This is a genomic window from Cupriavidus basilensis, from assembly GCF_000832305.1.
GTDB classification, from domain to species: domain Bacteria; phylum Pseudomonadota; class Gammaproteobacteria; order Burkholderiales; family Burkholderiaceae; genus Cupriavidus; species Cupriavidus basilensis_F.
On record NZ_CP010537.1, the window covers coordinates 1664320 to 2119925 of the forward strand.

Below are 455606 nucleotides of genomic sequence, written 5' to 3' on the forward strand. Positions count from 1 at the left end.
CGGTGGAGACGTGGGATGGCTGCTGCGAACTATGCGGCTCCACCGACAGTTATCTCGATGAAATCATCACCGACGACGCGGGCGGGCGCATGTTCGTCTGCTCCGATACCGAGTACTGCGCCACCCGCCAGGAGCAGGGTGAGACCGGGCCCAACGGCGCGGCAGCCAGCGCACGCAAGGAGGCCGCATGAGCCGCACCGATCCGCACCAGCCGCTGTTGTCCGTGCGCGGCCTGACCCGCACCTGGGACGGCGTGCATGGCTGCCACGATGTCAGTTTCGATCTGTTCCCCGGCGAAGTGCTGTGCGTGGTGGGCGAATCCGGCTCGGGCAAGAGCACCTTGCTGCAGGCGGTGTCCTGGCAGGCGGCGCCGGAATCCGGCAGCGTTTGCTACGACACCCGCGAGCAGGGGCTGGTTGACCTTGCCACGCTATCCGACGCCCGTCTGCGCCTGCTGGCGCGTACCGACTGGGGGTTCGTGCGCCAGAACGCGCGCGATGGCCTGCGCATGCGGGTGAGCGCCGGCGCCAATATCGCCGAGCGCCTGATGGCCGTGGGCGGGCGCCACTATGGCGCGCTGCGCGAAGTGGCCGGTACGTGGATGGAAAAGATGGAGCTCGACCTGGGCCGCCTTGACGATGCGCCGACCAGCTTCTCCGGCGGCATGCAGCAGCGCTTGCAGATCGCCCGCAACCTGGTGACGCATCCGCGCCTGGTGTTCATGGACGAGCCCACCGCCTCGCTCGACGTCTCCGTGCAGGCCCGCCTGCTCGACCTGCTGCGCCGCCTGGTGGCGGACCTTGGGCTGGCTGCCATCATCGTCACCCACGACCTTGCCGTGGCGCGCCTGCTGGCGCACCGCACGCTGGTGATGCAGGGCGGGCGCGTGGTGGAAAGCGGCCTGACCGACCAGATCCTCGACGATCCGCACCATCCGTACACCCAGTTGCTGGTGTCTTCCATTCTGCAGGGCTGATCATGACGCAAGACGGCTACAACCATCAAGGCATGGCTGCCGACGCCCAGCGCATCCAGGTGCGCGGCCTCGGCAAGACCTTCATCCTGCACAACCAGGGCGGCACGCGCCTGCCCGTGCTGCAGGCCATCGATTTCGATGCCGCCGCTGGCGAATGCCTGGTGCTGGCTGGCAGTTCCGGCGCGGGCAAGAGCACGCTGCTGCGCTGTCTGTACGGCAACTACCTGGCCACCGAAGGCAGCATCCGCATCCGTGACAACGACGCGTGGGTGGAGCTGACCCGCGCGCCGGAGCAACGCATCCTGCAATTGCGGCGCGAGGTGATCGGCTATGTCAGCCAGTTCCTTCATGTGATCCCGCGCGTGAGCACGCTCGACGTGGTGGCCGAGCCGCTGCAGCAGCGCGGCGCCAGCGCCGACGAAGCGCGCGAGCGTGCCGCGGTGCTGCTGGCGCGGCTGCAGGTGCCGGGCCGGCTGTGGAGCTTGCCGCCCGCGACGTTCTCGGGCGGTGAGCAGCAGCGCGTGAACATCGCGCGCGGGCTGATCGGCGGCCATCCGGTGCTGTTGCTCGACGAGCCGACCGCCTCGCTCGACGCGGGCAACCGCGCGGTGGTGGTGGCGTTGATCCGCGAAGCGCTGGCCGAGGGCCGGTGCCTGGTCGGCATCTTCCATGATGAAGCCGTGCGCGAGGCGGTGGCCACCAGGCTGCTGCCATTGCACCCGCCGGCTGTCCTGGAGGCCGCGCCGGCCGGCAAGCTTGCGGCTGTCGCGGGCTGAGCCATTCATCCCGATCGCAGCTATTCGCTCCCAAGCGTTTCCACTTGTTCCCAATCGTTCCCGGAACCGACCATGCTTCCTGCTTACCTGACTCATGCACGGATCGTCTTGCCCGATGGCGTGCTAGCTGACAGCGCCTTGCTGATCGATAACGGCCACATCGCGGCCATCGAGCCCGATGCCGCCGCCGTGCCGCGCACTGCCCAGGTGATCGACCTGCGTGGCCAGACGCTGCTGCCCGGCCTGGTCGACCTGCATTGCGACGCCATCGAGAAAGAAGCCGAGCCGCGCTCGCAGGTGATGTTCCCGCTGGATTTTGCCGTGGCGCAGATCGATCGCCGCAACGCCGCCGCGGGCATCACCACGCCTTACCATGCGATATCGTTCGCCGGCAGCTCGTTCGGCGTGCGCAACTTCGACACCGCCGGCGAGCTCGTGCGCGCCGTGGCCGCCTTTCGCGGCCACAGCCTGGTGGATAACCGCATCCATTGCCGTTATGAAGTCACCGACGCCAGCGCGTTGCCGGTGCTGGAGCAACTGGTGGATTCCGGCCTGGTGGATCTGGTCTCGGTGATGGACCATTCGCCCGGGCAGGGCCAGTTCAAGACACTGGAGGCTTACCTGGCCTACATGATGGGCAACCACGCCATGAGCCTCGAAGAGGCCCACGCTGCCGCTGCCAGGAAACTGGTGGAGCAGGACGGCGCACTGGACCGGGTTGAACGCCTGCTGGCACTGGCCGCGCGCACAGGGGTGCCGGCCGCGAGCCATGATGACGACTCGGCGCAGCGTATTGCCACCATGCATGCGCTGGGCGTGCGCATGAGCGAGTTCCCGATCAACCTGGAGACGGCGCAGGCCGCCAAGGCAAAGGGGCTGCCGACCATACTTGGCGCGCCCAACGTGCTGCGTGGCCAAAGCCAGAGCGGCTCCATGCGCGCCATCGACGCCATCAACGCCGGTGTGGCGGACTGCCTGTGCTCGGACTACCAGCCATCCACGCTGATTGCCGCCGCCTTTGCCGCGGAACGCCTCGCTGGCCTGAGCTTGCCACAGGCTGCCGCGCTGGTCAGCGCCAACCCGGCCGCGGCTTGCGGCTTGTCCGATCGCGGGCGCATCGGGGCCGGGCTGCGTGCCGACCTGGTGGCGGTCGCCATGGTGGCCGGCCAGCCGCTGGTGACGCATACGTGGTCATCGGGCCGGCTGGTATTTGCCGCGCGCTATCCGGCGGGCGCCCTGGCGCCTGACGGCACGGGCGTGGTCCAGATGCCGGCGTCCGACGCACCAGGCGAACCAAGGCGTGCGGCGGCATGACCATGGCGGCCGATATTGGCAACGGGTGGGCCGAATCGCCGCAGGCGGGCAGCGTGGCCGCGGTAAGCCTGAGCGCCACGCACACCTTCAGCAAGACGGTGACGCCGGTCATCCGCCTGCTGGCCGGGCTGGGCGTGGAGGGTGACGCGCATCTGGGGGAAACCGTCAAGCACCGTTCCCGCGTGGCGGTGGACCCGAGCCAGCCGAACCTGCGGCAGGTTCACCTGCTATCGGTGGAACTGCAGGCGATGCTGCTAGCCGCTGGCCATGCGGTGGCGCCGGGCGCGCTGGGCGAGAACATCACCACGCAGGGCATCGACCTGCTGGCGCTGCCAACCGGCGCGCGGTTGCACCTGGGCGAGACCGCGCTGGTCGAGATCACGGGGCTGCGCAATCCCTGCGCGCAGATCGAGCACTTCCAGCCGGGCCTGCTCGCGCGGGTCCTGGGTCGGGACGATGAAGGCAAGCTGGTGCGCAAGGCCGGCGTCATGGGTATCGTCGTGGCCGGCGGACTGGTGCGCGCGCACGACGCGATCCGCGTGACGCTGCCGCCCGAGCCTCACCGGAAGCTGGATCGGGTCTGAGCAGGGTGCGAGGATGAGGGTACGGGTGAGGGTGAGGGTGGAGTGGCCCCACAGTGTCTAGCGGTGCGACGCGCGGACCGTCCCGTGGAGGGAGCCGTGCCAGTCGCCCGGTATGTCGGGGAAGATCTCGCACTCGCCGCGCACGATCAGTTCCACCGTCGCGCAGACGCCCTTGACGCCGCGCGGGCCGACGCAGACCAGGCTGTGCGGGTGTTCCGAATGATTGGGAATGGCGTACACGCGCATCCCTTCCTGATAAAGGGGATGCGCGGGCAGCCTGGCGTTGAGTAGTTCGACAAAACGCAAGGGGCTTACAACCGGCTTTTCCATCTTGCTCTCCCATGGGGCATGGGCGCGACCTCCGGCGGGCTCCGGATGGGCCGAAGGTGCTTGGTGAACGGACTGGACGGGAGGCGGGGGGGCCTTCCGTCCATGTCACCTGCACGAACCAGGAATGTGGCCAGGACGCCGCGACAGGCGCGGAATACGGCGCAAAAGCCGCTTACCGCGGCGATCGATTCAAGGGGCCACGCCGTAAGGTTAGGCGATTTATTGGCGGGATCAAGCTTGCCGTCGGCGTAAAAGAGCTAGTGGGGCGAAGGCGGCACTCAGCGGCCGCCACCGCCGCTCGGGAAGGCCGGCTGGCGGGCTGAGGTATATTCCACGGGTGGCAGATACGCGCCTCCTACCGATTTCCTTTTCCGCATGAACGTTACGCCACCCCTTGCCACCGCTGGTGCTGATCCCAAGGCCGCTTCCTTTGCCGCATTGCGCGCGCACTACGATGGCGTCGTCCTGCCGCTCTGGACCGGGCCGGGCTGGAACGCCACGATGCAGCTGCCCTACGAGGCGCTGTCCGGCACCGACCAGCAGCCTCTGCCGGTGGCGCGTTACCGCGCCATGGCCTGCGCGCGCCAGCTCTATGTATTTTCGCAGTGCGATGGCACCGATGGGGCCGCCCATGCCGCGCGCCTGTTCGCATCGCTCGGGGGCCGCTTTGCCGATGGCGGGCAGGGTGGCTTCATCTACAGCATCGATGCGCAGGGCCAGCCTCTGGATACCACCAAGGACCTGTACACCCACGCCTTCGTCGTCTTTGCCTGCGCGGCGTATTTCAAGCGTTCGGGCAGCGCGCAGGCGCGTGCCTTGCTGGATGGCGCCACACGGCTGATCGAGGCGCGATTCGCCACCGCGGACGGCCTGTACCATGCCGCGCTAGCGCAAGATTTTCGCCCGCTAGGCGGGCCGCCCCAGCAAAACCCGATCATGCACCTGACCGAGGCCTACCTGGCGGCGTTCGAGGTCACCGGGGAGCGTTTTTATGCGGACCGGCTGGCGGGCATTGCCGCCGCCGTGCTGGCCACCTTTGTCGATCCGGCGACGGGTTGCATTGCCGAGTTGCCGATGTGCACCGATCGCGCCGGCAACCGGGTCGAGCCCGGCCATCAGTTCGAGTGGTTTTCGCTGCTTGCCAGCGCGCCCGCGTTGTTCGAGGACTCCGGGCTTGCGCAAGCGCTGGCGCGCGCCTTCGGCTTTGCCATGCAGCATGGCGTCGACACCAGCACAATGGGCGTAGCCGCGGCGCTGCATCTGGATGGCTCGCCCAGAGACCCGATCCAGCGCATCTGGGCGCAGACCGAATTCGCGCGGGCGCTGGCGGTGCGCGGCGACAGCGTGGCGCTGGCGCACCTCCAGGCCTGGCTGAAAGCCTACCCGGCGCGATTCCTGCACGCGGGCGGCTGGCATGAGTGCCTCTCGCCGGCCGGCAAGGTGGAGCGCGCGGAGATGCCTTCGACCACGCCGTATCACCTTGCCACGGCTTACCAGGCGCTGCCGCGGGATTGACGCCCTGGCCGGTCAGCCGGCCGCGCGGCTGAGCAGGCGGTCGAACTCGCTGCGCACGATACGGTAAGACTCGCCGGAAAAGTCTTCCAGCCCGGCTCGGTTGATCACGGTGATATGGCCGCGGCTGTGGCGGATCATGTTCAGCTCCGCCAGCTTGCCCACCGCCTCGGTCACGCCCTCGCGGCGCACGCCGAGCATGTCGGCAATGGTCTGCTGGGTCACGTCGAGCTCATTGCAGGGCGAGCGGTCCAGCGCCAGCAGCAGCCAGCGGCACAACTGCGTGGTCAGCGAGTGGTGGCGGATGCAGACGGCCGTCTGCGACACCTGCGTGAGCAGCGCCTGCATATACAGCAGGGCCATGCGCTGCAGTGCGGGCAGCTCGGGGTAGATCGCGCGCAGCTCGCTCGCGGCGACGCGAAACCCGGCGCCGGTCCTGCGCACTTCGATCCGGTTGGGCATGGTTTCGGCGCCGGTCAGCGCGGGCAGGCCCACCAGCCCCTCGCGGCCCACGCAGGCCAGCTCCACGGTGGCCCCGCTTTCCTGCAGCGACATCATCGAGATCACCGCCGTGCTCGGGAAATAGAGATGCCGGATGCGTTGGCCGGAGTCGCTCAGCAGTTGCCCTGTGCGCAGGCTGACGCTGTCCAGGCGCGGCAGAAGCAAGCGGCGCTCGCGTGGTGGCAAGGCGCCCAGCAAGTGATTGCCGGACAAATCCAGTTCGGTGTCGGTCATCCCGTTGTCTCCCCAAGTCGAAAGGGTCGCGGCTGCTGCGCCAGCCGACTGGCTTTTTCTGTTCGGTATGCCACGCAGCCGGGGCTTGACCCGTTAACGTATTAAGCTTCATGCGTGCGCCTGCCGACAGTGGCCGTAGGTTGGAGATCGCCACGGTATTGGGGGGATGTGCTTTTGGCTGGATTCAACCCTGGGTTCAACCCTGGGTTCCTACTTTTGACGTAGGAGGGTTTAGGTGGCCCGGGCGCCGCACGGGGAGGCGGCGGGCGGACCGGCGCAAAGAACCTGAAAAAAAACCTGTAAGTTCCTGCGGGTGGCGGCGACGAATGGGCACATTCACCCAGTTGGAGATTGCCATGTACCCGAACCTCACCAAGTCGCCCGCCAAGTCGCTCACCAAGTCACTGTTCGCCGCCGCCATTGCCGGCGCCGTGCTTGCCCTGGGCGGCGCCCATGCTGCCAGCCCGGCTGCCCATGGCGCCACCAGCGTGCGCGACATCTACAGCGACGGGGCGCGCACCGCGCCCGTGGATGCCTTCACCGATGGCGCACGGAGCGGGCGGTTCGATGCGTTCACCGACGGTGCCCGCGCCCGCATGGCGGATCCCTTTACCGATGGCGCGCGCATTGCCGGCCTGGACCGCACTGGTCCTTCCGCCGATCCGGCGCGCAGCATCGACCCCTTCGTCGACGGCGCGCGCAAGCTCGATACGTTCACCGATGGCGCCCGCATCGCCGGCCTGGATCGCGCTGGCGTATCCGCCGATCCGGCGCGCAGCATCGACCCGTTCGTCGACGGCGCGCGCAAGCTCGATACGTTCACCGATGGCGCCCGAATTGCCGGCCTGGATCGCGCCGGCGTATCCGCCGATCCGGCGCGCAATATCGACCCGTTCGTCGATGGGGCGCAGAAAGTGGCTGGCATGGATACCCGCGGCGTCTCGGCGTCGCCGGCCCGCAGCTTCAACGTGTACCAGGATGGCGCGGATGCGTGAGCCGCGCGCGGCCCAATGCGCCGGGGCCGGCTACTCGTCCAGCCAGGACCCGCGCAAATCGCTCTTTTGCAGCAGTTGCAGCAACGTTTCGGCGGGCCGGCTCAGGCGGCCCGCGCGCAGCGAGATGAATTCCACCTCCGGCAGCGCCGGCAGGCTGTCGCCGTTGACCAGCGGCGACAGCCCGCGCCCGGACAGGTATTGCGCGCGCACCGTAATGCCCAGCCCGCCGCGCGCGGCGGCGATGCAGCCCGAGTGACTGCTGCTGGTGCAGACGATCTGCCAGCGCATCCCCGCCTTGGCCAGCGTATCGAGCACGATGGCGCGCGTGACACTGGGCTCGGGCACCAGGATCAGCGGCAGCGGCTGGCGCAGGTCCGCCACCGTGCCGGGCCGGGCTAGCCACTCCAGCTTGCCCCTGAACAACGGAGACCCGCGCCGGTCGCCTTCGCGGCGCTTGCCGATCATCAGGTCCAGCGCGCCGGCATCCATCAGCTCGTAGAGCTTGCCGGTCATGCCGATGGTGATTTCCAGTTCCACGTCCGGATGCGAGTTGCGAAACGCCGCCAGCACATTGGGCAGGGGGCCCAGCGCGAGGTCATCGGAAGTACCCAGGCGCACGCGGCCTTGCAGGCGCGGCGCGTTGAACTGGGACTCCGCGCGCGCAATGGCATCCAGGATCAGCCGCGCGTGCGCCAGCAGCGCCTCGCCGTCGGCGGTCATCGTCAAGGTGTGGGTATCGCGCACAAAGAGCCGGCGCCCGACGTGCTGCTCCAGGCGCCGGACGTGGTCGCTGACGCTGGATTGGGAGAGGCCAAGCTGGCGCCCCGCGTCAGTAAAACTGTGCGCGGCGGCTACGGTGGCGAAGGTCTTGATCCAGACAGGATTGAGCATGCCGCATTGTCATCGGATTTTCCGATGACAGTCAATATACCTAGCGGGGTTCCCGATTGGCATGGCCGGTATTAACATCGGCTGCATTCCTGGCACTGGTTTTGCCCCGGCCGCTTCTTCCGCGGTCCATTCCAGATGCCGCGCCGGTCATTGTCCCTGATTGCCGGCACTTGCCTCGAGACGTACCAGATGACCAGCCAAACCTCGCAAAAGGCCATGTTGTGGATCGTCGCAGCGGGCTTCTTCATGCAAACGCTCGACACCACCATCGTCAACACCGCGTTGCCCGCGATGGCGCGCAGCCTCAACGAAACCCCCCTCGACATGAAGCCCGTGGTGGTGGCCTACACGCTGACCATGGCCATGTTCACGCCGGCCTCGGGCTGGCTGGCCGACCGCTTCGGCACCCGTCGCGTGTACTTCGCCGCGATCCTGATCTTTGTGCTGGGCTCGCTGTTCTGCGCAGGTGCGCAGAACCTGGACCAGCTCGTGATCGCCCGCGTGATCCAGGGCGTGGGCGGCTCCATGCTGCTGCCAATCGGCCGGCTGGCGGTGCTGCGCAGCGTCCGCGGCGAGCAATACATCGCGGCGCTGGCCTTTGTCTCGGTGGCGGGGCAGGTCGGGCCGATCTTTGGCCCGGTGCTGGGCGGCTGGATCGTGCAGTCGGTGGCCTGGCACTGGATCTTCCTGATCAATGTGCCCGTGGGCGCCATCGGGCTGCTGGCGGTATTGCGCTACCTGCCCGACCACACCGTTGGCCGCGCGCCACCGTTCGACTTTGTTGGCTGCGGCTTGTTGTCGCTTTGCATGGTGGCGTTCTCGCTGGCGCTGGACACCCCGCACGAGGCTAGCCACGCGGCATGGAGCGGCAGCCTGTTCGCGCTGAGCCTGCTGTCCGCGCTGCTTTACATCCCGCATGCGCGGCGCCGTCAAAACCCGCTGTTCCGGCTGGCGCTATTGCGCGAGCCCAATTTCAGCGTGGGCCTGGCCGGTAACCTCGTGTGCCGCATCGGCTCGGGCGCGGTGCCGTTCCTGATGCCGTTGCTGCTGCAGTTGCAGATGGGGTATTCCCCGCTGCATTCGGGGCTGATGCTGCTGCCGGCCGCACTGGCCGGCGTGGTCGCCAAGCGCTGGATCGTGCCGCTGGTCAAGCGTTTTGGCTATGACAACTTCCTGCTGGTCAACACGGTATTGGTAGGTGGCTCGATCGCTTCGTTCGCGGCGATTGCGCCCGGCTGGCCCGTGGGCCTTGCCATTGCGCAGCTCGCCCTGTTCGGGGCCACCAATTCCATGCAGTTCGCTGCCATGAACAGCGTGACGCTCAAGGGTTTGAGCGTGGAAGACGCGGGCAGCGGCAACAGCCTGTTCTCGATGGTGCAGATGCTGGCAATCGGCCTCGGGGTCACCATCGGCGGCGGGCTGGTCAGCATGTTTACCGCCCAGATGGGCGTGGCCGGCACAGCTTACCGGCTGGCGTTCTTTACCGTGGGCATGATCACGCTGCTATCGGCGCTGGTGTTCCGCCGGCTCGATGTCGAGACACTCGACAAGAGCCGCAGCCCGGCCAGTGTAGCCAGCCGCTGACGCGCCATGGCGCGACGCGATGCGTCGCGCACCGGCTTGCCCGCTCATCATTCAGTCACGCCGTTCTCATGCAGCAACCGCTCGCATTCGTCGAGCAGGTCGTGTGCAAAGGCCGACTGGTAATTGGGGTCCAGTGCTTCCATCATTTCGTGAGCGGTGTACAGCCCGGCCTCGCGCGAGAGCGTGCCGGCGAGCTGGCGCGCGAACTGATCGCTCAGTTGCGACAGCAAGCGCCGCTCGGCCAGCGCCAGTTGCAGCCTGGAACGCGACAGCCACAGGCTCGCGAGGGTGGCGCCCTGGGCATCGGTCATCCATTGGCGGTGTTCGTAGAATGCCGACAAGCGCTCGGCGGCGAGTGCAAACAGCAAGGCCTTGCGGGTATTGAAGTCGAGCTTGAGCGCGGGGGCTGGCGCGGGAGCCGAAGCGCCGGGGGGAGAGGTTTTCATGATGACTTGCAAATCGTGCGGTGGGGCGCGAGCCTACCACGCTATCCGCTATCCGATGTGGGGGCGACGTCCGTGCGGGTCAGGATTTCCCGGCCGCCGCGAAGCGCGCATTCAGCCAGGCGCCGATCGCCTTGATCTCTTCCAAGCAGACCGAGTGAGACATGCGGTAGGTGTGCCATTCCACCTTGCAGCCCAGTTTTTCCACGGTGTCGCGCGCCAGCAGGCCGAGCTGCACGGCCACCACATCGTCCTCGGTGCCATGTCCGGCAAAGATCGGCGTGGCGCGGTTGGCCTCGCTGAACTCGGCGGCAAGCATTGCCGGCGCGGGGATATAGGTGGAAAGGGCGATGATGCCGCCCAGCGCTTCGGGATGCGTCAGGGCTGTGGTATAGGCCACGGCCCCGCCTTGCGAGAACCCCGCCAGCACCACGCGGTGGCTGGGCACGCCGCGCTGGTTCTCCCGCGCGATCAGGGCGCGGATGGCATCGCGGGAGACCCGGATGCCGGCCTCGTCCGCATGGCGGCGGGCGTCATCGAGCGACTGGATGTCGTACCACGCCGGCATGACGTAGCCGCCGTTGCAGGTAACCGGGATGGCCGGCGCATTGGGAAACACGAAACGCACGCCGGGCGCGTACGCCAGGCCCAGCTCCGGCACCACGGGCACGAAATCGCTGCCGTCGGCACCTAGCCCGTGCATCCAGATGACCGACCACGTGGGTGACGGCGTGGTTTCGATTTCAATGGCTGGCAGCAGTGCGCTCATTTCGATGTTCCTTGTTCCCATATCCTGATCGGGCCCCCTTGCCGGCACGGCGAGCGTGCTGGGTGCCACTGCCCGGTGCGGGGCAATGCGTCTGTGCGGATGGCACTGGGGTGGCCGCGTGAGGCGGCAAGTATCGCACAGCGCCGGCGCGGTGCCGGCGGCTGGGCAATCGGGAACGCTTCAGCAAGCGCCGCGTGTCATGCGAGCGGATGGCCGCAGCGGCTTCAAGCCGCGCGGCCATGGCCTGACGGCAAACCGTCAGGCTGCTGAAGGTACGGTAGGCACCGTGATGAGGCCGGGCGCGGAGCGGGGCGCTTGCGCATGCTCCGCGGCGACGGGGGCGCGCCGCTTGTCCACGACGCTCTCGACGCCAGAGGCGGCCACCTCTTCCAGGAAGGCGACGAGGTCGCGGTAGTAGTCGACCTGCATCTGTGCCTCCAGCAGGCGACGCTCGGCTTGGAATAAGGTAAGCCGCATTTGCTGCAATTCCCTTGCTGCGATTTTCTCCGGGGTGGGCGGACTAAACATGTCTGCAAGCGAACGCATGGCAACCTCCCGCTATCGACGGCTTCGAATTGAAGCTTCTGCCATGCAACCAATATAGTAAATAAACGCGCATTTCAGGCCCTGTCGCGCGCCGTCCACACGGTCGATTGCCGGCGCGCGGCGGCAGGAGTAGATTGATCGTCCGGTGTTTGCAAGGCAGCTGGCAGTGCTTACATGGCAAGCGTTCCCGGCTCCGGCTGTTTCATTTTTTCCAGGTAGCCGTGGATCTGCGCGACCACCGCCGCGCCTTCGCCCACGGCCGCTGCCACCCGCTTGGTGGACCCCGAGCGCACGTCTCCGATTGCAAAGATGCCTGGCACACTGGTCTCCAGCGTGGATGCCGGCATGGTGCCTTCATGCGCCGTGTCTGTGCCCGTCAGCACGAATCCCTTTGCGTCCACGCGCACATTGCAGCTGGCGAGCCATCCCGTATTGGGATCGGCGCCGGTAAACAGGAACAGATGCCGGACCGGCACCTCGGTCACACGATCGCTGCCGCGCGAGCGATAGGCGATGGTGGCCAGGCGTTCTTCCCCGCCCAGGGCTACGATCTCCGTGCCGGTATGCAGTTCGATATTGGGCTGGGCCGCGATGCGCTCGATCAGGTAGCGCGACATGCTGGCCTCCAGCCCCGATGCCCGGATGAGAATGTGCACGCGCTTGGCGTGCGCGGCCAGGAATACAGCGGCCTGCCCTGCGGAATTGCCGCCGCCCACCAGCACGACCTCTTCGCCGCTGCACAGGCGGGCTTCCACCGGGGAAGCCCAGTAGTAGACGCCGCGTCCTTCATAGCGATCGAGTGCGGCGATGGCGGGGTGGCGATAAGCCGCGCCGCTGGCAATGACCACGGTCCTGGCTGCAATCTTGCGGCCATCGCTCAATTCGATGCGCTGCGGATGCGTGCCGCAATGCAGGGCCGTCACCTGCAAGGGAATGGCAAGGTGCGCGCCGAACTTCTGGGCTTGCACAAAGGCCCGGCCGGCCAATGCTTGCCCGGAAATACCCGTGGGGAAGCCCAGATAGTTCTCGATGCGCGAGCTGGCGCCGGCCTGGCCGCCAGGCGCAAGGCTGTCGAACACCGCAACGCACAGGCCCTCGGACGCGGCATACACCGCGGTGGCGAGACCCGCCGGACCGGCACCCACCACGATCACATCGTAGATATAGTCCGGGTCGAATTCGGGCAGCAGGCCCAGGCAGGTGGCAAGCTGGCCCGCGTCCGGGCATCGCAGCACCGCGCCGCCTGGGCAGATCACCAGGGGAAAGTCGCCGGGCGCGGCGGCGGTGAAATCGAGCAGGGAGCACGCATCGGGATCGGTATCCGCGTCGACCACGGTATGGGGATAGCCGTTGCGCCGCAGGAACGCCTGCAGGTGCAGCAGGTGCGCGTCGCTGCTGCGGCCCAGCAGCGTCGGACCATTGCCGCGCTCGATCAGGCCAACGCGGCGCAGGATCAGCGCACGCATGATGCGCTCGCCCAGTTCGGCTTGCGCGACCATCAGTGCGCGCAGCCGATCGGGTGGAATCGAGATGGCCTCGACGTCCTCCAGCGCCAGGCCGTCGACCAGCGCGGGCTTGCCCGATAGCTGCCCCACTTCGGCAAGGAAGCTGCCCGGTCCGTGCTCGCCGACCACCGACGCACGGTCTCGCGCGTCGCGCTGCAAGACGCGCACGCGGCCCCGCAGTATCACCACCATGCCGTGGGCGGGGTCGCCGGTGCGAAACAGGTATTCATTGGCGCGCCACTGCCGCAGTGTGCCGAAATGCTGGAGTCCCACGATCTCGGCGGCGGTAAGCAGGGGCCACATCTGGTGGCGCCGCGACTCCATTGGGGAGAACGCTGCGGTGGCTGCCTCCTGCTCGATGGCCAGCCCCGCGGCAACGATGGCTTGCGGGTCAGGGGGTTCCAGGCTTCCGATAGCGTTGTCTGCGTTGTCTGCGCTCATGGCTGTAAGGCCTCCCGGTGGCACCGCGCTGGCGCCGGTGCGGATGAGTCGAGTGCTGCCGATGCGTGGGCGGGGATGCTCGGGCATGGCCCGGAGAGTTTGCTCGCGATGCCGCGATGCGGCAATCCCTCGTTGTCCGCGCACCCCCAAAAGCGTAGTACACGCGCGGCGTCAAGGGCTTGTAGCTCTGAATAGTGACTCATAAATACCTTTTCAGTTGGTACCGCTTATGTCATTGGTGGATATCGTAAGTACAACCTAGTAAAAACCCTTGACTATCTACTTACAGGTAGATAAGATGTGTCCCATGGATGCCGCAACAAGGTAACGCTAAACAGACATGGCCCAGCCAGCCGGTTTCCAATGCAGCAAACAAGTAACAAAGACGAAAGTCATTTTTTTTGCTGCGCTTCTCTACCTAGTGATAGGTAAGAAGGCAAAAAAACGACGAACCAGCTAAAACCCGGTCCCCGCGGCCAAAGCAGACCCCCGGACCCATGCTTCGATTGGAGAACATCATGAACACCAAGCTTTTTGCCAAGTCCCTGCTCACCGCCGCCACCCTCGCCGCAGCGTTCGCTGCTGGCCATGCCCAGGCCGCCGCAACCGTTACCGCCGACAAGTACGGCTATGAATACCGCACCCGCGACGTCTACAGCGATGGCGCCCGCAGCGGCAAGTTCGATGCTTTCACCGAAGGCGCGCGCGCGGGCAAGGCCGATCCGTTCACCGATGGTGCCCGCGTTGGCAAGACCGATCCGTACACGGAAGGCTTCCGTACCGTCGCAGGCCTGGATCGCAGCGGCGTGTCGTCCGAACCCAGCCGCAAGTTCGACCCGTACACCGACGGCGCCCGCAACGACAAGCGCAACCCGTACTTCGACGGTGCCCGTAGCGGCGCACGGGACGTGTACACCGACGGCGCAAGGGCCTGAGTCAAAACCGGTACCTCTCAGGTCTCGATGACCGAGGTGCCGGACTGCATGCATCACCCCGTGGCGTCACCGTAACGACGCGCGGATACCTGGAGCGCATCATGAACCGTTGGCAGAGTTTCCGGATGTTGGCAGGCTGGGCGCTGGTTTGCGTTGCCAGCGGTTCCATGGCCACCGTAGTGGCACAGGCACTGCCAGCCTGAGGGTCCCCGGGATCCACAGCATCCGTGGTAAAGAAGGCATAGCGCAGCGTCCTCACGCTGCCTGCGAATCGGCGCGCCCACTGTGGCGCGCCGAAGCTTTTTCCGGGCCGCTTGAGGCAGGGCAGGTCAATGCATTCTGTCTAGCTTGCCAGGCGCTTGCTCCATCCGCGCGCAATGCCCGTTGTGAGGGCGGTGCCGGCCAGGATCACGGCGCAGCCCGGCAGCATCGACGGGGTGATGCGCTCTCCCAGGAACAGCGCACCCCACAACACACCGAAGGCCGGGATCAGGAATAGCGCGGTCATTGCCCGCGCGGGTCCCGCCTTGGCGATCAAGCGAAAGAAGAGCACATAGGCCAGCGCGGTGCAGGCGGCGGTCAACGCGCCCAGCGCCAGCCACGCGTGCGCACTTGGCTGCGTGGCCGGCCACAGCCAGGCTGCAGGCGCGCACAGCAGCAGAGCCGATGCGAGCTGGCTGCCCGCTGCCACCGTCAGCGGCGGCACGTCCGCCAGGTACTTGCGGGTGAAGTTGGCGGAGAAGCCATAGAGCAGGGCAGCGGCCAGGCAGGCCAGCGCAGCCAGGCCGGCGGCCTTGCCCGCGGCGCCTTGCTGCAGCCCAGCCTTATCCCACACTAGCCACAACACGCCGGCGAAGCCCAGGGCCAGCCCGGCTATGCGCGGCGCTTCCAGGTTTTCACGCAGCCACAGCCAGCCGATCAGCGCGGTAAACAGTGGCGTGGCCGCGGTGAACATGGCGGAAAGCCCGGCGGGAATGGTCAGCGCGGCAAAGCTGAACAGCACGAAGGGCAGCGCGGAATTCGTGATCCCTACCACGGCGATTGCCCACCAGCGGCGGCGCAGGCAGGCCAGCCCGCCCCGCCAGGCCAGCAGCGGGAGCAGCAGCAGGGCCGCACCGCCGGCGCGCGCGCCCGCCAGCGGCACGGCGCCGAACTCACCCGCACCCAGACGGATAAACAGGTAGGAGGCGCCCCACAGGGCGGCCAGCGACAGCAACATCGAAAGCTCGGAGCGTTTCATTTCCAGGCACCTCATGGGGGATGACAGGGCCAGGATAAGACGGCAAACTGGTACCAGAAAAGAACCAGAAATTAGGAAATTTATGGATCCAGAGTTCGCCTTCCCGATCCGCTTGCCGGCACCCGGCTCGCGCCATTTGCTGCGTAGCCTGCACGGCCAGCTTAAGGAGGCAATCCTGGACGGGCGCCTGCGCCCCGGCTTGCGCCTGCCTGCTACGCGCGCGCTGGCCCAGGCCTGCGGCGTGTCGCGCAACACCGTGGTGGCCGCCTACGACCTGCTATTGAGCGAGGGCTATGTGGTGGCGCGCGATCGTGGCGGCACCTATGTGGCGGGGCTGTTGGCACCCGCGCGCGAGCCAGCCCCGCAGCCTGGCTCGCCCGGGGATGAGCGCCGGCTGGCCGCGTTCTGGCGCGCGCCGCCCTTGCCGCCTCGGGAAGCTTCGCCGCTGGTGCCGCGCTTTGATTTTCGCGTAGGCGTGCCCGGCCTGTCGGCATTCCGGGCAGACCTGTGGGGGCGCCTGACGGCGCGCGCAATGCGCACGATGGCCCATGCGCCGGTGGCCTATGCCGACCCGCAGGGGCAGCCCGCGTTGCGCGAGGCCATTGCCAGTCACGTCTCGTTCGCGCGCGCGGTCGCCTGCCAGGCTGGCGACGTGGTGGTCACGGCGGGCGCGCAGCAGGCCTTCGACCTGCTGGCCCGCGTGCTGGTGACGCCCGGGCGCACCGTGGTAGCGGTGGAGGACCCGGGCTACCCGCCGGCCCGCGCGGCCTTTGCCGCCGCCGGCGCCCGGATCGTGCCGGTGCCGGTGGACGCGCAAGGGCTGGTGGTGGACCGGCTGCCTGCCGATGCGCGGGTGATCTACGTCACGCCATCGCACCAGTTTCCCCTTGGCCATGCCATGTCAGCGGCGCGGCGCGCGGCCTTGCTTGCGTTCGCGCAGGCGCACGGCGCGGTCATCGTCGAGGACGACTACGATGGCGAGTTTCGCCACGGCGAGCGCCCGCTCGACGCCTTGCAGACCCTCGATCGCGCCGAATCCGTGTGCTACGTCGGGACATTCTCCAAGAGCCTGTTTCCTACGCTGCGGCTGGGCTTCGTGGTGGCCCCACGGTGGGCCCGCCAGGCGCTCACGCTGGCCAAGCAGTGCAGCGACTGGCATTGCGCTGCCACCGCGCAGGACACGCTCGCCGCGTTCATCGCCGAAGGGCACCTGGCGCGCCACGTTCGCAAGATGCGCCGGCTCTATGGCGTGCGCCGCCAACTGCTGCTGGATACGCTGCGCGCGGATTTCAGCGGCCGGCTCGATCCGGTGCCCTGCGCCGCCGGGCTGCATCTGGCCGCGCTATGCGTTGGCCATGCCGATCCAGAACCGCTGGCGCAGCGCGCGAGGGAGCAGGGCGTTGGGGTCTGGACCACGCAGGAGTACTACCTTGGCCCGCAGGATCGCCCGGGCTTGCTGTTCGGCTTCGGCGCGATCGACGAAGCGGGCATCGCGGCGGGGCTAAAGGCGCTGCGCAAGCTTTGGTGAGGGCCGGCGCGGTCGAGGCTGGATGCTCGGCACGCGAACCTATCACAGCGTGAGCATGGCCAGCCCGATGGCGCGAACTTCGCGCTAACTCCGCGGTGACCGCGGCGCCTTCTTCGGCGGCGCGCCAAGGGCGCCGGACGCGGCGGCCTGCACGATGCGGCGGAAGGTGGGGCATTCCATGTGGCTAGGCGCCGGACAGGCGGCGGCGTGGCGCAGGCCGTCGCGCATGGCGCTGAGCTTCCTGATCGTCCTGTCCAGTTCATCCGCCTTGGCCGCGAGCATTTGCCGGTCGATGCGCGGCTGCCCCTGCGGCGCGAACATGAGGGCAATTTCGTTGAGCGCGAAGCCGGCGGCGCGCCCCAGCGCGATCAGCGCCAGCCGTTCCAGCACGCCGGCATCGAACAGGCGGCGCAGCCCGCGCCTGCCGGTAGAGGCAATCAACCCCTTTTCCTCATAGAACCGCAGCGTCGATGCGGGAACGCCGGACTGCTGCGCCACTTCGGCTATGTCTAGGCTTTTCACCCTCTTGACCTCAAGTCAACTTGAACTGGCACAGTCTAGCTTCCGCTCCCTGGGGCAGCAAAGGAAAACGATCATGGATGTCACACAACGAGCCGAAAGCGAGCAGGCGGCGCTCTGGAGGGGCCGCTCCGGGCGCGCCTGGGTCGAGGCGCAGGCGCCGCTCGACCAGATGTTCAAGCCCTTCGAAGACCTGCTCGTCAAAGCGGCCTGCACCGGAGCCGGGCGCCGGGTACTGGATGTGGGCTGCGGTACCGGCGGCACCACGCTGGCCGTAGCGCGCCGGCTCGGCGCGAAGGGCCATTGCACCGGCGCCGACATTTCGGATCCGATGATCGCCGCCGCGCGGGCGCGCGCCGAACGCGAAGACATCACCGCACGCTTCATCCGCGCCGACGTGCAGAACCATGCCTTCGAGCCTGCAAGCTTCGATTTGATCATCTCGCGCTTTGGCGTCATGTTTTTCGACAACCCGGTCCTGGCCTTCAAGAACCTGCGCCGCGCCGCGCGGGACGGCGCAGATCTCTGCTTTGTCGCGTGGCGCAGTGCCGCGGAAAATCCGTTCATGACGACGGCCGAGCGCGCCGCTGCGCCGCTGCTGCCGAGCCTGCCCGCCCGCCGGCCAGGTGCGCCGGGACAGTTCTCCTTCGCGCACGGGCATCGGGTCTCTTCCGTGCTGGAGGAGAGCGGCTGGGCCGAGATCGACATCCGGCCGCTCGACGTGGAATGCACCTTCCCCGAGAGCGAACTGGTCGGCTACCTGTCCCGGCTCGGCCCCGTTGGCCTGATCTTGCAGGAGGCGGACGAGCGCACGCGCGCGCAAGTCATGGAAACGGTCCGCGCCGCCTTCGATCCCTATGTGCACGGCCCTGAGGTTCGCTACACCGCGGCTTGCTGGATGGTCCGCGCCCGGGCGCCTGCGTCAGCCGCGCCGAAGGAGGCAGCCAATGCCTGAGGCAGTCGACTATCTGATGTTTGCGCTGCTGATCGGTGCGGGCGCAACGGCGGTGATGGACATCTGGGCGGCCGCCCGCGAGCGGCTGCTCGGCATTCGGCCATTGGACTATGCGCTGGTGGGCCGCTGGCTCGCCCATCTGGTGCGCGGGCGTGTTTGTCACGACCCCATTGCGGCTTCCCCGTCCGTGCAGGGCGAGCGCCTCCTTGGCTGGATCGCCCACTACCTGATCGGCATTGCATTCGCGGCTACGCTGTTAGCTTTCTGGGGCCTTGGCTGGGCGCGTCATCCAACGCTTGGCCCGGCGCTGGTTGTGGGAATCGGCAGCGTGGCGGCACCGTTTTTCGTGATGCAGCCAGCCATGGGGGCGGGCATTGCCGCCAGCCGTACTCCGCGCCCGGGCGTCGCGCGCTTCCATAGCGTCGTCACGCACGGGATATTCGGCCTGGGCCTTTATGGGGCCGGTTGGCTGGCAAGTTGGCTGGACACGCTGGCATGGCGGAGTGTCTGGTAGCGCTTGCGTGCCCATCTGGTCCCCGATCCGATGGGCGCTGCCAAAAAGCGATTCAGCGGTTTATTCGCTTAATCCATCGAAACTATCCATTTACCTTATATTGCCGCGCTCCCTACACTTTGCGCCAACGCCCCCCTTAGCAGGGCGTACGACAAGAGAGGAGCAAGTATGGAGACCACCTTGGCGCGCCGCACGGCGGCGCTGGCGCTAGCTTTGCCGTTGCTCGCCTGCGGCGGCAACGATGACAGCGCGAACACGGGCACCGCCGCCACGTCTAATCCGGCGGCCACCCCGGGCATGACGCTGACCATCACCGCGCGGGAAGACATGCCCGGCACCTACGGCAACGCAGGCGCCTACGAAAAACTCACCGGCACGCTCAAGGGTGAGGTCGATCCCGCCGATGCGCATAACGCCATCATCCAGGACCTGGCGCTGGCTCCGGTGAATGGCCGCGGACTTGTGGAGTACACCACGGAATTCGTCATGCTCAAGCCCAAGGACATGAGCAAGGCGGGTGGCGTGCTGCGTTACGACGCGCCCAATCGCGGCAATATCCTGACCATGCCGAACCCCACCGCGGTGCCCGGGGATTCGCTTTACTTCGAGCGCGGCTACGTGCTGCTGTACTCGGCCTGGCAGGGCGATGTGCCGAAGAGCTCGGCGGCAAGGCTCACGCTGGCGGTGCCGGTGGCAAAGAACAAGGACGGCAGCAGCATTACCGGCCCGTATGCGGCGGAGCTGATCCCGAGCGTTGCCAGCCCGTCGATGAGCCTGCCGGGCGGCGTGTTCAACAGCACGATGATTCCCTATGCGCCGGCCAGCCTCGACAACACCTTGCCGGGCTACACGCTGACGCGGCGCATAAACGAGACCGACCCGCGCGTGGCGATTCCCGCCACGGACTGGAAGTTCGCCACCTGCGATAACGCAGGCAACCCCTTCCCAGGCAAGGCCGACGCTGCGAACATTTGCCTCAAGGGCGGTTTCGTTCCGGGCTACCTCTACGAGATCACCTACGTGGCGAAAGACCCGAAGGTGATGGGTGTGGGCCTGGCGGCGCTGCGCGACACCATTACGTTTTTCCGGCACCAGGCCGCGGATTCGGCGGGCACGCCCAATCCGGTGGCGGGCGCGGTGCGCTTTGCCATCGGGCAGGGCACCTCGCAATCTGGCAACGCGATGAAGACCTTCCTGCATCTTGGTTTTAACCAGGCACTGGATGGCAGCAAGGTGTTCGACGGCATCTACGCGCACGTGGCCGCGCGCCAGACCAATATCAACACGCGCTTCGCCGTGCCGGGCGGCGGCGGTGGCCTGCGCACCGACCATCGCGCTTTCGGGCAGACCGCGCCGCGCGGGCTGGCCGCCGACTACCAGGACACGCTGGCGGGCCGCACTGGCGGCGTCATGCAGCGCTGCACCGCTACGCAGACTTGCCCGAAGTTCTTCCTCGGCCTGTCGGGCACGGAGTTCTGGCAGTTGCAGGGCTCGCCGGTGCTGACCGATCCCTACGGCTTTGCCGACCTGAAGCAGCCTGACAATGCGCGCATCTACTACTACGCCAGCACGCAGCACGGCGGCAAGTCGCCGCTGATCAGCTACGCGCCAGCGTCGACGGTGTACCCGGCAGGGTCCATGGTCGATTTTGCCGATACCTTCCGCGCGCTGTTCGTCGCGCTGGAAGACTGGGTGGCTCGTGATGTCGCGCCGCCGGCCAGCCAGGTTCCGGCCATCGCCGATGGCACGCTGGTGCGGCCCGATCAGCTGACCTTCCCCGTGACCAAGGGCATTACCTGGGCCGGCGCGGGCAGCAATACAGCGATTCCCGCGCTGCAGTACCTGGCGCGCTATAACGGCTTCCCGCTGCTCGATTACGGCCCGACCTATCGCCCGCAGGATGAGTCCGGCATCCCGACCTTGCTGCCGCCGTCGTACATGGGGCGGGACTACGCCATCATGGTGCCGCAGGTGGATGCGCAGACCGGGCTGACCAAGGCCGGCATCCATGCCGTCGACGTGGACGCGCCAGTGGGCACCAGCCTGGAGTTCAACTACGTGGCCACGCCGGGCATTGTGGATCTGGTCAACCTGAGCGGCAGCTACATTCCCTTCCACAAGACCGAGGCCGCGCGCATTGCGGCTGGCGATACGCGGCCCTCGCTGGAGTCGCTCTACACCGACCAGGCCGGCTACGTGGCCAAGGTGCAGAGCGTGGCCGCCGGGCTGGTGGCCAGGCGCTTTTTGCTGCAGGCGGATGCCGACCGGCGCGTGGCGAGCGCGCAGGCGAATCCTGTGTTGCCCTGAGGGAAGGGGCATTTGAAGGGGCCGTGATGCGGCGGGCGGGGCGCTCCGCCGCGCCTAGCCCGGAAGCCTCGCTGCGGTTCCTGCGCCTTGCCATCCGGGCTCCGCGGCGAAGCGCTCCGCAAGGAAGTCCAGCATGGTGCGCAGGATTGCCGGCATTTGCCGGCGCGATGCGTAGATGCCGTGGATGCCAAGCGCCTGCGGTTGCCATCCGGGCAGCAGGGCCACCAGTTGCCCGCTGCGCAGCAGCGGTGCGGCGGAGTAGAGCGGCTGCATGGCAATGCCGGCGCCCGCCACGGCGGCGGCCAGCAGCACGCTCGATTCATTGGCGCTGAGGTTGCCCTGCACCGGCACCGCCAGCGTTTGCCCCGCGCGTTCCAGTTGCCACAGGCTCTTGCCGAAGTACGAGTAGGTAAGGCAGTTGTGCATGGCGAGGTCCTGCGCCTGGCGTGGCATGCCGTGGGCGGCGATGTAGGCAGGCGCGGCGCAGATCACCGAGGCGCAGCTTGCCAGCGGGCGCGCGATCAGGTTGGGGTCGAGGTCGTTGGTGATGCGGATCGCCAGGTCGATGCGGGCCTCCACCAGGTTGACCGCCTGGCTGCCGATATGCAGGTCGACGGCGGTTTCCGGATAGCGCTTCAGGTAGGCCGTCACGGCCGCGGCCAGCACGGACTCGGCCAGCGATTGCGCGCAACTGATGCGCAGCATGCCGCGCGGCATGCCCGCGCGCTCATGCTCGGGCCGCGCCATCTGGGCGGCGATCTCCAGCATCTGGCGGCAGCGCGCCAGCGCTTGCTCCCCGGCGGGCGTCAGGCTCAGGCTGCGCGTGGAGCGGTGCAGCAGGCGTTGCTCGGCCCAGGTTTCCATCTGCGCGAGATAACGGGTGACCATGGCGCGCGACATGTCCAGTGCCTCGGCGGCGGCCGTCATGCTGCCGCGTTCGGCAATGGCGACGAAGACTTCGGCGGCGGTGATGCGGTCCATGGAATGAGTTGGCCGGTGACGCTGCTGTAGCTTGTCGGCCTAGTTGATCGATTAATGCAACAAAGATGTTCATTCTATGGGGTTTTTGTACCGGTCTGTGCAAATTAAGCTGGCGGCTTCCTGGATCCCCAACCACGTGAGACTCCCGATGCCCTCCAGCCTGACCCTGAACCGATTCCTGCGCGGCCTTGCCGCAGCCTTGTGCCTGGGCATCGTCGCCAGCACGCCCGCGATGGCCGCAGCCGCGCTCAAGCTGGAGGTCTACAACCCCGGCACCAGGAGCATTTTCCCGGTCTCGTCCGAACTCGTCACCGGCGCGCACGACGCGGTGCTGATCGACGCGCAGTTCCAGCGCAACGACGCCGAGGCGCTGGTTGCGCGCATCCGCGCCAGCGGCAAGAACCTCACCACCATCTACATCAGCCACAGCGATCCGGATTTCTACTTCGGGCTGGACGTGCTCAAGGCCGCGTTCCCGGCGGCCAGGATCGTCGCCACGCCGCAAACGGTGGCGGCCATCCAGGCATCCATGGCGGGCAAGCAGGCTTACTGGACTCCGATCCTGAAGGACAATGCGCCCAAGGCGCTGGTGCTGCCCGAGCCGCTGGCCGGCAATGCCATCGAGCTCGAGGGCAGCAAGCTGGAAGTGCTGGGGCTGGACGGCCCGGCGCCGGAGCGCACGGTGGTGTGGATTCCGTCGCTCAAGACCGTGGCCGGCGGCGTGGTGGTCTTTGGCAAGAGCCACGTCTGGGTGGCCGATACGCAAACACCGGCCTCGCGCCAGCACTGGATCGCCATGCTCGATCGCATCGCGGCGAAGAAGCCAGCGCGGGTCGTGCCCGGGCACTATCTGGACGATGCGCCGCAGACGCTGGCGTCGGTGCGCTTCACGCGGGATTACCTGCGCACGTTCGAGCAAGAGGCGGCGCGCGCGCCGGATGCCAAGGCGCTGAGCGCGGCGATGCAAAAGCACTATCCGCAGCTGGGCGGCCTGGACTCGCTTGATCTGAGCGCCAAGGTCATCAAGGGCGAAATGCAGTGGCCTGCAAAATAACGGCTGCGCGCCAGGCCGCGTTTCGCGTTTCGCGATGCGCATGACGCCAGCATCAAATCTCAGGAAGCATTGATCATGTCCGGTCTCACCCTGCATTACATCTACGACCCGCTGTGCGGCTGGTGCTACGGCGCCGCGCCGCTGGTGCGTGCTGCGCGCGCCGTGCCTGGCCTCGCGCTCGCGCTGCACGGCGGCGGCATGCTCACGGGCGCCAACCGCCGCCGCATCACGGCGCAATGGCGCGACTACGTGATGCCGCACGACCGCCGCATCGCCGCGCTCACCGGCCAGCCGTTCGGCGAGCGCTATTTCGAAGGCTTGCTGCGCGACGAGAGCGCGGTGATGGACTCCGCTGCGCCCACCACCACGATCCTGGCCGCGCAGGCGCTGGGCGGCGTGCAGGCTGCTGCCGATCTGCTGGCGCGCCTGCAGCATGCGCACTACGTGGACGGCCTGCGCATTGCCGATGCGCAGGTGCTGGCCGATCTTGCCGGGCAGGCCGGACTGGACCCGCAGCGCTTTGCCGGCCTTTGCCTGGACATTGGCGGTGACAAGACGCAGGCGCATATGGCCGCCAGCCGCGCGCTGCTGAACCGTCTGGGCGGGCATGGCTTCCCCACGTTTGCGCTGCAAAAAGGCACCGATCAATTTGCGGTGCTGGACGTAGGCCCGTTCCTTGGCGACGCGGGTGCGTGGCAGGAGAGCCTGGCGCGGGCGGTTGCGCAGCAGGGCGCAAGCATGGAGGCGGACGGCCAGGATGGCGCCGGCGGCCCGGTTTGCGGCGCGCAGGGTTGCGCTTTGCCGGCGCAAGGGTAAATTTCGCGCCCGCATTGCCGTTATACCAATCGACGTCCCGGCACACAGGCTGCGCCGGTTCCGTCGATTGTCGTTTGCGCGCGGCTTGTCCTTTCGTCTGGATGAGCGCTGCGCGAGACGGCATCGACCCTACACCCGCACCCTGCATGCCGCACATCCAAGGCCCTCCCGGCGAGACCGAACTTTTTCGCACGCTTGTACTCGGCGTGACCGATTACGCTATCTACGCGCTGGATCCCGCTGGAACCGTGAGCAGTTGGAACCCCGGTGCGCAGCGAGCCAAGGGATACACCCGGGATGAAATCGTGGGCGCGCATTTCTCGTGCTTCTACACGCCGGAGGATCGCGCTGCGGGGTTGCCCGAGCAGGCGTTGCGGCAAGCGCGCGAGGCAGGCCGCTTCGCGGCGGAAGGCTGCTGGCGCTTGCGCAAGGATGGTTCCCGCTTCTGGGCCCATGTGCTGATCACGCCGATCTTCGATCGCAAGGGCAAGCAGCTTGGCTATGCCAAGGTCACGCGCGACATGACGCAGCAAAAGGCCGACGCCGAGCGCATTGCGGAGGTGACACGCACGCTGGACCTGGCGCTGGAGAACATGTCGCAGGGGCTGTGCCTGTTCGATCCGCATGGCACGATCATCCTGATCAATCGCCGCATGGACGAGATATTTCGCGGCGCGGGCGCGGCGCTGGTGCCAGGCGCGGATTTTCTCACCCTGTGCCGCGCGATGGCGGGTGCGCGCGAGCGCGAAATCGCAGCACCGGGCGTGCTTGCCATCCGCCTTGGCGGCAATGCGCAGGCCGAGGCCGGCCAGCCCGAAGACCGGGCCGAGCAATACGCGCAGGCGCTTTGCGAGCGGCACCGCGAGATCCTGCGCCGCCACCAGCAATGGCGCAGCGTGGAGGCGTTGCCCGACGGGCGCGCCATAGCGCTGTCGCACAGCGTCATGGCTGACGGCTCGTGGGTGACCACCTGCGAGGACGTGACCGAGCAGCGCCGCATCGAAGCCAAGATCCAGTACATGGCGCGCCACGACGGGCTCACCGGCCTGCCCAACCGCAGCTATTTCAACGACTACCTGGACGAAGAACTGCAGCGCGCGCAGAAGCAGGGCACCCGGGTGGCAACGCTCGGCATCGACCTGGATTGCTTCAAGGAAATCAACGACCTGCACGGGCATGCGGCCGGCGACACCGTGCTGCGGGCGGTGTCCCAGCGCATCGCCAGCCAGCTGGAGCCGGGCGAGTTCATCGCCCGCATCGGCGGCGATGAGTTCATTGCCGTGAAGCGTTTCGAGCGGCAGGCCGAGCTGAGCGACTTCAGCGCGCGCCTGGTGACATGCGTGAGCGAGCCGGTGCGGCTCGATGGCTTCGACCTGACCACGGGCGCGAGCATCGGGATTGCGATCTATCCCGGCGACGGCACCCATCGCGACCAGCTGGTCAGCAACACCGACCTGGCGATGTACCGCGCCAAGGGCAGCTTGTCCGAATCGATCTGCTTCTACGAAAGCCGGATGGACGAGGCCGAGCGCGAACGGCGCGCGCTGGCCGGCGAGCTGTGGACCGCCATTGCCGCCAACCAGTTCGTGCTGGACTACCAGGTGCAGACCGCCATTGCCAGCGGCGAGGCCATCGGCTGCGAGGTGCTGTTGCGCTGGCATCATCCCGAACGCGGGCTGATCGCGCCCGACAGCTTCATCCCCCTGGCCGAAGAGTGCGGCGCCATCCTGCCGATCGGCGAATGGGTGCTGCGCACCGCATGCCAGCAAGCCGCGCAGTGGACGTTCCCGCGCAAGATCTCGGTCAACCTGTCGCCGGTGCAGATCACCCACGGCAACCTGGTCACGCTGGTGGCGCAAGTGCTGGAGGAGACCGGGCTGGCGGCTGGACGGCTGGAACTCGAAATTACCGAGTCGACCATCATCGGCGACAAGGAACGGGCGCTCGACATATTGCGCCGCATCAAGGCGCTGGGCGTGACCATTGCCATCGACGATTTCGGCACGGGCTACTCGTCGCTCGACACCTTGCGCTCTTTTCCGTTCGACAAGATCAAACTGGACCGCACCTTCATCGCGGAAATTTCCGACAGCCAGCAGGCCAAGGCCATCATCCGCGCCATTCTGGCGCTGGGCCAGAGCCTGGCGATCCCGGTGCTGGCCGAAGGCGTGGAGACCGACGAGCAGCTCAGCCTGCTGCAGGCCGAGGGCTGCGACGAGGCGCAGGGATTCCTGCTCGGGCGCCCGCAGCCGCTCGAGCATTTCCGCCGCGCCCACGCCGTGGTCGGGCCGCGGCTGGTAACGGCGCAGACACCGGAACGCTAGGCGGCGCATCCGGCGCATGCGATGCATCCTGCGCGCGTGTCGTGATCTGTGCGCTTCACCGCGGTCCCGTCCGCACGCGGCGCCTTTGCGCGGCGGTGGAACTCGCCCGCGCGCCAGCCACTCTCATTGCTTGTTGGCAGCCAACCGCGCTGCCGCACGGGTAAAAACCGGGAGTGGCCGTGGCACCACGCATCACCATCGAAGGCGGCCACCCGGCCGGCCAGCCTCATGTGCGCGAGGTGGGCGACCCCACCGGTGGCCAGACGCTCGCCCCGCACCGCTTGGCAGGCTGTGCGCACGCCGATCCGCTCACGCCCGCCGATCGCTACCAGGAGTTGTTCGTGGCGGTGCAGATGGGGCGCATTTTTCCCGACAGCAAGACCTTCACCGACGCCATGCCCCGGCAGGACCCGGCCACCATCCTGGCCGCCTACCGCGCTCGCGCCGGCGCTGCCGGCTTCGACCTTGCCGCCTTTGTGCACGCGCATTTCGCGCTGCCCGAAGTGCCGCGGAGCTGCTACGAGTCCGACCCCAACCAGCCGCTGGCCGACCATATCGACGGGCTGTGGGCGGTGCTGACCCGGCATCCCGCGCAGCACCCGCCGCAATGCTCGCTATTACCGCTGCCGCACCCCTACGTGGTGCCGGGCGGGCGTTTCTCCGAGCTTTACTACTGGGATTCGTACTTCACCATGCTGGGCCTGGCCGCCAGCGGGCAGGGCGGCTTGTTGCGCGGCATGGCGGAGAACTTCTCCTACCTGCTTGATACCTATGGCGTGATCCCCAACGGTACCCGCAGCTACTACCTGAGCCGCTCGCAGCCGCCGGTGTTCGCGCTGATGGTGGAGCTGTTCGAGGACCAGGGCGTGCAACCCGAGCTGGGTTTCCTGCCACAGTTGCGCAAGGAGTACGCTTTCTGGATGCGGGGCGCCGACTGCCTTGCGCCGGGGCAGGCATGCCGGCGGGTGGTCAGGCTGGCCGACGGCAGCCTGCTGAACCGCTACTGGGACGAGCGCGATACCCCGCGCGAGGAAGCCTTTATCGAAGACACCGGCACGGCCGCATTGGCGGCGCGGCCGGCCGCCGAGGTATTCCGCGACCTGCGCGCCGCAGCCGAATCGGGCTGGGACTTCAGCTCGCGCTGGCAGGAACCCGGCGGCGGGCTGGAGACGGTTCGCACCACGGCGATCCTGCCGGTGGATCTCAATTGCCTGTTGTTCAAGCTGGAGCACAAGCTCGCCGAACTGGCCCAGGCCGCCGGCGATGCCGACGCACCGGTCTTCGCCCAGCGCGCGCAGGCCCGCCGGGAGGCCATCGACCGGCTCATGTGGCGCGAGGCCGAGGGCGCCTACTTCGATTTCGACTGGCAACGCCACCACGCCCGCGCCAACCTGACGGCGGCGACCGTGGTGCCGCTCTACGTCGGCGCGGCCACCCCCGCGCAGGCGGCGCGAGTGGCGCAAACCGTGGCCGCGAGGCTGCTGCAGCCCGGCGGCATTGCCACCACGGAGCGCGTCAGCGGCCAGCAGTGGGACCTGCCCAACGGCTGGGCGCCGCTGCAATGGCTGGCGATTGGCGGGTTTGCGTGCTGCGGGCAAGCGGCGCTTGCGCACGAGATCGCCCATCGCTGGCTGGTGACCGTGGCAAGCCTTTACCAGCGTGAGTACAAGCTGGTGGAGAAATACGCCCTGCAGCCCGGAGAAGATGGCGCGGTAGGCGGCGGGGGCGGCGAGTATCCGCTGCAGGACGGCTTTGGCTGGACCAACGGTGTGGTGCGCAGGCTGCTGCAGGACCACCCTGCGCATGTGGCGTGCCGCTGCCGCGCGGGCGTGAAGTCCGTGCATCCATGAAAGCGTGAAGGCATGAGGGCATGGTTTCAGCGATGGCTGGCACTGGTTGTTGCCAGCCACCGCGCCACCGCGGCAGCCAGCCAGGCTGGATCGTCGTGCGGCAAATCGTGCCCCGCCCAGGGATGGCGGCGGTGCTGCGCGCCCCAAGCTTCGGCCAGGCGCGCGGAGCACACCGGGTCGACCAGATGATCCGCCGCCGACGACAGTACCAGCGTCGGGCAGGCCGGCGGCGCACCCGGCGCGTGATAGCGTGCCGCGGCCCACAGCTGGCGCAGGGCGTTGGCCCGGCGTACCGGTGCGCTGCCGCGAATCGCGCACCATTGCGCTACATCCGTCGCGAAGGCCGCGCTCGCGTTGCAGGTCAGCCGGTAGATGATGCGCTCGCAGTAAGGGGCGTTGTGCCAGCGCAGCGCCATGCCAAAGAGCGCCGGCCAGTTGCGCGGTGGCAGCCGCTCGGCCACGCTGCAAAAGGGCCGCATGCTGGTGTTGATCAGCACCAGCGCGCCGATCTCCTCGGGGTGCTGCCGCGCCCACTGCGCCGCCACCATGGCGCCCAGCGACATCGCCAGCAGCCGGTATGGCTGCGCCAGCCCCTGCCTGGCGGCACGCTCGCGCAGGAACGCCACCATGGCAGCCACGTTGGCTGGCGCGCGCCCGGCCGCCTCAACGCCATTGCCAGGCAGGTCCAGCATGGTGACGGGTCCGATACCAGCGTGGGTCTGCAGCACGCCCGGCAAGACGCCCCAGTGGCGGGTTTCGCGCGTCAGGCCGCGCAGCAATATCCAGTCGCTCATTCGGGCGGCCCCCAGGGCCACTGCGCGTTGGCGCGGTCGAGCAATTCCTGGCGGCGTTGCCCGCGTGGCAGCCAGCGCTCGGGCGCATAGGCCACGCGGGCGAGGAAATCCAGCAGGTTGGCATGCCGGCGCAGCACGCGCGCGGTGCGGTGCGCCTTGACCGGGTTGAAGAATCCCTGGCGCGAGAACAACTGGCGGGGATTCTTCTTGATCCACAGCCAGGAACCCAGCTCCAGCGTCATCGGCAGAAAGATATTGCCTGGCGGCGTGTGGTCGTAGGCCCAGTCCCACAGGTCGCCGTGCAGCAGGTATTGGCAGCTCTGCGGCTCGAAGGCATAGCCATGGTGGGGATGTGCCTGCTCGAGCATGGTCTTGAGGGCAAACATCTCAGGCAGGTGCGGCATCGGCGCGGCGGTGCGCGCGTAGGGAAACCAGATGCTGTCGCTCCAGCCGTAGCCCGAGTGGCAATCCAGCGCGAAGCTCAAGGGCCGGCCCTGCAACTGCTGCGCCACGACTTGCAGCATGGCAGTGCTTTCCGCCTCCATGGGCGCACCGAGCTTGCCGCGGTACCACGGCAGCCACGCCCCCACGCGCTGGCCGCCAGCCAGCGGCGGCACCCGGCCAACCGCGTCCTGCGGCGCGTTGCGCATCAGGTCCACGCCATTGGGGTTGGCGCGCGCGCCCGCCCACATGCCGCCCGGGTTGACGATCGGCATGAACAGCAGCCGCACGGATTGCAGCTGGCGCTCCAGCAGTTCGTCCCACTCCAGGCGCCACAGCAGCATGCGCATGTAGTCGAGCAGCAGATGCGTGCCGATGCGCTCCAGGCCATGGATGCCGGCAAAAAAACCGATGGCGGGCGCATGCGGATCGTTCGACCCGATGCTGGCGGTGTACAAGGGAAAGCACTGGCCGCCTGCCTGCACCTCCCCGACGCGGCAGGCATCCAGGCGGCTGGCGCCGGCTTCCAGGATGCCCTCCAGTTGCTGCATTTCAGCAAAACTGCCTGCGTTGGGTGGCTGCGCCATGGGCGAGGGCGGCTCCTTGGGGGCGATGCGACGGTCGATTGTCAGGGCTTCAACGTCAATATAGGCGCTGGCGGCCGGTCGGGTTACAAAAGCGTGCCCGCCATCATCCCCCGGTTTTGTGAAAGCCCCGTGACTGGCGCCGGGTGTCACCGGTGTCAGGCCGTGGCCAGCGCCGGCTCGGCCGAAGCAAACAGCATCAGCAGGGGCCAGCCGCGCGTGTTGGCCAGCGCGCGCAGCGCGGCATCCGGGTTGGTGGCCACCGGGTGGCTCACGGCTTCGAGCAGCGGAATGTCGTTGCGCGAGTCGCTGTAGAACACGGTGCGCTCGAAGTGCGCCCACGCCATGCCGAGCGATTCCAGCCACTGCGCCACGCGTGCGATCTTGCCCACCCCGAAGCTCGGCACGCCGTCTACCGCACCCGTGAAATTGCCCGACGCGTCGCGTGCGGCCTCCACCGCCAGCAGGTGCGCCACGCCCAGCGCCTCGGCGATCGGCTCGGTGACGAAGCGGCAGGTGGCGGTGACGATGCAGCACAGATCGCCGGCGTCCTGGTGCGTGGCCAGCAGCGCGCGCGCCTCGGGGCGGATGGCCGGCGCGATCACGTCGCGCATGAAGCCGCTGCGCAGGCCCTCCAGCTGTGCGTGTGGATGACGCGCCAGCAGGCCCAGGGCGAAGGCGGCGTGGCGGTGGATGTCCAGGCGTCCGGCGCTGTACTCGGCCAGCCACAGCGCGTTGTTGGCCTCGACTTCGGCGGCATCCGCCGCGCCGGCCTCCACCAGGTAGCGTGCCCATTCATATTCGCTATCCAGCGGTAGCAAGGTGTGGTCGAGGTCAAACAAGGCAAGGCAGGACATGCGCCGTCTCCGGTCGGAAAAGCGGCAAGGATGCCCATCGGCAATGACCCACGGATGAAGCGCGGCGCAAGAATCCCGATACGGCTATCAGGGATTTTTGCCGCCTTTGGCGAAATTGCCGAGGCCGCCGGGGTTGCCGGGGTTGCCCATGGCGCCTACGCTGCCTTGCACGGCGCGAGGCAATCCAGGAAGGCCCCGATCAGCCGCGTATGCGTGCGGCCCTGCAGGCAATAGAGGTATTCGTGCAGCACGGGCGGATGGCTGGCAAACGGCACAACGCACAGCGCCGGGTCGCGCGGCACTTCCCCCAGCGGCACCACGCTTGCGCCAAGGCCCCGGCGAATGGCTTCGTAGATGGCTTCGCGGCTGCCGATGACGGTGCTGGCCGGCAGCGGCAAGCCGGCGCCGTCCAGCGCGGTCTCGGTGGCCTTGCGCGTCATCGACCCGTGCTCGCGGATCAGCAGGTGGCAGGTTGCCAGCTGCGCCAGGCTGACGCTGGGCGCGCGCGCCAGCGGATGGGCGGGGTTGACCACCAGCACCATTGGGTCGGTGGCCAGCGTGATGCGGGCCAGCCGATCGTCCTCGACGGCGTGCGAGGAAACAGCGACGTCGATGCGGTACTCGATCAGCGCATCCAGCATCTGCTGCGAGTTGCCGATATCGATGCTGATCTCGATGGCGGGATAGCGCTCGCGAAACGCGGCTACGCTCTTCAGGATGTAATAGGGCCCGGTAGCGCCAATGCGCAGATGGCCGAGATGCAGGTTGCCGGCATTGCGCAGCAGGAAATCCGCGCTGCCTTCGTGCTGCATCAACTGTTCCACCACCGGCATCAGGGCCACGCCGACGTCGCTCAGGTCGACCCGGCCAGCGCGCCGGTAGAACAGCTCCACGCCGTAGTTCTCTTCCAGCTGGCGGATGCGGCCCGTGACCGTGGGCTGGCTTACGCGCAGTTGCTTGGCGGCAGTGGTGATGCTGCCTTGCCGTGCCACTTCATAGAACGTCGTCAGCAGGTCGCCGAGCATGGGGGGTTTCCGTGGGAATAAGGCAAGCGCGCCAGTCTAGCGGCGTTTTATGACAGTTCATGTGACAGCGCACCATCGCGCCGCCGTTGGCGCGGCAGTGCGATGGTGCAAAGGATGGAAAGCGCGGGCGGCGGCAGGAGCAGGTGCTCCTGCCGCCGCCCGGCTTCGCTCAGGGCACGGCCCGTGCGGGCTTGCCCAGCGCCGGGTCGGACACCCCGTCGGCGCCGGTTTCCAGGCGGCCGGCAAAGCGGCGCCGGAAGCTGCCCTGGGTGGTGGTCACGACGAAGTCATACCAGTTGCCCTGCAGGCCCACCGGCCAGTGCTGGTCGAGCTGCTTGCCGGCCGGAATGTCGAAGGTCCAGGGGCCGTCTTCGCGGTAGGCGGCGGGCGTGACGGTGAAGGTGCAGGCCTTGGCGCCGGTGTTGATCATGGTCAGGTAGACGGCGGCATTGGCGATGTCGTAGCACACCCGGATTTCCGGCGCGGTGCCGCCCGCGGCGACCACGGTGCTCACGTCGCCCTGGAAGGCGCGATGAAAGCCGTTCGGGCCCAGCACCCACAGGTCGTATTTGCCGTTGTCAGCGGTGAAGACGTCCCAGCTGTCATTGACCTGTTTGCCCGGCTCGACCGCATAGCGGCGCGGCACGCGGTCCAGGTGCAGGCGGTCGTACACGTGGAAGACGGCGGCGGCGGTGCCGGTGTTGCTCAGCAGCAGCCACATGGCCTTGGCGCCCGGATCCTCGCGGCCGCTCACATGCAGCTCGTAGGGCAGCGCGCGCGAGGGCCGCGTGCCCACCGGCTGGGTGGCCGGGTTGGCGGTCTGGAAGGCGACGGTCGGCAGCGCAACCGGTGCCATGCCTTCCTGATCCGTGCGCACCTTGTCGGCAACGGTCTTGGTGCGGTTGGGGATCACAGGCAGCGCCGCGCTGTTCGGGCTGACGAAGTTGAACGCTGACAGCATGTCGCCGCAGATCGCGCGGCGGTATGGGCTGATGTTGGTCTCAGCCACACCGAAGCGTGCCTCCAGGAAACGCAGCACCGAGGTGTGGTCGAACACCTGCGAGTTGACCCAGCCACCGCGGCTCCACGGCGAGACCACGTACATCGGCACGCGCGGGCCAGGGCCGTAGGGATGCATGTCGGTGTGGTACTCACCGTCGGTGGCGACGGTGGACTTGCCGGCGAGCACGCCGTTGGCGTCGTAGGCAGGCGCGCAGGGTGGCGGCACATGGTCGAAGAAGCCGTCGTTCTCGTCGAAGTTGATCAGGAGCACGGTCTTGCTCCAGACGGCCGGGTTGGCCGTCAGCGCATTGAGCACTTCCTGCGTGTACCAGGCGCCTTGCACCGGGCTGGACGGCCCCGGGTGCTCGGAGTAGGTCGCCGGCGCCACGATCCACGATACCTGCGGCAGGCTGCCCGCGGCGATGTCGTCCTTCAGCGCTTGCAGGAAGCCGCCGTCCGGCATGGTGTTGCCGATGCCCTTGATAAGCGGGTTGATGACGTCGTCGGCGATGGTATAGGCCGGGTAGGGGCTGCCGTTGGACGTATTGCCCCGCGCCTCGTTGGCCTTGCGGTACTGCACGAAGCCAGCCAGCGGGTTGTCGGTGAAGTTGTCCGGCATGTTCTGGTACAGCTTCCAGCTTACGCCCGCCGCCTGCAGGCGTTCTGGATACGTGGTCCAGCGGTAGCCGCCGGTGGAAGCGCCCATGGAGTCGCCACTGTTGTCGATCACCGGGCCGCCATTGGCACCGGTGGGGTCGTTGGTGCCGGTCCAGTGGAACAGGCGGTTGGTGTTGGTGCCACCATGGAAGCCGCAGTGGTAGGCGTCGCACAGCGTGAAGGCGTTGGCGAGTGCGAACTGGAAGTCCAGCTCGGTCTGGGTGTAGTAGCCCATCGACTGGGTGTTCTTGTAGGTGGGCCACTTGTTCATGCGGCCCAGGTCCCAGGCATTCTGGGCGTCGGGGTAGCTGTGCGGCGTGCCGCTGACGCGTTGCGCATTGCCGGCCGTGCTGTCGAGGTGGTAAGGCTGCACGATGCGGTTGGTGTAGGCCTGCTGCCAGACGTTGAGGCCGCCGGCCAGCGGGATCGGGAAACGATCGCCGAAGCCGCGCACGCCCTGCAGGGTGCCGAAGTAATTGTCGAAGGAGCGGTTTTCCTGCATCAGGATCACCACGTGCTCCACGTCGCGGATGGTGCCGGTGGCGTTGTTGGCGGGAATCGCCAGCGCGCGCCGGATCGACGGCGGGAAGGCGGCCAGCGCCGCGGTGGCGGCGGCGCTGCCGCCGGCCATCTTGAGGAAATTGCGTCTGCTGTGAAGGCTCATCTTGGTTTTTTTGCTGGACTGTTCGGTTCGTGCGGTGCGCAGGGCTGGCGCCCTGCGGTGCGCTGCAGTTAGGGACGGGTCGTCGCTATTCGCGGCTGCTCGTTAAGGCGCGCAGCGCAGCTGCGGCGTGGCTGCGGGCGGCTGCCCGGGCTGCCCGGGCTGCGCCGGATCGGCGGGCTTGTCATTGGAGTCGCCGCCGCAAGCCGTCAGCGTGGCGCACAGCACCAGTGCCGCCAGCCAGCCCGGCTGCGCGAAGAAAGAGATTGAAGGCTTCATGATCACGTTTGCTCTCGGGGAATAGGTATCAGGGGTTGAGCGTGGACAGCGGCTGGCGCGAGCCGGTGATGGTCTGCAGCTCGGCCAGGCTGAGCTGGCGCGTCCACATGGCCAGGTCGTTGAACTCCATCACGCCCTTGAGTGCGCCGCCGTTGTTCGGCACATAGGCATGCGTGGCATCGTCATTGAGGCCCCAGGCCTTGGTGGCCAGGCCGTTGAGCTTGGTCACGTCGGTGTTGGCGATGGCCCTGTTTTCAGCCTTTTGCAGCCCGAGCACCGGGTCGATGACGTAGGCGCTGAAGGTCTTGGCCGTGGCGTTGATCGACAAGGCCAGATAGGTCCACTGGTTGGCGCTGAACGTCATGCCCGTGATGTCGTCGCGCTTGCCGCCGCTGCCGATGTTGAAGCTCACCGAGCAGCTGCCCCACAGGCCGATCGCGATGCCCGCGTTGCTGCCCGAGGTCCAGTTCTTGTTGGCCAGGATCGGCTCGCCGGTGCCGTTGCCCTGGGTGCAGTCGGACTTGAACCAGAAGCCGATGGTGAATTGCGGGGCGAGCGCGATATCGGCGCCGCTCTGCGTGAGCTGATAGGCGTCGATTCTCGAATCGACCTTCAGCGCCTTGCCGCCGAAGCTGTCGCTGCTCAGCGAGCCGCCATCGGTGCCGGGAACCCAGGGGCCGATGGCGGTAGTGCCCTTGCTGTCGGTTGCCGGCAGCGTCTCGAAACTGTAGTAAGCAGCCAGGTTGTTGCGCAGCGTGTCGGCCAGCACGACCGGCTTGACGTAGTTGATCTGCGCCAGCAGCGCGGTGGGCATACCGTTGCGCACCAGCGTGTAGTTGAAACGGTACACGCCGCTGGCCGGCGCGGTGATGGCTTTGTCCTCATAGGTGGACGTGCCGGCCGGCAGCGTGGCGATCTGCACCCCGTCGCGCAGCAGCGTCATGTCGCCGGTGGCGGTGGTGGGGTTCTGCCATGACAGCACCAGCGAGGTGTTGGTGCTGCCCACCACGGACTGCAAGCCCCGCACGCCCGCAGTGCCGGCCAACGCCGAGCCGTCGATCTGGTACGAGGCGGCGGGCAGGGCCACGCCGACGTGCGCGAGCATGGTGGGCAGCAGGTCCGCCTCGGTTGGCAGTGCCGCCAGCGCGTCCGCATTGGCGGGCGCAGCCGGCAGGTTGCTGGCCACCGCCGTGTTGAAGGGCTTGTTGAGCGCGATGAAGGTGGTGCGGTTTTGCACCGTCGGCAGGGTGGTGGTGGAACCCGTCGCGTCCAGGCCGTGACTGGTGGTCACGGCGACCAGCCAGTCTTCGTTGGCATTGGCCGCGCGGCGAGCCTGCACGGCGGCCAGCAGCTTGCCCAGCGCCTGGTCAAAGCTGGACAGCGCGGTGGCGTAGCCGCCGTTCTGGAAGCCCTGGGCGGCCGCGGCCAGGTCGGGCGCGCTGAACTGGGTGAAGACTACGTCGTAGCCAGACTGCACCAGCTTCACACCCTCTTGCGCCACGCAGTTGTCGTCGGCGGCGCAGTCGCGCATGGAGTCGAGATTGCCTGCGGCCACGTCGGCCTTGAGCAACGCCGGCAACACGGGCGCGCTGGTAGCGGCGCCGCGGCGCAGTGCGCTCGAGCCGGCGTTGGCACGCAAGTACTGGAACAGGCTCGGCGTGCGCAGGCCGGTGGCCACGGCAACGTCGTCGCCCACGCCGTGGCGGTTCGCCCAGTTGCCGGCGAGGACCGTGGCCCAGCTCGGGCCGGCAAGCGGAACCTGCTCGGTGGTGGTGCCGAGCCGGCCGCCGGTCGATGCTGGCGTGACCGACAGCGTGGCCAGGTTGGGCAATGTGCGCTGGGCGATGCCGTTTTGCAGCTGGCTATAGGTGGCGCCGTCCACGCCGACCAGCAGCACTTTCTTGCTGGCAACGCCACTGCCGCCCGTGTTGTTCTGATCGGGGGCCACCACTGCCGGCGAGTCGCTGCCGCCGCCGCCGCATGCCGCTACCGTGCCCGCCAGGGCCAGGCCACATGCCATGCGTGCCCGCTGTTTCCATGCCATATCCGGTTCCTCTTTTCTGTTATCCAACGCGGCGCGCCGCTCCGGCGGCGCGTCCGATCACGCTCCCCGTGACGCGTTGGCAGAGTAAGAAAAGGGGTTGTCATGCGGGTGACAGGGAGGCAAAGAATGCTGATGCGCTCATTTGCATTCTTGATGGGACAGGCACGCAGAGGCACAGGCCCTGCCTGGATGGCGGGCTGGGGGACGAAAAAAAACGAGGAAAGCGCGGCGTCAGGAATGACCGCGGAGCACGACGATGGGAGAGAAAGCGAGGGGTACGGCGGGGGAGTATTGCGAGGATCAAAGGTGCCGCGTTGCCCTCGTTGCCCTTGTCATGGCGACAAGGGCAACGCAGCGGCGGCGAGCGCCGCGAATGTCAGGCCTTGGCTGCTTGCGGGGCCGCGCCGCTAGCCTGCGTGCCGGGGCGGCGGACCATCAACGCCAGCAGCGCGGCCACCATGCACGCCGCGCCCGCGGCGTACAGCGCTGGTGTGTAGGTCAGCAGCAAGGTACGGGTAAGGCCCGCGCCAAACGCAGCCGTGGCGGCGCCGACCTGGTGGGCGGCAAAGATCCAGCCGAACACCATCGGCGCGCGCTCCTTGCCGAACACCGAGCCTGCCAGCCTGACCGTGGGCGGCACCGTGGCGATCCAGTCCAGGCCGTAGAACATGGCAAAGATGGACAAGCCGTATAGCGTGAACGTGGAGTGGGGCAGCCAGAACAGCGACAGGCCGCGCAGGCCGTAGTACCAGAACAGGAGCTTGCGGCAGTCATAGCGATCCGACAGCCATCCCGAGACAATGGTGCCGACAAAGTCGAACGCGCCCATCATCGCCAGCGCGCCGGCGGCCGGCACGGCGGCCATGCCGAAGTCCGCGCACAGCGAGATGAAGTGCGTCTGGATCAGGCCGTTGGTGCTCAGCCCGCAGATGAAGAAGGTGCCGGCCAGGATCCAGAAGGTCTGGCTGCGGGCGGCGTCGCGCAGCACCACGAAGGGCCCGCGCAAGGTCAGCGGCGCGGGCGCGCTGGGCGGCGCCGGCGCGGCTTGGGCGTGCATGGGCACTTCACCGAACGCAGCCAGGCCCACGTCGGCCGGACGATTGCGCATGAAGCAGAACACCAGCACGGCCAGCACCGCGCAGGCGCCCAGCACCGGCAGCACCGCGATGCGCCAGCCCATATGCTCGATCAGCCAGGCGGCCACGGGCAGGAACGCCAGCTGGCCGGTGGCCGAACTGGCGGTCAGGATGCCGATCACCAGCCCGCGGCGCGCGCTGAACCAGCGGCTGGCGATCACGGCCGCGAGCACCAGCGCGGTCAGGCCAGAGCCAACCCCGAGCATCAGGCCCCAGGCAATGAACAACTGCCACAGCTCGGTGGCCACAGTGGCCAGCGCCATGCCGCCGGCAATCAGCGCCAGCGCGGCCCACACCACGTTGCGCACGCCGAAACGCTCCATCAGGATCGCCGAGAACGGGGCCATCAGGCCGAACAGCGCAAAGCGAAACGCGAGGATGGATGAGATCTGATCCGTGTCCCAGCCCATTTCGCGCGTCAGCGGCTTGAGAAAGGCGCCGGGCAGGCCGAGCGCGGCCGAGGTGGTCAGCATCACGCAGAAGGTGATGGCGGCGATCAGCCACGCGTAGTGGATGCCGCGCCGGTCGAGCCGGCTGGAAAGTGCTTGAGCGAACATGGGTCGGGTTCCGGGGGCGGGGCGTTGGTTTGTCGTGGGGTGTTGGCCGTTGCTGCTACTGGGAATTCGGACCCAGCAGCATGTCGCGCGCCGCGCCCAGGATGTCTTCGGAAATGGCATCGCCCTCGGTGGCACGTGCCAGCGTCATGGCGCCCACCAGCATGGCCAGCTGTCCCAGCGCCAGCTTGCGGCGCTCGGCCGGGTCGGCGTGCTCGACCGTCTTCATCCAGTCCTCGACCATGACCTTGAGGCCGTCGATATAGACCTGGCGCACTGGCTTGTCCGCCGGCTCGCGGGCAATGTCGCCAGCGAGTGCCACCGCCGCGCAGCCATCGCCGCGGCTTGTGCAATGCGTCGTGGTGAGGTAGGCCTCCACCAGGTTGGCGCGCATCGCTTGCTTGTCGCCTTTGGCGCGCTCGATGCGGCGCGACCAGCGCCGCGCGGATTCCTCGAAGGCGCGCTTGCTCGCCAGCGCGGCCAGCGCGTCCTTGGACGAGAAGTGCCCATAGAAGCCACCGTGCGTGAGGCCGGCCCCGGCCATCAGCTCGGCCACGCTCACGCCGTTCAGGCCGCGCTCGCGGAATAGCCTGGAGGAGGCCTGCTCGATGGCTTCCCTGTGCTTGTCGGCCTGCTCTCGTGATGCGCGCGCCATATCTGGCTCTCCTGTTGAAACTTTGCTTGATTTGCTTGACCGGATTTTATATGACACCCATAATTTATTCAATAAATGTTGGTCATCATTTAAACAGGCGTCGCCGCGCAGCATCGCAGATGCGGGCAGCGTCGCTTTTCTTTTCCTCTGTATCAGGAGAATCCGTCATGCAGAACCTGTTCGATCTCAGTGGCCGCGTTGCCGTCATCACCGGCTCCACCAAGGGCATGGGCCTGGAAATGGCCCGCGCGCTGGGCGCGTGCGGCGCCGCGCTCGTGGTGTCCGGCCGTGACCAGGCCACTTCCGAGGCGGTGGCGGCCGCACTGGACGGCGAGGGCTTCAAGGCCAAGGGCATCGCTTGCGATATCGGCAACGTGGAGAGCGTCCAGGCGTTTGCCAGGCAAGCGCTGGACGCCTACGGCCGCGTGGATGCGCTGGTGCTGAACGCGGCCGGCAGCGGCGCGGCGGGCGCGCTGCTGAGCCAGGGCCCGGACGTGCTCGAGCAGGCCATGGCGGGCAATGTGCGAGGCAACCTGGTGCTGGTCAATGCGTTGGCGCCGCAGATGATCGAGCGTGGTGACGGTGCCGTCATCTTCATGTCGAGCATCGCGGCCAAGCGCGGCTCGGCCATGCTCGGCATGTACAGCATCACCAAGGCCGCAACGGACGGTGCGGTGCGCAGCCTGGCGCTGGAGCTCGGGCCGAAGGGGATCAACGTGAACGCGATCAACCCCGGGCCGGTGCGCACCGAGTTCTCGCGCGAGGCGCTATGGGGCAACCCGGAACAGGAGGCGCGCCTGGCCGCCGCGATCCCGATGCGGCGGATCGGCGAGGCGAAGGATGTAGCGGGGCTGGCGGTGCTGCTGGCATCGCCAGCGGGGCGCTTTATCCACGGCCAGAGCATCGGCGTGGATGGTGGACTTTCAGCGTGAGCCGCTGAGGGTCAAAGATCAAGGATCTAAGGTCAACGGATCGCGCCCCGCAGGTGCCGGGGCGCCGGGCCACGGACGCCCCTCAGCTATGCATGCCTGCCAGCCGCATCAGCAGGCGCAGCAGCAAAGCCGCCACGCCCAGCGCGGCCACGCTGGCCACCCAGATCAGCACCATCCAGCCGACCCGCTTGAGCCACGGCCTGGGCGCATCGTCCGGCGATCGCCGGCGGTGCTGCGTCGCTGGCATCAGTGATACCCCTCGCCGTGTTTCACCTTGCCTCGGAACACGTAATAGGCCCACACCGTGTACATCAGGATGAAAGGAATGATGAACAGCGCGCCCACCAGCGCAAAGCCCTGGCTTTGCGGTGGCGAGGAGGCGGCCCAGATCGAGATATCCGGCGGCACGATATTCGGCCATACGCTGATCGCCAGCCCGCTATAGCCCAGGAAGACCAGCGCCAGCGTGTACATGAACGGCGCCAGGTGCGCATGCTGCTGCAACGAGCGGATCAGCCGGTACATGGCAAACGCCACCAGCAGCGGCACCGGCGAGAACCAGAACAGGTTGGGCAGGCTGAACCAGCGCTCGGCAATGCGCGGCTGCGACAGCGGCGTCCAGATACTGATGACGGCGATGACGGCCAGCAACACCCAGGCCAGCTTGCCGGTGAGTTCCAGCATGCGCTCGTGCAGCTTGCCTTCGGTTTTCATGATCAGCCAGGTGCTGCCCAGCACGGTGTACGCCACCACCACGCCAACGCCGCAGAACAGCGGGAAGGGCTGCAGCCAGTCCAGCGGGCCGCCCGAGAAGGTGCGCCCGGTTACCTTGATGCCGTCGATATACGCGCCCAGCGAAACGCCCTGGAAAAACGCCGCCACCAGCGAGCCGCAGATAAACGCCTTGTCCCAGACGTGGCGCTCGCGGTCATTGGCCTTGAAGCGGAACTCGAACGCCACGCCGCGAAAGATCAGCCCCAGCAGCATGAAGATCAGCGGCAGGTAGAGCGCGCTGAGCACCACGGAGTAGGCCAGCGGAAACGCGGCCAGCAGGCCCGCGCCGCCCAGCACCAGCCAGGTCTCGTTGCCGTCCCACACAGGTGCCACCGTGTTCATCATGACGTCGCGGTCATGGCGGTCCGGCACGAAGGGATACAGCATGCCGATGCCCAGGTCGAAACCGTCCATCACCACATACATCATCACGCCAAAGAAGATGATGACGGCCCAGATCAAAGAGAGGTCGATGCCCATGATGATCAGCTCCTGCTATCGGCCAGGCGGTTGGTAGAAGTGGCCGCGCCAGGGACATCGCCTGGATCGTCCACCGCGGAGAGCGGTCGCGCCGGCGTGCCTTCCACGGCGTGTCCGCCGCCGGGTTCCGGATCGCCCTCATGCTCGACCGGGCCCTTGCGCACGAGCCGCATCATGTAGGCGATGCCCACGCCGAAGACGAAGAAATAAGCCACCACGAACAGCGCGAGCGACAACGCCAGTTCCGGCACGCCGTGCGGCGAGACCGCGTCGGCGGTGCGCATCACGCCGTAGACGATCCACGGCTGGCGCCCGATCTCGGTGGTGAACCAGCCGGCCAGGAGCGCGATCAACCCGGCCGGGCCCATCCATAGCGCCATGCGCAGGAACGCGCGCGTCTGGAACAGCTTGCCGCCCCGGCGCAGCAGCAGGCTCCAGAGGCCGAGCAGGATCATCAGCATGCCCAGCCCCACCATCACGCGGAAGCTCCAGAAGATGATGGTGGAGTTAGGCCGGTCTTGCGGCGCGAATTCTTTCAGGCCCTGGATCTGGCCGTCCAGGCTATGGGTGAGGATAAGGCTGCCCAGGCGCGGGATTTCCACCGCGAAGCGGGTTTCCTCGCGTGCCATGTCGGGCCAGCCGAACACGATCAGCGGCAGCGGCTCGTTGCCGTGGTTTTCCCAGTGGCCTTCGAGCGCGGCGATCTTGGCCGGCTGGTGCTTGAGCGTGTTGATGCCGTGCATGTCGCCAATGACGGCCTGGATTGGCGCCACGATCAGCAGCATCCACATGGCCATCGACAGCATCTTGCGGATGGCCGGGTTATCGCGCCGGCGCAGCAGGTGCCAGGCGGCGGAGGCGCCCACGAACAGCGCGGTGGCGAGGAAGGCCGCCACGCTCATATGCAAGAGGCGGTACGGGAACGACGGGTTGAAGATCACCGCCAGCCAGTCCACCGGCACCACGCGGCCATCGACGATCTCGTAGCCCTGCGGGGTCTGCATCCAGCTATTGGAGGCCAGGATCCACGTCGCCGAGATCAGGGTGCCGAGCGCCACCATCAGCGTGGCGAAGAAATGCAGGCCGGGGCCGACCCGGCTCCAGCCGAACAGCATCACGCCCAGGAAGCCGGCCTCCAGGAAGAACGCGGTCAGCACCTCGTAGGCCAGCAAGGGGCCGGTCACGCTGCCGGCGAAGTCCGAGAAGAAACTCCAGTTGGTGCCGAACTGGTACGCCATCACCAGCCCAGACACCACGCCCATGCCGAAGTTGACGGCAAAGATCTTGGACCAGAAGTGATAGAGGTCGCGGTAGACCGTGTCTTGCGTGCGCAGCCAGCAGCCTTCCAGCACGGCGAGGTAGCTCGCCATGCCGATGGTGATGGCCGGGAAGATGATATGGAAGGAAATCGTGAAGCCGAACTGGATCCGTGCCAGGTCGAGCGCGCTCAAGCCAAACATGTCGTGATCTCCGTGGGACATTGGGAACGGGCTTGGCCGGCCAGTTCGGGTGCGGTCCATTCACGTTGCGTTTCAGGCGCAAGCGTATATAGAGTAGACCACAGGCCGAGCGCATAGAGGTGCTCTTTTTCGTGGGCTGACTGGCGTGGCGAGAGGCCGGGGGATGTTGCTGGCAAAAGGAAACCCGCCGAGGCGGCCGGGTTTGATGCAGGGGTGTCCATGGATGGGGCAGCAGTGAGGCTGGGAGATTGGCGGCATGCCATGGACAACATGCTACCGGTAGCTTGCGGCGGATAACAGAAGCAACGGCTTAGAAAAAGACCGTATCAGATTTGGGGGGGTGTCCTGTTCGGAAGACGGCTCAGCGGCCGAGCCGTCGCCTTGCAGCCAGATGGCCCTTACGGAACTCGCTGACGAGGTCCCCATCCGATGATCGAGCATGGCGACTCGCGTTTCCGTGATCCTGTCGACTTCCGATGAACGGCTTTACTGGGCGTACTCAACGACCAGCAATGCCGTGGCCATGGTTTTTCCAGGGTTCGAAATGGCATGCTGAACATCCGCCGGATAGCGCGCGGACTCGCCGTGCCGGACTTTCTTCTCACTGGGGCCGGATTGAACGGTGACGCAGCCGCTCATGACGGACAGATGTTCTTTCGAGCCACTCTCATGCGGCTCGGATGCGAGTACGCCGCCAGGATGGATCGACAGCTCATACCATTCCACCCGGCTTGCAAGGTCCACCGGGCCGAGAATTTTCAACTCGCATTTGCCATCCGGGCTTCTGATCACCGGGATCGAGTGAGCGGGAATGACCGTCACGGTTGGCGTCGGCTTGTCGGCCTGCTCGCCGGAAAGGAACTCGGCCAGGCCGATGCCCAAAGCGTTCGCCAAGCGCCACAAGACCGCCACCGTGGGATTGGCAAGATTCCGCTCAACCTGCGAAAGCATCGATTTGGATACGCCAGCACGCCTGGAAAGCTCGTCGAGAGAGAGCTTGCGTGCCTGGCGAAGCAATTGCAGCCTGGCGCCAATGACGGGGGGGCCTTCTGCGAACGCCTCCGACGGGGGGACTTGTGTCATGAAATGAAGTCCTGTAAAGTGAACAAAACGTTCGATATACAGAACATGTTCAGTTTATCGATCATCATCAGTTTACAGGAGCACCGCTGTGCCGACAACAGACGCATTCTACGCAGCCATCCGCCAGGAGCTCGAGTCCATTGAACAAGCCGGTCTGTTCAAGACCGAGCGTGTCATCGCTTCTCCGCAGGGCAGCCTTATCAGGACTACCGATGGGAAGGAAGTCATCAACCTGTGCGCTAACAACTACCTGGGCCTCTCGTCCCATCCGGAGGTCGTGGAGGCTGCGCATCGCGCGCTCGGCGAGCGTGGTTTTGGCTTGAGCTCCGTTCGGTTTATTTGCGGTACGCAAGACCTGCACAAGTCGCTCGAGGCGCGTCTCGCGAGCTTTCTCGGCACCGAAGACACGATCCTCTACGGCTCGGCCTTCGATGCAAACGGGGGCCTGTTCGAGACGCTCCTTGGTTCGGACGACGCTGTCATCAGCGACGAACTGAACCACGCATCCATCATCGATGGCATCCGGCTGTGTAAAGCCAAGCGTTTCCGCTACAAGAACAATGACCTTGAGGATCTTCGCGAGCAGTTGAAGGCGGCCGATGCCGCAGGCGCGCGTTTCAAGCTCGTCTTTACCGATGGCGTATTCTCGATGGATGGCACGATTGCCCGGCTTGACGAGATCCGCGAGATCTGCGACGAGTTCGGGGCGCTCCTCGGGATCGACGAGTGCCATGCCACCGGCTTCCTTGGGCAGCGTGGCCGCGGCTCTCACGAACACCGTGGGATCTTCGGAAAGGTCGACATCATCACCGGAACGCTTGGCAAAGCGCTAGGCGGCGCCTCGGGCGGCTTTACGAGCGGGCGAAAGGAAGTCGTGGCATTGCTGCGCCAGCGCTCCCGGCCTTACCTTTTCTCGAACACGGTGGCGCCGTGCATCGTGGGCGCGACACTCAAGGTGCTCGACCTGCTCGAAGCCGATACCACGTTGCGGGACAAGCTCGAGCGCAATGCGCGCTACTTCCGCGGCAAGCTCGGCACGCTGGGTTTCGACGTGAAGCCCGGCGACCACCCCATCATTCCCGTCATGGTGTACGACGCGGAAAAGGCGCAGCGACTGTCCCGGCGTCTGCTGGAGCTGGGCGTCTATGTCATCGGTTTCTTCTATCCCGTGGTCCCCAGGGGGCAGGCACGCATCCGCGTGCAGATCAGCGCTTTGCACGACAGCGCCGAGCTGGACCAGGCGTTGGAGGCGTTCGAGATCGCTGGCAAGGAACTGGGGATCATTCAATGACAAAGCCAGCCAGGGTACTGATCATTGGCGCCAACGGCCAATTGGGAACGGAGTTGGCGTCGGCGCTGGCCGATCGCTATGGCAAGCAGAATGTCGTCACGAGCGACATGGTGCCGCACGGCCGCCATCTGCACCTCACGCATGAAATGCTCGACGTAACCGATCGGGCGCACCTTCGCGATGTCATCGAGCGGCATGGGATCACCCAGATCTATCACTTGGCGGCCGCTTTGTCGGCAACCGGTGAGAAGTCGCCCACATGGGCGTGGCAACTCAACATGAACGGCCTGCTGAACGTGCTGGAGGCTGCGCGTCATCAGAAGCTCGACAAGGTATTCTGGCCCAGTTCGATCGCGGCATTCGGCCCGACAACGCCGCCGGACGGCACGCCCCAAAGCACCATCATGGAGCCAAAGACCGTCTACGGCATCTCCAAGCTGGCGGGCGAAGGATGGTGCCGTTGGTACTTTGAGAACCATGGCGTGGATGTCCGGAGTCTGCGGTATCCGGGATTGATTTCCTACAAGACGCCTCCAGGCGGCGGAACCACGGACTACGCAATCGATATCTTCCATTCGGCGCTCAGGGCGCAACCCTATGCCTGCTTCCTGGAGAAAGATGAAGCCTTGCCAATGATGTACATGCCGGACGCCGTTCGCGCGACCATGGAGCTGATGGAGGCGCCTCGCGCCAGCATCTCCGAGCGGGGAAGTTACAACCTTGCGGGCTTGAGCTTCACGCCTGGCGAAATCGCGAACGAGATCCGGCGGCATTGCCCGGGGTTCGATGTCAGGTACGAGCCTGATTTCCGTCAGGAAATTGCCGCTGGATGGCCTGACTCCATCGACGACTCGGTAGCCAGGCGGGATTGGAACTGGAGACCTGAATTCGGCCTCAAGGAGATGGTGGCCGACATGCTGAAAAACCTGGCAACGCTGAACCAGGGTAGCGCCTTGGAATGCGTGAGCTGAGACCGGGTTGGCGCAGCAGGCAAAGCCAGGAACCCGGCCGCCGGCCCGCCTCGCAGCATAACAGCAGGCCGCGCGAAGGTCGTTGCACGGTAGCGCGGGAAACATATAGACAGGGTCGAGCCCCTGTGATAGAAGATCGCCTCGATTTCGGACGCTGGGATGCGTTGTCGGGGAATGAGGGCGATCTGGACGATGCGCGATACCGCGCGAGCGATAGACGAGGCGCGAAGCGCCGGCCGCATCGATCCAAATAACGATTACCAGAGGAGACAACTCATGACCACAACTGCAAATCCAGCAATCCGACTTTCCGGCCGCCAGGGCCGGGTTCGACATCGGAGGGTTCATGCTGGCGCACTATCGGCGCGAAGCCGGGCAACCCGTATCCGAAAGGGCATTGCGCCCCCGAACCAATTCACGGGTGAGAGCCGTGCGGGTGCTGACAAGCGTTCGCGGGTCTGAGTGGAGATCAATATGACTGACGTAAGGAAACTGCTCAACGAAGAGCGGGTCCACGAGGAGAAGGATCTCCATCGCGGGCTCAAGGACCGGCACATCCAGATGATCGCAATTGGCGGCGCCATCGGTGTCGGATTGTTTCTGGGTGCGGGGCGCGCGATCGCCATCGCCGGCCCGGGGCTGATGCTGAGTTATGCCATCGGCGGCGTGGCGATCTTCTTCATCATGCGGGCGCTGGGCGAGTTGCTGCTGTACCGCCCGGTGAGCGGATCCTTTGCAACCTACGCCGAGGAGTTTGTCGGCCCCTTTGCCGGCTTCGCCACCGGCTGGTCGTACTGGTTCATGTGGGTGGTCACCGGGATGGCCGAGATCACAGCGGTCGCAGTCTACGTGCACTACTGGTTCCCGGACGTGCCGCAGTGGATACCGGCGCTGGCCACCCTGGCGGTGCTGTACCTGGTGAATTGCGTCGCAGTCGCGGTATTCGGCGAGCTGGAATTCTGGTTCGCGCTGATCAAGGTGGTGACCATCGTCGCCATGATCGTGATCGGGTTGGCGATCATCTTCTTCGGCGTGACACCGCTCGGCCCGACCGCCAGCTTCTCGAACCTGTGGACGCATGGCGGCTTCATGCCGTTCGGGACGCTCGGCGTGGTGCTGACCTTGCAGATCGTCATGTTCGCCTATCAGGGCGTGGAACTGATCGGTGTCACCGCGGGGGAAGCGCAGAATCCCGAGAAAGTGTTGCCGCATGCGACCAACGGCGTCGTCTGGCGCATCCTGATCTTCTACGTTGGCGCGCTGATCATCATGATGGCGCTGGTGCCCTGGAATGAACTGAAGCCCGGCGTCAGCCCGTTCGTCTACGTGTTCGAGAGGATCGGCGTCCCGGGGGCGGCCGCGATCGTCAATCTGGTCGTCATCACGGCGGCAGCCTCATCGTGCAACAGCGGCATCTTCAGCACCGGGCGCATGCTGTACACGCTGGCGCAGTTTGGCCAGGCGCCGCGCGCCTTCGGCAGGGTCAGCAGCAAGCATGTGCCCTCCATCGCCATCACGTTCTCTGCCGCGCTGATGGGCATCGGCGTGCTGCTCAACTACATCGTGCCGGAGCAGGTCTTCGTCTGGGTCACTAGCATTTCGCTGGTCGGTTCGCTGTGGACCTGGTCGATCATCATGATTGCCCACCTCGGCTATCGCAAGGCAATCGCCGCCGGCCGGGTCAAGGCGGTGGCGTTTCGCATGCCTGGCGCGCCTTATGCCAACTGGCTGGTGGTCGCTTTCATGATCGCGGTTGCGGTGCTGCTGTCGCTCGATCCGGGTACCCGGGTGGCGCTCTACGTGGCACCCGTGTGGTTCGCGCTGCTCGGCATCGGCTATCGCTTCACCAAATCGCGTGCGCTGCTTGAGGGGCATGTCCAGAAGTCTGCTTGATCACAGTCCCGCGCGCCGCCGGTGTTCCCACGCGGCGGGGCGCGCCGCTGCCGCGGCATCACGGAACCCCGGAATGGCGCGGGTCGATCGGCTTGGGCAGCGGCACGGCTTTATCCGTGGATCAACTTCGGATCCTGGGCAAACACGGTCTGTTTCTGCTCGCCAAGCCGCTCGATGCCCAGGGTGATGACGTCGTCCGGCTTCAGGAACTGGGGCCGCGGCGTCTTGCCCATGCCCACGCCGGGTGGTGTGCCGGTGGTGATCAGGTCACCCGGCTACAGTGTCATGAAACGGCTTAGGTAACTGACCAGCTGGGCCACCGTGAAGATCATGGTGCGGGTGTTGCCGGCCTGCTGGCGCTCACCGTTCACGTCGAGCCACATCGAGAGGTCTTGCGGGTCACCGACCTCGTCGGCGCTCACGAGCCACGGGCCGATGGGACCGAAGGTGTCGCATCCCTTGCCCTTGCCCTTGCCCTTGCCCTTGCCCTTGCCCTTGCCCTTGCCCCAGGTGCCGCCGCGCTCGAGCTGGTACTCGCGCCCCGACACATCGTCGATGGTGCAGTAGCCCGCTACGTGCCTCAGGGCATCGGCCTCGCTGACATAGCGGGCGCGGGTGCCGATCACCACCCCGAGTTCCACCTCCCAGTCGCTCTTGACCGAGCCCTGCGGCAACACGATCGGGTGATTGCATAGCCTCCGCGCGCTCCATCTTGGTACCGTTCATTCAACTTGTCGAGTTGCCGGTACCCTCCGCTGCTCCTGGCGAGTCGCTCGTTGGTATAGCGTACGCGGTAGAACGTGATGTACGGGCGCTCACCGCGCCGGGATTGCCGTGGACGAGCGCATGTGGCGCCTTGTTTCGTTCATAGGGCTGTACGTGGACCTGCGGCACCCATGCCCGATACCCCCATGGGCGGCCATCGGGGGTGTGAGCTCAGTGCTCGACGGACCAAACGCTTTAGTCTGGGGCGATGGGCGACATCCACATATTGACGATTGGAATGCCAACGGTAACATTTGGTATACTTACATGGTGGTACGATCTCTCGAACGCATGAGCCGTGCCGGGCGCCTTGTCTGGTTCGTGCAGTATGAGATCCCTGCAGTTTTCGCTGACCAATATTCTCTATGACGCTACAACCAAAACAGAGCATGGCCGCCGAGATCAAGGCTGCCATTGAGGCCGAGATCGAGAGTGGTACGCTACCGCCGGGGGCGCTGCTGGACGAGCGCACGCTGGCTGAGCGCTTTGGCGTATCCCGTACGCCGGTGCGCGAGGCCTTGCAGCAGCTTGCGGCGCAGAATCTCGTGCGCATCGCGCCCCGTGTCGGCGTCTTCGTGTCGCGGCTGTCCATCACGCAGCTACGTGAAACGCTGGAACTGCTCGGCGAGCTCGAGGCCGTCGCTGCCAAGCTCGCGGCGCGGCGGATGGATGACGAGCAGCGCGCGTCTCTCGAGGCGAGCATGGCGCAGTGCGTCGAGGCGTCCAACGAAAACAATGGGAAGCAATTTGCCGAGGCCAATGCTACATTCCATGACCTGATCTATGCCGGTAGCCACAACGAATACCTTGCCCAGCAGATTCACAGTATCAGGCGCCTGATGCAGCGTTATCGGCCAAAGATCTTCTTGACGCCGGCGCAACGGCAGAAAGCCTTGCAAGACCATCGGAAACTGGCTGACGCGATTCTCCATGGCGATGAGGTGGCTGCGCATGACGCCATGCTCCAGCATGCGCCGGTGGGGACCACCGGATTTTCCGAGTTTCTCTCGACACTGCCTGCGAGTTACCTCGAAGGCGAGTCGGGGCTGGGTAGTTCACCTCCCGCTGCAGCAACCGGTGCCAAGCGGTCAAGGGGCGGCGTTACGGGGGAGGAGGGCGACGCCAAGCCGCGAGCCAGGCGCGGCCTGAGCCGCGCCTCTGCCGGTTGATTCGCTGATTCCGGGCAGCGGCGCCGCCCGGGCGCCGCTGCCGCACTCAGAACTTATGCCGCATGCCGACGGCAACCCCGATCTGATTGTGCTCATTGGCGGCGATCTGATAGGCAGCAATGGCACCGTTGAGGTTCTCGAAGTTCAGCGCGGCGTTTTTCGTGTATGCGGTGCTCAGGTAAACGTCCGTGCGCTTGGACAGCGAATAGTCCGCGACGAGCGTGAGTTGCCACGGATTGCTCGGATTGGTGCTGCCGGTCGCAGTGCGCAAGGCACGCAGGTTGTCGTAGTAGACCACCCCTGTCAATGCCAGCGCCTGAGTTGCCTGGTAGTTCAAGCCCAGCCAAAAGATGTCGTCGCGCGCGACCGTCCCGGCAGCCGGCGCGTCGTTCTTCCCATAGCGGTAGGCGGCCTGGGCGAGCAAACTCGGTGTGATCTGGTAACGCACGCCGAGCGCCGCCTTCTGGGCCCGCGTGTAGTTGCCGCCGGTCGCAGGACCATTCACATTGTCGTACGCGATGGCGATGCCGCCTGATCCGAACGAATAATCAACGCCCGCGCCATAGCCGGCCGAGCCTTGCGTCGAACCGGGTTGCTCGCCGAAGCTCCAGTGCGCTTCTGTCGTCAGGGGGCCGAAACTGCCGTGGTACTTCACCATATTGTTTTCCCGCAGCGACGCGCCGGCAATCTGCGTCACGGGTTCATACAGCGTGGCATATGCGGTGGGCGAGTAGTTCGCCATGATCAGGAAGAGCGACGTGTATTGTCGCCCGAGCGTTAGCTGATGGTTGCCGGATGCAAGCCCCACCCATGCCTGGCGCCCGAACAACAACCCGCCCTGCCCGGATGTGCCGGTGTCGATGTTGAAGCCACTTTCCAGGGCAAAGATCGCCTTGTTCCCTCCGCCGAGATCTTCGGTGCCGCGCATGCCCCAGCGGCTCGGCGACAATCCACCGGAATTCAGCGCGACCTTGGATTGTCCGTTAGGACCGCTCCCCAGGTTGTGGTTGCTGTACTCGATATTGGCATCGACCACCCCATACAGGGTGACCGATGACTGGGCAAACGCCGCGATGCTTGCGATGGCGCATCCAACGCCGACGATACATTTCTTCATGAACAATCTCCTCCGTGTTGATCCACGTTGCGCTTAGGTCGGTTTCCGTATTGGCCTTCCGGATTCCATAATCGCATAGTGGTATGTATATATATGTTAGTGGTATACGTTAATGTTGCTTGGTGAATACACGATGCCGGGCTCATAAGCGCAATGCCAGGCAGAGGCGGTAGGCGCAGCAGTTGGGCCATCGGCACCAAGCCCACGGCCTGCCCGCTTGTTTTCAGGTGCGCACTTGTAGATCGGCAAAGCGCCCGTTATCTCGAGCCAGGCGTTCAAGCAGGGGGGCGGGCTGCCACCAGAAGCCATGCTGTTCGTGGAAGAGCTTGATGTCCGCATAGACCTTGGCAAGCCCGATGCGGTCGGCGTAGTACATCGGCCCGCCGTGGCGAGCCGGGAATCCATAGCCGGTGACGTAGACGATGTCGATATCGCTTGGGCGCAGCGCGATGCCTTGCTCGAGGAGTCTCGCGCCCTCGTTGATCATGCCGTAGAGGCAGCGTTTGATGATCTCCTCCTCGGAAATTGATTGGCGCGCGATCCCGAGCCGGGCCGACTCGCGAACGATGAAGTCTTCGACCGCCGGATCCCGCAGCGGCGTGCGGTTGCCTGTCTCATACCGGTACCAGCCGGCTCCACTCTTTTGCCCTAGCCGTCCCATCTCTGTCAGCTTCATGATCAGGTCGTTCCAGCGCCGATCGTCAGGCCGTGTCGCCATCTGCGCCTTGCGGGTCTGGTAGCCAACATCGTTGCCAGCCATGTCGTGAACGGCGAAGATGCCCATGGCATAGCCAAAGCGCGTCAACGCCTGGTCCACCTGGTGGGGTAATGCGCCTTCTTCGAGCAGGAAGTGGGCTTCGCGCGTGTAATTGCGGAACAGCGCATTGCCGATAAAACCGGGATAGATCCGCGCGAGAACGGAGATCTTGCCCATGCGCCGGCCGAGATCCATCAGCGTGGCGACGACGTCCGGCGCGGTTTGCCGCGCGCGCACGACTTCCAGCAGGCGCATGACGTGCGCCGGGCTGAAGAAATGGGCACCTACCACATCCTGAGGCCTTTGCGTGACTGCTGCGATAGCGTCGACGTCCAGCCCGGAGGTGTTGGTGGCGAGGATTGCCCCCGGCCTGGCGATGGTATCGAGCTGGTGGAATATCTGCTGTTTGAGCGCCAGATCCTCGAAGACGGCCTCGATCACGAGGTCTGCGTGCCTTGCATGTGCCATATCGACCGAGCCGCGGATCAGGGCAATGCGCCGTTCCATTTCAGCCTGTTCCAGCCGTCCGCGCGACACGCTGCCGGCATAGTTGTCGCGCACCCGGCGCAGGCCGCCATCCAGGGCTTCCTGGCCGCTGTCGATCAGGGTCACCGGTATGCCGATATTGGCGAGCGCCATGGCGATGCCGCCGCCCATGGTTCCTGCGCCGATCACGGCCACATTGCCGATCGGGCGCAGCGGCAGGCTGGCCGGGATGTCGGGAATCTTTGCCGCCTCGGCCTCGGCGAAGCGGATATGGGCCGCCGCGGCATCACGCTGCGCCTGTGCGTCGGGCTGTGTGCGGGCGTCGTTGTCGGCAGACGTAGTCGTCATGGTCATTCTCAGTCCAGTTGGGTTCCGGGGGCGACGAGCGGCTTGGCTCGCCCTTCGACGAATTCGCGCAGGCGCTCGGCGGTTTCCGGGGCGCGCGCCATGTTGGAGTTCAGGTACTCCATGAACAGGCCGTCGTCGTGTGACAGGTCGTTGATGCGCGGCAACAGGTTGGTGATCCGCCAGTTGGTGTCAGGCGTGTTTCGCGCGATCTTTGCCGCCAGCTCACGCGCCTTATCGAGTGCATCGCCGGTCGGCACGACGTAGCGCACGATATGCTCGCGCTCCCCTTCGGTTGCCGTAAGCAGCCGGCCGGTCAGCATCATGTCGGCCATGACGGTGTAGCCGACCACCCGCTGCACGCGGACCGTGCCGCCTCCGCCGACGAAGATGCCGCGCTGGCCTTCGGGCAGACCGAAGAACGCCGATTCGTCCGCCACGCGGATGTGCGCCGCGGTGGCCAGTTCGAGGCCGCCGCCCACCACGGCGCCATGCAGCGCAGCAACGAACGGGATGGGGCCGCGGGCGATGATGTCGAACACCTCGTGCCATGAATGGCGCCGGCGTTTGCGCGGGCGCGGGGCCTCGCCGGCCGCACGCGCCAGCGCTTCCTTCAGGTCCAGGCCTGCGCAGAAGTTGCTGCCATGCCCGAACAGCACGCCGACGTCGGCTTCCTCGCCAGCGCGTATCACGGCATCGCGCAGGGCGCACACCACGTCTTCATTGATGGCGTTGCGCTTGTCGGGGCGGTTCAGGCCGATCAGTGCGACCGGGCCATCGAGTTCGTACGTAACGAGTTCGTCGCTCATATTTGCAATTCCATTGCGTAGGGAAATCGGGGTTTTCGTGGGTTCTGCAGGACTAGAGATCCAGCACAAGCTTGCTGCCCTTTGCGCCTGAACAGCAGATCATCATGCGTTGATTCGACGCCTTTTCCGCTTCGCTGAGCACCAGGTCGCGGTGGTCCGGCAACCCTGCGAGCACGCGTACCTCGCAGGTGCCGCAAATGCCTTCCTGGCACGAGTAGGGCGGCTCGATGCCGGCATTGAGCAGACAGTCGAGAATGGTCTGTCCGCTGGCTACCTCGATGCTGCGGCCACTGCGCACCAGTTCGACGGTGAAGCCGCCTGCGGTGGCGGCACTCTCGCGTGCAGCGAAGTATTCCCTGTGCACTCGCTCGGGCGGCAGGCCAGCGGTGGCTTGCTCGAAGGCGTCCAGCATGGGCAGCGGGCCGCAGCAGTAGACATGGGCGCCGGCCGGCAGCGCGTTGGTGATGGCGGGGATGTCGAGCATGCTGGCACCGGGCTCGCGGTCGAAGCTGAGTTGGAGCGTGGCCCCGGCATCGTCCCGCAGTGCCTGCAGGGTCTCGACGAAGGCGGCATTCTTGCGTGTGCGTGCCGCGTAGAAGAGCTGCCACGGCCGGCCCAGCGCCTGCAGGCGGCGGATCATGCCGAGGACCGGCGTGATGCCGATGCCGCCGGCAATGAAGACGCTCGACGCGGCCGCTTCATCGAGCGGGAAGTTATTGCGCGGTGCACTGACGGTCAGGGTGTCGCCCGGGCGTAGCACTTCGTGCAGATAGCGCGAGCCGCCGCGGCTCTGCGGGTCCTTGTTGACGCCGATCAGGTAGCGGTGCCGTTCTTGCGGCGAGTTGAACAGGGAATAGTTGCGGATCAAGCCGTTGGGCAGATGCACGTCGATGTGCGCCCCGGCTTCGAACGGAGGTAGCTCCTTGTGCGGGGCTACCGGCCAGAGTTCGTAGCTAAGGATGCCTTCCGCTTCCCAGGTAATGGATTTGACCCTGACTTGCAGTGTCTCGGTAATGCTCATGGGTGTCTCCCGGGGTGGGCCTGTGTGGGTTCGTGGCGGATGGCCCTGGCTAGATCTCGACCACGTCAATGTCCTTGAGCTTCACGCCCGTGGCTGCCTCGTAGGCGCGCTTGACCTCGTCTGGCTGGCCGGCGTGAAAAATGAAGTGGAACAACAGCTTGTTCCACTTCGGATGGCTGGCGTACTGCTCCAGCGCCAGGCCCTCCAGGAAGAAGGCGCGCGAGTCGCAGGGCAGCATCACGCGATGGTTGGCCTGCGGATCGCGGATCAGCCCCTTGGGATCCCGGCCCTGCGCCACGGCGTCGATATCGTCGAGCAGGCGGCGGCGGATCATGGCGATGCCGCGGTCGCTGGCCCCGAGGTTCTCCTGGCTGCGGTCGGTGACACGGCCCTGGCCGACCCAGGCGATGATGTCCTGGTTGATGACATGGCTTGAGATCCATCGGCCGGTGCGCGCGTCGCGGATCGGACTGGTCCACGAAGGGATCACGGCTTGCTCGTAGGGCTCGGCCTCGCGCGGCACGCGGATGAAGGACCAGGTCACACTCAGCGTGTTCTCGTCGTCGACGGGAACACGCCATTCGATGTGGTCGCCAAGAAAGAACCCGTTGGGCCACAGGCAGACGCGGCCGATGGTCCAAAGCGGGTGGTGCTCGTCCGTGTCTTCGCTGATGCGTTTGTAGAGAAAGCCGTGCTCGAATTCCTCGAAATCGAGCCGCTGGTGCCGTGGCGCGTAGCCTGCGGAATCGCCGCGCAGCCGCCGTCCCCAGTTGGCGTGCATCCACTCGAAGTGCACGGGATCGATGGAGTTTTCCTGTGCTTGCAGCCAGTTGCAGGGCACCTCGGCAAAAACCACCTGTACGAAGCCGTTGCGCCAGCTGAACGGCTCCCAGTCCGGTAGCAGGGGCGCTGGCTGTGGGCCCATATATGCCCATAGCATGCCAGCCTTGGCCTGGACCTGGTAGGCCTTGAGGCGCACGCGCGCTTTCAGCCTGCAATGCGGGTCGACCATCTGCTCGAAGGGCTGATCTACGCAGCGGCCCTGCTGGTCGTATTGCCAGCCGTGGTAGTTACAGCGCAGTCCGCATTGCTCGACGTAGCCGTAGGCCAGGTCGGCGCGGCGGTGCGCGCAATGCCGGTCAACCAGACCGTAGGTGCCGCTCAGGTCCTTGTAGAGCACCAGGTCCTCACCCATCAGGCGCACCGGTTTGATGGGGTTGCGATCCAGCTCGTCGATGCCGGCGATCGGGTGCCAGTGTCGCCTCAACACTTCGCCCATTGGCGTGTCTGGCCCCACTTGGGTCAGCTGACGATTCTTTTCCTCGCTAAGCATTGGCGTATTCCTGCAAATAAACCAGCTATTCCGGCTTGAAGCCGGAGGCCTTGATGATGGGTTCCCAGGTCGCGAGCTCCGCGCGCTGCCGGCGGGCCATGTCCTGTGCGTCGAGAAAGTCCGGCACTACCGCCAGGCGCTTCATCAGGAACTCGGTGGTTTGCGGCATGGACAGAATCTTGCGCAACGCCTGCTGCATCCGTTCCAGCTCGGTGCCCGGGGTTCCGGCGGGCGCCCACATGGCGGTCCAGCCGTCGCCGGAAGTCACGTTGATGCCTTGCTCGACCATGGTCGGGATATCCGGAGCCAGAGGCGAGCGCTTCGCGCTGAAAATTCCGATCATCCGCACCTTGCCGGCGCGGTGGTACTTGAGCATGTCGTCGAGCAACGTCACGGCCGCGGGCACGTGGCCGCCGACCAGGTCGTTGATCAGCGGCGGCGTGCCCTTGTAGGGCGCCACCGACAGCGCGATGCCGGCCGCCCTGGCGAACTGCATCCCGAGGAAGTGGTTCATGCCACCCAGTCCCGGCGTGCCAAAGACGGCGTTCTCGGGATGCTTCCTGACCCACTGTACGAATTCGCGCGCATTGCTGATGCCTGTATCCGTCCGTACCGCCATCCCCAATGGATAGGAGACCAGGCCGGCCACTGGCGCAAAGTCGCGCCAGAGGTTCCACTTGAGTTGCGGCCCGAAGACCAGTGTCTGGAAGGTCGGCGTTGCATTGGGGGCAATCATGTAGGTGAGGCCATCCGGCTTCGCCGCCATCAGCGCGTCCGCGGCGAGACGGCCGCCGACGCCGACATGGCTTTCGATGATGACCGGCTGCTCCAGGACCTGCGGCAGCCAGTCGGCGAAGTAACGGGCGATCGCGTCGGTGCCGCCACCCGGAGGAAGCCCCAGCAGGATGCGGATCACGGGCTTTCCCTGCATGCCGGCGTACGTCGCGGCAGGCGCGGCGAGGCCCGCGCACGCCGCCAGCAGCAGCCGGCGTCGGCGGTAGCTTGTCATGCTTGTCTCCGTATTTTTCTTGTAACGGGGCGGATGGCTCAGGGCGTTAGCGTCAGCGTGCGCCAGTCGCTGCCTGCCGGCAGCACGCCACCGACGGAGGTCGCCTTGGCGTAGTCGAGATCGGGGTTGTCAGCCAGCGTCGGCGTCTTGCCCGCCGTGAACTCGCGCACGGACTTGAGCAGAGCCTGCCGCACGCGCAGCACCGCACCATCGGCCGAGCAGAGCTGTTCGGTGGTGCGATCCACGATGGGCCCCTGGCCGATAAACATGGCAAAGTCTTCGGTGCCCAGGTGCTGCGGGAAACCGGTGGCATGGCCGCGTTTCATCAGGTCACGGTTCTGGCCCCAATTGTTCTCCGGCCCGCCCGGCGGGAGCGGCGGGAAGCCCCACACGTCGGGGGTGGCCGACATCACCGTCATACCCAATGGCCGGTGTGGGTTGAAATGCACGAACCACGCGCGGTGCGTGACGTCGTCCACCGGCGTCGAGAAGAACACCGTGCCAGGACCCTTGGCATCGGGGGCGCAGATGATGCCGTACCACGGCATGACGAAGTTGTTGACGCGGGCATACACCTTGTCGTCAGGCAGGGCACGAACGGCTGCGTAACGGTAGCCGTAAGGCATGTCCTCGAACTCCAGCCGCGGCGCTAGCGCCTGGGTCATGTGCAGGCGTTCGTTACCCGCGCCGGCGGTAATCTGCGTGGTGGATTCGTGCAGTACGCCGACGTGCGAAGAATCCATCGAGGCTTCCACGCCCTGCACCCAGTTGGTGGGCACTTCCTGGCTGGTGACCGAGCGCTGGTCTTCCGGCAGGCGGGTGAACGGCAGGTCGGGAAATCTGGGCGGGTGCTCGCCTTTGCCCAGCCAGACCCAGACAATGCCGCCGCGTTCTTCCACGCGATAGCGGTTGACGCGCACATGCTTGCAGAACTGCGACTGATCGCCCATGTGGTTCGGCGCTTCGATGACATCGCCGCTGGTATTGAGCTTCCAGCCGTGAAAGATGCAACGCAGGCCGTTGTCTTCGTTGCGGCCCATCAGCAGGGAAGCCTTGCGATGCGGGCACTGCTCGTCGAGCATGCCAACGTGGCCATCGGTGGCGCGAAACGCCACGTAGTTGGTGCCCAGCAGCCGCACGCGCACCGGTGCGCCGTCCGCCACCAGCTTGGCCGAGGGTACAGCCGGGATCCAGTAGTGCTGGCGAATCATCTCGCCCATCGGCGCGCCGTTTTCCACGCGGGTGAGCAGTTCGTTGTCTTCGTGGGTCATGGCCATGATCAGCACGCCTCGTCTTTGCGGAAAGCGCGCGAATAGACGCGGGTGCAATTGCACTCGAAGATGTTCCTGCGCTGTTGCTCGCTGAGCCAGTCAATGCTCTCGATCACCGGCTTCATGTCGTCGTAGTCGCGCCCGGAAACCGGGTCGCGCGCGCTGCCGGTGCCCGGTTTCTCGGTGCCAAACAGCACATTGTCGGTGCCGGCCACCTTGAGCAGCAGCTCAATGGCTTCCTTGGAATAGTTGCAGGTGTCGAAATACAAGCGCTTGAGCTGTTCGTCGAAGCTCACCGTTTCGCCCTTGCGGACCGACCATGAGCGAAAACGTCCCATCTGGTAGGGAATCGCGCCGCCGCCATGTGCCACGACGATCTTCAGGCCCGGGTATGTGTCGAAGACCTTGGAGCCCAGCAGCGAGACGATGGCAATGCTCTCTTCGTTGATGAACTTCAGGGTATAGGACTCGCGCGCGCTGCAGCTGCCGGCCGAGTGGATCAGGCCCGGTACGTCGAGCTGGGTCATGGCATCGTAGAGCGGATACCAGAACGGATCGCCCAGGCCGGGGGGCGTGGGGCCTTCGCCTTCGGTCGGATCGGGGTTGATCAGGCAGCCGACAAAACCGAGTTCCTTGACGCAGCGCTCCAGCTCGGGTACCGCGCGCAGCGCGGGCGATTCATTCATGTATTGAGGCAATCCCGCGACACCGCGGAAACGGTCCGGGAACAGCGCCACGAAGCGTGCGATCAGGTCGTTGCAATGGCGCGACCACAACTCGGTCACGCGGCCGGGCTTGACCGAGTGCATCTGCAGGTAGGGACGCGGCGAGATGAACTGCACGTCGGTGCCGACCTTGTCCATGCTCTGAACCAGTTCTTCGGCCACCTTGCGCACGGAAGCATCCGGAACCTTCGGCGTGGTTGACGGGTTGGCACGGCCTCCTACCAGCTCCGCCATGTAGCGGAAGCTTTCTGGAGGCATGACGATATGCGCGTGGGAATCGATGATCATGAGGTTCAGCCTTTGGTTTCGCTGGCCACAACGGCCATGCATTCAAGTTGTAGCAACATGCCGTGCTGGAGGTCGTGTACGACGATGTGCCGCGCGGGACGGTCGAGGGGGTCCGGGAAGTGGTGCAGCCATTCACCGTTGACGGCCTCGCGCACGCTGTTGTCCTTCACGTAGACGGTGAGTTTGACCAGGTCAGCGAAGGTCGCGCCCCCGGCTTCAAGCAGCCGCTGCATATTCGAAAAAGCCAGTTCCGCCTGCGCGGCGGCATCTGCCGGCAGTCTGCCGGTGGCGGGGTCCTTCCCGGCTATCGCCGAGGAGCAGATGATGTTGCCCACGCGAGCGCCGACCGGAATTGGCGCGTTGTGCGCCAGGCCGGGGACATCTAGCGAGCGGAGCGTACGTGTCATGGAGTACCTCTGTCAGGGAGTGTCGCTGCTGGTTTCGCCTGCGAAGAAGTTCATCGGCACAGTGGCCAGGAACTCGGAAAAGCCGGTGGTGCCGGCGGGCACATGCAACAGCATCGCGGCACCAGCCTGCGGTTCGTCACCGGCCTGGATGGCGCGCGCGATCTCCTGGTGGTCGCTCAAAGACTTGGCGATCTGGCTGCTGTTCAGGAAATCCTGGGTGCGGTAGCGCTGCAAGCGCCTGCGTGCCTGGCGGATATGCTCGGCCAGATACGTATTGCGGCAGCCTGTGTAAATCACCTCGTGGAACAGGGCATTGGCGGCCGCATAGGCTTGCTGGCTGCCTGTCTGCGCGGCTTGCCGGCAGTGGTGAATGCCCGCATCGAGCGCGGCGTGCAGGCTTTCGTCGCCACGCCGGGCGGCGAGCCTGGCGCACAGCGACTCAAGTTCTCCCACGTATTCGAGCATTGCCCGCACTTTGCTGATTGAAAGCCGCGCCACGATTGCGCACTGGCGCGGCGCGATGTTGACCAGTTCGCGTGCCGCAAGCTGCTGCAAAGCTTCGCGGACAGGCGTGCGCGACACGTTGAAGCGGACCGCCAGCGCTCGCTCATCCAGCGCACAGCCAGGCGCCAGGATGCCCTGTTCGATTTCTTCCCCCAGGGTGGCGAGAATGTCCTTGGCGAGGCCCGCGCGCGGCTCTGGATCGGCTGCCGCGGACAGGGTCATTCCCTCACTGGAGAGGGGGCGAGTGCGAACGGGGGGTGAAGTCATCAAACGGTTTGCATTGGGGGCCAAGGCCGGCCATCGCGCCGGGGTTGCTGAAAATATACAACAACAGAATTCTGGTATGCAAACAGAATATTTTTCGGAACGCGGAGAAACAAGCGATTGCTGTGGGGTTGCCGGTCGGAAACAGCACTGAAACGAGATGCTGACGGCACTTGCGAAGCCGTCTACAGTCATCCTGTCTCTTCCAGAAATGCCTTATAAATAAAGGAATTAGCGATGTTGCGGGATCTGTGCCAAGATCGATTGAGTTCAAGTGGCGGCTGCTGAGCCGCACGCCGCGACGAGCCAGATTCACTCAGGGAAATCACTGAGGCCTTGGTTTCAATACTTGCTTCTGGTGTATTGAAAACACCATTGTGGTATGCCACAATGATAAAACGCCGCGGTTGAGACCTTTCTGGTCACGGCGGGAATCCCATCTCAAAAGGCCCTGTTCCCATGCGCAGTCCAGCATCAGTCAGCGATCGTTCCGGTCTCGTCGCAATGACGGTAGACCGTATCCTCAAGCCGCAATCGATCGCCATCGTCGGCGCGTCCGCGGACCCGCGTTCCTTCGGCGGTTTCGTGTTAGCCAACCTGGAGCGCTTCGGCTATGCGGGCGCCATTCACCTGGTTAGCCGCGGCAGCAGCGAGATCAACGGCCGGGATTGCGTGAAGACGGTGGGGGAGTTGCCTGAGGGGATCGATCTGGCGGTGCTGGCGATTCCGGAGTCGGGTGTGCTCGAGGCCGTGCGTGGACTGGCTGCCCGGCACACGCATGCCGCAGTGTTGTTTGCCTCCGGCTATGCCGAAGCGGGTGAGGAAGGCCGGGCCAGGCAGGACGAGCTTGCCGCTGTGGCGCGTGATGCCGGGATGCTGCTGCTGGGACCCAACTGCATGGGTTTCACCAACTTCGAGGCAGGCGTACCCGTCACCTTCGAACCGGTACAGCCGTATCCGTGCGACGGCCGTCCGGGCATCGGCGTGGTTGCGCAAAGTGGTGCCATGGCGGCCAACCTGCGCGATGCTGTGATTGGCCGTGGCCTGCCGCTGACGGCGACGGTGTCGACCGGCAATGAGGCCTCGGTCGGCATCGAGGACGTGCTGGCGCATTACATTGCAGATCCACAGACGCGAGTGATTGCGGTCTACGCGGAGCAGGTGCGTCGGCCGCAGCTTTTTCTGCAACTGGCGCGCCAGGCACGCGCCGTCGGCAAGCCTATCGTGATGCTGATGCCCGGCAAGAGCGCAAGGGCGCGCGAGGCGGCCCAGTCGCACACCGGCGCGCTTGCCGGCGATCATGCCACCGCCTCGGTGGCGCTGGCGCGGGAGGCGGTGGTACTGGTGGATTCCCTGGATGAGCTCTTTGACGCAGCGGCAATCTTGCTGCGTTTCCCGGTTCCGCCTGGCGGCGGGCCGGCTTTTATGACCGGGTCCGGCGCAATGAAGAATATTGCGCTGGACTTCTGCGACGGGCTTGGCTTGGAACTGCCCGCCCTGACAGAAGCAACGACGCAGCGCCTCACCGGGATGCTGCCGGGCTATGCGGTAGCCGAGAACCCGCTGGACTACACCACGATCGGCGTACGGCAGCCTGGGCTGATCGGCGAGATCCTGCTCGCCATGCTGGCCGACGAGCACATCGGCAGCCTTGTGTTGAGCATCCCGGCCGGCCCGGAGGTGGCGCAGCGTGATAAAGCCGAGCATATCCTGCCGGCCATTGCACAGGCGGCCAAGCCGGCGGTGCTGGTAATCACCGGCGACAATGGCCCGATCGAGCCGTTCTTCGTGGACGCGATCCGTGCCAGCGGTGTGCCTTTCTTCCGCTCGCCCGACCGGGCATTGCGCGCCCTGGCGCGCGTGGCGGCTTACGGCGAGGCCTTGCAGCGTGCCGTGCGAGCCAGCCAGGGCGCAGCGCACGCGCTGCCGCTGCCGGCTCCCTTGCCGCCGTCGGGTGTGTTCGCCGAATACCAGGGCAAGGCCTGGCTGGCGGCCGCGGGCATCGCGGTGCCCGAGGGGGCGCTCGCTGGCAGCGCCGACGAGGCGGTGCGCATCGCCGCCCGGATCGGCTACCCGGTGGTCATCAAGGCGCAAGCCAGCGCGCTGCCGCACAAAAGCGATGTCGGCGGCGTGATCGTCGGCCTGGCTGACGAGGCGGCATTGCGGGCAGGCTGGCAGGAACTGCACGCGAACGTGTCATCGCACAGGCCCGATCTGCAGCTCGATGGCGTGCTGGTGGAGGCGATGGGCGCGCGCGGACTGGAACTCGTGGTGGGCGCCAAGCGCGACGCCGACTGGGGGCCTGTGGTGCTGGTCGGACTGGGCGGCGTGTGGATCGAAGCCTTGAAGGATGTGCGCCTCATTCCCGCCGACATGGCCGAAGCCGACATCGTGGAGGAACTCGGGCGCCTGAAAGCCGCGTCCTTGCTAAAGGGTATCCGTGGCGCGGCTGCGGTGGACGTGCCGGCAGTGGCGCGCGTGGTGGCGCTGGTCGGCGAGCAGATGCGGGCCAATCCCCAGATTACCGAGATCGACATTAATCCGCTGGTTGCCTATCCCGACCGCGTGCTGGCGCTCGATGCGCTGGTGGTCTGCAACCCAGCCGCCTGAGGAATCCCATGCAACTAGAATTTTCCGCCGCCGACGACGCCTTTCGGCAGGAAGTGCGCGCCTTCGTCAAGGCCCGGCTCCCGTCCGACATCAAGCGCAAGGTGGAACTCGGGCTGCGGCTCGAGCATGCCGACTATGTGACCTGGTTCCGCATTCTCGAGGCGCGCGGCTGGATCACGCCTGGCTGGCCTGTCGAGCACGGCGGCCCTGGCTGGAGTCACCTGCAGCGCTATATCTTCGATGAGGAGACGCTGCTCGGCGGCGCGCCGCGCATCATCGCCAGCGGCATCCAGATGCTGGGACCGGTGCTGATTGCATTCGGCACGCCGGAACAGAAAGCCAGATACCTGCCGGACATTCGCCATAGCAATACCTGGTGGGCCCAGGGCTTCTCGGAGCCGGGTGCGGGCTCGGACCTCGCGGCGGTGCGTACCACGGCGGTGCTGGAGCCCGACGGCAGGCATTTTGTCGTCAACGGCCACAAGGTCTGGACCTCATACGCGCACTGGTGCTCGATGATGTTCGCGCTGGTGCGCACCGACCCGGATGCAGCCAAGCCGCAAGAGGGCATCTCATTCATCCTGATCGACATGGCTTCGCCCGGCGTGGAAGTGAGGCCGATCCGCATGCTGGAAGGCGGCACCGACCTCAACGAGTGCTATCTCGACAATGTGCGGGTGCCGGTCGAGAACCTGGTGGGAGAAATCAACAAAGGCTGGTCCTACGGCAAATACCTGCTTGGCCACGAGCGCACCGGCATCGCCGGCATCGGGTCGTGCAAGCAGCAGCTCGCGCGCGCTCGCACACTCGCCGATGAGCAGGGGCTGGGCGACGACGCGGTGCTGCAGTGCCGTCTCGCGCAGTTCGAGATCGAGCTGATGGCGCTGGAATATACCGCGCTGCGCCTGCTCGGGGACAACCAGCGCAGCCGGGTGCCAAGCGTGGAGGCATCGATGTTGAAGGTGCGCGGCACCGAACTGCGCCAGGCGATCTATGAGCTGCTGGTTGAAGTGGCGGGGCCGCATGCGGTGCCCTTTGACGAAGCGGCGATGCTGGGTGCGGCCGGCTACGAGCAGAGCACGGCGGCCGATGCGGCCAGTCCGCCCACGCTGGCGGCGCTGGCGGCGAATTATCTCGATTCGCGCAAGCTGTCCATCTATGGCGGCGTCAACGAAGTGCAGCGCAACCTTATCAGCAAGGCCTTTCTCGCGGCCTGAACCAGAACCGGACCATGGACTTCTCCTATACCGATGAACATATCGCCTTGCAAGACGCGGTGCGCCGTTTTTGCGATGGCGAATACCCCGCGCACCAGCGCGGCAATCCGGAAGCGCCGGCGCTCTGCGCCCAGCGCTGGGCCAGCATGGCCGAACTCGGCCTGCTGGGCCTGCCTTTCGACAGCGAAGTCGGCGGCAGTGGCCAGGGCACGGTTGAACTGATGCTGGTGGCGCAGGAACTGGGGCGATGCCTCGGCGGCGGTGCCTGGCTGTCGAGCGTGGTGCTTGCCGGGCAGTTGCTGGACCAGGTGGGGACGGCGCGGCAGCGCGGCCGATGGCTGCCGGAGGTGGCATCGGGCAAGTGCCGGCTGGCGCTCGCCGCCAGCGAGTCCGACTCGCGCTATAGCCTGTCCCGGGTACGCACCCGAGCCCAGGCAAGCGCCGATGGCTGGCGCATCGAGGGGCGCAAGACGCTGGTGCTCGAAGGCGGCGACGCCAATGCATTCATTGTGGTTGCGCGTACTGCAGGCGACGTGGCCGATGACGATGGGCTGACGTTATTCCTGGTCGACGCGAAGACGCCCGGCGTAGCGGTGCATGGCTTTGCCACGCTGGATGGGCGCCAGGCCGCCCATGTCGTGCTGGATGGCGTGCAGGTCGGCAGCGATGCCATGCTTGGCGAGGCTGGCCGCGCGTTGCCGCTGATCGAAGCCGCCACCGACCGCGCCAGCGCCGTGTTGTGCGCCGAAGCGGCCGGCGCGCTGGAAGCGCTGATCGATCTCACTGCCGAGCACCTGAAGACGCGCAAGCAGTTCGGCACGACGCTGGCCAGGTTCCAGGTGCTCCAGCACCGCGTGGCCGACATGCTGATCGCGCTCGAACAGAGCAAATCGATGGCCTGTGCCGCCGCCATGGCAGTGGATGCCGGCGAGCCCGTGCAGCGGCGCCGGCTGGTGTCGGCCGCCAAGGTGGTGGTCGGCCAGGCCGGGCGCCAGGTGAGCCAATGGGCGATCCAGTTGCACGGTGCGATGGGCATGACCGACGAATGCCGCGTTGGCCACTACGCCAAGCGGCTGCTGGTCATCAACCAGCTCTTCGGCGACGCGTCGCATCATCTGCAAAGGTTTGCGCAACGGCCATAGAGCCGAGCGCTTCATAAGACAGCGACAGATAGGAGACAAGACATGGCATTCATCCGATCCATCAAGACTACGTTCTGCGTGGCGGCCCTGGGACTGGCGTTTGGTGCCCAGGCCCAGAGCAAGCTTCCCATTCGCCTGTTGGTGGGCTTCGCTCCCGGCGGCTCGACCGACACCGTGGCACGGGTGCTCGCCGACAAACTGCACAGTGTGCTGGGCCAGACGGTGATCGTCGAGAACAGGCCAGGCGCCGGTGGCCGGATGGCCACGGAGGCGCTGAAAAACAGTGCGCCGGACGGGCTCACGTATATGGTCGCGCCCAACGCGACCAGTATCTTCCCGAGCCTGCTCTATCCACCGTCGGTGCTCCGGTACGACCTGCTCAAAGACCTGGCGCCGGTGGCAGTGGTGGTGTCCTATCCGTTAGCGCTGGCTGTCAGCACCCGAACCGGCGCCACCAATGTCAAGGAGTACGTGGATTGGGTCAAGAGCCATCCGAAGGAGGGCGTGTTCGGCACCGCGGGGCTCGGTGGCCAGACCCACTTCACCGGATTGCAGTTCGGCAAGGCGGCCGGGGTGCAACTCAACGTCGTGCCGTATCGCGGCAACGGGCCCTTGGCCACGGACCTGCTTGGTGGCCAACTGCCGGCTGCGGTGATGACCGCGGGCGATATCGCACAGCACCAGAGCAGCGGCCAGGTCAGGGTGATCGGCGTGTTCGGCGACAAGCGCTCACCCGTGATGCCGGATGTGCCGACTGTCATGGAGCAGGGCGTCAAAGTTGCGTCAGGCGACGCCTGGGCCGGCGTGTGGGCACCAGGCAAAACGCCCAAGGCCGAGATCGAGCGCATGCAGGACGCCCTTAAACAGGTGCTGGCCATGCCAGAGGTCCGCGGCATCCTGCACAAAACCTCCTTGAACGCGGATTTCCGCCCGGCCGCCGAGCTCGACCGGCTCCAGCGCAAGGAACTGGCCTACTGGGGGCCCGTGATCAAGGCCAGCGGCTTCACCCCCGAGCAGTGAACGCATCCCGCGGCTGCCATCTCACCGAAACTAGAAGAACGCCATGAGTCTGAACGGAAGCGCTTATATCGTGGGGGCCTACGAGCATCCCACCCGCAAGGCGGATGACCTGTCGGTTGTACGGCTGCATGCGGACGTCGCCAAGGGTGCGCTGGAAGACGCCGGCCTGAGCAAGGGCGACATCGATGGCTATTTCTGCGCTGGCGACGCGCCTGGCCTTGGCACCACGACCATGGTCGAGTACCTGGGGCTCAAGGTGCGGCACGTTGATTCGACGGAGTGTGGCGGCTCGGCGCCCATCCTGCATGTTGCGCACGCGGCGCAAGCCATCGCCGCTGGCCGCTGCAATGTGGCGCTGATTACGCTGGCCGGCCGGCCGCGCGCCGCCGGTGCCGCGTTGTCGTTGAAAGCGCCCGATCCCGACGCGCCGGAGCTTGCCTTCGAGCTGCCCTTCGGCCCGGCCACGCAGAACCTCTATGGCATGGTCGCCAAGCGCCATATGTACGAGTTCGGTACCACCAGCGAGCAATTGGCGTGGATCAAGGTGGCGGCGTCCCACCACGCCCAGCACAACCCGCACGCCATGTTGCGCAACGTGGTGACGGTGGAAGACGTCGTGAACTCGCCGATGGTCTCGGACCCGCTGCACCGGCTCGATTGCTGTGTGATGAGCGATGGCGGCGGTGCCTTGATCGTGGCGCGGCCCGAGATCGCAAAGCAGCTCAAGCGCCCGCTGGTCAAGGTGCGCGGCACTGGCGAGGCGCCCAAGCATGGGATGGGCGGCAAGATCGACCTGACATGGTCGGCCGCAGCCTGGTCGGGCCCCGCTGCCTTTGCCGAAGCCGGCGTCACACCCGCCGATATCAAGTACGCCTCTCTTTACGACAGTTTCACCATCACGGTGCTGATGCAGCTTGAAGATCTGGGCTTTTGCAAGAAGGGCGAGGGCGGCAAGTTTGTCGCGGATGGCGGACTGATTTCCGGCGTGGGGCGGCTTCCCTTCAATACGGACGGCGGCGGACTGTGTAACAACCACCCGGCCAACCGGGGCGGCGTCACCAAGGTAATCGAAGCGGTGCGGCAATTGCGCGGCGAGGCGCATCCCGCCGTGCAGGTGAAGCACTGCGACCTGGCGCTTGCCAGTGGCATTGGCGGTGCGCTTGCCTCGCGCCATACCGCTGCGACGCTCATTCTGGAAAGGGTATGAAGACGATGAACACATCCCAGGCCACGCCGGCTCCCAAGTCCGCTGCCGCGCCCGTCGCACCATCCGGCCCGCGCAAGATTCCGGCGCCGCGCGCGCTGCCCGAGAGCCTGCCGTTCTGGCACGCGGCCGACGAAGGCCGTTTGCTGGTCAAGACTTGCGCTGACTGTGGCGAGACGCATTTCTACCCGCGGGACATCTGCCCCCACTGCCTGAGCGACCGGACCGAATGGTCCGGCGCGGCCGGCACCGGCACGGTGTATTCGTTCAGCACCATGGGCCGCGGCGAAGCAGCCTATACGCTGGCCTTCGTGACCCTGGATGAAGGCGTCACGCTGATGAGCAACCTGGTCGATTGCGATCCCGCGCTTGTCACCATCGGCCAGCGCGTCAAGGTGGTGTTCAAGCCAAGCGAAGGCGGACACGCCGTTCCCATGTTCACCCCTGCCTGAGAGGAGCGTCCATGACAGAGAAATCCACGCAGGACAAGTCCGAGCGCAAAGGTGCGTTGTCCCGCTTCACCGTTATCGACGCCTCGCGTGTGCGTGCCGGCCCGACCGCCGTGCGGCTGTTCGCGGACATGGGCGCGCGCGTGATCAAGCTCGAGATCCCGCCCGGCGCGCCAGGTGGCGACGACATGATCGGCGGGCGCGATCACAACCGTGCCGACTACGAAAACTTGCACCGCAACAAGGAAAGCCTGACCCTCAACATGAAGTCGCCAGAGGGGCTCAAGATCCTGCACGAACTGGTCCGGCGCGCGGATGTGTTCATCGAAAACTTCCGTCCCGACGTCAAGGACCGCCTGGGAATCGGCCCCGAGGCGTTGCGCGTGATCAACCCGCGCCTGGTCTATGCCAGCATCTCCGGCTTTGGGCAGGATGGTCCCTATGCAGGCTGGCCGGGCTTCGATTCGATTGCCCAGGGCATGGGTGGCCTGATGAGCGTGACCGGCAAGCCAGGGGAGGGACCGATGCGGGTTGGCATACCGATTGCCGATCTGTGCGCGGGGCACTTCTGTGCAATGGGGATCCTCGCGGCACTGCTGGAGCGCGAAGCATCCGGAGAGGGCCAGTGGGTGCAGACCTCGTTGCTGGAAGCGCAGATTGCGATGCTCGACTTCCAGGCCGCGCAATGGCTGATCGACAAGAAGGTCCCGGTGCAAAGCGGCAACGAACATCCCCTGACCGTGCCGACCGGCGTGTTCGCCACCAAGGACGGCTACCTCAATATCGCAGCGATCGGGCAGACGATGTGGACGCGGTTGTGCGAGGCACTGGAGGTGCCGCACCTGATCGAGGAACCCGGCATGGGTTCCGATCCGGAGCGCGTGCAGAACCGCGACAAAGTCAACGCGGCGATCCAACCCGCGCTGAGCGCGCGCACCACGGCGGAGTGGACCGAACGGCTGCTCAAGGCCGGGGTGCCGTGCGGCCCCATCCACCGTGTCGACCAGGTGTTCGCCGACCCGCAAGTGCAGCACCTTGGCGTGGCCTGGCCGATGCATCACGCCGAACTGGGTGAGGTGGCGCTGGTGGGCCAGCCAATGCGATTGTCTCGCTATCCCCGCGAGCAGCCGCCGCGGGCCGCCCCGGAGCAGGGTGCCGACACCAGCGACATCCTGAGCGAGTTGGGTTACAGCGCAGCCCAAGTCGCCGAGCTGCGCGCCGCATACGTCGTTTGACAAGGACATACCCATGGCAAGACTCGTCGCCGCTTTCGGCTCTTCCCACAGCATCATGCTGGTTTGCCAGCGTGAAGACTGGCAACACGGCTTTCGCCAGGTCGACCCGAAGAATCCGCACTATTTCGACCGGGCCGGCAACCCGACCACCTACGAGGCGCTGCTGGCCGTAGCTCCGCCAGATGCCGAGGCAATGGTGACCGCCGAGCGCATGGGCGAGCGCTACGACCAGGCCGAAGCGGCCATGGACGAGCTGCGCGAGCGCATCCGTGCCGCCCGGCTCGATGTGCTGCTGGTGGTGGGAGATGACCAGACCGAGCTGTTCCGCACCACCAACAACCCCGCCTTCGCCATTTACTACGGCGAGACCATCCGCAATGCAAAGCGCGACGTGAGTCCGTCCGACGGCTGGTACAAGAAGGCCCGCATGGCCCGCCAGGAGCCCGATGCCGACCGCGACTACCCGGTCAACGCCGCCATGGGCCGCTGGCTGATCCGCGAGCTGTGCGACCGCGATTTCGACATCGCCGCCATGGACGGGCTGGAGCGCGGCCAGTTCGAAGGCCATGCGTTCTCGTTTATCCACAGGCGCTACCTGCAGGGCTTGGACCTGCCTGTGGTGCCAGTCATCGTCAACACCTTCGATCCGCCCAACCAGCCCACGCCGCGCCGCTGCATCCAGCTGGGCGCTGCGCTGCGCCAGCTGATTGCGGCCTATCCCGAAGATCTGCGCGTGGGTGTTCTGGCCTCCGGGGGGCTGAGCCACTTCGTGGTGGACGCCGAGCTGGATACCGCCATCATCGAGGCCATCCGCAGGAAGGACACCACGTTCCTGGCGTCGCTGGATCCGCGTCAGCTGCAGGCGGGCAGCTCGGAAATCCGCAACTGGCTGATCGCCGTGGAGGCGGTGCGCGACCTCGATCTCGAATGGGTTTCCTATGTGCCGGGTTATCGCACACCTGCACTGACCGGCACCGGGCTGTGCTTTGCGGCCTGGCGGACCCTGGACTGCAGTGCCAAACCTGACCATACCAACGACCATGAGTGAATCCGAATCCTACGTACAACGCCTGCGCCGGCTCGACTGCTGCGCGGTGTCAGACGCGCTCGACAAGCTACAACTGCCGGGCACCGTGACCGGCCTGCAGCAGCGCTCCGGCGCCGGACGCATTGCCGGACGGGCCATCACCGTCAAGCTGGGCACTGGCGCGCCGCCGCCCGGGCCGGCCCGCCATCTCGGCTGCACGGCCATCGAGCAGGCAGGCCCAGAGAACATCATCGTCGTCGAGCAGCGCACCGGCGTGGAGGCCGGCAGCTGGGGCGGGCTGCTGTCGCTGGGGGCCAAAGTGCGCGGCGTTGCCGGCATCGTGGCGGATGGCCCCGTGCGCGATATCGACGAAGCCATCGATTTCGAATTTCCCGTCTTTAGCCGCGCGCTGACCGCCTTTACCGCGCGCAGCCGCGTGGTGGAGCAGGGCACCAATGTCGCGGTGCAGGTCGGCAACGCGACGGTGCAAGGCGGCGACTACGTGGTGGCGGACCGCAGTGCCGTGATCTTCATTGCCGCGCGCGACATTGTGCGCGTGCTGGAGACGGCCGAAGCCATCGTGCGCAAGGAGGCTGTGATGGCGAAAGCCATCCTGGCCGGCACGCCCATCGGGGAAGTCATGGGTGGCAACTACGAACACATGCTGAAAGGTTAGAAGACATGAGCGACCAACAGGACATCAATGTCGCACGCGCCGGCAAGCTGGACACGGCCACGCTGAGCGACGCGCTGGACAAGCACGGCATCGCCGGCCAGTGCTACCGCATCAAGGCACGCGGCGATGGTTTCGCCACGGCGGGCCGTGCCTACACGCTGCTGTACGGCCCGGCATCCAATCCGCCCGGCACCGTGGGCGATTACATCGACGACGTGCCGCCGGGCAGCGTCCTGGTGCTTGATAACGGTGGGCGCGACAACGCCACGGTCTGGGGCGACATCCTCACGGAAATCGCACACCGCCGCGGCATTGCCGGCACCGTCATCGACGGCGTGTGCCGAGATGTCGCCCTGTGCCGCCAGCTAGGCTACCCAGTGTTCAGCAAGGACCACTGGATGCGCACGGGCAAGGACCGGGTCCAGGTGGAGGCCACCAACGTAGTGGTCAATATTGGCGATGCGCGCGTGCAGCCGGGCGACATCCTGCGTGGCGATGCCGATGGCGTGGTGGTCATCCCGCGTGAACACGAGGCGGCGGTGCTAGACACCGCCGAGCAGATCGAGCACGCGGAAATCGCTATCCGCGAAGCCGTGCGTGGCGGCATGCGCCTGGACGAGGCGCGTCACCAGTTTCGTTACCACCAGTTGCAGACCAAGGGAGCCTGATCATGGCGGAACACGACGCAGCCAGCACCACGATTCGTGAATTCGTGCGGGTCAGCCCCAAAGTTGTCGAAGCCGCGCGGGCGCTGCCCACTGCGACGCTGCACGAGGCCGGTGGCAAGATCGGGGTGATCCCGCCGGCCATCAAACCCGTGGCGCCGGGTTTCCGTATCTGCGGCCCGGCACTGACCGTCCATTCGCCCGGCGGCGACAACCTATGGCTGCACCGCGCCCTCGATATCGCCCAACCCGGCGACGTGCTGGTGGTGCACGTGAGCGGCGCCTACGAGCACGGCTACTGGGGCGAGATCATGACCACCGCAGCCAAGGTGAAGCAGCTTGGTGGGCTGGTCATCGACGGATGTGTGCGTGATGGCGTGTTGCTGGAGGAAATCGGCTTCCCGGTGTTCGCACGCGGCCTGTGTATCCGCGGCACGGGCAAGGACTATGGCGCGATCGGCTGGCTTAATGCGCCGGTGCTGATCGGCGGCGCCCGCGTGGAAGCCGGCGACCTGGTCGTGGGGGACCGGGACGGTGTAGTTGTGGTGTCGCGCGCCCGCGCCGGGGAGGTCGTAGACAAGGCCCAGGACCGCGAGGCCACTGAAGCCGCCATTCTCAAGCGGGTGGGGGCGGGCGAGGCCACCATGCGGATTTACGGCTTTCACTGAGCGGAGCCGGATTCCATGACCGAGACCCCGCAAGGACAGCCGCCCGAACTGGTAGTCGACGGGCATGTCGCCGTGATTACGCTGCGCCGGCCCGACGTCGCCAACCGCCTCGAACCCGAAGACCTCGACTTGCTGCGCGAGTACCTGGAGGCGGTGAACGCTGACACCCGGGCCCGGGTGCTGCGTATCGAAGGGCAGGGCCGGCACTTCTGCAGCGGCTTCAATGTCGGCCGCCTCGGCGGGGCCGATGTCGGTGCCCGCTTCGAAGCACTTGCCAACGCGCTGGAGCAGGTGCGGCCAGTCACCATTGCCGTGCTGCACGGCGGCGTGTACGGCGGCGCCACTGACCTGGCGCTGGCGTGCGACTTCCGGTTCGGCGCCGCCGGCGCCGAGATGTCCGTCCCGGCCGCGCGGCTGGGCCTGCTGTTCTACCGCGGCGGCCTGGAGCGCTATGTCACGCGGCTGGGCCTGGCCACGGCCAAGCGCATCCTGCTGATGGCCGACAAGTTCGATGCGGCGGCGATGCTGGCTTGCGGGTACCTGGACCGGCTGGAGGACAGCCAGCAGGCGCTGCATGCGCTTGCGGCCCAGGCGAGCGAAAACCTGGTCGGTATGGCACCGCTGGCGCTGCTTGGCATGAAGAAACACCTGAACCGCATCGCGCGTGGCGAACTCGATACCGCTGAGCTGGCACAAGATATCGCTGTGGCCGATGCTTCCGACGACCTGCGCGAAGGCGCACTGGCATGGCGGGATAAGCGTGTTGCGCGCTTCGCCGGCCGTTGATTTGGAACGCACACGATGAGCGACAGCAACTATTTCACGCGCATGCAGCGCGGGCTAGCATCCGCGCCGGCTGTCGCCGGACTGCTTGGAGGCGTAGTCCGCGTCGCCGACCTGGTGGCGGGCACGCTGGAATCCGACTACATTGCCACCCGCGCATTCCTCAATCCGGCCGGTCAGGTGCAGGGCGGCATGCTGGGCGCCATGCTGGACGACGTGACCGCGATGCTGGTCACCGCGACGCTGGCCGACGGCGAGTTCTGCACCACGCTGAACCTGAATCTCTCCTTCCTGAGGCCGGCACAGGCCGGCCCGCTGCTAGGGCGGGCGCGCCTGGAGCGGCGCGGTCGCAACGTCTGCAACGTGGTAGGGGAACTGCGGCAGGACGGCCAGGTGGTAGCAATCGCGACGGCTATCTGCATGTTGGTCCGGCCAGCGTGAGCGCGCATTGCACGAGCGATGCGTTCCGACATCGCCGGCTTAGCTTCGTCAGGCTGTCTCCCGGCGATGTCATCGTCACCGGCACGCCCGGCGGCGTCAGCCGCCGGAGTTGATGAACACGATATCCGTAACGTCTGGCGCCAGATCCCCGTTTACTCGGGGCCGAATTCAACAGCCTGCTAGACGGCCTGCTAGACGGCCGATACGGAAGCGGCACCGCCCGACGAGCCATCCAGCACCGGCGGCGCGGTGACGATCGACTTCAGCCCGGGCTGCGCCGCGCGCAACTGGTCCAGCCGCGGCAGCGGACGGCGCAGTGCCGCCGACCCTGCAAAGGCTTGCTCCATGGCATGCGCCACGCCCAGCGTATGGTGATCGGCGCGGAAGCGGCCCACCACCTGCAGCCCGAACGGCATGCCGGCATGGTCCAGGCCGCAGGGCAGGCTGATGGCGGGGTGGGTGGTGAGCGTGACCACATAGGTAGGGGCCAGCCAGCGGTAGTAGTTCTCCTGCTTTTCGCCGTTGATGGTCTCGGCGTAGAGGTTGGTCCACGGGAACGGCGACACCGGCGTGGTTGGCGACAGGATCACGTCGTAGTCTTCAAAGGCGGCCTGGAAGCGGCCCAGGATGCGCGTCTGCTCGGCTTGCGCCCAGGCGCTGTCGCTCAGCGACATCGCCGCGCCCATCTCATAGTTGGCGCGCGTGTTTGGGCCCAGGCTCTGCGGATCGCGCTGATAGGCCTCGCGCGTGCCGGCGACAAAGCTCTCGGCGCGCAGCACGTCGAAGCAGCGGTGCGCGTCGCCCAGGTCGAACTGGATCTCGTCGCAACTGCGGAACAGGTGCCGCATGGCGGCGATCTTGTCGCGAAAGACCTGCCGGATCTGGTTGTCGACCGCGCACACGCCGAAATCCTCGGTCCAGCCCACCCGCAGCGAGCCCAGGTCGACATTGGCGGGCAGCAGGAACGACATCGGGTCGAGCGCATAGGTGAGCGGGTCGCTGGCCGAAACGCCGGCCGAGGCCGCCAGCTGCAGGCAGGCATCGGCCACGGTGCGGCCCATCGGGCCGACTACGGAGATGGGCGTCCAGCCCAGCAGCTTGCGCGAGCTCGGCACCACGCCAGGCGACGGGCGGAAGCCCACCACGCCGCATTTGGCCGCGGGGATGCGCAGTGAGCCGCCGGTGTCTGAACCGGTGCAGACCGGCAGCATGTCGGTCGCCAGCGCGGCAGCGGAGCCGCCCGAGGATCCCCCCGCATTCAGGTTGGGGTTGAAGGGGTTGCCGGTGGCGCCCCACACCGCGTTGCGCGAATTGGCGCCCGCGCCCATCTCCGGGATGTTGGTCTTGCCGGTGACGATGGCGCCGGCCGCGCGCAGCCGGGCCACCAGCACGTTGTCGGCGCTGGGCACGTTGTCGCGGTACAGCGGCGAGCCATAGGTGGTGAGCAGTCCGGCCGTGGCCTCCAGGTCCTTCACGCCCAGCGGCAGGCCGTGCAGCAGGCCCAGCGGCGCGCCGTCGAGCACGGCGCGCTCGGCCGCGCGGGCTTCTTCGCGGGCGCGCTCGTAGCAGGTGGCGGTGATGGCGTTGATAAAGGGGTTGACCGCCTCAATGCGGGCGATGCACGCCTCAAGCAGTTCAACCGGCGAGATTTCCTTGCTGCCGATCAGGCGGCGCAGCGCCACGGCGGATTGAGCAAGCAGGCTATCGGTCTGGGTCATGGTGAATTCTCTGGCAGGTTGGGGGAAAGCGCCGCGCCGGCATGGCAGGTGCGGCGGCGTTGCATCCGGATCGCGCTAGCGGCTCAGCCCGCGCGCCGACACCGGCCACAACGAGTCCACGGCTTGCCCGCGCACGCCAACGATCTCGTCGTACAGGTTGAGGGTGGGGTCGCAATGGCCTGGCACCAGCAGCACCTGGCTGCCGAGGCCCGGCAGGCCCGCCGCGCTGGTGCCGGGCACGGGCTCGACGATGCCGTGCTCGTCGTTGGCTGCCACATAGGCCAGCGCGTGGTCCTGGCCATTGGCGCCCCACACCAGCGGCAGGCCAGAATCCACCGCCATCGATTTCAGGCCCGCGTCCAGCACGACGCGCGGCGAGGGCCGCGTTGCCGCCGCCACGCTCATCACGGTGGTGGCGATAAACAGGCTGTGCTCGAAACGCAGCGCGCCGCCGTAGTCGTTGCGGCCGTAGTCGGCGTCCATGAAGACATAGGAGCCGGGCTGGATTTCGGTATAGACGCCGCTCTTCAGGTCGAACTCCACGCTGCCGGTGCCGCCGCCCGTCACCGTGGCGCAAGCCACGCCGGCCTCGGCCAGTTCGGCGACGATGGTGGCGGTACGCGCCGCGGCATCGGCTGCAGCCTGCCGGCGCGCAGCGTAATCGCGCACATGCTGGATGCCGCCGTGATACGCCTGCAAGCCGCGGAACGCTAGTTGCGGGTGCGCGCCGATGGCTTGAACGAGGCGCAGCGCGGCAGGCGCATCGGCCACGCCGCAGCGTCCCTGGCCCACGTCGATCTCGACGAACACCCCGATGTGGCTGCCGGCCTGCGCGGCGGCTTGCGCCAGCGCGGCGACCTGGCGCGCGTCATCCACGCAAACGCTCATCCGCGCATGCCGCGCCAGGCGGGCCAGCAGCGCGGCCTTGGCCGCCCCGGCAATCTCGTTGCTGATATGGATGTCCCTGACGCCCGCCTGCACGAACGGCAGCGCCTCGCTGACCTTCTGGCAGCAGATGCCGGCCGCGCCGCGCGCGATCTGCGCCAGCGCTATCTCCGGGCATTTGTGCGCCTTGGCATGCGGGCGCAGTTGCACGCCCGCGCGGTCGGCGGCCTGCTGCATCTGCGCCAGGTTGCGCTCAAAGGCATCGAGGTCGAGCATCAGCGCCGGCGTGTCGATGGTGGCCGCGGGCTGGCCGACGATGGCGCAGGCGCCAAGCTGCAGGGTGGCGGAAGTGGAGTCGGGGAGCGTCATATGGCGGGCTGTCTTGGGCTGTCTCGGATCGTTCTGGATGGCATGGCGCCGCTTCGGGGGCGGCGGTGCTTGCGATGATGTGGGCTGGAGGCGGGCGCTGTCAAACCGAGCCCGCCACGGGCCATTTGCGTGCGCTCAGTCCGCCGTGATGTTGGCACGTTGCGCAATGGCGCGCATGCGCGGCAGTTCCTTGGTGATCAGCGCGGTCACCTCCGCGCCCGTGCCGTATGACGGCTCGAAGCCATTGTCCAGCAGCTTCTTGCGCGTGTCCGGGTCGGCCATGGTCGCGGCCAGCGCCTTTTCCAGCTTCGCCTTCACCTCGGGCGCCAGGCCGCGCGGCGCCACCACCGCCAGCCAGGTATCCATATCGGTACCCGGGTATCCGCTTTCCGCCACGGTGGGCACGTCGGGCAGCAGGGATGAGCGCTTGGCAGTGGTGACCGCAATGGCCTTGACCTTGCCGGCGCGGATCTGCGGCACGGCGGCCGAGACGGTATCCACCGAGAATGGGATCTGGCCGCCGATCAGGTCGGTCATGGCCGGCGAGCTGCCGCGGTAGGGCACGTGCAGCATCTTGATGCCAAGATCGTTCAGCAGCATTTCGCCGGCGAACTGCGCGGTGGTACCCGTGCCGAACGAGCCGTAGGAGAATTTTCCGGGGGATGCCTTCACCGCCGCGGCGAGCTGCTTGAGGTTGTTGACCGGCACATCGCGGTTGGCCAGCAGGATCAGGCCGGTGCGCCCGGTCAGCCCGATCGGCTCGAAGCTCTTGAGCGGGTCATAAGGCAGCTTGGGATGGATGGCCGGATTGACCGTGAATGTGGTGCCCGAGCTGACCAGCAGCGTGTAGCCATCCGGCGCGGCCTTGGCCACCAGGCCGGCGCCCACGATGGTGCCGGCGCCCGGCCGGTTGTCGATCACCACGGTCTGGCCCAGGTGGTCGCCGAGCTTCTTGGCCAGCAGCCGGCCGATCACATCGGTCGCGCCGCCGGGCGGGAAGGGGATCACCATCTGGATCGGGTGCGTGGGGTAGGCCTGGGCCAGCGCGCTGCCGGCGGGCACCGCCAGGCAACAGGCGGCCAGGCATGCAAGCTTGAAGGTATGGACGGGTTTCATGCTGACTCTCCTGCGTGCGACGTTTGGGGGATGGATGATGGCGGTGAGCGGCTCAGGCCGCTAGCGCGGCCGCCTTGTCCAGAAAGCCTTGGTACTCCGCTGGCGGCACGAACAGCCCGCCGGTGGTCCACACCAGATGCGTGGCTTGCGGCATCATGGCTTCGAGCTGGTGCCGGGCCAGGTAGTCGCGCCCCGCCGGGCTCTCGCACAGCATGCGCGGCCCGCTGAAGCCGGCCGCGGCCGAGGGCTCGATGCGCAGACCTTGCGTGCGCCATGCCAGGGCCAGGTGCTCGAACAGGGTATCGTCCGCCACCGTGAACACGCCGGACAGCAGCGGGCGCATGACGCCAGCGGCCAGCTCCGAAGCGCGCGGCACGGCTAGCCCGTCGGCCTGCGTGCTGTTGCTCAGGCCAAAGTCATAGACGGACGGATTGCCTGCGCCAGCCATCATCTGCACCAGGAAGCAGGGCGACTGGACCGGCTCGGCAAACACGCAGTGCACGTGCGGCCCAAACAATTGCCGCATGCCGAAGGTGATGCCGGCCGGCGCGCCGCCCACGCCGCAAGGCAGGTAGACGAAGAGCGGGTGCTCGGCATCGACGCGGATCGCGTGCGCTGCCAGTTGCTGGCGCAGGTGCAGCGCCGCGGCGCTGTAGCCGAGCAGCAGCGACAGAGAGCGCTCGTCGTCCACGAAGTAGGTGAACTCGTCCTGCTGCGCCTGGCGGCGGCCGGCGGCGACGGCGTCCTCGTAGTCGCCGGCATGCTCCACGACTTCCACGCCACGGTTGCGCAGCCGCGCCTTCTTCCATGCCTTTGCATCCGACGACATATGCACGGCCGCGCGAAAACCCAACGCCGAGGCCATCACGCCAATGCTCAGGCCAAGGTTGCCGGTGGAACCCACCGCCACCTGGTAGCGCCCGAACAAGGCGCGCGCCGCGGGCTCCCTCAGTGCCAGGTAATGCTCGGGCTCGTTGCGGCCAGGGCCAACCAGGCCATGGCGCAGCGCCAGGTTCTCGGCAAACTCCAGCACCTCGTGGATGCCGCCGCGCGCCTTGATGGAACCTGCGACCGGCAGGCTGTGGTCTGCCTTGACCCACAGCCTGCCCTGGCTGTGTGGCAGCCCGAGGGCCGTCTGCATCGATGGCACGGCCACCAGGGGCGACTCGATGACGCCATGGGTTCCGGCCAGCTCGGGAAACAGCGCCGATAGCAGCGGGGCAAAGCGGGCAAAGCGCGCCTGTGCGGCCTCGACATCAGCTAGACTAATGCTGTGTTCGCCTGCGGCCTGGACGGGCGGCGGCGTCACGGCGCGCGCCGGATTGCACCAGAGCAACGGCGTGGCGGCGGCCAGGCTGGCGCGCAGCGCTGCGGCAGCGTGCGGGCCGGCTGCGGTTGATGGGTTCATGGCTAAAGGCTGGTTCATCGGAAAGGGATAGGCTGCTGCGGGTTCCTGGGTGACTTCATTGTTGGCCTGCGCGGATTCGCTGGCAATCCATTTATATTTAGCGAGGCATTAGTTTTATTAATGGCTGGCTGTGGGCCGACATGCGTATCGACGGACACTTATGAGCACCTTGTTATGAGCACCTTGTTATGAGCACCTTGTCATGAGCACCTTGTTATCGTCCTCCTTGCTGAGCTGGCTGCGCTGCTTCGAGGCGTCGGCGCGCCATTGCAACTTCACCCACGCGGCCACGGAACTGTGCGTGACGCAGGGCGCGGTGAGCCAGCAGGTGAAGCAGCTGGAGCAGTGGCTGGACCGGCCCTTGTTCCTGCGCACGCCGCGCGCGCTGGTGCTGACGCCCGAAGGCGAGCGGCTGCGCTTTGTGCTGCGCGAGTCCTTCCAGGCCATCGAAGGCACGCTTACCCAGCTGCGCAAGCCGCGCGAGGCCGGCCCCATTGCGCTGAGCTGCGCACCGTCGTTTGCCATGCGCTGGCTGACGCCGCGGCTGGGCGATTTTTTCCGTGATCACCCCGAGGTGGGCCTGCGCGTCTACGGCGAGTTCCACGCGCTGGACCGCACCCGGATGGTGCGCGATGGCATTGACGCTGCCGTGCGCTTCGACCTGGGTGGCTACGAGGACCTCAAGGCCCGGCTGTTTCTCGACGAATGGCTGCTGCCGGTGGCAAGCCCGGCCTTCCTGGCCGCGCATCCCGAGCTGCGCAGGCCGCAGGATCTGAGGGGTGCCTGGCTGCTGCACGACGTGAGCCCGTGGGACGGTGCGCAAGCATTCGAGGAATGGCGCCACTGGCTGCAGGTGGCGGGGGTGGAGGCGCAGGTGGGCGAACTTGACGCGGGCCAGCGCTTTAACCTGTCGCAGCTGGCCGTGGGTGCGGCGCTGGCCGGGCAGGGCATCGCAATGGGGCGCTCGGCGCTGGTGCTGGAAGATATCGAGGCCGGCAGGCTGGTCGACCTGTTCGGCATCCATGCGCGCTCGCAGGCGTCTTACTTCTTCGTCTGCGCGCACGGGCAGACGCCGCCTGTCGCCATGGTGGAGGATTGGCTGGCTGCCGAGGGCGCGCGCTTCGAGGCGGCGCGGGCCAAGGTGCTCGACGTGCAGGCACGCGGCGCGAAGGCCACCGCAAGGTGACAAAGCGCTCAATGCCCGGCATAGTTTGCGGCTTTCGTGCCGCATAGGGCGGCTTTCCGGCGTTCGAGTTACCGATGGAATTTCCTGTCCTGATCCTGGCGCTGGGCGCCGTCGTGGCCGGCTTCGTGCAAGGCTTGTCCGGGTTTGCCTTCGGCATGGTGGCCATGTCCTTCTGGGTCTGGACCGTGGAGCCGCGCCTGGCCGCGACGATGGCGGTGTTCGGTTCGCTGACCGGGCAGGTGGTGGCGGCGGTGACGGTGCGGCGCAGCTTTTCACCTCGGCAGTTGCTGCCCTTCGTGGCCGGCGGCATCCTGGGCATTCCCATCGGCGTGGCGATCCTGCCAGCGCTCAATCCCAGCGTGTTCAGGGCTTGCCTGGGTGGGCTGCTGGTCATCTGGTGTCCGCTGATGCTGATGTCCAGGCAACTACCCCGCATCCGGGCCGGCGGGCGGGTGGCTGATGGCGTGATCGGCGCGGCCGGGGGCATCATGGGCGGCATCGGCGGCTTTACCGGCGTCATCCCCACGCTGTGGTGCACCCTGCGCGGGCTGGCCAAGGACGAGCAGCGCGCCATCATCCAGAGCTTCAACCTGGCCACGCTGGCGGTGACCATGGCGACCTATGTCGGCACCGGCATCGTCACGCGCGACATGCTGCCCATGTTCCTGGTGGTGGGGCCGGCCATGCTGGTGCCCAGCATCCTGGGCGCGCGGCTGTACATCGGCATCAGCGAGATCGCATTTCGCAGGATCGTGCTGAGCCTGTTGACCGCATCCGGCGTGGCGCTGCTGTCTGCCTCGCTGCCGAAGCTGCTGGGGACGTTGCACTGATTGGCCATTGAGACCTGGGCCCGCGTGCGCAGCGGATCAGGTGTGAAAGGTCTCGGTCTCGGTTTCGGTTTCCGCCTGCCGTTGCGCATCGAGGCTGCCGCGCTCGAACTCCGCGATCACCTGCGCTCCGAACAGCAGCAAGGTGGCGGCAATCTCCAGGCTCCGCAACATCCGTATTCTCTCAATGTGGTGCATCGAGCGCCACACGGCAAGCCGTGGTTGTCCTACACAGACTTGCGGCATTCTCCGACAGAAACGCCGGCAGGCAAGACTATGCTTGGATGAAACATGGCGCGCGCCACGCGCACATGCCTGTTGCCTCGCCGGCATTCACGCGACACGCACGCGACCATCACGACAGGAACCGCAACCCCATGGCTGATCTGAAAGCCGGCCCCGCTGCACAAAGCCAGTCGTCTGCCTGCGCGGATGCCGTTGCCGGCGCCGACGAAGGCCGGCAGGCTGCCGCTGCCAGCCAGCCGCCGGCGTCTGACGCCGCAACTGCGGGCGCATCGGCGACCCAGCCTGCCGTGGCCGCAACCCTTCCTGTCGTCCCGTCCAGGCGCGGCGACCTGGCTCTGACCATCCTCGCGGTGCTCGCGTCGCTCTACACGCTGCACCTTGCCAGCGCTTTCGTGATCCCCGTGGTGCTGGCGGTGGTCGTCGCCTACATGCTCGATCCGCTGGTCACCGTGCTGTGCGCACGGCGCATCCCGCGCGTGCTCGGTGCCTCGCTGGTGCTGCTGGCGCTGCTGGCTGGCGTGGTCTGCTGCGCATACTTGTTGCAGGATCAGGTTGCCGGCCTGATCGACCGCTTGCCGGAAGTGGCCACCAAGCTGTCGCGCTCCGTGGGCGCCTTGCTCAGCGGCGACGACTCGATGGTGCAAAAGATCCGGCGGGCGGCCACGGTGCTGGGTGGCACCGGGCAAGGGCCGCCCGTGCGTGGCTCCCGGATCGTGGTGGAGCGCGCCGGGGATTCGCTCAACAATATCCTGCTGGCCGGTTCGGTCGGCGCCTTTGCCGTCGCCGGGCAGGCCGCGGTGGTGTTGTTCCTCGCCTTTTTCATGCTGGTGTCCGGAGACATGTTCAAGCGCAAGTTCATCAAGATGGCGGGTACCACGCTGTCGCAGAAGAAGATCAGCGTGCACATGCTCGACGAGATCAACCGGCAGATCCAGCGTTATATGGTGATGCTGCTGGTCACCAACGCCATGGTGGGCGCGCTGACCTGGTTCCTGCTGAAATGGCTGCAAGTGGATAACGCCGGCACGTGGTCGCTGGCCGCCGCGGCGTTGCACCTGGTGCCTTACTTCGGTGCGGTGCTCATTGCGGTTTGCATCGGGCTTGCCGCCTTCATGCAGTCAGGTGACTTCGCGCTGGCGGCAATGGCGGCAGGCGGCTCGCTGCTGGTCGCCACGCTGATCGGCGCGCTGGTGACCACCTGGATGACGGGGCGCATGGCCAAGATGAACGCCGTCGCGGTGTTCGTCGTGCTGCTGCTCTTCACCTGGCTATGGGGCACCTGGGGCGTGCTGCTGGCGATTCCCATCGCCGTGATCGCCAAGGTGGTGGCGGATCATGTGCAGGGTCTGGAAGTGCTGGCGGAGTTTCTGGGCGAGTGAGGCTGGCTTAATCCGCAGCCACATAGCGCGCCACCAGGGCCGCCACATCGGGCGGGACCGCATCCGCCGCACACGCCCGCAGATGCAGCATCTGTCCCGTCGACAGCGTCATTGCCGCATCCCGCTCGCCAAAACGCAGGGTGCCTTCGGCAAACACGCGCACCTGGCAATCTTCCTGGCTCATCGACACAAACTGCAACGGCAGCACTTTTTGTGGACCATTGCCCGCGGCTATCCATAACCACTGGTATTTGCGCGAGCGCGGCGCGTCGGCAGGCAAGCCGATGCGCTTGATTTCCAGCACTGCGCCCGCGGCCGCGGTGAAGGCAAAGAGAATCTGGTAGGGGGAAGAGGCTGCAGGGGGGTGCGTCATGGCTGGCTGGATATCAGCAGGAAACGGGAGCGTGATTCTACCCGCGGCCGAGCGCGCCAGCGTCGCGCAACCCGCGCATATCGATAGGCGAACACCTTCATTCCCTGCCCATGGGCGCGGCGCTAACATCGCTGCCAAGCGAGCCGGCATCACAAGTGCCGGTCGCGCCTTGATAACAGCGGCCAGCTTGCGCGCCGCCGCGCATCGGCGTGGCGCGCGAAGAGCCGCAACCCTGAGTGTGGAGCCTGCATGCAACGCCGTAGCCTGTTCGAATCCATCGCCCTGGCTGCCGCCATGATCGTGTTGCCCGCCGCGCACGCCGCCGACCAGGTGGTGCGCCTTGGCACCATGAGCGGCCCCGACGCGCAGATCTGGGAGGTCGTGCGGACCGTGGCCAAGCGCAGCGGCCTGGACGTGAAGATCATCGAGTTCAACGACTATGCGCAGCCGAATGCGGCGCTGGATGCCGGGGACCTGGACGCCAACAGCTTCCAGCACCAGCCCTTTCTCGACAGCCAGATCGAGGCGCGGCACTACAAGATCGCCAACGTCGGCCTGACGTACGTGGCGCCAATGGGCTTTTACTCCAAGAAGCTCAAGTCGTTGAAGGCACTGCCGGACGGTGCCAAGGTGGGCATCCAGAACGATCCCTCCAATGGCAACCGCGCGCTGCTGCTGTTGCAGAAAGAAGGCCTGGTCACGCTGCGCGATGGCGCTGGCAAGAACGGCAAGAATGCTACGCCGCTCGATATCAAGGCCAATCCCCGCAAGCTGAAGATCGTGGAACTGGACTCGGCCATTCTGCCGCGCTCGCTCGATGACCTGGCCGTGGCTTCCATCAACACCGACTACGCGGTCAAGGCCGGCCTCAGCCCGGCCCAGGATGCGATTGCCACCGAAGACCTGCGCGGCCCCTATGCCAACCTGATCGCGGTGCGCACGCAAGACAAGGACAAGCCGTGGGTCAAGCCGCTGGTGGCGGCCTACCAGTCGCAGGAGGTGCGCGAGTTCCTGGCCACGCAGTTCAAGGGCGCGATCCTGCCGGCGTTCTGACGGCGCGCTTTCGAGGGATAGCGCCGGCTATGCGGCCAGCGCTTCCTCGACAAACAGCAGGCGGTCATTGCCCCAGAACAATTCGTCGCCGACGAAAAAGCTTGGGGCGCCGAACACGCCGCGCGCTACCGCGGCCTCGGTGGCCTGCTTCAGCGCATCCTTCACCGCCGGGTCATCGATCATCGCCAGCACCTGGCGCGCGTCGAACCCGGCGGCGGTGAGCGCGGCGCCAATCTCGGCGGGGTCGTTCAGGTTACGTTGCTGCTCCCACATGGCGGCGAAGATCGTCTCCGCATAGCGGTGGAACGCGGCCTCGTCCTGCAACTGGAAGCCGACCGCGGCGCGCATCAACGCCAGCGTGTTGACCGGGAAATGCGGATTCTGCTGCAGGTTGGCACCGTACCGGCGCGACCAGCGCGCGGTGTCGGTCTTTGACCAGCGGCCCTTGGCGGGGATCTCCGCGGGGCTGTGGTTGCCGGTGGCCTTGAACACGCCGCCCAGCAGGATGGGCCGCCATACGATCTGTGCGCCGGTGCGCTGCGCCACGCGCGGCAATTCCTTGTAGGCCAGGTAGGAATACGGGCTGCCGAAGTCGAAATAGAATTCCACTTGCTTGCTCATGTCGTCGTCTCCGCTGGTTGTGGTGTTTTGTTGTTGATGGCTTTGATGGTTTTGGCCCGCAGGGCTTACCACGGTTCGATCCACGGACGGATATCCAGCTCGTGCGTCCACGCGTCGCGCGGCTGCTGGTGCAGCATCCAGTAAGTGTCGGCGATGTGCTCCGGATTGACGATGCCGTCGTCCTGCTTGGTGGCGTAGCGGTCGGGGAAGTTCGAGCGGATGAAATCGGTGTCGATGGCGGCGTCCACCACCAGGTGCGCCACGTGGATGTTCTTCGGCCCAAGCTCTCGCGCCATGCTCTGGGCTAGCGCGCGCAGGGCATGCTTGGCGCCCGCGAAGGCGCTCATGCCATCGCGCCCGCGCAGGCTGGCGGTAGCACCGGTGAAGAAAATCGAGCCGTGCCCGCGCGGCAGCATCACGCGGGCGGCCTCGCGCCCCATCAGGAAGCCGCCGAAGCAGGCCATCTCCCAGACCTTGAAGTACACGCGGGAGGTGGTTTTCAGCACGGAAAACCGCACATTGGCGCCGATATTGAAGATCGCCACCTCCAGCGGCGCGATCTCGCGCTCGATGCGCTCGATCAGCGCCACCGTCTCGTCCTCCTTGCGGGCATCGCAGGCAAAGCCGTAGGCCTCGCCGCCCTCGGCGCGGATCTGCTCGACCAGCGGCGTGAGCTTGTCGGCACTGCGGCGCGTCACGCAGGCGATATAACCCTCGCGGGCAAAACGGCGCGCAATGGCGCCGCCAGTGGCGTCGCCGGCACCCACCACAAGGATCGCTTTCTTGTTGGACATGGCTTGTCTCTAGTCTTGGAATGATCCGCCGGCGATGGCCGGGCGGGTTTTCTGCGTTCGTGCCCACGCTGACCGCTTCCATCGGAAGTGGATCCGACACAAGATAAACGATCGTTTGGGAAACGAACGTTATGGTATGAATGCGGGGCGCGTCAATCGGCATCTGCCCCAGGACAATCTCAGGCACTGCAATGCGTTATTCCGCAACTCACAAAGCTGCCAACCGCGAGCGGGTGCTGGAGGCCAGCGGCGCGCTGGTCAAGCGCGAGGGCTTTGCATCGACCGGCGTTGACCAGCTGATGGGCGCCGCCGGCCTGACCGGCGGGGCCTTCTACAGCCATTTCGATTCCAAGCAGGCATTGCTGCGCGAAGGGGTTGAGCGCGAACTGCAACGCAGCCGGGAGCTGTTGCTGCCCGACGGGGAGGCAGCCTGGGGCGTCATGTCGCAGTGCGTCGGGGCGCTGATGCTGGCGCGCACGGTGGCCAACCAGGATGTGGCCAGGGAGATATTGAAGGGGGCGCGGACGATGTTGGAGCGTGCTGGCGGTGCTGCGGGTGACTTGCGGGTGTAGCGCAACGCGCTTTGTTTTAACATGCGGGCTGCACATACAGACAGGACCCCCACCGATGAGGAACGTCATCCTGATTCCCGTTGTTTCGGCCTTGCTTGCCTTTGGCAGCACAGCCTGCGCCCAGGTCGATGACAAGTCCAAGCCCCAGGCGCTGATTCAGACCGTGACGCAGCAGTTGCTGCGTGAGGTGCGCGCCCGCGCGGTCGCCCCGGGCGATATCCAGCGCATCACGACGATCGTGAACAAGGACATCCTTCCGTACACCGATCTGAACCGCACCACGCAGCTCGCCATGGGCCGTTACTGGCGCACCGCAACGCCGGCGCAGCAGCAACAAGTGGTGGAGCAGTTCAAGCTGCTGCTGATCCACACTTATGCCGGCGCTATCGCGCAACTCCGCCCGGACCAGCAGATCGAGTATCCGCCGTCGCGCATCGAGCCGGCCGAGACGGACGTGGTGGTGCGCACGGTCGCCACCAATATGAAAAGCGGCCAGCCTGTGCAGATCGACTACCGTCTGCACAAGACGCCGGAAGGCTGGCGCGTGTATGACCTGAACGTGCTGGGGGCCTGGCTGGTGCAGACCTACCGGCAGCAATTCAACGACAAGATTCAGCAAAGCGGGGTGGATGGGCTGATCCAGTCACTGACCGAGCGTAATGAGCGGCTTGTGTCTGGCAGGCAGTAGGGGCGTCCAAGGGGCCATGCGGGCTGTATGCCCTGGATCCGGACCGACTGTCCGGCTGCTTGCGGCAACCGAGCGCCCAGTCAGGGTAAATCGCCGCATGACCCCGGCGATTCGCCGGCCCGGCACCACCGGCCAGAATCCGGGCACACGGCAGCCCTTGCACCGTTGAGCCAGACTTGCTCTTCATGCAGTTGCGACGAGGTTGAAGGGGCGGTGTCGAAGGCAACCTGAAGTGCGTGCGCAACATGGGTATCTTCGATGGGAAGCTCCCAGGTCAGGAATAGCTGGATGCAATCCTGGCCGGGCGGGAAGTCGGCCACATGAAACCCGCTGCTGTGGCGTTGAATCACGCCATGAGGCTGGCAAGTATCGAATATCACAACCGTACCCCGGGACAGGGGGATTCGAAGACCCAACGAGGGGAAATGCAAGTCCTGCCCCCTGTCTTCGCTCAGGAATAGATTGCAAAAGGCCGCACCGCCATACTGCGCGCCGTCATGGTGGTACCTCGCGCCGCGGCAGGCCATGAGGGCTACGTCGCTGCCGGCAAGCACCCCGGGCAGTCCAAGCGCGCACGCCCAATCGGACACCGCCTGCACGCATCGCGCGTAGTCCGGCCAGCGCGCCCGCGCCCGCGCCAAAGGCATTGCCTCGACATCCCCGGGTTCCAGGACCAGGCGGGACGATATCTCCCTTGCCCAATCCGCAAGCAGACGCGCCGGGGGCATGGGAACGTCGACCCTGCCGCATGGCACGATGTCGCTGACGCATCGACTGCGAATGCCGTCGCCGCTCCAGAAGTAGGAAGTGAGAAGGTCTTGTGCTTGATGCTGTTGAGGGCGGTGATTCATCTGTACACGTGTCATGCGGCTGTCTCGATACTGTAGCGGATCGTAGCGCCAAGGCTCGCCCATGGTCCGTCGGGGTCGTGCGCTTTTCGCTAAGACAGGCGTGCGTGAGTTCCTCGGAAATGCAAAAAACCGACGGCTGCTGCTAAGATCGCCGCTGGCAGTATATTGCGATCAACCATGGGCCGTCTCCGGTAGCTCGCAGATTTCGAGCCGCCCGTTCGCCGGTGGGGAATCCAGACAACGATAGAAGAATCCTGATCATGGCTCAGCGTCGTATTGTGCTTAAAATGCCGGCATCTGCCGCCGCAGCGTTTGAGGCCTTCCATAATCATGAGGAACGGTTGATGTGGGACACATTGCTGTCGGTTGCTTATGTGGAGGGCGGCGGGACGCATCCCCACGTAGGTGCCATCACCACGAATATTGGTCGAGGCTGGAAGAAATTCCTTGGCATGCGGACGCAATTCGTCAGCTACGATCCTCCCAGAATTGCCGCGGCCACCATCACTGCCCCCACCGGCCCGTTCGTATTTTGGGGTGCTTCGATGCGACACCGTGACCTTGGTCATGGTGCCTCTGAGCTGATCTACACTTTCAACGTCAAGCTACGCCCCCGGCTGTTGGGGCGCATTCTGGATCCATTCGCGGCCAAAGTCTTCGAATTGGAAACGCGTCGGCGTTTTGCTGCGATGGCCGCCCACTTGCGGCAACGGAAGCCGGGAGACGACTGACTACGTTGGGGCGTCGCTTCCCGCCCTTCGATAATCTGTACTTTGCCAAAGCGTATTTCCAGCACAAACGCAACGCAGGCGACGGTACGCTGACCGTGGCGGGCAACCGCCAAAGTCAGCCAATTCCCGCTAGCCTTCGGGCGTCGATCATCATGTTCGCGCCCAGCACAAGCAGAACCGCGCCCATGGCCCAGCGCTGGGCCAGCAAGAGTCCCGGCCGGCGCGACAGGAGCTTTGCCATGCTGCCGGCGCAGATCGCCACGGCGCCGTTGACGGTGGCGAACGCGATAATCAACGAGGAACCGAGCACGAGTGATTGCTCTAGGACGTTGCCGTTCCGATAGTTGATGAATTGGGGCAAGACCGACAGGAAGGTCATCGCCAGCTTGGGATTCAACAGGCTGGTGGTCGCGCCCATCGCGAACAACCGCCGGCGGCGTTCGTGCGGCAGGTCGCGGACTTCGAGCGGGGAGCGGCCGCCAGGCTTCACGGCCTGCCACGCCAGATAGGACAGATAGGCAGCGCCCGCCGCGCCCAGGATGCTGCTGGCGTAGGGCACGCTCAGGAAAAATGCCGTGATGCCAAACGCCGCGCCAAACATATAGAAAAGGTATCCGAGCATGACGCCAGCCAGGGACACGAGCCCGGCCTTGCGTCCTTGCGCAATGGAGCGTGACATCACGTAGACCATGTTCGGGCCAGGCGTCACGGCTAGCATGCCCCCGACCGCTAAAAATCCGTAGATCGATTCCGTACCGTGCATTTTCGGGGTTCCCCAGTGGACATCGACTGCAGTATCCACTTGGTGAATGGCTAAGTAAAACGGGTTAAACTGAAGTTTTTGTTCAGATTTTCTGATTAATATGAAAAAGCTCGATCTGGACGTCATTGAGATGGTGGTGGCGGTGGCCGACACCGGCTCGTTTGCCCGGGGGGCGCAGGCGGTGCACCGGTCCGCGTCGGCGGTGAGCATGCAGATCAAGGCGCTTGAGGAGTCGCTTGGCAAGCCGTTGTTTGTGCGGACCACGCGGCACGTGACGATTACCGCCGAGGGAAAGACGCTGCTGGACCATGGCCGCCGCATGCTCGCGATGCGCGAGGAGGCGTGGGCGTCGATCGTGCGCCCGGAAATGAAGGGGCGCGTCACCATCGGCGTGCCTGACGACTACGCCTCTTCGTTGCTGCCGTCGGTCCTCAGGCAGTTCGCGGTGGCGCACCCGCGAGTGGAAATCCGGGTGATCGGCATGCCTAGCAGTGCGCTCGTGCCATTGCTCAAGGACAACACGCTCGACCTGGCCTGCCTGACTAAAGCCAAGGGCATCGCCGGCGAATTCATCCGGTTCGAGCCGATGGTCTGGGTCGGGTCGGCCGTGAGGAAAGTGTGGAACGAGCGCCCGCTGCCCATCGCCGTTTTCGCCCATGGCAGCACGGCGCGCGCCAATGCCATCAGCGCGCTGCAGCGGGAGAACATCAAATACCGCATGTCCTACGAAAGCCCGAGCCTGCTGGGCCTTGTCAGCATGGTCGAAGCGGGGCTTGCGGTGGCCCCCCTGGCGAGATGCAGCGTACCCGGGCATCTTGTTCAGCTATCCCAGGGCGACGGCTTGCCGCCACTGGCTGAACTCGAAATCGTCCTCGCCCGCAGTTCGCGCTCAGCGCGGCCGCCCTGTGATTATCTGGCTGAACAGATTCTGGTTGAGTTGAGAACCTGAGGAGAACCCGAGGGAGCCGCATGGTGAGGCGTCCACCGATGAACGCAGAGGTGGTGTGGCGTTCGCCGATGGAGTAGCGCTGCAGCGGGCTGGCATAGAGGTGGCTGCCGGGTGGCGTGTACAGGGTGATGGCTCAATCGTCCGCCACCTTGCGCGAGCGCCAGCGGCCGTCACTTTGCTTGCAGAACCAGCCAGTCCAGTTGTCTTCCTGGTCCGCCCGTCTGAGCTGCATCTTCAATTGCCGGCAGGACTGGCCCTTGTCGGTCTTGCTGCGCAGTGGCGTCAATTGACCTTCGATCGGTTTGCGCTTGCCTTGCGCGGGGGAGGTCCAGGGCGCCATGGTGCCGTCGGTGCCGTCATTCAGCACCTTGCCCACGCTCTGGGCGAGCGAAGCCGATTCCTTCTGGCTCATGTTGCCGATGACGGTGCCGTGGATGAAGGTGTCGAGGTAGGCGAACGCGGGTGCCGCCGGGGCGAGCAGGGCGGCGCAGAGTAGCGTGGTGCGGAGCAACGGGTGCCGGGTCATGGCGGGGTCCTTGGCGGAATGTCGAAAACGGCTGAGGCAAGGCATGGCAGCAGGCAACAATGTGCTTGAAACAATGCATGTCGACGCCTGCGCCGGAAGGTCTGGCCTGCCACCTTGCTGCCAACTTAGTCCACGCCGGTGTCAAAAGGCAATGCAGACCGTTTGCGCCGAGGCTTAAGGAAAATGAGCCCGGCTGATGGAGGCTGGACGGACTGCCCGACCTTAGCGAAGCAGTGGCGCGAACTGAAGTGAAAGTTCTCGGCGTGTGAATTAAGTCTTGTGGCGAACGCGACATCCGGAATCGGTGTGTCAGGCGGCACTTTGAGCAAATTTCACTTTCTACCGAGTCCGATATGACATCTTTCAACAGGCATGCCGCGTGGCGCCATCGCGCGCTATGTTCAACGCGGAAATGCCGCTGCGGGCCGCCTGGCCAAGCTCGTCTATCGCGAGGTCATCTCGATTGTGGTGACGTCTCCGCCGAAGCCGTAAGGCGCGTTGGCATCGAAAGTGATCCCGCGGCGCTGCGTGGCCGCGGGATTTTTCTTGTGGCGCGAGGCTAGCGGTGAAAGCCGCCATGTGCCGGAGCTGCGCCGCCCTCAGCGCGGCGCCGGTTGTCTACTGCCCCCGGTCCCGCCACTCAATATCGCCTTGACATCCTTACGTACGATATATATCTTAAGATATGTTTTTCGATATGTAGGAGTCGTGCCAATGCGTCACCATCCTCTTCTGGGTAGGCTTACCCATCACATGCTTGCCCATCTGTCTTCTCATTTTTCCTTTCATGCCTCGCATTCCTCGCACCACGGCGAGCGCCATGGCCGCCATGCGATTGGCCGCCACCACCACGGCGGCGGCCCCGGCGGCTTCTTTGGCGGCGGTGGCGATGGTTTCGACGGCGACGGCGATAGCTGGCGGCGCGGCCGCAAGTTCAGCTCGGACGATCTTCAACTCATGCTGCTGTCCTTGCTGGAAGAAAAGCCCAGCCATGGCTACGAGCTGATCAAGGCGCTGGAGGCCCGCACCAACGGCTTCTACAAGCCCAGCCCGGGCATGGTCTATCCGGCCCTGACCTTCCTCGAAGAACTCGGCTACGCCACGGTGGACACCGAGGGCAACAAAAAACGCTATCAGCTGGCGGGGCCGGGCCTGGCCCATCTCGACGCCAACCGCGAGCGGCTGGCCCTGATGCTCAACAAGCTCAAGCACGTGGCGCGCAAGATGGAGTGGGTGCGGCGCGCGCTGTCGGGTGAAGCCGCCGAGCCGGGTGCGGCGGGCGTAGCCGCCGACGAGCGTGAAGCCGCGGGTGGCTGGCTGCCCGAGTTCGTCGAGGCGCGCGTGGCGCTCAAGCGGGCGCTGCTGCTGCGCACCGATGCCACGCCGGACGAGCAGCGTCGCATCGCCGCCATCCTGGCGCGGGCAACCGCCGAGATCAACGCCGGCCCGGGCGGCCAGGGTGCCTAGTGCTGACCCGCATCCCGACACTCCACATGCCGTATTCCTCATTCCCGTCAACCAGGAAATCCATGACTACTCGCGACCTGATCGTGCAACGCGTTCGCCATGAACTCAAGATGCGCTTGCTGCAAGTGGTGCGTACCCAGGCGGTGTCGCCGCAACTGCTGCGCGTGACGCTGGCTGGCGAAGACCTGAAGGGCTTTGTCTCCGCATCTTTCGACGACCACATCAAGGTGTTCTTCCCCGCGCCGGGGCAAAGCAAGCCCGTGCTGCCGGAGCCTGGTCCCAATGGCCCCGTGTTTGCCGAAGGCCAGCCGAAGCCCGCCGCGCGCGACTACACGCCGCGCCGCTACGATGCCGCCGCCGGTGAGCTCGATATCGAGTTCGTGCTGCATGGCGATGGCCCCGCCTCCACCTGGGCCGCGCAGGCCGCACCCGGCCAGTATCTGGGCGTGGGCGGCCCGCGTGGGTCGTTCGTGATTCCCGAGGGCTTCGACTGGCACCTGCTGGTGGGCGACGAAACCGCGCTGCCTGCCATCGGACGGCGCCTCGAGGAGTTGCCGTCCGGCGTGCGCGCGCTGGTGGTGCTGGCGGTGGACAACGCCGCCGCCGAAATCCCGCTGCCCAGCCGCGCCGACGTGGAGATCCACTGGCAGCACCGTGACAGCGCACCGGCAGAGAGCGCCGCCGGGCTGCTGGAACAAGCCTTGCGCGAGGTTACGTTGCCGCGCGGCGAAGGCTATGTCTGGGCGGCTGGCGAGGCCGCGTCGATTCGCGCCGTGCGTCAGTACCTGGTGGGCGAGCGCGGCATCGAGAAGGGCCGCATCCGCGCGGCCAGCTACTGGAAGGCCGGTGCCTCCGCCGTGCACGAGAACATCGACGACTGAGCGGCGCATGCCGGGGGGCAGTGCATGCCTTGAAGGCCGGATCAACTGGTTTTACAATGCAACCGCCTCGCCATTGGCGCCGCATTCCGCGGCGCACCGCATCTGGCGAGTGAAACGGAGTTGCACTATGGTCCGGCGAACCAGCCTGGAAGGCGCTGCATGTCCCGTGGCCCGCTCGCTCGATGTGATCGGCGACTGGTGGTCGCTGCTGATCGTGCGCGATGCCTTCGATGGCTTGCGGCGCTTTGGCGAGTTCCAGCGCAGCCTTGGCCTGGCGAAGAACATCCTTGCCGGCCGGCTGCGCACGCTGCTGGCGCACGGCATCCTGGAGCAGGTGCCGGCCTCCGACGGCAGCGCCTACCAGGAGTACGTGCTGACGCCGAAAGGGCGCGCGCTGTTCCCGGTGGTGGTGGGCTTGCGGCAGTGGGGCGAAGCGTTCTTCTATGTCCCCGGCGAGCCGCATTCGGTGCTGGTGGACAGCAAGGCTGGCAAGCCCGTGCGCCCGCTCGAGGTGCGCGCCGAGGATGGCCGGTTGCTCGGGCCCGACGATGCGGTGGTGCGCAAGGCCGGCGTGCCCGGTGCGTAGCGGTGCCGCGCCCGGCTTGCAAAAGCCGTAGACGCGGCCGGTATTCGCCGCTAAGATCTTTCCGGTCAGCCGCACCAACGGCTGGCAGCGTCGCTCGGACGGTTCCGGGCGCTTACGTTCAAGGAAAATCCATGTCAGCCTCCGCAGGCAAGCGCCGCTTCGCGCGTATCGATCGTCTTCCCCCGTACGTCTTCAATATCACCGCCGAGCTGAAAATGGCGGCGCGCCGCCGTGGCGAAGACATCATCGACATGAGCATGGGCAACCCGGACGGCGCCACGCCGGCGCATATCGTTGCCAAGCTGACCGAAGCCGCGCAGCGCCCCGATACCCACGGTTACTCCGCCTCCAAGGGCATCCCCCGACTGCGCCGCGCTATCTCGCACTGGTATCGCGAGCGTTACGACGTCGAGATCGATCCGGACACCGAGGCCATTGTCACCATCGGCTCCAAGGAAGGGCTGGCCCACCTGATGCTGGCCACGCTCGATCGCGGCGACACCGTGCTGGTGCCCGACCCGAGCTATCCCATCCATATCTATGGCGCGGTGATTGCCGGGGCCGATATCCGCTCCGTGCCGCTGGTGCCGGGCGTGGACTTCTTCGCCGAGATGGAGCGCGCCATTCGCGGCAGCTATCCCAAGCCGAAGATGATCGTGCTGGGCTTTCCGTCGAATCCCACCGCGCAATGCGTTGAGCTGGATTTCTTCGAGCGCGTGATCGCGCTGGCGCGCAAGCACGATATCTTCGTGGTGCACGACCTGGCCTACGCCGACATCGTGTTCGATGGCTGGAAGGCGCCTTCGATCATGCAGGTGGAAGGGGCGAAAGACATCGCCGTGGAGTTCTTCACGCTGTCCAAGAGCTACAACATGGCGGGCTGGCGCATCGGCTTCATGGTGGGCAACCCGGATCTGGTGGCCGCGCTCACGCGCATGAAGAGCTATCACGATTACGGCACGTTTACCCCGCTGCAGGTGGCCGCCATTGCCGCGCTGGAAGGCGACCAGCAATGCGTGAAGGAGATTGCCGCGCACTACCAGACGCGCCGCGACGTGCTGGCGCGCGGGCTGATCGAATCCGGCTGGCCGGTGGAGATTCCCAAGGCGTCGATGTATATCTGGGCGCGCATCCCCGAGCCGTATCGCGCGCTGGGCTCGCTGGAGTTCTCCAAGCAACTGCTGGCCAAGGCCAAAGTCTGCGTCTCGCCCGGCATCGGCTTTGGCGACTATGGCGACGAGTACGTGCGCTTCGCGCTGATCGAGAACGAGGCGCGCATCCGCCAGGCGGTGCGCGGCATCAAGGCGATGTTCCGCGCGGACGGGCTGGTGAAGGTGCCGGTGGACGAGCACCAGCCGAGCGGCCACGCGCCGAAGCCCAAGGACTGAGTGCGTGGTTTTATTCGCATGCACGTGACCACACGCCGGCACCATGCCGGCGTGCGACCATCAGGCTTGCCCTGATCGGCCAAGCATGGCCAGCGGGTGGGGCTCACGCGGCCAAGGGCTGTCGAAGAACGACTGCACCACGGCCTCGCTGACCTCGCTCGCATCCTTCACGCGCCAGCGCGGCGCATTGTCCTTGTCGACGATCAGCGCGCGCACCCCCTCGATGAAATCGCCCTGCGAGAACGCGTGCGACACCACGCCGAGCTCCATGCGGAAGCAATCGGCAAGATCCAGGTCGCGGCCGCGCAGCAGCAATTCCCGCGTGACCGCCATCATCAGCGGCGACCGCCCGCGCAGGATATCGAGCGTGCGCGCGGCCCAGTCGGCGTAGGCCGGGTCGGATTCCGCGGCCAGGCTGTCGAGCAGGCCAGCCACGCTGGCGTCTGCCCGAAAATGCCGCAGCACGGCAGGCAGCACCGACTGCAGCGGCGCCGCCTGCTCGCCGGCGTCAGGCGTTGCCTGCAGCGCGGCGCGCAGGTCCGCCAGCACGTCGCCTGTCCGGTTGATGGCTGCCAGCGTCTGCTCGAAGTGCTCCAGGCTTGCGGCAGGCACGGCGATGTCGGCCAGCTTGCACAGCAGCGTATCGGCAGCGCCAAGCGTCACGCCCGTCAGCCCGACATAGAGCGCCAGGGCCAGCGGGAGCTTCGACAAGAAATGGCTCGCACCCACATCGGGCACCAGGCCGATGCCGGTCTCCGGCATGGCCACGCGCGAGCGCTCGGTGAGCACGCGCAGGTGCGCGGCCTGCGCCAGGCCCATGCCGCCGCCCATGACAATGCCGTCCATCAGCGCCACGACCGGCTTGGGGTAGCAGTGCAGGCGATAGTCGAGCTGGTACTCGTCCACGAAAAACTGGCGATGCAGCGCCGTACCCGCGTGGAAGCTGTCGTACAGCGCGCGGATGTCGCCGCCGGCGCAGAACGCCTTGGGGCCCGCGCCGCGCAGCACCACCGCGGCGATGTCGTCGCGCGCGGCCCAGGCGGCAAGCTGCGCATCGAGCAGGCCGATCATCGGGTAGGACAAGGCGTTCAGCTGGCGCGGCCGGTTGAGCGTGATCAGGCCGATGCCGTTGATCTCGTCGAAGCGCACCTCGTCGTCCGCGCTTGGCGCGGCTGCGGGGCGTTCCTGGGCGGCATCGTTCGGGTTCAGGCGCATGGCGTGGCTCCTAGGCATTGCGCCATTGCGGCGCACGTTTTTGCAGGAAGGCGTTGACGCCTTCGCGCTGGTCCTCGCCGTCGAACAGATCGACAAAGCGCTCGCGCTCCAGCGCCAGCGCCGGGCCGCGCGGCACGCCCTGGCGCGCCAGGTGCACCAGCTGCTTGCTGTAGGCCGCCGCGCGCGGGCTCACATTGCTGGCGCGCTCGGCCAGGCGCAGCGCCGCGTCCAGCGCCTGGCCCGTGGGCACCATCTCTTCCACCAACCCGATGCGCAGCGCGGTGGCGGCATCGATGCGCTCGTTGGCCAGGATCATGCGCTTGGCCCAGCCCTCGCCCACCAGCCAGGGCAGGGTTTGCGTGCCGCAGCCACACGGCAGCAGGCCGACGCCGGCCTCCGGCAGCGCCATCTGGGCCTGTTCCTCGGCAATGCGCACGTCGCAGGCCAGCGCGCATTCCAGCCCGCCGCCCATGGCATAGCCGTTGATCGCCGCGATCACCAGGGGGCGTGCGTTTTGCAGCGCCTCGAAGGCGGCACCGAAGCGTTGCGCCATCAGCCGCGCATGAGCGCGATCGCCGTCGGCAAAACCATTGAGGTCGGCGCCGGCGCTGAAGAAGCGGCTGCCGTCGCCAGTGATCACGATGGCGCGCACGCGCGTGTCCGCATTCAGCGTGGCTACCAGTTGCTGCAACTGTGCCAGCCCCTCGGCGTTAAACGCATTGGCGGGCGGGCGCTTGAGGGTGAGGCGGGCGATATGCCCGTCGATGACGTGCTCGATCATGCTTTCGGCTCCTCTTTTGCCTGGTATTGACGGATCACGCCCGAGAAGTCGAGATGTCCGTCGCCGGCCTGGCTCACCGCCTGGTAGATCTGCTGGGCCAGTGCCCCGAGGAACAGCGGTTGCCGCACGCTGCGTGCAGCATCCGTGGCCAGGCCCAGGTCCTTGAGCATCAGGTCCGCGCCAAAGCCGCCGCTATAGCCGCGCGAGGCCGGCGCGGTCTCGATCACGCCCGGGTAGGGGTTGCAGGTGTCGGCGGCCCAGCAACGGCCGGTGGAGGTGTTGACGATCCCGGCCAGCACGCCGGCGTCGATGCCCAGCTTGACCCCGAGCGCCATGGCTTCGGACACGCCGATCATGGAGATGCCGAGGATCAGGTTGTTGCAGATCTTGGCGACCTGTCCGGTGCCGGTGTCGCCGCAATGGACGATGTTGCGGCCCATGCAGGACAGCACGGGTTTCAGTTGTTCGAACAGGGTCGGTTCGGCGCCGACCATGAACGTCAGCGTACCGGCCTGCGCGCCGCCGGTGCCGCCGGAGACAGGGGCGTCGGCAATCGGGTTGCCTTGCCGTTTGGCCTCGGCGGCCAGTGCGCGGATGGTGGCCGGGTCGATGGTGCTGGAGTCCACTAGCGGTACGCCGGGCCGTACGCCGGCAAGGACGCCTTCCGGGCCGAGGTAGGTGGCGCGGACGTGAGTGGCGGCCGGCAGCATGGTGATGACGAAGTCGGCTTCGGCGGCGGCCTTGCGGGCGGAGGGGGCTACGGCTGCGCCGTCGGCTTGCAGGGCTGACAGGGCGGTGGGGTTGAGGTCGAAAACGGTCAGGGCGTGGCCTGCCTTGAGCAGGTTGCGGGCCATGGGGGCACCCATGTTGCCTAGGCCGATGAAGGCTATGTGCATGTTGGCTCCTTGCTCTTGGTGTTTGGTGTTTTGTGTTTTGTGGTTGTGGTAACTGCAACTGCTTAATGTCAAAGGCAACTGCAGTTTCACCACCCCTGCGGGGCGGCGACCTACTTTCTTGTCTTGCCAAGAAAGTAGGCAAAGAAGGCGCGCCGGATGGGGCGACTACCTCCTCGGGATTTCACGAAAAGAGCGGCCGGGACCCAAACTCGCATCGCCTTAAGGCGATACTCAGACATGGGTCCCTCTTTTCCGCTCTTTTCGTGAAATCCCGAGGCGCCCCATACGGCCTTGGCACACCTTGACGGCTCGCTTCGCATCGCGTTGGGGTGTTTCCCGCCCCTTCGGGCGGGAAACACGGCTACCACAGTTGGTTGATCTTGCTGTTGGTTGGCCCCCTTTCCCACTTGTGGGAGAGGGCGGGCGCTGGCGAAGCCGATGCGTGCCGGTCAGCGCAGGCTGATCGTGGTATTCACCCCGTCATTTACCGTTGCGTCGTCGAACCACCTTGCCGTGACGGTCTTCGTCTGCGTATAGAACTGCACCACTTGCTTGCCATAGGGGCCGAGGTCGCCGAGCTTGGAGCCGCGTGAGCCGGTGAAGCTGAAGTAGGGCACGGGTACCGGGATGGGGATGTTGATGCCGACCTGGCCGACGTCGATCTCGCTCTGGAACTTGCGGGCGGCGGCGCCGCTTTGCGTGAATATGCCGGTGCCGTTGCCGAAGGGGTTGCGGTTGACCAGGGCGATGGCTTCGTCCAGCGTTTCGACGCCGATCACTACCAGCACCGGGCCGAAGATTTCCTGGGTGTAGATGGACATCTCGGTGGTGACGTCGGCAAACACGGTCGGGCCGATGAAGTTGCCTTCGGGGTAGCCGGCTACCTGCACGTTGCGGCCATCGAGCGCCAGCGTGGCGCCTTCGCGTTCGCCGGCTTCGATCAGGCCGAGCACGCGCTGCCTGGCGGCGACGGAGACTACCGGGCATACGTCGGTGCCGGGCTCGTTGCCGGCGCCGACCTTGAGCGTGGCGGCCTTTTTCACCAGTTCGGGCAGCCATTCGCGCGCCGCGCCTACCAGCACGGCTACCGAAGTCGCCATGCAGCGCTGGCCGGCGGCGCCGAAGGCTGCGCCGGCCAGCGCGTTGAGCGTGTGCTCGCGGTGCGCGTCCGGCAGCACCACGGCGTGGTTCTTGGCGCCCATCATCGATTGCACGCGCTTGCCGTGCGCGCCGGCGAGGTTGTAGACGTGGGTGCCCACGGCGGTGGAGCCGACGAAGGAAACCGCCTTGATGTCCGGGTGCGTGCACAGCGCGTCCACCACCTCGCGCGCGCCATGGACCACGTTGAGCACGCCGGCGGGCACGCCGGCCTCGATGGCCAGCTTGACCAGTTCCATGGTGGACAGCGGGTCTTGCTCCGATGGCTTGAGCACGAAGGTGTTGCCGCACACGATCGCCATGGGGAACATCCACAACGGGATCATGGCCGGGAAGTTGAACGGCGTGATGCCGGCGCATACGCCAATCGGCTGCTGCAGGGTGTAGGTATCGACGGTGGCGGCCACGTTCTCGGCAAAGCCGCCTTGCTGCAGCGTGCCGATCGAGCAGGCGTGTTCCACGACCTCAAGCCCGCGGAAGATGTCGCCCTCGGCGTCGGCCAGGGTCTTGCCTTGCTCGGCGGTGAGGATAGCGGCAATGCGCTTGCTGTGCTCGCGGATCAGCGCCTGGTACTTGAGCATGATGCGCAGGCGCGCGCCCAGCGGCGTGTGGCGCCACGTGGCAAAGGCGCGGTGCGCGGCGCCCACGGCGGCATTGACCTCGGCCGCGGTGGCCAGCGGCACCTGCGCCAGCACCTGCTGGGTGGCCGGATTGACCACGGGGCGGAATTCGGTGGCAGCGGACTCCACCCACTCGCCGTTGATCAACAGCTTGACGGTGGGCGCGGCGGCGTTGGGGTTCTGGGCACTCATGGGGTGGTCTCCGTCGGTTCTAGGTGTGGGTGGTGCAAGGCAGGAAAGCGGTCGGGCAAGCGGTCGGGCAAGCAGCTCAAAGGGTGCGGGCGATCAGCATGCGCTGGATCTCGCTGGTGCCTTCGTAGATCTGCGTAATGCGGGCGTCGCGGTAATGGCGCTCGACCGGGTAGTCTTCCAGGTAGCCGTAGCCGCCATGGATCTGCAGCGCCTTGGAGCACACGCGCTCGGCCAGTTCGGAGGCATAGAGCTTGGCCTGCGAGGCTTCCGACAGGCAGGGCTGGCCGGCCGTGCGCATATGCGCGGCGCGGTGCACCAGCAGGCGTGCCGCGTTGAGTTCGGTCGCCATGTCGGCCAGCATGTTGGCAATGGGCGCATGCTCGCGCAGCGGGCGGCCAAACTGCACGCGCTCGGCGGCGTAGCGGCAGGCGGCCTCAAAGGCCGAGCGGGCGATGCCGAGTGCCTGCGCGGCAATGCCGATGCGCCCGCCCTCCAGGTTCGACAGGGCAATGCGCAATCCCTCGCCGGGTTCGCCGAGCAGCGCGTCGTGCGGCACTTGGCAGTCGTCCAGCGTGATGGCGCAGGTGTCGGAGGCGCGGATGCCCATCTTGCGCTCGGGCGTGTGCACCGAGAAGCCGGGCGTATCGGTGGGCACCACGAAGGCCGACAGGCCGCGCTTGCCTTGTGCCGGCTCGGTGGCGGCAAACACGATGGCCACGCCTGCGCGCTGGCCGTTGGTGACGAACTGCTTGCTGCCGGACAGCACCCAGCCATTGTCCGTGGCGCGCGCCCGGGTGCGCAGGTTGTGCGCTTCCGAGCCGGCTTGTGGCTCGGTCAGGCAGAACGCGCCGATAATCTCGCCGCTGGCCAGGCGCGGCAGGTAGCGCTCTTTTTGCGCTTGCGTGCCGTAGTGCAGGATCGGGCCGCAGCCCACCGAGTTGTGCACGCTCATCAGGGTGGCGCAGGCGGCGCAGCCCGCGGCGATTTCCTCGATGGCCAGCGCGTAGGCGATGTAGTCGGTATACGTGCCGCCCCATTCCTCCGGCACGATCATGCCGAGCAGCCCGAGCGCACCCATCTCCGCCACCACCTCCGCCGGCAGCTGGCCGGCACGGTCCCACTCGGCGGCGCAGGGCGCCAGGCGCTCGCTGGCGAAAGTGCGCGCGGTGTCGCGGATCATGGTTTGCTGTTCGCTGAATTCGTGGTGCATGGCGGCTCGGGTTGGGCCGGGATCGGCGTGGGGGCACGCGATCCAGGTGAGGCTGGCGGTCTGGTGGCCCGCGCTGGGCGGGAGTGTTGGCAGCAAGTGTAGGAAGACAGGCGGGGCGCTCCTATGCCAGAATCCGCCAACCTTGCTGAACTCGTTTGCCACTGCCGGCAAGCCTGGGCCAGCAAGCCATCCGTTCCCGATCCGAGCCGTTCCATGGAAAAACATAGCGTCGCCATCTGCTTCGTGCATCACGCCATCGCGGGCTTGCGCGCGCGCGGCATCGCGCCGGAGCCGGTGCTGCAGGCGGCGGGCATCGCGCCCGCGCTGCTGGCGGTGCCGCAGGCGCGCGTGTCGGCGGCAAGCTATAGCGCGTTGTGGATGGAAGTGGCCGCCGCGCTGGACGATGAATTCTTTGGGCAGGACTCGCGCCGCATGAAGTGCGGCAGCTTTGCCATGCTGTGCCACGCCATCGTGGGCAGCAAGACGCTGGGGCAGGGGCTGGAGCGGGTGGTGCGTTATTTCGGCTTGCTGCTGGACGATATCCGCGTGCGGCTGGAGCGCGAAGGCGTGGACGGTGAGCCGGGCGCCGGCAAGCGCGCACGGGCCGCGCTGGTGCTGACGGCCACTTCAAGCCAGCCGCCGGGCGTGTTCGCACAGGAGACCATGCTGATCATGCTGCACGGGCTGATGAGCTGGCTGCTGCGCCGGCGGGTGCCCGTGCTGCTGGCGGCGTTCAGCTATCCGGAGCCGGCCTATGCCGCCGAGTACCGCCTGATGTACTCGCGCCATCTGGCGTTCGGCCAGCCGGCCACGGCGCTGGTGTTCGACGCGGCCTGGCTGGACCAGCCGGTGCACCAGGACGAGCGCAGCCTCAAGGCCTTCCTGCGCGACGCACCGCACAACGTGGTGGTGAAATACACCGACCGCACCAGCGTCATGGCGCGCGTGCGGCGCCAGTTGCGCGCGCAGCCGCCGGAGCAGTGGCCCACCTTCGACCGCCTGGCGCACGACGTGCATATGTCGTCATCGTCGCTGCGGCGCCGGCTGATGGAGGAGGGCGGGACCTACCAGCAACTGAAGGATGAGATGCGGCGCGACCTGGCCATCGAAGCGCTGAGCCATTCCAGCCGTCCGCTGGCGCAAATCGCGGCCGAGCTTGGCTTCGCCGAGCCGGGTGCGTTCCATCGCGCGTTCCGGCGTTGGACCGGGCTGCGGCCCGGGGCGTACCGGGGCACGCCGTCGCAGGCTTAGGGCCACCTACCCGGCTCAGTCAATGCTCGCCAGTGGCCAGTTCGCAGGGCGCGCTGGCCGCTGCCGGGGCAGGCACATGCGCCAGCATGCGGTTGCGTCCCGACAGCTTGGCCATGTAGAGCGCCGTATCGGCGCGTGCGGTGACCTGCGCCACGCTCTCGCCGGGGTGCCACCCGGCATAGCCGCCGCTGACCGTGTAGCGCACGGCGCCATATGGGCCACTGACTCGGCTACCTTCGGCCAGTAGGCGGATGCGCTCGGCGGCAGCGCGGGCCTCTTCCAGTGAACTGGCTGGCAGCAACACGACGAATTCCTCGCCGCCCATGCGGCCGATGCTGTCAGGCGCGCGCAGGCTGGCGGCGGCCAGGCGCGCGAACTCCGCCAGCACGGCATCACCGGCGGCATGGCCGAAGGTGTCGTTGACCGCCTTGAAGTGGTCGATGTCGATGATGAGCAGCACCGGCGCTGGGCCGCCGCGCCCGGCGCGCGCCAGCTCGCGCGCGGCCTCGTTCTCGAACGCCTTGCGCGACATCACGCCGGTCAGGAAATCGGTGTTGGCCACGGCTTCGAGCTGGCGCACCATCGCGTCGTGGATCATCAGCACGGCGCCCATGGTGAGGCCCGGCATGGCCAGCGCGCCGAGCACCAGGAAGGCGGCATTCAATCCGGGCGTGCTCGTCGTGGCAGGGTGGTCCATGACCGAGAGCGCGGACAGCACGCCCCGCAATGCATGGGCCGCGGACAGGAAGAAGGCGAACCCGGCGGTGGTCAGGTAATGGCTGGCCGGGCGAGCGCGCGGGCGGTAGCGCACCAGCACGTACCCTGCGCAGCCGCAGAACGTGGCGTGGAATGCCGAGACGATGACCACGCGGGTGTTGAAATCATTGAATACATAGCGCCACGTCACGACGCCGGCCACCACGGCGAAGGTGCCGGCGATCATCGCGCGCCAGGGTGGCTGCCGTCCGCAGAAGCGGGCGATGCCCGCATGAAACAGTGCCAGCCCCCAAGCCAGCGCGCCGTTGGCCACCACGATCGATAGCGCATCCGGGATCCTGCCGCGCAGTGTGATCAGCAGCAGCGCGACCATGGCCGCCAGGTTGGCTTGCCACCACAACGTCACGCCCGGCTGGCCGCAGCGCCGCAGCGACCAGACGATCGCCAGCATCATGACGCTAAGGAGCGTCGTAACGGCTAGCAAAGCGAACGGGTCCGACATCTGCAAATTTCCTCCAGTGCGGTGGGTGGGCGCGATGAGGCGCGATGGAGCGTGATGAGGCTTGATCAGGCGGGTTGTCTCGCCGGGCCTGGCGGCGAAGCTCGGGAGAATACCTCAGTGGCGCTACTCCCATTCACCTACGCACGTGGGGTGTCGGACATCCGCCTGCCGCAGGCCCGCGCGAGAGGACGCGCCGGGGCCGGACGGCTAGAATGCCGGGCATAGCGCTTTGATCGGCGGGGCGCATCAATGCCTGCCTGATCCCTTCATCAATGCCCTAGCCTGGAACACAATGCAACCGATCAGATTCGACCTCGGCGACCTGCAGGCGATGGTGGCCGTGGTGGAGCAAGGCGGCTTCCGCGCCGCCGCCGAGGCCCTCAGCCTGTCGCAGCCGGCCCTGTCGCGTCGTATCGACAAGCTGGAGCAGGCGCTCAATGTCAGGCTGTTCGAGCGCACCACGCGCCGCGTCACCCTGACCGTGGTAGGCCGGGAGTTTGTCGGCAAGGCGCGCGCGCTGCTGGCGGAAGTGGAGTCTTCCCTGATGGGTATCGGCGATGCGGCCGCGACGCGCTCAGGCGAGGTGACGGTTGCCTGCGTGCCGTCGGCGGCGCATTACTTCCTGCCGGCGGTGATCGCGCGTTTTCATGCGCAATTCCCCAACGTCCGCGTCAAGATGGTGGACGAAGGCGCCAACGTCGTCTTGCACAGCGTGGCCAGCGGCGAGGCGGACTTTGGCCTGAACTTCATCGGCACGCAGGAGGCCGACCTGTTGTTCGAGCCCTTGCTGCGCGATCCTTTCGTGCTGGCTTGCCGCCACGACCATCCGCTGGCCCGGCGCCGCTCGGTGAAATGGGCTGAACTTGGCGCCCACACGCTGATAGCGTTAGCCAAGTCGAGCGGCAACCGGCTGATGCTGGATCTTGCCCTGGCCGAGCTGCCGCTGCGGCCGGCCGCCTTCTACGAGGTGCGCCATGTCAGCAGCGTGCTGGCGCTGGTGGAGGCCGGGCTGGGGGTGGCGGCCGTGCCGCGCCTGGCGCTGCCCGGTGGCGAGCGCGCCACGCTGGTCGCGGTTCCCCTGCGCGATCCCGCCGTGTCCCGCACGCTGGGCATCCTGCGCCGCCGTGGGCGCACGTTGCCGGCGCATGCGCAAGCCCTGTACGACATGGTCGGGCAGGCGGCGGCACAGCGCGGCCGGAGCGCGGCCACATCGGCGCACGGCCGGGGCGGCAGCGCCGGTATTGGTATTGATGCGTAAAACCGATCAAATCCAAGAAACATTGCATTATCGCCGTGCGCGGTGCTTGCATAGAATAGTCGGCCTGCGCCGCGGAGACTGAAGCGGGCAGGCCGAATCCCATTTCAATGCCCACAGAGAGCGCATATGACCATGCCGAGCATCGCCGTACCGTCCCCCGCGCCGTCCCCAGCAAAGGCAGCCCGCAACGTTGTTTCCCCTTCGCATCTCCCTCGGCAACACAAGCAGCCATGGCTGGCACTCATGCTGGCCGGCGTGGCCGGCATGGCGCTGGCCGCCGGCAATGCGCTGGCCGACGAGGTCAAGGTCATGAATTCGGGCGGCTTTACCGCGGCCTACAAGGCGCTCGGCCCGGGCTTCGAGAAGGCCACGGGCAATACGCTGTCCACCGCATGGGGCCCCTCGATGGGCAAGTCGCCCGAGGCCATTCCCAACCGGCTCGCACGCGGCGAGCATGCCGACGTGGTGATCATGGTGGCCTATGCGCTGGATGACCTGATCAAGCAAGGCAAGGTGCTGCCGGACAGCCGGGTCGACCTGGCCGATTCGCGCATCGGCTTGTCGGTGCGGGAGGGCGCGCCCAAGCCGGATATCAGCACCGTCGACGCATTCCGCAAGACCCTGCTGGATGCCAGGTCCATCGCCTACTCGGACAGCGCCAGCGGCGTGTATGTCGAGACCGAGATGTTCAAGAAGCTGGGCATCGAGGCGCAGGTCAAGGGCCGGGCCCACAAGATCGAGAAGACGCCGGTCGGCAGCGTGGTGGCGCAGGGCGATTACCAGATCGGCCTGCAGCAGGTCAGCGAGCTGCTGCCGGTCAAGGGCGCCAGCTTTGTTGGCAAGATTCCCGAGCCTTTGCAGAAAATCACCACGTTCGCCGCCGGCGTGCCGGTGGGCGCGGAGCATCCCGAGGCCGGGCGCGCGTTGATTCGCTATCTGGCTTCGCCTGCGGCGCGGGGGGAGATCGAGCGCAGCGGGATGGATCCGCGGGTACAGTGAGTGTGAGAGGCTGAGCGGCGCCGGCGCGGGTTCACGCTGGCGCTCGCTCCGGCAATCCGGAGCGGCGGCAAAGCGGCTCCGGCAGGTCTGCTCCAGCGCGAGGAGACCTTATCCTGAAACGGCTTCCTGGCGCGCGCGCATCCGGATTCAAAACAATCCGTCCGGATGGTATGATCCGCGCCCATGACACAAGCACACCGCCGAAAGAAGCAGCCCGACGTGCTGCGCCCGCAGCTATTGCACTCCGCGGCCCAGCTCGCCCTCGAATCCGGTCTGCGCGCCGTCACGCTGGATGCGGTGGCGGCGCGTGCCGGTGTCAGCAAAGGTGGCTTGCAGCATCATTTCCGCAACAAGCAGGCGCTGCTGGACGCGCTCTTCGACGATGCGGTTGAGACCTTCAACACCGATGTGGCCGCTGCGATCGCCAGCGACACGCAGGCCGAGGGCCGCGCGGCGCGGGCCTATATGCGGGCGACGTTGCAGGAAGAGAGGAACGAGGACGCCGCCAGCTATCTGCATCTGCTGCTGGCGCTGATGCTGACCGATGCCGATACGCGCGATCGCTGGGCCCCACGCATCGCCGAAATCGCACGCCCCGATCCGCTGCCAGCGGCGGAGGCGGCGAGGCTGATGATTTGCCGCCTGGCCGCTGACGGGCTGTGGCTCGCCGACCTGCTGGGCAGCCAGTCGATGGAACCCGGGTTGAGGGCGGAAGTCTTGCGCCAGCTGGATCAGATGACCCGACGCCAGCCGCAATGAACGCACGATCGAACGCGCAATTGAATACCGAGTTGAATACCCAGTCGAATAGCCAGTTGAATACCCGGCTAAACGCGCAGCCTTGCACCAGGCAGGACGCCGGCGCGCCCACGCAAGCCACACCCGGCACTCCTGGCGCCGACGCGAATCTGCACCGGGCCATCGACGCGGCCCGCGACGCCTTGCTGAGCCACCAGCATCGCGACGGCCATTGGTGCTTTGAGCTAGAGTCGGATGCCACGATTACCGCCGAGTACATCCTGATGATGCACTTCGTGGACGAAATCGATGCCGGTTTGCAGGCGGCGATGGCGGTCTACCTGCGAAGCCTCCAGCGGCAAGACCGTCATGGTGGCTGGGACCTGTACCACGGTGGCGCGCTCGACGTGTCATGCAGCGTCAAGGCCTACTTTGCGCTCAAGGCGGCCGGCGACGACCCGGATGCCCCGCACATGGCCCAGGCCCGCCGCGCCATCCTGGCGCAGGGCGGGGCCGCCAAGGCCAATGTCTTCACCCGCATCCTCCTGGCCACGTTCGGGCAGGTGCCCTGGCGCGCCACGCCCTTCGTGCCGGTCGAGCTCATCCTGTTCCCGCGCTGGGCGCCGGTGCATCTGGACAAGATGGCCTACTGGGCGCGCTCCACGCTGGTGCCGCTGACGGTACTGTGTTCGTTGCGGGCCAAGGCCGCCAATCCGCACCGTGTCGGGGTCAGCGAGCTGTTCGTCACACCGCCCGAGCGCGAGCGGCACTATTTCTCCAGCAAGGGCCTGATGCGCAAGGCCTTTCTGGTGGCCGACAAGGTTGCGCGCACGATCGAGCCGTGGATTCCCGCCGCGGTACGCCGGCGGGCCATCGCCCGGGCGCAAGCCTGGTGCGTGGAGCGCATGAACGGCGAGGATGGCCTGGGCGGCATCTTTCCGCCGATGGTGTACTGGTACGAGATGATGACGCTGCTTGGCGTGCCAAAGACCGATCCGGCACGCGTTACCTGCCTGGCCGCGATCCGCAAGCTCGTGGTGCGCCGCGCCGACGGCTCGGCCTATTGCCAGCCCTGCCTGTCACCGGTGTGGGATACCGCCTGGAGCATCATGGCCTTGCAGCACGCCGGCACCGACGCGCGCACGCAGCAGGCGGTGCAGCGCGCCTATGACTGGCTGGAAGCGCGGCAGGTGCGAGACCTGCGCGGCGATTGGTCCAAGCACGTGCCGGCGTCGGTACAGCCCGGCGGCTGGGCGTTCCAGTACGCCAATGCCTATTACCCGGACATCGACGACAGCGCCGTGGTAGCCGCCATGCTGGCCGTGCACGCGAGGCGCATCGGCCAGCCCGAGCGCTACCAGGACGCGGTCGCGAGCGCCGTGAAATGGATGGTGGGCCTGCAGTCGCGCAACGGCGGCTTTGGCGCCTTCGATGCCAATTGCGATCGCGAGTACCTGAACCGCATCCCCTTCGCCGACCACGGCGCCCTGCTGGATCCGCCCACCGAGGACGTTTCCGGGCGCGTGCTGCTATGCATTGGCCTGAGCGGAAACCGCCAGGCGCACGCCGCCGCCGTCGAACGCTGCGTCGCCTATCTGCGCCGCACGCAGCGCGCCGACGGCGCCTGGTGGGGACGCTGGGGCAGCAACTATATCTATGGCACCTGGAGTGTGCTGGCGGGCCTGGCGCTGGTGGGCGAGGACGTGCGCCAGCCCTATATCCGCAAGGCAGTGGACTGGCTGCTACACTGCCAGCACGCCGACGGCGGATGGGGCGAGACCAACGATAGCTACTTCGATGGCTCGCTGGCCGGCACCAATGGGGGCGAGAGCACGCCCAACAGCACCGCCTGGGCGCTGCTGGCCCTCTTCGCCGTGGGCGAGGTGGATACGCCCGCAGTGCGCAGGGGCATTGCTTACCTGCTGGACTGCCAGGCTGGCAGCGGCCTTTGGCAGCATCCGTCGCACAACGCGCCGGGCTTCCCCCGCATCTACTACCTGAAGTACCACGGCTACACCGCCTACTTCCCGCTATGGGCGCTGACGCGCTACCGTCAGCTGGCGGGGCGCACGGTGGCGAAGTAGGCGCCGAGGCGCCCCGAGGTGCCCCATAGGGCCCCCGGTCAGTCACGCATCGCCGGTATGGCGTTGCCCGTCAGCAATACCGCCGCTTGCTCGCCATACGCCACCACGTAGCCGCCGTTGGACGCTTGCCATGCCTGGGCGCCTTGGCGGTCGGCGAACCAGAGTTGCTGGTAGTCGCCGAACTGTCCAAGGTCGAGGCGGTAGCGGTCCAGTACCCTGGCGGGCCGGGCGTCGATGTCGCGTTTGCACGCGGACCAGCTGGTGTAGCCCAGTTCGGCCGCCAGCAGTTGCAGGCAGTGCTTGAGCTGCAGGGTATGGCGCAGCCGGTAGAGTTCCGCGACGCTTTGCGTGCGTACCTGCGCACAGTGGATGCGCCGGATTACCGGTAGCGCCTGCACGGCTTGTTCGGCGTGGAGCTGGCGCAGCAGCCTGCGTGCATGGCGGCGCAGGAAGTCGCTATTGGGAAGGCGAGCTGGAGTGTTGAGCGTTGTGAGCCACATGTCATGTCCTTTGCAATGCCGTTTCCCGCGGCGGCAAAAAAGGTCAACGGTGTGGTTCTTGCAACGAACTGGCGGTGCCGGGCTGGATCGCTCGGCGCCGTGCGGTACGGGCAGGCAGGTGCGCTGGCTTTTGCGGGAGCGGGCGCCCTGCCGGCGCCCGGACCAGATTATATGCCAACGGCGGGTGCGCTTGGCAAGCGTTGCCGGATTCGGGGTGCGGCTGCCCGTTGGCCGGATGCCGGCCTGCTCGGCTGCTAGGCCGCCTGCGCCTCGATCCCGGCCGTTAGTCCGAGTTCCTCCACCAGCCGCGCCGCCAGCGCTGCCGCCTGGTTGCGCACGTCGATGATGGTGCCGGACTCCCACAGCGCCCCGCGCAGCGGCGCGCCCAGTGCGCTGAGGCCTGGCACGAGGCGGCCGCCGCGATCGAATACGCGGCCATGCGCGTCGCCGTCGAGGCCGGAGCCTGCTGCCGCTGGCCGGACCAGGCCGCGCGCCAGCAGGCTGCGCACCAGCGGCCGGGTGTTGCCGGCGTGCCAGCCGTATTGCGCGCCGGTGCAGTTGATGGCGGCGTCCACCGTGGCCGGGGCTTGCAGTTCGCGGGAGAGGTGCAGAGCCACCCGGAGGTGTTTCTCTGCCTTGCCTGCAGGGCCGCGTTGCCAGCCGTTGGCGTCATGCGCTTCGGTCTTGCCGGGCACGGCTTCGAGCGCGGTGACGCGGGCGGCATGCACATGCAGGCGGCCCTGCGCGCGCACTGCCTCGAAGACCGCGTGCGTGGGCGGCGCCGCGCGGTGCAGCAGGTTGTCCCAGAAGGGGCGCACATGGCGCAGGAAGCGTTGGCGCTCCGGCACGCTGGCGGCTGCCCACAGCGGGGCGATGTAGGCGCGCAGCGCGCTCGGCACGCTTTGCCAGTCCAGGCCCTGGGCGGCCAGCTTGTCGCGCTGCCGGCGCACCCAGCGGACCACGCTGCGGGCGGTGGGCGCGGCCAGCGCTTCGGCCCCGGCGGCGGCGAGGAAGTCGTCGCAGGGGCCGGCGTTGTGGCGCAGCCAGGGCACCAGCGCGCGCCGCGAGAACGCGTGGTAGGTGCCGGTGAAGCCGAGCCGTTCCAGCGTGGCAACCACGTCGAGCATGGTCAGGCTGGTGCCGATCAAGGCGATTTCGCGCGCGCTTGCGAGCCGGGCCAGTGCATCGGGTTGCCAGGGATCCGGGACGTAGCGGCCATCGGTCTCCAGTGTGTCGTCTTGTGTCAGCACTGGCCGTGCCTGCTGCACGCCGGTGGCCAGCACGATGTGATCGGCGTCCCATGCGCGGCCGTCGGCGCTGCGCACGCGGTGCGGCACGCCGATGGCTACGTCGGTGATTTCCGTGCGCACGTGCTCCAGCGTGGCGCGTCCGGCGGCCCCGGCCAGGGCGCGCGCCAGGGTGTCTCGCAGGTAGTCGCCATAGACGCTGCGCGGGACGAAGGCATTGTCGGCCTCGGCTGCGCTGGCATGCACGTGGCGTACCAGCCATTGCGAGAAATCCTCCAGCGCTTCGGGATAAAGACTGAAGTTCAGCGCGGGCCCGTTCAGGTAGTGGGCCGGGTCCTGCGTGCTGTAGGCCAGGCCGCGCCCCGGCTCGGCGCGCGGCTCGAACAGGTGGATGGCAAGCGGGGCGCTGCTGTCGCGCAGCAGGCGGATGGCGCTCAGGGTGCCGGCCATGCCGCCGCCGACGATGGCGATGCGGCGCGGCTGGGAGTCGGGTCGGGTCATGATGGCCTCAGGCTTGGGTGCCGGGCGGCGTGGCTGCCGCGGCATGGGTTGCGATGCCGGCCGCCGCGCGCAGGGCCTGCGCGCCGGCGCCGGCCAGGATCGCGTCGTTCTGCGGCGTGTGGATGCGGCTGCAGAGCACGTTGCGGTAGTGGCGCTCAAGCGGGTTGCCGCGCGACAGGGCGGGGTTGCCGGCGTGCCTGAGCGCGAGCTCGACGGCGGCGATGGCGTTGTCGGTCACGTTGAGCTTGAGCAGGTTGCTGTCGCTGGCGCTGGCCGGCGCGCCGGCATCGGCATCTGCGCTGAAGCGCTCCAGCAGCACGCGGTTGGCCAGCAGCCAGGCGTCGATGCGGCCCACCGCTTCCTGCAAGCGCGGCAAGGTGGCCAGCGGCGCGCCCAGGCTGCCGGGCTCGCGCAGGTTGAGCCATGCCACGAACCAGTCGCGGGCGCTGCGCGCCACGGTGTCATAAAGCGTGCCGAGCAGGGTCGACGTCCACACAGCCCAGGCCGGGTCGTGGCGCTCGCCCCAGGCGGCGGGCAGGCGCAGGTCGACCGCGTAGGCGGCGGGCAGCGGCGTGTTGTCGAAGACCACGTCGTGGCTGCCGGTGGCGCGCATGCCGAGATGGTCCCAGGTGGGCACCACGGTGATGCCGGGCGCGTCGCGCGGCACCAGGAACACGCCGGTGCGCGGGACCGGCTCATCGGTGCGCCCCCACACGGCCAGCCAGCGCAGGGCCGGGATGCCGGTGGCGTAGATCTTGTGGCCGGACAAGCGCCAGCCATCGCCGTGCCGGCGTGCCACCGTGGCTGGCAGGCCGCCGCGCGCGGGAGACCCCAGCTCGGGCTCCACGCGCAGCGAGTTGATCAGCGCGCCTTGCTCCACCGCGCTGCGCTGCACCTGCTCGCGCAGGGGCGCCGGCCATTGCGTGTCTTGCGCCAGGTTGCGGTGGCCAAGGATCTGCATCACCAGCACCAGCGCGGTAGACGGATCTCCGGCGGCAACGTGATGGACGATGCGGCGGGCGTCGGCTAGTCCCGCCCCGGCACCGCCAAGCGCGCGCGGCACGGTCAGGGCGAGCAGGCCAAGCTGGTGGAGCTCGGCGATGTTCTCGAAGGCGAAGCTGCCATCGCGGTCATGGGCGGCGGCGCGCGCGGCAAAGCGTTCGGACAAGGCACGCAGCGCTTCGTCGCTGGCAAGCGCGCGGGCCGCGCCGGGCGGTGGCGAGGCCGGCTCGGCAAGCTCGGCCGAGGCGAAGCCGTTTTCGCGATGCCACTGGGAAATCCGTTGCCGGCTGGTGGTGCCGGTGGATTGCAAGCTCATGGTTGCTCCTGTCGTGTGCTTGTGCTGTTTTGTCTTTGGTGTGGTGTGGTGTTGCGTGGCGGGGCTTAGTGGCAAATCAGCCCGCTTTCCACCAGCATCATGTTGAAAGCTGCGTCGCCGGCGGCCGCGTCGCGCAGCCGCGCAAGGCGCCCGTCGCGCTGCCAGCGCGCCAGCCATTGCGCCAGGTAGCGGGCCGATTGCGCGTCCGGCTGGCGCAGCGCCAGCGCCGCGCCCTCGCCGTCGAGCACCAGCGGCGCCGCGGTAAAGAAACGCCACTCGGGCAAGCGCATCACCCGGGCGACCAGGGTGGCGTCTTCCGCCACCGCCGCGCACTCGCCGCGGCGGAACGCCAGCAGCGCCTGCAGCGCGGAGGGATAGCCGCGCAGCACGGCGCCGGCGCGCGCCAGCGCGGGTTGAAAGGGGCTGCCCGCGCTCACGCAGGCCGTCTTGCCGTTGAGGGCATCGAGCCGGCTGACCGGCGTGTAGCGTAGCGTCAGCAAGGTGCCGCGCGGCGTGGCCGGCGCCGGCACGGCAGCCGCGCGCGGATGTCCGGCGTTCCGCGGCGCGCCGAAGGCGAGGTCGATATCCGTGTTGGCGCTGTCGCCAATGCCTGCAACGGGCAGATGACGCAGCCGCGCCGGTACGCCCAGCGCGCGGCCGAGCTCGGCGGCCAGTGCGGCCTCGCCCGGGTCGGGCTCCGCGATCAGGGGCCGGCCTGGTGGCGTGGGGTGCGCATAGGCGTGCACGCCCACCACCAGCTCGCCGCGCGCCCGGGCCTGCAGGAGCAGTGGGCCGGGCTCGGACGGTTGTGCTTGCCAGGGTGCACCCGTGAACAGCCAGAGTGGCACGGCCATGGCACCGGCGGCCAGTGCCATGGCGCCTGCCGCGCGGCGCACGGCACGCAGCGCTGCCGGCGGGATGCGGGGCAGGGCGCGCGCTGGGTTGCGCTGTTGCACCGCATGCGGGCCCAGCCATCCGGTGCCGTTCAGATGCCAGAGCTCATCGGGCATGGCTTACCATCCCTGGCCCAGTCCCAGCAGGCCCAGGATTTCACGGCGCAGCCGGATCAGCTCGGGATCGTCGCGGTGGCGCGGGTAGTCGCGATCGATCTTGATTTCCGCCGTGATGCGGGCGGGGCGTTCGCTGAACACGATCACGCGGGTTGCCAGCAGCAGCGCTTCTTCCACGTCGTGGGTGACCAGCAGCGCGGTAAAGCGCGCGCGCTGCCATAACGACACCAGTTCGCCCTGCATGCTCAGGCGCGTGAGGGAATCGAGCTTGCCCAGCGGTTCGTCGAGGATCAGCAAGCGCGGCTCGTTGACCAGCGCGCGCGCCAGCGCGGCGCGTTGTGCCATGCCGCCGGACAGCTGGCGCGGATAGGCTCGCGCGAACTCGGTCAGGCCAACGCGCGCCAGCGCATCGTCCACGCGCTCGCGCTGGCTGCCGAGCAAGCCGCGCGCCTCCAGGCCCAGCGCGGCGTTGTCCCAGACGGTGCGCCACGGGTACAGCGTCGGGTCCTGGAACACCACCACCCGGCTCGGGTCCGGCCCGCCGATCGGCACGCCATCCACTGCGAGCGTGCCGCGCCGCGGCGGCTCCAGCCCGGCAACGAGCCGCAGCAGGGTGGACTTGCCGCAGCCGCTGGGGCCGAGCAGGGCCACGAATTCGCCTGGCTCGGCCGTCAGGCTGACGCGGCTGAGCACCGGCAACACCTGGTCGCGCAGCGTGAAATGGTGGCTCACCTGGTCGATCGTCAGGCGTACGCCGTTGCTGGCGCTGTCCCTGCCGGTGGCGGCTTGCGCAGGTTGGGCCTGGGCGGGTTTATCGAGCACGGCGCTTACCATTTGACCACTCCTTTTTGCCATGCCAGCAGGCGATCCCGCGAGCGGAACAGCAGCGTGATGAGCCCGGAGAAGATGATCGCCATGACCAGCAGCGCGCCGTACATGCTGGCGTAGGCGGCCCAGCCCTGGGCCCATTGCAGATACCAGCCCAGCCCGGACTTGACGCCCAGCATCTCGGCCACCACCAGCACGGAGAACGACGCGCCAAGGCCCATGAACAAGCCAACGAACACGCTGGGCAGTGCCGCCGGCACCGCCACCTTGAGCACCAGGAAGCGCTCCTTGGCGCCGAGCGTGCGCGCCACGTCGTAGTAGGCCGGGTCGACCGCCGCCACGCCGGACCAGGTCAGCACCGTGACCGGGAACCACGTGGCCAGCGCCACCAGGAAGGTGGCGGCGCTGGCGCTGCTGGGAAAGGCGAAGAACACGATCGGCAGCCAGGCCGTGGCCGGCAGCGGGCCCAGCAGGCGCAGCACCGGATGGACCCAGTAGCCCGCGCGGCTCGACCAGCCGATGGACACGCCAGTCAGGAAGCCCGCCAGCGCGCCCAGCAGGTAGCCGGTGGCCAGCAGGCGCAACGAATGCGCCACCGCCTCTGCAAGCCGCGCATAGTCCTCGACAAAGACTTCGACAAGCGCCTGCGGCGGTGCGAAGAAGGGGCGCGGCAGCAGCCCGAGCTTGGCGGTCACCACTTCCCAGATGAAGGTCAGCACGGCTAGCACGAGCAGCCAGGGCCCCGCGCGGCGCAACCAAGCGCCTATGCCGCCCAGCCGGTGCTGCACGAAGGCCAGCACCAGCAGCACCGCGGCAATGCCCGCGAACAGCGAGGCGGTCTCATGGGTCAGCGGCCAGTCCTCCGGCTCCGGCCAGAACTTGACGATGGCCGCCACGCTCAGCCAGGCCGCCGCAGCCAGCGCGCCACCCAGCCAGACGCGCGGCACGGCTGGCGCGGGCACGGCCAGGAAGTCATCGTGCGCATCCTGCACGCCATGCACGCCGTGTTGCCCCTCAGCCGAGAACGTTGGCATAGATGCGCTCCGCGAACTTGTTGGAATCGGTGCCTGGCCGGATGACCGACACCAGCTTGAGCTCGTCCGTGTATTGCGCCAGTTCCTTCTTCAGGTCCGCGCCGACCGGATGGTGGCCGTGGGTGTGGCTCTTGAGCATGGCCACCACATCGGCCTGCGGCACCTTGGCGAACTCGGCAAAATGCCGGGCGGCGTCCTCCGGGTGCGCTACCGTCCAGTCCTGCGCCTGCAGCACGGCGTGCGTGAGCGCGGCGGCGGCCGGCTTGTCCTCGCGCAGCAGGCTGCCGCGAATCCCCAGCACGCAGCACGAGCGGTTGGCATATTCATCCGACAGGTTGGTGGCCACCTCGACCAGGCTGCGTTCCTTGCGCAGCAGGTAGGTGCGCGGATCGCCATCGGCGGCGGCCTGGGCCTCGCCCTTTTCCAGCGCGATGCCGAGCAGGTCCGCCGGGTACTGGCGCCACTGCACGTCGCGCACCGGGTCGATGCCGCGCTTGGCCAGCAGGATGGAGAAGAAATTCTTGGCCGGGCTGGCCATGTCGCTGACCGCCACCGTCTTGCCCTTGAGGCTCGTCAGGTCGGTCACGCCGGAATTGCGCAGGGTGAGCAGCCGCATGCAGCCGCCGTGGGTGGCGGCGGTCAGCTTCACGTCAAAACCCTGTTCCAGCGGCTTAAGCCAGCGCAGCGCCATGCCCACGCCCGCATCTGCCTTCCTGGTGGCGATGGCTTCCAGCAACTGGTCGGTGGAGCCGCCAAAGTTGATCAGCTCCACCTCAAGGCCATGGTTGCGGAAGATGTCTTCCTTTACGGCCGCGGCGACCGGCGCCAGGCACACGCTGCTGGCGTTCCAGGCCAGCTTGATCGGCTTGCGCTGCCCCGCGGCGCTGGCCCGGGACGTCCAGACAAAGGGCGCGACGCTGCTGGCCACGGCCAGCGTGCCGGCCGCCTGTAGCCAGCCGCGGCGGCTCAGGGTGGCGGTGCTGCGCGGGTTGTCCGCGCACGCGGGACGGTGGTTGGCCAACGGTTGCTCTGGCTCTTGATGCATGACACTCCTCGTAGGCGGCGGTATGCCCGATGTGGTGGGATGTGGACGATATGCACCATGCTAAGAACAGGTTCACTGCAATAGAACGAATTTGTTGGCACAAGCTTGCACGCCCAGCGACTAATGCGGGCGCTGCATATGCTTGTGCGCAGACGGTGGCCGAAGGCCTGCTGGGTTAAGATCGCCGCTTTCGGCTCCGGTCAGATCGATGCAAGCGCAGGCAGTCACCGCCCCGAGGCGGGTGGATATCGTGGTGTACCCCGGCTTCAAGGCCATGGAGGCGATCGGCCCGATGACGGTGTTCGACTACGCCAATGTGCGGCTGGCCCAGCTCGGGCAGCCACCGGCCTATGCCACGCGGGTGGTGGCGCTGGAGGCCGGCCCGGTGCGCTCGGACACGCTGATGACGCTGGAGGCCACGGCGCGGCTCGATCCCGTGCTGCTGCCGGATATCGCGGTGATCGTCGGCGCGCGCGACATCGAGCGGGCCATGGGCGATGCCCAAGGCATCGTGCCGTGGGCGCGTGCCGTGGCGCCTCGCATCGGACGATTGATTGCGCTGTGCTCGGGCACCTTTTTCCTGGCGGCGGCGGGCGTGCTGGACGGGCGCCGCGCCACCACGCACTGGAGCGTGGCCACGCTGCTGCGCCAGCGCTTTCCAGCCGTGGAGGTGGATGCGGATGCTATCTTCATCCGCCAGGGCAACCTGTGGACGTCCGCCGGGGTGACCGCCGGCATCGACCTGGCGCTGGCCGTGGTGGAAGAGGATCTCGGCCGGGACCTGGCCCTATACCTGGCGCGCGAGCTGGTGGTCTACCTCAAGCGCCCGGGCGGCCAATCGCAGTACAGCCTGCACCTGGCCAGCCAGGCGACCAGCCATGCCGGCATTCGCGGCGTGCAGGACTGGATCCTGTCCGACCTGGCGCACGACTTCACGCTGGAGGAAATGGCGGGGCGGGTGGCGATGAGTGAGCGCAATTTCCGGCGCGTGTTTGCGCGGGAGGCGGGTGCCAGCCCGATGGCGTTCATCGAGTCGGCGCGCATTGAAGGGGCGCGGCGGCTGCTGGAGCAGGGTGAGCTGCCGCTCAAGGCCATTGCGGCGCGCACCGGCTTTGGGTCGGATGAAGGGCTGCGGCGCGCGTTCCTGCGTCAGCTCGGTATCACGCCGCGCGAGTACCGCGAGCGGTTTGGGGCCGTGCGGCCATAGCGCGGCTACTGGTTGCCTGTGGCGGGCGACGCCGCCGCGGAGGGCGCATTGGCGTGAAGGCCCGGATCCTGGCTCGCCGGCGTATCGGCGCCGCTGCCGTTCTGCGTGCTGTCTTGCGAGCGCTGGCGACCCCGGCCTCGGCCGCCGCCACGCCCGCTGGTCCCGACCGGCGCGGTGTGGTTCTGCCGCAACTCCTGGTTGATGCTGTCCACCGTGCGCGGCGAGGGCGTCATGCGCGCGAAGTTGCTCTGGATCGCGTTCATGGCTTCGTCGCCGCCGGCGGGCGAGCCCTGCGCAAAGGCGGCGCAGCAGAGCATCAACGTGGCCGCCACGGGAATCAGGCGGGAAGTGCGGGCGCTGCGGAGCATCGTGATGTCCTTCGGGGTTGTCGCGTTCCCGGAGGATGCTAGCAGCATGCCGCGCCGGCGGGCAACGCCGCGCCCGGCGGATTCCGTTTCAGCGGCCACCGTCTTGTTTCAACGTATTACCAAGCGGCGCCGCCTGCCCAAAGGTCCTCCACCAGCAGGTGCATCATCAGGGTCTCGGGCAGGTTCTCGGTGGAACTGCCTGGAGAGTCCGAAATCGCCGGCGGCGCAGCTTCAGAGCTGCGCTGCGTGATGCCGGAGATGGTTCTCCATCAAGGTGGAGATGAAGTAGTAGCCGTGGTCGTAGCCCTCGTGCCGGCGCAGCAGCAGCGGCTGCCCGATGGCGGCGCACGCGGCTTCGAAGACCTCCGGATGCAACTGATCGGCAAGGAATTTGTCTGCCAGGCCCTGGTCGACCAGGATGCCGCGGGGAAAGGGCGCCTTTGCCTGGCGCGCCATCAGTGCCGAGGCATCGTACTGTTCCCAGCTGGCGCGATCCGTGCCCAGGTAGCGGCTGAACGCTTTCTCGCCCCAGGGGCAACGCGTGGGCGCGGCGATCGGCGCGAACGCCGACACCGAGCGAAAGCGCCCGGGGTGACGCTGCGCTAGCACCAGCGCGCCGTGCCCGCCCATCGAGTGGCCGAAGATGCCGACGCGCTGCGCGTCGGCGGGCAGCACCGTGGTGACCAGGTCGAACAGCTCTTGCGTCACGTAGCTTTCCATGCGCCAGTGCTGGCTCCACGGCGCTTGCGTGGCGTCCAGGTAGAAGCCCGCCCCCACGCCGAAATCCCACGACTCGGCCTCGCCGGCAATGCCGGTGTCGCGCGGGCTGGTATCCGGCGCCACCAGGATCAGGCCGTGCTCGGCGGCATAGCGCTGGGCCCCGGCCTTGATCATGAAGGTTTCCTCGGTACAGGTCAGGCCGGCCAGGTAGAACAGCGCGGGCAGGCGCTGTTCGGGCTGGACCAGCGCCTGCGCGGGCAGGAACACCGAGAACCGCATCGGCAGGCCAATGGTGGCCGATGCATGGCGATAGAAACGCTGCACGCCGCCGAAGCAGCCGTGCTCGGAGAGAAGCTCTAGCATGGCCGGCCTCAGTACAGCACGACCGAGCGGATCGACTCGCCGCGCTTCATCAGGTCGAAGCCCTCGTTGATGCGCTCCAGCGGCAGGGTGTGGGTGATCAGGTCGTCGATGTTGAGCTTGCCCTCCATGTACCAGTCGACGATCCTGGGCACATCGGTGCGCCCGCGCGCGCCGCCGAAGGCCGATCCCTTCCATTCGCGCCCGGTCACCAGCTGGAACGGGCGGGTGGAGATTTCCGCGCCGGCCTCGGCCACGCCGATGATGATGGACTTGCCCCAGCCCTTGTGACAGCACTCCAGCGCCTGGCGCATGACCTTGGTGTTGCCGATGCACTCGAAGGAGTAGTCGGCGCCGCCATCGGTCAGTTGCACGATATGGTCCACCACGTTCTCGACTTGGTTCGGGTTGACGAAATGCGTCATGCCGAACTTGCGCGCCATGGCTTCGCGGCCCGGGTTCAGGTCCACGCCGATGATCTTGTCCGCGCCCACCATCCTGGCCGCCTGGATCACGTTCAGGCCGATGCCGCCGAGGCCGAACACCACCACGTTGGCACCGGCCTCCACCTTGGCGGTAAACAGCACCGCGCCCACGCCGGTGGTCACGCCGCAGCCGATGTAGCAAACCTTGTCGAATGGCGCGTCCGGGCGGATCTTGGCCAGCGCGATCTCCGGCACTACGATGTGGTTGGCAAAGGTGGAGGTGCCCATGTAATGGAAGATCGGCTTGCCATCGATGGAAAAGCGCGAGGTACCGTCGGGCATCAGGCCCTTGCCCTGGGTCGAGCGAATGGCCTGGCAAAGGTTGGTCTTGCGCGACAGGCAGAACTTGCACTGGCGGCATTCCGGCGTGTAGAGGGGGATCACGTGGTCGCCCGGCTTGAGCGAGGTCACGCCCGGGCCCACGCCGGTGACGATGCCGGCGCCTTCGTGGCCCAGGATGGCCGGGAAGATGCCCTCCGGGTCGGCGCCCGACAGGGTGTAGTAGTCGGTATGGCAAATACCCGTGGCCTTGATCTCCACCAGCACTTCGCCGGCGCGCGGGCCGTCCAGGTCGACTTCTTCCACGGTCAGCGGGGCGCCGGCTTTCCAGGCGATTGCAGCTTTGGTTTTCATGATGGTTTTCCTTGGTAGTGGCTGGCAGCCAGGGCGCCGGCCCGATGTCCGGGGACGTAAGTCGGCGCCGCGCGGTGCAAGCCCGGGCGCGGCAGCTTTCGTCAGCAGAGACTATACGTCGATCCGGCTGGCCATGGATGCCTGAAGCGGCGGATTTGGCCCTGGGCGCCCGCTGTTTGGCCAAAAACGTGGGTTGACTGGCCGGCTTGGTTGACCTGGCCGGCGGCTGCGGCTTAAATGCCGGTTCCACCCACGCGTTGCCGCCCAAGCTCAATGTCCTTGCCGTATTGCCTGTCCGCCTCGCCTACCACCAGCAAGGGCCGGACGTGAGTCACGACGTCGAGCGCACCTCCCGCACCTCCCGCGCCTCGCCAGTGCAACGCGCCCTCTGGATCCTGCGAGCCCTGTCCGACCCGCAAGTGCGCCGCCTGTCCGACGTGGCGCGCGCCACCGGGCTGGACCCGGCCACCGCGTCGCGCCTGCTGGAGTTGCTGGTGGCGGAAGGCTTTGTCACTCGCGATGCCAGCCGGCGCTTTGGCATCGGCCCGGAGATATTCCAGCTGGCCGACGTGGCCCAGCGCCGGGTCGACCTGCGCGCGCTGGCGCGGCCGAGCCTGGAGCGGCTGGTGGAGGAGTTCGAGGATACCGCCGTGCTGACCCTGGCCAGCCGGGGCGAATCGGTGGTGGCGGATATCGAGCTGGGCACGTTCCCGATTCGCGCCAACTATGTCGAGATCGGCACACGCCGCCCGCTCGGGGTGGGCGCAGGCAGCCTGGCGGTACTGGCCTGGATGCCGGAAGCCGAGCGCGCCGCGCGGACCCGGCTTGGCAAGGCGCAATGCGCACGTTACCCGCGCCTCACGGCCGAGGTGATCGGCGAGCAGATCGAGGCCGCCCGTGCGCGCGGCCATGCCTTGTTCCTGGATTGGGTGGTCGACAAGATGGGCGGCATCGCCGTGCCGCTGCTTGACTACGAGGGCCGCCCGCTGGGCGCGTTGAGCGTGGCGGCACTGAGCGAGCGGATCTTGTCTCGCGAGGCGAAGATGGCGCGCCGGCTAAAGGAAGAGGCGCGGCGCATCACGGGTGCATGGGCGCGCCGGGCGCTGGGAGACTAGTGCAAGAGTGCAGTAGCGCAATAGCGCAGTAGTTCGTCGGCGCGGTGCGTCTCTGAGCTGGCGTGCCTCAAGGCATGTCGAACTGTTCCGCCGGCTTGCCCTGGTCCAGTTCCGGCAAGCCTGCGGAATACATCACCGCCCAGTTGTCGGGCCCCAGCCCGCCATCGCGACAAGGCAGGCTGGCGATGCGTTTCTGGTCTTTTTCCACGACCAGCCCCTCCTTCTCCCAGCCCTTGCCGCTGCCGGCATAGACCACGTAGTCGTAGCCGCCGTTGGAGAACCTGAAGTAATCGGTGCCGCCGCCGGAGTAGGCCGTGACACCCCAGCGGAAGTGCTTGCGCGGATCATCCGTGAGTTTCGGGTACGCCAGTTCGACGGCGCCCTTCTTGCCAAAGCGGTACTGCACATACCCCTTGGTTTTGGACAGGTCCGGCGACGCGCACAGCGATACAAGCTTGTTGCCCTTGACGGCGCAGGAGAACGCAACTTGTTCGTCCTTCGTGCACAGCGAGTCGCGTGCCGTTGCCGTCAGCGAGCACATCGAAAGCAGCAGGGCGCCGAAGAGGCGATGCGAGTGGTACATGGATGGCTCCGGGAGGGGACTCAGGCGAGCAAGGCGGCCTGATCGAACGCGACGAATTCGCAGCCGTAGTGGTGTACCACATCATCGGCTGTATGCACCAGTTGGTGACGCATTACGCGCACGCTGACCTCGAGCCTGGCCAGCGAGCCAAAGCTGAGGATGCCTCTGGGGAGCACCGTCCCGACGGCCAGCGCGGTTGTCCCCGGCGTGCGCGAGCGCAGGCCCACGCCGCAAGCCGACAGGTCGGCAATGTCCAGGATGAGTGCGGTGCCGTCAGGCAATGCGGCCTCGAACGTGTAGTTATAGTCGAGCGTCTCTGCCCGGTAGTTGCGCCGCCGCTGCACCTGGGACAGCATCTCCGGGAGCGGCACGGCGAAGGCGGTAGCGCCGTCGAACACGCAGCGTTTCGCGGCGCCCAGGGCAAGCGTGACCGAGACATCGTCGAACACGGTCGAAAGCTCGCTCTGTGCGCTGGCCAGTACCGCCTGGTTATCGGATTCGCTCTCGCATCCTTCAAGCGTAAACTCGCGCGCTGCGGCATCCACGAACAACACCCGCGAGCGCAGGGTGCGCCCATCCGGCAAGCGCAAGTCGAGGTAGCGCTCCTGCGTAGCCAGGATATCCAGCATGTCATGGATCTCATCCGCAAGCGCGTGCTGGTATCCATCCGGTGACGGCGGGTCTATCGAAGCGGGATCAAGTCTATTCATGGGCTGGTGTGGCTGGCAGGCGAAGGCGGCCGCAAGCATGGCTGCTAAACGTTGCCTAACGGCAGGAATCTGCCAATCTTTAGTCCGGGCAAGCGCGCGCGGATGCCTAAAGAACGTGCTTGCAATGCCGTTAGAGCCGTCGGCATGCAAACGAGTAAACGAATGAACGAATGAACGAATGAACGAATGATACAAAGCAGGGAAGTGCAGCCTCGAAGCTGGATGCGCGCAGCGTTGTCCGATCCAATATCCAATGTCTTGAATGAGTGAGTTGCGATGAATCGTAGCGCGCGCGCGGCAATGCTCCCGGGCCACCCGGCACCACCACCATGGCCTCGGCAGCCATAGGCACGTCCTTGCCGTTTCCATTGGCGGCAAACGGCGATGTCGAGCGGATCAGCGATCCGGACCAGGTACTTGAGATCCTGCAGGATCTGGTTCGCAAGCGCATCAGGCTCCATCTCCATCCTGCGCAGCAGTGCCGGGTGGCTTCAAGCTTTCTGTTCATCGATCCATCCAAAGGCACCTGCGTGCTCGCGTGGTGCCGCAATGGCGTGGAACTGGAGGCAATCCTGAACGCCAGCGATATGGCGGCCTCGGCCTCGATGGGCGACATCACGTTCCAGTTCCGCATCGCTTCTGCCGCCGTCACCCGTTTCGACGGCGGACCGGCGTTTCTCGCTCCTTACCCGACCGGGATCTATCAAGTCCCGCGCCGCAGGCATTTTCGCGTCCGCCCGCAGGAGGAAAAGCAGTGCCGCTGCCAGATCCTGCTCAGCGACGGCCAGCTCGTGGAGATGGAAGTGGCTGACGTGTCGGTGTCCGGCGTGGGCTTGCGCTCCCGCAGTGTCGGCCCGCAGCGGTTGCCGGTCGGAACCTGGATCGCTGAATGCCATCTGGACCTTGGCGAGCTGGGCGGGTTGAACCTGGCATTGCAGGTGGTGCGCCATCGGAAGGCCTGGCGCGGCGACGAGGCGCACCACCATTTTGGCTGCCACTTTGGCCAGATGGATGCTCAGGCCGCCAGGTGGCTGCAGCGCGTTGTGTTTGCGCTGGAGCTGGCCGGCCGCGAGTAAGCCGGCAAGCCGGCAAGCGGGCCGCTCAGCCTCGCTGCGGCCACGGTTGAGCAACCATCATCCCTTGGCGGCATGGCGCACAAAGCGTTGCTCCGTCACGGCGGCCCCCCATTGCTCGCCCGGCGCCTCCTGCGCAAGTTGAAACCCGTGGGACTCATAGAGATGGCGCGCCGCGTCGAGGCCCTTGAAGGTCCACAGGTAGGTTTGCCTGTAGCGCGCATCCGCGAAATCCAGCGCGCGCTCCAGCAACTGGCGTCCGACGCCGGTGCCGCGCAAGGCGTTGTCGACGATAAACCAGCGCAGGTGGGCGAGCCCGCCCGGTTCGCCATCGATGGCGATGCTGGCCAGCGACCGGCCGCCTTCCACGCACAGCCACAGTTGCCTGTCCGGCGATGGCAGGCTGGTCACGAAACCAGCCAGCTCGGTGGCCACCTTGTGTTCGAAGAAGCTGCCGAATCCCACCAGTTGCGAGTAGAAGCGGGCATGCAGGCTGGCGATGTCGCCGATGCAGCCCGGCCGGTAGCCTTCCTGGATCGCGCTGCGCACGCCGGCATCGTCCCCGGTGGTCTTTTGCGCGTTGTCCGCAGCAAGCGCATCCGCATAGACCGACAGGGACCGGACCAGCACTTGCTGGTCGGCCGGAGTCAGCCGCCGCAATGCGCTGGAGACTTGTTCCGTGGCAAAGCCATCGATCTGGTGGTGCAAGTGCCTGCCGGCGTCGGTCAGGTTCAGATGGGATGCGCGCGCATCATCGGTCGAGGCCGTGCGTGCGACCAGACCCAACGATTCGAGCTTGGCGAGCTGCCGGCTTGTATTGGACTTGTCGAGCCGCAGGATACTGGCCAGATCGCGCGCCTGCAGCCCCGGCGCCAGCCCGATCTCGATGATGGCGTGCACTGCGGAGGGCGCAAGCTGGCTATCGGCCAGCGTGGTCCGCATGAAGCCGAGCTCGCGGACCAGCTTTCTGGAGAACACCCTGAGCGCGGCGATCGTGGCATCACGCGGCTCGGGCAGGGGCTCGACGATATCCATGGCGGCTCCATTGGTTGTGTATCGCAACCATAGTAGTTGCGGATCGCAAGTTCTTCAAGGAGTCCAGCCGGAGCGAGGCCTGCCTACGCCGGTCCGCGCAACAATGGGGCCAAGGCCTGCGGCACCTCTACCTCGAACCGCAGTACCGCGCTGGCCAGCGCCTTGCCATAGTTGTCCAGCGCCAGGCTGCGCGACACGCCGCCCCCTAGCGCGCCATGCGCGACGAAGTTGAGCACTTGCAAGCCATCGGCCTCAAAACGATCGACCTCGCCGGTGACCACGCCGCCATACAGGCTCTTGAAGGCTTGGGCGGTGAGCTGCGCCTTGAGATACGGGTAGAACGCGGCGTCGTAGGCGATCACCGAGGTGTTCGAGATATCGCCCTTGTCGCCGGACCGCGTATGTGCCACGCGCCTTAGCGGAACTTTCATGGGATGTGCCTCGCTGCGGATCGAAGGTAAGGGACCGGAGGAAACGGATCAAAGGAAATGGATCTCGGAACTGACCTGCGCGCGCGGCACCAGGGCCGACCACACGCCGATGATCTCGCGCGTGCGCTCTTGGTGCGGCACGCGCTTGCCGGTGGAGGCCAGGCCGCACACGGCCATGCTGTCGATCTCGCGGCCGACCTTGGCGGCCTGCGCGCGGGTGAGGGTGCGCGCGGCCACGCGCACGGCAATCTCGTTGGGCTCGCAGGCCGGCGCCGGGGAGGCCTCGCCGTGAATGGCGTTGACGCCGAGAAAGTCGATGCGCAGCGCTTGCGCGTCCAGCCCCGCCAGCGCGAACCGGTGCGCCAGGATGGTCTTGGCCAGCCGCGCTTTTTCCAGGCAGCCGGGGCCGGCGTAGAAGAACATGTCCTCGCCGATAAAGCCCTCCGTGCAGCCAAGCGAGACCTTGAGCGTGGGCGTGCGCGGTGATCCGCTGATGCCGCTCATGCGCACCTGGTCGGGCGCAACCTGCTCCAGTTGCGCCGTGGTGAAATCCACGACCACGTCCGGCGTGATGTAGCGGCGCGGGTCGTGCACCTCGTAGAACATCTGCTCCTTGACGGTTTGCAGGTCGATGCGCCCACCGGTGCCCGCCACCTTGGAAATCACGGCCGTGCCGCTCACGTCCACCTCGGCAATCGGGAAGGCCAGGTTCCACGGCTCGGGCACGTCCTTGTAGCCCGGGTCGCCAAAATAGCCACCGGTCACCTGCGCGCCGCATTCCAGCAAATGCCCGATGGCGCTGCCGCGCGCGAGCAATTCGGTCTCGTCAGGTTGCCATCCGAACGCATGCATCATCGGCGCGAGAAACAGGGAAGGATCGGCCACGCGGCCCGTCACCACGATCTGCGCACCGCATTGCAGCGCGCGCACGATCGGCTCCGCGCCCTCATACGGCTCGGCCGAGATCAGCGAGCCGCGCAGGGTGGCGATGGGCGCGCCGGTCTCCAGGATCTCCAGCGGCTGGTCGCAGATGGTGCCGGTCAGGTCGGTGGTGGTGATGGCCGCGATCTTCACGCGGGGCAGGCCGAGCTCTGCGCACAGCTGCGCGATGCGCCGCGCCGCGCCCAGTGGATTGATCCAGCCCTGGTTGCTGACGATGCGCGTGCCGTTGGCGATGCAGTGCGGCAGCACGGCGCGCATGCGCTCGTCGAGGTAGGTGTCGTAGCCTTCGAAGGCGGGGTCGCGGCGTTTTCGCACCTGCGCGGCGCAGACGGTGGCCTCGGCCATGGTTTCGAAGCAGAGGAAATCGAGCTTGCCGTGCTGCGCGCTCAGGGCCGCGGGTTCGACGCGGTCGCCCCACCAGCCGGAGCCTGAGCCAATGCGCAGGGTCTTGGTTGCCATGACGGGATCCTTGGTTTGTTGTTTTGCGTGGAATCCTGGTCTTACTGTGCCTGGATGCCTGCGCTCTTGATCACGCGCGCCCATTTCTCGGTATCGGCGCGGATCACCGCGGCGAAGGCGGCGGGAGAGTCGCCGCCAGGCACCGCGCCAAGCTGCTCGATGCGCTGCTTGACCTCGGGCGTGGCCAGCACCTTGGCCACCGTTTGCTGCAGGCGCGCCACCAGCGCGCTCGGCGTGCCGGCAGGGGCCAGCAGGCCGAACCACGAGTTCACCACGTAGCCGGGCAAGCCGGATTCCGCCACGGTGGGCACATCGGGCAGGATGGGCGAGCGCTGCGGGCTGGTTACCGCCAGTGCGCGCACCTTGCCGGCCTGGATTTGCGCCAGCGCCGAGGGCAGGTTGTCGAACATGAGGTTGACCTGGCCCGCCAGCAGGTCGGTCATGGCGGGCGCCGCGCCCTTGTACGGCACGTGCTGCATCTTCACGCCGGCCATGCTGTCGAGCAATTCGCCGGACAGGTGCGGCGAGCCGCCGGTACTGGTGGAGGCGTAGTTGAGGCTGCCCGGGCGCTGCCTGGCCAGAGCGATCAGTTCGGCCACCGATTTGACCGGCAGCGTGGCGTTGGTCAGCAGCACGTTGGGCGAGTTGGCGACGAGCGTCACCGGCGCGAAGTCCTTGGCCGAGTCATACGGCATGCGCGCGTAGAGGAACTGGTTGGTGACCTGGGTGCCTAGCGTGCCCATCAGCAGCGTGTAGCCGTCCGGGGCGGCCTTGGCCACGGCCTCGGCGCCAATGTTGCCGCCGGCGCCGGGCCGGTTGTCCACTACCACGGTTTGTCCCAGCGCCTCGCCCAGCTTCTGCGCCAGCAGGCGCGCGAGGATGTCGGTGGTGCCACCGGGGGTGAAAGGCACCACCAGCCGCAGCGGCTTGGTGGGGTAGTTGTCCGCAGCTCGCGCCGGCAGCGCAAGCTGGGCGCACAGGGCGGCGCAGGCCATGGCGGCCAGGCGCAGGGTGGCACGTCGGTGCATCGTTGTCTCCTCGCAGGCGCCGCCGTGACGGCGGTGCCCGGTGCTCATGCCGTGTGCGCAGGTGCGCCGCAACATTTCGTTGAGTGAAATCTATTTTGGATGATCTTATGCATGAGCCGGTTTGAAGGTCAAACAACGGCTAAGTATTTTCATTGAATGAAAATTCGATGCATCACCAAGGCGCTCTGCGGCTCTGATCCCGGTGGTGCCGCGCTGGTGGCGGGCGCCTCGCGCGCATATCGCGCCGTACCACCAGGGCACGCTGCCGGCGGACCGTTTGCTGACCGGCACGCTCCGGCTCGAAGACATCAATGATGGCTTCGGCCGGCTACGCACCGGGCAGGCGATCCGGCAGATGCTGACGATGGGGGACCAGGGTGGTGCCTGGCGGTAGCTGCGCTCAGTACCCTTGATATCCCTGGTATTGCGGCTGCGGTGCCTGCTGATAGTAATAGGGCGCCGGCTGCGGCGCGCATGGCACGTACGCGCGATCGTAATCCCGATAGCAGTATCCCGGCGGGGGGCCATATGCGGGCTGAGGTGGCGCGGCGACAACGACCGGCTGGCTGGCCACGGCGGTGCCGATCACGGCCAGTCCGACCAGGGCGCCGATGGCGAGCGCTACCGCACCGGCCGAACCGTCGCCGCCGTGGTAGCCGCCATCGCGGTAGCGGTCACGTGCCGAAGCGGGTCCTGCGGCGAGCAGCGCGGCGGCGACGATACCGGCGCCGATGACGCGGATGGCACGATGAGTGTTGCGCATGACTGACTCCTGGTGACGGCCAGCGAGGGCGGCTGGCCATGACGTCATCGTAGCGGTCAGGTGTCTGTGCAAGGGACTGGCGCGGTTAGCAGATGTAACGCCGATATCACCGTGATCACGCCGATCAGGGTGCAGGGCGCGGCGGCGGCGATTGCGGGGCCGCAGGCGGTGCAGCGTCGGCGCCCGGGGCGGCCTGCGGCGGCGCCTTCTTGTGATGGTGCTTGTGCTTATGCTTCTTGTGGCGCGCAGGCTGGGCCGGCATGGGCGTTGCCGTGGCCCGCTCGCCCTGTGGCTGCTGCGGCTGCGGCGGTGCAAGCTGGGCGTGGGCGATGCCGCCCAGGGCAAGGGCGGCTGCCAGCGCGGCTGCCTTGAGGCTTGGAATTCCGGGTTTCATCGATGCTCCTCAAAAAATAATCCGTCACAACAGTCACAATTATCCGCACTGTTACCGTGGATGCGGTGTAGGACAAAGCCTGATTCGCGTATCGTGCTTGCAGCTTCCTGCTTGATAACCAGGCCACTCAAGCGCCGCTGCCATCATGCGACACCGGGGTCATGCCGGTGCGGGCCGCCGCCGGCGCGTTCCCGGCCTGGCCTTCATGCCGTCGGCCAAGCCACCATCCCAGCCACGCCCATCCCAGCGCCAGCGCGGCGCCGGTGCACGCCACCACGGCCGGGTGACCGGAAAGCCCATCGATGGCGGTCTTGAACCAGGCACTGACGGCATCGCCGGCGCGATAGACGGCGGTGTCGATCACATTCTTCGCCTTGTACTTGGTCTGTGCATCCACCACGGTAAACAGCATCTCCCGCCCCGGGCGCAACAAGGCGTATTCCCCCACGCGGCGCAGGATCATCGCGCCGGCCAGCACGGCGAAGGTGGGCCACAGCGCCAGCACCAGGAAGCCAGCCGCCACCGCCAGCGGCACCGCCGTGAGCAGTGAGGCCACGCCATAGCGCCTGGCGATGCGCCCCGACAGGAACACCTGCACCAGGATGGTCAGCGCCTGCACGATGGCATCGATGGCGCTGAACACCTGGGTCTGCTGCGTGCGGCTGGGGAAGGTCTGCGCCATCAGCCTGGCCTGCTCGAAGTAGAGGAACGTGCTGGCCGTGGCCAGCAGGATCACGAACAGGCTGATGCCAAGCAGGTAACGGGACCGCGCCACCAGTGTCAGCCCGGCCCAGAGCCCGCCCCCGATGGGCCGGGCCGGGTCTTGCGCCGGCACCGGATCGTCCGCCACCAGCATGCCCGCGCCGGCGCGCTTGCGCCAGCCGAACAGGTAGCCCACGCCGGGCAGCGTGGCCGCGAGCAGCGCTGCCGACAGCACCATCAGCCCGGTCAGGCCGATGCGCGTCACCAGCCAGCCGCCCAGCAGCGGGCCGGCCAGGCCGCCCGCGCTGGCGCCAGCGGCCAGCAAGCCGAACAGCCGGCGCGCCTGGCCGGGGCGGAACACGTCCGCCATCAGGCTCCAGGCCACCGACACCACGAACAGGTTGAACACCGATAGCCAGACATAGAATGCGCGCGCCAGCCAGATGCTGTCCGGCGCGCCACGCGTGGCCACTGCAAAGCCCAGCAGGTTGGCAATAAAGAATGCATAGACCCAGGGCACGAAACGCCGGCGGGGCAGCCGCGCGCTGCACAAGCCATAGAACGGGATGGCCACCAGCATGACTACGAAGGTGGCGGTAAACAGCCATTGCAGGTTTTGCACGCCGCCGGCGATGCCCATGGTCTCTCGCACCGGGCGCAGCATGAAGTAGCTGGCGAACAGGCAGAAGAAGAACAGGAAGCCAGCCGCGACGGCGCCGCCTTCACCGGGCTGGATGCCAAGCCCGTGCCGGGTGGCCTGCCTGGCGTGCTCGGAGTGGATGGGGCTTGCCATGCCGGGTTCAAGCGGCCAGCAGCGCGGCAATGCGCTCGCGCTGGCGCGCATCGGGCATGCGGCCAAGGCCCGCGCCAAGGTTGTCCTGCATGTTTCGGGGCTTGGAGGTGGCGGGGATCGCCGCTGTCACCGCTGGGTGGCTGATGATGAATTTCAGGAAGATCTGGCCCCACGACGCACAGTCGATCTCGCTGGCCCAGGGCGGCAGCGGCCGGTCCTTGACGGCGCGGAACAGGCGCCCGTCCTGGAACGGGCGATTGACCAGCACGGCCACGCCGCGCTCCTGGCACAGCGGCAGCAGCGCGCGCTCGGCATTGCGTTCGGCCAGGGAATAGTTCAGCTGCACAAAATCCAGGCGTTCGCTGCGCACGATCTGCGCCAGCGCCTCATGCGCGTCCTCGCGGTAGTGGGTGATGCCGACATGGCGGGTCTTGCCCTGATCCTTCAGTTGGCGTGCAAAGCGCAGGTTGTCGCGCCAGTCGATCAGGTTGTGGACCTGTAGCAGATCCACGGTATCGCTATGCAGGTCGCGCAGCGACTGTGTCCATTGCGCCTGCGCCGCGCCGCCGGCCGGGCTGGATATCTTGGTGGCCAGGAAGACCTTGCCGCGCGCATTGGCGTCCCGCAGCAGGTCGCCGGTGACGCCTTGCGCGCTGCCATAGCTGGGCGCGGTGTCGATCACCGAGCCGGGCGTTTGCAGCAGCAGGGCCAGGACCTCGGCCAACGGGGCGCGTTCGGCGCGTTCCGTTCCCACGTTGAAGGTGTTGGACGTACCCATGCCGATCACAGGCAGGGTGTCGTGGCCGCCGGGCAGTGCCCGGCGCAATGGCCCTGCAGCGGGCGGCGCCGCGAGCGTGCTTGCGGGCCAGGTGCCACAGGGCAGGCTAAGTGCGGCGGCAAGGCGCGCGCCGCGGCCAAGAAAACGGCGTCTATCGGATGACATGACGATCTCCTTGCTGGCGAGCCCGGATTCCGGCGGCCGGGGCTGCGGCATTTAGTCACTGCGCACCGCGCAGCGGCCCGGCTCGCTTAAGCTGTTGCCCCGGTCCGTATCATATTCTCACGAATAGGAATCCTGCCGCCATGGTCGCTCTGCTGGTCGCCTGCACCTACCTCTTGCTTGCCGTCGTGCATGTTTACTGGGCGCTGGGCGGGCGCCTGGCAAAGGATGCCGCCGTTCCCCGCGTGCCGCGCAAGGTGGCCGCCGGCGACATTGCGCCACCGGCAATGGCGAGCGCGATGGTGCCCGCCTTTACGCCCTCGCGCACGGGCACGCTGCTGGTGGCCGTTGGTCTGGCGGCGGTGGCCTTGATGGTGGGGGCGCGCGCCGGGCTGGCCACGGCGCCTAGCACCGGACCGATCCTGCAATGGGCCATCGGCCTGGTCGCGCTGGCCATGCTGGCCAGGGCGGTGGGCGATTTTCGGCTGGTTGGCTTTTTCAAGCGCATCACCGGCTCTTCGTTTGCCTGGCTGGATACGCGGGTCTATTCCCCCCTGTGCCTGGCGCTGTCCGCAGGCCTGGCGTACGTGGCGATTCTCCCGCCGTGAGCGGCGCCGCATGCCTGGCAGCCGCATGCGCCGTATCGCAAGAACCCCTGATTGCAAAGTGAAGTGGCGCGTCTGACAATGCCCTGCACCTTGGGCCGGGCGCTGCCGCCACGGCCCATCCGGCGGGCCAGGCAAGCAACGAAAACGGCAAACGGCAAATGGGAAACGGGAGACCACGATGCGCACCCAGGGCGCGATCATCGGCGCCGGGCCGGCAGGCCTGCTGCCAGGAGATGTCATGACAAAGCTTGGTTGCCCACCACCGCGGCCGGCGGAGGGCCTGCGATGATCGCCAGCTTCCTCGGCGTGCTGTTCGACGGGCTGGCCTATGGTTGCCTGCTGTTCCTGATCAGCGTAGGGCTGTCGGTGACCATGGGCCTGATGAATTTCGTCAACCTGGCGCACGGCGCGTTCGCCATGTTCGGCGGCTACGTCGCAGTGGTGCTGATGACCCGGGCCGGCGTGCCCTTCCTGGCGACGCTGCCGCTAGCCTTCGTGGGGGCCGCGGCGGTGGGCTGGGTGCTGGAGCGCACCCTGTACCGGCGCCTGTACCGCGCCAGCCATCTCGACCAGGTGCTGTTCTCGATCGGGCTGACCTTCATGGCGATCGCGGGGGCCACCTACGTGTTCGGGCCGGGCCAGCAGCCGGTGGCGCTGCCCGCGGTCCTGCTCGGCCAGGTGCGCGCGGCGGGCCTGGACCTTGGCGCCTATCGCCTGTTCCTGATCGGCGTGGTGGTGGTCATCACCGTGGCGCTGGGCTGGCTGGTGGCGCGCACGCGCTTTGGCGCGCAGGTGCGCGCGGCGGTGGACAACCAGCAAGCGGCGCGCGGCCTGGGCATCAATGTGGAGCGGGTATTCAGCCTGACCTTCGCGCTTGGCTCCGGGCTGGCCGGGCTGGGCGGCGGGCTGGGCATCGACGTGCTGGGGCTCGATCCGTCGTTCCCGCTCAAGTACATGGTGTATTTCCTGCTGGTGGTGGCCGTGGGCGGCGCGGGCACCATCCGCGGCCCGCTGGTGGCGGCGCTGCTGCTGGGCGTGGCCGATGTGGCAGGCAAGTATTACGTGCCGGCGGTTGGCGCCTTTGTCATCTATGCGCTGATGGTGCTGCTGCTGGTGCTGTTCCCGGCCGGTCTCTATGGGAGGCGGGCATGAGCGCCGTTGACGGGGTACCGAATCGCGCGATCGCGCGGCGCACTCATTTGCCCGACGGGCGCTGGCGCGTTGGCGAGATCGTGTTCTGGCTGGTGCCGGTGGCGGTGATCTTCTTGCTGCCCGGCTACCTGATCCTTGGCAGCCAGGTGCTGATCACCGGGCTCTTCGCGCTGTCGCTGGACTTGCTGCTGGGCTACGCCGGGATCGTCTCGCTGGGGCATGCGGCCTTCTTCGGCCTGGGCGCTTACACCGCCGGGCTGCTCGCCGCGCATGGCTGGGGCGAGCCGGTCTCGGGCCTGCTCGCGGCCGGCGCGGTGGCCGGCCTGGCGGGTTGGCTGGCGAGTTTCCTGGTGGTGCGCGGCGGGGACCTGACCCGGCTCATGGTCACGCTGGGCATCGGCTTGATGCTGTTCGAGGCGGCCAACAAGGCGGCTTTCCTGACCGGCGGCGTGGATGGCCTGTCGGGCGTCACCATGGCGCCGCTGCTCGGGCTGTTCGAGTTCGACCTGTTCGGCAAGACCGCCTACCTTTACAGCCTGGTGGTGACGTTCCTGCTGTTCGTGCTGGTGCGCAGGCTGGTGGCTTCTCCCTTCGGGCTGTCGCTTCGCGGCATGCGCGAGGGCGCGCGCCGCATGCCGGCGCTGGGTGTCGACGTGCCGCGCCGCCTGGGCGCGGTGTTCGCCGTGGCGGCGGCGCTGGCCGGCATAGCCGGTGGGCTGCTGGCGCAGACGACGCAGTTCGTCGGCATGGATGTGCTGGGCTTCCCGCGCTCGGCCGAACTCCTGGTGATGCTGGTGCTGGGTGGCGCGGGCCGCTTGTACGGCGCACTGCTCGGGGCGGCCGTGTTCATGATCGCGCAGGATGTGCTGGCAGGCATCAATCCGGTGTACTGGCAGTTCTGGATTGGCCTGCTGCTGGTGGTGATCGTGCTGTTTGCGCGTGGCGGGCTGATGGGCGCGCTGGATGCCTTGTGCCGCCGCATGCGCCGCAAGCCGGGAGGAAGGCGGCCATGACCAGGTTGCTGCGTACCGAGGGGCTGTCCAGGTCCTGGGGCGGGTTTGCCGCCAACAGCGACATCTCCCTGCAGTTTGCACCGGGCGCCCGCCATGCGCTGATCGGGCCTAACGGCGCCGGCAAGACCACCTTCATCAACCTGCTCACCGGCGCCTTGCCGGCCAGCCGCGGCAGCATCTGGCTGGGCGACGAGGACATCACGCAATTGCCCCAGTACGCACGGGTGCGGCGCGGCATGACCCGGACCTACCAGATCAACACCTTGTTCCCCGGCCTGACGGTGCTCGAATCCGTGGTGCTGGCGGTGGCAGAGCGCAGCGGCGCCACCCGGATCTGGCATCGTACCGTGGCTGCGCAGCGGGCACTGGCCGACGAGGCCATGGCGGTGCTGGCCAGCCTGCGCCTGGACGCCGAGGCCGATACCGAGACGCGCAGCCTGCCATACGGCAAGCAGCGTCTGCTGGAAATCGCGCTGGCGCTGGCCACCCGGCCCGCCATCCTGCTGCTGGATGAACCCGCGGCGGGCATTCCGGCCGGGGAGAGCGCCGAGCTGTTCGGCGTGATCGCCGGTTTGCCGCGCGGCATCACCATCCTGTTTATCGAGCACGACATGGACCTGGTATTCCGCTTTGCTGAGCGCATCACGGTGCTGGTGGGTGGCCGCGTGCTCACCGAGGGCACGCCCGCGGAGATCGGCGCCGATCCCCGCGTCAGGGAGGTATACCTCGGGCAGGCTGCCCATGACTGAACTGCTGCGGGTGCAGGGGCTGAGCGCGGGCTATGGCGACGCCGTCGTGCTTGACGGCATCGACCTGGTGCTGGAAGCCGGCGAGAGCCTGGCCTTGCTGGGCCGCAACGGGGTGGGCAAGAGCACGCTGCTGATGACGTTGATGGGCCTGACCCGGCAGCGGCGCGGCAGCCTGTCCTGGCGCGGGCGCGACCTGGCGCGGCTGGCGGCGCACCAGCGCGCCGCCGCCGGCCTGGGATGGGTGCCGCAGGAGCGCTGCATGTTCCCGTCCCTGACCGTGGAGGAACACCTGACGGCGGTGGCGCGTCCGGGCCACTGGCATGTCGCTCGGGTCTACGAAGTCTTTCCCCGACTGCAGGAACGGCGCGCAAACCTGGGCAACCAGTTGTCGGGGGGAGAACAGCAGATGCTGGCGATTGGCAGGGCGCTCATGGTAAACCCGGCCCTGCTATTACTCGACGAGCCGATGGAGGGATTGGCGCCTATTATTGTTCAGGAATTGCAGCATGTGATACGCCGCTTGATCGAAGAGGGCGGCATGGCTGTGATCGTGGTGGAGCAGCACGCTCGCCTGGCGCTTGGCATGACGCGGCGTGCGATGGTGCTCGATCGCGGCAGGGTAGTGTTTGAGTCGACCAGCGCGGAGCTGCTGGCGGACAAGGCCAGTTTGGACAGGTTGCTGACGGTTGCCTGAGCCCAACCCCGGTATGGTCAACCGGCGGCAGGCGATTGGCGGCGAACGTTGGCGGCCGTTGGCGGCAACGACGCCTTCGGCCATCGGCAGTGCCCATTTTTCGCAGGCGGGTAGTCACGGGGAACTATGGAAACCCATGAGCAGAACCGGCTCGTCAACGCCTATATCCAGCGTTACAGCCGCTACGACCCGGCCATTGGCCGTCACGAGGTGCGCTCGTTCTGGGTCTGGCAGGCCTGCGACTGGCTCGGCGTCAACGACCCCGAAGGGTTATGGCGGCTGGTGCTGGAAGTCCTGGCCCGCACCGACAGTCCCCGCGTACTTGGCGCACTTGCCGCCGGCGAGCTTGAAGACCTGATCGAGTACCACGGCCCGGCCTTCATCGGCCGCATCGAGCAGGAGGCCGCGCGCGACCCGCGCTTTCGCCGCCTGCTGTGCGGCGTCTGGCGCAGTTCCACGCCCGAGGTCTGGGCGCGCGTGCTGGCCGCCAGCGACAGCAACTTCAACGAAGTGCCGCAGCGCGCGATGTGGATATGCTACGACCAGCATGGCGGGGATGCGCAGGGCGCGGCGGCGCAGCCCGATGGCGAGGCTGGCGTGTCTCGCGAGGCCCACAGACAGCCTGCCCGTATCGTGCCATCGCCGTCGTGGTTGCCGCAGCGTGAAGGCGCAATGCACGCAGACTCGCCGCCGCATCGCGCCGCCTGGCCTACTTCCCCGGATCCTTGACGTTGTCGAATTTGTCGAACTCCACGTTGTGGAGCTCGCCGCCAACCTTTTCCACGCGCCGGATATAGACGGTCTGGACCACGTCGCGGGTGTCCGGGTCGATCATGATCGGGCCGCGCGGGCTGGCGATCTTCATGCCCTTGAGCGCCGCGACGAACTTGCCGCCGTCGGTGGCACCGCCGGTCTTCTTCAACGCATCGTAGATCGCGCGCATGCCGTCGTAGGCGGCCACGGCCATGAAGTTAGGCCGGCCGGCGCCAGGGTTGGCTTCGGCAAAGGCCTTCAGGAAGGTCTTGTTCTCGGGCGAATCGTGCGCCATCGAGTAATGGAACGACGTGATCACGCCCAGCGTGGCGTCGCCCATGGCCGGCAGCACGTGGTCGTCGGTCAGGTCGCCGGTGGCGATCACGCGGATGCCGGCCTCGGCCAGGCCGCGCTCGCGAAAGCCTTTCATGAACGCCACGCCTTGCTCGCCGGCGGGCAGGAACAGAAACACCGCCTCCGGCCTGGCGTCCTTGATGCGCTGGATGAACGGCGCGAACTCCGGGTTGCGCAGCGGCACCCGGATCGATTCGACCACCTGTCCGCCGCCGCCGATGAAGTTGGTCTTGAACGCGGTCTCCGCGTCGATCCCCGGCGCGTAGTCCGCCACCAGCGTCACTACCTTGCGCACCTTGTTCTTGATGGCCCAGGTGGCCATCGGCGCCGAGATCTGCGGCAAGGTCATCGACACCCGCGCGATATACGCGGATTTGGTGGTGATCGAGGACGACGCTGCGTTGAAGATCACCATCGGCTTGCTGGCCTGCTCGGCAATCGGCGCCACTGCCAGGGCCTCGGGCGTGAGGCCGAAGCCGGCCAGCACGTCGACCTTGTCGCGCACCACCAGCTCCTGTGCCAGCCGCTTTGCCACATCCGGGGCCGGGCCCGTGGTGTCCTTGCTGATGATCTGCACCTTGCGTCCCGCCACGGTATCGCCATTGAGCTTCTGGAACGCCTTGATGCCGCCTTCCATCTGCTTGCCATAGTCGGCAAAGCTGCCCGAGAAGGGCGCGATCAGCCCGATCCTGACGGGATCGGCGGCGTGGGCGAGCGAAGGCGCCACGGCAAGCACGCTGCAAGCCGCGAGGGCACGCAGCAAGGGGGCAAAGGTCATCGATGGTCTCCTGGTCGAGTGCGCTCTGGTCCCGCAAAGGGGCTGGGCGGGTGCTGGCGCGGGGCACTGGCAGAGGAGTTTAGGGGGCAGGGCGGTTTGGTGCAATCGGGGCTTGCGCAAAGGGCTGCGGCCAGCCACGCGCAGTCGGCATAGAATGCGCGCTGGCTCAGATACCACCCATGCGGTGCAAATCGGGAATGATGAAAGTACTTGCGCTATCCGGCAGCCTGCGGGCCGTGTCCGTCAATTCCGCGCTGCTGCGCGCGGCCGCGCGGCTGGCGCCAGCGAATGTGTCGGTCGCCGTGTTCAGCGGCCTTGGGGAGTTGCCGCTGTTCAACCCGGACGGCGAGGCATGTCCGCATGCCAGCGTCATACGTTTTTTTACCGAGGTGGCGCAGGCGGATGCGCTGCTGATCGCCAGCCCTGAGTACGCGCACGGCGTGACCGGCACGATCAAGAATGCGCTGGACTGGCTGGTGGGCTACGAGCCGTTCGCCTTCAAGCCGGTCGCCGTGCTCAATGCATCGCCGCGCGCGCACCATGCCGATGCGGCACTGCGCGAGACCTTGAAGACGATGGCCGCCGTCATTATCGAGCCGGCGTCGATCACCGTGCCATTGCTGGGCGCCGGGCTGGATGAGGATGGCATGGTCTCGACGCCGGCCATTGCCGCTGCCATTCAAGAAGCGCTGGTGGCGCTGTACGATGCCGTCGTCCTTAACAAGACGACGGCAGCTGCCACATTTCCGCTTGCGTGACCGGTTAGCGGCTGGCCGCTGGCGGAGCGCCGCAGGAGGATCAGGACGGTCTGGCGGTTCAGGCAGCCACGAGGCGGAACGTGGATACGGCTTCCTTCAGGCGCTGGGCCTGCTCTTCCAGCGATCCCGCGGCGGCCGCGGCTTGCTCCACCAGTGCGGCGTTCTGCTGCGTCACCGTGTCCATCTGGGTGACGGCCTGGTTGACCTGCTCGATGCCGGCGCTCTGCTCGGCCGAGGCGGCGCTGATCTCGCCCATGATGTCGGTCACGCGTTTTACCGCGCCCACGATCTCATCCATGGTCTGGCCGGCCTTGGTGACCAGTTGCGAGCCCTTTTCCACGCGCTCGACCGAGTCGCCGATCAGCGACTTGATCTCCTTGGCGGCGGTTGCGCTGCGCTGTGCCAGGCTGCGCACCTCGCCGGCCACCACCGCAAAGCCCCGGCCTTGCTCACCCGCGCGGGCGGCTTCCACCGCGGCATTCAGGGCGAGGATGTTGGTCTGGAAGGCAATGCCCTCGATCACGGCAATGATGTCGGCCACCTTGCGCGAAGCGCCGTTGATCTCCTGCATGGTGTCGACCACCTGGCCAACCACCGCGCCGCCCTTGATCGCGATCTCGGAGGCGTTGACGGCGAGCGAGCTGGCCTGCTTGGCGTTGTCCGCGTTCTGGCGGACGATGCTGGTCAGCTCCTCCATGCTGGAGGCTGTTTCCTGCAGTGACGACGCTTGTTCTTCCGTGCGCTGGGACAGATCCGTGTTGCCTGCGGCGATCTGGCTCGTGCCGGACGCGATGGATTCGGTGCCGGTGCGCACCTGGGTCACGATGCGCAGGATGTTGCCATTCATGTCGCCCAGGGCGCGCAGCAACTGGCCGGTCTCGTCCTTGCTGTCCGAGCGGATGTGGCTGGTCAGGTCGCCCGACGCCACCTTGCGTGCGAAGCCCACGGCGCGATGCAGCGGCGCGGTGATGCCGGCGGTCAGCCATACCGAGAACGCGACGCCGATGGCCAGCACCAGCACGCCAAGCGCGATCAGGCGATTGCGCGCGCTGAGGTAGATCTCGTTGATATCCAATGCGGTCTGGTCAATGCTGGCGCGCTGGATATCGAGCAGCTTCTGGATCTCGGCAAGATAGGCGTTGCCGGCAGGCACGAACTCGCTCTCGAGCACCTGGTTGGCTTCGTCGGTCTGGCCGGCTTCCTTGAGCTTGGTGATCTTGTCGCGCGAGTCGTTGTACGGCTTGCGCACGGTCTGGATCGTCTTGAATGCCGCCTTCTCCGCGTCGGAGGACAGCATCGGCTCGAGCTTGTCGCGCAACGCCGCGATGGCATCGACCGACCCCTTTGTCTCGGCGGCGAAGAACGCGCCCAGGCTCGGGTCGGCACTGCGCGCCACAGCGGTGGTGCGGCGCACGCTCGTATGCATCAGGCGATACCAGTCGCTGACGACCCGCTCCTTGGCCAGCGGCTGCTGCATCATGTCGTGCGTGTGGCTGGCCACGTCCTGCAACCCCAGGATGCTGAACACGGTCATGAGCGTTGACAGCAGCAGCACCACGCCAAAGCCAATGCCAAGGCGTACCCCGATTCCAAGATTTTTCATTTTCTTCTGCCTGAATGGAAATAATACGGTGGCGAAATGCTGGTCCGGAGGACGCGGATTCGCTCTATTGTCAGCCGCGCCGTTCTGTCGCGAACGCATTTGCGGGCTATGGTGAATATCGGCAATTGAGGTGGGAACTTGAGTGCCGGGGCTTGTTGCCTGGCGAGGATGGCGTGCCCAGGCGGATGCATGAAGGAAATGCGGCCAGGCATGCCGTGGCTCGCACGCGAAGATCCACCCGGACCTGATCTTCATCGCATGCACTCGATATCGGGTATTGACCTGCAAATGCAAAAGGGAGCCACATGGGCTCCCTCTTGTTCCAGCTACGGCCTGTTTGCCCGCTCAGCTTACAGCGCGGCGTCCTTCAGCTTCTTCATCGGGCGAACCTTGACCTTGACGGTCGCCGGCTTGGCGGCGAACCACTGGTCTTCGCCGGTGAACGGGTTCTTGCCGAAGCGCTTCTTGGTGGCGGCGACCTGGGTTGCCACGACCTTGAACAGGCCGGGCAGGGTGAATTCGCCAGCGCCCTTCTTGTGCACCGCGCTCAGGATGGTGTTTTCCAGATGGACCAGCACGGTCTTGACCGTCTTGGCATCCAGTTCAGTCTGGGCCACCAGGTGGGCCACCAGGCTGGACTTGTTGAAGGTGTCCTTCAGGGGTTTCACCGCCGGCGCGGCCGCTGCGACCTTCTTTGCCGGAGCCGCCTTCTTTGCCGGCGCCGCCTTCTTGGCGGCAGGCTTGGCGGTGGTCTTTACGACAGCATTTGCTTTGGTAGCCATGGATTATGGAGTCTTGTTTTCGTTGAATGACGCTTGCTGCCGACGGCAGCAAGCGCATGGGGAGCATAGCATTCCCGGTGGCGCCTGCCAAACGCCTGCCATCACGCCGGGGCCGCTCCACGTCCCCTTCATGGACCCGGCCGGGCGCTACCAGCACGGCGTAGCGCCTGGAGCCTGGTCGGAAGACAGCGATTGCTAAGCCGCGCCCTGTGGCTGGCATTGCGCGGCCTTGCTGGCCGCCTGGTACAGCACGGGTTCGAGGATGCCCAGCCGCGCGCGCGCTGCCTCGAGCGGCTCATGCAGCAGCGTCTCGTAGTCCTCGGCCATCAGCCACTTCGCCTTGCGTCCATGCCGATACCCCTCGACAACGGCGCGCAGGTACGCGGTGTTGCCGGTCTTGCGCAGGCTCTGCAAGGCGGTAGCAGCGGCGATGAATGCCCAGCCGAGGCCGCCGGTCTGTGCGTAGCTGAACGCCACCAGCGCTGCTTCGCCCAGGTTCTCGTCGGCCTTGTAGCCGGTCAGCACATGCCAGATGTCATGGATATCGCGGGTGCGCCTGCCTAACCAGGCATAGGGGTCTTCCACCAGCGGCTCGCGGTCGAGGTTTGAAATCTTGGCCAGCCCTGTCGCGCTGTAGCCCGTTTCTTCCAGGAACGAGCGGTAGGCAGCCCCGAGCGTGCCGGGCGCGAAGCTGGCGATGAACGCCGGGTCGGAGAAGCGCTCCGTCAGTTCGACGCGAAGATAAGCCAGCCGCCGCCCGCTCGTGGTCCTCAGGAGCCGCGCGTAGTTCTTCGGCGTGGACGGTCCGTTAAGGGCGCGCATGATGAGAAACACTTGCGTGGTGTCGTCTCCGTTTGCCAGCAGCTTGCGGATCGCACGGAATGCGGCTGGAAAGTCACGCTTATAGAGAGCGGGGGAGGTCGCTATGTCCATTGCCTCGTTCCTCTTGTCGGGGTTGTTGCCGGGATTGCTGCCGGGATGGCGAAGTCGCCGGTGCTTCGGGTCTTCAGGGTTTCCAGGGTTTTCATCCAGGTCCCTGATTGCAATGAGCGATCTTTGCAGGGAATGGCCGACTACAATGTCGCCTTCCTGACATAAGACTACGATTGGCGCAGTGTCAAAATCATCCACCCCCGAGGACTACCTCGCCGCCCTGCGATCCAGCGCATGGTTCGCCGGTCTTGCCGCTGATTTTCAACGGTGGATCGTGGCGCACGCCAAGGTCAGGTCACTAGCTGCGGGCCAGCGCCTGTTCGCGTACGGGGACCCGGCGGATGGCCTGTACTTTGTGGTGGCTGGCGCCATCCGCATGACCAGTTCCTCCGCCGATGGCAAGGAGGCACTGCTGGCTTTTGCGGAAACGCCGCAATGGTTCGGCGAGGTTGCCTTGTTTGACGCCTTGCCGCGCGCCCACGATGCCTGGATCGAGACCGACGTGGTGCTGCTGCATATCGGCCAGCAGGATGCGGTGCGGTTTCTCGACGAAAATCCGGTGCACTGGAAAGCGGTGGGCCTGCTGATGGCCCCAAAGCTCAGGCTGGCGTTCGAAGCGATTGGCTCGTCGGTGCTGATGCCTGTGCCGGTCAGGCTGGCGCGCCGCTTGCTGGCCATCGCGGGCGGCTATGGCGAGCGCCATGGCCTGAGCAAGCGGGTGATCAACGTGCAGCAGGAGCAACTCGGCTTGATGCTGTCGGTTTCCCGGCAAACAGTGAACCAGATTCTCAGGGATTTCGAGGCGCAGGGCCTGGTGCAGCGCACGCGCGGGTCCGTCGAGATCCTGGATCTCGCGTCGCTGCGAAGATTCGCGGAGGTCGGCTAGGCCATGCCGGCCCGCCGCGACCGCACTCAGGCCACGATCAGCGTCAACCCCGCTGGCAGCGACTCGCCAAAGACTCGTCCTTCATCGGCCTCATCGAGTTCCACCGTTGCGCGCACCATGTCGATCCAGCTACGTGGCGCGTTGGCGGCCTCGAGCCGGCTGACCACGCGCATGCGGATCTCCAGCGGCAGATCCCGTGACCGGTCCCCCGTCATGCGGGCGATCTGCACGGCGGCGAACGCGCCCGGCTCGACCTTCTTCCAGTCGAGCGCAAGAATCGCCTCCAGCCATCGCGAGCCCACCTCCGGTGGCACGACGCTGTGCGCGCTGCCGTAGAACGGCCGGCGCGCGCCGATGCGGCCCACGGCCCACCAGCTTTGAGGGTTCTCCGAGGGCTTCTTTAGCCGCGCGAGCAGCCACTCGGCGACTTCGATCTTGCGCTCGACGGGCACGCGTTCCAGCGATCCCGCAAGCCGCACCATGTCGGCGTAGCCTGATTTGGCGGCGCCGGCGGGGCGCTTGTAGCGCGCCGTGCCGGGGGGCTGCAGGTAGAAGGCGATGTCGTCCAGCAAGCGCAACTGCGCGCCTTCGTCCAGGCCGCCAGCGGTGCGGCGCCACAGCGTCCACCATTCCGACCAGATCTGGCTCTCATTGACATACTGGATGCCCTGCTCGAACAACGACCAGAGCTGCCCGGCGCGCCACTCGTCCAGCGGGTAGCCGAACCCAGGCCGCATGCAATAGCCGGCGAGGTTGAGCCAGAGGCGTTCATGGTCTGCCGTGCGGCGGCGGCGGCGCGCGCGTTCCCACAACGTGCCGAACAGGGCGCGCAGCAGCGCGCTGTCCCATTGGTCGCGCGCGCCCAGCAGTTGCTCCAGTTGCGCGCGCAGCCGCTTGACTTCCTTGGGGCCAACGTCTTGCGAGCGGGCGCCAAAGGTGCGGTCGATACATTCGACGGCCTGGGCCAGGCAGGGGTGCGGCGCGTGGGTCGCCGTGTCTGCCGCTGAGGCATCACCGCGCAGCTGGAACTCGAGCAGCCAGCGCTGCGCAGGATTGGCGATCTCGCTGCAGTGCACTTCCAGCGTGCCGACTTCGGTGAGCGATGTGGTGAGTTGCACCAGCGTCTCCCGCGCGTCGCTGGCGCCGCGCGGTTGCACCACGGTGGCGATCGGCGGCAGGCGGACGAAATCGCCGCTGGCGAGGTCGGCCAGTTCGCCTGGCTGATAGGGCGTGTCGGCGACGGAGGAGACCAGGTGGAAGCGCACCGGATGCCCGAGGCGCAGGGAGAAGGTGCGATCCTTGAGATGGATCTCCTGGCCGTCTTCGGTGCCGCGCGGCAACAGGCAAATGCCGCGCTCTGCCTGCGCGGCATCACCGTTGTCCAGCACGAGGAAATAGCTGCGCGGCGAGCCCCCGCCGATGCGCGGCGCATGCCCGGCGCGGGCCAGCGCGAACGCCACCGCGCCACGGGCGACCGCCACGTCGGGGTTGTCGTTGTGCAGCACATGCAAGGGCGCTCGGCGCCAGGCGCCAAGCGTGCTCGACAGACGCCCCGTCAGCGCCTCGGCGCGGAACACGCCGCCGTTGAGCAGCAAGGTGTCGGGCATCGGTGGCGCGTCGTCTGGCGCTTCTGCTGCATCCTGTGCGTTCGCGATGCGCGACTGGGCTGCGTGCTGGCCGAGGAAGGCCGCAACGTGCCGGGTGATCGCCGGGTCGGCCGCATAGGGCAGGCCAAATTCGACGATGCCGCCCCGTGAGCGCCCCGGCCTTTCGCCGGCCGAAACGGCTGGGAAAAACCCCTCGACAATGATCTGCTCGATCTCCTGCCGGGTGACTTCGACCGAGCGCGCGCCGCCGATCAGCCGGGAGCCCGAACCGAGCAGCGTGATCGTGACCGCGTCCGGCGCTTGCGCGCTGAGCAGTTGCTCCTTGGCGGCACGGCATCGCTCGACCAACTGCGACAGGCTGCCCGCCGACAAGCGCGAGTGTGCCGTGGCGATGCGCGACTCGACCAGATGCGCGAGGGCGAGATCCATGTTGTCGCCGCCGAGCATCAGGTGATTGCCAACCCCGATCCGGGTCAATTGTGGCTGGCCGTCCTGCACCTCCACCTTGATCAGCGTCAGGTCGGTGGTGCCGCCGCCAACATCGCAGATCAGCACCAGCCGCGTTTGCGCCAGGTCGGCCGCTAGCGTTTCGCGATGATGGAACACCCAGTCGTAGAACGCCGCCTGGGGCTCCTCCAGCATGCGCAGCGCGGGCAGTCCGGCCATGCGCGCGGCTTCCAGCGTGAGGGCGCGCGCGCCCTCATCGAACGAGGCGGGCACGGTGAGCACCACATCCTGCTCCTCGAGCCGGGCATCGGGAAAACGGTGGTTCCATGCCGCGCGCACGTGCGCCAGGTAGCTGGCGCTGGCCGCCACCGGCGACACCTTGCCGACTTCGTCGGCGGCGCCCCACGGCAGGATCGGCGCGACGCGGTCGACCGACGCATGCGACAGCCAGCTTTTGGCGCTGGCGACCAGCCTGCCGGGCACTTGTGCGCCCAGCGTGCGCGCCAGGCGGCCCACCACGACCTGGCCCGATGCGGCCCCGTCCGTCCCCTCGGCCCCTTCGGCCCCACTGGCAACTTGCCACGGCAACTGCAGATCGCTGGCATTCAACTCCCCCGGCGCCGCGTGGTACCGCACGGACGGCAGGAGTGGCCGCGTGGCCACCTCGCCCAGGCTCACCAGTTGATCGATGTCGAAGACGCGGATGTCCTCCGACCCTGCCTCGCCATAGGCGACGACCGTGTTGCTCGTGCCCAGGTCAATGCCGACGCTATACCGCTTCATGCATGGCACTCAGGCATTCGCGCTGCCGCGCACGTCGAACTCGACCTTCCAGCGCTCGCCCGTGCCACGGGGCACGGCTTCCAGTTCCAGCGTGCCGGCCTCCGTGATGCGGGCATGCAGCTTCACCGGCACGACTTCACCAGGCGTGCGGCCTTCGGGCGGCAGCGTGGCCTGGATTTCGTCGAGCTCTTGCAGGTCTTCGGGCCCCCAGAAGTCGAGCAGGGTGCCTACCTGGTCCTGGCGGCGCACCGACGAGCCGAAGAAGCGGAAGTGCACGGGCTCGCCGACCACGAGCCCGAATTCCTGCTCCGGCAACGGCGCCTCGGTGCCTTCTTCCATGCCGAAGGGCGCCACGCACAGCGCCTGGATGGGCGGCTCGAAGCCCGGGATGGCGGGCATCGCCGACTCCACCGCAATGTAGTAGGCTCGCGCGGTACCGCCGCGAATGCGCACGCCCTTGCCGCGGCGCACGTAGCCGTAGTACGCGGCGCCACGCGCGACAGCCAGGTCCAGGTCGGCGCCACCCAGCAGGCGCGCGGGCGCTGCGCCTTCCGCGGCGAGCCAGCCGTTGAGCGTCTGCAGGATGCGCTCGACCAGCAGGGCGGACTTGAACACGCCGCCGTTGAACAGCACCGCCGTGGGATGCAGGAAGGTCGCACCCGGCGCCGGCGCGCCGGCCAGGCCTTCCATCTCGGCCAGCGCTGCCACCTGGCGGCCCAGGAACGCCGCCAGATGTCGCGTGATGGCCGGGTCCTGCGCGTATGGCAGGCCCAGTTGCGTCAGCCCCGCGCGTGCCCGGCTGACCGGGCGGGCAGAGCCATCCACCTGGGGGAAAAAGCCTTCCAGGATGATCTGGGTGAGCTCGGCGCGGGTCAGCTCGGTGCGGATCGAGCCGCCGATGAGCTTGGAGCCGCGGCTTGGCACGACCAGCGGCACCGCGTCCGTGGCCGGGTCGCTGAGCAGGGTTTCCTTGGCGCTGCGGCAGGCATAGGTGAGCGCGCGAAGTTGCCATGGGTCGGCCTGCGTGCCTTGGGCCGCGAGCTTGCGCGCCACCACGTGGGCCAGCGCCAGGTCCATGTTGTCGCCGCCCAGCAGGATGTGCTCGCCGACGGCGACGCGGTGCAGCTCCAGGTTGCCCTCGCGCTCGATCACGGCGATCAGCGAGAGATCGGTGGTGCCGCCACCCACGTCGACGACCAGGATGATGTCGCCCACCTTGACCTGCTTGCGCCACTGGCCGCCGCTCTTCTGAATCCAGCTATAGAGCGCGGCCTGAGGCTCCTCCAGCAGGGTCATGCGGGCATAGCCAGCGGATTCGGCGGCTTCTGCCGTCAGTTCCCGCGCGGCCGGATCGAACGACGCGGGAATGGTGACGGTGATGTCCTGCTCACCGAACGGGGCGTCGGGATGCGCGTGGTCCCACGCTTCGCGCAGGTGCGAGAGATAGCGTACGGAAGTCTCGAGCGGCGACACGCGCGGCACTTCCGCCGGCGCGTCGTTCGGCAGGATCGCCGCGCGGCGGTCTACCCCGGGGTGGCACAGCCAGCTCTTCGCGCTCGATACCAGCCGGATCGGCGTGGCCGCGCCACGGCTGCGCGCCAGCTCGCCCACGGCGAAGTCTCGCGTGGCGTTCCACGGCAAGGCCAGGTCGCCCGGAGCCAGCTCGCTCGGATGCGGCAGGTACAAGAACGACGGCAGCAGGTCGCAATCTTCAATAGCGCCTGGTGCGGTGAGCTGCGTGATGGGCAGGACGCCCTGGGTGGTCTTCTCACCGTCACTGGTGGCGAGGTCGACGTAGGAGAGGGCGCAATGCGTCGTGCCCAGGTCGATGCCGATCGAGTAGCGCGGGTCGCTCATAGCTCGACCTCGGCCGGGGCGATCACGGTGGCGTCATGGCGCTCGGCCAGCCGGGGCAGGCGGACTTGCGCCACGCGCCAGCCACGGTGGCTGATGTTGCCGTTGAACGGCGCGCTGCCGACCACGTTGCCGGTCAGCCGGATGGCGGTGGCATCGAACCCGTCGGGCACCGTGACGCGGCTGCCCTCGGCTTCCTCGCGCACCGGCCGGATGGTGAAATGTTCGCGCAGCACGGCGCGGCAGCCGTCATGCACCAGCCGGGCGGCGGCACCGATTTCCGTGTCGGAATAGCCGGCGATGTCTTCCTCGACAAAATCGATGAAGCGCGCGTCGCGCTGGAGCAGGCCCAGCAGCTGGAGAGCGGCCTCCGGGCTCGCTTCCTTCAGCGCGCTCGGGGCCGGTGCCGCGGCCACGGGGGCGGGGGCCGGTGCAGGGACCGCTGCAGGGACCGGTGCGGCGGGCGCTGGACTTGCGCCGGGCCCCGTGCCGTCACGCAGGCGCCGCACGCCCGCGGCAAGCTCGCGGTCGCCCAGGATGTTGAAAAACGTGCCCATGGCAAGAGAAATCCTGCCCAGGAAAGACATGTTCGAGTCGGTCATCAATGGCTCCAGATGTGCTCTGTTGAAGGACGAGCTGTCCCCTGGCGATGCTGTACTGGGCCGGCCCTGCCGCAGCGCAGGCGCTTGCCGGCAGGCAACGGCGTGGTGCGCGCAGTGGCGGGCTCGCCCGTCAGCATCTTGTTCTTCGGGCCCGGCCGGGCCGCTCAAGGCGGTATTTTGCCCTAAGGCGCCCATGATCCGGCCAATGCGGCCCACGAAGTGGCAGGACTCTCACCAATATCCCCCAAGCATGCCCGCCATGACTCGCCCTTACGCAGGGCGCCGGAGTAGCCTTTAATAGAGCAAAGTAGAGCAAATGCCCGTCACGATCTGCATTGGAGCTGGGATGAAAGCGCTTTCCACCAAAGAACGCACGCGCAGGCGCCCGTCCGACAAGGTACTGAACGTTCTCGCGGCGCTCGTAGGCCTGGTTACGCTTGCGGCCGGCATCGCCTGGCTCATCTACAAGTGGCGCGTAGATCTCGAAGTTCCGTACTTTGCCATTCCGCTGGTGCTGACGGTCCCCGTGATCGCTGCCGCCGCGTTCCGCAGTTTTTGGGACTAGCGCAGCGGTTTTGTGCCTGTTAGCTGGCTTTGGGCGCAGATAAGCCCGTTGGCCCGCCAGATGGGCGCAGCGAGGGGGCAATTGCTGGCGCGCCGTGCGCCCCCGCATGCGCCACGCGCCGCGAGCCTTGCCCCCACGCAAAACTTGCATTTTGCGATTGCGAAGCAAAAACCCCGTGTGGTTCAGACCCCCCTGGAGAAAATTCAGGCAAAATTCGGGCATTCCTGCCGGGCTGTGACCCAGCCGGTGGCGTTCTCCAACCTATTTCTTGATCCTGAGATAAGCAATGAGTACCCAGCAACCCACCATCATCTACACGCTGACCGACGAAGCTCCGCTGCTGGCGACCAGTGCCTTTTTGCCCATCATCCGCACCTTCACCGCCCCGGCCGGCATCAACGTGACGACCAGCGACATCTCGGTGGCGGGTCGTATCCTGGGTGAATTCCCCGAATTCCTGACCGAGGCACAACGCGTGCCCGACAACCTGGCCGAGCTGGGCCGGCTGACCCTGCAGCCGGACACCAACATCATCAAGCTGCCCAACATCAGCGCCTCCGTGCACCAGCTGGTCAGCGCGATCAAGGAACTGCAGGCCAAGGGCTACAAGGTTCCGGATTTCCCGGAAGACCCGAAGACCGATGCCGAGAAGGCCATCCGCCAACGCTATTCGAAGTGCCTGGGCAGCGCCGTGAACCCGGTCCTGCGCGAAGGCAACTCGGACCGCCGCGCGCCGGCAGCCGTCAAGAACTACGCACGCAAGAACCCGCACAGCATGGGTGAGTGGAGCATGGCTTCGCGCACCCACGTGGCGCACATGAAGCACGGCGACTTCTATCACGGCGAAAAGTCCATGACCCTGGACCGCGCCCGCGACGTCAAGATGGAGCTGGTCACCAAGAGCGGCAAGACCATCGTGCTCAAGCCGAAGGTGTCGCTGCTGGACGGCGAGATCATCGACAGCATGTTCATGAGCAAGAAGGCGCTGTGCGACTTCTATGAAGAACAGATGGAAGACGCGCGCAAGACCGGCGTGATGCTGTCGCTGCACGTGAAGGCCACCATGATGAAGGTCTCGCACCCCATCGTGTTCGGCCACGCCGTGAAGATTTTCTACAAGGAAGCCTTCGAGAAGCACGGCAAGCTGTTCGACGAACTGGGCGTGAATGTCAACAACGGCCTGGTCAACCTGTACGACAAGCTGGAAAGCCTGCCGAGCTCCAAGCGCGAAGAGATCATCCGCGACATGCACGCTTGCCACGAGCACCGTCCCGAGCTGGCGATGGTGGATTCGGCCAAGGGCATCTCCAACCTGCACGCGCCCAATGACGTGATCGTGGACGCCTCGATGCCGGCCATGATCCGCATCGGCGGCAAGATGTGGGGCGCAGACGGCCGTCCGAAGGACACCAAGGCCGTGATCCCGGAGAGCACGTTTGCCCGCATTTACCAGGAAATCATCAACTTCTGCAAGACCAACGGCAACTTCGACCCGGTCACCATGGGCACCGTGCCCAACGTCGGCCTGATGGCGCAGCAAGCAGAGGAATACGGCTCGCACGACAAGACCTTTGAAGTGCCCGAGGCCGGCGAAGCCCGCATCGTTGACATCGCCACCGGCGAAGTGCTGCTGGTGCAGAACGTGGAAGAGGGCGACATCTGGCGCATGTGCCAGGTCAAGGACGCCCCGATCCGCGACTGGGTCAAGCTGGCTGTCACGCGCGCGCGCAACTCCGGCATGCCCGCCATTTTCTGGCTGGACCCGTACCGCCCGCACGAAGCCGAGATGATCAAGAAGGTCGAGACCTACCTGAAGGATCACGACACCACCGGCCTGGACATCCAGATCATGTCGCAAGTGCGCGCCATGCGTTACACGCTGGAACGCGTCATCCGCGGCCTGGACACCATCTCGGTGACCGGCAACATCCTGCGCGATTACCTCACCGACCTGTTCCCGATCATGGAACTGGGCACCAGCGCCAAGATGCTCTCCATCGTTCCGCTGATGGCCGGCGGCGGCATGTATGAAACCGGCGCGGGCGGCTCGGCGCCGAAGCACGTCAAGCAACTGGTGGAAGAAAACCACCTGCGCTGGGATTCGCTGGGTGAATTCCTGGCGCTGGCGGTGTCGCTGGAAGAACTCGGCATCAAGACCAGCAACGAAAAGGCCAAGGTTCTGGCCAAGACGCTGGACGCCGCCACTGGCAAGCTGCTGGACAACAACAAGAACCCGTCGCCCAAGACTGGCCAGCTGGACAACCGCGGCAGCCAGTTCTACCTGGCCATGTACTGGGCCCAGGAACTGGCGGCACAGACCGACGATGCTGCCCTGGCAGCGCAGTTCGCGCCGCTGGCCAAGCAACTGACCGACAACGAGCAGGTCATCGTTGGCGAGCTGTCGGCCGTGCAAGGCAAGCAAGCCGATATCGGCGGCTACTACAAGCCCGACTTTGCCAAGCTGGACATCGTGATGCGCCCCAGCAAGACGCTGAACGCCGCGCTGGCAGCCGTCAAGGCCTAATCGATGCAAGCCTGGCCGCCCTGTCACGCAGGGCGGCCGGCGGCGGCGGCCACGCCTTGGGAAAGGCGAGCCGCCATGCAAGCCCCGGGTACCCGGTAACAGGTACCCGGGGCTTGTGCTATTCGAGCTTCACCCTGCCGTCCTTTGCGAGCCGGCGATATTGCGGTATCTCGCCCTGCACGCGCCGGCGGAAATCCTCCGCATTGCCGCGCATGACCCAGATCGACTGCCGCTGGAAGACTGCCTCCACGGAAGGGTCCAGAAGCACCCCCTGCAATTCCTTTTCCAGCCGCTCCACCACCGCTTGCGGCGTGGCGCGCGGCGCGGCAATGCCGAACCAGAACGCGTTGCCGGGCATGGCGATGCCGAGTTCGGCAAAGGTTGGCACGCCCGGATACTGCGGGGAGCGCGCCCCGGCACTGATCGCCAGCGGACGCAACTTGCCGGACTCGAGGTAAGGCTGTGCAACGGCGATGGGGTCGAGGCTCAGGTCGATCTGCCCGCCAATGACGTCGGCGAGGATCTGCGTGCTGCCACGATATGACACGGGCGTGATGTCCGCGTGCAGGTCGGCCTCGATCATGGCGCCCACAATGGATTGCGCGGTGCCCGGGCCGGTGGTGCCGTAGGTGATCGTTCCCGGTTGGGCGCTTGCACGCGCCAGCATGTCTGCGAACGACTTGATGCCGGAGTCCGCGCGGGTGGTGAGCATTACTGGCGCCTGCGCGATGATGCCGATCGGCGCCCAGGCGCCTTGCGCCGGGATGGGCAGGCCGGTGCGCAGCGCGGGGAGCATGCTGAACGTGGTGGAACTGGCGAGAAGCAGCGTGTATCCGTCGGCGGGCGCCTTGGCGACCTGCTCCGCCGCGATCATCGTGGAGGCACCCGGCCGGTTCTCGACTACCACGGGCTGGCCCAGTCGGGTACGCAACTTATCGGCGATGACACGGGCAATGATGTCGGTGGTGCCGCCCGCCGTGAAAGGGACCACCAGGTGCACGGTCCGCTGTGGGAATGCTTCCGGGGCGGTCTGTGTCTGCGGGTTGGGCGCCGAGGCGGCCACCAGCAGCGAAGTGGTGACCAGACGGCGCAACGGGTCTAAGGAAAAGAGCAGGTCCATGGGCAGGTCAACTGGCGTCGGGTAGCAGCACCTGCAGGCTGGCGTGAGCAGATAAAAGCACGTTAAGTATCAAAGAATGGCGGGTATGGCGGGACTAGATGGCTTTGCCGGGCCATCGCGTCGATTCTACGTCAGATGCTGCGTTGCAATATGCACGCCTGGCTGTGCTGTTGGTTGCACTAATTATTTTCCGTGCCATATAATGCGAACCATTCGCATTTAAGTTTGGCCGTGCCAGACACTTCACTACGCAAGGGAAGCGATGGCCGCCGCCGAATCCGCGTTACAGCAGCATGTCCATGCCCTCTACAGCGATCACCATCGCTGGCTGCAGGGATGGCTGCGGCATCAGCTTGGCAATGCGTTTGACGCCGCCGACCTGGCGCAGGATGTGTTTCTCCGCTTGCTCCATCGCGAGCCGTGCGACATCAGGGAACCGCGCACCTACCTGAGCACGATCGCGCGCGGCCTTGTCATCGAGCACTGGCGCCGCCGGGAGCTGGAACTGGCCTGGCTGGAGACGCTGGCGCAACTGCCCGCGCCGCAGGCGCCGTCGCCCGAGAGCCGGCTGCTTTTCCTGGAAACCCTGATCGCCATCGACCGCATCCTGGATGCGCTGAAGCCGCAGGTGCGCAAGGCATTCCTGTGGGCCCAGCTCGAAGGGCTGACCTGCCGGCAGATCGCGGAGCGCCTCGGCGTGTCGCTGGCTACCGCCGAGCGCTATGTCGCGGCGGCGCTGCGCCATTGCTACAGCTTGCGTTTCGGTGGTTGATGCCCGTGAGCGATTCCGCCAGGCCAGGCGACCCAACGGCTACGCCTGGGCCCGAAACCCCGATCCCGATCCCCGCGCGCATCGTCGACCAGGCCATCCACTGGATGGTCAAGCTCGACTTCGGTGAGGCCAGCGCCACCACGCGCAAGGCATTCGCCCAATGGCGCGACGCCAACCCGCTGCACGCGCTCGCCTGGCAACGCGTGCAGGCACTGCGCACTGACTTCTCCGGCATGCCGCCGGCACTGGCGTTGCTTACCCTGCAAGCTGCCGATGCCCGGCGTGGCGTGGGCGGGCTTAAGCGCAGGCAGGCGCTCAAGGTGTTGGCGCTGGCCGGCATCTCGGTGGTCACGGCGGCAAGCGTGCGCGAACTGGCGCCATGGCAGGGCCTGGTCGCCGACGCGAGCACGGCCACCGGCGAGCAGCGCACCATGCGTCTGGCCGACGGAAGCACCATCGTGCTCAACACCGATACCGCCATCAATACCGTGCTGGGCGCTGAGCGCCGCTTGGTCACGCTGCGGCGCGGGGAGATCCTGGTGACCACGGGACACGACGATGGCTTCGCGGCCGGCAGCGCAGCGGTGCGGCCGTTCTGGGTGCAGACGCCGTTCGGCAGCCTGCGTGCGTTGGGCACGCGCTTTGTGGTGCGGATCGAGGACGAACGCGCCCGCGTTACCGTGCAGGAGGGCGCCGTGGAGTTGCACCCGGCCGCAGGCGGGGCGACCCACGTAGCGCGTACGGGGACGACCTGGTGGCTCGCCAAGGCCGGCAGCATGCCGGCGACGGCGCAGCCGTTCGAGGCGGACGGCTGGGCCGATGGCGTCATCGCGGGCAAGGACATGCGGCTGGCGGACGTGCTGGCCGAACTGTCGCGTTACCGCACCGGCCACATTGCCTGCGATCCGCGCGTGGCCGATTTGCGTATCTCGGGCGCCTACCACGTGCGCGACACGGATCGGGTGCTGCGCTTCCTGATGCAGGCGCAGCCGATCGCCGTGGCCTATCGCACGCGCTTCTGGGTTTCGGTTGGCCCGGCGGGAGGGCATTGACCCCATGCCAGGCGTGTCCGAGAAAATATTTCAGGAAAATTGAGGGGATTTCGATTCTCGACCGGCCTACAGCGTAGGAACTCAAATTAAACGCTGCCGGAGAAGGGAATCATGTCTGCAACTCGTTATGCCACTGTCATCGCCGCTGGGCGCCCACCCCGACCCAAGCCGTTTGCGCTTGCCGTGCACCACGCCATGGTCTGCCTTGCCATGGGCGCAACCGTCGCGCCGCTTGCCGTGAGCGCACAATCGCAGGCGGCCCCCGCGCACGCCGCGCCGACCCTGCCGGCGGTAACCGTCACCGCCGGCGCCGAGGCGCCGGGAGAACTGCCACAACCCTACGCGGGCGGCCAGGTGGCGCGCGCAGGCCGCCTGGGGTTGCTGGGCAACAAGAGCATCATGGACACGCCGTTCGCCATCACCAACTACACCGCGCAGCGCCTGGAGGACCAACAGGCCACCACGCTGGCCGAAGTACTGAACAGCGATCCGTCCACGCGCTTCACGGGCCAGGTTGGCGGCGTGACCGATTCATTCTATATCCGTGGCTTCCCGATCAATGAGGGCAACCTGTCGGAGATCGCGTTCGATGGCGTGTACGGCGTGTCGCCGAATTACCATCTGTTTACCGAGTACCTGGAGCGGGTCGAAGTGCTGAAGGGGCCGGCCGCCTTGCTGTACGGCATGTCGCCGAACAGCGGTGTCGGCGGCGTGGTCAATGTCGTGCCCAAGCGTGCGCTGGCGACGGACCTGACGCGATTCACGCTCGACTATGCGTCTGACGCGCAGGTGGGCGGCGCGGTGGACCTGAGCCGCCGTTTTGGCGAGGACCGCGAGTGGGGCATTCGCTTCAACGGCCTGCACCGGCAGGGGCCGACGGCGCTCGACAGCCAGAAGTCGCGCGCCGAGGTGGCCGCGCTGTCGCTCGACTACCGCGGCGAGCGCCTGCGGGCCTCGCTCGACCTGATCGAGCAATACCAGTGGGTCGATGCTCCCACGCGTCCCTTCCTGATCGCAGCCGGCGTGCAGGTACCGCCGGCGCCGGACGGCAGGCGCAATGTCAGCCAGCCCTGGGGCTGGTGGAAGTCCAACGATGTGTCGACGCTGCTGCACGCGGAATATGACCTCACCGACAACCTGACGGTGTTTGCCGATGCCGGCGGTACCCGCTCGGACGTGGCGCGCTTGTCCGACCAGACGCCAGCCATCCTGAATTCGGCCGGCGCGACCTCGTCGGCCGTGCAGAACTGGAAGTTCCAGGTCAACCGCTCGAGCTTCGATACCGGCGTCAGGAGCAAGTTCGAGACCGGGCCGGTCAAGCACGCGCTGGCGCTGCAGGCCAATCTGTACATGGACCGTTTCGCCAGCGCCAACGTGTCAGGCACGCCGGTCACATCCAATATTTACGCCCCGGCCGACCGCGCGGCGCAGAACATTGCCGCCCCGCAAAACGTGCCGAAGGTGTCCGGCTCCACGCTGTCGGGCCTGTCTCTGGCCGATACCTTGAGCGTGCTGGACGACCGCCTGCAGCTCTCCCTTGGCCTGCGCTACCAACAGGTCAGGTCGAGCAACTATGCTGCCACCGGCGCGAAGACCGCTTCATACGACGAAAGCGCTGTCACGCCGCTGGCCGGCATCGTCTTCAAGCCCTGGCACAACATCTCGCTCTATGCCAACTACGTGGAGGGGCTGAGCAAGGGAGACATCGCGCCGGCGACCGCGTCGAATGCGGGGCAGGTCTTTGCGCCGTACAAGACCAAGCAGCAGGAGGTGGGCATCAAGTTCGATTCGGGCAAGGTGATGGCGACCCTGGCGGCGTTCCGCATGACCAAGCCCAGCGGCCAGTTGTATGGGACGGTCTATGCCATCGACAGCGAGCAACGCAACCAGGGGCTGGAGCTGACCGTGTCGGGGCAGGCCTACAAGGGTGTGCGCCTGCTTGGCGGGCTGACCCTGCTTGACGGCGAGCTGACCAGGACCAACAGCGCAGCCACCCTTGGCAACCGCCCCGTGGGCGTGCCTGTCGTCATGGCCAACCTTGGCGGCGAGTGGGACCTGCCGTGGGTTCCGGGCCTGACGCTGACCAGCGCGGTCAACTACACGGGCAGCGAGTACGTCAACCAGGCGAACACGCAGCAGGTGCCATCGTGGACAACCGTCGATCTCGGCGCGCGCTACAAGACGTCGATGTACGGCAAGTCCACGACGTTCCGGGCGGGTTTGTTCAATGCATTCAACCGGAAGTACTGGTCCGGGGTGGCATCCTACGGCACGATCTCGCTCGGCGCGCCGCGGACCTTCATGGCTTCCATGAGCGTGGATTTCTAAGCATTGGCCGCACGACGCCTCGCGCTTTGCAGCGCCTTCGCTTGTCTTGCGCTCGGTCTGGGCGTGGCGCCGGATGCGGTGCTCGCGCAGGCGAGCCCGGCGGTAAGCCAGGTGGTGAGCCATCTGGTAAGCCCGATCGCGAGCACGGGCCAGGCGCGGATGTTCGCCATCGCGCCTGGCCCGCTTTACGCGGTCCTCAATCGTTTTGCCAGCGTCGGCGGCATCGATCTTTCCTATGATGCCGCGCTGCTCGGCAGCGCCCAAAGTCCAGGACTGAATGGCATCCATACCGTGCCGGACGGGCTGCGGGCGCTGTTGGCGGGCAGCGGGCTGGAAGCGGTGGAAATGCCGGGAGGCGGGTTCTCATTGCGCAAGGCGCCGGCGGTCTCCGGCACCCAGGCAGCGCCGTTGCTGCCCACGGTCACGATCTTCGGCGCGGCAGCGGTTGCGAGCGACCTGCCCCCGGCGCTTGCCGGCGAGCAGATCGCGCGCGGCGCCAGGCTTGGGCTGCTGGGCAACATCGACATCATGGACGCGCCGTTCAGCATCACCAGCTACACCGCCAAGGCGATCGAGGACCAGCAGGCGCGCACGGTGGGCGATATGGTGGCCGTTGATGCGTCCGTGCGCTACGTCAGCCAGCCTGGCGGCATCCTGGACGCCTTCACGATCCGCGGCTTTCCCGTTGGCAATGGCAACTTCGGCGAGATCGCCTTCGACGGCATGTACGGCGTGGCCTCCAACTACCGGGTATCGACCGGCTACATCGAACGCATCGAGCTGATCAAGGGCCCCACCGCCATGCTGACCGGCATGGCGCCCAGCGGCAGTGTCGGCGGTGGCATCAATATCGTGCCCAAGCGGGCGACCGGTCCCGACCTGACCCAGGTCACAGCCGACTATGCCGCCTCATCGCAGCTGGGCGGCAACCTTGACGTAAGCCGGCGGTTTGGCGCGCAGCGGCAGTTCGGCATTCGCGTCAATGGCAACTATCGGGCGGGCGACACCAACCTGGACAACCAGTCGCGCCGCGCCGGTGCTGGCGCGCTGGCACTGGACTACCAGGGCGAACGCCTGCGAGCGACGCTGGATTTCATCGACCAGCAGGAGAAGATCACCGCGCCATCGCGCCTCTTGCATATCGTTTCCGGCATCAACGTGCCCGATGCGCCCAATGGGCGGCGCAATGTCTCGCAACCCTGGGAAAACTCCAGCATCCGCGACCAGTCGCTGCTGATGCGGGCGGAATACGACATCGGCGACAAGCTCACCTGGTTCATCGCCGGCGGCGGCGGCCGTACCCGGGTGGCCAGGCTCTTTGCCATCACGCCCACCATCATCAACGAGGCCGGCGATGTTGCCGTGCTGGACTCGAACTACAAGTTCAACGTAGCCCGCACCACCGTGGACACGGGCTTGCGCGCCCGCTTCAACACCGGGGCGGTGAGCCATCACCTGAGCATGCTCGTGAGCGACTACCGGGACCAGTTGGAACGCGGCTTCAACAACGCCACGACCACCTCGCTGACCAACCTCTACCAGCCCGTGTCGCTGCCGGCGCAGTACATCGCGGCGCCCGCCGGCGTGCCGAAGGTCTCCCAGACGCGGCTGGCCGGCGCGGCCCTGGCCGATACGCTATCGATGCTGGACAAGCGCGTGCAACTGACGCTGGGGCTGCGCCATCAGCAGGTCATGTCAGACAATTTCAGCACCGGCGGCGCCATCGCTTCGCACTACGGCCAGGGCGCCTGGACGCCAATGCTTGGCCTGGTGGTGAAGCCCTGGCAACACGTCACGCTGTATGCCAACCGCGCCGAAGGGTTGAGCAAGGGCGACACCGCCCCTGGCAGCGCCAGCAATGCCGGCGAGGTATTTGCGCCTTACAGGTCAAGGCAGCTTGAGTTCGGCGTGAAGGTCGAGCAGGGCGGGATAGTGGCGACCGTCAGCGCATTCCAGATATCGAAGGCAAGCGGCCAGATGTCCGGCGCGCGGTTCGCGGCGGACGGCGAGCAGCGCAATCGCGGGCTGGAGTTCGGGCTATATGGGGAAGTGGTGGCCGGAGTGCGGCTGCTGGCCAGCGCCACCGTGCTCGATGCCAGGATTGCCCGCAGCGGTAACCCCGAGTCGGCCGGCAAGGCCGCTGTTGGCGTGCCGACGCTGCAAGCCAACCTGGGCGCCGAATGGGATGCCGGTTTCGTGCCCGGCCTCACCCTGGCCGGTGGGCTGGCCTACACGGGACGGCAATATGTCGACCAGGCCAATATGCAAAGTATCCCGCACTGGACCCGCGTCGACATCGGTGCGCGCTACCGGACTACCGTGGCGCGCAGGCAGACCACCTTCCGCCTCAATGTCCGCAATGTCTTTGACAAGCATGACTGGGCGGCGGTTGATGCCTATGGCGGGCTGGCGCAGGCCGAGCCGCGCACGCTGCTGCTTTCGGCGACGATGCGTTTCTGAGGCAGTTCTACTTGGTGACGTTGGATTCCGCGGCGCGCTTGTCGGCATCGCGCAGGCGCTTGACGGCTTTGCCCAGCAGCCCGCCTTCGCTATCCGATACGGCTTCTTCCAGCGTGGCAAGCGCGGCCCTGATCTGCGTGCCGTGGGCGTTCGAGTACGCCTGGTCTTCAATCCGTGCGTCGGCTTCCTTGCGCACGCGCTTGCCCAGCTTGCGGGCAAATTCGGGATCGAGCTGGCCTTGCGCAGTGGCATTGGCGATGTGGTCGAGCAGGGCGATCAGGCCCGGCGCGGTCGTGGTGGCCGGGACAGCGTCCTCGGTCTTCCTGAGTTTTTTAGGCATGGTTCTTTTCCTCCGGTTGGGGCTCGATTCTAGCGCTAGGGGGAAACCCGGGCCTGCTTCCCAGTATGAAAGATTTGTGACGCCTTGTCGGCGCGACGGATGATGCCCGGTCTCTGGCAGCGGCAGGAAAAAACGCGGGGTGCCGATGATTTGCTGCAGTGCACACGATAGCACATTGTGGACGGCCTAAAAAAGGAGGGGCACACGCATGTGTCTCCTCCTTTTCGGCGGGCGCCTTGCGGGCCTCCGGCCTGATCCTGTTCGGACGCTCAGACTACCGTGGCAAGCGCCAGGGTCAGAAGCAGCGCGATCACCGAAATGAGCGTTTCGCACACCGACCAGGTCTTGAAGGTCTGGGCCACGGTCATGTTGAAGTACTCCTTGACCAGCCAGAAGCCGCCGTCGTTCACGTGCGACAGGATCAGCGAGCCGGCGCCGGTGGTCAGCACCAGCAGCTCGGGCCGCGTGCCGGGCACGCTGGCGGCGATCGGCGCGACAATGCCGGCAGCCGTGGTCATGGCCACGGTGGCGGAGCCGGTGGCGATCCGGATCAGCACGGCGACCAGCCAGCCCAGCAGCAGCACCGACACATGCGCGCCGGTGGCCACGTCGACGATGGCGTTGGAGATGCCCGAATCGCGCAGCACGCGGCCAAAGCCGCCGCCCGCGCCGACCACCAGCGTGATGATGGCGGTGGGCGCCACGCACTCGTTGGTGAACCTGAGGATGTTTTCCCGGGTGAAGCCGCGGCGCTTGCCGAAGGTGTAGAAGCTCACCAGCGCGGCGATCAGCAGCGCGATCACCGAGTTGCCGATCAGCTTGAGGAAGTCGTTGGCAAAGGTCTTGGGCGTGGTGATGAGGTCGGCCCAGCTGCCGATCAGCATCAGGATCACGGGCAGCAGGATGGTAAACAGCGTGATGCCGAAGCCCGGCAGCTCGTGCGAGGCCTTGACGCCTTCGTCTTCCTCGGTGAACTGCGCGGCCAGCGGATTCACATCTGGCAGCGTCACGTAGCGCGTCATCAGCTTGGCGAACAGCGGGCCAGCGATAGCTGCCGTGGGAATGCCCACGATCAGCGCGTACAGGATGGTCTTGCCGATATCCGCCTTGTAGGCGGTCACCGCCAGCAGCGCGGCGGGGTGCGGGGGGATCAGGCCGTGCACCACCGAAAGGCCGGCCACCATCGGGATGCCCACCAGCACCATGGAGGTGCCGGTACGCTTGGCCACGTTGAAGGCGATTGGCACCAGCAGCACGAAGCCCACTTCGAAGAACACGGGCAAGCCGACGATAAAGGCGATGGTCACCATGGCCCAGTGCACGTTCTTCTCGCCGAAGGCGTCGATCAGCGTGCGCGCGATGCGCTCGGCGCCGCCGGACTCCGCCATCATCTTGCCGAGCATGGTGCCCAGGCCCACCACCAGCGCGATGTGGCCGAGCGTGCCGCCTACGCCGGCCTCGAACGATTTGACGATGTCGCCCATCGGCATGCCCACGGCAAAGCCGAGCAGGACCGAGACGACTACCAGGGTAATAAAGGGATTGAGCTTGAATTTCGCGATCAGCACGACCAGTGCGATCACCGCGATCAACGCGTAAAGCAAAAGGGTGGTTCCGGTTACGGCGCCCATGTCGTCTCCTTTGTGCGAGGTCCACCGGGACTCCGGCGGGGCTCCCTCGCGTCCGCTATGAAAAGGGCCGCGCTGGCGGCGGCCGGTTCAGGTTTTCGTGGCTGGCTGGCCCGGGATCAGGCCGCCGGCTTCTTGTAGGCGATGCAATCCACTTCGACCTTGCAGTCCACCACCATGCTCGACTGCACGCAGGCACGCGCGGGCGGGTTGGCGCCGAAGTACTCCTTGAAGATCTTGTTGAACGACGCGAAGTCGCGCGCGTCGTCCAGCCACACGCCGCAGCGCACGATGTGCTCGGTGCCATAGCCGGCTTCGGCCAGGATGGCCAGCACGTTCTTGATGGCCTGGTGGGTCTGCGCAACGATGCCGCCGTCGATCACCTCGCCGGCCACCATCGGCACCTGGCCGGACACGTAGAGCCAGCCGTCGGCTTGCACGGCACGGGAAAACGGCATGTGCTGGCCGCCGGTGCCGGCGCCGCCTTCGACGCCAAATCGTTTGATATCCATGGGGACTCCTGAAGCAGATTGCAAATGGGGGATTAGATGGTTACTGTGCCGGCGCCGCGCTGGCCCCGGCAGGCTTTGTGCGCGCGAGGAAGCGGCCGGCCCGCGCGCCGGTAGGCTTGCGCTGTTGCCACGACAGCTCGCCGTTGACCCACACGCAAGCGATGCCCTCGGCGGGCTGCATGGGATCGGTGAAGCTCGCCGCGTCGCGGATGGTGGCGGCGTCGAACAGGACCAGGTCGGCCCAATAGCCTTCGCGCACCAGGCCGCGCCCGGCCAGGCCGAAGCGCTCGGCCGACAGCCCCGTCATCTTGTTGATCGCGACCGTCAGCGGGAACAGTTCGCGGTCACGGGCGTAGTGGCCGAGCACGCGCGGAAAGGCGCCCCACAGGCGCGGGTGCGGGAGCGGATCGTTGGGCAGGCCATCGGATCCCACCACCGTGGCGGGATGGCTCAGGATGCGGTCCACGTCCGCGTCTTCCATGCAGTGATAGACCGCGCCGGCGGGCTGCAGCCGGCGCGCGGCGTCTTCGAGCCCAAGGTCCCACTCGGCGGCGATATCGGCCAGCAAGCGCCCGCCCATGTCGGGGTGCGGCTCGGACCACGTCACCATGATGTCGAAATCGCTGGTGACCTGCTTGAGGTCGAGCGTGGACGAGCTGGCGGTGTAGGGATAGCAATCGCAGCCCACCGGCTGCCAGCGTTGCGCGCGCTCCAGCGCATCCAGCACTTCCCCGCTGCGCCCCCAGTTCTCCAGGCCAGCACACTTCATATGCGAGATCACCACCGGCACGCGCGCATGGCGCCCGATGCGGAAGGCCTCATCCATCGCCTCCAGGATGTCGGCGAACTCGCTGCGCAGGTGAGTGGCATAGAGCGCGCCCGCGTGCGCCAGCGGCTCGGCCAGCGCCAGCACTTCGTCCGTGGTGGCGGCAAAGGCGTTGGCATAGGCCAGGCCGGTGGACAGGCCAATGGCGCCATGGTCGAGCGCTTCTTGCAACTGTGCGCGCATCGCTGCGATCTCGGCCGGGGTGGCGGTGCGGTCCAGCCGGTCCATGTGGTTGCTGCGCAGCGCCGTATGGCCGACCAGCGCGGCCACGTTCACGGCGGGCCGGGCTGCCTGCACGGCCGCAGCATAGGCGGCGAAGTCCGGGTAGCAAAAGGCATCGCTGGTGCCCAGCAGGTTCATTGGGTCGGGGGGCTCGCCGCGCAGCGTGACAGGCGCCGCGCTGATGCCGCAGTTGCCGACGATCACCGTGGTGACGCCTTGCGATAGCTTGGGGGTCATCTCGGGCTGGCGAACCACGTTGGTGTCGTCGTGCGTGTGCACGTCGATGAAGCCCGGCGCCAGCACCAGGCCCGCGCCTTGCACCACATGCGCGGCACTGCCGGGGTCGATGGCATCGGCGCCATCCTCCAGCATGGCGATGCGCGCGATGCGCCCGGCGCGCAGCGCCACGTCGGCCGCGCGCGCCTCGGCGCCGGAGCCGTCGAGCAGGGTGACGCCGCGGATGAGGGTATCGAACAGTTCAGGCATGGTCAGTCTCCGAGCGGCTGGCGGCTATCGGTGGCGCCAGTGCCGCGGTGCGCGTCGAGCACGTACTTGAGCCGGCGCAGGTTGTCCTGGCTCTGGTCTTGCTGCAGCAGGGCGAGCTGGGTGGCCAGCACGTCCATGACCAACAGCATCGCGTAGCGCGAGGCCGAGGGCTTGAAAATGAAATCCGTTTCCAGCGTGCGCACCGGCAGCAGCACGTCCGCGCGCGCCGCCAGCGGTGAGCCCAGCGCGGTCACGGCCACCAGTTTCGCGCCGTATTCGCGGGCGATATCGCAACTGGCCAGCATCTCGGGCACGTTGCCCGTGGCGGAGAACGCAAGCACGACATCGTCCTTGTGCAAGGTGGCTGCCACCATCTTCTGCAGCAGCGCGTCCTGGTAGCTGGCCACGGGACGGCCCAGGCGGGCCAGCCGGTAACGCGCTTCGTCGGCCATGAAGGACGAGCCGCCACCCATGCCAAAAGCGTAGACCATGCGCGCCTGCAGCAACAGGCGCGCCGCACGCTCCATATGGTCGGGATCGATCAGCTTGCGATTGACCTCAAGAGAGTCCAGGATATCCGCATGAATGCTGTCGGCCAGCGTGGCAGGGGACGGCTCCGCCGCGCGGGCGACTTCCGCCTGCAGGAAGCGCTGCCCCACGGCCGTGGCTTGCGCCAGGCGCAGCTTGAGGTCGCGCACGTCGCGGCAGCCGATGGCCTTGGCGAAACGGGTCACGCTGGCTTCGCTCACCCCGGCCTGCCGCGCCAGCTCGTTGATGCTGGTGGCGGCGGCGCCCGCCAGGTCCTGCAGGATCACCTGGGCGACCTTCTGCTCGGCCAGGCGCAGCGTGGGGCCACGCTCGGCGATGCGGGTCAGGATGTCGAAGGGCGCGGACATGGTTGGCGGGTCGATGGTGGGGGAGCCGTCCCCGAGGCGCGATGTCGCCTCGGAGCCAGCTTTGAATGTTACTTTATAACAAAGGTGAAATATCGTAATTTCAAGGCTATCATTACGTCAATCGGAATTTTTCAGGATGATGACAGCATGCTTGAAATAAAGTACCAAGCCGGCACGATCGATCCGCTCAACAAGGCGCTGGGCAAGCTCGACGCCCCGCTGGCACCCGACGCAGCCGGCCAGGTGGGCTGGCAATTGCTGGCGGAAGACCTCAGCCTGCCAGCCGCCGTGCTGTATGAAGAGCGCCTTGCGCACAACCTGGAATGGATGCGCCGCTTCATGGGTGAGTACGGTGTGCAGTTGGCTCCGCATGGCAAGACCACCATGGCGCCCAAGCTGTTCGCGCGCCAGCTGGCCGCCGGCGCCTGGGGCATCACGCTGGCCACCGCGCACCAGACTGCCGCCGCGTACGCGCACGGCGTGCGGCGCGTCTTGATGGCCAACCAGCTGGTGGGCCGGCGCAATATGGAAATCGTGGCCGACCTGCTGCGCGATCCGGATTTCGAGTTCTTTACGCTGGTGGATTCGGCGGCGCTGGTGGACCAGCTGGGCAGGTACTTCAGCGCACGCGGCCAAAAGCTGCAGGTGCTGCTGGAACTGGGCGTGCCAGGCGGGCGCACCGGCGTGCGCGGTGCGCAGCAGCAAGCAGCGGTGCTGGCGGCGCTGGCGCGCTGGCCAGGCGTGCTGTCGCTGGCCGGCGTGGAAATCTACGAGGGCGTGCTCCAGGAAGAGGCCGATATCCGCGACTTCCTGCGGCGCACCGTGGCGGTGACGCGCGAGCTGTTCGCGGCCGGCCGCTTCGGCCGCAGCCCGGTGGTGATGTCCGGCGCGGGCTCGGCCTGGTACGACGTGGTGGCGGAGGAGTTCGCCCGCACCGACATCGGCGCGCCGATCGACATCGTGCTGCGCCCGGGCTGCTACCTCACGCACGACGTGGGCATCTACCGCGCCGCGCAAAAGCGCATTCTGGCCAGCAACCCGGTCGCGCAGAAGATGCGCGAGGGCCTGTTGCCGGCCTTGCAGTTGTGGGCCTATGTGCAGTCGATTCCCGAGCCGGAGCGCGCCATCATTGGCATGGGCAAGCGCGATGCCGCCTTCGATGCGGGCATGCCGATCCCGGCGCAGGTCTACCGGCCCGGCGCGAGCGTGCCGGTGGCGGTGCCCGCGCATTGGGAGGTGACAGGCATGATGGACCAGCACGCTTATCTGGCGATCCGCCCCGGCGACGATGTCCAGGTCGGAGACATGGTGGCCTTCGACATTTCCCATCCCTGTCTTACCTTCGACAAGTGGCGCCACATTCCCGTGCTCGACGGCGACCTGCGCGTGATCGATCTCGTGCAGACGTTCTTCTGAACGGCCGCTCGCAGCAGCAAGAACCGCGATAGCAGCAACGACAGCAACGACAGCAACGACAGCTATAACAGGGGACGCTTGCACCATGAGCATCGACATTCTCGCCTTCGGCGAAGCGCTGGTTGAGTTCAACCAGCAGCCCGACGATCCCTCCCGCTACCTGCAGGGCTTTGGCGGCGACACTTCCAATTTCTGTATCGCCGCGGCGCGCCAGGGCGCCCGCGCCGGCTATATCAGCGCGGTGGGCGAGGACACCTTCGGCGAGCGGCTGCTGGCGCTGTGGACGCAGGAGCGGGTGGATACCCGCCACGTGCGCATCGACGCGGGCGCGCCCACCGGTGTGTACTTCGTCACCCACGACGCGCACGGGCACCGTTTCGACTACCTGCGCAGCGGCTCGGCGGCCAGCCACTACAGCCACGAGAACCTGCCGCACCACGCCATTGCCGAAGCGCGCTACCTGCATGTGTCCGGCATCAGCCTGGCCATCAGCACCAGCGCGTGCGATGCCGGCCTGGCGGCAATGGAACATGCGCGCAAGGCCGGATGCCAGGTCACGCTCGACACCAACCTGCGCCTGCGCCTGTGGACCCTGGCGCGCGCGCGCGGCATCATGCGCGAGGCCTTTGCGCTGACCGATGTGTGCCTGCCGAGCTGGGACGACATCACCGTGCTGACGGGCCTCGATGACCGCGACGCCATCGTCGACTACCTGCTGGGCTGCGGCATCGGGCTGGTCGCGCTGAAGCTGGGTGAGGAGGGCGCGTACGTGGCCACGCCCGAGGCGCGCACGCTGGTGCCGCCGTACACGGTGCGCCCGGTGGATGCTACCGGGGCCGGCGATTGCTTCGGTGGCAGCTTTGTCGCGCGCCTTGCCGCGGGCGACGATCCGTTCGACGCCGCGCGCTACGCCAATGTGGCGGCCGCGCTGTCCACCACCGGTTACGGCGCAGTGGCGCCGATCCCGTCCATCGAAACCGTGCTGGCGCGAATGGCGCAGTCGGTTTCCGTGATCGCCTGATTCTCAAGCCCTCAAGCCCCAAGCCCAATCGTCCGACCTCACAGAAGATCCACTGCCATGCAAAGCCAATCTCCCTCGCTGATCGAACGCCTCGTTAACGTGCCGGTGATCCCGGTGCTCGAATTCTCCTCCGTGGACGAAGCCCTGCATGTGTCCGAAGCCTTGATCGGCGGCGGCCTGCCGGTGCTGGAGATCACGCTGCGCACGCCGGTGGCGCTGGACGCCATCAAGGCGGTGGCGGCAGCTTTCCCGCAAGCCTGCGTAGGCGCGGGCACGGTGTTGACGGCGGCCGACCTGAAGGCTGTGAGCGACGCCGGCGCGCAATTCGCGGTTTCCCCCGGGCTCACGCCCGCGCTGGCCGTGGCCGCGCAGGGTGCGGGCGTGGCGCTGTTGCCCGGCGTAGCCACCGCCAGCGAGGCGATGGCCGCGATGGAAGCCGGTTTCAAGTTCCTGAAGTTCTTTCCTGCGGAAGCGTCGGGCGGCGTGCCGATGCTCAAGTCGCTTTACGGGCCGTTCGCGCAACTGCGCTTCTGCCCGACGGGCGGCATCGACCTTGCCCGCGCGCCAACCTATCTCGCGCTGCCCAATGTGGTTTGCGTTGGCGGATCCTGGGTGGTGCCCAAGGATGCGGTGGCAAAGGGCGACTGGGCGCGGGTGCGCACACTGGCGCAGGAGGCTGCTGCGCTGCGCAAGTCCGCCTGAAGCCCCTGGCGTCGGACAAAGGCGGATAGCGGGCCGCCGCGCCAGGTTATAAGCTTGGCATATCCCGACTGCTGGAGGCAGCATGGCTGTGCAACTGGCGGGTCCGGCCCCCGGTGGCATGGCAGCTTCCCGGCGCCGCGGCGCAATGCTGGCCCAGCGGATTGGCCGCGTGTTGCTTTGCGCGTGTGTCCTGTTTGCCGGGGGGTGCGCGAGCCTGCCCAAGGAAGCGCCGCGCGAGCAGAGCGTAGCGCTGGCAGATCCGGCGACCACCGCCCTCGGGCGGCTGGTTGCGCAGAGCTCGCCCGATCCGGCGCTGTCCGGCTTTCATGTGATCGCTTCTGGCGAAGACGCCTACGGCGCGCTGATTTCGCTGGCCGACCATGCCACACGCACCCTGGATCTCCAGTACTACGTCATCGAGGCCGACGAATCGTCCCGCGAGATCCTGCGGCACGTGCGCGCGGCGGCCGGGCGGGGCGTGCGCGTGCGCGTGCTGGTGGACGACCTGCATAGCGACGGCAAGGATCGCGCCTTCCTGCGCTTCGCGGGCCATCCCAATATCGAAGTACGCATGTTCAACCCGTTTCCTGCGGGGCGATTCTCCAAGCTGACGCGGATGCTCTCGTCCGCCACCGATGTCCGCCGGCTCAACCGCCGCATGCACAACAAGGCCTTTATCGCCGACAACGCGCTGGCCATGACGGGGGGGCGCAATATCGGCAACGCCTATTTCCTGCGCGCTCCCGACACAAATTTCGTCGACCTTGACGTGATCGCTGCCGGCCCCGCGGTACGCCGGCTGTCTGCCGCATTCGACCGATACTGGAACAACCCGCTGGCCGTGCCGGTAGAAGTCCTGGCAACCCCGGCGGATGCGGCCTCCGGCGCTAGCGCGGCGCGGCCCGGGCAGGCTGCCGTTGACACGCAGACGGATAGCAAGCGCAGCGACGCAGTGGGCATGACGCCTGCCGGCAAGATCGATGCACGGGCGAGCTTCCTGGGCCGCCAGCTCACGGCCGGCGGCAAGCTGGCTCTCGAATGGGCTTCGGCAAGCGTGATGGTCGACGCGCCGAGCAAAGCCGCGCCGGACCAGGCGCCGGCCACCGGCGAGACCATGAGCGAGGAGTTGGGCCGCATGTTGAGCGGGGCGAGCCAGGAGGTCATCCTGATCTCCCCCTATTTCATCCCGGGCGACCGCGGCGTCGCGTGGATGGCAGATCTGGTCAGGCGGGGTGTCAAGGTGCGGGTATTGACCAACTCACTGGCCGCCACCGATGCGCCCATCGTCCATGTGGGCTACCGGCGCTATCGGCCCGACCTGCTGCGCGCGGGGGTGGAACTGCATGAGCTCAAGTCGCGCCCCGGCCGGCCGCGGCAAATCGTCGGGGATTACACGTCTTCGCAGGCTAGCCTGCATGTGAAGGCAGCCGTCGCCGACCGGACCAACCTGTTCGTGGGATCGATGAACTTCGATCCACGCTCGGCCAGCCAGAACACGGAGACGGGTCTGATCATCCATAGCGCCAAGCTGGCGCAGCAAGTCGCGCAATTGTTCGCCGGGGCGATCGATGACAACAGCTACCTGCTGCGCTTGTCCGATCAGGGCGCGGTGCAGTGGGTGGATGGCAAGGGGGATAAGGCGGTGGTGTCCGATACCGAGCCGGATACAAGCTGGCAGACGCGCTTGTGGATCGACGTACTCGCGCTGTTCACGCCTGAGCAGTTGTTGTGACGGCCGCGGAGCGCCATGCCTGGCGCTCCGGTGCCGTCAGCGCATCTTACTTGCTGCGATCGGCTGCGCCTTCAAGCTTTTGGCCACCCTTCTGTATATCCTGGCCCAGGCCGGCCATGGTGTTGCAGCCAGCCAGCAGGGTGGCAAACAGAACGCAGAAGATCCATCCTTTTTTCACGCCAGACTCCTTTCGGTCATTGAATTCGCCGTAATTTTACCGTTGTCGCGGTGCTCTATTGAAGCACGATGCGTGCCCTTTTGTAACCGATCGTGCCAGGACTGTAGCGCGGCGCGGGCATACGCTGCGCCCTAGGTCGGCAATTCACGCGCGCGTGCGCAGATTGCAGCATGTGTCTGCGCCAGCCAGTGAGCCGGGAAGGGCTGTGCCAGCAGGTATCCCTGTATGGCGCAACAGCCCCAACGTCGCACTTCGGCCAATTGGTGCCGTGTTTCGATGCCTTTGGCACAGACTGGCAGGCCAAGGCGCAGCGCCTGCTCGCAGGCGGCTTGCAGCCGGGCGGCGGTGCCTGCCTGCCCTGGCTGCTCGCTGCTGCCGATGCAGCGCGCGTCGAACGTCAGTAAATCGGGTTGCAGGCGCTCCAGCGTTGACGTGCCGCCTGGCGCGTCGGCAAAGTCGCTCAAGGCAAACCGCAGGCCCGCGCCGCGCAACGTGGCGAGCTTGGCCGCGGCAGCGTGGTCGTCGGCCAGCAATGCCTCGCCGGGAATCTCGAGGCAGATCCTTGCCGGGTCGAGCTTGCGCGCCGCCAGGGCGCGCGGCAAGGTGTCGATCAGCGCGGTGCCGTGCAACTGGGCGCTGGAAACCAGCAACGACAGTTCCACCGGATCGGCGACGCCCGGGCAATCCAGCAGGGGCAAGGCGTTTTCAATCAGCCAGCGTGCCACCTCGCCCATCATGCCAAGAGACTCCAGCGCGGGCAGGAAGTCTTGCGGCGCGACACGCCCCAACTCAGGGCTCTGCCAGCGCAGACGGGCCGTGTAGCCAGTCACGCAACCCGTGGCCAGCGATGCCCTTGCCTGCAGGTTCAGCGCGATCTGCCCGCGCGCCAAGGCAAAAGGCAGGGCGGCCAGGAGCGGCGTGGAAAGTGATGCAGGGGTGGCAATGCCGCCGGCGACGCCGTCGCCGCCGCGTTTGCGTACGCGCAGCATCGCGTCATAGGCCTCATGGAGGCTGCGCTCCGCTGGCTTGTCGGGTTCGTCCAGCGCCACGCCAATGCTGCTGGACAGGAACAGCTCGAACCCGTCGTGCACGAACGGCCGCGCCAGGCCGGCGGCCACGGCGCGCGCCAGGCGCATCGCCGCTTCCAAGGGATCGGCCGCTGGCAGTAGCTGCGGGGACAGCGGCACAACCGCGCCGATATCAGCCTGGCCCAGCCAGTTCACTTCGGCCGTCTGGGCCAGCGCGGCTACGCGCGCCGCCGCTTGCGCGCGTAGCCGCGTCGATAGCGCTGCACCAAGTGTTTCGCTAGCGTAGGTAAAGCGATCGAGATGGATCACCAGCACCGCGAAGCGCGGTTGCGTGGCCAGCGGCATCTGCCGCCGTGCCATCAAGGCAGCCACGAAGTCGCATTTTTCATGAGGGTCCACCTCCGGCGAGCGGACGGCATCGTCTGCGTCTGGATGCATTGGGGGTCCCTGTGGGCAGCATGATTTCGCCGCACGGTGGCATGAGCGCGGCCTGCCAGAGCTCTGGCCGCGGCAACCGCCGCGCCATCGGCGCGCCGGCTCGGGGATCTGGCCCTCAAGCCGGCGTCAGGGATGGCACGGCATAGTGACGATCATACGGTAGAGCAGGCGCCGCTCGAAGCGTGGCGGGCACAGGGATAGTGCGGATTCGCCGGGGCTTGACGAAGCCCAGGTTTCGGCGGCAGGCGGGTATGAGGTCAGCCGGTGGTCTCGGCATCGGCGCCGTCGTCGGGCAGCACGCGCGACGCCAGTACCTTGTCGATGCGCTTGCCGTCCATGTCCACGATCTCGAACTTCCAGTCGCCCCAGCGCACGGTGTCGGTGGTCTGCGGAAGGCGGCCCAACAACAGCAGCAACATGCCGGACAGCGTGTGGTAACGCTCCTTGTCCTCTTCCGGCACCTGGCGCAGGCCAATGCGGTCTTTCAGTTCGGGGATGGGAATGAGGCCATCGAGCAGCCAGGAACCGTCCTCGCGTTGCACGGCCCATTCCTCGCCTACGCCATCCTGCTTGAATTCGCCGGTGATGGCCTCGATCAGGTCCTGCAGCGTCACCAGGCCTAGCACCTCGCCGTATTCGTCGATGACAAAGGCGATCTGGCCGCCGGAAATGCGGAAATTCTCCAGCAGTTCCATGCCGGTCACGCTCTCCGGCACGAACACCGGAGGCTGCGCCACGGTGGCGAGGTCGGTCGGCTCGCCGCGCAGGCGGCGCGCCAGCAACTGGCGGGCGCTCACCACGCCCAGCATGTCGTGCATGCCGCCGCGCACCACCGGGAAGCGCGAGTGATCGGACTCCTCGATGCGGCGCAGGTTTTCTTCCAGCGGGACTTCCACGTCCAGGCAGACCACATCGCCGCGCGGCACCATCAGCGAGGTGAGTTGTCGGTCATCCAGGCGGAACACATTACGCACCATGGTGTGCTCGTGCTGCTCGATGACGCCGGCTTCCGAGCCCTCCACCAGGAGGGCATGGATCTCTTCTTCGGTCACCGCTGGGCCGCGGCCGCTTTTCACGCCAAGCATGCGCAGCACCAGCCGGGTTGAGCTCGATAGCAGCTTGACGAACGGGGTGGAGGCCAGCGCCAGGAAGGAAATCGGGCGCGAGACCAGGCGCGCGATGGTTTCGGGGGCCATCTGGCCAAGGCGCTTGGGTACCAGCTCACCCAGCACAATGGAGAAATAGGTCAGGCCGGCCACCACAATGGTGGTCGCCACCCAGCCGGCGGTCGAGGCCTGCATGCCAAAGCCCTGCAGCCAGACGCCTAGCGGCTGCGCCAGGGTGGATTCGCCAACGACGCCGTTCAGCACGCCAATGGAGGTGATGCCGATCTGGACGGTAGACAGAAATCGGGTGGGATCCTCGCCCAGCTTGATCGCTTCGATCGCGCCACGGTCGCCTTCTTCGATGCGCCGCTGCAGGCGGGCCTTGCGGGCTGTCATCAAGGCGATTTCGGACATTGCGAACAGGCCGTTGATCAGGATCAGCACCAGCAATATGGCAATTTCCATCAGGGTGCGCGCCCTGTGCGCGCAGGAGTTATCGAGGCCCAAAGCATAACATTGCTGTGTGTCAGGGCCGCTGCGGGCTTGCCTGGATTGCCGTGCCCATTCCCCCTTGCGGCACTTTGTGCTGACCGGGCCGTCACCTGGGCACAGCATGAAAACCGAACGGTGCCCCCGTTTGAAAACACGGCGTTCGAGACGGTACAAGTCGCTTCCCGCTCCGGCCTTTGCGCGAGGCTGTTCGCTATCTCATTGATATAAAACAAAAAATACTTTTCTCCAACAGTTGGCACAGGCGTTGCGTTACTGACACCGGACCACCGTGCGATGCGGTGAGTTTGGCAACGGCGCTGCCTGGCAGCCGCCGTGAACGCTGACAAAGCAAGGAGACAAGTATGGAAGTGCAATCACAAGTCCAGGTGATGGGCATCGACGCCGGCGGCACGATGACCGACACCTTCTTTGTGCGCGGCGACGGGCGATTCGTCGTCGGCAAGGCGCAAAGCAACCCGGAAGACGAATCCCTGGCCATCTTCAACTCCTCGGAGGACGCGCTTGCGCACTGGCAGCGCGGGGTCGATGACGTATACCCCGAACTGCTGACCTGCGTGTACTCGGGCACCGCGATGCTCAACCGCGTCGTGCAGCGCAAGGGGCTGGACGTGGGCCTGATGGTCAACAAAGGCTTCGAGCACGTCCATTCGATGGGCAGGGCCATCCAGAGCTACCTGGGCTACGCGCTGGAGGAGCGCATCCATCTCAATACGCACCGCTACGACGAACCGCTGGTGCCCCTGTCGCGTACCCGCGGCGTGACCGAACGCACCGACGTGCAGGGAGAAATCGTGATCCCGCTGCGCGAAAATGAAGTGCGTCAGGCGACACGCGAATTGGTGGCGGCCGGGTCCAAGGCTGTGGTGATCTGCTTCCTGCAATCGCACAAGAACGGCACCAGCGAGCAGCAGGCGCGAGACATCACGCGTGACGAGCTCAAAAAGCTCGGCGCCGAGATCCCGGTGTTCGCCTCGGTGGACTATTACCCGCAGCGCAAGGAAAGCCACCGGATGAACACCACGGTGCTGGAGGCATACGCGGCCGAGCCCTCGCGGCAGACGCTGAAAAAGGTCAGCGACCGCTTCAGGAAGCACGGTGCCAGGTTCGACCTGCGGGTGATGGCCACCCACGGCGGCACCATCAGTTGGAAGGCCAAGGAACTGGCGCGCACCATCGTCTCCGGACCGATCGGCGGCGTGATCGGCTCCAAGCTGCTGGGCGAGACGCTGGGCTACGACAATATCGCCTGTTCCGACATCGGCGGCACCTCGTTCGACATGGCGCTCATCACCAAGGGCAACTTCGCCATCGCCGCCGATCCCGACATGGCGCGTCTGGTACTGTCCCTGCCGCTGGTGACGATGGACTCGGTGGGCGCTGGCGCCGGCAGCTTCGTGCGGCTTGATCCCTATAGCGGCGCCATCAAGCTCGGCCCGGACAGCGCGGGCTATCGGGTCGGTACGTGCTGGCCGGAAAGCGGGCTGGACACGGTGTCGGTCTCGGATTGCCATGTGGTGTTGGGCTACCTCAATCCTGACAACTTCCTTGGCGGCGCGATCCGGCTGGATGTGGAGCGGGCGCGCCAGCATATCAAGGCGCAGATCGCCGATCCGCTGGGTTTGTCGGTAGAGGATGCCGCGGCCGGCGTGATCGAACTGCTCGACCTGCAATTGCGCGAGTACTTGCGTTCCAACGTGAGCGCCAAGGGCTATAACCCGACCGAGTTCGTCTGCTTCTCCTACGGCGGTGCCGGGCCTGTCCATACCTATGGCTACACCGAAGGGCTGGGCTTCAAGGATGTGATCGTGCCGGCTTGGGCGGCGGGCTTCTCGGCGTTTGGCTGTGCTTGCGCGGACTTCGAGTACCGCTATGACAAGAGCGTCGACCTGGCGCTGCCGCAGGACGCTGCGCAGGAGGACAAGGCCGGGGCGGCCCAGACCATCCAGCGGGCGTGGTCGGACCTGGCCGCCAAGGTGATCGAGGAGTTCAAGATCAACGGCTTCAAGGCCGAAGACGTGATCCTGCGGCCCGGCTACCGCATGCAATACATGGGCCAGCTTAACGACCTGGAAATCAGCTCCCCGATCGTCAATGCCGCCGTGGCGGGCGATTGGGACCAGATCGTCGATGCCTTCGAGGAAACCTACGGCCGCGTGTACGCCAGTTCGGCGCGTTCGCCAGAGCTGGGTTTCTCCGTCACTGGCGCCATCATGCGCGGCATGGTGATTACCCAGAAGCCGGTGCTGCCGGAAGACCCGGAAGGCGGGCCGAAGCCCCCCGCGCAAGCACGGCTGGGAACGCGTCCGCTGTATCGCCAGAAGCGGTGGCACGACGCGGTGCTGTGGAAGATGGAAGCGCTGCTGCCTGGCAACACCATCACCGGGCCGGCCATCATCGAGTCGGATGCCACCACCTTCGTCGTGCCCGAGGGCTTTGCCACCACGCTCGACAAGCATCACCTCTTCCACCTTAAAGAAGTGAAGTAAGGAGACACGCCATGAACATGATGTCCAGCAAGGAAGTCGGACTCGCCGACCTGCTCAAGACCGGCGAGACACTCAAGCAGTTCCGCGACGCCATCCTCGAACGCACCGCCGAGACAGGCCATTACAACGGGCTCACGCGCCTTGCATTTCGCGAGCGGGACCCGATCCGCTATGAAAAGCTCTTCTCCAAGCTGCGCGGCGGCCTGGTGCACGCGCGTGAAACCGCCAAGAAAATCGCCGCCAGCCCGATCGTCGAACAGGAGGGCGAACTGTGCTTCACGCTCTACAACGCCGCCGGCGATTGCGTGCTGACCTCGACCGGGATCATCATCCACGTCGGCACGATGGGAGCCGCGATCAAGTACATGATCGAGAACGACTGGGAGACCAATCCCGGCATCCACCCCGGCGACATGTTCACCAACAATGATTGCGCGATCGGCAACGTCCATCCCTGCGATATCGCCACCATCGTGCCGATTTTCGCGCATGGCAAGCTGGTGGGCTGGGTGGGCGGCGTGACCCACGTGATCGACACCGGCGCGGTGACGCCCGGATCGATGTCCACCGGGCAGGTGCAGCGCTTTGGCGACGGCTACATGATCACCTGTCGCAAGACCGGGGTGAACGACACCCCGCTGCGCGACTGGCTGCATGAAAGCCAGCGTTCGGTACGCACGCCGAAGTACTGGATTCTCGACGAGCGAACCCGCATCGCAGGCTGCCACATGATCCGCGACCTGATCGAGGAAGTGATCGAGGACGAAGGACTGCAAGCCTACGAAGAGTTCTCCTACGAGGTGATCGAGGAAGGGCGCCGCGGCCTGCAGACGCGCATCAAGGCGATGACGCTGCCGGGCAAGTACCGCAAGGTGGCGTTTGTCGACGTGCCGTACAACCACCCGGATGTGCAGACCTCGTCGGCCTTCGCCAAGCTCGATTCGATCATGCATTCGCCGGTGGAAATGGAAATCCGCAAGGATGGTTCGTGGCGCCTGGATTTCGAGGGCGCGAGCCGCTGGGGCTGGCATTCCTACAACGCGCACCACGTGGCCTTTACCAGCGGTATCTGGGTGATGATGACGCAAACGCTGGTGCCCACGCAACGCATTAACGATGGCGCCTACTTCGGCACGGAATTCCATCTGCCCAAGGGCACCTGGATGAATCCGGACGATCGCCGCACTGGCCATGCCTATGCCTGGCACTTCCTGGTCTCGGGCTGGAGCGCGATGTGGCGCGGCTTGTCGCAGGCCTATTTCAGCCGCGGCTACCTGGAAGAGGTCAATGCCGGCAACGCCAACACCTCCAACTGGCTGCAGGGCGGCGGCATCAACCAGGAGGGCGAGATCCACGCGGTCAACAGCTTCGAGGCTTCGTCGTGCGGCACCGGCGCCAGCGCCATCAAGGACGGTCTCAACCATGCCGCGGCGATCTGGAACCCGGAAGGCGATATGGGCGATATCGAGATATGGGAAATGGCCGAGCCCCTGCTTTACCTGGGGCGCAACGCCAAGGCCAATTCCGGCGGCTATGGCAAATACCGGGGCGGCTGCGGCTTCGAGACGCTGCGCATGGTGTGGAAAGCGCAGGACTGGACCATGTTCTTCATGGGCAACGGCTACATGAACAGCGACTGGGGCCTGATGGGCGGCTATCCGGCCGCCACCGGCTACCGCTTCGAAGCCCACAAGACCGGCCTGAAGGAGCGCATCGCCGCCGGCGACAGCCTGCCCCTTGGTGGCGATGCCAATCCGGACCTGCCGGACTACGAGAACCACCTCAACGCCGGCGCGGTCGTCAAGCGCGACCAGCAGTGCATGACGACCGAGGACTGCTACGACAACTACGACCTGTACCTGAACTACCTGCGTGGCGGCCCGGGCTTTGGCGACCCGCTCGACCGCGAGGTCGAGGCCATCGAGCGGGACCTGAACAACGCCTTGCTGCTGCCGGAATATGCGCAGAAGGTATATGGCGCGGTCGCAACCAAGGACGGCAATGGGATATGGAAGGTGGATGCCAAGCAGACCGCGTTGCTGCGTATCGAGATCCGCAACCAGCGCCTGGCTCGCTCGCAGCCTGTCCAGGAATGGATGAAGGGCGAGCGCGAGCGGATTCTGGTCAAGCATGCCTCGATCCAGGTGCGGCACATGTTTGCCACCAGCTTTGGCCTGTCGAGCAAGTTCGAGCAGCAGTTTCGCACGTTCTGGGGCCTGCCGGACTCGTGGACCTTGACCGAGGACGAGCTGGACGTGCCGACCTATGGCTCGAAGTACCGCATGGACCTGTCCAAGATGCCCGACGTCAACACCGTGGTGCTGGTCGAAGAGTGAGGCCCGGCCGGCACCAACCAATGCACACATTAGTCAATACGCCAGAGAGGATTCAAGATGTCCACTTACACCAGTGAACAGGTCAAGAACCTGGTCGACGGCAAGCTCGACTGGGACACCACCCTGCGCATGCTATCGATGCCCAAGGATGCCGCGCGCTTTCAGCTATACGTGCAAGCGCTGCAGAAAAAGCTCGATTGGGCCGATCGCATCGTGCTGCCGCTTAGCCCGCACATGTTTATCGTGCAGCAGTCCAAGACCAAAAAGTGGGTCACGCAATGCGATTGCGGCCATGTCTTCTGCGACTACCGGGAGAACTGGAAGCTCCATGCCAACGTCTACGTGCGCGACACGGATGAAGCCATGGCCGAGGTCTATCCGCACCTGATGGCGCCGGACACGCAATGGCAGGTGTACCGCGAATACTACTGCCCCAAGTGCGGAACCATGCACGACGTGGAAGCCCCCACGCCGTGGTATCCGGTGATCCACGACTTCGAGCCGGATATCGAAGCGTTCTATACGGACTGGGTGAAGCTGCCTCTGCCGGAACGCGCGGACTGATACCGGTCTCGACATCGAGGTAATCGTTTCTGCACTTCCGGGCCAGGGGATGGATCATGCATCCCTCTTGGCGGTGGCCTTTCGGCCGTTCGATTTTCGGACGGCCGTTTCGTTTTCGGCCGGTCGGTGACGGGCGCTCGGGCGCCCGCGCGGCCGGGCGGGCCGTACGGCGGGCACATGGCGCGTGGCCTGGAACTTGCGGGTAGGCAAGCCCCGGCTGGCATTGGCGGCACCGTCGGGAGTAGGATGCAAAGAGCGGGCGCCAGTCCCGCGAAGCACGCAAGACAAGAGATCGAGCCGGATAACCGGCCATCCGAGCCCGCATCGGGCGGGCCCCCGCAAGGAGACACGGAATGCAAGAAGCCGGTACACCGATGGACTGGTTTTCCCATCCCGACCATGACGCCAGCATCATGTCCGCCTGGGAGCACCTGATCGATGGCGGTGAGGCGAGCGCTGGCGAACTGCGCTGCGTGGTCGACGATTCCTGGCGCCGGTGCCTGGTGGGCCAGGTTGATCCTGGCGCCGGGGCCGCGCCACCGCCGCTGGACGAAGCCGGCCTGAGAGTCCGGCGGGAGAAGAATGATCGCCTGGTCAGCGCCAGCCTGCCACTGATACAGCAGACCCGCGAGTTTCTTTCGCAGACGGGCACCATCATGCTGCTGGCCGATCCTGACGGGATGATCCTCCAGCAGGAGGGCGATATGCATATCGTCGAGCCCGCCGGTGAAGTCGGCCTGATTCCGGGCTGCGACTGGACGGAGCTTAACTGCGGGACCAATGCCATCGGTACCGCGCTGGCCTTGCAACAACCCGTGCAGATCCATGGTGCCGAGCATTTTTGCGCCGGTATCAAGCGCTGGACCTGCTCAGCCACCGTCATCCGTGATCCGCTGGACGGCGGCGTGCTGGGTGTGATCGACGTGTCAGGTTTGGCGCAGACCTATAGCAGGCATAGCCTGGCGCTGACCGTATCGCTGGCGGGCCGGATCGAGAGCCGGCTGGCCAAGCTGGCCATGGAGCGCCGCCTGCGGCTGCTGGATCGCTGCATGAGCCATTTTGCGTCGGTGCGCAGCGACGGGGTGCTCGTCCTTGACGAAGGCGGGCGCCTGGTCAAGGCCAATCCGCAGGCGCCTTCAGCGCTGGCGCGGCTGGGCGTGAGCACAATTTTGAACAGCGCGTTTTCCATTCCCGGCCTGGACGCCCGTGTGGCGCGCGCCGGATCCGCGCCGCTCCCCGAATGGCTTCGGCTGACCCGCTTCGAAGCGATCCGCGATAGCGGCGACATGCTGGGATTCGTGGTTGTGATCCCTGCCGCGCCGCATCGTCCTGCATCGGGTGCTGCCGGCGCGCCTGCCGCGCGGCTGGGTGCGGCGCCGGCGTTTTCCAGCATCGTTGGCAACGGCGTGGCCTTGCGCTCGGCTGTGGAGAAGGCGCAGCACCTGGCGCCGTCCAAGGTGCCGGTGCTGCTGCTGGGCGAAACCGGCGTCGGCAAGGAATTGTTCGCGCAGGGAATTCACCAGGCCAGCGCCTGCGCGGACGGCCCGTTCGTGGCGCTCAACTGCGGGGGGCTGTCACGGGACCTGCTTGCGAGCGAGCTCTTTGGCTATGCCGAGGGGGCGTTCACCGGCGCGCGCCGATCGGGCGCGGCCGGCAAGATCGAGGCCGCTAACCGGGGGACGCTGTTTCTCGACGAGATTGGCGAAATGCCGCTCGACATACAGCCCCACCTGCTGCGTGTGCTGGAAGAGGGAGAGATCTACCGGCTGGGCGAGAACACGCCGCGCAAGGTCAGTTTTCGCCTGGTCGCCGCCACCCACCGGAACCTGCGTGACGACGTGGCCGCGGGGAAATTCCGCATGGACCTGTTCTACCGCATCGCCGTGACCAATATCGCGATACCTCCCTTGCGCGAGCGCAAGGACGACATCCCGGCCCTGGTCACGCACTGGCTGGGCCGGCTATGCGAGCGCTATGGGGTGCCGGTGGCCTCGTTCGACGATGAGGCTTACCGATGCCTGCTTGCCTACGACTGGCCGGGCAATGTCCGCGAGTTGCGCAATGCGCTCGAGGGCTCCTTGCTGATGGCCGAAGGCGGCGTGATCACCCTGGACAAGCTGCCGCTCGAAATCAGCGCGGTGGGCATGCCGGGCGGGGCGGGCCGGGCGAAGGACATCGCCGGCAGTGTGCCCGAGCCGGTTTGCTCACTGGAGATGGCCGAATCGGATTCCATCCGCAAAGCCCTGGCATACAGCGGCGGCAACCTGACCAGGACAGCTTCGCGGCTCGGCATCGCGAAGAGCACCCTGTACCAGAAGATCCGGAAATACGGGTTGGGTGCTGCGCTGAGCGAAACACGCGGGCGGGTAACCTAGGGTAGGGCGGCGGGACCGCCGTCGACGACCGTATTTCAGCAAGGGCTGGTGTCGCGTTGCGGCATTGGGGGCGGTGCCAGCATGACTTCGCAGGTAATCGCCAGACGGCCTTCGCCATGCTGTAATGCCGTCATGGATACCCTGACCCCCAGTTCCGAAACCGCTCTCGATTTCCCCGGCCTGCTGCGTTACTGGCGCGGCAGGCGCGGCTATAGCCAGCTTGCGCTGTCGCTGGCCGCCGGGGTGTCGCAGCGGCATATCAGTTTCCTTGAATCCGGCCGCGCCCGGCCCAGCCGCGAGATGGTGCTGTCGCTGGCGGACCGCCTTGGCGTGCCGCTGCGCCAGCGCAACCGCCTGCTCCTTGCTGGTGGCTTTGCGCCGGCTTACACCGAGCACGGCCTGGGCGCACCCGCGCTGCAGATGGTGCAGCAGGCCGTGGCGTTGATCCTGTCCAAGCAAGAGCCTTATCCCGCCGTGGTGCTGGACCGGTTCTGGAACATGCTCGACGCCAATCAGGCATACCGCAACATGATTGGCGTGCTGCTGGGTGGGCGCGCACCGTCCAGGCTGGAGGAGGGCGGCGGGCGCATCAACCTGATGCTGACCGTCTTCGATCCGCACGGATTGTGGCCGGTCATCGACAACGCGCGCCAGGTCGGGCGCCACCTGCTGCGGCGTGTGTGGCAGGAGTTGCAGACGCAAGCGCAGGACCAGACCGCGCGGGAGATCTTCAGCCGCATCGCGCACTGGCATCCCGATATGGTCGGGCCGGCCGGCGCTGCGCTGTTCGACGACGACGCTGCCGAGCGCACGCCGGCTCCAATGCTGCCTGTGACGCTGGCCGCCGATGGTTTTCGCGCCTCGCTGTTCTCGACGCTGACCACGCTGGGCATTCCACAGGACGTCACGCTGCAGGAAATGCGCATTGAATGTTTTTTTCCGGCCGATGAGGCTTCGCGCCATGCACTCGAGGCGCTGTCGCGGTAGCCGGCGGCCTTGACCGGGACGCGGGTTTGTTCGCGGGCCCGGATTTCACCTTGCCGGAACACCGCGATCAGCCTTCCATTTTTCATCCTTACCTGGCAGCCCGGCACGGCCGGCAGGACTGGCGCCAGCGCACGCGCTGAGCAGATTGCGCAGCATGGTGTGCGACAATGCGTGTTGTCTTTTGGTCTACACGAGGGTCCGTCCATGTCCTTGCGCGCCTTTTTCCACGCTGCCGCCGTGCTGGTTGGCAGCAGCGTCTGTCTTGCCGCGTATGCCGAGCCTGTTGCCACGGTTCGCCCCGCCGCCACGGCGGGTTCATTTGAATGCCAGGCTCCCAGCGGGGGTGTTGCCTTCCGTTCCACGCCGCGCGAAGGCTGCACCGTGCCGGCCGCGCCCGATTCTTCGGTGCCTGACCCGCAGCGCTGGCTGCCCCTGACGGGCGCCAACGGGGTGATCTCTTACTTCGACAAGACTTCGGTGCGCCGCCGTGGTCCCGAGGTGGGTGTCGCCGTCATGCGCAACGCGCCGGCCGGGGTGATCCGCACCACCAGCGGCGAGCCGATCCGTTCCTCGCTCAAGCGCATGGTGTTCAATTGCGCCACGTCCATGTATGCGGTGGTGGAGCAGACGCTCTACGCCAAGCGTTACGCGCGCGGCGAGTCGCTTTACACCATCAACGCCCCTCACACGGGAATGCCGCAGCCTGCCAGCGCAGGCACTGTTCCCGGCGAACTGCTCAGCCGCGTGTGTCCTTGATGCCTGTGCCGGCGCGGGCGGCCAGGCTGGATGCTGCGTTGCAGTGTCGATAGGCGAACTGACAGGTCAACCCATTCGTTCCGTGCCTCGTTCTGGTAGTCACGAAGCGCAGGTGCCTAGCGCCACCAAGGGCCGCAGGCAGGCTTCTCGTTACGGCTGACCAGGAGGCTGAAATGAAGAAGTGGATCGTGATGTTGACGCTGGCCATGTTTGGTGCGGGTGCTTATGCCCAGGCGTCAGCGCCAGCCGCGCCCGCGGCCGGCGACAAGCCAGCGGCGTCAAGCTCCGGCAAGACGACGAAGAAGCCGGCAAAGAAGAAGAAAAAGAACCATGCGCCTTCCGATGCCGACAAGATGATGAATAAAGGCGCCTGAGCGCAGCTAGTGAAAGGCGACGGGCAGCAGCGCGCCGGTGCGTGCGCTTGCTGCCGAGCTAGTTCGCCACGCCGCCTGTGAGCCCTGCGTCGCGCGTGAAGCGCGCGGCGCCGCGCTCCCGGGTACCGATGTCCAGCGGCGCCATGCGCCATCCGGGGGGACTGGCATCGAGGCGGAACCCGATCGAGAGGCTACGGCCTCTCTTTTTTTTGGGCGCGGCGGACCCCATCCGCATGATTCCAGTGCAGTGCACGATTTTGCAGGTGCGCTATGCGCCGTTCCAGTGCTGCGCAGGTGCTCGCCACGCACGTTGACGGCGTGCGATCCGTATTCTAGCGTTGCAGATTCGGGGGCTGCCGCTATGCAGGAAGCATGGCGCAGCGGTCTGAGGGCAGGGGGGGGCGATGTTCGCGTTCCGCCTTGTTCGTGCGTGGTGGCGCCGTAGGGGAAATCGCTGAAGAAATGGCTGTGCCCCGAACGTGCCCTGCGAGGCACCAAGCGATGATTCGACGGTATGCCCAATGTGATGCCTGGGCTTGTGCGGCGCGCGGAAAGCGGCGTCCGGATGGCTGGGGTTTCAAATTGTTGCAAACGTTGCGTGATCGAAACGTGACTTCTTAGTCTCGAGTTGTTAAGGTCTTATTGCGCATTGCAGCAAGTCGGATACGTCCCGATACATCCAGACACCAAGTCAGCACCCAGTCAAAAACGATGCGCAGCGAGATCCCCTACCGATTCCCCCGGATTCGCGCTGGCCGGCATCCTGCCGTTGCTTCCGTCATCCCGCTCGCATGGTGGCCCGCCTTTTGCTGCGGTGCTTGATCGATCCCAACCGTCCAACTACGCCTGTCACTGGCATTCATGTCCGAAAACGTTACCTTGCCGACCGTCGAATCCATCCAGCGCCGTGCATTGGCGCCTGCGAACACAGGCGCGCTTCGCCTCGGCAGGTGGTTGTGCGGCGGCATGCTGGCGCTGTGTGCCGTGGCGGCGCACGCATTCGATTTCGACACCGTGGCGGCGCGCGCGCGCCAGTTGGCCGCAAGTCCCTACAAGGCACCCGCGCAGAATCTGCCACGCGAATTGCGCGAGCTGCCGTACGAGCGCTACCGCGAGATCGAATACAAGCCTGAGCGTTATCAGTGGCGCAATGCCAAGCTGCCGTTCGAGCTCTCCTTCTTTCATGAAGGCATGGTGTTCGACCAGCCGGTGCGCATCAATGAAGTGGTGAGCGGGAGCGTCCGCGAGATCCGCTTCGATCCGTCCGCGTTCAACTACGGGCCGCACAAGATCGATGCCAGCAAGCTCAAGACGCTCGGCTTCGCAGGCTTGCGCGTGCTCTATCCGCTTAACAGCACCAAGGGCAAGGACGAAGTCGTTTCCTTCCTGGGCGCCAGCTATTTCCGCGCGTTGGGCAAGGACCAGTGGTATGGCTTGTCGGCGCGGGGCCTGGCCGTGGATACCGGGCTTAATTCCGGCGAAGAGTTCCCGCGCTTCGTGGAGTACTGGATCGAGCGGCCATCGCCGGCGGACAAGCAACTGACCATCTATGCGCTGATGGACTCGCGCCGCGTGAGCGGGGCGTACCGGATCGTGATCCGGCCAGGCACGGAGACGGTCATGGAGGTGAAGTCGCGCTTGTTCATGCGGGAGAACGTCACCAAGCTTGGCCTGGCACCGCTGACCAGCATGTATCTCTTTGGTGAGAACCAACCTTCGTCGGTGCCGGACTATCGGCCCGAGGTGCATGACTCCGACGGCCTCTCGGTGCAGCTCGGCACGGGCGAGTGGCTGTGGCGCCCGCTGAGCAATCCCAAGCGCCTGCTGGTGACCTCGTTTGCCGCGACCAATCCGCAAGGTTTTGGCCTGATGCAGCGGGATCGTAATTTCAGCAGTTACCAGGAGATTGGCGCTTGGTATGAGCGTCGGCCGAGCGCCTGGGTGGAGCCCAAGGGAAACTGGGGCTCGGGCCGGGTCGAGCTGGTGCAGATCCCGACCCCGGACGAGACCAACGACAACATCGTGGCGTACTGGGTGCCTGACACCCCGCCCAAGCCCAAGCAACCTTTTGATTTCGAATATCGCCTGCTGTGGCAGAAGGACGGCGAGAAACAGCCGCCGCTGTCGTGGGTGACACAAACGCGGCGTGGCCAGGGCCTCAGCCGCAAGCAGGACGACACCAGTTTTTCGCTGGTGGTGGACTTTGAAGGCCCGGCCTTCAGGAAACTGGCCGCCGATACCCGGATCGATCCGGTGATCTCGGCCGACAGCAACGGGGAGCTGCTGAACACTTCGACGCAACGCAACGCGGCCACCGGCGGCTGGCGCATGACCATGGTCGTGCGCCGCAAGGACGAGAACAAACCGGTCGAATTGCGCGGCTATCTTCGCAACGGCAATACAACCCTATCCGAGACGTGGAGCTACATCTTACCCCCAGGCTGAAGCGGCGCGCCGCGCCGGCGGCGGCATGCGAGCGCTATCTCGATCGCGTTCCTGTCTCGCCCGACCAGCGACGCGAGCTGCTTGACAACGTCGCTGGCAGCGACGCCGCCGACACGGAGTCGGCTATCCATCTGCTGCAGCGCACACTCGCGGCCAAAGACGGCGAGCCATCCCCGGCGGGGCCGTCCTACGGCTCGGTGGGGCGCCGCCTCAATCTTGCCTATGGCGCGCCGCAGGCGTCGGGTGAGCCGCTGGTGCAGCGTCGTGCGGACGGCACCGTGCATATCGACACCGGCCCCGAGCCCAAACGCGCGTCCATGGTGCCGCGGGCGTGGCCTCCGCACATCGTCACCGGCTTCCTGCGCAACCTGGGCAGGCGCATGCTGGGCCGCCCGCCAATGCCGGAAACCTGGGACACGCTGCATGACGGTCCCGATGCCGAGGGCAAATGGCACCCGGCAGGCAAGCATCGCCGATGGGTGCTGCTTGGCCTGGTAGCCGGGCAGACCGTGCTGGCGACTTACTTCATGACCAAGGTGCTGCCTTATCACGGCACCGATCCGCTCGAGATCGCCGTGCTGGCGCTCTTCGCCATCCTGTTCTCGTGGGTGTCGGCCGGGTTCTGGACTGCCATGATGGGTTTCCTGGTGCTGGCCAAAGGCGGCGACCGCCATCTGATCTCGCGCTCGGCCGCGGTGGATGGGCCCATTGCCGAGGAGGCGCGCACGGCGGTCATCATGCCGATCTGCAACGAGGACGTGACCCGGGTATTTGCCGGGCTGCGCGCGACCTATGAGTCGATGGAACGCACCGGCGAGCTGGCGCGCTTCGATTTCTTCGTGCTGTCCGACAGCGGCAACCCGGACCTGCGTACCGCCGAGACCGATGCGTGGATGGAAACCTGCCGCGCGGTCAACGGCTTTGGCCGAATCTTCTACCGCTGGCGCCGCCATCGCGTCAAGCGCAAGACCGGCAACGTGGCGGACTTCTGCCGCCGCTGGGGCAGCGCCTATCGCTACATGGTGGTACTGGACGCAGATAGCGTGATGAGCGGCGAATGCCTGACCACGCTGGTCAAGCTGATGGAAGGCAATCCGGGGGCTGGCATCATCCAGACCGCGCCGCTGGCCGTGGGCCGCGAGACCATGTATGCGCGCATGCAGCAGTTTTCCACGCGCGTGTACGGGCCGCTGTTTACCGCTGGCCTGCATTACTGGCAGCTCGGCGAATCGCACTACTGGGGCCACAACGCCATCATCCGCATCCAGCCGTTCATGGAGCATTGCGCGCTGGCGCCGTTGCCCGGCAAGGGTCCGCTGGCAGGGGAAATCCTCTCGCACGATTTCGTCGAGGCCGCCTTGATGCGCAGGGCCGGGTGGGGCGTGTGGATTGCCTATGACCTGGAGGGGTCCTATGAAGAACTCCCGCCGAACCTGCTCGATGAGGTCAAGCGCGATCGCCGCTGGTGTCAGGGCAACCTGATGAACTTCCGCCTGTGGATGAAGCAGGGCTTCCACGCCGTGCACCGCGCGGTGTTCCTCACCGGTGTGATGGCTTATCTGTCGGCGCCGCTGTGGTTCCTGTTCCTGGTGTTGTCCACCATCATGCTGGCCAAGCACGCGCTGGTGCCGCCGGCGTACTTCACGCAGCCCTACCAGCTGTTCCCGACCTGGCCGGAGTGGCATCCCGAGAAGGCGCTGGCGCTGTTCTCGGCGACCGCCACATTGTTGTTCCTGCCCAAGATCGCCAGCGTGGTGCTGCTGATGAAGGACTCGCGCAACTATGGCGGGCCGTTGCGCCTGGTGCTGTCGATGCTGATCGAAGTCGTGATGTCGGCCTTGCTGGCCCCGGTCCGGATGCTGTTTCACACCAAGTTCGTGGTGGCGGCCTATAGCGGCTGGGGCATTACCTGGAAGTCGCCGCCGCGTGAAGATGCGCAGACCACCTGGGGCGAGGCGTTCCGCCGCCACGGCATGCACACCTTGCTGGGCCTGGCCTGGGGCGGGCTGGTGCTGTGGCTGGACCCGAATTTTGTCTGGTGGCTGCTGCCGATCGTGGGCTCGCTGGCATGCTCGATTCCGCTTTCGGTCTGGCTGTCGCGGGTCTCGCTGGGCCGCGCGCTGCGCGGGGCCAGGTTGTTCGTGACGCCGGAGGAGGCCACGCCCCCGCGCGAGATGGTGGCCATGCAGAAGCACGTGGAGGCAGCGGGGGAGCCGCCGGCATTCATCGATGCCGTGGCCGACCCGGTGACCAATGCGCTGATGTGCGCGACCGCCTCGTCGCGCGTGGTGCAGCCACAGGCTACGCAAGCGGAGCACGCCGCGCTGGTGCAACAGGCCCTCACCGCCGGCCCGGACGCACTGTCGGCGGCCCAGAAGCATCTGTTGCTGGGCGATCCCTTCGCACTCGCCCGGTTGCATGGACTGGTATGGGGTTCCCCGCTGGCGCATGCGCGATGGAAGGAAACCCGTGTGCTGCCCCGGCGCGCGGCCAACGTGGTGCCGTTGCGTCCAAGGCTCGCCTGAGTCATGCCCGGGAGCTGGCGCGCCTGCTCCCGGCAGGAATGCCAGATGAGGCTGGAAGGACTTAGCGCAATGCCGAGGCGCAGATGGGCGCGTTGATGTAGACGTCGCCAACGCGACGCTCGCCGCGCTCGTTGCGGGTCATGTAGCGGAACATCATGCTGATGCCCAGCTTGGTCAGGATTTCAACGTCCCGGTTCGCGCAGATATTGCGCTGCAGCGGCGCGGCGTAGCTGAGCTCGAAGCTGGCGAGGTCCAGCATGGGGCCTCGGTACTTGGTCAGCTCCAGCTGGAACAGGATATGTTTGCCAGGGACCGACTGGCAGCGGCGCAAGCGCGTCTCGCCATCGATCTCGATGGGCAGGGCATCGTTGAGCTGGCGGCAAGCGCGCGACAATATGTTGTCGGGGCGGGCAGTATTGCGCAGCAATTCAGGCACGCCTGCCGCGCCGGTATTCTGGCCCGTGGCAGCGCCCTTGAGCATTTGCGCCAGGGCATCGGCCTCGTCCACCACCACGGGGGCCGGCGCGGAGGCGGCGGCCCTGGCTGGGACCGGTGCCGCATGCGCACGCTGCGCGCACGGCAAGCTAGCCGCGCCGGCGGCCAGGGCAAGAAAGACAGAAAGCAGTTTGTATCTTGTTCTCATGCAGGAAAACGTTGCCGGGAGCCGCACCATCGGGTGGGTTCCCGCGGTGCGTCGGGCTGCGTGATCGTCCGCCCCAGGCGGCCGACAGGCTGGCATTGTACCCTTGGCGTCGCTACCGTTGAAAGCCACGCACTCCTCCACTCCGCGGCGAAGCGAGGCGCGAAATCGCCGCAATGCCGCAATGCCGCGGCCCCGTCGGGCCTGTCATCACAGTTGCGCGCGCCCGGTCGGACGTGCGCCTGCATCATCGCCGCGCGGCATGCCGGGTGCGCGGCTTGTTACGCTATGCAACAATTACGTCTTTAGCCGCTCCCGTGCCGCTACGCCGTTAGCCAGTTTGACGCATTGGGCGCCGGTGGCCATCCCGGCCGCCCGGTTGTTCCTCAGGATGTTTCGATGACCCGCTCCACCCGCGCCCCGCAATCCGCGCGCTTTCCGCTTTGGCTCCTGGTATGCGCTTCGCTTACCGCACTGGCGCCGCTTTCCATTGACATGTACTTGCCGAGTTTCCCGGCGCTGGCGGGGGATCTCGGGGTCGATATCGGCCGCGTGCAGCTCACGTTGGGGACGTTCCTGGTCGGATTGGCGGTGGGGCAGGCATTCTATGGCCCGATCAGCGACCGCTTTGGCCGCAAGCCGCCGTTGTATGTCGGCCTTCTGGCCTATGCGTCGGCCGCGGCCGGGTGCGCGCTCGCGCGCGACGTCGATGCGCTGATGCTGTGGCGTTTCCTGCAGGCCCTGGGCGGCTGCGCTGGCATGGTGATGGCGCGCGCTGTCATTCGGGACCGGCTGGAGGCCCATGAGTCCGCGCGCGCTTTCTCCTCGTTGATGTTGGTGATGGGCCTGGCGCCGATCCTGGCGCCCATCATCGGGGGCGCCGTGCTGGCGGCATTCGGCTGGCGCGCCATCTTCTGGTTGCTGTGCGGCGCGAGCCTGCTGATTCTGTGGGTGGTCCACCGCTATATGGAGGAATCGCTCGACCACGCCAGCGCCATGCCCTTGCGCCTGGGGCGCGTGCTCTCGAACTACGGCGAGCTGCTGCGAGATCGGGGTTTCGTCGGCTATTCGCTGTCCGCCGGCTGCGCGCAGGCGGGAATGTTTGCATACATCGCAGGGTCGCCGTTCGTGCTGATCGAGTTGCATGGCATCGATCCCTCCCATTACGGCTTCGTGTTCGGTGCCAACGCATTGGGCCTGATCGGCATGTCGCAGCTCAATGCGCGCCTGGTGCGCAACCGCACGCTGGACCACGTCCTGCGCCGCGCGCTGCTTGCGCCGTGCCTGGCTGGCCTTGTCCTGGCTGCGGCCGTGCTCGCCGGCATGGCGCCGCTGCCGGTGCTGCTGACGGGTTTCTTTGTGTTTATCGCTAGCCTCGGCTGCATCCTGCCGAACGCCTCGGCACTGGCCATGGACCAACAGGGCCATCGTGCCGGCACCGCTTCCGCATTGATGGGAACGCTGCAATTCTCCCTGGGCACCCTGGCCGGCGCCGCCGTCAGCTTCTGGCGGGACGGCAGCGCGCTACCGCTGGCGGTGGTCATGGGCGTTTGCGGTACCGGCGCCGTGCTGATGCGGGCCTTTGGCCGTTCAGGCGCGACGGTGCGCGGCGCCGGTTGATCCGGGCGCCGACGGTGCCGCGATAGCGGGGCGGCCTGGCTTAGCGTGGCCGCGCCATCCCATCGATACACGGTTAAGCGGCTGCGCCGTTTTGCAGCACGACAAGCTGGGCTGGCATTGGGGCGGCGAAGCCGGCCTCGCCAAAGCTCTCGCGGATCACCCGGTTGCTATCGAAATACACCTGCCAGTAATGATCGGTATGGCAGTACGGACGTACCGCGAGCACCGGTCCCACCAGGGTGAACTCGAGAATCTCGACATCTGGCGGCGGTTCGGCCAGAACGTTGGGCAGCGCGGCCAGCCGCTCCTTGAGCAGGCTGGCGGCCGCCGCCACGTCGGTGCTGCCGGCCAACTGGGCTTTTAGCTCGACCCGGCGGTACGGGTTGGCGCTGAAGTTCTGGATCGTGTCCGCAAAGATCTTGTTGTTGCCGACCACGGTCAGGACGTTGTCTGGTGTGTCCAGCGTGGTGGCAAACAGGCCGATCTCCCTGACGGTGCCGGTGATCCCGCCTACCGTGACGAAATCCCCGACCTTGAAGGGCCGCAGCACCACCAGGAAGGCGCCTGCCGCGAAGTTGGACATCAGCCCCGACCACGCCATGCCGATGGCGATGCCGGCCGCCGCGATCAGCGCGGCAAAGCTGGTGGTCTGGATGCCGAAGTAACCCAGTATCCCGATGATCAGCACGATATTCAGGGTCACCGTGACGATGGAGCCGACATACCGCAGCAAGGTCGGGTCGACCTTTTGCTTGGTCAGGGACCCCTGCACCATGCGCACCACGACGTGGATCAGCCACCGGCCAACCACCCAGAAGACGAGGGCGGCGAGAACTTTGAACCCGACTTCAGTCGCATAGGTGACGACGACATCCTGATACTTCTGCAGCGTTGTAGCATCCATCGCGTTTCTCCCTTGCTGGCTCAGCAGGTACACAGGCAACGAACATCTTGCAGCGGCTGCCTGGACGCGTCAGGGGCGGGGCGCGAAGGCTGGCAAGGCATTATTGCTACGCGGCGAGCGGAAGTTCAAGCACAAAATGGCCGCGCAGGGCGCTACGCGCCACTCGCGGCCATGGGTCGTTGGAGCGTGGGGCGGGCGTGGCGCAAGGGCGTGAATCCCCTTTGCGCCGTGCCTTACCAGTTGGTTTCGCGTTCCGGCGTGGCGGAGATGCGATGCAGCGACAGGTCCGCGCCGTTGTATTCCGATTCAGCGTCAAGCCGGATGCCCACGACCTTCTTGAGCGTGCCGTAAACCACGGTGCCTCCCACTAGGGCGATCGCGATGCCAAGCAGGGTGCCGATGCATTGCGCGCCGAGCGAAACGCCGCCAATGCCACCCAGCGCCTGGTTGCCAAAGATGCCGGCGGCAATGCCGCCCCACGCGCCGCACAGCCCATGCAGCGGCCAGACGCCCAGCACATCGTCGATATGCCACTTGTTCTGGGCCAGCGTGAACAGGTAGACGAACAGCGCGCCGGCGATGGCGCCGGTGACCAGCGCGCCCAGCGGGTGCATCAGGTCGGAGCCGGCGCAGACCGCCACCAGCCCGGCCAGCGGGCCATTGTAGGCAAAGCCGGGGTCGTTGCGGCCGGCTGCCCAGGCGGCCAGCGTGCCGCCGGCCATGGCCATCAGGGAGTTGATGGCCACCAGCCCGCTGATCTTGTCGACGGTTTGCGCGCTCATGACATTGAAACCGAACCAGCCTACCGCCAGCACCCACGCGCCCAGCGCCAGGAACGGGATGTTCGAGGGCGGGTGCGCGCTGATGCGGCCGTCTTTCTGGTAGCGGCCGCGGCGCGCGCCCAGCAACAAGATGGCGGGAAGCGCGATCCAGCCGCCCATGGCGTGGACCACGACGGAGCCGGCGAAGTCGTGGAACGGCACGCCGGCGATCGAGGCGATCCAGTCCTGCACGCCAAAGCGGTTGTTCCAGGCAATGCCCTCGAAGAAGGGGTAGACCAGGCCCACCAGCACAAAGGTGGCCACCAGTTGCGGGTTGAAGCGCGAGCGCTCGGCAATTCCGCCAGAAATAATCGCTGGTATGGCGGCGGCAAACGTTGCCAGGAAAAAGAATTTCACCAGCTCATAGCCGCTCCTTTCCGCCAGTGTCTGGGCGCTGGTGAAGAACTCGACCCCATAGGCTACGGTGTAGCCAATAAAGAAATAGGCGATCGTGGAAACCGCAAAATCCACCAATATCTTGACCAGTGCGTTGACCTGGTTCTTCTTGCGCACTGTGCCCAGCTCCAGGAACGCAAAGCCCGCGTGCATGGCGAGCACCATGATCGCCCCTAGCAAGATGAACAGGGCATCGGTGCCGCTCTTCCATTTGTCCATACAATCCTCTATGCGCAAAATGGGAGCACATGTACGCAAAAAACGTACCAGTCTGGGGCATCACTGGCCGGGATCTGCACCGTGTTGGTGGGTTTTGCACCGATTTGTCGCGCTCGAAGGGGGTGGCGCAGGGATTGAGGGGCTGTAACCTGACGCCGAGCGACATGCGCCGGGGATGCGCGGCATATGGAGGCTGCGCCAAAATGAGGCAATGCCCCTATTTGGGGCGCGCGCTGGCGGGTTCTGTGCACCATGATGGGTCGTGCAGGCGCGTCCGTCCAACGCCATTGGGATGCCGCCGACCAAGCCGTCCGGGCGGTTTCGACGGCAGCAAGGCGCACACTGCGCAGGTCTGACCTTGTCAAGCGATGCCTGTCATCACGTACGGGCGTTCGAATGACCATTACCCTCGCTGGCCGCATTTGAAAGCACGGAAAAGGAGGGGTAAATTCCCCGCAAAGGCGCTTGACTCAAGGATTTGCGGCTTTTTTCGTTGCATTGGTGCCACTGGGGATTGCCCAATGCGTAAAGCGCGGATTAGACTGCGCCGATCGGTAATTTGCCGCGTGGCAGACACTCCGATCAAGACGACCAACTAGGGAAATCAGCCATGAATAAAGGTGAACTGGTATCTGCCATCGCCGCTGACGCGGAACTGAGCAATGCTGCAGCAGAGCGCGCGCTGAATGCCGCTCTGGACAACATTAAGAAGGCGGTTGCCAAGGGTGATTCGGTAACGCTGGTGGGCTTCGGCAGCTTCAGCTCCGGCAAGCGCGCTGCACGTACCGGACGCAATCCGCGTACTGGCGAGACCATCAAGATTCCGGCCGCCAAGACGGTCAAGTTCTCTGCCGGCCAAGGGTTCAAGGACGCTGTGAACAAGAAGAAATAAGCAGTCCGCGCCCCGGGCGCAAACAGGAAGGCGGCCCGTTGGGCCGCTTTTTTATTGTTGCCTGGGTGCTTTTCGACGTGCTCGGGGGCAGGGCAGGACGATCGTTCCGGGTTAAACTGCCGATCGTCGGCGCCAGCCTTTCGACCTGCGCCGCGGGTCGGCCCGGCCGCTTCCAGACTCCGGATTTTCATCATGAATGACCTGTCCCACCAGCTTTCCATGACCGTGCTGATGACGCCGGACATGGCTAATTTCTCCGGCAATGTGCACGGCGGCACCATCCTCAAGTACCTCGACATGGTGGCCTACGCCTGTGCCAGCCGCTATGCCGGGCGCTACGTGGTCACGTTGTCGGTCGACCAGGTCGTGTTTCGCCAGCCCATCCACGTGGGTGAGCTGGTGACGTTCCTGGCGGCAGTCAACTTCACCGGCCGCAGCTCGATGGAAATCGGCATCAAGGTCATCACGGAGAATATCCGCAGCAAGCTGGTTCGCCATACCAACAGTTGCTACTTCACCATGGTGGCGGTGGACGACAACGGCGCGCCCGCCGAAGTGCCGCCGCTGGTGCCCCGCGACGAAGTCGAGCGCCAGCGCTTTGCCGCGGCCCAGCTGCGCCGCCAGCTGCGCCAGGAAATGGAAAAACGGCACGATGAAATCACCGGCACGGTGTCCTGAGGTGGGGAGCATGGCCATGCAATGCGGGCGTTCCCGGCGTGTTTGCCGCGGGCCGCTGTGGCCGCTGACCGGCCTTCTGGCGGCGCTTGCGCTGCTGGCGCCGGCCGCGCATGCCGAGGAAATCGGCAGCGTGAGCACCAATTTTCGCATGACCGGCTCCGACAAAGTCGTGATCGAAGCCTATGACGATCCGCAGGTCGAAGGCGTGACCTGCTACGTGTCGCGTGCCCGCACCGGGGGCATCAAGGGCTCGCTGGGCATGGCCGAAGACCCGCCGGAGAGCTCCATCGCCTGCCGCCAGGTAGGGCCGATCACGTTCAAGGGGCCGCTGCGCCAGCAGGACAATGTGTTCTCCGAGCGCATGTCGATCCTGTTCAAGACCCTGCATGTGGTGCGCACGGTCGACCGCAAGCGCAATACCCTGGTCTACCTGACCTACTCGGACCGCATCGTGTCCGGCAGCCCGCAGAATAGCGTGACCGCGGTGCCGGTGGCGGCGGCCACGCCGATTCCGGTCAAGTAGGCATCCGTTTCCCAATCCACGATCCACGATCCATTCAACAATCCAGTCCGGAGAAGACAGCATGAGTGAGCAAGGCAAGGTTGCGCTGGTAACGGGCGCGGCCCGCGGCATCGGCAAGGCGGTGGCACAGGCGCTGCTGGTGGCAGGCTATCGGGTGGTGTTTGCCGGACGTACCGCCGAGCCGCTCGAAGCGCTGGCCGTGCAAGCCAGGGCCGAGGGCCATACGGCGCTGGCGGTGCAATGCGACGTCAGCGATCCGGATTCGGTGGAGCGGCTCTTTGCCCAGGTTCGCGAGCATTTCGGCCGGCTCGACGTGCTGTTCAATAACGCCGGCATCAATGCGCCGGCGGTGTCGATCGATGAACTCTCTGTTGCGCAATGGAAGGCGGTGCTGGACACCAACCTGACCGGCGTGTTCCTGTGCTCGCGCGCCGCCTTCGCGCTGATGAAGTCGCAGAGCCCGCGCGGCGGCCGCATCATCAACAACGGCTCGATCTCGGCGCACGCGCCGCGTCCCAACACGGTGCCGTACACGGCGACCAAGCACGCCATTACCGGGCTGACCAAGAGCCTTTCGCTGGATGGCCGGGCCTTTGACATCGCCTGCGGGCAGATCGATATCGGCAATGCTGCCACCGATATGGCTTCGCGCATGGCGCGCGGCGTGCCGCAAGCCAACGGCGAGATCGCGCCGGAGCCGCTGATGGACGTGGCGCATGTGGCCAGCTCGGTGGTGCACATGGCCAACCTGCCGCTGGATGCCAATGTGCAGTTCATGACCGTGATGGCCACCAAGATGCCCTTCGTCGGGCGGGGCTGAACCTGGCGTCTCCAGCTATTTGATCGCCAGCGCCTCGCTTTCAGCGCGGCAGTCGCCGGCCGGCCGCAGCCCGTTGGCACGGGCTTGCGCAACTTCCGCTTTGGCTGCCGCAAGATCTGCGAGGAAGGTGGGGTCTGCATGCAGCCGCGCCACGGTAGCCGCGCCCATGATGCGGCCCTGCGTCGCATCGCTTTGCCAATGCACATTGCAGACCAGCCGGCTTTGCCCATAGGCCAGCCCGCGTGCCAGGATCACATTGGACTGTTGCGGCGCGATTTCCGCCAGGATCAACGCCCACGCCCAGCCAATGGCGTTATGCCCCGAAGGGTAGGAGCCGTCCTTGGAAAGCATGGCTTCCTCGGCGGGCGTGCAACTCGGCTGCTGGTTGGCCACGAACGGCCGGGCGCGCGCATATTTGTTCTTCACGCCGTACGTCGATAGTCCCGCATCGGCCAGGGTCCGGCGCAGCAGCAGGTAGAGCCGGGGTGTTTGCTCCTGCGATATCGGCGCATCCAGCGCGCACGAGAAAACCCCCGCGGCCTGCGGGAATTTCAGGTTGGCATCGACGGCTGCCTGGCGGTAGCGTGCCGTGCCTCGCTGGGCCTGGTTGGCGCGCGCGATCTCGTCGTCCAGGGCTTGCGCCGCGGAGCCGGGCGCGGGCGGCGGTGGCACCAGGGCGAGGCTATCGGGCCGTGCGTCCGCCGGCAGGTAGCCGGCGAGAATGCCCGGCCGTATCTCCGGCACCGGCGCAGCGGCGCTGCCCTGGCCCTGGCTGGCACAGCCCGCGAGGAGCAAGGCAGTGCCCAGCACGGACAAGCCCGCGAGCCGCTTGCCGGAGGGCAGGAAAGGTCTGGTGAATGAATTTGCTTGCATCTGCATCCGCATCTGTTGGTTGTTCCCGTGATCGCCGTCGGACCGGCGTGGTACCGGCGAGCAAGCGGCGGTGCTCCCGTTCACGGCCGCCTGGGTGATCCTGACCCTGTCCAGCGCGCGGGTTCAGGCGTCGAACATCTTGCGCAGTGTCGATTTCAGGATCTTGCCGTTGGCATTGCGCGGCAGCATGTCGGGGCAGAACACGATCCGCACCGGCACCTTGAAGGCCGCCAGCCGCTCGCCCACGAACGCCTGCAATTCCGCCTCGGTGGCTTGCGCGCCGGGCTTCAGGCTGACCACGGCCGCGGGCTCTTCGCCCAGCGTGCGGTGGGGGATGCCGACCAGTGCCGCATCCATGATGGCGGGGTGATCGTACAGCGCGCTTTCCACCTCGATGCTGTAGATGTTCTCGCCGCCGCGGATCAACATATCCTTCATGCGGTCGACAATATAGACAAAGCCTTCCTCGTCCAGCCGCGCGATATCGCCGGTCTTGAGCCAGCCGTCGATGAATGTTTGCGCGGTGGCTTCCGGCTTGTTCCAGTAGCCGCGCACCACATTGGCGCCGCGCACCATGAGTTCGCCGGTCTCGCCGGTGGGCAAGCTGTGTCCGCGCCCGTCCACCACCTTCATCTCGCCGATGGGCAAGGCCGGGCCGCCGCTTTCGGGGCGCTCCACATACTCCTCCGCACTGTGGCTGGTGAAGGTGGCCGAGGTCTCGGTCATGCCCCAGCCAATGCCGGGGGCCGAATGCGGGAACACTTCCTTGATGCGGCGCACCAGTTCGGCCGAAGCGGGCGCGCCACCGTAGTTGACGTTTTCCAGCGACGACAGGTCGAAGCGCTCGCGCTCCGGGTGCTCGATGATCTGCCAGGCGATGGTGGGCACGCCGCCGGCAGCCGTGCAACGCTCGCGCTCGATCAGGCCCATGGCACGCACGGCGTCCCAGCGGCGCATCAGCACGATCTTGGTGCCGCTGGCCAGCGCGCCGTTGAGCACCGCCATGCAACCGGTAACGTGAAAGAACGGCACCGATAGCAGCATGCCTTTTTGCGGCGCGCCCGGATCTGGCGCGGGAATCGTCTCGCCGCGGCGCAGGCAATTGCGCATCGGGCTGAACGCGGCGGCCACGGCCACATTGGTGGCGTTGCGGTGGGTGCCGAGCGCGCCCTTGGGCTTGCCGGTGGTGCCTGACGTATAAAAGATGGTGGCGTCGTCGTCGGCGTCGATGGCCACAACGGGTACCGGTAGTGCGGGCAGTGATGCCCATTGGTCCGGCGTGCCGATCAGGCTCTCCAGCTGGCTGATGCGCGCGTCGCTGGCTGGCGCATTGGCGCGGCTGACGTAGATTTTTTCCAGCGCGGGGCAGCCTGGCAGGTGCTCGATGATGCGGCCCAGGCGTTCATCGTCAACGATGGCGATCTTGCTGCCGGAGTCGGCCAGGCCGTACTCCAGTTCCGCCCCGGTCCACCAGGCGTTGAGCGGCGTGACAATGGCGCCTGTCAGCAAGGCGCCGTAGAAGACGGCCGGCCATTCCGGCAGGTTGCGCATGGCCAGCGCCACGCGGTCGCCCTTGGTCACGCCATCTCGGATCAGCGCATGCGCGATGGTGAGCGCGGCGCGGGCGAACGCATCGTACGAGACACGTTCGTCCTCATAGACGACAAAGGTCTTGTCGCCCAACGCGCGGGCTTGCAGGAACAGGTCGCGCAGCGTGGGCGGCGCGTTTTTCCAGACGACGGTGGCAATGCCCCGGATCACGCGCGTTTCGGTTTCGAAAGGGGCGCCGGGCGCGGTAAGGCGGGCATGGGCCTCGGCCAGGCTGATTGCTGGCCAGGTCGTAGCGGATTGCGGGTTGTTCGACATCGGTGCCTCCCTGACTGCATGGCAGGATGGGCAACGCTCTGGCAGGCCGGCGCGCAAGCCTGCCCGCATGCAGCGCCGGCGCGGTGAAGCGGGCGCTGCATGCGGGCACGAAGTGCCCCGGCTCAGGCCTCAGGCCTCGGGCATTGGACCTGAGGCCGGGAGCGAGCCCGGAACGGGAACAGCGAGCGTGGCGCGGCTCAGATCGTGACGCCGCCGTCCACCACCATGGCCTGGCCGGTCATGAAGGTACTGGCCGAGGAGGCCAGGAACACCGCGGCGCCGGCAATCTCCACCGGCTCGCCGATGCGGCGCAGGGGCGCGCCTTGCGTCGACAGCTTGTAGCGCTCCGGATCCTCCCAGAGCGCCTTGGCGAAATCGGTGCGGATCAGGCCGGGGGCGATGCAGTTCACGCGCACGTTGCTCGGGCCGAACTCCACCGCCAGGTTACGCGCCAGCTGGAAGTCGGCCGCCTTCGACACGTTGTACACGCCGATGGTGGGCGAGCCGCGCAGGCCACCGATGGACGACACGATGATGATCGAGCCGTCCTTGCGCTCAAGCATCTGCGGGGCCACCATCTGGATCAGCCAGTGGTTGGAGATGACGTTGTTGTCCAGGACCTTGCGGAACTGTTCGTCGGTCACGCCGCTCATCGGGCCGTAATAGGGGTTGGACGCCGCGTTGCAGACCAGTACGTCGATCTTGCCGAACGTGCTGTTGGTCTGGTCGACCAGGCGCTGCAGGTCTTCCTTGGAGGAGATATTTGCGGGCACGGCAATCGCGGTGCCGGCGCCATGCCTGGCATTGATGGCATCGACGACTTCCTGGCAGGCCTCGGCCTTGCGCGAGGAAATCACCACTTTGGCTCCTTGCACCGCCATCTGCTCAGCGATGGCGCGGCCGATGCCGCGTGAAGAGCCGGTGACGACGGCAACCTTGCCGGTCAGGTCGAACAATGACATGCGTGTCTCCTGGTGTCCTGGTCCTCGCGGGGCGAGGCCAGATGATCTTTAAGATGATCTTTGAAAGGCGCTGGTGAATCTGCATCTTGGCAGCACGGCCCGGCGTGTTCTGCACAGCGGATCATGCAGGGGCTTGTCGGTGCCATAGTGCTACCGGCCGGTACATTATGGTTGGGAGGCATGGCTCAGTCCACAAGCAAATCGGCGGCCGGCCCGGCTTATCAGAGAATTTTCTGTTGGCAATGCATTCGGTGCATGACGTCGGCAAGATAGCGGCATGATGTCCGCACCCACAAACGGCGAGCAGGTCATAACAGGCTGCAACAGGCCACAAAGGACGAGGAAAGCGTTTCATGCTTTGGCAAATCAAGGATACCGAGGTCTACCTGCTGGGGGCGATCCACGTGCTGGATGCGCCGTTGCCTGCACTGGTGCCGGCCGCGGAGCGCGCCTACCGCGCTTCGGCGCGGGTGGTCTTCGAGGTGGCGCTGGACCAGGCACCGGATTTCGCGCCGGCGTATTTCCCGCAGGGCGACAGTCTTAGCCGCCATCTGCCGCCGGCTACGCTTGAACAGGTGCGGGCGCTTTGGCTGGATTTCGGCTTGCCCGGCCCCGAGCTGGAGCGGCTGCGCCCCGTGTTCGCTGCGATGCATCTGCAGTTCGCGGTGGCCGCCAGGCACGGCATCCTGGCGCAGCATGGTGTCGATCGGTTCTTGTGGGCGCGCGCCGCTGTCGATGGACGGGCAACGGATGCGCTGGAGGATGGCACCGAGGCGCTGCGGATGTTGCAATGCGTGCCGCTGGCCGAGCAGGTATCGATGCTGGCATTCTTTGCCGAGCAGCCGGAACTGGCCGCGGCGGAGCCGGCGGATATGGTGCGCTGGTGGCGGCAAGGGCAGGCCGGGCCGTTTGGCGCGCTGCTAGCGCAGCGCCGCGCGCAATGGCCGGACACGCTGGCCGTCCTCGTCGACGCACGCAACCAGCAATGGATGCCGAAAATCCAGGCGCTGGTCGCGGATCGCGTGCCAACCCTGATCGTGGCCGGTGCCCTGCACATGGTGGGCGACGCGGGGCTGCCGGCGCTGCTTGGGGCCGCCGGGCTCGAACTGCTGCCCGAACCCTGGTGAAGCGAACGCCTATCCGTTGCCGCGCGCCTTGATCAGCGTGGGCAATAGCCGGGCCAATTGCGCCTCGGTGGCAAGATCCAGCGCCAGCCCGAAGCGATCCCCCAACGCTTGGACAATGGCAGCCGGCGTCTCCAGTTGCTGGCGCTGCACGCTGCCATCGGCCGCGCGCACGGCAAAATCGCCGTTGATCAGCGTCAGCCGGGTGTCGCCTTGCGTGCGCGCCAGGGTCAGGGCGTTGCGGAACAGGCTGTCGGGATGGGTCGAGGTGTACCAGTTGCGCGGCTCGAAATCGATGGCCTGCTGCGGCGAAAGATCGAACTGGTAGAGCTTGGTCCACGCGCTTGCGGTCTTGACCTCCAGGTCGTACACATGAAAGGCCGCGCCTGTCGTCGCCACGCAGGACAGGCGATACGGGAACGACGGATCGGCTTGCTCCGCCTGCGGCATCGCCATGGCGCGATACGGCGTAGGGCCGCCAAAGCCCACGTCCACGATATAGCTCCGATGAGCGGCCTCCACGCGCAGCAGCATGTGCGATTGCATGGTGGGCACATCTTCCCGCACGTTCCAGCGCACCCGCGCAGCCAGCGGCGTGACCACGTAGCCAAGCGCACGCAGCGCGGCGGCAAGCAAGGTGTTTTGCTCGAAGCAGTAGCCGCCGCGCGCTTTGGCGACCAGCTTGTCGAACACCGCATCCAGGCCGATTTTGATCGGGCGCTGCAGCAACACGTCGACGTTTTCAAAGGGAATCCACGCCAGTTGCGCCGCGATCAGGCTGTCGAGCGTGGCGAGGTCCGGCTGGCTCGGCACCGGATGGCCGATGCGGCGGAGATAGGCTTGCAGGCGGGTGTCGTCTAGATAGGTCATGGCGATGAATGTCTGGCTTGCGCTGCCAGCGCAGGTTTGCGGGGATCGGGCAGGCGGCGCTGTCAGCTCAGCGCCAGCAAGGCCGGCAGGTCGATCAACTCGATGTCGGCATAGTGCAGCCGCAACAGCCCGCGCGCTTCGAGCTCGCGCAGGGCCTGGTTGACCGTCTGGCGCGACAGCCCCAGCATCTGCCCGAGTTGTTCCTGCGGGATATGCACGGAGCGGCGCTCCAGCCCGGGCAGGTCGCCGTAGGCCTGGGCAATGGCCACCAGCCGGCGGCCGGTGCGCGCCAGCGGCGGCAGCAACTGCGCCTCTTCCACATAATGAAAGGCCTCGCGCGTCTTGGCGGCGAGCAGCTTGCCGAACTCGCGCCACCATTCGGGATGCGCCGACAGCATCGCGTAGAGCTTGTCGCGCTGCAGGTGCAGCACGGTGGCCGCGCTGGTGGCATGGGCGTCGTGCGTGCGCGCCAGCCCGTCGAACAGGCAGATCTCGCCAAACCAGCTGCCCGGCCCCAGCAGGCCGATCAAGGCGGCCTTGCCGGACTCGCTGTGGGTGTCGACCTGCACCGTGCCGGCAGTCACGCCGTAGATGCCGTCAAAGGCGTTGCCGCGGGTAAACAGCATCTGGCCGGCCGCCAGCCTGCGCGTGGCCGCGTCCCGCAGCAGGGTGTCTTGCATGGCCGCCGGCAAGGCGCCAAACCAGCTCCCGCCGCGCAAGGCGCGCAGCGGATCCAGGGCCGGCTCCTGCTGGCCACGGGTTGCCAGGCGCATGATGGTCTCCTTGATCGATGCTCTTGCCGACTGTCAAAAACCGGACAGACGGGCTTCTTGGTGCCTATTAATATACGGCCACGACGCGTAGCCGCAGTACGCGGACACAAATACGCGGCCAGAAATACGCGACGCAAACACGCGACTATAAATACGCGCCTACGACGACGCCCCGGCAGGAGACCCTGTGAAGACACTGATCGACCACCTGGCTAACTACGCAGCCTATCACCGCGACGCGCGCAATGTGTTCAGCCATTTCATCGGCATTCCCATGATCGTGCTGGCCGTGACCACACTGCTGGGCCGCCCGGCCATGCCGCTTGATGCCGGTCCGGCGTACCTGACGCCGGCAATGGTCGTTTATGGTCTGTCCTGCCTGTTCTACCTGCGCTTGTCGGCGGGGTTCGGGCTGGCGATGACGGTGATCCTGGCTGGCTTTGTCTACGCCGGCGGCGCCATCGCTGCGCTGTCCACCGGCGCATGGCTGGCTTGGGGTATCGGCCTGTTCGTGGCGGGCTGGCTTATCCAGTTTGTCGGGCACTATTACGAAGGCCGCAAGCCTGCGTTTGTGGATGACCTGGCCGGGCTTCTGGTCGGGCCGCTCTTCCTGGTAGCCGAAGTGGCCTTCGCAATGGGCCTGGCGCGGGACACCCGCGAGGCTGTCAGCGCCCACGCGCATTGACCATCGGCGCGCCTGCCTTCTAGGCGCGGTGTTCCGCGCCGTGTTCCAGCAGCCAGTCGCGCAGTTGCAAGACCTTGTCGTCGGCAGGCAGGCCGCGCCGGTGGACGAAGTAATAGGCCTTGCGATTGTCGATCTGCGCCGGCAGCGTGGCTAGCGGCACCACCAGCCGCCCCTGCGCCAGTTCCTCGGTGATCAGAATGCGTGGAATCAGCGCCACGCCGATGCCGGCGGCGGCCGCCTGCGCCAGCATGGTGTAGAGGTCATAGCGCGGGCCGCGCAAGGCCTGCGGCGGCAGTGCCGCGCCCGCGGCGGCGAGCCAGTCGCCCCAGGCGCGCAAGCGGGTGTTCAGGTGCAGCAGCGGCAATTCCAGCAACTGATCCAGGTCCAGGCGCTTGCGGCGCCCCAGCAGTGCGGGGCTGCACACCGGCACCGACGGGCCTTCCTGCAGGATGCGCTCGCCCTGCGTGCCCGGCCACAGCCCTTCGCCGTAGTAGATGGCCGCGTCGAACGCGGTATCACTGAGCTCGAATGCCTCGGTGCGCGCCGAGAGATGCAGCGTGAGATCGGGCAGGGCGCGCGCCAGCAGCGGCAGGCGCGGGATCAGCCACTGGCTGGCAAAGGTGGGGCCGATGGCCAACTCGATGGCGCGCCCGCGCGGGCGCTGGGCCATCACATCCAGCGTCACCTGCTCGATCTGGTCGAGCCGCTCGCGCACTTCTTCGGCATAGGTCCCGCCAGCCGGCGTCAGCACGATGCGCTTGCGGATGCGGTGGAACAGCGGCACGCCAAGCCGGGCTTCCAGCCCTGCGATCTGCCTGCAAACCGCGCTCTCCGTCACCGCCAGCTCGTCGGCGGCGCGGGTAAAGCTGCCCAGGCGCGCCGCGGCCTCGAACATCTGGAGTGCCGTGAGGCTGGGTATGCCCTTGCGCATAGTGCGTTTTTGGAAGGAAGTTGGTGCGAAGTTATCAATTGTACGAACTCTCCCGCAGTCGCACAATAAGCCCCATACGGAGGCCGTCGGCCCCCGCCATCCCCCGAAAACAAACACATTTCAGCGTATTGACCATGACGAAGCCGAATCTGCAACGCCTCCTCGAGACCGTTTGTGGCGAAACCCAGGCAGCCGAGTTGCTGCAATTGATGAATGTTTCCCCGCAACTGCTGTCTTCTGCCAGTGAACAGGCCAGCCGTGCCGAAGTGGCTCAGGCGCTCAATATGGTGCTGTTCGCCGGCATTCTCGAGCGCGTGCCGACCGGCATGGCCTATACCCGCGACGTGATCCAGGCGGGCGGGCAAGTGGTGTTCGACCACGGCGCGCTGCGCACGGTGAAGTGGGATTGCGGCAGCCTGCCCTCGGGCGAGATCGCCTTCACGCGCATCCTGGGCCCGCTGGGCTACCGCCTCAACGGCACCTATCCGCTCGAGCGCATTGGCATGACCGGCCGCTCCTACACGCATGCCGACCTGCCTGACGACATCGCCCAGTACTTCCTGAGCGAGTTGCATCCCGAGCGTTTCAGTGCCGGCTTCCAGTCTGCCGTGTCGCGCGTGGTGTCGAAGTCCGTCGATCCGCTCGGCGACGAAGCCGTCGCGCAACTGGCCCTGCTGGAGCGCGATGCGAGCCTGCCGATGGCCGATGCGGCGCGCCTGGTGCCACAACTGGCAGCCTGCTTTGCCCGCCAACATGCCGAGCCGGCCCTGGCCGACTATGAATTGCTGCTGAAGGAATCGGCCGAGATGGCCTGGATTTCCACCGAGGGCAATGCCTTCAACCACGCCACCGACCGCGTGGCGGATGTGCGTGCCGTGGCGGACGCGCAGCGCAGCCTGGGCCGCCCGATCAAGGATTCGGTGGAAGTGTCGCGCTCCGGGCGGGTCCTGCAGACGGCATTCAAGGCGGATCCGGTGGAGCGCGGGTTTGTCGGCGCCGACGGCGTGGTGGTCAAGCGCAGCGTGCCGGGCTCGTTCTACGAGTTCATCACGCGCGATTTCGTGCCCGCGACGCAGGCCGCTGGCGGCACGCTGGATCTGTCGTTCGATGCCGGCAATGCGCAAGGCATCTTCAAGATGACGGCGGCCTGCTAACGCGGGCGATGCGGTAGCGGGAGAAAGAGAAGGGGCCGGCTCGACCGGCCTTTTCTTGGTTTACGGCTGGCCAGCCGGCAGGCGCAGGCGAGCCAGCAATCCACCCAGTTCGCTGTTGCCTAGCTCCAGCCCACCCTCATAAAGGGCCGCCATCTCGCTGACGATGGCCAGGCCCAGTCCGCTGCCGGCAGCGGACTCATCGAGCCGCCCGAAGCGTGCCGTGGCCAGCTCGCGGGCCTCGGCCTGCATGCCCGGCCCGTCGTCTTCGACCGTGACCTCAAGCATGCCGCCGCGCTCCGCGAGCTTGACGCGAACGCGCGAGCGCGCCCATTGGCAGGCGTTGTCGAGCAGGTTGCCGAGGATCTCGATCAGGTCCTGGCGGTCGCCGGCGAAGTGCCCGTTGCCATCCACCTGGATATCGATCTCGCGGCCGCTGTGCAGGCGTGCCAGCTCGCCTGCCGCGGGGCCGGCGTCGATGCGCGCCCCGCGCGTGCTCGCAGCCCCTGCCGCCCGTGCGCGCGTTCAGGCGCACCGGGCCGCAGGCCGGCTCGGGCGCGGACATGCCATGGGCGCGGCGGATCAGCGCGCGGATTGACGCCGATCACATCGCCCGTGTACTGCGCCGACACCGCCTCCAGGATGCGCGTGAGTGGAAGGATCTCGCTGCACGAAAGGAAGCACATGGACAGCGGCCCGTCCATGATCGTGCTCGGGGCGGTGGTGCTCGGGGCGGTGGTGCTCGGGCCGTTGCTGGCCTTCGGGCTGGACGGCTGAAGCTGGCCCCTGGAACCCCCGGCGGGTTTTCCATGTCTGGACATGCTCCCGTGGCTGGTCCTACACTCGATTCACAATAAAACGCACGACCGTTCTTATTTATGTTCTCCACGCATGGTCAACCATGCGCCACGGACATGACCGGCACAGTGCGATCCCTCAGGGTCAATCCAAAAAGGAGACATGGCATGGAATCGAAGAACGTCCCGCTGGTAGCCGAGTTGTTGCGCGATGCGCCGAAGAACTGGGGCAAATGGGGGCCGGATGACGAGGTCGGGTCGCTGAACTATCTCACCCGGGCGCAGGTGCTGCGCGGCGTGGCTTCCGTGCGCTCCGGCAAGACCTTCACCCTGCAGATCCAGATGGGAAACCCCGCCGGCGACCCGGTCTGGCCCGGGCGTTCGCAGGCGCGCCGCCTCAACGTGATGGACAAGGGCCATTATCTTTGCGGCAAGGGCCCGAAGTTCCCCGGCGAGGCCGAGTACGCCGACGACATGATGATCATGTACCTGCAGGGCTCGACCCAGTACGACGCCCTGGGCCATGTCTGGTACGGTGATCAGCTGTGGAACGGCTACGACGCCAAATCCACCATCGGCGGCCTGGAAAAAGCCAGCGTCCTGCCGATCGCGGAGCGCGGCGTGGTCGGGCGCGGCGTGCTGATCGACATGGCGCGCCACCGCGGCAAGGACGTGCTCGCCCCGGGCGAGACCTTCACCCACCTGGACTTGCTCGCCGCCGCCGAGATGCAGGGCGTGCGCATCGAGAAGCACGACATCCTGGTGATCCGCACCGGCTGGATCGGCTCCTTCTACAAGCGCGACCAGGCTGAGTTTTATCGTGAGTTCGTCGAGCCGGGCTTGACCTACAGCCCGGAACTGGTCGAGTGGTTCCATCGCATGGAGATCCCCAACCTCGTCACCGACACGATTGCCAACGAGGTGACCGTGGACCCGGTCTCGGGCGTTGCCTTGCCGCTGCACAATGCGCTGATGCGCAACCTGGGCGTCGCCCTGACCGAGATCGCCCAGCTGGACCCGCTCGCCGCGGACTGCGCGGACGATCAGCAGTGGACCTTCCTGTATACGGCAGCACCGCTCAAGGTAGTGAACGGCAGCGGCGCGCCGGTCAACCCGGTGGTCATCAAGTAAGCCAGGCAGAAAGCCTGCCCACGGCGCCGTCCGGTGGAGAAGCCTCAATGGCCTCTTGCACTGTGCGGCGCCAGCTTCGTTTCGGCCAAGCATTATGCTTGACACTACCCGCCGTGCCTATCGAGGTGCCTCATGACGCCCTATGAAGAGAAGCCCTGGCTCTCCAGCTACAACGCCGGCCAGCCGCACACCATCACCCCGCAATTTACCGACGCATTATCCATTTTTCGGGCCGCCGCGGACCGCGCGCCCGCCAGTCCGGCAATCCACTACTTCGACGCCACGCTCAGCTATGCCGAGGTGGATGCGCTCTCGGACGCGCTCGCGGTAGCGCTATCATCGCGCGGCTGCACGCGCGGCGAGCGGGTTGCGCTGTACCTGCAGAACGTGCCGCAGTTCGTCATCGGGCTGGTTGCCGCCTGGAAGCTCGGCGCCATCGCGGTGCCGGTCAACCCGATGAACCGCGCACGCGAACTGCGCCTGGTGCTGGCCGACTCCGGCGCGAAAGTACTGATCTGCCACGAATCGCTCTATGCCGATGTGGTGAGCGGGCTGTTCGACGCCGAGCGGCGCGGCCAGGGCGACGCTGCCGCGCCCCTTGCGCTGCCCGCGGTGATCACCACGTCTGAGCTGGATTTCCAGACGCGTGCCGATCCGCGCCTGTTTGCCGCGACGCGGCGCCAGCCCGCCGAGGGCGTGCCCGATCTGCTGGCGCTGGTGCAAGAGTACCTGGGCCAGCGCCCGGCGCCGGTCAAGCTTGCGGCAGACGATATCGCGATGCTGGTGTACACCTCCGGCACCACCGGCGTGCCCAAGGGCGCGATGAACACCCATGGCAATGTTGCTTTCAATGCGCAGGTGTACCGCGACTGGATCGGCTTGGCGCAGGGCGGCCCGATCCTGGGCGTGGCGCCGCTCTTTCATATCACCGGACTGGTGGGCCATGTGGCCGCGGCGTTCATCTGCGCCGCGCCGCTGGTGCTGGCCTGCCGTTTCGAGCCGGGCGTGATTCTGGAGGCCATCCGCGACCGGCGGGTCGAGTTCACCATCGGCTCGATCACGGTCTTCATCGCGCTGATGAACCATCCCGAGGCGACCCGCGCGCATTTCGCCACGCTGGGCAAGATCTACTCGGGCGGCGCACCGATCCCGCCGAGCGTGGTGGAGCAGTTCCGCGCCAAGTTTGGACACTATATTCACAACGGCTACGGCCTGACCGAGACCAACTCGCCCACCCACGTGGTGCCGCTGGGCCGGGAGGCGCCGGTGGACCCGGCCTCCGGCACGTTGGCGATCGGCGTGCCCGCCTTCAATGTCGACGCCTTCATCGGCGACGATGCGGGCGCGCCGGTGCCGGTGGGCGAGGTCGGTGAGATCATTTCGCGCGGGCCGATGATCGTGCCGGGCTACTGGAACAAGCCGGAAGAGACGGCAAAGGCCATGGCGGGCGGCTATTTCCACACGGGCGATGTTGGTTTCATGGACGCGCAAGGCTGGTTCTACCTCGTCGACCGCAAGAAGGACATGATCGTCGCCGCCGGCTACAAGGTCTGGCCGCGCGAGGTGGAAGACGTCTTGTATACGCACCCCGCGGTGCGCGAGGCGGCCGTGGTGGGCATACCCGACGCCTATCGCGGCGAGACGGTGAAGGCCGTGGTCAGCCTGAAACCGCAGGCCAGCGTCACGCCGCAAGCGCTGCTGGCCTGGTGCAAGGAGCGCATGGCAGCCTATAAATACCCGCGCGTGGTGGAGATCATCGACGAGCTGCCGAAGACGGTGACGGGCAAGATCCTGCGGCGCGAGCTGCGCGGCTGAGGGGGCCGTGCGCGCAAGAAGGCGGCTGAAATCGTCGGCGCGCGCGCGGCATCCGCCGTGGCAAAGAAGACGAAATCACGCGTTTACCCCTTGTATATAGAGTCCGCGGACGCATCCACTGCTGCGTCCGCGCGACACAACGGCAGGTCGCGCGAGACAAAACCTCAAAAAACCCCGGGGAAAACCCCGGTTTTTACACTCGCACACACGAAAACCCCTTGACGTTGCGTTGTTTCCGCTATGATTCAGTCGTTGCCGCACGCCGATAGTCGATCGACGAAGCGTCGAGCGACATCGGATGCCACATCCCGTGCGACATCATTCTGTTCAACTCATATTTATCGATATGGCGACCAAAGCGAATCCGACCGCGAAGACTGCAACCAAGACCGCTGCCAAGAAGGCACCGGCAACCAAAGCCGCTCCTGTAAAGGCTGCTGCCAAGAAGGCCGCGCCGGCCAAGAAGGCTGCTCCGGCTGCCGCGGTGACCCCGCGCCCGCTGAAGGACACCTTCAACAAGTCGAGCCTGGTCGCTCACCTGGTAGCACAGACCCAGCTGGAAGCCAAGGCCGTGAAGACGGTGCTGGCCCATCTGGAAAACACCATCGTCAGCGCGCTGCACAAGAAGGGCGCCGGCGAATTCACGCTGCCCGGCCTGATGAAGGTCACGGCTCAGCAAGTACCGGCCAAGAAGAAGCGCTTCGGCAAGGACCCGTTCTCCGGTGAAGAGCGTTGGTTCCCGGCCAAGCCGGCCAGCGTCAAGGTCAAGGTACGCCCGCTGAAGAAGCTGAAGGACGCAGCTGCCGCCTGACAGGGGCCCTGTTTCCAGCTTGAAAAGGAGCCGCTAGCCGGCTCCTTTTTTGTATCCGGCAAATGGGCAGCCGTGCCTGTCGCGCCAGCTTTTCCTGCTTCCCCCGCTGTTTTGGTAGTTTCCGTCGTTCTTCAGCCGGCCGCCAATGAAGCCGGCGCACCATTCCGGGAGATCGTCATGCCTAGCATCCAGTGCGACCTGTGGCGGCTTGCCTTGCGCCTGGTCCGGCGCAAACAGCGTTTTTCCAGCGCGCAGGCGCTGCACGAGGAAATTCGCCGCCGCCGCAAGATCGGCCGCGCGAATCCCACGGCGCGCTTGCTGGCGCGTCACGCGGTGAGCATGGAACCTGTGGCTGGCGTCGAGGTCTACACCGTGCGCCCGCGGGGCAACGACAGCGGCAGGCAAATCCTCTATCTCCATGGCGGCGGCTACGTCTTCGATATCGTCAGCCAGCACTGGGATTTCATCGGCAAGCTGGTGGACGCGCTCGGCGCCACCGTGACCGTGCCGATCTATCCGCTGGCGCCCGAGCATACCCATCGTGAAGTCTTTGCCGGCCTGCTGCCGCTCTACGACCAGTTGGTCCGCGGCAATCCTCCCGTCAGCCTGACCGTCATGGGCGACTCCGCCGGCGGCGGCATGGCGCTCGCGCTGGCGCAAGTGGCACGGGATACCGGACGCGCGCTGCCTGGCCGCCTGGTCTTGCTGTCGCCGTTCCTGGATGCCACTGGCAGCAACCCGGCCATCGATGTGCTCGAACCGCTCGATCCGATGCTGTCGAAGCTCGGCGGCATCGAGTGCGGGCGCGTCTATGCCGGCGGCGATCCTGTCACGCTTGCACAGGTCAGCCCCATCTACGGCAGCCTGCGCGGCTTGCCTCCGGTCACGCTGTTCATCGGCACCCACGACGTCCTGCTGCCGGACTGCCGCGCTTATCGCGCGCTTGCGCAGGAACAGGGCTTGCCGCTGCGCTATTACGAATACGAGGGCATGTTCCACGTGTGGATGCTGTTGCCAATGCCGGAATCCAATGCCGCCTTTGCGCAGATCGTCGCCGCGGTACAGGCTGACGAAGCCCCGCAGCGGCCGGCGGAGGCGCGCGCCGGGCAGGGCGCAACAGCCGGGTATCAGCCGATGTAACGAGGAACGGCGATAATCGCGGGGTCGCCGGCCAAGTGCCGGCCTAAAGTAGTTAGAGGCCGTTTCAAAATGAAGCGAAGCGGTTCTGGCTAGGCGCGCGGCCGCAGACAGTACAAGTGGTACGGCAAGGCCGCGCAACGACGCCAGAATCTTTTTGAAATGGCCTCTTAGGAGTCCCCATGCTTTCTCGTCGTTACGGCGCGGTCTGGCTGACCGCGCTTGCTTTGCTGGTCCTTGCGGCGTTTGCCGCTGGTCACAGGCTTTCCCCGGCATGGCTGGCCGTGCCCGTTGTGCTGCTGCTGGTTGGCTTGCATGACATCGGCCAGTCGCGCCACTCCATCCTGCGCAACTATCCGATTTGGGGCCACCTGCGCTTCTTCTTCGAGTTCATCCGCCCGGAGATCCGCCAGTATTTCATCGAGGACGACACCAACGAGATGCCGTTCTCGCGCCAGCAGCGCAGCCTGGTCTACCAGCGTGCCAAGAACGAGGTCGATAGCCGGCCCTTCGGCACCGAGATCGATGTGCGCCTGGCGGGCCACGAGTGGATCAGCCACTCGCTTGCGCCCACCCGCATCCCCAGCGCTGACTTTCGCATAACCGTTGGCGAGGGCCGTGCGCAGCCTTACTCGCTGTCGATCTTCAACGTCTCGGCCATGAGCTTTGGCGCGTTGTCCGGCAATGCGATCCGCTCGCTCAACCGTGGCGCCAAGCTCGGCGGTTTTATCCACGATACCGGCGAAGGCTCCATCTCGCCGTATCACCGTGCCGAAGGCGGCGACCTGATCTGGGAGGTGGCGTCCGGCTACTTCGGCTGCCGCCGCCCGGACGGTGGCTTCGATCCCGACAAGTTCGCCGAGCAGGCGCGCTCGCCGCAGGTCAAGATGATCGAGGTCAAGCTCTCGCAAGGCGCCAAGCCGGGCCACGGCGGCGTGCTGCCGGCGGCCAAGGTGACGCCGGAGATTGCCGCCACGCGCGGTATCGGCATGGGCGAGGACTGCATCTCGCCGGCCACGCACAGCGAATTCTCCACGCCGCTGGGCCTGCTGCAGTTCGTCGACCGGCTGCGCACGCTGTCCGGCGGCAAGCCGACCGGGTTCAAGCTTTGCATCGGGCACCCGTGGGAATTCTTCGGCATCGTCAAAGCCATGCTGGAATCCGGCATCCTGCCGGACTTCATCGTGGTGGATGGCGCCGAAGGCGGCACCGGCGCGGCGCCGCTGGAGTTCGTCGACCATATCGGCGTGCCGCTGCAGGAAGGGCTGCTGCTGGTGCACAACACGCTGGTGGGCGTGAACCTGCGCGACAAGATCCGCGTCGGCGCGAGTGGCAAGATCATCACTGCCTTTGACGTGGCGCGCACGCTGGCCACCGGCGCCGACTGGTGCAACTCGGCGCGCGGCTTCATGTTCGCGCTCGGGTGCGTGCAGGCGCAGAAGTGCCATACCGACCGCTGCCCCGTGGGCGTGGCCACGCAGGATCCGGTGCGCCAGCGCGCCATCGTGGTGCCTGACAAAGCCGATCGCGTAGCCAGCTTCCACCGCCAGACGCTGCATGCGCTGCTGGAAATCCTGCAGGCAGCGGGCCTGCGTCATCCGGGCGAGCTCAAGCCGCACCATATCGTGCGGCGCATCTCGCCCAACGAAGTGCGGCTGATGTCCGAGCTGCTCAAGTTCCTCTCGCCGGGGGACCTGATCAACGGGAATTTCCGCTACCAGTTGTACGAGAAGTACTGGCCGCTGGCGCGTTCCGACAGTTTCTCGTTGTAAAGCACTACGCTAGCGCGCGGCTTGCGGCGCCGGCAGGCGCGCCCGCCCATGCTGCCGAAAGGCACTGGGCGTCTGCCCGACATGCTTGGCAAAGAAGCGCGCGAAATACGCGGCGTCCGCAAAGCCCAGCGTCGAGGCGATCTGCTTGATGTCGAGATCGCTATAGAGCAGGTCGCGCTGCGCCTCCACGATCAGGCGCGAATGGATCAGCTGCAGCGCGCTCCTGCCGGCAAGCTGCTGGCAGATCCGGTTGAGCTGGGTGGGCGAGATGCCGAGCGTGCCGGCATAGCCCGCCAGATCCTGGTGGTTCCGGAAACGCGCCTCTACCAGTTGCTGGAACTGCTGAAAATGGCGTGCGGTCCTGCCCGCCGGCTGCGCCCCGGTTGCACCCGCGCCGCAAGCGCGCCGGGCAATGCCAACCAGCAACAAGGACAGCAGAGCCGACAAGGCAGCACCGCGCCACAGCGATACCGCGTTCATCTCCGCACGGAACAGTTCCAGCGCCCCGGCAAGCACGGTGGCGTCATCGCGCTCGCTGCCGGCCGGGTCACCGAACGGGTCATGGTAGGGCCGCTCGAACAGCGGTAGCGCATCCGGCACGCCAGCCAGCAGCGTGTGCAGGTAGTGGTCGGTCATGGTAATGACGATGCCATCCACGTCCGGCGTAAACCGAAAACCATGCACGCAACGCGGCGGCACCGTTACCACGGTACGCGCGCCCAAGGGGTACTCGCGGTCGTCAAGCAGCGCGCGGCCGCCGCCCTGGTGCACGTAGAGCACCTGGAAGAATCGTTCGTGGCGGTGGGGCTTGATTTCCCAGTCGTTGACGCCGCTGCGCTCCGGGATCGACTCGAAATGCAGCTGTTCCAGCAGGGGCTCGTTGGAGTTGACCCCATAGAGGGAGTACGTCGGGACGGTTTTCATGGGGCGGGGGCGGGCACCGGGGTGGCAATTGTCCCGCCGGGGGGGCGGATCTGTCCATCGGTGCTGCCGCTTGCCACGGCAGCGCACCGATGGCCACCGATGGCCACCGATGGCTATTGACGGCTATCGACGGCTATTGATCCGCCTTGGCGCCCGACTTGCGCACGATCTCGGCCCACTTTTTGCCCTCTGCCTCGGTGTAGCGCGCGAACTCCGCGGGGGAAGAACCCACCGGTTCGGCGCCCATGTCGGCGTACTGGCGCTGCACATCGGGCTGGCGCAGTGCTTGCGCGGCGTGGGCCGCGAGCTTTTCCACGATCGGCGCTGGCGTAGCGCGCGGCGCCCACAAGCCGTACCAGGTGCTGATATTGAAGCCGGGCAAGCCAGACTCCGCCACCGTGGGCACGTCCGGCAGGGCGCGCGCCCGCTTGAGCGTAGTGACGGCCACGGCGCGCAGCTTGCCGGCCTTGATGAACGGCATCGCCGATGGCATGGAATCGAACATCAGCTGGATCTGGCCGCCCATCAGGTCGGTCAGCGCGGGCGAGCTGCCCTTGTACGGCACGTGCTGCATCGAGACATTGGCGGCGAATTTGAAGGACTCGCCCGCCAGTTGCTGGGCCGACGCATTGCCGGCCGAGCCGAAGTTGATGCTGCCGCCCTTGGCCTTGGCATAGGCGATCAGGTCTTGCACGGTCTTGACCGGCGAATCGTTGTTGACCACCAGCACCAGTGGCACATCGGCCAGTTGCGTGACGGGCACAAAGTCGCGCAAGGCGTCGTAGCGCATCTTGGGATAGATGCTCGGGTTGATCACATGCAGCGAGGCGTTGGCCAGGATGGTGTAGCCATCGGGCGCAGCCTTGGCGACCATTTCCGCGCCGATCATGCCGCTGGCGCCCGGCTTGTTGTCGATCACCACCGTCTGGCCAAGCGTGTCGCCCATCTTGACCGCCACCACGCGCGCCAGCAGGTCGGTGGGGCCGCCCGGTGGGTAAGGCAGCACCATGCGCATCGGGCGCTGCGGGAAATCGTCGGCGGCACGGGCCGGCGACGCGCCTAAGGCAGCAAGGGCGGTGGTTGCCAACGTTGCCAGCAGGGCAAGGCGCAACGCGGACCGGCGGTGCTTGGTGGGCTGTGTACTGTGTTGTGTGTTCAGGACCCTGAATCGGCTTGGCATGCGTTAGTCTCCTTGATTTTTATTGCGACTTTGCCGATAACCTGCCTGGCTTCCAGCGCGTCCAGCGCCTCGGCCAGCCCGCTCATCGGGTACACCTTCGACACGGTCGGTCGGATCTTTCCTTCGCTGGCCCAGCCGCACAGTGTCTTCATGACGGCCTGCAATGCGTGGGCATGCTGTGCCCGCTCGTTGGCGGGCGTCCAGCCGATGTAGCGGCCTACGAAAAATCCATGCAGCGTCAGGTTCTTTACCAGCAGCAGGTTCAGCGGCGCTTGCGGGATGCGGCCGCTGGCAAAGCCGATGCTGAGAATCCGCGCGTTGGCGGCCGCCGCGCGCAGCGCCTGGTCGAACAGGTCGCCGCCTACCGGGTCCACCACCACGTCGGCACCGCGCCCACCGCTCACGCGCTTGACGGCGGCGGCCAGGTCTTCCGGCGCGAGCGCATGTTGGGCGCCGCGCCGCAGGGCCTGTGCGCGTTTCGCATCGGTGCTGGCGCAAGCGATCACCTGCGCGCCCAACTGATGGGCGATTTCAACGGCGGCCAGGCCCACGCCGGCGCCGGCGCCAAGCACCAGCACCGTGTCGCCGGGCTGCACGGCGCAGCGCCACACCAGGCCGCAGTAAGCGGTGCCGTAGGAGAGCGGGATCGGCAGGGCTTGCAGCGCGTCGAGCGTATCGGGAATGGGGTAGACCGTGTATTCGGGCAGCGTGACTTCTTCGGCAAAGCAGCCCCAGTCGGCAATGGCAGCCACGCGGTCGCCAGGGCGCAGGCGGGTGACAGCTGCGCCGCAAGCCACCACGCGGCCGACCGCCTCGGTGCCGGGCACGAACGGCAGCGCCGGCTTGGTCTGATAGCGGCCTGCCACCATCAGGCCTGTGGCGTGGCTGACGCTTGCGTACTCCACGGCCAGCGTGACGGCGTGCGGATCCGCCAATGCCGGGCGCGGGATGCTGGCAAGGCGAACGTCTTGCGCTTTGCCGAAATGCTCGCACAGCAGGGCCCGCATCATGCCGTGCCTCCAGCGGTGGCGTTGCCCGCCAGAGGGCTGGCCTGCCTGACGATGCCCGTCTCCAGCCATTGCGCGAGCTTGTCCGGGGTGACACCGTACTCACGCAGCACGGCTTCGGTGTGTTCTCCGACACGCGGCGCGGCGGTGGCCGCCCGCCGCATGCCCTTGGCGGGAATGCCGGCAAACGGCAAGGCACCCAGCCCCGCCTGCTCGACCGTCTGGAAGGTCCCCTGCGGCGCCGCTAACGGGTGGTCGAGCACTTGCTGGTAGTTGCGCACCGGCGCATGAAGGACGTCATGCGCCTGCAGGATGCCGAGCCAGTGCGCCGTGCTCTTGCCGGCAAGCACCGCCGCCACGGCGTCCTGCAGCCCGGCCGCGTGCGCCATGCGGCTGGCGTTGTCCGCAAAGCGCGCATCTTGCGCCCAGCCGGGGCGATCCAGCGCGCGGCAGAGCCTGCCGAATTGCGCGTTGTTGAGCGCCAGCAAGGTGAGGCTGCCATCGCTGGTGGCAAAGACGCCATTTGGCGCGCTCACCGGCCCGGCGGCCACAGCGCCCTGGATGGCGTACTCGAGGATATTGTTGGCCTGCAGCGCCACGCAGGCGTCGAACAAGCTTAGCTCGACATGCGCGCCGGCACCGCTGCGAAAGCGCCTGCACAAGGCGGCAGCGGCGGCCTGCGCCGCGTACAGGCCAGTGGCCGCGTCCGCCAGCAGCATGCCGATGCGCCGCGGCGAGCCGTCCGCCATGCGGTTGGTGTGCATGAGGCCGCTGTCGGCCTGCATCACGGAGTCCGAGGCCGGGTGGTCGGCATAGGGGCCGTGCGCGCCGTAGCCGCTGATGGACACATAGACCAGCGCCGGGTTGCGCGCGGACAGCGCGGCGTAGCCAACGCCAAGGCGCTCGGCAACCTGCGGCCGGAAGTTCTGCACCACGATATCCGCCCGCAGCGCGAGGTCGAACAACAACGCCTTGCCGGCGTCGGTGGCCGCATCGATGCAGACGCCGCGCTTGCCGGCGTTGTACGCGATCGACAGCGCACTGTGCTCGCCACGCACCACGCCAACATGCCGGCCCCAGTCGCCAGCAGGCGGATCGACCTTGATGACGTCGGCGCCTTGCTGCCAGAGGATGTGCGCGCAGTAGGGGCCTGCGATGCCCTGGCTGATATCCAGGATGCGCAGGCCGGAGAAGGGCAGGTCGTCGACAGCTTCGGATGAAGGCGGGGTATGCGAAGGTAGCGCGGATTGCAGGTCGGTCTGGGCCATCGGCAGGGATCTGGGAGTCGTCATGTCGCATCGGATGCCCTATGCTAGGGCGTACTCCTGGCCGAGACAATCCGCCGGCCTGTGCCACCCGTGTTGACTCATGATTGACAATAATCCCAGCTTCGACCTGAACCTGATCCGGCTGTTCGTCACGCTGGTGGAATCCAGAACGCTCACGGCCGCCGCCGCGCGCGGCGGCATGACCCGCTCCAATGTCTCGCGCCGGCTCAAGGCGCTGGAGCAACATATGGGCGCGCAACTGATGCGGCGCACCACCCGCCATGTGGAGCTGACCGAGGCCGGGCGGCTGCTGTATGCGCACGGCGTGCGCATGCTGGATGAGCTGCAAGCGGCGGGCACTTCCATCGACAGTCTCGGCCAGACCGTGCGCGGCGATGTGCGGATCCGCCTGCCCACTGGGCTCGGGCACTTGTACCTGGCGCAGGTGTTGCTGGAGTTCGCCGGGCAATATCCGGCCATCTCCCTGCGCGTGCTGATCAATGACTATATCGGCGACCTGATCTGCGCCGAGGTGGATGTGGCGTTGAAGATCACCTCCCTGCCGCCGGAGGATCATGTGGCGCGCAGGATTTGCGCGGTAGGCTGGTGCCTGTGCGCATCGCCCGTGTTCCTGGCGGAGCACGGGCCGGTCAGCCGCGCGGAGGATCTTGCCCATTGCGACCTGATCGCACCGGCGTCGCTGGGCCGGCGCTTTGATCTCAAGCTGAAGCTGGCCGGCACGCCGCTGATCCTGCGGGTCGCCCCGCGCATCCAGTCCGGCGACTATCCCTTCCTGCTCGAGTCGATGATGACAGGGCTCGGCGTTGCCTTGCTGCCGCGCTACGCCGTGTGGCAGCAGATCGGGCGTGGCGAAGTGGTGGAGGTGCTGCCCGAGTACGAGCCCGAAGGCGTGGGCGACAGCATTTACATGCTGACCGCGCCGAATCGGTTTCCCACGCTGGCCACCCGCACGCTGATGGACTTCATCCGCGCACGGCTGGAGAACCAGGCGGGGAACTGGGGCGGGCGCGGGGCGGGCGCGCAGGCTGACGCCGCGCAATAGTCTGGTGGCGTTGCCTTGGTGTCATTGGCGCGAACGGCGCAGGCCTGCGCCAGCCGCGCCTGCGGCGGTTGGCTGGGCAAGCCTGTCTGGATTACTGCGGCCCCAGCTTCTTGATCAGCGCATCCAGCATCGCCAGTTCCTGCTCGTCCAGATCCGTCAGCGGCGCGCGGACCGGGCCGGCATCGTGCCCGACCAGCTTGGCGCCGGCCTTGACGATGCTCACCGCGTAGCCTGCGCGGCGGTTGCGGATGTCGAGGTAGGGCAGGAAGAACTCGTCGATCAGGCGGTTGGTGGTGGCGTGGTCGTCGGCGGCAATCGCGCGGTAGAAGTCCATCGCCGTCTTGGGGATGAAGTTGAATACGGCTGACGAGTACACGGGCACGCCCAGCGCCTTGTAGGCGGCGGCATAGACTTCCGCGGTGGGCAGGCCGCCCAGGTAGGACAGGCGGTCGCCCAGCTTGCGGCGGATGCGGACCATGCCTTCGATCTCGCCGACGCCATCCTTGAAGCCGATCAGGTTGGGGCAGCGGTCGGCCAGGCGTTCGAGCATGTCCGCGTTGATGCGGGAATTGCCGCGGTTGTACACGATCACGCCGATGTGGACCGACTTGCAGACTTCTTCGATATGGTTGGCAATGCCGTCCTGGCAAGCTTCGGTCAGGTAGTGCGGCAGCAGCAGGATACCCTTGGCGCCCAGGCGCTGCGCTTCCTTGGCGTAGGCGATGGCCATGCGGGTCGGGCCGCCGGCGCCGGCCAGGATGGGCACCTTGCCTGCGCAGGTTTCCACCGCGGTGCGGATGACGTTGGTGTAGTCGTCCGGCGTCAGCGAGAAGAACTCACCGGTGCCACCGGCGGCGAACAGGGCGGTGGCGCCGTAGGGGGCCAGCCATTCCAGGCGCTCTACATAGGTCTCGGGGCGGAAGTTGCCTTGCGCGTCGAAGTCGGTCACGGGGAAGGAAAGCAGGCCTTCCGAGACGATCTGCTTGAGTTCTTGTGGTGTGGTCATGATGGCTGGTCCTGATACCCGCAAGGGCGGTGTTGGTTCAGTGGTTCTTGTACATGACTTTCGTCTGCACAATTTCGAGATACGTCATCGTACAACTAGAGGTTTGAATGTGCAAGTACTTTTGTTTTGGCAAAGGGCTTCGGCACTCGGCTTTGCCAGTGTCCGTCAATATGAAGAGACAGCATGAAGAGACAGGGCAGGGGGTAAAACTGTCCGGACGCGGAATGGAATGCGCGTGGCAGAATCGCGTGAAGCCCTCTTGAAAGGTGCCTGAAAGCTTGGGGGCATGGCATCTTCCGGTCGACGCACCCGGACCGGCCGCGCCGCTGCAACGGCTAACGCACCCTCCCCAGGGTCGCTGCCTTCGAGTTAGGGTAAACACTCAATGTTGCCGATGAAACCTGGTGCTTATAATCCAAGTCATACGATGACATATCACGTAGCCGGCTAAGTCTGCGAGATGGCCGCGTGCCGTACGACGTAAGACGGCCCCATCTCCAATCCGGCTCGTGCAGGAGACACCATGAATCTCAGCAATACCATCAACGTGGCCGGCGAGGCCACCCGTCGCAGCCACGTCCGTTACTGGATCCTGCTGATGATCTTTGTGGTGACGACGGTGAACTATGCCGACCGCGCCACGCTTTCCATCACCGGCCCGGCAATGCGCTCGGAGTTCGGCTTCGATGCAGTGCAGATGGGGTTTATCTTCTCGGCCTTCAGCTGGGCCTATGTGATGGCGCAGATTCCGGGCGGCTGGCTGCTGGACCGCTTTGGCGCGCGCCGTATCTATGCCTGCAGCATTTTCCTGTGGTCGTTCTTTACCCTGCTGCAGGGCTTTATCGGCGTATTCGCCACCGTTGGCGCGGCCGTGACCACGCTGTTCGTGCTGCGTTTTGCCGTGGGCCTGGCCGAGTCGCCGGCGTTCCCGGCCAACGCCAAGGTTGTGGCCAGCTGGTTTCCCACGGCCGAGCGCGGCACGGCCTCGGCCATCTTCAATTCCGCGCAGTATTTTGCCGCGGTGCTGTTTACGCCCCTGATGGCCTGGCTGACCCACGCGCTGGGCTGGCACCACGTCTATCTGTGGATGGGCGCGCTGGGCATGGTGCTGGCCGGTCTCTGGCTCAAGGTGGTGCGTAGCCCAGCGACCCATCCGGGCGTGAATCGCGCCGAGCTTGACTACATCAAGCAGGGCGGCGGCCTGATCGAGATGAGCGGCGACGCTGGCAAGAAGGACAAGGAAGCCTCCGGCACGCGCTGGTTCTATGTGCGCCAGCTGCTCTCCAATCGGATGCTGCTGGGCGTGTACCTGGGCCAGTACTGCATCAACGTGCTGACCTACTTCTTCCTGACGTGGTTTCCGGTGTATCTGGTGCAGGCCCGTGGCATGTCGATCCTGAAGGCGGGGTTTGTCGCGTCGCTGCCGGCGATCTGCGGGTTCCTGGGCGGCGTGCTGGGCGGCGTGATTTCCGATGGGTTCCTGCGCCGCGGCTATTCGTTGACGGTGGCTCGCAAGGTGCCGATCGTCGCCGGCATGCTGCTGTCGGTCAGCATGATTGCCTGCAACTACGTGGATAGCGAGTGGCTGGTGGTGGGCTTCATGGCACTGGCCTTTTTCGGCAAGGGCATCGGCGCGCTGGGCTGGGCCGTGGTGGCGGATACGGCACCGAAGGAAGTGATTGGCCTGGCCGGCAGCATCTTTAACATGTTCGGAAATATCGCGGGCATCGTCACGCCGATCGTGATCGGATATATCCTTGGCACCACCGGCTCCTTCAATGGCGCGCTGGTCTTTGTCGGCGCCAACGCGCTGGTGACGGTGATCAGCTACCTGGTGATCGTCAAGGAAATCAAGCGCGTCGAGCTCAAGCATCCCTGAAATCCCTGAATTGCGTGGTGCCTGCTGCGCGGGCGCCACTGCGGCGCAGCGGCCAAGTGTTTCGCAAGGAAAAAAGACATGTCGGTGATCGATATCAAAGTAGAGCAGCCAGGCGGTTCGCAGCCGGCTGCGCAGGTGCAGGGCACTGCGCTGTACATCCGCATCCACGCGCTGGACAACGTGGCGATCGTCGCCAACGATGGCGGCCTGCCCGAGGGCACGGTATTTCCCTGCGGGCTGACGCTGCGCGAGCGGGTGCCCCAGGGCCACAAGGTGGCGCTGGTGGACCTGGCGGCCGGCGATGCCGTGGTGCGCTACAACGTGGTGATCGGCTACGCCCTGCGCGACCTGCCCAAGGGCAGCTGGGTCAACGAGCGCGTGATCGAGATGCCGGTGGCGCCCGGGCTGGACAACCTGCCTGTCGGCACGCGCGTGGCGGAACCGCTGCCGCCGCTGGAAGGCTATAGCTTCGAGGGCTTTCGCAATCCGGACGGCTCGGTCGGCACCCGCAACATCCTCGCCATCACCACCACCGTGCAGTGCGTGTCGGGCGTGGTGGAGCATGCGGTGCGGCGCATCCGGGCCGAGCTGCTGCCGCAGTATCCCAATGTGGACGACGTGGTGGGGCTGGAGCACACCTACGGCTGCGGCGTGGCCATCGATGCGCCGGACGCGATCGTGCCGATCCGCACGCTGCGCAATATCGCGCTGAACCCGAATTTCGGCGGCACCGCCATGATGGTGAGCCTGGGTTGCGAGAAGCTGCAGCCGGAGCGCCTGCTGCCGGCCGGCAGCTTGCCTGGCGGCCTGGATGTTGGCGTGGTGTGCCTGCAGGACGACGAACACGTCGGCTTCGAGAGCATGATCGATTCCATCATGGCAATGGCGCATACGCACCTGGCCAGGCTGGACCAGCGCCGCCGCGAAACCTGCCCGGCCTCGGAGCTGGTGGTGGGCGTGCAGTGCGGCGGCAGCGATGCTTTTTCGGGTGTGACCGCCAATCCCGCCGTGGGGTTTGCCACCGACTTGCTGGTGCGCGCCGGCGCCACCGTGATGTTTTCGGAAGTCACTGAAGTGCGCGATGGCATCGACCAGCTCACCGCGCGCGCCGCCACGCCGGAAGTGGCGCAGGCCATGATCCGCGAGATGGACTGGTACGACCGCTACCTGGAAAAGGGCCGGGTCGACCGCAGCGCCAACACCACGCCCGGCAACAAGAAGGGCGGCCTGTCCAATATCGTCGAGAAGGCCATGGGCTCGATCGTCAAGTCGGGCAGCACGGCCATCACCGGCGTGCTCTCCCCCGGCGAGAAGCTCAAGCAAAAGGGCCTGATCTACGCGGCCACGCCCGCCAGCGACTTTATCTGCGGCACCCTGCAATTGGCCGCCGGCATGAACCTTCACGTGTTCACCACCGGCCGCGGCACGCCGTATGGCCTGGCCGAAGTGCCGGTGATCAAGGTGGCAACGCGTAGCGATCTGGCACGCCGCTGGCACGACCTGATGGACGTGAATGCGGGCCGCATTGCCACCGGGGAGGCCACCATCGAGGATGTGGGCTGGGAGTTGTTCCGGTTGATGCTGGATGTGGCGAGCGGGCGCAAGAAGACTTGGGCCGAGCACCATAAGCTGCACAATTCGCTGGTGCTGTTCAACCCGGCGCCGGTGACCTGACCCGTTGGCCCGGCCAGCGCGGCCCATGGCGCTGGCGGATCTGGAGGTGCCCGCGGGTGCCAATTTGGCCGGTCCATAGGAAAGCTCTCGGCCGGCAGGTGAGCCACGCCGCAGCTCCCTTCCAGAGACAGCTTGCCGCACATTTTCAAGCTCTAAAGCCTCTAAAATCGAGTATTGAGTATGTAGTGCACTGTTTTACGAGCATATTGATTCCTCCAATTCCGTGCCATACAATGTTCGTTAAATCGAGCAATATCGCTTTTGCGAGCGATTTTCCGAACATGAAAGTCTCCCAGTCCTCTGTCCTCTCTCCAGCTATGGCTCAGCAATCGGCCAAAGTTGGCCAGTTGCTGGCCCGGCTACGTCAGGCTCGCCATATCAAGCAAGCCGATGCGGCTGTGCGCGCGGGGCTTTCTCGCAACACGGCCTATCGGATTGAGAAGGGTGATCCAGGCCTCGCATTCGGCCAGGTGCTTCGCTATCTGGACGCTATCTCTCCAGGGGCAACACTTGCGAGCCTTCTGGCGGAGACCGATCCAGCACTCAAGGCGCTTCAGTCACGCGAAGCAACCCGGCGCGTCCGGGATCTGTCTGCCTCAGAGCTCCAGAACCTCGACTTTTGAGGACTCGTTCCGATGGCAAGAGACCAGCAACTGATGACCTTCGCTTGTCTGGGCGAAGCTTGGGCGCCGTGTGGCCAGCTCACCATGACAGAGGAGGGCTCGGCGCTGCTCGCCTCGCGCTTTGCCTACGGCCTCAGATATTTGGATCGTCCGGATGCAATCGAAGTTGACCCCGTGAGCCTCGGCATTCACGGGGAGCCGATAAAGGGCCGGCTGCTGCTGCCCGTGAACGCGCTGACGGGCTTCGGTGGCATCCGCGACGCGGCGCCGGATTCGTGGGGGCGCCGGGTGATTGAGGCCAAGCTCAAGGTGCCCGCGAATAGCCTGCCGGAGTCGCAGTACCTGCTGCACGCGGGTAGCGACCGCGTGGGTGCGCTGGACATTCGCTCGGACATCGATACTCCTCCTGCGAGCGCGGTGGGCAATATTTACGCGATCGAGTATCTGATGGAGGCCGCAGAGCGTATCGAAGAAGGACTGCCTGTCCCGGCCAACCTCGAGCTGATCTTCGTGCAGGGCACCGGCCTGGGTGGCGCTCGGCCGAAGGCCACCATCCGGGACGACGCTGGTCACCTGGTCCTGGCCAAGTTCCCCAGCAAAACCGACGCCTTCGACGTTCCCCTCATCGAGACTGCGTCGTTGCTGTTGGCCAAGGAAGCCGGGCTAAACGTCCCTGCTGTGGAGACCCGCATGCTCGGCGATCGCCGCCTCATGATGATCCGCCGGTTTGACCGGTACTGGCTCGACCGCGGGGTAATGCCGCAGGCAAACACGGATCTCTTGCTGGCGCCTGCGGCAACCAGAACGGAGCGCCGCATGGCATTTGTCAGCGGCCTGACCCTGATCGGTTGCGATGAGACGGAATCGCGCACAAAGGCCTACTCCGATTTGGCCGCGGCGATTCGTAAATACTGCCATACGGCCATCGTTCGCGCCGACAACGAAGAGCTGTTCAAGCGCATGGTGTTCAATATCTTAGTGACCAACGACGACGACCACCTGCGCAACCATGGGTTCATCTGGGATCCGCGGTTGCCCGGCTGGCGGCTGAGCCCGCTCTACGACGTGCTGCCACGGCCTTCGCACGCTACCGAACGCCAGTTGCACCTCGAAATCGGGCCTCAAGGGCGGAGCGCGACGATCGACAACGCGCTGGCCGGGTGCCAGCGGTTCTCGATCAGCACTGCGCGCGCTGGAGAGTTGATCGCGGGGATTTGGGCTGTCGTGCGGGAGTGGCGGGTGTTCTTTGACCAGTACGGTGTCGGTGCCTTGGACTGTGACAAGATCGCGCCTGCATTCCGGCACTTGGACGACATTTGCAGCGCCGAGACACGACGCCACCTGCCCTGACCCTCCGCCGCTGGTAAGGACCAGCCCAGAATGACCGACGCGGGCATACAGTTGGTAGAGCGCTTGCAGTTTGCCAGCAGACCGATACGGCTTTGTATGCGATAAAGCACCGCGGGTTAGGGCCGTGCATGAAATCCAGCGAATTGCTTTACGCGAAGGGCGCCTTGAGCACCTGACCCATCAGAAAAGTCCAGCGAATCGGTTTATCTTTGACCAGAGAATCGGTTTAGCTGACACCGACGAAGCAAGAACCGATGCGGCGATAAGCGGCCGGGACCCGTGTCCCGGCCGCTTTACATTCGTTCGAGGCCAACCTTAAATGAGGAAGGATTCGGCCCTTCTCCTGGCTGCCACGCCTGCTGCCGTCCCCCCCTTCAATTCGCCATGCCATCCTCTCCCCGACATGACGCCGGAGACGGATCAAGCCTTGCCTGGTGGCGCGCGGCCAGTGCCGTGGCCGGACCCCTATCCGGGATTCCGTCGCGAGGTGCATCATGGCAGATCTGTCGAGTGAGCTGGTCAATGGGTTGAAGTCGAAACTGAGAGGCCAGGTGCTGCAACCTGGCGAGCCGGGCTATGACCAGGCGCGGCAAGTCTGGAACGCCATGATCGACCGCCGGCCCGCGCTGATCGTCAAAAGCGCCGGCGCGGCCGATGTCATCGATACCGTAGCGTTCGCGCGGGCCAATGGCGTGGCGCTGTCGGTACGCGCCGGCGGCCACAATATCGGCGGCCTGGCCCTTTGCGATGGCGGCGTTACGCTGGACCTGTCGGGCATGAAATCCGTGCGGATCGATCCCACCGCGCTGCGCGCCTATGTGGAGCCCGGTGCCACGCTGGGTGATTTCGACCACGAGGCGCAGGCCTTCGGCCTTGCCACGCCGCTTGGCATCAACTCCACCACCGGTGTGGCCGGACTCACCCTGGGCGGCGGCTTTGGCTGGATCAGCCGCAAGTACGGCACCACCGTGGATAACCTGGTCAGCGCCCAGGTGGTGACAGCCGATGGCAAGCTGGTGCACGCCAGCGCCACCGAGCATCCCGACCTGTTTTGGGCCATTCGCGGCGGCGGCGGCAACTTCGGCGTGGTCACCATGTTCGAGTTCGCCCTGCGGCCAGTCGGCCCGGAAATATATGGTGGCCTGATCGTCTATCCGCTGGAGCAGGGCGTGGCCGTGTTGCAAGCCCTGCGCGAGCGCTTCGACGGCATGCCCGACGAGCTGACCGTGTGGGCCGTGATGCGGCTCGCGCCGCCACTGCCGTTCCTGCCGCCGCAGACCCATGGCAAGCCCATCGTGGCCCTGGCCATCTGCTACATCGGGCCGCCAGCCAACGGCCCGCAACTGGTCGAGCCATTGCGCCATCTCGGCACGCCCTACGGCGAGCATGTCGGGCCCATGCCGTTTACCGCCTGGCAGCAGGCGTTCGATCCTCTGCTCACGCCGGGGGCGCGCAACTACTGGAAATCGCACAATTTCGCCGGGCTGGACGATGGCCTGCTCACGTTGTTGACGGATTACGTCAACAAGCTGCCCTCGCCGCACACCGAGATCTTCATTGGCGCCATGGGCGGCCAGACCAACCGGGTCGCGGCAGACGCCATGGCTTACCCCAATCGCGATGCCAACTACGTCATGAACGTGCACGGACGTTGGACCGAGCCGGCTGACGACGCCGCCTGCATTGCCTGGTCGCGCGAGGTGTTCCAGGCCGCGGCGCCGTACGCGCTTGGCTCGGTATACGTGAACTTCCTGACGCAGGAAGAGGGCGATCGCGTCGGCGCCGCATACGGGCCGAACCATGCCCGGCTGGTCGAGGTCAAGCGGCGGTACGACCCCGACAACCTGTTCCGCCACAACCAGAACATCAAGCCCTGAGCGCTTCCCCACCCGCTATGCCGCCGGCCCCGAGCCGACGGCATGGGTCACGTCGATCTTCGTGCCGCCGGCGAGCGTCTGGTACACCACGCAATACCGCTCGGTCAGCCGCAGCAGCGATTCGAGCTGCTCGGCCCGCGCGTCGGTATCCAGTTCAAAGCGTATCCGGATCAAGCGGAAGCCCACGGCGGCGTCCTTGCTCACGCCAAGCGTGCCGCGAAAATCGAGGTCGCCTTCCACCAGCACGCGCGCGTCGCGCAGCACGATGCCCAGCGCGGTAGCCACCGCATTCAACGTGACGCCAGCGCAGGCGGCCAAGGCTTCCAGCAGCATGTCGCCAGAGCAGGCGCTCAGCCCGGTGCCGCCGGTGGCTGGATGCAGGCCGGCTTCGACCAGCGCCTTGCCGGTTTCGACGTTGCAGGTAACGCCCTCGCCCAGGCGGCTCGATGCACGCAAGGTGATCAAGGCAGCCTCGGGGTGTTCTCGGTACGTTTCCTTGAGCGGGGCCTGGAGAGTGCGGAGTTGGTCGGCGTGCACGGGCGTTCTCCCAAGCGTTGGCTTCAGGCATCGAGCCTAGGCGGCGGTTGCAAAATCTTCAAGGCGGCAACAGGTAGCCGGAATCCGGGGTGTCAGATCAACCGCGCCCCCGGCCACGCTCCCGACATCACGATATTGCGCACAGACTGCCTCACCGTCTGCATGATGTCCCACAATTCCGGCACCGGTGTGCGGTTACGCGCGGTGGCAAGCGCCACCTGCCGCGTCACCACCGGTTCCACCAGCCGGGCTGAATGCAGCCGGCCTTGCGCTACGCGATCGGCGACCGCGGCAAACGGCAGCAGGGTGGCGCCGCAGCCGTCTTCCACCAGGCGCATCGATACGGTATTGGACGCGTCGCATTCCAGCGCCAGTTGCAGGCTGGTGCCCGCGCGAGCAGCGAGCGATTCGGCCAGCACGCGCAGGCCGTGTCCCGTGCTGGGCAGGATCAGCGGCACTTCGCCAAGGCGGCGCACGGGAAAGGTTGGGCCGAGGTGGCTCCAGGATGTCGGCGTGACGAGTGTCAGGTCTTCTTCCAGCAGGATGTCGACCTTCAACGCCCCTTGCTGCTCGGGCAGGTAGAGCAGGGCTACGTCGATCTCGCCAGCCGCCAGCCAGGCGAGCACGGGGCTGGCCAGTCCTTCGACAAAGCGCACCTTGGTCGCCGGGAAACGTTGCTTGAGCGCGGTGCCGATGCTGGCGAATGCGGTGTTGGCGATGGTGGGCTGCGCCGCGATCACCAGTTGCGCAGGGCCTTGCGCCGACGACGCGCGGATGGCTTCGCGGGCTTCGGCCAGCGTGGCCGCTACTTGCCGCGCATAGACGATCAACGTCTGGCCGGCTTCGGTCAGCACTACGCCGCGCCCGCTGCGGTGGAACAGGCGGGTGTCCAGCGCGGCTTCCAGCCGGGCGATCTGCCGGCTTACGGTGGACTGGTCCGCGCCCATTTCGAGCGCGGCGCGCGAGATGCTCTGCGTGTTGGCGACGCAGACGAAGCAGGCCAGGTCCTCGGAGTTCATCGCGACGCTTAGCCGCCGAAACGATCGCGCAGCGCCTGCGTCGCGGTACGGAAGAGACCCTGGTCCACGCCCACCGCCACGAAGCTCGCGCCCATGTCCAGGTAGCGGCGCGCGTCGGCTTCTACCGGTGTCAGCGTGCCCACGGCCTTGCCGGCGCGCCTGGCGGCCGCGAAGATGCGCGCCACTTGCGCCTGCACTTCGGGATGGTTGGGGTTGCCGAGGTGGCCGTAGGCGGCCGCGAGGTCGTTCGGGCCGATAAAGATGCCGTCGACCCCATCGACCGCGCAGATCTCGTCGGCCGCGTCCACGCCTTTGCGGCTTTCGATCTGCACCAGCACGCAGATATTGTCATTGATCTGGCTGAAGTACTCCGGCACCGTGCCATAGCGGTTGCTGCGCTGGGCCGACGATACGCCACGCACGCCCGCCGGCGGGTAACGGGTGGCGCTCACCGCGCGCCCGGCCTGCTCGGCGCTCTCCACAAAGGGAATCAGGAAATTGTAGAAGCCGATGTCCAGCAGGCGCTTGATCAGCACCGGATCGTTGGCGGGCGGGCGCACTACCGGCGCGCTCACGCTGCCTTGCAGCGCCATCAACTGCGGGATGAAGGTCAGCACGTCGTTGGGCGAATGCTCGCCGTCGAGCAGCAGCCAGTCGAAGCCAGCCAGGCCGAGGATCTCGGTGGTGGTGGCGTTGCCCAGCGAGCACCAGCACCCGATCACGCGCTTGTGCGCCAGCACATCGGCACGAAAGCGGTTGGGCAGGGGCGAGGGCAAAGTGGAGTTCGGGAGGGAGGACATGACGATGGTGTTCCTGTTTTCAGTCTGGGAAGCGAGCGGGTCAGCCGGTGACCCCGCTCTGCCAGGGCGGTGTGGCCCAACATGCAGCCTTTGGCCGGCTGCGGGGCCATCGCCGATGCCAGATGGCTTGCTGGTCTGGCGGGTCTGGCGGGTCAGTGCGATCCGCTGACGATCTGTTTTGTGAAGCTGGCGCGTTCCATCTCCACCACCTCCACGCTGACCTGCACGCTGTCTTCCGCGTTGGCCGGGCGCACCGCGTCGGCAATGACCTCGCAGATCGCTTGGCTCAGTGCCTGGCGCACGGCCAGGTCGCGGCCGTCCAGGATGTGCAGGCGCGCATGGACGAAAGCACGCTCGCGCGCTTCGGTGCCCTGGCGGTAGGAGGTCAGCGTGATGCAGCGCGACTTGATGTCCGGCTCGCCGAACTGGCCGGAGGCCAGCAGCGCGGCATTGGCCTCGTCCAGCAGTTCTTCCTGCGAGCAGGTGAGGCGGGTGTTTTCGGTGATTTCAATGATGAGGTGGGGCATGGTGGCTGGGCCTGAAGGTTTCGGTGAGTTGCCGGGGCGGGGGGATCAGTCCACCGCCAGCCGCGACAGCGGGCCGGGCGACTTGCCGCGCGCTGCCTGCACGCGCGCCGCGGCGTCGTCAAGCTGGGCCAGCGTGCCGCTGTCCACCGGCATGAATTCGGCGCGGGCGCGGCGCCAGGCGCGTTCCGGCTCGCCGGGCAGCAGGATGGCATCGGTGCCGGGCTGCAGGTGCGACGAGCGCAGCCAGTCGACGAAGGCCTGCACTTCATGGCCAAAGGTGGTGCTGCTGCCCAGGCGTTCGGGGTCGAACACGATGGCCAGCATATTGTTCCAGACCGCGTGCTCGTGGGTCAGGGTTTCTGGGCGAATGGTGTGGCCACCGGTGACCGCCGCGCCCAGCAGTTCGCACATCACCGCCAGCACGTAGCCCTTGTGCTCGCCAAAGGGGCGCAGCGCGCCCTGCGCCTCGCCCGCGGGCGGGAACATCACGGCCGGGTCGTCGGTGGGGTGGCCTTCGGTGTCGAGCAGGCAGCCCGGAGGCACCGCCACGCCCTTGTTGTTGGCCACGCGCACCTTGCCCAGCGCGATCGCGCTGGTGGCGAAATCCATCACCAGCGGCTCGCCGCCGGCCACCGGCACGCCGATGGTGAACGGGTTGGTGCCGTAGCGCGCCTCATAGCCGCCATGCGGGGCCACGATCGGCTTGGATAGCACATTGACGAAGTGGATGGAGATCATGCCGGCAGCGGTAGCCTGCTCGGCCCAGTGCCCAACCCGGCCCAGGTGGTGCGAGGCGCGCAGCCCCAGCACGCATACGCCGTGTTCGCGCGCGCGCTCGATGGCCAGGCCCATGGCTTCCTCGGTCACCGCCTGGCCCATGCCGCGATTGCCATCCAGGCTGAGGATGCCGCCAGCCTCGTGCACCACGCTCACGCGCTGGTTCAGTTGAAGCTGCTCGCCCTGCCAGGACATCACATACTTCGGGATCATGCCGACCCCGTGCGAGTCGTGGCCTGACAGGTTGGCGCCGACGAGGTGGTCGGCGGTCAGGCGGGCCTCGCGGGCATCGGAGCCGGCGGCGCGCCAGAGATCGACCACCCATTGATGGAGGGCTGGCGTCGGGATGCGGTGTTCACTCATGGGCTTGGGGTTCGGAAGAAGAGGGGAGATCGGTGGGGAGATCGACGGGGAAATCGGTGGAACATGGCGGCCCCCATGATAAGCCGCCGGGCCCGGCTTGGGTACCCGGCAAGCCATGCGAGCCATGCACCGGCGTCATTCCGGCCGGATGTTCGCGCTCTTGATCAGCTGCGCCCACTTGGCCACCTCGCTTTTCTGGAACGCGCCCAATTCGGCCGGGCCGGCGCCGGACGGCTCGATCCCGAGCGAGGCCAGCCGGGCGCGCATGTCGGGCTCCTGGATGATCTTGCCGATGTCCGCGGCAAGGCGGTTGACGATGGGTGCAGGCGTGCCAGCGGGGGCAAACACGGCTTGCCAGGAAACGATCTCGTAGCCTTGCAGCTTCGGGCCACCGGCTTCTGCCACGGTCGGCACGTCCGGCAGTTCGCGGGCGCGCTTGGCGGCCGTGGTGGCCAGCGCGCGGAACTTGCCGGACTGGATCATCGGCATGGCGGCCACGCTGTTCTCGAACAAGACATCGACCTGGTTGCCCAGCAAGGCTTGCACGGCCGGGCTGCTGCCCTTGAACGGCACGTGGAGCAGCTTGACGCCCGCCATGCTGGAGAACAGCTCGCCGGCCAGGTGCTGCGAGGTGCCGTTGCCGGCCGAGCCGAAGGAGACCGCGCCGGGCTTGGCCTTGGCAGCGGCGATCACGTCCTGCACGGTCTTCCACGGGCTGTTGGCGTTGACCACCAGCAGGTTGGGCAGGGTGCCGATCAGGGCCACGGGCTGGAAGTTCTTGATCGGGTCGTAAGGCATCTTCGGATACAGGCTCACATTGATCGAGTGCGAGCTGATGGTGCCGCCAACCAGGGTGTAACCGTCCGGCGCGGCCTTGGCCACATAGTCGGAGCCGATGTTGCCGCCCGCGCCGGCGCGGTTCTCCACCACCACCGGCTGGCCGATCATCTGCGACAGGCGCTGGCCGATCAGGCGGCCGAGCACGTCCGTGGTGCCGCCCGCGGCAAAGGGCACCACGTAGTTGACCGGCTTGGCCGGCCAGGGGTCCTGTGCATGGGCCGGCAGCGCGCCAACGGCGGCCAGGGCGCAGGCGAGCAGGCCACAGGCGAGGCGAGATTGGGAAACAGCGCGGGAAATAGCGCGGGAAACGACGTGGGAAGCGCAGCGGAAAGCGGCGTGGGAAGCGGGATGGGACGGATGGGCTGGCTGGCCGGCCCGCAAGGGCCGCAGGTGCAGAAGCATGTCTTGGTCTCCATTGTATTTTTGTCTGGGCCATCGTCCTTTGCGCTGCGTGACGCGGCCGCTATGCTCTGGCAAGCGGCGCATGTGGCAGGGTGGGATCGCCTGGCAACAGGCTACACGCGTGCCGTGGTAGTAGCCTTGCGTTTTACGCATAACAGAAATGCGCCTGAAGCCAGGCGCCCAAAGCGTTCGCGACGTAACAATCGCTCCATTCCTGGAGGTTCCGGATCTCTCCCGTTCCGGCTCCGGCTTGATCGCACTGCACCATTTTCCTTCTGCCATGACCAGCCAATCCGTTGCAGCTACCTTGCCTTCCACTTCCTCCTCCGCCAAGCCGGCGGCGCGCTCCGGCGGCCGGGTCCTGGTGGACGCGCTGCGCATCCACGGCGCGCAGCGTATCTTCTGCGTGCCGGGTGAGAGCTTCCTGGATGTCCTCGACGCGCTGCACGACCAGCCCGCCATTGACCTGATCGTCTGCAAGCATGAGGGCGCCGCGGCCAATATGGCCGAGGCCGACGGCAAGCTCACGGGCCGCCCGGGCATCTGCTTTGTCACGCGCGGCCCGGGCGCCACGCACGCCAGCATTGGCGTGCATATCGCAGCGCAGGATTCCACGCCGATGCTGCTCTTCGTTGGGCAGATCGCTCGCGGCCACAAGGGACGGGAGGCCTTCCAGGAGGTCGACTACGGCGCCATGTTCGGCTCCATCGCCAAGTGGGTGGTGGAGATCGAGGATCCGGCTCGTATTCCTGAACTGGTGGCACGCGCGTTCCAGTGCGCGACTTCGGGCCGGCCGGGGCCGGTGGTGATTTCCCTGCCGGAAGACGTCCTGGACGGCCTGTGCGAGGTGGCCGATACCGGCCGCTACCGCCCGGTGGCGGCGGCACCGCGCGCGGCCGATGCCGATGCGCTCGCTGCGGCGCTGGCCGGGGCCGAGCGCCCGCTGGTGATTGCCGGCGGCGCTAACTGGAGCGCGCAGGCGGCGGCCGATTTTGCGGCCTTCGTGCAGCGGTGGAACCTGCCGGTGGCCTGTGCCTTTCGCCGCCAGGACGTATTCGACAATCGCGACCCGCACTACGTTGGGCATCTCAGCCTGGGGGTCAACCCGGCGTTGGCCGAGCGCGTGCGCACGGCCGACGTGATCCTGGCCTTCGGCACGCGGCTGGGCGATATCGCGACCGACGGCTACACCTTGCTGGAGGCCCCGCAGCCGCGCCAGCGCCTGTTCCACCTGCACGCCGACAGCGCCGAGCTGGGCCGCGTCTACCAGCCCGAGCTGGCCATCCATGCGGGCATCGAGCCCGGCGCCGCCATGCTGGCCGCGCTGACGCCGCCAGCGGCGGTGCGCTGGGGCGACTGGACCAGCGCCGCGCGCGCCGCGCATGGCGCCTTCGTGGCCCCCGCCAAGCCGCACCCGCAGCTCACCGGCGTGGACATGGGCGCGGTGGTCGCGCACCTGGACCGGATCTTGCCCGACGACGCCGTGCTGACCAACGGCGCCGGCAACTACACGGTCTGGCTGCATCGCTACTACGCCTATCGCCAGCCGCGCACCGAGCTGGCACCCACCTGCGGCGCCATGGGCTATGGTCTGCCTGCTGCGGTTGCCGCCAAGCTGCGCGACCCGCAGCGCACCGTGGTGTGCTTCGCCGGCGACGGCTGCTTCCTGATGTACCCGCAGGAACTGGCCACGGCCGCGCAGTATGGCGCCAACCTGATCGTGGTGGTGGTCAACAACGGCATGTACGGCACCATCCGCATGCACCAGGAAAAGCGCTATCCCGGGCGCGTCAGCGGCACGGACATCCCGAGCCCGGATTTTGTGGCGATGGCGCGGTCGTGCGGGGCCTGGGCGGAGCGCGTGACGCAGACGGAAGATTTCGCCGCGGCCTTTGCGCGTGCGCAGGCCGCGGGCAAGCCCGCCGTGTTGGAACTGGTCACGGACCCGCGCCAGATCACCCCGGCGATGCGGATCGCGGACTGACGAAAGAAGACAAAAAGCAAAAAAATACAAGACAGGAGACGCCCATGACCGATGCCACGCTGGCCGACTTGCGCAGCCAGTTTGCCGGCCATAAGGGCTACGCGCTGTCGCTGATGGTGGAGGCGCTGACGGCTGGGCTGTCCTGCCAGAAGCCCGCGTGCGCCCGCGCCGCTTCGTCCTCAAGCGCGGGGCCCAGCACGGCGACGCTGTGCTGCCCGCGTGCGAAAACCTCCCGGCAGGGCAGCGAGAAGGTGGGGTTCTCGGGGTGCGCGCCGGTCAGCGTCAGCAGCCGGTGTTCGGACAGCGCGTACACCACCCGCCCGATGTTGCACCAGTAGATGGCGCCGGCACACATGCAGCAGGGCTCCGCGCTGGTATAGAGCGTGGCGCTGGCGAGCGCCTGCGGCGACAGCTTGCGGGCGGCTTCGGCCGCGGCGGCCAGTTCGGCATGCTGGGTGGGGTCGCCCTCGGGCGGCATCGAGTTGTTGCCGGCGCTGGCGATGACATTGCCGTCGGCGTCCGCCACCAGCGCCGCAAAAGGATGGCGTCCGCGGGCACGGGACGCCTCCGACAGGCGGATGGCCTCGCGCAGCAGGCGCAGGTCCTGTTGGCTCAGCGCCGTGGCAGCAGCGGTGGCGTCGGCGGCAATCAATGTGGTCATGGTCTGGTCCCGGTGGGTTCGTGAGGCGCGTGGCGGCGTGGCGGCGTGGCGGCGTGGCGGCGTGACGGCGTGACGGCGTGGTGCGAATCATGACATGCAAGCCGCAGGGCCTGATCACGGCCACCGCCATCGGGGCGTCAAAAATAGGCCAAAAGGGCGCCAGAACGCGGGTGCCTAGCGATCCTGCGCGCGCAGCGCCGCTTCGATGCCGCGAATGCTCTCGAGCAGGCGCGGGCGCACTGTCTCAAGCAGTAGCGCGGCCGGCACGATGGCGGTGGGCCCGCTGCACGACAAAGTCATCGGCGGCAGCGCGGGGCCGGGCCGGAACGCGGCGGCGATCGAGTTGATGTCCGGCAGCCATTCGCCAAACGACGTGGTGCAGCCCTGACGCTCCACCTCCGCGCGGCTGCGCTGCGCAATGGCCTGCGCACTGGCGCCGTCCATCCCTTCCTGTTGCCGGAAGGCGGCCAGTGCTTGCCGTTGTTCCGCGCCGGGCAACGCTTGCAGGTAGGCACGCCCCGCGGCCGAGGTCAGCCCCGAAATGCGCGTGCCGACCGCCACCCGCAACGTCAGGTACGACTCCGACTGGCAGTTCTCGAAGATCAGCATCTGCGCCCGATCGCGCACGATCAGTGACGTCACGCCCTGGGACAGGTCGGCCAGCTCCTGCATGAACGGCCGCACCACCGCCAGCACATCCACGCCATGCTGCGCCGCCGGCGCGAGGGCCAGCGCCGAGCTGCCGAGCTGGTACTTGGCCTGCTCCGGGTCCAGCCGCAGGTAGCCCAGCTCCGTCAGCGTATGCGTGAGGCGCGACACCGTGGATTTGGGCAGGCCGCAGCGCTGCGCCAGCTCGGCATTGCCCAGCCGCGTCTCAAAGCTGCGGAAACTCGCCAGCACATCGAGACCCCGCGCCAGCGCGGTCACGAAATGCCGGTCTTCCTTGTGCAGCTGCATATGCTGCTGCATGTGCTGCTGCACTTGCGTTTCGTGCTGTGGATCTTCGGTCTGCGGTTCGGACATGGGCGGCCTCGGCTGGCTTGGGGCTGAGCTTGCGTCTCAGCCTGCGCTGGCCAGCAGCTCGCGCAGCCTGGCCTTGAGTATCTTGCCGGACGGTGCGGCCGGCAGGTGGGCCACGATCCGGACCTCCGCCGGCATCTTGTAGGGCGACAGCTGCTCACGCAGGAAGGCGCGCAGCGCGGCTTGGTCCAGCGTCATGCCCTCGCGCACTTCCACAAAGGCGATGACTTCCTCGTTGCCTTCTACCGCGCGTCCCACCACCGCAGACTGCAGCACGGCCGGGTAGGCATTGATCGATTGCTCGACCTCCTCCGGGTACACGTTGAAGCCGGAGTGGATGATGATTTCCTTGGAGCGCCCCACGATGGAGACCGCGCCGTCGGCATCGATGCGCGCCAGGTCTCCGGTGTGCAGCCAGCCGTCGGCGTCGATTACCTGCGCGGTCAGGTCGGCTCGGCGGTAGTAGCCCTTCATCACGTTGGGGCCGCGCACCAGCAGCTCGCCGCTGCCGTCGGGCAGGCGCTCGCCCAGGCGGATCTCCACCTCAGGCACCACCGGGCCCACCGAGCAATCCGTGCGCGGCGACTCCACCCGGGTCTGGCAGACCGTGGGCGAAGTCTCGGTCATGCCATAGCCGTTGTGCAGGATGATGCCGAAGCTCGCTTCAAACGCCGCCTTGAGCGTGGCGGTGAGCGGCGCGCCACCGGATTGCGCCATGCGCAGCGCGCTCGCTTGCAGCGGCGTTGCCTGGGCGCGGCTCCATTCGATCAGCTTGGCATACATGGCGGGCACGCCATGCAGCACAGTGAGCCGCTGCGCGACCAGCGCGTGCGCCAGCTTCTCGGGGCGGAATCGCGGTTCGTAGAACACCGTGGCGCCGTTGGAGAGCGGGCCCACCAGCAGCACGGACAGACCGTAGACGTGCGAGATCGGCAGCACGCCGTAGACCCGGTCGCCCGGCTGCACGCGCGCCTGCAGGCGGTTGGAGCGGCCGATGAACATCAGGTTGGCGTGCGTCAGCATCACGGCCTTGGCGGCGCCGGTGGTGCCAGTGGTGTAGATCAGCGCGGCGACCTGGTCGCGCGCTGCTGCGTCCACCGGCTCAGCCACGGCGGCTGCATTGAGCGCGCCCAGCAGCAGCTTGCCCGCATGCGGCCACTCGGCCGGTTGCGCGCCACGCGCCAGGCCGTGCTCGCGCGCTTCGGGATGGGCGTTGTCGAGGTAGAGCGCGATGCGCGCGCCCGAGTGTTCGATGATGTTGTCGATCTCGCGGGCGGACAGGCGGGCATTGACCGGCACGGCCCATGCGTCCAGCGCGCTAAGCGCCAGGATCAGCACCGCGCAGCCCACGCTGTTCTCGGTCACCAGCACCACGCGATCGCCGCCGCGCACGCCGACGCCAGCCAGTGCGCGGGCGGTTTCGGCAATGGCGCCGTCCAGCTCGCCGTAGCGCAGGGACCGCTCGGCGTCCATCAGGGCCACGCGCTCGGGGTGGCTCTGGACCCAGGGGCCGATGGTCTGGTGCAGGCGGGAAAATGAAGTGGCAGCCGGTGCGTGCGCGGCGGGCGTGGGGGTGCTACTCATCACAGTCTCCAGGTCAGGCGTCCGGCGTGGGCCGCCGGATTTTTCGATGGCGGAATACTCCCACCGATCACCTTACACGTCAACTGCACTGTGGAATCCATGTTCTGCATTGCAGAACATGGATCATCCGGCCTCAGAACCGGAAGCGCGCGACCCCAGCCGACAGGCCTGCCGCTTGCTCATCCAGGCTGGCCGCCTGCGCCGTAACGGCTTCGACCAGCTCGGCGTTCTGCCGGCTGGTCTGGTCGAGTTGGGCCACTGCCTCGCCCACCGAGCGGATGCCGCGCGCTTGTTCGTCAGCCACCCCGCACAGGCGTTCGGCCAACTGATGGCTCTGGCCGACCGCCTGCTCGATGCCGCTCATCGCGCTGACTACTTGCCCGCTAAGCCGTGCCCCACGGGCGATCTCCGAGCTGGCCTGGCCAATGGTGGTGCGAATCTCGCGGGCGGAGTTGGCGCTGCGCTGCGCCAGCCCGCGCACCTCCTGCGCCACCACGGCGAAGCCGCGCCCGGCCTCGCCCGCGCGGGCTGCTTCCACGGCGGCGTTGAGCGCCAGGATGTTGGTCTGGAAGGCGATGCTCTCGATCACTTCGACCATTTCCGCGATATTGCGCGAGTGCTGGTTCACCGTGTCCATGGCGCCGCTCATCTCGCTCACCACCGCCATGCCGGCGTCGGTGGCTTCGCGTGCCTGGCGTGCCATGGCGCTCGATTCGGTGGCCTGGGCGTGGGCTTGGCCGACCAGCGCGGTGAGGCGCTCGACGCTGTCGGCGGCGGCGGCCAGCGCGGTGGCCTGCAGCGCGGTGCGGCGCGACAGATCGTGGTTGCCGCTGGCGATGCCTTCGCTGGCCGCGGCGATCTCGGCGGCGGAGCGCTGGATCCCTTCCAGCACGCCGGCGAGCTGGTCGCGCATGCGCGCCAGCAGGCTCATCAGGCTGTGGTCATCTCCGGCGCGCACGCGCACGGCTTGCTGCAGGTCGCCCGAGGCGATGCGGCTGGCCACCTTGGCCGCGTCCGCCGGCTCGCCGCCCAGTTCCGAGTGCAGCAGGCGCGAGGCAAACCAGGCCAGTGCGGCGGCCGCCCCAAGGCTAGCCACCAGCATGCCAACCATCACGGCCTGGCCGCGCAACTGGCTGGCCGTCACGGTGGCTACCGTAGCGGCGGCCTGCCGCTCCTGCTGCTCGCGCGTGACCTCGACCAGATCGGCCAGCTTCTGCAATTGCTCGCCAAGAAAATGGCCGTCGACCGAAACGGCGCTGTCGAACTGCAGGGCATCGAGCGGCTGCTTGCGCAGCAACGTGACATAGTCACGCAGCATCGCCGCGGCGCTGTTGCGTTCGGCTTGCAGCGCGGTGGCCTGGGCGGGTGCGGCCGTGCGCACGGTGCCAAGTGCCTGGTCGAGGCGGGCGAGGGCGCCATCGATGTCGGCGGTTGCGCCGTCGCGCTCGGTGCTGCTGGTCGCCATGGTCAGGGCAAGCTGGGCGCGGCCCAGCCGGGCCAGCGCCGATTGTGCGCGCTCCGCGGCGATGGCGCCCTGCATATCGCGTTGATAGAGCGTATCTGTCATCTGCTTGACCGAGACGAGGCTGAAAATGCCCGTCAGCCCCACCACGGCGCCGAACACATAGACCAGCGCAAATGCCACGCACATGCGCGCGCTGAGGGGAAGCCGGCCCAGCCAGGCGGGCATGCGCCGGCCGGCGCGGCGTGGAAGGCGAAGGTGGATGGCTTGCAACACGGTTGAGACTCCGATGGACCACGCGGCCCATATGCTGACCCTGGGGTGCCGCCATCTCGCGCTCCGGTTTGCAGCGCCGGCTTACCACGGGTGACGGCATGACTTTGTTGTGGGCTGCATGCTCGCCGCCATCTGTGACGCATTAATGACATCCCGCCATTGCGCAGGGGTAATCGGCTTTGTCATCCGCGTGACACATGGCTGACATGCAATAGAGGGCGAGTCACATTGGCTCACCAGCTTCTTGCGCCTGGCGCCGCGCCTCCCCACGTCACGTTCACTCCGTCCATGCAGATTGCCTACCCCCTGGGCGGCGCGCCCGTGCTGCGGCTACGCTTGCCGCCGCTCCACGCCGTCTTCCAGCCTATTGTGGTGTTCGGGACCGGCCATGTGCTGGGCTACGAGGCGCTGGTCAGGGGGCCCGCCGAGTCGCCGCTGGCCATGCCGGACGCCTTGTTCCGCCTGGCCCGCGACGAGGCCGAGACCATCGAGCTGGAGCTGCGGGCGGCGCGCACCGGGCTGTCCGCGTGCCTGGCGAATGGCTTGCGCGGCAAGTTGTTCCTCAACTTCAGCGCCATGGCGCTGCGCTACCTGCTGGCCAACGGCGGGCGTGCCATGCGGGCCCTGGTGGCGAACAGCATCGCGCCGGATCGGGTCGTGATCGAGGTGACCGAGCAGACCCCCATCGAGGACGCGGAGCGCTTCGGGCAGGCCATGGCCGTGCTCCGCGAGCTGGGCATGCAGCATGCGCTGGACGATTTCGGCACCGGCCACGCCAATCTCGACCGGCTGGTACACCTCGCGCCGCACTACACCAAGCTGGACAAGTCGCTGGTGCGTGGCATCGGCACGTGCTCGCGCCGGCTTGAGGTCGTGCGCACGGTGCTGGCCCTGGTCAAGGCGCTGGACGGCGAAGTGATCGCCGAAGGCATCGAGGATGCCGATGAACTGGCGGTGCTGCGCGATCTCGGCGTGCCCTTCGGGCAGGGCTACTACCTCGGCAGGCCGGCGCCGCACCCGGTGCTCAGCCAGTGCTGAGCGGGCCAGTCCGAGGCAGCCGCCCGCCGGTCTCATCCAGGCGATATCCCTTGCCATACACCACCGTGATGACCAGCCCATTGCGGGGGTGGAGCCCCAGTGCCCTGCGCAGGCGCGATACCAGGCTCGCCAGGGCGCGGGACAACGGTGGCAGCGGACAGCCCCAGATTGCGCGTTCGATATGGGCACGGGACAAGACCCGGCCGACGCTGCCAAACAGCAACGCTGCCAGCTCGAACTCCTTGCGGGGCAGCGTGAGCCGGCGTCCCTGGAACACGACCTCGTGCGCCAGGCAGTCCAGTGAATAGAGCCCGACCGCCAGGTCCGGGCTCGGCGTTTGCCGGCGCGCGGCGGCACGGCGCTGCAGGGCGTGCAGCCGGGCCACCAGCTCGCGCGCGCGCAACGGGCGGATCATGTAGTCGTCTGCGCCCGCCTGCAAGGTATTGACGACCGAGTCTTCGTCGCGCTGGTGGGAAACCACCATCACCGGCACTTCGCTGCGCCAGGCGCCGCGCACCGCGCGCACGGCTTCCACGGCAGGCATGTCGGCAAGGTCGTGGTCGATCAGCAGGACGTCGTAGCCGGCTTGGTCAATGCCACGGAAAAGCTCCGCGCTTGCGGGGTAGGTGTGGCAAGGCACGCCGGCGCGAGCGAGGGCATCTGCAATGGCCTTGGCCTGCAGCGACAGATCCGCTAGCAGTGCGATCTTCATAGGAATTGTCCATCTGGCATTGACGCGGTTCGCAGGGCCGGTGCGCGCATCGGCTGCCCGCAAGGCGACTCAGGCAGGATAGTCCGCGGCGCGAGGGATATCACCTGGAACAATCTGCAAGGACGGGCAGAAAATTCCCAAAGCAGCGGGGCGCCAAGCCACAAGGCGACCGGCATCGCACCAGCCCACGGTCGATTGTTGCGGTGCACGTACACATTTTGTCCACGATTGCCGGATCGTGTTATCCACAGCTTGTGTGGATAACCGCGCTTGACGTGCCGCGCTTGGCCAATGGTGGCGGTTATGTATCGGGCTGCCTAAATTTTGAACAGGAAGGCGGGTGACGCCTCGCCAGCGACCGTGGAGGCGGACAAATTCAGTGCTGCAGCGTGCAAGGCAGCAAGCGCGGCAGAGAGGCTGGTCATGAAGGTAGGTGCGTATTGCAATGCGTTGGCCGGCAGGGGGGCGTGATCGTCAGATTGTCAGATCGAGACGCGGCGGCCAATCTCCACCACCTGATTGCTGGGCAGCCGGAAAAGATCGGTAACGTGCATGCCGTTCCTGACCATCAAGGCGAACAGCTTGCCTTGCCAGTGCGGCATCCGGCTATCGCCCTCGCGCAGCACGATGGTTTCCAGGCCAATGTAGTATCGCGCATGGCGATAAACAGCTGCACGGACGTCATCAGCATGGTGAGGGAAACGGCGATGCCATACGCGCAAGCCAGTTGATCCGATTCCAGATCAGCAGGCTCAAGCGGCCCAGGATAACCGGCGCCGACGGCTTGCCCCCCGAGAGCGCGAGCACGGTTTTCAGCGTGTATCGATCAGCGCAGGGGCTTGCGGCATGACTATCTCTCCAGGCAACCCATTGAAGAACATTGCGGCAAGCCCGGGATTCAGGCTGCAGGAACCGGTCGCCCGGTCAGCGGATAGTTCGGATCGTTGTAGCCATGCGTGGAGGCATGTCCGGGCCGCACCAACTGGTCGACCAGGGCCTCCTCTTCGGGGGAGATGGGCACGCCGACGGCGTCAAAGTAATCCTCGAACTGTGCCAGCGTGCGCGGCCCGGCAATCACCGAGCTGACAATCGGGTTGGCCAGCACCCAGGCGGTAGCGAACTGGCCCAGCTTGAGGCCACGCGCATCGGCATGCGCCTTCAGCGTCTGGGCAATCACCAGCGATTCCTCGCGGAATTCCGTTTCCATCATGCGGCGGTCGGCGCGGCCCGCGCGTGAGTCTTGCGGGGGCTGCTGGCCGGGCAGGTACTTGCCGGTGAGCACGCCGCGCGCGATCGGGCTGTAGGGCACCACGCCAAGGCCGAAGTGCTGGCAGGCCGGCAGGATTTCCACCTCGGGCATGCGGTTGAGCAGGTTGTAGTAAGGCTGGCAAACCACCGGGCGCGGCACACCCAGCTGGTCGCACAAGCGTGCGGCCTCGGCGATGCGCCAGCCGCGGAAATTGGACAAGGCCCAGTAGCGGATCTTGCCGGCACGGACCAGGTCGCCCATGGCGCGCACGGCTTCTTCCAGGTTTTCGCCGGGGTAGTCGCGGTGCAGGTAGAGGATGTCGAGGTAGTCGGTGCCAAGGCGGCCCAGGCTTTGCTCGACTTCGCGCAGGATCCAGACGCGCGAGTAGTGCGAATGGTTGGGCGCAGCCTGCATCGGGTTGCCGAGCTTGCTGGCCAGGATCCAGTCATGGCGGTCGGCGGCGAGCAGCTTGCCCACCATGCGCTCGGAGCCGCCCTTGCTATACACGTCCGCGGTGTCGATGAAGTTGACGCCGTGCGCGCGAGCGCTATCGACGATGCGGCCGGCCTCGGCTTCGTCGGTCTGGTCGGCGAACATCATGGTGCCGAGGCACAAGGCCGACACCTTGAGGTTGCTGGCGCCCAGGCGCCGGTATTCCATCTTGAACTCTGACATTGCGGTCTTCCTTGATATGGCTGGCGGTCAGGCGGTAACGCGGTAAGGCGTGCAAGCTTAACGCCTGTGGGGAAATTCTGCCTGCCCCCGGGCCGCGGCTATGCCAGAATGCTAGCCATTGTGGTCTGGCTCCGCCAAGGCGAAATCCAACAATCATGCTCAGCCCCTCCCTCGTCGCGGCGATCGTGCTGGCGTTCCATCTGCTTGGCGTCGTTGCGGCTTTGCACGCTGTGATGACGGTGCGCACCGCGCCCGGCGCCATCGCGTGGGCCGGCTCGCTGGTGATGATGCCGTACTTCACGCTGATCCCGTACCTGATCCTCGGCAGCAGCAGTTTTGCCGGCTACGTGAATGCCCGGCGCTTCAATAACGACCGGCTGCGCGAGGTCACGCACGAGATGGAGCCGCACGAGCGCGAGGCGCGCGACGCCAGCGTGGTGCACTCGCCCCCGCAGCCTTACCTGCGCGCCTTGCCCCGGCTGACCGGCACGCCGTGCCTGGCCAACAACGCGGTGCGGCTGCTGGTCAACGGCGAGGCGACGTTCGAGGCCATCTTTGCGGCGATCGCCGCCGCGCGGCAGGTGGTGATCGTGCAGTTCTTCATCGTCCACGACGATGCGCTTGGGCGGCGCCTGCAGAGCCTGCTGTGCGAACGCGCTGCCGCGGGCGTGAAGGTGTATTTCCTCTACGACAGCATCGGCTCGCATGCGTTGCCGGGCCAATACGTCAAGGTGCTGCTGGCCGCAGGGGTAGAGGCGCGCGCCTTTGCCACGCGGCGCGGCTTTGTCAACCGCTTTCAGCTCAATTTCCGCAACCACCGCAAGCTGGTGGTGGTGGATGGGGAGTGCGCGTTTACGGGCGGTCACAACGTCGGCAACGAGTACCTCGGGCAAAAACCGCCGCTGGCGCCCTGGCGCGACACGCATATCGAGATCCGCGGCAGCGCCGTGCTGGACTTGCAGATGGTGTTTGCCGAAGACTGGTTCTGGGCCGCGCGGGAGGTGCCCATGCTGCTGCCCCCGCCGGCAGCACCTGCCGGGGGCATGACCTGCCAGGTGGTGCCGTCCGGCCCCGCGGACGCGCAGGAAACCTGCTCGCTGTTTTTCGTCGAGGCGATCCAGGCGGCGCGCCGGCGGGTGTGGATCACCAGCCCGTACTTCGTGCCGGACGAGGCCGTGTTCGCCGTACTCCGGCTGGCGGTGCTGCGCGGGGTTGACGTGCGCATCCTGCTGCCGGCGCGCCCCGACCATCTCGTGGTGTTCGCCGCCTCCACGCTGTATGCCTACCGGGCCGTCTGTGCGGGCGTGAAGCTTTATCGCTACCAGCCGGGCTTCCTGCACCAGAAGGTCATCCTGATCGACGATGAGGCCGCGGCGGTCGGCAGCGCAAATCTCGATAACCGCTCGTTCCGGCTCAATTTCGAACTGATGGTGATGACCGCGGACCGCGATTTTGCCGCCAGCGTGACGCGCATGCTGGAGGCGGACTTCGCGCAGGCCTGCCAGATCGAGCGCAGCGAATACACCGCCGCGCCGACGCTGCGCCGCGTGGCGATGCACGTGGCCACGCTGTTTGCGCCGATCCTGTAACCATGCGTCGTGCCTACAGATCCGCTTGCGCCGCTTGCCTGGAGGTGCCGGTTGGCCAGTCGCGGCGCATGATGATGTAGGTGAAGGATGTCGACCAGCCGATCAGGATCAGGCCCACCAGCGGCTCGATGCTGGCGAGCAGGCGCGTGGCGCCGACCGGCGCGATGTCGCCCAGGCTTTGCGTGGTGAAGGTTTCAAGCGAGAAGTAAAGGTAGACGATGGGCGTGATGGGATGGGCGCTGGCAAGGCCGCCCAGGCCCAGCACATGGCCCGCCACCCAGTAGCCGACGGCAAACACCATGGCCTCGAGGCCATGGGCCAGGATGATGCAGACGATCAGCACGCCAACGTTGACGCGGCCGGTCCAGCGGCGCGGATTCATGCCGGACAGCAGGCGCAGGGCTTCGTAGTGGATGGCGACCACGGTCACGGTCAGGATACTGACGCAGGCCAAGGCCAGGAGGTCGTGGACGGTGAGGTTCATTGAGCGTTCCTTGTCGGGCCGGGATCGCCTCGGTTGGGCGCGGCACGCGATAGTGACCGCCCTTGCCGCCGGGATGTTCCCCGGGGCATGGGCGCACACGGTCACAAACTGCTTGGAATGTAACGGGGGATCACGCGCAATGCCAGCCCGAAGCGCAGTAGCGCACTGGCGCGGCTAGGAAAGCGGCGCGGCGAAGCGGCGGCGCAGCCAGCCTACCAGCGGCCCGAGCCAGGGCAGTTGCTGCCAGAGCTCCTGCGCGGCGTCCCAGTAGTCGCGATGGAGTGTCACGCGTCCATCGCCGTCAAAGCGAAAATGCGAGCTACCGTGCACCTGGTAGGGCTTGCCCTTCAGGGTGAAGTGGAAGTCCCACAGCACAAACGCCTGGCCCGGCTGCCGGAATTGCTCACCGATTACAAAGCGCGGGTTGTCCGTGGCGACGAACATGTGCGCAAAGATCCGGCGGATCGCCTCTCGTCCGCGCACATCGTTGAAGGGATCCTTGAAGCGGGCATCGTCGGCATAGAAGCGCGCGATGTCGCCCAGCGAGGCGGGCGAGAGCGTTTCGTACCATCGCAGCAGGGCGGTCAACTCGGTCAATTCAGTCAATGCGGTCAACTCCGTCAGTGCGTTCGGGCCGGTCAGGGGCATCACGGCGCGTCCATCACTCTTTGCAGCGCCGCAAGGCGCAGCCGGTAGGGTAACAGGCTGGCGAGCTTGAGCAGGCGGGTGAAGCGGCGCGGGAAATCGATCTCGAAGCGGCCGCGCGCCAGCCCCTGCAGGATGGCCTCGGCGGCGGCCTCGGGGGTGAGCAGGGCAGGCATCGGGAACGCGTTGTTGGCCGTCAGGCGTGTCTTGACGAATCCCGGGTTGACCAGGTAGACGCCCAGCCCGCGCGGACGCAGTTCGGCGTAGAGCAGTTCGGCCAGGTTGATCAGGGCGGCCTTGGTCGGCCCGTAGACGGTGGCGTTGGGCAGGCCCATGTAGCCGGCCACGCTGGCGACCAGCACCAGGCTGCCGCTGCCGCGCGCGAGCATGTCGGTGAGCGTGGCCTGCAGCCCGTAGTAGACGCTGTTCAGGTTGGTCTCGATGGTGTGGCGCACGCTCTCGGCCTCCAGCTCCCAGGGGCGCAACGCACGATAATCGGCGGCGCAAAACACCACCAGGTCCACGCCCTCCCAGGCCTCGCGCAGTGTGTCATGCGCCAGGCGCCAGGCGTGCGGATCGGTGGCGTCCATCGGCAGCAGCAGCGCCGTGGCGTGATCGCCGGCAACCGCCTTGAGGGCTTCAGCCCGGCGCGCCGACATGGCTACCCAGGCGCCGCGCGCAAGCAGGGCGCGCGCCAGCGCCGCGCCGATGCCGCTCGATGCGCCGACCAGCCAGACCCGCTTTTCGTGCCAATCCGTCCAGCGGGGGTTGAGTGCCGTCCTGGCCATGGTTGCCTCTCTGATTTGCGCCGCAGGCGCGATTCGGCCATCGCGGCTATTGCTGAGATGGCTGAGATTGCTGAGATTGCTGAGATTGCGGTGATTGCGGTGATTGCGGGCGCCGGAAGAACACCGTGACCTGGCCAACCTCGAAACCGAATTTCGAGACGCTGGCGCGATTGATCATGGTGCGCGCGTCGACCAGGTACATCCAGTCGTCGAACTGCACGTCATACGTGGTGTCTCCCACCGGCAGCCGCAGCGTGTAGCGCCAGTTCAGCGCATTGCCCGCGCTGTGCCCGATCGCTTCGCCCACCACGTCGCCGGCGCGGCCGCGCCAGGTGCCGTCGGGCTGGCGCGCCAGCGTCCAGGTGCGCTGCTCGGTGCTGCCGTCGCTGTAGCTGAAGTGCTCGTCCAGTACGAAATCGCTGCCTTGCCGGCGGCCCTCGATGGCTACCGTGAAGCGTTTGACGACCTCGCCGCTGCGTTTCTGGAACATGCCCCAGGCCTCGGTCTTGCCACCGAAGAAAGTCGGCACATCGAGCACGGGCTGCTGCTGCGCATACTGCGAAACGTCCGGGCCGGCGCAGGCAGCCAGCCATAGCGCGGCGTATAGCAGCAGCCGTTTGCCGCAGTGCGAAGGGTCAAGGCGAATCATGTCGGGTCCTCCATCGGTGGTGCCGGGACCGTGCGCAGGCACAGCATGGCGGCAAGCTTGAACAGGCAGGGCAGGCCGCCGTAGACCAGCGCCAGGGCATGGCTGCCGGGCGCCGTGCCGCCGGCGCCCGGCTGGTAGCCGCACCAGGCCAGCAACGGCAGCGCCAGGCCCGACAGCGCGAGCGCCAGCTTGCCCAGCAGGCTCCAGATGCCGTAGTAGCCGCCGGGTTGCTCGCCGGGGGGAATCAGGCAGGCCAGCAGCACCGGCGGCAGCGCCAGGTCGGCGCCAAGCGCAAGCCCCGCCAGCACGCACACGGCCAGGTAGGCGCCGGTGTCGCCTGTGCCCAGGCCGGCCGCCCAGACAAAGGCGGCCACCGCCAGCGTCATGCCAAGCCGCCAGGCCCCTGTGGGGCCGATGCGCGCGGAAAGCCGGGTCCAAAGCGGCAGGCCGCAGGCGCCCGCCGCGAAATAGGTGGCGAGGAACGCGCCGGACCACTGCGGCGCGCCCAGCCGATCCTGGACGAAGAACAGAACCAGCGTAGCCGGTATCGAGACCGATATCGCGTTAAGGAAATACGGCAGCAGCAGGCGCCGGAATGCACGGTTGGCGAGCGTGGCGCGCCAGCCGTGCACGCCAGCGCTGTGGTGGCGCCAGGCCGGCGCGTGCCGCAGCAGCAACGCCAGCGCGCCCAGCAGCAAGGCGGCGAACACCAAGGCATAGCCCGCCATGGCCAGCGCGGCGGGCCAGCCCGATGCGCCCAGAAGCCAGGCAGGCAAGACGCTGGCCAGCATCACCCCGGCCAGGCCCGCTGCCTCGCGCCAGGCCGCGGCGCGGGTCAGCGTGGCCGGCTCGCCAGACACGCGCGCGCCCCAGGCCAGATAAGCAATGTTGACCACGCTGTGCGCGCTGTAGACCAGTATCAGCGAGAGCGCCAGCCAGGCGGCCAGCGCCCCGCCGCGCACAGGCGGCAGCCACAGCATGGCAAAGGTCGCCGAGAGCACCAGGCACGCTAGCCATAACGCGGGCGCCAGCTTGCCGCGCTGTGCCAGGTGGTCGATCCAGCGGCCGAGGAACGGGTCCTGCACGGTGTCGATCAGCCGCGCGGCGAACAACACCGTGCCGGTCGCGGACATGGCCAGCCCGAGCTCGCTCGCGTAGTAGGCGGGCACCTGCACGTAGACCGGCAGGGCAGCCATGGCCAGTGGCATGCCGAGCAGGCCATAGGCAGCCATGGCGGATGCCGGGGCGGGATTGGGCGCCGTGGGCGCGGCGGGCGCGGTGGGCGCGGTGGGCGTCGCGGCTGTCGCGATGCCGAGGTGCGGCGCGGTCATCGTGCGAGCCCGAGCAGGCGCTGGCGCAGCGCCGGCGCGCGCGTGGCGGGGTCGAGCCAGATCGAGAAAAACGCCAGCGCAAAGGCGGAGTCGTCGATCTCGGTGGTCAGCCGATCGCCTGCGTAAAAGCGCACGCCCTTGCCGGGCATGAACACGCCGGTGAGCGTGTCGCCCGGGCGCACGTCGACAAACGCCTGTGCCAGGCTTGCGCGCCAGCGATCGAGCATTTGCAGGCTGGGCGGCATGTTGCCGGCGCTGCCGATGCGCGTCATCTCGTCGAGGCTGGTTTCGACCAGGCGCTCGCGCTTGATGCTGCGGTCGTAGGTGAGTTGCAGCGCAAAGGGCGCATCCGGCGCGTCTGGCGCGATCGGCAGCTGCGCGCTCCAGAGCTGGGCGGAATAGAGGCGAAAGCCGAACAGGCGGAATTCGCCTTCGCCCGACAAGCGGGCGGGCTGCACGTCTGCGCGCCAGCCCGCCGCGGCAAGCGCCGGGACACAGAGGATGGCCATGGCGAGGGCGGCGGCAGCGCGGCGCATCTCAGGCCTGCCGCTGCAGCACGAACTGCATGACGTCGGTGCGGCCTTCGTCGAATCCGGCTTCGCAGTAGCACAGGTACAGGCGCCAGGTACGGATGAAGACCGCATCGAAGCCTTGCGCGGTGACATCATCAAGCCCCTGCTCGAAGGCCGCGCGCCAGCGCCGCAGCGTCTCGGCGTAGTCCGGGCCAAACGCCAGCGTGACGCGGCTTTCCAGCCCGGCCCGCAACCCGGCCTTCAGAAAACGCCCGGGGCTGGGCAGCATGCCGCCTGGGAACACGTACTCGCGGATAAAGTCGCTGCTCGCGCGGTAGGCCTTGAAGCGCGGCTCTTCGATGGTGATCGACTGGACCAGCGCGCACGCGCCGGGCCGCAGGCGCTGGCGCAGCATCTGGAAGTAGCCGGGCCAATAGCGCTCGCCCACGGCCTCGAACATCTCGATGGAGACAATGGCGTCGTACTCGCCATCAAGGTCCCTGTAGTCGCGCAGCTCCAGCCGGGCGAGCCCTTGCAGACCGGCCTGGGTCACGCGCTGCTGCGCTACCTCAAGCTGTGCGGCGGAGATGGTGATGCCGTGCACGTGGATCCCTTGCCTTGCCGCATGCATGGCAAAGCCGCCCCAGCCGCAGCCCACTTCCAGCACGCGCATGCCGGGCTTGAGGCCAAGCGTGTCGACGATATGCTGGTACTTGGCGTCCTGCGCCGCTTCCAGCGGCCGGCTCCGCTCGCCCTGGAACAGCGCGGCTGAATAAGTCCAGGTCGGGTCCAGCCAGCGCTGGTAGAAGGCGTTGCCCAGGTCGTAGTGCGCGTGGATGTTGCGGCGGCTGCCGGTGCGGCTGTTGGGGCGCAACCGGTGGCGCAGGCCGTACCACCACCGCGCCAGCCAGCTGCCGACCACGGTCCGCGCCAGCGCGGACTCATTGCGGATGGCCAGGCGCAGCAGCGCGGTGAGATCCGGCGTATCGAGCCAGCCTGCGCGGTAGGCCTCGGCAAAGCCGATGTCCCCGGCGCGCAGGATATCGGCACAGGCACGCCAGTCGCGCAGCTCCAGGCGCGCGCCGGGTCCGGCATGCGGATCGCCAAACAGGCACTGCTCGCCCGAGGGCGCGACCAGCAACAGGTGGCCAACGCGGATGCGCTCGAGCAGGGTTAAGAAAAGACGGGCTGACGCAGGGGCACCGTCGGGCGGCAGGGTTAGCGCGCGAGAGGGCGTCATGGCTTGTTTTCCTCGGACTGCGACAGGTTGGCGGATGGGTTGGGGAAACTCGTCGGGCCGGGCGGACCGGCACCGGGGCCTGGGTCTTTGCCGCGGAACGGCACGTTCTTCAGCCACAGGCGCAGGGCCTGCCAGTGGATGCGCGCCATCACCGACACCGTGAGCCAGGGCTGCCGCGCCAGCGCACCCAGCACATTGGCGCGCGAAAACGGCAGGCAGCGCCCGCCGATCGCGGTACGGATCACGAGGCCCGTGGCATCGTAGTAGTCGATGCCGGCAAAGCTGGTGCCGCCGGTATCGCGCAGGCGGAACGCATAGCTGCCCTCGACCACGCAGAACGGCGACACATGCAGTGCCTTGTGGCAGGTCAGCACGGTGTCGGGGCCGATTGCGCAGCGGTCGGGCGCGCACAGCAAGTAACGGTGGCTGGCGCCGAAGGTGTTGTTGACCTCGGCCAGCACCGCGCGCAACTGGCCGGCGCGGTCATGGCAATGCCAGAAGCTCACCGGGTTGAAGGCATAGCCGAACACGCGCGGGAACGTCTGCAGCCAGATCTCGCCGTCGGCCGGCAGGTTGGCCTCGACCAGCAGCCTGCGCATCCACGCGGCCAGGTCGCTGCCATCGCGCGGGCCGTAGTCGCGCGTGGCAAGCGACAGCGGCGCCCAGCGGTCGATGCCGAACCACCAGTGGCGCAAGGCAGGCAAGCGGTCGAGATTGCAGCGCAGGTAGAACACCGGATACACAAAGCGGTGGCGTGCGGGACGCAGGCGTTCATGCATCACGCGGCCAAGTAGCAACCACGCAGGCGGCGCGTCGGCGGGGCTGCTGGCAAGGTGGTCTTCCATGCCGCTCATAGCCTGGCCCAGTCCGGCAGCACATCGAAATCGGCGGCCACGCGCAGCGCGGACTTGAGCCCGTCCTCATGGAAGCCGTAGCCCGTCCAGGCTCCGGCAAACCAGGTGCGGCGCCGACCCTGCAACGCGGGCAGCGCGGACTGCGCCGCCACGGCGGCCAGGTCGAAGACCGGATGCTGATAGTGGTAGCGGCCCAGTTCCGTGCCGGGCGCCGGCGCGGTGACGGGGTTGAGCGTCACCACCACCGGGGTCTTGAAGGGCAATGGCTGGAGCTGGTTGCACAGGTAGCTCACGCAGACCGGGCGGTTGTGGCCGGCATGATCGTGCGTGCCAACGGCACCGCCCAGGTAGTTCCAGGCTGACCACACCTTGCGCCGGCGCGGCAGCAGGGCCGGGTCGGTATGCAGGATCGCCAGGTTCGGCTGGTACTGCACCGCGCCAAGCGTACGGCGCTCGCCGGGATCCGCGTCCGCCAGCATGCGCAGCGTGGTGGGCGCGTGGGTGGCCAGCACCACCGCGTCGAAATGCTCGGGGCCATCGTCGGTAAGCAGGTCAACGCCGCAGTCATGCCTGCGGATGCTGCGCACGGGCGTCGATATCCGGATGGCGGCATCGCGCTGCGCCAGTTGCGCGCAGATCCGCCGTACATAATCACGCCCGCCGCCCTGCACCGTTTTCCACTGCGGCCGGTTGTTGACCTGCAGCAAGGCGTGGTTGAGGCAGAAGCGCAGGAAGGTGGCGGCAGGAAAACGCAGGATATCGGCGGTTGCGCTGGACCAGATCGCCGCCGCCATCGGCAGCAGGTAGTTGTGGCGAAAGGGCTGGCCATAGCCGCCGTCGAGCAGCAACTGGTCCACCGAGCAGCCGCTCCGGGTGGCCAGCGCCAGGTTGCGCTCGGCGGCACCGTTGAAGCGCACGATATCGCGCAGCATCGACAGGAAGCTAGGCGAGAAGAGGTTGCGGCGCTGCGCGAACACGGTGTTCAGGTTGCTGCCGGCCCATTCCAGCCGGCCCTGGTCCAGCGATACGGAGAACGACATATCGGTGGGATAGGCCGTGACCCCAAGCTCGGCGAACAGCGCGATCAGGTTGGGATAGGTGCGGTCGTTGAACACCAGGAAGCCGGTGTCCACGGGATGGCGCGCCCCCTCCAGCTCGACCTCGACCGTGTTGGTATGCCCACCCAGGTAGTTACCAGCTTCAAACAGTGTGACGTTGTGCCGACGCGACAGTAGATAGGCGCTCGCGAGGCCGGAGATGCCTGCGCCGACTACGGCGATGCGCTGGCCGCGTGGATAGGTTCCGGGCGCGCCGCTCATGCCGGATCCTTGCTGGCGAGCGCGCGCTCGCCAATCGCGCCAGCCCTTGTGGCAGCTTGGCTGGCGGCGGTTGCAGGGTGGCAGTGCTGGGGATTTCCTGAATTCGACATCGCTTTGCCTGGATGGGTGCTAAGATGGTTTCGTACCGCTCTGGAAAAAAGATTACTACATAGTAGCGAGATTTACTAATGAGTATTTTCGGCAGGCTGAGTTTCAAGGACCAGGCTTTCAAGCTGCGCGAGGACGCGATCCTCGACGCGGCGACCCGCATCCTGGCTGGCAAGGGCTTCGACCTGATGACCATGGACGACGTGGCGCTGGAGGTTGGCATCTCCAAGCCCAGCCTCTACAAGCACTTCAAATCCAAGGAGGACCTGGTCGGCGAAGCGCTGATCCGGCTGATCGACGGCGCGCTCGAGTACCTGGAGCAGCTCCCGGGCGATCTCACGGGGCTGGCGCGCTTGCGCGCCTTGCTCGAGTGGGCGCTGCGGGTACGCCTGACCGGCGGGCTGCCGTTCCTGCCATCCACCAGCCCGCATGTGCGCGAAATGCTCACGCGCAACCTGCGCTACGTCACGCGCGTGCTCAAGCTCAACCGGCAACTGGAAAAGCTCGTGGCCGAGGCCAAGGCGGCGGGCGAGCTCGACCCGTCGTTGCCCGACGAGGTGATTCTGTTCAGCTATTACGCGCGCACTTGCGATCCGGCCGTGGAGTACCTGCAGCTGTACAGCAAGCTGGGCACCGACGCGATCGTCGAGCACATGCTCAAGGTCAGCTTCGAGGGAATGCGTAGTCACGTGTAGGCGGGCGCGGGCAAGCCGCGCTCTGGTGGTCCTGATGCCTACATGTACGGTGCGCTGCAGGGAATGGATGCGCGTCGGCTGCGCCCGGCCCCGGTGAGGCGGGGCCTAGTCGAACTCGACGTAGAACTCGCCGCGCGGCCCGTCAAAGCCGACGCGTGGCACCTTGCCGTGTTCGCGGCTGGAGCGGGCCAGGGCGCGAAGCTCGGCCTGCCGGGCGGGCTCGCGCAGGCTGCGGCGGGCCTTGGTGCTGATCTCGACCGGGCCGCACTGCGGGTTGCCGCAGTCGTACCGCACCCATTGCCCGTAGCTGCCTCGACGGGCGCGGGCTACGGCCTGGGTGCCGCAAAGCGGGCAGTACTCTTGTTTTTCCTTCATCGCCGTCAATGGTCGCCGTCAATGGCCGTCAATGGCCGAAAAGGGGAGGAGAGGGCAGGGGCGGGGAAATCGGTCCAGGCAGCTATGCTGCCGCACCGGTGGCAACGCAAAATCAAATTGAAACGTGACCAGCCACGCAGCCGGGTGGTCAATGTCCCGACAGGCTTTGCATACAAGTCTGCGCAGATCCCCGCCGTGCTGCTGCCCCTCTTTCGAGGGGATTGATCGGCCGAGGGGCACTCGATGCCCGGTGGGCGGGGATCATGGTTTGCCGAAGGCGCCGGGCGGCCCGGATTGCCAGGCGCCGCGGGTGCGGCCATACTGGGCGCTCAGCAGTGTCCGTGCCAGAACGATCCCGGAACGATCTCCCCAGACATCGATGCGCCAAGACTCTCCCGACTCGCCATCCAGTCCCCCGCATGGCCCTGATCACGAGCACGAGCACGAGCACGAGCACGAGCACGAGCACGGCGGCAGCGCGCTCTCCGAGATGGACCTGCGCGTGCGCGCGCTGGAATCCCTGCTGGTGGAGAAGGGCTATGTCGATCCGGCGGCGCTGGATGTCCTGATCGAGACCTACGAGCAACACATCGGCCCACGCAACGGGGCGCGCGTGGTCGCCAAGGCCTGGGCCGAACCCGCCTACAAGGCGTGGCTGCTGGCGGACGCCACAGCTGCCATCGCCTCGCTCGGTTTTACCGGGCGCCAGGGCGAGCACATGATCGTGCTGGAGAACACGCCCACCACCCACAACATGGTGGTCTGCACGCTGTGCTCCTGCTATCCCTGGCCGGTGCTGGGACTGCCACCGGTCTGGTACAAGTCCGCGCCGTACCGCGCGCGGGCGGTGATCGACCCGCGCGGCGTGTTGCGCGATTTTGGCTTTACGCTGCCGCAGGCGGTGCAGATCCAGGTGTGGGATTCCACCGCTGAACTGCGCTACCTGGTGCTGCCCATGCGTCCGGCTGGTACCGAGGGCTGGGGCGAGCAAGCGCTGGCGGACCTAGTGACCCGTGACGCGATGATCGGCACGGGCCTGCTGCCGGATGTGACCACGCCGGCAACGGCAGGGGAGCCGCGATGAACGGTGGCCAGGATCTCGGCGGCATGCAGGGCTTCGGCCCGGTTCGCCCGGAAGCCGATGAGCCGGTATTCCACGCCGGCTGGGAGCGCCGCATGCTCGCGCTGACGCTCGCCATGGGTGCGCTCGGCAAGTGGAATATCGACACCATGCGCGCGGCCCGCGAAAGCCTGCCGCCGGCGCAGTACCTTGGCAGCAGCTACTACCAGATCTGGTTCGAAGGCCTCAAAGCCATGCTGCTCAGGACCGGCATGGCCAACGCGGAAGAAATCGCCAGCGGCGCATCCACCACGCCGCCGCTGCCCCTCGCGCGCATCCTGAGCGCGGATCAGGTTGCGCCGGCCCTGGCGCGCGGCACGCCCAGCGCCCGGCCCGCACCGGGAGCAGCCCGATTCCAGGTGGGCGACCGGGTACGCACCCGCCAGATGCATCCCGCCGGCCACACCCGGCTGCCACGCTATTGCCGTGGACGGCAAGGCGAGATCGCGGCCGTGCACGGCGCCCATGTGTTCCCGGACGCCAGCGCCGCCGGGGCGGGCGACCAGCCGCAGTGGCTCTACACCGTGCGCTTTGCCGCCACCGAGTTGTGGGGCCCCGACACCACCGCGGCCTCGGTCTGTGCGGATTGCTGGGAGTCCTATCTTGACCCGGCGGAGGTGGCCCATGGCTGATCCGGCGTCGACTTTGCCCTTGCCCGCAAGCCTGCGGGCCATGCGGGCAGCGCTGCCTGCACTGCCTTGCGACAGCACCGGACCGGTGTTCCGTGAGCCGTGGGAAGCACAGGCCTTTGCGCTGGCGCTGGCCTTGCATGAGCGCGGCGCCTTTACCTGGACGGAATGGGCGGCCGCCCTGTCCCAGGTCATCCGCGAAGCCCAGGCGGGTGGGGATCCCGACAACGGCGAGCATTACTACCGCTTCTGGCTGACCGCGCTGGAGCGGCTCGCCGCGGCCAAAGGCCTGGTCGACGCCAGCGCGCTGCTGAACCGGCGCGACGCGTGGGACGCGGCGGCCCGGCGCACGCCCCACGGCCAGCCGATCGAGCTTCGCTGAGGCGCCAAAGGGGGCCGGTTTTAACGCGACTTTCAGGCCAGGGACATGCCGCCGGAGCGCCCACGGCCACTTGCCCGCCAGCGATCCGGCCCCGCTCGTGCTACCGTATCGGACTAGACGCTATCAAGCGCCCCGATGCCGAGCCGCCAAGGCCGGCGCAACACTCCGACTGACATGAACGACACAGAGATCCAGCTGATCGGCTCGGCCCGCTTGCCGACCCGTTTTGGCGAATTTACCGCCCACGCCTTCAAGGGTGCCGTTTCGGGCATCGAACACCTTGCGTTGAGCGTTGGCGACATCACTGGCGAGGCTGTGCTGACCCGCCTGCATTCCGAATGCCTGACCGGCGACGTGTTCGGCTCGTGCCGTTGTGACTGCGGCGAGCAGCTCGACCTGGCCATGAAGAAGATCGCCGAGGAAGGCCGCGGCATCCTGTTGTACCTGCGCGGCCAGGAAGGGCGCGGGATTGGCCTGGGCCACAAGATCCGCGCCTATGCGCTGCAGGACGGCGGGCTCGATACGGTCGACGCCAACCTGGCGCTGGGCCAGGAAATCGATAGCCGCAACTACGCCTTTGCCGCCGACCTGCTGCATCAGTGGGGCGTCAAGTCGATCCGGCTGATGAGCAACAATCCCAAGAAAAAGCAGGCGCTGGAAGCCGCGGGCATCAAGGTGGTGGAGCAGATGCGCCATATCGTGCCGTCCAACGCCGAGAACGAAAAATACCTGGAGACCAAGCGCGAGCGCATGGGCCACCTGCTGGATTGACGCTGCGGGGCAAGCCAGCAGCGGATTCCGGCCTAAGCCGCGAAAAGCGCACAAAATCGAGAAAAGAACCGCGCTATCCGGCTACACTTTCGCATCGTTGCCACCATCAGCCCTCAGCCGGTTCTCAACATGCTTGCCCAGATTCAACGCAGTTGCGGTGAAAGCGCGATGCGCCTGCGCCGGGTGCTTGCCAGGGAAGTCCATCTCGACATCCGCCAGCCGGCCCAGGTCAAGCGCATCCGCCTGCTGGGGTGGCTCGCCTTTACGGGCTACCCGGCGTTCTACCTGATCTGGAAATTCTGGTTTCCCCAGCCTTACGAGAGCCTGGCCCTGCGGCTGGTGGCCATGGTCATGTGCCTGCCGCTGATCGTCTCGCGCGATCTGCGTGACAAAAAATGGCTTCCTGTGCATTTTTTGGCGACCCTGACGTACAGCCTGTCGTTTTTCTTCGTCTACATGTATTTGATGAATCACGGCAACCTGGTGTGGTCCCAGTCGCTAGTGATCGCCGTCATCATCCTGTTCAACTTCAGCGGCTGGCTGGGTGGCGCCACCTCCCTTGTGGTGGGGACGGCCCTGGCGTGGCTGGTCTACAACTACGTGACGCCGCCGCCGGCCGCGATGCTGGAGGTGAACTGGCCGATGGAGTTGCCGATCATCGGTTTCACCATCTGCACCATTGCCGTGCTGAAGATCGACCAGCGCATCCTGATCCAGGAAAAGCTGGACGGCATGGCGATTGCGCTGGGCACGGTGGCCCATGAGTTGCGCACGCCGATCCGCAGCATCGGCTCCACGGCGCTCGGCATGGGCCGGTATCTGCCGGGCCTGATCCGTTTCTATGAGGAAAACGAGACGCCGGAGAACTCACTGCACCTGCCGCGAGCCCATTTTGGCCTGCTCAAGGATGCGCTGCCGCGGATCCAGCTGGAGGTCGACCGCATGAACCACGGCATCGACGTGCTGCTGGTCAATGCGCGCGCCAAGGCCCTGCACGGGCCCAGCGAGGTTTTCCTGCTCGGCCAGGCCGTGGAGGAAGCGATTTCCCGCTACCCCTTCGAAGCCAGCCAGCGGGAACTGGTGCGCGTGGATCTGGAAGAGGATTTCCTGGTCCACGCGGACCAGAAGCTGATGGTCATGGTGCTGTTCAACCTGATCAAGAACGCGCTGCACGCGCTGGCGCGGGCAGGGCACGGCGATATCCGGCTTCGGCTGGAGCGCGGCACCCGGCGCAACCGGCTGATCTTTCGCGATACCGGCACCGGCGTGCCGGAGCGCGAGCTGCCGTCCATCTTCAAGCGTTTCCACACCTACCCGCGCAACGAGGGAACCGGCATCGGCCTGGCCTTTTGCCGAGAGACGCTCGAGGCCTGGGACGGGCGCATCCATTGCAGCTCGGTTGAACACGAGTACACGGAGTTCGTCCTCGAGTTCCCGCTTGCCAAGCCGCACCCGGAGGGCGACAGCCCGGCAAGCTGAGCCGGCATCAGGCCGTGCCGTGCAGCGCTTCGAGGCTGGCTTGCAGCGTGGTCTGCATGGCCATCGGCGGGCGCGCCACCGGCGTGCGCGGCTTGCGCTGCGTGGAACGCCAGCCGGCCAGGTTCACCTCATCGCGGATTTCCGCGCAGACCTGGATCAGGCGCTCGATTTCCACGGCGGTGAGATGGGCATGCATGGTCAGCCGCATCAGCGCGCGGTCCCGCGCGGTGGCCGGCGCGCAGAACACGGCACCAAAGATCCCGCGTGACTGCAAGGCATTGCGCAGCACCAGCGTCTGCTCCTCGGTGCCAGACTCCAGCGCGATGATCTGCTCGGATCCCGCCGAGACGTTGTAGCCCAGCCCGGACAGCGCTTCGCGCACCTGAGCCGATACTGCATGCAATTGCCTGCGGCGATCGTTCGCCCCGACGATGAAATCCGCTGCGGCGTCGAACCAGGCCAGTTCGTGGCTGAGCAGCCCTGAGCTGAAAATGGCCGGGCGCGATTCCGCGGCGAAGTACCCCTTGAACGACGACGGGCACGTCACCAGCCCCGCGCGGCCGCCAAACGCCTTGGCCAGGCTGGCCGTCTGGAAGTGGACCCGCTTCGACAGTCCGAGCTGCGCCACCAGGCCTGCGCCGCCGGGGCCATGCGTGCCGAGAGAATGTGACTCATCCACTACGATCACACTACCGGTACGCTCCGCGACTTCCACGAAATCGGTCAGCGGGCACAGGCTGCCGTTGGTGCTGTAGACAGAATCCACCACGATGATGCCGGGGCCCTCCTTGCGGATCTGGCGCTCGGCGTGCTCCGCGTCGTTGTGCATGAACGGCACGGCGCGGGCGCGCGCCGCGTGGGCGCCTTCCCATAGCGACATATGGGCCAGCATGTCCAGGTAGACCGGCGTGCGCTCGTTGGCGATGCTCTGCAGCAGGCCCACATTGGCCACCCAGCCCGACTGGCAGAGGATGCTGTCCTCGGCGCCGCTGAACTGCGCCAGCTTGCGCTCCAGCCGGGCGGTGGGGTTGTCGCCATACTGGAACACGGCCGACATCAGCAACTCGCTCTCCGGCCCGCGCATGGCGGCCGTCTGCGCGCGCACCAGCTTGTCTTCGCCGAGCAGGCAAAGATAGTCGTTGCTGGAGAAATGCACGGCGTCGGGCCCGGGTTGCCGGCCGTGCAGCAAGTGGCTGCCGCCCCAGCGCTTCTGTACGCGTTCCACCTCGTGGCCCGCCACCCGCGTGGTGACAAAATCCGGCCAGGCAGCCACCGTGGCGGCGGCCTGGTGCGACGTACGGCTAGCTTGCAGGCAACCCGAATCCATATTGCTCATTACAACCCCCTTGAAGTACTCCGACTAAAGAAAATGGCCGAAACGGCCGATGAAGGTCGAGGCAACACAGGCGCTTCCCGCGTCCTTTGTTTGCAATATAGGTTCCGGGGCGGAATGGCAGCCTGCCGTATGTCTGATGTTGCGTCGACAAGCTATTCTGACGCGTGTCCGGGAATTCGCCTCGTTCCTTGGCAGATAAATGGCGCGGCGACGCCACGCCTAGCGGCGGGCCAAGGCGTCGGCGGGCAAGCCGGCAGGCGGCAATGCGGCGGCCAGCGGCTCGCCGGCAGCGCGCGGGCTGGCCATGCCTTGGTGCAAATATTCTGTGGGGGCGTGGCCTAGCACGCGGCGGAACATGGTCGAGAAGGCCGCCGGGCTGTCGTAGCCGAAATCCAGGGCAATGCGCGTGACGGCGTCGCCGGCGGCCAGCCGCGACAAGGCCAGGACCACGCAGGCGCGCTGGCGCCATGCCGAGAACGCCATGCCGGTCTGCTCGCGGAAAAACCGGCTGAAGGTCCGGCTGCTCATATGCAGCGACAGGGCCCAGCGTTGCGGCGAATCATGCGTGTCGGGGTGCCGGACAAAGGCGTGGCAAAGCGGCGCGAGCCGCGCATCGCGCGGCAGCGGAATATGCAAGGGCAGCGCCGTCATGCCCGCGATCTCATACAGCAGCAGGGCGACCAGCGCGCCGTCCCGGCCATCGGGATCGTAGTGCGCCGGCATCTCCACCGCGCCAATCAGCAACTGCCGCATCAGGGCGGATATCCCCACCACCTGGCACGTATCGCCCGGCCCCGGCACGGCGCCGGGCTCGATATACAGGCTGCGCGTGCTGACGCCCAGCATCGTGACCTCATGCACCATCCCCGGCGGAATCCAGACCGCGCGCTGCGGCGGAACGATCCAGTTGCCATCGCGCGTCGACACATGCATCACACCCGTGGCGCCATAGAGCAGCTGCGCGCGGCGATGGGCATGGCACGGCAGCCGGTAGCCCTTGGGATAGTCGGTGCCGATCGCGACCACGGGCCTGGGCACGTGGTCGTAGTCGTCGATGCGGGCGTTGCGCATGGAAGGAAAGGGCGGCGGACAAGCGCAATGGCCGAAACACAAACATTATTGACCAATCTTCGAAAGTTGGCCATGTCAACCGTACGTATCGTGGGCGGACCTGGAACCCACTCCTCCTTTGCGATGCTCTATCTCCTTTTTGTCCTGTTCGGCTGCCTGACTGGCCTGACTACCGTCTTGTTCGGCTTCGGCGGCGGGTTTGTGGTGGTGCCTTTGCTTTACCGCGCATTGAGCGCCGCCGACGCGCATGGGCCAGGCCAGTCCGCCATGCATATCGCCGTGGCGACCTCAACGGCGGTGATGATCCTGAGCGCCTCGCTCGCCACGCGCAAGCATCGCCTGGCGGGCAACATCCTGTGGCCCTATGTGTGGCCGCTGGCGGGATTCATCGGGTTGGGTGCCATCATGGGCGCCGGCGCCGCCGCGCTGGCGAGCAGCGACGTGATTCGCCTGGCCTTTGTGGCCTACCTTGGCGTCACGCTGCTCGATTGCCTGGCACGGCGCGGATTTCTCGCGCGCGCCGGGCAGTACTCACCGCAGCGCCTCGGGCAGGCACGGACGGTGGCGGGCGGCCTGGCGATCGGCGCGGTCGCCACGTTCCTCGGCGTGGGGGGCAGCGTCATGACCGTGCCCCTGCTGCGCCGCCGCGGGCTGAGCATGGTGCAAGCTACGGCGATGGCGAACCCCTTGAGCCTGCCGGTTGCCGTGCCGGGCACCCTGGCTTACGTGGCCATGGCGTGGTACCAGCCGGTGGCGCTGGGCCGCGGTTACCTGGGGTACATCGACCTCGCCGCGTTCGGCCTGCTATCGATCGGTGCCCTGGCTGGCATCCGCCTTGCCGCCCCGCTGGCCGGGCGCATCCCCGACCGCATGCATGCGCGCGTCTATCTCGGCCTGCTGGCCCTGGTGATGGTCAGCATGATGTTCAAGTAAGCGCGAGCCTGGCGTGCAGGGGCGGGATTGGTATCCCGCCCAAGAGCCTTCTAAGATCAAGGCACACCCACCCGTGCGGGGACATCACCATGACCAATCTGAGCAAGCCTGTAACGCCAACGCCCCCCAAGCCGTCCAAAGCCAAGCCATCGCCGGGTAGCAAGGAGGATCACGTGGAGGACGAACTCGACGAAGCCCTGCGGGAAACCTTTCCGGCGAGCGACCCGATTTCGGTGGACCATGGGCGCGTCACCCGCCCGGAAAAATAGACGAAACACCGCGCCGCAGCATCCAGCCGCTCCGCTAGACCAGTTGCCGCAACTGCGCGACGACTTTCATCAGTTGCCCGTGCGCCACGATCACGCCTGATTCGTCCTGCAGCGCTTGCTGGTATCGGTCACGAAACGCCGGGTCGCTGTCTGGCCCAAACAGTTTCTCGGTGGCCGTGGCCACCGCCTTGCAGGTTTCATCGTGATGCTCGGGCGCGTCCAGTTCTTCGTCGATCTCGATGATCAGCCGCGAGAGCGGGTCCAGCCAGCGGAAATAGGTCTCCTCGGTCACAACCTGCACGAACAGCCCGGCCGGGATCGGGCCGTGCAGGCGTTCGTACTCCACGCGATTGAGCGCGATCACTTCCTTGTGCACCTTCAGGAGCGCGGCCCGCAGGGCGCGCAGGCCGCTGCGGCGGTCCTCCTGCTTGGCCAGGAATTGCTCGTGTGGCATAGCCATTCTCCTTTTCTTGTTGGCTCGGTGGGGCTGCTTGTCAGTATAGGCAGGAGGGCGCGCCCGGCGGCGGGCGCGTGGCCTGGCAACAACCCCTAGGGTTAGCGCTGGCTTGCCTTGCGGGATGCCTTGTTGGCATACATGGCCGCGTCGGCCTCGGCCAGCAGCGCGGCGGTGCCATCGTGGCGCGCCGCGTCGAACTCGACGGAGCCGACGCTGAACGCGATCTCATAGCCTCGCGCGGCCTGCTCGTTGATCGCATCCATGGCCATCTTCAAGCGCGCCAGCGTGGCCTGGCACAGCGCGGCGTCGGTGCTGGTCAGCAGCGCCACGAACTCATCGCCGCCCAGGCGGCCGATCACATCGCAGTCACGCAGCGACTGGCGCAACTGCGAGGCAAAGACCGACAGGGCGCGGTCGCCCTCGGCATGGCCGAAGCGGTCGTTGATGCCTTTGAAACCATCCAGGTCGAAGAACAGCAGCGTGGCGGGCTTGTCCAGCCGCTTGCACACATTGAGCGCGTGTTGCGCCAGCGCCGAGAAGCCGCGGCGATTGGACAACAGCGTCAGCTCGTCCATGGTGGCCAGTTGCAGCGCGGCCAACTCCTGCTCGGCCATGTGAGCCAGGTCGCGCAACAAGGCGCGGTCCTCCTCGCCAAACTCGCGGGGCTGCACATCGATCAGGCACAGCGTACCCAGCTTGCTGCCGTTGGCCACCGATAAAGGACAGCCCGCATAAAAGCGGATGCCGGGCTCGTCGACCACCAGCGGGTTGTCGTGAAAGCGTTCGTCGAGCAGCGCGTCGGGCACCATCAGGATGCCGTCGTCGAGGATCGCGTGCCCGCAGAACGAGATCTCGCGAGAAGACTCGGTGGAAGACAAGCCAATGCAGGACTTGAACCACTGGCGGTTAGCGTCCACCAGGCTGACCAGCGCGATGGGCACGCCAAACAAGCGCCGCGCCAGCCGGGTCAGGCGGTCGAAGCGCTCTTCCGCCGAGGTGTCGAGGATATTCAGGGCGCGCAGCGTATCCAGCCGAAGCTGTTCGTTGGCGGGGATCGGAGGCGGCGTCATAGGGGTTCAGCTACTGGCAGGGGATAGTGTGCGGCGTCACGCTCGCGGGCTGCGACATGCACGCGCACCGCCTGCATATCGGCATGCCCGGCGCGGATTGTAATGGCTTGCGGGATTCAAACAGGGATTCAAACGTGCATTCGAACAATGTCCCAGGCCTCAGCAGCGCAGCCGCGCCTGCTGGTCGCGCAGGTTGCGGTAGCGCCGGCGGTAGTCCTCCTGCTCCGGCAGCCGGGCCAGGCGGCGCGCACTGTAGTCGGACTCCAGCAGCCGCATCTGGTTGGCCAGCCAGTAACACTGGTTGACCTCGGTGCGGGTGGCCTCGTTTTGCTCGCGCATCAGCCGCGCCTGGTATTCGCGCTCCTCCGCCTCGCGCTTTTTCAGGAACTGCTGGTTGGCCGCGTCGGTAGCCGGCTCGGGGCTGATACGGGAGAGATTGCCGCCCAGCGCCGCGCCCTGCCAGCCGGCCGGGCAGGGCGCGTCGGTGTAGAGCGTTTTGTTGCCGCTTACGCATTTGCCCGCGTGGGCCAGGCCCATGCAGCAGGCAAGCGCAAGCAGGACAAGCCAGTGCCGCATGGCAGTCTCCCGTTGGCACCGCCGGTGGCGGCCGCCGTGATTGTCGATCTGGTATCTGGTGGGCATGTGCGCAACCCGGCCCATATTCTTGTCCGCCCCAGGGCGGCTTGTCCAGTACAACAACCAGCGGGAACATCAAGGCCGACCACCTCGCAATCCGCAGACCCATTGCGCCCATGCGCACCGTCGTGACGGTACTTACCCGACAACGGAATTCACCCTACGGTTCATAGCCACGACATCGGCATGGCTGGCATTCGGCCCCAACTTTGCGAAGTGCTCTGGCAATTGGTCCCGCTTCATGGTGGCAACGCCAGGGATTGCCGCAGCGAGCGGCTCGCGCATTGCCGGCAGAGGAATGGCCAGGACGACGACGTCGGCGCCAGTGATGGCTCCGTGTACATCCCTTGGTTCTGCTCCGATCTCGCGGGCAAACGCGCGCACACCTTCAATAGCGCTCGAATTTGCGACGCGCACGTCGTGTCCTGCCGCACTGAGCTTGCGGGTTAGCGTGCCGCCGATGTTGCCGGTTCCAATGCAACACCGGCCAGAAACATCTTCTTGCGCCCATGCTTGTCCGCCAATCCGCCCGAGGGAATGCGCGTTGCCGCGTAGGTGACGGTGCAGGCATTGAGCACCCAGGAAAGGTCCGCCGCAGTGGCTTGAGGAAACCCCGCGCGTAAGGCACTGAAGGCGGCGGACAGCATCGTGCCGTCCATCGAAACAAGGAACACCGCCACGCTGGCGACCCAGAACGCTGGCCAAGGTGGTGCGGTGTTGATCTGTGCATTGGGCGAAGCCGGAGCCATCGCGGCAGCACCCCCGGTTGCTGAGCTGTCTGGATGCGTCATGAGGCTCTTCCGATGATGTGTGCGCCGGACCTGTTTCTGGCAACGCGCTTCAGGAGAGTCCGAACGTCTTGCGCAGACTCGCATCGACCGGCCCTGCCGGCATGAAACGGCGCAGCTTGCTCAGAAGGGAGGCCTCGCCTTTGGGGGTACGGCGCATCTTCCACGCACCCAGGGCGGCATCGACGACCGTGCTCGCGACGCCGTCGGGTTCCGCTGCCTTTTGGACACTTTTCTGAATCGCTTGCGAAACGACGCTGCGCTCGTTGTCGTAGGCAGATACCTTGGAAGCCGCGTGGGGGGCATTGGTATCCAGGCTGGTCTTGGTGAATGAAGGTTCGACAAGCACCACACGGACGCCGAATTTGCGCACCTCATGGTCCAGCGTTTCTGACATCCCCTCCACGGCGTGCTTGGACGCCGAATAGAGCCCCATGTACGGCGCCGGCAGAAAGCCGAGCACCGAGCTGATGTTGATGATTCTTCCCGAACGTTGCGCACGCATGTGCGGCAATACGGCTCGCGTGGTGCGCAGGATGCCAAACACGTTGGTGTCGAACAGCGCCTGCGCTTCGGCAATCGATGTTTCTTCAGTCGCGCCGAGCAGCCCCACGCCGGCATTGTTGACAAGTACATCGACGCGCTTGGCCTTCGCGAGAATGGCCTGGATCCCCTGCTGAACCGAGGCTTCATCGCGGATATCCATCTCGACCAGTTCAACGCCCGGCATCGGCTGCGCTTTTGCGAGGTGACGCACGGTGCCGAATACCCGGCAGCCCCGCAGGGCAAACCTTGCGGCGGTTGCACGGCCAATGCCCGAAGACACGCCTGTGATGACGACAACTTTGGAATTCGACATGGCAGTTTCTTTCTGTATGAGTGGGTTGGTGCTGCGGTAAATCGGTTGTTGCGATGCGCCGCGCTGGATGTGCCGCCTCATTCACGGGGTGACTATTTGCTTGCAACGGCGGTCGATTCGTCCGGCTGCCAGCCGCCGCCCAGCGCTTTGAATGCCGCGACGGCAGCGCGCGCAGATTCCGTTTGCGCCTGGGCGCGCGCGTCTGACGCTCGCAACAGGCTTTCATCGGCTTGCAGGACTTCGATCAGGCTGACGACGCCTTTCTGGTAGGCGGCAAACGAAGCGTTTCGGGCGCGGCCGAGTGAATCCACGCCTTGCGTGAGCATGGCCGTTTGTTCCTCGCGCTTCACCAGGGCAGAGAAGGCGTCTTCCACGTCTTGCGTGGCGCGCAGCACGGCGAGCCGGTATGCGGCGAGCATCTCGGCCTCTTGCCCCTTGGCTTGATCGATTTGCGCGTTGATACGGCCGAAGTCGAACAGGCGCCAGCGCAGACCGAGCACGCCCGCAAACTGACTGGCACCGCTGCCGAACAGGCTTCCGGCGCCTACCGATGTGGCGCTGCCGAGCAGTCCGCTGAGGGAGAACTTCGGGTAGTACTCCGCAATGGCGACACCGATGCGCGCGTTGGAGGCCGCAAGGCGACGCTCGGCGACGATGAGGTCGGGGCGGCGCCTCAGCAATTCGCCAGGCGATCCGCTGATCGCAATCTGCGGAGCGGCCGGGATGTCTGCGCCTTGCGCCAGTTCGGTCCGGCGCGTACCCGGCAGCGAGCCGAGCATCACGTCCAGCGCGTTCATCGCCGCGTCGAGGCCCGCCTCAAGCTGTGGGATGGACGCGCGAACCTGAGCGAGTGCGCCTTCGGCCTGCCGGACTTGGAGCTCAGCCGCCAGCCCTTTGCCGTAGAGCAGGTTGACGGTGGAGAGTAATTCCTCTTGCGTCTGCACCTGGTGACGGGCCACCTTCAGGCGCGTCTGCAAGCCACGCACGGCGATGTAGATGTCAGCGGTCTGAGCAGCCACGGCCAGCCGCGTGGCGACTGCGCCCGCCTGGGAGGCCTGGTAGTCGGCCAGTGCTGCCTCGCGGCCACGGCGAAGACCGCCGAATACGTCCAACTCCCAGCTCGCGTTGACATCGGCCTCGAAAGCGTTGCCGTAGCGGTCAAAGTCGGGCCTCGAATTCAAGACTCTGCCCAAGGGCGTTTCGACCGACTGGTATGCGCGGGCGGCCTGGCCTGTGCCATTGCCGGAGGGCAGTAACGCAGCATTGGCGGCGCCAAGGCCTGCGCGCGCCTGGGTAACGCGGGCGAATGCCTGTGCGAGGTCCAGGTTCTGTTCCAACGCGAGTTGCACGAACCGCGTGAGTTGCGGATCGCCAAAGCCAGCCCACCATGCGGACAGATCCGCTGGGGCATTGGCTGCGCGCTGTTCAACGGCGGTCTGGCCCAGGAATCGTTCCGGAACCGGCGCATCGGGCTTCACGTAGTCGGGGCCGACGGCACAGCCCGTTGCCACACTGGCAACGAAGAGGGCCGCAAGGGCGTCTTTTGGCAACATGGCGGTCTTCCATCGGAATTTTTAGTGACTATAGTACAGAATGGTCACGCGTTGTTCAACTATCGCAACTCGCGTAAGCTGGAGCCCATGAAGACCACCCCTTACCCCGTTCCCGCCCGCGGCCCGGCGGACCATGACGTGCGGGACCAGATCGTTGCCGCCGCTACCGAGCACTTCAGCCGCTATGGCTATGAGAAGACCGCCGTTTCCGACCTGGCCAAGGCCATCGGTTTTTCCAAGGCCTATATCTACAAGTTCTTCGAGTCCAAGCAGGCCATTGGCGAGATGATCTGCGCCAACTGCCTGCGCGAGATCGAGGCCGACGTTAGCGCCGCCTTGGCGCAGGCCGATTCACCGCCGGAGAAGCTGCGGCGCATGTTCAAAGCCTCGACGGAAGCCAGCCTGCGGCTGTTTTTCCAGGACCGCAAGCTGTACGAGATTGCGGCTTCGGCGGCGACTGAACGCTGGCAAGCGGTGCTCGCCTACGAAGAGCGCATCCAGAAGCTGCTGCGCGATGTGCTGCAGGAAGGCCGGGAGACCGGAGACTTTGAGCGCAAGACGCCGCTGGACGAAGCCACGATGGCCATCTACCTGGTCATGCGGCCGTACCTCAATCCGTTGCTTTTGCAGCACAGCTTTGACTACACGGAAGGCGCTCCGGCGCTGCTCTCCAGCCTGGTGCTCCGAAGTCTTTCACCCTGACGTGCAGATTTTTTGTTGTGACCATTGACTAAAACGGTCACAAGAACCAGAATGAAAGCCTAGATCATCTCGTCGATGGGGCTGTCATGTTTTGGCGTCGCTTTGTTACCTCTACCGTTATTTGTGCGCTGCCGCTCGCGTTGAGCGCTTGTGGCGAAAAGGCCCCTGCCGATCCGCGCACCGAGGCGCCCTTGGTGCGTGCCGCGTTCGTCCAGCCAGTTGCTTCCGCATCGCGTTCCTTCACGGGGGTGGTCGCTGCCCGGGTGCAGAGCGAGCTCGGGTTCCGCGTGCCCGGCAAGGTACTGGAGCGGCTTGTGGATGCGGGGCAAACCGTCAAGCGCGGGCAGCCGCTCATGCGCATCGACCCTGTCGACCTGAATCTCGCGGCGCATGCACAGCAAGAAGCCGTGAACGCCGCACGGGCACGCGCGCAACAGACGGCGGAAGACGAAGCCCGCTACCGCGATCTGCGCGGAACGGGGGCAATTTCCGCCTCGGCCTATGACCAGGCCAAGGCGGCGGCGGACGCGGCCAAAGCCCAGTTAAGCGCGGCGCAAGCGCAGGCAGACGTCGCGCGTAACGCCAGCCGCTACGCAGAGCTCGTTGCCGATGGCGATGGCGTGGTCATGGAAACGCTGGCCGAGCCAGGCCAGGTCGTCAATGCGGGGCAGGCCGTTGTGCGCCTGGCCCACGCTGGCCGCCGCGAAGCGGTAGTCCAGTTGCCTGAAACGCTGCGGCCGGCAGTTGGGTCTGTCGCACAGGCAATGCTTTTCGGTGGGGAAAGCGCGGGCGTGCCTGCCAGGCTGCGGCAATTGTCAGATGCTGCGGATCGGCTTACCCGCACCTTCGAAGCGCGCTACGTGCTGGATGGCGAACTGGCCAATGCACCGCTGGGCGCCACGGTGACGATCCAGATTCCTGATCGGCTTGCCACTGCGCAAGGCGATCTGCAGGTACCGCTGGGCGCCGTGTTCGATGCAGGCAAGGGCCCCGGCGTGTGGGTCATCCAGGGGGATCCGGCCAAGGTGTCGTGGCGATCCGTCAGCATCGTGCGCCTCGGTGACGAAGGGGCTCGGGTTGCCGGCCAAGTCAAGCAAGGGGACCGGATCGTCGCGCTTGGTGCACAACTGCTGCGAGAGGGACAGCAAGTCCGCGTGGCGGGTCAAGGCGCCAGTACGACCGTCGCGGGGGTGCGCCTGTGAGCCAAGGTCGATTCAACCTATCGGCGCTCGCGGTGCGCGAGCGCGCCATCACCCTGTTCCTGATCGGCCTGATCTCTGTGGCTGGGCTCGTTTCCTTCTTCAAGCTGGGCCGTGCGGAAGACCCGGCGTTTACGGTCAAGGTGATGACCATCATCACCGCGTGGCCCGGCGCGACCGCACAGGAAATGCAGGACCAGGTGGCCGAGAAGATCGAGAAGCGCATGCAGGAACTGCGCTGGTATGACCGCACGGAAACGTACACTCGGCCGGGCCTGGCGTTCACCACGTTGTCCCTGCTTGACAGCACGCCGCCATCCGAAGTCCAGGAGGAGTTCTACCAGGCGCGCAAGAAAGTCAGCGACGAGGTGGCTAACCTTCCGCCCGGCGTGATCGGGCCGATGGTCAACGACGAATATGCGGATGTGACCTTTGCGCTGTTTGCACTCAAGGCGCAGGGCGAGCCGCAACGCGTGCTCGTGCGCGACGCGGAGACACTGCGCCAGCGGTTGCTGCACGTGCCCGGCGTGAAGAAAGTCAACATCATCGGCGAGCAGCCGGAGCGCATCTACGTCGAGTTTTCACATGATCGGCTGGCGACGCTGGGAGTGAGTCCGCAAGACGTGTTTGCGGCGCTCAACGGCCAGAATGCCCTGACGGCTGCCGGCTCGGTAGAAACGAAAGGGCCGCAGGTCTTCATCCGTCTGGACGGCGCGTTCGACCAACTGCAGAAGATTCGCGATACGCCGGTTGTCTCTCAGGGCCGCACGTTGAAGCTGTCGGACATTGCTACGGTCAAGCGCGGCTATGAAGATCCGGCCACGTTCATGGTGCGCAACGGTGGGCAGCCCGCCTTGCTGCTGGGCATCGTCATGCGCGAAGGCTGGAACGGGCTGGACCTTGGCAAGGCGCTGGACAAGGAGGTCGGCGCCATCAACGCTGATATGCCGCTCGGCATGAGCCTGACCAAGGTAACGGACCAGGCGGTCAACATCAGCGCTGCCGTCGATGAGTTCATGCTCAAGTTCTTCGCTGCGCTTGTGGTGGTCATGCTGGTGAGCTTCGTCAGCATGGGCTGGCGCGCGGGCCTGGTGGTGGCCGCGGCCGTGCCGTTGACCCTGGCCGTGGTGTTCGTGGTGATGGTCGCGACAGGCAAGAACTTCGATCGCATCACCCTCGGCTCTTTGATTCTGGCGCTAGGCCTGCTGGTGGACGACGCGATCATCGCCATCGAAATGATGGTGGTGAAGATGGAAGAGGGCTATAGCCGCGTGGCCGCTTCGGCCTATGCGTGGAGCCACACCGCCGCGCCCATGCTGTCGGGCACGCTGGTGACCGCCGTCGGCTTCATGCCCAACGGCTTTGCCCGTTCTTCCGCGGGTGAATACACCAGCAATATGTTCTGGATCGTGGGCATTGCGTTGATTGCGTCCTGGGTGGTCGCGGTGGTGTTCACGCCTTACCTGGGCGTGAAGATGCTGCCCGACTTCAAAAAGGTCGAAGGCGGCCACGATGCGATTTACGACACCCCGCGCTACAACCGCTTCCGTGCGCTGCTCGGGTATGTGATTGCGCGCAAATGGCTGGTCGCGGGTTCGGTCGTCGGGCTCTTCGTCTTGGCCATCCTTGGCATGGCGGTGGTCAAGAAACAGTTCTTTCCGATCTCGGATCGACCCGAAGTGCTGGTCGAAGTGCAGATGCCCTATGGCACGTCGATCAACCAGACCAGCGCCGCCACGGCGAAGCTCGAAGCGTGGCTGGCCAAACAGAAGGAAGCCAGGATCGTGACGGCTTATGTTGGCCAGGGTGCGCCGCGCTTCTATTTCGCGATGGGGCCGGAACTGCCAGATCCGTCGTTCGCCAAGATCGTAGTGCGCACCGATAGCCAGGAAGAGCGCGACGCGTTGAAGCAGCGCCTGCGCCAGGCCGTTGCCGACGGTCTTGCCCCCGAGGCGCGCGTACGGGTCACCCAGCTCGTGTTCGGTCCGTATTCGCCGTTCCCGGTGGCCTACCGCGTGACCGGCCCGGATGCGCAGACGTTGCGCCGCATCGCGGCCGATGTCCGGCAAGTCATGGACGCGAGCCCGATGATGCGCACGGTCAACACCGACTGGGGGATGCGCGTGCCCACGCTGCACTTCACCTTGGAGCAGGACCGCTTGCAGGCCGTGGGGCTGACCTCCAGCGCGGTCGCGCAACAACTGCAATTCCTGCTTAACGGCATTCCGGTGACGGCCGTGCGCGAGGACATCCGCACCGTGCAGGTGACCGCGCGCTCGGCCGGCGACATCCGGCTGGATCCGGCCAGGATTGGCGACTTCACGCTGGCTGGCGCCAACGGGCAGCGCATCCCGCTCTCGCAGGTGGGCAAGATCGATGTGCGCATGGAGGAGCCCATCATCCGCCGGCGCGATCGCATGCCGACCATTACGGTCCGGGGCGATATTGCCGATGGACTGCAACCGCCCGACGTATCGACAGCCATCAGCAAGCAGCTTGCGCCGATCATCGAGAAACTGCCCAGCGGATACCGCATTGAACAAGCGGGTTCGATCGAGGAATCGGGCAAGGCGACGAAGGCCATGCTGCCGCTGTTCCCGATCATGCTGGCGGTTACCCTGCTGATTCTCATCTTCCAGGTGCGGTCCATCGCGGCGATGGTCATGGTGTTCCTGACCAGCCCCCTCGGCCTGATTGGCGTGGTGCCGATGCTGATTCTGTTCGGGCAGCCGTTTGGCATCAACGCGCTGGTCGGCCTGATTGCGCTGTCGGGCATCTTGATGCGCAACACGCTGATCCTGATCGGGCAGATTCAGCACAACAAAGAGGAAGGGTTGGACCCGTTCAGGGCCGTCGTGGAAGCCACCGTCCAGCGTGCGCGGCCGGTGATTCTGACTGCGTTGGCCGCCATCCTGGCCTTTATTCCGCTCACCCATTCGGTGTTCTGGGGGGCACTCGCTTACACGCTCATCGGCGGGACATTTGCCGGGACGATTTTGACCCTGGTATTCCTGCCGGCCATGTACTCCATCTGGTTCAAGATCCGGCCCGGCAATGCGGCCAACGCCCAGCAGGATCGGCATGAGCAAGCACAGCCAGCCGGACAACTGGTGCCGGAGTAATGCCGACTGGCAAGGGCATGCGCTCGCCGCATTGCCCTTGATTTTAGACCACTTGCATTAAAGCGTCTTCTAGACGAGACGGGACATTGGGTGCGTGGCCTCCGCCCAATGCGGGCTGCTGTGCGAGAGGCCGTATAAATCATGGTGGGGAGACAAATAATGAAAGTAAATCCAATTATTCTGGGTGCTTTGAGCCTTTTTTCTGGCACGACCTGGGCTCAGTCGAGCGTCGTTCTGTATGGCGTTGCCGACATGAGCCTGGAATATGCAAGTCGCGTCGGGACGGTGCCATTGGCCAGCAATGGGTTCAATAGCGGAGCCGGAAAAAGCGTCTATCGCATGGATTCTGGTGGTCTGTCCGGATCGCGCTGGGGGATTCGCGGCACAGAGGATATTGGTGGCGGCCTGCAGTCCGTTTTTGTCCTGGAAAGCGGCGTGAGTATGGATAATGGTAATCAGATGCAAGGCCGACTTTTTGGACGCCAGGCGTTTGTTGGATTGCAAAGCAGCTCACTCGGGAAATTCACATTCGGCCGCCAATACACATCGCTGTTCGATTCCATTGCGAATTTTTCACCAACGATCTACGCGACGCAGTACTCCCCAACGGTACTGCTTCTTGGCGCGGCCTATCGAGAAGACAACACGGCGAAGTATAGCGGTGTCTTTGGCCCCTTCGTTGTCGGCGCCCATTGGTCGTTTGGGACAGGTCTTGCGTTACCCGCCACCGCAGCAAGTACAAGCCCGCTCACAGGAACTGGGGAGGTTCCGGGGCAGTTTCGCCGAGATTCGGCATATGGCGTTGGCGTGAATTACTTTGCCGGCGGTCTTGGCGCCGCGCTGGCTTTTGATGAATTCAACCCCAGCATGGTGAACGGGACGGGAGGTTTCAAAAAACTCGCGATTGCAGGAAGCTATGCTGCGGGGCCCGCAAAGCTCATGGCAGGATACCGTTGGGGAAAGAATAATGATGGAGCCGGTAATGAAATCCTGCGAGACGATTTCTATTGGATCGGTGCAAACTACAAGATGACCGGAAATGTGGATCTCACTTTTGAGTATGCGTACGACAAGATCCATCGCATAGTGAGCGAATCAAAATTGGGCAATCCATGGCAAGTAACGGTAATCGCGAACTATTCATTTTCAAAACGTACGAGCGCCTACGTCGCAACTTCTTTCGCAAAGAACGCGGGGCTCAATCTTGACAATGCCGCCATAAATTACGCCAACAGTCTGGGGACGGGGAATAGCTACGCTCTCGGTGCAGGCGAAACGTCCATGGTCGGGGTGGGGCTTGGAATCCGTCACACGTTTTGAGTGACGTTTTGAGATACCCTGCAAGAATTCTCGGCGTTTTAGTCAGATGGTGTTTACACCAAGGAGAGAAAATGATTACCAAATCGGTCATTTTTAGTGGGCTTACCGTCGCGGTGCTGGCGGCTTCGAGCTTCACCACCGTAGCGCTCGCTGGAAGCAAGGGCGCAAAGGCACGCCCTTGGGTGGACGTTGTGCTCCATGTCAAGCTGGACGCCAAAGGCAGTGCGGCGAAGTTGGGGCCCTTCGATCCGTTCAGCGACGGCACGCGAACTGGCGCGCCCGATCCACATGTGGACATGGCAAAGCGCAAGGTGCTCGACACGTTCGGTGCTGGCTTCGACATGCGATCGACCGGCCGCGATTCGCCAAGTAACGGCTTGACCTGAATCCGATGCTTTCGATGCTGGACGCTGCGTAAGCAGTGGCAAATTTCTGTACCCGCCTGCCCTTGTCTACCTCCGTGGTTCTCTTGACCTTGGGGCAGGCGGTCTTTTTTCTTGTCCGATTGCTTTCCGAGCCATGTCCGACACGGGCACTTCCGCGACGCCGGGGTGCGACCATCATGCTGCTACGGTTACGTGGGCTTCGTGACAGGCGATCGCTTCCTCACAAATATCAGACGACGCGCGCCATCACGATTCCGCGAGGAATTGCCTCGTTCAAGGCGTCACCCACGGACTTTCGTTTAGCGCGCTGTCAATGATTGGGACACCCCGGGCGGGGGCGGCTCGGCATCCTCGTCCGGCACGCCGATCAGGTCAGCCGCCACCGAGCGCCGCGCATCCGCCGCCCGGAAATACCGCACCAGTGTCGCTACGCTGGTGTGCCCCGTCATGGCCATGGCCTCGGCCATCGGCACCTGGCGCGACGCTGCCTCGGTCACGAAACCCGAGCGCAGCGAATGCGCCGAGAAATCTCCCTCCAGCCCGGCCGCCTCGCAACGCTGCCTGACGATCTTGCGCACGGCGGCGTCGGACAGCGCTTGGCCCACATGCCCGCCACGGCGTACGCGCCGGAAGATCGCGCCATCGCCAATCCCCGCTGCTTTCAGCCAGGCCTCCAGCGCCGTGCCCGCCGCGCCGATCACCGGCTTGGCGTTGTCCGGCAGGTCGGCCCCGGCCTGGTTGGTCTTGGACCAGCCCAGTTGATAGACAAACTCGCCCGGCGCGAGGCGCCGCAGGTTAGCCAGGGTGGCCCCCGCCACCTCGGAGCGCCGCCGGCCACCGCTGGACCAGGCGAACAGCAGCAGCGCACGGTCGCGCAGGCCGATCAGCGAATCGTCACAGGTTTCCAGCAGCCGGGATAACGGCTCACGCGTCAGCGCCGCCTTGCGCGCCGGGCGCTCGCCGCGCTTGGCGTAGGCCCGGCGCGTGCGCGCCACCAGTTCACGCACGGCCGGGTCGGCACAGGGGTTATCCAGGTTTTCCAGCCGATGCGCCTTGGCAATAACGGCCAGCCGGTGCATCAGCGTGGCTAACGCCGGCGGGCCTGTACGCGCCTTGAGGCCACGGGCGACCAGTGCCGCGTCGATGGCCGGCGGCAATTCGCTGACCGGGCCCTGGGGCGTGGTCCGCGTGGCGTGGTCTACGACGAACTGGATGATGACCGCCGGCTGCAAGGGAAGGGCGATCGGCTGGCCGTAGCGCAGCGCGAACCAACCAGCCCAATACCGTAAGGCGGAGCGATAGCTGGCCACCGTGTTGGCGGATTCGCCCTCGCGGTACAGCGCTTCGGCGGCCTGGCGGCCCAGCGGGTCGAGTTCGGACGGGCGGAGCGGCGCGGGAAAATCGGCATGAACGGGCTTCAGGCTGAGGGAATCGGGGCGATTTGGCAGGTTTTCGGCCTTGTCACCGAGGAATAGGGGTGGTTCTTGAGAAATCATAATAAATATGATGTATGCTGTATTAAATTATACACCAGTATCAGATAAGGCACGATAACTATTCATTATCGTGCCTTATCTTCGGGGCGAGATCCAACGTCGCCAAAAAACCTGCCCGGACCATGCAAAACGCCAATCTGCCCGCCACGCGCTCCCGCTCCATCACCCAGCAAGATGTCTGGCAAGCCGCCGATGCCTTGCTGCTGGCCGGCCAGCGCCCGACTATCGAACGGATCCGGCTGCATCTTGGGCGCGGCTCGCCAAACACCGTCAGCCCGCACCTGGACGCCTGGTTTGCCGGGCTGGGCGCGCGTTTGCAGGACCCGCAGGCGTTTGCGGCGCCAGCGAGCCTGCCCGAGCCGGTGAACCAGGCTGCACGCTATTTGTGGGATGCGGCGCAAGCCGAGGCCCGGGCCACCGTGTCGGCGAGCTATGCCGCCAGGGAATCGGAACTGGCGCTGGCGAGGGCAGCGGTCGAGGCGGAGCAGGCCGCGCTGGCGCAGGAACGCGCCATCCTGATGGCGAAGCTGGACGCTGCCGACAACGCCCTTGCCGAACTGGCGCGCGCCCGGGATGAAGCCAGCGAACGCGCTGCCCGTGCCGAGGCGCAACTGGTGGCGCAGCAGGCCGAGAACGACGCCGTGCGCGCCGCGCTGGGACGCGCGCAGGAAGAGAAGGACGCGTTGCTGCGCGATACCGCCAGCCAGCGCGCCGCTTGGGACAAGGAGCGCGAAACCATGGCGGATCGCTTTGGCGCCAATGAGCGGCGCATGGCGCTGGAACTGGACGGCGCGCGGGTGGCGCTGCGCGAAGGGCAGCGCCAGATGGACAACGAGCGCAAGGCGGCCCAGCAAAAGCTGGCGGACGCGGCACAAGCCGCGGGGCGGCAAGCCGAGGAACTGGCAAAGGTGGGGAATGCCGTGGCTGTGCTGGATGAGCGGGTCCGGCAGCAGGATGGCTTGCTGGCCGAGTACCGGCAGCAATTGGAAAACCGAGGGGAGCCGGACGCGGATATCGCGCGGGCAGCACGCCCGCCGATACGAAAGGCTCGCCCGATCAGGCCCGCCCGGCCACCGAGGTTCAAGGTGTAATGGGAGGCGCAGGCGCTTCAGAAAACGGACAATATTGCGCGCGAAGCTTTCGGGAACCCGGCCAGAAGCTTGTCACCGGGTAGCAAAGGCCTGATCCATCGGGCGTGCCCGCTTGACCTCGTCGCTTTGCAGGCAGATCGAGATGGTAACCGTCCATCCGAAAACTGAAGGAGAATACGTGGAATCGTCGCTCTGAATGCAACAAGCAATGAACAGTGCTTCCGCCGTAAAGGCCCTGGCCGCGCTCGCGCAACAATCTCGCCTGGCGATCTTCCGCCTGCTGGTCCAAACTGGCCCAGCCGGCGTGCATGCCGGGCGGATTGGCGAGGCGTTGGGCCTGCCCCCGGCAACCCTGTCCTTTCATCTCAAGGAATTGGCCAATGCCGGCCTGGTCGCGAGCAGGCAGGAAGGCCGGAACGTCATCTACCAGGCCCGGTACCAGCAGATGAACGAGCTGCTAGGCTTCCTGATGGAACACTGCTGTGAAGGGGATCCGAAGGGCTGCGACGTTCCCTCCTTTGCGTGCCAGCCCAAGCGCCCAGCACGAACAAAGGCCACAGCCAAGTCAGATTGAATTGCGGGCCGAAGAGCGCGGACCTTCGAGCGCGCTCCGATGGATCTGACCGGCAGGTGCCACGCAACGACGGCATTCCTCAGATGTGCCCACCCGTTGCGGGCGAGTCTTCCTGTTGGCCTGACGCCTCGATCACGTTTGGGTGACCCTGTTCCTGCACGCGTGGCAGCAATGCGGTATGCAGCAGCAGCCCGATACAGGCGCCGAGCAGCTCGGCGAGCACGAATCCCGGCACGCTTGCCGGCGCAATACCGGCGAAGCTATTGCTGAACATCCGCCCGAAGGCAGCAGCGGGATTAGCGAAGGAGGTGGAGGCGGTAAACCAGTAAGCCGCACCGATGTAGCTTGCCACCATTGCCGGGGCGCGTCCGTCAGGGGCGCGGAGGATGACCAGTATCAGGCCGGCCGTCGCCACGGCTTCCGCGATCCATTGGCCTGGCCCGCTGCGCATCTTGGCCGATAGCTGCAGGATGCTCACATCGAACATCGCGTGTGCCAGCCAGGCACCCAGCACCGCACCGGCCAACTGCGCGACGATGTAGGGGGCCAGGGCGTATCGAGGCAGTTCGCCCTTCACCGCCATCACCATGCTCACGGCCGGATTGAAATGCGCGCCGCTGATCGGGCCGAATACCTCGATGAGCACGTACAGGCCGCCTACCGTAGCTAGCGTGTTGGCCAGCAGGGCAACGGCAACATTGCCGCCGGCCAGGCGCTCGGCCATGATGCCCGAACCGATCACCACGGCAAGCAGTAGCGCGGTACCGATCACTTCCCCTGCAATCTGGCGTGGCAGACCGATCATGGCGGTTAGCTCCGCGCTATCTTGGTCAAGGCTTCCTGCAGTTGCGCATTGCTCATTGCCTCAAGCGGCAGCATGAGCAGTTGCAGCATGCGGTAGCCGATCGCCTGCCGCGTCAGCTCGAACGCAAGGTGCTTTGCGTCGTCACCGCCCTGCGCGTGCGAGGGGTCGGCATACCCCCAGTGCATCTTGACCGGGCTGCCCGGCCAGTATGGGCACGCCTCGGCCGCGGCGCTATCGCAGACGGTGATCACAATATCCATCTTGGGTGCATCGTCGCCGACGAACTCGTCCCAGCTCTTGCTGCGATAGCCCTCCACATCGACGCCGGCCTGGCTCAGCGCTTCGAGCGCAAACGGGTTGATGCGGCCGCTTGGCGCGCTGCCGGCGCTATAGGCCCGGACATCCCTATCAAGCTGTTTTGCCAGATGGTTGAGCATGCCCTCGCTCAACACGCTGCGAGCCGAATTGTGGGTGCAAAGAATCAGAACGTTGGTCGTCATGGGAACCGCCCGGTGATGGTCAGCTTTGCCCGATATCGCGCACTGCCTTTTGAAGGGCAACGGCATCGAGCTTGAGGATAGGTAGGGACAGGAACAATTCGATGCGGCGTTTCAGCGTGATGGCGGCATCGTTGATCGCCTACCGCTTCTGCGCCTCGGTCCCTTCGCATGTGGCCGGGTCCGGCACATTTCAGTGCGCCGTCATCGGTTGACCGGGCCATACCGGGCACATTTCTCCGGTGACCCTGTCGCTCATGATGAGCCTTCAGCAGCACGATGCGTTGGATTTCACGGCGATGCCGATCGGCTTGCCCTGCGGGGCGCGCGGCGCGCAACATGCCGAGTCTGCGTTCGCGGACTCCGCGGGCCGGCTTTCACCGAACACCGGCACATTCCCGAGCGTGTGGAAATGCTCCCACGCGATGCCTTGCGGATCCGTAACCCAGTGCTTCTCGCTACGTGCGTAGCAGCAGGTCGTCTGCCCTTCATCAAGCAGCGCCATATCGGCAGCTTCCGCACGGTCTTTCAGCGCCACCAGTTCCTCCGCGTTGTCGGTCTGGAATCCCAGGTGATCCACGCCAGACTCACCGCCACGGGTGGAGATGGCGAAGTTCACTCGCGGATCCTCTAGCATCCACTTCGCGTAGTCGCTCTCGACCCGCGTGGGCGCGGCCGCGAACAGCTTCGAGTAGAAGGCAATGCTCTTGCCGAGGTCCTGGACGTTGAGGTGGACGTGAAAGCGCTTCATTGGATTTCCCCTTTAACACGCACAAACGGTGGCGGCGGTATTGTCGAAACAGGCCTCCCCTTGGCAGCAGTTGGCTGTCAGGAAGCCAAGCAGGTCGTTCATGTGCTCAAACGCTGCGCGATAGATCAGATGCCGGCCTTCACGCTCTTGCGTGATCAGACTGGCATTCATCAATTCCTTCAGGTGGAAGGACAACGTCGCACCGGGCACCCCGATCTGTTCGGTCATCGCGCCGGGCGTCAACCCGGATGGCCCGGCCACCACCAGCAAGCGGAAAACCTGTAGCCGCAGGCCATGGGCCAGGGCGGCGAGAGAGCGGATTGCTTCGTTTTCTTCCATGTTTCCATAATATTGGAAATATTGACCAAAAACAAGGGCGACGAAGGCGGGCGAGGCGCGCGCCAGGCCGACGACAGGCGACGCCGGCAAGCCGACCGTGTGCGGATTCTGTGCGCGCCGGCGCGGTGGTTTGACGCCTGTCATCCAGGGTCGTTAGCATGGGAGGGTTATCGATCTTCGATAGCGAAAATCGATTGTTTGCCAACCGAAGTGGAGTTGAATGGATGCTAGCCACCGAGAATGAGGTCAAGAGGGATAGGGATGCCATTGCCAATGCCTGGGCGGTGCTTCTCGCTTTCCTCCGGCTGGGCCTGACTTCCTTTGGGGGGCCGATTGCCCACCTAGGCTACTTCCGAGAGGAATTCGTCACGCGTCGACGCTGGCTGAGCGAGCGCAGCTATGCGGATCTGGTTGCCCTCTGCCAGTTTTTGCCCGGTCCCGCCAGCAGCCAGGTTGGCATGGCGATAGGCTTGTCGCGCGCCGGCTTCATGGGCGCGGTGGCGGCCTGGGTCGGGTTCACGTTGCCGTCCGCAGTGGCCCTGGTGCTGTTCGCTCTGAGCATTTCGACGTGGGGCGATGTGATACCGGCCGGTGCGTTGCATGGCCTGAAGGTGGTGGCCGTGGCCGTGGTCGCGCAGGCCGTCTGGGGCATGGCCCGCAGTCTCTGCACGGACACTACCCGTATCACCATTGCGGCGTTCTCCGCCTGCATCGCGCAGCTTTGGCCGAATGCGTGGGGACAGGTCGGCGTGATCGCTGCGTCCGCCGTGGTGGGCCTGGCGATGTTCAAGCCAGCCCGCGATGTAACCCACGATCCGCTTCCGATCTCAATCAGCCGGCGTGTCGGGGGCTTGCTGCTGGGCGCCTTTTTCATCCTGCTGGCGGGCCTGCCCCTGGCCGTGCAGGCGTGGCCCAATCAGACTCTGGCTGTAGCGGGTGCATTCTATCGTGCGGGATCGCTGGTCTTTGGCGGGGGGCACGTGGTGCTGCCGCTCTTGCAAGCCGCGGTGGTGCCCAGCGGCTGGGTAACGAATGACACCTTCCTGGCGGGCTACGGCGCAGCGCAGGCGGTGCCGGGGCCGCTATTCACGTTTGCAGCGTTTCTCGGCGCGTCCATGACGGTTGCGCCGAGCGGATGGATCGGTGCGCTGGTGTGCCTGGTGGCTATTTTTGTCCCGTCGTTTCTATTGGTAGCCGGCACGTTGCCGTTCTGGGAGCAGCTGCGCCGCAACGTGCGCACGCAGGCGGCGCTTGCCGGCGTGAACGCGGGTGTGGTCGGGTTATTGCTGGCCGCGCTCTATCATCCCGTCTGGACCAGCGCCGTGCACGGGCCCGCAGACTTCGGACTCGCGGTGATCGCGTTCGTGGCGCTCATGTTCTGGAAGCTTCCGCCGTGGCTGGTTGTCATTTGCAGCGGAGCCGCCGGGTGGCTGCTGAGCGTGGCCCTTTAACATTCGCGCCGCCGAGCGGGCTCGCGCTAGGCGCGGTCAAACCGCCGCCGCTTGAAGCTGACGGTGTCCTTGAAGTCCTGCATGCTGCCAACGCGGCGCAGGTCCGCCCAGGTGCCCTTGTAGTACGGCACCACATTGCGGTCGGTCCACGGCGTGGTCACGTTGCCCATGACCCCGTTGAAATGACCAAACTGCATGAAGGTCTGGTTGCGTTTGATGTCTGGCTCCAGGTAGGCAAGGGCATAGGTGGAACCGTAGTCGTTATAGACTTCGACCACATCGCCGGAGGCCACGCCCAGCGCTTGCGCGTCCGCTGGATGGATCTCGAGATAGGCCATGGGCACCCGCGCACGCACGAATTCGTTGAACTGGTCGTGGTACATCGTCTGCCACACTTCGTTGACCCGGCCGTTGTTGATCCAGAAGTGATACTTGGCCTTCTGCTCGGCGACAGGCTTCGGCAGCCCGGGCCAGGTCGCCGGCTTGAACTCGGCCTTGCCATCGGGCGTATCGAACTTGCCGTCCATGTAGAGCATTTCGGTCCCGGCCAACTGGCCGTTGCGGTACGCCTTCGCAGGCAGCTGCACGCCGTTGTTGCCCATCGCACGCAGGCGCTCGTATGTGACCAGGTTGCCGGTCTTGCCGCCCTGGCTATCGATCGGGACGGCGCCGGGCTGGCCCGCCTGACGGAAGCCGTCATTGAAGGCATCCTCTTCGGTCCGCCAGTCGAAGCCGCCAAAGCGCGCGGCCATCTCGCCCTTGCCCTCGGCCTCGTACAAGCGCTTGAGCGTATTGGCAATACCGGCGGCGATCAGGCAGTCCGGGCGCGCGGTGCCCGGTGGATCCATGAACTTGTCCGACAAGCGCATCCGGCGCTCGCCGTTCATCGACGTCAGGTGCATCTCGCCCGGATGCGCGGCCGGCAGCATCAGGTGGGCGGCGTCAGCCAGGCTGGTGGGATACAGGTTGATGTTGGTCAGGAACAGCCCGCCCTTGCTCTTCACAGCATCGTAGATCGCATCCGCCATCTGCGGCACGGTGGCCCCGCGCTGGCGTGCCATCGCCTCTCGCACAACCGCGGTGCGCCGCAGGATCACGGCGCGGTGCTCCTGCGCATTGAGTGTGGTCTGGAACGGATTGGCGCCCCACGCCGTGTACATCAGCCCCTTGCCGTGGATGATCTCCTGGTCCACATAAATCTTCGTGCTGCCAGGATAGGGTGGCCTGGCATAACCCTCCTGGTGCCCGCCCATGCGCACCACGCCCGTGCCGCGCCGGCCGACGTTGTGCGTGGCCAGGACCAGGTCCACCAGCGCGGACTGGATGAGGTAGTTGTCGTTGCCCCAGATGATGCCCTTCTCGTAGGCATGCATCGTATGCGGCCGGTGGCCGGACGCCTTTGGCTTGTAGGCCCACTCGGCCGCGCGCCTGAGCTTGTCGACCGGGATGCCGGTAATGCGGCTGGTGTCTTCCAGCGACAACCGGTTCGCGCGCAGCGCCGCATCGAATCCCTTGGTATAGCCCGCGATGAATTCCTGATCGTGCCAGCCCTGGTCGACCACATGGGTCAGCAACCCATCGAACAGGGCAATGTCGGTGCCGGGCTCGATATCGAGGTGCAGCACGTTGTCCTTGCCGGCCGCCTGCTCCGCCACCGCGATCGTGGTGGTGCGGCGCGGGTCCACGAAAATCACCTTGGCCGCGGCGATGCTTTCGCCCGGGAAGCGCGCCTTGCGCTTGTCCATGGTCTGGCCCTGCAGATTCGGCAGCCAGTGCGCCAGGAAGTAGTTGGTCTGGGTCTCGTAGGAGTTGCAGCCGATTGCCATGATCACATCGGCGAGTTCGGCATCCTCATAGCTGTTGTTGAGTTCGCCGATGCCCATTTCGCGGGTGGCATGGCATTCGGAGTTGTAGGCCGGCCGATTGTGGATCCGGACCAGAGGCGTCTTGAGCGCCGTGAACATCAGCTTGCCGGTGCCCCAGGTGTTCTCGAAGCCGCCGCCCGCGCCACCGTGGTCAAAGCAATCGAACGCCAGCGCTGCGGGCCCGTCGCGATCCAGGATCCGCTTGGTTACGCTGGCGTAAAGGGCCAGCGCGTCATCCCAGCTGGTATCGACCCATTGGTCGGCCATATAGACGCGCGGGCTGCGCAAGCGGGCCCTGGCCACGCCGTCCGGGTTGTACATCACCTTGGCCAACTGACCGCCTCGCGTTGACGACAAGCCTTGGTTCACGCTGCATTGCTTGTCGGGCACGATGAAGATGTTGTGGCGCTGGCCGTCCCGGTCGGTGACGGTGTTCTGCATGTTCGGCGTCATCACCACCGCCAGCGCAGGCAGTTGCTTGCGAAAGTCCAGCCCGAGCGCGTTCTGGCCGGGCGCTCGGCCGCCCTCGATGTTCTCCGGCCATTTGTAGACGTGATAGCCGCACCCGACGATGCAGAAATGGCAGGTCAGGTTGGTCCGCTGCGCATTCACGGGTGGCAGGGCCACCCGGTCCTTGTTGGTTGCCATGGCAGTACGCCCCCTTCACAGCAGGTTGGCTTGACGCCCGTAGATCAGCCCCTCGACACCGACGGCTTTCACCGTGCCATCGCTGGCGTTGTACTGCAACTGGACCATGGGCAGGTTTTCGGTTGCCTGTCCCGACACCATCTGCCCGCTTTTCTCGGGGTCGAAGATGCTGAAATGGCAGGGGCACTTGAAGGTGCGGGCGCCAGCGTCGTAGGCAACCGGGCAGCCCATGTGCGTACAGAGCGTGCTGTAGGCCACCACGTCGCGGTCGGGGCCAACCCCGCCTGGCACTGGCATTCCCATCTTGATGGCGACGCAGGGCGACGACGCGTCCGGGTAGAGGAAACTGACCGGCGTATTGACCCGCAGCTGTCCGATCTGCGCAACCACCCTAGGGGCGAAAGGCAGCGTCGTCCGGCCCGGATCGCTGGGGGGTGGCGCAGCTTGCGCCGGGGTGGGCAAGCTTCCAGAAACACCAATGCCGGCGGCCGCGCCGCCGGTGGCCTTCAGGAACTCTCTGCGCGTGATGGACATGATCCCCCCTCCTGCGGATTGCGATCGCGATGCCCGTCGCGGGTCGCCGGCACTCCGTGGTCGTTGGCATGGGGGCATGCTTGCGGCCGCAGCCCCGGTGGGGCCACGCGGCGATGACTACCGCCGATATTTTTGGAAATATTTAATTATTTCTAGGGCAACGGCGCGACGAATGCAAGCTGCACTGCGGTACAGATACCGTCACCAGGTAGTGCGACCGTGCGACGCTCCGTGCCACAAGGCGGGTCTATCTTAATGCTAGATCCAGCTTTGACAGCGGGGTGCAACCAGTTGAATTCATTGGAAATTTTCACAATGTTTCCACACCGGAATACCTGACGCCTGACATCAGGACACGCCGATAAACCATTGATTTTCATGCGTTCCGATGGCCAGGCTGCTTTATGTCCTCCGCAGCAAGTGTTTCTGGATTTTCCCGCTTGTGGTCTTTGGCAGCGCATCGACGAAGTGATACCGGCGCGGCCGCTTGTAGGCGGCCAGCCGGTCACCATGCACCAGGAAGCCGTCGAGCAGTGCCGCGGTAGCTTGCGCTCCGGGCTTGAGCACCACATAGGCGCCGACAACCTGTCCCCAGGTAGCATCCGCCTCGCCGATGACCGCCACTTCCAGCACGGCGGCGTGTTCGATCAGCGCATCCTCGACTTCCCGCGGATACACATTCTCGGCGCCCGAATTGATCATGTAGTCGATGCGATCGCGTACCCACAGGTAGCCGTCCTCGTCCAGGCTGCCGAGGTCGCCGGTGTGGTACCAGCCATGGGCCAGGGCGCGCGCATTGGCGTCCGGGCGGTTCAGGTAGCCGGCCATCATGCACGGGCCGCGCACCAGGATCTCGCCAACTTCTCCGGGTGCGCAAGGCCGGGCCGGATCGGTCGGGGCGTCGTCCTCGCGCAGCACCGCAACCACCAGGTCGTGATTGAGCGAGGGCAGGCCGGCCGAGCCGGCGTGGCTGAGCTGCTCATGCGGATACAGCACGGACATGCAGGGCCCCATCTCGGTGGTGCCATACACCTGCACCAAGCCCGCGCCAACCACGCGATCCCACTCGCGGATCAGGTGCGGCGCCATCGATGCGCCGCCGTACTCCACCAGCCGCAGCGACGACACATCGCGCGTGTGGGCGTCCGGGTGGTTGAGCATCATGCCGACCATGGTCGGCGCGGCGAAGAAGTGCGTGACGTTCTCGGCTTCGACCAGTTGCCAGGCCTCGCCGGCATCGAAGCGCCGCTGCAGCACCTGCGTGGCGCCCAGCTGCAGGCGCGGCAGGAAGCTGGTGTGCAGCTCCGCCGTGTGGTTCAGCGGCGCAATCGACAAGCCCACGTCCTCGCGCGAGAGCGTCATGGCCTGATGCATCATCGCGTTGTGCGCGAGCTTGCTGCGATGCGTGTGCAGCACGCCCTTGGGGCGGCCGGTGGTGCCGCTGGTGTACATCAGGATGCAGGGATCGTTTTCGTCCACGGCGATGCCTGGCGCGTCTTGCGGCTGCCCCGCGGCCAGCGTGGCCAGGTGGTGCGTGGCAAAGGCCGGTGCCGGCTCGGGGTCCGCATAGATCCAGCGTGTTGTGCCCGGGGCCAGCTCGGCGGCTTTTTCCACCACGGCGCAGCCTTCCTGCTCGAACAGCAGGGCGCTGGCCTTGCCATCCTCCAGGATGAAGGCCAGTTCCTGGGCGGCCAGCCGGTAGTTGATCGGATTGAAGATCGCGCCCACGCGGGCCGCAGCCAGCATGCTGAAGACAAAGGCTGGCGTGTTGTAGAGGAAGGCCGCAACCACATCGCCATGGCCTACGCCGATCGACAGCAGCGCATGGGCGTGGCGATTCACCTGCGCATCCAGCTCGGCATAGGTCCAGGTGCGGCGGCTTGGCCCCACGCCGGCGACCAGCGCGATCTTGCGTGGCAGGTAGCGCGCGGGCCAGGAAAGGGTGTCGCCCAGCGTAAGGACGTGACTCAAGGCAATGCTCCAACAGCGGGGGTGGGGGGCGCCGGCGGGCAAGGCAAGCCGGCGAGGGCGGTCGAAAGAAAGCGGTCGAATATAAAGCCGGCGTCTCTTTTTGGGAAATAACGATTTGCACTTTGCATATATGGATCCGCCCGGGCGCGCGGCGCCGAAGCCAATTGACGCAAGACGCCATGCCTGCAAGTGGCTATCGTTCCTGCAAGGCCGGCGAGCCATGACTCGCCGATGACAATGGCAATCGAAGACTGAGGCGAAAGGGGAAGCGCGTCCATGAACAAGCAAAGTCGGCAGGGCAAGGAAAACGTGCGGATAGGCGGCGCCTCCGGTTTCTGGGGCGACAGCGCAATCGGCCCGGTCCAGCTGGTGGACAAGGGCGACATCGACTACCTGGTGTTCGACTACCTGGCTGAGCTCACCATGTCGCTGCTGGCGGCGGCGCGGCTGAAGAACCCGGAAGCCGGCTATGCGCTGGATTTTGTCAGCGGGGCCCTGCGCTCGGTGCTCAAGCCAGCCATGGAAAAGGGCATCCGCATCGTGAGCAATGCCGGTGGCGTGAATCCGCGGGCCTGCGCGGCGGCGGTGCGCAAGCTGGCCGAGGAACTCGGCGTGACGGTGCGGGTGGCGGTGGTCGATGGCGACGACCTGTTGCCGCAGCTCGACGCGCTGCGCGCGGCAGGCACGCGCGACATGCAGAGCGGCGCCGCGATGCCGGCCCGCATCCTGACGGCCAACGCTTACCTGGGCGCCGTGCCGATCCGGGCCGCGCTGGATGCCGGCGCGGATATCGTGATCACCGGGCGCTGCGTGGACAGCGCGGTGACGCTGGGCGTGCTGATGCACGAGTTCAACTGGAGCCCCACCGACTACGACCTGCTGTGCGCGGGCAGCCTGGCGGGGCACATCATCGAGTGCGGCTGCCAGGCCACCGGCGGCCTGCACACCGACTGGGAGCAGGTGCCGGACTGGGCCAATATCGGCTACCCGGTGGTGACCTGCCGGGCGGATGGCACCTTCCTGGTCGGCAAGCCGCCCGGCACCGGCGGGCTGGTCAGCCCCGCCACCGTCGGCGAGCAGATGCTGTACGAGATAGGCGATCCCGCTGCCTACCTGCTGCCTGACGTGATCTGCGATTTCACCGGCGTCACGCTGCGCCAGGCCGGGCCGGACCTGGTGGAAGTGCGGGGCGCCAAGGGTCGCCCGCCTACCGCCAGCTACAAGGTCTCGGCCACCTATGCCGACGGCTACCGCTGCTCGGCGCAACTGACCATCGTGGGCTTCGATGCCGTGCGCAAGGCGCGGCGCAGCGGCGAGGCCTTCCTGGCGCGCACGCGCGGCATGCTGGCACGGGCCGGGCAGCCGGATTTTACCGAGACCCGGCTGGACGTGCTGGGCACCGCCGCGGCCTTTGGCCCGCATGTGCCGCAACCGGCCTTGTTCGAGGCGGTGATGTGGCTGGCGGTGACGCATCCGGACAAGCGCGCACTGGAGTTGTTCGCGCGAGAGATCGCGCCGGCAGGCACTTCGTGGTCGCCCGGCACCACCGGGGTAGGCGGGCGGCCATCGGTCAGCATGGCCATCAAGCAGTTTCCCTTCCTGGTGCCAAAAACGCGGGTCCAGCCCGCCGTGTGGCTTGACGAGCAGCCGGTGCCGCTGCCCGCGACCTTGGCCTGCGCAAGCGATACGCCAACCGGCCCGGTGCCGGCGGGCAGGCCAGCCCGCGCCTCGACGCCTTCTGCGGCGGCCACTGAGCCTGCCGCAGACTGGGTCGATGTGCCGCTGATCCGGCTGGCGTACGGGCGTAGTGGCGACAAGGGCGACTTTTCCAACATCGGCATCATCGCGCGCGACGCCGCCTACCTGCCGCTGATCGACGCGCAGCTGACGGAGGCCGCCGTGGCCGCGTTCCTTGCGCACAACGTCAAGGGCAGGGTGACGCGTTACTTCCTGCCCGGCATCGGCGCCTTCAACTTCCTGTGCGAGCAGGCGCTGGGCGGCGGCGGCATGGCGTCGCTGCGCAACGATCCGCTGGGCAAGGGGATGGGCCAGGTCCTGCTGGCCATGCCGGTGCGGGTGCCGCCGGCGCTGGCGCGGTCACTGGGCGCCTGAGCCAGGCCGGATGGGGTCTGTCCCGGCGCCGACCCCGACCCCGACGGAATGCGGCATCGGGATAAACCCCCATCCGGCGGCTGTTTGGCCCCCTTCGCTGGCATCATGACGCAGGCGCGCAAGGCCGCCGGGCGGCTGCCCGCGCGCTCTTGCCGAACCAGGCGCCAGCCGTCAGTCACATCAGCCACATCGGCCACATCGGCCACGCGCGGCGCCGCGAACAGTGAGACCCAGATGCAGCCAGTTTTGCCATGCACACCGGATGCCGCGGGCCTGCCATGCGGGCGCTCGAGCGGAAGCTTCATGTGGATCGACCCCGACCGCGTGCTCTACGTCGGGCTGCTCGGCGCGCCGTCGGTGCGCTCCATCGGCGCCATCCTGCTTTATGTGGCGCTGGACGCGCCGTTTCGCCTGAGCGTGGCGGATGGCGAGTGGGAAACCGCCGAGATCGCCTTCGTGCCGCCCTACGCCGCGCACCGCATCGCCTCCGACAGCCGCAGCCTGTGCGGCTTCCTGATCGAGCCCGAGACCGTCGATATGTCCCGCTTGCCACTGCCGCTGCGCGGTCCGGGCGGCGCGCTGGCAGCGCCGCGGATGGCGCAGCATGCACGCGACCTGATCGCTCAGCTGCGCGGCATGCGGCGGCCAGAGCTGGGCGCCGGGCTGCTCGATGCGCTGTTGCTGGGCGAGCCGCTGGCGCCGCGCTCGCTCGATCCGCGCATCGATGCGGCGGTGCGCCAGATCAAGGCCGACCCGGGTGGGCGTAGCGCCGCCAGCGACCATGCGCGCGACGCCAACTTGTCGTTTTCCCGCTTCCTGCACCTGTTCAAGGAGGAGGTCGGCACGCCGTTCCGCACATTCCGCACCTGGAAGCGCGCCCGCAGCCTGCTGCACTACGTCACCCAGCAGGCCAACCTGGCCGAGGTCGCGCTGGATACCGGCTATCCGGATTCCACGCACTTCAGCCACTCCATCCGCCGCGTGTACGGGCTCAAGCCGCGTGATATCTTTGCGGGTTCGCGCAAGCTCGCGCTGCATGGCCTGCCGCCAATGACTGCCTATCGCCCCGCGTAGCTGGCCGGGCGGCGACCACTTTGCACAAGACCAACGGCGCGCCGCGCGCCAGAATCGAAGCCATAGAACCTCGCCAAGCCTGCCGCCAACGGCAGCCGACGGCAACCGGATACTCCCCATGAAAGCAACCTGTCAGGACCTGCTGGACGAATACCGCGAGCTGGCCGCCCTTTGCGCCACGCTCACCGCCGCGCAATGGCGCGAGCCGAGCGCTTTCCATGACTGGAGCGCCTGGGACGAGATCGCCCACCTGTGCTACTTCGACCAGACCGCGCTGCAGGCTGCCAACGACCCGCAAGCCTTCCTGCGCGACGCGCAAGCGCTCAACGCGCTGATGGCAGGAGGCGGGCATATCAGCGCCGTGGCGCGCGATACCTATGGCCACCTGGACGGCCCCGCCTTGCTGGCGTACTGGCAGCCACTGTACGAGCAACTGGTGCGCACGCTGGCCGCGCTCGACCCCAAGGCCCGCCTGCCCTGGTACGGTCCACCCATGAGCGCCCGCAGCTTTGCCACCGCGCGGCTGATGGAGACCTGGGCCCATGGCCAGGACGTCTGGGATACGGCAGGCCGGGCCCGCGCGCCCACAGCCCGCCTCAAGCACGTCGCGCATATCGGCGCCACCACCTACGGCTGGACCTTCGTCAACCGCGGCGAGCCGGTGCCGGGGCTCGCGCCTTATATCGCGCTGAGCGCGCCCGACGGCAGCGAGTGGACCTGGAACGAACCGCAGCAGGACAACTACGTGCGCGGCAGCGCCGAAGATTTCTGCCTGCTGGTCACGCAGCGCCGCCATCTGGACGATACCCGCCTGCAATATAGCGCCGGGCCGGCCCGGCAATGGCTGGCGCAGGCCCAGTGCTTTGCCGGGCCGCCCGCCAACGGGCCGGCTGCCGGCACGCGCGTGTTGCGCATGGCTTCGGCAGGGTGAACGGCCCCGCAGCGCCCGTTCAGGCCGCGCACGGCGATCCGCTGGTGCCGGCGCTCGCCGCCGGGATCGACGCAGCGCTGCGCCGGCTCAGCGCCGATCCCGGTGAAACCTGCCTCTCCGAGCACGCCTTCGCCAACCTGTACCTGTTCCGGCAAGCGCACGCCTACCGCTATGTCGGCGGCGATTATCCGCATATCAGCGGCGTAACCTATGACGGCGCGCGCCACGTGCTGCCGTTGTTCGCGCTGGAAACCACGCCGGTTGACGTGCTGCGCGCGCTGCTCTGCGAACACGCCTGCTTCTATCCGCTGTCCACGGCCCAGGTCGCGCGGCTCGACCCCGCCATCTTCACCTGGACGGCATCGCGCGCCGACGCCGACTACCTTTATCCCGCCGCCAACTTCACGGCCTATCGCGGCACGACGCTGGCCAAGAAGCGCAACCTGATGAAGCAGTTGCTGGCCACGCATGCCGTCACCGCGCGCGCCTACCACCCGGGGCTGGCCGACCAGGCCCTGGCCGTGCATGAAGGCTGGATGCAAGCCAAGCACAAGGCGCACGGCGAAGCCGACGACACCCCCTGCGTTGAGGCCCTCCAACACGCCGAACGACTCGGCCTGGAAGGCTTCCTGTACGAGATAGCGGGGCAGCCCGTGGGTTTCGTGCTGGCGCAGGAGATCCGCCCAACGGTTTTCGCCATGCGCTTCGCCAAAGGCCTGGCGGCCTGCAAGGGCATCTACCAGTACATGTTCCACCACTTCTGCACGGCGTATCCACGCCCGGTAGCGTGGCTGAATTTCGAACAGGACATGGGGCTGGACAACTTCCGTCAGACCAAGCTTTCCTATGCGCCGAGCGCGTTGCTGCCGAAGTTCAGGGTGCGATTGCGGGTGGGTTGACGGACTTCCGGCGCCGGTCGCACACAGGCGCAAAGCAGCACAGCCAGTTCTCGCAAGACCCTACCGGCTCCCACCCCTACCATGGCTTCACATCGGCGCACCGCCCCGAACAGTGAACCCACATGGCAAATATCGAATCCAGACTCTCCGCCGGCAGTGAAGCATTCCAGGCCAACCGCGCCGGCATGCTGGCACTGCTGGAGCGTATCCGCGCCTTCGAGCAGCGCGCCGCCAGTTTGTCCGCCGCCTCGCGCGAGCGCTTCGAGAAACGCGGGCAGTTGCTGCCGCGCGACCGGCTGGCTTTGTTGCTGGACCCGGGCGCACCGTTTATCGAGTTGTCGTCGCTGGCCGGGCTGGGGCTGGACAACCCAGACCTGGACAAGAGCGTGCCCGGCGGCGGCCTGATCGCGGGCATCGGCTTTGTGTCGGGCCTGCGCTGCATGATCAGCGCCTCGGACTCGGGCATCAACGCCGGCGCCTTGCAACCCAAGGGGCTGGACAAGCAGCTGCGAGTGCAGGAGATCGCGCTCGAGAACAAGCTGCCCTATGTGCAGCTGGTGGAGAGTGCCGGCGCCAACCTGATGACCTACAAGGTCGAGGATTTCGTGCGGGGCGGCAACCTGTTCCGCAACCTGGCGCTCCTGTCGGCCGCCGGGCTGCCGGTGGTGACGGTGACGCATGGCTCGTCCACCGCGGGTGGGGCCTACCAGACCGGCTTGTCGGACTACATCATCATGGTGCGCGGGCGCTCGCGCGCCTTCCTGGCAGGCCCGCCGCTGTTGATGGCAGCGACGGGCGAAGTGGCCACCGAGGAGGAACTCGGTGGCGCCGTGATGCATACCTCGGTCTCCGGCCTGGGCGACTACCTAGCCGAGGACGACCGCGATGCGCTGCGCATCGCCCGCGAGATCCTGGGCAAGATCGACTGGCACCGCGACCAGCCCGCCGCCGCGCCGCGCAGCTACAAGCCGCCGCGCTTCGATGCCGAGGAGCTGCTCGGCGTGATGCCGATGGACCATAAGCGGCCGGTCGACATGAAGGAGGTGATCGCGCGCATTGCCGACGATTCCGACTTCCTGGAGTTCGGCGAGAACTACGGCGGCGCCACCGTGTGCGGCCATGTCAAGATCGAGGGCTGGCCGCTGGGCATCATCACCAACAACGGCCCGATCGATCCGGCCGGCGCGACCAAGGCCACGCACTTTATCCAGGCCTGTTGCCAGTCGCGCACGCCCATCCTCTACCTGAACAACACCACCGGCTTCATGGTAGGCCGCAGCCATGAGGAAGCCGGGATCATCAAGCACGGCTCCAAGATGATCCAGGCGGTGAGCAACGCCACCGTGCCGCAGATCACGATCTATTGCGGCGCGTCGTTCGGCGCGGGCAACTACGGCATGTGCGGGCGCGGCTTCCACCCGCGTTTCTGCTTCTCCTGGCCCAACGCCAAGACCGCGGTGATGGGCGGCGAGCAGGCCGCGCGCACCATGGCCATCGTGACCGAGGCCGCCATGAAGCGCAAAGGCGGGCAGGCCGATGCCGACCAGCTGGAAGCACTGCAGAAAGGCATCGTCGAGCGCTTCGACCGCCAGATGAGCGTGTTTGTCACCAGCGCCCACGTGCTGGACGACGGCGTGATCGACCCGCGCAATACGCGCGCGGTGCTGGCCAATGTGCTGGCGATCTGCCGCGAGGGCGACGCCAGGACGCCGCAAGCCATGCAATTCGGGGTTGCCCGGCCCTGACAGCCACGGACTAGCCACGGACTCAGCCGGAACAGACATGCAAAAGAACGAACGGAGACCAGCGACATGCTACTGACACCCGAACACGAGGCGCTGCGCGCCACCATCAAGCGCTTTATCGCCGAGCAGATCAATCCGCACGTCGACGCCTGGGAAGAGGCCGAGATCTTCCCCGCGCATGAGGTCTTCCGCAAGATGGGCGATCTGGGCCTGCTGGGCCTGTCCAAGCCGGAAGCCGATGGCGGCATGGGCCTCGATTACTCCTACAGCGCGGTGCTGGCGGAGACGCTGTCCGACATCAACTGCGGCGGCGTGCCCATGGCCATCGGGGTGCAGACCGACATGGCCACTCCGGCCCTGGCCCACCACGGCAGCGCGGAGCTGCGCCGCGAATTCCTGGCGCCCGCGATCCGCGGCGAGTACGTGGCCTGCCTGGGCGTCTCGGAGGTGGGCAGCGGCTCCGACGTGGCCTCGATCAAGACCACCGCAAGGCGCGACGGCGACGACTACATCATCAACGGCGGCAAGATGTGGACCACCAATGGCACCCAGGCCGACTTCTGCTGCGTGCTGGCCAATACGTCGGACGCAGCGCCGCACCGCAACAAGACGCTGATCGTGGTGCCCATGAAGACCCGCGGCGTTTCGGTGGCCAAGAAGATCCGCAAGATCGGCATGGACTCGTCCGATACCGCGCAGCTGTACTTCGACGACGTGCGGGTGCCGCAGCGCTACCGCATCGGCGAGGAAGGCATGGGCTTTACCTACCAGATGGAACAGTTCCAGGTAGAGCGCCTGTGGGGCGCGCTCAGCTCCGCCAGCCGATGCGCCAAGGCGATCGACCTCACCATCGAGTACACCCGCGAGCGCAAGGCATTTGGCCGCTCCATCCTGGACAACCAGTGGGTGCACTACACCTTGGCCGAGCTGCAGACCGAGGTGGAAGCGCTGCACGCCCTGTGCTGGCGCGCCGTGGAGATGATGGTGCGCGGCGAGGATGCCACCCGCCTGGCCACCATGGCCAAGCTCAAGGCCGGCCGGCTGTCGCGCGAGGTGGCGGACCGCTGCCTGCAGTTCTGGGGCGGCATGGGCTACGTGCTGGAAAGCCCGATCTCGCGCATTTTCCGGGATGGGCGGCTCACCTCCATCGGCGGCGGCGCCGACGAGGTCATGATGCAGATCCTGTGCAAGTTCATGGGCACCTTCCCCCAGTCGAAGTAAGCGTTCAAAGCAAAAGACAAGAGAGCAGACCAGGCCACCATGAAGCAGCCCACGCCATTTCAAAAGATCCTGATCGCCAACCGGGGCGAAATCGCCTTGCGCGTGATGCGCAGCGCCACCGCGCTGGGCTACCGCACGGTGGCGGTCTACTCCAGCGCCGATGCCGGCGCGCGCCATGTCGAGGAGGCCGGCCAGGCGGTGTATATCGGCCAGGCGCAGCCGGCGCAGTCCTACCTGCGCATCGACGCCATCATCGAGGCAGCGCGGCGTAGCGGCGCCGACGCCGTGCATCCCGGCTACGGCTTCCTGGCGGAGAATGCCGCTTTTGCCCGCGCCTGCCGCGAGGCGGGGCTGGTATTCATCGGCCCGTCGGCCGAGTCCATCGTGGCGATGGGCAACAAGGCCGGCGCCAAGCGGCTGATGATGGCCGCGGACGTGCCGTGCATCCCGGGCTACCAGGGCGAGGACCAGGACGAGGCGCGCCTGTGCGCCGAGGCCGAGCGCATCGGCTTCCCGGTCATGATCAAGGCCACGGCAGGCGGGGGCGGGCGCGGCATGCGGCTGGTGCCGCACGCGCGGGCCTTTCCCGAGCTGCTGCGCAGCGCGCGCTCGGAAGCGCAGGGCGCCTTCGGCGACCCTGAGGTGATCCTGGAGCGGGCCGTGGTGGAACCGCGCCATATCGAGATCCAGATCCTGGCGGACCGCTATGGCAACGCCATCCACCTGGGCGAGCGCGATTGCTCGGTGCAGCGGCGCCACCAGAAGCTGATCGAAGAGGCGCCATCGCCCGCGGTGAGCGCCGAGCTGCGGGCCCGCATGGGCGCCACCGCCGTGGCCGCCGTCAAGGCGATCGGCTACGAAGGCGCGGGCACGCTGGAGTTCCTGCTCGACCGCGACGGCAACTATTACTTCATGGAGATGAACACGCGGCTGCAGGTGGAGCATCCCGTGACCGAGGCCATCACCGGCCTGGACCTGGTGGCGCTGCAACTGCGGATTGCCGCAGGCGAGCCGCTGCCGCTCAGGCAGGAAGACGTGCGCTTTTCCGGCCACGCCATCGAAGTGCGCCTGTGCGCCGAAGACGCCGATCAAGGCTTTATGCCGCAAAGCGGCGAGATTGCACTGTGGCAGGCCCCGCCCGCCTTGCGCGTGGAACATGCGCTGGGCAGTGGCGCCGCAATCCCGCCGTACTACGACTCCATGATCGCCAAGCTCATCAGCTACGGCGGAACACGCGACGAAGCGCGGCGCAAGCTGTCGCAAGGCCTGGAAGACCTGGTGGCGCTTGGCGTGACCACCAACCAGGTGTTCCTTGGCCGCTGCCTCGCCCATCCCGCCTTTGCCGCGGGAGAGGCCACCACCGCCTTCATCGGCCAGCACCAGGACGCGCTGCTGCAGCCCGATGCGGCCTTACGCCAGCGCGCCGCCGCGCTGGCGGCGCTGCTCCTGTATGAAACCTCGCCGGAGCGCCAGCCGGGCGCGCCAGCCGCGAGCCTGGCCCCCACGCTGCCCATCGGCCTGCGCTACCGGGTCAACGGGGCGGAGCATCAGGCCAGCCTGGCATATGGCGCAGGCAATCGCTTCGCGGTTGCCATGGGCGAGTCGCGCTTTGCCTTCGAGACCATCGCCCTAGGCGCGCATTCGGTACGTTTCAGCTGCGATGGCCTGGTCGAGAGCGCCACCTTCCATCGCGACGCCAGCACGCTGCTGCTGCACTACCAGGGCACGCCGCTGCGCATCGAGGACCACACCCGGGCCGCCGCCGCCAGGGCTGGCGAGGCTGCCGGGGACGGCAAGCTGCGCGCGTCGATGAACGGCCGGGTGGTCAACGTGATGGTGGCCGCCGGCGACCAGGTCGAGGCGGGCCAGCCCATGGTCACGCTGGAAGCCATGAAGATGGAGCACATCCACGTGGCCCCGGCCGCCGGCCGGGTCGGCGCCGTGCACGTGCAGGTTGGCGACCAGGCCGCTGCCATGCGCGTGATCGCGGAAATCGAGTTCGAGGCGCCGCCGGCGGAACCGGTCAAGGCTGCCGCCTGAGTCCTCCGAGTGGCCTGAGCCTGTTGCCACGTCACGCGCCAGGCCGAGTTTCAACACACCGACACAGCCTAACCAGCGGAGCACCATGAGCGAATCGGAAACCCCAGCCGTCCTCCATGAAAAACGCGGCGCCGCGTTCTGGATCACCATCAACCGGCCCGACAAGCGCAATGCCATCAACAAGGAAGTCGTGGCCGGCATCCGGGCGGGCTACCGCGCCGCGCACGCAGACCCCGCCATCCGCGCCATCGTGCTGACCGGCGCCGGCGACAAGGCCTTCTGCGCCGGTGGCGACCTGCAGCCGGGCAAGGGCTTTGCCTTCGACCTTTCGCAGCCGAATGTGGACTACGCCGACATGCTGCGCGAATCCCAGCAAGCCACGCTGCCCAGCGTCGCGCGGATCAACGGCACCTGCATGGCCGGCGGCATGGGCTTGCTGTGCATGACCGATATGGCGGTGGCCGCCGACAACGCCGTGTTTGGCCTGCCGGAGGTCAAGGTGGGGGTGTTCCCGATGCAGGTGCTGAGCCTGCTACAAACGCTGGCGCCGCCCCGGCTGGTGCGCGAGTGGTGCATCAGCGGCGAGCCGTTTTCCGCCGCCGAGGCCAAGGCCGCCGGCCTGGTCAACCACCTGGCCGCGCCGGGCGAGCTGGACGCGCGCACCGAATGGCTGGTCGCCCGCGTGGCCGACAAGTCGCCCACCGCGATCCGGCGCGGCAAGTACGCCATGCAAGCCATGGCGTCGATGAGCTTTTCCGAAGGCATCGCCTATACCGAAAGCCAGATCGCGCTGCTGGCGATGACCGAAGACGCACGCGAAGGCCTGGCCGCCTTCAACGAGAAGCGCAAGCCGGTCTGGACCGGCAGGTAAGACAACCGGCGAGGCGCACGCCGGGCGGCGCGCGCTGGCGGTGTCTGCAACGATTGAACGAGGAAGCAGCCTATGAACAGAGCATCGTCGACAGCATCGTCCACCCAAGCGGACAGCGCCGCCTTCCTGGCGCTCGGCATGGCGCAATGGCTGCGCCGCCGCGCTGCGCGCAGCCCCCGCAGCCCCGCGCTGACCTGCGCCGGGCAGACCTGGACCTATGCCGAGCTGGTGGCCGACGCCGGGAAGATGGCCGCCGTGCTGGCGGCGGGCGGCGTCGGACGCGGCCAGCGCGTGGGCTACCTTGGCCTGAACGACCCGCTGTTCCTGGTGACGCAGTTCGCCTGCGCCTGGCTGGGCGCCATCTTCGTGCCGCTTAATTTCCGGCTCACCGGGCCGGAGCTGGCCTTTATCCTCAATGATGCCGGCGTGCATACGCTGTTCGCCGATGAGGACTACGCCGGCCTGATCGATGAAGCGCGCCCGGCGCTGGAGTGCCAGCGCTACCTGCGCCGCACCGACGCGCCGGGCTGGGAAGGCCTGTTGCCGCGGATGGCGCAAGCCGGTGCCGCGCCGCCTGCCGTGCCCACCGATCCGGATGATGTGGCCGCGATCATGTACACCTCGGGCACCACCGGACAACCCAAGGGCGCCATGCTCACGCATGGCAACTTCTGGGCCAACAACCTGAACGTGATGATGCTGAGCGACCTCGCCAGCACCGATGTCGCGCTCAATTTCGCGCCCCTGTTCCATGTTGGCGGCATGTGCTGCGTGAGCTTGCCCATCCTGATGGCGGGCGGCCATCTCGTGCTGCAGCGCAGCTTCGACCCCGCAGCCGTCATGCAGGCGGTGGCCGAGCACCGCGTGACGGTCAGCTTCGCGGTGCCCGCCATGCTGTTGTTCGTCAGCCAGCACCCGGATTTCGCGCAGGCGGACCTGTCCAGCCTGCGCACCATTTCGGTCGGCGGCGCCCCCATGCCCGAGCCGCTGCTGCGCCTGTTCGCCGGGCGCGGCATCCCGGTCAACCAGGGCTACGGCCTGACGGAGACCGCCGCCGCGACGACCTTCCTCGCCCCGGAGCGCGCGCAGGACAAGCTCGGCTCCTGTGGCACGCCGGCCATGATGACCGAAGTCTGCATCCGCGACTTCGACGGCAAGCCACTGACCGAGCCGCAGGCCCGCGGCGAGATCTGCGCGCGTGGCGGCAACATCATGAAAGGCTACTGGAACCGCCCGGACGCCAGCGCCGCGGCGTTCTACGACGGCGGCTGGTTCCGCACCGGCGACGTCGGCTATGTCGACGAAGAAGGCTTCTACTACGTCTGCGACCGCTTGAAGGACATGGTGATTACCGGCGGCGAGAACGTCTACCCGGCCGAAGTCGAAAGCGTGCTGTACGAGCACCCGGCCATTGCCGAAGTCGCCGTGATCGGCGCGCCCGACGAGCGCTGGGGCGAGCATGTGGTAGCCGTGGCGGCGCTCAAGGCGGGCGCCAGCCTGACGCTGGAGGAACTGCAGGCCTTCGCGCAACCGCGCCTGGCGCGCTACAAGCTGCCGCGTGCGTTGCGGGTGGTGGCGGCGTTGCCGCGCAATCCGACGGGGAAGGTGTTGAAGGTCAGGTTGAGGGAGATGGGGCAGGGGTAAGAGGGTAGGAGGTAGGGGGTACGGGTGGAGCATGGCGAAAGAACCAGCAGAACGCAAACCTCCAAACTCGGCTGGGAAATTCTAAAAAACCGCAGGAGCCCCAATGGCAGGACCAACCATCGACTTCTGGCAAGTCCGCTTCGAATCCGGGCAAACCCCTTGGGAGCGCGAAGCCGCCAGCCCGCAACTCCTGGCCTGGCTTGCCCAAGGCGCCATCCAGCCCGGGGAGCGTGTGATCGTGCCCGGCTGTGGCGGTGGCTGGGAAGTCGCCGCGCTGGCCGCGCATGGCGCGCGGGTCAGCGGCATCGACTACGCGCCCGGGGCGCTGGCCCGCACGCTTGCCCGGCTGGCGCCGGGCGGACTGCAAGCGGCCCTGGAACAGGCGGACGTGTTGCATTGGCAGCCGGCCACGCCGGTGGATGCCATCTATGAGCAGACCTGCCTGTGCGCGCTGCACCCCGACCACTGGACCCGTTACGCCGCCCAGCTCCATGGCTGGCTGCGTCCCGGCGCACGCCTGCTGGCGCTGTTCATGCAGATGCGCCGCGACAGCGCAGGCCAGGGCATGGTGGAAGGGCCGCCGTATCACTGCGACATCAACGCCATGCGCGTGCTGTTCCCGGCCCAGCAATGGGAATGGCCCAAGCCGCCGTTTAGCGCTGTCGCGCATCCCAGCGGCGCGTTCGAGCTTGCGGTAGTGCTGGTGCGCCGCTGATCCCCTGGCGGCGCACAGCGCCAGCCGCGTTACCCATGGGTAATCCCCAATCCATATACAGCCAGTCCACACAAGAGCCGCACCGGTAGTTTTGTTACGGTGGCAGCAGTCGCAGCAATCGCAGCAGTCGCAACGCGGCGAAGCGCAAGACGGCACGCATCGCACCCGGTGCCATCGGGCGCGCTTGACTCACCCAATTCCGAGACCGGCCCCTTGCCGCGCACCGCGCGCGGCAAGGGGCGGCCGGCACAGGAGACAAGATTGGAGATCCTGCAATTGACGATCTCGGGGATCGCGCTGGGCTGCATCTACGCGCTGATCGCCCTGGGCTTTGTGCTGATCTACAAGGCGACCGAGACGGTGAACTTCGCGCAAGGCGAGTTCATGATGCTGGGCGCCTTCGCCGGCGTGGTGCTGACCATGCTCGGGTTGCCGCTGGTCCTTGCCGTGCCGTTGACAGTGGCGGGCATGGCTGGCTTCGGCATGCTGGTCGAGCGCCTGGCGATTCGCCCCATCCTGGGCCAGCCGCAGTTCACCGTGGTGATGTTGACCATCGGCATGGGCTACGTGATGCGTGGGCTGATCACCATGGTGCCGGGCATCGGCGCCGGCACGCATACCTTGCCGGTGCCTTACCAGGGCATGGTGTGGCGCACCGGCGCGCTGGTGCTGAGCGTGGAGCAAGTGGCAGTGATCGGCGTCACCGCGGCGCTTTGCGTGGTGCTTTACCTGGTGTTCCGCTACAGCCGCATCGGCGTGGCGATGCAGGCCAGCTCGCAGAACCAGCTTGCCGCTTACTACATGGGCATTCCGGTGCGCCGGCTCAACGGGCTGGTCTGGGGCTTGTCGGCGTCGGTGGCCGCGATCGCCGGCCTGCTGCTGGCGCCCATCACCTTTGTTCACGCCAGCATGGGCATGCTCGGCCTCAAGGCCTTCCCCGCAGCGGTGGTGGGCGGCTTCGGCAGCCTGCCGGGCGCGATCGTGGGCGGGCTGGTGATCGGTGTGGTGGAGTCGCTGGCGGGCTTTTACCTGCCCGAGGGCTTCAAGGACGTCGCGGCCTATGTCGTGGTGCTGATCATGCTGGTGGTCAAGCCGAACGGCCTGTTCGGCGAGAACCTGCGCAAAAAGGTGTAGAGACGCGATGCGATTCCTCTTCAAGACCGACTATCGCCAGGACCTGCGCCTGGCCAGGCACCCGGGCCATATGTTCTGGTACGGCTTGCTGATGGCTTGCCTGCTGATCGCGCCGGGCTGGGCCAGCAGCTACTGGATCGCGCAGCTTGGCTTTGTGCTGATCTACGCCATTGCGGGCCTGGGCCTGATGGTGCTGTCCGGCTACACCGGGCTGCTGTCGATCGGACATGCGGCCTTCCTTGGCGTGGGCGCCTATACGCAGGCCTGGCTGACCAGCCACGGCGTGCCCTTCGTGCCTGCCTTGCTGGCCGCGGCTGCGCTGTCGGCACTGACGGGCGTGGTGGTGGGACTGCCGGCGTTGCGCGTCAAGGGCATCTACCTGGCGATCGCCACCCTGGCCTTCGGCCTGATCGTCGAGGAGATCCTGGCGCGCTGGGAGAGCGTGACAGGCGGCAATGCCGGCCTGCCGGTGGCCGCGCCGCAGCTGTGGGGCTATGTGCTTGACGGGCCGGTGGCGTTCTACTACCTGTCGCTCGCGGTCTGCCTGCTGGCCACGCTGGCCGTGCTCAACCTGCTGCGCAGCGCCACGGGGCGGGCCTTCATCGCCATCCGGGACTCGGAGATCTCGGCGCAGAGCATGGGCATCCACCTGGCGCGCTACAAGACCTTGTCGTTTGCGTTGTCTGCCGCGCTGGTTGGCATCGCGGGGGCGCTGTATGCCCACAAGCTGCGCTATATCTCGCCCGAGCAATTCGGCATTGCCCAGTCGATCGACTTGTTGCTGCTGGTTGTGGTGGGCGGGCTGGGCTCTGTGCATGGCGCGTTTCTTGGCGCGATCTTCCTGATCGTCATGCCGCAGATGATCGTGCTGGCGAAGGATCTCCTGCCGCCTGCCATCGGGCAGGCCAGCGGCATGCAGGCGCTGGTGTACGGGCTGGTGCTGATGGCTTTCGTGCTGTTCGAGCCGATGGGGCTGTATGGGCGCTGGCGCAAGATCCGCACGTACCTGGAACTGTTTCCCTTCTATCGCCAGGGCATGTTCCGGCGCCAGAAGGCCTTCCAGCGCTCCGAGCGCCTGAAATAAGGAGGCCCGCATGACAGACACTCTTCTCAGCGTGCGCGACCTGTCGGTGCGCTTTGGCGGCGTGCTGGCGCTTGGCGGCGTGAGCTTCGATGTGCGGCGCGGCGAGGTCTTTACGCTGATCGGGCCCAACGGGGCCGGCAAGACCACGGTGTTCAACCTGATCAGCCGCATCTATCCACCCACCAGCGGCGAGATCCTGTGGCAGGGCAGCAGCTTGACACGGTTGCCGCCACACGCGATCGCCGCGCAGGGCATCGCGCGCACCTTCCAGAATATCGAGCTGTTCGAGCACGCCACGGTGCTGCAGAACCTCCTGATCGGCCACCACACGCATCGCGCCAGCGGCTTCTGGGCGGACCTGCTGTTTACCCCCGCCGCGCGCCGCTCGGAGCTGGCCGCGCGCCACAAGGCCGAGGAGATGATCGAGCTGCTGGACCTGCAGGCGCACCGCGACGCGCTGGTGGCGGGCCTGCCCTATGGCGTGCGCAAGGTGGTGGAGCTGGCACGGGCCTTGTGCAGCAGCCCGCGGCTGTTGCTGCTGGACGAGCCGTCTTCCGGGCTGAATGTGGAGGAGACCGAGGACATGGCCTGGTGGATCCGCGATATCCAGAGCGAGCTGGGCATCACCGTGCTGATGGTGGAGCACGACATGAGCCTGGTGTCGCGCGTGTCGGACCGGGTGCTGGCGATGAACCAGGGCCAGGTGCTGGCGCAGGGCACGCCTGCCGAGGTCCAGGAGCACCCCGGCGTGATCGAAGCTTACCTGGGGACCGTGGACGACGTAGCCTCACTGCGGAGGGCGGCATGAACCTGATGCAAGGCGCAGACAAGATGCGCGAAATCCAGCACGCGCCAGTGCTCGCGCTGGCCAACGTGGAAAGCGCCTACGGCCCGGTCAAGGCGATCCGGGGCGTGAGCCTTGCCGTGCAGCGCGGCAGCATCGCGACCGTGCTGGGCGCCAACGGCGCCGGCAAGACCACCATCCTCAAGACCATTTCCGGCGTGCTGGACCCGACGCGCGGCAGCATCACCTTCAAGGGCGAGAGCATCGCTGCCATGGATCCGGCCCAGATCGTGCGGCGCGGCCTGAGCCACGTGCCCGAGGGCAGGGAGGTGTTCCCGCTGCTGTCGGTGCGCGACAACCTGCTGATGGGTGCCTATACGCGGCGCGACCGCGACGGCGTGGCGCGCGACATGGAGATGGTCTACGACTACTTCCCGGTGCTGCGCGAGCGTGCCGCGCAGGATGCCGGCCTGCTCTCGGGCGGCCAGCAGCAGATGCTGGCGATCTCGCGCGCGCTGATGGCCGCGCCGGAGCTGATCCTGCTCGACGAGCCCAGCCTGGGCTTGTCGCCAAAGCTCACCAAGGACATCTTCGAAATCGTGGTGCGCATCAACCGCGAGCGCGGCACCACCATCTTGCTGGTGGAGCAGAACGCCAATATGGCGCTCAACGCGGCGGACTATGGCTATGTGCTGGAGAACGGCCGCATCGTGGCCGAGGACACCTGCGCCGTGCTGCGCGAGAAGGACGACATCAAGGAGTTCTACCTGGGCATGAAGGACAACGGCGTGCGCGGCGAGCGCCGCTGGAAAAAGCGCAAGACCTGGCGCTAGCGCGCTAACCGATCACCAAGTCGAGAGCAATCAATGGCAAAGGCAATGACAATGGCGACGGCGCACACCATGCAGCCCCTTTCCGAAGCGGCATTCGAGACCCTGCCGCAGATGTTCTGGCACGCCGTGGCCCAGCGCGCCGACGCCGTGATGATGCGGCAAAAGGACCTCGGCGTCTGGCGCAGCTATCGCTGGCGCGAAGTGGGCGAGATCGTGGCCGATGTCGCCGCCGGCCTTGCCGAGCTGGGCCTGCAGGCAGGCGAGGTGGTGTCGGTGCTGTCCAGCACCAACCGCGAATGGGTGTGGAGCGACCTTGGCGCGCTCACCGCCGGTGCGGTGGTCAGCGGCATCTATCCCACCGACTCGCCTTCGCAGGTGGCGTATCTTTGCCACGACTCGGGCAGCGTCATGCTCTTCGCCGAGAACGAGGAGCAGCTCGACAAGTACCTGGAGGTGCGCGAGCGCCTGCCACGGCTGCGCAAGGTGATCGTGTACGACATGGAAGGGCTGGCCGGCTTCGATGACCCCGGCGTGCTCAGCTTTGACGCGCTGCTGGCGCTCGGCAGGCAAGCGCGGGCGCGGCAGCCGGGGTTGGTGGCGGCGCGGCTGGCCGCCGGCAGCGCCGACGCGCTGGCGGTGCTGGTCTATACCTCCGGCACCACGGGACGGCCCAAGGGCGCGATGTTGTCGCACCGCAATGTGCTGCGCAGCTGCCTGACGCTGCGCGAGTTCCTCCCGGCCACCACCATCGGCGAGCGCATGGCCTTCCTGCCGCTGTGCCACGTCTCGGAGCGGATCTTCGGCGAGTACTACTCGATCCTGTCCGGTGCCGTCGTCAACTTTGTCGAGAACCCCGACACCATCTTCGACAACATTCGCGAGATCCAGCCCGACGCCTTCCTGGCGGTGCCGCGGGTGTGGGAGAAGCTGTATTCCAGCGTGACCATCGCGGTCCGGGAAGCGACCCGCCTGCAGCGCTGGGCCTATGACTGGGCGCTGGCCGCCGGGCAGGCCCGCGTGCGCGAGGACGGGCAGGCAACGGTGTTGCCTCTGGCCGCGCGCCTGAAGCTCTGGCTGGCCGATACGCTGGTGCTGGGCAACGTGCGCCGCATGATGGGCCTGAACCGCGTGCAGCTGGCGGTGACCGGCGCGGCGCCGATCTCGCCCGACCTGATCCGCTGGTATATGGCGCTGGGCATCGTGCTGCACGAGCTCTGGGGCATGACCGAGATCACCGGCGCGGCTACCTGCAACCCGCCCGGGCGGACGCGCCCGGGCAGCATCGGCATTGCCTTGCCGCATACCGAGGTGAAGGTCTCGCAGGAAGGCGAGCTGCTGGTGCGGGGCCCGCAGGTCTTCATGGGCTACCTGAACCTGCCCGCCAAGACCGCCGAGACCATGGCCGATGGCTGGCTGCGCACGGGCGACGTGGGCCGGGTGGACGAGCAGGGCTACTTCTATATCACCGATCGCATGAAGGACCTGATCATCACCGCCGGCGGCAAGAACGTCACGCCATCCGAGTGGGAGAACCAGCTCAAGTTCAGCCCCTATGTGACCGACGCCGTGGTGATCGGAGACCGCCGGCCCTACCTGAGCTGCCTGGTGATGATCGACCAGGACAACGTGGAGCAGTGGGCGCAGGAACACGATGTGCATTTCTCCGACTACGGCTCGCTGTGCCGCAGCAAGGAGGTGATCGCGCTGGTGGGTCAGGAGATCGACCGTGTCAACAAGCAGTTCGCACGGGTCGAGCAGATCAAGGCATTCCGGCTGATCGAGACCCGCCTTGGCGCCGAAGATGAGGAACTGACGCCCACCATGAAGCTCAAGCGCAAGCTGGTCAACGACAAATACAGCGCGCTGATCGAGTCGATGTACCTGGCCAAGGTGGCCTGAACCCAAGGTGGCCTGAAAGCAAGCGGCCCCGACAGGAGGCGCCATGAGCGACGCAGACAAAGCGGTTCCCGTCAGCCTGGTCCGGCACGGCCGTATCGGCCTGCTGTGCATCGACCATCCACCGGTGAACGCGCTCTCGGTGGCGACGGTGGCGGGGCTGGATGCCAAGGTGGCCGCCTTCGAGGCCGATTCCTCCCTCGATGGCTTGCTGATCTGGTGCGCGGGCCGGACCTTCGTGGCGGGCGGCGACATCGCCCAGTTCGATGCCCCGGATTTCACGGCTGCGCCTTACAACCGTATCCTGGCCAGGATCGAAGCCAGCGAACGGCTGGTGGTGGCCGTGCTGCACGGCACCGCGCTGGGCGGCGGGCTGGAACTGGCGCTGGCGTGCCATTACCGCGTGGCCGTGCCCGGCACGCGGGTCGGGCTGCCCGAGATCAAGCTGGGGCTGCTGCCCGGCTCGCTGGGCTCCCAGCGGCTGCCGCGCGCCTGCGGGGCGGACCTGGCGCTGGACCTGATGCTGAGCGGGCGCATGCTCGACGCCGAGGCGGCGCTGGCCGCCGGCATCGTCGATGCGCTGGTGCCGGGCGAGCCGTTGGCCGCTGGCCTTCATTTTCTGGAAGGCCTGCTGGAGGGGCTGGCGCCGCCGCGCCGGCTGTCCACGCTGTCCGCGCCTGTTGCCGGGCTCCCGCCGGACTTCTTCGCGCGGGCCTTGCAGCGCGCCACGCAGGAGCGTGCGCGCTATCCCGCGGCAGCGGCAATTGTGCAAGCGGTGGAGGCGGCAGCGACGCTGCCGTTCGCCGAGGGCGAGGCGGTGGAGGCCGCCTTGCTTGCCGCCTGCGTGGCGTCGCCGGAATCGCGGGCGCTGCGCCACCTGTTCTTTGCCGAGCGCCAGGCGGCCCGCGTGCCCGGGTTGCCCTCGGGCATCACGCCGCGCGCGCTGCATACGGCCGGGGTGGTGGGCGCCGGCACCATGGGCAGGCGCATCGCCATGAGCCTGGCGGACGCCGGCTTGCCGGTAACGCTGGTCGAGGCCAGTGGCGCGGCGCTGGCCGAGGGCCTGGCGTCCGTGCGCGCCCAGTACGAGGCCAGTGCCGCGGCCGGGTGGCTACAGCCCGATCAGGTGGCCAGGCGCATGGGCCTGATTGCCGGCACGCTGGACTACGGCGCACTGGCCGGCTGCGAACTGGTGATCGAAGCGGTGGTGGAGGACATGGCGCTCAAGCAGCAGGTGTGCGCCCGTCTCGGCCAGACCTGCAAGCCCGGGGCAATCATTGCCACCAATACCTCCACGCTGGACGTGGAGGTGCTGGCCGAGGCCTGCGGCCGGCCGCACGATTTCGCCGGGCTGCATTTCCGCAACCCGGCCAATGGCGGGCGGTTGATCGAAGTGGTGCGCGGCAGCGCCACCGCGCCGGATGTGCTGATGACGGCCATGCACCTGGCCCGGCGGCTCGGCAAGGTGGCGGTGGTGACGGGCGTGTGCTTCGGCTTTATCGGCAACCGCATGGCCGAAGCCTACCTGCGCGAGAGCGAGTTCCTGCTCATGGAGGGCGTGAGCCCGGCGCGGCTGGATGCCGTGATGCAGGCTTACGGCATGGCGATGGGGCCGTGCCGCATGCTGGACCTGGCCGGGATCGACACGGGCGCCAGGATCGTGCTGGAGTACGGCAAGGCCGGGGGGCTGCCGCCGGATCCCGCCTATCGCGCGGTGGTGCGTACGTTGTTCATGCTGGGACGGCTCGGCTGCAAGAGCGGCGCGGGCTACTACCGCTATCCGGACGGCGAGCCGGTGGCGGACCCGGAGACCGAGCGCATCTGCGCCGCGCTGGGCCGCGCGCACGGCATCGCCCGGCGCACCGACATGACCGATGCCGAGATCATCGAGCGCCTGATTTTTCCGCTGATCAACGAGGCCGCCAAGCTGCTGGAGGAGGGCGTGGCCTGCCGGCCCGCAGACATCGACATGGTGTGGACCGCCGGCTATGGCTTTCCCGATTATCTCGGGGGCCCTGTGTGGCAGGCGGACAGCATTGGCCTGCCCCGCGTCAAAGCCGGGCTGGAGCGCTACGCCCGCCTGCGCGGCAATCCTTACGACTACTGGGACATCTCCCCCTTGCTGGCGGCGCTGGCGCAAAGCGGGCAGCGCTTGTCCGACTGGTCCGCACCGCCGCCCGCAGCCGAAGCCCCAGCCGATGCCGCGGCACCGGGCGGCCAGGCACAGGGCCATGCGCCTATCTCCCATGCGCCTATCTCATTTCCGCCAGACTCGCGGTCCGTGCAAAGCAGGATCCAGTCGGGACCCAAGCCGCCGCAGAGCGTGCATTGAAGCCAAGGCAAACCACCAAGAAAGCAACGAACCGATAAGACAAGGAGACAACCATGATCTTGAAGACCACCATCGCCGCCATTGCGCTCGCGCTCAGCGCCGGCGCGAGCGCGCAGACGCGCGGCGTCACCGACAAGGAAATCGTGCTCGGCCTGATCACCGATATGTCAGGCCCGATCGTCAACTACGGCAAGGAGTCGCGCAACGGCATGACCATGGCCGTGGAAGAGATCAACGCCCGCGGCGGCGTGCAGGGCCGCAAGTTGCGGGTGGTGGTGGAAGACAATGGCTACGAGCCCAAGCGCGCCGTGCTGGCCGCGCAGAAGCTGGTCACGCAGGATGGCGTGTTTGCCATCATCGGCCACCTGGGCACCGCGCCCAATATGGCCACGCTGCCGTTCCTGGTGCAAAGCAAGGTCTTCAACTTCATGCCGCAGAGCGCCGCGCGCGACATGTATGAGCCGGCCAGCCCATACAAGATCGCGCTGGGACCGTCCAACTTCCTGATGTCCACCACCATCATGGATTACTTCTTCAAACAGAAGCCCTACCAGCGGGTGGGCGCGCTGTACCAGGACGACGACTACGGGCGGGAATCCGTGGAAGGCGTGCAGGCCTATCTCAAGAGCCGGAACATGACCCTGGTGGAGAAGGTGTCGTACAAGCGCGGCGCCACCGATTTTTCCTCGCAGATGGCGCGGCTCAAGGCGGCCAACTGCGACCTGGTGTTCAACGCCTCCACGATGCGCGAGTACATCGCCTCCGTCCAGGAAGCGCGCAAGATCGGCTTCAACCCGGTCTTCGCCGGCACCTCGGCCAACTACGCGCACCAGGTGCCATTGCTGGGCGGCAAGGCCATGGAAGGCCTGCATGCGGCAGCCTTCATCATGCTGCCCTATGCGGACGATGCAAACCCGGCGGTACGGCAATGGGTAGCCGCCTACAAGAAACGCTTCAATGAAGACCCGGGCGTGTACTCGATGTTCAGCTACTACGCCTACACCACCTTCGCCACCATTGCCGACAAGGCCGGGCGCAACCTGAGCGCGGAGTCCTTCAATGCCGCCATGGAGTCGACCAAGCTACCGCAGGACGCGCTGGGCAACCCGGGTTTCAATGTCTCCGCCAGCAACCGCCTGAGCAACGACCGCATCCGCATCATGAAGGTGGCTGGCGACAAGTGGATCCCGGCCAGCGACCTGCTTGCGCCGCCCAAGATGAACTGAGCGCGCGCGGCATCCATGAGCAACCGGAGACAACCATGAGCACGGCAACGGAACAGGCGCGCGAGCGCATCGGGCGCATCGCCCTGGGCGATGTGATCCACCGTGGCGCCCGGCGCTTCGGCGCCCGGACCGCATTGATCGAGGGCGACCACAGCCTCAGCTATACGGCGCTGAACGCCGCCACCAACCAGTTTGCCCACTACCTGCTGGCCCAGGGCATGCGCAGCGCGGAGCGTGTCGGCATGCTGTGCAACAACTCGATCGACATGATCGTGGCGCTGCTGGGCATCCAGAAAGCAGGCATGGTGTGGGTGCCGATCAACACGGCGCTGGCGCCGGATGCGATCCAGTACATCCTGGAACACGCGGAGGTGACGCGCCTGGTGGCGGACGCGTCCGTGCTGGCGCGGCCCGGCATCGGCGAGCTGGTCGCGGCGTCGCGCATTCCCGTCGTGTTGCTGGAGCCGGCGGGCGAGGTGGCCGATGAGATGACCGGGTTGGCCGGGTTGGCCGGGTTGGCCGGGTTAGCCATTACCCGGCATGCCGACGCGCTGGCCGGCCAGCTGGCCACGCTGCCGGATGTGGACATCGCCAGCGGCCAACTGGCGCAGATCATGTACACCAGCGGCACCACCGGCCCGCAAAAGGGCGTCATGCACTCCCACGCTTCGGTGCATTCGGTGCTGGCGGCCAACCTGGTCGATACCGGCTGCGGGACGGCGAGTGAAGTCTTTACCTGCCTGCTGCCGATGTTCCACTGCGCGCAGCACGGCAATACCATGAGCGCGCTGCTGGGCGGCCATGCCGTGGTGATCGGACGCGGCTTCGATCCGGCCCGGGTGCTGGCGGACCTGGCCCGGCACCGCGTCACCGTGGTGGTGGCGCTGCCAATGATGTACCGGGCCATGCTGGAGCACCCGCGGTTCGCCGCGACCGATCTCTCCAGCGTGCGGCTGTGCATCTACGGCATGGCGCCGCTGCCCAAGAACCTGCTGCTGCGCCTGCTTGATGCGTTCTGCCCCAACTTCGTCCTGTGCTCAGGCCAGACCGAGATGTATCCGGCGGCCACCATTTTCGAGGCGCAGGAGCAGCGCAAGCGCTTTGGTGCCTTCTGGGGCGTGGGCACGGTGGTCAACGAGGTGGCGGTGATGAGCGACGACGGCCGGCTGCTCGGCCCGGGCGAGCCCGGCGAGATCGTGTTTCGCGGGCCGAACGTGATGCTGGGCTATTACAAGGACCCCGAGGCTACCGCCCGCGTGCAGCGCTTTGGCTGGCATCACTCCGGCGATCTTGGCGTGCTGGACGACGATGGCCAGTTGCTTTTCCTCGACCGCATCAAGGACATGATCAAGAGTGGCGGCGAAAACGTGCCCTCGATCAAGGTCGAGGAAGTGTTGCTGCGCCATGCCGCCGTGGCCAATGCGGCGGTGGTCGGGCTGCCGCATGCGCGCTGGGGCGAGGCGGTGACGGCCTTTGTGACCCTGAAGCCCGGCGCACGGGTCGAGGAGGACGAACTGGGCGCGCACTGCAAGGCCCACCTGGGCGGCTTCGAGGTGCCCAAGGCGGTGCTGCTGCTGGCGGCATTGCCGGCCACGTCCACCGGGAAGATCCAGAAGTTCGCGTTGCGCCAGCAGTATCGCGAGCATTACGATGAGCACCACGAGCACCATGACAAGGGCTGAGCACCGGGCCCGCCTGTGGCAGGCATAGCCACCTGACATAGCCACCTGACGCAAGACGTAGCCGGTAGCCCCGGCTACGCTGCTTTTTGCGTCGCATTTTTGCATCGCATCATGGCGGCGCACCGAGAGCAAATAACCAGCAGGCCTGACGACGCCCCCATCGGGGCGCGGACGGTGCCAGCAGGAGACAAGGACATGCAGATGCAAGCACCAGGCATTGCGTGCCCGCCAGCGACGACCGTGGCGCCTGGCGCCCGGAACGGAGCCGGCCGGGTGATGTGGCTCACCCCCGACAGGCTGTTCTACGCCGGCCTGCTTGGCTCGCCTTCGGTCCGCACCATGGGTGGGCTGTTGATTTACGTGGCGTTGCGCGCCCCTATCCGCATCCGGTTTGACGACGGACCCTGGGCATCCACGGAACTGGCGGTGGTGCCGGCGTACATGCCGCACTCGGTCGCTTGCGACGACCGCATGATCTGCGACCTCGCACTGGAGGCGGAGAGCATCGACCTGGCGCGCCTGCCGCCGGTGATACGCGAGCGGGCAGGGCCGGTGGACGATCCGGCCTTTGTGCGCCATGTGCGCCAGGCGCATGCCTACCTGAGCGAGCGCGGCCGGGAGCTGGAACTGCAGGCGGACAGCTTCGACCAGATCTTCTTCGGGCACGCGCTGGCGCCGCGCAAGCTGGACCCGCGTATCGAGGCCGCGGTGCAGCGCATCCGCAATGCGCCGTCGGCCACGGCCACGGCCGAGTCATGCGCCGCATCGGCCCATCTGTCCTTCTCGCGCTTCCTGCATCTGTTCAAGGAGGATGTCGGCACGCCGTTCCGCAGCTTCCGGACCTGGAAGCGCGCCCGCAGCCTGCTGCACTATGTCACCCAGGACTCCAACCTGGCCCATGTGGCGCTCGATGCCGGCTATCCGGACTCCACCCACTTCAGCCATTCCATCCGCCAGGCCTTCGGGCTCAAGCCCAGCGATATCTTTGCCGGCTCGCGCAAGCTCGCCCTGATTGGCGAGCGTGCGGAGGTGGGCAGCGGCATGCCCGGCTAGGCGGGCCGGGCAGGGGTATCCGGCGCGTCCTCAGTGCGCAAGGCCGCCTTATGGATCTTGCCGGCCGGCGTGAGCGGCAGCGCTTCGCGCAGCACCACCTGGCGCGGCACCTTGTAATCGGCCAGGCGGGTCCCGCAGTACGCGCGGATTTCCTGCTCGGAGACCTGGCAGCCTGGCTTGGGCACGATGTAGTAGCGGCCGATCTCGCCCAGCACGGGGTCGGGCACGCCAATGCCGGCGACCATCATCACCGCCGGGTGCCGCGCGATCACGCCTTCGATCTCGGCCGGATAGACGTTGAAGCCGCCCTGGATATACATATCCTTCTTGCGTCCCTTCAGGTGGATATAGCCGCGTTCGTCCACAAAACCCAGGTCGCCCGAGTGCAGCCAGCCCTGGGCATCGAATCCATCCTCCCCGGCCGCGCCGCCGACGTAGCCCGGGCAAACGCCCGCGCCACGGAAACAGAGTTCGCCGATTTCGCCCGTGGCCAGGCTTTCGCCGGCAAACGAGACCACCCGCACCTCGGCGCTGTCGAACACGCGGCCGATCGATTGCATCAGGTCCTGCCGCTGCGCGTCCCAGGGCGTCATGACGATCGCCCCGGAGGATTCCGAGAGGCCGTACAGGTTCATCACCGTCGCCTGCGGCATGCGGGCCTGCAGTTGCTCCAGCAGGGCGGCATCCACGGTGGCGCCGCCCACGATCACGAGCCGCACGGAGGAGAAATCCACCTTGGCCGAGTCGGGATGCATCAGCAGCAACGTGGCCATGGTCGGCACGCCCGAGAAGATGGTGGGCGGGTGCTGGCGCATCCTGGCGAGCACCAGGTCCGCCTTGAAGGCTGGCACGAGGTCGCAAGTGCCGCCGCCCAACAGGAAGTTCAGCACCCCGCAGGTGATGCCGCCCACGTGGTTCAAGGGCAGGGCCAGCTGGATCTGGTCGGCCTCGGTCGTGCGCACATGGCGCGCTTGCGCCAGGGCCGCCGCCAGCATGCTGCGGTGGGACAGTCCCGCACCCTTTGGCCGCCCGGTGGTGCCCGAGGTGTAGATCACCATGGCCAGGTCCTGCGGCACGACCTGCGCCTCGGCGGCTGCCAGCACGGCCGGGTCCGGCGCGGTAGCCAGCAGCGTGGAAAGCCGCAGTGAGCTGGTGTCGGCCGATGGCGCCGTGTCGATTGGGTCGATTGGGTCGATTGGGTCGATCAGCACCACATGCGACAAGCCCGGCATGCGCGGCGCCAGCCGTGCCAGCATGCCTGGAAAATCAAAGCCCTCGCACTCCGGCACCGTGAAGACTGCCTTGACCGCGCTGTCGTTGACCATATGCTCGATCTCGTTGTCGCGGTAGCGCACGCTCAGGCCCACCACCGCCACGCCGATGCGGCTTGCGGCAAAGAACAGTTGCAGCCACTCGATCTGGTTCAGGCCGATCACGCCGATGCGCTCGCCACGGGCGATGCCCAGGCCAAGCAGCCCGCAGGCAAGCCGCGCGGAGCTGGCCTCCATCCCGGCAAAGCTGTGGGCCTGCTGCCCGCAGAGGTAGGCGGTGCGCTGGCCCCACCGCTGGCTGGCCTGGCGAAGGGCGGCACCAATGGTGGCGGGCGGCGGGTTGGCAGTCATGCGGACTCTCCTGGCGTTGGATGGCAAATTGGATGCGGCAAAGACCCGGGGCAGGTCAGAGCGGCAAGCGTAGCCAAGTAGCGTGGGGCAAGGCTTGCGGAAAGTGGCTGGGTCGCTGCGCAGGGCGGCAGCGTCGTCGCGGTGGACATGGGTTACGCATGACATGGGTAATTGAAAAATACCCATTTAGTTGGTATTTGCAATTTACCCATATTGTTCGTAAAGTGAGATTATGCATTTGATGGGTAACCCCGGATCACCAAGATGAAACAGCTGCTCACCACCCCCAGCCAGCTCGGGCAAGTGCTGCAATCCGCACGGCGCGCCGCCAAGTTGTCGCAGACGGACCTGGCCGCGCGGCTGGATGTCAGCCAGAGCCGCATCTCCCATATGGAGCTCAACCCGGGCAGCATCAGCGCCGACCAGTTGCTGGCGCTGATCAGCATCCTCGGCCTGGAACTCGTCGTGCAGGATAGGCGCGCGGCGGGCGCCGAAGCCTCGCCGGTGGAGTGGTAGCCATGGGCCGCAGATCGCATGCGCGGGCGTTATCGATATGGGCCAATGGCGAGCGGGTAGGGACGTGGCGCATCCCCACGCGGGGCGACATGGCGTTGCAGTACGACCCAGGCTGGCTGGCCTCGCCCGCCGGACGCCCACTTTCCCTGTCGCTTCCCTTTGGCGTCGATACCTCCCCGCTCAAGGGCGACCGGGTGCGCAACTACTTCGACAACCTGCTGCCCGACAGCGACGCCATCCGCAAGCGCCTGGCCACGCGTTTCAAGACGGCAACCACGGAAGCCTTCGACCTGCTGGAAGCCATCGGCCGCGATTGCGTCGGCGCCGTGCAATTGCTCGGCGAGAACGAACAGCCGGTAGGCCATGACCGCATCGACGGCACGCCGCAATCCGACTCCGACATTGAAAAGCTGCTGCGGCAAACGGTCAGCCCCGCCGGCATGGGCGTGCAGGACGAAGCCGACGACTTCCGCATCTCCCTGGCCGGCGCGCAGGAAAAGACCGCGCTGCTGTGGCACGGCAACCAGTGGATGAAGCCCCACGGCGCCACGCCCACCACGCACATCCTCAAGCTGCCGCTCGGGCTGGTGGGCAACAAGCGGGCCGACCTCAGTACCTCGGTCGAGAACGAGTGGCTCTGCCTGACTATCCTCGCCGCCTATGGTCTGCCGGTGGCGCATAGCGAAATCAAGACCTTCGCCAGCCAGAAGGTCCTGAGCGTGCAGCGCTTCGACCGGCAGATGCATTCCTCGGGAGGCTGGATCCTGCGCCTGCCGCAGGAGGATTTCTGCCAGGCGCTCGGCGTCGCCCCGCACCTGAAGTACGAAGCGGACGGCGGCCCGGGCATGCGCGACATCGCCCAGATCCTGCGGCAATCCACCCATGCCGACGAAGACCTGGAGATCTTCCTCGCCACGCAGATCCTGTTCTGGATGCTGGCGGCACCCGACGGGCATGCCAAGAATTTCAGCATCCGCCTGCTGCCGGGCGGGCGCTACCGGATGACGCCGCTCTATGACGTGATGTCAATCTGGCCGGTGGTTGGCTTTGGGGCAAACCAGTGGTCATGGCACAAGGCCAAGCTGGCCATGGCGGTGGCCGGCAAGAACCGGCACTACCTGTTCAAGGACGTGCAGCGCCGGCATTTCAACGCCATGGCGCCCAAGTGCTTCCACGGCCCGGATGCGGAAGGCATCGTCCAGCGGCTCGTTGCGCAAACGCCAGCTGTCATTGCCACGGTCAGCGCCGCCTTGCCGGAGGGCTTCCCGCAAAAGGTGGCGGACAGCATCCTGCAAGGGCTGGAGGCATCCGCCCGGCAGCTCGATCGCATGCCGCCTGGCTAAGTGGCTAAGTGGTTGGTTGGGGTCTGGCGGGGCCAACCACTTTGCGCAAGACGAAGCACACGGCGCGGCCTATGGTCGAGGGAAGCCGGCTTGCATGCCGCACACCACCCCCAACCCGAAAGTCCACCGACAGCCCCACTGACAGGACCCACGATGAGCCTCCTGACCCTGCCGCCCCTTGCGCACTATTTCACCGCCGAGCACGCGCAGTTCCGCAGCACGCTGCGCGACTTCGTCGCCCGCGAGATCACACCCTACGTGAATGACTGGGACGAAGCCGGGACCTTTCCCCGCTCGCTGTACCGCCGCGCCGGGGAAGTCGGCCTGCTCGGGCTCGGTTACCCGGAACACTTCGGTGGCACGCCCGGCGACATCTTCTATCACCTGATCCAGGCCGAAGAGTTTGCCCGCTGCGGCTCCGGCGGCGTCAACGCGTCGCTGCACTCCCACTCCATCGGCGTGCCGCCCATCGTCGCGGCCGGCAGCCAGGCGCTGCAGGAACGCGTGCTGCCCGCGGTCATCGCTGGCGACAAGATCGCCGCCCTGGCCATTACCGAGCCCGGCGGCGGCTCCGACGTGGCCAGCCTGAAGACCACCGCCGTGCGCGACGGCGACCACTACATCGTCAACGGCGAGAAGACCTTCATCACCTCCGGCATGCGCGCCGATTTCATCACCACCGCGGTGCGTACCGATCCCGCCAACAAGGGCGCAGGCGGCATTTCCCTGCTCCTGATCGAAGGCAACCCGCCCGGCCTGACCCGCACCGAACTCAAGAAAATGGGCTGGCTCGCCTCCGACACCGCCCACCTGCATTTCGACAACTGCCGGATCCCGGCCGCCAACCTGATCGGCGAAGAAAACCGTGGCTTCCAGGTCATCATGCGCAACTTCAACGCCGAGCGGCTGGGGATGAGCGCCAGCGCCTATGGCTATGCCGAAGCCTGCCTGCACGAAGCACTCGACTGGGCGCGCCAGCGCAGCACCTTCGGCCACCCGCTGGTGGAGCGCCAGGTGATCCGCCACAAGCTGGTCGACATGGCCCTGCGCATCGAAGCCGCCCGCAACCTCGTCTACGACCTGGCTTACCGCGTGCAGCACCAGGCCGGCGACCCGGCGCAACTGGTGGCACGCACCTGCATGGCCAAGATCCAGGCCACCCAGGCCATGCAGTTCTGCGCCGACCAGGCCGTGCAGATCCTGGGCGGCATGGGTTTCATGCGCGGCACCCTGAGCGAGCGGGTGTACCGCGAGGTCAAGGTCATGATGATCGGCGGCGGGTCGGAGGAAATCATGAAAGACCTGGCCGCGCGGCAGTTGGGGTTTTGAGGGAGGAGCGCGGAGTGGGGTGGGGGCCAGCCTTGCACCGTTCTACGATATCGTCAGCACCGTGGTGTACGACACCAAGAACTTTCGCGACACCGCGCCGTACTGGCCGGATTCCGAATTGTCCATGCCGATCGGGGCCGCCAGGCACTACGGCGACCTCCAGCGCACCGACCTGATTCAAGCGGGGCAGGAGCTTGGCTTGAGTCCAACGGCGGCGGCCTATGAGCTCGACGCAGTGATGGCTGCCGTAGCGCAGGCCACGAATGAGGTCCGATCGCAAGTCGAAGCTGAGGCCACGCCGGATGGCGGCGAGGCCCGGCTGCTCGATGCCATCCTGGCCATGCCGCTCAAGGAGATGTCCGATCGGCTTAGACGGCCAGTTCGAAGTCCGGCCGCATAGCTGCCTGCACAAGAGCGCATTCGTCCAGGCACGCCTCAGTCTTCCCGCGACACGGATCGGCCGCGCTGCGCCGCTTTATAATCCGACCGGAGAATCCACCGCTGGCGCTGCCGGCGGGCGTGTCCTGGAACCGGCCGAATGCCTTCGTACCCCCTTGTCCTCTGCCTCACCTTTGCGGTTGTCGGAAGTCTGACGGTTGCCGTCGCAACCTGGACACGGCGGGACGATCCCATCGTCAAGGCCTTCCTGGCGCTGGCCCTGGGGAGCGCGCTATGGAGCGGCGGCCGCCTGCTCGAGTTGAACTCCGTCGACCTGGAAACCCGCATCCTGTGGGCCAAGGTGCAATATGTCGGCATTGTCGCCGTGCCCATCGGCTGGCTCTGCGCCATCCTCCAGCTCAGCCGTCCAAGATTCGTCATCCCTTGGTCGCTGCTATCCCTGCCCATCGTCATCAATATCGTGACGCTGGCCCTGGTCTTTACCAACGAACGGCATCACCTGATCTGGACATCGATCCGGCTGGTGCCGGGGGGCGCACCGCCTGGCGCCGTCTTCGGCCATGGCCCGGGATACGCCGCTGCGGCTGCCTACACCTACCTGCTGTTGCTGATCAGCGTTTACTTCCTGCTGACGGCCCGGGTGCCAAACAGCAGCCTGACCCGCGGGGGAAGGGCGGTGCTCGCGGGCGGCCTGGCGTTGCCGCTGGTGGCCAATATCGCGTACTTGCGCGGATGGACGGGGCCGCTGGGCGGCGACCTGACCCCCGCCACCTTCACGGTGACGGCGGTGCTGGTGTGGGTATGCGCGCTGCGCAGGCACCTGGATGACGTTGGCCACTACGCCAGGCTCAGGGTCTTCGATGCCTTGCAAGAGGGTTGCGTGATCGTGAATGCCAACGACATCATCGTCGACTTCAACCCTGCCGCGCGGCGCCTGCTGGCGGGGGTAGAGCGGGGCAGCGCGTTTCCGCCTGCCTGGCGGGACGCGATTGCCGCCAGCCGCAGCGGCGCACCCGGCAGCGGCGGCTCGCACCTGATTTCGCAGGCGCGCGTCGACTACGAGCTCACCGTGGATTCGGTGCGCAACCTGCACCGGCAGCCGGTCGGGATCATTGTGTTCCTGCGCGACGTCACGCGCTTTCGCTCGCGCGAGCATGCGTTGACGGAGGAAAACTCCAGCCTGGCGGTGCGGCTCGGCGAGACCGAGGAAAAGCTCTCGCGCATCGAGGCGGACCTGTATCGCGATGCGCTCACCGGCGCGCTCAACCGGCGCTACTTCCAGCGCGAGGCCGCCGTCGCGATAGCCGACGCGTTTGAGCGCGGCATTCCCGTCGGCCTGCTGATCATCGACGTCGATTACTTCAAGCAGTACAACGATCTCCACGGCCACGTGCACGGCGACGAATGCCTGCGCCGTGTTGCCGCCGCCATCGGCGAAGCCATGCGCAACGGCCCCAGCGACTTCTGCGCCCGCGTTGGCGGCGAAGAGTTCGTCATCGTGCTGCCGGCGATCGCGCCCGCCGAGACGCGGGAAGTCGGCTTGCGCCTGCTCAATGCCGTGCGCTCGCTGGCGCTGCCGCACGGCGGCTGGCCAGAGCACCCGTGCGTCACCATCAGTGTCGGCGCGGTTTGCGAAATCCCGGCGTCGCCGTCGCTGGAGTTCCTGCTCGAAAAGGCCGACGCTGCCATGTACCAGGCCAAGCGCAACGGCCGCGACCGCTTCATGATGCACGACCCGGTGGCGTCGCCTGTGTACCCGGGCTGAACGTCTTTCATGGATTGGCCCGACCGGCCATCATCTCAGGAGTACCCCACGCATGTCATTCGGCGAATCCGCAGCCATCTACAACCAGGCTCGCCAGTCCTACAGCACGGCTGTGATGGACAAGGTCGCAGATATTCTGGCGGCGGCACAGAAGCAAGCCATCCTCGACATCGGATGCGGCACGGGCATCGCCACCCGGCAACTGACCGCGTGCGGTTTTCGCCCGGTCGGGATCGACGTTGACCCGGACATGATCGACGAGGCGCGCCGGCTGGGGCAGGCGGGCGCGTACCACGTAATGGGCGCCGATCGCCTGGATTTTGCCGATGCGGCATTCGGCGGGGCTACCGCCTTCGGCGCGTTCCACTGGTTCTCGGACGATGCATCAGTGCGCAACATCCGCCGCGTATTGATGCCAGGCGCGGCCTTTGTCGTCGTCAACAAGAACGACGCGGGCGATTTTCGCGAGGCCATCGTTGACATCGTCGACCGCCACGTGGCACTGAGCCACGCGCGGCCCAAAGCCGAGTACCAGCCTGCCGGGACGCTGGCCGCCGGCGGTTTTCACGCGGTCCGGGAAGACCGGATCCAAACGATGGAGTCGCTCTCCATCGACCAGGCGGTTGCGCACGCGCGGTCGATGCGCTTGTGGGAAGAGGTGCCGACATCGCTCCACGCCGCCATTGAGGCCGACCTGCGTGACTACGTGGAACGGCATCTTGATGCATCCGGAATGTTGCCGCGGCCGCTTGTCGTGACGATAGTTTCGGGATGCCGGTAGCGGCCGGGCGGGCGTACTGGCGAAGCTTGCCGCGCGGATCCGCAGCGCCGTGGGCGACGAGGCCGTGTAGCAGGCAGCTCACGCCTTCGGCTTGAGCATGTGTTCGTCCAAGCTCAGGCGCAGGCGCCCGGCGTCGACGCGCCGGCCACGGCAGGGCCAATCATCCGCGCTCGCTTTTGGGCGCATATTTGGACATGCATTCCGGAATGAAATGCATTGGATGATGACGGCGCTATGCCGTCTACACTGCCGCAATGGCTTCCGCGGCCTGGCAGCGGGCACCGAGTTCCTGGCGGATAGTCCGTCTGATTTGGGCTGCAGCAAAGCGCCTTTTTTCTTCCGCTGTCGTCAGCACTAACGGCGTTACTGCGACCGGCTTGCGCTCGGCGTCGACCGCGACCATTGTGAAGAAGCAGCTGTTCACGTGCCGCGTCTGCTGTGAGCAAATGTTTTCGGCCAGCACCTTGATTCCGATCTCCATGGAAGACTTGCCCGTGTAGTTGACGCTGGACAGAAATGTGACAAGTTCGCCAACGTGTATCGGCTCCAGAAACGTAACTCGATCAACGCTCAATGTGACCACATAGCGCCCGGCGTATCGACTTGCGCAAGCATAAGCGTTCTGATCGAGAAGTTTCAGAATCGCTCCTCCATGGACGTTGCCAGAAAAGTTTGCCATATCCGGTGTCATCAGCACGGTGGTCGTGAGTTGCGAGTTCGAAGTGCTCATGCAATTTCCTCGTTGTTAGCGAATGCGCGCACGGCATGAAAGGCATCAATGCGTGATTCGATGTGCTGCTTGACCCGCTGGGTGCGACCATCGTGGTATTTGTTCAGGACCGCTTGTGGCACGAGCGAGTCGACCTCAATCAATGAGGTCTCGCGCTGGTCAGGAATGACGGTGAGCACCTGTAGCCTCGCACGAAATTGGTTGGCCATGCCGATGGAGTGAGCAAGTACCTCTTCGCAGCGCTCGCTCAAGTCCGTCGCATAGAAAGTCGTCCGCATGTCGTTGTGCATACGAGGCTTCTCTCAAGGTGCATGGCCAACTATGCACACCCGCGCCAACCGTCAGTACGCCGATATCTGCGCATCACCCCATATGCGCCAGCACGATCAGCGTAAGCGTCACGACGATCGCGCCGCCGATGCGCGTGGCGATCTGCGCAAACGGCATCAGCGTCATCCGGTTGGCAGCCGTCAGGATCGCGACGTCACCGGTTCCGCCCTGCCCGCTGTGGCATGCGTTCACGATCGCCGTATCGATCGGATGCATCTTCAGCATCCGCGCAACCACGAAGCCCGTGCCCATCAGCGTCGTGACGGTCGCGACGATCGTCACGATGTTGGCGAGCGTGAACGCGGCGATCAGCTTGTCCCACGGTGTCATCGCCACGCCGATCGCGAACAGCAGCGGATAAGTCACCGCCGTCGAAAAGAACTTGTAGACGACGAAAGCACCTTCCTGCAGCGGTGGAGACACGGCACGGGTGATCTTGACCAGCACCGCGAGGAACAGCATGGCGACCGGCGCCGGCAGCCCGAACAGGTTGCGGCACATCAGCCCGAGCAGGTACAACGTAATGGCCGTGATCCCCGCCGCCGCGATATGGGTGACGTCGATATGCCCGCGAATCTCCTCCTGAACCGGGTCCATTTCGTCTTCTTCGCCGACTTGCAGGCGCCCTTCGCCGGTGAGGTGCGGAAAGCGCTTGCCAACCTTGTCGAGCACGCCGGACAGGATGATCGCGGTGAGGCTGCCAAGCATCACGGGCGGCAGCACTTGCGCGAACAGGTCGCCCTGAGGCAGATGGAGGATCTCCGAGTACCCGATCGACAGCGGAATCGCGCCTTCGCCGACACCGCCCGCCATGATCGGCACCACGATGTAGAAGAACGTATGGTGCGCGCCGAGTCCAAGCGCCGTGCCCACGGCCGTCCCGACGATGCCGGCTGCGATCGAGCCGACCGCTAGTGGAATGAAGATCTTGATGAAGCCCTGTATCAGCACCCTTCGGTCCATGCTGAGAATGCTGCCGACGATGATTGACGCGATGAACAGATACAGGAAGTTGGTGGACTTGGTGAACTCCGTCGTGAGGCTCAGGATCGGCTTGGGCAGCAGGTGATAGTAAGTCAGCGCCGACGGAATGAAGGTCGCGAAGATCGCAGCGGCACCGATGTTGCGAATGATCGGCAGGCGTTTGCCGATTTCCGCACAGGTGAAGCCAAAGAAGGCGAGCACGGCGATCGCCATCGAGATCTCGCCGGGGACCTTGCCAGTGACTGCGAAGCCCGCGATCAGCGCGAGCAGGATCACGTAAACCGGCAGCGGGATGATACCGATCCGGAATTCCATCAACTTCCACCAGCCTTCGGGCCAGAAGCGCGGCTTGATTGCGGTTTGCTGCGCCTCGGCGGGAGGTAAAGTATGTGAGGTGGTTTGCATGAAGTGTCTCCTTGCGGTTGAAGGCCGGTGCTGCGGTACAACGAAACTATCCAGCAGCCCGGCCCTTGGTCTGATCATCGGTATGGCGTTCGGAACTCGCGCCTCAGCGGGACAAAGCGATGCGCTTCGCCACGGCGTCGGCAAAATGCAGCGTGGAGGCCGTGCCCTTGAGGTCGCCGGTCTTCACCTGATCCACGTTGAGCGTCTGCTCGATGGCCTGGCGCAGCCGTAAGGCCATGTCCTGTCGGCCAACGTGCTCGAGCATCAGGCCAGCGGCGAGCATCAGCGAAATCGGATTGGCGATGCCCTTGCCCGCAATATCGGGCGCCGAGCCGTGCACGGCTTCGAAGATCGCCGCATGCTCGCCGATATTGGCGCCGGGCGCCATGCCTAGCCCGCCCACCAAACCGGCGATCTGGTCCGACAGAATGTCACCGAACAGATTGGTACAGAGCAGCATGTCGAACTGCCAGGGGTTCAGCACCAGTTGCATGGCGCAGGCATCGACAATGCGGTCGTCCATGATCACGCGATCGGCGTAGTCCTTGGCCACCTCACGCGCGGCATCAAGGAAGATGCCGGTCAGGGCCTTGAGGATATTGGCTTTGTGTACCACCGTGATCTTCTTGCGCCCGTTCCTGACGGCATACTCGAAGGCGAAGCGGGCAATTCGCCGGCACGCGTCGCGCGTGTTGGTGCCGGTGGACACGGCCACCGCATGCGGATCGTCGCCGACCGGAATGTAGTAATCATGCGCCACGTAGAAGCCGCCCACGTTCTCGCGCACTAGCACTAAGTCAATATCCTCGAAGCGTCCCGGCACCAGCGTGCGGGCCGGCCGCACATTGGCATAGAGATTGAATGCCTCGCGCAGGCGCACATTGACCGAGCGAAAGCCACCCCCCACCGGCGTGGTCAGTGGTCCCTTGAGGGCGAGGCCGGTGCGGCGGATGCTGTCCAGCGTAGCGTCCGGCAGCGGATCGCCGCCGCACTCGATACCAGCCATGCCGGCCTGCTGGATGTCCCACGCGAAGGGTGCGCCGAGCGCGTCGAGGACCTTGACGGTTGCCTCCACCACTTCTGGTCCGATTCCATCGCCAGGGATCAGGGTGGTGGGGATTTTTTCGCTTGCGCGGTATTCCATCTATTTTCCTATTGCGATGTAAGAGACTGCACCGGCTAGCCGTGTGGCATACGCGCTCCTTAGCAACGGCGCGAGCCATGGCAGTCTCCTTGAAGTTTGTCTGCCGGCCTGTGCCCTTGGGTCAGGAGCGCCTCTTGTGGTGAAGGGACGCGAAACGCGTCCGCCAGCGAGGTCCTAGCTCTTGTCCCGGCTATGCCTTGCGAATCGGACGTGGCCTTCTGCTGCCGGAATTGCTGGCTGATTCAACCAACCACGGGCCAGATTCTACGAAGGGAAGGCTGTCAACTACCTGTCAATGCGGCGGCTATGTTCTCGGGACTTTCCCTTAACGGTGGAGAAAGCTGGCTGAAGGATTTCGCTGCCTAGAATGAGTCGACCTCAATGCGGTAGCCCAGGCAAGCATGGCAGAGGTCGCCCGGGTACCAGGACCCGCAACGGCTCGGTCGCCGGGCCCGGGCACCTAAACAAAGGAGACAGGCATGAATGCAATCAGCAAGGGCGTGTTCGCGGTCATGTTCGCAACGCTGGCGGCGGCGGGCACGGTTCGCGCGGCCGATGGCAAGCTGTCGATCATGGTGGGCGGCGCGACCAAGATCATCTACCTGCCAGCCAGGCTGACCGAGCAGCTGGGCTACTTCAAGGAGGAGGGGCTCGACGTCGAGATCCTCTCGCAGCCGGCCGGGGTCGACGCCGAAAACGAACTGCTGGCCGGCGCGGTGCAGGGCGTGGTGGGCTTCTACGATCACACCATTGACCTGCAGAGCAAGGGCAAGGAAGTAGAGGCCGTGGTGGTGTTCGGCTAGGTGCCGGGCGAGGCGCAGGTGCTGGTCGACATGCGCACGGCCGAGGGCACCACCCAGGCACTGGGCGGGCTTTATCCGGCCTCCAGCCTTTATATGCAGCGCGCCTGGGTGGAAGGGCACAAGGAGCAGGTGCAGAAGCTGACGCGCGCCTTCGTCAAGACCATGCGCTTTATCGAAGCCCACAGCGCCGAGGAGATCGCGCAGAAGATGCCCAAGGACTACTACGGCAATAACCGCGAGCTCTACGTCAAGGCCCTGGGCGCCTCGCTGCCCATGTTCACGGACGACGGCAGGATGCCCGCCGGCGGCCCCGAAACGGTGCTCAAGGTGCTCGCCTCATTCGATCCGACCGTTAAAGGCAAGCATGTCGAGCTCAATCGTACCTACTCCAACGAGTTTGTCGAACGGGTCAAATGAACCGGTGGATTGACCCCGTGATGTCACAACCCGCCCGCGCCACCGGCCGGCGGCAGCAAGGATTCTCCATGATCAAGACAGCGTCACCAGACACTCCGGCTATCGAGTTCGAGCGTGTCTCCTGCCGGTACATTTCACCCGATGGCACCGCCACCGTCGCACTGCGAGACTTCTCGATGCGTGTGGGCAAAGGCGAGTTCGTCGCCATCGTTGGGCCGACCGGCTGCGGCAAATCGACCACCCTCAGCCTGATCACAGGGTTGCTCAAGCCCAGCGCGGGCGAGGTCCGCCTGAATGGCAATCGCGTCAACGGGATCGATCCGAGCATCGGCTTCGTGTTCCAGCCCGACGCGGTCTTTCCCTGGAACAAGGTATTGCACAACGTCGCCGCCGGACCGCTCTTCCGCGGCAGCAGTAAGGACACGGCCTACGCCCTGGCCGAACAATGGTTGCGCAAGGTCGGGCTGGCCAAGTTCGCCAACCACTACCCGCACCAGCTCTCGGGCGGCATGCGCAAGCGCGTGGCGCTGGCGCAGACCTTCATCAACAATCCTCAGATCCTGCTGATGGATGAGCCCTTTAGCGCGCTCGACATGCAGACCCGCACGCTGATGCAGGACGAGTTGCTGCAGCTGTGGTCACAAAACACCGGCTCGGTGGTGTTTGTCACGCATGACCTGGAAGAGGCCATCGCCTTGGCCGATCGGGTCCTCGTGCTGACGGCGCGCCCGGCCACGCTCAAGCGCGTCTACGAGATCAACCTGCCGCGTCCGCGCGTGACCTCGGAGATCCGCTATGACAAACGCTTTGTCGAACTGTCACGTGAGATCTGGGCGGACCTGCGCGAGGAAGTCCACATCGATTAGTGGACTGGCCAAGAACCTAAGACAATGGAAGTGACAATGGAAGCAATGACCGCGATTTCCGATGAGATTTTCGAGCGCGAGGCCAAGCGCAGCATAAACAAACGGTACTGGCTGATCGTCAGTTTGCGCATCGGCCTGCTGGTGGCAGGACTGGGCGGCTGGGAGCTGGCGGGACGGCTGCACTGGATCGACCCGTTCTTCTTCTCCATGCCCTCGCTGATCGCGGAGCAGATTTACGACTGGTTCGTCAACGGCACCTCGCAGGGACCGCTGCTGGCCCAGGTGGCGGTCACGCTGGAAGAGACCGGGCTGGGCTTCCTGATCGGCTCGGTCGCCGGCGTGATCTGCGGCATCGTGCTCGGGCGCAACAAGCTGCTGGCCGATGTGTTCAGCATCTACATCCAGATTGCCAACTCCATCCCGCGCGTGGTGCTGGGCTCGATCTTCGTGATCGCGCTGGGCCTGGGCATGGCCTCCAAGGTGGCGCTGGCGGTGGTGATGGTGTTCTTCGTGGTGTTCGGCAATGCCTTCCAGGGCGTGCGCGAAGCCGACCGCTACCTGATCGCCAATGCGCAGATCCTCGGCGCCTCCAAACGGCAACTGACCTTCGCCGTGGTGGTGCCGTCGGCGTTGAGCTGGATCCTGGCCAGCCTGCACGTCAGCTTCGGCTTCGCGCTGGTCGGCGCCGTGGTGGGCGAGTTCCTGGGCTCCAAGCAGGGCATCGGCCTGCTGATCGCCACGGCGCAGGGCGCCTTCAATGCCAGCGGCGTGTTCGCCGCCATGATCGTGCTGGCGGTGGTGGCGCTTGCCGCCGACTTCCTGCTGACCACGATGGAGCGGCGCCTGCTCAAATGGAGGCCGGGCAACCTCGCCTGAGCCTGCCTCGTTCCCGCGGCAGTCTGCCGCCCCTGCCGTGATCTCCTTTGTCCCACGCGCGCATCCTTGCGGCGTGGGATTTTTCATGTGTATGCGGGACAGGACGATAGGCGATGGCAAGCAACGATAGCAGCGGGCAACAATGCCGGTCAGGACGAAAAAAACCCGGCTTGTGGCCGGGACAAGGAAAGTTCGGAGCCAGGCCCGCGCCGCTAGGCACGCGCCGATGCAGTTGGATCAGAAGCGCGTGCGCATGCCCACCGCGAATTCGCTCTGGTGGGCGAAGCCGTTCGACTGCGCGGCGTGATAGCCGTGCTGCAGGAACATGTAGTCGGCCGCCAGGTAGACCTCGGTGCGCTTCGAGAAGTGGTAGAAGATCGAGCCGTACACCGTGTTCTTGCGGCCGCTGTCGGTCGCGGTCGAGGCGGCGGTGTTGCCGTAGGCGTTGATGGTGAAGCCGTTGGCATTCAGGGCGGCATGGCCGGCCTTCATCATCTGGTAGCCAATCTCGTAGTCGAAGGGACCGGCGGGATCGACCTTGAGCGACACCGTGTAGGCGTCGTCCTTGCGCTGGCCCAGCGCGCCCTGTTCGGCGGTGTAGTGGAAATAACCGGCGCTGGCGCGCACGATGCCCCACACATAGTTGCCGCCGGCGGAATAGGTACGGTTGCGCTGGCCATTCACATTGGCCTGGGTGAAGAAGCTGGAAACGTGGAAATTGCCGCCGTTGTAGCCGAGGGTGGCGGTCTCCGTGGTGTTGCGCGACGGCGCGCCCGGCACTTCGCCGAACTGGTAACCCGCGCCGGCGGTCAGGCCGTTGTCGAACAGCTTCTTCCACACCACGCCGTTGTCCATGCGCGTGCCGGTGGCGCTGCCCGCGTAGAACACCAGTTGCTTGAAGTTGTTGTTGTTGGTGTAGCCGCCTTCCTCCGTCGTGATCGCGGCCGGGCCGTAGGGGTCTCCGTAGAGGCCCGAAGCCATCGGGTCACGCCCGAGCGCGTTCTGGCGGCCGAAGGTCAGCTTGCCGAAGACATCGCTGTTGATGCCGACCCAGGCGTCGCGGTTGAACAGCACGCCGGGGGTGTCCATCGCGCCGTCGTAGCTCTGGAATTCGCTCTCCAGCTTGAAGATCACCTTGGTGCCGAAGCCGATGTCTTCCGCGCCGGTCAGGCCCCAGCGGTTGCCGCTGAACCATGCCGGCTGGTGGTAGCCGGTCAGGCGATGGCCACTTGCATCGGCGTTGCTGATGGTGCTGATGGTGGTATCGATGAGGCCGTAGAGCGTCACGTTCGATTGCGCGTTGGCGTGGCCGGCAAAGGCCGCGCCGATTGCCAGCGCGATGGCTGTGGTTTTGGTTTTCAAGCTGATCTCCTCGGGGCTTGCTAGTCTTGTCGATGATTCGGGCTGCTCGCGGGCGGGACGCGTGTCCCGGCCATGAGAGCAGCCCTTGCATCGTAGGCATGGCAAGCCTTCATCCAGCTTTCCCTTCGTTGCGCAGCGGGCTCAGGGTTTATACCGGGGATGACGGTTGCGCGTAAGCCGCCACTTTGTCTTTTGCCTCGCGGTCTCGGACCGCGCCACCTTCATGGTCTGGAGATTCAATGCGAGCAGTTCTTCAAAACCTTCAAGTGCTTTCCTCACCCTCTATCTCCAGGAACACCACGACACGTACACCCGCGTGATCGCTATCCTGGCTTTTCAGTGTGTCCCATGCCGCAATCGCTTCCCACGCCCGGCACTACGCGTTGGCCCGGCTTCCATGTCGGCCAATGACTGGACGGACATTGCAATTGCTGCTAGATGCGCGGAAGCACATAGCCTTGCCGTGGCAGCCACGCAGACAATCTCCCGGCATAAGGCGGGCAAAGGACGTCGAGTCGCAACGCAGACGATCGGCGATCAAGCTTGAGCCCAAAATGCCTGCGAGGTGCCCCGGGTCAGGGTTGACGGTTGTCGAGATCCGTTTCCGGCTGATCGGGTAAAGGTATGCGACCTATTTGGCTGAAAATGATAGAGGTAGCAATAAATACAATGTCTGCCATGTCTAGGCTGTTTTTAGATGTCAGTCGGCTGGCTAATTAGAAATGTCAGTGCGGTCGTGCCTTTTGTGCGGGGTTGGGTTCTTTCTGGGATTGACCGTCGAGCGGTGGGGCTGGCCTGAGACGACCGAGATCCGCTCAGGGTGGGGCGGTTCTGTCACCGCAGGCAACATCAACATGGCCGCGCGCTTTTCATTGACCGCGGTGCCGCGCGAGTGCCTCGAATCGGTAAGGCCGTTCACGTGCGCTTAGCAAGCGCCGATAGCAAAGGCGATGTTCGATCGGAGCAATCCCTGGATCACGGCCGCTCGTTTTCGCGCCTAGTTAGCGTGTATCGTGTATCAATGTGCATGATGGTGAAGCCTCGCCGGTCGGCTGGTTCGTAGTGCCAAATGTACGCCACCATTCCTGGCGCAGAGCAGGCAGATAACAAGCTGACGGGCCCTGATCGACGTGCGGCGCGGGCAAACGAGCTTTGCTTATTTATGACGCCAAGGATCGGCTCGCCAGCAAGACCGACCCACTGCTGCAAATCGAGCGATACACCTACGGCGGACGGGACAACTTGGTCCAACCGACCGTAGCGGCAAGATCGCCGGCTTTACCTATGACGACTTGAACCGGCGCATCTCAGCCGCGTACGGATAGACATTGTTTGGCGGTAGCCTCACGGCAGCCGGCGCCACTGTCACCTAGACCTTCGATGCCGGTAACCGGGTCACCCAGCTTGCAGATAGCGTCGGTGGCACGCTCACGCGCAGCTATGACGGCCTTGACCGGCTCACTGGAGAGACGACCCCGCAGGGGAGCGTCAGCTACGCCTATGACGCGGCCAGCCGGCGCAGTACGCTGACGCTGCCAACGGTGTGGTGGCCACCTTTGGCTACGACATCGCGAATCAGCTGACTTCCATCAGCTATGCCAACGGCGGCACGGCACCCGGGAACCTGAGCTATGGCTATGATGCGGCCGGACGGCGCACCCAGCTGGGCGGCAGCCTGGCCAATATGACTCTGCCGGCCGCCGTGAGCGGCGCCAGCTACAACGCCGCGAACAGGTTGAGCAATTGGGGGGGGGCAAGCCTCACCTATGATGCCAAAGGCAACCTGACCAGCGATGGCAGCCTGACCTACACTTGGGACTCGCGTAGTCGCCTTACGGCGCTCACTGGCGGTACCACAGCCAGCTTCAGCTATGACAGCTTGAATCGGCGTAGCAGCAAGACGGTGGGCGGCACGGCCACCGCCTTCGCTTATGACGGCCTGAACGTCGTGCAGGAACGAACAGGAGGCTCGTCGACCGCGAGCTTGCTGACTGGCCTGGGTCTTGACGAGACCTTTAGCCGCACCGATACGGTTGTCGGCACTCGAAGTTTCGTCACCGATGCGCTGGGCAGCACGCTGGCGCTCACGGACGGCACTGGTTTGGTCAAGACCAGTTATGCCTACGAGCCCTACGGGGCAGCCACCGCTAGCGGCGAGGCCGGCGGTAATGCGACCCAGTACACGGGGCGCGAGAATGATGGCACTGGCCTATACTATTATTGGGCACGTTACTACCACACCGCTTTCGGGCGTTTCGTGGCCGAGGCCCCCATCGGGCTCGCTGGTGGTGATAATCTCTATGCCTATGTCGGCGGCATTCCTCTCAGATATGCAGATCCGACTGGTAAGTGCCCGATGTGTCTGGCGTTAATACCGCCCGTATTAGAAGCAGCAGGGATAAGTTTGGCCGATATTGGCATTGGTTCCGCGATAGGCGGAGGGTTGGTTGCGCTTGATAGATGGCTCAACCCTTCAGCGCAAGCTAGTGCATTCCCCCCTGGTGTTTGGCCTGGCGATATGGGATCTGCCGAATGGGATCGAAGGAATGGTGTGGGCGCTCGCGATGGCAAGGGAAGATTCCACGGTATTAAATAAGTCTGCGGCGGTCGTGGGAAGGATAACTTTGGGGTCGATCCTGATGCCGGTGACGTTTACGATCCTGCTGGAGATGTTGTTGGGAACATTAACGGTGAGAAGCCAAAATGAGCCCTGACGAACCAAAGATAATTGTTGCTCTCTATTTGAATGGAGAGCACCTTGATCCAGATTCAGTTACTCGTGAATTTGGTGTTGTCCCTTCAAGGGCACAGAAGAAGGGCGAGCGGCGTGTGACTTCTTCTGGGCGCGAGGTTCTCGTGAAACAGGGGAGCTGGGCATGGAGTGTTGAGTTGGGATCGACATCGCTTGACGATCATCTAGCGCGACTCATTCGGTCCTTTCCGACTGGAAAGCCGTTGTCGGAGATTGCTAATGTCGAAGACGCCTATATTGATGTCTTTGTTGCGCTGTCTAGCAATTTGGACGGTGATGCGAAATGCGAGTTGGATATCAAGCCAGATGTTCTTGTATCGTTAGCTCAACTAGGACTTCCGATACGCATGACTGTGGACGTTGTGCGAGAATGAATGGACTACATTGATGTAGGTAGTGGCGCTGCATAAATCGAGTTTGAAGGAAGGGGGTCTTGTGATCTTGAACGACCCGCTTACCAGCCGTGGATAGCTTGCAGCACAATGCACGCCGCAGCCACATGTACGGTCGGGGTGTTGCCGTCCATATCGACTTCGTTCGCATGACGGGGCGCACGCTCGATGCCTACAAGCAGGTACCCAAGTTCCGCTGTGCCGATGTCGGCGCGCGGTGTACGAACAGACATTGATTGGCGGTAGCCTCACGGCAGCCGACGCCACCTACACCTACACGTTCGATGCCGGTATTCAGTACGGTACGGTTCCTTCGTTACCGAGAGTGGAGCGGCCGGCGGAGCCGCCACTGCACTCGGAAATTTCCTAACAGGTAACGATGCTTTGGAAGGCATCGGCCTTGGAGTAGCAATTGGCGCCTTCGCACCACTCGCCAGTGGTGAGGTTGCCATGATTGGTGCTGGCGGCGCGGCGGCCTTTGGTGGGACGATTGCCAACAGCTTCGGCGCTTTTGCAGGGGCTATTGGTGCGATCGCTGCTGCGATGTATCCTAATAGTAGGCACGGGTTTTGGCCGATAAATCAGAATGACATCTATTGCCCATAGCCATACGGAGGATCATATGAGTGCTGAAAGATTGAGTCACCAATGTTCAGAGAAGGTGTATAAATTTAAAGATCGTAATCTGGCTCCTATTTGGATTGGCACAATGATTGGGTTATTCACTTTTCTCGGTTTCATGATCTCACGCGACGGGCTGTTGGGCGGAGCAATTTTTCTCTTATGTACTATCTCATTGTTTGGCGTAGGCGGTTTCTTCATGCTTGCGAGCAAGTCCGATATTGTATTGAGTGATCGTGGGATATCGAGAAGTTATTTTGGGGCCACATGGCAAACAATGGAGTGGGATAATGTGAGGCTAATACGTGCATTCCCCGTTTATGTGCCATATGAGCGCGGAGCGCGACGCGGGTTTAATATTTATCCACGAGATCGAAATGGGCTATCTCCAATGCCAGCCGGGAAGATGATATTCGGGGACAAAGCGGAGAACATGTCCGATCTAATCGAAACCATCAATCACTACATAGATAAACATAAAATTTACGTCGAGATTGAGATTAATGGCGTGAGAACGAGAGCCACTCGAATATAAAGTGCCGTTTTTCACATTGGCTTCGCGGTTGCTTGTTGGATTGCGGCCGATACGCTCATGGTGACACACTCCCACCTATGACGGTCTGAACGTGGTGCGAGGAGCCCACCGAGCGTGAACCTCTGGCCTTGCGCTGGATTCCGCCTGCAACAGGAGGCGTGAGCCTATCCCCTCGCCTCTGACATCTTCGGCGATCCAGACCTACTCCGAGCCACTGCATCATGAAGTGCCCGTTGAGGCCGCCCACGATACGCCCCTCCGGCATTCGAGCTATCAGACGGATTGGTTGGATATCGTAGTTGCCAATTGCCGTTCTGTTGAGCTGCCGCAGATTCGCACCAATAGCAGGACGTGTCCGATCCGCTTGTTGTCGACGATCGCACCTTGATCGATTTCCGACAGCCGATCGTAGATTGCGTAGGGAAGGGCGGTGCCATTTACCCGTGGCTCTATCCGGCCATCCGGGTAGTGATAGACATCAATGTAGCGCCCTGCGAGCTTCCGATGCTCCGGTGTGTCGGCCAACAGATAGAGCATTTTGTCGTACTGGATCGTCAGACTCTTGGACACACAGCGCGACTCGCGCCATGTAAAGATCAAATCCAAGTTCTCGTTATCGCGCAGCGGCCTGTGGGCGTCGTGGCTGTTGCGAGGCACCTTCGCAAAGCGTGCGTTGTAGTCGGCGATGAATTCCAGCATAAAGGCGTTGGCGGCCTCCATCGTGCTGATACCACGCAGGCGCAGTTCCTTCACGAGTCGGTCCTGCAGGGTCAGGTGTGTCCGTTCCACGCGGCCCTTGGCCTGGCTGCTGTTGGCACAGATACCCTCGATGTTCAGTTCGAACAAGGCCCGAGCAAACTGGGTATGCCCGTCACCACCGGTCGCGCTCGGATTGTTGACGCGGAACACGCTGGCCTTGTCGCTGTAGAACGCCATCGGCTTGCCATGGCGTTCCAGGTAGGCCCGCGTCGCGGCGAAGTACGTGAAGGTGGCCTTCGAGTGGGTAAAACGCAGCCCCATGATCCGGCTGGTGGCGTCGTCGACATAGACCAGCAGCGTGCAAGCCGGCGCCCGTTCTTCGAACCACCGGTGGTCACAACCATCGATCTGGATCAGTTCACCGAGACAGGCGCGCCGGTTGCGCGGCTGATAGACCTTTGGTGGGCGCTGCTTGCGCGGAACCCAAAGCCCGGCGCTCACCATCATTCGGCGGATCGTTTCCTTGGACAAGGTCAGTCCATGTCGCTCGCGCAGCTTCTCGCAGGCCAGCGTCGGGCCGAAGTCGGCGTAGTGTTCCCGGATCAGCCCAAGGGCCACGGATTCCCGGTCCGCCGGCATGCGGTTGTTGCTGGGCCTGCCGCGCTTGCGGGACACCAGTCCTGCCGGGCCTTCCTGCCGTACTTGAAATATAACTTGACCGCCCTGATGCGATCCTCGTACGAAAACATGAACTAGCTCCAAGTAGTCCAAGTTTTCGTCCGCACCCCCGAAGCGGACATTCTGATTTGGCCTTCACAACACATGTCCAGGCTAGATTCAAATGTCCTCTCTCTGGCCAGACCAGAATGTCCGGTCTAATGCAGGCTGGTTTTGATTCGTTGACGTTTTTTTCCTGGCAGTTTCCGTAAGGCAGTCGAGCTGGCCTGAGGCGGTAAGGTATCTACAGGGTGGGGCGGTTGCGCCAGTTCATCGATGGCGCGACGCAAGTCTTGCGCATTCAGCTGCCGTTGTGGTTTCGTGCCCGGCGTCACCTGTTCAGGCCGTTGCCGCGGTTTTTGACCGGTCAGCGTGCGCGACGGTGTCGCCAGGATGCGACGATTGTCGCGCTGGGCCTGCACGCGCTGGGCGATCTCCAGCACATGCCCCAGCCGCTTGTTCTCCACTACTGCGCCCTGATTGATCTCGGACAGCCGGTCATAGAGGACGTAGGGCAGGGAAGTCCCGTCGGCGCACAACTCGATACGGCCGTCCGGGTATTCGGCCACTTCGATGTAGCGATGGATCAGGGGGCGCCGCTCGGGTTGGTCCGCGATGAGATACAGCTTGCGGTCGTACTGCAGCGTCAGTCGGTTGGAGACTTTGCGCCATTCGCGCCAGGTAAAGATGCGCTCAAGGTCCTCGTCGGGCCGCACGGGCCGGTGCGCGTTGAAGTCGCTTCTGGGCGTCTTGGCGAAGCGCACATTGAAGTCCGCCAGGAAGACCGGGGCAAAGGCATTGGCCTCGGCCAGCGTCGAGATGCCGCGTTGGCGCAGTTCTTTGACCAGGCGGTCCTGCAGCGTGCCGTTCATTCGCTCCACACGGCCCTTGGCCTGGCTGCTGTTGGCGCACAGGCTCTCGATATTCAGCTCGTACAGCGCGCGCCCGAACTGCGTATGGTCCCGCCCCGTGGTGACACCTTTGGCATTGACCCGGAAGATGCTGGCCTTGTCGCTGTAGAACGCCACCGGCTTGCCATGGCGCTCGATGTAAGCACGCGTCGCGGCAAAATAGGCAAAAGTCGATTCGGTCGGCACGAACAGCAACTGCATCAGGCGGCTGGTGGCATCGTCGACATAGACCAACAGCGTGCACATGGGCGCACGCTCCTCGAACCACGCGTGCTCGCTGCCATCGATCTGCACCAGTTCACCCAGGCAGGCGCGGCGCTTGCGCGGCTGGTGCAGCTTGGGCGGGCGCAGCTTCCTGGGGACCCAGAAGCCGGCGTCAATCATGATCCGGCGCACCGTCTCCTTGGCCAGCACGATGCCATGGCGCTCGCGCAGCTTCTCGCAGGCCAGCGTGGGACCGTAATCGGCGTAATGCTCCTGGATTAGCGCGCGTGCCTGCGCTTCGAGCATCCTTGGCAGTTGGCGATGCCCTGGCTGCCCGCGCTGGCGCGACAGCAAGCCCATAGGGCCATCGGCGCGCCAGCGCTGGACTAGCCGCCGGACTTGCCGCGTCGTCAATTCCAGGCGCTCTGCGGCGCGCCATTGCGCCAGCAGACCCTCGGCTGTTGCCTGAATGACCTTGAAGCGGTCAACTTCACGCAGACTCATGGTGATCAACCCTCGATCCTTCACGGCGCGCTCCCGTCCAACTCAGGCGCTACCAGTATAGGTCTATCCAGAGGACATTCTGATGTGGCTGGAAGCGGACATTCTGATTTGGCCTTCACAACACATATGCCGCATAATCGTTCTTATGTTAAATAAACGATATTGTGAAACCGCGTCTGAGACACTAGTCGAAAGACGCAAAACTATGTTTGATCGCGACGTAAATACGTGTCCGAATGCTCTTCGGCTCATACGCGCCAAAACAAACATACTTTTTCATTTGCATCCCTTACTGCCCACAGTTTTGTTATCGGCCGAATGCCTTCGACCCGTGCGATGATGTCCAACGCATACGTGCCGCAGGAGTTTACATGGCCGCTCAAGAAGATGGGCTAAGCATCTCACCGTTTCCTTCTTCCCTGAGGGATCTCCGAACTCTATGCCAACCAGGGCATCCTTGCGATCCCGTCGATCGCGCTTTACATGATGGCGCGTATCAGGAGCTGGGGACTGTACTGCAGTGGCTGTCTGGATTTGCTACCCATGCTACGGAGCGTGCCTATGAGAAGGAAGTCCATAGGTTTTACTGCTGGGCGCTCTTCATCGATCGAAAGCTGTTGGCCGAAATCACCCCGTCAGACCTAGACTTCTATGATGCATTTCTCCGGGATCCTCCAGACTCCTGGTGCGGAATGCGCAATCGGCGTCGTACTGCCGGAGATTGGCGGCCGTTCGAGGGAGCTTTGTCGGACGCGAGCTGCTCATTCGCATTTCGCGTCTTGGAAAGTTTATTTTCGTTTCTGGTCGATTTCCGGCACATCCAATATAACCTCTTCCGCGAGCGACGAATCCGTCGGAAGAAAAGTGCCATGGGATCCACAAAGCCCTCGAGATCCCTGCCCCTTTTGTCGTTTGTTCGATTACTCCGAGAGCTCGAGTTAGAGTGCGAGAAGTTTCCAGTCGGACATCCAGCGCATGACGAGGCCGAGCGGATGCTCTTCGTAATTCGGTTCATGGGAAACACTGGCATCCGCGGGGAGGAGTTGGCCTGTATCCGCCTGTCCGATTTGTTTTGCTACAAGTCACCAAGCTCCGGAGATGAAACGTGGTCGCTTTCTTTAAGGAACGCGAGCGGGCAGCAGGCAAGGAAGATTGTCCTGAATCCTTCGGCCAAGTATGCCATTTACAGATACTTGGCGGCACGTGGTATCCACATTCCTCCTCCTCCGTCAGCAACGCCCTTGGTATCCCGGCTCCACGGAGACGAGCAAGCTGTTCCTTTAGGCCGGGACTCAATCTATGGAATAGTAAAAAACGCCGTGAACCTCGTTGCCGACAGGATCGAACACAAAAATCCGGATGAAGCTGCCCGTTTTAGGAAGGCAACTCCCCATTGGTTGAGGGTCACGTATCGTCGAATGAACGTAGATTCTCGGCAAAATGTCTACGCAATCCCAAGGATGAGTGCTTAGCTTACGGCATATCGGCACCGCTGCACCCGCCCAGGGCACCACCATTCGGCATATGGATACGCGAATAGTCTCGGCATCGTTGTCACTGGCTGGGTTACCGGCTATACGAGCCTGTGGAGTGTTGTGCCGCCGCCAACTAGCGCTGAATCTGAAAATCCTCTAACTGCTATTTCTCGTTCACACATCGCGCCACGCTCGAGTGCTCAGGTTCGCCTTCAGCGCAATTCTGAGCCATAGAGACGAACAAAAGCCCGCTTGCGCGGGCTTTTGGCGGCCACCAATGAGACATTGGGGTGGCCTCGTAGGCTAGGCCTGCTTCCATTATGCCATCGCGAAGCAGGGCTTCATCTATCTCGCAGACGGGGGCAGATTCCAACTGCCGCCGATAGCCTGAAGATGGGCCGCACTGCCAAGGCAGCCAATTGCCTGGCGGTCACGGCAAAGCGTCGGTGGACGCGAGCAGAACGCTTATGATTGACTACTAGCCACGCATTGCTGCCACGATATCAGCGGATTGCCAAATGCACGTGCGTCATTCATGCGCAACGTATAGGTGATGCGACGAAAGCTGGCCTGCCCTGCCCTACGCGTTGACCCGTCGCCGTCCTATTAGCTTGCCGTTGCCGGTGACACCGTGACGTTTGTGAGCGCTTTCGCATTTGGCTGATGAACGACGAAGCCGGTTCTGCAATAGAGCGCTCCGATCGCGGGCGGCTCTATCGCGCCGCCCTCCCCGGCCAATGCAATTCCCGTTTCTAAGCCATGCTCCAGCACGTTGAGAAATTCAGCCTTGTCTTCCCTGGGAATCTCTCGTGTAGCGGGATACGGCGAGGTATAAGCAAACAACATGTCCGCTACTTGCCGCAACCATCGGGCAAAGCCCTCGCGCATTCCTGTGACGTTATCCTTTCTGCGAAACAAGCCATTGGCGATAAATTTCACGAACTCTACAACTGCGCCGTACTGCATGGACACGTTTGGCATTCCTTGAATCAGGTCGCGCGCTAGGCCGATCGCGTACCGGCGATTGAGCGCGGTTGCGAGGTGGGTGGCAACAAATTCAAGCGTCCGCGCCGCCATCTGCGGCTGCTGGAGTCCCCAAAAGACGTCATCTGCATGAAGGGCGAAAACGGTGCGATTGTGCAGCGCCGAGTTGAGGGCGAACTCTGCGTGATCACCACGTGAGATCTTGCCGTCCTGCAAGCCCTTCATCGCCACGAGATAGGGGAACACACCCTTGATACCAAACACTCCATAGACCCAGTTCCTAAGGCGTTCATCCACCGAGAACAAGGCTGCCCCCTTTTCGAGGCACAACGCGAGCGCGTCATAGGTATCTGTATCGAGAAGATCCTTTAGAAGGATGAGTTCGTGAGGCATTTGCTCCGGCCCATACACCGGGCAAACTTCGCAGTGTTCGTCCATTAGCCTCAATGCTTCGGTATATTGGCTTGCCTTCCACTTGCGAGCCTCTTCCGTGATAGGCAAGAATGCGAACTGCCCATCTATATCGGCCGCATGTCCCTCTGCGCGAGAATCCAACGCCTCGACTTCCGCTTGTTTGAATCGATCGTAGGTCCCCCGGCAAACATACACCCGTGGCAACACTGAGAGAAGATCACCCTGTCCAAAGCGGACAAGTTCAGCCAGCGTGAGCGCGTCCATCACAACGGGGAACGATTGGTCGAGCAACAATGCACTTGCGGCCTCAAGCTCTGGCGCTGTGGTGACACCACTTGCGAGCGGAGGGTTGCGCTGGTCCCAACTGAAGACCATTTGCATGCCGTCGGCGCCGAGCATTTGCGCACACAAGCCAAGCGGAAGCTTGCTCTCGGCGTATTGCTCCATTACCGATTTGCTACGTTGCGTTTGCGCCTTGAGTCGGTCATGGATGGGCGAGACATCCAGGTTCCCATCCTCTTTCTCGGTCAGGCTGAAGAGCTGCAGACCAGGCGCGGGTTCTAGCGATTTCGACAAGAGTTCGTGCGCGTACTCGCCCAGTCCTTGATGAGCATCACTGATCTCACGAATCGTGAAATTGCGAACATCGAACGTTCCCTCGATGTCAACGGTGTCGCCGCATGCCAGTCCTAGCATCGTTTTCGCCAGCGGGCTGTCCGCAGCAAGGAATCTCGCAGATTTCGGCAGATCCGTCATGCCTGCAGGATCGATCACGATTTTTACGATGCTCCTGTCCGCGCCCTCAAGCGTCACCATGGAGCCAGGCCTCACCTCCGGAAAGTGTGTTCTACCGTGTCTGGCTCGGTGACCGATCAAAACTCCCATTAGATAGGAGGAGGCGGCACTGACGTCGTCCATGTTCGAGCGGAACATGCGATAAAGCCGCGCGTACCCGACCTCTGGCTTGCCATACTGCAACTCTGCCGCCGCCAAGTGCGCGATCTGCTTCAGGGTCCCCGTAAGACGCTCGGGCGCCTCGCTGAAGGCGTTTCGGATTTGTGCGGGTGGTCTGGTATGAAGAACAACTTGGTACCAAAAGACCCATGCTTCCGCCCGCTCTGGATGGGCCTCGCGATGCAGTCTCGCAAGCAGTTCGAGCTGGCTCCAGTCATTGGCTTCTTGTGCGACGCCCATCGCTAGGCGGCGGAAGGCGTCATCTGAAAGCCATTCGGGTGGCACTTTTTCCAGGAGGTCTTTTGACTTTCGCCGGTACCCACCAAACAATAGGGCACGCAGTCGTCGCGTCTGAATTGGTAGGCTGCGGCCGCTGGGGTCCACCGACTCCAAGAGGCCGACGGCGTCGGAGAACTGATCGGCGCGAATCAAAATATCCGCGACGATCAGACGCTCGCGCGAACTCGAATGGGTGGAGACTCGCTTCTTTATGACCTCGACAAACCGGAGCGCTTCGCTGTCACGGCCGGCATTGAGCATCAGCCCCGCAAAGGCGCTGAGTGTAATCAGATCAAGGCCATCAGCGGGCGTCTCACTGACTTCCTTGACCACCTTTTCGGATTGGCCGGAGTTGCACGCGCACACCATTTCAAGCAGCTTGACAACCGGTTTCTCGTCCGGCGCATGCTCGCGCAATGCGTGAGTGATGCGAGCAAATGCCTCGGACTCGCCTCGGTTTGCGGCCGTTTCGGCCGCAAGGAGCAATCCGTCTTCGTCCAGCGCATTGAGGTGGGCTATGGAAAATTTAACAAGATCCTCGTGCCGGCGGAGGAAGAGCAAGGATCCGATGTGTAGGGCGGCCACGTTATCGGCATACTCAGGAATTTCCGTTTCGATTCGCTCGCATATGGCGAGCGCCACGCCAGGCTTGCCGGTTAGCATGTGGGCAAGCGCCACGTGCGAGGCAGCTTCGGCCCTGTGCTGGCTATTTTCGATCCGCCATAGTTCTGTTGCCGCAGGCTCGAACGCGGCGATTACCTCATCGAGACCCTCACGCAAATCTTCGGCGTAGGCGTCGAAGTCCGCGGAAATCCCGTCCTTTCCTGCGACGCTAACGATGATGCCTGCGGCCCCTTTGCGGGTGAAAAGGCCTGCATCCTTTGCGCGTAAAGCTCGCCGTGCGTAGGTTACCGCCAAGTCGCTCTGTTGCCGATAAAAGGCGTAGGCCATCATTTGCAGCGCATCTGCTTCTTCTCTGAAGCGCGCCGGCAATTCGGCTTCCGTCAAGTCCTCGTTCTCGCAGATTCGAGCATTGGTAGCCGCTAGCCAAACATGGAGCGAAAGCGGGAATAGGCCTAGCAGGCGTGCCCCTTCAGCGTTGGCAAGCTTGAGGTCTCCCTGGATGATATGCGCTCGGATTTTGTTAGCGGCGATGCGCTCGTCATCCCAAAACAGGTCATAGGCACGTAGAAACCACTCAGCAGCGACCTCCTCACGATTCTGTTGCCAGTGTGCAATGCCATTCTGAAGAGTCCAGCGCGCCTTCTGATGTCTGTCGAAGCTCGCGATCTCGGTTTCGAGAGTGGCAAGCAACTCCTGCGCAGCCTGAAATTTCAGGCCGCGCAGCAGGTCGTTCACCTTGTCAAGCTGCCTCGTCACAAGCCCATTCGGTGAATCTGTCCGACCTGTAGGCAACATCTGCAATAGTGCCGCCTTGAATGTTGCTTCCATCGTCGCAGGCATGGCAGCGATCTGCGCCCCAGTCCTTTCTCCCTGCTCACGTAGCACCGCAATGGCACCGCCCGCGCTGTTTGGGGAGTATTTCGGATGCAATGCGTCGTATCGTTGGATGTGGTTGCATATCTCGGTCCACGATTCCACTTCGACCAAGAATTGGCCATTGGCCTGCCGAAGGTCGCTGACTTCCTGTGCGTGCTTGACGAGCGCCGTGTCGCTTGCAGCTGTCGTGGCAATTATGAGGCGGACAATCTTCCAACCCGCCGCGTCGGCCGCGGCAACCTCATCATCAATTGTCTTGGTGGTCACCCCGCCATCGACATACCGCTTGCACTGGATGCCAATTCGACCGGCTCTTGATGTAACGAAAATGTCTACACCGCCCTGCTTCTGCCCTGATCTGCCGTTCCTCTTTGGAGTCGGATCGTCGAACACGACACCGTAGACATCCGTGCACATGTTTTCGAAGCTGTCAGCATTCGTTGGCTTTGAGATCTCGATCTCGAACGCGCGCATTCTGTAGGCCTTTCTAGTTCTGTGTCGACGGATGACCCTTGCAACCATTCCGCGGTCATTGCTTCCCCGCATTCTGCCAACAGGTCCCAGCGACTCCCCTTCCCTTCGCCGCTTGTTCAGACTGGAGCATCATCTTCGACGTGTTCACACGATGAAGTATTGTCCAATGACTGCCACAGGTCTTGCAGCGTAGGGTTGGCGTTGGCAATCGCCCGGTAGCACCTGATTTCCAATTGAGCAGTCCAGGTGTCGTGGCCCGCCTGGACGAGGCGTCCCGCTGCGATCTCCTCCGCAACCGCGCTTACCGGTAACCACGCAACGCCGTATCGCTCGACCACCATCTTCATCAGCAACATCGCCATGTCCGCCTCGTAGCAGCTACGCAGATGGTACGGTGCGTCGGCGCTGTTCAAGATCATATCGACAACGCGTCCCATGAATGTCGTGGCCGTGTACGCGAGGTACGGGAGCGGAGCGTCGGTCGTGCCCGGCAGCGAAAAGATCGGTTTGCCGCGGTCGTCTGGCGCAGATACAGGGATGAAATCCTCATGGCCTAACGTGATGCCGGCGAACTTGTCGCGGTCGAGCAGGATCGGCACGAGTGGATGGTGATAGCCGATCATCAAGTCGCAACTGCCTTCAGCCAATGCGACGACGGCATCGTGAACGTTCGCTGCGACGACTCGCGCATTGAAATCACCGGTTTGTTGGTGGAACTGCTTCAACCACCTTGGCAAGAACGTCAACGAGAGCGTATGGCCGGCGGCGATCTGGATGGAACGGCCTGGCATCTTTGCCTCCTGGCGCAGTTCCGAACGCAGTTCCGTAATGGCACCGACGGATTCTTTGCTTTGCTCGCAGAACCTGCGGCCAGCAGGCGTCAATTCGACCGGGTAGGTGCCTCGGTCTACCAATTCGACGCCAACCCAATCTTCCAGCGACTTTACGCGTCGAGAAAGTGCTGATTGCGTAACAAATCGGAGCTCTGAGGCCCGGGAGAAGCTGTGCGTCTGTTCGATCGCCAAAAGATCTTCGATCCACTTCAGTTGCATTTGGCACCTCTTTGCCGCTGAGGGTCACACGTACCCAAGTGGGCAGCCGAACGCCCACGTAAACCCCATGTATGGACCGAAAACGCAAGAAATAAGCGAATCCTGATCATCAAAGTACAGCATAAAGTGCGCTATGTGGCGCTCCAAGCAAAACTATTCTGGTATGGAATAGTTTCAATTTACATCCTCATAAAGTGGATTCCATTGCGCTCCTAGAATCCGGTTGGCAAACAAGGCGCACTGATGAGGAATGCGATGGCTATTCAACAAGATTTCAAGGGAACGCGGCGCGAGCATGACTTGCTTGGCTACCGCGAGGTGCCGGCAGACGCGTACTACGGCATTCATACGCTGAGGGCACTGGAGAACTTCCCGATCACTGGCGACCCAATCTCGCGTCCAAGGACCAGGATCACATTAAGATGGTCGTGGAGCAGAATCCGCAAATCCCGGATCGCACGGCAAATCTGCTGCGCCACGAAGCGGACCCGACAGTTGCACTCTACGCAACCTGCAAACGTCTGGAATCTGAGGGGGCAAACGCCATTGCGATCCCCTGCAATACCGCCCATGCGTATGTTGAGCGGATTCAGCCGCATCTCTCGATTCCGATCGTCAACATGCTGACGGAAACCATCGGACACATCGTCGGCAAGTATGGAAAGGGAACGAAAGTTGGACTTCTTGCGACGTCGGGCACGGTGGAGAGTCGGGTATATCACGATGCTGCCGCAGGGCAGCTAGAACTGATCACACCGTCGCCCGACTTCCAGGCGATGGTGATGGAGGCAATCTATGGCCCGACAGGCGTGAAGGCTGGCTACACGCAGGGGCACTGTGCAGCGTCGCTTCGGGCAGCCATCGAGCACCTCCAAAATAAGGGTGCGCAAGTCCAGATCCTCGGCTGCACCGAACTCCCGCTCGTTTTCTCGCAGACCGACAGCTTCCCGGTCGGAAGCGCGAGCGTCGCACTAGTGGACCCAACTGATGTCCTTGCAAAACGGTGCGTCCAGCTAGCGTCCTCCGCCCAGGCGTAGTCACCTACGCAGCACCCCAGAGTTAGGTCGGCATGGACATCGCGTAACCCATTGAATTCGTAGCACTTTATTGGCCCGCAAGCATGTCCATACCTATGGCTCACCAAAGGCGTCCTTTGTCGTGTCCATGTCCATGATTGGGCTAGGTGCTGATGATTTCGAGGCGATGCGAATCGCGCTCGTCACGCGATTCGGGATGCGACGCTGGGTTTGAATCAATCTCCGCTGCGCTTGCAATGGCTACACCCACACTACTTACAGCGATGCACCGCATTACCTTCTCAAGGGCGTCGGCGGAGGCTGCAACTCGTCAACTTGGACTCGCAACAGCGCATTCTCTTGCAAGAGTTCGAGCACCGCGCGATGTGCATTCTCCAGCTTTGATTGCGCACTATCTCGCTCCATCGTGAGCCGCTTGACTTTGCTTTCAAGGGTTTCTCGCTCGCGCCGTCGACGTTGGCGTTCCGCCTTTACCTCCCGAAGTTGGTCATGAATCTCCACCCACGTCTGAATTTCGCGAACCAAAACCGGATAGCGACTCTTTTTCAGAGCCGAAGGGTCAGCACCAGCCTCCCTAGCCACATTGTTCTGACTAACGACGGTGCCGCGCGGAAGCAGCCGAGGATGACCGTCTCTCAGACGTTCAAAGGCTTGACGGAATCGTTCTTCTGCGGTTTCACTCGTCGATGACATTTAGAAAGTTCCTCAGGCCGTTCGCTTCGATTTCGAGCTTCCGTACTCTTGGACTGCCCGGCTTAGCTTGTTCAATTTCACGTTCGAGGGCGGCAAGCTGACGCTTCACAGATTCCCGCTTCTCACTATCAAACAATGCCTCCCTGCAAGGCTTCCTTCCATCGCCTCCTGCACACGGTGACACAGATTCAATCCCTCCGTACTCACAGTCGCCTCTCTTTGCGCACCCTCCAAGTCGAGTTGCACGAAACGTCACTTCTCCCTTGCGAGCAGCCTTTACAAGAGCGCGGAATTCGTTGACTTTGACGAGCTCTACAATCTCTTGCTTTCGCTGCATGCCTAAAGGTGAGACATATCGGTCGCTGGTTAGAGCTTGAATCTGCTTTGCAACCACCTCATAACGGGCAGCAATAGTCAGCTGTTCATATTCGCCATTGAGGCGCATGCGGCTGTAGTTAGCGCCGTAGTATTGAGTTTGAAGCACAGTGAGATGTTTCAGAATCACCTGGATGGAAGTGTTGCTAAGTAGTCCACTCGCGAACATATTGACTGCTCCGGTCCTGCGGAGACAGTGCCAAGCTAATGGCCATTTTTCACCAATGGTGAATTTCCCCATTTTTTCCAAGTTTGGAGTAAACATTTTTGCTATTCTCATATCCTCTTCTGTAATCCTCAGCTCTTCGTCGTCAAACAAGGCTGGACATCCTTTGATAACACTTTGATAGGATTGAGGAACCGGTCGCACAGCGTACGGTTTGTTGCGCCTTGAGGTTGACCAAGGCTCAAAAGAACCGTGGAATAGGTATGGGTTAGCTTTGTCGTCGTCACTACATGAGGCAGCTGGGTTTGCTTCAGCGCATCGCACACGCATTCTGGCGACCGTCGAAATCGCCTCTATCGCCACCTCGACGTGGGGACTTGTCGGCCACCACGCGTCGCTATCGGGGTCGGTCTTGGTGGTCTCACCTCGAACAATCAAATATCGCCCCAAGACCGAGTTCTCCTCCCACAGCAAGCAATCCGACCTCAATCCGGCCGCCTCTTCAAGCCGTTGAAACGTAAAGTTCAAAACGTACGCAAGACCCACGTTTTGAACCAACGTAAAATATGTCGACAGAGACCTTACGTCAATGTCCTCGTTATCCCCCGAACCTACCCATCGCTTAAGGAGCGGAGCGATGCCATAGTTCTCTGCGGTTGTTTCGAAGCGACCATAGCTTTCTCGCTTAGTCCACTTTCCTGCTCCTTTTTTCTGCTTCGTAAAAGGAAGGTATGTATCTGATGGACTGACCATTGAGACTGCATTCTCAAGCGAACCGAAGTTGTGTTCGTAGGCCTTTACGCAAAATTCAAAGCAGGCCTCTATTTTTCGCTTATGTGCGATAAAATCATCGAGAAATAGTCTTAGTCGCTGAACTTGGTAAACCCATATTCGAGGTGGTATGTAGGCGGTTTGGACGTGCTCGTCATCTGCGGACTCACTGATATGTCGCGAAAAGTAACGAAGCGCTATCTCATCGAATATAACAAATCCAATCTCTTCTCGCGCTCTAAAAAGTCGGTCGAGAAGGACAAGGACACGCTTCTTGTGATGTTTGCTCGGGAATAATCCGATGACCTTCGGAAACAATCGAGGGAATTTGCTTAGCTGGTCCGCCGTAATGCCTTCATGCTCGCAAAGAACGACAATGCGACGCACAGAACTGAACGCGACATCAATTGAGCTCCAACTTTGGCTACCGCGGCTTCCCCACATTATCCAGGTAGTCGCCAGCCTCAGCAATTGTTCATTTTTTGAGCCCAATGGTGGTACTTTAGGATGGTGCCCTCCAGTAAATTTGAGTACGAAGCTTCTTCCTACTTGTACAGAGTAGTCCCAACTCGGCTCGCGCCATCGTGATACAGGTATCCCATTCAAGTCTACGCTGACTACCCAATCGTCCGGTGGTGGCCAGTGCGGTGGACGATAGCAAGCCCAGTCGGGCGAGATAGGGTCGCCAGATATTTTCAAAGCAAGTTGGGTGACGAGCATATTCATTCCATCCCCTCCAATTCAAGCAGCACCTGCCGCCAGTCCGGGTGATAATCACCCTCATTGATACGCTCTTGTGCTTCGTGCACCCAACTCCGCCTCGCATCGTTTGACCGTTCAAACCACCTCAACTTCTCCAGAATTCTGTCTCGAGCTAACTTAGACGGGGGTTCAGGCTCATCCGCGTGGGGCAATCTCGCCTTGCTAAGCTCAATTAGCTTTAGTTGTCCGAACGATGCTAGCGACCAAACGTACTCAAACGAATCCACATCCCGATGGTTTACGCACCATAGGCATCCAGACGCCTTATCGCAGTCCGGTCGCGGCGCCCCTCTTGGAATGCTCTCAATCTCTTTAGGTTTGCCCGTACAACCACCTGGAGCCACTGCCTGCGTACGGGCCGAATGTGGGTCGTTTTTCGACCAAAACTTTGCCGACTCAACGATGGCCGTCTGAACGCTTGGCCGTTTGTAGACGCTAAGCAAGGTCCCCTTCAAATGCTGCGCCATTTCTGCGGTTAGCTCCGGATTGGCAGTCTCACGAAGCAGCCAGTTGATTCGAGTGTTCCGCAATATGAGTGGCGAGACAAAGGCAATTCCCTGCTCCCTGCAGATTTTCCGTAGACGGTGTCCGCTGGAACTCACCCCTAGCCGGCTTCCCTTCATCCCAATAAAAGGGAAAAGAAGCTTTGAACGAGGAAAAATTTTTCTTCGCCACTCGAGATAGCGCTCAAAATGAGGTCTGTACTCCGCGAATATTTCAAATAAGACGTCACCCCCGCGCCGAGCTTTATATTCCTTCACCTGATAACCGTTAAGGTAGCTACTGTATGAGAACCGACGTAGCTTGAGGTCAACGGCTGGAGTCAAATTCATCCCCGTCTGGCCGATGAACATGTGTAGTTCAGCTTCTATCCTCAAGTTTGCAAGAGGGTATCGCTCCCCTAGCCTTGTCTCCTGCGCAATCTCGCGGAGACCTGTGTAGTGACCCATTCTTTTTATCGACTTCCCGCTCCTCAGCGCAATTTTGACAGGTAGGGGAGCCTTTAGAACGGTCTGAAGAGGCAGACCATCGCAAATATCCTGTAGCAAGTGCCCAAAAGCAAAAGTGTCGCTCAGATTCTGCTTTTCAGCGCGGATGCCAACTGCGGATTTTCGATGACCTTTCCGCTCCAGTCGCGTTAGGTCCATTGCGGAGGTATGCCGGTCGAAAATCTTATCCAGCAAATTTCCCACTGCTGAGGCATATCCATATGCCGTACCCATCGAGATGCGATAGCTATCGGAGTTGCGTATGCCCGGTGGAGGCCGTCTTCCATTGCGTGTCCTGTACAGCAACAAATCAGCCCAAGCGCAGAAGGTTCCGGTAACCGCCTCCATGGTCAAAGGATGACGCTTGCTCTCGGCAAATCTGAAAAAATATCTCAAGTTCAGAATCTGCTTGTCAGCGTATTCTCTCGAGCCTCCTCCCTCCAGTTCTAAGTTGATTTGCTCGTGTAATGCACGTACTAGCTCCAAGCGTTCAAGTTTCGGCTTTCCAAGCGCTCCACTGGCTATCATCTCCTCGACACAGTCAGTCCGCGCCTGCGCCCCACCTTCATAGAGGAGGATATGCAGGTTCCATGGTGTTTCCTGGTCTCCAAAATGGACACTGGGAAAGCTAAAATCAAATAGCACTTCATCGATTCGCATAGACTAGGCCGTTACGCTTGAACGTGGTTCCAATTCCTACGTCGGATTCCGGTAAATGCTGCGCTGAATGCAGCTGAGACCTCCTGTTTCACCCGGGTTTTCTCGCGGAACTTCACGTATCGAAGGCTTGTCTGCTCGTGCTTATGAAGCATGGCATCTCGAAGGACACCAACTGCTTCAGTCGTGCTTGCGCCGCTCTTGAGCAGGATGTCAAGAAACCATGTGCCAAACGTTGCCCGCGACTGATGAAATTTAAATTGCTCCATGAAGCGCATTTCGGCCATGACCGCACGTGCTCTCATATCAAGGACGAGTCGGTCTACGGTTGCGACGGTGTATGGCCGACCGCTCCGCGTCAGGAAAAGTAAATTCTTATGCTTCGGAAGCGCCCTTGTTTCCCTCATCAAACGCTTCGTCGACGTCGCATACCGCTTCAGGTCATCCAAAACCACTTTGGGCACCCAGAGATTGCCTGAGACCGAGCCCTTCGTTGCTATCCCTGTCCCCGGCCCAACGGCAAGCAGGAATACGCCAGGCATGAACGGGTCTTCTCGCGCAATTTCAAGCCCAGTAACGGTCAAAGTGACGTTCGTACCGACTCGTGCACCGGTGAAGAACCCGTGGCAAAGCATTAGATGCAGCTCCTCAGTTTCATGCTCTGCGGTGTACCTGAGCAGCCGATTCATGTCCTCGGAAAGAAGGGGTAAAAGACCGTCCTCGAGTTGGTCGCCCACTACTCTGCGATAGGGAATTGACAGGTCGCTACTCATCCTAAGCACGGCTCGCCTGAAACCACACGAATCAGCAATCGGAATAGCGATGTGGCGGTCATGCCACATTGGGACAGTATTGCCGACAAGATTGTGCAAGTTTGCGAATCGATAGAAGCGGATAACTGCATTCATGCAATTCGATACCGTACTACCCCGTAGCCTGCCGGCTTTGCGCTCATCGACCAGATGTTTTCTGAATATTCGGAGTACCTGTTCTGCCTGGCGTACAGGGAAGTGCCGCCAATCAAGTCCCTTGCTCTCAAGCCAGTTCGCGTATCGATACAGGTGTTTCATTTCGCGCCTGACGGTTTCTGCGTCGACCGCAGACGAGGCTGTCCTTTCCGTGCTCCAGGCGTTTGCCTCATCCCAAGGACTGTGGTCTGCCCAAAAGATTTGTGGTAGCCGCTCAACAGGCTTCTTATCAGGCGACTTCGTCCAGACCAGCCGACCACACTCGTCAAGCGTCGCCTCCTGAAATTCGTGTTGGATGCAATCAAGCCACGCCATGGTTGACTCCTTCGACGTAGGCGATGGGTCGTCCGCTACAACCGGTCGGTGCGCATGTAGATGAAGCCGGAGCGCTCCAACAGAGAGAATCCGATGGAATCAGTGCAAATCCACAAGCGTCAAAAGGAATGATGGATGAATGTTGGATTGAATCGGGGCAGTCGTGCGGGAATGTCAGCAACGAGCCGTGCGAGCGTGCGCTGCTTGAGCAGCGACAAGGATACGACGGAACCTCACTTATGAAGTATTGTTCTGAGAAGAACCGTTCGAATCTTGTCCTCTTGGGGAAATCCAACTCCATGACTTCACGCTGCATCGCATTCTCTCCGACGTACCCCTCTCATAAATAGCCAGACCGGGCTTACTTTATAACGGGCAGTCACGTCTTCGGATGCGAGAACAACCTATGGACATTGCGTCCTGTCACCAATCTAGCAAAAGCTCTGTCCTTATTCAAGGGTATGGTCGACTCAGTTCAGACCGTATCTTTATCACTCTGACGACTCCGGAGTGATGTTGGACATATCCAACGTGAAGCAACTCTTCCCGCGTCATCGACAAGGATTTCATTCACGAAGGTCAATTCAGCATTTGATGCTATAGGACTTGCAACTCGCCTCCGATGCACGAATTTCCATCAACGGTACTATCTACCTGACCAATACAATTTTATATTCGTTATCCTTATGATAATTGCTATACCATGAAATTTACATTCTTTATCCGATAGATATATATTCACGCTATACGTACCATCACCCACAATTTCAATCGATGTATAACATAAAATAATTAGGACAATTTACGTGCCAGAATTGACTTCACCGACTCGTTTGTGAGGTACTTTCTGCTCCCGAATTTTCTTTGATTTCTCTGCGCTAACCAGCTAAGCTAACTTTGAAGTTTATGCTGACTATGTCGAGGAGTATTGGGCTATGTGGCCTCCTAGGCATAAGCGTGCGTCATATTGAATTGAGGAGCTAGCGATGGGGATGATTCGGGAGAGACGGCAACAAGCGCTTGCTGCGCTACTTGAGCATACCAATCCTTGGATGACCGCGCGGTACTTCGCGCTGCTCAGTCATTGCATCCGGTTGGAGGACCTCAAAGATGCATATCTTGCTCCGTTTCCCAAAGGGGGAGATGCGGACACGCAACGACCCTCGGTGACACTGCGAACCGTGAAAACGGGCAATTGTATGACAAAGACTGACGTGCCATTCAGGGCACACGAATGCACCTCCTGCAGGATGCAAATCGTGAGCTCGAGTATTCCGCACGAATCCAAGGACGAACCACAGACGCATAGGTTGCTGCGCACTTGGCACGACCTCGAACGAACCGACGCCTTGGCCGCACTCTTTAGCGCCCTAGACGAGCAACTGAAGTATTGAGCGATGCCCGCTCTCGTTGGGGCTTTATGGCCCACCCAGTCTTTAATGGCAGTTCTAAAGTGAGTTGGGCTTCGTCGTCAGAAGCCATGTCGCACGGCTAGTGATATGCACTTCTTAGGAGAGTCTCGATGTATGAAAGCAAGGATGAGATAGTCTTCGCCCCATCTATCGATTGGTTTAAGGGGAAGGCAAAGAAGTTGAGGAAACGCATCGGTCAAGATTTGGTCACACATACGTTTTGTCTGGACCTTCTAGCCAAAATTTATGGATTCTTCAACTGGAAGGATTTCTGCGCCTTCAAACTGAGCGACGATGAATACGAGACGTTCTGGGATGCAGAGCTCGATGCCAAGACACTCGACGAACGACGGTATCTCCAGTCGTCGTCACTGATGATGGCGTTAGGGATGTCCGAGGTCGAAGCGCTTCGGGTGCTGGACGACGTCGGCGTTTCGCGAAAGCCTGAAAAGGCAAGAACCAAGTTGCAGACTGCTCCGGAAATCGCAACAAATCTGTACGTGGAGGAGCAACCCAAACTGAACCAAGGCGCGGAAATAAATAGGGAGTTGGCCCGGCAACCTCTCGTCAGCTACAAGAAGCGTCATCTGATTTCGTGTTCGCTCCCGTCTGCTTCGTCTTGACCGGCCCAATCCGAATCCCGCCGACTTGACAGCTCAGTACGCCATCCTCGAGAGCATGCTACGTCCGTACGTTCGACCGCAATCGCCAACTGGCCAGACAACACCGCTGAGCATCGGCGTGTGCGCTTGCTTGATTCAAAGAGGCTGTGCGCGGGAATTACAACACTGGAGGCTAGGCGGGATTTCGACATCATCGCCCCTTAGGCGCGAGTCGTCGAACTCCGCAACGACGGTTATTGCATCGTCACCTCCCTCCGTCAGAGTGTGGCCGCCTCCACAATGTCGGGCTGTGCATCAACATAGGCGCGAGAGTGAAGCCCATACGCGAGTCGAGCAGTTCCCAGTTGGTGCTTGCTCTCTGGCACTGATGTACGTTAAGCATCAACTGGTTGTGCAGTTGATGCCGAAGTGCCGTTCGCGATGACAGTTCGGACATAAGGCCATCACATTCTCGATGCTGTCGTCGCCGCCGTCCGCCAACCGTTGGCGATGATGCACCTCGAGGTACGGCCTTCCGTCTGCGCGCTGAAACGGTGCCGCCTGCCCACATCCCTCGCAAGCGCCCTCAGCCCTCAGCAGGACTTCCGCGATGACGTCCGGATTCCGCCTGAATGCACATCGCCTTATTTCGCCGCGACGACCGCAATCTCGACTCGCAACAAGGGGCCGGCGAGTTTCGCTTCAACAGTCGCACGTGCCGGGCCGCAATCCTTCTCAACCCACGCGTCCCAGACTTCGTTCATCGCGTCGAAGTCTGCGTCGATGTCGGAGAGCCAGATTTGGGCAGAAAGGATTCGCGACTTGTCCGTGCCGACCATCTCGAGATACTTGTCGATTTTTGCGAGCGCACCTCGGGTCTGGGTTCGAATGTCCGAATCGTCGTTATCGGAGGTTTGACCACCCACGAACACCAAGTTGCCGAACTCCACCGCTCGGCTCATCCGGGCATTGGTCACGTGCCGCTTAATTTCAGTCTGCATCTGTGTTTCCTCAATCGACGTTATGGAAGATACCGGCCAACTGGCCCAGTGTGATTGGCTTGATTGGAGGTCGAATGCGGTAATAGCCGACTTCTGCGGGAGAGACCTTTCGCTCGTCCGCGATGACCTCTGCGACCGTTAGCCCGCACATGCGTCCTTGGCAGGGGCCCATCCCACAACGATTGAACGCTTTAATCTGGTTTGGCCCCACGCATCCAAGAGCGACGGAACGTCGGATTTCTCCAGCCGTCACCTCTTCGCATCGACACACCAATACGCCGTCGTCCGTCGGCACCCGAGTCGCGTCGCTCGGTCGATAGAGCGAGTCGAGGAACGGCCGGATGGAAAGCTGCTGCGAAAGGCGCGCGCGCAACTTTGCAGCAAGCCGCGAGAACTCGGTGTCGCGAATCTTTCCGTGGCGCCGCGCAATCTCGAGGCCGCAAATCTCTCCCTGGGTCGCCGCAGCTTTGGCGCCGGCAATGCCACCGCCATCCCCGACGACGAAGAACTCGGGGACGTCGAGCTCGAAAACATCGCTCCGTTTGGGGACCCAGCAAAGCTGTACATCGTCCCAGCGATGCTCCGCTCGAATCGACCAGGAAGCCTGGGTGTTCGGAACGACGCCCTGATGCAGAAGAATCAAGCTTGCATCAACCCGATGGCTCTGATTGTTTGCGGTGAACGAGAGCGCCTCTGCGACGGATGCTCCATCGACACGAAGGTCTTTTGCACCGTGATACACCGGCACGCGAGCCTGGCGCAGCACGCGCAGCAAGCCAACGCCCTTCGCAAGGTCTCTCCAACCAAACAACGCACCTACTACGTGCTTCGCTGCTCGGCGCTTGTCGGAGAGAGTCGTTGTTTCGACGAGCGCCTTGATGGGCGCCTTTGCCCGAAGGTACTGCGAAGCCAGCAGATACAGAAGCGGCCCGCAACCTGCCAATACGACCGGCTGCCGAGGAACCGTCCCGGAGGCTTTCAACAGAATTTGAGCAGCACCTGCGGTCATTACGCCGGGCAACGACCACCCGGGAATCGGGAAGGGGCGCTCCATCGCGCCGGTCGCGACGACAATCTGCTTGCCCGTCACCGATTTCGTCTGTTCCTTCTGCAGGTATTCGACGGTTCTGTCCGCATTGACTTGCCACACCTGTGCACCACGCTCATGGCGCACATTGCTCGATTCAAATGCGAACGCGATGTCCTTCCCAGCCGCGTAGTCCGGACCGAGCAGCGTCAGTCGTTTATCGTCGGTGCGAGTAATCGAACGATAAATCTGACCGCCGACCGCCTCTTGTTCGTCCAAGAGCACGACGCTCAATCCCGCCTGCGCTGCAGCCGTAGCGGTAGTCATACCTGCCGGGCCGGCTCCGATTACGACTACATCAAATGATTCTGGCGTCACAAACGCTACTCCTGGCGCAGTTGGGCTGCTGGTGCATCGTCATCGACTCCCTGACGAACCTGGCGTGCACCTTGTTGAGAACGAACGACCATCCCTTCCTGAACGGGCTCGAGGCAGCTCTGGGTATTTGGCATTCCGTCGACTTCAACAAGACACTCGAAGCAAACGCCCATCATGCAAAACGGCGCTCGTGGGGCGGCCGTCACCGGCGTGCTGCGAAAGCGCCGAACGCCGGTCAGCAGTAGCGCGGCGGCGAGGTTGGACCCGGCCGGTACCTGATAGTCGATGCCGTCGAACGATATGCGTACCGTCGGACCCTGCGAAGTCGGTAGTTGCTCAAACAGTGAATCAGTCGACATGGGCAAAAGCTTCATAAGGTTTCAGAAAGCGGTCCGCGGAGAAGGCCTGGAAATCGGGAGGTATCGCACCGCCCGTGAGCCAGCTGCCAAGGCGCAGGGAGTGCGCAGCCGCCAATGTGACCCCGCTGTGGCAACTGACGTTGAACGCGCCAGGATGCGCTTCAGACTCTTGATAGATTGGGAAGCCGTCTGGTGTCATCACACGAAGTGCGCCCCAGGCGCGTACGAGCCGAACGTCACGTAGCAGCGGGAAAGCCCGCACGCCGCGAGCAGCAATTTCGGAGATGACGTTGGTCGTCACGCCGTTGTTGAAGCCCACGTCTTCCAACGAGTCACCCAACTGAACCGTTCCTTCATTCGTTTGCCGGACGGTCACCGTCGGATGATGAAGGAACGGCGCGACGCGCTCGCTTATCAAGACCTGGCCGCGTATGGGGACGACGGGGGCGTTAAGCCCAACCATCGGCGCGAGGTTTTTGTTTCCTAAGCCGGCCGCCAGGATGACGCGCGCCGTCGTCCATCGACCACGTTTTCCATGCACGACGAATCCACCGGCCTGCGGCTCGATGCGTTGCACGCGCTCAGAGTTGACCAAATCCCCGTTACGATTGGCAAACCCTCGGCGCAAGGCAAGCAGAAGCTTGAGAGGATTGACATGGCCGTCCATCGGCGAATAGGTCGCTCCGGCGACAGACTTTCCAACACCCGGAAGCCGCGCAGCAAGTTCAGCCGGCTGCAAGACTTCGAAGGGATAGTCGCCATCTGACTCGTCAGCAATCTGCGAAAGCTGGCTTGCGCGCTCCTCGAGCTCTTCGTCGGAGAAGCACAAATCGAAGCCTCCCTGCTGAAGTAGTTGTGTGTCCACTTCAGTCTCTGCGAGCAACGTAGCGGCAAAAGACGGCCAGAGCGCTGCGGATGCGCGTGTCCATGAGGTGTAGCTAGGCCTTCCGACGCCTTTACCTTGGACCCAAACCAAGCCGAAGTTGCCAACGGAGGCGCCGAAGGCATCATCCCCTTCATCGATTACAAGGACTTTTGCGCCTTCTCGCGCAATTCCGAAAGCAACGGCAGACCCAACCAGCCCACCACCGATGACGACTGTGTCGTAGAACTTTGATATTTCACGTGTTGTCATTACCGCATTCTCAGAGTGCAGGCCGCATTACTTCAGCCCGCCACTAACCTATCTACCATGGCGTGGAGAGTTCGCCGGGCCCCGGTGGATTTGTGCGCTTGCGCATGCATGCAAAGGGCAAGCCCACCAGCCACAATCCAACTGCAGTTATCGGGGATTGGCGGACTTGGCCTCAGAACCAATCAGTACCGGCAACTGCCGCCGAGAGTTGTTCTGTGTTGCTACGAATCTTGAGCCGACACGTTTATGCGGTCAAATGCGAATACAATCGGTGTCTATGCCAAAATGAGATAGGTGAGATGAAACTGCGCCAGATTGAAGCTTTCCGTGCGGTGATGCAGGCAGGGTCGACCACTGGGGCCGCCCAAGAGTTGCACACATCTCAATCGAACGTCAGTCGCCTCATAAGTCAGCTCGAAATCGACACTCGGCTGGTCCTGTTTGAGCGCACGGGCGGACGCCTCATCCCGAAGCCCGAGGCGAAGGCGTTGTTCAAAGAAGTAGAGCGAGCCTTCGTCGGCCTGAAAAGCCTCACCTATGCTGCAGACACCATCCGCAACCTTGGCAGCGGCCGGCTGCGCATCGCGTCAATCCCAGGAATCGGACTCAGCTTCCTGCCACGCGTGGTTCAGCGATTCAAGCAGTCTCGACCCGATGTCACGGTCTCGATTCATACGAACACCTCTAATACGGTTGAGCAGTGGGTGTCTTCACAGTTCTGCGACATCGGCATCGTCGCTTTCGTCTCCGCCGCCGCGACATGCCAGGTTGAAGCGCTCCCCGACTCTGAGGTCGTTTGTATTCTGCCGAAGAACCATCGACTCGCCGGGAAAGCCAAAATAAAGGCGACAGACCTGCAGGGAGAGGAATACATCTCACTGGTGCATGGCGACGGCTCGAGAGAAGAGACCGACCGGCTGTTTGAACGGGAGGGCGTCTCACGCAACATGTCGCTCGAAGCACAATACAGTGCCAGCTGCTGCGAAATGGTCAAGGTAGGGCTGGGCGTGACGTTAGCCCATCCGTTGGTAGCCTCGGATTTCGTGGGGCAAGGAGTCAAAATCCTGCCTTTCTCCCCATCCGTCCACTATCCCAATTTCCTCTTATATCCGCCCCATAGCTCAATGTCGCAGCTGGCTGAACAGTTCGTCGGACTGTTGCGGGACCAGTTCGAGCGAGAAATCGCCGGGTGGCAGAAGTAGCTCTTCCTATCGGCACGCGGCGCTACCGCACACTGCTACCTCTTCGCACAGCTAGTCGAATAGCGCGTGCTATTACGTCCGACATAGCAGACGCTGTATCGGTGGATTCTGGCGTCTCGGGACTGGCTGCGGGGCAGCTCGCTCTGGCAAGCACTGTCGCCAGGCACGGCTCGACGCGCGCCGCGGTGCTGTCGATTACCAATCAATCGCAACCCACCTGCATCTACGCTGCAGACACTCGCCTCATTGGTGCGTGCAATCGCCGCCAAGCTGTCTGTTCTTCCGCTCGCTCGTCTGCCGGTCGACCCTATCTCATTTTTGCATAACCTGTCGATTTATTCGCATTGGACGCGATTGACTTGACCCACGCATCATTCGCCTAAGCGTTGACAACCAACACGCCCTGTGAAGTCGGCGGGGCGCCGACGGATGTCTAGCGCCAACGGAGGCTGCGTACGAAGCGCGACAAACGTCGCTCCTAATCAGTCAATAACAGGCAACAGGCGAACGTTCGATTTACGGACGCTCCTGCCAGTCGCAAACAGGAGTTTTGCAATGAAGTTGAAGATGATTATTGCCGCGTTGTGCGTTGCCTGCGTGCCGTTGGCAGCGGCAGCAGATACCGTCAAGCAAATCCGCTTTGGTGTCGATAGTTCGTACCCTCCGTTCGAATCCAAGACGCCGAGCGGCGAATTGGAGGGATTCGACATCGACCTTGGGAATGCAATCTGTGCCAAGCTCAACGCGAAATGCGTGTGGGTCGAGAACTTGCGTATTTCGGCGAACGTGACCGCCGATTTCGGGAACGTGACCGATTCGGCGGGGTTGGGCGTTGCGCGGTGTTGATTGTAGATTTTCTTGTTAGTTCTGGTCGAGTTCGGGCTCCAGGACGCTGGGTTTTGGGGATGCCTTTCTGAGGGATTCACCGGTGAGCGTGATCCGGTGATGACGCTGCATGAGACGGTCGAGCATTGCGTCGGCGATGGTCTCGTCGCCGATCCATCCATGCCAGTGCTCAATCGGTAACTGGCTGGTGATGATGGTCGCCTTTCCCGCCGAGCGGTCATCGATCATTTCGAGCAGATCGTTTCGGACCATCGCGTCGAGGGGAGCCATTCCCCAATCGTCCAGCAGGAGCACGTCAACGCGGGCGACCTGCAGCAGCCATTTTGTGAAGCCGCCATTGCCGTGCAGAACGCGAAGCTCCTCGCCAAGTCGCGGCACGCGCAGATACAAGGCCGAATGCCCGCGCCGGCAAGCGTATTGGGCCAGGGCGCAAGCGAGCCACGATTTCCCAGCGCCGGTTGGACCGCTGATGAGCAGGCTGTAGCCGGCTTCGACCCAGTCACCGAGCGCGAGACTCGTGAGTGAGCGCGGATCGACGCCACGACCAGCGCGCGTGTCGAGATCTTCAATGGCGGCTTGCGGATACTTGAGGCGCGCCTGCTTGAGCAATCGGGTACGACGGCGATCATCACGCCAGCTGGCTTCCCGGTCGACCAGCAGTGACAGGCGTTCCTCGAAGCTCAGGCTGGCCGCACCGGGCTGCGTCAGTTGTTCTTCCAGGCCGTCAGCGAAACCGTCCAGCTTCAGGGTGCGCAGTTGCGTCAGTGTCTGTTGCATCATCATGGTGGGTCTTCTTTATTGGTAGTAGCTGGGGCCGCGTACATGCGCGTGGCTCGGGCTGATCCAGTCGGCAGGCGTTGCCACTGCAGCGCGGTCACGGTTGTTGATCAGGATGTCGCGCACGTGGCGGTAACGGTGCACGCCCAGCTCCAGTGCTAGCGCACAGGCGGCTTCGAGACGTTCGCGGCCATAGCGACGTGAGAGCGAGAGCAATCCGAGGCACGCCCGATAGCCGTGTTCCGGATGACGTTGCTCCTGCAGCAGCCGGGTAACAAGCACGCCGGTTGCCGCGCCGATCTGCTGTCCCCAATGAATCAGCCGCTGCGGCGTCCATTCCAGATGAGCGCGGTGCGCCGCCGGCATGTGCTCGACGACGGTGGTGTAGCCGCCTGCGCGCTCGTTGCGTGCGTGGCTGGCGACACGGCGACCGCGATGCAGCAGTTCGACAGCGCCCGCCGTGATGCGCGCATCGAGCTTGAGACCGACCAGCGCGTGCGGCACGCTGTAGCGGTGTTTGTTGATCTCGACGTGATAGTCGATGTGAACCGTCACTGTCTTGAAGCGCGCGAGCTCATAAGGCTGTGCCGGCAACGGCTGCAGTGCCGGCGCGTCCAGCTGGGCGAATGCGCTGGCGCGACATCCCGGCAGCTTCTGGAACGGCCTCTCATTCAGGTTCTTGAGCAGCGGGCGGATCGCCTCATTGACCGAGTGGACCGACTCAAACCGGTGATGACGCAGGCGCGCCATGATCCAGCGTTCGACGACCTGGACCGCAACCTCTACCTTCGGTTTGTCCTGCGGACGATATACGCGTGCAGGAAGGAATGACGTGCCGTAGTGACGTGCAAAGTCCAGCACGGTGTCGCCGGCGCGAGGTTCATAGCGATCGGGATCGGCAATCATCGCGCGCGGGTTATCCGGCACGATCAACTGCGGCACGCCGCCATAGAAGGTCAGCGCGCGACCAATGCCGCCCAGCCAGTCCTCCATCGTTTCGGCCGGCGTCGCACAGGCGAATGTGTAGCTCGATGCGCCCATGGCCGCCACGAAGATGTGCGCGCGGCGTCCAGTCGTCAGCGGCAACGTGGGGCCGGCGAAGTCGACAAACAGCTTCTCGCCGGCGCGGTGAATCTGACGCATCGAGCGCTTCAGGCGTTTCGTGAACGCCTTGTAGTGCTCGCAGAACTGCGTATAGCGGTAGGTCTGCCGGTCCGCGAACTCGGCCTGGTACTCCTCCCACAGCAACGTCAGCGTCATGCCCTTGCGACGCAGCTCCTGATGGATGCGTCCGTAGTCGGGCTGGGCGTAGCCTGCCGGCCCGGTGGGTTTGCCGAGAAGCCGCCGCTCGAGCTCGCCTTCATCCATATCGCAGGCGCTTGCCCAGTCCAACCCGGCGGCACCGGCTAGTCCGATGTACTTCGTGACCACGCCCTTGGATATGCCCAGTGATGCGGCGATCCGATCGTGCGAGAAGCCGCCGTCGAATTTAAGTCGTAAAACGTCCTTGATCATGCGCATGTTCATCCGGTGCGCGGGCATGCTCTCTCCGGCAAAAGCCGGCGAGCATAGCCCGCGTGGTTGATGTCATGCGCAACGCCAATCCTGCCTTCCGGTCCGCTCGGTCACGTTCCCGAAATGCCCGGTCACGTTGCCGAAATCGCCGGTCACCATCCCGAAACGGCCGGTCACGTTCGTCCGAAATACGCAAGAACTCCTTTGACGGCATGATTCCGGCTCTGCAGGCGCGCAAGTTCGATGCAATCAATTCCTCGATGTCGAAGAACGAGCAACGACTCAAGGTGATTGACTTCACGAGCAAGCTCTACGCGCCCATCGAGGCGCTGGTTGTCAAAAAGGGCTCTCCGCTGGTGGCTACAGCTGAGTCGCTCAAGGGCAAGCGAGTTGGTGTACTGCAGGGCAGCACTCAAGAGACCTACGCTCGTAAATATTGGGGCGGGAATGGTGTCGACATTGTGCCTTACCAAACGCAGGACCTCATCTGGCCTGACCTCATCGCAGGTCGTATCGACGCGGCCATGGCCTTTGCTCCTCAAGCAGATGCAGGCTTCCTGAAGACCCCTCCGGGCAAGGACTTCGTCTTTGCGCAAGGTCCCGCTATCAAAGACGACTCCATCTTTGGCCCGGGCGTTAGCATCGGCGTCAGAAAGGACGACACGGCGCTCCGCGACGCTATCAACGGCGCTATCGATAGCCTGAGAAAAGACGGCACATACGACAAGATTGCGAAGAAGTATTTCAACTTCAACATCTACGGTAGCTGAGTCGGGTAAGTCGATTCACAACGGGGCATCGCAGCTTCGGGGCTGGCGCATCATGCGCCGCCCCGCCAGATAGTTGTCTACAGCGCCGACCACGGGCGCAAAAGATACATACCAAATAGTGGCGAGCGCGGGTATCAGAGATGTCCTACGGTCGATGGCCTTCGCGCGCCACAAAAGCATCGAATGTGAGGTCGGGTCAGGCTGAATGCGCAAACCTGGTCGGTTCGACGCGAAGTAACGTCCTCACGCAATACAAAACTAAACACGGAGACGAGTGTGTTCCTGTATGGATTCGGCCCGCTATTACTCGCGGGCACAATTAGAACTATTGAGCTGTCTCTCTTGTCGCTTGCCACCGCAATCGTCCTCGGACTGTTGGGCGCAACCGCAAAACTCTCATTCAATCGTCCCCTTCGGGAACTTGGTAGGTGCTATACGACGCTTATCCGCTCGGTTCCGGACTTGGTCTTAATGCTGCTGCTGTTTTACAGCATCCAAATCGGAATCAATAATTTGACCGATGCGGTGGGACTGCCTCAATTTGATATCGACCCGTTCGTTGCCGGGGTTCTAACGCTTGGCTTCATTTACGGTGCTTACTTTACCGAGACGTTCCGGGGAGCATTCCTGTCAGTTCCGCGCGGTCAGCTCGAAGCCGGCGCGGCCTATGGGATGAACGGCACCCTTGTATTCAGGCGGATTTTATTTCCGCAAATGATGCGCTTCGCGATTCCTGGAATTGGGAACAACTGGCAAGTTCTCGTTAAAGCGACGGCGCTTGTCTCCATCATCGGACTGGCGGACATCGTGAAGGCGGCCCAAGACGCGGGCAAGAGTACGTTCAAAATGTTCTTCTTCATCTTGTGCGCAGCCTTCATCTACTTGGTTATTACGACCTTCTCGAACCTCGTCTTGGCTTGGCTGGCAAAGCATTACTCGTCCGGCGTACGGCACGCGGAGCTGTAATTCGTGATTGATATTCTCAACCAATTCTGGCGCGCCTTCCTTTATTGGGATGGACAGGGGTTTTCAGGCCTTGCGGTCACCCTCTGGTTGCTCGACGCGTCGCTGTTCATTGGCTTTATCCTGGCTGTCCCACTTGCGGTAGCCCGTATATCCAAGAACAAGTTTCTGAGCGTAGCGGTCTGGTGTTACACCTATGTATTCCGGGGCACTCCGCTTTACGTGCAACTCCTGCTCATCTACACCGGTCTTTACGGATTCGAGTTTGTCCGTTCGACCGAAGTGTTGAGTGCCGTTTTCAGAAGCGGCTACTACTGCTCAATCATCGCATTTGCGCTCAACACGTGCGCCTACACGACTGAGATATTTGCGGGAGCGATGCGAACGACCAATCATGGCGAAATCGAAGCGGCGCGCGCCTACGGAATGAGCTGGTTCACGATGTATCGACGAATTGTCATTCCATCGGCCTTGCGTCGTTCCTTGCCGCAGTATGGCAACGAAGTGATTCTGATGCTTCATGCTACGTCAGTCGCTTTCACCGCAACAGTGCCCGACATCCTCAAGGTCGCCCGCGACGCCAATGCTGCGACATACCAGTCCTTTCAGTCTTTCGGGATTGCTGCGTTGCTCTATCTCGCAGTTTCATTTGCGTTGGTCGCACTCTTCCGACAAGCCGAGCAACGCTGGCTGGCATATCTGGCGGTTCGGCCCCACTAAACAACCCCATTGTCCTGTCTGGTGGGCAAACGACGGACCAGCGATTTAGAAGGAACAGCATGTTAATGAAGACAACTCAGGCAATGAGCTGCAAGCTCGCAGTCCAAGACATCCACAAGAGCTTCGGCGATAACGAGGTATTGAAGGGCGTGTCGCTCACCGCAAAAAAGGGTGACGTGATTAGCATCATCGGCGCGTCCGGCTCCGGCAAGAGCACGTTTCTGCGTTGCATCAACTATCTCGAGCGCCCGAAATCGGGGCAAATCTTCCTCGATGGCGAAGAAATTCGAACGAAGAAAGACAAGACAGGCGATTTGGTAGTCGTTGAGCCCAAACAACTTCAGCGTATGCGGACGAAGCTGTCGATGGTGTTTCAGCACTTCAATCTGTGGGCTCACATGAACGTTCTCGAGAACATCATTGAAGCTCCGACACACGTGCTCGGCCTCAGCCGAAAAGAGGCAGAAGAGCGAGCCCGCGAATACCTTGAAAAAGTCGGCTTGCCTCCCCGTGTCGAGAAGCAATATCCGTCGCATCTGTCCGGCGGCCAGCAGCAGCGGGTTGCCATCGCACGTGCGTTGGCGATGAATCCCGACGTCATGCTGTTCGACGAACCTACGTCCGCTCTGGACCCGGAACTCGTCGGCGAAGTGCTAAAAGTGATGCAGAAGCTCGCCGAAGAAGGCCGGACCATGATTGTAGTTACGCATGAAATGGGATTCGCACGGAACGTGTCGAATCATGTCATGTTTCTACATCAGGGTCGTACAGAGGAGCAAGGCCCTCCCGAAGAAGTGCTCAACTCCCCTCGAAGTGAGCGGCTGCGGCAATTCCTTTCCGGAAGCCTGAAGTAACCCGAAGGCTAAGCTTGGTCTCAGAGCAAGACTGCTGGTTGTCGAAACAAATGGTGACTCTCTAACGAGCTCGATGTGATTGCCCTTCGTAGACCTTTGACAGCAGTTCTTCTCCCCTGCCGGCTACTTAGCTGAATGACGTCAAAAAAATTGAAGCCCTGCCGCGCATCATGGACGACATCGACACGAAATTGATTGCTTTATTACGCCAAGACGCGCGGCTCAGTATCGCAACGCTCGCGTCCAAGTTAGGCGTTGCCCGCGGTACCGTGACGGCAAGGCTACGCAAACTTGAGGATGAGCAAGTCATTGTTGGCTACACGCTCAAGCTGCGTCCCGAAGATGACGACACACGGATTCGTGCCTGGATGGGCGTACAGGTAGACGGAAATCGCACGCAAGAGGTCATCGCAAGCCTGCTCGGAGAGCCTGCCGCCGTTGCGCTTCACGACACCAATGGTCGGTGGGATTTGCTTGCAGAGCTACGGGCAAGCTCGCCGGCCGAACTCTCAAAAGTATTAGAGCGGATAAGGCTGACTAAAGGCATCCGCCATACGGAGACCAGCATCCTTTTGAAGACGTTCAGATAGTTATTAACACCCTCCGCGTAAGCAACATAAGTACACCAGTCCGATATTCGGTGGACTTCAATTTGGTGGCACCTATAGCTTCAGCAAAGACACGAACTTCGCAAACAACCTCCCATATGGCTATGGAGCACAGTATGCGGTCTGGAATCTCCTGCTGGCAGCCAAATTCCTATGCCCCTAATCCGACCACTTCTGGTTATGTTGGCGACATCATTCTGGCCGCAGGTTCGCCTTCAGAACCAAGCTGGCGCGCTCGTAGCGATTCGCCACAAGTTCTCAGCCCGAAGTCTTCATTCGTCCGCTGATGTTGCGAGCAGACCTTGACCCGAGCGCTTGCTCGGGTCTTTTTCTATGCTTTGCGAGCGGGCCGAGCAACTTCGTGCACAATTTGCAGCGCTCGAAGGCGTGCTTCGTACCAACCGGGAACATCACTTCGCGGCGGCACGAACGCAGTATGCCTGCTTCAGTCGACCAGCGACGGTTCCGGCGCGATGCTTGCCAGCTCCAGCGCGCCGAAAAGATTCTTCGGGTCGTTCAGAGCGGGAATCAAGGCCAAATCCCGTCCGAAGCCGTACGAGCGAGCTTTCTCATACAGGAAGGTCAATGCGGAGTAGTCTTCGAGCGCGAACCCAACCGAGTCGAAGATGGTTATCTGGCTCGCGCTATGGCGCGCCGGCACGTGGCCCGTCAGAACCCGCCAAAGCTCTGTCACAGGGAAATCTGCAGCCATCTGTTGGATGTCACCCTCGATACGAGACTGCGGCTCGTACTCGACGAAGACCTTACCCATTTCAAGGACGCCTCGATGCAGCTCCGTCTTGCCTGGGCAGTCACCGCCGACCGCATTGATATGGACGCCAGGCGTGACCATCTCCGGCGAGATGATTGTTGCATTCGTCTTGTCTGCCGTCACGGTGGTGATGATGTCCGCACCCAGTGCAGCTTCCGCTGCGCTATTACAGACCACGAGGTCCAATCCAAAGCCTTCAAGGTTCGAGAGGAGCTTGTTGGTTGCGGCCTTGTCGACATCGTAGAGTCGGATGCTCTGAATGTTCAACAAGTGCCGAAAGGCCATTGCCTGAAACTCACTTTGAGCCCCGTTGCCTATGAGAGCCATCGTGCGGCACCCGGGCCTCGCCAACGTGCGCGCGGCAAGTGAGGACATAGCTGCCGTGCGAATCGCGGTGGTCAGCGTAAGTTCGGAAAGCATGATGGGCGCACCGGTGGCAACATCTGCCAGAACGCCGAACGCCATCACTGTGGGTAGGCCGAGAGTGGTGTTTTTCGGATGGCCATTGACGTATTTGAACGCGAATTGGGTCGCATCGGCGATAGGCATTAATTCCACAACGCCGTCAGGTGAGTGGCTGGCTACGCGTGCACTTTTATCAAATTCCGACCAACGCAGAAAGTCCTGCTCAATGCGTTCAGCCACGCCTGCGATACATTGCGGGAGCCCGATGCGGTGGACCAAGCGCACGACATCATTGGGACTGAGGTGAATCAGGGGGAGCGTATTCGACATTGGTGTCTCGTGTGGTTTGAACATGAGACAGTTTTCCAGAGCGACGCGTCAGTCGATAGGCGTCAATCCGGCTCATTTCGGCAGTGTATTGAACAAAGTAGCGCGCCCCAGCGTGCAGGCTTGATACGCTGGAGAGCGGCAACCCCGAACTAATTGTGACAGCCAATATTGGGTGCCAGACTCATCTGGGTGGCGCTCATCGCACCGACGTCAGACACTGGATTGAGCTGGTGGAGGATGCACTCCCGTAGGGCTACGAGAGCCAGTTGAACGGGTGGTTTGAGGACTGAAAAACCTCGGTGCTCCGCGTTGCGGACCCGTGGCGAACATCCTGAAGAGCTCATTCATTTTCAGGTGGAGCGCTGCCTTGCCCTCGAAGGATGTGAGCACGCTAGCCGGCACACCGAACGGCGTCGCTAGTTCTGCCACAGCGCGGTGGCGCAATCAGCGCGACAGTAATGGGTGTTCTAGTGTTTGTGGCGCGCGGCGCCATTCGCCGCGCGCTTCTTCGTTGCGCCGCCCAAACTCCTCACAAACAGTATTTTTCGCCGGTTACGTGGCATCGCACGTTCGCCTTTCTGCAAGTCACACATATCTCAAACCGGTTGTTGACAGCCCAAAGACGACTGGCTATTATTCGCTCATGTTGTCTTAATACAAGTTAAGACAACCAAGGTGTCGAAGATAGACATTTCCTTACATCTCACGAGGCGATGTCATCTCGAAATGGCGGTCACGCTACGCAACTGGACTGTTTATCGCAATAGTCAGTCATCGAGCGTGACGCCTTCCCCGCGGAAGCTAACTGAATGAGCTCAACGCGTACTGCCCCACTTACGAGATAAGACTGGAGACGGCGAATGCTTCTCAACGATGAAGAAACCGCAATGCTCAACGGAGAGCGCGGAAAGGTCCTGCAAATGGCGATGCGCCATCAGGTTCAAGTCGGCGACTTCTTCGGAGCGCGCGATTTCGTACCCGTGACGCAGGCGCACGTGATGGCTGATACGGAAAGCTTGGGTCAGGCGGGTGTGATGTGGCTCGAAGGTCTCTCAGAGGCCTCCGACGGTCGCCACACTGTTTGCATCCCGACCATCACCGACCCGCGCGGCACGGATTTCAGCAAAGCCAACGACCTCGGTCAGCGTGACTGGATGGTTGAACTCGAGCGCCGCGCTATTCATGCTTTCGAACGCTTGGGCGTCAGCATGACCGACACCTGCATCAACTATCAGACGGTGCTGGCCGCAACCCGTGGCGAACATGTTGCATTTGGTGACACCGGCGTCGTCATTTATTCGAATTCGGTGAACGGCGCACGCTCGAACTTTGAAGGTGGGCCATCCGCATTGTCAGCCGGGTTGACCGGCCGTACGCCACGCTACGGCTACCATCTCGACGAGCAGCGTCAAGCGACGATGCGTTTCCGTGTTGATTTCACGCCGCGTACGCTCAACGAATGGGGTGCGCTCGGTGGCGTTATCGGTCGCCTGGCTGGTAACTACTGGCAAGTGCCGGTGATTGAAGGTATTGAGGGTGCGCCGACCTCCGACGACTTGAAGCACTTCGGCGCCGCGATGGCCAGTTTCGGTTCCATCGCACTCTTCCATCTCGTCGGTATTACGCCGGAAGCTCAGCGCATCGAAGACGTTGGCGGCGACAAGCTGCCGGTTCATCACCGTATTGACCGCGAACAAATCGATGCGCTCGCTGCAAGCTACGCAGTGACCAAATCTATCGATGTCGTCGTCTTCTCCGCACCGCAACTGAGTCTGTACGAACTCCGCTCGCTTGCGGAACTCTGCGACGGCCGCAAGTTCAAGGTCCCGCTCCTTGCAGTCACTAGCCCTCAGGTGTCGCCCGACTCGGAGCGCTTCGGCTATACGCGTCGCATCGAAAGCGCTGGAGGTACCGTGCTGTCTGGTATGTGCTTCTACCAGTCGTACGCACGTGAAATGTCTGAAGCGAAGGGCTGGAAAAAGCTTGCGACGAATAGCGCAAAGCTTGTGAACATTCTGGGTGGCTACGGATACACGCCGATGCTGGCATCGATGGAAGAGTGCGTCGCTGCTGCGGAAAAAGGAGAACTGGCATGAGCGAACTCGTATTGACGGCGCGTCACGCGCTCGGAAAGAAAGTCTCGGGAGAAGCACTGGTTGCGAAGGATGGATTTTCCGCTCGCTACGACTTGAATCGTCTCGAAGGTGTCTTCTCTCGTCCGGCACATAAGCTGGTCGGCCAGTCGTACGTTGGCCGGGTTCTGGTTTTAGACACAGCGAAAGGTGGGGTAGCGAGTGCCTGGATGCTCCACGAGATGCAATCGCGGAACATGGCACCCGTCGCAATCATCTTCAACACGGTCAACACGATTCTGGCGCAAGGCGCAGCCCTCGGGGGAATCTCAATGCTGGCTGGCTTTGACCAGGATGTGACCGAACTCATTCCACACGGCTCGCTGGTTGAAGTCGACCCGGAGACAAAAACGCTTCGCCTTCTGCGAGGGGGCTCAGGTGACACGGCCCCAGCCACGTTTGCTCACGGACAATCAGAAACATCTCCTGTCCATCTCAAGCCGCGGCACTGAGCGCGCTGCAACCCGTTGGACCGTAACGCCGCCTTTATGGCGGCGTTGTTCTCGGTGCTTCAATACCGAGCCACTTCTTTGCCCCACGAGTTTCGATGCCGACTGCGCATCGACCGGTCAGCCTCGGGGACCGTACTGTCGCAGCTAGCTATGAAAAATGCCTCTTGCCTGCTCCGGACCTTCTTGTGGAAGGCCGTGCGCCAACCCGACACGCACGCAATGCTTCTTTGGGCCGTTGTCGTGGGAATTGTTGGCGCCTACGCGATGGCTGCATTTCGAGAAGGTATAGATTTGCTGCAGCGAACGATTGGGGGGGAGCCCGGGAATTTTGTTGAGTTTGCGAAGGCTTTGCCGTGGCCTGTTCGGATTGCTGTGCCGACGGTGGGAGGCCTGATAGCTGGCGGGTGCTTGCTTCTCGCGCGTCGGGGTTCCTCAGGCTCGGGTGCTGACTATATGGAAGCTGTCACCGTTGGAGGCGGTGTAGTGCCCGTGTGGCAAAGCATCTGGCGGACTATTTCGTCGCTTTTTTCAATTGCCAGCGGCGGCTCAATCGGTCGAGAGGGCTCAATGGTTCAACTCGCGGCCCTGTGCTCTTCGGTTGTCGGCCGGCTGTTTCGTTTCGACCCGGCTCGCCTGCGCGTGCTCGTCGCGTGCGGTGCGGCAGCAGGCATCACATCGGCGTACAACGCACCAATTGCTGGCGCGTTCTTCGTCACTGAGTTGGTCCTCGGTTCGATGGCGATGGAATGGTTCGGTCCCATCGTAGTTTCGTCAGTCGTCGCCAACATTACCATGCGTGAATTCGCTGGTTACAGACCTCCCTATGAGATGCCGTCGTTTCCTACGGTCACCGGGATGGAGGTCCTCCCATTTGTTGTCCTCGGCCTACTTTGCGGAATTCTGGCCCCTCGATTTCTTCAACTGCTCGCGATTTCCAAGAAGGGATTTGGCAAGCTGCCACTTTTTCTTCCGATGAAGCTCGCATTAGGAGGCTTAATAGTAGGCATTGTCTCCGTTTGGGCGCCAGAGGTGTGGGGCAATGGTTACGAGGTTGTGAACTCGCTGCTGCATCAGCCGTGGACGTGGACCGCGCTGCTCGTTGTGCTGGTCTTAAAAATCATCGCAACGCTCGCAACAGCTGGGACAGGTGCAGTTGGAGGCGTTTTCACGCCAACGCTATTTGTCGGGGCAGTCATCGGATGTATCTACGGAATTGGTGTTCAGAACATATGGCCACAGGCGAGCGCCGAGCCCTACGCCTACGCAATCGTCGGCATGGGCGCTTTCCTGACAGCGGCCACCAATGCGCCTTTGATGGCAATTCTCATGATTTTCGAGATGACCCTCTCATATCAGGTAGTCCTGCCGCTAATGCTTTCCTGTGTCATCGCATACTTCGTGGCTCGCAACGCCGAGCACAGTGCAATGTACGAAGTGACGGTACGGCGCAATCGTGAGTTGAAAGACCGGTCGAAACTCGCTGCTATGAGAATGCGGGAGTTGGTCAGGCCCGCAGACACTATCGTCCCGCTCAACGCATCGGTCGAGGCGATGACTCGTATGTTTGCGGAACATCCCGTGAAGTATCTCTACGTCGTCGACGAACGTCAGCAGTTCTGTGGTGTAGTCGCATTGGACGACGTCGCTTCTGATTTGGCGGCTCCTCGGATTCCACGGCGTAGAACTGCGTCGGACTTCCTCTTACCGGAGTTTCACGTCCTTACCCCAGATATGACGTTGGGCCAAGCCTTGCAATTGTTCCTCAAGTTTCGTGGGGAACGCCTTCCGGTTATCGACCCGACCTCCAACAGTTCATCGATTCTCGGGGTCGTGTACAAGACGTCGTTGCTGGACGCGTATGGCCGAATGAGTCCTTCCTGACGACACGCAAAAGACGGGCACGCGTGCCGGCACGAGCATCAATCCACGGTCTGCGCGTCGAACAGGGCCTTAAACTGCAGTGCTGCCTCCTTCAAAACTGGCAGTTTCAAAAGCAACTCCTCCAGACTGCTTCTGGGGGCAGCCGCGTGACATACGAGCGCAATGGCATTGCGCGAAGAACCCGTAATTACAGGCACAGCTACACCGACCATGCCGATGATGAATTCCTCCCTGTCGGTGGAGATTCCCTTCTCAGCAAGACGCGTGAGTTCATCGTCCAACTTCGCTCTGTTGGTGATGGTGTGTGGCGTGCGCGGGCTAAGCGTGAGCCGGTCCAGAAGTGCAGCGCGCTCAACGGGCGGGAGCTGCGACAAGAATAATTTTCCGCCTGCGGTGCAGTGAAGCGGGTGTCTGGAGCCAAGCTCCAGATGCATCCTCAACGGCTCCGACGTTTCGACGCGCTCGAGGTACAGCACGCAATCACCATCGAAAGCTGAGAGATTACATGTTTCGCCAAGGCGCGAGACCAACCCACGAAGCACTGCCCGGCATTCGCGTCGGAACGAACTGTTGCTGAGGGTTGACGCGGCAAGTTGGACGGTACGCGGGCCGGGTATGAGTCCTCTTGTGTCCGGCATCCGTGCCAGATACCGACTAGAAATCAACAGGTCCACGAGCCGCGCTGCGCTGGCCTTCGGAATATCCAGTCGCATCGCTATCTGCGCAATTGTGACCGGTTGATTCGAGGCAGAAACCCGCTCGAGAAGGCTGAGTAGCCTGAGCATCTTGTGCTCTTGGAGCATATCGGAGGTGGTCATTCGTCTCCCTGGGGGCATCGTGCTTTCTTGTTCGAAGAAGCATTTTTAGTCTCAAATTCCGACAAATCTCGTGTTTCTGCTTGCGGTCGTCTGCTTCGCATTGTATCAAGATGATAAGACATTTAGATACAAGTCGTAAACCCGAGAATCAGTGCGTCTTGGGTAGCGACCGACGATGGAGACACCCCCAATGTGTACCTTCCGGCCCATCTTCGTGATGTGGCACCAACTCCTGCTTTCTATCCGTTCAAGGCTGCGTTCCGACGCTTCCGTCACTGTGAACGGCAGCGTTGCTTCGGCCCCAAGCCGCCGCAAAAACTATTCGCTCGCCATCCTGCATGCGGGCATGTAACGCGCGCCAGCGCAATGAGGTCAGTATGGACAACGATTTCACTCAACACTCTGTCAGCGCGGCCAAGGTGATTGGCGAATTCCATAAGTGCGGAATCGACTTCGTCACGACGGTTCCGGACATGTTGCAGATTGCTCTTCATCAGGCGCTCGAGGACCAGAACAATGGTATCCGCGTAGTGCCCACAACGACCGAAGACCAGGCGGTCGAAGTGGCCGCGGGTCTGTACGCGGGCGGGCGCAGTGTCGCGATTCTCGTGCAAAACCAGGGCTTCTATGCAGCAATCAACAGTGTTCGAGCGCTTGGCCTCGACTCGAAGATTCCGATGCTTTTTGTGGTCGGCCAGTTCGGACGCGAGTTCGCGAATCTTGGGAAGGACCCACGGGAATCCCGTCGTCTGATGGTGCGAATGCTCGAGCCCTTGCTGGAAACACTCGATATTCCGTACTGGCGACTCGAGGCGCCGGGGGACGAAAGACATATCGCGGCCGCTTGGGCCGCATCCCGGGAACGCAAGGGACCAGCTGTACTTATCGCGGGTCACTTCATGGGATTCGCGCAATCCAACGATGCCGACAAGGTAAAGCAGTCAGTTTGAAGGAGCCAATCATGAACATGTCTACTGCAGAAGCGTGCGAAGTAATTCAGAAGGTCCGTGGCGATGCCATCGTCGTTTGCACAATGGGTGCGATGAACGCTCTGGACAAGATTTCCACCGACCCGCTGAACGTCGCGTGCGTTCCCCTGATGGGCGGGGCGGCGTCCTTGGGGCTGGGACTTGCCTTGGCGCAGCCGAAACGTCCCGTGTTCGTCCTCGACGGAGACGCCAGCCTTCTCATGGAGTTGGGAGGATTGGTGACGGTAGCGCAAGCTGCGCCGGGAAAGTATGTCCACTTCCTGTTCAACAACAGCACTCAGTTTTCCGGCTTAGGGAATCTGGACACGCCAGGCGCCGAGACTGTGGACTTCGTAGGCCTTGCCCGTTCGGCAGGCTATAAGACGTCGCAACGCATCTGCGACCTGGAAGACCTCGAACGCAAGCTTCACTCGATTTTGAGTGGACCGGCACCGGCCTTCGTGGAATTGGTTGTAACAAAGGAAGCACCCACGCTTGGCACCACCAAGCCCTCCGTGGAGATGACCGACGCGCGATTCACCCGCATGGGCGATGAATTGCGCCGCATTCGTAGTCACCTCGTCTGATTTTTGATTGCGTAAGCGGTGCCGCAATGCGATGAAAGAGAAAGGGATTGGAGAGAGCCTGAGAGCGCGTCTTCGAAGATGCGATGACCAACCAATAACAAGTCCAGTCCTGCGCTCACGATGGACCGTCGAGCCTTTCCTCTGAGGAAAGACTCGACTTCGCACATCTTTATTTCTCTGTTGCGCGGGATGCGGCGCCGTTCACGTTCTTGATTGACGAGGCCACGGGCAAAGGACCTTGAACGCTCAGCGAAAACTCGTAATTTTCCGGGCGAATGTAGAACGAAGTACGTTCGCGCAAAGCACCATCGCTGCCGAAAGACTCGCGCTCCATGACGAGAAGGGCAGCCTTCGCAGAAAGTCCCAGGAGTTGGCCGACTGAGGCGCCCGCAGAGCGAGCGCGAATTCGAACCTCTGCTCTCGTCACGGTTAGCTTCAAGACGCTTTCCAACAATCCATAAATGGGGGTGCGGTTCACCTGCTCCCAAGTTAATCCGCTAGCCTCCGGCGGCAGCGTCGACACAACAAGCGCAATGGGTTCGTCATCAACCAGATACAGGCGTCGCAGCTGGAAGCAATCGGCATCGGTTGCGCCAAACGCCTGACGTAAGCTTTCTGAAGCAGATGCAGGCCCAAATTCAAGCAGCTTCGTTTTCGGCTCCACACCTTGCGCGATGAGTGCGTCGTAAAACCCTCGCATCGGCTTCAGGTCGTGCAAGAACTTTTGCCGCGACACGAAAGTGCCTTTGCCCTGCTTGCTAACGACGTACCCCTCAGCCAGCAACTGGGCAATGGCCTGGCGAACCGTCACGCGACTCACTCCGAAACGGTGAGTGAGCTCATTCTCCCCGGGTAGCTTGCTGTCAGTCGCGAAGGAACCTGAGTCGATGTCCGAGCGCAACAGGTCGGCAATCTGCATATACAGCGCCGTTGGACTTTCCCGATTTAGAAGAGACTCGCCCGCCACAGTTCCAGACTGCTTTTCAGCAACCGCTGTGTTGTCATCCTCCGTCGTTTCCGGCGCCGGGGGAAGTGGGGTCAAACGTCGACGCGATGCGCCGCGCTTTTCAGGGTTTCCTTGCATCAGGGTCCGTTCCGAGAGGGTCAAACGGCGTGCTTTTTCAGTTCAAAAATGCGGCTTCAGGCTCAGATTCCAGAGTCAACCGCGTTTTCGCTTGCACCGCCAAAAGTGCCGTTGTATCAATATGGTAAGACATCTGCATACAAGTTGCAAATGCAAGGCGCTCCCCAAAGCGCGATAGAAATCAGGAGACACGGCAGCATGCAAACATTCGACTACGTCATCGTCGGCGCTGGCTCGGCCGGTTCAGTTCTCGCAAATCGCCTGAGCGAAAGCGGAAAATATACCGTTTGCCTTCTCGAAGCCGGCCCGAAAGACCGGTATCCGTGGATTCACATTCCCATCGGATATGCGAAGACGATGCAACACCCGAAATACAACTGGCGTTTCTACACCGAGCCTGAACCGGAACTCGCGAATCGCAAAATCTATCAACCGCGTGGCCGAACACTTGGCGGAAGCAGTTCGATTAACGGCCTTATCTACATCCGCGGCCAAAAGCGTGACTACGACGAATGGCGTGACCTCGGCAACCCCGGCTGGGGTTGGGACGACGTGCTACCGTACTTTCGCAAGCTCGAGACCAACGACCTAGGCGCGTCAGCAACCCGCGGCGATAGCGGCCCGATGCATGCGACTAGCGTTCCACCGGAGCATGAACTGGTCGACGCTTTCATTGGAGCGTCTGAACGCCTGGGCGTACCCCGCACGAATGATTTCAATGATGGCCGTCAAGAGGGAGTAGGTTATTTCCAGGTCAGCACAAAGAACGGCTTCCGCTGCTCGACCGCGGTCGGGTATCTGAAGCCGGCGAAGAGCCGAGCCAACCTCCATATCGAGACTCTTGCACAAGCAACCAAGGTGTTGTTCGAGGGGAAACGGGCCACAGGCGTTCGGTACGTGCGAGACGGTCGAACTCTCGAGGTCAAAGCGACGCGCGAAGTCCTGCTCTGTGCCGGTGCCATCCAGTCCCCACAGCTATTGCAACTTTCGGGCGTTGGCCCTGCAGCTTTGCTCTCTGAGTTCGGCATCAAGCCTGTGCATGTCTCACCAGGTGTGGGCGAAAATCTCCAGGACCACCTGCAGGTTCGATTGATGTACGAAGTGACCAAACCGATTACCACCAATGATGCGGTTCGTAGCTTGACCGGTCGCGCGAAGATGGGGCTGCAATGGCTTTTGCGCCGCAGTGGCCCTCTGGCGGTCGGCATTAATCATGGCGGAATGTTTTGCCGCGCGTTGCCAGACGAGAACGCGACTCCCGATATTCAGTTTCACTTCGCAGCTTTGTCCGCGGATAGCACGGCGGGAGAAGTTCACGACTTCCCCGGTTGCACATACTCGATTTGCCAGCTTCGCCCAGAATCTCGCGGCTTCGTGCGGATTCGCTCCCTCGAGGCGTTGGAGCCACCGCGTATTCAGTGCAACTACCTCTCGACTGAAACCGACCGACGCACGACGGTCGCCGGCGTGAAGTTCGCGCGCAAGGTCGCGGCGACAGAACCGATGGCGGCGTATATGAAGCGCGAATATCGACCTGGCCCGAACGTACGCACGGACGATGAAATCCTGCAGTTCTGCCGGGAATACGGGACAACGATTTTCCATCCGTCCGGCACGGCAAAAATGGGCTCGGCCGACGACCCTATGGCGGTGGTTGACGGTGAATTGCGCGTTAGGGGTGTCGAAGGCCTGCGTGTCATTGACTGCTCAATCATGCCGACTCTCATATCTGGGAACACAAATATCCCCACGGTGATGATTGCCGAAAAAGCGGCCGACATGATTCTGAAGGGCGACCGCCGGCGAGTCGAAACTTCACACGTGATTGGGTCCGAGAAGATTGTAGGGCTCAGCAAACAGGAGGCGCAGCACAGCTGACGAGCCTTGCCAACTTGTAGACAAAGCGTCGCAACGGCGACGCTTCACCGAGCAGAACGCGTACATCGATGCGCGACAACATTTTCATGAAGTGGAGACATCATGAGCACGGACAAGAAAGCCCTGCGGCGCGTTGCAGCTGCGAGCGTCATCGGCGCCATCATAGAATGGTACGACTTTTTCCTTTACGGAGTCGTCGCAAGCCTCGTCATCAACAAGTTGTATTTCCCTCCTGGGGATGCTGCGACATCGACACTTCTCGCTTACGCAACGTTCGCCGTCGGATTCGTTGCTCGGCCGTTCGGCGGGATAGTCTTCGGTCACTTCGGTGACAAAGTCGGGCGCAAGAGCATGCTGGTCATCACTTTGATGATTATGGGGCTCTCGACCGTCGCAATCGGGCTTGTACCAACCTACAACATGATTGGTTATTGGGCCCCCGGTCTTCTTCTTCTTTTCCGGGTCATCCAAGGGATTGGACTCGGTGGTGAATGGGGTGGCGCGGTCCTCATGGCGTATGAATACGCTCCTCGTGAAAGCAAAGGGTTCTATGCGAGCCTGCCGCAGATTGGACTTTCAGTTGGTGTGCTACTGTCCGCTGCCATTATCGCCTCGCTGTCCGCGCTGTTGACCGACGCTCAGTTTATGGCGTGGGGCTGGCGACTCGCGTTTGGACTGTCTTTTATCTTCGTGATGTTTGGTCTTTGGATTCGGCTCAACGTGATGGAAACGCCCGAGTTCGCGAAGGTCAAGAGCAGCCACAGCGAGACGAAGGTACCGTTCCTGGATATGTGCAAGCGTTTCCCGGGCAACATGCTGCTTGGTCTGGGTGCGCGACACATCGATGGGGTGTTCTTCAACATCTTCAGCGTCTTCACCATCAGCTATCTGACGAGTCATATCGGTATCAGCCGGAATGAAGCGCTCATTGGGGTGATGATTGGCGGCGTTGTTCTGACCATATTTATCCCAATTTTCGGACGTATCTCGGACTTTGTGGGCCGTCCGCGTCTCTACGCTTTCGCTGCGCTCATCACTGCAGCATCGGTCTATCCAGCGTTCTGGGTGTTCACGCATGCGGCGGGTAACACAATGTTGCTGTGGGCCGCCATCGCGATTCCCTACGGTGTCTTCTACGCTGCAGTCTATGGCACTGTCGCGGTCTTCCTGTGCGAGTTGTTTGACGCCAAGGTGCGGTACACAGGCATCTCGTTCGTTTATCAGTTTTCGAGCGTCACGGCTGGCGGTCTCACTCCAATCATTGCGACGGTACTTGTGACCCTCGCGGGCGGAAGCCCTTGGCTCGTTTGTGCCTACGTCGCGGGTTCAGGTGTTATGTCGTCATTGTGCGCATTCATCATCGGCCGCCGAGCGGTACGGTCAAACCTCGAGCATCAAACGGAGGATGGAGTGAACCGCCGTCGTCAGCTTTCGTAGTCGTCGCCCGGTTATCAAGTCTGCTCCTCCGCAAATCCCCACGAGCCACGAAGGCGAGGACACGGCTTTCCGGCCGATGTCCTCGTCGTTCGCGTGAGCGACCGTATCGGCAGGCTCATTTCAAAAACGGCGTTACTCTCCAGGAGCATCTGTGTATCCCGAGCTATTTCTTTACATCAATGGTGAATTTATTGGCGTCGGTGGACAGCGTAAATCAGAAGACGTCACCAATCCGGCCACACGTGAGGTGTTGGGACGTTTGCCTCACGCAACGATTGCAGACCTAGCGCATGCCGTAGCTACATCCCAATCGGCTTTCCTGAAATGGCGGAAAAGCTCGCCACTCCAACGCTCAGAAATATTGCGTCGTGCAGCATCGCTTGCTCGGGAACGTGCTGACGATATTGCGCAAGCCATTACCTTGGACCAAGGCAAACCTCTTGCGGAAGCCCGCGCCGAAGTGGTCACATGTGCTGACCACGCAGATTGGCACGCGGAAGAATGCCGCCGCATCTATGGACGTGTCATTCCTCCGCGAGACACAGCCGTCCGGCAGATAGTCGTGCGCGAGCCTGTGGGAGTTTGCGTCGCGTTCACGCCATGGAACTTCCCATTCAATCAGGCGATAAGAAAAATCACAGCTGCTATTGGTGCAGGGTGCGCCATCGTTCTCAAAGGGCCGGAAGATTCTCCCAGTGCAATTGTGGCGCTGGCGAAACTTTTTCACGACGCTGGATTGCCGCCCGGTGTCCTGAACATCGTTTGGGGTGTTCCACACGAGGTATCGGACTTTCTCATTCAACATCCGTTGGTCCGGAAGGTCTCATTTACTGGCTCCGTCGATGTGGGCAAAAAGCTAGCAGCGCTCGCTGGGCATCATATGAAGCGGGCAACCATGGAGCTTGGTGGGCATGCCCCAGTGATTGTCTGTGACGATGCGGACGTGGATTCGGCGGTACAAGTGACAATGCGGATGAAACTGCGCAACGCGGGCCAGGTGTGTGTCGCACCTACGCGACTCTTCGTTCAGTCGGGCATCTATACAAAGTTTCGAGACCAGATGATTGAGGCGTTCGAAACCGCCAGGTTGGGTCCTGGCATCGACTCTTCAACCACGATGGGACCGCTTGCTCACGCTCGACGAGTCAAGGAAATGGAGCGGTTCGTTGCTGATGCGAAAGCGCGAGGTGGGAACGTTCTAACGGGCGGGTTCGCCCCCGAGCTTGGCGGCAGCTTTTTTGCGCCAACCTTGGTGGACAATCTCGACGACACAGCCGACCTCATGCAGAAGGAGCCATTTGGGCCTATCGCGCCGCTTGCGAAGTTCGATACATTGGATGAAGCAATCGCACGGGCCAACAGTTTGCCTTTTGGACTCGCGGCGTTTGCATTCACGGAGCGCACCCGGTCGGCACATCGACTCGCGACTGAGCTTGAAGCGGGCATGGTGAATATTAATCACGCTGGCATGGCACTGCCTGAAACTCCGTTTGGTGGAATCAAAGACAGTGGGATGGGTAGCGAAGGTGGCACTGAGACTTTCGACGGGTATCTCACCACGAAGTTTGTCACTCAAGTCTGAATGTCATGCTGAACACGGTCGCGCGAGCATTTCGACGGCCTTAAAACGCGCAGGTTCGAAGGGGGCTGCGCCTTCATCCAGGGGTAGCCTTAAGTAGGTTCGAAGGGTCTCTATGCGAGTTCTGATTACCGACGGCGACAATGAAATTGCAGAAGTCGTGCGAGAAGCACTTCGGCTGTCGGGCTACGCGGTCGACAGAGTCGCTACCGGAAATCTCGCTGACACTGCGTTGCGAGCCAAATCCTTCGACCTGCTCATACTGGACTTGGATGTCGAAGGCATAAGCGGAGCACAGGTTTTGTCAAGACTGCGCTGTCGCGAGTCAAAGCTGCCCGTGCTCGCCCTCAGCGTGGTCGATACTATCGAGCGTAGAGTCGACGCACTGGACCGCGGCGCAGACGCCTTCATGGCAAAGCCGTTCTCAATCCCGGAGTTGCTTGCACGTGTTCGTGCGTTAATCAGGCGAGGAGCAAGGTGTCCGGCCGAAGAGGTGACGGTCGGCAATCTATCGTTCGACCTCATCGGCCGTACAGCGACGGTCCGTCGACAGATTTTGGATTTGACGTCGCGAGAGATAGAGGTTCTCGAAATATTCGCCACGCGGGCCGGTCGCGTGGTAACAAAGGACCAACTCGCGTCTGAACTTTCCCGACATGGAGAGGACGTAACCACAAATGCCATCGAAGTCTATGTCCATCGATTGCGCCGAAAACTTAAGACCAGTGGCGCCGCAATTACGACAGAAAAAGGCTTGGGCTACTGTCTTCAACACGGGCGACCAACTCCTTTCAGCCCTCGCGCTACGTGAGTGAGAGACCAGAGAGACGGCGTTGTCACGGCACGATGATTCTTATGTTCAAGTTCGTCGGCATGACTTGACTTCACACACGCCTTCGAGCGTTGATACGAGTCCACCTGGAGCCGGCAGAAATATGGGTGGCGTATGTCACCGACTGACCGAGCGCGCGCTTTCGGGCGAGATGCTGTGCTTGTTTTCTCGGCGCGTTCGCTAGTCATCGGTCGCACCCTGTAGCAGTTGCCGCGTGCGCTTCATGACCCAAGCCACCTCACGTTGGGAGAAGTCCCATTCGCCAGCGTCGACCTTCAATCTCACGCCTCTCTCGGCGCGAGTCAACGCCACGTCTGACGACAGACCGGAGGTAGTAATCTTTCGCGATGCGTACGCGGCTAGCTGACTAGCAAGGTCCTCGCACGCGTCATAGCGTACCCACCGTTGTTCTTCAGTGAGACTGCTTTGATAGCGTCCGTCGACTTCGCGAACGAGAAGTTTTGGTTGAACCCCGGTTACAGAACCGGGGTCCGGTTGCCTCGGAAAATCATCAGGCACATGTCGGTCTGTCATCTCGCTCTCTCTAACTGTGGCAGCTGCCGGGTCGGTGTGACCATCCGACACGCCTCGCATGTCGTCGCCCTGCGCGCGAGTTCGCTCGGCGGAGCCCGAACCGAGTTGCCAAGGTGTGGCCGCACTACGCGGTTGAATGTGATTTACGAAGACTCACAACTGAGCGTCAAGCATTTTGAGCGTCGCAGCGGCGGCGCCCTCTAAACCGACTCCATGCGACGGTTTCGTGCTCGGTTCCCGAAGGTTGATTCGAATGAGCCTCTGCGACGAGAACCGTTCGCTGAAGCGTCGTACCGTCGGTAACGCTCTGCCGGCGCCGACTTCCACAACAACAAGCTTCGACACCGCTTCTCACCTTCCATATGGGACACATCGGTTCTCGAACTAGATTGCAACGGCTGGCTATACACGTAGGTACCACTCACCAGAGCCGTAAATCCTGTTCCGTGTATCAATGTCACGCTTGTAGCCGAGTTCTTTCACGAAGCCCAGCGACTGCAGCACTTCGCGTGCGCGCATGAGGTCCTGCCTATCTGCCCAGTCTCGCGTGTAGACACAGATGACGTGCCCATCGCGACCAATGCTGCGCAGAGCGGTGGATACCTTGGCGCACATTAACTGGTTGCTCTCGATAGCGCCGCTGATTTTGTTCCATTCTTGGTCCACGTCGGCGGGGCTCACAAAGATGCACCATTTCCCAGATGCATCGGTAGATGCGAAGTCGTTGTAGCGCGGGGACTTCTTGTAGTGCCAGTTGCAACTCATGTCCTCAGACGGCTTGTCCGATTTTCTGAACAATCGTTCTTCCACACCGATTCCTTCCTTCATCGAAGCCTCCTCGCGTCCGGCGCTACTCCATCGCGGCGGCAGTTGCCTGAACCGACTATCGTACGGCCTCCATATTTATCGCCCGCCCACCTGAACATTATCATCTTGCGATTCAGACACCACTACGCTTTATTAGATTCAGCTTATTCGTCAGCTGCCGAAGCTTTGTAGGCTTTTACCGCAGCATCCTGATGCGCCTGATAAGCTAGCACTGATGCCTTCGTTAGAAACTGGTTGTTCCGAGTTTTATGGTGAAGCTTGAGTTTGCCTTGCTTGAGCAGCTTCACGACATGTGGACGGGAAACGAATAGCAGCTTCGCGGCTTCGGCGGTGGACATGAAATCGTCGGCGTCAGGCGGCGGTGGAATCTTCGCGTTCGTCGACATTTTGGGTCACCCTTTCTCAAAGCAACCGGCCTCACGCGCCTAAGTTAATCCAGGCTAGCTCACAGGCACTGCGGCGCTACGTTCGTTTCAATCCGCTTTCCGCCGCGCGGCGCGACACTGTTCCAACTCCTTGCTGAGCTCTTCTATTCGCGCTTGCATGCCTGCCGCTCGTTTCAGTAGCTGTCCGACTTCATACCAGTAGGCATATCCTAGGTCCCCGTCCTCTAAGCCCAATTCGTGGAACTTGCGAAGCGCAGTCTCAAGGTCGATACGGCTATCAGAGTTCATCTCTTCTTCCGCTGATTCTGAGGGGCGGTTGGCGCGCTCCGCGGTAGGCAAGCGTCGAAACGAAACTCCGACTAGGCTGAGAGCGAACCCGACTGCCGGCACGACCAGAAGTGTCGGAGTCGTTGAAAGTGGAGTTCAAAAGTTCTTTCATGGCCAGCAGAGGTACGAAATATTGGTCACCTATGGAAACAGTCGGGCATATTGTTCGGCGGCGGTCTTGGCTTCTTGCACTACCGGCTTAACATCCCCCGCGGATAGTCGTTGAAGCGGTGTAGCCCCACCCAACGCCTCAATCGCGGTCGTGAAGAAGTCGAACATAGACCATGGGTCGACTTTGCCGAGACCACGTATGACCTTTCTGAAGTCGTCGCGAAAAATCGTCGTCGAGAGGAAGAACGCTGGGTAAAAGGCTTCGGGACCAAAGTAGACGCGAAATACTCGCTGCGATTCAACAAGCTTAGCCAGTTTCTTTTCCGTGAGGCCTGCCGAGATGCGGAAGTCATGCATTCGGAGCACTTTGCCTTGAAGCACGAGAGGGTAGCGCTCCGGGTTCGCATTGTGGTACCTACGGGAGCGCCTATTTTCTAGCGCCTGCTTCGACTCAGCTCTAACGCGCTCGCGAAGCCTATCTTCCTCCTCGCAAAGCGCGGGGAAATCGATGCCGTAGACCGTGGCCTGGCCAACGGCCTTGCAAAGATGATTCTTGAAGAGCCGACCAAGCGCCGCATCAGGGATTTCAAGCAGTGTTTCAGCGACCTTCGGGTCGAACAAGATGGCTGCAATCACGGCGCGATGGAAGATGTGGTCCACCCATTCCTCATCGAGCGATGTTTCGTTTTCTGTAGCACGCGTAGAGCGCGGCATGGTCATTCCTTACTTAAGCGAGAGCGTTTGAGCCCGCATGGTCTCCAGACTGCGCCGGCCTTCACGGATAAGCGCGTTCTGCAGGCCGCCGCAGATTTCGAATCTCGCACGTGCTCACCCGTTTTCGAAGCTCAATACTTTCACCAGCCGTGGTCTCTCAACACGCGTACCGAATGCGACAGGCGAACACCGTCTCGTTTCTCCGTCGGCGGTCGAATACCAGTAGTTCACGACACCCTTATCGTTTCCCTCTGCCTCCTGCCACAACCCGCTTACTCGGCAGAGCGTGACGGAAGCGTCATCCTCACTACGAGCCAACAAGTGAACCGAAAAGCTAACATCGCCAAGTTGCAGTACCAATTGAATCAGCGCTTCGGCACCGTCCACCACCCAACCATCCGGGGCCGCGCAGTCCGCACCGCGAGAGGAGGCCACGACAAAGAAGTTCGGCGTGAGGTCCGTCCATCCAACGCAGCGCCACGCAAGAAGTGGCTGCATGAGCCTCTTCTTTATGGGATGTAGCTCTTCCCAACTGCTGTCAGTGAATAGCATGACACCGGCCAACAAGAGTTTTAAAGGTTGAGTTTGGCATTAGCTGCATTTTTTGAGGGACGTATTTGTTGGAGTGACCTCAGCAAAGCTGAGAGTCGGTCCGTCGACGTTGGTCGGTAGCATCATCGATTCTACGAATTACGTAGAGATTCAACAAGCGATTTCTACGATATTCGTAGAATGAAAAAACAGCAGCCAGCGTCTCTATTTGGCCGCCGGCTTCGGACCGCCCGGCGCGACGAGGATATTCCACAAGACAAACTGGGCGTCCAAATTGGACTTGATGAACATACAGCGAGCGCGCGAATTAGCCGTTACGAAACAGGCGTGCACGAACCGCCGTTTGAAATCGCTTTGAAGTTGGCGAAGGTGCTGCGTGTGCCAGCGGCATATTTTTATTGCGAAGACGAAGACCTCGCAGAAATAGTGCTGGCGTGGAGTCGCATATCAAATTCCGAGCGTAAGCGCCTTAGGCAACTGGTTGCAACAATGCTCCCCGAAGGTCTCATCAAATAGCACCACAGAAAACGAGCTGGCTCCGGAACGCTCTCATGTGCCCCGCGACTCGGGCTCAGCGCTTCCCCGTGTGCACAACTTCGCTGCCCACACCACAAGGGTGTGGACAGCCGCCTATCGGCGGTTCCGAAGTTGCACACACTCGAACGCCTGACGCGCCGGCGATGCCGGCTTGCCCTAGTTTCATTTTTTGAAAGTGAAAACGTCGACACCTGACGGTGTTCGGGGTCAGATGCGCGTCGTTCGCTTGTAGCCGGGGCAATAACGCTCATTGCTGGGGGAGCGATTTCTCGCCGTCTCAGGGCGGATAGACAAAAGGAATGTGGGGAAGTTGACTAGGTGACCACGATGGCGGATGTCCATGGGCATCAAGTTCTGAGGTGGATGTCCATACCCCCTTATGCGCGGGTGACACAATGCTCTCCTCGAGGCGGCCTCACGCCTCGGCCCACGCACGACAGTTCATTGATGCCTTTTTTGCGCTTCACTCGTTTTCTTGCCGCCTCGGCATTTGCTTTCGGCGCCCTCCCCCTCCCCGCAACGGCCGCGCAGGCTCCACAGATTGCAGCACGCTCTTACATTTTGCTCGACAGCGGCTCGCATCGCGTCATGCTCGAGAAGAATGCTGACGAGCGTCTACAGCCCGCGTCGCTAACTAAAATGATGACAGCCTACGTCGTGCTTGACGCCCTGAAGGCGAGCACGATCAAGTGGGAACAGTTGGTGCGTGTGGAGGCCAGCGACCTTGCTCATGTGGGCGGCGACGAGGCAACCATGCGCCTCCAGGCCGGCCAGATCATCAGCATTCAGGACCTACTGACGGGTCTCATTGTTGTCTCAGCAAACGATGCGGCAATGGTCCTGGCCCGTACGGTCGCCGGGTCGGAGGACGCATTTCTAGGGAAAATGAACGATTACGCCAATCGTCTAGGGCTGAGTGCCAGTCACTTCGCCACCCCTTCCGGCATTACCACGCCAAACCACTACTCGACTGCCCGAGACATTGCCCACCTGTCGGTGCGCTTGACGGAGGATTTTCCGGTCTACCTGGCCTTCTCCGCTCAGCGGGATTTCAGCTATGGCAGCTTCACCAGACACAACAAGAATCGGCTGCTGGACGATCCAACTATCGATGGCCTGAAGACGGGCCATACTGCCAAGGCAGGCTATTGCCTGGCGGTCACGGCAAAGCGCTCGGTGGCCAAGGGCAAAGCGATGCGACGTGTTTTCGCTGTGGTTCTCGGCGCACCCTCCAACGATGGGCGCTTCGTCGCGGGCAGGCAACTGATCGATTACGGCTTTCATTGAGCCCGCTGCGGCTCTGAGCCGCTCGTCGCTGGGGATGGTCAACGGCAAGCAGCGGTATAGCCCTCTGACTGCATGTTGTGCCGGCGTATGGGGGCGCGCAATGCGAAGCACGAGAACTCCAGGTCGCCGTTGACGGGAGTTTGTGTAATTCCTGGCACGTTAAGACTCTCCCTCACTAGCGGGTTGACGATGCTCACCCCTGCGCTTGGCGAGCGTGATGCGAACCGGTGCCGGGGCAAACGCAGTCTCATGCCGGATGCGCTAACTCCCCTTTGCCCTGCGCCCGCGCGACGTCGGCTTCGCCGGCACACTTCTCCCATACTCATTCCACCACGCTGTCAGCGCCTCCATCGTGGCCCCCAAGCCGCGCGCCTTTGCCGTGATCTCGTACTCGACGCGCGGCGGCACCTCAGCAAACACCGTGCGCGATATTAGGCCATCCGCCTCCAATTCACGAAGCTGTGCCGTCAACATGTGCTGAGTGATCCCCGGTATGGCCTTGCGCAGTTCCCCAAAGCGATAGATCCGCTGGTTGAGCAGCCACATGATTTCCAGCTTCCACTTTCCCGACAGTAGCGCAAATGCCCGGCGCATTTCCTCGTGCATGTTGATCTCATCGCCGCCATTAGTCTTCTTTTCCATACTAACCACCAGTTTTTCATCCTACTTGCTGACTTTTAGCTTAGACGACATTCTGTTGCGTGTCGATGCAATCCCCCAGCTTTAGGAAACCTCATGACTCAAAGTTACGTGTACTGGATCAGCACGGCGCTGCTCTCCTTGCTCTATCTCGCTTCCGCGACGATGTATTTAGCCAAACGGGCTTGGGTTGTCCAGGCACTTACAGACCTTGGCTATCCCGGCTATCTCGTACCGTTTCTCACTGCGGTAAAGCTCCTGGGCGTGGCCGCCATTTTGGCGCGCGTCAGCGCGCCGCTAAGCGACCTGGCCTACGCCGGCATGTTTTATCACCTGCTGCTGTCTGGTTTGGCTCACCTTGGCGTCCGTGAACTGAGAGGTGCGCTGCCTGCGGTAGTCGGCGTTGTGCTGCTCGTTTCGTCGTTCGCAACACAGAACATCGCTCGCGAGACCCCGTCCCCCTACGCTCCATTTGCGGAGCGCCAAACATCCCTCAACTAACGGAGATCAACCATGGCTCGACTCAACGGAAAAGTCGCGATCATCACTGGTGCCAGCCGCGGCATCGCAAAACTGTTTGCCGCAGAAGGCGCCAAAGTGGCCGTTCTTTCGCGCACCCTGGCCAATGTGGATGCGGTCGTTGCCGACATTCGCGCTGATGGCGGAACGGCAATCGGCGCGCTTTGCGACATCGCCAATGCCGGCGAGATTAAGGCAGCGGTGGATAAAGTCGTCGCTACCTATGGCGGGATCGACATCCTCGTCAACAATGCCTTCGACTCATCCGCGCCGTTCTCTTCCATTACCGATCTGTCGACGGAACAGTTGCAGCGCAATTTCGAGATGGGACCGATTGCGTATCTGCGGACGATGCAGGCGGCGTACCCCTACCTCAAGGCGAGCGGTGAAGGACGTGTCATCAACTTCGGCTCAATGGCTGGTGTCCTGGGCTTGGTGGGATATGGTCCGTACAACATGGCCAAAGAGGCAGTGCGCGCTCTCACCCGCACCGCTGCCCGTGAGTGGGGCCCCGACAAGATCACGGTGAATAATGTACTGCCGGTGGCCGAGACATGGGGTCCGGAAACCAACGTCCCTCCGCCGACCAACCCGCTCGGCCGCTATGGTTCGCCGGAAGACGATATTGCGCCTGTCGTCCTGTTCTTGGCGAGTAAGGATGCCCAGTTTTTGACCGGATACAGCCTTACCCCCGACGGCGGCTCGATCATCGACAGCGCTCGATAGCTCGGAGCAACTGTCCGTGGTTCGAACACGTATGCAATGCTATCAAATTTGATCGGGCCACTAGCACCTGAGGCTGTGAAGCGGCAATTGAGAGAGAGATGAAAGTTACCCTTTTCGGAGCGACCGGGAAAACCGGGCCATCCCTTGTAAACGAGGGCCTGCAGCGCGGCTTCGAACTCACCGTCTTTGCACGTTCCAGCAGTAAGTTTGAGAACGCCAATGTGCAGATTGTCCGAGGCGAGTTTACCGATATTGACTTGTTGCGAGACGCAATCCGTGGATCAGATGCGGTGCTTTCGGCGCTGGGCCCTGCCAGGCAGCCACACCCGAAAGGTATGCCAATCACTACGGCGACCCGGGCAATCATCTCAGCGATGGAACGCGAGCAGGTGAAGCGGTTCATCGCGGTCTCGACCGGGACAGCCGCTGATCCTGGCGATGATTTCGACCTCAAGATCTGGCTGCCTGCCGCAATCATCAAGTTCGCGATGCCAAGTGCTTACGAAGATATGATCGGACTTGCAAGAGCGATCCGTATCTCGTCGCTTGATTGGACAATGGTTCGAGCGGCTGTATTGAAGAATCGCCACGCCGCGGAGCAACTCAACGTCGGCTTGTATGGTCACGCCAAGCATTCGCTGACGGTCGCCCGTGAAGACTTGGCCAAATTCATGTTTGATCAAATTGCGAACCACGATTTCGTTCGCCGGGCTCCCGGAATCAGCACCCGACAATGACTTCGGGGAGGAGACCGCTAAGCGCTTAACTGCCCGGCCCAGTGTTCATGAACGCTGATTTTCCGTCCTGCTTACAAAGCGGTAAAACACATCGATTTCCGGGACTGTTGGGAGTTGCACCGCCTTTCAGTCACGAACTGGACTCTCGGCGCATGAATGATGAGCGACCAAGAGTGTCGTACGGGACGGCGGCATTTGACGTCGGTGAAGGGCGCCTCCTACGGCCGTTCTCGTCAGTCCACAGCGCTGCCTCGAACTCTAATGGATGGCCTCGGCACGCAGCAGCTTCCACGTGCCAATTTGGTGGTCGAATACGGCCCCATCGGGAGCCACCGCAGATCGCACATCCCAAAATTGATACCGGTCTGCCTTCCCGCCGATGGCGATAGTTTGTCCGCGGGCAATGCTCGCGCCCTTCACCAACAAATGCCGGGTAATGATTCCGACAACATTCGCACAGTTTGGGATTTCGGCCGGGGCACTGACTTCCTTCATCCCAAAATTATGCATACCGCAACTATAGGCACCGCTGCCGGCCCCATCGACCGTCACGACAAACGCCCGAAGAATCCCATCGACGCCCTCGCTCGCGAAGTCCAGCCATTTTTGCGGCGTATGGGCAATGCCGACGTGCTCGACGAGCACACCCAGCGCCCCAGCTTGAACCACAGCGCTTGCCGCAGCCATCAGATGCATCATCCGATGCAAACTGCCCCCCGCGCCCTTGATAATGACGCACGACGCGTGCTGCCTCACTGCACGCATCTCGCTGGTGTCGTGCCAGTGCAGACCAAAACACCAAAAATCCAGCACGGTATTCCTACGACGTCCTTTCCGAAACTCGATGAGGACGCTCTCCCCCGTGTGCAAATCCGTGAGCATGCCGTCAACAAGACGATACTTTGGCGCTTGAGAACTTAGCGCGGATAGAAATTCGGCACGGGAGACCCACGCGCCCGGAAGGGAAAGAACAACGAGAGAGTTTTGCATCGGACGGCTACATGAAAGTTGTCGAAGCGGCGGCGGAGCGATGCTCGTCACATACCAACTTCGATTTGATCTAATCGACAAAGCAAGGCGTCGGTTAGCCAGGACAGGAAAGCGCACCATCCGCCGTGTGAGAGACCCTGGCCGTCAGGCGTATCGATCAGCCACCCCGACGACTGGCCCGGCGCGCAATCGAGTTGCCACCGTAGCCATCGACGGAGAGGCACCGTGAACTCCGACGGCACGTCGTCAAGGCGGATGTATTCTTCGGGTTCAGATTTGATGGTTTGCAGTCCGCCCGGCAACCAATTCGCCAATGCGCAGTGTCGTTGCGCTGGTGTCGACGTTCGTTCCTCCCTCGGAGGATCTTCGTAACCTACGGTCACCGCCGTCACGCAATCTTCGCAACTGAGCGCACCATCATTCTTTGCGCGTTGGATGTTGCGCAGAATCTCCTGCGTGCGAAGAAACTGGCGCTCGGAAATCTCCCGGGTCGCCCGGAGCCGGCGATTCGCCCGGTACAACGTTTCCAGCGGGTAGCGTTGGGCGAGTTGGACCACATCAAACAGGGTCGGACGCGCGAGGATGATAGGGATTTCCGCCGGGGTGCCGCGCAGTTTGGGGTTGGACCATAGGTGTGCACCCGCGCGAAACGCCAGGTCTCGGAATACAAATTTTTCAGCCATGGTACCCCTCCCAGCAACTCGAAACCGTCTTAGATCGACTCGCGCGATAGCACGGTGCCCTGCGGCACGTCCTCCGAACGATGCATCGTGCGCTTAACCGGTGCCACGACGCTAAGCGCCATGCCGACCAATTGCATTGGGCGAACGAGGTCCCGTTCCACATTGTCTAGCGATGCGATGGTCCGGAACGTTGTGCGCGGCCCCGGGCCCCGCGCATCGAACTCGTCCATGACGATTCGGTAGGCACCGGTCACCAGCGAATCGCCCGCGATGTTCTCGATCTCAAGCTGCCCAAGTGTTCGGCGGCAGTCTTCCTGTCCGTCTGGAATGAGTTCCACGGTCACGCGTAGCATGGTGTTCACTTCCCGCTGAGCGTGCTTGCGGCCATCCCCTGCAGTCGCTGGGTCAGGTCGCACCGTGTCGACGCGCTCGCAAGCCCCAGCGCCCCATCCGTCTCGACCAAGTGGTCGCGCAGCGCGACGGGCCAGCCCTCGCTGTCGTCGTCGATGGCCAGCCAATGTTCGGCCCGCAGCCCAGATCGCGCAACGTATCGCGCGATCTGGGCATACCGCGTGAGTTCGCTGAACCAGCTCGCGTCGATGCGGTGCGCACCCTCATGGTGTCGCGCCATGGCCGAATGCCAAGTAGCGCCGATCACGCGCGCCTGCAACGCAGCGGGCAGATAGGCTTGGGTTCGGCTGAAGCTCTTGAGCACGCGCACCCACGACGTGGAGAGAACAATCTGGACCTGGGGATAGGGGGCGAGAGCTTCCACGAGAATCGGCGCCCACATGAACAGCGAGCCTGCCGCACGCAATTGAGGCCGGCCATTGACCAGATAGGCCGCATCGGGGTGCAGAACACCGTCGTAGTCCAGAAACAAAATCATCGTGCATCGTGTCGTTGCGCTGACGCAGGGCAATGCGTAGCCGCTCGTGCCTGCCGCCCCAGATCCGCCGTTCGGCGGCAGGCCCTCTCGGTGCTATGCGCGCGGGGCGGCGATCGGTGTGCGCAGCAGTGTGACGCCGCGCGAAGCCCTTGGTTAAGGGCCGCTGCAAAGGCGGCATTGTGTCTCAACGACTACAGAATGAGAAGACCTTGACGCAAGAATATGTTCGGAAAGCCTTGTCTTTCATGGAAACGGCGAGCTTATATAGCAGGAAAATATTGTGACTCAACGACCACTGACAGATAAGGGAACGGTCCGCAATATGGACGCATGTCCCGTGTCCATCAGCCCTCCGCTCGTGAATTGCTCGCCCTGAATATTCGGCGACTGCGCGCGGCCTATGCATGGACGCAGGAAGATCTGGCCTGGCAAGCGGACATGGACCGTTCGTTTCTGGCACACGTCGAAAGGGCGGCCCGCAATTTGTCGATCGACGTCATTGAACGGCTGGCGCTCGCCCTGGAAGTCCCGGTCGCGGAACTGTTTCGCGTGCCAGACGTGACGCCCCCGCGCAAGCGCGCCCCGCGTCATTGAGCCAGGGGCGTTTGGCGCAGATTCCTCAGTCGATCTGAAAGAATTCCGGCTGCTGTCCGGCGTTGATGGCCCGCTGAAACCAGTCGGGACGCTCCCCTCGCCCATCCCAGGTTTGCCCCTCGGCATTTTGCGGTAGCGTGGCCGTGCCGCTGTGGGCGCGAAACAGCCGGCCGCCAATAAATCGGCCAGTGTCAGGCCCGATTGCGCCATCTTGATACGCACCCAGCGAATGGCGTCGGCGCGGGCAATCTCATGGGGCGCGTGCATGGGCGGTGGCTCGAAGCGGTTAGGCGGCGGCCTTGCGCCGTGCCCCGGATCGCACCTTGGCGCCGTCGCGCCAATTGCCCAGCAACTCGCGCGACAGGTCCCGTTCAGTCTCGGCACGCTCGGCCCGCCGGGTCATTTCTGCCAAGGCCTCCTGGGCGGCACCCAGTTGTTGCTGTCCGCTCTCCTGCGCGTCCTGCAGCGCCGCGCAACGTACCTGCGCCGCCTGCGCCTGGGCTTGCCAACTACCCAGCGCTTCGGCCGCGGCCACCGCTTCCTGCCGCTGCATGTCGCGCAAGCGATCCACCTCCACCCGCGCCGCATCGAGTCCCCGGTCACTCTGGCGCCGCGCCGTGCGTTCCTGGTCCAATTCCAGTTGGGCACGCCGCACGGCAGCGTCCCCGCGCGCCTCCATCGCTTCGAGTTGCTCGCGCATGCGCTCCAGCTCCGCCAGGAAATCACTGCGCGCGGCGCCCGCCTGCTCGCGCGCCGCCAGCAGTTCGCTCTGCAAGGCCTCCCGGTGCGTCGATGCGGCTGCTTCGGCGCCGCGCGCCTGCGCCACCTGCTCCTGCAACTGGCGGCATTCAGCCCGCAACGCCTCGCGCTCGCGCTCGAGCGCGGTGAGCGCGGCTTGAGCGTCGGCGAAAGCCATCTGCGCGGCATCCCGCTCGGCCGCGACGACTTGCTCCTGCGCCTCTATGTCTTGGCGCGTCGCGGCGAGTTCGGCCAAGACGGCTTCGCCGGCGGCGCGCCAGATGGTCTGGACGGCGTCGGCAGCCACCTGCTTCAGGCTGTCGGGGAGATCGGGATGGTCAATCGTGACCCGCGAACGGGCGCGCAGGTCTTGCCAGAACTGCTGCAGCGCCTGGGCCGGCGTGCCCATGCTGCCCTTGCGCACCAGTTGATAGAGCTTGTTGGTGGTGGGCGTGATGCCGTAGCGAAAGAACAGCAGCCCGCACACCTCGCGGTAGAGCGTGCGCGTGTCGGCGTGAAGGTGCCGCAACTGCTCGACCTCGGCTTCGAGGCGAAGGGGATCTACAGCGTCTGGCGTCATGGTCGAGCACCTTTTTGGACATTCAGAGTTAAATATTACTACGTAATACGTAGTGGATAACAAGATTCGTGTAAAAGTTTAGACATAAGTACGCTTATGTCTATAATATTGGCTCGAATCGCCTCCCCACGCTGCCCCTGTCGGTATGCATAAATTTGTGCCCTCTTTTTGCAGAATTTTGTTCCCGACCCCCATGGGCACGCCTGGCTGGCGCGCTGGAGCGCACGCACCGGCGGCAGGCGCGGCGTGACTCGGCTAGCTTGCGTGGCACGCCTGACGGCGAACGTCATCGCTTTGCGCAGCTGAATCCCGTCCATCGGATCGCCCCGCGCCGTCGGCGGGGTGAAGGCTGACGACGGACCGATGCGTTGGGGGAAGGTACAAAATTGCTTCAAGTGTCGGCTGGGGGAACAATTTCTTGCAGCGTTTCTCGACGCAATATTGTTACCATCGCCCTGCAATCGGCTTGCTGGCGTGCGACCAGCGGGAACAAATTTGTGCAAACCGACGCTTAGGCCGATACACCATGGAACTGCTCCCGATTAAACCTTTGGATGGCCTGGCCGCCCCGCTTCCCACCCCGCTGGAGCGCCTGCGCCTGACCCCGGCGCTGTCCGGCGCGGCCGGCAGCAACCGCGCGCCCGCCAGCGCCACGCGGATCGCCGCGGCCGACGACCTGGCCGCCGTCACCGCCTGGCTCGCGCGCTATGCCGACAGCACCGCGACGCTCACCACTTATCGCCGCGAGGTGGAGCGGCTGATCCTGTGGACCGTGCTCCAGGTGGGCAAGCCCTTGTCCTCGCTGACGCACGAAGACCTGCTCGCCTACGAGCGCTTCCTCGCCGATCCGCAACCCGCCGCGCGCTGGGTGCTGGCCGGCAGCAAGAAGCTTGCACGCGGCCACCCCGACTGGCGCCCGTTTGCCGGGCCGCTGTCGCCGTCCAGCGTGCGCCACGCGATGGTGATCCTGAACGCGCTGTTCGCCTGGCTGACCGAGGCGGGCTACCTGGCCGGCAACCCGCTTGCCCTCGCCCGCCGCCGGCGCGCCCCCACCCGAGCGCGCATCACCCGCTATCTGAGCCACGACCTGTGGGAAACGGTCAAAGACACCGTCGCGGCCATGCCGACCGAGACCGCGCGGGAACGCCGGCACGCCGCGCGCTGCCGGTGGGTGCTGACCGTGCTCTATCTGGGCGGCCTGCGCGCCTCCGAGCTGACGGCGACCCCCATGGGCGCGTTCTTCTGCCGGCGCGATGGCCAGGGCATCGAGCGCTGGTGGCTCGAGGTGACCGGCAAAGGCAACAAGACCCGGCTGGTGCCGGCGACCGACGAACTGATTGCCGAACTCGCGCGCTACCGTCGCGCCCACGACCTGCCGCCTACCCCGCAGTTCGGGGAGACGCGGCCACTGGTGCTGCCGGTGATTGGCAGAGAGGGTGGCGAGAAACCCCTGTCACGCGGCGCGCTGCACCTGATCCTGAAAGAGGTGTTTGGCATGGCCGCGGAGCGCCTGCGGGCGCGCGGGCCCGAGTGGGGGGCGCAGGCCGCGGTGCTGGCCAGCGCCTCGGCCCACTGGCTGCGCCACACCGCCGGCTCGCATATGACCGACCAGCAGGTCGACCTGCGTTATGTGCGCGACAACTTTGGGCACAGCTCGCTGTCGACGACGAGCGGCTATCTGCACAGCGAAGAGGATGCGCGGCACGAGGCCACGCAGGAGCGGCACCGCATCGGATGGATCAGGAAAGCATAAGGCGCGTCAGCACACCAAGCGAAGTGCATTTCCGCACCGATCTGGGATCGCATCAGAGATTGATGCCCAGCCTGATCGCAGGCCTCTACTACTCTTCCAGCCAGGCGTGCTGTCGCCTGGCCGCGTCCTCGCCGATCTTGGCCGTATGGGCCGCTGCCTGTTCAAGCCAAGGCGCATGCGCCCTGGGAACGACCAGCATCGCCAAACCCAGTCCGTCCAACGCACGCAGGGCGTGCTCGAGATTGACGCCCTTGCCGTTCTCGAGCTTGGACAGCATGCCGACCGAGACCCCGCAATGTCTTGCCGCCTGGTCAATGGGCATCCTTTTCCCTGCCCGCGTTGCTCGAATGCGGTCGCCCAGTTGGTGAATGGTGCGAATCGTCGCACGCGACGGTGGCTTCGGATCAGGTAGTGGTCGTGGCATGGAGGTCGTTCTTGCAAAAGGAACACCAGCGTGGAGAGCGGTTTTCTGTGTTGTTTCACTATCGTGAAATTATACTCTCACAATGGCGGCCGGATGCCGGCAAAGATCTGCGCCTGCTAATAAGCACTTCGCAGAGGGTGGCAATTGCAGACACGGCATCGAAAGACCCCAGAAGAGACCGAACACTACGGTCCTGGACGCAACCTCCGTAGTCTCTACTGGGGCCAGGCCCCAACACCTTGACTGCTCTCGGGAGAGCTAGCGTTCTCTTCGCTGCGTCGGACCCGTCGCGATGAAAGGATGCTTAGAAAGCGGTGAAGCCCGTCAACGCGGATATCTCGCGCGTTGTCCGCAAGACCGGTATCAGGACAGGTGGAGGTTGATCGGTGCGAGTTTAACTTGATAGGACTGGGTGAACGATGACCTCATGTCCACGCGTCGCGGGCGCTCAAAGTGAGCGCTCATCTCATGGAAGAGCGCGCATCATGTTTGTTGAGGAAGCACAACAGCGCTAGGCCGGTGAATGCCGCTGCTGCTTCGATTCCAAGCAACATTCGAACGAGATCATTTGGCCACCCGTCAGCGGAAATGCTGACCAGCCGCCCGAGCACCAGGCCGCTGGTGAACACGACGTTGATCCACATCGAGGGCTTTCGCCACGCCTTCGAGAGTAGACCCAGGGCCAGCAACAGACTGATACCGAGATGCATGCCACCGTAGTTGGCACGGATCTCATTGAAGGCATTCACCGAATGGGGTTGCATATCGAGGCCCGCCATTGCCGTAGCGGGGTCGTGAAACGTATGCAAGCCAATTAGCAGGAAAGCCAGTGCCGAAACGGCCAGGTATATTTGAGAGAGGCGATGCATGAGTTGGCTCTCAGGTAGCGGACGTTGACGGAGTGGGTGTCGACTCACTGCCGGTCGGCTCGTTCCTGTCCACCGTCCATGTGTGGATGGGTTCATGACCACGGCGCACCCATTCCGGCGGCCGCCACAGGTGTTGCAGTCGCTGCCACACGGGCCCCGGTGACATCACGTCACGCCACATGTCGACAAACTCGTGGAGATTCAGCACCAGGATATTGTAGGACTTAATCTGTTGGGTGATGCCGTATTGCACCGTCTCCCGTTCTTCTTCGAAAGTGCCAAACATGCGATCGAAAATGATCAACATGCCACCGTAGTTCTTGTCGATATATTGGTCGTTTCGGCCATGATGGGCACGGTGATGGGACGGTGTATTGAAGATGTACTCAATCCAGCCAGGAAGGCGGCGGATCAGTTCGGTATGAATGAAATACTGATAGGACAGATTCACGGCCAGGATGAGTGCGACTGCGGCCGGCGGCACACCGAGGAGCACGGGAGGAAGGAAAAAGATGAAACTCCCAGCGACCACATTGAGCATCGATTGTCGTGCCGCCGTAGTGAAGTTCATGTTCTCGCCGGTATGATGAACGACGTGCGCCGCCCAAAACCAGCGGATTCGATGGCTGGCGCGATGAAACCAGTAGTAGCAGAACTCGACCGACAGAATGATTGGGAGAATGGTCCAACCGTCCACCGGGATATCAAACAAACGTTTTGAATATACCCACGCATAGATGGATCCTGTCACAAGAGCCACTCCCAGGGGCTCCATGATCTGGTAAGTGGTGCCCAATGCGATGTTCGCCCACACCTCTTTCCAGTTCAGTGTCGATTCGGCTCTACGCCTTCGATTGATCAGGGTCTCGAGACTGAATGCAATGATGAAGAGAGGAACCATGCTGAGCATGAACGCCTGCTTCCAATCCACGGACTTCCCAAATATGGAATGCAGCCAGTTCATCATATCGGACGGCAATTTAGACTCCTGTTCGCTTGGCTTGCCGACAGTTTGATCAAACTGGTGACCCTCCGCATTGACAGTCCTCGACACTTTCTTGACACTTCGCGACATTGTTCATTGTCATCCCATGTCCGCGCCCACCGCTTACTACGCCAGCACCTACGTGAACCTGCTTTTCGACTACTTGCAGGACCAAGGGCTGGATGCCGTGCATGTGCTGGGGGAATCCAGCCCTAATTGCCAGGAAGTGCGACTCTACGCGCTCGATCACTGGCGGCGTTTGCTTGAGCGTGCCGCCGAGGTTTGCAATGATCCGCTCCTCGGATTGCACGTTGGCCAGCGCATTGCGCCTGCGCATCTCGGCGTGCTTGGATACGCACTTGGGGCTTGCCCTGACGTCGGGGCTGTCTTGCAACGCTGGCAACAGTACGACCGTGTGGTTGCAAACGTAACGCCGGCGGAGCTAAGAACCGAAGGTAAGTCCGTCGTGATGACGTGGCCCCGTTCGACGGAACCAACGGGGCCGCTCGTTGACGAAACGGCCTTGGCTGCGATGACCCGTTTCACGCGAGCCATGACAGATGGTGATGTGAGGCTGGAGGAGGTGTGCTTTGTTAACGCAACACCTCAAGACACCACCCCTTATCTTGCATACTTCGGCTGCCCGGTGAAGTTCGACCAACCGGAGACGAGTCTGCGCTTCCCCGTCGACCTTTTGCAGGCGCCTCTGCGTCAACCTGATGAAGCGCTACTGCGAATCATGGAGCTTCAGGTACAGGCTCTGCTGGGTGCCATGCCGAAGATGGATGACATGGAACATGCCATCAGGCAAGCGGTAGCCGGGCTCGCGCGTCAAGGCGAAGTGAGCCTTGAAACAGTGGCTTCCTCCATGCACATGACCCCCCGCACGTTGCAGCGGCGACTCGACAAACTGGGTCTGAAATTTCGCGAGCTACGTGACGACACGAGACGCCGGATTGCAGAGAATTACCTAAAAGATCCACGGCTTTCGCTCGCTGAGGTGGCCTGGATACTTGGGTACTCGGAGCACAGTGCATTTACTCGCGCATTCCGGAGATGGACATCGCAGAGCCCGCAAGCCTGGCGCCGCGAAATGGATGCGTGATCCGCTACGGGCAACAGCGCAGTCGCCCATGTGATTGCAGCGCTGAAGGTTTTAGGCTGGCCTCCTCGGCCCAAGTCCCAAGCTCTCGCACCGGGTTGCATGGCCTTCCATCGCCGCTACGGCGGAGTAAGCGACCCGCCCTGGCCCGTCGCCTCACGTGGCGGAGAAGCTGTTGAGCTTCTACCCGACTCATCTTTGAGACGACGGGAAAGCAGGTACTTCCATGCCGTCTACTTACTGCGAATCACCTCGGTGATTGGCTCGAAATAGCAACCATATTTGACATCGCCCACCGTGTCACTCATTTGCATCTCCGCTGTGTTGACGCGAGCCTGGATCCCATCTGTGACGACCTGCGGGTCAGCGGCCTCGCAGTTATAGAGTGCCAGGTACTGCCACGGATGAGGCCCCGCTTTTCGCTGCTGCTCCGTGCGACTGAAGCGCTGTGCGCTCACCACGCCCGGTACGCGCAACACGTCTGGAAGGTGCTGCTCGGTATACCAGCGATTGAACTCTTCTTCACGCCCCGGAACCGCGTTCGTGAGTACCAGATAGGTGAACTTGACCATTCTTATCTCCTTAAGGTTATTGAAGTACAGGGAATGTCCAGCGGCCGATGCCCTGTGACGCGCCCGTGATGGGTATGTGTTGACTGGCGAGTCCCTTGTTCACGTGGTCCTCTTTGCTGGAACCCGCGCTTTGGCATTCCGGCGGTTTCGGCGCTTGAGAGAAAGGGTGTGGCCCAACGCTTCCATCAAACGACGCAAGCCCGTAGACGTTCCCATTCGATGCTGGGAAATCTATGCTGCAACCTTTCGTCCCCGTGTAAGGGGACAACCGGGAAGAAGGCGACGGAGCAAGCTCGAAACGCCAGTGAACAGAGTTCTCCGAAAACTTCAACGAGCGGATGTGCGTGAATTTCGTATCAAGTCTGCGGCCTTCTCTGCCATGGCCATAATGGGAAGGTTCGTGTTCCCACTGATGATCGTTGGCATCACAGATCCATCAATTACTCTCAAGTTCTCAACCCCGCGCACTTTCAACTCCTCGTCAACAACAGCGTTGTCGTCGACTCCCATGCGACACGTGCCAACCGGGTGATAGATGGTTTCCGCATGCGAGCGTATCCATGCCTTACGGGCTGCACCGGTGGAGAAAGCATCGATGTCGAGCCTTCGTTTGATGTACTTCCGGAGCGCCGGCTGGTCGACAATCTCGCACGTGCGTTCCACGCCGCGCACCAAACTCTCCAGGTCAGACTCGTCTGAGAGGAAGCGAGGGTCGATTCGGGGAGAATCGGACGGATCTGAAGAACGCAGTCGCAGCACGCCTCTACTTTTTGGACGCAGCTGGCATACGCGGACTGCAAATCCGTGGGGAACTTTTTCGTTAGGCGGTGGATTGCGCAGCGCAATGATCAGATGGGCCTGCCACTCAGGCAGATCCGGATTTCTGTCGGAGTTGTAAAATGCTCCTGCCTCAACGCCTTGAGAGGAAGCCGGCCCGCCTCCTGAAAGAAGATAGCGAGCTCCTGCCATTCCGCCTCTTACCAGGCCGATATAGGGCGTGAGCGTATTGGGCTGCGACGCTTCTAAGCGAATCGCGCAATCAAGATGGTCCTGAAGGTTCTCACCGACGCCTTGCAGATCGACCACGGGAGCGATACCAATCGACTGCAGATGTTTGGCCGGTCCGATCCCCGAAAGCATCAGGAGTTGCGGTGAGGCAATGGCCCCTGCTGTCAGAATCACTTCGCGGTCCGCGCGAAGCTCCACCTCCTCCCATCCATCCTCAATCACTACGCCTTGCGCTCGCTTTCCGGCAAGGAGAATCCTGCGGACTTTACAGTTCGCCATCAATGTCAGATTGGATCGGTTACCTGCTCGATCCAGGTAACGATAAGCACCGGATCGCTTTCCCTCGGCAATCGTAAGCTCGTAGAATCCTGCGCCTACCTGCGACGCCCCATTGAATCCGTTGTTCTCCGGCATACCGGCCGATACTGCGCTCTCTATGAACGCAGTCGATATGGCGTTTTGCTGCGTGCCGTATGACAGGCGAATCGGACCCGCGTACCCGCGATCGTCATTCCTCGCCTTCGTTACCAGTGATGCATCCTCAATCTTTCGAAAGTACGGACGAAGGGATTCATAGTCCCAGCCCGACAGGCCCTGAGATGCCCAGTTGTCGTAATCGGATCGGTTCCCCCGGATAGCAATCATGGAATTGATCGAGGATGAACCGCCCACCACCTTGCCCCGGGGTATATAAATATTCCGATTGTCCAGTTGTGTCTGGGGCTCCGTCCAATAGCGCCAGTTGAATTTTTGGCTCTTATAGAGAACCCGGATCCCTGCCGGCATCTGAACAAAGATGGATGACGCGGGAGCGCCCGCCTCTATCAGCAGTACCTTGACGCTGGGATCTTCACTCAGCCGAGAAGCGAGAACACACCCTGCCGAGCCGGCGCCGATAACAATGTAGTCGTATGTAGCGGTTTTCATAATCAGGAGATCACTCAACGCGAGCCGATGCCTTGAGCGCCATGCGCACGCGGCGAATGTGCTCGTCCGACTGTCCGAGCTCATCAATCGGTACTCGTGACGTTTCAGGAGACGCCAAGATGGCAAAAATAGACAACACTGCGCCCCCCATCATGAAATAGGCGGGTGATGAAGGGTTTCCGGTCAGCTTCGTCAGAGAAGCGCTGATTAAAGGAGCGGTGCCGCCAAATAGCACCATGGCCACGTTGTAGCCTACCGACATGGCGCTGTAGCGTGTGCGTGTCGGAAACAACTCCGTCATCATGCAGAACGGCGCGCTGCCATACATCCCCATCAATACCCCGACGCTAGCCATCGTGGCAATTACCACCTCTGGTGTCGAGCCCACGACGATCCGGAACAAAGGAAGCGCAACGACGAGGTATGCCAATGCCGCCGTAAAGGCGACGGGTCGTCGACCCACGCGGTCGGATAGCGCTGCAGCGAATGGGATCACAATCACTGAACCCAGAAAGGCCAGGCCGGACGCCGCTAGAGCTTGCCCGCTACTCAACCGTCCAGTTGACACGAGATAAGACGGGAGATACGCCAGGATCAAGTAGTAAGGGATGCCGTGTGAGATCGCTACGCCAAGACATTTGACAATGCTTCGCCAGTCGTCACGAAGGGCTTCGCGCAATGGTGCTTGTGCCGCGCCCTCGCGTTCCAAGTGCAACCGGAATGCCGGTGTTTCCTCGATGCGCAGCCGCAGCCAGAACGCACCCAACCCAATCGGACCAGCGATCAGGAAGGGCAATCGCCAGGCCCATGCCTCAACTGCCGTCTGACCAAAAATGCTGGTGATCGCCAGAACAAGACCGGATCCGCTCAACGCACCAATTCCAGCCGACATACCGAAGAACCCGATCACAACGCCACGCCGGCGTGTCGGGGCGTACTCGGCAAGGAATGCGAGTGCTCCACCTGCTTCGCCTCCCGCGGAAAATCCCTGAATCATGCGTAGGGCTACCAGCAGCAAAGGAGCGGCGATGCCAATCGCCTCGTATCCCGGTAGGACACCGACCAACCCCGTCGAAACGCTGATCAAACCAACGACAATCGCGAGCGTATCGCGCCGTCCAAGCCGGTCTCCCAGCGATCCAAAAAACAGAGCGCCGAGTGGTCGGGTAACGAATGCGACGGAGAATGCCGCGAAAGCCGCTATCAGGCTAACGATCGGGTCGCTGCTTGGGAAGAACACCTTCGCCAGGGTGGCGGAAAGATAGCCATACAACGAGTAGTCAAACCACTCCAGCATGTTTCCCACGGCGGCACCGGAGATCGGCTTGAGAACATCCCGGACCCGCTGGGGGGTGGGGGTCGAACCTCTTCGGGGATGATGTTGCATTGATTTTGTCTCCACTTCTATAAGCAATGTTTGAAAAACCGAAGCGCGCTTACTCTTATTTGTGGTAAATATTAGGTAGCCTACCTATTACAATCAAATAGGCGTTTACCCTCCCATCAACGAAGTCAGGTGGCTGATTTTGAGCCGCAAATGACACTTTTACGCTTTATCTTGACAGACCATCGTGGCGACCTACGCTCTATGTAATCGATTGCATCGTGGAATGGGCTATGCGCCGATGCGAACGAGTGTTGAAAGACCTGCTTTTTTCTTGCGGTGGCCCCCCTAACTAAAGTCGATCACCCCGGAGGTAGCTATGTCACTGATGGCAGCGGTACGCGAGGCGTTCAATCAATGGGAGCGCTTTCGATTCATGTCGATGTTCGAGTACCTCAGTGCCGAGTTAGGGGAGAGCTGGAGCCTATTTATTTGATTTGTAGGCTGCCAAAGCGAGGTCGCTTCGGCTTTCTCGCTTGCCTTCTTGCACCGGCTTCACTGTCCCCCCGCGCCTCTTTAACAACGCGTCGTGAGGCTGCCCCCTTGGTCAGCGAGTGGTGGCGATCGCGCACTTCTAACCCCACGTCCATGCGGGTGTTTTTTCACGCCTATGCATAGGTAAGAACCGAAGCCCTGCGATCCCGACCTTACGGAAGGTCCCGGCGTCAAAGGTGGCCTCCAGCAGGTCCCAAGCGGGCCTCCGGCCGCGCCTCACTCGGTACCGACCTCTGTCGTCAGCCAGCCCGGCCGGACCGCATATCTACCCTGGGACGAGCTATAACAACCAGAAGGCAAACAGTCCTCGCGCATACCCAGTGGGTCACCGGCGGCATATCTTGACCACTGAAATCGGCGGTCGCCCGCCTTCAGGCCAACTGGGCTCCCCCAGTCTAGCCACGCCCTCCTCTCCCACCCCTGGTCCCGATCGAGATTTGTGACGCGAGGTCAATCCTCTGCACCGATTAGGGTAAACCCCTTTTGCATATAGTAGGTAGGCTACCTAATATGTACTCACAATTTCCCATCGGAGACATATTCATGACCGCCCCCCAAACCCCCACGCAGTCGACTGGCTGCCCGTTTCACGCGGCCTCACCTGCGCAGTCCACGTGTCCGATGCACGCTGGCGGGGACAGCGGCATCCCCGACTTTCCGCCCGAACGGGTCGATCCTTTGTCGCCGCCGCCGGTGTACTTCCAGATGCAGCAAGGAAGCGGCTTGGGGCAAGCTAGGCTCTGGGACGGAAAGATCGCCTGGCTGATTACGCGCTATGACGACGTCCGCTCGGTCCTGTCTGACCCTCGCTTTAGTTCTGACATTACGAATCCCGGCTATCCCACTGTCAGTGCTGCAATGAAAGTTGCCCGGGGTAGTAACCGGACCTTCATCACCATGGATGCACCCAAGCATGCAGAGCATCGGCGCATGCTGACAGGTGAATTCTCGATCCGCAAAATCGAGGCCCTTCGCCCGCGGATTCAGGCGATCGTAGACAAGCTGCTGGACGACTTCGCAACAAAGCCTCAACCCTCCGACCTGGTTAGCGCCTTTACGTTGGCTACGCCGGCATTGGCGATCTCAGAGTTGCTTGGCGTTCCGTACGAAGACCATGACTTCTTTCAGGAACTGGCGATGGTCCTGACGTCGAGTAGTGCGACGCTTGAGGAGGCCATCGCCGCAAATCATGAGTTGTGCGAGGTGTACCTGAAGGGCCTGGTGGCGAAGAGATCGGAGAACCCCGGGGAAGATATCCTCAGCCGCCTCATCGTCAATCACGTACGAAAGGGCGATATCACCGAAACGGACGTTGTTTCCCTTGCAAGGCTCTTGCTGATTGCCGGCCACGAGACCACGGCGAATACGACCGCAATGGGAGTGCTTTTCCTCCTGCAACGACCGGATATCTGGAATGAGCTTCGACAAGACACAAGCCTCGTTCCAAATGCGGTGGAAGAAATTCTGCGCTATCTGGATGTCACACATTCAGGAAAGCGTCGTGTCGCGACCGAGGACATTGTCGTGAACGGACAAATGATCCAGGCGGGCGACCCCGTTGTAGTGCTGAGTGTCTCGGCCAATCGCGACAGCTCGAAATTTGAAGATCCGAATGTGTTCGACCTTCGCCGAGATTCAAGGACGCAGGTCTCGTTCGGATACGGCCCGCATCAGTGCATCGGTCAACCCCTCGCACGGCTCGAAATGCAGATCATGTTCACCGCCTTGCTGGAGCGGTTTCCGAACCTCGAGCTTGCTGTTCCCGTGGAAAGCCTTGAGTTCAAGGGCGATTCACTCATGTATGGCGTCAAGGAACTCCCTGTTCGCTGGTAATCCCGACTTAAATGAGAAGCATCATGAAAATCACAATCTACCCCGAAAAGTGCTGCGGTTCTGGTCAATGTGTCGTCAACGCGCCGGATCTGTTCGACCAAAAGGACAATGGCATCGTCATTCTCTTGAACGCAGAGCCGTCGGCTGACCAATTCGAATCAGCACGCCTGGCGGCTGGCATCTGCCCAGCGCTCGCCATCGAGATTCACGAGGATCAGTGATGAACTCCCCCGAGCACATCGTCGTTGTCGGCGCCTCGGCCGCCGGCATCACGGCAGCACGAGCGCTGCGCGCACAGGGCTGGGGAGGGCGGCTCACGCTGATTGGAAAGGAAGGCGGCATGCCCTATGACCGCCCTCCTCTTTCAAAGCGGCTGATGGCAGGAGAATGTCCGGTAGAGGCGCTCAACCTTGTGTCCGAAGACGGCATGAAGGCGCTGAACCTGCACTACCTGGACGGGACATCGGCCACCGGCCTCGATACGGACGCCAGTTCACTGCAACTCAGCAACGGCTCCACACTTCAATATGATCGCTTGCTGATCGCCACGGGCGCGGACGCTCGAGTGATTCCCAACCTCAGCCAGGCGGCGAACTGCTACAGCCTGCGCAACTTAAACGACGCGCTGGCGATTCGGGAACATCTGACTGCCGGAAAGCGGGTACTAGTAGTCGGCGCGGGCTTCATCGGCACAGAGTTAGCGGCGATTGCAAAGACCAGCGGCTGTGAGGTGACCGTCATCGACAAGTCGAAAGTTCCTCTCGGGGCGCGAGTCGGGGATATCGTTGGGAAGCGGATCGAAAAACTCCATGAAGCCAACGGCGTGGTTTTCCACAACGACTGCGAACTCAGGGAGGTGAAATGGCGTGACCGCACCATTACCGAAGTCCGCTTGGACACTGGGGTTGTGATTGCTTGCGACGTAATTGTTGTGGCTATCGGCGCAGTTCCCAGCGTGCAGTGGTGCAGCGGATTAAACATCCGCAGCGGCGTAGTCTGCAATGAATACTGTGAAGCAGCCCCGAACGTATATGCCGCCGGCGATGCTGCAGAGTGGTTTCACAAAGGCTACGGCGAGCACATGCGTATTGAACACCGGACGAATGCAAGCGAACAGGCGATGGCCGCGGCAAAGAACATGCTCGGCTCTCGCGTTGAATACGCTCCGCTGCCGTTCTTCTGGTCGGATCAGTACCAGGTCCAAATCCACAGCTACGGACGCATCGGCCCTCAATACACCGTTGAAGTTGTCGAAGGGGATCAACTGAAAGACGACTCCTGCATCTTTCGCTACTACCAGGGAGACGTTTTGATGGGCGTTCTTAGTTGGAACGCCAGTAGAAAAGCGCGTGAGCACATCAAGCTGTTGAAGGAGGAGTGGACGAAGAGCCACGCTCCAGCTGCGGTAGCAGGTTAAGGCTGTATTTCATAATAAAAGAGGAGACAACATGACAAAACCCGCTTCGGCTATCCGCAGAGCAGTCCTACTCTGCTCCCTGGCCCTGCCCTCCATCCTGTACGCCCAGCAATCTGGCCCGTTGCCGGTCCGGCTCTTTGTTGGCTACGGACCGGGCGGTGGCACCGACGTAGTTGCACGCGCAGTTGGCGAAGAGCTGGCAAAAATCTGGAATCGGCCCGTAATCGTCGAAAATCGGCCAGGCGCAAACGGGGCGATCGCCAGCAAGGCTGTCGCGCGAGCTGAACCGGACGGTTCGATCCTTCTGGTCATGCCCCCGTCCACGTTGATCATCGACGCAAACTTGCGCCCCACTGTTGCTGTCGATCCCACCAAGGAACTCACCCTTGTGAGCGGGCTAGCCGCAACCCCACTCGTTGTGGTGACCCCGGCTTCCGCGCCATACAACAACCTCGCTGACCTCATTAAGGCAGCTCGTGCGGCCAACGGGAAGTTCACGTACGGATGGGCCAACTTGGGCATGCGTGTCGGTATGGAGGAGTTCGCGCAAAAGACCGGGGTAAAGATGACCCCAGTCGGCTACAAGAGTGCTGGGCAAAGTGTCCCCGCTATCGTTTCAGGCGAGATCGATATGCTCATGATCGATATGGCACCGATCGCGCAACTCGTTAAGGCTGGAAAAGTGAAGGCCTTTGCCGTGTCGACGCCAGAACGCTCGCCTATGCTGCCAAACGTCCCTACATTCAAGGAAGCGGGGATTGACGTCCAGCTTACGGGAACCATCGCCCTGTATGCGCCTGCCAAGATGCCCCAGAACGCAATCAAAAAAATGCAGAGCGATGTCGCTACGATTTTGAAGAACGGCGAGCTTCGCACGCGGATGCAAGGCACTGGAATGGAAGTCATTACGCAGTCCCCGGAGGATTTCGAGGGCTACCTTAAGCAGCGCAAGAAGAGCATTGATGCAGTAATTAAGGTCGGTGATTTTAAGCTCGAATAGATCGACCTCCGTCACAAGCACAGAATTTCGTAGCTAACCTCTTAGTCATTGGAGTACACGCTGTGTATCCAGAATTATCCCTTTACATCAATGGCGAATTTCTCGGCATTGAAGGCCGGCGACACCAGGACGTAGTCAATCCTGCGACGGAGGAGGTCGTTGGGCGACTGCCGCTCGCCACCCGCGAGGACCTCGACACCGCCGTCGAGGCGGCTCATCGAGCTTTCCTGACGTGGCGCGACTCATCGCCTTTGGAACGCAGTGCAATCTTGCGTAAAGTTGCGGAGCTCGCCCGTCAAAGGGCGCCGGAAATCGGCCGCAACATGACCATTGACCAGGGGAAGCCTCTGCACGAAGCCGTGGGCGAAGTAACGGTTTGTGCAGAGCATGCGGACTGGCATGCAGAAGAGGCTCGGCGGATCTACGGCCGCGTGATCCCCAGCCGCAACCCTAACGTCCGCCAGCTCGTGCTACGTCAGCCGGTCGGAGTCTGCGCAGCCTTCACCCCTTGGAATTTTCCCTTCAATCAGGCGATCCGGAAAATCTCTGCCGCGCTTGGCGCAGGCTGTACGATCATTCTGAAGGGACCAGAAGAGACACCGAGTGCCGTGCTGGCGATCGCTCAACTGTTCCATGATGCGGGCCTTCCTCCTGGTTGCTTAAACATTGTATTTGGCGTCCCGGCGGAGGTGTCAGCACACCTCATTGCATCTCCGCTGGTCCAGAAGATCTCCTTTACGGGGTCCACTGCTGTTGGCAAACAACTAGCAGCTCTAGCAGGATCCCATATGAAGCGAATCACTATGGAGCTTGGTGGTCACTCCCCTGCAATCGTCTTCGACGATGCGGATGTCGATACCGCCGCCGAGATGCTTGCAAACTACAAGCTGCGAAACGCTGGTCAGGTATGCGTCTCGCCCTCCCGCTTCTTCGTCCAGCGCGGGGCTTACGATAGGTTCCTCAGGCGTTTTACGGACGTCATTGGCGCAGTGCGGGTCGGCAACGGTATAGACAGCTCGACACAGATGGGACCGCTCGCAAACCAACGCCGTGTTGCTGCAATGGAAGGGTTGATTGCCGACTCCAAAGCGCGCGGCGGAAAGGTTGTCGTGGGAGGGACCAGGTGCAGCGACACAGGACATTTCTTCGCGCCCAGCGTCGTTATAGACATTTCAGACGACTCCATGCTCATGACTTGCGAGCCATTCGGCCCTGTCGCCCCGGTTGTAACGTTCGACGATCTGGATGAGGTGCTGGCACGGGCGAACAAACTGACTTACGGCCTGTCGTCTTACGTGTTTACCGAGTCAGCGAAGACAGCGCATGCTGTCTCTACCCGCCTTGAGGCCGGCATGGTCAACATCAACCACTTTGGAAGCGCTCTCGCCGAAACACCGTTTGGAGGCATTAAAGATAGCGGTATCGGGAGTGAGGGTGGGACCGAGACGTTCGACGGCTATCTCGTCACGAAATTTGTAACTCAAGTGTAGATCGGGGGCCGCAAAGGGCGATACGTCGCCCTTTCCCCCGAAGCTACGTTCCCAGTCAGGTTTTGGCGCCTAAGTGAGTGTTAGGCGCCTTTTTTATTAGCGTATAGGTCGCGGCAGTGCGCCCCATATTGGGCGATGCGGTTGCTCTCGGCGACTCTGACAACTCCCTGCATGGCTCCGCAGTTGCAGCGCAAGCGCGGCCGGCTAGCGATAAGCCTTCTCGAATCGTGTCGTCTTCCAGGAAGATTTCGTTGGTATTACTCGTGGTCCAGCCACGGTTCTCTTTTGAACATCTTATCGATGATGGGGAACATCGCGATCACCGTCTGCAACTCCTCGGGCGTCAATCCCTCCATGCGCTTGCCCAGTGCCGCCGTCCGCTGTGCGGCCAATTTGCCGGCCACAGCCCGGCCTTCATCAGTAATCTGAATCATGTTGTTGTACGAGCCGACGGGTGCGGAGCGCGCGATTAACTCGGCGTCGACCATCCGCCCGACAATCTGCGTCATCGTAGGCAATCTGACGCCTTCATTCCTGGCCAGATCGCTAACTCGCATCGGCCCTCTTACGAGCAATGCACTAAGAACAGCGCTCTGCGCGGGGGGCACGTGCGCCGCTCTCATTTCCCGCCGCAGCGCTACAACGATCCGCATCAAGCGGGGTCTAAGTTCGTCCGCAAGCATTTCAACCGTAGGTTCTGTCATGTCTACAAAAAGGGGGCAATCACTGAGCAGATGATATAACGATTCAGTGAAGAATGATCGCGCGAAGTACCTGGAGGCACCGAGTCGATATGGTCCGACTGGTGAGGGTAGCGACCACGCAGACAGCGGCGGCGCGTGAAGGGGTTCTGTGCCTGTGGCCGGGTAGCAACTCAAGGCCGGGCCTTGTCGCGTTCGTTCGCGATGGCCGGAGCACCAATCTTGATGGAGAGGGATGACGAGACGAGGCGCTGGCTGGCGCTCTCGTCTCAAGGCGTCGACGCTTGATCCGCCGACGCGCGGAGCTTGCTAACTCAGCTTGACCAGGTCCTTCTTGTACGTCTTCGCCTTGTTAATGTAGTCGTCAGCGTTCTTCTCGATCGCAGCTTTGACTTCCTCCGTTAGTTCACGTACCTGCTTTGCAGGTGTGCCCATGACCAAGCCTCCTGCCGGGAAGTTCTTGCGCTCGCCGATCAAGGATCCGGCCCCCACGAGGCATTGTTGTCCGAGTTCGGATCCATTCAGGATCACAGCCTGAATGCCGACCAGACTACGTGCTCCGACCTTGCAACCGTGAAGCATCGCCTGGTGTCCAATGGAGACCATCTCGCCTACCTCGACGGGAAAGCCAGGATCGGTGTGCAACACAGCCCCCTCCTGGACGTTCACGCCTCGCCTAATCGTGATCTTTTCATTGTCGCCGCGGATCACAGCGCCGGGCCAGATGGACACGTCTTCGGCGATTTCCACGTCGCCGATGATTACCGCATGCTCGGATACATACGAGCTCGGATGAATTGTCGGTTCTTTCTCTCCAATTCGATAGATCGCCACAAAATGCTCCTCTTATCTTGATGTGACTAACTTTTCGCCGACCGCGTTACTTGCAGGAGGCGAAACACTACTGCATGGGCCGCTCTCGCAGCCCGTGCCGACTTCGACGCCGTTTCTTGCCCTGCCGCTAGATAAATACTTGTTCCTCTGGTTGGACTGCCGGCTCGATTGCATCATCCAGTACCTCGATCCAGTGCTTTACTGGCGTGGGCGTTCCACTTTGCAAATGCTGGATGCAACCGATGTTCGCGGACACGATGCAGTCAGGTTGCTTCTCGCTCAGATGCTCGATCTTGCGGTCTCTGAGCTGGAGTGAAATTTCGGGCTGCAGAACGGAGTAGGTGCCGGCTGAGCCGCAACAAAGGTGACTCTCCACGCTGGCACGATGAACGGAAAAGCCCAACTGTCCCAGATGCTCCTCCACCACTCCCCGCAGCTTCTGGCCGTGTTGCAGCGTGCACGGCGGATGGAACGCCAAGGCCGGCTTGTCGCACGCTTTGACTTTGCCGCGCAGTCTTGGCAGAAGTTCAGGAAGCAATTCGCTCAGGTCGCGGGTCAACTCGCTAACCCGAGCTGCCTTCTCGGCGTACTCCGCGTCATGCTTTAGCAAGTCGGCGTAGTCCTTCACGGTCGCGCCGCAGCCGGACGCGTTCATGACAATTGCCTCGACTTCACCGCTGGAAATCGCCGGCCACCAGGCGTCGATGTTTCTGCGCATATCATCGAGGCCGCCCTTGTGATCTCCGGTGTGCAGCCGGATCGCGCCACAGCAACCGGCTCGAGGAACACTTACAACCTGAAAGTCGGCTGCATCGAGTACCCGCGCGGTCGCAGAATTGATGTTCGGCATCATCGCCGGCTGCACACAACCTTCGAGCATGAGCACTTTCCTGGCGTGGCGGCGCGTTGGGCGCTGACCCGCAGGTCTGCTCGGCGTAAGCTTGTTGGCGAGCTTGGAAGGAAGTAGCGGCCGAACCATTCGGCCAATCTTCATGGCCGGCAAGAACAATGGCGAAGTTAGCCCCTCACGCAGCAGCCAACGCACCGCGCGGTCTTTTGGCGGACGAGGAATTCGCTCATCGACTAGCTTCCGCCCAATGTGAACTAGCTTGCCGTACTCGACACCGCTGGGACAGGTGCTTTCACAGTTCCGGCACGTCAAGCAGCGGTCTAGATTCTGTTGGGTGCTTGCTGTGACCTCTTCCCCCTCAAGCAACTGCTTCATCAAGTAGATGCGTCCCCGGGGTCCGTTACGTTCATCGCCCAGAAGCAGGTAAGTCGGACACGTTGCCGTACAAAAGCCGCAATGCACGCACTTGCGCAGAATCTCTTCGGCCTCCGCCCCTTCTGGAGTGTTGGCAAACTCATGACTTAGTTTTGTCTGCATATGGAGCCCCTTACAGGCCGGGGTAGAGTCGACCAACATTGAAGATGCCATCGGGATCAAACGCTTGCTTGAGATTGCGATGAATCTCGAAGAGCGCATCGCTCGGTGGCGTGAACACGCCGCTCCTATGATGCGGATCCCTGAACAGCGTGGCGTGACCACCAAGCGATGACGCCATTTCCCGAACGTCCTCGATGGGATCGTCGGTGTATAGCCATCTCAATGCACCACCCCATTCAATAAGCTGATTCGCGGCCAAGAAGGGTTGGGAGACTGCCGGAACGGAAACACGCCAGAGAGGCGCGTCGCTCTGTGAAAAGAAGTCGTGGCGGTGGTCGCGGACGGCATCCCACCAGGACAACGCTTCGTCTGGTTCCAGCTCAGTCCCGCCCAAACGCTTTCTGGCTTCCGTGACAGCAGAGGCTGCACCACTCAGTCGGAGGAACAGCTTTCCGTCGTGCCAGGCACTCGCATTGACTGGCAATGCTTGCCGAGTCAGCCCGTTTAAGAGAGACAACGCCCCTGCTTCGTCGCGTTCAATGAACAGGGTGATCCTCGATGAATGAATGGGCAGAACCTTCAGCGAGACCTCACAGATAACACCGAGTATTCCCATTGAGCCCGCCAGGAGACGCGAAACGTCATAACCGGCAACGTTCTTCATCACTTGCCCGCCGAATGTCAGAAGCTCGCCTTTGCCGTTAATCATGGTCGCGCCGAGAACGAAGTCCCGAATGGACCCTACCCCGACGCGTGCTGGCCCGCTCAGACCTGCCGCGACCGCTCCTCCGACAGTACTTCCTTTAGCAAAGCGTGGCGGCTCAAAGGCAAGGTACTGATTGTGCTCGGCCAGCACGGCCTCAAGTTCTTCTAGCGGTGTGCCTGCACGAGCGGTGACAACCAGCTCAGACGGTTCATAGCTGCAAATTCCGCTGAGGCGCCGGACATCACACGGTTCACCCGACGGCTCTTCACCGTAGAAGCATTTCGTACCGCCGCCAACGATGTTGAGAGAGGTCTTCGTTTTTCTTGCATGCAGGACTGTCTCAATCAGATGAGACACTTCCGTGGGGATCGTCGTCATTCTAGAACCTCGGGATTTCTGGATGCGGCAGCATCCCACGCCGAACAGTCATGCGACCATATTCGGCACATCGATGCAGCGTCGGAATTACCTTCCCAGGATTCAAGAGCGATTGCGGATCGAATGCACGTTTCAGCGCAAACATTTGTTCTCGCTCTGCGCCTGAGAACTGAACGCACATTGAGTTCAGCTTCTCCACGCCCACACCGTGCTCTCCGGTCACCGTCCCGCCAAGCGTGACGCTTGTTTCCAGAATCTCTGCGCCGAATTGCTCCGCCTGGTGCAGTTCTTCGGGATTGTTGGCGTCGAAAAGGATCAGCGGATGTAGATTCCCGTCGCCGGCGTGGAACACGTTCACGCAGCGAAGCCCATAGCGCACCTCCATCTCGCTGATTGCTCGAAGGATCGCAGCGAGACTCTTGCGAGGAATCGTGGAATCCATGCACAGGTAATCCGGGCTCATGCGCCCCGTCGCGGGAAATGCATTCTTTCGCCCGCTCCAGAAACGAAGACGCTGCGCCTCGTCCTGACTTGCTTCAAGACGAGTGGCCCCGCTGGCGGTGAGGACGGCATTCATCTTCACAATCTCGTCCTCGACCTCCAACGCCGTCCCATCACTCTCGCACAATAGGATTGCGGCCGCGTCCAGGTCATAGCCAGCATGCACGAAGTCCTCTACGGCGGCGGTCATCGGCTTGTCCATCAGTTCCAGGCCGGCTGGGATGATGCCGGCCGCGATGACGTTGGCTACGGCGTCACCAGCGGCTTCGACGGTGTCGAAGCTTGCAACGATGCATCGCGCAAGTTCTGGCTTAGGAATTAACTTGACGGTGACTTCCAATGTCACTGCGAGCATCCCTTCACTGCCTACAACGACGCCGAGCAAATCGAGCCCAGGGACATCAAGGGCTTCCGATCCAAACTCTATCGCCTCGCCCTGAATGGTGTATCCCCGTACTTTCATTACGTTCTGCAACGTGAGTCCGTACTTGAGGCAATGGACGCCTCCGGAATTCTCGGCCACGTTTCCACCGATCGTGCAGGCAATCTGGCTGGACGGATCGGGGGCGTAGTACAGCCCATACGTAGCGGCTGCCTCACTGATTGCGGCGTTGCGTACACCGCATTGGACCACTGCGGTACAACTCACAGGATCTACCCTGACGATCCGGTTAAAACGAGCGAGCGAAAGGAGCACGCCCATCTCATGTGGGAGCGCACCGCCTGACAATCCCGTGCCTGCGCCCCGAGCCACGACGGGCGCACCGAGCGTCTTGCACGTTCGCAGAATGGCAACAACCTGCTCTTCTGTTTCGGGAAGCACCACGACGAGCGGCTGCGCCCGATAGGCCGTAAGGCCATCGCATTCAAATGGCTGGGTGTCCTCGCGCTGCGACAGGATAAGGTCCCTAGGCAGCACGCCTTCTAGCGCGGAAACCACTTCCGCACGCCGGGCTTCCCTCCGCTCAGCGTCAGTAGGATGTGCCAACCAGCCGTCACGCGTCGCATTCATGACTTTGCCCTCCTGGTGCGATGAAGCTGCGTCGTGCTGTGCCGGTCTATTGGATAATCAGTGCGGAGCGACGGCGCGACCGTAGCGAGCCGGCGAACCGCGCAATCAGCCTGGACGGATGCTGCAGCTCCAAGGCGGAGCGTTGCTTCCGGGCGCTGAGGCTCAAACGTTGAGCGATGAATGCGATGCATTGTGTGGGGAGGTTCTAATACACTTCTGTCAAAGGCGTCGACGAGACGCCATGACTTGACTGTAGACAATCACGCGATATAGCAGGTTGAGAGTTATTTGCGGTTGAGTTGCAGAAAACTTGATTGCCGTGTTTGGGCCGCTCAACTTAGCGAGTCGGTGAGCCACTCCATAAAGGCGGCGCACTCCCATCTCTCCAGGGCCCCAGGTTCCCAGCATAAGTAGTGCGCCATCGGTGAAGGCACGGATCGATCCGATATGCGGATGAGTCGCCCCCCCTCTAGCCATGACTGCGCCATACGGGTCCTCACTAGTGCCACGCCGAACCCGCACGCGGCTGCGTCATAGAGAAGCCCTAGATCGTTGAATTGAGCGCCCACATGCGGCTCCGTTCTCGTCAATCCACATGAGGAGAACCATGTCGTCCAAGGCTCAAGCGGGCTACGTATCAGACGCGCCTGGTCGATTTCACCCGCCATTTCGAAGCCTTCGAAGGGGCCGAACTCGTTGAGATAGGTAGGGCTGCAAGCCGGCGCCACCTCCTCCGAGAGAACGACGCGATGATCGACGTCCGCATATCCGCCGGCGCCGTACCGGATTTCCAAATCGGATGGCTCGGCTGTGACGTCCAGGAATGGGATGGAGACCTGCAAGATAAGGTCGATGTCCGGATACTTGTTGCGGAACAGTTCCAGTTTGGGCATCAGGAACTGCCTGGAGAAAGTTGGGGTCACCGCGACCCGCAGTCGCGTGGAAGAGGCTTTTCCATTTTTGACCGGCATCTGCTGTAGCGCAGCGAGGCCGCTTCGGACATTCGCCAGGTACGCTGCACCATGTGCAGAAAGCGTGAAGTCACTCCGCCCGAAGAGTTCAACACCGAGGTGAGATTCAAGCTGGCGGATTCGATGACTCACGGCGCTGGTTGTTACACACAACTCGTCGGCGGCACGTGTGGCGCTCCGAAGCCTTGCAACCGTCTCGAAGGTGACAAGACATTGAATGGGCGGGATGTGTTGCAGGGCCATATCTTCTCTCCGTTTGGTGGGCTACCCAGGGCGGATATGCCGCATGTCATCGCTTGAGGCCTAGGGAGCGGCCACACTTCTTGCTGCTCTGTCGCTCGAGCACCATGCCAACGCTGCAACGAGCAAGCGCCCCCAGATTGCTTGCTCAGGATCGACTCACTGGGTCCTCAGGCAAGGACGTACGTGACGCCCTGCAAGGGAAGACCACCAAGTAAGTCGCTCTCCAACCCACAGTGACCTCGCCGCGGGAAGGTCTCTTAGCGATCCGATCTCTTCGTCGACTCCTGCTCCAACCCATGGCCGCGACTGCGTTAACTGCTTGACATTATGCCGCACCAATCTAAACTTATGTAATCGATTGCACGCAGTGCTGTTTTCGCCTCATCACCGTACTGGCATTGGTTATTTACAGTCTCTGATGCAGGTTACCGTAACGTATGTAATCGATTACCACATCACACAGGAGGCAACAATGCAGGAACGTCGTCGTAAGTTTTACGGGTGGGGCTATGAGGGTGACACCGTCACGCCGGACGAAATCCGGGAGTTCGAGGCAGCGTGGACACGCTTGCTGGGTGTCGAGCACTTCGAAGCGACACCTTTTCCGACGCCCGAAGAAATTTCGCTGCGCAAACCTCGCGTACAGCTGCCCGCGTCGCTTCGCGAAATCTGCACAAGCGATCATTACGACCGCCTGTATCACACCTACGGCGCGGGCACCATGGATGTTGCGCGCGCAATGCGCCGGGAATTTTCCAACCCGCCGGACGTCATCGCCTACCCGCGCACTGAGCAGGACATCGTGGACCTGTTCGACTGGTGCGGGCGCCAGAACGTTGCTGCAGTTCCGTACGGCGGCGGCACCAGCGTCGTGGCCGGCGTGAATCCGCCCGAGCACGATCGTTACCGTGGCGTGGTGTCCATCGACATGAAGCACTTCAACAAAGTGCTGGAGGTAGACCAAACATCGCAGGCCGCGCGCATTCAAGCGGGCGTCCTTGGCCCGGAGCTGGAACGACAGCTCAAGCCCACCGGCCTGACCATGCGATTCTTCCTGCAAGCGTGGGAGTTCTCGTCACTGGGGGGTTGGATCGCAACGCGAGCAGCAGGCCACTTTGCGACCGCGTTCACTCAGATCGACGACCACGTCGAGAGCATGCGAGTGGTAACGCCCCAGGGTGCCATTGAATCCCGACGTTTCCCGGTATCGGGTTCGGGACCCAATCCGGATCGACTTTTCCTCGGCTCCGAAGGCGCACTGGGCATCATTACCGAGGCGTGGGTCAAGCTTCACCGCCGGCCGGTCTTCCGCAAGCAGGTGACCGTACGTTTCCGTGACTATGCGCGCGCTGTCGAGGCCACACGGGTACTGTCTCAATCTGGACTGAACCCTGCCAATGCCCGCCTTGTGGAACGCGAAGAAGCCTTGTACACGGGTTCGAGCGACGGCAGCTATGACATTCTCGTGCTGGGATTCGAGTCCGCCGACCACCCGGTCGAGGCACGCCTGAAGCGAGCACTGGAAATTTGCGCGGAGTGCGGCGGCGAATGGGACGATGATCCGGTCAGCGGAAACCAAGGTGGTGCGGACGCTGCGACATCGAGCTGGCGAAACAAGTTCCTGCGCGGCCCATACCTGCGCGAGTACGCCATTGCTCGCGGCGTCATGCGCGAGACCATGGAAACCGCGTGCACGTGGGACAAGTTCGCCGCTCTTCACGCGCACGTCAAGGCAGAAACGCATCGGGCCATTCGCGAAGTTACCGGCCGCCCGGGTTCGGTGACTTGCCGCTTTACCCACCTCTACCCTGATGGCCCTGCGCCATATTTCACGTGGTTTGCCTATGGCGATAAGGCTCGATTGCCCGAGCAGTTCCAAGCGATCAAACGCATTGGAGAGCAAGCCATGGTGGACGCAGGCGGTACGGTGACCCACCACCATGCGCTTGGTCGGGACCATCGCCCTTGGTACGACAAGGAACGGCCGGAGCTGTTCTGCACCGCGCTAAAGGCCGCCAAGCAGGCCTTTGATCCGCACCAGGTCTTGAACCCTGGCGTGCTGTTCGACCCGAGCTAATTAGTTAGAAACTCAAAAAAGAGGAGTAGGAGATATGGCAGGCCCCCTTGCAGGTATCAAGGTCCTAGACTTGAGCCGGATCCTTGCTGGACCCTGGAGCACGCAACTATTGTCCGACCTGGGCGCTGACGTGATGAAGGTTGAGCGTCCCGGCACCGGCGATGACACGCGAGCTTGGGGCCCGCCGTTCCTTACTCGTGAGGATGGCACGACGACGGAAGAGTCGGCGTACTTCCTTTGCGCCAATCGCGGGAAGCGTTCGATCACTCTGGATGTCAGCAGCAAGGTCGGTCAGGATTTGCTGCACGAGCTAGTCAAAGATTGCGACGTCTTCGTTGAGAACTACAAGTTCGGCGATATGCAACGTTACGGGTTGGACTTCAAGACCCTGAGTGAGATCAATCCTCGGCTCGTCTACTGCTCCATCACCGGCTTCGGGCAGACGGGCCCATACCGCAAGCGGGCTGGATACGATTTCGTGGTGCAAGCCATGGGCGGGCTGATGAGCATCACAGGCGAGCGCGACGGCGTCCCCGGTGGCGGCCCGCAAAAATGCGGGGTGCCCATATCGGACTTGATGACTGGCATGTATGCAAGCGTTGCAATTGTCAGCGCGCTATTTGAGCGAGTCGGCAGTGGCCGCGGGCAGTACATCGATATGAGCCTGCTGGATACGCAGGTGGCGTGGCTGGCAAACCAGGCCTCGAACTATTTGGTGGGCGGGAGCCACCCGCGTCGTTGGGGCAACGCGCACCCCAATCTCGCACCTTATCAGTCATTCCCTGCAAGCGATGGCTCTCTGATCGTAGCAGTCGGTAATGACCGGCAGTTCCGAGCCATGTGCGAAGCGCTGGGTTTAATCAATCTTCCGGATGATGACCGCTATCGACGCAATGCGGATCGTCTAAAGAACCGTGAAAGTCTTGTGGAGGTGCTCTCGGCTCGCTTTGAAGAAGAAGAGAGAGACACGTGGCTCAAACTGCTGGAATCGGTCGGCGTACCTTGTGGCCCGATCCAGAGCATTCCAGAAGCACTGGAGGATCCCCATATCCGGGCGCGTGAAATGGTTTTCTCTTTGCCCCACAGCAGCGGTGCAAGCGCGCCCCAGGTTGCGAACCCTATCAAGTTCTCTCGCAGCAGTATCGACTACCTTCGCGCGCCCCCAGCGCTGGGCGAACACACTGAAACCATCCTGAAAAATGAGCTCGGGAAGTCTGTGGAGCAAATTGAGGCAATGCGCCGCGATGGGACGATCTGACGTGTAATCCGCCCGACCACAGTGATCACCATAAAGATCACGTTCAAAGGAGACAGACATGCATCGATTGCTACGAATTGCGGGGGCATTAGCCGTTTGCGGAGTGACACTGACCATCGGTCTGGCCGCCGCCCACGCTAAGGAATGGCCGGTCCAGCCGATTCGGGTCGTTCTTCCATATCCCCCTGGCGGCGCCTCAGACGTGACCGCCAGGCTCCTAAGCGCTAAGCTTAGCCAGGCATGGGGAGAGTCTGTTGTTGTGGAGAACCGGCCTGGCGCAAACGGCATCATCGCTAATGAAGCCGTTGCGAAGGCGCAGCCTGACGGCTACACCGTGCTGATGGCCAACCTTGGGCCGAATGCCATCAACCCGGCCGTATACGGGAGACTTCCTTATGACACGCTGAAAGACTTTACGCCAGTTGTCTTGGTGACAAAGGTGCCGCTCATTATCGTCACGGCAGCAAATTCGCCGGTGAAGGACCTGCGCCAACTGGTCTCATTAGCAAAGGCCAAGCCAGGACAGATTACCTTTGGATCTGCAGGCAACGGTTCGGGCAGCCATCTGGCCGGGGAACTCCTTAGTACCATGGCTGGCGTCAAGATGAACCACGTTCCCTATAAGGGAGACGCGCCTTCGCTCACAGACGTGCTCGGTCAGCAGATCAATGTTGCCCTTCCCACCGCGCTTGCTGGAATGCCACATGTCAAGAGTGGAAAACTCAGGGCTCTTGCGGTCACGAGCAAGACTCGATTGCCGGCACTGCCCGATGTGCCGACGGTAGATGAAGCGCTCGGGATAAGCGGATACGAAGCCGTTTCTTGGGGTGGATTTATGGTGCCGACCGGGACCTCACCAGCCATCGTTGCTAAGATGAACAGCCAGTTCAACAAAGCCCTTCAGGATCCGGAGGTCCGCGACAAGCTGATGGCTCAAGGCGCGCAGATCGCAGGCGGCACCCCGGAAGCATTCGATGCGTTTCTGCGCACCGAAGTTACGAAATGGAAGCGCGTGGCTGATTCAGCAAAGGTCCGGCTCGACTAGCCCTCACCGGGAATGCCGGTCCGTCGTCGGGATACCCCCCGACGACGGAAACTGCCTGTGGACTACCAAGGTCGTTACAATGACGGCAGTCGGCCGATATCCCAGGCTGAAGATAACCGCTGATCCGATATGGTGAATGTCAAGCAAGTCGCCCTCCTCGCCGGCGTTTCCTCGGCAACAGTCTCCCGTGCACTGACATCGCCGGATCGGCTGCGACCTGACACGCTGGAGCGCGTGCAGAACGCCATCGCAAGCCTCAACTACGTCCCGTCTTCCTCGGCTCGGGACCTGCGTCAAGGGCGCACGCGATCGGTCGGCATCATTGCGCCGACACTGATGAACGAGCTTTACGCGAAAGCGGTCGATACCTTAGAGGCGCAGCTCGATCGGCTCGGATACACCGTTTTATTGACGTGCCACCGGGACGACAGTGAGACAGAACTACGCTGCGCGCGCGCGCTTTTGGAGCGCAGAGTCGACGGAATCGCCATTATCGGGTCACAGCATCACCCTGACGTCTTCTCGCTAATCCACAAGCATGCCATTCCGTATGTCCTAATGTGGGCCGTCGATCGTGAGGGTATGCATCCCACGGTGGGATATGACAATCGCTTGGCGATGCGCAGGTTGACGAGCTATTTGGTCAAACAGGGACATCGAAAGTTTGCCGTCCTCCCAGGGCCACTAGAGACTCAATTTCTCTCCTCTCAACGACTTCTGGGCATCCAAGACGTCCTCAGTGAGAACGGCATTTCGATACCCGACGACCGCATTCTCCCGACACCGTACGAAGCATCTGCCGTCCGGCAAGCGGTTCGGACCTGTCTCGAGCGTAATGACTCGCTGCCGCATCAGGAACAGCCGACTGCCCTGATATGCATCAATGACTTCGTTGCTGTGGCAGCGATCGCGGAGTGCCGCACATTGGGACTATCGGTTCCGAGCGACATCTCAGTTACAGGCTTCGGCGACTGGCAGATGGCGGAACTGATGACGCCCGCACTCACGACCGTACACTCGAATCCCGTTCTGATTGGCGAACTTACTTCTCGTAACCTGGTTGATCAGATTGAAGGCGGGTCCAAACGCATTCAGACCGAGTTCGAGCCTGACCTTGTAGTTCGCGAAAGTACGGCGCCGCCCCAATAGTTGGTGAGCCAAACTACGTTTTGTCGCTACGGACGGAACTCAGCCGTCGCTCTAGCTAGGCCCTCACCGGGCACAAAGCGGTCGAAGCATACGTTGTCCAGCTATTAAATGAAGCGTTGCAGACAACGTTCTGAGGGAATTCTTCAGTCATGCGGGGCGCCTAATGGATATCAGTCTCTGCTCCATCCTGATGTCCGCTTAGGGTGGGCCGGTAAGCGCCGGTCATGCCACTGACCTTTGATTGAGGCGTCAGGGTACCGCCGTTGCCAACTAAGTCGAACGTGTCCCAAAAAGCGGACACATTCGTCCCCTCCGGCGCGAGCCAGAAGCGTCACCGCACGAAAAGGGAGTTCGAACCTATTTCGGCCACCCCGCTTTGGCTGCCGCCGCATCCAGCGCACGAGAAAATCGCCCGATGTCTTCCGGCCGGAACTCGGCCAGAAACAGTTCTTTGACCGCCGCCTCGTAGATGCCCCACATCTTCTTGCGCAAGGCCTTACCTTGCCGTGTGACGGACACGAACGCGGCGCGGCCGTCTTCCTCTGACCGGATACGGGTCACCAGCTCTTCACGCTCCAGCCGGTCAATCAGGCGAGTCAGGTTGTACCGCTCGATGGCAAGCACATCGGCCAGCTCATGCATCCGGCGGCTTTCCTCCGGCCCGCTTTCAATCCCCCACAGCACGTCGTACCACGCGTAGACAGGCAGTCCAGCCTCGGCAAGACGCCGATCCACCTCACGTATCAAGGCCCGGTGCGACCGTACAAACGAAAACCACAAATCCGGCTTCTCAGTCGACATGGTATCTCCAATAGTTGCAGTTGCAATTATGCCGCAGAGCGCTCACAATGCCCAGACGATTGCAACTGCAATTTATTTGAAGCGCAATGGCCACGCCTATCCGACCGGGCCTGATGCGAACCGAAGCCCCGTCAATCCCATGGAGACAGAGATGAATGCCCCGGTGTTGCCGCTACACGTATTGCCGCTGGATGTGGACCCGCAGGAAACCCAGGAATGGATTGAGGCCCTGGCCGCCGTGACCGAAGTGGAAGGCCGCGAACGCGCCCACTACCTGATCGGCCGCCTGCATGAATCGGACGCGGCCCGACACGGGGATTTCCATGGCGCAATCACGACGCCCTACGTCAATACGATTGCCGAATCGGGCGAGCAGCCGTACCCAGGCGACACCTCGATCGAGCGCCGACTGGCCGCCATGGCGCGCTGGAATGCCATGGCGATGGTGTTGCGGGCGGGCAAGCACTCCAACGTCGGCGGGCATATCGCCACATATGGGTTCTCCGCTTTCTTCTGATGTCTACGGGTCGACCTTCGATTCTGTTGTTGAGGGTAAACCCCCCTTTGCGCCACATAGGTAGGCTACCTAACATTAGCCACCAATCGCCCTCGGAGATATTTCCATGACGGAGTCGCCTGCTCCCACCCCTTCCTCCAACCCATCTTCCGCGGTAGAAGGGCGCTGTCCTTTTGATGCGGCTGCGAACGAGCCGAAATCAGCGTGTCCTTTTCACGCTGAGGGCGACAGCGGCGGAATCCCAGATTTCCCCCCTAAGCGCGTAGATCCCTTGGCGCCGCCGCCGGTGTTCTTCCAGATGCAACAGAAGGGCGAATTGGCACAAGGTAAGCTTTGGGACGGAAAGATCGCTTGGCTTGTCACGCGTTATGACGATGTTCGCGCTGTCTTGTCGGACTCTCGCTTTAGCTCCGACGTCTCACATCCGGGATTTCCCTCTTCCAGCGCCGCAGTAAAGGTTGTTCGGAGTAGTAACCGGACCTTCATTACCATGGATGAACCCAAGCATTCAGAGCAACGGCGGATGCTGACCAGCGAATTCACGATCCGAAAGATCGAGAATCTGCGGCCGCGACTTCAGGCCATCGTGGACAAGCTCTTGGAAGATTTTGCGATGGGGCCGCAGCCTTCTGACCTGGTTAGCGCCTTTACATTGGCGACACCAGCATTGGCTATCTCAGAGTTGCTTGGTGTTCCATACGACGATCACGACTTCTTCCAAGAACAGGCGATGATCATGACGTCGAGCACCGCGACGAGGGAAGAGGCTAGCGCCGCGAATCAAGCGTTGTGCGAATACCTGCGTGAACTGGTGGCGAAGAGATCCGAAAGCCCCGGGGAGGACATCCTCAGTCGCCTTATCGTTAATCATGTACGGAAGGGCGATATCACTGAAACAGACGTGGTCTCGCTTGGAAGGCTTCTGCTGATTGCCGGGCACGAGACGACGGCAAATACGACGTCGATGGGGGTGCTCTTCCTACTTCAGAGGCCGGACATCTGGGAAGAGCTTCGCCAGAATCCAAGCCTCGTTCCAAACGCGGTGGAGGAGATGCTACGCTTCCTGGATGTCATACAGTCCGGGACGCGACGTGTCGCACTGGAGGACGTTGTCGTGAATGGGCAATTGATCCGAGCCGGTGATCCCGTTGTCGTGCTTAGTATTTCCGCAAATCGCGACCAGGAGCAGTTCAAAGATCCCCACGTCTTTGACCTCCGCCGTGATGCCCGGACACAGATCGCATTCGGATACGGCCCGCATCAGTGCATGGGACAAGTTCTCGCCAGAGTCGAAATGCAGATCATGTTCACCGCCCTACTGAAGCGCCTGCCGAATCTTCGGCTGGCCGTGCCCATCGAGAGCCTCGCGTTCAAGAGCGATTCGCTCATGTATGGTGTTAGGGCACTGCCCGTTAGCTGGTAAATCCACTACGGCGAATCACGATGAAAATCACAATCTATCCCGAAAAATGCTGCGGTTCCGGCCAATGCGTCGTCAATGCGCCGGATCTGTTCGACCAAAAGGATGACGGAATCGTCATTCTTTTGAATGCCGATCCGTCGGCCGATCAATACAAAATCTGCACGCTTGGCTGCTGGGATCTGTCCGGCGTTGGCAATCGAGATTCACGAGGCTCTCTGATGATTCCCCTAAGCAAATCGTAGTCATCGGGGCAACGGCCGCCGGCATCACGGCGGCACGAGCAGCCTGCGCGCGCGAGGCTGGGGCGGATGGTACTTCCATCGCAAAAGAGGGCGGCCTGCCCAACGGCCGCCCATCTCTTTCGAAGCGGTTGATGGCTGGCAAACGTTCAGTAGAGCTCCTCTAAATAGATCGCCTAGCGGGCATAAAATTTCATTCCGCAAATAACATCTGCCGAAACTTTAAATCTATTATAGAAAGATGACTCAAAGTCATAGGATTGGCTCCACCCAATTCTGTTCGAAATATCCGGTATAGATCTTTCCAGTCCTGCCAATTCGAACAGCGAACGCATAAGCCGCTGCGTGTTACATATTTCCGTGAAGCAATTGCCCTGGCTGAAGAGGGTCCGCCTGACTCTCGAGGATGTTGTCTGCAAACTATCCGCTATATCTGCAATATTCCAAGCTTCCTTTGGATTCATAAACACCGACAATGAAATTGCCTCCCAAAGCGGCCTGGAATCCCACAGATCGTGCATTGGTTGATCACGCACCACAGAATAACTAGTTACATCCAGATCGAAGCTGCAATGCGAGCTCTTAAAAATAGAGCCGCCCAAGAACAGACTCGCAGGAGAAAAAGCGGGGAGCTTCACGAACTTCCCCTCTTTAATTACGCGTGAATAGCCTTGTCGGATGATTATCTGCTCGCCACTCAACGAAGTCACTTTCATTGGAATTGGAAGAAAAATATCATGGATCCCGACTTGGCTTCGTGACTGAAGTTGCGTCTGCATCAATTACGCTACTATCCCGGTCCGATACTATGAGCAGCGCGAGGATGTACCACCGCGCTGCCGGAAACGATGAGGGTCACCCGCCATCGCAATTCATCGAGCACTTACTCTTCGCGGCGCCTTAGGCAGCCTTGTCAAGCTCGGGATGCATGGAGTCCGACATCTGCGCCAGATGATGCAGCGTATCTCCGAACACCGATTCCATTTGGGTAAGGCGTCTAAAATAGTGGCTGACGATATACTCATCCGTCATTCCAATCCCACCGTGCAATTGCACGGCCTGCTGGCCGACGAATCGCATCGACCCGCCCAACTGATATTTCGCTTGTGCCATGGCGCGACGTCTCTGGTTCGCCGGCGCGTTGACGTTGAGCGAGGCGTAGTAGCTCATAGACCTCGCGAGCTCTAGACTCATCTTCATATCTGCGACGCGGTGACGCAACGCTTGGAAGCTCGCGATAGCGACGCCGAACTGCTTGCGCGTCTTCATGTAATCCACCAGAGCCTCCAGGGTTACGTCCATCACGCCCACGGCCTCTGCACACGTCATTGCAATGCCAAGATCCACGGCATACGACAGGCAATCCTGGCCTTCGCGGGTGACTAGCGTGCCCGGCGCCTTCGACAACGTCAGCTCCGCGGCGCGCGAGCCGTCGACAGTTTGATAAGGGTGTACCAATACACCTGGGGCGGAGCGCTCCACAAGGAACGCTCCGAGAGTGTCAGCAATCATGGCGGGTACAATGTACGCAGCAGCATGATCGCCAACCGGCACGAGGCTCTTACTCCCAGTAAGCTCCCAACCTTCCGCCGTCTCGACTGCTCGCGTCTCGCACGTATCGATGCGATAACGATTCGCGCGCTCCTGCTGGGCCAGTACGACCAGACTTTCTCCAGAAGCGATCGTAGGCAGCCACGCCGCACGTACGCTTGCTTCGGCGTAGTTCGACAGCACTGCACCCGCAAGTAGAACTTGCGCCAGCGGTTCGAGTACGATGCCCCGCCCCAGTTCCTCCATAACCACCATAACGTCGACCGGCCCCATACCGACGCCGCCATACTCTTCTGGGACGTAAAGTCCAGTCAGCCCAAGCTCCGCAAGCTCCGAATACGCGTCCGGGGAAAATCCGCCGCTGCTCTCGGAACTGCGACGGTGCTCAAACGTATAGCTACGCTTTACCCACTTTCTTACTGCATCTCGCAGTTGGTCCTGGTCGTCAGTGAATTCGAAATCCATGCTCTACTCCTTTATCCGAGGACCACTTGCGAAACAATGTTACGCTGCACTTCATTGGAGCCACCGTAGATAGTGGTTTTCCGCAGATTAAAATATGTCGCGGCAAGCGGAGCGTTCCGTCGCTCTCCACCTGGGAACTCGCCATCCCACTCCGTCAACATAGCGTCTTGAATAAATGGGAGGCTATAGGGACCTGCAGCCAGCATCATCAATTCACTGTAGCGCTGTTGAATCTCACTGCCTCGGATTTTCAGTAGGCCTGCGATATCCAATGGATTCTTCCCGGATTTTTCTGCCGAGATAACGCGAAGAACCAGCATTTCGAGCGCGATAATATCTACCTCGAGCTTCGAAACCTCGTCTTTGAAACGAGGGTCGTCCATCATGCCTTCTGCAGCCGCGATTCGCTTCAGGCGTCGGAGCTCACGCTTGGCACGCCCGACTTCTGCAATGTTCGAGCGTTCGTGACTGAGAAGGTGTTTGGCATAGGTCCAGCCCTTATTTTCTTCGCCAATCAGGTTCTCAACGGGGACCTCAACATTGTCGAACCAGACCTCATTGACCTCGCACTCGCCGTCCAGCAGCTTAATGGGCCGAACCGTGACGCCAGGCGAACGCATGTCAATGAGCAGGAAACTGATCCCTGCCTGCGGCTTCCCTTCTGTATTGGTCCGGACGAGACAGAAAATCCACTCCCCGTACTGAGCCAACGTGGTCCAGATCTTTTGACCATTGACTATGTACTTGTCTCCCTTTCGCTCCGCTCGTGTCTTGAGCGAAGCCAGGTCGGAACCCGATCCCGGCTCGCTGTAACCCTGGCTCCACCAAACATCGCCCGTCACAATGCCGGGCAAGAAGCGCGCCTGTTGCTCAGCGTTACCAAATGCCATGATGACTGGTGCCACCATGACAGGCCCATAGGGCACGAGTCGCGGTGCTCCTGCCAACGCGCACTCTTCCTCGAATATGTGCCGCTGCACTGGTGTCCAGCCCGTGCCGCCGAACTCGACTGGCCACTTATACGTCAGCCAACCCTTTTTCCCCAGAATTTGGTGCCAACGCTGCATATCGGTGCGGGATAGCTGCAGTCCGTTGTGCACCTTGTGCGAGATCTCCTTCGGCAAATGGGCGTCGATCCACGCATGTACCTCTTTTCTAAATTCCTGCTCTTCTTCTGTGAAATTCAGATCCATTTCTCAGTCCCCTACTGTGTTAGTTAGTCCTAGCGGCCCACGAAAACGGGAGCGCGACGCTCCTTGGCCGCCAACGCCCCTTCCCGGGCGTCTTCACTCCTGGCCAGCATCTGAGCTTGGTACTGGGCGCTATAGCCTGCCTCAACCAGTCCTACCGGAATCGAGTGTCTCGCCGCCTGTTTGAGGAAACGCAGTACCAGCGGCGCTGCGCTCGCAATCTGACGCGCTGTCACTAGAGCTGCCTCTGTTTCGCTTCCTGGTTCACAGAGTTCGTTTACGAATCCGACTTCATAGGCCCGTTGGGCGGATACCGGGCGCCCGGTCAACATGAGCTCCATCGCGATCTTGTGGGGAATCCGACCGACCAGCGAGCTAATCAAGCCGGCTGCCATGCCTAGGCGACCTTCGGGATAAACGAAGGTCGTTGCCGAAGTCGCTACACAAAGATCGCAGAATGCAAGCATCGATACGCCCGCCGCTATCACGGGGCCATTAACCGCTGCAATAACCGGCTTTCCAATGTCAAATGCGACATTGGGAATGGCATGCCAAAAGGAATCCGGTGGATCGTTCGTGTCGAGGCCTGCCGTAAACACCGACCCCTCTGCACGTAGCAGGGCAACGCGATCCTCTGAGCCCGCGAAGTCTTGCCACGCGTCGTGCAACGCGTCGCACATTTCCGAGTTCAGCGCGTTTCTCTTATCCGGCCGATTCATCGTAATGACCCGGACGAAATTTTCTGATTCGATTTTTATCAACTCGGCCATGGCGTTCTTAACGCTTCTTGTTCAGGAAGGATTTGAAGATTTCCTGAGTGGCTTCGGTATTCAAGAGTTCGGCGAACATCTTCACTTCCAGGTCGAGCGCAGAACCCACAGCGGCACGATTCTCGTGGTTCAACATCCGCTTTGTCGCGCGTACCGAAGCCTTGGGAAGCTTTGCCAGTTCGGCAGCCGTTTCGCGCGCCCGTGCAAGGGCTTCCCCGTCCTGCGTCAGCGACGTCAGAAGCCCGGCATCGAAAGCTTCTTCTGCATCAAAGAACTTTCCAAGCATCAACCACTCACGTGCCTTCCGGACACCTACCAGCGATTCGAGCAGGTAGCTGGATGCGCCCTCGGGGCACAGACCCAGCGATACGAACGGCATGCGGAAGCGCGCATCTTGGGATGCGTAGGCAAAATCGACGTGTTGCAGCATCGTGGCGCCGATTCCAATCGCCAGTCCCTCGACTGCTGCGATTAGCGGCACATCGATCGCGGCCATCTTCCGGAGAAGCGTGACAGCAGGGGAATCTTCATTACCCCGCCGGGTCTGGAAATCATTGATATCGGCACCGACAGTGAAGTGTCCGCCCGCACCATGCACGATGACTGCGGCACATTCCTTGTCCGCGTTGGCCTCATCCAGAAGACGGGTCAGTTCCTGGTACATCGCGGCGCTGATCGCATTGCGCTTTTCTGGACGCGCAATGCAAATCTCCAGGACGTTTCCGACATTATTAGCTTGGATGCTCATGATTGCTCCTGAAGTGTCTTTTTTGACGTTTGGCAACTAATCACCCCACGTTCTTCGAGACCGGCGATGTGGTCCGCGGAAAGTTCTAGCAAGTCGGAAAGCACGTCTTCTGTGTGCTGACCGAGTTTCGCGGGCGCCCGAACGTAGTGCACCGGCGTTTTACTGAATTTGATGGGATTGGCGATGCCCCGTACCGAGCCGATACCTTTGTCAACCGGCACGTCGATCGCCATCTGACGGTGGATGACCTGTGGGTGAGCAAAGGCTTCCTTGTAGGTATTGATACGACCGTGCGGGATATCCGCTGCGGAGAACGCGGCAAGCCAATGCTCGGTTTGGCGCGCCGCAAGAACCGACGACACCTGCGCAATTAGCGCCTCTCGATTCCGAATGCGTCCGGATGCGGAATAGAACGTCGAATCCCGGGCCAGTTCTTTGGCGTCGATCGCTTGGCAAAAGCGTTGCCACTGGGAATCGTTCCCCACAGCAACTACCACCTTACCGTCTGCCGTATCAAAGACTTGATACGGTACGAGAGACGGATGCGCGTTCCCCCACCGGTGCGGTTCGGCGCCATTGATCAGGCACGACAATCCCTGATTCGACGACAAGCCAACCAGACAATCGAGCAGTGCCAAATCGATGTGCTGACCTTCTCCCGTGACATTCCTGTGGTTCAACGCGGCGAGGATCGCGACCGTCGCATACAGTCCCGTCGTCAGATCAGCAATGGCGATCCCGACCTTCTGTGGCCCACCACCAGGCTCGTCATCACGCTCGCCCGTTATGCTCATCAGCCCGCTTTCCCCCTGGAAAACGAAGTCGTAGCCGGGGCGGTCAGCGTACGGCCCGGATTGGCCGTACCCGGTGATAGAGCAATAGATCAGGCGCGGATTGATCTTTTTCAGACTGTCGTAGTCAAGCCCTCGACGAGCCAGATCACCAACCTTAAAGTTCTCTACAAAGATGTCGCACTCAAGAACGAGCTTACGGATCAGATCCGCACCGTCTGGGTTGGCGATGTCCACGCCAACCGATCGTTTGTTCCGATTTGCGGAAGCGAAGTAGGTGGAATCCTCAAGCACTTCCGCTTCACTCGTCATCGCATACGGCGGCCCCCACTGCCGCGTATCATCCCCTCGCGATGGGTGCTCAATCTTGATGACATCGGCTCCCATGTCGCCCAGCATCTGGGTACACCATGGCCCTGCGAGCACTCGCGTCATATCCAATACGCGAATGTTCCCTAGAGCTTGTTTCTGCATAAGAGACATCCCGTCATCCCTCGTTCATTTGGATAGATTTGTACTCGAGGAACTCATCCAAACCGACGTGACCCGCCTCCCGGCCAACACCGCTTTGTTTGAAGCCGCCGAAGGGCGCTACGGGGTTGAATCGGGCGCCGTTAATATCGACCTGTCCTGCACGAATCTTCTTAGCGGCGTCGAGTGCGAGGTCAGGATCGCCCCAAACGGCCGCCGCCAGGCCATACACCGTTGCGTTGGCGATGCGGATGCCGTCGTCGATTTCGTCGTAGGGAATCACGCAGAGCACGGGGCCAAACACCTCTTCCTTGGCCAGATAGTTATGTTGATCTGTGAGAAACACCTTCGGGCTGACGAAGAATCCTGCAGGCGGAACATCCTGGCCTGACGCGATGAGCGTGGCGCCCTCCGCTACCCCTTTTTCCGCTAGTTCCTGCACGCGGTCACGCTGCTTGCCAGAAATGAGCGGGCCGATCCGATGGCCTTCGACGAGGCTGGATCCGACAGAGAACTTGGCGAGTTCTTGCTTCACCAGGGCTTCGACGGCCGACACATCACGCGAGTGAACAATCAACCTGGTCAGCGCGCTGCAAGTCTGACCGTTGTTGAGGAAGCAGGAAGCGAGCGTTCCCTTGACGGCCACAGTCAGGTCCGCACCCGGCAATACCAAGGAAGGCGACTTGCCGCCCAATTCCAGCGTCACCTTCTTAATGGTCGACGCGGCCAAGCAAGACACTGCACGACCCGCTTCCGTGGATCCTGTGAAGCTAACCATGTCCACGCCGTCAGCTCGCGCCAACGCTGCGCCCACTACCGCACCCAAGCCGTTCACAACGTTCACCACGCCCGAAGGAAAGCCTGCGTCATTGATGGCATCGCAGATAAGGCGCGTTGTTCGGGGCGTCAATTCACTTGGTTTGAGCACGACTGTGTTCCCGGCCAGAAGCGCGGGCACCACCTTCAGAATGATCTGATGAAGCGGGAAATTCCATGGCGTGATACATGCCACGACGCCGAATGGCTCCCGGACGATGACAGATGGGCCCGTTCGCGATTGCCATGGAAATCCTTCCGCCAGCTTTACGAAGTTCCCAATGTTCCGAATGGGCGAGTCGACTTGAACGATGCGTGAGATCTTCAAGGGCGTGCCAACCTCAGCCGCGATAGCATCGGCCAACGACTCCTGCCGATTTGTGAGTTGGTCTTTTAGGCGATTAAGAATTGCGCATTTGTCCGACACGGATGTTGCGGACCAGCTGGCCAATGCGTTCTGCGCGGCACCCAAGGCGAGACCGACGTCCTCCTCGGTACCTGGAAGAATTTGGGCCGATACCAGGCCAGTATTCGGGTCCTCTACGTCGATGAGCTGTGTGCCAGAAGCACGGCGCCACGATCCCCCGATGTATTGCTGATCGAAGATCTCCGGCATCACGACTGCACCTCTGAAATCTCTTCGACTTTCTCGGGGCTACCGGACCATCCCCACGCCAACGAGGTTCGGGATACACCAAGTAGGACGCCATTCAGCGCGCTCGGATGGATCCAGAGGCCGTCCTGCTCGGGCTTGCCCGTGTCGGTCCTTCGGGTCCACTTTGCGTTGCGCGATTCGAGTCGCCTGATTACGTCCGCCAAATCATGCGTTTCGATGTAGCACATGTAAAGTGCGTCACCTCGCTTGCCCGAAAACCTGCCCATGGCAAAGGCGGGATCATGCGCTTCAGCCAATTCGATGCGATCGAGACGATCCGGCGCGAACATCAGCAGCGTGCCTTCATAGCCAAATCGCGCGAACGTGATGTCTACTGCCTTGTCGCGCTGCAGGCCCAGTTTTCGCGCGTAGCAATCCGCGACTTCTCGCCAGTCGGTGCTGAGAACCATGGTGAGCTCGTACAGAAACGACACAGGACCATTCGCTCGAACCCGCGCTGCCGCTTCGCTGACAACGAGTGGCATGCCATAGAGGCCGCCCGCGTTCAAATAGAGACGGCCGTCGGCTTCAGCAAATCGGATACCTTGCTCGGCAAGGAACCTCTGGCATTCAGCCAGGCTAGCTGTCGAGACCCCTCCAAAGAAGAGGCCTTCCCCGAAGCTATCAAGATGATCACTTACGACCCCTGCTCCCCGCGGGGTCCAAAGTTCGACCGTGCTTTCGCCGATTACCAGGCTACGGCCACGGGCATTCAGATGGTCGCTTGCAAGCTCATCAAGATACTGCGCCCCAAGTACTTCCCTGTAGTTCTGCTCTGCTTGATCGAGGTCGCGCACCGCAACGAGGATTCTGTCAACCGAGTTCAACATTGCTTCTTCCTTAAAGTAACTGACCTACTGCACGGTGATGTGCGCGGTACGAATGAGCTTTTGCCATTTCGCCGACTCCTGCTGGATGAATCGGCCGAACTCATCTCGTCCTGCGCCAGAGATGATTCCGCCGATGTCGCCAATCTTGCTGCGGACGTCAGGCATCTTGAGTACAGCTTGAATTTCGGCATCCAAACGGGTGACGATCGGCTTCGGCGTTGCGGCAGGTACCAAGACGCCGAACCAACCAGTGATCTGATAGTTGCTCAGACCAGCTTCAGTCATCGTTGGGACGTCCGGCAGCAACGGGGAACGGACAGCACTCGTGATGGCGAGTGCGCGAACCTTTCCGCCTTTTACGAGATTCAATGCCGAAGGCATGTTGTCAAACATGATCGGTACATGGCCTGCCATCGTGTCGTTCAGGCCGGGGCCGCTACCGCGGTATGGCACATGAACCATGCGCAGGCCCGCTGTCGAAGCGAACAGTTCACCCGCCAAGTGCAAAGATGTTCCGTTGCCAGGCGTTGCGTACGACAAGGGATTGGGCTGTTGCTTCGCGTACTGAACGAGTTCCTTCACCGATTTGACCGGCAGTTGCGGGTTGACCACCAGCAGGTTGGGAACCTCCGCCAGGAGCGTCACCGGCGCGAGATCTCGCGTGGGAGAAAAGCGAGCGTCGGGAGTAAGCGTGGGGTTGATGGCAATAGGACCAATATTGCCCATAACGATGGTGTATCCATCAGCGGGCTGTTTCGCAACATAGGCCGTGCCAACATCGCCCCCAGCGCCTGGCTTGTTCTCGATCACCACGGGCTGCCCGAGTCGTTCAGAGAGCTTGGCACCGACGATACGTGCCAGCATGTCAGTGGTGCCGCCCGGCGGATACGGCACGACCCACTTGATCGGGCGACTCGGCCAGGACTCGCTGGCGTTCGCAACAGATTGACCGGTCGCTGCCCAGCACCCCACCACAGCGGCGCTAAAGCCCAATATCCATCGTTTCATTCGTTGTCTCCTGACCTCAAGAAGCAGGTTGCATCTCAAGGGCACCTGGTTTATGATGTTCACTAGGTGAACTAGCGGTACACAGGGTGTACGAATGAAGAATAATAGATCGATCCAACGCTGTCTAGCGGTGCTGCGCGCTTTCCGAGAGAACGGGCGACCTACGTTGGCGGAGTTGTCGCGTGCCGTAGACCTGCCGCACCCGACCGTTCTGCGCTTTCTATTGACTTTGGAGGAGGAGGGATATGTCGCGCGCGAGGGCAACCAATGGCGCTTGACTACCCGAGTCTTCGAAATCGGCTTTGCTGCTTTGGAAAGTTTGGGAGTGACAGACTCGGTTCAGCAGATGCTCCAGCAACTGGCTGACACGTACGCAGGAACATCCAACCTGGGTGAAGCGAACCCCGACGGGGTGATCATTATTGGAAGGGCGATGGCACTCGCGGAACGCCGTCGCCTCGTGGTGATGAATCTCCGGGTTGGAAGCATCCTGCCTCCAAGTAGCGCGCTCACACAGGCGTTGACCCTCGGGGTCGGTGAATGGGCGATGGTCGAGTATCCAGAGAGCAATCAGATCTCAGTTGCAGTCCCGCTTGCTCGGGTTGGCAACCGCCAGCTGGCTATCGGGATTTCCACATCGCCAGCCGAGGCGACACCCGAAAGGATCGAGAATGAAATCATTCCAACACTTCAGAATGCCGCAGCGATGGTCTCAAGGCTTGTTGGGATGGGGCCAGCGTAGGGAGTTCGCTCATCGCCCCGGGTGCGGAACCGTCGACTGATCAACACGAATCTGCCCGCTTGGCCGCTGGGATCTGTCCGGCGCTTGCAATCGAGGTTCACGAGGATCTCTGATGATTTCCCGTGAGCACATCGTAGTCGTCGGGACACCCGCCGCCGGCATCACGGCATCACGGCATCACGGCGGCACGAGCGCTGCGGGCGCAAGGGCTGGCCCGGACGCCTTACTCTCATCGGAAAAGTAGGCGGCTTACCCTAGCATGGCGCTCATTGGACACGCCGACGAGGCCAGTTTCGCGACGGCTTGTGAAACGCGACGCATCATACTGACGCACGATTCTGATTTCTTGGATGATCAGCGCTTCCCATTTCACCGTAACCCAGGCGTGGTCGTTCTACTAGCTGCAACTGGCAATGGGACGCTGGAAATCGCATTAGCAGATCACTTGCGCATACTAACGCCCCGTACGGCAACGCCCATGTTGGCGCCAATATCTTCGCAACAGACGATCGAGAATGGACCGTCCGCAGGCATACTCGCGCCGAAGGAACGCACGTTGAAACCCGCATCAAGCTGCATCCAGGAGATGACGCCCTAATTTGGGAGTAGCGGAGGCGTACCTAGCTACGCAGACGATTCTGCGACATGAAAGTTGCCGGGCAGGATCAATCTTCGAAGCTGTTCTGATGCGTGGTGTCTGCGACACTGCCGCTTTGGCTGGCGGTCAACGTAAAGGCATTGAGATCTGGGGCCGCTCAGTAGCCAGTACTTTGAGCCCGCATCCGATACTCCAGATCAATGCGGCCACCTTGGTTGTCAGCGTGCTCGTACTGATGATGGCGCGACAACCCGGTGTTCTGGCGATGCACAACTGTCATAGTTGCTGCGGCGCGATCCGTCACTAGGGAATCGCCTTATGTGGACGCCTCCCGGATTGCAAGCCGATTGACATGGTGGTCGACAGGTGAAGGCAGCACGCCTATGTCCGGCCCTTTTGTGCAGGCCGCTCAGCCTGCTGGCCCATATGGAATTCGCTGGCGAGGTCCTCATCTGATCATCGAGCGTTGCTGCTCACATTCCCTATCGGGTTTTCCTCGCCCCGGTCCAACCTGTTAGCCATCATGCGATCAATGCTTGCGCTCCTTGAGAAGAAGTCAGTTCAGGCGGGCCACGCACCTGGCTATGCAGCCATGGCGGGTGCCGTGTATCTCGTATCCCTTGCTAGCACCGCCCAGATGGTCCGGGCGAGTTTGTTGGCTACGGCAGCCACCACTACATTGAAAGGACGTCGCTGAAGCAATCCGTCGAGCCAGGCGGTTCATGCGCCTTTGATGATCACCGATCTGGCGCCGTGTATGAGTAGGGTGCGCAGGTAGGTGTCACCTCGCTTGCTAATGCCAAGCTGGCGCACGTGACCACCGGTGCCCGTTTGTTTCGGTACCAAGCCTAACCAGGCAGCGAACTCACGCCCGGAGCGAAACGTTTTGGCATCGCCGATCGCAGCCACCGCAGCCGTGGCGGTTAGCAGCCCCACGCCAGGAATTTCAGCGATCTTCTGGCATTCCTGATTGTCGCAAAGCGCAACCTTGAGCCGACGTTCCAGCACAGCGATTTCCTTGTCGGTTGCCTGCACGCGTGCCCATTGCTCTCGTAGGCTGTCGATCAGTATGGCTGGCAAGCGATTCGCGATCTTGGCAAGCGCACCAGAAATTTTTTCGGCAAATTCCCGAGATCCTTCCGGAAGGACTTCACCAAACTCATAGAGTAAGCCGCGCAATGCGTTCGTCTGCATGATCCGGAACTTCATCAGTTGAGCCCGGATGCGGTGCAGCGCCAGAATGGTCTGTTGCTGCTCGCTCTTGATCGCAACAAACCGCGCCTCGGGCTGCTGGACTGCTGTCCAGATAGCTCTGGCATCGGCAGCGTCGGTTTTATTACGCAACACAAAGGGACGAACCGATCGCACAGAGATGAGCTTCACTTCGTGGCCGAGCTTCTGCAGTTCTCGTGCCCAACGGTGGGCGCTGCCGCAAGCTTCGATGGCAATGAGTGAACGCTCCCGCTGAGCAAGGAAGTCGGTGACCTGGCTCCGCTTCAACTTGATGCGCTCGATTTCACCGGTGTTGGCATTCACCGCATGAAGTTGGAAGACATGCTTGGCAATATCCATGCCGATGACGGTAAGCTTCATTTTGGATCGTCCCGATCAGGGTCGTTTGCAATCGACACCTCCACTTTGGCATAGGGATGCCATGGCAGCGAGGACCCTTACAGTTACTCTTGCAGGTAAGCGGCGCCCCGTTGCCGGGGGGAGGCGTCCATACCATCTGATTAAATCAGTGCGCGAGTCATCGAGGCATTGGGTGAGCGCGTTGTCATGAGCGTGTCCATGATTCAGGTCCTGTGATGAAGCGACAGATCAGTTTTGCGGAAGCGGAAAGTCACGGCAAGAAGCGTGTGACGCGCCGCCAGCGCTTCCTGTCGGAGATGGAGAGCGTGGTGCCGTGGGCGCGCCTGATTGCGGCGGTCGAGCCGTACTACCCCAAGGGCAAACGTGGCCGGCCGCCGATCGGCCTTGAGCGGATGCTGCGCATTTACTTCCTCCTGCAGTGGTACGGGCTGTCGGACGAGGCACTGGAAGACGCGCTGTACGACAGCATGGCGATGCGGGCGTTTGCCGGGATCGACCTGGCAGTCGAGGCGGTGCCAGACGCGACCACGCTGCTGAAGTTTCGCCGCCTGCTCGTCGAGCATGAACTGACGCGAAAGCCGACGGCTTCGGGAAGAGTTTGCCAAGTTGCAGGTCGAGGTCAATGAAGAGAAGAGTCGCACGGTGGATTTGGACTGCGGTGAGAGCTTTGGCTTTCTGGGATTCGACTTCCGTCGATTGCGCAGCATAAAGAGACAGGTGTGGCGAGCGCACTATACGCCCAAGTTGAAGAAACGCACGGCGTTGCTGCGCAAACTCAAGGAGGTGTTCAGGCGATACCAGTCGCAGCCGGTGGATCGGGTGGTGCAACTGATAAATCCGGTGCTACGTGGCTGGGTGAACTACTTCGCGGTCGGACACTCCAGTGAGTGCTTCAGCTTCATCCAGGACTGGGTGGAAAAGAAGGTCAGGCGCCATCTGGAGCGCTCCCGGAATCGTCGGGGCTTCGGCTGGAAGACGTGGAGTAGGCGGTGGCTCTATGACGAACTGAAGCTGTTCAACGGCTATCGGGTTCGTCGTCGACCATCGACGAAAGCGGCCCCGGCATGATAGGTCCCATATACCTTGACATGAAGCAAACAGGAAAGCGTAGTGCGGGAAAACCGCATGCTGCGTTTGACGTGGCGGGAGTTGGAAACGTGACTATGGTCGCCGGATTGCGGGCCATCGCGAAAGCGGTGGAATCACCACCGGCACCTGAAGGTGCGCGCGCCAGTTCTCGACCCTACCTTAGGGGGCAGTGGCGCAGAAATGCGCCGCTGCTACCCGACGTCGGCGTGGATGCGGCCTCTGGGCTGGTGCATAGCGTGGTGGGCACAGCGGCCAAGAGTCGGACGTGTCGCAGGCCCATGCCTTGCTGCATGGCCACGAGGAGCATGCGTTTGGCGACGCGGGCTACACGGGCGTGGACAAGCGCGAGGAGATGCAAGGCAAGACCGTGAAGTGGCAGGTGGCCGTCAAGCGCGGCAAGATCAAGGCGATGTGTGACGGAGCCGTCAAGGACTTGCTGATCGCCGTCGAGCGGGTCAAGGCACAGATTCGGTCGCGGGTTGAGCATCCGTTCCACGTTATCAAGAATCTGTTTGGTCATCGCAAGGTTCGCTACAAGGGCCTGTTCAAGAACACGGCGCAGTTGTTCAGCCTGTTTGGTTTGGCGAATCTGGTGTTCGCCAGGAGGCTGTTGTTGTCCTTAGAGGGGAGCAATCCGTCCTGAGCGCGCAAAAGCGCGACCAGGAAAGGTGCGAAACGCGAGAAAGACGGCTTGAATCGGCCCATCTCTCCCGGATTGCGAAAGCTGAAGTCCTTGGCTTGTGCAACATCAAGCGCAAACCTCATTGATCAGCAATTCCTTAGTGACAACGGTGCCGCTCATTATCGTCACAGCAGCAAATTCGCCAATAAAGGACCTGCGCCAACTAGTCTCGATGGCAAAGGCTAGGCCAGGGCAGATCACCTTTGGATGCGCCGGCAATGGTTCGGGCAGCCATCTGGCCGGGGAACTCCTTAGTACCATGGCTGGCGTCAAGATGAACCACGTTCCCTATAAGGGAGACGCGCCTTCGCTCACAGACGTGCTCGGTCAGCAGATCAATGTTGCCCTTCCCACCTCGCTCGCGGGAATGCCGCAAGTCAAGAGTGGAAAGCTCAGGGCGCTCGCGGTCACGAGCAAGACTCGATTACCGTCACTGCCCGATGTGCCCACGGTAGATGAAGCACTCGGGATAAACGGCTACGAAGCCGTTTCCTGGGGCGGGTTCATGGTCCCGAGCGGGACATCACAGGCCATCATTGCTAAGATGAACAGCGAGTTCAACAAAGCCCTTCAGGATCCGGAGGTCCGCGACAAGCTGATGGCTCAAGGAGCGCAGATCGCAGGCGGCACGCCTGAGGCGTTCAATGCGTTGCTTCGCGCCGAAGTTTCGAAGTGGAAGCGAGTGGCAGATTCAGCAAAGGTCCGGCTCGACTAGCCTCACCAGGGATGTCGATCCGTCTTCGGGAACCCTCCAACGACGGGAACTGCTTTCGACTACCAATCGTTACAATGGATGGCAGACGGCCGTCATTCCGGCTGAAGATAACATCTGACCCGATATGGTGAATGTCAAGCAAGTCGCCCTCCTCGCCGGCGTTTCCTCGGCAACAGTCTCCCGTGCACTGACATCGCCGGATAGGCTGCGACCTGACACGCTGGAGCGAGTGCAGAACGCTATTGCAAGCCTCAACTACGTTCCCTTCTCGGCGGCTCGCGAACTACGTCAGGGGCGCACGCGATCGGTGGGCATAATTGCGCCGACACTGATGAATGAACTTTACGCCAAAGCAGTAGATACCTTGGAGGCCCAGCTCGACCGGCTTGGATATACCGTTCTGTTGACTTGCCATCGGGACGACAGTGAGACCGAATTGCGCTGCGCCCGCGCCCTATTGGAGCGTAGAGTGGACGGGATCGCAATAATCGGTTCACAACATCATCCCGAAGTCTTCTCGCTGATACACAAGCACGCTATCCCGTATGTACTAATGTGGGCCGTGGACCGCGAAGGGATGCATCCGACGGTGGGGTATGACAACCGCTTGGCTATGCGCAGGCTAACCACCTACTTAGTCAAACAAGGACACCGGCAGTTTGCAGTGCTCCCAGGTCCTCTCGAAACTCAGTTTCTATCGTCTCAACGGCTTCTGGGGATCCGAGACGTCCTCAGCGAGAACGACATTTCCTTACCCGATAACCGCATTTTTCCGACCCCTTACGATGCATCTGCTGTGCGACAAGCGGTGCGCGTCTGCCTGCAGCGCAAGGACTTGCTGTTGCATCGGGAACAGCCGACCGCCCTGATATGCATCAATGACTTCATTGCTGTGGCGGCGATCGCGGAGTGCCGCACATTGGGACTTTCGGTTCCGAGCGACATCTCTGTCACAGGCTTCGGCGACTGGCAGATGGCGGAACTGGTAACACCCGCGCTAACGACAGTGCACTCGAATCCCGTTCTGATTGGCGAGCTTACTTCGCGCAACTTGATTGAGCAGATCGAAGGAGGAGCCAAAAACATCCAGACCGAGTTCGAGCCTGACCTAGTAATTCGCGAAAGTACTGCGCCACCTCGACAATAAATGGCGGCCTCAAATCAAAAGTGCAACACCTTGCCATCATGCATTACTGTCCTGATCGTCCCAAGGCTTCCCATAGCCGCATGATTTCGCGAGCCTTGGTCTGACGGTCGATGACGTTGAACGGTCTTCCATCGAGGCCCATCGCCTCACGAGGGAATTCCGCACATCCTGCTGGTGCAAGTTGGACGATCGAGATGCCCTTTCAAAACGGCATAAAGCTGCCTTGCGGCAGCGACGCATTCTTGTGGCGTTGTTGCTTGTGACACGACCCCGGTCCCCTTTGATGCAGTGGGTAGGATTTTATCGCGCGAGACCTATGTGCCACACGAGCAAATGGGGCACGAAGCAACTGTAGGCGCAGGCAGGACATGGTTCCAGATGGATCGCGGCGATCCAATCGGGTTACATGGCGGTTACATAGACCGCAAAATGCACAAGGGTTTACAGGAAAACCCCTGTAAACCCTTGATTTTATTGGTGCGGCTGCAGGGCTCGAACGCGCCGCCCGATTTCCCGACACAGCGCAGGCAGCGCCACTATGGATTCAAAGATCCATCGCGCAGGCAGCCCAATGAGGCCCGCCACATCAGCTCGATTCGGTCTGTGCAACTTGCGCAATTTGCTCCTTCAGCCATTGCAGACCAGACATGTGTTGTTGTTGACGGTGCCATATCAAGCTGACCTGCACCGCAGGCGTTTCGAAAGGAAGCTCCGCGAGCTGCAAGCCATAGTTGTGCACGAAATGCCTGGCCAAGTGCCAGGGCACGGTACCCAGCAAATCGGTGCTGGCGACGATGGCTGGAATGGTCAGGTAGTGCGGAACTTGCAACTGCACATGGCGCTGCACTTTGGCCGAGCCCAGGACGATCTCGAGCGGACTGCCGCGGCCGGCTCGCGGCAAGAGCGAGACGTGCTGTGCGGCCAGATACGCCGTCTTGTCGAGGCCTTCCCTGAATGCAGGGTGGCCCGGTCGGCCGATAACTGCGAGGCGCTCTTCGTGAATCGGTTGGTAGAGCAAATCGGCGTCGTCGAAGTACAGGTAATCAATCGCCAAGTCCAGATCTCCGCTGGCCAGTCGCTGCGGGATCAGGGCACCTTCGTCCGACAGTACCTGCAGCTTCACCTGCGGCGCCAGCGCCATCAGCCGGGTCATCAGGCTCGGTAACAGCCGTAGCTGCCCATAGTCATTCATCGACAGTCGGAAGGTTCGCTCCGTGTCCGGCTGAAAACTCTCTTGAACGGCAAGCCCTGCCTGCAGCAAGCGCAGGGCTTGCCGTACCGGCACGTGCAGCGTCATCGCCCCGGCAGTGGGCTCGAGTCCCTTAGCGGTACGGCGGAAAAGAGGTTGCCCCAGTTGCTCGCGCAGACGACTGAGCGCATTGCTCACCGCCGGCTGGCTCTTGTGCAGTCGCTCGGCCGCGCGTGACAGGTTGCGCTCCTGCATCAGCATGTCGAACACGAAGAGGAGATTGAGATCAATCTGCTGCAAATTCTGATTCATCAATAATTCTCATCATCAATATCCATTGGAATGAAAATGATCGCACCAATAGACTACAACACCAAGCGACCTACTGGCGCCAGACGTCAGAAAGGTCCGCGGGGGCTTGGCGGAACTGGCCACGTATCGCGAGCCCGACAGCGCAACAGTCTTTGAGAGCCGATCATGTCTTTTGATACCCAAACCTTCCGGAAGAAATACCGGGCGAACATTTCGCCTTACTACAACCCCTGGCTGCATGCTGGCTTCGTTCTTGTTTTCGGCGTGACCTTGATCCTCTTCTTGCTGAACAAGTTGGACCACGTCAGCGCGGTGGAGTGGCTAACTGTGCCGGCCACCTTAATTTTCTACAGCAGTGGCGAGTACCGCACCCATAAGGGTCTCGGGCACAACAAGAAGCGATTCGCGAAGGCGTTCTACCAGCGCCACACGGGCGACCATCATAGTTTTTTCGCAGATGACCAGATGCGCTACGAGTTCGCCAAGGACTGGCGGGTGATTCTGTTCCCGGCATGGCTGATCGTTGTCTACAGCATTGGCGCGCTGCTCGCTTGGTCGATCATCGGCCTGGTCAATGCGAACGTCGCTGCGCTGTTTGCCGCCACGCTACTGGGCGGCTATCTCAGCTACGAGATCTTTCATGCCTGCGAGCACCTCCCGCCGCAGAATCCGATCTGTCGCCTGCCGTGGATTCGCCACATGCGGCGGTTGCATGAGTTGCATCACCGCCGTGACCTGATGCAGACCAAGAACTTCGCCGTAGTGTTTCCACTGTGGGACTGGATCTATGGAACCCTTCATTGGGAGCCCGAAGAAGCAAGCGAGAGCCTGGTCCCCACCGTCAAGATGCAGCATTCCATTGATATCGCCCGGACGCCAAGCCAGGTACTGGCCTACGTGAGTACTCCGCTTCGTTGGCACGAGTGGCATCCTTACCACGTAGCGATCACCGGGCAGGGAGGGTCGCTGCCGGTTGGGAGCCACTTTGCGTACGTCGGCGGCCGTGCAGGCAAGTTGCAGTGGGAAGTCGTGGAAAGTCTTCCGGATCGGCTCTGGCGAACCCGGGCCCGTGGCAACCGGGGTCTTGAGATGTTCGTCACGTATGAGTGCATCGGCACAGCCACTGGCACGCGCTTCGTGCGGACGCTGGAGTATCGGTTTTCCAGTGTGGTGGCCCGCATGGCTGATCGGCTGGTTTTGCGTAAGCGAATTGAGCGCGACTCTGTTGCCTTGCTTCACAAGCTGCGCAGCGTCTCCGAGAGTGTTCTTCCCGCGGCAGAAACGGATTGTGCTTCCAAACAGGCGACATGAAGGGCATGGGGGCATGCAGGCTCCACCGCGCGTGTCAGGCTGCAATGGAGCAATGGCCAGACGGAGGGTCATGTCAACAGGCTCAAGCTCCTCAAGCGCCAAATGTATGGCCGCGCCAATATCGAGCTTCTGCGGCTGCGGGTTGTTACGTCCCGCGCAATCTGAGGTTTGGGGAGGGCCGTTTATCCCGCGAACGGCTGGGGCGATTTTCTGAACATCTCCGCAATCAGCGCGAGACGCAACGGACATAAGGAAGGCCAGTACTGCTCTGATATCGTGCGATGTTTTCCAGGCGCCACACGACAACCAGAACAGACTGGCCTATGCATCGCATTGTATTTGCGTTTCTCACGCTCGAACAACATCTTCTCGCTATCCGTTGGAGAGCGTGCAAAGGTTGGGGAGGACACCAAGAAAGTGCCGCTTAGGCACCGCGCCGGTTGTATGTGAACTAGGCTGATCGGTATCGCAACGGTGGGAGCAAGCCATGCGGTTGATCATCGAAGCCAGGTTGGCGGACGAGGGCAGCGATATTGGCCATGCCGGTGAGGGCGTTTTGGCAGTGATCGAGCGCCGTGACGGTAGTCTTGCGGATCTGGGCCTGACCCTCGCGGAGGGCCGCTCGCTGTTGGCCAAGGTTCAGACCGAGCTGGTTTCGAAACAAGTCGCGGGATGGCTTTCGGGCCAGACTCATTGCAGGAGTTGCGGGGCGGCTTTGAGCCACAAGGACCAGCGCTCGACGGTGGTGCGCACGGTGTATGGCAAGGTGATGGTGAACAGTCCGAGGCTGTGGTCGTGTGCTTGCCAACGGACTGTGCCGACGCCACGATCCGTGATCCATCCCTTGTCTAAAGCGCTGACTAATCGCGCCACGCCAGAGCTGGAATACCTCCAGGCGAAGTGGGCAAGCCATCTGCCATATCGGCAGGCCACGGCGATGCTGAAGGAAATACTGCCTCTGGACAAGGGCATTTCGTTCAGCGGCACTCGAAATCGGATTCGTGCTATCGGAAAGCAACTCGACGCTGACATCGAGCGTGATATTGCGAAGCTGCCCCCTTTCGACGGAGGCGTCCAGGTTCGCGAATCCAGCCATGTCGCGACCGTGAGCGTTGACTCGGCGTGGTTGCGGCATTGCGACTCGGTGAGGGGCCTTGGCCGACATGTCAACCTCATCGCTGGACGAGCGACGTTCACCGACAGGCCGCCAAAGTTCTATGCCTATGTGCACCGGGAAGTTACCTCGGCAGTAGCGCGGCTGGATCAATTTCTCACTCGAAACGGTGTGGCGACCGACGAGCGCGTTACCGTGATCAGCGACGACGCCGGTGAATTTGAGAAGACCATCCGGGGCAGTCAGCTCGCACGCGGCAGGATTCTCGATTGGTTCCACATCGCTATGAAGTTCAAAGCGGCGCAGCGTTCCGTGTTCGGCAGTAAGGTTATCGATTCACTGGAACGAGAGTCGATAGAGACCGAAATCACGCACGCCAAGTGGCTCGCGTGGCATGGCAAGGGCCGCAAAGCGTTGGAGCGCATCAAGGCATTGGACGCGCAGCTCCTGACCAGAGCGGGGTATGAATTCAGTACGCTGTGGTGGAATCTAGATAAGGTCTGCGGGTACCTGCGGAGCAACGCGTCTACGTTGGTCAACTATGGCGCCCGGCATCGAAAGGGCTTGCCCATCGTAAGCGCCAGTTTCGGCACACCTTGAGTGCGACGAGCGTATTCAGGCAGGATGCGGCGGGGCGGCTTTCGGCGGGGCGAAGCTGAACGGCAACAGGTCGCTGATGTCGGCGTCTGGCGTTCGCTGTGGCAACTCTGTGAGCACGTGGAGCAGATAGGCATATGGCTCGACGTCACAGGCCCGGCACGTCAGCATCAGGCTATAGATCATGGCGCTTGCCTTGGCGCCGGCCACGGTGTCTGCGAAGAGCCATGCCTTTCGATTATGGAAGCCCTTCCATAATCGAAATTATCGTAAGTTCGCAATTATGGAAGCTTCGCGGGAGCTATATCGAACGAACACGCGTCGATCCATGCCGCGGCCCTGCATTTGCTGGGCTACGGCATCGATGCGGATGCATGTCCCGCCGCGCGTCAGCTATCGACTGCCGATAACTAAAGCGCCTGTGCGTCGGGACGGCGACAACTTCCAGGCCCGGATTTTCTGGCGCAAGGCCGTTTGCCTGCTTGACCCTAACAGCCCCGTCATTCGCGTGGGTTTCGAATCCGGTCCCAAAGGCTTCGACGACGTATGGGTGGAATATGACCCCAGCCGTGCACCAAATGACCCAGAAGGAAAACCAATCCTGCGGGAGTACACGCAATGCAAGTGGCACGTTTCGGTAAGCGACTTCGGACATAGCGACCTCATAGATCCCGAGTGGATCAACGCCAATCGTTTTTCCTTTCTTCAGCGGGCCCGAAATGCTCAGCACGCCCACGCGAAAGACGGGATCGGGGTCCGATTCAAATTGCTAACCAACTGGCGGATCGCGCAGACCGACCCGCTCCGACCCCTTATCCATCAGCGTCACAAAGCCATTCGCCTGGAGCAGTTGTTTGGCACGAAGACCGATGCGTCGGCGACAGGCCGGATCCGGAAACTGTGGCGGGAACATCTGGGCATCGACGATGCCGAATTGCGTCTACTGGCCCGCACGCTTTCGCTCGACACCGACTCCACATCGCTGGATGACCTCCGCGAACTGTTGGACATGCACTTCGAGAACCGGGGACTGCTTCGCATACCGCTGAACGAGAGTAGCTTCCGGTATGACGACATCGTCTTCCAATGGCTCGCCCAGGGTCGCCTCGAGTTCACGCGGGACACCTTTCGGGACGCCTGCCAGCGCGAGAATCTGTTTGCGAAAAGGAACTCTCCAAGGACACTAGTGGGTGTCAAGTCGTTCGAGCACGCGTTCGACCGACTAGAGGAACGATGCAGCACCGTCCTGGACTTGATACCGTATTTCAACGATCGGGCCATTCGCGACCAGCAAGATTGGACCGGCAACCTGTACCCCGCGCTCAAGCGCTTTCTCATTGACGCGGCGCGCGAACCGCAACCGTTACTCCTGGCGCTAGACGCCCACTTGACGCTGGCGTTTGCCGCTGGGTCCGTCGTCAACATCAAGTCTGGACGGCACGTGGAAATCGAGCAGCGTACGATCGACCGGCAAAGCTGGAGCGCGACGGACACTTTCACCAATCCAGACTGGCCGACGTGGAACTTTGAAGTGGAAGACTTGACGTCAGAGTCAGGAGAGATGGCCGTGGCTGTTGCGCTCACCCACGATATTCCCGACGCGGTGCGCGGCTATATTGCCACCGCCTTGCCTGGCGTCAGCAAGCTATTAGTCGCGAAACCGTCGTGCGGATCGGGAGCGCAGTCGGTCGCAAGCGGCAGGCACGCTTTCGAACTCGCCGAAGCCTTGGTTCAGCGCATCAATATGGAGCGGAAGGACGTGAAACCTCCAATGCATATTTTTATTGCGGCGCCCAACGCCTTTACGTTCTTCCTGGGCCAGCGTCAGCCGGGTATGGGACGAACAACCTTGTATGAGTATGACTTCGAGGGCGCGTTTGGCGGCGGCTATCAAGCCTCCCTGACGCTCCCGACCTAGCACGCGCGTCAGGCATTGCCGAATGACTGGGCCGATGTGGCTTTGGTGTGGGACATATCTGGCGAAAGTGATGGCAAAAAGCTACCGAACGGTGAGCCACGTCGATGGCTGGACTGGCCTCCCGCAATACGAGATTCGCGACAACAAGGTCTACCGGGCGGTGTCCCATGTTAGCGGTTGAACTGGCCTGCCTCAGTATGAGATCCGTGGCGATAAGGTGTACCGTACCGTGTCGCATGCAGACAGCTGGAGCGCAGTTCCTCAATATGAAATCCGAGGCAACAAGTTGTATCGCACGTGCTCCCATGCACAGGGTTGGACCGGCTCTGCACAATACGAATTACGCTAGCGCAACCAGCGCGTACGCGGAGTGGCTCACGTCGCATGTACCGTCAGCTTTCTTAGAATCACTCGTATTGGAGCGTGCGGCGGCGTTCCAGCCATTGAAAGCGCCGATCAATGTCCAACGTTGGGTCAGTTGCCGAGAGTTGATCGGGCACTCGGCCTACTGGTCGGTATGCCCTGGAGAAGCTGGCCCGCACAGAATCCATAACAGTTCGAGGCAAGACATCGCTGCCGATCGGGTGACATTCGCTACCTCCGGAACTAGTTTTCGTTCCAGCCTGCCTCCAACGAAAACAAAGTGATGGCGGATACCCGCCAAGGAAGCTCGAAACGCTGCAGCGGCACTGACGCAAAGCCCGGCGAGTTCATGAGAAACGGCCGGACGTCTAAACTGTGCTTCCTTCGGCCACACAGCCTCAAATATCGGCCCGTTGAAGGTCCGACCACGCCCTCTCGGGATCATAAGGGGCGTGCTGGCTTTCCCGCTTTCAAGGTGCTTTCGCTGCTGGCGAGTTGGCGCATGACTCCGACCACCACCGTGCGATGCCCGATTTCAGATTTCTTACGCAGAAATGCGGGGAAGATTCGGCAAAGGCCGAAACGGAGCCAAAGGCATTCCCACGGGCATCCGGAATACTACGACTCCCCGCTCGACAGTCTCCGAGTATTGATGGGCCATGACGACACCTTGTACCAGTTCGATCAGACGATCCCATTTCACAAATCCGGAGGTCGCTGCTTCTCGAATCGCACGATGCATTGTCGCATACGCCAATAGAATTCCTGCTCGGGTCGATGCTCTCGAGTTCTCGTCCCTGGAGAGAAACCATCCCAAATCTCTACTTGGCGACACCTGTTCTACTGCTGAATCAAGCGCGATAACACTATTGGCAGGTTGTTCCACAAAATAGCGTAGCAGCAGGTAGGCCTGTACTCGTGCATCCCCTGTGCTGACTTGTATTCCGTCGCCCTTCCTGAAGACGACAAATTGCTTCAGCGGAACCCTCCCGGAGCTCGCAATACCCGCAGCATAAGAACGCAGAAGCCGCAAAGTGCAGCAATAGACAACGCGTATAAGCTCGTCTTCGCGCCGTCTAATAGTAAACAAAGGCACGAATGACATATTTCCCGCCAAATGTCGTTGCCAGAACAGGGCTACGCCGTTGCATGATGGCCGTTCCAATATCTCCGGAGGCTTTGCCAGCGCACATGCAATCGCAAAGGCACATTCCGCATCCGCGGCCCATATTTCGACGTTGGAGTAGGCGATCCAACTGTCACCGCGAGCGGAGACATCCTCTACCCACTCATTCAACGTAGAGAATGCTTGTCGATATATTTTTACGTGGGTTCGATGTTCGTGGAGGTAGCTTTCGACAAAAACTCCTGGACTAAGGGGCGCCCCCGATAATGCACAGTGACATACCGGACAATGAAGCGCCTCTCTGAAGTTTTCCAAAATACCTATATCGGAGAGAAGGCTACTACACTTCATGCAACGATCATGTATATCAACATTGTGAATCGGGCATCGCGCTAACTTGCTACACTGAAACCAGATCGAGTGATATCCGGACTCCAAACAAACGGGACAAAATCTAAGGCGACTAGTAAAAATGGCGCCCAACAAATTTGAAACCTCCCCAGCCACCAGCGAACGCTCCTCTGGAAACCTAGTACTATTGAAGTTAACTCGCTCTATGACATGGCGGATTCGTTTCAGCTTGCCGAAAAAAGTCTGCGTGCGCGTGGGAAAATTCGGAGCATCGAGTAACCTCATTGCGGCTTGCATGCCAACTGCATTCAGCCAACACAACCGATGAAAATACCCGAATGAAGACTCATTTGGTATCGAATCTAATCCACCACCGCACCAGTGAGCGTCTTTCATGCCTAAGCTTGAGAGCAGTCTGGTCTATCCGTGGCATCCGGTTTTTCATCCCAGGCCGATTTAGCTGCAAACTTAGCGGCACTCTGCCAATCTTCCTTTGGAAACTCGAAGTTTGGGCAATCTTTATCCATACCCTTAAACGCTAAAAACCCAAGAGCATCGAAAATACGCCTCGAAAGCAATTTTCCATTTTGACTTGGTTCTGATATTTTATCGTCTCTTATAAGATGTACCTCCTTCATTGCCTGCCAAAATAAACTGGCTTGATTAGCTAGGCGAAAGCCAGAGGCATATCCGAGTGGAAAACAAAATTCTGTCCATGTTGGTCCAAAATCCGTCGGCCATCTTTTCACGTCGATCACCTCAAGCAGATCTTGCAGCTCTTCCAATCCATATCCGCTGAGTCTCAGCCGATGCCTAAAATACCGATCCAGGCAGCCTATTTGCTGCTCACTGGATAAGGTTCTGAATAATTCACGAATTTTTGGAGACTCGCCACAACAAATCACGACGAAATCAATCCTCACCTCTTCTAATTCATTATGCAGATCTTTGATAAAACCGAAATCTATAGGACGAAGGGCCTGCGCTTCGTCAACCAGCATCACAATTAGCTTCCAATTAGTCTCCAGTGCAGAAGCCACAATGTCATTAATCAATCTCCGACTTAATTCGTATGAATTTCCATCAAGAGCAGCATGATTAACCGTATAAAGCAAATCCCTCACAAATCCACCATGAGAAAATATTTCCCTATTTAAGCCTCTATAAGAGAGTACGTGAATTTCGCTGAGATCTCTTGGTAACCGCTCACGAAGGACATTCATCATGATGGTTTTTCCCTCGCCAGCGATCTCTTCTATGAAAAAACTTTGCCTGAGAAACAATAAAGTTCTGGCGTTGTCATAAAAATTCGATATCGGGAGTGTCCATAATGGTGATTCCGCTCTGCTCTTCTTGGATATAATCGGGTGCTGCAGCATTAATGCTCGAAGATGACCCTCATCCATTTCTTTCTCCACGATCGCACGCAATCATTTCTTATTCCCCGAATCCAGCTTGAATATTCCGCGCGGATTTATATTTGGAAGCAGATCGTTATCACTCCCAACATTATTATTGTGGTTATCTTCTTCGGCCGGCTTTAGGGATGCTGATTTCGAACCAGTAAAGCTATCCCGAGCTACTTTCGCTATCGCAAGCGCAGTTTTTTTTCCGATATTTTCGCCGCTATTTTCGCTCGTTACAAACTCATAATCTACTTTTCCGGATCTAGCATAAATATCGGGGCTCCGGCCTCGGGGCCGTCCCTTTGCTTTTGCGCCTACCAGTTCTCTGACCCGCAATGCACATCGCCAGTTTTCCCATTTTTCCTCACCGTATAGCTTGCCCAAATTCTCGCCAGTTTCCGCGTCACTTGCCCATGCCTCTCTCGCATCGAGACGATTGATGTAGACAAACACTTTTCTTCCTATCATAGAAAAATCAGAAGCGATACGAGGATTTGTATATCGGCAGTATGCCGTATTAATGTACGGCCTACGCGTATGGACGCCCCATTCTCCCCTAACCTCCACCTTTCGTCGGTGCATAAGGAGTCGATCATTTGAATTGATAGATCTTGGTAGAGGCTGTGGAACCCATAGAAGCTCATGCTTATCTACGAATCTTTGCAGAACATTAATTACAGTTGCACCATTAAGTCGATCACCGGTTGAGATAGTATTATGTTCACGGACAACGGCATTCAACATATCGACCACAAAATCAAGGTCGATTCCGTCATTTAAACCGAGCTGTTCGACATCGGGGGGCCGGCGAACATCGTCGGGGCCCGACGCGTATGTGGCCTTCAGGCGATGCTCTCCGCGTTCTTTTGAAACCCCAATGATCCTTTCGACTAACGACCTTCCCCACCAGGCACGTGGGGGGCCGAACTCAATGGCACAACCAAATACATCAATAACGTTATTTACAAAATCATTTGCAATATTGCACCAACCGTTATCCACCCTAAGCAAACTGAATGCTTGCCCTGCCAACTGCGGTATCAACGAGCATATCAAGGTGGGGCCGCGTGCAACAAAATCCATATTGGTGCTACGTACCTCAATGCGAACGTCACCAGAATTCCGTGCGTCTAACACGACAGGCACACTGCTCAACATCGTCTGCAACGCACAATCGGCGCTCGGGTTAACTTCCAGAGAGATATGTGCGCCCAAAATTGCGCTTGTTTTTACCTCGACCAGCAACCCTAGATACCAACGAGATATAGGTATCAAATGCCCTGTACCGTTGGGATCAATCACCCTAACATGAGTGGGAATATCAATAACTGTGTAATCAAGCTCTACGACTGCAAACGGGAGAAGTGGCGATATGAGAGCATTAGGACCCATACCATGTCCTAGATTGTTAGTCGCCTCAGCACCCATTCTGGCTTTTACCGCACGCTCTGATCTTTCATTCTTCAAAGAATGAAGGAAGCGCAAAAGGGATCGTCTACCCTTGTCTTCCGTCAGGAAGGGCCATTCATTCTCTCCAACCCCTTTTGTCCGTAATTCAGAAAGAAACTCGCCATGTATTTCAATATAAGGCTGCGGCCCTAACTGCGGCGAACGGCTATTTTTTGACTTCTTTTGTTTATCCGGCTGCAGAAAGAATTTTTGTATTAAATCTTTCTTGACATCAGGAAACTTTTCGAATAACTGCGCCAGCGCGCCAGCGTAACCACTAGAGCGTTGATCGGCCAATGGATGCTTCGCAATAATGGGTTTCGTTCTGAAGTAAGGCTTAATGCGAAAACTCGGAAGCAACGCATAAAATCCTACAATACACCCCTCCCCTGCTGATGCCACGCATCGTCGGAGCAAGCGCCTCACTTCGTTTGGCGAGAATTTTGTCTGTTCTTGAATCTCACCGTAGGGAATATCGGCAGCATATAACTCAACGGCAAGCTTTCGATTCAGAAACGTTCGACGAGTCGCATCGTCAAGAACGGTGATATCGGGATGGGGCCAGTCGACAAGCTCACCGTGATATTGTTGAATCAACGATCTCCGCGCGCCCCCGCCCATTATTCAACCCGTTCTAGAAGGGAACGTCGGTGAAATGCGCTAGTACGAAGTTCGGTTTTAAGTTTCCCGTTTGCCAAGTAGCGCGCCACACTAGCAAGTAAGTGTGCGGGATCACAATCTTCTAGTGCGAGAACCTCCTGGAGCGTGAAGCTACTTCTGGCGCTAATTAATCCTGGGAGGGCCCTGGGATTCGGGTCTATAGCTCCTCTAACGCGTGTTCGATAGGAACATAGCAACATCCAATTATGGGGCAGCCATTGCGCCATTCGGATTTCGCCTTCGGTCTTGGTTATCCTATTCTTGTGTCGCGTGGGTTCCCCGTTCCTAGAGTGATTGAAGTGCCAACACTCCGTCTTGCCAGACTGATATAAAACATCAACTGTTTGTTTGTATTTTTTTTCAGATTTTTCTTTTGGTGGCCTGGATGGAAGATACGACAGTATTTCAGGATTTCCTTCGGCTAGCAATAAATGCGAAAATGCAACCACGCCGAAAATGCCAAAGCGACGATCATTTTTTGGGGAATCAAAAAAATAGACCGACGCGTGGCCGCGATTTGGATTTCTAACAAATTCAGCCGGGCTCAATCTGTGCTGGTCTGCGGCGTGATACATGATGAGTCACAACGGCGAGTCTTGGAGAATATATGGTAGAAAATTTTGTGAGTAGATAACGGTATCAGTAACCCTATGAAACTGGTTGCATAGTGCGCATAATTTTAATATTTTTTATTATCAGAAAATCGCAAAATTCGCATTTAAACCCAAGGACTTTCCCCAAAAAAATACTTTCGGTTGCGGGGACAATGTGTGGAGTGGAGCGGAATGAACTCCATGAACTGCAGGCGATTACTAGGAGCTCTGAGACAAGAGCGCAGAACCAAGGCTTTCGCCGTTTGCCTGCAAGCTCAAGGGAGGTAGGGGCGGGTAGGCGGCGCTCACACGCCAGCGGAGACATAGGCAGCATGACAACGGCTGCGGTCGCTCCCGAAAAAGACACACAATTACATCTTCGGCGTAGAACCGATAGAATATTTCATCCCCAAAAAAGACGAAAATATGTGTTGAATGCAGCGACAAAGTCTACGTAAGTAGATAATTCTTATCAGATTTTACCCCATCACTTTTCTCGTCGTCTGACTACACTGACTGGGTGAACGTCAGTCCTCCCCATCTTTGGCCCCCACCTACGCCGCGTATCGTCAGCCCGGCGTTGACCTGAGTTTCTTTGTCCCTTGGACAATCGCGAATACTCGCTGCTATATTGCGTGAACCAATCCTGCCCCAGATCCCATGGCACGCTCGCTTGTGCTCGTCGCGTTGGCCGCTTCGCTCTATGGTTGCGCCGGTGCCCCGTCCTTCAGCCTGTTTGGCGCCTATTTTCCGCTTTGGCTCTTGAGCGCCCTGATCGGCATCGTGGGCGCCGTCATTTCCTGGCGGCTGTTTATCCTGGCCGGCTGGGCGGATGTCGTCGGCTTCCCGCTGCTGGTAAACACGGCAATCGGCCTGATGATCGCTGAAATCGTCTGGTTATCGGCTACGGGACACATCCTATGAAAATGGCCGGCGTCCGCAAAAACCCGCTGCGCGGGAAATTGATCGCACTGGCGATCGTTGTTCTGGCTATCCTGCTCTCCATCCATGCCTGGCATCGCGCCGTGCGGTTTCCGTCTTCCGACGATGCCGGGCTCGATGCGGACATGGTGCATGTGGCGTCGCCCGTGGGCGGCAGGATCTCGAGGATCCTCGTCAGCGAGAACCAGCACGTGGCCAAAGGCGATGTGCTGTTCGAGATCGATCCTGTGCCATACCGGCTAGCCGTGGCCCAGGCGACTGCCGATCTGGAACTGGCGCAGGCTGCGCTGGGTACGCGCAGACGCACGATTGCCACCGAGCACGCCAACGCGGCGATTGCCTCCGAGCAGACCGCCCGCACCGAACAGAACTACGCGCTGAGCGCGCGCACCGTGGCGCGTCTGCGCCCGTTGGCCGCAGATGGCTACGTGCCGAAGCAGCAGCTTGACCAGGCCGAGGTGGCGCAACGCGACGCGGCCGTATCGCTGAGACAGGCTAACGTGCAGCGTGCCGCGACGGCAAAGGCCGTTGGCACCGAAGACGATGCCACGGCGACCGTGCGAGCGCGCGAGGCGGCGCTGGCCATCGCCCAGCGGGCACTGGACGACACCGTGGTTCGCGCCCCGCATGACGGCCGCGTGAGCGGCCTGACCGTGCTGTCCGGCGAAGTCGTGATTCCCAATCAGTCCCTCTTCCTGCTAGTGCATACCGGCCAATGGTTCGCCGTCGCCAATTTCCGTGAAACCCAGCTGGCCGATATCCGTCCGGGCGATTGCGCCACGGTCTATTCGATGATCGACCGCAGCCATGTCATGCGCGGCAAGGTCGAGGGCATTGGTATTGGCATCACCGATACGGAACGCCTGAACCTGCCGCGTTCCCTGCCCTATGTCCAGCCGTCGGTGAACTGGGTGCATGTGGCCAAGCGATTCCCGGTGCGGATCAAGCTGGAAGAACCGCCTGAAATGCTGGCCCGGGTGGGCGCGAGTGCAACCGTCGAGATCCGGCATGGCGCGGCCTGCCGCTGACAAGTTGCGCCTGGGGCTGGGGCTGGCCGATCTCGGCGCCCTGCTGGCACCGTTTGCGGGCCGCGCATCGGCCACCACCCGCATTGCCGTGGCTTGCACGTTGACGGTGCTCGTCACCAGCATCTATGGCACGCCGGAGGCGGCCATCTCCGCCTATATCGTCTTTTTCATCAACCGGGCGGATCGCACCACCAGCATCGTGATGAGCGTGGCGGCGCTGGTGCTGGTCAGCATCATCATCGGACTCGTGATGCTGCTGGCTGACTTCAGTGTCGATGACCCACTGCGCCGGGTGGCGTGCATGGCCGTGCTGTCGGCCGCCCTGCTCTTTCTGACCTCGGCCAGCAAGTTGCGCCCGGTGGGCGCCATCATCGCCATGATCATCGGGTTCGCGCTCGACGAGCTCGGCCTGGTGCCCGGCGGTGAGATCGCCACGCGCGCCCTGCTCTATGCCTGGCTGATGGTGGCGATTCCGATTGGCGTGAACGTGGCGGTCAACCTGGTGCTGGGTGCAGCGCCGCGCCGGCTGGCCTGCGACCGGCTGGCCCATTGCCTGCGCGTGGCGGCAGCATGCCTGCGCGATCCACCACCCGACGACGCCGCGCTGCAGGCAGCGTTGCACACTGGCATTCAGCCGGTGGCGGGCTGGCTGAAGCTGGCAAGGATCGAAGGCTCGGCCAATGCCAGCGACGTAGCCGCGCTGCGTCATGCCGCGGCGTCTACCATGGCGATCCTGCTGGCGGTCGATGCCGCCCGCCGGCAGCCGGGCGCCCCCCTGCCCGCCCCGGTTGCCGATCCGATCGCCGACACGCTTGACGCGATGGCGCGCATGCTCGATGCGGGCGGCTATCCGGTGGAAATCGGGCTGAGCCAACCGGACGCCAGCCTGCTTGCGCCGGCGCAGGCGGCGGTTGCCAGGGAACTGCACTTGGCCATCAATTGCTTTGCCGAGCCCCCGGAAGCGGACACGGCGGCGGACACAACGACAACCCCGACGCCGCCAACCGCCCACAGCGGCTTGCTCGACGCAGATGCCTTTAGCAATCGCGACCACATCCGCTACGCGCTCAAGACCACCGGCGCGGCCCTGTTCTGCTACCTGCTCTATCAGCAGCTCAACTGGCCGGGCATTCATACCTGCTTCATCACGTGTTATCTCGTGTCGCTAGGGACCGCCGCGCAGACCGTGGAGAAGCTCTCGCTGCGGCTGGCCGGCTGCCTGGCCGGCGCTGTCATCGGCACGGCGGCCCTCGTGTATGTCGTGCCTTCGCTGTCGTCTGTGGGCGGGCTCATGTTGCTGGTCTTCGCGGGCTCGTGGATATCGGCCTGGGTTGCGCTAGGCTCTGCGCGCATCGCCTACGCTGGCTTCCAGATCGCGTTCGCGTTCTACCTGTGTGTCATCCAGGGCGCCGGCCCAGGCTTTGACCTGACCATCGCGCGTGACCGGGTCATCGGCATCATGCTTGGCAACCTGATGGTCTACCTGGTGTTCACGCGCATCTGGCCGGTCAGTATTGCCGCGCGCATCGAAGCGGCGCTGGGCCGGCTGGCCGAGCAATGGCACCAACTGGCGCATGCCAGGCGCTCCGACGACCGGCGCGGGCATGCCATGGCCGCGCTGGCCTTGCAGGGCGATATCGCGCAGGACCTGATCCTCGCGCACTACGAGCCTGCGTCCGTGGGCCCGGCGCCCGAGTGGGTCGAAGACCGCCAGCGGCGACTGCGCTCGCTCGACGCGATTGCCGGTCCGGCATTCCTGTTCGCCGAGCGGTTCCCGGGCGACCCTGACCTCGCGCAGCGGCTTCGCACACTGCGGGCCCACGATACGGCGCCGCAGCCAGCGCAGCCCGCTCACGCCACTGAGGCCACTGAGGCCTTTGACGCCGCCGGTCACGACGGCCCGGCCCGCGACGCCTTGCTGGCCCTCATCGACAAACGCCTGACCGCCTCCGTAGCCGACGCCGCGCAGACGCCCCACCCTTACCCCATCCATGCGCAAACGTGATTCGCTGGTGATTCCGCTATCGCTGATTGCCGCGACGCTGGCAGGTTGTGCCACGTCGTCGCTGCATCTCGCGCCTGCGCAAGCCGATCGGCCGTGGCAGCCCGCCACCACGGCGTCGGGAGACATCGTGCCTGGCGCCGCGGCCAGGGCCGCACCCGCGCCAGGGCCTTCCGACTACACGCTGCCCGCCAATTCGGCGCTCGCATCGATCGCACCGCCGCCGGCGCTTGATCCGGCGCACGCGTACTCGCTGCCGGAACTGATCGACATGGCCGAGTCCGCCAACCCGCTGACGCGCATCGCGTGGAACGACGCACGCAATGCGGCGCTGGCCGCGGGCATCGCCAAGGCCAGCTACCTGCCGCACATCTCGGCCGCAGCCATGGGCGGCTACCAGACCGGGCATCTTTCCACCAGCACGCCCCTGGGATCGGCCGGCACGAACACATCCACCCACGGCGCGGTGTCGGTACTGTCGCTGCAATGGCTGCTGTTCGATTTCGGTGAACGCGTGGGAATTGTCGATGCCGCGGAGCAAACTTCGATCGCCGTCAATATTGCGTTCACGGCCGTTCACCAGCGCATCGTGCACGATGTCAGCGTGGCGTTCTATCGCTATCAGGCTGCCCGATCGCGCGGCGGCACGGTGCAGCAGGCCATGACCAACGCCGATGCCGTGCTCGCGGCGGCCAAGGCACGCTACCAGCGCGGCATCGGCACGATCGTGGAAGTGGCGCAGGCCACCCAGAACCGTGCGCAGACCAACCTTGCGATGGTGCAAGCACAAGGCGCCGAGACCGACGCGTATCTGGCCCTGCTCGCGGCCATCGGTATCTCGCCGTTGTCCAAGCCACGCATCGCCGAAATGCCCGTGCGGCCCTTGTCACCGGCCTTGCGCGGCTCCATCGAGCAGATCGTCGAAAGCGCGATCGCGCAGCGGCCCGACGTGCTGGGCGCCTACGCGGTCGAGCGCGCCAGCCAGGCCAAGGTCAAGGCGGCCGAGGCGGCATTCCTGCCCAAGGTGTTCCTGTCCGCGTACACGTCATATGCATCGGGTGGATCGTCCATCTCGGCGATCCCGCCAATCGGCCAGCAGCCCCCGACGCTGAACCTCAACGGCTATCGCTACGGCGCCAGCGTATTCCTTGGCGTTTCCGTGCCCATCTACGACGGCGGGGTGCGCTCGGCGGTGGTCGCGCAGTCACGCAATGACGTCGACAGCGCATCGGCCCGGCTGACGCGGGCCAAGGAAGAATCGGTGCGGCAAGTGGTGGTCAGCCAGAGCGCGCTCGAATCGAGCCTGGCGGCGTACGACGCGGCCAAGGCGCTGGCCGACGCCGCCCAGGTTACCTACAACGCGGCCTTTGCGGCGTATAGCAAGGGCGTGGGATCGATAATAGAAGCCAACCTGGCGCAAAACCAGTTGCTGCTGGCGTGGAACGCGTCGACCGATGCGTATAGCGGCGCGCTGGCCGCCGCCGCCACGCTGGCGCTCGCGACCGGGGCGATCGGCTCGACGCGTTGAGCCACCCGAATCCGATGCCGTGCGCCTCGGCGAGCCCGCCGGTTTGGCGGTGGGGCCTTGAGAACGACAAGCTTCAGGCCGAGTTGGCCGCGGCGAAGGGTGACGCGGCCAAAACCCATCAGGCGGATGCCGATGCGAGTGGTACTTCGTTAAAAGTCTGCAGGCGGTTGTCAGCCCGATGCAGATCCGATTCATAATGGCGCGCCGCCAACAGGAAACATGCGGCAGCGACCAAGCCGAAGGCAGGCATCACCGCAAGGGCCGTCTGCAGGCCAAGGGCGTCTGAAATCGCCCCCCCGACGAATGGCCCAACCGCAAGGCCAAACATGTTCTGAAAGAGCGAAAGTAGTGCGGCGCCGGTGGAACGCACGCCCGGGTGAACGACGTCGAGCACAATACCCGCCGCCGGCCCTACCGTACACGTCATCAGGAAGCCGCCGAACGCGATCAGCAGAAACTGCTGGCTGGCCGGCATCGTAACGGTAAAGGCCGCAACAAAAACCAGCAGGGTCGCCACGCACAGGAAATCCACGGCGAGAGGCTTGTTGCGTGGCCGGCGAGCAGCCGCCCTGTACACGTCGATTGCGTTCGGGCTGCGCTGCCACGAGGCCGGTGTGCGCCCCTCAATGGGCTCTGTCGGTGACGCGTACGACAATGCCATGTGCGAATCCTTCTTTGCCACGCTCGAGTGTGAGCTGCTGGCACGCAGCCGCTTTGCCACCCATGGCCAGGCGCGCGTGCTCCACCGGCGCCTTAGTGCCGGCATACGCGGCATAGAACGGTGTGAAGACCCCGAGCAGCGACGTGACCAGCGTGCAGATCTTGCCGTTGTCATTGACACGCTTGCCAGCTTCCTTGAGGAAGAAGAAGGCCGTCTTGGAATTGACCGCCGTCATTTCGTCGTACTCGGGGTGATCGTACCTTTCGTGCAAAAAGTGGCGGTGATCAACCGGAGAGCCGCCTGCAGCAAAGGTTTGCCCCTTCCCGGCCTTGTTGCATAGTGCGCCGGGAGACCGGTAAGGAGTAAAGGGTGGAAGTCCCTGACCACGAAGATTTAGCAAATCACGTTGTCCCCGAGTCATGCGCCGTGTGTCGTGAGGCACATGGTGAAGCGTTATTCTTGGCCATTCTTGCCTTATTCCGTGAGCTTCGTACTATAGGGAGCCGGCACCCAGCTGAAGCCGGCATGCTCGGTCCGCACATGACCCAATCCGGGGAATGTCACATGGGCACTCCCCACCATGTAGCCCTGTCTCGCTGCATCGGCAAGGATGCGCTGACGCGTCGTAGCCGCAGCAGTGGGATCGACGTCGTACTCGATTGTGATGGTCGGGTCGCGGAATTGGGCCTCCGTGGCATGAATGATGTCCCCCCAGAGCAGCAGGCGCTGCCCCTGATTCTCTATGAGGTAGCCGTTCATGCCAGGCGTGTGGCCGTACAACGGGACAGAACGAACACCAGGGAAGAGTTGGGCCGCACCGTCGAAGGTGCGCAGCCTGCCGGCCCTCACATAGGGGTCGACGGTCTGGTGAGACTGCTGGAAGGTCATGCGAGCCGCTGCTGGCGCCGTGGCCTCGGCCTCGGGACTTAGCCACAGGGCAGGATCGCGCTGGTCCACATGCACCGTAGCATTCGGAAACACTGGCCTCCCGCCGATACTGAGGCCGCCCGAGTGGTCGCCATGGATATGCGTCAACAGAATGTCATCGATATCACCGGGCTCGTAACCAGCAGCGCGAAGGTTCTCGACGAGGTGGCCTGTCAGCGGGCCGAACAGTTCGCCCGCGCCGGTATCGATCAGGATGCGGCGGTCGCCCGTATCGATCAAGAAGCAGTTGACAGATATTTCAACGGGCAGCGTTTGGTGGGCTGCCGCGAACGCGTCGCGCACGGCCTGTGGCTTGCTCATGATCTTCGCGACGTCGCGCGGCGCCGTGCCATCCGACAGCACAGTGATGCGAAACGCCCCAAGCGTAAAGCGGTAGAAGCCTGGCGCCTGGCGTGCTACCCATCCGTAGCTGGACGCCGTATCCGCCGTAAGCGGTGAACCGGCATTGGCCGGACTGGCGGCAAGGACGGGCATGGCGGCAGTGGCGAAAAGAAGGAAGCGGGGAAGGTTCATGGTGTTTGTCGGCCCGTACCCTGGTGCCGAATTGTCTCTAGTCCAGTGATAATCCTAACGATATCCAGTGCATCTTGCCCTGATAAGCCCGCATTTTCGGTAATAATTGTGCCGCCTGTGGCATAATCAAAATCTAACCCCAGACTGCCCTGCGCTTGCCGACCATGTCCCTCGATATGAATGACACCCTCGTCTTTCTCAGGGTTGTGGAAGCTGGGAGCTTCACCGCTGCGGCAACTGAACTTCGCCTACCCAAGACCACGGTCAGCCGCAAGCTGCGTGAACTTGAGCAGCGCCTCGGTGCGCAACTCCTGCACCGGACCACGCGCCGCCTAGGCCTCACGGAGGCCGGCGCGCTCTACTACGACGCCTGCCGTGCCATTCCCGGCATGCTGGCAGGAGCCGATGCCGCCGTCGGCCAACTGCAAGGCACGCCACGCGGCACGTTGCGGATCACAGCGTCCTACTCGCTGGCGGTCAGCCTGCTGGGTCCGCTGCTGGCCGAATTTCGCTCCGGGCACCCGGAAGTGAACATCGACCTCGTACTCAGCCACCGCACGCTCGACCTCGTCAGCGAGGAAATCGACCTGGCTTTGCGTATGGGCGATCTGCCGGATTCATCCATGGCTGCACGGCGTCTCGCAACCTTCCCGAATCGCATCTACGCGAGCCCCGCCTACCTGTCGCAGCATGGAGTACCAACCCACCCCGACGCACTGCTCAAGCACGCCGCCCTATCCACGCGCGTGGCCAGGCGTGTCAGCGGTCATGCCTGGCCAATGCAACATGAAGTCGCCCCCGGGGAGCTTGTCGATTTCCCCATCCAGCCGGTCATCGAGGCCGACGACCCCGAAGCGCTGAAGGCGCCATTGTTCGACGGCGCTGGCCTGATGATGGCCACGGACCTGATCATGACGCGGCATGCCGAACAAGGCCTGGTGGTGCCGGTGCTCCCAGGCTGGCTCGGGCGTTGCCCAGACCTGCATGCCGTGTTTCCGCGCGGGCGGATACTGCCTCCAAAGCTACGCGCGTTCATCGACTTCCTGGTGGCACGGCTCGAGCAAGGTGCGACAGACGCCGGACGCTGAGCGCAGCGGGAAAGAAATTTGATCAGGGGAGCCGCGCCGTCGGCGTCCGCCTCGCCAGCCTTTTTTTCTACATCATGCCTTTGTGGCATATTTGCCGTCGATTGCCGACCGCCAAATCATCCAGAAGACGAGTGAAATTGTGGAACTCAGACACTTGCGCTATTTCATCGCCGTAGCTGAGCACGAGAGCATTCGGCTGGCTGCGGAACATATTCACGTCACGCAGCCCGCCATCTCCCGCCAGATCCACGACCTGGAGGAGGAACTCGGCTTTGCCTTGTTCGAGCGTACCCCGCGTGGCCTCAAGCTGACGTCGGCTGGCCAGGCCTATCTGCGAGATGCCCGCAAGGCGCTCGCCCAGCTCGACGTCGCAGCACGAGGCGCCGCGCGGATTTCGTCCGGCGTTCAGGGTTATCTACGCCTCGGCTTTGTCGAGAACAGTGGCTGGGACGGGATCGTGCCGCACATCTTCCGGCGTTTCCAAGCGGAAGTGCCGGACGTCCGCGTCGAGCTGGTACCGATGAACACACCGCAACAGCTCGACGAGATTCGGGCGAGCACGCTCGACGGTGGCTTCATCTACCAGTACGGGCCGCTCCCCGAGTCGATCAACACGTTACCGCTGACGACAAACGAGGTCGTCCTCGCCGCGCCGCGTGCATGGACGCTGCCCGAGCAGGGTGATGCTTCCGCACGCCTGCCGCTGCCAGGCGTGGCCTTGCGCCAGATAGCCGACTGGCCATTCGTCACGTTCCCGCGTGCGACGTACCCGCTCTACTACGACCAGTTGATCGGAGCCTGTCAGGCTTGCGGCGTCACACTCAATGTCGTTCAGGAAGTCTCGACGGAAGCCGCCATGCTTTCCCTGGTTTGCGCCGGCATTGGTGCCGCCATTGTTAATTCTGCCAACTTGGGCCGTCCGCCTGCGCTCTGCCACTTTGCGTCGTTCACGGATCTTTCCATCCCGATGCCGCTCGTTTTTGCTTGCAAAATCGATACACCTAATCCGGCACTTTTCCGCTTCATCCAGACGGTGGAAGCAATGGGGCGGCCCGGTTTGACAACCGGGTGATGCCCCAGAAGCATCACCCCCTCCCCAAAACGGCATTTGTCGGCAACTGACTCGGCCCCCAATATTGCATGCACACGTGGCCGGTTCCATGGGAACTGACCACGCCCGATTTCCCCCACCGGAGACAGGCATGCCAGCCCAATCGAATGACCATACCCTTTCCAGAAAAACACTGATCTCAACGGAGATCGACTATGAGAGCGAGGGGTTCCAGACCGGCGTGCTGCGTATTCCCTATTCGCATGACCGCTCCGCCTACGGTCACATCCCGACGCCGATCGCTGTGCTCAAGCAGGGCGAGGGCCCGACGGTGCTGCTGACCGGCGGCAACCACGGTGATGAGTACGAAGGCCCGGTAGCGCTGATGAAGCTGATCCAGCGCATGCCTTCGCTAAAGATTCAGGGCCGACTGATCGTCATCCCAGCGCTCAACTTTCCTGCGTTCCTGAATAGCTCGCGCACCTCGCCAATCGACCGCGGCAACCTGAACCGGTTGTTCCCCGGCGACCGCAACGGGTCGGTCACGGCGATGATCGCGCATTATGTCGATACCGAACTCTTTCCCCGCGCTGACGTCGTGTTCGACCTTCACGCCGGGGGCGCGTCATTCAACCACATACCCACGGTGCTGGCCGCGCTGCCGTCCGACCCGGCTCGGCGTAGCGAATACCTGAAGCTGGTCAATGCGTTCGCCGCGCCCCACACCATGGTCATGGACCTGCTTGGAGAAGACCGCACCTACGGCGCCGCGGCCGAGCGCCATGGCACTTTGTTTCTGTGCGGGGAATTCGGTGGCTATGGCAGCTGCAATGTGGATGGCCTGTCCATCGTCGAAGATGGCCTGCGCCGCGTGC

Annotated in this window: 403 protein-coding genes and 17 pseudogenes (2 of these 420 only partly in view); 211 read left to right on the forward strand and 209 right to left on the reverse strand. The window is 63.8% G+C overall.

What is annotated here, in order from left to right:
- From RR42_RS28100 to RR42_RS28120, 5 genes are all read left to right on the forward strand, one after another.
- Positions 1-191 carry the 3' end of an alpha-D-ribose 1-methylphosphonate 5-phosphate C-P-lyase PhnJ gene (locus RR42_RS28100; RefSeq protein WP_043354798.1) on the forward strand. Its footprint begins 721 nt before the window's first position, so only the last 191 of its 912 coding nucleotides appear in the window; its start codon lies beyond the left edge, outside the window; its stop codon occupies positions 189-191.
- Complete coding sequence (phnK, locus tag RR42_RS28105) at positions 188-976, forward strand: phosphonate C-P lyase system protein PhnK (RefSeq protein WP_043354800.1); 789 nt, start codon at positions 188-190, stop codon at positions 974-976. The genes RR42_RS28100 and phnK overlap by 4 nt, the downstream gene beginning before the upstream one ends.
- Positions 977-978: 2 nt before the next feature.
- Positions 979-1752: a phosphonate C-P lyase system protein PhnL gene (gene phnL, locus RR42_RS28110; protein WP_419188914.1), complete on the forward strand. Its 774-nt coding sequence runs from the start codon at positions 979-981 to the stop codon at positions 1750-1752.
- A gap of 72 nt (positions 1753-1824) precedes the next feature.
- Positions 1825-3066: an alpha-D-ribose 1-methylphosphonate 5-triphosphate diphosphatase gene (locus RR42_RS28115; RefSeq protein ID WP_043354801.1), complete on the forward strand. Its 1242-nt coding sequence runs from the start codon at positions 1825-1827 to the stop codon at positions 3064-3066.
- Positions 3063-3650 (forward strand): MOSC domain-containing protein, encoded by a 588-nt coding sequence (locus tag RR42_RS28120; RefSeq protein WP_236702214.1) that lies wholly within the window; start codon positions 3063-3065, stop codon positions 3648-3650. Before RR42_RS28115 ends, RR42_RS28120 begins: the two co-directional genes overlap by 4 nt.
- 57 nt (positions 3651-3707) lie before the next feature.
- Here the strand turns inward: RR42_RS28120 and RR42_RS28125 are convergent, their stop codons facing one another.
- Positions 3708-3980 carry a hypothetical protein gene (locus tag RR42_RS28125; RefSeq protein WP_043354803.1) on the reverse strand — a complete coding sequence of 91 codons (273 nt, stop codon included), beginning with the start codon at positions 3978-3980 and terminating at the stop codon, positions 3708-3710.
- A 375-nt stretch (positions 3981-4355) separates the two neighbouring features.
- Between RR42_RS28125 and RR42_RS28130 the strand changes: the two genes are divergently transcribed.
- Positions 4356-5495 (forward strand): AGE family epimerase/isomerase, encoded by a 1140-nt coding sequence (locus RR42_RS28130; protein WP_043354805.1) that lies wholly within the window; start codon positions 4356-4358, stop codon positions 5493-5495.
- 12 nt (positions 5496-5507) lie between these two features.
- Here the strand turns inward: RR42_RS28130 and RR42_RS28135 are convergent, their stop codons facing one another.
- Positions 5508-6227, reverse strand: a complete 720-nt coding sequence (locus tag RR42_RS28135; RefSeq protein WP_043354807.1) for a Crp/Fnr family transcriptional regulator — start codon at positions 6225-6227, stop codon at positions 5508-5510.
- Positions 6228-6583: 356 nt separating this feature from the next.
- Between RR42_RS28135 and RR42_RS28140 the strand changes: the two genes are divergently transcribed.
- Complete coding sequence (locus RR42_RS28140) at positions 6584-7222, forward strand: hypothetical protein (protein WP_043358124.1); 639 nt, start codon at positions 6584-6586, stop codon at positions 7220-7222.
- Positions 7223-7252: 30 nt separating this feature from the next.
- Here RR42_RS28140 and RR42_RS28145 read toward each other — a convergent pair whose 3' ends face one another.
- Positions 7253-8113 carry a LysR family transcriptional regulator gene (locus tag RR42_RS28145; RefSeq protein WP_043354809.1) on the reverse strand — a complete coding sequence of 287 codons (861 nt, stop codon included), beginning with the start codon at positions 8111-8113 and terminating at the stop codon, positions 7253-7255.
- A gap of 135 nt (positions 8114-8248) precedes the next feature.
- Here RR42_RS28145 and mdtD point away from each other — a divergent pair, with 135 nt between their 5' ends.
- Positions 8249-9697: a multidrug transporter subunit MdtD gene (mdtD, locus tag RR42_RS28150; RefSeq protein ID WP_144409984.1), complete on the forward strand. Its 1449-nt coding sequence runs from the start codon at positions 8249-8251 to the stop codon at positions 9695-9697.
- Positions 9698-9744: 47 nt separating this feature from the next.
- Here the strand turns inward: mdtD and RR42_RS28155 are convergent, their stop codons facing one another.
- From RR42_RS28155 to RR42_RS28170, 4 genes are all read right to left on the reverse strand, one after another.
- Complete coding sequence (locus tag RR42_RS28155) at positions 9745-10143, reverse strand: hypothetical protein (RefSeq protein WP_043354812.1); 399 nt, start codon at positions 10141-10143, stop codon at positions 9745-9747.
- Positions 10144-10222: 79 nt separating this feature from the next.
- Positions 10223-10909 carry an alpha/beta hydrolase gene (locus RR42_RS28160; RefSeq protein WP_043354814.1) on the reverse strand — a complete coding sequence of 229 codons (687 nt, stop codon included), beginning with the start codon at positions 10907-10909 and terminating at the stop codon, positions 10223-10225.
- 258 nt (positions 10910-11167) lie between these two features.
- Entirely contained in the window at positions 11168-11455 is a 288-nt protein-coding gene (locus RR42_RS28165; RefSeq protein WP_043354816.1) for a hypothetical protein, read from the reverse strand.
- A 170-nt stretch (positions 11456-11625) separates the two neighbouring features.
- A complete protein-coding gene (locus tag RR42_RS28170) occupies positions 11626-13401 on the reverse strand; it encodes an FAD-dependent oxidoreductase (RefSeq protein WP_043354818.1) in 1776 nt (591 codons plus the stop codon).
- Between the two features lie 518 nt (positions 13402-13919).
- Here RR42_RS28170 and RR42_RS28175 point away from each other — a divergent pair.
- On the forward strand, positions 13920-14336 hold the full coding sequence (locus RR42_RS28175; protein ID WP_043354819.1) for a hypothetical protein: 417 nt from the start codon (positions 13920-13922) through the stop codon (positions 14334-14336).
- A 343-nt stretch (positions 14337-14679) separates the two neighbouring features.
- Here the strand turns inward: RR42_RS28175 and RR42_RS28180 are convergent, their stop codons facing one another.
- Positions 14680-15576: a DMT family transporter gene (locus tag RR42_RS28180; protein ID WP_043354820.1), complete on the reverse strand. Its 897-nt coding sequence runs from the start codon at positions 15574-15576 to the stop codon at positions 14680-14682.
- Positions 15577-15658: 82 nt separating this feature from the next.
- On the opposite strand from RR42_RS28180, the gene RR42_RS28185 reads away from it, so the two are divergent.
- On the forward strand, positions 15659-17104 hold the full coding sequence (locus RR42_RS28185; RefSeq protein WP_043354822.1) for a PLP-dependent aminotransferase family protein: 1446 nt from the start codon (positions 15659-15661) through the stop codon (positions 17102-17104).
- 84 nt (positions 17105-17188) lie between these two features.
- On the opposite strand, the gene RR42_RS28190 is transcribed toward RR42_RS28185, so the two are convergent.
- Entirely contained in the window at positions 17189-17626 is a 438-nt protein-coding gene (locus RR42_RS28190) for a helix-turn-helix domain-containing protein (protein WP_043354824.1), read from the reverse strand.
- 73 nt (positions 17627-17699) lie between these two features.
- Here RR42_RS28190 and RR42_RS28195 point away from each other — a divergent pair, with 73 nt between their 5' ends.
- From RR42_RS28195 to RR42_RS28205, 3 genes are all read left to right on the forward strand, one after another.
- Positions 17700-18578, forward strand: coding sequence for a class I SAM-dependent methyltransferase (locus tag RR42_RS28195; protein ID WP_043354825.1), 879 nt, complete (start codon positions 17700-17702; stop codon positions 18576-18578).
- Positions 18571-19092 (forward strand): DUF2938 domain-containing protein, encoded by a 522-nt coding sequence (locus tag RR42_RS28200; protein ID WP_043354827.1) that lies wholly within the window; start codon positions 18571-18573, stop codon positions 19090-19092. Before RR42_RS28195 ends, RR42_RS28200 begins: the two co-directional genes overlap by 8 nt.
- Before the next feature lie 168 nt (positions 19093-19260).
- The gene (locus RR42_RS28205) at positions 19261-21399 is read left to right on the forward strand and encodes an alpha/beta hydrolase domain-containing protein (protein ID WP_043354829.1); all 2139 of its coding nucleotides are present in this window, start codon (positions 19261-19263) and stop codon (positions 21397-21399) included.
- A gap of 54 nt (positions 21400-21453) precedes the next feature.
- On the opposite strand, the gene RR42_RS28210 is transcribed toward RR42_RS28205, so the two are convergent.
- Positions 21454-22380 carry a LysR family transcriptional regulator gene (locus tag RR42_RS28210; RefSeq protein WP_043354831.1) on the reverse strand — a complete coding sequence of 309 codons (927 nt, stop codon included), beginning with the start codon at positions 22378-22380 and terminating at the stop codon, positions 21454-21456.
- Positions 22381-22528: 148 nt separating this feature from the next.
- Between RR42_RS28210 and RR42_RS28215 the strand changes: the two genes are divergently transcribed.
- From RR42_RS28215 to treF, 4 genes are all read left to right on the forward strand, one after another.
- Positions 22529-23434: an MBL fold metallo-hydrolase gene (locus RR42_RS28215; protein WP_043354833.1), complete on the forward strand. Its 906-nt coding sequence runs from the start codon at positions 22529-22531 to the stop codon at positions 23432-23434.
- A 75-nt stretch (positions 23435-23509) separates the two neighbouring features.
- Positions 23510-24250 (forward strand): DsbA family protein, encoded by a 741-nt coding sequence (locus RR42_RS28220; RefSeq protein WP_043358125.1) that lies wholly within the window; start codon positions 23510-23512, stop codon positions 24248-24250.
- 146 nt (positions 24251-24396) lie between these two features.
- On the forward strand, positions 24397-26574 hold the full coding sequence (locus tag RR42_RS28225; protein WP_043354835.1) for an EAL domain-containing protein: 2178 nt from the start codon (positions 24397-24399) through the stop codon (positions 26572-26574).
- 179 nt (positions 26575-26753) lie between these two features.
- Positions 26754-28424 (forward strand): alpha,alpha-trehalase TreF, encoded by a 1671-nt coding sequence (gene treF / locus RR42_RS28230; RefSeq protein ID WP_236702215.1) that lies wholly within the window; start codon positions 26754-26756, stop codon positions 28422-28424.
- A 26-nt stretch (positions 28425-28450) separates the two neighbouring features.
- Here treF and RR42_RS28235 read toward each other — a convergent pair whose 3' ends face one another.
- The 9 genes from RR42_RS28235 to RR42_RS28270 form a co-directional block, all read right to left on the reverse strand.
- A complete protein-coding gene (locus tag RR42_RS28235; RefSeq protein ID WP_043354836.1) occupies positions 28451-29218 on the reverse strand; it encodes an alpha/beta fold hydrolase in 768 nt (255 codons plus the stop codon).
- Complete coding sequence (locus RR42_RS28240) at positions 29215-30246, reverse strand: M14 family zinc carboxypeptidase (RefSeq protein WP_043354837.1); 1032 nt, start codon at positions 30244-30246, stop codon at positions 29215-29217. Before RR42_RS28240 ends, RR42_RS28235 begins: the two co-directional genes overlap by 4 nt.
- Before the next feature lie 155 nt (positions 30247-30401).
- Positions 30402-31100, reverse strand: a complete 699-nt coding sequence (locus RR42_RS28245) for an HAD family hydrolase (RefSeq protein WP_043354839.1) — start codon at positions 31098-31100, stop codon at positions 30402-30404.
- A gap of 155 nt (positions 31101-31255) precedes the next feature.
- Positions 31256-32125: a LysR substrate-binding domain-containing protein gene (locus tag RR42_RS28250; protein ID WP_043354841.1), complete on the reverse strand. Its 870-nt coding sequence runs from the start codon at positions 32123-32125 to the stop codon at positions 31256-31258.
- A gap of 169 nt (positions 32126-32294) precedes the next feature.
- On the reverse strand, positions 32295-34448 hold the full coding sequence (locus RR42_RS28255; RefSeq protein WP_043354842.1) for a phosphocholine-specific phospholipase C: 2154 nt from the start codon (positions 34446-34448) through the stop codon (positions 32295-32297).
- 102 nt (positions 34449-34550) lie between these two features.
- A complete protein-coding gene (locus RR42_RS40770) occupies positions 34551-34724 on the reverse strand; it encodes a hypothetical protein (RefSeq protein ID WP_173430733.1) in 174 nt (57 codons plus the stop codon).
- A 28-nt stretch (positions 34725-34752) separates the two neighbouring features.
- Complete coding sequence (locus RR42_RS28260; RefSeq protein WP_043354844.1) at positions 34753-36768, reverse strand: LamG-like jellyroll fold domain-containing protein; 2016 nt, start codon at positions 36766-36768, stop codon at positions 34753-34755.
- A gap of 376 nt (positions 36769-37144) precedes the next feature.
- A complete protein-coding gene (locus RR42_RS28265; protein WP_043354846.1) occupies positions 37145-38461 on the reverse strand; it encodes an MFS transporter in 1317 nt (438 codons plus the stop codon).
- A 55-nt stretch (positions 38462-38516) separates the two neighbouring features.
- Positions 38517-39113 (reverse strand): TetR/AcrR family transcriptional regulator, encoded by a 597-nt coding sequence (locus RR42_RS28270; RefSeq protein ID WP_043354847.1) that lies wholly within the window; start codon positions 39111-39113, stop codon positions 38517-38519.
- A gap of 167 nt (positions 39114-39280) precedes the next feature.
- On the opposite strand from RR42_RS28270, the gene RR42_RS28275 reads away from it, so the two are divergent.
- On the forward strand, positions 39281-40045 hold the full coding sequence (locus tag RR42_RS28275) for an SDR family NAD(P)-dependent oxidoreductase (protein WP_043354849.1): 765 nt from the start codon (positions 39281-39283) through the stop codon (positions 40043-40045).
- 82 nt (positions 40046-40127) lie between these two features.
- On the opposite strand, the gene RR42_RS38925 is transcribed toward RR42_RS28275, so the two are convergent.
- The 4 genes from RR42_RS38925 to RR42_RS28290 all read right to left on the reverse strand — a co-directional run bounded on the left by RR42_RS38925 (position 40128) and on the right by RR42_RS28290 (position 43842).
- Positions 40128-40292: a DUF2474 family protein gene (locus tag RR42_RS38925; RefSeq protein WP_082055131.1), complete on the reverse strand. Its 165-nt coding sequence runs from the start codon at positions 40290-40292 to the stop codon at positions 40128-40130.
- A complete protein-coding gene (cydB, locus tag RR42_RS28280) occupies positions 40292-41299 on the reverse strand; it encodes a cytochrome d ubiquinol oxidase subunit II (RefSeq protein ID WP_043354850.1) in 1008 nt (335 codons plus the stop codon). The genes RR42_RS38925 and cydB overlap by 1 nt, the downstream gene beginning before the upstream one ends.
- Before the next feature lie 5 nt (positions 41300-41304).
- Positions 41305-42759 carry a cytochrome ubiquinol oxidase subunit I gene (locus RR42_RS28285; protein WP_043354852.1) on the reverse strand — a complete coding sequence of 485 codons (1455 nt, stop codon included), beginning with the start codon at positions 42757-42759 and terminating at the stop codon, positions 41305-41307.
- Between the two features lie 486 nt (positions 42760-43245).
- Positions 43246-43842 (reverse strand): helix-turn-helix domain-containing protein, encoded by a 597-nt coding sequence (locus RR42_RS28290; RefSeq protein WP_043354853.1) that lies wholly within the window; start codon positions 43840-43842, stop codon positions 43246-43248.
- Between the two features lie 88 nt (positions 43843-43930).
- On the opposite strand from RR42_RS28290, the gene kbl reads away from it, so the two are divergent.
- From kbl to RR42_RS28305, 3 genes are all read left to right on the forward strand, one after another.
- Positions 43931-45133 carry a glycine C-acetyltransferase gene (gene kbl, locus RR42_RS28295; RefSeq protein ID WP_043354855.1) on the forward strand — a complete coding sequence of 401 codons (1203 nt, stop codon included), beginning with the start codon at positions 43931-43933 and terminating at the stop codon, positions 45131-45133.
- Entirely contained in the window at positions 45130-46104 is a 975-nt protein-coding gene (locus RR42_RS28300; RefSeq protein ID WP_043354857.1) for an NAD-dependent epimerase/dehydratase family protein, read from the forward strand. Before kbl ends, RR42_RS28300 begins: the two co-directional genes overlap by 4 nt.
- Before the next feature lie 474 nt (positions 46105-46578).
- On the forward strand, positions 46579-47997 hold the full coding sequence (locus RR42_RS28305; protein ID WP_043354858.1) for an amino acid permease: 1419 nt from the start codon (positions 46579-46581) through the stop codon (positions 47995-47997).
- 110 nt (positions 47998-48107) lie between these two features.
- Here RR42_RS28305 and RR42_RS28310 read toward each other — a convergent pair.
- Positions 48108-48686 (reverse strand): annotated as a pseudogene (locus RR42_RS28310) (fumarylacetoacetate hydrolase family protein); the annotation flags it as partial.
- Positions 48687-49151: 465 nt separating this feature from the next.
- On the opposite strand from RR42_RS28310, the gene RR42_RS28315 reads away from it, so the two are divergent.
- Positions 49152-49931, forward strand: a complete 780-nt coding sequence (locus RR42_RS28315; RefSeq protein ID WP_236702216.1) for a GntR family transcriptional regulator — start codon at positions 49152-49154, stop codon at positions 49929-49931.
- Between the two features lie 46 nt (positions 49932-49977).
- On the opposite strand, the gene RR42_RS28320 is transcribed toward RR42_RS28315, so the two are convergent.
- The 10 genes from RR42_RS28320 to RR42_RS28365 all read right to left on the reverse strand — a co-directional run bounded on the left by RR42_RS28320 (position 49978) and on the right by RR42_RS28365 (position 60462).
- The gene (locus RR42_RS28320; protein WP_043354860.1) at positions 49978-51048 is read right to left on the reverse strand and encodes a porin; all 1071 of its coding nucleotides are present in this window, start codon (positions 51046-51048) and stop codon (positions 49978-49980) included.
- A 223-nt stretch (positions 51049-51271) separates the two neighbouring features.
- Positions 51272-52639 (reverse strand): 3-hydroxyacyl-CoA dehydrogenase, encoded by a 1368-nt coding sequence (locus tag RR42_RS28325; protein ID WP_043358128.1) that lies wholly within the window; start codon positions 52637-52639, stop codon positions 51272-51274.
- Positions 52640-52647: 8 nt separating this feature from the next.
- Positions 52648-53445, reverse strand: coding sequence for a crotonase/enoyl-CoA hydratase family protein (locus tag RR42_RS28330; RefSeq protein WP_043354862.1), 798 nt, complete (start codon positions 53443-53445; stop codon positions 52648-52650).
- Positions 53446-53497: 52 nt separating this feature from the next.
- Positions 53498-54466, reverse strand: coding sequence for a PDR/VanB family oxidoreductase (locus RR42_RS28335; RefSeq protein ID WP_043354864.1), 969 nt, complete (start codon positions 54464-54466; stop codon positions 53498-53500).
- 49 nt (positions 54467-54515) lie between these two features.
- Positions 54516-55799: an aromatic ring-hydroxylating dioxygenase subunit alpha gene (locus tag RR42_RS28340; protein WP_043354865.1), complete on the reverse strand. Its 1284-nt coding sequence runs from the start codon at positions 55797-55799 to the stop codon at positions 54516-54518.
- A gap of 25 nt (positions 55800-55824) precedes the next feature.
- Positions 55825-56808: a tripartite tricarboxylate transporter substrate-binding protein gene (locus tag RR42_RS28345; protein ID WP_043354866.1), complete on the reverse strand. Its 984-nt coding sequence runs from the start codon at positions 56806-56808 to the stop codon at positions 55825-55827.
- 38 nt (positions 56809-56846) lie between these two features.
- On the reverse strand, positions 56847-58085 hold the full coding sequence (locus RR42_RS28350; protein ID WP_043354868.1) for an aromatic ring-hydroxylating dioxygenase subunit alpha: 1239 nt from the start codon (positions 58083-58085) through the stop codon (positions 56847-56849).
- A gap of 2 nt (positions 58086-58087) precedes the next feature.
- Positions 58088-59092: an amidohydrolase family protein gene (locus tag RR42_RS28355; RefSeq protein ID WP_043354869.1), complete on the reverse strand. Its 1005-nt coding sequence runs from the start codon at positions 59090-59092 to the stop codon at positions 58088-58090.
- A 5-nt stretch (positions 59093-59097) separates the two neighbouring features.
- Positions 59098-59427, reverse strand: coding sequence for a RidA family protein (locus RR42_RS28360; protein ID WP_236702217.1), 330 nt, complete (start codon positions 59425-59427; stop codon positions 59098-59100).
- Positions 59428-59511: 84 nt separating this feature from the next.
- Positions 59512-60462 (reverse strand): GntR family transcriptional regulator, encoded by a 951-nt coding sequence (locus RR42_RS28365; RefSeq protein WP_236702218.1) that lies wholly within the window; start codon positions 60460-60462, stop codon positions 59512-59514.
- Positions 60463-60771: 309 nt separating this feature from the next.
- Here RR42_RS28365 and RR42_RS28370 point away from each other — a divergent pair, with 309 nt between their 5' ends.
- From RR42_RS28370 to RR42_RS28430, 13 genes are read left to right on the forward strand one after another with little or no spacing between them, the layout of a single operon-like run.
- On the forward strand, positions 60772-62877 hold the full coding sequence (locus RR42_RS28370; protein WP_043354874.1) for an acetate--CoA ligase family protein: 2106 nt from the start codon (positions 60772-60774) through the stop codon (positions 62875-62877).
- An 8-nt stretch (positions 62878-62885) separates the two neighbouring features.
- Entirely contained in the window at positions 62886-64094 is a 1209-nt protein-coding gene (locus RR42_RS28375) for an acyl-CoA dehydrogenase family protein (protein ID WP_043354876.1), read from the forward strand.
- A gap of 14 nt (positions 64095-64108) precedes the next feature.
- Positions 64109-65236 carry an acyl-CoA dehydrogenase family protein gene (locus tag RR42_RS28380; protein WP_043354878.1) on the forward strand — a complete coding sequence of 376 codons (1128 nt, stop codon included), beginning with the start codon at positions 64109-64111 and terminating at the stop codon, positions 65234-65236.
- A gap of 42 nt (positions 65237-65278) precedes the next feature.
- On the forward strand, positions 65279-66256 hold the full coding sequence (locus RR42_RS28385; protein WP_043354880.1) for a Bug family tripartite tricarboxylate transporter substrate binding protein: 978 nt from the start codon (positions 65279-65281) through the stop codon (positions 66254-66256).
- A gap of 43 nt (positions 66257-66299) precedes the next feature.
- Positions 66300-67463, forward strand: a complete 1164-nt coding sequence (locus RR42_RS28390) for a thiolase domain-containing protein (RefSeq protein ID WP_043354882.1) — start codon at positions 66300-66302, stop codon at positions 67461-67463.
- Positions 67464-67468: 5 nt separating this feature from the next.
- Complete coding sequence (locus RR42_RS28395) at positions 67469-67912, forward strand: Zn-ribbon domain-containing OB-fold protein (protein WP_052495269.1); 444 nt, start codon at positions 67469-67471, stop codon at positions 67910-67912.
- Between the two features lie 11 nt (positions 67913-67923).
- A complete protein-coding gene (locus tag RR42_RS28400; protein ID WP_052495034.1) occupies positions 67924-69144 on the forward strand; it encodes a CaiB/BaiF CoA transferase family protein in 1221 nt (406 codons plus the stop codon).
- Positions 69145-69157: 13 nt separating this feature from the next.
- Complete coding sequence (locus RR42_RS28405) at positions 69158-70192, forward strand: protocatechuate 3,4-dioxygenase (protein ID WP_052495035.1); 1035 nt, start codon at positions 69158-69160, stop codon at positions 70190-70192.
- Positions 70185-70847: an RraA family protein gene (locus RR42_RS28410; protein ID WP_043354885.1), complete on the forward strand. Its 663-nt coding sequence runs from the start codon at positions 70185-70187 to the stop codon at positions 70845-70847. The genes RR42_RS28405 and RR42_RS28410 overlap by 8 nt, the downstream gene beginning before the upstream one ends.
- Before the next feature lie 5 nt (positions 70848-70852).
- A complete protein-coding gene (locus tag RR42_RS28415; RefSeq protein WP_043354887.1) occupies positions 70853-71515 on the forward strand; it encodes an RraA family protein in 663 nt (220 codons plus the stop codon).
- Positions 71516-71517: 2 nt separating this feature from the next.
- On the forward strand, positions 71518-72180 hold the full coding sequence (locus RR42_RS28420; RefSeq protein WP_043354890.1) for a 4-carboxy-4-hydroxy-2-oxoadipate aldolase/oxaloacetate decarboxylase: 663 nt from the start codon (positions 71518-71520) through the stop codon (positions 72178-72180).
- Between the two features lie 15 nt (positions 72181-72195).
- Entirely contained in the window at positions 72196-72966 is a 771-nt protein-coding gene (locus tag RR42_RS28425; protein WP_043354892.1) for an enoyl-CoA hydratase/isomerase family protein, read from the forward strand.
- Positions 72967-72981: 15 nt separating this feature from the next.
- A complete protein-coding gene (locus RR42_RS28430) occupies positions 72982-73404 on the forward strand; it encodes a PaaI family thioesterase (protein WP_043354894.1) in 423 nt (140 codons plus the stop codon).
- Positions 73405-73595: 191 nt separating this feature from the next.
- Here the strand turns inward: RR42_RS28430 and RR42_RS28435 are convergent, their stop codons facing one another.
- The 4 genes from RR42_RS28435 to RR42_RS28450 all read right to left on the reverse strand — a co-directional run bounded on the left by RR42_RS28435 (position 73596) and on the right by RR42_RS28450 (position 78900).
- Complete coding sequence (locus RR42_RS28435; RefSeq protein WP_043354896.1) at positions 73596-75122, reverse strand: amidase; 1527 nt, start codon at positions 75120-75122, stop codon at positions 73596-73598.
- A gap of 75 nt (positions 75123-75197) precedes the next feature.
- Positions 75198-76376, reverse strand: a complete 1179-nt coding sequence (locus RR42_RS28440) for a DSD1 family PLP-dependent enzyme (RefSeq protein ID WP_043354898.1) — start codon at positions 76374-76376, stop codon at positions 75198-75200.
- Positions 76377-76511: 135 nt separating this feature from the next.
- On the reverse strand, positions 76512-77492 hold the full coding sequence (locus RR42_RS28445; RefSeq protein ID WP_043354899.1) for a Bug family tripartite tricarboxylate transporter substrate binding protein: 981 nt from the start codon (positions 77490-77492) through the stop codon (positions 76512-76514).
- A 52-nt stretch (positions 77493-77544) separates the two neighbouring features.
- Complete coding sequence (locus RR42_RS28450; protein ID WP_052495036.1) at positions 77545-78900, reverse strand: D-serine ammonia-lyase; 1356 nt, start codon at positions 78898-78900, stop codon at positions 77545-77547.
- 202 nt (positions 78901-79102) lie between these two features.
- On the opposite strand from RR42_RS28450, the gene RR42_RS28455 reads away from it, so the two are divergent.
- Both RR42_RS28455 and RR42_RS28460 read left to right on the forward strand, forming a co-directional pair.
- The gene (locus RR42_RS28455; RefSeq protein ID WP_043354903.1) at positions 79103-80086 is read left to right on the forward strand and encodes a LysR substrate-binding domain-containing protein; all 984 of its coding nucleotides are present in this window, start codon (positions 79103-79105) and stop codon (positions 80084-80086) included.
- A 74-nt stretch (positions 80087-80160) separates the two neighbouring features.
- Positions 80161-80916 (forward strand): sulfite exporter TauE/SafE family protein, encoded by a 756-nt coding sequence (locus tag RR42_RS28460; RefSeq protein WP_043354905.1) that lies wholly within the window; start codon positions 80161-80163, stop codon positions 80914-80916.
- A gap of 36 nt (positions 80917-80952) precedes the next feature.
- Here the strand turns inward: RR42_RS28460 and RR42_RS40050 are convergent, their stop codons facing one another.
- The gene (locus RR42_RS40050; RefSeq protein WP_419188915.1) at positions 80953-81087 is read right to left on the reverse strand and encodes a hypothetical protein; all 135 of its coding nucleotides are present in this window, start codon (positions 81085-81087) and stop codon (positions 80953-80955) included.
- A gap of 203 nt (positions 81088-81290) precedes the next feature.
- Between RR42_RS40050 and RR42_RS28465 the strand changes: the two genes are divergently transcribed.
- Positions 81291-82538, forward strand: a complete 1248-nt coding sequence (locus RR42_RS28465; RefSeq protein WP_082055133.1) for an AI-2E family transporter — start codon at positions 81291-81293, stop codon at positions 82536-82538.
- A 7-nt stretch (positions 82539-82545) separates the two neighbouring features.
- On the opposite strand, the gene RR42_RS28470 is transcribed toward RR42_RS28465, so the two are convergent.
- Positions 82546-82911, reverse strand: a complete 366-nt coding sequence (locus tag RR42_RS28470; protein WP_043354909.1) for a hypothetical protein — start codon at positions 82909-82911, stop codon at positions 82546-82548.
- A gap of 249 nt (positions 82912-83160) precedes the next feature.
- Here RR42_RS28470 and RR42_RS28475 point away from each other — a divergent pair, with 249 nt between their 5' ends.
- Positions 83161-83964: a MetQ/NlpA family ABC transporter substrate-binding protein gene (locus RR42_RS28475; RefSeq protein WP_043354912.1), complete on the forward strand. Its 804-nt coding sequence runs from the start codon at positions 83161-83163 to the stop codon at positions 83962-83964.
- 27 nt (positions 83965-83991) lie between these two features.
- On the opposite strand, the gene RR42_RS28480 is transcribed toward RR42_RS28475, so the two are convergent.
- The gene (locus RR42_RS28480) at positions 83992-84585 is read right to left on the reverse strand and encodes a 2-hydroxychromene-2-carboxylate isomerase (RefSeq protein WP_043354915.1); all 594 of its coding nucleotides are present in this window, start codon (positions 84583-84585) and stop codon (positions 83992-83994) included.
- A gap of 65 nt (positions 84586-84650) precedes the next feature.
- Positions 84651-85379 carry an SDR family oxidoreductase gene (locus RR42_RS28485; RefSeq protein WP_043354917.1) on the reverse strand — a complete coding sequence of 243 codons (729 nt, stop codon included), beginning with the start codon at positions 85377-85379 and terminating at the stop codon, positions 84651-84653.
- A gap of 191 nt (positions 85380-85570) precedes the next feature.
- On the opposite strand from RR42_RS28485, the gene RR42_RS28490 reads away from it, so the two are divergent.
- Positions 85571-85951, forward strand: coding sequence for a TetR/AcrR family transcriptional regulator (locus tag RR42_RS28490; protein ID WP_043354918.1), 381 nt, complete (start codon positions 85571-85573; stop codon positions 85949-85951).
- 55 nt (positions 85952-86006) lie between these two features.
- Positions 86007-86639 carry an MlaC/ttg2D family ABC transporter substrate-binding protein gene (locus RR42_RS28495; protein ID WP_043354919.1) on the forward strand — a complete coding sequence of 211 codons (633 nt, stop codon included), beginning with the start codon at positions 86007-86009 and terminating at the stop codon, positions 86637-86639.
- A gap of 80 nt (positions 86640-86719) precedes the next feature.
- Here RR42_RS28495 and RR42_RS28500 read toward each other — a convergent pair whose 3' ends face one another.
- Positions 86720-87505 carry a hypothetical protein gene (locus tag RR42_RS28500; protein WP_236702219.1) on the reverse strand — a complete coding sequence of 262 codons (786 nt, stop codon included), beginning with the start codon at positions 87503-87505 and terminating at the stop codon, positions 86720-86722.
- Positions 87506-87750: 245 nt separating this feature from the next.
- Here RR42_RS28500 and RR42_RS28505 point away from each other — a divergent pair, with 245 nt between their 5' ends.
- A complete protein-coding gene (locus RR42_RS28505) occupies positions 87751-88221 on the forward strand; it encodes an SRPBCC family protein (RefSeq protein ID WP_043354920.1) in 471 nt (156 codons plus the stop codon).
- Between the two features lie 115 nt (positions 88222-88336).
- Here RR42_RS28505 and RR42_RS28510 read toward each other — a convergent pair whose 3' ends face one another.
- Positions 88337-88984, reverse strand: a complete 648-nt coding sequence (locus RR42_RS28510) for a LysE family translocator (protein WP_043354922.1) — start codon at positions 88982-88984, stop codon at positions 88337-88339.
- 100 nt (positions 88985-89084) lie between these two features.
- Between RR42_RS28510 and RR42_RS28515 the strand changes: the two genes are divergently transcribed.
- Positions 89085-89933 (forward strand): LysR substrate-binding domain-containing protein, encoded by an 849-nt coding sequence (locus tag RR42_RS28515; RefSeq protein WP_043354924.1) that lies wholly within the window; start codon positions 89085-89087, stop codon positions 89931-89933.
- A gap of 133 nt (positions 89934-90066) precedes the next feature.
- On the opposite strand, the gene RR42_RS28520 is transcribed toward RR42_RS28515, so the two are convergent.
- Positions 90067-90459: an RT0821/Lpp0805 family surface protein gene (locus RR42_RS28520; RefSeq protein ID WP_043354927.1), complete on the reverse strand. Its 393-nt coding sequence runs from the start codon at positions 90457-90459 to the stop codon at positions 90067-90069.
- 714 nt (positions 90460-91173) lie between these two features.
- Here RR42_RS28520 and RR42_RS28525 point away from each other — a divergent pair.
- The 4 genes from RR42_RS28525 to alaC all read left to right on the forward strand — a co-directional run bounded on the left by RR42_RS28525 (position 91174) and on the right by alaC (position 94781).
- On the forward strand, positions 91174-91926 hold the full coding sequence (locus RR42_RS28525) for a PadR family transcriptional regulator (protein WP_043354929.1): 753 nt from the start codon (positions 91174-91176) through the stop codon (positions 91924-91926).
- A 62-nt stretch (positions 91927-91988) separates the two neighbouring features.
- Complete coding sequence (locus RR42_RS28530) at positions 91989-92807, forward strand: siderophore-interacting protein (protein WP_043354931.1); 819 nt, start codon at positions 91989-91991, stop codon at positions 92805-92807.
- A 127-nt stretch (positions 92808-92934) separates the two neighbouring features.
- The gene (locus RR42_RS28535; RefSeq protein WP_043354932.1) at positions 92935-93393 is read left to right on the forward strand and encodes a winged helix-turn-helix transcriptional regulator; all 459 of its coding nucleotides are present in this window, start codon (positions 92935-92937) and stop codon (positions 93391-93393) included.
- Between the two features lie 131 nt (positions 93394-93524).
- A complete protein-coding gene (alaC, locus tag RR42_RS28540) occupies positions 93525-94781 on the forward strand; it encodes an alanine transaminase (RefSeq protein ID WP_043354933.1) in 1257 nt (418 codons plus the stop codon).
- 60 nt (positions 94782-94841) lie between these two features.
- Here the strand turns inward: alaC and RR42_RS28545 are convergent, their stop codons facing one another.
- From RR42_RS28545 to RR42_RS28565, 5 genes are all read right to left on the reverse strand, one after another.
- Positions 94842-95996, reverse strand: coding sequence for an enoyl-CoA hydratase/isomerase family protein (locus RR42_RS28545; protein WP_043354935.1), 1155 nt, complete (start codon positions 95994-95996; stop codon positions 94842-94844).
- A gap of 10 nt (positions 95997-96006) precedes the next feature.
- The gene (locus RR42_RS28550; protein WP_043354937.1) at positions 96007-96777 is read right to left on the reverse strand and encodes an enoyl-CoA hydratase; all 771 of its coding nucleotides are present in this window, start codon (positions 96775-96777) and stop codon (positions 96007-96009) included.
- Entirely contained in the window at positions 96774-97673 is a 900-nt protein-coding gene (gene mmsB, locus RR42_RS28555; protein ID WP_043354939.1) for a 3-hydroxyisobutyrate dehydrogenase, read from the reverse strand. The genes RR42_RS28550 and mmsB overlap by 4 nt, the downstream gene beginning before the upstream one ends.
- Before the next feature lie 449 nt (positions 97674-98122).
- Positions 98123-99643, reverse strand: a complete 1521-nt coding sequence (locus RR42_RS28560; RefSeq protein WP_043354941.1) for a CoA-acylating methylmalonate-semialdehyde dehydrogenase — start codon at positions 99641-99643, stop codon at positions 98123-98125.
- 76 nt (positions 99644-99719) lie between these two features.
- Complete coding sequence (locus RR42_RS28565; protein WP_043354943.1) at positions 99720-100853, reverse strand: acyl-CoA dehydrogenase family protein; 1134 nt, start codon at positions 100851-100853, stop codon at positions 99720-99722.
- A 213-nt stretch (positions 100854-101066) separates the two neighbouring features.
- On the opposite strand from RR42_RS28565, the gene RR42_RS28570 reads away from it, so the two are divergent.
- Complete coding sequence (locus tag RR42_RS28570; protein ID WP_043354945.1) at positions 101067-102104, forward strand: AraC family transcriptional regulator; 1038 nt, start codon at positions 101067-101069, stop codon at positions 102102-102104.
- 19 nt (positions 102105-102123) lie between these two features.
- On the opposite strand, the gene RR42_RS28575 is transcribed toward RR42_RS28570, so the two are convergent.
- Entirely contained in the window at positions 102124-103323 is a 1200-nt protein-coding gene (locus RR42_RS28575) for a GGDEF domain-containing protein (protein ID WP_043354947.1), read from the reverse strand.
- 292 nt (positions 103324-103615) lie between these two features.
- Between RR42_RS28575 and RR42_RS28580 the strand changes: the two genes are divergently transcribed.
- The 4 genes from RR42_RS28580 (at position 103616) to shc (ending at position 108402) form a co-directional block, all read left to right on the forward strand.
- Positions 103616-104581 carry a LysR family transcriptional regulator gene (locus tag RR42_RS28580; RefSeq protein ID WP_052495038.1) on the forward strand — a complete coding sequence of 322 codons (966 nt, stop codon included), beginning with the start codon at positions 103616-103618 and terminating at the stop codon, positions 104579-104581.
- 243 nt (positions 104582-104824) lie between these two features.
- The gene (locus RR42_RS28585) at positions 104825-105580 is read left to right on the forward strand and encodes a substrate-binding domain-containing protein (RefSeq protein WP_043354948.1); all 756 of its coding nucleotides are present in this window, start codon (positions 104825-104827) and stop codon (positions 105578-105580) included.
- Positions 105581-105799: 219 nt separating this feature from the next.
- Positions 105800-106339: a TetR/AcrR family transcriptional regulator gene (locus tag RR42_RS28590; RefSeq protein WP_236702220.1), complete on the forward strand. Its 540-nt coding sequence runs from the start codon at positions 105800-105802 to the stop codon at positions 106337-106339.
- Positions 106336-108402 carry a squalene--hopene cyclase gene (shc, locus tag RR42_RS28595; RefSeq protein WP_082055134.1) on the forward strand — a complete coding sequence of 689 codons (2067 nt, stop codon included), beginning with the start codon at positions 106336-106338 and terminating at the stop codon, positions 108400-108402. The genes RR42_RS28590 and shc overlap by 4 nt, the downstream gene beginning before the upstream one ends.
- A gap of 38 nt (positions 108403-108440) precedes the next feature.
- Here shc and RR42_RS28600 read toward each other — a convergent pair whose 3' ends face one another.
- The 7 genes from RR42_RS28600 to RR42_RS28630 all read right to left on the reverse strand — a co-directional run bounded on the left by RR42_RS28600 (position 108441) and on the right by RR42_RS28630 (position 115885).
- The gene (locus RR42_RS28600; RefSeq protein ID WP_043354952.1) at positions 108441-108902 is read right to left on the reverse strand and encodes a hypothetical protein; all 462 of its coding nucleotides are present in this window, start codon (positions 108900-108902) and stop codon (positions 108441-108443) included.
- Between the two features lie 254 nt (positions 108903-109156).
- The gene (locus RR42_RS28605) at positions 109157-110650 is read right to left on the reverse strand and encodes an FAD/NAD(P)-binding protein (protein WP_063778492.1); all 1494 of its coding nucleotides are present in this window, start codon (positions 110648-110650) and stop codon (positions 109157-109159) included.
- 7 nt (positions 110651-110657) lie between these two features.
- Positions 110658-111968 (reverse strand): acyl-CoA dehydrogenase family protein, encoded by a 1311-nt coding sequence (locus tag RR42_RS28610; protein ID WP_082055135.1) that lies wholly within the window; start codon positions 111966-111968, stop codon positions 110658-110660.
- Positions 111969-112033: 65 nt separating this feature from the next.
- A complete protein-coding gene (locus tag RR42_RS28615; RefSeq protein WP_043354954.1) occupies positions 112034-112978 on the reverse strand; it encodes a substrate-binding periplasmic protein in 945 nt (314 codons plus the stop codon).
- A 3-nt stretch (positions 112979-112981) separates the two neighbouring features.
- Positions 112982-113812 (reverse strand): ABC transporter ATP-binding protein, encoded by an 831-nt coding sequence (locus tag RR42_RS28620; protein WP_043354956.1) that lies wholly within the window; start codon positions 113810-113812, stop codon positions 112982-112984.
- The gene (locus RR42_RS28625) at positions 113806-114840 is read right to left on the reverse strand and encodes an ABC transporter permease (protein WP_043354959.1); all 1035 of its coding nucleotides are present in this window, start codon (positions 114838-114840) and stop codon (positions 113806-113808) included. The genes RR42_RS28620 and RR42_RS28625 overlap by 7 nt, the downstream gene beginning before the upstream one ends.
- Entirely contained in the window at positions 114821-115885 is a 1065-nt protein-coding gene (locus RR42_RS28630; RefSeq protein WP_052495040.1) for an ABC transporter substrate-binding protein, read from the reverse strand. The genes RR42_RS28625 and RR42_RS28630 overlap by 20 nt, the downstream gene beginning before the upstream one ends.
- A gap of 208 nt (positions 115886-116093) precedes the next feature.
- On the opposite strand from RR42_RS28630, the gene RR42_RS28635 reads away from it, so the two are divergent.
- Complete coding sequence (locus RR42_RS28635; protein ID WP_043354961.1) at positions 116094-117092, forward strand: GlxA family transcriptional regulator; 999 nt, start codon at positions 116094-116096, stop codon at positions 117090-117092.
- 5 nt (positions 117093-117097) lie between these two features.
- Here the strand turns inward: RR42_RS28635 and RR42_RS28640 are convergent, their stop codons facing one another.
- The 3 genes from RR42_RS28640 to RR42_RS28650 all read right to left on the reverse strand — a co-directional run bounded on the left by RR42_RS28640 (position 117098) and on the right by RR42_RS28650 (position 119658).
- Complete coding sequence (locus RR42_RS28640; RefSeq protein WP_043358138.1) at positions 117098-117460, reverse strand: hypothetical protein; 363 nt, start codon at positions 117458-117460, stop codon at positions 117098-117100.
- A gap of 231 nt (positions 117461-117691) precedes the next feature.
- On the reverse strand, positions 117692-118543 hold the full coding sequence (gene fghA / locus RR42_RS28645) for an S-formylglutathione hydrolase (RefSeq protein WP_043354962.1): 852 nt from the start codon (positions 118541-118543) through the stop codon (positions 117692-117694).
- Positions 118544-118551: 8 nt separating this feature from the next.
- Positions 118552-119658, reverse strand: coding sequence for an S-(hydroxymethyl)glutathione dehydrogenase/class III alcohol dehydrogenase (locus RR42_RS28650; protein ID WP_043354963.1), 1107 nt, complete (start codon positions 119656-119658; stop codon positions 118552-118554).
- 326 nt (positions 119659-119984) lie between these two features.
- Here RR42_RS28650 and RR42_RS28655 point away from each other — a divergent pair, with 326 nt between their 5' ends.
- A complete protein-coding gene (locus RR42_RS28655; RefSeq protein WP_043358139.1) occupies positions 119985-120773 on the forward strand; it encodes an IclR family transcriptional regulator in 789 nt (262 codons plus the stop codon).
- Positions 120774-120840: 67 nt separating this feature from the next.
- Here RR42_RS28655 and RR42_RS28660 read toward each other — a convergent pair whose 3' ends face one another.
- Together RR42_RS28660 and RR42_RS40555 are read right to left on the reverse strand one after the other, a co-directional pair.
- The gene (locus RR42_RS28660) at positions 120841-121356 is read right to left on the reverse strand and encodes a hypothetical protein (RefSeq protein WP_052495041.1); all 516 of its coding nucleotides are present in this window, start codon (positions 121354-121356) and stop codon (positions 120841-120843) included.
- A gap of 20 nt (positions 121357-121376) precedes the next feature.
- Positions 121377-122435, reverse strand: coding sequence for a flagellar brake protein (locus RR42_RS40555; protein WP_082055302.1), 1059 nt, complete (start codon positions 122433-122435; stop codon positions 121377-121379).
- Here RR42_RS40555 and RR42_RS28670 point away from each other — a divergent pair.
- On the forward strand, positions 122396-123142 hold the full coding sequence (locus tag RR42_RS28670) for a flagellar brake protein (RefSeq protein WP_063778465.1): 747 nt from the start codon (positions 122396-122398) through the stop codon (positions 123140-123142). The two genes, RR42_RS40555 and RR42_RS28670, sit on opposite strands and share 40 nt — an antisense overlap.
- 57 nt (positions 123143-123199) lie before the next feature.
- On the opposite strand, the gene RR42_RS28675 is transcribed toward RR42_RS28670, so the two are convergent.
- From RR42_RS28675 to RR42_RS28715, 8 genes are all read right to left on the reverse strand, one after another.
- Positions 123200-124174 carry a bifunctional helix-turn-helix transcriptional regulator/GNAT family N-acetyltransferase gene (locus tag RR42_RS28675; RefSeq protein WP_043354965.1) on the reverse strand — a complete coding sequence of 325 codons (975 nt, stop codon included), beginning with the start codon at positions 124172-124174 and terminating at the stop codon, positions 123200-123202.
- A gap of 83 nt (positions 124175-124257) precedes the next feature.
- Positions 124258-124605 carry a hypothetical protein gene (locus tag RR42_RS28680; protein WP_043354967.1) on the reverse strand — a complete coding sequence of 116 codons (348 nt, stop codon included), beginning with the start codon at positions 124603-124605 and terminating at the stop codon, positions 124258-124260.
- Positions 124606-124653: 48 nt separating this feature from the next.
- Entirely contained in the window at positions 124654-126006 is a 1353-nt protein-coding gene (locus RR42_RS28685) for an acyclic terpene utilization AtuA family protein (RefSeq protein ID WP_043354969.1), read from the reverse strand.
- 41 nt (positions 126007-126047) lie between these two features.
- The gene (locus RR42_RS28690; RefSeq protein WP_043354971.1) at positions 126048-127034 is read right to left on the reverse strand and encodes a Bug family tripartite tricarboxylate transporter substrate binding protein; all 987 of its coding nucleotides are present in this window, start codon (positions 127032-127034) and stop codon (positions 126048-126050) included.
- Positions 127035-127434: 400 nt separating this feature from the next.
- Positions 127435-127797 carry a hypothetical protein gene (locus RR42_RS28700; protein ID WP_043354975.1) on the reverse strand — a complete coding sequence of 121 codons (363 nt, stop codon included), beginning with the start codon at positions 127795-127797 and terminating at the stop codon, positions 127435-127437.
- Between the two features lie 124 nt (positions 127798-127921).
- Entirely contained in the window at positions 127922-128191 is a 270-nt protein-coding gene (locus RR42_RS28705) for a hypothetical protein (RefSeq protein ID WP_043354977.1), read from the reverse strand.
- A 127-nt stretch (positions 128192-128318) separates the two neighbouring features.
- Entirely contained in the window at positions 128319-129686 is a 1368-nt protein-coding gene (locus tag RR42_RS28710) for an NTP/NDP exchange transporter (protein WP_043358143.1), read from the reverse strand.
- 7 nt (positions 129687-129693) lie between these two features.
- Entirely contained in the window at positions 129694-130629 is a 936-nt protein-coding gene (locus tag RR42_RS28715) for an aldo/keto reductase (RefSeq protein ID WP_043358144.1), read from the reverse strand.
- A 140-nt stretch (positions 130630-130769) separates the two neighbouring features.
- Between RR42_RS28715 and RR42_RS28720 the strand changes: the two genes are divergently transcribed.
- From RR42_RS28720 to RR42_RS37960, 6 genes are all read left to right on the forward strand, one after another.
- The gene (locus RR42_RS28720; RefSeq protein ID WP_043354979.1) at positions 130770-131234 is read left to right on the forward strand and encodes a DUF3995 domain-containing protein; all 465 of its coding nucleotides are present in this window, start codon (positions 130770-130772) and stop codon (positions 131232-131234) included.
- A gap of 285 nt (positions 131235-131519) precedes the next feature.
- Positions 131520-132386 carry a branched-chain amino acid ABC transporter permease gene (locus RR42_RS28725; RefSeq protein ID WP_043354981.1) on the forward strand — a complete coding sequence of 289 codons (867 nt, stop codon included), beginning with the start codon at positions 131520-131522 and terminating at the stop codon, positions 132384-132386.
- The gene (locus RR42_RS28730; RefSeq protein ID WP_043354983.1) at positions 132383-133399 is read left to right on the forward strand and encodes a branched-chain amino acid ABC transporter permease; all 1017 of its coding nucleotides are present in this window, start codon (positions 132383-132385) and stop codon (positions 133397-133399) included. Before RR42_RS28725 ends, RR42_RS28730 begins: the two co-directional genes overlap by 4 nt.
- Positions 133396-134148 carry an ABC transporter ATP-binding protein gene (locus RR42_RS28735; RefSeq protein WP_043354984.1) on the forward strand — a complete coding sequence of 251 codons (753 nt, stop codon included), beginning with the start codon at positions 133396-133398 and terminating at the stop codon, positions 134146-134148. Before RR42_RS28730 ends, RR42_RS28735 begins: the two co-directional genes overlap by 4 nt.
- Entirely contained in the window at positions 134141-134842 is a 702-nt protein-coding gene (locus RR42_RS28740) for an ABC transporter ATP-binding protein (protein ID WP_043354985.1), read from the forward strand. The genes RR42_RS28735 and RR42_RS28740 overlap by 8 nt, the downstream gene beginning before the upstream one ends.
- A gap of 126 nt (positions 134843-134968) precedes the next feature.
- Positions 134969-135571 carry a DUF6869 domain-containing protein gene (locus RR42_RS37960; RefSeq protein WP_052495044.1) on the forward strand — a complete coding sequence of 201 codons (603 nt, stop codon included), beginning with the start codon at positions 134969-134971 and terminating at the stop codon, positions 135569-135571.
- Here the strand turns inward: RR42_RS37960 and RR42_RS28750 are convergent.
- Positions 135552-136727, reverse strand: coding sequence for an ABC transporter substrate-binding protein (locus RR42_RS28750; protein ID WP_043354987.1), 1176 nt, complete (start codon positions 136725-136727; stop codon positions 135552-135554). The genes RR42_RS37960 and RR42_RS28750 overlap by 20 nt on opposite strands.
- Positions 136728-136924: 197 nt before the next feature.
- Between RR42_RS28750 and RR42_RS28755 the strand changes: the two genes are divergently transcribed.
- Entirely contained in the window at positions 136925-137485 is a 561-nt protein-coding gene (locus RR42_RS28755) for an NADPH-dependent FMN reductase (protein WP_201777395.1), read from the forward strand.
- 58 nt (positions 137486-137543) lie between these two features.
- On the opposite strand, the gene RR42_RS28760 is transcribed toward RR42_RS28755, so the two are convergent.
- The 3 genes from RR42_RS28760 to RR42_RS28770 all read right to left on the reverse strand — a co-directional run bounded on the left by RR42_RS28760 (position 137544) and on the right by RR42_RS28770 (position 140803).
- Positions 137544-139088: a methyl-accepting chemotaxis protein gene (locus tag RR42_RS28760; protein WP_043354989.1), complete on the reverse strand. Its 1545-nt coding sequence runs from the start codon at positions 139086-139088 to the stop codon at positions 137544-137546.
- A gap of 350 nt (positions 139089-139438) precedes the next feature.
- On the reverse strand, positions 139439-139870 hold the full coding sequence (locus RR42_RS28765) for an HU family DNA-binding protein (protein ID WP_043354992.1): 432 nt from the start codon (positions 139868-139870) through the stop codon (positions 139439-139441).
- A gap of 195 nt (positions 139871-140065) precedes the next feature.
- Positions 140066-140803, reverse strand: a complete 738-nt coding sequence (locus RR42_RS28770) for a Coq4 family protein (protein WP_043354994.1) — start codon at positions 140801-140803, stop codon at positions 140066-140068.
- A gap of 181 nt (positions 140804-140984) precedes the next feature.
- Between RR42_RS28770 and RR42_RS28775 the strand changes: the two genes are divergently transcribed.
- Positions 140985-141689, forward strand: a complete 705-nt coding sequence (locus RR42_RS28775) for a Crp/Fnr family transcriptional regulator (RefSeq protein ID WP_052495045.1) — start codon at positions 140985-140987, stop codon at positions 141687-141689.
- A 26-nt stretch (positions 141690-141715) separates the two neighbouring features.
- Here the strand turns inward: RR42_RS28775 and RR42_RS28780 are convergent, their stop codons facing one another.
- From RR42_RS28780 to RR42_RS28790, 3 genes are read right to left on the reverse strand one after another with little or no spacing between them, the layout of a single operon-like run.
- Positions 141716-144526 carry an Hsp70 family protein gene (locus tag RR42_RS28780; RefSeq protein ID WP_043354995.1) on the reverse strand — a complete coding sequence of 937 codons (2811 nt, stop codon included), beginning with the start codon at positions 144524-144526 and terminating at the stop codon, positions 141716-141718.
- A 9-nt stretch (positions 144527-144535) separates the two neighbouring features.
- Positions 144536-146383 carry an Hsp70 family protein gene (locus RR42_RS28785; RefSeq protein WP_043354997.1) on the reverse strand — a complete coding sequence of 616 codons (1848 nt, stop codon included), beginning with the start codon at positions 146381-146383 and terminating at the stop codon, positions 144536-144538.
- Entirely contained in the window at positions 146380-146982 is a 603-nt protein-coding gene (locus tag RR42_RS28790; RefSeq protein WP_043354998.1) for a DUF2760 domain-containing protein, read from the reverse strand. Before RR42_RS28790 ends, RR42_RS28785 begins: the two co-directional genes overlap by 4 nt.
- 346 nt (positions 146983-147328) lie before the next feature.
- On the opposite strand from RR42_RS28790, the gene RR42_RS28795 reads away from it, so the two are divergent.
- Both RR42_RS28795 and RR42_RS28800 read left to right on the forward strand, forming a co-directional pair.
- Positions 147329-147547, forward strand: a complete 219-nt coding sequence (locus tag RR42_RS28795) for a hypothetical protein (RefSeq protein ID WP_043355000.1) — start codon at positions 147329-147331, stop codon at positions 147545-147547.
- A 286-nt stretch (positions 147548-147833) separates the two neighbouring features.
- On the forward strand, positions 147834-150071 hold the full coding sequence (locus RR42_RS28800; RefSeq protein WP_043355002.1) for an NADP-dependent isocitrate dehydrogenase: 2238 nt from the start codon (positions 147834-147836) through the stop codon (positions 150069-150071).
- A gap of 118 nt (positions 150072-150189) precedes the next feature.
- Here the strand turns inward: RR42_RS28800 and RR42_RS28805 are convergent, their stop codons facing one another.
- Entirely contained in the window at positions 150190-151191 is a 1002-nt protein-coding gene (locus RR42_RS28805) for a Bug family tripartite tricarboxylate transporter substrate binding protein (protein WP_043355004.1), read from the reverse strand.
- Positions 151192-151453: 262 nt separating this feature from the next.
- Between RR42_RS28805 and RR42_RS28810 the strand changes: the two genes are divergently transcribed.
- The 4 genes from RR42_RS28810 to RR42_RS28825 all read left to right on the forward strand — a co-directional run bounded on the left by RR42_RS28810 (position 151454) and on the right by RR42_RS28825 (position 157803).
- The gene (locus RR42_RS28810; RefSeq protein WP_043355006.1) at positions 151454-151963 is read left to right on the forward strand and encodes a sigma-70 family RNA polymerase sigma factor; all 510 of its coding nucleotides are present in this window, start codon (positions 151454-151456) and stop codon (positions 151961-151963) included.
- The gene (locus RR42_RS28815; protein ID WP_082055136.1) at positions 151963-153015 is read left to right on the forward strand and encodes a FecR domain-containing protein; all 1053 of its coding nucleotides are present in this window, start codon (positions 151963-151965) and stop codon (positions 153013-153015) included. Before RR42_RS28810 ends, RR42_RS28815 begins: the two co-directional genes overlap by 1 nt.
- 108 nt (positions 153016-153123) lie before the next feature.
- Entirely contained in the window at positions 153124-155343 is a 2220-nt protein-coding gene (locus tag RR42_RS28820; protein WP_419188921.1) for a TonB-dependent receptor, read from the forward strand.
- 3 nt (positions 155344-155346) lie between these two features.
- Positions 155347-157803 (forward strand): TonB-dependent receptor, encoded by a 2457-nt coding sequence (locus RR42_RS28825; RefSeq protein WP_052495046.1) that lies wholly within the window; start codon positions 155347-155349, stop codon positions 157801-157803.
- Positions 157804-157810: 7 nt separating this feature from the next.
- On the opposite strand, the gene RR42_RS28830 is transcribed toward RR42_RS28825, so the two are convergent.
- From RR42_RS28830 to RR42_RS28850, 5 genes are all read right to left on the reverse strand, one after another.
- The gene (locus RR42_RS28830; RefSeq protein ID WP_043355008.1) at positions 157811-158143 is read right to left on the reverse strand and encodes a hypothetical protein; all 333 of its coding nucleotides are present in this window, start codon (positions 158141-158143) and stop codon (positions 157811-157813) included.
- Between the two features lie 269 nt (positions 158144-158412).
- On the reverse strand, positions 158413-159774 hold the full coding sequence (locus tag RR42_RS28835; protein WP_043355010.1) for a GntP family permease: 1362 nt from the start codon (positions 159772-159774) through the stop codon (positions 158413-158415).
- Positions 159775-159890: 116 nt separating this feature from the next.
- Entirely contained in the window at positions 159891-160283 is a 393-nt protein-coding gene (locus tag RR42_RS28840; protein ID WP_006163400.1) for a RidA family protein, read from the reverse strand.
- A 40-nt stretch (positions 160284-160323) separates the two neighbouring features.
- Positions 160324-161817 carry an N-acyl-D-amino-acid deacylase family protein gene (locus RR42_RS28845; protein WP_043355012.1) on the reverse strand — a complete coding sequence of 498 codons (1494 nt, stop codon included), beginning with the start codon at positions 161815-161817 and terminating at the stop codon, positions 160324-160326.
- Positions 161818-161819: 2 nt separating this feature from the next.
- Positions 161820-162713: a MurR/RpiR family transcriptional regulator gene (locus RR42_RS28850; RefSeq protein ID WP_043355014.1), complete on the reverse strand. Its 894-nt coding sequence runs from the start codon at positions 162711-162713 to the stop codon at positions 161820-161822.
- Between the two features lie 147 nt (positions 162714-162860).
- Between RR42_RS28850 and RR42_RS28855 the strand changes: the two genes are divergently transcribed.
- From RR42_RS28855 to RR42_RS28870, 4 genes are all read left to right on the forward strand, one after another.
- Positions 162861-164129 carry an amino acid deaminase gene (locus tag RR42_RS28855; RefSeq protein ID WP_043355016.1) on the forward strand — a complete coding sequence of 423 codons (1269 nt, stop codon included), beginning with the start codon at positions 162861-162863 and terminating at the stop codon, positions 164127-164129.
- An 85-nt stretch (positions 164130-164214) separates the two neighbouring features.
- Positions 164215-165150: a sugar kinase gene (locus RR42_RS28860; protein WP_043355018.1), complete on the forward strand. Its 936-nt coding sequence runs from the start codon at positions 164215-164217 to the stop codon at positions 165148-165150.
- Between the two features lie 57 nt (positions 165151-165207).
- Positions 165208-165852 (forward strand): bifunctional 4-hydroxy-2-oxoglutarate aldolase/2-dehydro-3-deoxy-phosphogluconate aldolase, encoded by a 645-nt coding sequence (eda, locus tag RR42_RS28865; protein ID WP_043355019.1) that lies wholly within the window; start codon positions 165208-165210, stop codon positions 165850-165852.
- Positions 165853-165934: 82 nt separating this feature from the next.
- Positions 165935-167584 (forward strand): phospholipase D family protein, encoded by a 1650-nt coding sequence (locus tag RR42_RS28870; protein ID WP_236702222.1) that lies wholly within the window; start codon positions 165935-165937, stop codon positions 167582-167584.
- A gap of 46 nt (positions 167585-167630) precedes the next feature.
- Here the strand turns inward: RR42_RS28870 and RR42_RS28875 are convergent, their stop codons facing one another.
- From RR42_RS28875 to RR42_RS28885, 3 genes are all read right to left on the reverse strand, one after another.
- Positions 167631-167762 carry an entericidin A/B family lipoprotein gene (locus tag RR42_RS28875; protein WP_006163387.1) on the reverse strand — a complete coding sequence of 44 codons (132 nt, stop codon included), beginning with the start codon at positions 167760-167762 and terminating at the stop codon, positions 167631-167633.
- Positions 167763-167893: 131 nt separating this feature from the next.
- Complete coding sequence (locus tag RR42_RS28880) at positions 167894-169228, reverse strand: GGDEF domain-containing protein (RefSeq protein ID WP_043355023.1); 1335 nt, start codon at positions 169226-169228, stop codon at positions 167894-167896.
- A gap of 257 nt (positions 169229-169485) precedes the next feature.
- Positions 169486-170799, reverse strand: a complete 1314-nt coding sequence (locus RR42_RS28885) for a hemolysin family protein (RefSeq protein ID WP_043358150.1) — start codon at positions 170797-170799, stop codon at positions 169486-169488.
- A gap of 389 nt (positions 170800-171188) precedes the next feature.
- Here RR42_RS28885 and RR42_RS28890 point away from each other — a divergent pair, with 389 nt between their 5' ends.
- From RR42_RS28890 to mdoH, 9 genes are all read left to right on the forward strand, one after another.
- A complete protein-coding gene (locus tag RR42_RS28890; protein WP_043355025.1) occupies positions 171189-173333 on the forward strand; it encodes a hydantoinase/oxoprolinase family protein in 2145 nt (714 codons plus the stop codon).
- A gap of 11 nt (positions 173334-173344) precedes the next feature.
- Positions 173345-175669 (forward strand): hydantoinase B/oxoprolinase family protein, encoded by a 2325-nt coding sequence (locus RR42_RS28895; RefSeq protein ID WP_043355027.1) that lies wholly within the window; start codon positions 173345-173347, stop codon positions 175667-175669.
- 57 nt (positions 175670-175726) lie between these two features.
- Entirely contained in the window at positions 175727-176233 is a 507-nt protein-coding gene (locus tag RR42_RS28900) for an acetone carboxylase subunit gamma (RefSeq protein WP_043355029.1), read from the forward strand.
- Between the two features lie 353 nt (positions 176234-176586).
- The gene (locus RR42_RS28905; RefSeq protein ID WP_043355030.1) at positions 176587-178608 is read left to right on the forward strand and encodes a sigma-54-dependent Fis family transcriptional regulator; all 2022 of its coding nucleotides are present in this window, start codon (positions 176587-176589) and stop codon (positions 178606-178608) included.
- A 132-nt stretch (positions 178609-178740) separates the two neighbouring features.
- Complete coding sequence (locus tag RR42_RS28910) at positions 178741-179595, forward strand: helix-turn-helix domain-containing protein (RefSeq protein ID WP_043355032.1); 855 nt, start codon at positions 178741-178743, stop codon at positions 179593-179595.
- A gap of 204 nt (positions 179596-179799) precedes the next feature.
- Complete coding sequence (locus RR42_RS28915) at positions 179800-180351, forward strand: surface-adhesin E family protein (RefSeq protein WP_043355034.1); 552 nt, start codon at positions 179800-179802, stop codon at positions 180349-180351.
- 173 nt (positions 180352-180524) lie between these two features.
- Positions 180525-180725, forward strand: coding sequence for a hypothetical protein (locus RR42_RS28920; RefSeq protein WP_043355036.1), 201 nt, complete (start codon positions 180525-180527; stop codon positions 180723-180725).
- Between the two features lie 861 nt (positions 180726-181586).
- Positions 181587-183170, forward strand: coding sequence for a glucan biosynthesis protein G (locus RR42_RS28925; protein ID WP_043355038.1), 1584 nt, complete (start codon positions 181587-181589; stop codon positions 183168-183170).
- A complete protein-coding gene (mdoH, locus tag RR42_RS28930) occupies positions 183143-185695 on the forward strand; it encodes a glucans biosynthesis glucosyltransferase MdoH (protein ID WP_043355039.1) in 2553 nt (850 codons plus the stop codon). Before RR42_RS28925 ends, mdoH begins: the two co-directional genes overlap by 28 nt.
- Positions 185696-185756: 61 nt before the next feature.
- On the opposite strand, the gene RR42_RS28935 is transcribed toward mdoH, so the two are convergent.
- Positions 185757-186338 (reverse strand): hypothetical protein, encoded by a 582-nt coding sequence (locus RR42_RS28935; RefSeq protein WP_043355041.1) that lies wholly within the window; start codon positions 186336-186338, stop codon positions 185757-185759.
- 396 nt (positions 186339-186734) lie between these two features.
- Here RR42_RS28935 and RR42_RS28940 point away from each other — a divergent pair, with 396 nt between their 5' ends.
- Positions 186735-187955, forward strand: coding sequence for a Bcr/CflA family multidrug efflux MFS transporter (locus tag RR42_RS28940; protein ID WP_043355043.1), 1221 nt, complete (start codon positions 186735-186737; stop codon positions 187953-187955).
- A 73-nt stretch (positions 187956-188028) separates the two neighbouring features.
- Here the strand turns inward: RR42_RS28940 and RR42_RS28945 are convergent, their stop codons facing one another.
- Positions 188029-188859 carry a mechanosensitive ion channel family protein gene (locus tag RR42_RS28945; RefSeq protein WP_043355045.1) on the reverse strand — a complete coding sequence of 277 codons (831 nt, stop codon included), beginning with the start codon at positions 188857-188859 and terminating at the stop codon, positions 188029-188031.
- Positions 188860-189092: 233 nt separating this feature from the next.
- Positions 189093-190295, reverse strand: a complete 1203-nt coding sequence (locus RR42_RS28950) for an ammonium transporter (RefSeq protein ID WP_043355047.1) — start codon at positions 190293-190295, stop codon at positions 189093-189095.
- Between the two features lie 610 nt (positions 190296-190905).
- On the opposite strand from RR42_RS28950, the gene RR42_RS28955 reads away from it, so the two are divergent.
- The 4 genes from RR42_RS28955 (at position 190906) to RR42_RS28970 (ending at position 193208) form a co-directional block, all read left to right on the forward strand.
- Positions 190906-191187, forward strand: a complete 282-nt coding sequence (locus RR42_RS28955; protein WP_017226623.1) for an HU family DNA-binding protein — start codon at positions 190906-190908, stop codon at positions 191185-191187.
- Positions 191188-191379: 192 nt separating this feature from the next.
- On the forward strand, positions 191380-191865 hold the full coding sequence (locus RR42_RS28960) for an acyl-CoA thioesterase (protein WP_043355051.1): 486 nt from the start codon (positions 191380-191382) through the stop codon (positions 191863-191865).
- A gap of 10 nt (positions 191866-191875) precedes the next feature.
- Positions 191876-192388, forward strand: a complete 513-nt coding sequence (locus tag RR42_RS28965) for a CreA family protein (RefSeq protein ID WP_419188916.1) — start codon at positions 191876-191878, stop codon at positions 192386-192388.
- Positions 192389-192449: 61 nt separating this feature from the next.
- The gene (locus tag RR42_RS28970; protein WP_043355052.1) at positions 192450-193208 is read left to right on the forward strand and encodes an SDR family oxidoreductase; all 759 of its coding nucleotides are present in this window, start codon (positions 192450-192452) and stop codon (positions 193206-193208) included.
- Positions 193209-193223: 15 nt separating this feature from the next.
- Here RR42_RS28970 and RR42_RS28975 read toward each other — a convergent pair whose 3' ends face one another.
- From RR42_RS28975 to RR42_RS28985, 3 genes are all read right to left on the reverse strand, one after another.
- The gene (locus RR42_RS28975) at positions 193224-194081 is read right to left on the reverse strand and encodes an acid phosphatase (RefSeq protein ID WP_236702223.1); all 858 of its coding nucleotides are present in this window, start codon (positions 194079-194081) and stop codon (positions 193224-193226) included.
- Positions 194082-194204: 123 nt separating this feature from the next.
- Positions 194205-195947, reverse strand: a complete 1743-nt coding sequence (locus RR42_RS28980) for a class I adenylate-forming enzyme family protein (RefSeq protein WP_043355053.1) — start codon at positions 195945-195947, stop codon at positions 194205-194207.
- A 197-nt stretch (positions 195948-196144) separates the two neighbouring features.
- Positions 196145-196909, reverse strand: coding sequence for an SDR family oxidoreductase (locus tag RR42_RS28985; RefSeq protein ID WP_043355055.1), 765 nt, complete (start codon positions 196907-196909; stop codon positions 196145-196147).
- A gap of 353 nt (positions 196910-197262) precedes the next feature.
- On the opposite strand from RR42_RS28985, the gene RR42_RS28990 reads away from it, so the two are divergent.
- Positions 197263-198036: a TraB/GumN family protein gene (locus tag RR42_RS28990; protein ID WP_043355056.1), complete on the forward strand. Its 774-nt coding sequence runs from the start codon at positions 197263-197265 to the stop codon at positions 198034-198036.
- A 9-nt stretch (positions 198037-198045) separates the two neighbouring features.
- Here RR42_RS28990 and RR42_RS28995 read toward each other — a convergent pair whose 3' ends face one another.
- Together RR42_RS28995 and RR42_RS29000 are read right to left on the reverse strand one after the other, a co-directional pair.
- Entirely contained in the window at positions 198046-198903 is an 858-nt protein-coding gene (locus RR42_RS28995) for an arylamine N-acetyltransferase family protein (protein ID WP_043355058.1), read from the reverse strand.
- Between the two features lie 62 nt (positions 198904-198965).
- Positions 198966-199676, reverse strand: a complete 711-nt coding sequence (locus RR42_RS29000) for a Crp/Fnr family transcriptional regulator (RefSeq protein ID WP_043355061.1) — start codon at positions 199674-199676, stop codon at positions 198966-198968.
- Between the two features lie 187 nt (positions 199677-199863).
- Between RR42_RS29000 and RR42_RS29005 the strand changes: the two genes are divergently transcribed.
- Positions 199864-200361 (forward strand): DUF962 domain-containing protein, encoded by a 498-nt coding sequence (locus RR42_RS29005; protein WP_043355063.1) that lies wholly within the window; start codon positions 199864-199866, stop codon positions 200359-200361.
- Positions 200362-200380: 19 nt separating this feature from the next.
- Here RR42_RS29005 and RR42_RS29010 read toward each other — a convergent pair whose 3' ends face one another.
- Complete coding sequence (locus RR42_RS29010) at positions 200381-201292, reverse strand: LysR substrate-binding domain-containing protein (protein WP_043355065.1); 912 nt, start codon at positions 201290-201292, stop codon at positions 200381-200383.
- Between the two features lie 134 nt (positions 201293-201426).
- Between RR42_RS29010 and RR42_RS29015 the strand changes: the two genes are divergently transcribed.
- Complete coding sequence (locus RR42_RS29015) at positions 201427-202446, forward strand: DUF1338 domain-containing protein (RefSeq protein ID WP_043355068.1); 1020 nt, start codon at positions 201427-201429, stop codon at positions 202444-202446.
- Between the two features lie 60 nt (positions 202447-202506).
- Here the strand turns inward: RR42_RS29015 and RR42_RS29020 are convergent, their stop codons facing one another.
- Positions 202507-202857, reverse strand: a complete 351-nt coding sequence (locus RR42_RS29020; protein ID WP_043355070.1) for an ATP-binding protein — start codon at positions 202855-202857, stop codon at positions 202507-202509.
- A gap of 180 nt (positions 202858-203037) precedes the next feature.
- On the opposite strand from RR42_RS29020, the gene RR42_RS40560 reads away from it, so the two are divergent.
- From RR42_RS40560 to RR42_RS29050, 6 genes are all read left to right on the forward strand, one after another.
- Positions 203038-203220: a hypothetical protein gene (locus RR42_RS40560; RefSeq protein WP_043355071.1), complete on the forward strand. Its 183-nt coding sequence runs from the start codon at positions 203038-203040 to the stop codon at positions 203218-203220.
- A 188-nt stretch (positions 203221-203408) separates the two neighbouring features.
- The gene (locus RR42_RS29030; RefSeq protein ID WP_043355072.1) at positions 203409-204371 is read left to right on the forward strand and encodes a cyclase family protein; all 963 of its coding nucleotides are present in this window, start codon (positions 203409-203411) and stop codon (positions 204369-204371) included.
- Positions 204372-204503: 132 nt separating this feature from the next.
- On the forward strand, positions 204504-206186 hold the full coding sequence (locus RR42_RS29035; RefSeq protein WP_043355074.1) for a class I adenylate-forming enzyme family protein: 1683 nt from the start codon (positions 204504-204506) through the stop codon (positions 206184-206186).
- A 346-nt stretch (positions 206187-206532) separates the two neighbouring features.
- Complete coding sequence (locus RR42_RS29040; RefSeq protein ID WP_043355077.1) at positions 206533-206997, forward strand: HU family DNA-binding protein; 465 nt, start codon at positions 206533-206535, stop codon at positions 206995-206997.
- A 177-nt stretch (positions 206998-207174) separates the two neighbouring features.
- Complete coding sequence (locus RR42_RS29045; RefSeq protein WP_043355078.1) at positions 207175-208137, forward strand: alpha/beta hydrolase fold domain-containing protein; 963 nt, start codon at positions 207175-207177, stop codon at positions 208135-208137.
- 179 nt (positions 208138-208316) lie between these two features.
- Entirely contained in the window at positions 208317-209906 is a 1590-nt protein-coding gene (locus RR42_RS29050; RefSeq protein WP_043355079.1) for an FMN-binding glutamate synthase family protein, read from the forward strand.
- A gap of 9 nt (positions 209907-209915) precedes the next feature.
- On the opposite strand, the gene RR42_RS29055 is transcribed toward RR42_RS29050, so the two are convergent.
- From RR42_RS29055 to RR42_RS29070, 4 genes are all read right to left on the reverse strand, one after another.
- Complete coding sequence (locus RR42_RS29055) at positions 209916-210830, reverse strand: helix-turn-helix domain-containing protein (protein ID WP_043355081.1); 915 nt, start codon at positions 210828-210830, stop codon at positions 209916-209918.
- Between the two features lie 133 nt (positions 210831-210963).
- Entirely contained in the window at positions 210964-212010 is a 1047-nt protein-coding gene (locus RR42_RS29060; protein ID WP_082055139.1) for a tripartite tricarboxylate transporter substrate binding protein, read from the reverse strand.
- The gene (locus tag RR42_RS29065; RefSeq protein WP_043358154.1) at positions 211986-213017 is read right to left on the reverse strand and encodes an NADPH:quinone oxidoreductase family protein; all 1032 of its coding nucleotides are present in this window, start codon (positions 213015-213017) and stop codon (positions 211986-211988) included. Before RR42_RS29065 ends, RR42_RS29060 begins: the two co-directional genes overlap by 25 nt.
- The gene (locus RR42_RS29070; RefSeq protein ID WP_082055140.1) at positions 213017-214285 is read right to left on the reverse strand and encodes a CaiB/BaiF CoA transferase family protein; all 1269 of its coding nucleotides are present in this window, start codon (positions 214283-214285) and stop codon (positions 213017-213019) included. The genes RR42_RS29065 and RR42_RS29070 overlap by 1 nt, the downstream gene beginning before the upstream one ends.
- A 100-nt stretch (positions 214286-214385) precedes the next feature.
- Between RR42_RS29070 and RR42_RS29075 the strand changes: the two genes are divergently transcribed.
- Positions 214386-215348, forward strand: coding sequence for a LysR family transcriptional regulator (locus RR42_RS29075; RefSeq protein WP_043355083.1), 963 nt, complete (start codon positions 214386-214388; stop codon positions 215346-215348).
- A 91-nt stretch (positions 215349-215439) separates the two neighbouring features.
- Here RR42_RS29075 and kdgD read toward each other — a convergent pair whose 3' ends face one another.
- Positions 215440-216354 carry a 5-dehydro-4-deoxyglucarate dehydratase gene (gene kdgD / locus RR42_RS29080; RefSeq protein WP_043355086.1) on the reverse strand — a complete coding sequence of 305 codons (915 nt, stop codon included), beginning with the start codon at positions 216352-216354 and terminating at the stop codon, positions 215440-215442.
- A 523-nt stretch (positions 216355-216877) separates the two neighbouring features.
- Between kdgD and RR42_RS29085 the strand changes: the two genes are divergently transcribed.
- The 5 genes from RR42_RS29085 (at position 216878) to RR42_RS29105 (ending at position 223757) form a co-directional block, all read left to right on the forward strand.
- The gene (locus RR42_RS29085) at positions 216878-218233 is read left to right on the forward strand and encodes an MFS transporter (protein WP_043355088.1); all 1356 of its coding nucleotides are present in this window, start codon (positions 216878-216880) and stop codon (positions 218231-218233) included.
- 78 nt (positions 218234-218311) lie between these two features.
- The gene (garD, locus tag RR42_RS29090; protein WP_419188917.1) at positions 218312-219907 is read left to right on the forward strand and encodes a galactarate dehydratase; all 1596 of its coding nucleotides are present in this window, start codon (positions 218312-218314) and stop codon (positions 219905-219907) included.
- Between the two features lie 233 nt (positions 219908-220140).
- Positions 220141-220530, forward strand: a complete 390-nt coding sequence (locus RR42_RS29095) for a helix-turn-helix domain-containing protein (RefSeq protein WP_236702224.1) — start codon at positions 220141-220143, stop codon at positions 220528-220530.
- Between the two features lie 12 nt (positions 220531-220542).
- The gene (locus tag RR42_RS29100; RefSeq protein ID WP_052495047.1) at positions 220543-221880 is read left to right on the forward strand and encodes a type II toxin-antitoxin system HipA family toxin; all 1338 of its coding nucleotides are present in this window, start codon (positions 220543-220545) and stop codon (positions 221878-221880) included.
- 494 nt (positions 221881-222374) lie between these two features.
- Positions 222375-223757: an FAD-binding oxidoreductase gene (locus RR42_RS29105; protein ID WP_043355089.1), complete on the forward strand. Its 1383-nt coding sequence runs from the start codon at positions 222375-222377 to the stop codon at positions 223755-223757.
- Between the two features lie 15 nt (positions 223758-223772).
- On the opposite strand, the gene RR42_RS29110 is transcribed toward RR42_RS29105, so the two are convergent.
- The 6 genes from RR42_RS29110 to RR42_RS29135 form a co-directional block, all read right to left on the reverse strand.
- Complete coding sequence (locus RR42_RS29110) at positions 223773-224294, reverse strand: OsmC family protein (RefSeq protein WP_043355090.1); 522 nt, start codon at positions 224292-224294, stop codon at positions 223773-223775.
- Positions 224295-224386: 92 nt separating this feature from the next.
- Positions 224387-225313, reverse strand: coding sequence for a LysR substrate-binding domain-containing protein (locus RR42_RS29115; protein ID WP_043355092.1), 927 nt, complete (start codon positions 225311-225313; stop codon positions 224387-224389).
- Between the two features lie 8 nt (positions 225314-225321).
- Positions 225322-226113, reverse strand: a complete 792-nt coding sequence (gene garL / locus RR42_RS29120) for a 2-dehydro-3-deoxyglucarate aldolase (RefSeq protein ID WP_052495048.1) — start codon at positions 226111-226113, stop codon at positions 225322-225324.
- A 152-nt stretch (positions 226114-226265) separates the two neighbouring features.
- Entirely contained in the window at positions 226266-226640 is a 375-nt protein-coding gene (locus RR42_RS29125; RefSeq protein WP_043355096.1) for a 5-carboxymethyl-2-hydroxymuconate Delta-isomerase, read from the reverse strand.
- Positions 226641-226685: 45 nt separating this feature from the next.
- Complete coding sequence (locus RR42_RS29130; protein ID WP_043355098.1) at positions 226686-227780, reverse strand: malate/lactate/ureidoglycolate dehydrogenase; 1095 nt, start codon at positions 227778-227780, stop codon at positions 226686-226688.
- 135 nt (positions 227781-227915) lie between these two features.
- Entirely contained in the window at positions 227916-229022 is a 1107-nt protein-coding gene (locus RR42_RS29135; RefSeq protein WP_144409986.1) for a Bug family tripartite tricarboxylate transporter substrate binding protein, read from the reverse strand.
- Positions 229023-229302: 280 nt separating this feature from the next.
- On the opposite strand from RR42_RS29135, the gene RR42_RS29140 reads away from it, so the two are divergent.
- Complete coding sequence (locus tag RR42_RS29140) at positions 229303-231006, forward strand: thiamine pyrophosphate-binding protein (RefSeq protein ID WP_052495278.1); 1704 nt, start codon at positions 229303-229305, stop codon at positions 231004-231006.
- A 97-nt stretch (positions 231007-231103) separates the two neighbouring features.
- Here the strand turns inward: RR42_RS29140 and RR42_RS29145 are convergent, their stop codons facing one another.
- The 4 genes from RR42_RS29145 to RR42_RS29160 all read right to left on the reverse strand — a co-directional run bounded on the left by RR42_RS29145 (position 231104) and on the right by RR42_RS29160 (position 236009).
- Positions 231104-231667: a nucleoside deaminase gene (locus RR42_RS29145; protein ID WP_052495049.1), complete on the reverse strand. Its 564-nt coding sequence runs from the start codon at positions 231665-231667 to the stop codon at positions 231104-231106.
- A gap of 174 nt (positions 231668-231841) precedes the next feature.
- Complete coding sequence (locus tag RR42_RS29150) at positions 231842-232690, reverse strand: IclR family transcriptional regulator (protein ID WP_236702225.1); 849 nt, start codon at positions 232688-232690, stop codon at positions 231842-231844.
- A 36-nt stretch (positions 232691-232726) separates the two neighbouring features.
- Entirely contained in the window at positions 232727-234271 is a 1545-nt protein-coding gene (locus RR42_RS29155) for a class I adenylate-forming enzyme family protein (RefSeq protein WP_052495050.1), read from the reverse strand.
- 133 nt (positions 234272-234404) lie between these two features.
- Positions 234405-236009 (reverse strand): methyl-accepting chemotaxis protein, encoded by a 1605-nt coding sequence (locus RR42_RS29160; protein WP_043355100.1) that lies wholly within the window; start codon positions 236007-236009, stop codon positions 234405-234407.
- A 288-nt stretch (positions 236010-236297) separates the two neighbouring features.
- Here RR42_RS29160 and RR42_RS29165 point away from each other — a divergent pair, with 288 nt between their 5' ends.
- Positions 236298-237047, forward strand: coding sequence for an EAL domain-containing protein (locus tag RR42_RS29165; RefSeq protein WP_052495051.1), 750 nt, complete (start codon positions 236298-236300; stop codon positions 237045-237047).
- On the opposite strand, the gene RR42_RS29170 is transcribed toward RR42_RS29165, so the two are convergent.
- From RR42_RS29170 to RR42_RS29175, 3 genes are all read right to left on the reverse strand, one after another.
- The gene (locus RR42_RS29170) at positions 237034-237759 is read right to left on the reverse strand and encodes a response regulator transcription factor (protein WP_043355101.1); all 726 of its coding nucleotides are present in this window, start codon (positions 237757-237759) and stop codon (positions 237034-237036) included. The genes RR42_RS29165 and RR42_RS29170 overlap by 14 nt on opposite strands.
- Before the next feature lie 482 nt (positions 237760-238241).
- Positions 238242-238385, reverse strand: coding sequence for a KUP/HAK/KT family potassium transporter (locus RR42_RS40665; RefSeq protein WP_162484921.1), 144 nt, complete (start codon positions 238383-238385; stop codon positions 238242-238244).
- Positions 238386-238657: 272 nt separating this feature from the next.
- On the reverse strand, positions 238658-239683 hold the full coding sequence (locus RR42_RS29175) for an aldo/keto reductase (RefSeq protein ID WP_043355103.1): 1026 nt from the start codon (positions 239681-239683) through the stop codon (positions 238658-238660).
- A 155-nt stretch (positions 239684-239838) separates the two neighbouring features.
- Between RR42_RS29175 and cls the strand changes: the two genes are divergently transcribed.
- Positions 239839-241272 carry a cardiolipin synthase gene (gene cls, locus RR42_RS29180; protein WP_144409987.1) on the forward strand — a complete coding sequence of 478 codons (1434 nt, stop codon included), beginning with the start codon at positions 239839-239841 and terminating at the stop codon, positions 241270-241272.
- 13 nt (positions 241273-241285) lie between these two features.
- On the opposite strand, the gene RR42_RS29185 is transcribed toward cls, so the two are convergent.
- The 9 genes from RR42_RS29185 to RR42_RS29225 all read right to left on the reverse strand — a co-directional run bounded on the left by RR42_RS29185 (position 241286) and on the right by RR42_RS29225 (position 249094).
- Positions 241286-241756 carry an ion channel gene (locus RR42_RS29185; RefSeq protein WP_043355107.1) on the reverse strand — a complete coding sequence of 157 codons (471 nt, stop codon included), beginning with the start codon at positions 241754-241756 and terminating at the stop codon, positions 241286-241288.
- 174 nt (positions 241757-241930) lie between these two features.
- On the reverse strand, positions 241931-242362 hold the full coding sequence (locus RR42_RS29190; protein ID WP_330218540.1) for a nuclear transport factor 2 family protein: 432 nt from the start codon (positions 242360-242362) through the stop codon (positions 241931-241933).
- A 41-nt stretch (positions 242363-242403) separates the two neighbouring features.
- Positions 242404-243189 carry an SDR family NAD(P)-dependent oxidoreductase gene (locus RR42_RS29195; protein ID WP_043355108.1) on the reverse strand — a complete coding sequence of 262 codons (786 nt, stop codon included), beginning with the start codon at positions 243187-243189 and terminating at the stop codon, positions 242404-242406.
- A 46-nt stretch (positions 243190-243235) separates the two neighbouring features.
- Positions 243236-243838, reverse strand: a complete 603-nt coding sequence (locus RR42_RS29200; protein ID WP_052495052.1) for a DUF3833 domain-containing protein — start codon at positions 243836-243838, stop codon at positions 243236-243238.
- Complete coding sequence (locus tag RR42_RS29205) at positions 243835-245169, reverse strand: MFS transporter (protein ID WP_082055143.1); 1335 nt, start codon at positions 245167-245169, stop codon at positions 243835-243837. The genes RR42_RS29200 and RR42_RS29205 overlap by 4 nt, the downstream gene beginning before the upstream one ends.
- Positions 245166-245705, reverse strand: a complete 540-nt coding sequence (locus RR42_RS29210; RefSeq protein WP_043355110.1) for a chalcone isomerase family protein — start codon at positions 245703-245705, stop codon at positions 245166-245168. The genes RR42_RS29205 and RR42_RS29210 overlap by 4 nt, the downstream gene beginning before the upstream one ends.
- A 1-nt stretch (position 245706) precedes the next feature.
- Positions 245707-246921: an SAM-dependent methyltransferase gene (locus RR42_RS29215; RefSeq protein ID WP_043355111.1), complete on the reverse strand. Its 1215-nt coding sequence runs from the start codon at positions 246919-246921 to the stop codon at positions 245707-245709.
- Entirely contained in the window at positions 246918-247766 is an 849-nt protein-coding gene (locus RR42_RS29220; protein ID WP_043355113.1) for a DUF1365 domain-containing protein, read from the reverse strand. Before RR42_RS29220 ends, RR42_RS29215 begins: the two co-directional genes overlap by 4 nt.
- A gap of 5 nt (positions 247767-247771) precedes the next feature.
- Positions 247772-249094, reverse strand: a complete 1323-nt coding sequence (locus tag RR42_RS29225; RefSeq protein ID WP_043355115.1) for an NAD(P)/FAD-dependent oxidoreductase — start codon at positions 249092-249094, stop codon at positions 247772-247774.
- 188 nt (positions 249095-249282) lie between these two features.
- Here RR42_RS29225 and RR42_RS29230 point away from each other — a divergent pair, with 188 nt between their 5' ends.
- Complete coding sequence (locus tag RR42_RS29230; RefSeq protein WP_043355116.1) at positions 249283-249897, forward strand: TetR/AcrR family transcriptional regulator; 615 nt, start codon at positions 249283-249285, stop codon at positions 249895-249897.
- A 105-nt stretch (positions 249898-250002) separates the two neighbouring features.
- Here the strand turns inward: RR42_RS29230 and RR42_RS29235 are convergent, their stop codons facing one another.
- A complete protein-coding gene (locus RR42_RS29235) occupies positions 250003-250272 on the reverse strand; it encodes a hypothetical protein (protein WP_043355118.1) in 270 nt (89 codons plus the stop codon).
- A 379-nt stretch (positions 250273-250651) separates the two neighbouring features.
- Here RR42_RS29235 and nthA point away from each other — a divergent pair, with 379 nt between their 5' ends.
- The 5 genes from nthA (at position 250652) to RR42_RS29260 (ending at position 254653) form a co-directional block, all read left to right on the forward strand.
- Positions 250652-251356, forward strand: coding sequence for a nitrile hydratase subunit alpha (gene nthA, locus RR42_RS29240; protein WP_043355119.1), 705 nt, complete (start codon positions 250652-250654; stop codon positions 251354-251356).
- Positions 251353-252024: a nitrile hydratase subunit beta gene (nthB, locus tag RR42_RS29245; RefSeq protein ID WP_043355120.1), complete on the forward strand. Its 672-nt coding sequence runs from the start codon at positions 251353-251355 to the stop codon at positions 252022-252024. The genes nthA and nthB overlap by 4 nt, the downstream gene beginning before the upstream one ends.
- On the forward strand, positions 252017-252403 hold the full coding sequence (locus tag RR42_RS29250) for a nitrile hydratase accessory protein (protein WP_043355121.1): 387 nt from the start codon (positions 252017-252019) through the stop codon (positions 252401-252403). The genes nthB and RR42_RS29250 overlap by 8 nt, the downstream gene beginning before the upstream one ends.
- Before the next feature lie 174 nt (positions 252404-252577).
- Positions 252578-253174: a GTP cyclohydrolase II gene (gene ribA, locus RR42_RS29255; RefSeq protein WP_043355124.1), complete on the forward strand. Its 597-nt coding sequence runs from the start codon at positions 252578-252580 to the stop codon at positions 253172-253174.
- A 129-nt stretch (positions 253175-253303) separates the two neighbouring features.
- The gene (locus tag RR42_RS29260; RefSeq protein WP_043355126.1) at positions 253304-254653 is read left to right on the forward strand and encodes a sensor histidine kinase; all 1350 of its coding nucleotides are present in this window, start codon (positions 253304-253306) and stop codon (positions 254651-254653) included.
- Positions 254654-254660: 7 nt separating this feature from the next.
- Here the strand turns inward: RR42_RS29260 and cqsA are convergent, their stop codons facing one another.
- Positions 254661-255989 carry an alpha-hydroxyketone-type quorum-sensing autoinducer synthase gene (cqsA, locus tag RR42_RS29265; RefSeq protein ID WP_236702226.1) on the reverse strand — a complete coding sequence of 443 codons (1329 nt, stop codon included), beginning with the start codon at positions 255987-255989 and terminating at the stop codon, positions 254661-254663.
- Positions 255990-256208: 219 nt separating this feature from the next.
- On the reverse strand, positions 256209-257060 hold the full coding sequence (locus tag RR42_RS29270) for an AraC family transcriptional regulator (protein ID WP_043355127.1): 852 nt from the start codon (positions 257058-257060) through the stop codon (positions 256209-256211).
- 123 nt (positions 257061-257183) lie between these two features.
- On the opposite strand from RR42_RS29270, the gene RR42_RS29275 reads away from it, so the two are divergent.
- Positions 257184-257993, forward strand: a complete 810-nt coding sequence (locus tag RR42_RS29275; protein WP_043355129.1) for a sulfite exporter TauE/SafE family protein — start codon at positions 257184-257186, stop codon at positions 257991-257993.
- Positions 257994-258082: 89 nt separating this feature from the next.
- Positions 258083-258262, forward strand: coding sequence for a hypothetical protein (locus RR42_RS29280; RefSeq protein ID WP_043355131.1), 180 nt, complete (start codon positions 258083-258085; stop codon positions 258260-258262).
- A gap of 34 nt (positions 258263-258296) precedes the next feature.
- Here RR42_RS29280 and RR42_RS29285 read toward each other — a convergent pair whose 3' ends face one another.
- The 7 genes and pseudogenes from RR42_RS29285 to RR42_RS29310 all read right to left on the reverse strand — a co-directional run bounded on the left by RR42_RS29285 (position 258297) and on the right by RR42_RS29310 (position 263625).
- Positions 258297-258722, reverse strand: a complete 426-nt coding sequence (locus RR42_RS29285) for a hypothetical protein (protein WP_043355133.1) — start codon at positions 258720-258722, stop codon at positions 258297-258299.
- Positions 258723-258817: 95 nt separating this feature from the next.
- Positions 258818-259789 carry a sensor domain-containing diguanylate cyclase gene (locus tag RR42_RS29290; RefSeq protein WP_043355135.1) on the reverse strand — a complete coding sequence of 324 codons (972 nt, stop codon included), beginning with the start codon at positions 259787-259789 and terminating at the stop codon, positions 258818-258820.
- Positions 259790-259948: 159 nt separating this feature from the next.
- Positions 259949-260365, reverse strand: a complete 417-nt coding sequence (locus RR42_RS29295) for a hypothetical protein (protein WP_043355137.1) — start codon at positions 260363-260365, stop codon at positions 259949-259951.
- 198 nt (positions 260366-260563) lie between these two features.
- Positions 260564-260842, reverse strand: coding sequence for an NAD(P)-binding domain-containing protein (locus tag RR42_RS38940; protein WP_236702227.1), 279 nt, complete (start codon positions 260840-260842; stop codon positions 260564-260566).
- A gap of 35 nt (positions 260843-260877) precedes the next feature.
- Positions 260878-261216: pseudogene (locus tag RR42_RS29300) on the reverse strand (MFS transporter); the annotation flags it as partial.
- Between the two features lie 49 nt (positions 261217-261265).
- Positions 261266-262072, reverse strand: a complete 807-nt coding sequence (locus RR42_RS29305; RefSeq protein ID WP_043358168.1) for an oxidoreductase — start codon at positions 262070-262072, stop codon at positions 261266-261268.
- A 92-nt stretch (positions 262073-262164) separates the two neighbouring features.
- Complete coding sequence (locus tag RR42_RS29310; RefSeq protein ID WP_043355144.1) at positions 262165-263625, reverse strand: efflux transporter outer membrane subunit; 1461 nt, start codon at positions 263623-263625, stop codon at positions 262165-262167.
- An 87-nt stretch (positions 263626-263712) separates the two neighbouring features.
- Here RR42_RS29310 and RR42_RS29315 point away from each other — a divergent pair, with 87 nt between their 5' ends.
- From RR42_RS29315 to RR42_RS29330, 5 genes are all read left to right on the forward strand, one after another.
- Entirely contained in the window at positions 263713-264327 is a 615-nt protein-coding gene (locus RR42_RS29315) for a TetR/AcrR family transcriptional regulator (RefSeq protein ID WP_043358169.1), read from the forward strand.
- 86 nt (positions 264328-264413) lie between these two features.
- Positions 264414-265529, forward strand: a complete 1116-nt coding sequence (locus tag RR42_RS29320) for an efflux RND transporter periplasmic adaptor subunit (protein ID WP_043355146.1) — start codon at positions 264414-264416, stop codon at positions 265527-265529.
- Complete coding sequence (locus RR42_RS29325; protein ID WP_043355149.1) at positions 265526-268648, forward strand: efflux RND transporter permease subunit; 3123 nt, start codon at positions 265526-265528, stop codon at positions 268646-268648. The genes RR42_RS29320 and RR42_RS29325 overlap by 4 nt, the downstream gene beginning before the upstream one ends.
- Positions 268649-268807: 159 nt before the next feature.
- Positions 268808-269968, forward strand: coding sequence for a porin (locus RR42_RS38945; RefSeq protein ID WP_082055144.1), 1161 nt, complete (start codon positions 268808-268810; stop codon positions 269966-269968).
- A gap of 71 nt (positions 269969-270039) precedes the next feature.
- The gene (locus tag RR42_RS29330; protein ID WP_043355151.1) at positions 270040-270354 is read left to right on the forward strand and encodes a hypothetical protein; all 315 of its coding nucleotides are present in this window, start codon (positions 270040-270042) and stop codon (positions 270352-270354) included.
- A 299-nt stretch (positions 270355-270653) separates the two neighbouring features.
- On the opposite strand, the gene RR42_RS29335 is transcribed toward RR42_RS29330, so the two are convergent.
- Entirely contained in the window at positions 270654-271850 is a 1197-nt protein-coding gene (locus RR42_RS29335) for a site-specific integrase (RefSeq protein WP_236702228.1), read from the reverse strand.
- 122 nt (positions 271851-271972) lie between these two features.
- Here RR42_RS29335 and RR42_RS29340 point away from each other — a divergent pair, with 122 nt between their 5' ends.
- Positions 271973-272941, forward strand: a complete 969-nt coding sequence (locus RR42_RS29340) for a DNA-binding protein (protein ID WP_043355154.1) — start codon at positions 271973-271975, stop codon at positions 272939-272941.
- A 208-nt stretch (positions 272942-273149) separates the two neighbouring features.
- Complete coding sequence (locus tag RR42_RS29345) at positions 273150-273515, forward strand: ArsR/SmtB family transcription factor (RefSeq protein WP_043355157.1); 366 nt, start codon at positions 273150-273152, stop codon at positions 273513-273515.
- 79 nt (positions 273516-273594) lie between these two features.
- Here RR42_RS29345 and RR42_RS29350 read toward each other — a convergent pair whose 3' ends face one another.
- The 5 genes and pseudogenes from RR42_RS29350 to RR42_RS29365 form a co-directional block, all read right to left on the reverse strand.
- Positions 273595-274320 (reverse strand): aquaporin, encoded by a 726-nt coding sequence (locus tag RR42_RS29350; protein ID WP_043355159.1) that lies wholly within the window; start codon positions 274318-274320, stop codon positions 273595-273597.
- 5 nt (positions 274321-274325) lie between these two features.
- Complete coding sequence (locus RR42_RS29355; protein WP_043355161.1) at positions 274326-274820, reverse strand: arsenate reductase ArsC; 495 nt, start codon at positions 274818-274820, stop codon at positions 274326-274328.
- A gap of 19 nt (positions 274821-274839) precedes the next feature.
- Positions 274840-275070: pseudogene (locus RR42_RS41285) on the reverse strand (arsenate reductase ArsC); the annotation flags it as partial.
- Positions 275071-275085: 15 nt separating this feature from the next.
- Positions 275086-275568 (reverse strand): ArsI/CadI family heavy metal resistance metalloenzyme, encoded by a 483-nt coding sequence (locus RR42_RS29360; RefSeq protein ID WP_043355163.1) that lies wholly within the window; start codon positions 275566-275568, stop codon positions 275086-275088.
- 12 nt (positions 275569-275580) lie between these two features.
- Positions 275581-275907, reverse strand: a complete 327-nt coding sequence (locus RR42_RS29365) for an ArsR/SmtB family transcription factor (RefSeq protein ID WP_043358171.1) — start codon at positions 275905-275907, stop codon at positions 275581-275583.
- A gap of 224 nt (positions 275908-276131) precedes the next feature.
- On the opposite strand from RR42_RS29365, the gene chrA reads away from it, so the two are divergent.
- Positions 276132-277358, forward strand: coding sequence for a chromate efflux transporter (gene chrA / locus RR42_RS29370; RefSeq protein ID WP_043355165.1), 1227 nt, complete (start codon positions 276132-276134; stop codon positions 277356-277358).
- 26 nt (positions 277359-277384) lie between these two features.
- Here chrA and RR42_RS29375 read toward each other — a convergent pair whose 3' ends face one another.
- The 3 genes from RR42_RS29375 to RR42_RS29385 form a co-directional block, all read right to left on the reverse strand.
- Positions 277385-279871: an arsenate reductase (azurin) large subunit gene (locus RR42_RS29375; protein WP_043355167.1), complete on the reverse strand. Its 2487-nt coding sequence runs from the start codon at positions 279869-279871 to the stop codon at positions 277385-277387.
- Positions 279872-279886: 15 nt separating this feature from the next.
- Positions 279887-280405 carry an arsenate reductase (azurin) small subunit gene (locus tag RR42_RS29380; RefSeq protein ID WP_043355169.1) on the reverse strand — a complete coding sequence of 173 codons (519 nt, stop codon included), beginning with the start codon at positions 280403-280405 and terminating at the stop codon, positions 279887-279889.
- A 402-nt stretch (positions 280406-280807) separates the two neighbouring features.
- Positions 280808-282376, reverse strand: coding sequence for a fatty acid--CoA ligase (locus RR42_RS29385; protein ID WP_043355171.1), 1569 nt, complete (start codon positions 282374-282376; stop codon positions 280808-280810).
- A 276-nt stretch (positions 282377-282652) separates the two neighbouring features.
- Here RR42_RS29385 and RR42_RS29390 point away from each other — a divergent pair, with 276 nt between their 5' ends.
- The 19 genes from RR42_RS29390 to RR42_RS29480 all read left to right on the forward strand — a co-directional run bounded on the left by RR42_RS29390 (position 282653) and on the right by RR42_RS29480 (position 307652).
- A complete protein-coding gene (locus tag RR42_RS29390) occupies positions 282653-284488 on the forward strand; it encodes an acyclic terpene utilization AtuA family protein (RefSeq protein WP_043355173.1) in 1836 nt (611 codons plus the stop codon).
- 303 nt (positions 284489-284791) lie between these two features.
- Positions 284792-285562, forward strand: a complete 771-nt coding sequence (locus RR42_RS29395; protein WP_052495054.1) for an AraC family transcriptional regulator — start codon at positions 284792-284794, stop codon at positions 285560-285562.
- A gap of 118 nt (positions 285563-285680) precedes the next feature.
- The gene (locus RR42_RS29400) at positions 285681-286493 is read left to right on the forward strand and encodes a TIGR03084 family metal-binding protein (protein WP_043355175.1); all 813 of its coding nucleotides are present in this window, start codon (positions 285681-285683) and stop codon (positions 286491-286493) included.
- On the forward strand, positions 286490-287392 hold the full coding sequence (locus RR42_RS29405; protein ID WP_043355177.1) for a phosphatidylglycerol lysyltransferase domain-containing protein: 903 nt from the start codon (positions 286490-286492) through the stop codon (positions 287390-287392). Before RR42_RS29400 ends, RR42_RS29405 begins: the two co-directional genes overlap by 4 nt.
- Positions 287393-287514: 122 nt before the next feature.
- Entirely contained in the window at positions 287515-289137 is a 1623-nt protein-coding gene (locus RR42_RS29410) for an acyl-CoA carboxylase subunit beta (RefSeq protein ID WP_043355179.1), read from the forward strand.
- Positions 289138-289203: 66 nt separating this feature from the next.
- Complete coding sequence (locus RR42_RS29415; RefSeq protein ID WP_043355180.1) at positions 289204-290358, forward strand: acyl-CoA dehydrogenase family protein; 1155 nt, start codon at positions 289204-289206, stop codon at positions 290356-290358.
- Positions 290359-290397: 39 nt separating this feature from the next.
- Positions 290398-292398, forward strand: a complete 2001-nt coding sequence (locus RR42_RS29420; protein WP_043355182.1) for an acetyl-CoA carboxylase biotin carboxylase subunit — start codon at positions 290398-290400, stop codon at positions 292396-292398.
- A gap of 85 nt (positions 292399-292483) precedes the next feature.
- Positions 292484-293269 carry an enoyl-CoA hydratase/isomerase family protein gene (locus RR42_RS29425; RefSeq protein WP_043355184.1) on the forward strand — a complete coding sequence of 262 codons (786 nt, stop codon included), beginning with the start codon at positions 292484-292486 and terminating at the stop codon, positions 293267-293269.
- Between the two features lie 72 nt (positions 293270-293341).
- Positions 293342-294913, forward strand: a complete 1572-nt coding sequence (locus RR42_RS29430; RefSeq protein WP_052495055.1) for an acyl-CoA synthetase — start codon at positions 293342-293344, stop codon at positions 294911-294913.
- A 103-nt stretch (positions 294914-295016) separates the two neighbouring features.
- Complete coding sequence (locus RR42_RS29435; RefSeq protein ID WP_043355186.1) at positions 295017-295628, forward strand: methyltransferase domain-containing protein; 612 nt, start codon at positions 295017-295019, stop codon at positions 295626-295628.
- Positions 295629-295889: 261 nt separating this feature from the next.
- A complete protein-coding gene (locus RR42_RS29440; RefSeq protein WP_043355187.1) occupies positions 295890-296762 on the forward strand; it encodes a branched-chain amino acid ABC transporter permease in 873 nt (290 codons plus the stop codon).
- 7 nt (positions 296763-296769) lie between these two features.
- Positions 296770-297846 (forward strand): branched-chain amino acid ABC transporter permease, encoded by a 1077-nt coding sequence (locus RR42_RS29445; RefSeq protein ID WP_043355188.1) that lies wholly within the window; start codon positions 296770-296772, stop codon positions 297844-297846.
- Between the two features lie 10 nt (positions 297847-297856).
- Positions 297857-298654, forward strand: coding sequence for an ABC transporter ATP-binding protein (locus RR42_RS29450; protein WP_043355190.1), 798 nt, complete (start codon positions 297857-297859; stop codon positions 298652-298654).
- Complete coding sequence (locus RR42_RS29455) at positions 298651-299463, forward strand: ABC transporter ATP-binding protein (protein ID WP_419188892.1); 813 nt, start codon at positions 298651-298653, stop codon at positions 299461-299463. Before RR42_RS29450 ends, RR42_RS29455 begins: the two co-directional genes overlap by 4 nt.
- Before the next feature lie 69 nt (positions 299464-299532).
- Positions 299533-301362: an AMP-dependent synthetase/ligase gene (locus RR42_RS29460; protein WP_043358175.1), complete on the forward strand. Its 1830-nt coding sequence runs from the start codon at positions 299533-299535 to the stop codon at positions 301360-301362.
- A gap of 43 nt (positions 301363-301405) precedes the next feature.
- The gene (locus RR42_RS29465; protein WP_043355192.1) at positions 301406-303691 is read left to right on the forward strand and encodes a 3-hydroxyacyl-CoA dehydrogenase NAD-binding domain-containing protein; all 2286 of its coding nucleotides are present in this window, start codon (positions 301406-301408) and stop codon (positions 303689-303691) included.
- Positions 303692-303744: 53 nt separating this feature from the next.
- Positions 303745-304917, forward strand: coding sequence for an ABC transporter substrate-binding protein (locus RR42_RS29470; RefSeq protein ID WP_043355194.1), 1173 nt, complete (start codon positions 303745-303747; stop codon positions 304915-304917).
- A 35-nt stretch (positions 304918-304952) separates the two neighbouring features.
- Positions 304953-306599 (forward strand): class I adenylate-forming enzyme family protein, encoded by a 1647-nt coding sequence (locus RR42_RS29475; protein ID WP_043355196.1) that lies wholly within the window; start codon positions 304953-304955, stop codon positions 306597-306599.
- 195 nt (positions 306600-306794) lie between these two features.
- Positions 306795-307652, forward strand: coding sequence for a helix-turn-helix transcriptional regulator (locus RR42_RS29480; RefSeq protein WP_236702072.1), 858 nt, complete (start codon positions 306795-306797; stop codon positions 307650-307652).
- Here RR42_RS29480 and RR42_RS29485 read toward each other — a convergent pair.
- A complete protein-coding gene (locus RR42_RS29485; protein WP_043355198.1) occupies positions 307649-309274 on the reverse strand; it encodes a class I adenylate-forming enzyme family protein in 1626 nt (541 codons plus the stop codon). The two genes, RR42_RS29480 and RR42_RS29485, sit on opposite strands and share 4 nt — an antisense overlap.
- A 264-nt stretch (positions 309275-309538) precedes the next feature.
- On the opposite strand from RR42_RS29485, the gene RR42_RS29490 reads away from it, so the two are divergent.
- The 6 genes from RR42_RS29490 (at position 309539) to RR42_RS29515 (ending at position 315407) form a co-directional block, all read left to right on the forward strand.
- Positions 309539-309790: a helix-turn-helix domain-containing protein gene (locus tag RR42_RS29490; RefSeq protein WP_043355200.1), complete on the forward strand. Its 252-nt coding sequence runs from the start codon at positions 309539-309541 to the stop codon at positions 309788-309790.
- 2 nt (positions 309791-309792) lie between these two features.
- Entirely contained in the window at positions 309793-311133 is a 1341-nt protein-coding gene (locus tag RR42_RS29495) for a type II toxin-antitoxin system HipA family toxin (RefSeq protein WP_043355201.1), read from the forward strand.
- Between the two features lie 153 nt (positions 311134-311286).
- Positions 311287-312462 carry an acyl-CoA dehydrogenase family protein gene (locus tag RR42_RS29500; protein WP_043355204.1) on the forward strand — a complete coding sequence of 392 codons (1176 nt, stop codon included), beginning with the start codon at positions 311287-311289 and terminating at the stop codon, positions 312460-312462.
- A gap of 19 nt (positions 312463-312481) precedes the next feature.
- Positions 312482-312862: a hypothetical protein gene (locus RR42_RS29505; protein WP_043355206.1), complete on the forward strand. Its 381-nt coding sequence runs from the start codon at positions 312482-312484 to the stop codon at positions 312860-312862.
- Between the two features lie 138 nt (positions 312863-313000).
- Positions 313001-314626 (forward strand): histidine kinase N-terminal 7TM domain-containing protein, encoded by a 1626-nt coding sequence (locus tag RR42_RS29510; protein WP_052495057.1) that lies wholly within the window; start codon positions 313001-313003, stop codon positions 314624-314626.
- 52 nt (positions 314627-314678) lie between these two features.
- Entirely contained in the window at positions 314679-315407 is a 729-nt protein-coding gene (locus tag RR42_RS29515; RefSeq protein ID WP_043355209.1) for a class I SAM-dependent methyltransferase, read from the forward strand.
- 241 nt (positions 315408-315648) lie between these two features.
- Here the strand turns inward: RR42_RS29515 and RR42_RS29520 are convergent, their stop codons facing one another.
- The 4 genes from RR42_RS29520 to RR42_RS29535 form a co-directional block, all read right to left on the reverse strand.
- A complete protein-coding gene (locus tag RR42_RS29520; protein ID WP_043355212.1) occupies positions 315649-316137 on the reverse strand; it encodes an acyl-CoA thioesterase in 489 nt (162 codons plus the stop codon).
- On the reverse strand, positions 316134-316427 hold the full coding sequence (locus RR42_RS29525) for a universal stress protein (protein ID WP_052495058.1): 294 nt from the start codon (positions 316425-316427) through the stop codon (positions 316134-316136). Before RR42_RS29525 ends, RR42_RS29520 begins: the two co-directional genes overlap by 4 nt.
- A 73-nt stretch (positions 316428-316500) precedes the next feature.
- Positions 316501-317856, reverse strand: coding sequence for a 2-hydroxycarboxylate transporter family protein (locus tag RR42_RS29530; protein ID WP_043355215.1), 1356 nt, complete (start codon positions 317854-317856; stop codon positions 316501-316503).
- A 103-nt stretch (positions 317857-317959) separates the two neighbouring features.
- Positions 317960-319000 carry an isocitrate/isopropylmalate dehydrogenase family protein gene (locus tag RR42_RS29535; RefSeq protein WP_043355218.1) on the reverse strand — a complete coding sequence of 347 codons (1041 nt, stop codon included), beginning with the start codon at positions 318998-319000 and terminating at the stop codon, positions 317960-317962.
- Positions 319001-319479: 479 nt separating this feature from the next.
- On the opposite strand from RR42_RS29535, the pseudogene RR42_RS29540 reads away from it, so the two are divergent.
- The 3 genes and pseudogenes from RR42_RS29540 to RR42_RS29550 all read left to right on the forward strand — a co-directional run bounded on the left by RR42_RS29540 (position 319480) and on the right by RR42_RS29550 (position 321962).
- Positions 319480-320220 (forward strand): annotated as a pseudogene (locus RR42_RS29540) (ABC transporter substrate-binding protein).
- Between the two features lie 68 nt (positions 320221-320288).
- On the forward strand, positions 320289-321086 hold the full coding sequence (locus RR42_RS29545) for an ABC transporter ATP-binding protein (protein WP_043355219.1): 798 nt from the start codon (positions 320289-320291) through the stop codon (positions 321084-321086).
- Between the two features lie 24 nt (positions 321087-321110).
- Positions 321111-321962 (forward strand): ABC transporter permease, encoded by an 852-nt coding sequence (locus tag RR42_RS29550; protein ID WP_043355221.1) that lies wholly within the window; start codon positions 321111-321113, stop codon positions 321960-321962.
- Positions 321963-322199: 237 nt separating this feature from the next.
- On the opposite strand, the gene RR42_RS29555 is transcribed toward RR42_RS29550, so the two are convergent.
- Complete coding sequence (locus tag RR42_RS29555; protein WP_043350658.1) at positions 322200-323324, reverse strand: porin; 1125 nt, start codon at positions 323322-323324, stop codon at positions 322200-322202.
- Between the two features lie 1543 nt (positions 323325-324867).
- On the opposite strand from RR42_RS29555, the gene RR42_RS29560 reads away from it, so the two are divergent.
- From RR42_RS29560 to RR42_RS40060, 3 genes are all read left to right on the forward strand, one after another.
- Positions 324868-325920 carry an RHS repeat-associated core domain-containing protein gene (locus RR42_RS29560; RefSeq protein ID WP_043355223.1) on the forward strand — a complete coding sequence of 351 codons (1053 nt, stop codon included), beginning with the start codon at positions 324868-324870 and terminating at the stop codon, positions 325918-325920.
- Between the two features lie 107 nt (positions 325921-326027).
- Entirely contained in the window at positions 326028-326450 is a 423-nt protein-coding gene (locus RR42_RS38965) for a DUF4279 domain-containing protein (protein ID WP_082055148.1), read from the forward strand.
- Between the two features lie 402 nt (positions 326451-326852).
- Positions 326853-327074, forward strand: coding sequence for a hypothetical protein (locus RR42_RS40060; RefSeq protein WP_144409989.1), 222 nt, complete (start codon positions 326853-326855; stop codon positions 327072-327074).
- Positions 327075-327915: 841 nt separating this feature from the next.
- On the opposite strand, the pseudogene RR42_RS29565 reads toward RR42_RS40060, so the two are convergent.
- From RR42_RS29565 to RR42_RS29580, 4 genes and pseudogenes are all read right to left on the reverse strand, one after another.
- Positions 327916-329094, reverse strand: a pseudogene (locus RR42_RS29565) (ISNCY family transposase); the annotation flags it as partial.
- Positions 329095-329198: 104 nt separating this feature from the next.
- On the reverse strand, positions 329199-330659 hold the full coding sequence (locus RR42_RS29570; RefSeq protein ID WP_043351820.1) for an ISNCY family transposase: 1461 nt from the start codon (positions 330657-330659) through the stop codon (positions 329199-329201).
- Between the two features lie 2081 nt (positions 330660-332740).
- Positions 332741-336739 (reverse strand): PIN domain-containing protein, encoded by a 3999-nt coding sequence (locus RR42_RS29575; RefSeq protein ID WP_043355224.1) that lies wholly within the window; start codon positions 336737-336739, stop codon positions 332741-332743.
- Positions 336740-336855: 116 nt separating this feature from the next.
- A complete protein-coding gene (locus RR42_RS29580; RefSeq protein WP_052495059.1) occupies positions 336856-337791 on the reverse strand; it encodes a LysR substrate-binding domain-containing protein in 936 nt (311 codons plus the stop codon).
- A 410-nt stretch (positions 337792-338201) separates the two neighbouring features.
- Between RR42_RS29580 and RR42_RS29585 the strand changes: the two are divergent.
- Positions 338202-338828 (forward strand): annotated as a pseudogene (locus tag RR42_RS29585) (aspartate/glutamate racemase family protein); the annotation flags it as partial.
- 273 nt (positions 338829-339101) lie between these two features.
- Here the strand turns inward: RR42_RS29585 and RR42_RS38970 are convergent.
- The 4 genes from RR42_RS38970 to RR42_RS29595 are packed head-to-tail and all read right to left on the reverse strand — an operon-like array spanning position 339102 to position 344524.
- Complete coding sequence (locus RR42_RS38970) at positions 339102-339521, reverse strand: hypothetical protein (RefSeq protein WP_082055149.1); 420 nt, start codon at positions 339519-339521, stop codon at positions 339102-339104.
- Positions 339505-341559 carry a hypothetical protein gene (locus RR42_RS40065; RefSeq protein ID WP_144409990.1) on the reverse strand — a complete coding sequence of 685 codons (2055 nt, stop codon included), beginning with the start codon at positions 341557-341559 and terminating at the stop codon, positions 339505-339507. Before RR42_RS40065 ends, RR42_RS38970 begins: the two co-directional genes overlap by 17 nt.
- A complete protein-coding gene (locus RR42_RS40070; RefSeq protein ID WP_124684266.1) occupies positions 341556-343244 on the reverse strand; it encodes a site-specific integrase in 1689 nt (562 codons plus the stop codon). The genes RR42_RS40065 and RR42_RS40070 overlap by 4 nt, the downstream gene beginning before the upstream one ends.
- Before the next feature lie 11 nt (positions 343245-343255).
- Positions 343256-344524, reverse strand: coding sequence for a site-specific integrase (locus RR42_RS29595; RefSeq protein ID WP_043355229.1), 1269 nt, complete (start codon positions 344522-344524; stop codon positions 343256-343258).
- A gap of 1522 nt (positions 344525-346046) precedes the next feature.
- Here RR42_RS29595 and RR42_RS29605 point away from each other — a divergent pair.
- Positions 346047-346559, forward strand: coding sequence for a hypothetical protein (locus RR42_RS29605; RefSeq protein WP_043355233.1), 513 nt, complete (start codon positions 346047-346049; stop codon positions 346557-346559).
- A gap of 381 nt (positions 346560-346940) precedes the next feature.
- On the opposite strand, the gene RR42_RS41525 is transcribed toward RR42_RS29605, so the two are convergent.
- From RR42_RS41525 to RR42_RS29620, 5 genes are read right to left on the reverse strand one after another with little or no spacing between them, the layout of a single operon-like run.
- Positions 346941-347186: an HNH endonuclease gene (locus tag RR42_RS41525; RefSeq protein WP_082055150.1), complete on the reverse strand. Its 246-nt coding sequence runs from the start codon at positions 347184-347186 to the stop codon at positions 346941-346943.
- On the reverse strand, positions 347183-347539 hold the full coding sequence (locus RR42_RS29610; protein WP_043355234.1) for a RidA family protein: 357 nt from the start codon (positions 347537-347539) through the stop codon (positions 347183-347185). Before RR42_RS29610 ends, RR42_RS41525 begins: the two co-directional genes overlap by 4 nt.
- A 10-nt stretch (positions 347540-347549) precedes the next feature.
- The gene (locus RR42_RS29615; protein WP_043355236.1) at positions 347550-348944 is read right to left on the reverse strand and encodes an NAD(P)/FAD-dependent oxidoreductase; all 1395 of its coding nucleotides are present in this window, start codon (positions 348942-348944) and stop codon (positions 347550-347552) included.
- Positions 348945-348949: 5 nt separating this feature from the next.
- Positions 348950-349303: a (2Fe-2S)-binding protein gene (locus tag RR42_RS38985; RefSeq protein ID WP_082055307.1), complete on the reverse strand. Its 354-nt coding sequence runs from the start codon at positions 349301-349303 to the stop codon at positions 348950-348952.
- A complete protein-coding gene (locus tag RR42_RS29620) occupies positions 349293-350438 on the reverse strand; it encodes an NAD(P)/FAD-dependent oxidoreductase (RefSeq protein ID WP_043355238.1) in 1146 nt (381 codons plus the stop codon). The genes RR42_RS38985 and RR42_RS29620 overlap by 11 nt, the downstream gene beginning before the upstream one ends.
- A gap of 299 nt (positions 350439-350737) precedes the next feature.
- Here RR42_RS29620 and RR42_RS29625 point away from each other — a divergent pair, with 299 nt between their 5' ends.
- Both RR42_RS29625 and RR42_RS29630 read left to right on the forward strand, forming a co-directional pair.
- Positions 350738-351640, forward strand: a complete 903-nt coding sequence (locus tag RR42_RS29625) for a LysR substrate-binding domain-containing protein (RefSeq protein ID WP_043355240.1) — start codon at positions 350738-350740, stop codon at positions 351638-351640.
- A 567-nt stretch (positions 351641-352207) separates the two neighbouring features.
- Positions 352208-352408, forward strand: a pseudogene (locus tag RR42_RS29630) (transporter substrate-binding domain-containing protein); the annotation flags it as partial.
- 93 nt (positions 352409-352501) lie between these two features.
- Here RR42_RS29630 and istB read toward each other — a convergent pair.
- Entirely contained in the window at positions 352502-353269 is a 768-nt protein-coding gene (gene istB / locus RR42_RS29635; protein ID WP_035927402.1) for an IS21-like element helper ATPase IstB, read from the reverse strand.
- A 12-nt stretch (positions 353270-353281) separates the two neighbouring features.
- Positions 353282-354805 carry an IS21 family transposase gene (gene istA, locus RR42_RS29640; RefSeq protein WP_043355244.1) on the reverse strand — a complete coding sequence of 508 codons (1524 nt, stop codon included), beginning with the start codon at positions 354803-354805 and terminating at the stop codon, positions 353282-353284.
- Between the two features lie 185 nt (positions 354806-354990).
- Here istA and RR42_RS29645 point away from each other — a divergent pair, with 185 nt between their 5' ends.
- The 6 genes and pseudogenes from RR42_RS29645 to RR42_RS41820 form a co-directional block, all read left to right on the forward strand.
- The gene (locus tag RR42_RS29645; protein WP_233474030.1) at positions 354991-355548 is read left to right on the forward strand and encodes a transporter substrate-binding domain-containing protein; all 558 of its coding nucleotides are present in this window, start codon (positions 354991-354993) and stop codon (positions 355546-355548) included.
- A gap of 276 nt (positions 355549-355824) precedes the next feature.
- On the forward strand, positions 355825-356514 hold the full coding sequence (locus tag RR42_RS29650) for an ABC transporter permease (protein WP_043355246.1): 690 nt from the start codon (positions 355825-355827) through the stop codon (positions 356512-356514).
- A 3-nt stretch (positions 356515-356517) separates the two neighbouring features.
- Positions 356518-357231 (forward strand): ABC transporter permease, encoded by a 714-nt coding sequence (locus tag RR42_RS29655; protein WP_043355248.1) that lies wholly within the window; start codon positions 356518-356520, stop codon positions 357229-357231.
- Positions 357232-357290: 59 nt separating this feature from the next.
- Positions 357291-358085 carry an ABC transporter ATP-binding protein gene (locus RR42_RS29660; protein ID WP_043355249.1) on the forward strand — a complete coding sequence of 265 codons (795 nt, stop codon included), beginning with the start codon at positions 357291-357293 and terminating at the stop codon, positions 358083-358085.
- 170 nt (positions 358086-358255) lie between these two features.
- On the forward strand, positions 358256-358675 hold the full coding sequence (locus tag RR42_RS29665; RefSeq protein WP_043355251.1) for an Lrp/AsnC family transcriptional regulator: 420 nt from the start codon (positions 358256-358258) through the stop codon (positions 358673-358675).
- Positions 358676-358703: 28 nt separating this feature from the next.
- Positions 358704-358847: pseudogene (locus RR42_RS41820) on the forward strand (porin); the annotation flags it as partial.
- 291 nt (positions 358848-359138) lie between these two features.
- Here the strand turns inward: RR42_RS41820 and RR42_RS29670 are convergent.
- Positions 359139-360200 (reverse strand): ornithine cyclodeaminase, encoded by a 1062-nt coding sequence (locus tag RR42_RS29670; protein ID WP_043355252.1) that lies wholly within the window; start codon positions 360198-360200, stop codon positions 359139-359141.
- 116 nt (positions 360201-360316) lie between these two features.
- Here RR42_RS29670 and glcF (RR42_RS41300) point away from each other — a divergent pair.
- The 4 genes and pseudogenes from glcF (RR42_RS41300) to RR42_RS29685 all read left to right on the forward strand — a co-directional run.
- A pseudogene (gene glcF / locus RR42_RS41300) lies at positions 360317-360451 on the forward strand (glycolate oxidase subunit GlcF); the annotation flags it as partial.
- 609 nt (positions 360452-361060) lie between these two features.
- Positions 361061-362296: an aconitase X gene (locus RR42_RS29675; protein WP_043355268.1), complete on the forward strand. Its 1236-nt coding sequence runs from the start codon at positions 361061-361063 to the stop codon at positions 362294-362296.
- Positions 362293-362784 (forward strand): aconitase X swivel domain-containing protein, encoded by a 492-nt coding sequence (locus RR42_RS29680; RefSeq protein WP_052495060.1) that lies wholly within the window; start codon positions 362293-362295, stop codon positions 362782-362784. Before RR42_RS29675 ends, RR42_RS29680 begins: the two co-directional genes overlap by 4 nt.
- 150 nt (positions 362785-362934) lie before the next feature.
- Positions 362935-364665: a ClcB-like voltage-gated chloride channel protein gene (locus tag RR42_RS29685; RefSeq protein ID WP_043358183.1), complete on the forward strand. Its 1731-nt coding sequence runs from the start codon at positions 362935-362937 to the stop codon at positions 364663-364665.
- Between the two features lie 38 nt (positions 364666-364703).
- Here the strand turns inward: RR42_RS29685 and RR42_RS29690 are convergent, their stop codons facing one another.
- Positions 364704-365483 carry an IclR family transcriptional regulator gene (locus RR42_RS29690; RefSeq protein WP_043355272.1) on the reverse strand — a complete coding sequence of 260 codons (780 nt, stop codon included), beginning with the start codon at positions 365481-365483 and terminating at the stop codon, positions 364704-364706.
- A gap of 377 nt (positions 365484-365860) precedes the next feature.
- Here RR42_RS29690 and RR42_RS29695 point away from each other — a divergent pair, with 377 nt between their 5' ends.
- Together RR42_RS29695 and RR42_RS29700 are read left to right on the forward strand one after the other, a co-directional pair.
- Positions 365861-366433 carry a thiamine pyrophosphate-binding protein gene (locus tag RR42_RS29695; protein ID WP_052495062.1) on the forward strand — a complete coding sequence of 191 codons (573 nt, stop codon included), beginning with the start codon at positions 365861-365863 and terminating at the stop codon, positions 366431-366433.
- An 11-nt stretch (positions 366434-366444) separates the two neighbouring features.
- A complete protein-coding gene (locus RR42_RS29700; protein ID WP_043355275.1) occupies positions 366445-367038 on the forward strand; it encodes a thiamine pyrophosphate-dependent enzyme in 594 nt (197 codons plus the stop codon).
- A gap of 169 nt (positions 367039-367207) precedes the next feature.
- On the opposite strand, the gene RR42_RS29705 is transcribed toward RR42_RS29700, so the two are convergent.
- The gene (locus RR42_RS29705; protein ID WP_124684269.1) at positions 367208-368122 is read right to left on the reverse strand and encodes a GntR family transcriptional regulator; all 915 of its coding nucleotides are present in this window, start codon (positions 368120-368122) and stop codon (positions 367208-367210) included.
- A gap of 198 nt (positions 368123-368320) precedes the next feature.
- On the opposite strand from RR42_RS29705, the gene RR42_RS29710 reads away from it, so the two are divergent.
- The 4 genes from RR42_RS29710 (at position 368321) to RR42_RS38990 (ending at position 373827) form a co-directional block, all read left to right on the forward strand.
- Positions 368321-370000, forward strand: coding sequence for a GMC family oxidoreductase (locus tag RR42_RS29710; RefSeq protein WP_082055153.1), 1680 nt, complete (start codon positions 368321-368323; stop codon positions 369998-370000).
- Positions 370001-370099: 99 nt separating this feature from the next.
- On the forward strand, positions 370100-371437 hold the full coding sequence (locus tag RR42_RS29715; protein ID WP_172966118.1) for an MFS transporter: 1338 nt from the start codon (positions 370100-370102) through the stop codon (positions 371435-371437).
- 151 nt (positions 371438-371588) lie between these two features.
- Positions 371589-373019: an NAD-dependent succinate-semialdehyde dehydrogenase gene (locus tag RR42_RS29720; RefSeq protein WP_043355278.1), complete on the forward strand. Its 1431-nt coding sequence runs from the start codon at positions 371589-371591 to the stop codon at positions 373017-373019.
- Between the two features lie 112 nt (positions 373020-373131).
- On the forward strand, positions 373132-373827 hold the full coding sequence (locus RR42_RS38990; protein ID WP_082055154.1) for a response regulator transcription factor: 696 nt from the start codon (positions 373132-373134) through the stop codon (positions 373825-373827).
- A gap of 957 nt (positions 373828-374784) precedes the next feature.
- On the opposite strand, the gene RR42_RS37965 is transcribed toward RR42_RS38990, so the two are convergent.
- From RR42_RS37965 to RR42_RS40080, 4 genes are all read right to left on the reverse strand, one after another.
- Positions 374785-375210 carry a putative phosphothreonine lyase domain-containg protein gene (locus RR42_RS37965; RefSeq protein WP_052495065.1) on the reverse strand — a complete coding sequence of 142 codons (426 nt, stop codon included), beginning with the start codon at positions 375208-375210 and terminating at the stop codon, positions 374785-374787.
- 143 nt (positions 375211-375353) lie between these two features.
- Entirely contained in the window at positions 375354-375596 is a 243-nt protein-coding gene (locus RR42_RS29730) for an excisionase family DNA-binding protein (RefSeq protein WP_043355281.1), read from the reverse strand.
- 468 nt (positions 375597-376064) lie between these two features.
- Positions 376065-376748 (reverse strand): hypothetical protein, encoded by a 684-nt coding sequence (locus RR42_RS29740; protein ID WP_043355286.1) that lies wholly within the window; start codon positions 376746-376748, stop codon positions 376065-376067.
- Between the two features lie 114 nt (positions 376749-376862).
- The gene (locus RR42_RS40080; protein ID WP_124684270.1) at positions 376863-377246 is read right to left on the reverse strand and encodes a hypothetical protein; all 384 of its coding nucleotides are present in this window, start codon (positions 377244-377246) and stop codon (positions 376863-376865) included.
- Positions 377247-377480: 234 nt separating this feature from the next.
- Here RR42_RS40080 and RR42_RS39005 point away from each other — a divergent pair, with 234 nt between their 5' ends.
- A complete protein-coding gene (locus tag RR42_RS39005) occupies positions 377481-377816 on the forward strand; it encodes a helix-turn-helix domain-containing protein (protein WP_082055155.1) in 336 nt (111 codons plus the stop codon).
- 468 nt (positions 377817-378284) lie between these two features.
- Positions 378285-379124 carry a D-alanyl-D-alanine carboxypeptidase family protein gene (locus RR42_RS29745; RefSeq protein WP_052495066.1) on the forward strand — a complete coding sequence of 280 codons (840 nt, stop codon included), beginning with the start codon at positions 378285-378287 and terminating at the stop codon, positions 379122-379124.
- Positions 379125-379385: 261 nt separating this feature from the next.
- Here RR42_RS29745 and RR42_RS29750 read toward each other — a convergent pair whose 3' ends face one another.
- Complete coding sequence (locus RR42_RS29750) at positions 379386-379766, reverse strand: winged helix-turn-helix transcriptional regulator (RefSeq protein WP_043355288.1); 381 nt, start codon at positions 379764-379766, stop codon at positions 379386-379388.
- Between the two features lie 93 nt (positions 379767-379859).
- On the opposite strand from RR42_RS29750, the gene RR42_RS29755 reads away from it, so the two are divergent.
- The 3 genes from RR42_RS29755 to RR42_RS29765 all read left to right on the forward strand — a co-directional run bounded on the left by RR42_RS29755 (position 379860) and on the right by RR42_RS29765 (position 381745).
- A complete protein-coding gene (locus tag RR42_RS29755; protein WP_043355290.1) occupies positions 379860-380264 on the forward strand; it encodes a DoxX family protein in 405 nt (134 codons plus the stop codon).
- Positions 380265-380276: 12 nt separating this feature from the next.
- Complete coding sequence (locus tag RR42_RS29760) at positions 380277-381008, forward strand: SDR family NAD(P)-dependent oxidoreductase (RefSeq protein WP_043355291.1); 732 nt, start codon at positions 380277-380279, stop codon at positions 381006-381008.
- A gap of 98 nt (positions 381009-381106) precedes the next feature.
- Entirely contained in the window at positions 381107-381745 is a 639-nt protein-coding gene (locus tag RR42_RS29765) for an NAD(P)-dependent oxidoreductase (protein ID WP_043355292.1), read from the forward strand.
- A 258-nt stretch (positions 381746-382003) separates the two neighbouring features.
- Here RR42_RS29765 and RR42_RS29770 read toward each other — a convergent pair whose 3' ends face one another.
- The 4 genes from RR42_RS29770 to RR42_RS29785 are packed head-to-tail and all read right to left on the reverse strand — an operon-like array spanning position 382004 to position 384307.
- Entirely contained in the window at positions 382004-382735 is a 732-nt protein-coding gene (locus RR42_RS29770) for a hypothetical protein (protein ID WP_066735637.1), read from the reverse strand.
- Positions 382736-382782: 47 nt separating this feature from the next.
- Complete coding sequence (locus tag RR42_RS29775) at positions 382783-383418, reverse strand: hypothetical protein (RefSeq protein ID WP_043355296.1); 636 nt, start codon at positions 383416-383418, stop codon at positions 382783-382785.
- A 29-nt stretch (positions 383419-383447) separates the two neighbouring features.
- Positions 383448-383771, reverse strand: coding sequence for a hypothetical protein (locus RR42_RS29780; RefSeq protein WP_066735635.1), 324 nt, complete (start codon positions 383769-383771; stop codon positions 383448-383450).
- A 5-nt stretch (positions 383772-383776) separates the two neighbouring features.
- Entirely contained in the window at positions 383777-384307 is a 531-nt protein-coding gene (locus tag RR42_RS29785; protein WP_043355300.1) for an HAD domain-containing protein, read from the reverse strand.
- 330 nt (positions 384308-384637) lie between these two features.
- On the opposite strand from RR42_RS29785, the gene RR42_RS29790 reads away from it, so the two are divergent.
- Positions 384638-384901: a helix-turn-helix domain-containing protein gene (locus RR42_RS29790; RefSeq protein WP_043355301.1), complete on the forward strand. Its 264-nt coding sequence runs from the start codon at positions 384638-384640 to the stop codon at positions 384899-384901.
- A 25-nt stretch (positions 384902-384926) separates the two neighbouring features.
- On the opposite strand, the gene RR42_RS39010 is transcribed toward RR42_RS29790, so the two are convergent.
- Positions 384927-385127, reverse strand: a complete 201-nt coding sequence (locus tag RR42_RS39010) for an H-NS family nucleoid-associated regulatory protein (RefSeq protein WP_373424148.1) — start codon at positions 385125-385127, stop codon at positions 384927-384929.
- Between the two features lie 60 nt (positions 385128-385187).
- A complete protein-coding gene (locus tag RR42_RS29795; RefSeq protein ID WP_043358190.1) occupies positions 385188-386219 on the reverse strand; it encodes a DNA-binding protein in 1032 nt (343 codons plus the stop codon).
- Positions 386220-386745: 526 nt separating this feature from the next.
- On the opposite strand from RR42_RS29795, the gene RR42_RS29800 reads away from it, so the two are divergent.
- Entirely contained in the window at positions 386746-387972 is a 1227-nt protein-coding gene (locus RR42_RS29800) for a tyrosine-type recombinase/integrase (RefSeq protein ID WP_043355303.1), read from the forward strand.
- 88 nt (positions 387973-388060) lie between these two features.
- On the opposite strand, the gene RR42_RS29805 is transcribed toward RR42_RS29800, so the two are convergent.
- The 3 genes from RR42_RS29805 to RR42_RS29815 all read right to left on the reverse strand — a co-directional run bounded on the left by RR42_RS29805 (position 388061) and on the right by RR42_RS29815 (position 390340).
- Positions 388061-388396 (reverse strand): helix-turn-helix domain-containing protein, encoded by a 336-nt coding sequence (locus RR42_RS29805; protein WP_043355318.1) that lies wholly within the window; start codon positions 388394-388396, stop codon positions 388061-388063.
- Between the two features lie 461 nt (positions 388397-388857).
- Positions 388858-389265 (reverse strand): DUF4345 domain-containing protein, encoded by a 408-nt coding sequence (locus RR42_RS29810; protein ID WP_043355321.1) that lies wholly within the window; start codon positions 389263-389265, stop codon positions 388858-388860.
- A 10-nt stretch (positions 389266-389275) separates the two neighbouring features.
- Entirely contained in the window at positions 389276-390340 is a 1065-nt protein-coding gene (locus RR42_RS29815; RefSeq protein ID WP_306418434.1) for a sterol desaturase family protein, read from the reverse strand.
- Positions 390341-390356: 16 nt separating this feature from the next.
- On the opposite strand from RR42_RS29815, the gene RR42_RS29820 reads away from it, so the two are divergent.
- The gene (locus RR42_RS29820; RefSeq protein ID WP_043355323.1) at positions 390357-391355 is read left to right on the forward strand and encodes an AraC family transcriptional regulator; all 999 of its coding nucleotides are present in this window, start codon (positions 390357-390359) and stop codon (positions 391353-391355) included.
- A 230-nt stretch (positions 391356-391585) separates the two neighbouring features.
- Here the strand turns inward: RR42_RS29820 and RR42_RS29825 are convergent, their stop codons facing one another.
- The 3 genes from RR42_RS29825 to RR42_RS29835 all read right to left on the reverse strand — a co-directional run bounded on the left by RR42_RS29825 (position 391586) and on the right by RR42_RS29835 (position 395246).
- Positions 391586-391924 carry a DUF4286 family protein gene (locus RR42_RS29825; protein ID WP_052495067.1) on the reverse strand — a complete coding sequence of 113 codons (339 nt, stop codon included), beginning with the start codon at positions 391922-391924 and terminating at the stop codon, positions 391586-391588.
- A gap of 327 nt (positions 391925-392251) precedes the next feature.
- Positions 392252-393877, reverse strand: a complete 1626-nt coding sequence (locus RR42_RS29830; protein ID WP_196765235.1) for a GMC family oxidoreductase — start codon at positions 393875-393877, stop codon at positions 392252-392254.
- A complete protein-coding gene (locus tag RR42_RS29835; RefSeq protein ID WP_063778466.1) occupies positions 393870-395246 on the reverse strand; it encodes an MFS transporter in 1377 nt (458 codons plus the stop codon). Before RR42_RS29835 ends, RR42_RS29830 begins: the two co-directional genes overlap by 8 nt.
- A gap of 1035 nt (positions 395247-396281) precedes the next feature.
- Here RR42_RS29835 and RR42_RS29840 point away from each other — a divergent pair.
- The 5 genes from RR42_RS29840 to RR42_RS29860 all read left to right on the forward strand — a co-directional run bounded on the left by RR42_RS29840 (position 396282) and on the right by RR42_RS29860 (position 401478).
- Positions 396282-397571 carry a cytochrome P450 gene (locus tag RR42_RS29840; RefSeq protein ID WP_196765234.1) on the forward strand — a complete coding sequence of 430 codons (1290 nt, stop codon included), beginning with the start codon at positions 396282-396284 and terminating at the stop codon, positions 397569-397571.
- Positions 397572-397594: 23 nt separating this feature from the next.
- Positions 397595-397792 carry a ferredoxin gene (locus tag RR42_RS29845; protein ID WP_043355325.1) on the forward strand — a complete coding sequence of 66 codons (198 nt, stop codon included), beginning with the start codon at positions 397595-397597 and terminating at the stop codon, positions 397790-397792.
- Positions 397792-398988 (forward strand): NAD(P)/FAD-dependent oxidoreductase, encoded by a 1197-nt coding sequence (locus RR42_RS29850; RefSeq protein WP_052495069.1) that lies wholly within the window; start codon positions 397792-397794, stop codon positions 398986-398988. The genes RR42_RS29845 and RR42_RS29850 overlap by 1 nt, the downstream gene beginning before the upstream one ends.
- 31 nt (positions 398989-399019) lie before the next feature.
- A complete protein-coding gene (locus tag RR42_RS29855; RefSeq protein WP_043355327.1) occupies positions 399020-399988 on the forward strand; it encodes a Bug family tripartite tricarboxylate transporter substrate binding protein in 969 nt (322 codons plus the stop codon).
- Positions 399989-400050: 62 nt separating this feature from the next.
- The gene (locus tag RR42_RS29860) at positions 400051-401478 is read left to right on the forward strand and encodes an NAD-dependent succinate-semialdehyde dehydrogenase (protein WP_043355329.1); all 1428 of its coding nucleotides are present in this window, start codon (positions 400051-400053) and stop codon (positions 401476-401478) included.
- Between the two features lie 257 nt (positions 401479-401735).
- Here the strand turns inward: RR42_RS29860 and RR42_RS41305 are convergent, their stop codons facing one another.
- The 6 genes from RR42_RS41305 to RR42_RS29890 form a co-directional block, all read right to left on the reverse strand.
- A complete protein-coding gene (locus RR42_RS41305; protein ID WP_081050314.1) occupies positions 401736-402182 on the reverse strand; it encodes a MarR family winged helix-turn-helix transcriptional regulator in 447 nt (148 codons plus the stop codon).
- Between the two features lie 306 nt (positions 402183-402488).
- Entirely contained in the window at positions 402489-403013 is a 525-nt protein-coding gene (locus RR42_RS29870) for a gamma carbonic anhydrase family protein (RefSeq protein ID WP_043355330.1), read from the reverse strand.
- A 127-nt stretch (positions 403014-403140) separates the two neighbouring features.
- On the reverse strand, positions 403141-404400 hold the full coding sequence (gene glcF, locus RR42_RS29875) for a glycolate oxidase subunit GlcF (RefSeq protein WP_043358198.1): 1260 nt from the start codon (positions 404398-404400) through the stop codon (positions 403141-403143).
- 10 nt (positions 404401-404410) lie between these two features.
- Positions 404411-405484, reverse strand: a complete 1074-nt coding sequence (gene glcE / locus RR42_RS29880; RefSeq protein ID WP_043355335.1) for a glycolate oxidase subunit GlcE — start codon at positions 405482-405484, stop codon at positions 404411-404413.
- Position 405485: 1 nt separating this feature from the next.
- Positions 405486-406997 (reverse strand): FAD-linked oxidase C-terminal domain-containing protein, encoded by a 1512-nt coding sequence (locus RR42_RS29885; RefSeq protein ID WP_043355338.1) that lies wholly within the window; start codon positions 406995-406997, stop codon positions 405486-405488.
- A 332-nt stretch (positions 406998-407329) separates the two neighbouring features.
- On the reverse strand, positions 407330-408211 hold the full coding sequence (locus tag RR42_RS29890; protein ID WP_043355340.1) for a LysR substrate-binding domain-containing protein: 882 nt from the start codon (positions 408209-408211) through the stop codon (positions 407330-407332).
- 472 nt (positions 408212-408683) lie between these two features.
- Here RR42_RS29890 and RR42_RS29895 point away from each other — a divergent pair, with 472 nt between their 5' ends.
- From RR42_RS29895 to RR42_RS29910, 4 genes are all read left to right on the forward strand, one after another.
- Positions 408684-410288: an FAD-binding oxidoreductase gene (locus RR42_RS29895; protein WP_043355342.1), complete on the forward strand. Its 1605-nt coding sequence runs from the start codon at positions 408684-408686 to the stop codon at positions 410286-410288.
- 34 nt (positions 410289-410322) lie between these two features.
- Positions 410323-411546 carry a CaiB/BaiF CoA transferase family protein gene (locus RR42_RS29900; RefSeq protein WP_043355344.1) on the forward strand — a complete coding sequence of 408 codons (1224 nt, stop codon included), beginning with the start codon at positions 410323-410325 and terminating at the stop codon, positions 411544-411546.
- 58 nt (positions 411547-411604) lie between these two features.
- Complete coding sequence (locus RR42_RS29905; RefSeq protein WP_043355346.1) at positions 411605-412591, forward strand: Bug family tripartite tricarboxylate transporter substrate binding protein; 987 nt, start codon at positions 411605-411607, stop codon at positions 412589-412591.
- A gap of 129 nt (positions 412592-412720) precedes the next feature.
- Positions 412721-413740, forward strand: a complete 1020-nt coding sequence (locus RR42_RS29910) for a LacI family DNA-binding transcriptional regulator (RefSeq protein WP_043355348.1) — start codon at positions 412721-412723, stop codon at positions 413738-413740.
- A gap of 357 nt (positions 413741-414097) precedes the next feature.
- Here RR42_RS29910 and RR42_RS29915 read toward each other — a convergent pair whose 3' ends face one another.
- On the reverse strand, positions 414098-414541 hold the full coding sequence (locus RR42_RS29915; RefSeq protein WP_043355349.1) for a MarR family winged helix-turn-helix transcriptional regulator: 444 nt from the start codon (positions 414539-414541) through the stop codon (positions 414098-414100).
- 151 nt (positions 414542-414692) lie between these two features.
- On the opposite strand from RR42_RS29915, the pseudogene aceE reads away from it, so the two are divergent.
- From aceE to RR42_RS39015, 3 genes and pseudogenes are all read left to right on the forward strand, one after another.
- Positions 414693-415055, forward strand: a pseudogene (gene aceE, locus RR42_RS29920) (pyruvate dehydrogenase (acetyl-transferring), homodimeric type); the annotation flags it as partial.
- A gap of 109 nt (positions 415056-415164) precedes the next feature.
- Positions 415165-416481 carry a cytochrome P450 gene (locus RR42_RS29925; protein WP_081201625.1) on the forward strand — a complete coding sequence of 439 codons (1317 nt, stop codon included), beginning with the start codon at positions 415165-415167 and terminating at the stop codon, positions 416479-416481.
- Between the two features lie 20 nt (positions 416482-416501).
- On the forward strand, positions 416502-416723 hold the full coding sequence (locus RR42_RS39015; RefSeq protein ID WP_196765233.1) for a ferredoxin: 222 nt from the start codon (positions 416502-416504) through the stop codon (positions 416721-416723).
- 173 nt (positions 416724-416896) lie between these two features.
- Here the strand turns inward: RR42_RS39015 and RR42_RS40085 are convergent, their stop codons facing one another.
- The 9 genes from RR42_RS40085 to RR42_RS29965 all read right to left on the reverse strand — a co-directional run bounded on the left by RR42_RS40085 (position 416897) and on the right by RR42_RS29965 (position 426015).
- Positions 416897-417499 carry a hypothetical protein gene (locus RR42_RS40085; RefSeq protein WP_124684263.1) on the reverse strand — a complete coding sequence of 201 codons (603 nt, stop codon included), beginning with the start codon at positions 417497-417499 and terminating at the stop codon, positions 416897-416899.
- A gap of 121 nt (positions 417500-417620) precedes the next feature.
- Positions 417621-418736, reverse strand: a complete 1116-nt coding sequence (locus RR42_RS29930) for an acyl-CoA dehydrogenase family protein (RefSeq protein ID WP_043355352.1) — start codon at positions 418734-418736, stop codon at positions 417621-417623.
- Positions 418737-418747: 11 nt separating this feature from the next.
- Positions 418748-419929: an acyl-CoA dehydrogenase family protein gene (locus RR42_RS29935; RefSeq protein WP_043355354.1), complete on the reverse strand. Its 1182-nt coding sequence runs from the start codon at positions 419927-419929 to the stop codon at positions 418748-418750.
- A 29-nt stretch (positions 419930-419958) separates the two neighbouring features.
- Positions 419959-420696: an enoyl-CoA hydratase/isomerase family protein gene (locus tag RR42_RS29940; protein ID WP_043355356.1), complete on the reverse strand. Its 738-nt coding sequence runs from the start codon at positions 420694-420696 to the stop codon at positions 419959-419961.
- 7 nt (positions 420697-420703) lie between these two features.
- Positions 420704-421444: an enoyl-CoA hydratase/isomerase family protein gene (locus tag RR42_RS29945; RefSeq protein ID WP_043355358.1), complete on the reverse strand. Its 741-nt coding sequence runs from the start codon at positions 421442-421444 to the stop codon at positions 420704-420706.
- A complete protein-coding gene (locus RR42_RS29950) occupies positions 421441-422709 on the reverse strand; it encodes a CaiB/BaiF CoA transferase family protein (RefSeq protein WP_043358200.1) in 1269 nt (422 codons plus the stop codon). The genes RR42_RS29945 and RR42_RS29950 overlap by 4 nt, the downstream gene beginning before the upstream one ends.
- A gap of 13 nt (positions 422710-422722) precedes the next feature.
- On the reverse strand, positions 422723-424138 hold the full coding sequence (locus tag RR42_RS29955; RefSeq protein WP_043355360.1) for an aldehyde dehydrogenase family protein: 1416 nt from the start codon (positions 424136-424138) through the stop codon (positions 422723-422725).
- Entirely contained in the window at positions 424138-425007 is an 870-nt protein-coding gene (locus tag RR42_RS37970) for a VOC family protein (RefSeq protein ID WP_052495072.1), read from the reverse strand. Before RR42_RS37970 ends, RR42_RS29955 begins: the two co-directional genes overlap by 1 nt.
- Before the next feature lie 24 nt (positions 425008-425031).
- Positions 425032-426015 carry a Bug family tripartite tricarboxylate transporter substrate binding protein gene (locus tag RR42_RS29965; protein ID WP_043355363.1) on the reverse strand — a complete coding sequence of 328 codons (984 nt, stop codon included), beginning with the start codon at positions 426013-426015 and terminating at the stop codon, positions 425032-425034.
- Positions 426016-426109: 94 nt separating this feature from the next.
- Here RR42_RS29965 and RR42_RS29970 point away from each other — a divergent pair, with 94 nt between their 5' ends.
- The gene (locus RR42_RS29970) at positions 426110-426757 is read left to right on the forward strand and encodes an IclR family transcriptional regulator (protein ID WP_043355366.1); all 648 of its coding nucleotides are present in this window, start codon (positions 426110-426112) and stop codon (positions 426755-426757) included.
- 259 nt (positions 426758-427016) lie between these two features.
- A complete protein-coding gene (locus tag RR42_RS41825) occupies positions 427017-427355 on the forward strand; it encodes a DUF5615 family PIN-like protein (protein WP_373424146.1) in 339 nt (112 codons plus the stop codon).
- Positions 427356-427937: 582 nt separating this feature from the next.
- On the opposite strand, the pseudogene RR42_RS29975 reads toward RR42_RS41825, so the two are convergent.
- Positions 427938-428948: pseudogene (locus RR42_RS29975) on the reverse strand (IS110 family transposase).
- Between the two features lie 215 nt (positions 428949-429163).
- Between RR42_RS29975 and RR42_RS29980 the strand changes: the two are divergent.
- The 5 genes and pseudogenes from RR42_RS29980 to RR42_RS30000 all read left to right on the forward strand — a co-directional run.
- Positions 429164-429526: pseudogene (locus RR42_RS29980) on the forward strand (IS5/IS1182 family transposase); the annotation flags it as partial.
- A 28-nt stretch (positions 429527-429554) separates the two neighbouring features.
- A complete protein-coding gene (locus RR42_RS29985) occupies positions 429555-430016 on the forward strand; it encodes a group II intron maturase-specific domain-containing protein (protein WP_224039293.1) in 462 nt (153 codons plus the stop codon).
- A 221-nt stretch (positions 430017-430237) separates the two neighbouring features.
- Positions 430238-430680, forward strand: a pseudogene (locus RR42_RS29990) (transposase); the annotation flags it as partial.
- A 121-nt stretch (positions 430681-430801) separates the two neighbouring features.
- On the forward strand, positions 430802-431434 hold the full coding sequence (locus tag RR42_RS29995; RefSeq protein ID WP_231108945.1) for a tripartite tricarboxylate transporter substrate-binding protein: 633 nt from the start codon (positions 430802-430804) through the stop codon (positions 431432-431434).
- A 124-nt stretch (positions 431435-431558) separates the two neighbouring features.
- A complete protein-coding gene (locus tag RR42_RS30000) occupies positions 431559-432581 on the forward strand; it encodes a LacI family DNA-binding transcriptional regulator (RefSeq protein WP_043355368.1) in 1023 nt (340 codons plus the stop codon).
- 586 nt (positions 432582-433167) lie between these two features.
- On the opposite strand, the gene RR42_RS30005 is transcribed toward RR42_RS30000, so the two are convergent.
- Positions 433168-434082, reverse strand: a complete 915-nt coding sequence (locus RR42_RS30005; protein WP_043355370.1) for a LysR family transcriptional regulator — start codon at positions 434080-434082, stop codon at positions 433168-433170.
- A 165-nt stretch (positions 434083-434247) separates the two neighbouring features.
- On the opposite strand from RR42_RS30005, the gene RR42_RS41830 reads away from it, so the two are divergent.
- The 3 genes and pseudogenes from RR42_RS41830 to RR42_RS30015 all read left to right on the forward strand — a co-directional run bounded on the left by RR42_RS41830 (position 434248) and on the right by RR42_RS30015 (position 437107).
- The gene (locus RR42_RS41830) at positions 434248-435393 is read left to right on the forward strand and encodes a sterol desaturase/SRPBCC family protein (protein WP_043355372.1); all 1146 of its coding nucleotides are present in this window, start codon (positions 434248-434250) and stop codon (positions 435391-435393) included.
- A 27-nt stretch (positions 435394-435420) separates the two neighbouring features.
- Positions 435421-435558, forward strand: a pseudogene (locus RR42_RS41835) (transposase); the annotation flags it as partial.
- A 322-nt stretch (positions 435559-435880) separates the two neighbouring features.
- The gene (locus RR42_RS30015; protein WP_043355374.1) at positions 435881-437107 is read left to right on the forward strand and encodes a hypothetical protein; all 1227 of its coding nucleotides are present in this window, start codon (positions 435881-435883) and stop codon (positions 437105-437107) included.
- 15 nt (positions 437108-437122) lie between these two features.
- Here the strand turns inward: RR42_RS30015 and RR42_RS30020 are convergent.
- Positions 437123-437341, reverse strand: a pseudogene (locus RR42_RS30020) (transposase domain-containing protein); the annotation flags it as partial.
- On the opposite strand from RR42_RS30020, the gene RR42_RS30025 reads away from it, so the two are divergent.
- Positions 437289-439022, forward strand: a complete 1734-nt coding sequence (locus RR42_RS30025) for an SAVED domain-containing protein (protein ID WP_224039289.1) — start codon at positions 437289-437291, stop codon at positions 439020-439022. The pseudogene RR42_RS30020 and the gene RR42_RS30025 sit on opposite strands and share 53 nt — an antisense overlap.
- A gap of 907 nt (positions 439023-439929) precedes the next feature.
- Here RR42_RS30025 and RR42_RS40095 read toward each other — a convergent pair.
- From RR42_RS40095 to RR42_RS40105, 3 genes are all read right to left on the reverse strand, one after another.
- Positions 439930-440682, reverse strand: a complete 753-nt coding sequence (locus RR42_RS40095) for a hypothetical protein (protein ID WP_137924358.1) — start codon at positions 440680-440682, stop codon at positions 439930-439932.
- Positions 440683-441260: 578 nt separating this feature from the next.
- Complete coding sequence (locus tag RR42_RS40100) at positions 441261-442268, reverse strand: ATP-binding protein (protein ID WP_124684262.1); 1008 nt, start codon at positions 442266-442268, stop codon at positions 441261-441263.
- Positions 442269-442292: 24 nt separating this feature from the next.
- The gene (locus RR42_RS40105; RefSeq protein WP_124684261.1) at positions 442293-444314 is read right to left on the reverse strand and encodes a hypothetical protein; all 2022 of its coding nucleotides are present in this window, start codon (positions 444312-444314) and stop codon (positions 442293-442295) included.
- A 1316-nt stretch (positions 444315-445630) separates the two neighbouring features.
- On the opposite strand from RR42_RS40105, the gene RR42_RS30030 reads away from it, so the two are divergent.
- From RR42_RS30030 to RR42_RS30045, 4 genes are read left to right on the forward strand one after another with little or no spacing between them, the layout of a single operon-like run.
- A complete protein-coding gene (locus tag RR42_RS30030; protein WP_052495073.1) occupies positions 445631-445894 on the forward strand; it encodes a hypothetical protein in 264 nt (87 codons plus the stop codon).
- Complete coding sequence (mdtN, locus tag RR42_RS30035) at positions 445891-446940, forward strand: multidrug transporter subunit MdtN (protein WP_043355377.1); 1050 nt, start codon at positions 445891-445893, stop codon at positions 446938-446940. Before RR42_RS30030 ends, mdtN begins: the two co-directional genes overlap by 4 nt.
- A complete protein-coding gene (locus tag RR42_RS30040; protein WP_043355379.1) occupies positions 446921-448945 on the forward strand; it encodes an FUSC family protein in 2025 nt (674 codons plus the stop codon). Before mdtN ends, RR42_RS30040 begins: the two co-directional genes overlap by 20 nt.
- A complete protein-coding gene (locus tag RR42_RS30045; RefSeq protein WP_043355380.1) occupies positions 448932-450470 on the forward strand; it encodes a TolC family protein in 1539 nt (512 codons plus the stop codon). Before RR42_RS30040 ends, RR42_RS30045 begins: the two co-directional genes overlap by 14 nt.
- A gap of 118 nt (positions 450471-450588) precedes the next feature.
- Here RR42_RS30045 and RR42_RS41840 read toward each other — a convergent pair whose 3' ends face one another.
- The gene (locus RR42_RS41840) at positions 450589-451131 is read right to left on the reverse strand and encodes an MFS transporter (protein WP_419188893.1); all 543 of its coding nucleotides are present in this window, start codon (positions 451129-451131) and stop codon (positions 450589-450591) included.
- Between RR42_RS41840 and RR42_RS39020 the strand changes: the two are divergent.
- Positions 451043-451234 (forward strand): annotated as a pseudogene (locus RR42_RS39020) (integrase core domain-containing protein); the annotation flags it as partial. The gene RR42_RS41840 and the pseudogene RR42_RS39020 overlap by 89 nt on opposite strands.
- On the opposite strand, the pseudogene RR42_RS39025 reads toward RR42_RS39020, so the two are convergent.
- Positions 451208-451378: pseudogene (locus RR42_RS39025) on the reverse strand (short-chain dehydrogenase); the annotation flags it as partial. The pseudogenes RR42_RS39020 and RR42_RS39025 sit on opposite strands and share 27 nt — an antisense overlap.
- A 227-nt stretch (positions 451379-451605) precedes the next feature.
- Entirely contained in the window at positions 451606-452592 is a 987-nt protein-coding gene (locus tag RR42_RS30060; protein ID WP_043355390.1) for an MBL fold metallo-hydrolase, read from the reverse strand.
- A gap of 176 nt (positions 452593-452768) precedes the next feature.
- Between RR42_RS30060 and RR42_RS30065 the strand changes: the two genes are divergently transcribed.
- From RR42_RS30065 to RR42_RS30075, 3 genes are all read left to right on the forward strand, one after another.
- The gene (locus RR42_RS30065; protein ID WP_236702073.1) at positions 452769-453680 is read left to right on the forward strand and encodes a LysR family transcriptional regulator; all 912 of its coding nucleotides are present in this window, start codon (positions 452769-452771) and stop codon (positions 453678-453680) included.
- Positions 453681-453819: 139 nt separating this feature from the next.
- Positions 453820-454752 carry a LysR family transcriptional regulator gene (locus tag RR42_RS30070; protein WP_043358207.1) on the forward strand — a complete coding sequence of 311 codons (933 nt, stop codon included), beginning with the start codon at positions 453820-453822 and terminating at the stop codon, positions 454750-454752.
- Between the two features lie 130 nt (positions 454753-454882).
- Positions 454883-455606, forward strand: partial view of a succinylglutamate desuccinylase/aspartoacylase family protein gene (locus tag RR42_RS30075; RefSeq protein ID WP_052495074.1) — the 5' portion only. It continues 311 nt past the right edge of the window; the window shows 724 of its 1035 coding nt (coding positions 1-724); its start codon is at positions 454883-454885; its stop codon lies off the right edge, out of view.

Coding starts and splice junctions, on each gene's coding strand:
- RR42_RS29200 (WP_052495052.1), bottom strand. CDS start 243,838: ATGATTCGCCTTGACCCTTCGCACTGCGGCAAACGGCTGCTGCTATAC.
- RR42_RS29745 (WP_052495066.1), top strand. CDS start 378,285: ATGCCTTTTTTGCGCTTCACTCGTTTTCTTGCCGCCTCGGCATTTGCT.
- RR42_RS28385 (WP_043354880.1), top strand. CDS start 65,279: ATGGCATTCATCCGATCCATCAAGACTACGTTCTGCGTGGCGGCCCTG.
- RR42_RS29175 (WP_043355103.1), bottom strand. CDS start 239,683: ATGTCAGAGTTCAAGATGGAATACCGGCGCCTGGGCGCCAGCAACCTC.
- RR42_RS28470 (WP_043354909.1), bottom strand. CDS start 82,911: ATGACGCACCCCCCTGCAGCCTCTTCCCCCTACCAGATTCTCTTTGCC.
- RR42_RS28750 (WP_043354987.1), bottom strand. CDS start 136,727: ATGACCTTTGCCCCCTTGCTGCGTGCCCTCGCGGCTTGCAGCGTGCTT.
- RR42_RS29450 (WP_043355190.1), top strand. CDS start 297,857: ATGACAGACACTCTTCTCAGCGTGCGCGACCTGTCGGTGCGCTTTGGC.
- RR42_RS29820 (WP_043355323.1), top strand. CDS start 390,357: ATGTCCGCGCCCACCGCTTACTACGCCAGCACCTACGTGAACCTGCTT.
- RR42_RS29150 (WP_236702225.1), bottom strand. CDS start 232,690: ATGTCCGAACCGCAGACCGAAGATCCACAGCACGAAACGCAAGTGCAG.
- RR42_RS41840 (WP_419188893.1), bottom strand. CDS start 451,131: ATGGCATTGTCGTACGCGTCACCGACAGAGCCCATTGAGGGGCGCACA.
- RR42_RS29145 (WP_052495049.1), bottom strand. CDS start 231,667: ATGACCACATTGATTGCCGCCGACGCCACCGCTGCTGCCACGGCGCTG.
- RR42_RS29210 (WP_043355110.1), bottom strand. CDS start 245,705: ATGCGCCGCGCTGCCGCCGCCCTCGCCATGGCCATCCTCTGTGTCCCG.
- RR42_RS28495 (WP_043354919.1), top strand. CDS start 86,007: ATGAGGAACGTCATCCTGATTCCCGTTGTTTCGGCCTTGCTTGCCTTT.
- RR42_RS38985 (WP_082055307.1), bottom strand. CDS start 349,303: ATGTCGACTGATTCACTGTTTGAGCAACTACCGACTTCGCAGGGTCCG.
- RR42_RS29035 (WP_043355074.1), top strand. CDS start 204,504: ATGACGCCCTATGAAGAGAAGCCCTGGCTCTCCAGCTACAACGCCGGC.
- RR42_RS29760 (WP_043355291.1), top strand. CDS start 380,277: ATGGCTCGACTCAACGGAAAAGTCGCGATCATCACTGGTGCCAGCCGC.
- RR42_RS40050 (WP_419188915.1), bottom strand. CDS start 81,087: ATGTTGCGGAGCCTGGAGATTGCCGCCACCTTGCTGCTGTTCGGAGCG.
- RR42_RS30030 (WP_052495073.1), top strand. CDS start 445,631: ATGGCACGCTCGCTTGTGCTCGTCGCGTTGGCCGCTTCGCTCTATGGT.
- RR42_RS29030 (WP_043355072.1), top strand. CDS start 203,409: ATGGAATCGAAGAACGTCCCGCTGGTAGCCGAGTTGTTGCGCGATGCG.
- RR42_RS29510 (WP_052495057.1), top strand. CDS start 313,001: ATGCCTTCGTACCCCCTTGTCCTCTGCCTCACCTTTGCGGTTGTCGGA.
- RR42_RS28120 (WP_236702214.1), top strand. CDS start 3,063: ATGACCATGGCGGCCGATATTGGCAACGGGTGGGCCGAATCGCCGCAG.
- RR42_RS29935 (WP_043355354.1), bottom strand. CDS start 419,929: ATGGATCTGAATTTCACAGAAGAAGAGCAGGAATTTAGAAAAGAGGTA.
- RR42_RS29215 (WP_043355111.1), bottom strand. CDS start 246,921: ATGACGCCCTCTCGCGCGCTAACCCTGCCGCCCGACGGTGCCCCTGCG.
- RR42_RS29915 (WP_043355349.1), bottom strand. CDS start 414,541: ATGTCGACTGAGAAGCCGGATTTGTGGTTTTCGTTTGTACGGTCGCAC.
- RR42_RS28415 (WP_043354887.1), top strand. CDS start 70,853: ATGAGCGACCAACAGGACATCAATGTCGCACGCGCCGGCAAGCTGGAC.
- RR42_RS28890 (WP_043355025.1), top strand. CDS start 171,189: ATGGAAGTGCAATCACAAGTCCAGGTGATGGGCATCGACGCCGGCGGC.
- glcF (WP_043358198.1), bottom strand. CDS start 404,400: ATGCAGACAAAACTAAGTCATGAGTTTGCCAACACTCCAGAAGGGGCG.
- RR42_RS29685 (WP_043358183.1), top strand. CDS start 362,935: ATGAAAAATGCCTCTTGCCTGCTCCGGACCTTCTTGTGGAAGGCCGTG.
- RR42_RS29375 (WP_043355167.1), bottom strand. CDS start 279,871: ATGGCAACCAACAAGGACCGGGTGGCCCTGCCACCCGTGAATGCGCAG.
- RR42_RS29535 (WP_043355218.1), bottom strand. CDS start 319,000: ATGGAATACCGCGCAAGCGAAAAAATCCCCACCACCCTGATCCCTGGC.
- RR42_RS29740 (WP_043355286.1), bottom strand. CDS start 376,748: ATGCCGCGCTCTACGCGTGCTACAGAAAACGAAACATCGCTCGATGAG.
- RR42_RS29045 (WP_043355078.1), top strand. CDS start 207,175: ATGCCTAGCATCCAGTGCGACCTGTGGCGGCTTGCCTTGCGCCTGGTC.
- RR42_RS28165 (WP_043354816.1), bottom strand. CDS start 11,455: ATGCGTTCGCTTGCAGACATGTTTAGTCCGCCCACCCCGGAGAAAATC.
- RR42_RS29480 (WP_236702072.1), top strand. CDS start 306,795: ATGCAGATGCAAGCACCAGGCATTGCGTGCCCGCCAGCGACGACCGTG.
- RR42_RS28300 (WP_043354857.1), top strand. CDS start 45,130: ATGACAAAGCCAGCCAGGGTACTGATCATTGGCGCCAACGGCCAATTG.
- RR42_RS28490 (WP_043354918.1), top strand. CDS start 85,571: ATGCGTTATTCCGCAACTCACAAAGCTGCCAACCGCGAGCGGGTGCTG.
- RR42_RS28785 (WP_043354997.1), bottom strand. CDS start 146,383: ATGAGCGACCCGCGCTACTCGATCGGCATCGACCTGGGCACGACGCAT.
- RR42_RS29470 (WP_043355194.1), top strand. CDS start 303,745: ATGATCTTGAAGACCACCATCGCCGCCATTGCGCTCGCGCTCAGCGCC.
- RR42_RS28670 (WP_063778465.1), top strand. CDS start 122,396: ATGGCCTCGGCAGCCATAGGCACGTCCTTGCCGTTTCCATTGGCGGCA.
- RR42_RS29970 (WP_043355366.1), top strand. CDS start 426,110: ATGAAGAATAATAGATCGATCCAACGCTGTCTAGCGGTGCTGCGCGCT.
- RR42_RS29170 (WP_043355101.1), bottom strand. CDS start 237,759: ATGAAGATCGCACTGCTAGCGGATCTGTCGCTGCAGGCCAAGGCCATT.
- RR42_RS28905 (WP_043355030.1), top strand. CDS start 176,587: ATGCAAGAAGCCGGTACACCGATGGACTGGTTTTCCCATCCCGACCAT.
- RR42_RS28860 (WP_043355018.1), top strand. CDS start 164,215: ATGAGCATCGACATTCTCGCCTTCGGCGAAGCGCTGGTTGAGTTCAAC.
- kdgD (WP_043355086.1), bottom strand. CDS start 216,354: ATGACCACACCACAAGAACTCAAGCAGATCGTCTCGGAAGGCCTGCTT.
- RR42_RS29855 (WP_043355327.1), top strand. CDS start 399,020: ATGACAAAACCCGCTTCGGCTATCCGCAGAGCAGTCCTACTCTGCTCC.
- RR42_RS29690 (WP_043355272.1), bottom strand. CDS start 365,483: ATGACCACCTCCGATATGCTCCAAGAGCACAAGATGCTCAGGCTACTC.
- RR42_RS41305 (WP_081050314.1), bottom strand. CDS start 402,182: ATGACAGAACCTACGGTTGAAATGCTTGCGGACGAACTTAGACCCCGC.
- RR42_RS41825 (WP_373424146.1), top strand. CDS start 427,017: ATGGCGCTCATTGGACACGCCGACGAGGCCAGTTTCGCGACGGCTTGT.
- RR42_RS28855 (WP_043355016.1), top strand. CDS start 162,861: ATGCTTGAAATAAAGTACCAAGCCGGCACGATCGATCCGCTCAACAAG.
- RR42_RS29445 (WP_043355188.1), top strand. CDS start 296,770: ATGCGATTCCTCTTCAAGACCGACTATCGCCAGGACCTGCGCCTGGCC.
- RR42_RS28535 (WP_043354932.1), top strand. CDS start 92,935: ATGGTCCGGCGAACCAGCCTGGAAGGCGCTGCATGTCCCGTGGCCCGC.
- RR42_RS28700 (WP_043354975.1), bottom strand. CDS start 127,797: ATGCGCAACACTCATCGTGCCATCCGCGTCATCGGCGCCGGTATCGTC.
- shc (WP_082055134.1), top strand. CDS start 106,336: ATGAACGCACGATCGAACGCGCAATTGAATACCGAGTTGAATACCCAG.
- RR42_RS29485 (WP_043355198.1), bottom strand. CDS start 309,274: ATGACTGCCAACCCGCCGCCCGCCACCATTGGTGCCGCCCTTCGCCAG.
- RR42_RS29495 (WP_043355201.1), top strand. CDS start 309,793: ATGGGCCGCAGATCGCATGCGCGGGCGTTATCGATATGGGCCAATGGC.
- RR42_RS29775 (WP_043355296.1), bottom strand. CDS start 383,418: ATGGCTGAAAAATTTGTATTCCGAGACCTGGCGTTTCGCGCGGGTGCA.
- RR42_RS28615 (WP_043354954.1), bottom strand. CDS start 112,978: ATGCCCGATGAGCTCTGGCATCTGAACGGCACCGGATGGCTGGGCCCG.
- mdtN (WP_043355377.1), top strand. CDS start 445,891: ATGAAAATGGCCGGCGTCCGCAAAAACCCGCTGCGCGGGAAATTGATC.
- RR42_RS29290 (WP_043355135.1), bottom strand. CDS start 259,789: ATGACGCCGCCTCCGATCCCCGCCAACGAACAGCTTCGGCTGGATACG.
- RR42_RS28985 (WP_043355055.1), bottom strand. CDS start 196,909: ATGTCATTGTTCGACCTGACCGGCAAGGTTGCCGTCGTCACCGGCTCT.
- RR42_RS28195 (WP_043354825.1), top strand. CDS start 17,700: ATGGATGTCACACAACGAGCCGAAAGCGAGCAGGCGGCGCTCTGGAGG.
- RR42_RS29765 (WP_043355292.1), top strand. CDS start 381,107: ATGAAAGTTACCCTTTTCGGAGCGACCGGGAAAACCGGGCCATCCCTT.
- RR42_RS29425 (WP_043355184.1), top strand. CDS start 292,484: ATGAGCGAATCGGAAACCCCAGCCGTCCTCCATGAAAAACGCGGCGCC.
- RR42_RS29705 (WP_124684269.1), bottom strand. CDS start 368,122: ATGCAAGGAAACCCTGAAAAGCGCGGCGCATCGCGTCGACGTTTGACC.
- RR42_RS28175 (WP_043354819.1), top strand. CDS start 13,920: ATGAACACCAAGCTTTTTGCCAAGTCCCTGCTCACCGCCGCCACCCTC.
- RR42_RS29380 (WP_043355169.1), bottom strand. CDS start 280,405: ATGTCCATCACGCGCAGAGAGTTCCTGAAGGCCACCGGCGGCGCGGCC.
- RR42_RS29395 (WP_052495054.1), top strand. CDS start 284,792: ATGTGGATCGACCCCGACCGCGTGCTCTACGTCGGGCTGCTCGGCGCG.
- RR42_RS29460 (WP_043358175.1), top strand. CDS start 299,533: ATGCAGCCCCTTTCCGAAGCGGCATTCGAGACCCTGCCGCAGATGTTC.
- garL (WP_052495048.1), bottom strand. CDS start 226,113: ATGTCCTCCCTCCCGAACTCCACTTTGCCCTCGCCCCTGCCCAACCGC.
- RR42_RS28445 (WP_043354899.1), bottom strand. CDS start 77,492: ATGAAACCCGTCCATACCTTCAAGCTTGCATGCCTGGCCGCCTGTTGC.
- cqsA (WP_236702226.1), bottom strand. CDS start 255,989: ATGAGCAATATGGATTCGGGTTGCCTGCAAGCTAGCCGTACGTCGCAC.
- RR42_RS29835 (WP_063778466.1), bottom strand. CDS start 395,246: ATGCAACATCATCCCCGAAGAGGTTCGACCCCCACCCCCCAGCGGGTC.
- RR42_RS28135 (WP_043354807.1), bottom strand. CDS start 6,227: ATGACCGACACCGAACTGGATTTGTCCGGCAATCACTTGCTGGGCGCC.
- RR42_RS29260 (WP_043355126.1), top strand. CDS start 253,304: ATGCTTGCCCAGATTCAACGCAGTTGCGGTGAAAGCGCGATGCGCCTG.
- RR42_RS39005 (WP_082055155.1), top strand. CDS start 377,481: ATGAAAAAACAGCAGCCAGCGTCTCTATTTGGCCGCCGGCTTCGGACC.
- RR42_RS29060 (WP_082055139.1), bottom strand. CDS start 212,010: ATGCCAAGCCGATTCAGGGTCCTGAACACACAACACAGTACACAGCCC.
- RR42_RS28810 (WP_043355006.1), top strand. CDS start 151,454: ATGGCCGCCGCCGAATCCGCGTTACAGCAGCATGTCCATGCCCTCTAC.
- mmsB (WP_043354939.1), bottom strand. CDS start 97,673: ATGCACATAGCCTTCATCGGCCTAGGCAACATGGGTGCCCCCATGGCC.
- RR42_RS28515 (WP_043354924.1), top strand. CDS start 89,085: ATGAAAAAGCTCGATCTGGACGTCATTGAGATGGTGGTGGCGGTGGCC.
- RR42_RS29755 (WP_043355290.1), top strand. CDS start 379,860: ATGACTCAAAGTTACGTGTACTGGATCAGCACGGCGCTGCTCTCCTTG.
- RR42_RS29055 (WP_043355081.1), bottom strand. CDS start 210,830: ATGAAAACCGTCCCGACGTACTCCCTCTATGGGGTCAACTCCAACGAG.
- RR42_RS28410 (WP_043354885.1), top strand. CDS start 70,185: ATGAGTGAATCCGAATCCTACGTACAACGCCTGCGCCGGCTCGACTGC.
- RR42_RS37965 (WP_052495065.1), bottom strand. CDS start 375,210: ATGAAGGAAGGAATCGGTGTGGAAGAACGATTGTTCAGAAAATCGGAC.
- RR42_RS28900 (WP_043355029.1), top strand. CDS start 175,727: ATGTCCACTTACACCAGTGAACAGGTCAAGAACCTGGTCGACGGCAAG.
- RR42_RS28350 (WP_043354868.1), bottom strand. CDS start 58,085: ATGGCCATGACCCACGAAGACAACGAACTGCTCACCCGCGTGGAAAAC.
- RR42_RS28480 (WP_043354915.1), bottom strand. CDS start 84,585: ATGAGCAAGCAAGTGGAATTCTATTTCGACTTCGGCAGCCCGTATTCC.
- RR42_RS29500 (WP_043355204.1), top strand. CDS start 311,287: ATGAGCCTCCTGACCCTGCCGCCCCTTGCGCACTATTTCACCGCCGAG.
- RR42_RS28130 (WP_043354805.1), top strand. CDS start 4,356: ATGAACGTTACGCCACCCCTTGCCACCGCTGGTGCTGATCCCAAGGCC.
- RR42_RS28815 (WP_082055136.1), top strand. CDS start 151,963: ATGCCCGTGAGCGATTCCGCCAGGCCAGGCGACCCAACGGCTACGCCT.
- RR42_RS28485 (WP_043354917.1), bottom strand. CDS start 85,379: ATGTCCAACAAGAAAGCGATCCTTGTGGTGGGTGCCGGCGACGCCACT.
- RR42_RS29305 (WP_043358168.1), bottom strand. CDS start 262,072: ATGTCGAATTCCAAAGTTGTCGTCATCACAGGCGTGTCTTCGGGCATT.
- RR42_RS28660 (WP_052495041.1), bottom strand. CDS start 121,356: ATGTACCACTCGCATCGCCTCTTCGGCGCCCTGCTGCTTTCGATGTGC.
- RR42_RS28220 (WP_043358125.1), top strand. CDS start 23,510: ATGTCCGGTCTCACCCTGCATTACATCTACGACCCGCTGTGCGGCTGG.
- RR42_RS29665 (WP_043355251.1), top strand. CDS start 358,256: ATGGACGACATCGACACGAAATTGATTGCTTTATTACGCCAAGACGCG.
- RR42_RS29345 (WP_043355157.1), top strand. CDS start 273,150: ATGAACAGTGCTTCCGCCGTAAAGGCCCTGGCCGCGCTCGCGCAACAA.
- RR42_RS28435 (WP_043354896.1), bottom strand. CDS start 75,122: ATGACCCAGACCGATAGCCTGCTTGCTCAATCCGCCGTGGCGCTGCGC.
- RR42_RS29330 (WP_043355151.1), top strand. CDS start 270,040: ATGATTACCAAATCGGTCATTTTTAGTGGGCTTACCGTCGCGGTGCTG.
- RR42_RS29230 (WP_043355116.1), top strand. CDS start 249,283: ATGAGTATTTTCGGCAGGCTGAGTTTCAAGGACCAGGCTTTCAAGCTG.
- RR42_RS28650 (WP_043354963.1), bottom strand. CDS start 119,658: ATGAAAACCAAAGCTGCAATCGCCTGGAAAGCCGGCGCCCCGCTGACC.
- RR42_RS28525 (WP_043354929.1), top strand. CDS start 91,174: ATGCGTCACCATCCTCTTCTGGGTAGGCTTACCCATCACATGCTTGCC.
- RR42_RS29165 (WP_052495051.1), top strand. CDS start 236,298: ATGCAGATTGCCTACCCCCTGGGCGGCGCGCCCGTGCTGCGGCTACGC.
- RR42_RS28580 (WP_052495038.1), top strand. CDS start 103,616: ATGCAACCGATCAGATTCGACCTCGGCGACCTGCAGGCGATGGTGGCC.
- RR42_RS29340 (WP_043355154.1), top strand. CDS start 271,973: ATGCAAAACGCCAATCTGCCCGCCACGCGCTCCCGCTCCATCACCCAG.
- RR42_RS29625 (WP_043355240.1), top strand. CDS start 350,738: ATGAAACTGCGCCAGATTGAAGCTTTCCGTGCGGTGATGCAGGCAGGG.
- RR42_RS28565 (WP_043354943.1), bottom strand. CDS start 100,853: ATGCACCACGAATTCAGCGAACAGCAAACCATGATCCGCGACACCGCG.
- RR42_RS28850 (WP_043355014.1), bottom strand. CDS start 162,713: ATGTCCGCGCCCTTCGACATCCTGACCCGCATCGCCGAGCGTGGCCCC.
- RR42_RS29185 (WP_043355107.1), bottom strand. CDS start 241,756: ATGAACCTCACCGTCCACGACCTCCTGGCCTTGGCCTGCGTCAGTATC.
- RR42_RS28620 (WP_043354956.1), bottom strand. CDS start 113,812: ATGGTAAGCGCCGTGCTCGATAAACCCGCCCAGGCCCAACCTGCGCAA.
- RR42_RS40555 (WP_082055302.1), bottom strand. CDS start 122,435: ATGGAAACGGCAAGGACGTGCCTATGGCTGCCGAGGCCATGGTGGTGG.
- istB (WP_035927402.1), bottom strand. CDS start 353,269: ATGATGATGCAACAGACACTGACGCAACTGCGCACCCTGAAGCTGGAC.
- RR42_RS29670 (WP_043355252.1), bottom strand. CDS start 360,200: ATGTCGAATACGCTCCCCCTGATTCACCTCAGTCCCAATGATGTCGTG.
- alaC (WP_043354933.1), top strand. CDS start 93,525: ATGTCAGCCTCCGCAGGCAAGCGCCGCTTCGCGCGTATCGATCGTCTT.
- RR42_RS28680 (WP_043354967.1), bottom strand. CDS start 124,605: ATGAAAGTTCCGCTAAGGCGCGTGGCACATACGCGGTCCGGCGACAAG.
- RR42_RS28315 (WP_236702216.1), top strand. CDS start 49,152: ATGGCCGCCGAGATCAAGGCTGCCATTGAGGCCGAGATCGAGAGTGGT.
- RR42_RS28210 (WP_043354831.1), bottom strand. CDS start 22,380: ATGGACCGCATCACCGCCGCCGAAGTCTTCGTCGCCATTGCCGAACGC.
- RR42_RS29900 (WP_043355344.1), top strand. CDS start 410,323: ATGGCAGGCCCCCTTGCAGGTATCAAGGTCCTAGACTTGAGCCGGATC.
- RR42_RS28240 (WP_043354837.1), bottom strand. CDS start 30,246: ATGGCGCAGCCACCCAACGCAGGCAGTTTTGCTGAAATGCAGCAACTG.
- RR42_RS29525 (WP_052495058.1), bottom strand. CDS start 316,427: ATGCACAACGACATGCGGACGACTTTCTATGCGACGGACTTGAGCGAG.
- RR42_RS29100 (WP_052495047.1), top strand. CDS start 220,543: ATGGCAAGAGACCAGCAACTGATGACCTTCGCTTGTCTGGGCGAAGCT.
- RR42_RS28180 (WP_043354820.1), bottom strand. CDS start 15,576: ATGAAACGCTCCGAGCTTTCGATGTTGCTGTCGCTGGCCGCCCTGTGG.
- fghA (WP_043354962.1), bottom strand. CDS start 118,543: ATGCTAGAGCTTCTCTCCGAGCACGGCTGCTTCGGCGGCGTGCAGCGT.
- RR42_RS29905 (WP_043355346.1), top strand. CDS start 411,605: ATGCATCGATTGCTACGAATTGCGGGGGCATTAGCCGTTTGCGGAGTG.
- chrA (WP_043355165.1), top strand. CDS start 276,132: ATGCTAGCCACCGAGAATGAGGTCAAGAGGGATAGGGATGCCATTGCC.
- RR42_RS28880 (WP_043355023.1), bottom strand. CDS start 169,228: ATGCATCCAGACGCAGACGATGCCGTCCGCTCGCCGGAGGTGGACCCT.
- RR42_RS29065 (WP_043358154.1), bottom strand. CDS start 213,017: ATGCGGGCCCTGCTGTGCGAGCATTTCGGCAAAGCGCAAGACGTTCGC.
- RR42_RS28265 (WP_043354846.1), bottom strand. CDS start 38,461: ATGTTCGCTCAAGCACTTTCCAGCCGGCTCGACCGGCGCGGCATCCAC.
- RR42_RS29350 (WP_043355159.1), bottom strand. CDS start 274,320: ATGATCGGTCTGCCACGCCAGATTGCAGGGGAAGTGATCGGTACCGCG.
- RR42_RS28895 (WP_043355027.1), top strand. CDS start 173,345: ATGAACATGATGTCCAGCAAGGAAGTCGGACTCGCCGACCTGCTCAAG.
- RR42_RS29895 (WP_043355342.1), top strand. CDS start 408,684: ATGCAGGAACGTCGTCGTAAGTTTTACGGGTGGGGCTATGAGGGTGAC.
- RR42_RS30000 (WP_043355368.1), top strand. CDS start 431,559: ATGGTGAATGTCAAGCAAGTCGCCCTCCTCGCCGGCGTTTCCTCGGCA.
- RR42_RS29135 (WP_144409986.1), bottom strand. CDS start 229,022: ATGCTTCTGCACCTGCGGCCCTTGCGGGCCGGCCAGCCAGCCCATCCG.
- RR42_RS29795 (WP_043358190.1), bottom strand. CDS start 386,219: ATGACGCCAGACGCTGTAGATCCCCTTCGCCTCGAAGCCGAGGTCGAG.
- RR42_RS29910 (WP_043355348.1), top strand. CDS start 412,721: ATGGTGAATGTCAAGCAAGTCGCCCTCCTCGCCGGCGTTTCCTCGGCA.
- RR42_RS29410 (WP_043355179.1), top strand. CDS start 287,515: ATGGCAAATATCGAATCCAGACTCTCCGCCGGCAGTGAAGCATTCCAG.
- RR42_RS38990 (WP_082055154.1), top strand. CDS start 373,132: ATGCGAGTTCTGATTACCGACGGCGACAATGAAATTGCAGAAGTCGTG.
- RR42_RS28475 (WP_043354912.1), top strand. CDS start 83,161: ATGCAACGCCGTAGCCTGTTCGAATCCATCGCCCTGGCTGCCGCCATG.
- RR42_RS29085 (WP_043355088.1), top strand. CDS start 216,878: ATGAATCTCAGCAATACCATCAACGTGGCCGGCGAGGCCACCCGTCGC.
- RR42_RS29355 (WP_043355161.1), bottom strand. CDS start 274,820: ATGACGACCAACGTTCTGATTCTTTGCACCCACAATTCGGCTCGCAGC.
- RR42_RS29570 (WP_043351820.1), bottom strand. CDS start 330,659: ATGAGTCTGCGTGAAGTTGACCGCTTCAAGGTCATTCAGGCAACAGCC.
- RR42_RS29040 (WP_043355077.1), top strand. CDS start 206,533: ATGGCGACCAAAGCGAATCCGACCGCGAAGACTGCAACCAAGACCGCT.
- RR42_RS30025 (WP_224039289.1), top strand. CDS start 437,289: ATGGCGCTTGCCTTGGCGCCGGCCACGGTGTCTGCGAAGAGCCATGCC.
- RR42_RS28405 (WP_052495035.1), top strand. CDS start 69,158: ATGGCAAGACTCGTCGCCGCTTTCGGCTCTTCCCACAGCATCATGCTG.
- RR42_RS29070 (WP_082055140.1), bottom strand. CDS start 214,285: ATGGCCCAGACCGACCTGCAATCCGCGCTACCTTCGCATACCCCGCCT.
- RR42_RS29435 (WP_043355186.1), top strand. CDS start 295,017: ATGGCAGGACCAACCATCGACTTCTGGCAAGTCCGCTTCGAATCCGGG.
- RR42_RS29310 (WP_043355144.1), bottom strand. CDS start 263,625: ATGTTGCCAAAAGACGCCCTTGCGGCCCTCTTCGTTGCCAGTGTGGCA.
- RR42_RS28585 (WP_043354948.1), top strand. CDS start 104,825: ATGCTGGCCGGCGTGGCCGGCATGGCGCTGGCCGCCGGCAATGCGCTG.
- RR42_RS40100 (WP_124684262.1), bottom strand. CDS start 442,268: ATGGATGAGGGTCATCTTCGAGCATTAATGCTGCAGCACCCGATTATA.
- RR42_RS29075 (WP_043355083.1), top strand. CDS start 214,386: ATGATTGACAATAATCCCAGCTTCGACCTGAACCTGATCCGGCTGTTC.
- RR42_RS28430 (WP_043354894.1), top strand. CDS start 72,982: ATGAGCGACAGCAACTATTTCACGCGCATGCAGCGCGGGCTAGCATCC.
- RR42_RS28320 (WP_043354860.1), bottom strand. CDS start 51,048: ATGAAGAAATGTATCGTCGGCGTTGGATGCGCCATCGCAAGCATCGCG.
- RR42_RS28740 (WP_043354985.1), top strand. CDS start 134,141: ATGACTGAACTGCTGCGGGTGCAGGGGCTGAGCGCGGGCTATGGCGAC.
- RR42_RS28170 (WP_043354818.1), bottom strand. CDS start 13,401: ATGAGCGCAGACAACGCAGACAACGCTATCGGAAGCCTGGAACCCCCT.
- RR42_RS28505 (WP_043354920.1), top strand. CDS start 87,751: ATGGCTCAGCGTCGTATTGTGCTTAAAATGCCGGCATCTGCCGCCGCA.
- RR42_RS28255 (WP_043354842.1), bottom strand. CDS start 34,448: ATGAGCCTTCACAGCAGACGCAATTTCCTCAAGATGGCCGGCGGCAGC.
- RR42_RS28330 (WP_043354862.1), bottom strand. CDS start 53,445: ATGAGCGACGAACTCGTTACGTACGAACTCGATGGCCCGGTCGCACTG.
- RR42_RS28630 (WP_052495040.1), bottom strand. CDS start 115,885: ATGCATCAAGAGCCAGAGCAACCGTTGGCCAACCACCGTCCCGCGTGC.
- RR42_RS29285 (WP_043355133.1), bottom strand. CDS start 258,722: ATGGCTATGCCACACGAGCAATTCCTGGCCAAGCAGGAGGACCGCCGC.
- RR42_RS29925 (WP_081201625.1), top strand. CDS start 415,165: ATGACGGAGTCGCCTGCTCCCACCCCTTCCTCCAACCCATCTTCCGCG.
- RR42_RS28690 (WP_043354971.1), bottom strand. CDS start 127,034: ATGCACCGACGTGCCACCCTGCGCCTGGCCGCCATGGCCTGCGCCGCC.
- RR42_RS28990 (WP_043355056.1), top strand. CDS start 197,263: ATGCTTTGGCAAATCAAGGATACCGAGGTCTACCTGCTGGGGGCGATC.
- RR42_RS28530 (WP_043354931.1), top strand. CDS start 91,989: ATGACTACTCGCGACCTGATCGTGCAACGCGTTCGCCATGAACTCAAG.
- RR42_RS29400 (WP_043355175.1), top strand. CDS start 285,681: ATGAAAGCAACCTGTCAGGACCTGCTGGACGAATACCGCGAGCTGGCC.
- RR42_RS28605 (WP_063778492.1), bottom strand. CDS start 110,650: ATGACCCGACCCGACTCCCAGCCGCGCCGCATCGCCATCGTCGGCGGC.
- RR42_RS28395 (WP_052495269.1), top strand. CDS start 67,469: ATGAACACATCCCAGGCCACGCCGGCTCCCAAGTCCGCTGCCGCGCCC.
- RR42_RS29250 (WP_043355121.1), top strand. CDS start 252,017: ATGGCTGATCCGGCGTCGACTTTGCCCTTGCCCGCAAGCCTGCGGGCC.
- nthB (WP_043355120.1), top strand. CDS start 251,353: ATGAACGGTGGCCAGGATCTCGGCGGCATGCAGGGCTTCGGCCCGGTT.
- RR42_RS28755 (WP_201777395.1), top strand. CDS start 136,925: ATGATGAAAGTACTTGCGCTATCCGGCAGCCTGCGGGCCGTGTCCGTC.
- RR42_RS28925 (WP_043355038.1), top strand. CDS start 181,587: ATGTCCGAAAACGTTACCTTGCCGACCGTCGAATCCATCCAGCGCCGT.
- RR42_RS28780 (WP_043354995.1), bottom strand. CDS start 144,526: ATGAAGCGGTATAGCGTCGGCATTGACCTGGGCACGAGCAACACGGTC.
- RR42_RS28705 (WP_043354977.1), bottom strand. CDS start 128,191: ATGAAACCCGGAATTCCAAGCCTCAAGGCAGCCGCGCTGGCAGCCGCC.
- RR42_RS28610 (WP_082055135.1), bottom strand. CDS start 111,968: ATGAGCTTGCAATCCACCGGCACCACCAGCCGGCAACGGATTTCCCAG.
- RR42_RS29780 (WP_066735635.1), bottom strand. CDS start 383,771: ATGCTACGCGTGACCGTGGAACTCATTCCAGACGGACAGGAAGACTGC.
- RR42_RS28225 (WP_043354835.1), top strand. CDS start 24,397: ATGCCGCACATCCAAGGCCCTCCCGGCGAGACCGAACTTTTTCGCACG.
- RR42_RS29545 (WP_043355219.1), top strand. CDS start 320,289: ATGATCAAGACAGCGTCACCAGACACTCCGGCTATCGAGTTCGAGCGT.
- RR42_RS29390 (WP_043355173.1), top strand. CDS start 282,653: ATGAACAAGCAAAGTCGGCAGGGCAAGGAAAACGTGCGGATAGGCGGC.
- RR42_RS28805 (WP_043355004.1), bottom strand. CDS start 151,191: ATGGACCTGCTCTTTTCCTTAGACCCGTTGCGCCGTCTGGTCACCACT.
- RR42_RS28545 (WP_043354935.1), bottom strand. CDS start 95,996: ATGCGCCTGAACCCGAACGATGCCGCCCAGGAACGCCCCGCAGCCGCG.
- RR42_RS29115 (WP_043355092.1), bottom strand. CDS start 225,313: ATGAACTCCGAGGACCTGGCCTGCTTCGTCTGCGTCGCCAACACGCAG.
- RR42_RS38970 (WP_082055149.1), bottom strand. CDS start 339,521: ATGTCATCGACGAGTGAAACCGCAGAAGAACGATTCCGTCAAGCCTTT.
- RR42_RS29415 (WP_043355180.1), top strand. CDS start 289,204: ATGCTACTGACACCCGAACACGAGGCGCTGCGCGCCACCATCAAGCGC.
- RR42_RS28440 (WP_043354898.1), bottom strand. CDS start 76,376: ATGACGCTCCCCGACTCCACTTCCGCCACCCTGCAGCTTGGCGCCTGC.
- RR42_RS40065 (WP_144409990.1), bottom strand. CDS start 341,559: ATGAATATGCTCGTCACCCAACTTGCTTTGAAAATATCTGGCGACCCT.
- RR42_RS28510 (WP_043354922.1), bottom strand. CDS start 88,984: ATGCACGGTACGGAATCGATCTACGGATTTTTAGCGGTCGGGGGCATG.
- RR42_RS29475 (WP_043355196.1), top strand. CDS start 304,953: ATGAGCACGGCAACGGAACAGGCGCGCGAGCGCATCGGGCGCATCGCC.
- RR42_RS38945 (WP_082055144.1), top strand. CDS start 268,808: ATGAAAGTAAATCCAATTATTCTGGGTGCTTTGAGCCTTTTTTCTGGC.
- RR42_RS28260 (WP_043354844.1), bottom strand. CDS start 36,768: ATGGCATGGAAACAGCGGGCACGCATGGCATGTGGCCTGGCCCTGGCG.
- RR42_RS28305 (WP_043354858.1), top strand. CDS start 46,579: ATGACTGACGTAAGGAAACTGCTCAACGAAGAGCGGGTCCACGAGGAG.
- RR42_RS28250 (WP_043354841.1), bottom strand. CDS start 32,125: ATGCTCGGCGACCTGCTGACGACGTTCTATGAAGTGGCACGGCAAGGC.
- RR42_RS28770 (WP_043354994.1), bottom strand. CDS start 140,803: ATGGACATAGCGACCTCCCCCGCTCTCTATAAGCGTGACTTTCCAGCC.
- RR42_RS29205 (WP_082055143.1), bottom strand. CDS start 245,169: ATGACCGCGCCGCACCTCGGCATCGCGACAGCCGCGACGCCCACCGCG.
- RR42_RS29315 (WP_043358169.1), top strand. CDS start 263,713: ATGAAGACCACCCCTTACCCCGTTCCCGCCCGCGGCCCGGCGGACCAT.
- RR42_RS28935 (WP_043355041.1), bottom strand. CDS start 186,338: ATGAGAACAAGATACAAACTGCTTTCTGTCTTTCTTGCCCTGGCCGCC.
- RR42_RS29235 (WP_043355118.1), bottom strand. CDS start 250,272: ATGAAGGAAAAACAAGAGTACTGCCCGCTTTGCGGCACCCAGGCCGTA.
- RR42_RS28365 (WP_236702218.1), bottom strand. CDS start 60,462: ATGACTGTAGACGGCTTCGCAAGTGCCGTCAGCATCTCGTTTCAGTGC.
- RR42_RS28760 (WP_043354989.1), bottom strand. CDS start 139,088: ATGAAAAATCTTGGAATCGGGGTACGCCTTGGCATTGGCTTTGGCGTG.
- RR42_RS29730 (WP_043355281.1), bottom strand. CDS start 375,596: ATGTCGACGAACGCGAAGATTCCACCGCCGCCTGACGCCGACGATTTC.
- RR42_RS28765 (WP_043354992.1), bottom strand. CDS start 139,870: ATGGCTACCAAAGCAAATGCTGTCGTAAAGACCACCGCCAAGCCTGCC.
- RR42_RS29790 (WP_043355301.1), top strand. CDS start 384,638: ATGTCCCGTGTCCATCAGCCCTCCGCTCGTGAATTGCTCGCCCTGAAT.
- RR42_RS29810 (WP_043355321.1), bottom strand. CDS start 389,265: ATGCATCGCCTCTCTCAAATATACCTGGCCGTTTCGGCACTGGCTTTC.
- RR42_RS28500 (WP_236702219.1), bottom strand. CDS start 87,505: ATGACACGTGTACAGATGAATCACCGCCCTCAACAGCATCAAGCACAA.
- RR42_RS40080 (WP_124684270.1), bottom strand. CDS start 377,246: ATGCAGCCACTTCTTGCGTGGCGCTGCGTTGGATGGACGGACCTCACG.
- RR42_RS28845 (WP_043355012.1), bottom strand. CDS start 161,817: ATGCCTGAACTGTTCGATACCCTCATCCGCGGCGTCACCCTGCTCGAC.
- RR42_RS29050 (WP_043355079.1), top strand. CDS start 208,317: ATGCTTTCTCGTCGTTACGGCGCGGTCTGGCTGACCGCGCTTGCTTTG.
- RR42_RS29195 (WP_043355108.1), bottom strand. CDS start 243,189: ATGGCCAGGACGGCACTCAACCCCCGCTGGACGGATTGGCACGAAAAG.
- RR42_RS28345 (WP_043354866.1), bottom strand. CDS start 56,808: ATGACAAGCTACCGCCGACGCCGGCTGCTGCTGGCGGCGTGCGCGGGC.
- RR42_RS28950 (WP_043355047.1), bottom strand. CDS start 190,295: ATGGACAAATGGAAGAGCGGCACCGATGCCCTGTTCATCTTGCTAGGG.
- RR42_RS30015 (WP_043355374.1), top strand. CDS start 435,881: ATGCGGTTGATCATCGAAGCCAGGTTGGCGGACGAGGGCAGCGATATT.
- RR42_RS29430 (WP_052495055.1), top strand. CDS start 293,342: ATGAACAGAGCATCGTCGACAGCATCGTCCACCCAAGCGGACAGCGCC.
- RR42_RS28325 (WP_043358128.1), bottom strand. CDS start 52,639: ATGACGACTACGTCTGCCGACAACGACGCCCGCACACAGCCCGACGCA.
- garD (WP_419188917.1), top strand. CDS start 218,312: ATGTCGGTGATCGATATCAAAGTAGAGCAGCCAGGCGGTTCGCAGCCG.
- RR42_RS38925 (WP_082055131.1), bottom strand. CDS start 40,292: ATGCCAGCGACGCAGCACCGCCGGCGATCGCCGGACGATGCGCCCAGG.
- RR42_RS29530 (WP_043355215.1), bottom strand. CDS start 317,856: ATGCAAACCACCTCACATACTTTACCTCCCGCCGAGGCGCAGCAAACC.
- RR42_RS28965 (WP_419188916.1), top strand. CDS start 191,876: ATGGCCATGCAATGCGGGCGTTCCCGGCGTGTTTGCCGCGGGCCGCTG.
- RR42_RS29930 (WP_043355352.1), bottom strand. CDS start 418,736: ATGGATTTCGAATTCACTGACGACCAGGACCAACTGCGAGATGCAGTA.
- RR42_RS28735 (WP_043354984.1), top strand. CDS start 133,396: ATGACCAGGTTGCTGCGTACCGAGGGGCTGTCCAGGTCCTGGGGCGGG.
- RR42_RS29155 (WP_052495050.1), bottom strand. CDS start 234,271: ATGAGTAGCACCCCCACGCCCGCCGCGCACGCACCGGCTGCCACTTCA.
- RR42_RS28835 (WP_043355010.1), bottom strand. CDS start 159,774: ATGGGCGCCGTAACCGGAACCACCCTTTTGCTTTACGCGTTGATCGCG.
- RR42_RS28285 (WP_043354852.1), bottom strand. CDS start 42,759: ATGTTTGGCTTGAGCGCGCTCGACCTGGCACGGATCCAGTTCGGCTTC.
- RR42_RS29465 (WP_043355192.1), top strand. CDS start 301,406: ATGAGCGACGCAGACAAAGCGGTTCCCGTCAGCCTGGTCCGGCACGGC.
- RR42_RS29700 (WP_043355275.1), top strand. CDS start 366,445: ATGAACATGTCTACTGCAGAAGCGTGCGAAGTAATTCAGAAGGTCCGT.
- RR42_RS29815 (WP_306418434.1), bottom strand. CDS start 390,340: ATGTCGCGAAGTGTCAAGAAAGTGTCGAGGACTGTCAATGCGGAGGGT.
- RR42_RS29580 (WP_052495059.1), bottom strand. CDS start 337,791: ATGCAACTGAAGTGGATCGAAGATCTTTTGGCGATCGAACAGACGCAC.
- RR42_RS29225 (WP_043355115.1), bottom strand. CDS start 249,094: ATGAGCGGCGCGCCCGGAACCTATCCACGCGGCCAGCGCATCGCCGTA.
- cls (WP_144409987.1), top strand. CDS start 239,839: ATGCTCAGCCCCTCCCTCGTCGCGGCGATCGTGCTGGCGTTCCATCTG.
- eda (WP_043355019.1), top strand. CDS start 165,208: ATGCAAAGCCAATCTCCCTCGCTGATCGAACGCCTCGTTAACGTGCCG.
- RR42_RS29130 (WP_043355098.1), bottom strand. CDS start 227,780: ATGAGTGAACACCGCATCCCGACGCCAGCCCTCCATCAATGGGTGGTC.
- RR42_RS28390 (WP_043354882.1), top strand. CDS start 66,300: ATGAGTCTGAACGGAAGCGCTTATATCGTGGGGGCCTACGAGCATCCC.
- RR42_RS28290 (WP_043354853.1), bottom strand. CDS start 43,842: ATGACACAAGTCCCCCCGTCGGAGGCGTTCGCAGAAGGCCCCCCCGTC.
- RR42_RS28945 (WP_043355045.1), bottom strand. CDS start 188,859: ATGGATGCTACAACGCTGCAGAAGTATCAGGATGTCGTCGTCACCTAT.
- phnL (WP_419188914.1), top strand. CDS start 979: ATGACGCAAGACGGCTACAACCATCAAGGCATGGCTGCCGACGCCCAG.
- RR42_RS28570 (WP_043354945.1), top strand. CDS start 101,067: ATGGAAAAACATAGCGTCGCCATCTGCTTCGTGCATCACGCCATCGCG.
- RR42_RS28450 (WP_052495036.1), bottom strand. CDS start 78,900: ATGAACCCATCAACCGCAGCCGGCCCGCACGCTGCCGCAGCGCTGCGC.
- RR42_RS41830 (WP_043355372.1), top strand. CDS start 434,248: ATGTCTTTTGATACCCAAACCTTCCGGAAGAAATACCGGGCGAACATT.
- RR42_RS29660 (WP_043355249.1), top strand. CDS start 357,291: ATGTTAATGAAGACAACTCAGGCAATGAGCTGCAAGCTCGCAGTCCAA.
- RR42_RS28800 (WP_043355002.1), top strand. CDS start 147,834: ATGAGTACCCAGCAACCCACCATCATCTACACGCTGACCGACGAAGCT.
- RR42_RS28560 (WP_043354941.1), bottom strand. CDS start 99,643: ATGAGTGCCCAGAACCCCAACGCCGCCGCGCCCACCGTCAAGCTGTTG.
- RR42_RS28465 (WP_082055133.1), top strand. CDS start 81,291: ATGGCTGATCTGAAAGCCGGCCCCGCTGCACAAAGCCAGTCGTCTGCC.
- RR42_RS29140 (WP_052495278.1), top strand. CDS start 229,303: ATGACCAGCCAATCCGTTGCAGCTACCTTGCCTTCCACTTCCTCCTCC.
- RR42_RS28975 (WP_236702223.1), bottom strand. CDS start 194,081: ATGCAAGCAAATTCATTCACCAGACCTTTCCTGCCCTCCGGCAAGCGG.
- RR42_RS40085 (WP_124684263.1), bottom strand. CDS start 417,499: ATGCAGACGCAACTTCAGTCACGAAGCCAAGTCGGGATCCATGATATT.
- RR42_RS28235 (WP_043354836.1), bottom strand. CDS start 29,218: ATGAGCGACTGGATATTGCTGCGCGGCCTGACGCGCGAAACCCGCCAC.
- mdtD (WP_144409984.1), top strand. CDS start 8,249: ATGCCGCGCCGGTCATTGTCCCTGATTGCCGGCACTTGCCTCGAGACG.
- RR42_RS28355 (WP_043354869.1), bottom strand. CDS start 59,092: ATGATCATCGATTCCCACGCGCATATCGTCATGCCTCCAGAAAGCTTC.
- RR42_RS28140 (WP_043358124.1), top strand. CDS start 6,584: ATGTACCCGAACCTCACCAAGTCGCCCGCCAAGTCGCTCACCAAGTCA.
- RR42_RS28830 (WP_043355008.1), bottom strand. CDS start 158,143: ATGCCTAAAAAACTCAGGAAGACCGAGGACGCTGTCCCGGCCACCACG.
- RR42_RS29550 (WP_043355221.1), top strand. CDS start 321,111: ATGGAAGTGACAATGGAAGCAATGACCGCGATTTCCGATGAGATTTTC.
- RR42_RS28915 (WP_043355034.1), top strand. CDS start 179,800: ATGTCCTTGCGCGCCTTTTTCCACGCTGCCGCCGTGCTGGTTGGCAGC.
- RR42_RS28270 (WP_043354847.1), bottom strand. CDS start 39,113: ATGGCGCGCGCATCACGAGAGCAGGCCGACAAGCACAGGGAAGCCATC.
- RR42_RS29620 (WP_043355238.1), bottom strand. CDS start 350,438: ATGACAACACGTGAAATATCAAAGTTCTACGACACAGTCGTCATCGGT.
- RR42_RS29955 (WP_043355360.1), bottom strand. CDS start 424,138: ATGCCGGAGATCTTCGATCAGCAATACATCGGGGGATCGTGGCGCCGT.
- RR42_RS29675 (WP_043355268.1), top strand. CDS start 361,061: ATGCTTCTCAACGATGAAGAAACCGCAATGCTCAACGGAGAGCGCGGA.
- RR42_RS37960 (WP_052495044.1), top strand. CDS start 134,969: ATGGAAACCCATGAGCAGAACCGGCTCGTCAACGCCTATATCCAGCGT.
- RR42_RS40770 (WP_173430733.1), bottom strand. CDS start 34,724: ATGAAGCCTTCAATCTCTTTCTTCGCGCAGCCGGGCTGGCTGGCGGCA.
- RR42_RS28125 (WP_043354803.1), bottom strand. CDS start 3,980: ATGGAAAAGCCGGTTGTAAGCCCCTTGCGTTTTGTCGAACTACTCAAC.
- RR42_RS29595 (WP_043355229.1), bottom strand. CDS start 344,524: ATGGCGTGGCTTGATTGCATCCAACACGAATTTCAGGAGGCGACGCTT.
- RR42_RS30060 (WP_043355390.1), bottom strand. CDS start 452,592: ATGAACCTTCCCCGCTTCCTTCTTTTCGCCACTGCCGCCATGCCCGTC.
- RR42_RS29800 (WP_043355303.1), top strand. CDS start 386,746: ATGGAACTGCTCCCGATTAAACCTTTGGATGGCCTGGCCGCCCCGCTT.
- RR42_RS28340 (WP_043354865.1), bottom strand. CDS start 55,799: ATGCTTAGCGAGGAAAAGAATCGTCAGCTGACCCAAGTGGGGCCAGAC.
- RR42_RS29095 (WP_236702224.1), top strand. CDS start 220,141: ATGTTCGTTAAATCGAGCAATATCGCTTTTGCGAGCGATTTTCCGAAC.
- RR42_RS28730 (WP_043354983.1), top strand. CDS start 132,383: ATGAGCGCCGTTGACGGGGTACCGAATCGCGCGATCGCGCGGCGCACT.
- cydB (WP_043354850.1), bottom strand. CDS start 41,299: ATGGGCATCGACCTCTCTTTGATCTGGGCCGTCATCATCTTCTTTGGC.
- RR42_RS28520 (WP_043354927.1), bottom strand. CDS start 90,459: ATGACCCGGCACCCGTTGCTCCGCACCACGCTACTCTGCGCCGCCCTG.
- istA (WP_043355244.1), bottom strand. CDS start 354,805: ATGCCCGCGCACCGGATGAACATGCGCATGATCAAGGACGTTTTACGA.
- RR42_RS28550 (WP_043354937.1), bottom strand. CDS start 96,777: ATGATCGAGCACGTCATCGACGGGCATATCGCCCGCCTCACCCTCAAG.
- RR42_RS28335 (WP_043354864.1), bottom strand. CDS start 54,466: ATGAGCATTACCGAGACACTGCAAGTCAGGGTCAAATCCATTACCTGG.
- RR42_RS28625 (WP_043354959.1), bottom strand. CDS start 114,840: ATGCCAACGTTCTCGGCTGAGGGGCAACACGGCGTGCATGGCGTGCAG.
- RR42_RS28720 (WP_043354979.1), top strand. CDS start 130,770: ATGGTCGCTCTGCTGGTCGCCTGCACCTACCTCTTGCTTGCCGTCGTG.
- RR42_RS28685 (WP_043354969.1), bottom strand. CDS start 126,006: ATGGCAACCAAGACCCTGCGCATTGGCTCAGGCTCCGGCTGGTGGGGC.
- RR42_RS28970 (WP_043355052.1), top strand. CDS start 192,450: ATGAGTGAGCAAGGCAAGGTTGCGCTGGTAACGGGCGCGGCCCGCGGC.
- RR42_RS30040 (WP_043355379.1), top strand. CDS start 446,921: ATGGCGCGGCCTGCCGCTGACAAGTTGCGCCTGGGGCTGGGGCTGGCC.
- RR42_RS29575 (WP_043355224.1), bottom strand. CDS start 336,739: ATGCGCGCGTTCGAGATCGAGATCTCAAAGCCAACGAATGCTGACAGC.
- RR42_RS28955 (WP_017226623.1), top strand. CDS start 190,906: ATGAATAAAGGTGAACTGGTATCTGCCATCGCCGCTGACGCGGAACTG.
- RR42_RS29275 (WP_043355129.1), top strand. CDS start 257,184: ATGCTCTATCTCCTTTTTGTCCTGTTCGGCTGCCTGACTGGCCTGACT.
- RR42_RS28675 (WP_043354965.1), bottom strand. CDS start 124,174: ATGGATATCGTCGAGCCCCTGCCCGAGCCGCGTGATGCCACGATCGCC.
- RR42_RS28575 (WP_043354947.1), bottom strand. CDS start 103,323: ATGTCGGACCCGTTCGCTTTGCTAGCCGTTACGACGCTCCTTAGCGTC.
- RR42_RS29845 (WP_043355325.1), top strand. CDS start 397,595: ATGAAAATCACAATCTACCCCGAAAAGTGCTGCGGTTCTGGTCAATGT.
- RR42_RS29320 (WP_043355146.1), top strand. CDS start 264,414: ATGTTTTGGCGTCGCTTTGTTACCTCTACCGTTATTTGTGCGCTGCCG.
- RR42_RS28710 (WP_043358143.1), bottom strand. CDS start 129,686: ATGGCAAGCCCCATCCACTCCGAGCACGCCAGGCAGGCCACCCGGCAC.
- RR42_RS30045 (WP_043355380.1), top strand. CDS start 448,932: ATGCGCAAACGTGATTCGCTGGTGATTCCGCTATCGCTGATTGCCGCG.
- RR42_RS29125 (WP_043355096.1), bottom strand. CDS start 226,640: ATGCCCCACCTCATCATTGAAATCACCGAAAACACCCGCCTCACCTGC.
- RR42_RS28115 (WP_043354801.1), top strand. CDS start 1,825: ATGCTTCCTGCTTACCTGACTCATGCACGGATCGTCTTGCCCGATGGC.
- RR42_RS28400 (WP_052495034.1), top strand. CDS start 67,924: ATGACAGAGAAATCCACGCAGGACAAGTCCGAGCGCAAAGGTGCGTTG.
- RR42_RS29940 (WP_043355356.1), bottom strand. CDS start 420,696: ATGGCCGAGTTGATAAAAATCGAATCAGAAAATTTCGTCCGGGTCATT.
- RR42_RS29645 (WP_233474030.1), top strand. CDS start 354,991: ATGATTCCGGCTCTGCAGGCGCGCAAGTTCGATGCAATCAATTCCTCG.
- RR42_RS29945 (WP_043355358.1), bottom strand. CDS start 421,444: ATGAGCATCCAAGCTAATAATGTCGGAAACGTCCTGGAGATTTGCATT.
- RR42_RS28420 (WP_043354890.1), top strand. CDS start 71,518: ATGGCGGAACACGACGCAGCCAGCACCACGATTCGTGAATTCGTGCGG.
- RR42_RS28980 (WP_043355053.1), bottom strand. CDS start 195,947: ATGTCGAACAACCCGCAATCCGCTACGACCTGGCCAGCAATCAGCCTG.
- RR42_RS29950 (WP_043358200.1), bottom strand. CDS start 422,709: ATGCAGAAACAAGCTCTAGGGAACATTCGCGTATTGGATATGACGCGA.
- RR42_RS28215 (WP_043354833.1), top strand. CDS start 22,529: ATGCCCTCCAGCCTGACCCTGAACCGATTCCTGCGCGGCCTTGCCGCA.
- RR42_RS29890 (WP_043355340.1), bottom strand. CDS start 408,211: ATGGCCCTGCAACACATCCCGCCCATTCAATGTCTTGTCACCTTCGAG.
- RR42_RS28920 (WP_043355036.1), top strand. CDS start 180,525: ATGAAGAAGTGGATCGTGATGTTGACGCTGGCCATGTTTGGTGCGGGT.
- RR42_RS29710 (WP_082055153.1), top strand. CDS start 368,321: ATGCAAACATTCGACTACGTCATCGTCGGCGCTGGCTCGGCCGGTTCA.
- RR42_RS29280 (WP_043355131.1), top strand. CDS start 258,083: ATGACCAATCTGAGCAAGCCTGTAACGCCAACGCCCCCCAAGCCGTCC.
- RR42_RS28995 (WP_043355058.1), bottom strand. CDS start 198,903: ATGACCTATCTAGACGACACCCGCCTGCAAGCCTATCTCCGCCGCATC.
- RR42_RS29610 (WP_043355234.1), bottom strand. CDS start 347,539: ATGCAGACTGAAATTAAGCGGCACGTGACCAATGCCCGGATGAGCCGA.
- RR42_RS30065 (WP_236702073.1), top strand. CDS start 452,769: ATGAATGACACCCTCGTCTTTCTCAGGGTTGTGGAAGCTGGGAGCTTC.
- RR42_RS28380 (WP_043354878.1), top strand. CDS start 64,109: ATGGACTTCTCCTATACCGATGAACATATCGCCTTGCAAGACGCGGTG.
- RR42_RS29010 (WP_043355065.1), bottom strand. CDS start 201,292: ATGCGCAAGGGCATACCCAGCCTCACGGCACTCCAGATGTTCGAGGCC.
- RR42_RS28375 (WP_043354876.1), top strand. CDS start 62,886: ATGCAACTAGAATTTTCCGCCGCCGACGACGCCTTTCGGCAGGAAGTG.
- RR42_RS29420 (WP_043355182.1), top strand. CDS start 290,398: ATGAAGCAGCCCACGCCATTTCAAAAGATCCTGATCGCCAACCGGGGC.
- RR42_RS29105 (WP_043355089.1), top strand. CDS start 222,375: ATGGCAGATCTGTCGAGTGAGCTGGTCAATGGGTTGAAGTCGAAACTG.
- RR42_RS29000 (WP_043355061.1), bottom strand. CDS start 199,676: ATGCGCCTGGCAACCCGTGGCCAGCAGGAGCCGGCCCTGGATCCGCTG.
- RR42_RS40070 (WP_124684266.1), bottom strand. CDS start 343,244: ATGCGAATCGATGAAGTGCTATTTGATTTTAGCTTTCCCAGTGTCCAT.
- RR42_RS28960 (WP_043355051.1), top strand. CDS start 191,380: ATGAATGACCTGTCCCACCAGCTTTCCATGACCGTGCTGATGACGCCG.
- RR42_RS29520 (WP_043355212.1), bottom strand. CDS start 316,137: ATGAGCACTTCGAACTCGCAACTCACGACCACCGTGCTGATGACACCG.
- RR42_RS29490 (WP_043355200.1), top strand. CDS start 309,539: ATGAAACAGCTGCTCACCACCCCCAGCCAGCTCGGGCAAGTGCTGCAA.
- RR42_RS28370 (WP_043354874.1), top strand. CDS start 60,772: ATGACGGTAGACCGTATCCTCAAGCCGCAATCGATCGCCATCGTCGGC.
- RR42_RS28940 (WP_043355043.1), top strand. CDS start 186,735: ATGACCCGCTCCACCCGCGCCCCGCAATCCGCGCGCTTTCCGCTTTGG.
- RR42_RS28145 (WP_043354809.1), bottom strand. CDS start 8,113: ATGCTCAATCCTGTCTGGATCAAGACCTTCGCCACCGTAGCCGCCGCG.
- RR42_RS28640 (WP_043358138.1), bottom strand. CDS start 117,460: ATGCTCCGCAGCGCCCGCACTTCCCGCCTGATTCCCGTGGCGGCCACG.
- RR42_RS29695 (WP_052495062.1), top strand. CDS start 365,861: ATGGACAACGATTTCACTCAACACTCTGTCAGCGCGGCCAAGGTGATT.
- RR42_RS29270 (WP_043355127.1), bottom strand. CDS start 257,060: ATGCGCAACGCCCGCATCGACGACTACGACCACGTGCCCAGGCCCGTG.
- RR42_RS29825 (WP_052495067.1), bottom strand. CDS start 391,924: ATGGTCAAGTTCACCTATCTGGTACTCACGAACGCGGTTCCGGGGCGT.
- RR42_RS28160 (WP_043354814.1), bottom strand. CDS start 10,909: ATGAGCGCACTGCTGCCAGCCATTGAAATCGAAACCACGCCGTCACCC.
- RR42_RS28885 (WP_043358150.1), bottom strand. CDS start 170,799: ATGGAAATTGCCATATTGCTGGTGCTGATCCTGATCAACGGCCTGTTC.
- RR42_RS28205 (WP_043354829.1), top strand. CDS start 19,261: ATGGAGACCACCTTGGCGCGCCGCACGGCGGCGCTGGCGCTAGCTTTG.
- RR42_RS29805 (WP_043355318.1), bottom strand. CDS start 388,396: ATGCCACGACCACTACCTGATCCGAAGCCACCGTCGCGTGCGACGATT.
- RR42_RS28600 (WP_043354952.1), bottom strand. CDS start 108,902: ATGTGGCTCACAACGCTCAACACTCCAGCTCGCCTTCCCAATAGCGAC.
- RR42_RS29295 (WP_043355137.1), bottom strand. CDS start 260,365: ATGCGGCACTGGCTTGTCCTGCTTGCGCTTGCCTGCTGCATGGGCCTG.
- RR42_RS28870 (WP_236702222.1), top strand. CDS start 165,935: ATGGCTGTGCAACTGGCGGGTCCGGCCCCCGGTGGCATGGCAGCTTCC.
- RR42_RS28635 (WP_043354961.1), top strand. CDS start 116,094: ATGCAAGCGCAGGCAGTCACCGCCCCGAGGCGGGTGGATATCGTGGTG.
- RR42_RS28155 (WP_043354812.1), bottom strand. CDS start 10,143: ATGAAAACCTCTCCCCCCGGCGCTTCGGCTCCCGCGCCAGCCCCCGCG.
- RR42_RS38965 (WP_082055148.1), top strand. CDS start 326,028: ATGAGCCCTGACGAACCAAAGATAATTGTTGCTCTCTATTTGAATGGA.
- RR42_RS29455 (WP_419188892.1), top strand. CDS start 298,651: ATGAACCTGATGCAAGGCGCAGACAAGATGCGCGAAATCCAGCACGCG.
- RR42_RS29335 (WP_236702228.1), bottom strand. CDS start 271,850: ATGATTTCTCAAGAACCACCCCTATTCCTCGGTGACAAGGCCGAAAAC.
- nthA (WP_043355119.1), top strand. CDS start 250,652: ATGCGCCAAGACTCTCCCGACTCGCCATCCAGTCCCCCGCATGGCCCT.
- RR42_RS28715 (WP_043358144.1), bottom strand. CDS start 130,629: ATGTCATCCGATAGACGCCGTTTTCTTGGCCGCGGCGCGCGCCTTGCC.
- RR42_RS37970 (WP_052495072.1), bottom strand. CDS start 425,007: ATGTTGAACTCGGTTGACAGAATCCTCGTTGCGGTGCGCGACCTCGAT.
- RR42_RS29770 (WP_066735637.1), bottom strand. CDS start 382,735: ATGCAAAACTCTCTCGTTGTTCTTTCCCTTCCGGGCGCGTGGGTCTCC.
- RR42_RS28790 (WP_043354998.1), bottom strand. CDS start 146,982: ATGACCGACTCGAACATGTCTTTCCTGGGCAGGATTTCTCTTGCCATG.
- RR42_RS29785 (WP_043355300.1), bottom strand. CDS start 384,307: ATGATTTTGTTTCTGGACTACGACGGTGTTCTGCACCCCGATGCGGCC.
- RR42_RS29515 (WP_043355209.1), top strand. CDS start 314,679: ATGTCATTCGGCGAATCCGCAGCCATCTACAACCAGGCTCGCCAGTCC.
- RR42_RS29360 (WP_043355163.1), bottom strand. CDS start 275,568: ATGAAGCGCTTTCACGTCCACCTCAACGTCCAGGACCTCGGCAAGAGC.
- RR42_RS29885 (WP_043355338.1), bottom strand. CDS start 406,997: ATGAATGCGACGCGTGACGGCTGGTTGGCACATCCTACTGACGCTGAG.
- ribA (WP_043355124.1), top strand. CDS start 252,578: ATGAACGACACAGAGATCCAGCTGATCGGCTCGGCCCGCTTGCCGACC.
- RR42_RS28455 (WP_043354903.1), top strand. CDS start 79,103: ATGAGCACCTTGTTATCGTCCTCCTTGCTGAGCTGGCTGCGCTGCTTC.
- RR42_RS29365 (WP_043358171.1), bottom strand. CDS start 275,907: ATGGAAGAAAACGAAGCAATCCGCTCTCTCGCCGCCCTGGCCCATGGC.
- phnK (WP_043354800.1), top strand. CDS start 188: ATGAGCCGCACCGATCCGCACCAGCCGCTGTTGTCCGTGCGCGGCCTG.
- RR42_RS29015 (WP_043355068.1), top strand. CDS start 201,427: ATGACGAAGCCGAATCTGCAACGCCTCCTCGAGACCGTTTGTGGCGAA.
- RR42_RS39015 (WP_196765233.1), top strand. CDS start 416,502: ATGAAAATCACAATCTATCCCGAAAAATGCTGCGGTTCCGGCCAATGC.
- RR42_RS28910 (WP_043355032.1), top strand. CDS start 178,741: ATGGATACCCTGACCCCCAGTTCCGAAACCGCTCTCGATTTCCCCGGC.
- RR42_RS29965 (WP_043355363.1), bottom strand. CDS start 426,015: ATGAAACGATGGATATTGGGCTTTAGCGCCGCTGTGGTGGGGTGCTGG.
- RR42_RS28840 (WP_006163400.1), bottom strand. CDS start 160,283: ATGGATATCAAACGATTTGGCGTCGAAGGCGGCGCCGGCACCGGCGGC.
- RR42_RS28460 (WP_043354905.1), top strand. CDS start 80,161: ATGGAATTTCCTGTCCTGATCCTGGCGCTGGGCGCCGTCGTGGCCGGC.
- RR42_RS28245 (WP_043354839.1), bottom strand. CDS start 31,100: ATGTCCTGCCTTGCCTTGTTTGACCTCGACCACACCTTGCTACCGCTG.
- RR42_RS29605 (WP_043355233.1), top strand. CDS start 346,047: ATGTATGAAAGCAAGGATGAGATAGTCTTCGCCCCATCTATCGATTGG.
- RR42_RS28185 (WP_043354822.1), top strand. CDS start 15,659: ATGGATCCAGAGTTCGCCTTCCCGATCCGCTTGCCGGCACCCGGCTCG.
- glcE (WP_043355335.1), bottom strand. CDS start 405,484: ATGACGACGATCCCCACGGAAGTGTCTCATCTGATTGAGACAGTCCTG.
- RR42_RS28795 (WP_043355000.1), top strand. CDS start 147,329: ATGAAAGCGCTTTCCACCAAAGAACGCACGCGCAGGCGCCCGTCCGAC.
- RR42_RS29850 (WP_052495069.1), top strand. CDS start 397,792: ATGAACTCCCCCGAGCACATCGTCGTTGTCGGCGCCTCGGCCGCCGGC.
- RR42_RS29680 (WP_052495060.1), top strand. CDS start 362,293: ATGAGCGAACTCGTATTGACGGCGCGTCACGCGCTCGGAAAGAAAGTC.
- RR42_RS28725 (WP_043354981.1), top strand. CDS start 131,520: ATGATCGCCAGCTTCCTCGGCGTGCTGTTCGACGGGCTGGCCTATGGT.
- RR42_RS29750 (WP_043355288.1), bottom strand. CDS start 379,766: ATGGAAAAGAAGACTAATGGCGGCGATGAGATCAACATGCACGAGGAA.
- RR42_RS29220 (WP_043355113.1), bottom strand. CDS start 247,766: ATGGAAGACCACCTTGCCAGCAGCCCCGCCGACGCGCCGCCTGCGTGG.
- RR42_RS28425 (WP_043354892.1), top strand. CDS start 72,196: ATGACCGAGACCCCGCAAGGACAGCCGCCCGAACTGGTAGTCGACGGG.
- RR42_RS28275 (WP_043354849.1), top strand. CDS start 39,281: ATGCAGAACCTGTTCGATCTCAGTGGCCGCGTTGCCGTCATCACCGGC.
- RR42_RS30005 (WP_043355370.1), bottom strand. CDS start 434,082: ATGAATCAGAATTTGCAGCAGATTGATCTCAATCTCCTCTTCGTGTTC.
- RR42_RS28200 (WP_043354827.1), top strand. CDS start 18,571: ATGCCTGAGGCAGTCGACTATCTGATGTTTGCGCTGCTGATCGGTGCG.
- RR42_RS29840 (WP_196765234.1), top strand. CDS start 396,282: ATGACCGCCCCCCAAACCCCCACGCAGTCGACTGGCTGCCCGTTTCAC.